Origin of the sequence: Streptomyces sp. NPDC015220 (genome assembly GCF_043079345.1) — a bacterium.
Classification (GTDB): domain Bacteria; phylum Actinomycetota; class Actinomycetes; order Streptomycetales; family Streptomycetaceae; genus Streptomyces.
The window spans coordinates 113,176-552,326 of sequence record NZ_JBIBUK010000003.1 but is presented as its reverse complement, the minus strand read 5'-3'; the positions used below and the strand labels follow the sequence as shown (position 1 = coordinate 552,326).

Here is a 439,151-nt window from a genome sequence, read left to right as displayed (position 1 = left end):
GCGTTGACTTTTGGCACGCTGTTGAGTTCTCAAGGAACGGACGCTTCCTTCGTACTCACCCTCTCGGGCTTTCCTCCGGGCGCTTCCCTTCGGTGTTTCCGACTCTATCAGATCTTTTTCCGATCCGATTTCCTCGGTGCTTTCCAGGTTCCCGCTCTCGCGTTTCCCTTTCCGGCGGTTCCGACTCTATCAGATCCTTTTTTCGACCTGACCCCCGGTCAGCGGGGTTTGTCTTCCCGGCTGTTCGGCCGTTCCGACGAGTGAGACTTTAGCGGATTCCGTGCTCCCGAGCGAATCGGGGGCCGTGCCCTTCCGGGCGTGGATTCCTCATTCCGTAATTACGCACGCCAATGAAACGACGGCAGACAGGTAGAACGACTGTCGTCGAGCAGAGGGTGGTGCTTGCGGATTGGCTGTCCGGGGACCGACCGGAGTCGGCTCTCACGCCGGACAACTCGGAGAACAGTACGGAGCCCGGCGAGTCGTGTCAACTCGCTGCCGCGCGGCATCGTGAGGCGTAGCCTCTTCGTCATGACGACGCGTACGTGCGCTCAGCAGTGGTGGCCCGCCTGACGGCGGCCGCGCTCACGTACGCATTCAACGGCCGCCGCCTCGGCGGCCGTTCTCGTTCCTCCCTCCGGGACCAGGGGGCCGGCCGGGGACGGCGGCCTCGGCCAGGAGATGGAGTGGAGATGACAAGGGTCTTCAGCGGGGTCAAGCCGACCGGGCACCTGACGCTCGGGAACTACCTGGGCGCCCTGCGGCGGTGGGCCGAGGTGGACCAGCACCGGGCGGACGCCCTGTTCTGCGTAGTCGATCTGCACGCGCTGACCGTGGACCACGACCCCGCGCGGGTGCGCAGACTCAGCCGTCAGGCGGCGACACTGCTGCTGGCCTCGGGCATCGACCCGGAGCGGTGCACGGTGTTCCTGCAGAGCCACGTGGACGAGCACACCCGGCTGTCCTACCTGCTGGAGTGCGTGGCCACCGACGGCGAGATGCGGCGGATGATCCAGTACAAGGAGAAGGCCCCGCGTGAGCGCGAGCGGGGTACGAGCGTGCGGCTGTCGTTGCTGACCTACCCCGCGCTCATGGCGGCGGACATCCTGGCCTACGGCGCGCACGAGGTGCCGGTCGGGGAGGACCAGACACAGCACGTGGAACTGACCCGCGACCTGGCGGTGCGGTTCAACCAGCGTTACGGACACACGTTCGTGGTACCGAAGGCGACCCACCCGAAGGTGGCGACACGGGTCATGAACCTTCAGGACCCGACGTCGAAGATGGGGAAGTCGGACGACTCCGGGCCCGGCATCGTCTACCTTCTGGACGAACCGGACGTCGTGCGGCGGAAGATCATGCGGGCGGTGACCGACAGCGGGCTGGACGTCGTCCACGACCGGGAGGAACGGCCGGGGATCTCGAACCTCCTGGAGATCCTGGCCGCCTGCGTGGGCGGGAACCCGGAGGACCTGAGCGGTGCGTACCAGTCGTACGGCGCCCTGAAGAAGGACACCGCGGAGGCCGTGGTCGAACTCCTCAGGCCGGTGCAGGAGCGCCACCGGGAGCTGTGCGCGGATCCGGGGTACGTGGAGCAGGTGTTGCGGACGGGCGCGCACAAGGCCCGGGAGATGGCGCGGCCGACGGTCGACACGGCCTACCGGGCGATCGGGCTGCTGCCCGCCTGAGGAGCGCGGCCGGGACGGCCTCCCGGAGCCGGTCTCGGCCGGCGCCCGCCGGTGTCAGTTGTTGCCGGAGGCCAGCTCGCGGCTGCGGTCGCGGGCGGCCTCCAGCGCGGCGATGAGCGCGGCCCGGACCCCGTGGTTCTCGAGCTCGCGGATGGCGTTGATCGTCGTGCCGGCCGGTGAGGTGACGTTCTCGCGCAGCTTCACGGGGTGCTCCCCGCTGTCGCGGAGCATCACCGCGGCGCCGATGGCGGACTGGACGATCAGCTCGTGGGCCTTGTCCCGGGGCAGGCCGAGGAGGATGCCCGCGTCGGTCATGGCCTCGACCAGGTAGAAGAAGTACGCCGGGCCCGAGCCGGAGAGGGCGGTGCAGGCGTCCTGCTGGGACTCGGGCACGCGCAGGGTCTTGCCGACCGCTCCGAAGATCTCCTCCGCGTGTGCGAGGTGTGCTGCGGTGGCGTGGGTGCCGGCGGAGATGACGGACATCGCCTCGTCGACGAGGGCGGGGGTGTTCGTCATGACGCGGACGACCGGGGTGCCCGCGGCCAGGCGCTCCTCGAAGAAGGAGGTGGGGATGCCCGCCGCGCCGCTGATGACCAGTCGGTCGGCGGGGATGTGCGGGGCGAGCTCGCCGAGGAGGGTGCCCATGTCCTGGGGCTTGACCGTGAGGATCAGGGTGTCGGCGGTCTTCGCCGCTTCCGGGTTGGTGACCGGGGTGACTCCGTGGCGGGCGCGGAGTTCCTCGGCCCGCTCGGAGCGGCGGGCGGTGACCAGGAGATCGGCGGGGGCCCAGCCGGCCCGGATCATTCCGCTGAGCAGGGCTTCGCCGATCTTGCCGGTGCCGAGGACTGCGACTTTCTGGCTCATGGGGCTCATCCTCGCACCGGCGGTGCGGGGTGTGGCGGGTTGTCCGGCAGGCGGAACACCCGTGGCGGGGGGCCGGGACCAGGGCGGGGAAGCGGGGCGGAGGAAGAGGGCTTCGGGTCAGGGGCGGACGGCGACGAGGAGGAGTACGTCGTAGGTCTCCTCGACGGTGCCTTCGGGGAAGACCTTGAGCAGGTGGTCGCGCTCCTCGGCGAGGAACGCGGCCCGCTCCTCCTCCGGGCGGACGAGGAAGAAGGAGTGGCTGCCGATGTTGGCGAGGTGGGTGTCGAGCGGTACGCGGCGGCTCCAGCGCACCTCGCGGCGGGCGAAGCGGAGGCGTCCGCTGGGGTCGGCCAGGTCGGTGCGGGCGGCCCGCCCCTTCTCGGCGGGGATGTCGACACCGGAGAAGCGCGCGATGCGGCGGCCCTGCTCGGCGCTCCACTCGACGCCGTGGGCGTCGGTGTTCCACCACAGTGCCAGCGCGCCGCCTGGACGCAGGACGCGCAGGGCCTCCGGGACCGACCGTGCGGTGTCGGTCCAGTGCCAGGCCTGGGCGTAGGTGAGGAGGTCGACGCAGGCGTCGGCGAGGGGCAGGGCGTTGCCGTTGCCGCGCACGATCGGGATGCCGGGGTGGGTGCCGCAGAACTGGGCCGCCATGCCGTCGCCGGGCTCCACGGCCAGCACCTGTGCGCCGCGCTCGTGCAGCAGGGCGGTCGCGATGCCGGTTCCGGCGCCGACATCGGCGACGCGCGCACCGGTGAGCGGGCGGCCGGCGAGTTCCTCGACCGCGTCGAAGAGGGCGGGCGGGTAGGAGGGACGGTTGGCGGCGTACTGGGCCGCGGCGGCGTTGAAGGAGTGGGCGCGGGCGGCGTGCGTGGGCTCGGGGGCCGGGGCGGGCGGCGGGGATGCGGTCATACCGCCATGATCCAGCGAACGGTGGGCCGCCGGGCAAGGGGTTCGGCCGGCGGGCGGCCCGCCCGGGCGGTAGCGGTCAGGAGCGGCGGCGCTTCTTGGAGGGGTTGCCGGAGCGGCGGGTGGTCCGGCGTTCGTGCTCCTCACGGGCCCGCTCGTACTCCTGGCGGTGCAGCTTCTCGCCGGGGGCCTCGGTGAGGGAGCGGAAGAAGTAGGCGAGGAGGGAGCCGACGAAGCCGATGGCGAGCAGGCCGCGCAGGGAGGCCTGCCGCTCGGGGTCGGGGCGCTTGGTGAAGCCGTCCCAGGTGTCGCGGAAGGCGAGTGCGCTGCACACCGCGAACATCACGATGACCAGCAAGGTGACGAAGGCGCCCGAGTCGGCGATCTGCAACCCCTCGTAGGCGAAGCGGAGCACGAAGCAGGCGGCCGCGGCGGCCAGGAGCGAGCCGGCGGCGACGCCGGCGCGGCGGGCCGCGTAGCCGCCGTCATGGTTCACCCAGGTGGTGCCGAAGAAACGCAGGGGTTCGGGCCGGGGCCCGCCGGCGGGGGCCGTGGGGCCCGCGGTCGTGTCCGGGGTGCCGTTCTCGTCGCTCACGGGACGATTATGGCTCGGCGGCGGCCGCGGGCCCGGGGCGGGACCGGACGCGGCGGGGCACTGCGTGGCCGTCGCCGCCGGTGCGCACACGGGCGTCCGGGACGAACCCGGCGCCGTCGCTGTCGTCCCGGATGTTCGAGGTGCCGTGCGGATGATGCCGTGGGGACCGGTCGCCGCGATCCCCGGCGCCTCGCAGGAGACGGGCCCCGGGCGCCGTCGGTCAGGACACGGACGACGGCGTGGCCGGCGCCGGGACCGCCACCCGCTCCTCGGGCGGGGCCACGACCGCGACCGCGTCCCCGCGCCACGGTCCGGGGGCGCGGGTCTCGCCATCAGCGTCCGCGGCGCGGCACCCGCTCCCGGCCGGATCGACGTCCGGGGGACCGTGTGCGCCCTGTCGGAAGTGGTCAGCCGCAGCGCGAGGCGATGTAGCCGTCGCTGCCGGTGTGCACATAGGCGTCGGAGACGAACTGGCCGTCGCTGATGTTGTCCCAGATGTTCGAGGTGCCGTAGGGGCCGGTCACCGTGGTCCCCGGCGTCTGGCAGTAGATCGGTACCTGCGCGCCCTCGGTCAGGACACGGACGATGCCGTAGCCGGTGCCGGGACCGCTGCGGACGTTGAGGCGGACACCCGGCGCCACCGAGTAGTACCGCAGGGACGCGGCCACGGACTGGGCCGCCCGCTCCCGGTCGTCGCCTGTGAGCTCCGCATGGTCGACAGACATGAACTTCTCCCCCGTTGCCCCCATGACTGCCATGGGGTGCCGTTGATTCCCAGGAATCACGCCGCGAAACACGCCGGCGCGACGCGCACGCGAACGCTAGCAAGCCGCCTCTGTCCTGTTCGAGTCTTCGACTAGGCTCCGTGCGTCGCGCGCGCGGACGAACAGCACGGGGGTGGTCCATGGCGCCACAGCGCAACATCGGAGCAGACACGGAAGCGGAACTTCCGGAATACGCCGGGCACTACCAACTGGAGTCGTGTCTCGGATCCGGGGGCATGGGTGTGGTGCACCTGGCCCGCAGCACTTCCGGGCTGAGGCTCGCGGTGAAGGTAGTGCATGCCGAGTTCGCCAGGGACCCCGAGTTCAGGGGGCGGTTCCGGCAGGAGGTGGCCGCCGCCCGGAGGGTGAGCGGCGCCTTCACCGCACCGGTCGTCGACGCCGACCCGGAGGCGGATCGCCCTTGGATGGCCACGTTGTTCATCCCCGGGCCCACCTTGTCCGAACAGGTGAAGCGGAACGGGCCCATGGCCCCGGCCCAGTTGCGGCGGCTGATGGCTGGACTCGCCGAGGCGCTGCGCGACATCCACCGGGTGGGTGTCGTCCACCGAGATCTCAAACCGAGCAACGTGCTGCTCGCGGAGGACGGGCCCAAGGTCATCGACTTCGGCATCTCCCGTCCGAAGGACAGTGACCTGCGCACCGAGACGGGCAAGTTGATCGGGACGCCGCCGTTCATGGCGCCCGAGCAGTTCCGGCGGCCCCGGGAGGTGGGCCCGGCCGCCGACATCTTCGCGCTCGGTTCCGTGCTGGTGCACGCGGCGACCGGACGCGGTCCGTTCGACTCCGACAGTCCCTACATCGTCGCCTACCAAGTGGTGCACGACGAGCCGGATCTGACCGGAGTACCGGAGGACCTGGCGCCGCTCGTGCTGCGTTGCCTGGCCAAGGATCCCGAGAGCCGGCCCACGCCCGACGAACTGATGCGGGAACTGCGGTCGGTCGCGGCCTCGTACGACACCCAGGCGTTCATACCCGCACAGCGCTCCGGTGACGCGACACCGCCGGGGACCGGCTCCGGGCGGACGAAACGTATTTCCGGGAGGCGCAGACGGGCCGCGCTGGCGGCCGGGGCGGTCGGCCTGCTCGGGATCGGCGCGTTCACCTCGGTGCACCTGCTCGGCGCCGGCACTCCGAAGCGGGTGGCCGTGAACCCGCGGACCACACCGGCCGGGTTCGAGGCGTGGGTGGCGAGACCGAAGTCCGGGCGGGCGACCGCACCCCAGTGCTCCTACGGCACCGGCAGGCTGTTCTGCGCGCAGGACGGCGTGGTCTTCGCCCTCGAGCCGTCCGACGGCGCCGTGCTGTGGCGGCGGCCCATCGCCGGAGCGGGCACGCGCAGGCCCGAGCTCTCGGGCGGCTCGGTGCACGTCGCCACGTCCGACGGCCGGCATCTGGAAGCGGTCGCCCCCGCCTCCGGCCTGCCCCGGTCACGGCAGGCCGTTCCCGCGCGGGGTGGATGGCGGTTCGCGGGCGGCATGCTCCTGCTCGCCCGGGCCGACGGGACGGTCACCGGCGTGGACGGCGCCTCGGGCGGCACACGGTGGACCCGGCGGCTTCCGGGCTTCGGTCTGCCGTCCCTCGAATCGTTCCCCGGGAATTCGTCGGCCTACGCGGTGAGCACGTCCGACGACGGGGCCAGTACGCGGATCACGGCCGTCGATCCCGTTACCGGCACGGTCCGCTGGGCGGCAGTGCTGAGCGGCGTGTTGAGACCCGTCGGGGCCCGCGACGGCGCCGTCTTCCTCCTCGACACCGACAGGCTCAACGGTGACGCGAAAGCGGTCGTCCGCTACACCCCCGGATCCGGGGCGGTGCGCAAGGTGCCGCTCACCGTCCCCCGGCAGGACCCGCTGGCCGAGGTGCGGGGAGGCGTCGTCCATCTGCTGGCGGCGGGCGGTGCGCTGGAAGCCGTCGACATGAACGCCGGGAAGCGGCTGTGGCACCTGGAGACGGCCGTGAGCCGGGGATCGGTGCCGGTCTGCGACGGCCGGTACGTGTACGTCAGCGCCGCCGACGGCCGGCTGCTGGCCGTGGACGCGGGTACCGGGAGGCTGGCGGGGCAGACGCCGGCGCGGCTCGGCGCGGACCCGGGCGAGGTCGCGACCGCGGTGCCCGCGCCGGTGGTGGTCGGGGACCGGGTCTACGGGACCGCCCCCGACGGCACCGTCTTCGCCGTCGACGGAAACGATCCGTCGGCCTGGTGACACGCGAAGGGGCCGCCCCGCGAGGGAAGCGGCCCCGAACGCGGTCGGCGCTGTGCTCAGCCCAGCTTGGAGACGTCCCGCACCGCGCCCCGGTCCGCGCTGGTGGCCATCGCGGCGTAGGCGCGCAGGGCCGCGGAGACCTTGCGGTCGCGGCCCTTGGGGGCGTACGCGCCGTTCAGGGCCTGCTCGCGGCGGGCCAGTTCCGCCTCGTCCACCAGGAGTTCGATGGTGCGGTTCGGGATGTCGATGCGGATGCGGTCGCCGTCCTCGACGAGCGCGATCGTGCCGCCGGAGGCCGCCTCGGGGGAGGCGTGGCCGATGGACAGGCCCGAGGTGCCGCCGGAGAAGCGGCCGTCGGTGATCAGGGCGCAGCTCTTGCCCAGGCCGCGGCCCTTGAGGTACGAGGTCGGGTAGAGCATCTCCTGCATGCCCGGGCCGCCCTTGGGGCCCTCGTAGCGGATGACGACGACGTCGCCCTCCTTGACCTGCTGGGTGAGGATCTTCTGGACGGCCTCCTCCTGCGACTCGCAGACGACCGCGGGGCCCTCGAAGGTCCAGATGGACTCGTCGACGCCCGCCGTCTTCACCACGCAGCCGTCGACCGCCAGGTTGCCCCTGAGGACCGCGAGGCCGCCGTCCTTCGAGTACGCGTGCTCCAGGGAGCGGATGCAGCCGCCCTCGGCGTCGGTGTCCAGGGCCTCCCAGCGCTCGGACTGGGAGAACGCCTCGGCGGAGCGGACGCAGCCGGGGGCCGCGTGCCACAGCTCGACCGCCTCGGCGGACGGGGAGCCGCCGCGGACGTCCCAGGTCTTCAGCCAGTCGGCCAGGGAAGGGCTGTGCACGGCGTGCACGTCCTCGTTGAGCAGGCCGGCCCGGTGCAGCTCGCCGAGCAGGGCGGGGATGCCGCCGGCGCGGTGCACGTCCTCCATGTAGTAGGTGCGGTCCTTGGCGACGTTCGGGGCGACCTTGGCCAGGCAGGGCACGCGGCGGGAGACCGCGTCGATCTCCGCCAGGCCGAACGTCACGCCCGCCTCCTGGGCGGCCGCCAGCAGGTGCAGGATCGTGTTGGTCGAGCCGCCCATGGCGATGTCGAGGGCCATGGCGTTCTCGAAGGCCGCGAAGGTGGCGACGTTGCGGGGCAGGACCGTGTCGTCGTCCTGCTCGTAGTAACGACGGGTGATGTCCATCACCGTGCGGGCGGCGTCGACGTAGAGCCGCTCGCGCGCGGTGTGGGTGGCCAGGACCGAGCCGTTGCCGGGCAGGGACAGGCCGATCGCCTCGGTGAGGCAGTTCATCGAGTTGGCGGTGAACATGCCGGAACAGCTGCCGCAGGTCGGACAGGCGTTCTCCTCGATGCGGAGGATGTCCTCGTCCGAGATCTTGTCGTTGGCGGCGTCGGCGATGGCGTCGATCAGGTCCAGGGTGCGGACGGTGCCGTCGACGAGGGTGGCGCGGCCGGCCTCCATGGGGCCGCCGGAGACGAAGACCGTCGGGATGTTCAGGCGCAGGGCGGCCATCAGCATGCCCGGGGTGATCTTGTCGCAGTTGGAGATGCACACCAGGGCGTCGGCGCAGTGGGCCTCGACCATGTACTCCACGCTGTCGGCGATCAGGTCGCGCGAGGGCAGCGAGTACAGCATGCCGCCGTGGCCCATCGCGATGCCGTCGTCGACGGCGATGGTGTTGAACTCCCGCGGGATGCCGCCCGCCTCACGGACCGCCTCGCTGACGATCCGGCCGACCGGCTGCAGGTGGGTGTGGCCGGGCACGAACTCGGTGAAGCTGTTGGCGATGGCGATGATCGGCTTCCGGCCGATGTCCGCACCGGGTACACCGGAGGCGCGCATAAGGGCGCGGGCGCCCGCCATGTTGCGGCCGTGGGTGACTGTGCGGGACCTCAGCTCGGGCATCGTCGCTCGCTCCTTCGGAGAGTTGTGCCGGAGGGTTCTGCCGGAAGCCGGGACCCGGGACACCGGACCGGCGGGATCGGAGGGCCGGTGGGCCGGGGAGTCGGGAGACCGTGGCGGCGTGGCAGAGTTCTGACTCGGTCGAGCCTACGCCGGTCATCCAGGGGTCGGGACACCGTGTCCGGAATGCGGGACGCGTGTCTCGTCGCACATCGGTTCGCACAGCGGCTCTCGCAGCGCTTCGCGCACCGGCTCGCACATCGGCTCCGGAGCGCGCGGGGGCCGGTCGCCGGGGCGCCCGCCCGAACCCGTGCGGACGCCCGGGCGGTCGTCCGTCGGCGGTCGTCCGTCGGGGCGCACCACGGGCTCACGGGCCGGCGAGGTGTCCCTGCACCACCGGGGCCAGCCGGGCGATGATCTGCTCCACGTCCGCCGAGGCCAGCGGCTCCACCTTGATCACGTACCGCAGGATCGCGCACCCCACCAGCTGGGCGGCGGCCAGTTCGGCGCGCAGCTCGGCGTCCGGCAGGTCGATCCGGCCGGCGATGCGGCGCAGCAGCTGGGCGGCGATCAGGCGGCGGAAGACGGCGGCGGCGGTGTCGTTGGTCAGCGCGGACCGGACGATCGCCAGCAGGGGGGTGCGGGTGGCGGGGTTCTCCCAGACGCCGACGACGGCACGGGTCAGGCACTCCCCGACCCGGTCCGGCGGGGCGTCGGCCAGCGCCTCCGGCGCGTTCAGTGCCGGTGCGAAGGCCACCTCGATCGCCGCCTCGAACACCTGCTCCTTGGTGCCGAAGTAGTGGTGGACCAGGGCCGAGTCGACCCCGGCGGCCTTGGCGATGCCGCGGACGGACGTCTTCTCGTAGCCGTGCTCGGAGAACTCCTCACGGGCAGCGGTCAGGATGTGGTCGCGGGTGTCCGCCGCCTCCGTGCGCCGGGGGCGGCCGCGGCCCCGGGTCGCCGCACCGGTCATCGCCGGGGCACCTTCACCGCCGCCGATGCCAGGTGGAGCCGGGTGAACGCCAGCGCCTCGGCGAGATCGGCCTCGCGCTCCGCGCTCGACATGGCGCGGCGGGTGTTGACCTCGATGACGACGTGCCCGTCGAAACCGGAGGTGGCGAGACGTTCCAGCAGTTCGGCGCAGGGCTGACCGCCCCGGCCGGGCACGAGGTGCTCGTCCTTGGCCGAGCCCTTGCCGTCGGCGAGGTGGACGTGACCGAGCCGGTCGCCCATGCGTTCGACCATCTTCAGCGCGTCGGTACGGGCCGTCGCGGCATGGCTGAGGTCGATCGTGAAGTGGCGGTAGTCGTCCTTGGTGACGTCCCAGTCGGGGGCGTAGGCGAGCATCTCGCGGTCGCGGTAGCGCCAGGGGTACATGTTCTCCACGGCGAACCGCACATCGGTCTCGTCCGCCATCCGCCAGATTCCGGTGACGAAGTCGCGGGCGTACTGGCGCTGCCAGCGGAACGGCGGGTGGACGACGACCGTGCTCGCGCCGAGCTTCTCGGCCGCCGCGCGGGCGCGCTGGAGCTTGGTCCAGGGATCGGTGGACCAGACCCGCTGCGTGATCAGCAGACAGGGGGCGTGAACGGCGAGGATCGGTATCCCGTGGTAGTCGCTGAGTCTGCGCAGCGCTTCGATGTCCTGGCTGACGGGGTCGGTCCACACCATGACCTCGACTCCGTCGTACCCGAGGCGCGCGGCGATCTCGAAGGCCGTCGCCGTCGACTCCGGATAGACGGACGCCGTCGACAGGGCGACCTTCGCATCCGGGACGCGCGCGACTGGCTCTGCCATGGGGGACAGGTTACGGGGTGCGGTGGGCGGGTGCGGGGCTCCTGCCCACGGTTGTGGTCTTCGCCATGTGCGGGCGCGGGACGGCCGTGCGCCGGTCCCCGGTCTCCGCCGTGGGTGGTGCGGGACGGCCGGAGTCGTCGGTGTCACACGGCCGGCCGGGGCGCGCGGCTGATCGGGGCTCGCCGGGGCACCTCGCTCGTCACACCGGGCTCGAAAGGATGTGACTCGTCACACCGGGCTCATGAGGACGTGACTCGTCACACCCGGTTCGTCGGGGCACGCGCCTCGTCGAAGCTCGTGCGGGGAGCGGGCCGCACCGGTCGACGGCTCCCGCGCCCGCGTCCGTGCCGCTCACCGCGTCGTTCCGTCCGTACGCTGCTCCCTCAGGCCGTTCCCATGTGGTCCAGGCGCCGCAGGATCACGCCCTCCCGCAGCGCCCACGGGCAGATCTCCAGCCGCTCCACGCCGAACAGGTCCATCGCGGCCTCGGCGACCAGGGCGCCCGCCAGGAGCTGGGTCGCGCGGCCGTCGGAGACGCCGGGCAGCTCGGCGCGCTCGTCGGCCGTCATCGCGGCCAGCCGCGGCACCCACGCCTCCAGGGACTCCCGCTTGAGCTCGCGCTGCACGTAGAGGCCCTCGGTGGAGCGCGCGGCCCCGGCGATGCGGGCGAGCTGCTTGAACGTCTTCGACGTGGCGACGACGTGGTCGGGGGCGCCGAAGCGGCTGAACTCGCCGACCGTCCGCGCGATCTCCGTACGGACGTGGCGGCGCAGTGCCCTGACGTCGTCCGGGTCGGGCGGGTCGCCGGGCAGCCAGCCGGCGGTGAGGCGGCCCGCGCCGAGCGGCAGCGACACGGCGGCGTCGGGTTCCTCGTCGATGCCGTAGGCGACCTCCAGGGAGCCGCCGCCGATGTCCAGGACCAGCAGTTTCCCCGCCGACCAGCCGAACCAGCGGCGGGCGGCGAGGAAGGTGAGGCGGGCCTCCTCCGCGCCGCTGAGCACCTGGAGCTCGACACCGGTCGCCTCCCGCACCCGGGCGAGGACGTCGTCGGCGTTGCCCGCCTCGCGCACGGCGGAGGTCGCGAACGGCAGCAGGTCCTCCACGCCCTTGTCCTCGGCGGCCTGGAGCGCGTCCCGGAGCACGGCGATCAGCCTGTCGATGCCCTCGGACCCGATCGCTCCGCCCTCCTCGAGGAGCTGGGCGAGGCGCAGCTCCACCTTGTGCGAGTGCGCGGGCAGCGGGCGGGCACCGGGGTGCGCGTCGACCACCAGCAGGTGGACCGTGTTCGAACCCACGTCGAGGACACCGAGTCTCATGTACGGAACGCTACTGCCACCCGGGCGGTGCTCCCCCTGGATCGCCCGGTCCGGGGAGGTCCCGGCGGACGTGCCGGGCGACTTACCCTGGACGCGTGCCAAAGACGAAAAAGGCGAAGACCGATAAATCGGCGGGCGCGGCGAAGACCGGTAAGCCGGAGGCCGGGCCCGGGAAGGGCCCGGAGCCCGACGAGAAGGGACTGGACTTCGCGCGCGCGTGGGTGGAGTTCCCGGACCCGGCCGACGACGAGCAGGTCTTCCGCTGCGATCTGACCTGGCTGACCTCCCGCTGGAACTGCATCTTCGGGAGCGGCTGCCAGGGCATTCAGGAGGGCCGCGCCGAGGACGGGTGCTGCACGCTGGGGGCGCACTTCTCCGACGAGGACGACGAGCGGCGGGTCGCCGAGCACGTGGCCAGGCTCACTCCGGACATCTGGCAGAACCACGCCGAGGGCACGAGGAACGGCTGGGTGTCCGAGGACGAGGAGGGGTCGCGGCAGACCCGTCCCTTCCAGGGCTCGTGCATCTTCCAGAACCGGCCCGGCTTCGCCGGCGGCATGGGCTGCTCCCTGCACATCCTGGCCCTCCGGGAGGGCCGTGAGCCGCTGGAGACCAAGCCGGACGTGTGCTGGCAGCTTCCGATCCGGCGGACCTTCGAGTGGATCGACCGCCCCGACGACACCCGGGTGCTCCAGGTGTCGATCGGCGAGTACGACCGCCGTGGCTGGGGCCCGGGCGGTCACGACCTGCACTGGTGGTGCACCTCGGCGACCTCGGCGCACGGCGCGGGCGACCCGGTGTACGTCTCCTACCGTGCGGAGCTGACCGAGCTGATGGGCAAGGCCGGCTACGACCGCCTGGTCGAGCTGTGCGAGGAACGGCTGGCCTCCCGGCTGCCGCTGCTCGCTCCGCATCCGGCGGATCCCACCCGGCCGGCCTGACCGGCCGGGCGACGGGTCGGCGGGCCGGGTGCGCCCTGGTTCGTGTGGGACGTGCGCCTCACGTGCGCCCTGACCCGTAGACCTGGGTCTCACAAGGACCCGCGCCCTGAACCTGGTTCCACGGCTCACACGCGCCCCGGCCCGTGGGCCTGGGACCCGTATGCGCCCCGATCGTTGGATCTGCGGCTCACACGCGCCTCGACCCGTGGGCCTGGGACCCGCATGCGCCCCGACCCGTGGGCCTACGGCTCACATGTGTTCCGGTCTGTCCGCCGGGCCGACACCGGCCCGGGCACGGTGCTTCCGTCCTGCCACCCGATCCGCCGGGGGGACGACACGCCTGGGGCCTCTCGCCCGGATCACTCCGGGCTCGGGGCGCCGGTGTCGGCCGGTGGCGGGGTCGAACCGCCCGGCTCGGACGGTGACGGCTGGGTCGGAGTGGTCGGTGCCGGGGTCGGGCCGGACGTCGGCGGGTCGGTCGGCGGGGTCTGCGAGGGGGCCGTGGGCGTCGGCGGAGCGGGGGTCGGGTGCGGGTGGCCGGCCGGGGGCGGATCGGCCGGCCGGGTGGGGGCCGGGTCGGCGGGGCTCGGTGCGGTGCCGTGGCCGTCGATGGTGATCACGGCTCCGGCGGGTGCGATCGCCACCCGTGCGCGCCAGTGGCCGGACGGCTCGCGCAGATGGTCGACGTACACCTTGATCGTCAGGGTTTCACCGGGCTTCAGGGTTCCCGAGGAGCGGCTCAGGTAGAGCCAGGGCGCTCCGGTGGACGCGGTCCAGCGGACCGCCGCGGGCCCGGACGCGGTCAGCGTGACGATCGTGGTGTCGTCGGCGCTCGACGCGGTCACGGTCAGGTGGCCGTCCTCGTGCCCGGTGCCGGCGGCGCCGACGACCGCCACCGAGACATCGGGCCGGGCGCTCGCGCGGTGGCGGGACCCGGGACCGGCGTTGGCGGTGTTCTCGTAGCCGCGGCCCGGCGGTCCGCCGGCCAGGGCGCCCGGCTCGCCCCCCTCGCGCGCGGTGGCGGACGGACCGGCCTGGCCCTCGCCGGTCGGGGTGCCCCGGTAGGCGGCCCACAGTGCCAGCACGGGAGCGGCAACCACGGTGGCGACGACCGTCGTCGTGATGGCACGCGCGCGCAGCCGGTCCCGGCGCGCGGCGCGGTCCTTGGGGTCCGTCGGGAAGCCGCGCCGGTCGAACCGCGGGGCGGCGCCCCGCGCGCGCGGGTGGAGCGTCATGGCGAGGTGCACGGCGGCGCGGGGCGCCCGCAGGACGGGCAGTTCGGCCGGGGTGACCGAGGCGCCGGGCCACCGGCCGGGAACCGCGCGCTGCGCGGTGCGGCGGCAGCGCGGACAGTCGTCGACGTGCCGGACGAGTTCGCGCCGCAGCGCCGTGCCGAGCACGAACCCGCTGTCGCCGGCGAGCACGGCCACCCCCGGGCAGCCGCCGGCCTCGACGACGGCGAGCGCCGCGCGGGTGCGTTCCACCTCGCAGGCGGCGGAGGCCAGCAGCTCGCGTGCGGCGGCGAGGCTCAGGCCGAGTACCGCGGCGACCTCGTGGCCGGCCAGGCGGTGGCGTACCGCGAGTTCGAGGGCCTCACGCTGTTCCGGGGTGGTGCCGGCGGCCTCGGGCCAAGCCAGCAGGGTGAGTTCGCGCCGCCGTTCCTCCTGGATCTCCTCCGGAACCGGCGGTGCCGGTGAGGCGGACGGGAGCTGTGCGCCAGGTGGGACCGGCGCGCCGCCCGGCCCTCGCCGGTCGTCCACGCGACGACCGTCACCGGGCCGGCCGTCACCGCGACGGCCACTGCCGTGGCGGTCGGCGGCGTGGGTGCCCTGGCGCCGCTGCCTGGCCGCGGACAGCTTGCGCAGGCACGCCCAGCGGGCCAGGGCGTAGAGCCAGGCCCTGCGCAGCGCCGCGTCGTCCGGGCCGCGCTGCCCGCGCCGCTCGGCGCATGCCAGCGCTTCCCCGAGGGCCGCCGTCGCCGCGTCGTGGTCGCACAGCACGGACAGGCAGTAGGTGAACAGGCCGTCGAGATACGGCTCGTAGCGGGCCGGCGGGCGCTCCGCCAGCGTGCGCGCGGCGGCGCGGTCGCGCGCCTCGCGGTCTGCCCGGTCCGCCCGGTGCGCACCGGTCGTGCGGGTCGTGGTCTCCGGACTGCTGCTCATCACCCGTGCGACCGTATGCGGCGGAGGTTCGTCCGTTCTTCCCTGTTGCGCACTTTTAATCCGTACGGGTGAAACGATCCATCAAAAGAGGACGGAGCCATTCCGCCGACGGACGGACCTCTTCCCCGCACCCGCCGTTCGAAATGCGTTCGAATACAGTGGGCGGGGTTGTCAGTGGCGGCGGTTACGGTTTCCCCCATGGCTGCCCGTACGAAGACCACCAAGGACCGCCCGTCCTACCGCTGCACGGAATGCGGCTGGCAGACGGCCAAGTGGCTCGGTCGCTGCCCCGAGTGCCAGGCCTGGGGCACCGTCGAGGAGTACGGCGCGCCTGCCGTCCGCACGACGGCGCCGGGCCGGGTCACCAGCTCGGCCCTGCCCATCGGCCAGGTCGACGGCCGACAGGCCACCGCCCGCTCCACCGGCGTGCCCGAGCTCGACCGGGTCCTGGGCGGCGGACTGGTCCCCGGCGCCGTCGTCCTGCTCGCGGGCGAACCCGGGGTCGGCAAGTCCACGCTGCTGCTGGACGTGGCCGCGAAGGCGGCCGACGACGAGCACCGCACGCTGTACGTCACGGGCGAGGAGTCCGCGAGCCAGGTCCGGTTGCGGGCCGACCGCATCGGCGCCATCGACGACCACCTGTACCTCGCCGCCGAGACGGATCTGGCCGCCGTCCTCGGCCACTTGGACGCGGTGAAGCCCTCGCTGCTCATCCTCGACTCGGTGCAGACGGTCGCCTCCCCCGAGATCGACGGCGCGCCCGGCGGGATGGCACAGGTGCGGGAGGTCGCGGGCGCGCTGATCCGCGCCTCCAAGGAGCGCGGCATGTCCACGCTCCTCGTGGGCCACGTCACCAAGGACGGCGCCATCGCCGGCCCGCGCCTGCTGGAGCACCTCGTGGACGTGGTGCTCCACTTCGAGGGCGACCGGCACGCGCGCCTGCGCCTGGTCCGCGGCGTCAAGAACCGCTACGGCGCGACGGACGAGGTCGGCTGCTTCGAGCTGCACGACGAGGGCATCACTGGCCTGGCCGACCCCAGCGGCCTGTTCCTGACCCGGCGCGCCGAACCGGTGCCCGGCACCTGCCTGACCGTCACCCTGGAGGGCCGCCGCCCCCTGGTCGCCGAGGTCCAGGCGCTCACCGTCGACTCCCAGATCCCCTCCCCGCGCCGTACGACGTCGGGTCTCGAGACCTCCCGCGTCTCGATGATGCTGGCCGTGCTGGAGCAGCGGGGCCGGATCAGCGCGCTGGGCAAGCGGGACATCTACTCGGCGACGGTCGGCGGCGTGAAGCTGTCCGAGCCGGCCGCCGACCTCGCGGTCGCCCTCGCCCTGGCGTCGGCCGCGAGCGACACCCCGCTGCCCAAGAACCTCGTCGCGATCGGCGAGGTGGGTCTGGCGGGCGAGGTCAGGCGGGTCACGGGCGTCCAGCGGCGGCTGGCCGAGGCCCACCGCCTGGGCTTCACGCACGCGCTCGTACCGGGCGATCCCGGCAAGGTGCCCGCGGGGATGAAGGTCCTGGAAGTGGCCGACATAGGGGACGCGCTGCGGGTGCTGCCGCGCTCCCGTCGCCGAGAGGCCCCACGGGAGCAGGAGGACCGCCGGTAGACTTTGCCCTGGTCTCGCCCGTCCGTACGAACCGTGTGTGCGAAACGGGAGCGCCTGAAGAACCCGCGACCGGAGGAGTGCAGTGGCAGCCAACGACCGGGCAGCAGCTCCCGGAAAGTCCGGTGGGAGTTCCGGCGCCGATGGCCTCATGCGCGCCTCGCTGAGCGCCGTGGCGCCCGGCACGGGACTGCGGGACGGCCTGGAGCGGGTGCTCCGCGGCAACACCGGCGGCCTGATCGTGCTCGGCTCCGACAAGACGGTCGAGACGATGTGCACGGGCGGCTTCGTCCTGGACGTCGAGTTCACGGCGACCCGCCTGCGGGAGCTGTGCAAGCTGGACGGCGGCATCGTGCTCTCCTCGGACCTGTCGAAGATCCTGCGGGCCGGCGTGCAGTTCGTGCCCGACGCGACGATTCCCACGGAGGAGACCGGCACCCGGCACCGCACGGCGGACCGGGTCAGCAAGCAGGTCGGCTTCCCGGTGGTCTCGGTGTCGCAGTCCATGCGTCTGATCGCCCTGTACGTCGACGGCCAGCGCCGCGTCCTGGAGGACTCCGCGGCGATCCTCTCCCGCGCCAACCAGGCCCTGGCCACTCTGGAGCGGTACAAGCTCCGCCTGGACGAGGTGGCGGGCACGCTGTCGGCGCTGGAGATCGAGGACCTGGTGACGGTCCGGGACGTCTCGGCGGTCTCGCAGCGCCTGGAGATGGTGCGCCGCATCGCCACCGAGATCGCCGAGTACGTGGTGGAGCTGGGTACCGACGGGCGCCTCCTGGCCCTCCAACTGGACGAGTTGATCGCGGGCGTCGAGCCCGAACGCGAACTGGTCGTGCGGGACTACGTCCCCGAGCCCACGGCGAAGCGCTCCCGCACGGTCGACGAGGCGCTCGCCGAACTCGACAAGCTCTCCCACGCCGAACTGCTCGAGATGTCCACCGTCGCCCGCGCCCTGGGCTACACCGGCTCGCCCGAGACCCTCGACTCGGCGGTCTCCCCGCGCGGTTTCCGGCTGCTGGCCAAGGTCCCGCGACTGCCCGGCGCGATCATCGACCGGCTGGTCGAGCACTTCGGCGGTCTGCAGAAGCTCCTCGCGGCCAGTGTCGACGACCTCCAGACGGTGGACGGCGTGGGCGAGGCCCGGGCGCGGAGCGTACGCGAGGGGCTCTCCCGGCTGGCGGAGTCGTCGATCCTCGAACGGTACGTCTGACGGCCGACCCCGGCCGAGCCCCGTGCCTTCCTGGGCCCTGTCCCCGTGCCGCTCCTGGTCCGGCGCGCTCCGGAACGGGACACCTGGTGCCGCAACGGGCAGCGTTCGCCCCGTGGCGACGCCCGGCACGCCTGCCCGAGCTCTTCGAGCGGGGAGCGCCCCCGGGGATCAGGCACCGGACGCCGTTCCTCGACGGTGAACGTCGCCTGCCGCGGACTAGTCCGCCGACAGCACGAACGACGTCTGGAGCTTGCCGTATCCCGGCACCTTCGCCTCCACCAGGTACGTGCCCGCCGCGGCCGAGCCCGCCGGAGGCGTGGCGCACTGCCGGGCGCTCGGCTTGCGGTCCCACCGCACCGTGTAGGTGATGCCGCTGCCCGCCGGCACGCGGTACAGCAGGCTCCCGGCCGTCTTCGGGCAGTCGGCGGACGACCAGTAGTCGTCACTGCTGTTGGCCTGACTGACCGTCACCACAGCCGACTTGGGGCCGAGGTCGACCTTGCAGTCACTGCCGGCGGAGCTCTTCGCGATCAGTTCGAAGGTGGGCGTCTCACCGGGGGCGTAGGAGTTGCGCACACTGCGCAGGCTCAACTTGACGTTGCCTGCTGTGCAGTCGGGCAGCGTGGTGCCGGCCGGCAACGCGGCGCCCGCGCCGCCACCGCCCTTGGCGCCGCCGTCCGGGCTCCCGCCGGACCCGCTCCCGGCCGAGCCGCCCGTTCCTTCCGGACCTCCGGAGCCGTCGCCGCCCGAACCCGCACCCGATCCGGAACCCGACCCGGTGGAGTCGCCGCCGCTGGACTCGTCGCGCCCGCCCGGGTGTTGGGTGATCGCCGGGCCGGATTCGGAGGGCCCCGGCGTGATGGTGGAGGGGGAGGGATTCTTGCCGTCGGGCGCGCCGCCGTTGTCCTTGTGCCCGCCTCCGCCGCCCGATGTGACGAGCCAGAGGATCAGCAGGGCCAGCAGGGCGAGTCCGGACAGCATGAGGACCCGCCGTCGCCAGTAGATGGAGGCGGGAAGCGGCCCGATCGGATTGCGCAGAGATCCCACGGCCCAAACTGTACGAGAGATCGCCGACTTCCCCCGCCCCACCCGCCGCGTCGGTGACAACTTTTCCGGATCATCATCACGGAAGCCGCCCCTCTCCCATGGGCGTTCGCCGGATCCTCTGTCCAACGGTCGCCGGGCGTGACGGAAACAGCCTGTCACTGACGCTCCGTGACGGCTCGTCAGTACGGTCACGCCGGGTCCCGAGCAGCCCTGCCCGGCCATCGGGGCAGGTACCCCTTCGGCAGCGTCCCTCGGACGAGCCGCACGGCGGGACCGCGGGACGACGGGACCGCGGGACGACGGGACTGCGGGACGACGGGGCACAGGCCCGGGGGCGTCGGGTGCGGGGTGGGCGACGCCGGTGTGACGGCCCCGCCCGCGGCCCCGACCCGCATGCGCGGAACACGAACGGAGAGCGGGGGCGGAACACGAGGCGCGCGGCCACGGAGCACCGCCGCGTCGTCCGGGTCCGCCGCCCGGCCCCACCACCCGGTGTTCCACCCCGGCCCCGCGCCCGGCCCCGGCACCCGGTCTCCCGTCCCGGCCCCGAGCCCGACCCATCACCCGGACCGTCCTCCCGCCCGCGCTTCCCGTCCGCGGCGTACGCGCCGTCCGTCCCACCGGGCGGCGGCGACCCACCGCCCGGTGTCACCTCACGCGGGCCGGTGCCGTCACGTGGCAGGATCGGAAGCGTCATGACTGCGCCCACACTGCCCCCGCACAGCAGCCCCACAGCCCCGGCCTCCGCCACCGGCGCGGCCACCGACGCCTCCGGCGCCCCGCTCGGCGAGACCCTGCACTCGCAGGTCATCACCTGGTTCGACGGCAACGCCCGTGACCTGCCCTGGCGGCGCGCCGACGCCGGCGCCTGGGGCGTGATGGTCAGCGAGTTCATGCTGCAGCAGACGCCGGTCAACCGCGTGCTGCCCGTCTACGAGCAGTGGCTCGAGCGCTGGCCGCGCCCCGCCGACCTCGCCAAGGAGGCGCCGGGCGAGGCCGTCCGCGCCTGGGGCCGGCTCGGCTATCCGCGCCGCGCCCTGCGCCTGCACGGCGCCGCGGTCGCCATAACGGAACGGCACGGCGGCGACGTACCGACCGAGCACTCGCAGCTGCTCGCCCTGCCCGGCATCGGCGAGTACACGGCGGCGGCGGTCGCCTCCTTCGCGTACGGACAGCGGCACGCCGTCCTCGACACCAACGTCCGCCGCGTCCTCGCGCGCGCGGTCACAGGTGTGCAGTACCCGCCGAACGCCACCACAGCGGCCGAACGCCGCCTGGCCCGCACCCTGCTGCCCGAGGACGAGGGGACCGCGGCCCGCTGGGCCGCCGCCTCCATGGAACTCGGCGCGCTGGTGTGCACGGCGAAGAACGAGTCGTGCCACCACTGCCCGATCGCCGCGCACTGCGCCTGGCGCCTCGCGGGCAAGCCCGCGCACGACGGCCCGCCGCGCCGGGGACAGACGTACGCCGGCACGGACCGGCAGGTGCGCGGCAAGCTCCTCGCCGTGCTGCGGGAAGCCCACACGCCGGTTCCCCAGGCGGTGCTGGACCGGGTGTGGCACGAACCGGTCCAGCGGGCCCGCGCCCTGGACGGGCTCGTCGCCGACGGTCTGGTGGAGCCGCTGGCGGGCGGCCTGTACCGGCTGCCGCTGACCTGACCCGCCCGGCCACCCGTCACCTGCCGCCTGTCGGCAGGCGGCTGTCGGCAGGCGCCTGTCGTCTGCCGACTGTCGGCAGGCGCCTCGCCGCCGGCGTCCGGCGCCCGTCGCGGCGCACACCGGCAACCGCACCCGACGCGTCGTCTGACACCCGGTCACCCCACAGCCGGATGACAGCTTCGGACGGCGTGACGGGTGCTCATGTCACAGGCAGACACACCAACTGACGGTACAAAAGGGCTTAAAGCGGACTAATCGGGCCGCCCCTTTACCCCGTTCCGACGTCCGTTACACAACCGACGCACAGCCGAGGGCTGGCCGCAGGCTGCTTCGGACAACGCCGTGACAACCCCTCCGTACCTTCATTTGCGTGCCCGACAGGCACCGGACGGCTGCTGACCACAGCCCGTCCGCACAACAGCTTTGTCTGCGGCGGATGACGGGCCGCACAACGGGGAGCGGAGGCGGTTGATCATGGCGCAGGGCGAGGTGCTCGAGTTCGAGGAGTACGTGCGTACCCGGCAGGACGCGCTGCTGCGCAGTGCACGCCGGCTGGTGCCGGACCCGGTCGACGCCCAGGACCTGCTCCAGACGGCGCTCGTCCGGACGTACGGGCGCTGGGACGGCATCGCCGACAAGCGGCTCGCCGACGCCTACCTGCGCCGCGTGATGATCAACACGCGTACGGAGTGGTGGCGGGCCCGGAAGCTGGAGGAGGTCCCGACCGAGCAGCTCCCGGAGGCGTGCGTCGAGGACTCCACCGAGCAGCACGCCGACCGCGCGCTCCTCATGGACATCATGAAAGTTCTCGCTCCCAAGCAGCGCAGCGTCGTCGTGCTGCGACACTGGGAGCAGATGTCCACGGAGGAGACGGCCGCGGCCCTCGGCATGTCCGCGGGAACGGTCAAGAGCACGCTGCACCGGGCGCTCGCCCGGCTCCGCGAGGAGCTGGAGGCCCGCGATCTGGACGCACGCGCGCTGGAGCGTGAGGAGCGGGAGCGTTGCGCGGCCTGACCGGCGGGGCCGGTGTCGATCCCGAGCCCAGTGAGGCTCGGAGAACCTTTCAGGCGGCGTTCACGGCGGTTGCCGTGCTCGCCGCCCTCGCCCTTTTGGTGTCCGCCTGCGGCACGAGCGGCACGGGCACCCGCGACGAGGGACCGGCCCACGCCGGCAGCTCGGTGGCGGGCGCCGTCGCCTCCGCCTCGCCGGTCCCCAGCGACTCGCCGCAGCCGGCGGTGAACGCGGTCCGGCTCATCCAGGACGACCCGAAGGTCTCGGCCACGGTGAAGCGCGGGCTCAAGCCGTGCTCGGCCGACGAGTACCCGGTCGACGTGTCCTACGGCAAGCTGACCGGAGGCCCCGCCGACGACATCGTGGTCAACGTGCTGACCTGCGGAGACGCGATCGGTATGGGCGCGTACGTGTACCGCGAGCGGGGCAGCCGGTACGAGAACGTGTTCGCGAGCGAGGAGCCGCCGGTCTACGCCGAGATCGACCGCGGCGACCTGGTGGTGACCAAGCAGGTGTACGAGAAGGACGACCCGGTGTCGAACCCGTCCGGCGAGGACGTGATCACCTACCGCTGGAAAGGGACCCGGTTCGCCGAGGCGTTCAGCACGCGCAACGAGTACAGCAAGGCCGTCGGTGGGGGCGCGACGAAGGCGCCGGCCCCGGAGCCGGACAACTGACCACGAGAGAATGCCGGTGTCGTGAACCGGCGTGAACCGATCTGGCCCGCCGATCCGATCTCCCGGTGAAGGCGCGATCGACACACCGTCGCGTCCGGGCACGACGGGCACGCACGCGTCCGGGGTGAACGCGGAGCGGGCCGGAGGCGTCCACACCAGTGAGCGCACCATTCGAAGCACAGAGGACTGAGAGCACCGGGATGGCAGAGCAGACCCACGTCCTGTTCGTCGAGGACGACGATGTCATCCGCGAGGCCACGCAGCTCGCCCTGGAGCGGGACGGCTTCGCGGTCACGGCGATGCCCGACGGCCTGTCGGGCCTGGAGGCGTTCCGGGCGGACCGGCCCGACATCGCGCTGCTGGACGTCATGGTCCCCGGACTGGACGGCGTCAGTCTGTGCCGCCGCATCCGCGACGAGTCCACGGTCCCGGTGATCATGCTGTCGGCGCGCGCGGACTCCATCGACGTCGTCCTGGGCCTGGAGGCGGGCGCCGACGACTACGTGACCAAGCCCTTCGACGGCGCCGTCCTGGTCGCCCGGATCCGCGCGGTGCTGCGCCGCTTCGGGCACGCGGGCGGCGCCCGGGCCGAGGCGGACTCCGCCGAGGTGGCCGGCGGGGTGCTGACCTTCGGCGACCTGGAGGTCGACACCGACGGCATGGAGGTGCGCCGGGCCGGCCGGCCGGTGGCGCTCACCCCGACCGAGATGCGCCTGCTCCTGGAGTTCTCCTCCGCGCCGGGCACGGTGCTGTCCCGGGACAAGCTCCTGGAGCGCGTGTGGGACTACGGCTGGGGCGGTGACACCCGGGTCGTCGACGTCCATGTGCAGCGGCTGCGCGCGAAGATCGGCCAGGACCGGATCGAGACGGTCCGCGGCTTCGGCTACAAGCTGAAGGCCTGAGCGGGCGGGCCATGCGGGGGATCACACGACGCCTGCTCCCCGAGCGCCTGGAGCGGGCCGGCATCCATACGGGTCTGCGGTGGAAGCTCAGCGCGGCGATCGCTCTGGTCGGCGCCCTGGTGGCGATCGCGCTGAGCCTGGTCGTGCACGACGCCGCCCGGGTGTCGATGCTGGACAACGCGCGCGACCTGGCGGACCAGCGTCTGGTGGACGCCCAGCCGCTCTACGAGCGCCCCGGCCGGCGGCCGGCCTCCTCGATCTTCAAGGTCGACGACCCGATGCTGCCGCCCGTGCTGCAACGGAAGGTGCAGGACGGCCGGCGGGCCACCTACGTCACCGACCACCGCGGCGGCGTACCGGACATCTGGGCGGCCATGCCGATCAAGGGCGGGCACGTGCTCTCCCTGCACACGCACTTCACCGACCGCAGCGCGAACATCCTCAGGGACCTCGACCAGGCCCTGGTGATCGGCTCGATCGCGGTCGTGCTGGGCGGCAGCGCGCTCGGCGTGCTCATCGGCGGGCAGCTCTCCGGCCGGCTGCGCAAGGCGGCGGCCGCCGCGAACCAGGTCGCCAAGGGCGAGCCGGACGTACGGGTCCGGGACGCCATCGGCGGTGTCGTACGCGACGAGACCGACGATCTCGCGCGCGCGGTGGACGCGATGGCGGACGCGCTGCAGCAGCGTCTGGAGGCGGAGCGGCGCGTCACCGCCGACATCGCGCACGAACTGCGCACCCCGGTGACCGGACTGCTGACGGCCGCCGAACTGCTGCCCCCCGGTCGTCCCACCGAGCTGGTCCTGGACCGGGCGAAGGCCATGCGCACGCTGGTGGAGGACGTGCTGGAGGTCGCCCGGCTCGACAGCGCCTCGGAACGGGCCGAGCTCCAGGACATCGTGCTCGGCGAGTTCGTCGCCCGGCGGGTGGCGGCGAAGGACCCGGACATCGAGGTGCGGGTGGTGCACGAGTCGATGGTCACCACCGATCCGCGGCGCCTGGAACGGGTGCTGTTCAACCTGCTCGCCAACGCCGCCCGGCACGGCAGGCCGCCGATCGAGGTGACCGTCGAGGGGCGGGTCATCCGGGTCCGGGACCACGGTCCCGGCTTCCCGGAGAACCTGCTCGCCGAGGGGCCGAGCCGCTTCCGCACCGGCAGCGCGGACCGCGCCGGGCACGGTCACGGCCTCGGCCTGACCATCGCCGCCGGTCAGGCCCGCGTCCTCGGCGCCCGGCTGACCTTCCGCAACGTGCGCCCCGCGGGCGCCCCCGAGCACGTCCCCGCCGAGGGCGCGGTCGCCGTGCTGTGGCTGCCCGAGCACGCGCCGACGAACACGGGCAGCTACCCGATGCTGCCGCAGCAGGAGGAGTGACCCCGGCCCGGGACGGCCCGGCGAACCCGGTCGGCCCGGCCGCCGTCCCGGGCCGGCGCAGGCGCCGGCCTATGACGAAGGCCCCCGGCGACGGCCGGGGGCCTTGTCCACTGCGGCGGGCTCCGCGGGGTTTCCCGGGGCTCCCCCGGTCCGGGTGGGCCCTCCCGGCTCCCCGGGGACTCAGACCGCCTCCGCGAGCCCCTCACGGGCGGCGGCGCCGCTCGCCCCGTCGTCCCCCTCGGGCTTCGCCGCGGCGGGGCCGGCGCCCTTCAGCGGCACCTCCTTGACGAACACCGCCGCGACCAGCGCGAGGACGCCGACCACGGAACCCAGCAGGAACGCCGAGTGCGTGCCGGAGGACACCGCGTGCTGGTACGCCTCCCGGGCCACCGCGGGCAGCTTCTCCAGGCTCTTGGCGTCCAGCTGTGCGGACTTCTCCGTCATCTTGGAGCCCAGCGCGCCGGCCCGCTCGGCCATGACGTGCTGCACCCGGTTGTTGAACAGCGCGCCCATGATCGCCACGCCGAAGGACGAGCCGAGGGTACGGAAGAGGGTGGTGGACGAGGAGGCCACGCCCATGTCCTTCATCTCCACGCTGTTCTGCGCGACCAGCATGGTGATCTGCATCAGACAGCCCATGCCCGCGCCCAGGACGGCCATGTAGAGGCCGGAGGTGAACCGGGTGGTGCCCGTGTCCATCATGGAGAGCAGGTACAGGCCCACGACCATCAGGACGCTGCCGACGACCGGGAAGATCTTGTACCGGCCGCTGTTGGTGGTGACCCGGCCCGCGATCATCGACACGACCAGCATCGCGCCGAGCATGGGCAGGAGCAGCAGTCCGGAGTTGGTCGCGGACGCGCCCTGCACCGACTGCTGGTACAGCGGGAGGAAGAGCACGGCGCCGAACATCACGAAGCCGGTGATGAAGCCGATCAGCGACATCAGGGTGAAGTTGCGGCTGCGGAAGATGTGCAGCGGCACGATCGGCTCGGCGGCCCTGGTCTGCCAGAAGACGAACCCGACCAGCGCGACCACGCCGATCGCGGTCAGCTCCATGATCCGCGCGGAGGTCCAGGCGTACTCCGAGCCGCCCCAGGTGGTGACGAGCACGATGGAGCTGATGCCGAGGGTGAGCAGCGCCGCGCCCAGGTAGTCGACCCGCGCCTGCGAGCGCTTCTTCGGCAGGTGCAGTACGACGCTGATCGCGACGAGCGCCACCGCGCCGAGCGGCAGGTTGATGTAGAAGGCCCAGCGCCAGCCCCAGTTGTCGGTGATGGTGCCGCCGACCAGGGGGCCGCCGATCATCGCCAGCGCCATGACGCCGGCCATCATGCCCTGGTACTTGCCCCGCTCCCGGGGCGGGATCAGGTCGCCGATGATGGCCATCACGCCGACCATCAGGCCGCCGGCACCCAGGCCCTGCACCGCGCGGAAGCCGATCAGCTGGCCCATGTCCTGCGCCATGCCGCTGAGCGCGGAGCCGAGCAGGAAGAGAACGATGGAGGTCATGAAGGCGCCCTTGCGCCCGTACATGTCACCGAGCTTGCCCCACAGCGGGGTCGCCGCGGCGGTGGCCAGGGTGTACGCGGTCACCACCCAGGACAGGTGCTGGAGGCCGCCGAGCTCGCCGACGATCGTCGGCATCGCGGTGCCCACGATCATGTTGTCGAGCATCGCGAGCATCATCGCGATCATGAGCGCGAGCAGGACGACCCGCACACTCCTGGGCTGTTTGTCCGCCTGCCCGGTGTCGGTCCCGGCTATCGGTGCGTCCGCCATGCGATCCCACTCCCCCAGTTGCGCCTACTTACTTGCCGACCGGCAAGTCACTACACTCCGGAAGGTAGAGGTTTACTAGCCGGGCGTCAAGTAAGTTTCCGTCGACCGGCCGGCAGGCAGGTTCTCAGGGAGTGCGAGGAGTACGAGGATGGGCGGCACGATGGACGGCAGCAGGCAACAGCGCCGCGGAAACACCCGCCAGCGCATCCAGGACGTGGCCCTCGAACTCTTCGCGGAGCAGGGCTACGAGAAGACCTCCCTGCGCGAGATCGCCGAGCGCCTGGACGTCACCAAGGCGGCGCTCTACTACCACTTCAAGACGAAGGAAGAGATCCTCGTCAGCGTCTTCGGGGACCTGACGCAGCCGATCGAGGAGCTGATCGAGTGGGGCCGGGAGCAGCCCCACACCCTGGAGACCAAACAGGAGATCGTCCGCCGGTACGGCGAGGCGCTCAGCGGGGCCGCGCCCCTCTTCCGCTTCATGCAGGAGAACCAGGCGACGGTGCGCGAGCTGCGCATCGGCGACACCTTCAAGGACCGGATGACCCATCTGCGGGACATCATCATCGATCCGGAGGCGAGCCTGACGGACCAGGTGAGGTGCATCAGCGCCCTGTTCACGCTGCACGCGGGCATGTTCGTCATGCGGGACCTCGAAGGCGACCCCGACGACAAGCGCAAGGCCGTCCTCGAGGTCGCCATCGATCTGGTGACCCAGGCCCACCGGGGGGCGCACGGGTCCTGAGGCGCACCGCTTCCCGGAACGCCGCACCGCCGCCCTGCCGAGATCAGCGGGCGGCGGTGTGGAGAAACGTTCAGCCAGACGGCCGGCCGACCGGTGCGTGAGCCGGCCGGCCGTCGGCCGGGTTCAGGGCGTCGCTCAGACGTTGACGCCGTGGGCGCGCAGGAAGGCGACCGGGTTGACCGCCGAACCGTAGTTCGGGGTCGTACGGATCTCGAAGTGCAGGTGCGGGCCGGTGGTGTTGCCGGTGTTGCCGGACAGGGCTATGTGCTGACCGGTGGCGACGACCTGGCCGACCTTCACGTCGATGCGGGAGAGGTGGGCGTACTGCGAGTACGTGCCGTTCTCGTGCTTGACGACGATGGCGTTGCCGTAGGCGGGGCCGTCGCCGCCGCCGTTGGGGCCGGCCTTGACGACCGTGCCGCCGTGCGCCGCGACGACCTCGGTGCCGATCGGCACGGCGAAGTCCTGACCGCTGTGCTTGTGCATCCAGTGGCTGCCGCCCTGGTCGAAGGTGGCGGTGAGGGTGTAGTGCTTCACCGGGTCGACCCAGGCGGCGGCCGACTTGGCAACGGTGGCGGTGGGGGCCGCCGCGGTCTCGGCGGCGGACGCTACTCCCGCGCCCATCGCGACCGAGACTCCCAGGCCGGCGGCCAGGACGGCGGCGCGGGTACGGAGCTTGGTGGCACGGGCGGAACGGGACGTGGCGCGCTGGAACATCGAAACCTCGTGGTGTGGGGGACATGAGAACCACCCGGAGATCTGTGCCTTCGCCGGGCGGGCACCACCTTGGTAACCCCACCCGTCCGCCGCCCTCAAGCACCCCTACTACGACGAAACCTAGTAAGTAGTGACAGTGGCGTACGTCTCTTGACACTCTCCCCAATTCGGACAAAGTGCCTGTAGAGACCCCATGTCGCACTGATTCGTCGGATGAAATATCCGGTTTATGCGCTCTTGCCCCCCACTAAGTGGCGTAGTACCGGACGAATCACCTGTGCCCCATGTCACCGGCGAACACGGTGGACCGCCCCTCGGGTGTGACCGACCTCATGTGGTGCCCGTCTCAGCGAAGTTACCGTCAAGTAATCATTCGGTTCCCCTCCCGCCACCCTGCGGCACGAGCATGCTCACAACAATCCGCACTGTCACGGACGCGAGAGGACCCCCATGACCACAGGCAGCTGGACGCGCCGCACCGGTATGACCGCCCTCGCCACGGTCGCCGTCGCCGCGCTGGCCGTCCCCGTGGGCGCGCAGGCCGCCACGGACGCCCCGTTCTCCGCGCCGGCGAGCTCAGCGGCCCCGGTGCCCGCCACGGCCGCCGTCACGGGCGCCGTAGCCGCCCCCTCCGCCGCCGCGGCCGGGAAGGCCGACTACGGCACCTGGCAGCAGGACTGCCAGGCCGTGATGGACCAGGCGATGCCCTACCTGGTCCAGCGGATCGCGAACGCCCGGCCGGGCGAGAAGCAGGCCATCGTGTTCGACGTCGACAACACGGCCCTGGAGACGGACTTCGGGTTCCGCTACCCCCAGCCGGCCAACAAGCCGGTGCTGGAGGCCGCCCGGTACGCCCAGTCACACGGCGTCTCGCTGTTCTTCGTGACCGCCCGCCCCGGCATCGTCGAAGCGCCCACCGAGTGGAACCTCGATCACGACGGCTACCAGGTCTCCGGCCTCTACGTCCGCGGCTTCCTCGACCTCTTCAAGGACGTCGCCGCCTACAAGACGGCCCAGCGCACCGCCATCGAGAACAAGGGCTACACGATCATCGCGAACGTCGGCAACAGCACCACCGACCTCTCCGGCGGTCACGCCGAGAAGACGTTCAAGCTGCCCGACTACGACGGGCAGCTCTCCTGAGGGAAGGCAGCGGAAAAGGGGGCTGCCCCGGGACTCGGTCCCGGGGCAGCCCCCTTTTTCCGTACGGGCCGGACGCGGCGGTTACGCGTCCTTGCTCAGGTTCGGCCCGGCTCCGCCGGCCGCCTGCTCGATCGGCGGGACGTCGGGCAGAGTCGACTTCTCCTCACCACGGAAGGTGAAGGTCTTGTCCTCGCCCTCGCCCTCGGTGTCCACGACCACGATGTGGCCGGGACGCAGATCGCCGAAGAGGATCTTCTCCGAGAGCGTGTCCTCGATCTCGCGCTGGATCGTCCGGCGCAGCGGCCGGGCGCCCAGGACGGGGTCGTAGCCCTTCTTCGCCAGCAGCTCCTTGGCGGACTGGGAGAGCTCGATGCCCATGTCCCGGTCCTTCAGGCGCTCGTCCACCTTGCCGATCATCAGGTCGACGATCCGCAGGATGTCCGCCTGCGTGAGCTGCGGGAAGACCACCACGTCGTCCACACGGTTGAGGAACTCGGGCCGGAAGTGCTGCTTGAGCTCGTCCGAGACCTTGTTCTTCATGCGCTCGTAGTTGGTCTTCGTGTCACCCGTGGCCGCGAAGCCCAGGTTGAAGCCCTTGGAGATGTCCCTGGTGCCGAGGTTGGTCGTCATGATGATGACCGTGTTCTTGAAGTCCACGACCCGGCCCTGGGAGTCGGTCAGGCGACCGTCCTCCAGGATCTGCAGCAGCGAGTTGAAGATGTCCGGGTGGGCCTTCTCGACCTCGTCGAAGAGGACGACCGAGAACGGCTTGCGGCGCACCTTCTCCGTCAGCTGGCCGCCCTCCTCGTAGCCCACGTATCCGGGGGGCGAGCCGAAGAGACGGGAGACCGTGTGCTTCTCGCTGAACTCCGACATGTCGAGGGAGATCAGCGCGTCCTCGTCACCGAAGAGGAACTCGGCGAGCGCCTTGGACAGCTCGGTCTTACCGACGCCGGACGGGCCGGCGAAGATGAACGAGCCACCCGGACGCTTCGGGTCCTTCAGACCGGCACGCGTACGGCGGATCGCCTTCGACAGCGCCTTGACGGCGTCGTTCTGACCGATGACCCGCTTGTGCAGCTCCTCCTCCATGCGGAGCAGGCGGCTGGACTCCTCCTCGGTCAGCTTGAAGACCGGGATGCCGGTGGCCGTGGCGAGGACCTCGGCGATCAGCTCGCCGTCGACCTCGGCGACGACGTCCATGTCGCCGGCCTTCCACTCCTTCTCCCGCTTGGCCTTGGCGGCCAGGAGCTGCTTCTCCTTGTCGCGCAGGGAGGCGGCCTTCTCGAAGTCCTGCGAGTCGATCGCGGACTCCTTGTCCCGGCGGACGGCGGCGATCTTCTCGTCGAACTCGCGAAGGTCCGGCGGCGCGGTCATCCGGCGGATGCGCATCCGGGAACCGGCCTCGTCGATCAGGTCGATCGCCTTGTCCGGCAGGAAGCGGTCCGAGATGTACCGGTCGGCCAGGGTGGCGGCCTGGACCAGCGCCTCGTCGGTGATGGAGACGCGGTGGTGCGCCTCGTACCGGTCGCGCAGACCCTTGAGGATCTCGATGGTGTGCGGCAGGGACGGCTCGGCGACCTGGATGGGCTGGAAGCGGCGCTCCAGGGCCGCGTCCTTCTCCAGGTGCTTGCGGTACTCGTCCAGCGTGGTGGCGCCGATGGTCTGCAGCTCACCGCGGGCCAGCATCGGCTTCAGGATGGAGGCCGCGTCGATGGCGCCCTCGGCGGCGCCCGCACCGACCAGCGTGTGCAGCTCGTCGATGAACAGGATGATGTCGCCGCGGGTGCGGATCTCCTTGAGCACCTTCTTCAGGCGCTCCTCGAAGTCACCGCGGTAGCGGGAGCCGGCGACCAGGGCGCCGAGGTCCAGGGTGTAGAGGTGCTTGTCCTTGAGGGTCTCGGGCACCTCGCCCTTGACGATGGCCTGGGCGAGGCCCTCGACGACGGCGGTCTTGCCGACGCCGGGCTCACCGATCAGCACCGGGTTGTTCTTGGTACGGCGGGACAGCACCTGCATGACCCGCTCGATCTCCTTCTCGCGCCCGATGACCGGGTCGAGCTTGGACTCACGAGCGGCCTGGGTGAGGTTCCGGCCGAACTGGTCGAGGACCAGGGACGTCGAGGGGGTGCCCTCGGCAGGGCCGCCGGCGGTGGCGGTCTCCTTGCCCTGGTAACCGGAGAGCAGCTGGATCACCTGCTGCCGCACCCGGTTGAGGTCGGCGCCCAGCTTGACCAGGACCTGGGCCGCGACGCCCTCGCCCTCACGGATCAGGCCGAGCAGGATGTGCTCCGTGCCGATGTAGTTGTGACCCAGCTGAAGGGCCTCGCGGAGCGACAGCTCCAGGACCTTCTTGGCACGGGGGGTGAAGGGGATGTGGCCCGAGGGCGCCTGCTGGCCCTGGCCGATGATCTCCTCCACCTGCTGGCGGACCGCCTCGAGCGAAATCCCGAGGCTCTCAAGGGCCTTGGCGGCGACACCCTCACCCTCGTGGATCAGGCCCAGGAGGATGTGCTCGGTGCCGATGTAGTTGTGGTTGAGCATCCGGGCTTCTTCCTGAGCCAGGACGACAACCCGCCGCGCGCGGTCGGTGAACCTCTCGAACATCGTTAATCGCTCCTCAGAGCGGTCAGGCAGTGGGGGGAACTTCCCCTCCCTGTCCTTCCGCAGCTTAGTCCCGCAAGCGGGGACCGCTCATTCCAACTGCCGACACCGTCGATGGCCTCCTGACCCCGAACGCCGACATATGCTCCAACCCGATGGTGCGAGACGATGTTCCCGCAGGCCAGGCAGTTACCCCAGTCGCCAGTACGCCGACGGCGAACGTGAGACTCCTCTGCCCGGGTGCGGCCCGCGTGTCGCCCCCTCCCACTAGGCATGTCTTACCCGTCGGCACCGACAGTCCATGCGGCGCGCGCAGGTTCCCCCTCCGCTATGGGCGAACAACTTCGCGCCCCACCGCACTCCCCGGCCACACCCGTTCGGCACTCCGCGCGCACGAGCGGCGACCGAGCGTAACCTCTCGCCGCTTCGGCCGGTTGCACCCGGCATGGTCGGCAGCGTCTCCACGGTCCCCCTTCCGGTTCCCCTCCCCCGTCGGCCGCTCGACCCCGCGGACCGGGTGCGGCACTGGTACGAGAACGAGCTGGGCTGGGCGACGGCGCCCGGAGCCCCGGTACGACTCGTCGTGGGCCGCCGTTTCGACGTCCTGGACCTGCCGCTGGAGGCGGGACGGGCGGTGCTGCGCCGTCTGGGGCCCGAATCCGTGGTGGCGGTGCAGGGGGACCGGATGCGGCTGCCGGTGGCCGCGGGCAGCGCGGAGGAGCTGCCCGGGCTGCTGCAGTGGCTGGAGTGGGGCGCGCTCGACCTGGATCTGGTGGCGCTGGGCGCCGGCACCCTGATGGACGCGCCCTCGCCGCCCGGCGCCGGGCGGCCCGGCGGAGGCCGCCGTGGTCCGCGGGGGGCCGCCGTGTGGCTGCGGCCCCCCGTTCCGGGACGCGAGGTCGAGGCCTCGCTGCCGGCGCTGTCGGCCCTGGGGGGCGGAGGGGGCGCCCCCGATCTCGTACGACTGGTGAGCACGGCGGCGACGGAGTGCCACCGGCTGCGGCTGCGGCGGGCGTGCCCCCCGCCGTCGGTGTTGCCCTAGACGTCCCTCCGGCCCGCCGTCGGCGCCGTCCGGGGCGTTCCTCCGGTCCGGGCTGTCGGCCGGTGCCGCCCAGGGCGTCTCTCCGATCGGCCGTCGGCGCCGTTGTGGGCGCCCTGCCGCCGATCGTCGCCGGCGTCCTGGGGCACGGGAGTTCGCCGATCGGCCGCGGCGGGGCCGCGCCTCCACCCTCGCCCGTCGGCCGTCCGGCCCACGGCCGGCCGGCGAGAGCCTCCGGCCCGTGCTCCGGTCCCTGCCCCGGCCCGGCGCATACGGTCGGCTGCCGTCCGCCTCGGTCCGCCGACGCCCCTTTCACGAACCCAGGCCCGCCGTTGGCCCTTTCCTGGAGCCAGGGTCAGCCGTTGGCCTTTTCGTATGCCTCACGGATGCTCGCGGGAACACGGCCGCGGTCATTGACCTCGAGGCCGTTCTCCTTCGCCCACGCGCGGATCTGCGCGGTGTCCTGGCTGCCGCCGGACGCGGCCCGCGCCTTTCCACGGCCACCCGAAGCGCGGCCTCCGGTACGCCGGCCGCTCTTGAGGTAAGGCTCGAGAAGACCGCGGAGCTTGTCCGCGTTGGCGGTGGTGAGATCGATCTCGTACGTCTTGCCGTCCAGCGCGAACGTCACGGTCTCGTCCGCCTCGCCGCCGTCGAGGTCGTCGACAAGAAGGACCTGAACCTTCTGTGCCACCGGATTTCCTTTCATCGATAACGTACGGGCCGGTTGCTCGGCGTCCGCCGTTTAGCCGCTGCCCCTTGTTATATGCAGTACTGCAGTACGTCGGAAAGCAAACCGCGTTTGCGGAAAAAACACAAACCCCTGGGAGAGACCCGAGCCTCAACTGAGACCGGAAACATGCGCGTTTCGGACATAGGGGTTCACCGGGTCGCCCATGGCGATCTACAGATGCAGAAGCATCCGGCTGTTGCCCAAGGTGTTCGGTTTCACTCGTTCGAGACCGAGGAACTCCGCGACGCCCTCGTCATAGGAACGCAGGAGCTCGGCGTAGACATCGGTGTCGACGGGCGTCTCGCCGATCTCCACGAAGCCGTGCTTCCCGAAGAAGTCGACTTCGAAGGTCAGGCAGAAAACGCGGCGAACGCCGAGTCGGCGTGCGGTCTGGAGCAACTTCTCCAGCAACTGGTGGCCCACGCCGGCGCCCTTCAGGCCCGGCTGCACGGCGAGAGTGCGCACTTCCGCCAGGTCTTCCCACATCACGTGCAGAGCGCCGCAGCCGACGACCTCGGCGTTGTCGTCCCGTTCGGCGACCCAGAACTCCTGGATGTCCTCGTAAAGAGTCACCGTCGCTTTGTCGAGCAGGATGCGCTCGCGGGTGTAGTCGTCCAGGAGTCGGCGCACGGCCGGGACATCGCTGGTCCGGGCCCGCCGGACGGTGATGGCTTTTGCGGAGACTTCGGAACGTTCTGCGGACATGAGCGGACGCTATCGCTCGTTGCCGCCGGCCGCGGAGCCGGGGTTCTGGTCGCCGGTTTCGAAGGCATCCGCGGCCGTGGCGGTATCCGGGACTTCGCCCGTGACTTCGTCGGCGTCTTGCGGGGCCTCTTCGGCGGCCTCTCGCGCGGCGTCTTCGGCGGGGCCTTCGGGTGCGGTCCGCACGAGGGCTTCCGTGGTGCCCTCGACGATCCTTACGGCGTCGCGCAGGGCCCGCCGCTGTTCGTCGCTCATCATGCCGAAGAAGGCGACGAGAGCCGCGGCGGCGTTGTCGCTCTGCGACCAGGCGTCGTTCATCAGTGCGGCGGCGTAGGCGGCCCGGGTGGAGACCGCCTCATATCGATAGGCGCGACCCTCCGCCTCGCGGCGCACCCAGCCCTTGTGATGCAGATTGTCCAAAACGGTCATCACCGTGGTGTACGCGATGGACCGTTCCCGCTGAAGGTCTTCCAGGACTTCCCGAACGGTCACCGGGCGGTTCCACTTCCACACCCGCGTCATGACCGCGTTCTCGAGTTCTCCCAATGGGCGAGGCACAACTCAGCACCTTAGTAGGAAATGCTGGCCATCGCGTGCGGGGCGGGCGCTTCAGGTCCGAACGCGGTCAAAAAGGGCACAGGGACCCACGGTGCGGCGTGCGGGTGGGCGCCGCGGCGGGGCGCCCGCGGCGTCGGGCTTCGCGCGGGTCGCCCCGCCTCGCGGCACCGGACCCCGGGGAGCCGGGGCCCGTGTCGTCAGGCCTCGGAGGAGGTGGCGCCGCGGGCGTTCTGCGCACGCGCCAGCGCGGCGTCGACGGCCGCGTCCTCCTTGGCCTTGGCGGCGCCGCCCTGGGTCTTCACGATCACCCGGACCAGAGCGATGAAGAACGCGGCCATGACGACCGGCGGAACGAGTGCGGCGAGGTAGTCCATGGGACCAGAGTAGCCACGACGGCGGGACAAACAGGGGCGGGGTGGTCCGGAGCGTCACACCGCGGCGAACCGCTGCCGCGCGCCCCCGGCGGGCGGGGCCGGTTTGCGTCGCGGGAAGACCTCGCCCGGCGTGGGAACGGGACGGCGGGCGGGTCGCGGGGACCCGGGGGCGGGCGCCGGGCCGGGCTGGGCGGGGGCGGGGCGCTCGGCGGGCTTGGGCGCGGGCTTCCTGGCGGGTTCCTTGCCGGGCCCGCCGTCCCGGGCGCCCCGGGCGGCCGGGACGGCGGAGAGCGCCCGGACAGTACGCAGCGGGCTGCGGGAGGCCGGAACGGCGGGGACGGCCGTGCCGCCCTGGCAGCGGCGCAGGAGGGCGGCCGCGGCCGGATTGCCGCGCAGGGCCCGCAGGGCCGCGAGGTCGTCGGGGCCGGGCCGGTGGCCGGCCTCCAGCGCCTCCCTCAGCAGAGCGAAGTACCCGACGGCCGTGCCGGGCAGGGCGGCGCGGTAGCGGGCGAGGTCGGCCAGCAGGAACGCGCGCAGCCGGGCGCCCTCGCGCATCGCCTCGTCGAGCGACTCGGCGAGGCGGAGACAGTCCCGGACGTCCTCGGCGCGGGCGGGGCGGACATGAAGGGCAGCGGCGAGGGCGCGACGGAGCACACGCAGCTCCTCCGCGCCGAAGGCCATGCCGCCGCGGGTTCCGTATGGCGTGGGCATGGGGCGACCATACGCGCTAATCAGACAAATTCGACATAAGCCGCTTGCGTGGCGCGCGGGTGTGACGCGTGCGGGCCACACCCGCGCGGGGCCTCACAGGCGCGAGACGTTCCGCTCGTAGACGAGCCGCAGTCCGATCAGCGTCAGCCAGGGCTCGTGCTCGTCGATCACCGAGGACTCGCCGAGCACCATCGGGGCCAGGCCGCCGGTGGCGATCACGGTGACGTCCTCCGGGTCGGCGGACAGTTCGCGCGCCATGCGGCTCACGACTCCGTCGACCTGGCCGGCGAACCCGTACACGATGCCCGCCTGCATCGCCTCGACCGTGTTCTTGCCGATCACGCTGCGCGGCCGGGCCACCTCGATCTTGCGCAGCTGGGCGCCCTTGACGCCGAGGGCGTCGACGGAGATCTCGATGCCGGGGGCGATCACGCCGCCGATGTACTCACCGCGCGCGGAGACCGCGTCGAAGGTCGTCGCGGTGCCGAAGTCCACGACGATGGCCGGGCCGCCGTAGAGCTCGACGGCGGCGGCCGCGTTGATGATGCGGTCGGTGCCGACCTCCTTGGGGTTGTCGGTGAGGATCGGCACGCCGGTCTTGACGCCCGGCTCGACGAGTACGGCCGGCACGTCGCCGTAGTAGCGCCGGGTCACCTCGCGCAGTTCGTGCAGCACCGAGGGGACGGTCGCGCAGATCGCGATGCCGTCGATGCCGTCGCCCAGTTCGTCGCCGAGCAGCGGGTGCATGCCCATCAGGCCCTGGAGGAGCACGGCCAGCTCGTCGGCCGTGCGGCGGGCGTCGGTGGAGATGCGCCAGTGCTCGACGATCTCGTCCCCGTCGAACAGGCCCAGGACCGTGTGCGTGTTGCCTACGTCGATCGTCAGGAGCATGGAGGTCCCCTACTCCGTCTCGCGCAGGTCCAGGCCGATGTCCAGGATCGGCGAGGAGTGGGTCAGGGCGCCCACGGCCAGGAAGTCGACGCCGGTCTCCGCGTACGCCCGGGCGTTGTCCAGGGCGAGCCGGCCCGACGCCTCGAGCAGCGCCCGGCCGCCGACGATGGCCACGGCCTCCTCGCACTCGCCGGGCGTGAAGTTGTCCAGCAGGATCAGGTCGGCGCCGGCGTCCACGACCTCGCGCAACTGGTGCAGGGTGTCGACCTCCACCTCGATCGCCAGGTCCGGGAACGCCTCGCGCACGGCCTTGAAGGCCGGACCGACCCCGCCCGCGGCGACCACGTGGTTGTCCTTGACCAGGGCCGCGTCCGACAGCGACATGCGGTGGTTCACCCCGCCGCCGCACCGGACGGCGAACTTCTCCAGCGCCCTGAGGCCCGGCGTCGTCTTGCGGGTGTCGCGCACCTTCGCCCGGGTGCCCTCCAGGACGTCCGCCCACGCGCGCGTGGCGGTCGCGATGCCGGACAGGCGGCACAGCAGGTTCAGCGCGCTGCGCTCGGCGGTCAGCAGGTCACGGGTGCGGGTGGTGACCGACAGCAGCCTCTGGCTGGCCTCGACGCGGTCACCGTCCTCGACGTGCCGCTCGACCTCGAACTCGTCCGTGCAGACGACCGAGAGGACCGCCTCGGCGACCCGGAGTCCGGCCACCACTCCGGCCTCGCGCGCGGTGAAGTCGCCGGTGGCCACGGCCTCCTCGGGGATGGTCGCGACGGACGTCACGTCCACGCCGTGCGCCAGGTCCTCCTGGATCGCGACGTTGGCGATGTCCTCGACCTCCACCGGGTCGAGCCCGGCGTCGGCCAGCAGCTGGGCGAGCGCGGGGTCGAGCCCGCACTCCAGGTACTCCTCGTCGGCGTCCGCGCCGCAGGCACAGCCGTCGCCGCAGCCGCCGTTCGGGGCGAGGGGAAGGTCGTCGGTGCTCACTTGGGTCACTGCTCCTGGGGACGGCGGGGCCCGGGGGCCTCGGGACGAGTCGGGGGGAAGTCGGCGGTGTCGGTGGTCCGCACGTCGTACGTACGGTCCGTGCGCAGCCGTACGACTGTGTGGCGGCGCCAGCGGGCGTCGTCGCGCCCGGCGTGGTCCTCGCGCCAGTGGCAGCCGCGGGTCTCCTCGCGCAGCCGGGCGGCGGCGACCAGGACGCGGGCCACGCACAGGAGGTTGGTGGCCTCCCAGGCGTCGACGCCGGGCTCGGCGGTCTTGCCGTTCTGGTCGAGGGCGTCGTGGGCCTCGGCGTGCAGCTGTTCGAGCCGGGCGGCGGCCGTGGCGAGCGAGTCGGCGGAGCGCAGGACGCCGGCGCCCTCGGTCATGATCCGCTGGATCGCGAACCGGGTCTCGGGGGCGAGCAGGGGGTGCTCGGGCTGCCCGGCGGGCCGGACTGGCCGCGGCACGCGCGCGCGCAGACCGCTGCCGGAGCGCTCCCGCGCGATGTCGGCGGCGATCCGCTCGGCGTAGACCAGCCCCTCCAGCAGGGAGTTGGAGGCGAGCCGGTTGGCGCCGTGCACGCCCGTGCAGGCGACCTCTCCGCACGCGTACAGGCCCGGCACGGTGGTCCGGCCGTGGGAGTCGGTGCGCACGCCGCCGGAGGCGTAGTGGGCGGCCGGGGCGACCGGGACCGGCTCGGTGACCGGGTCGATGCCGTGCGCCCGGCAGGCCGCCAGGATCGTCGGGAAGCGGTGCGCCCACATCTCCGCGCCGAAGTGCCGGGCGTCGAGGAACATGTGTTCGGCGTCCTGCTCCTGCATGCGGCGCGTGATGCCCTTGGCGACGATGTCCCGCGGCGCGAGCTCGGCCAGTTCGTGCTGCCCCACCATGAACCGCACGCCGTCGGCGTCGACCAGGTGGGCGCCCTCGCCGCGCACCGCCTCGGAGACGAGGGGCTGCTGGCCCTCGGCGTCCGGGCCGAGGAAGAGCACCGTCGGGTGGAACTGCACGAACTCCAGGTCGGAGACCTCCGCTCCGGCGCGCAGGGCGAGCGCCACGCCGTCGCCCGTGGACACGGGCGGGTTCGTGGTCGCGGAGAAGACCTGGCCCATGCCGCCGGTGGCCAGGACCACGGCGGGCGCGTGCACGGCGCCCACGCCGTCGTGCTGGCCCTCGCCCATGACGTGCAGGGTCACCCCGGCGGTGCGGCCGTCGGCGTCGGTGAGCAGGTCCAGGACGAGCGCGTTCTCGATGGTGCGCAGTCCCGGCCGGCGGTCACCGCCGTCCCCGGCCGGGATCGCCCCGTGCCCGTCCGGCCGGACCGCGCGCACCGCGTCGAGCAGTGCCCTGGAGATCTCCGCGCCCGTGGCGTCGCCGCCCGCGTGGGCGATCCGGCGGCGGTGGTGACCGCCCTCGCGGGTGAGCTGGATGCCGCCCTCGTCGTCGGTGTCGAAGTGCGCTCCGGTGGAGATCAGCCGCCGCACGGCGTCGGGGCCCTCGGTGACGAGGATCCGCACGGCCTCCTCGTCGCACAGACCGGCGCCCGCCACCAGGGTGTCGTCCAGGTGCTGTTCGGGGGTGTCGCCCTCGCCCAGGGCCGCGGCGATGCCGCCCTGCGCCCAGCGCGTGGAGCCGTCGTCGAGGCGGGCCTTGGTGACGACGACCGTGTCCAGGCCGGCCGCCGAGCAGCGCAGGGCGGCGGTGAGGCCGGCCACGCCTGAGCCGACGACCACGACGTCCGCGTCGATGGACCATCCGGGCTCGGGCGCGTGCAGTCGTATGCCTGTGCTGGTCACGAGGCGGCTCCGAGGGTTTCGTGGGTTCCGAAGACGAGGGGGAGGTTGTCGATCAGCCGGGTCGCCCCGACCCGGGCGGCGACGGCGAGGACCGCCTCGCCGGTGAAGTCGTTCCCGATCTCGGTGAAGTCGGACGGGTCGACGAGGGCCAGGTAGTCCAGCTCGACCGGCGGGTCGAGACGGGCGGCCTCGTCGAGGACCAGCCGGGCGGCCGCGCGCACGGCGTCGGCGGCGCCGGGGGTGGCCTTGGCGACGGCGGCGGCGTCGGCCGCCGCGCGGGACTCCCCGAGCGCGTTCAGGGCCTCGGCACGCGCGCGCGTGCAGGGCACCTCGCGGGCCCGCGCGCGCAGCGCCTCCTGGGCGGCGTGCCGGTCGCGGCCGGCGAACAGCGCCTGGGACAGGGCGAGCGCGGTGCGCCGCTCGTCCGGGGAGAGGTAGCGGTTGCGGCTGGACAGGGCCAGGCCGTCGTCCTCCCGCACGGTCGGCACGGCGACGATCTCCACGCCGAAGTTCAGGTCGCGCACCATGCGCCGGATCAGGGCGAGCTGCTGTGCGTCCTTCTGGCCGTAGAGGGCGAGGTCGGGGCGGGTGAGGTGGAGCAGCTTGCCGACGACGGTGAGCATGCCGTCGAAGTGGCCGGGGCGCGAGGCGCCCTCCAGCCTCTCGCCCATGGGACCGGCGGTGATCCGGACCTGGGGCTCGCCGCCCGGGTAGACCTCCTCCACCGGGGGCGCGAACACGACGTCGGCGCCCGCCCGCCCGGCTATCCGGAGGTCGGCGTCCAGGGTGCGCGGGTAGCGGTCGAGGTCCTCGCCCGCGCCGAACTGCAACGGGTTGACGAAGACGGTCACGACGACCTCGCCGTCCCTCCCGGCGATCTCGCGGGCCGCCCGGATCAGCGTGGCGTGGCCCTCGTGCAGCGCGCCCATGGTCATCACGACGGCACGGCGGCCGGCCGGCACGCGCGCGCGCAGCTCGTCGGCGGTGCGCAGCAGGGCTGTGGTCATCGGGCGTCTCCGTTCTCGGGCGCCCAGGTCACCGGGCGGCCCTCCGCCGCTTTCCGCGGTGCCGTCGTGATCGTCGGGTGCGCGGCCGCCGGGGCCCCTGCGGCACGTGCCGGGTGCCCGGCCCCCGCGGGTCCGGCAGGGCGCGTCGGGTGTCCGGCGCGGGTCATCGGCCGTCCCCCTGCCCAGCGTCGGGACCCTGGGCGCCGGGTGCGTCCGCCGCCCCCTCGGCGAGGACGCCCAGCAGGTCCTCGGCCAGCTCGGGCTTGAGCAGGCCGTGGGCGAGCGCGCGGTCGGCGGTGGCCCGGGCCATCGCCAGGTAGCCGGCGACGGTCCGCGGGGCGTGCCGTCGCAGCTCGGCGACGTGCGCGGCGACCGTGCCGGCGTCCCCGCGCGCGACAGGACCGGTGAGGGCCGCGTCGCCGGAGCGCAGGGAGTTGTCCAGGGCGGCGCCGAGCAGCGGGCCGAGCATCCGGTCGGGCGCCTCGACGCCGGCCGCGCGCAGCAGCTCCATGGCCTGGGCGACCAGCGTCACCAGGTGGTTGGCGCCCAGGGCGAGCGCCGCGTGGTAGAGCGGGCGCATCTCCTCGGCGATCCACTCCGGCTCGCCGCCCATCTCGATGACCAGGGCCTCGGCGGCCGTCCGCAGCTCCTCGGGGGCCGTGACGCCGAAGGAGCACCCGGCCAGCCGCTGCACGTCCACCGGGGTGCCGGTGAAGGTCATCGCCGGGTGCAGGGCGAGCGGCAGGGCGCCCGCGCGCAGGGCGGGGTCCAGCACCTTCGCGCCGTACCGTCCGGAGGTGTGCACGAGCAGTTGCCCGGGCCGTACGGCGCCGGTCTCGGCGAGGCCCGCGACGAGGCCGGGCAGCGCGTCGTCGGGAACGGTCAGGAGCACCAGGTCGGCGCGGGCCAGGACGTCGGCGGGAGACACCAGGGGCACGTCGGGGAGCAGCAGTTCGGCACGTCGTCTGGAGGCGTCGGAGACTCCGGAGACGGCCACCGGGCGGTGCCCGGCGAGCTGGAGGGACGCGGCGAGCGCGGGTCCCACCCGGCCGGCGCCGACGACGCCGACGGCGAGCCGCGCGGGGCGGTCCCTGGGGTCTGGCTGTTGGCTAGTACTCACGCGACGGTGGCCTTCCCGTTCCAGTCCGCTCCGGGTACCGGACGATTTCTCGTCATGTTAACGCTATCCGTCTCCGGAGGCGTCCGGCCGCCCGCCGGCTGTGGGCTTCGGCACGCTCCAGCGCGCCGGAAAACAGGTGCCCCCGCGCCCCGGCGCACGGCATGATCCGCCACATGAGCGATACAGCGGAGCAGGACGGCCGGCGGGCGGAGCAGGTCACGGAGGAATCGGAGGAGGAGCGGCGCAAACGGCTGCGGGAGCGGCGCATAGCCGCGTACCGGAGCGCGGAGCGCGTGCTCTCGCGCGCCGGACACCTCGACACGCTGCGGGAGCGGCTGGCGCTGCTGGACGGCGCACGGGAGGTGTACGACCTCGACGAGCTGTCGGACATGTACGGCAACGGCGTCGTCGAGGCCCTGGAGGAGAAGGTGGCCGGGCTGCTCGGCAAGGAGGCCGCCGCCTTCTTCCCGACCGGCACCATGGCCCAGCAGGTCGCCGTGCGCTGCTGGGCGGCCCGCACCGGGAACCCGGCCGTGGCGCTGCACGCCCTGTCCCATCCCGAGGTGCACGAACGGCATGCCTTCAGCCAGGTCAGCGGCCTGCGCCCGGTGCGGGTGACGAGCGAGCCCCGGCTGCCGACCGCCGAGGAGGTGCGCGGCCTCGACGAGCCGTTCGGGACACTGATGCTCGAACTGCCGCTGCGGGAGGCCGGTTTCGTCCTGCCCACCTGGGCGGAGCTGACCGAGGTCGTCGGGGCGGCCCGCGAGCGGGACGCGGTGGTGCACTTCGACGGCGCGCGCCTGTGGGAGTCGACCGTCCACTTCGGCCGTTCCCTGGCGGAGATCGCGGACCTGGCCGACAGCGTGTACGTGTCGTTCTACAAGTCCCTCGACGGTTACGGCGGAGCCGCCCTGGCCGGCCCGAGGGAGCTGGTGGAGGAGGCGAAGGCCTGGCGCCACCGCTACGGCGGCACCCTGTTCCAGCAGTTCCCGACCGCGCTGTCGGCGCTGATCGGCCTCGAACGGGAACTGCCCCGGCTGCCGCAGTACGTGGCACACGCGCGGGTGGTGGCCGACGCGCTGCGCGAGGGCTTCGCGGCGGCCGGCGTGCCCTGGGCGCGCGTGCACCCCGGGGTACCGCACACGCACGAGTTCCAGCTCTGGCTGCCGTACGACCCGGAGGTGCTCGCCGAGGCGGCGGTGCGCCAGGCGGAGGAGACCGGGACCCTGCTGTTCGGCCGCCCCTGGGACCGCGGCGGGCCGGGGCTGGCCTGGACGGAGGTCACCGTGCGCGCAGCCGGTCTGGAGTGGACGGCGGACGACGTCAAGGCCGCCGTCGCCGACTTCGCCGGACGGCTGACCGGGCAGTCCGACGGGTAGGACGCGGACAGGCCCACCGGCCCGGGGAGCGTCGCGGCCGACTCAGGGAAGGGCACGGCTCGGGGAACCGCCCGGCCCGGGGGAACCGGCCGCTCGGGGGAACCGGCAGGCTCGGGGAGGGCTCGTCAGGTCGTCGGGCGCCTGCGGATCGAGGGCGTGCTGCCGCGTGACGCGCACGCCGCCCACTCGGGGCGCACGCCGCCCACTCGGGGCGGACGGGGCGCGGGAGGGCGTTCCGGGGGGCCGCTATCGCCCCGGTCGTCCCGGTCCGCGACGGCGCGCCGCCCGGGTCGCCCCGATTGACGGCGCCCGTCAATCGGGGCCGCCGCTGTCGGCGGCGGCGTGCACCATGGGGGCATGAGCGTGCGCATCGACATCGCGGGGCTGCGGCCGGAGCGGGTCGCCGTCGTGCCCTCGCCCCTGGCCGAGCTGGGCATGGCCCTGCACGCGCTGTCCGAGCCGGGCCACCACCCGGGCCTTCAGGGCTGGGTCACGGGCGTCACCGCCCGGCTCGACCCACACCTGGCGGACCGGATGTGCGAGGCGGACTTCCTGTGGCGGACGACGTTCTCCGACCTCTTCCTGCCGTACGCGGGCATCCCGGGCGGCCGCACGCTGCCCGGCGCGACGCTCGCCGACGACCTGGACCTGCTCGACAAACTCTCCGACGAGCAGTTCGTGGACGCGGCCCTGGAGTTCACCTGCGCCCTGCCCTACAGCGATCCGGGCCCGGGCCCTCTCGGCGACGCCGGGCTGCGCCGCCGCGCCCTGGAGCTGGCCGCCGCGCGCGGTCCGCAGCAGGTGCGTTTCAGCGAGCGCCTGCTGGCCGACCCGCCCCGGATCCGTTCCTGGCTGCGGCAGTTCCTGCGGGACTGCGACGAAGCCTTCTTCGCGGAGACCTGGTCCCGGCTGCGCCACCAGCTCGCCGCGGACGCCCGGCACAAGACGGAGCTGCTGCGCCGCAAGGGCCTGGCCGAGGCGCTGGCCGCGGTGTCCCCCGCGGTGGCGCTGGACGAGGCGGCGGGCCGGATCGTCGTCGACAAGCTCGGCGAGGGCCGTACGGCGACGGCGGAAGGCGGCCTGCTGCTCGTGCCGACGAGCCTGGGCTGGCCCCATCTGATGGTCCTGCACCGGCACGCCTGGCAGCCGGTGCTGCACTACCCGGTCGGTTCCCCGGAGCTCGCCGCGCCGCCCTCGGTGGAACAGCTGACCCTGCGGATGTCCGCCCTTTCCCACCCGGTGCGGATGCGGCTGTGCCGCAGCCTGGCCCGCAGCGCGTTCACCACCAGCGAGCTGACGCATGTGCACGGCATGACCGCGCCCGAGATATCCCGGCACCTGGGCGTGCTGAAGAAGGCGGGCCTGGTCACCACCCGGCGCCGGGGGCGGTACGTCTACCACCAGTTGGACGTGTCGATGGTGGCCCGGCTGGGCAGCGACTTCCTGGAGGGGGTCCTGCGGTAGGGCGGATCGTGCCGGGCGGGCGGCGGACAGCGGGCGGCGGGCGGCGGGCGGCGGGCTCAGATTCCCGCGCAGTCCGGGCGGGATCATGCGGTGCAGGCCGAAGCCGGCGTGCTCGGGGTCGCAGATCACGCTGCCGGGCAGCCGGCGGCGGATCTCGTGCGCGGTCCGTGTCTTGCCGCCCCCGAAGGGACCGTTGATCCACAGCAGCATGCGCGAGACCCTACCGGGGCCGGCTCGTGTCCCTCAGCCGCGACCGCCGGCCCGGACGAGCCCCGTCTCGTAGGCCAGCACCACCACCTGCACCCGGTCGCGCAGGCCGAGCTTGGTCAGGATGCGGCCCACATGGGTCTTCACGGTCGCCTCGGACAGCACCAGACGAGCGGCGATCTCGCCGTTCGAGAGCCCCTGGGCGACCAGGATCATGACCTCGCGCTCACGCCCGGTGAGCCGCTGGAGCTCCGTGTGCCGGGGCTCCGGTCCGCTCGCGGGCAGCATCGGCGCGAACCGGTCGAGCAGGCGGCGCGTGGTGGAGGGCGCGACGACGGCGTCGCCGCTGTGCACGGCGCGGATCGCGGCGAGCAGGTCGCCGGGCGGCACGTCCTTGAGCATGAAGCCGGAGGCGCCCGCCTTCAGTCCGGTGAAGGCGTACTCGTCGAGGTCGAAGGTGGTCAGTATCAGCACCTTGGGCGGGTTCGGCCCGGAGCAGATGCGGCGGGTGGTCTCCACACCGTCCAGCTTCGGCATGCGCACGTCCATCAGGACCACGTCGACCGCGCTCGCCCGCAGCACCTGGAGGGCCTCGACGCCGTCACCCGCCTCGGCGACGACGTCCATGTCCGGCTGGGCGGCGAGCACCATCCGGAATCCGGTGCGCAGCAGCACCTGGTCGTCGACGAGCATCACGCGGATCGTCATCGGGGTCCTCTTCCGTTCGGTCGTCGGCGGGGTGGTCGTCGGCGGGTCGGTCGTCCGTGGTCACCAGCGCGCCGTGCCCGCGGCGTGACAGGTGTCACCAGGGTGCGTGCGTCGGTCTTCAGTGCGTCGGTTTGAGCGGCAGCAGGGCGCTGATGCGGAAGCCTCCGCCGGGGCGGGGCCCCGCGTCCAGCGTGCCGCCGACCATACCGATCCGTTCCCGCATGCCGATCAGGCCGTGTCCCTGCCCGTCGGCGCCGCCCTCCTCGTACAGCTCGTGCGGCGCGCCCTTGCCGTCGTCCTCGACGAGCAGACCGAGGCCGTCGTCGAAGTACACCAGACGCACGCTCGCACCCGCGTTCGCTCCACCGTGCTTGCGGGTGTTGGTGAGCGCCTCCTGCACGATGCGGTACGCGGTGAGCTCGACCCCGCTGGGCAGCGGGCGCGGGGTGCCCTCGACCCGGAAGTCGACGGGGAGCCCGGAGCTCCGGCACTGCTCGACCAGTTCCTCGATCTGCTCGACGTCGGGCTGCGGCACGTACTCGCCGCCCTCCTGGTGCTCGCCGGTGCGCAGCACGCCCAGCAGACGGCGCATCTCGGCGAGCGCCTGGCGGCCGGTGGAGGAGATCGTCTCCAGGGCCTTCTTCGCCTGGTCCGGCGCGGCGTCGAGGACGTACGCGGCGCCGTCGGCCTGCACGACCATCACCGACACGTTGTGCGCGACCACGTCGTGCAGCTCGCGCGCGATCCGGGCGCGCTCGGCGGCGACCGCGACCTTGGCCTGTGCCTCGCGCTCCTTCTCCAGGCGGGCGGCCCGCTCCTCAAGCTGCGCGAAGTAGGCGCGGCGGGTGCGCATGGAGTCGCCGAGCACCCAGGCCAGGGCGAAGGGCACCGTCTGGAAGACGGCTATCGCGATCTGACCGAGCACGCTCGCATGCTGCTGCGGCCAGCGGAACTGCGCCAGGGCGGCCGCGCACATCCCGCCGGCCAGCGCGAACCGGGAGGCCCAGCGGGTGCCGATCGCGGCGACCGTGTAGATGATCACCAGCATGGCGAAGTCGGCGACCGTCGTCTCGACGTCCAGCACGAGCTGTGCGATGCCCGTCGCCGCCGCCAGCAGCACCATCTTCTCCGGCATGCGCCGACGCAGCGCGACGACCACGCTCAGCACGACGGACACGCCCAGGGCGGCCGGGAGGGACCCGTGGTGGTTCGGCGCCCCGTTGAGGCTCGACGCGCTCACGCTGGAGAGCCCGAGCAGGACGAGGGCCCAGAAGCCGTCGACCCACATCGGGTGCCTGCGGAGAAAATCATAGAGGCGCTGCACGTAACCCAGCGTAGGGAAGCGGGACAGGTGCGGGGGTCAACCGAAGGGGCGATCCGCGCCCGGTCCTCGTACTCCCCAAGGTGGAGGCTGTGACCGCCGGTACGCCTACGCTGGCGAGGTGGCGGACGGCACGGCGGACGAGGTCACGGCGGTGGACGACGACGGCACGGCGGGGAACACGGTGAACGGCACGGCGGACTGGGTCGCGGCGGACGGCGGCGGCGGCACGGCAAAAGACCCGGGGGCCGAGGTCGCGGCGGACGGCGCCGACGGTACGGCGGACGGCGCGGCGGGCCGGGCGGCGGACGGCGCGGCGGGCCGGGTCACGCACGAACCGGCGGACCGGGTCTCGGACGGCGCGGCGGGTGAGTGGCGCGGCTGGCGGGCGGCGGCTCTGGAGGCCCTGTACGGGCCGGACGGCTTCTATCTGCGTCCCGAGGGGCCGGCCGGGCACTTCCGTACGTCCGTGCACGCCTCGCCCCTGTTCGCCACGGCCGTGGCCCGGCTGCTGTGCCGGGTCGACGAGGCGCTGGGACGCCCGGCGACGCTCGGCTTCGTCGACATGGCGGCCGGGCGGGGCGAACTGGCCACCGGGGTGCTCGGCGCGCTGCCCCCCGAGGTGGCCGCCCGCACACGCGTGTACGCCGTCGAGATCGCCACCCGGCCGGACGGCCTCGATCACCGGATCGAGTGGCTGGCCGAGCCCCCGGAGACGGTCAGCGGGCTGCTGTTCGCCAACGAGTGGCTGGACAACGTGCCGGTCGAGATCGCGGAGGTCGACTCCGCGGGCGTGCCGCGACGCGTGCTGGTACGACGCGACGGCGCCGAACGGCTCGGGGATCCGGTCTCGGGGGCGGAGGCCGAGTGGCTGGCGCGGTGGTGGCCGCTGCCGGAGGAGCCGGGGCTGCGCGCGGAGATCGGGCTGCCCCGGGACACCGCGTGGGCCGCCGCGGCGGCCCGGGTCGAACGGGGTCTCGCGGTCGCCGTCGACTACGCGCACACAGCCGCTTCCCGGCCGCCCTACGGAACGCTCACCGGGTTCCGGGACGGACGGGAAACCGCGCCCGTGCCGGACGGGTCCTGTGACATCACGGCGCACGTGGCCCTGGACGCGTGCGCCGCGCGCCTGCCCGCGCGCGCCCGTCTGCTCACCCAGCGCGAGGCGCTGCGCGCCCTCGGCATCACCGGCGCACGCCCCCCACTCGCACTGGCCTCCACACACCCCGCGGACTACGTGCGCGCCCTCGCGCACGCCGGGGAGGCGGCCGAGCTCACCGCGCCGGGCGGGCTCGGCGACTTCGGCTGGCTGCTCCAGCCGGCCGGTCTCCCGGACGCGGCGGCCCTACTTGTCGATGTCGCCGACCACGAAGAACATTGACCCGAGGATCGCCACCATGTCCGCCACCAGCGTCCCCGGCAGCAGCTCGGTGAGGGCCTGGATGTTGTTGTACGACGCCGAGCGCAGCTTCAGCCGGTACGGGGTCTTCTCACCCTTGCTGACCAGGTAGTAGCCGTTGATGCCGAGCGGGTTCTCGGTCCACGCGTAGGTGTGCCCCTCGGGCGCCTTGAGGACCTTCGGCAGGCGCTGGTTGACCGGTCCGGGCGCCAGCTCGGCGAGCCGGTCCAGGCAGGCGTCGGCGAGGTCGAGCGCGTTGTGCGTCTGCTCCAGCAGGCACTCGAAGCGGGCCAGGCAGTCGCCCTCCTGCCGGGTGACCACCTGGAGGGTGTCCCGCAGCTCCCCGTACGCCAGGTACGGCTCGTCGCGGCGCAGGTCGAAGTCGACGCCCGAGGCGCGCGCGATCGGACCGCTCACGCCGTAGGCGTGCACCGCCTGCGCGGTGAGCGCGCCCACCCCCCGCGTGCGCCCCCGGAAGATCTCGTTGCCGAGCACCAGGTCGTCGAAGACGTCCATCCGCGAACGCACGGCGGCGACGGCGGCACGCGCGCGGCCGAACCACCCGGCCGGCAGGTCCTCCTTGAGGCCGCCGACCCGGTTGAACATGTAGTGCATCCGGCCGCCGGAGACCTCCTCCATGACGTTCTGGAGGACCTCCCGCTCCCGGAAGGCGTAGAAGACCGGTGTGATGCCGCCCAGCTCCAGCGGGTAGGAGCCGAGGAACATCAGGTGGTTGAGCACCCGGTTCAGCTCCGCGAGCAGCGTGCGCGTCCACACCGCGCGCTCGGGGACCTCCATGCCGAGCATCCGCTCCACGGCGAGGACCACGCCCAGTTCGTTGGAGAACGCCGACAGCCAGTCGTGGCGGTTGGCGAGCATGATGATCTGGCGGTAGTCGCGTGCCTCGAACAGCTTCTCGGCGCCGCGGTGCATGTAGCCGATCACCGGCTCCGCGCGCGTGATGCGCTCGCCGTCCAGCACCAGCTTCAACCGCAGCACACCGTGTGTGGAGGGGTGCTGCGGCCCGATGTTGAGCACCATGTCGGTGCTCTCCGCGGCGCCGCCGATCCCGACCATGGTCTCCGTCGTAGGAGTCATGCCACCAGTTTCCCCTACGTACGCTGGCCCCATGGAGACGGGGAGCGGGGAAGAGGGGCGGGCGGCGGGGGACCACCCGGTGTGGACCGCGCTGCCGCCGGGTCTGCTGCGGATGCGCCGGCTGCTGCTGGTGGTGTGGCTGGCGCCGGCGGCCGTGGCCGCGGGGCTGGTGCTCGGTGTCACGGCCGGTCCGGCCTGGTCGGCGCCGGCGCTGCTGCCGCTGGCGCCGATGGTCTGGGGCTGGGTGCTGCTGGGCCGCAACTGGCGCTCCTGGCGGTACGCCGAGCGCGCCGACGACCTGCTGATCAGCCGGGGCGTGCTGTGGCGCGAGGAGACCGTCGTGCCGTACGGGAGGATGCAGCTGGTCGAGGTCACCTCCGGGCCCGTCGAACGGCGTTTCGGGCTGGCCACCGTGCAACTGCACACGGCCGCCGCCGCGACCGACGCGACCATCCCGGGCCTCGACCCGGCCGAGGCCGAACGCCTGCGCGACCGGCTCACCGAGCTCGGCGAGGCCCGATCGGCGGGGCTGTGACGACGGCGGGGGACGAGGACGCCACGAGCGGGAGGCCCGGGGAGAGGCGGGCCGAAGACCGACTGGCCGGGAACCACCAGGCCCCGGACGGGCGGGCCGGGAACCCGCGGGCCGCGAACGGGCGGCACCCGGACGGGCGAGCCGGGGGCGAGGGCGCCGCCGCGGCACGGGGGCCCGTGGACGGGCGGATCCCTGGCGAGGCACCCGCCGAGCAGGCGCTCGCGGCCGGCACTCCGGTGGTGACCGAGCGGCGGCTGCACCCCGTGACACCGCTGAGGCGGGCCTGGGCCCCGGTCACCGTGCTCGCCGGCTGGGCCGTGCACGACCCGAGCCAGGCGCAGCAGCAACTGACCAGGCTGACGACGACCACGCTGCTGATCGGACTCGCGGTGCTCGTCCCGGCCGCCGCCCTGTACGGCTTCCTGTCCTGGTGGTTCACCCACTTCGCGGTGACCGACACCGAACTGCGCATCCGCACGGGTCTGTTGTTCCGCCGCATCGCGCACATCCGGCTCGATCGGCTCCAGGCGGTCGACGTCACCCGGCCGTTGCTCGCGCGCTTCGCGGGCGTGGCCAAGCTCAAGCTCGACGTCATAGGGACCGGCAGGAAGGACGAGCTCGCCTTCCTCGGCGAGGAGGAGGCCCGCACCCTGCGCGCCGAACTGCTCGCCCGCGCCGCCGGTTTCGACCCCGGCGCCGTGCGTGAGGTGGGTGAGGCGCCCGCGCGGGAACTCGTGCGCGTGCCCGCCCGCGTGATCGCCGTCTCGCTGCTGTTGACCGGCGCGACCTGGGGCTCACTGCTCTCCGCCCTCGTGGTGCCGCCGCTGCTGTGGCTGGGCACCCACAACCTGTGGACGGTGCTGGCGTCCGTGGTGCCGTTGGCCGGCGGGGCCGTGACCAGCAGCATGGGGCGCTTCGTCGGCGCGTACGGCTGGACGGTCGGCGAGTCGCCCGACGGGCTGCGGATCGACCGGGGGCTGCTGGACCGCACCCACGAGACGGTTCCGCCGGGCCGGGTGCAGACCGTACGGATCGTGGAACCGCTGCTGTGGCGGCGGCGCGGCTGGGTCCGGGTGGAACTGGACGTGGCCGGGTCGTCGAACTCCGTCCTGCTGCCGGTCGCGCCCCGGGAGATCGCCGAGTCGGTGATCTCCCGGGTGCTGCCCGGGGTGACCGTGCCGGAGGCCTCCGCGCTGCTCCGGCCGCCGCGGCGCGCCCGGTGGTGCGTGCCGGTGTGGTGGCGGGGCCACGGGATCACCGTCACCGACACGGTGTTCGCCGCCCGGCACGGACTGCTGCGGCGGCGCCTGGCGTTGGTGCCGCACGCCAAGGTGCAGAGCGTACGGCTCACCCAGGGGCCGTGGGAGCGGGCGTGGCGGGTCGCCGACGTGCACGTGGACACGGGGGCGAACAGAACGGTGACGGCACGTCTGCGGGACGCCCGGGAGGCGGCCGGGCTGCTGCGCGCCCAGGCGGAACGCTCACGGACCGGACGCCGCCGGGCCCGGCCGGACCGGTGGATGACCTGAGGACCCGTCCGACGCATCCGGTCCCGGCCGGGCTGCGGAGACCGACCAGCCGGGACGACCGGGTCCGGCGCGTCCGGTGCCCACGCGCCCGCCGGCCCGCGGACTCCGCGGGCCGGCGGGCGGCCCCGGGCGGCCCGTCCTCGCCGGGCGCAAACGAGGGGCGCGGCGTTCGACCGCCGCGCCCCTCGCCGTCACCGCCCGTTCCGCTCTCAGGAAGCCGCGGTCCGCAGGCCCTGTACGTCGATCTGTTCCGTCTCGTCGTGCGCCGTCAGGTCGATGACCTGGCCCACCGCCCGCTCCTCGGCGCCGGCCGGCTTGTACTGCGACTCGGCCTCGGCCTTGTGCAGCGCGAGGGCCTCCTGGCCCACGACGTCGGCCAGGTCCTCGTTCTGGACGGCCTCCAGGGCGGCCGGCGGCGCCCCCTTCTTCGTGCCGAAGAAGTCGAACCCGCCCTCGACCGACGGTCGCCGCTCGGGCGCGCTCGGCACCACGGCCACCGCGGTCGGCACCGTGAAGTGGCCGGCGGGCCGCCGCACGGGCCCGGCCGGGGCGGCGGCCGTGGCCGACTCGTCCGATTCGCCGGCCTCGGCGGCCTCGGCGGCCTCGGCGGCCTCGGCGGCCGGGGCAGTGTCCGTCGGCTCGGTCCGGCCGGCCGCCTCGGACCGCGCCTCGGGTCCGTCCTCGCCCACGGGGCGCGCACCGGAGTCGAGGTCGGCCGCGGCGACGGAGTCCGCCGTGGTCGCCGGCTCGGCCGCCGGACCGGCGTCCTGCTCGGCGGCCTGCTCGCGAGCCGGGCCGCCGTCCGCGTCGAACCGCGCCAGCGCCGCCCGGGCCCGCCGGAACAGCTCGGAGCCCGCCGGGGAGAACACCGCGGGGACCGCGGCCGCCGGCTCCTCGGCCGCCGGCCGCTCCGCTGACGCGGTGTCCACGGCACCGGCGCTCACGGCCTCCCGGCCGCCGGTCCGCGACTCTCCGGCCCGCGACTCTCCGGCTCGCGACGCCGCGGGCGCCGCGGGTGCGGCCGGCAGCGCGCGGGGGCCGGGCGCCGCCTCGATCTCCAGCAGGCGGCGGCCCTCCAGGGCACTCGCCCGCTCGGTCTCCGCCGTGGCGTACCGCCGCAGCAGCGCCGCGTGCTCGTTGCGCAGGCCCGTCAGCTCGGTCCGCCTGGCCCGCAGCTTCTGTTCGAGCCGGACGCGCAGTTCCCGCGACTCCTCGAGATCGGACTCGAGTTCGGCGACGCGTTCCTCGAAGCGCCACTCGTCGCTCGCCCGCGCGCGCGTGAGGTCGGCGACCTGCCGGCCCGCCTGGGCGTCCCAGCGGCGCATGACGAGCGCTCCGGCGACCGCCGTCACCGCGGCGGCCGCCGCGAGCGTGCGCAGCAGGGCCGGCGCCGTGAACAACCAGGGGCCCAGCGCGCAGACGAGGGAGACGCCGGCGACCGCCGAGGGCGGCAACAGCCTGTGCAGGGGAGGGGAATGGCGGTGACGTCCACGTGGCATGGCCAGAAACTTACCGCGCGTAGGCGAAACATGGGCGCCCGCCCCGCAAAAAGGCGGCCGTACCGAAACCTTCACTTCGCAACAGGAGTTCATCCTCCACCGCCGCTCCGAGTTCCGGCCGCTCACCACTCGGAGTTCCGGTGCCGCACGGCAGGAGTTCCGGCGTCGTACCACTCCGAGTTACGGCGTGGCACACGGCCCGACTTCCGTCCGAGTTCCGGTGCTTTTCCCGCCGCTCATCGAACAAGATCATTTTCAACGGTCGCTCAGCCGCCCGCTGAGCCACTGGAGCGTCGCCGGGATCTCGCGCTTCCAGGTGTTGAAGTTGTGGCCGCCGCTGGGCAGGATGATCGACGCGATACGGGTCCTGTTCGTCGCCTTGACCGCGTCGATGAACTTCAGGGTGGACTTGTAGTCGCTCTCGCCCTGCTTGCTGCTGGTGACGAGCAGGGAAGTGTCGGGAGCGGGCAGGTGCTTGATGCTCCACAACAGGTCGGCACGGTTCTTCAGATTCTTCTTGCCGTGGAAGAGATCACCCGTCGTGGGGTCGATCGGCGCCTTGAAGTACGGCGACAGTCCCGCGCCGGCGGCGTACACGTCCGGGTGGTGCATGGCGAGTTTCAGCGCGCAGTAACCGCCCGTGGAATCACCGACGATGCCCCAGCTGCCCGGCTTCTTGCCGACCCGGTAGTGGGCGAGCACGGCGTCGGGCAGGTCCTTGGCGAAGAACGACTCGGTCTGCGGCCCGCCCGGGATGTCCACGCACTCCGTGTCGCGCGGCGGCGCCACGGTCGGGCGCAGCATCACCAGGATCATCGGCTGCATCCGCCCGTTCTTGGCCAGCTCCTGCGCCGTCCGCGGGTAGTTGAGCTTGCTGACGAGCGCCTGGGTGGTGCCCGGGTAGCCGGTGAGGACGACGGTGGCCGGGAAGGTGCGCGTGCGGTACTGCGGCTGGAAGTACTCGGGCGGCAGGTATATCAACGCCGGCGAGGCGATGTGCGTGGTACGGCCCATGATGTCGACCTTCTGGATCTGGCCGGTCAGCTGGGGCCTGGCACCGTTGGCCACCTGCACCTGCTGGGTGCCGACCACCTGGAGCGGGCCGCCGGGACCGCCGTTGGCCGAGTGGTCTATGACGACACCCTGGTCGGTCTCCTGTCCGAACAGGTCCGCCCAGCTCGCGTAGAAGCCGAACGCCTGATTGGCGAGGAGGCCCACGCAGGCGAAGATCGCGGTCTGGGTGGCCAGCAGGATGCCGACGCGGCCGCTGACGGCACGCCAGTTGCGGCGCGCCAGGCGTGGCCACAGCCACACCGTGGCGACGAACAGCAGCACGGCGAACACAACCGCCAGTACCAGCACTCTTTTGCTCGTGAGACCCATCGGCTCTTTCCTGCCTGTACTTCCCGCCCGGGCCGTCCCCCCGCCGTCTTGGCGAGAGCTTGCCCCGGGCTTTCCCTGGCCTTTGACCCGGATTTCCGGCGGGGAGTGAACCTCTCTCCCCTAGACACCGTCCTAGAGGGCGCAATGTCGCCGGATGCCCGATCGGCACCGGATTCAAGGTCTCTCGCAGAACTACGGGATGCGATGTCTGTCAGGATAGATGGGGAAATGTCGGACGGGGTTCCGAGTCGATCAGGTCGGGTGCGACGGATCCTCCGCGGCCCCCGCCCCGAGGCCGTCCCCACGCTGATCGGCAGGGCCTGCGCGGTCGTCGGCCTCCTGGACATCGCCGCCGGCGTCTTCCCGCGCTTCCGGCACAGCCGGATGCACGCCATGGTCGAGGTGCTGCCGGGCTCCTTCGGCCCGTTCGTGGCGGCCCTGTCGCTCAGCGCGGGCGTCCTGCTGCTGCTCCTCGCGCACGGCCTGAGGCGGCGCAAGCGCCGGGCGTGGCGGGCCGCCGTGGTGCTGCTCCCGGCGGGCGCGGCAGCGGAGTTCGTCTACCGGCACTCCGTCGTCGGAGTCATCATCTCACTCGCGCTGCTGGCGCCGCTCCTGGTCCACCGCAAGGAGTTCGCGGCCCTGCCCGACCCGCGCAGCCGGTGGCGGGCACTGGCCAACTTCGTGCTCATGAGCGCCGGTTCGGTGGCCCTCGGGATGCTCATCGTGAGCATCCATCCGCACCGCATGGTCGGCGACCCCAGCGTGGCCGACCGGCTGACCCACGTGGTCTACGGCCTGTTCGGCTTCGAGGGCCCGGTCGACTACCAGGGCAGCACCTCCTGGACCGTGGCCTACTCCCTCGGCGCGCTCGGCTGGATCACCGCGGTCACCACCGCATACCTGGCCTTCCGCCCCGAACACCCGGCCGCGCGGCTGACCGAGGAGGACGAGTCCCGGCTGCGCGCCCTGCTGGCCAAGCACGGCCGCCGGGACTCCCTGGGCCACTTCGCGCTGCGCCGCGACAAGGCGGTCGTGTTCTCCCCCAGCGGCAAGGCGGCGGTGACCTACCGGGTCGTCTCCGGCGTGATGCTCGCCAGCGGCGACCCGATCGGCGACGTCGAGGCCTGGCCCGGCGCCATCGAGCGCTTCATGGACGAGGCCAGGGCCCACTCCTGGACGCCCGCCGTCGTGGGCTGCTCCGAGACCGGTGGTGAGGTGTGGACCCGGGAGACCGGACTGGACGCCCTGGAACTCGGTGACGAGGCGGTGGTCGACGTCGCGGATTTCTCGCTCGCCGGACGCGCGATGCGCAACGTCCGCCAGATGGTCAAGCGCATCGAACGGGCCGGCTACGAAACCCGGGTGCGGCGTATCCGTGACCTCGGCGACGCCGAGCTGGAGCGCATCCGGCGGGCCGCCGAGGACTGGCGGGGCACGGACACCGAGCGCGGTTTCTCCATGGCCCTCGGCCGCATCGGCGATCCCTCCGACGGCGACTGCCTCATAGCCACCGCCCACAAACAGGACGACGAGCCGGGCGAGTACGGCGACCTGAAGGCGATCCTGCACTTCGTGCCGTGGGGCACCGACGGTGCGTCCCTGGAGCTGATGCGGCGCGACCGCTCGGCCGACCCCGGCATGAACGAGCTGCTGATCGTCGCCACGCTGCAGGCCGCTCCCAAGCTGGGCGTCCAGCGCATCTCGCTGAACTTCGCGATGTTCCGCTCCGCGCTGGCGCGAGGCGAGAAGATCGGCGCGGGTCCGGTGCTGCGCGCCTGGCGCGGGCTGCTGGTGTTCCTCTCCCGCTGGTTCCAGATCGAGTCGCTGTACAAATTCAACGCCAAGTTCCAGCCCCGCTGGGAGCCGCGGTACATCGTCTACCGCGCCTCGTCCGACCTCCCGCGCATCGGCTTCGCCACCATGCAGGCGGAGGGGTTCGTCGACCTCGCCCTGCCGATGCCGCGCTTCCTGCGCCGCCGCCGGGCCACCCGGCGCCCCTGCGCGCACGCGATGACCGACCGGGACGTCCGCGCGGCGTAGCCCCGGACGAATCCGCTCCGGCGCACGGCGGACAGCGCGCCGGAGCGGGCGCCCCGGCGGACTTCTGCGCGGCCCCGGCGGCCGGGAGCCGCGCCCGTCGAGCCCGGCCACGACCGGGGCCCCGCCGGGCGGGGACCTCGGTTCTCCCGAGGCCGGTTCCCGTACCCGGGAACACCGCCCCGGCGCGCGGCCGGCCCCGTCTGAGGGCCGCCGGCCGACCCGGGACGATCCGCCCCTTCGGGCCGCTGCGGGTGCTCGGGCCAAGAGCGTCACGCCGGCACCCTGGGCCTACGCTGAACGTATGAGCAACCAGAGCGGGCGCGGCCGAGTGGCGGGCCTACCGGCATGGGACCGCTGCGCGGTCATGGGGGTCGTGAACGTGACCCCCGACTCCTTCTCCGACGGCGGCCGCTGGTTCGACACGACCACCGCCGTCAAGCACGGGCTCGACCTGGTCGCCCAGGGCGCCGACCTGGTCGACGTCGGCGGCGAGTCCACCCGTCCCGGCGCCGCCCGCGTCGACGAGGCCGAGGAGCTCAGACGGGTCGTCCCCGTCGTCCGCGGTCTCGCCGCGGAGGGCGTCACCATCTCCGTCGACACCATGCGCGCCCGCGTCGCCGAGCAGTCGCTGGCGGCGGGCGCCGCTCTCGTCAACGACGTCAGCGGCGGCCTCGCCGACCCGGCCATGATCCCCGCGGTCGCGGAGGCGGGCGCCCCCTTCGTCGTCATGCACTGGCGCGGCTTCCTGGAGGGCGGCAACGTCCAGGGCGTCTACGCCGACGTCGTCACCGAGGTCGTCGACGAACTGCGGGCGCGCGTGGAGGCCGTTCTGGAGGGCGGCATCGCCCCGGACCGGGTCGTCCTCGACCCCGGTCTGGGCTTCTCCAAGGACGCCGGGCACGACCTCGCGCTCCTGGCCCACCTCGACCGCCTGCTCGGCCTGGGCCACCCCGTCCTGGTCGCCGCCTCCCGCAAGCGGTTCCTCGGCCGGGTCCTGGCCGGCCCGGAGGGCGCGCCCCCGCCCGCCCGCGAGCGCGACGCCGCCACGGCGGCCGTCTCCGCGCTCGCGGCGCAGGCCGGCGCCTGGGCGGTCCGCGTGCACGAGGTGCGCGCCACGGCGGACGCGGTACGGGTCGCCCGCGCCGTGGAGCGGGCCCGCGGCGAACGGCGGGACGAGCGGCCCGGCGAGCCGATCGCCCCGTCCGGCGGCGCCCGGACCGCGAAGGACCCCGCACGCTCTCCAGAAGGAGCCCGGTGAGCGCCCCCCACATCGACGTCGAGCAGGTCGAGGCCGCCAACACCACCTACTACGAGACACTGGAGCGAGGTGACTTCGAGGAACTGTCCTCGCTCTGGCTCACCCCCTCCGACCTGGGCGTCGACGAGGAGTACCACGATCCGGCCGACACCGGCGTGGTCTCCTGCGTGCACCCCGGATGGCCGGCGCTCACCGGCCGCGGCGAGGTGCTGCGCTCCTACGCGCTGATCATGGCGAACACCGACTACATCCAGTTCTTCCTCACCGACGTGCACGTCTCGGTCACCGGCGACACGGCCCTGGTGACCTGCACGGAGAACATCCTCAGCGGCGGCCCCGCCCCCGGCGACGGCGACGAGCTCGGCCCGCTGGTCGGACAGCTCGTGGTCGCCACCAACGTGTTCCGGCGCACCCCTGCCGGCTGGAAGCTCTGGTCCCACCACGCCTCCCCCGTTCTGGCCGAGAACGGCGGTGCCGAGGATGACGACACCCCCGCCTGAGCGGGTAGGCACGTGGCACGAACGCGACCGGGTGCCGCGAGTGGCGGGAATCACGGTTCGGGGGGCGCGGGCTGCCGCCACCTCGCGAGCAACCGGGTTCTCCAGGGGAAACGCGCGGTGAACCCTCCCGGACCCGGCCGACGCCCCGCCCCCGCGGCCCGGCGTTGTCGGTGCCCGCAGGTAGATTCGTTCAGGACCGGTGTGCCGCCCGCACGCGGCAGGCACTGGCCGTCACCGACGATTGCAGGAGTGATTCGCGTGGATCGTGTCGCGCTTCGCGGCCTGAAGGCCCGCGGGCACCACGGGGTGTTCCCGAAGGAGCGCGAGGAGGGGCAGACCTTCCTCGTCGACCTCGTCCTGGGCGTCGACACCCGGCCGGCCGCGGCCGACGACGACCTGGCCAAGACCGTGCACTACGGCATCGTGGCCGAGGAGGTCGTCGCCGTGGTGGGCGGCGAGCCCGTGAACCTCATCGAGACTCTGGCCGAGCGCATCGCCCAGGTGTGTCTGAAGCACGAGGGGGTCCGGCAGGTCGAGGTCTGCGTCCACAAGCCGGACGCCCCGATCACGGTCCCCTTCGACGACGTGACCGTCACCATCACCCGGAGCCGAGTATGACCGCACCTTTCACCCAGGGTCCGACCGATCCGACCGTACAGCCGGTGCCCGCCTCCGTCGTCGAGAAGGTCGACGCCGCCGACACCACCCTGCAGAACCCGAAACGCGCCGTGCTCTCCCTCGGCTCCAACCTCGGCAACCGGCTGGAGACCCTCCAGGGCGCCGTCGACGCCCTGGAGGACACGCCCGGCGTGCGCATCAAGGCGGTCTCCCCGGTCTACGAGACCGAGCCGTGGGGAGTCGAGCCCGGCTCCCAGCCGTCGTACTTCAACGCGGTGGTGATCCTGAAGACGACGCTGCCGCCGTCCTCCCTCCTGGAGCGCGCGCACGCCGTCGAGGAGGCCTTCAACCGGGTCCGGGACGAGCGCTGGGGGCCGCGCACCATCGACGTGGACATCGTCGCCTACGCCGACCTCGTCTCCGACGACCCGGGGCTCACGCTCCCCCACCCGCGCGCCCACGAACGCGCCTTCGTCCTCGCTCCGTGGCACGACGTGGATCCCGACGCCCAGCTGCCGGGCCGCGGACCGGTGGCCGATCTGCTGGCCTCCGTCACCCGTGCGGGCGTCGAACCGCGCCGGGACCTGGAACTCCGGCTGCCCGAGTAGTCGTTAAGGTCTAGTGCCGCGGCAGGCAGCGTCCGCCCGTCAGCAAGCGGCGTCCGGCGCGTGCTCCGGGGTCCCCCGCTCGAAGGGGGCGGGGAGTGCCGGATGTCGCCACGGGGCAGACGTTCGCCTGTTACGGCACCAGACGACGTACGGCCAGGCCCGACCCGCGACCGGGTCCGCCGGGCCGCCCACGCCCGACCACGGTCCGGGGGAGCTGAAGGGACACCGTGAAAGAGCTGCGCATCAGGGTGCTGGTCGGCGTATTCGTCGTGGCCGGAGTGCTGTCCTGGGCGGGCGCCCGCCTGTGGAACTCGGTGGGGACACTGCCCAGCGTCCCCCTGGCCGCTCCCGTCGTCCTGGCCCTGATCGCCGCGGTCCTGCTGTCCACCGCGCTCTCGCTGCGCGCCCGGCTCAAGGCCCAGCGCGAGCGCCGCCCCGGCGCCAAGGGCGTCGACCCTCTGATGGCCGCCCGCGCGGTCGTCTTCGGCCAGGCCAGCGCCCTGGTCGCCGCCCTCGTCGCCGGCATGTACGGCGGCACGGGCGTCTTCCTGCTGGAACTGCTGGACATCCCCGCCCGCCGCGACCAGGCGATCTACGCCGCCCTCTCGGTCCTGGCCGGCGCCGCGGTGATAGCCGCGGCCCTGTTCCTGGAACGGGTCTGCAAGCTCCCCGAGGACGACGACCAGGACCGCAGCGGCGCGGAACCCGTCGCCTGAGTCTCCCGGAGCCGTCAGCGCGCCATGATGAGGCTCATCGCCTCGTTGCGCGTCGCCGCGTCCCGCAGCTGACCGCGCACCGCCGAGGTGATGGTCTTCGCACCGGGCTTGCGGATGCCCCGCATGGACATGCACATGTGCTCGCACTCGATGACGACGATGACGCCACGCGGCTCCAGGATCTCCATCAGGGAGTCCGCGATCTGCGTGGTGAGCCGTTCCTGCACCTGCGGACGGCGGGCGTACACGTCCACGAGCCGGGCCAGCTTGGACAGACCCGTGATCTTGCCGCTGCTGGACGGGATGTAACCGACGTGGGCGACCCCCCGGAAGGGGACGAGGTGGTGCTCGCAGGTCGAGAACACCTCGATGTCCTTCACCAGCACCATCTCGTCGTGGCCCAGGTCGAAGGTCGTCGTCAGGACGTCCTCGGGCTTCTGCCACAGGCCCGCGAATATCTCCCGGTACGCCCGCGCGACCCGTGCCGGCGTGTCCAGCAGGCCCTCACGGTCCGGGTCCTCGCCGACCGCGATGAGGAGCTCGCGCACGGCGTTCTGGGCGCGCTTCTCGTCGAACTCGCCGATGGTGCCCTCGCCGTCCAGCGTCACGGGGTCGGTCATGTGATGCCTCGTTCCTGTCTGTCTCATGCGGACATGCGAAATGCCGCGCCCCACAGGCTAGAACCAGTGGGGCGCGGCATCCATTCCGGGGCCGGTGGGCTCCGGTCAGCTCTCCGGGCGGTCCTCCGGGGCCTGCTCCGTCGCCGGGGCGGACTCCGTGGCAGTGGACTTCACGGTGCTGATCGCCGCCGTCGCGCCGTTGGCCCCGTTGGTGAGGGCCAGCTCCTTCGGGGAGAGCACCGGCGGGCGGGTGGACGGGGTACGGCGGGAGGAGCCGGTCCAGGCGGGCCGCGGCGGACGCTTCACGATCGGCGCGAAGATCTCCGCGATCTCCTCCTTGCCCAGGGTCTCCTTCTCCAGGAGGGCCAGGACGAGGTTGTCGAGGACGTCGCGGTTCTCGACCAGGATCTCCCAGGCCTCGTTGTGCGCGTTCTCGATGAGCTTCTTGACCTCCTCGTCCACCAGCGCGGCGACCTCTTCCGAGTAGTCGCGCTGGTGAGCCATCTCACGTCCGAGGAACGGCTCGGTGTTGTCGCCGCCGAACTTGATGGCGCCCAGGCGCTCGGTCATGCCGTACTGCGTGACCATCGCGCGGGCCGTGGAGGTGGCCTTCTCGATGTCGTTCGCGGCGCCCGTGGTCGGGTCGTGGAAGACCAGCTCCTCGGCCGCGCGGCCGCCCAGCATGTACGCCAGCTGGTCGAGCATCTCGTTGCGCGTGGTGGAGTACTTGTCCTCGTCCGGGAGCACCATGGTGTAGCCGAGGGCCCGGCCGCGGGACAGGATCGTGATCTTGTGGACCGGGTCGGAGTTCGGCGAGGCCGCCGCGACCAGGGCGTGGCCGCCCTCGTGGTACGCGGTGATCTTCTTCTCCTTGTCCGACATGATCCGGGTCCGCTTCTGCGGGCCCGCGACCACGCGGTCGATCGCCTCGTCCAGCATCTTGTTGTCGATCAGCTTCTGGTCGCTGCGGGCCGTGAGGAGCGCGGCCTCGTTCAGGACGTTCGACAGATCGGCGCCGGTGAAGCCGGGGGTGCGGCGGGCGACGGCGGCCAGGTCGACGTCGGGCGCGACCGGCTTGCCCTTCTGGTGGACCTTGAGGATCTCCAGCCGGCCCTGCATGTCGGGGCGGTCGACCGCGATCTGCCGGTCGAAGCGGCCCGGGCGCAGCAGCGCCGGGTCGAGGATGTCCGGGCGGTTGGTGGCGGCGATGAGGATCACGCCGCCCTTGACGTCGAAGCCGTCCATCTCGACGAGCAGCTGGTTCAGGGTCTGCTCGCGCTCGTCGTGACCGCCGCCGAGGCCGGCGCCGCGGTGGCGGCCGACCGCGTCGATCTCGTCGACGAAGACGATCGCCGGGGCGTTCGCCTTGGCCTGCTCGAACAGGTCGCGGACCCGGGAGGCGCCGACGCCGACGAACATCTCGACGAAGTCGGAACCGGAGATCGAGTAGAACGGGACGCCGGCCTCGCCCGCGACGGCGCGCGCGAGCAGGGTCTTGCCGGTGCCGGGCGGGCCGTAGAGCAGCACGCCCTTGGGAATCTTGGCGCCGACGGCCTGGAACTTGGCCGGCTCCTGCAGGAACTCCTTGATCTCGTGGAGTTCCTCGACGGCCTCGTCCGCGCCGGCCACGTCCGCGAAGGTCGTCTTCGGAGTGTCCTTGGTGATGAGCTTGGCCTTGGACTTGCCGAAGTTCATGACCCGGGAGCCGCCGCCCTGCATCTGGTTCATCAGGAACAGGAAGACGACCACGATGAGGACGAAGGGGAGCAGGGAGAGCAGGACTCCGACGAAGGCGTTCTGCTTCGTCGGGGAGACCGTGTAGCCCTTCGGGATCTGCTTGTCCTGGAACTTGGTCTGCAGCGTGCCGGCGATGGTCACGCCCTGGTCGCCGATGTAGCTCGCCTGGATCTTCGAGCTGCCTTCGACCTTCTGGCCGTCCTTGAGCTCGACCTTGATGGTCTGCTCGTCGCCGGTGGTCAGCTTGGCCTGCTGGACCCGGTTCTCATTGATCGCCGCTACGACCTGGCCTGTGTCCACCGTCTTGTAGCCGCCGGACGAGCCGACGACCTGCATCAACACGACCACGGCAAGGACGGCCAGCACGATCCACATGACCGGCCCACGGAAGTATCGCTTCACGTCCATCCATACGGAGCGGTGCCGCCCCGTCCCTCCTGCCATAGTGAGTTTGATAAGACAGTTCTTCTGACGGTACCCCAGCGGTGCGGCTCGAAGCCGCACAGGAGAGCCGGCGTTCCCGTCTGCATGCTCCAACGGCTCCGGGGCCGCCGGGGTTCCCGATCAACGTACGGGGCCGTGACCCACGGGGTCAGCCGCCGTAGACATGGGGGGCGAGCGTACCGACGAACGGCAGGTTGCGGTACTTCTCCGCGTAGTCCAGGCCGTAGCCGACGACGAACTCGTTGGGGATGTCGAAGCCGACCCACTCCACGTCGATGGCGACCTTCGCGGCGTCCGGCTTGCGCAGCAGCGTGCACACCTTGAGGGAGGCGGGCTCACGGGAGCCGAGGTTGGAGATCAGCCAGGACAGGGTCAGCCCGGAGTCGATGATGTCCTCGACGATCAGGACGTGCCGGCCCTTGATGTCGGTGTCGAGGTCCTTGAGGATCCGCACGACGCCGGAGGACTGGGTGCCCGCGCCGTAGGAGGACACGGCCATCCAGTCCATGGTGACGGGGGTGGACAGTGACCGCGCCAGGTCGGCCATGACCATGACCGCGCCCTTGAGCACGCCGACGATCAGCAGGTCCTTGCCCGCGTACTCCGCGTCGATCTTCGCCGCCAGCTCCGCCAGCTTCGCGTCGATCTCTTCCTTGGTGATGAGCACCTGCTGAAGGTCGGCACCCATGTCTTTCGCGTCCACCCGCATCACTTTCGGTCGGTCGTCCCACCGGCTGTCCGCGGCCTTCCCCACCGGGGAGGCCGGCCGCCCGGCACCTCCCCCGGAGGGGAGACCGGAGCCTCCCCCGGAGGGAGGATTCAGCCTTGCCGAATCACCAGTCTGCCACCCTGCCGCTGGGCGACGACTTTGCCCGGGAGGTTGATGGCCCCCTGACCGCGCCAACCGGTGATCAGCCGGTCCACTTCCTCGATGTGGCGGGCGAACAGGGAACCGGCCGGGGCGCCCGCGTCGATGGCGGCGCGGCGCAGGACGCGGCGGCGCACGGCGGGCGGCAGGACGGACAGCTTGGCGCACTCCAGCAGGCCGGCGTCGTCGCGGACGGCGGCCTCGGCCTGGCCGGCCCAGGCGTCCAGGGCGTCGGCGTCGTCACGGGAGAGCTGGGCGGTGCGGGCGAGGGCTTCGACGACTCCCTTGCCGAGGGCCTTCTCCAGGGCGGGCAGCCCCTCGTGGCGCAGCCGGGACCGGGTGTAGGCGGGGTCGGCGTTGTGCGGGTCGTCCCAGACGGGCAGGGACTGGACCATGCAGGCCTTGCGGGCGGTCTGCCGGTCGATGTGCAGGAACGGGCGCCGGTAACGGCCGCCGGCCCCCGAGACCGCGGCCATGCCCGACAGCGAGCGGATGCCGGAGCCGCGGGCCAGGCCGAGCAGCACGGTCTCGGCCTGGTCGTCGCGGGTGTGGCCGAGCAGGACCGCGGCGGCGCCGAGGCGTTCCGCGGCGGAGTCGAGGGCGGCGTAACGGGCGTCCCGGGCGGCGGCTTCCGGACCGCCCTCGCGGCCCACCGTCACGGCGAGGGCGTCGACCGGGTCCAGACCGAGTTCGCGCAGCCGCTGGGCGACCTCGCCGGCGCGCAGGTCGGAGCCGGACTGCAGGCCGTGGTCGACGGTGACGCCACCGGCCCGGACGCCCAGCCGGGGGGCCTCGAAGGCGAGGGCGGAGGCGAGTGCCATGGAGTCGGCGCCGCCGGAGCAGGCGACGAGGACGAGCGGGGACGTCGCCCGTCCGTGGCCGTCCCGCGGACCGGGCGCGGGGCGTGCGGCGGGCCACCGGCCGCGGCCGGGGGTCGGCACGCCGAGCGGCGGCTGCCCGAGGTGCTGCGCCGCCCGCGGGCCCGGCGCGGCGTGCTGCGGCCGGGCGCCGTACGCCGCCTGCGCCGCGGGCGCGGTCCGCGGTTCGGGGCGGGGCGGCCCGACGGCGGGCGCGGTCTGCTCGTCGAGGATGTCTTGGAGGACGCGGCGTACCGCCAGGCGTATCGCCGCGACCGCAGGATGGGGACCCATGTCCGGTTCCCTTCACGGAGTCTTTCGGGGGGTGAGCCCGAGATCGGTCACTCAGAGTATGTCGATGGTGACAGAAACGGGCCGTTCCCCGAGCATCGCACGCCTACCCCTCGCCTACGGTCCCTCGGACGGGTGATTGGAGGGGCGTTCGCCTGCCGTCGGCCGGATTCGGTTCACCCCGTCCGTACACGAGTTCCTCACTCGGCCCTGCGGTGCACCCGCGCGACCCAGTCCGCCGGTTTGGCGATCTCCGCCTTGGTGGGGAGGGTGTTCGGAGAGGTCCAGACCCGGTTGAAGCCGTCCATGCCGACCTGTTCGACGACCGCGCGCACGAACCGCTCGCCGTCGCGGTACTGGCGCAGCTTGGCGTCCAGGCCCAGCAGCTTGCGCAGGGCGCTGTCCAGCCGTGAGGCGCCCTTGGCGCGCCGCTGCTGGAACTTCTCGCGGATCTCCGCCACGGTCGGCACGACGTCGGGGCCGACGCCGTCCATGACGAAGTCGGCGTGCCCCTCCAGCAGGGACATGACGGCGGTGAGCCGGCCGAGGATCTCCCGCTGCGCCGGGGTCTGCACCAGCTCGACGAGGGACCGGCCGCCGTCGTCCTCCTCGCCCTCGGGACGCCCGCCCACGAGCGACTGGGCGGCGTCCCGGATGCGCTCCAGGAACGCCATGGGGTCGACGTCGGTCTCCGAGAGGAAGGACTGGATTTCGCCCTCGAGGTGGTCGCGCAGCCAGGGCACCGCGGTGAACTGGGTGCGGTGCGTCTCCTCGTGCAGGCACACCCACAGCCGGAAGTCGTGGGGCTGGACGTCGAGTTCGCGCTCCACGTGGACGATGTTCGGGGCGACGAGCAGCAGCCGCCCGCCCCCGTTCCCGCCTGCGGGCAGCTCGCGGGTGGCCGGGGCGAAGGTCTCGTACTGGCCGAGCACCCGGGAGGCCAGGAAGGACAGCAGCACGCCGAGTTCGACGCCGGTGACCTTGCCGCCGACGGCGCCGAGCACCGCGTTGCCGGGGCTGCCGCCGCGCCGCTGCTGCATCTTGTCCAACAGGGGTTTCAGCAGCTCGCGGAAGCCGGCGACGTTGGCCCGGACCCAGCCGGGGCGGTCGACCACGAGGACGGGCGTGTCGTGGGTCTCCTGCGTACCCAGACGGGTGAAGGCACGGACGTGTTCCTCCGAGACCTCGGCGTGCCGGCGCAGTTCCGCGACGACCGCCCGGGCCTCGTCGCGGCTCACCTCGGGTCCCGGCCTGACCAGGCGGGTCGCGGTCGCCACCGCGAGATTCCAGTCGACCATCCCGGGACTTGCCGCACCACCGATGCTCGTCATGCGTCAACGGTACGTGAGCGCCGCCGCTTGGGGCAGGCCGTGGCGGCGGGCGTGGGCGTCCTTCGTCCGCCGCCGCGGCCCGTCGCCGTGCCGGGCGCGCACGCGGGCGGGCGGGCCGGGCGCCGGACGGCGGGCCGGGCGCCGGACGGGCGGCCGTCCGGGTCCCGGACCACGCCTGCCGGGCCCGGGCGGCGGCGGGTGGAGTGCGGCTCCCGGCGGTGGCCGGCCGCGCCCCTCGGCGGCGGGCGCTCTCGGGACGCCGGGACGCCGGTGGCCGGCCCGCCGGGGGCGACGCTCGGTGGAGCCCCGCACGGCGGCCGGCTCACGACGTCACGACGGGCGACCGGTCACGGCGCCCCGCGCCCCGGTGGGTCCGCGGGGGCCGGTGGCGGTGGTCAGCGGTGGTCGCAGCCGCAGGCCGCCAGCGCGGTCGCCGTCCTGTCCAGGGCGGACTGGGCGGCCTGCGGGTCCGTCGTGCCCTCGGTCAGGAAGGCGAAGGCCAGCAGGCGTCCGTCGCGGTCGACGGCCGTGCCGGCCAGCGTGTTCACGCCGGTGAGCGTGCCCGTCTTGGCGCGTACGATCCCGGCCGCGCCGTCCGAGGTGTAGCGGTCGGCGAGGGTGCCGGTGAAGCCGGCCACCGGCAGTCCGGTGAGGACCGGGCGGAGTTCGGGGCGGGCGGGGTCGGCGGCGGCGCGCAGCAGTGCGGTCAGCAGGTCCGCGGTGAGCCGGTCGGCACGGTCCAGGCCGCTGCCGTCGTGGAACGCCGCGCCGGTCAGCGGCAGGCCGAGCAGCTTCAGCCGCGCGGCGATCGCCCGGGCGCCGCCGGCGAAGTCGGGGCGTTCGCCCGTCGCGGCGGCGGTCTGGCGGGCCAGTGCCTCGGCGATGTCGTTGTCGCTGTTGGTCAGCATGCGCTCGACCACGTCGGACAGCGGGGGCGAGGACACCGTCGCGAGGGTCTGCGCGCGGCCGGTGGCCTTGGACGGGCCGGGGTCGGAGACCTTGATGCCGTAGCCGGCCAGGAAGCGGCCGAAGGCGCGGGCGGCGTCGGCCGCCGGGTCGCCCACCCGGGGGGCCGGGCCGCTGGTCGAGCCGTCGGTGCGGGCCTCGTCGGCCGTCAGGGCGGTGACCCGGGCCAGGTTGTCGTTGACGCCGATGGGGTGCAGGCCGGAGCCGGCGTACAGGGTGGTGTCGTACGACAGCGTCACCTCGCTCAGCCCGCGCTCGGCCAGGGCCGCCGCCGTGTAGTCGGCCAGGGTGCGCAGACTCGCCCATCCCCGGTCGTCCTCGCGCGCGGTGAGCGTGGGGTCGCCGCCGCCGACCAGGACGAGTTCCCCGGTGTCGGGTTCCAGTGCGGCGCGGGTGGTGAAGCGGTGGTCGGGGCCGAGGGCGGACAGCGCGGCGGTGGCGGTGGCGATCTTGGTGGTGGAGGCGGGGGTGAACGCCCGGTCGGCGTCACGGCCGTACAGCCGGCTGCCGGAAGCCACGTCGACGACCACGGCCGAGTGGCCGGTGCCGAGGGCGGTGTCGGCCAGCAGCGGGTCGAGGACGTCGCTCAGGGCCGCCGCGCCGGCGGCCGGCCGCACGGGGGCGGCGGTTCCGTCGAGGCCCATCAGGACCGCGGCGGCGCTGGGCGCGGGCGCCGGTCCGCCGACGGAGGCGTCGGACGTGTCGGACGTATCGGAACCGCGACCGTGATCTGCGCCACCCGCGTGCTCCAGGGCGGCGGCCCGGTACCGCTCGGCCGTACGCTGACCGGTGGAGTCCCAGGGACCGGCGGCGGTCACCACACCGGCGGCCAGCGCCAGTCCGGCGGTGGCGGCGCCGGCGGTGTACCGCCAGGTCCTCGGCCGTGCCGATCGCGGTCCGGTGCGTCCCGTGAGCCGTGCTTTCCACGGCCGCACGGACCGCGCGGCCCGTGCGAGACGCGGCCGTACGGACCGTGCGGCCGAGGTCAGACGTGGTCGCGCGGCCCGCGCCAGGCGTGCCAGCCGCGGTCCCGCGGTCCGCCAGCCCCTCAGCTCCGGCACGACCACCAGCCCCTTTCGCGATCACACACCTGCGTGAGGGACACTTAATCACCAGAACTATGTGCTGATCATGGAGGAGCCACCGGTGGAGTTCGACGTCACGATCGAGATCCCGAAGGGTTCGCGGAACAAGTACGAGGTGGACCACGAGACCGGTCGTATCCGCCTTGACCGTCGACTCTTCACTTCGACCAGCTACCCGGCCGACTACGGCTTCGTCGAGGACACCCTCGGCGAGGACGGCGACCCGCTGGACGCGCTGGTCATCCTGGATGAGCCGACCTTCCCGGGTTGCCTCATCAAGTGCCGCGCCATCGGCATGTTCCGGATGACGGACGAGGCCGGCGGCGACGACAAGCTGCTGTGCGTGCCCGCGTCCGACCCGCGCGTGGAGCACCTGCGGGACATCCACCACGTCTCGGAGTTCGACCGGCTGGAGATCCAGCACTTCTTCGAGGTCTACAAGGACCTGGAGCCCGGCAAGTCCGTCGAGGGCGCCAACTGGGTCGGCCGCTCCGACGCCGAGGCGGAGATCGAGCGTTCCCGCAAGCGCTTCCAGGAGCAGGGCGGTCACTGACCGTTCGACGCCCGCGGGCCGCGTGCACCCCACGGGGGTGACGCGGCCCTTTGGCATGCCGGGGGGCGTTCCCGCGCATACTGAGGCATACGGAAGGTGTCGTTCAGGGAGCATTGCCCAGTGACGGATGCGGAGGACCGCAAGCCGCAGTCGGACGAGGCGAGGAGCGCGTTCAAGCCTCCTACGGGGTCCTCGGTGACGCAGGCGACGCAGGTGATCCCGGTGCCGAAGGCGGCCCCGGTCGCGCAGGCGACCCCGGCGGTCGACAACGAGTCGTCCACGACGTCCGAGTTCGCCGTCCCGCGGGGGCTGGCCGTGCCCAGGGCCGGCGGCGAGTCCGAGACGACCTCCGAGTTCGCCCTCCCGGACGGCCTGGAGGTCCTCGAGCCGCCGGCCGCCGAGCCCGAGGGCTCGGCGTTCAGCACGCCCAGCACCTACAACGCCCGGCAGGCGCCGGCCGCCTTCACGCCGCCGAGCGGCGTCCCGGCGGTCAGCCTGACCAAGGACGTGCCCTGGCAGGACCGCATGCGCACGATGCTGCGCATGCCGGTCACCGAGCGGCCGGCGCTGGAGCAGGTGCACAAGGCGGAGGAGGGCGGCCCGGCCGTCCCGCGCGTGCTCGATCTGACCCTGCGCATCGGTGAGCTGCTGCTCGCCGGCGGCGAGGGCGCGGAGGACGTGGAGACGGCGATGTTCGCGGTGTGCCGCTCCTACGGCCTGGACCGCTGCGAGCCGAACGTCACCTTCACCCTGCTGTCCATCTCCTACCAGCCGTCCCTGGTGGACGACCCCGTGTCGGCCTCCCGGGTGGTGCGCCGCCGCGGCACCGACTACACCCGGCTGGCGGCCGTCTACCGGCTCGTCGACGACCTGAGCGACCCGGAGGCCCACGTCTCCCTGGAGGAGGCGTACCGGCGGCTGGCGGAGATCCGCCGCAACCGGCACCCCTACCCGGGCTGGGCGCTGACCGGCGCCGCCGGGCTGCTCGCGGGCGCGGCCTCCGTGCTCGTCGGCGGCGATCTGATCGTGTTCGTGGCGGCGGCGGTCGGCGCGATGCTCGGCGACCGGCTGGCCTGGCTGTGCGCGGGCCGCGGGCTGCCGGAGTTCTACCAGTTCACGGTCGCCGCGATGCCGCCGGCCGCGATCGGCGTCGCGCTCACGGTGGCCCACGTCGACGTGAAGGCGTCCGCGGTGATCACCGGTGGGCTGTTCGCGCTGCTGCCCGGACGGGCACTGGTGGCCGGTGTCCAGGACGGCCTGACCGGCTTCTACATCACCGCCTCGGCGCGCCTGCTGGAGGTCATGTACTTCTTCGTCGGCATCGTCACCGGGGTGCTGCTGGTGCTGTACTTCGGCGTGAAACTGGGCGCCCAGCTCAACCCCGACGTGGCCCTGGGCGGCAACGCACAGCCGGTGCTCCAGATCGTCGCCTCGATGCTGCTGTCGCTGACCTTCGCCGTGCTGCTCCAGCAGGAACGGTCCACCGTGCTGTGGGTGACGCTCAACGGCGGGGTCGCCTGGGTGGTGTACGGCGCGATGCACAACGTCGGCGACATCTCGCCGGTGGCGTCCACGGCGGTCGCGGCGGGACTGGTGGGTCTGTTCGGGCAGCTCCTGTCCCGCTACCGGTTCGTCTCCGCGCTGCCGTACACGACCGCCGCGATCGGGCCGCTGCTGCCGGGTTCGGCGACCTACTTCGGCCTGCTGGCGATCGCGCAGAACCACGTCGACAAGGGCCTCGTGTCACTGGCCAAGGCGGTGTCGCTCGCCATGGCCATCGCGATCGGGGTGAACCTGGGGTCGGAGATCTCCCGGCTCTTCCTGCGGATCGGCTCCGCCGGGAAGCGCCGGGCGGCCAAGCGGACGAGGGGTTTCTGACGGGGAGCGCCCCCGGACTCAGGGGGCGCGGTACCGGCCCCCGTCGCCCGGATACGGCTGCTGGTTCGGGTCGTACTCGCCCTGCTGGTCGCCGTAGGGCTGCTGCGGGTACTGGTGCGGCTGGGGCTGCTGCTGGTACGGCTGGGGCTGCTGGTACGGCGGCTGCGGCTGGTGCTGCGGCTGCGGCTGCGGCTGCGGCTGCGGCTGCTGGGAGTACTGCTGCCGCGGGTACTGCTCGCCCTGGTACTGGTGGTCCCCGTCCTGCCGCTGGGGCCCGCCGTAGCCGTGCTGTCCGCCCTGGGGCGCGTTCCGACCGCCGTACGGCTGCTGCGGCTGTTCCCGGTGCGTCGGCTCGATGCGGCGCAGGCGGGTCGTCGAGTCGTCCATGACCGGCTGCCGGCCCGCCGGCTGCTGGAACGCGGGCTGGTACGGCTGCTGCTGCTGCGGCTGGCGCGGGTACTGCTCGCCGGCCGGGGCGGCGGGCTCGGGGTTCTTCCTGGCCTTGGAGCGGGCGCGCAGGAACTCGATGGCGATCGGCACCACCGAGACCAGGACGATCAGGATGAGGATCGCCTCGATGTTCTCCTTGACGAAGGCGATCTTGCCGAGCCAGGAGCCGAGCAGGGTCACGCCCGCGCCCCACAGGACGCCGCCGATGACGTTGAAGGTCAGGAACGAGCGGTACCGCATGCCGCTGACACCCGCGATGATCGGCGTGAACGTGCGCACGACCGGCACGAAGCGGGCCAGGACCAGGGACTTCGGGCCGTACTTCTCGAAGAACTCGTGCGCCTTGGTGACGTTCTCCTGCTTGAACAGGCGGGAGTTCGGGCGATTGAAGAGGGACGGGCCGACCTTCCTGCCGAACATGTACCCCGCCTGGTCGCCGAGGACGGCGGCGAGGCAGATCAGGGCGATCGCCGCCCAGAGCGGGAAGTCCATCTGGTGCGAGGTGATCAGCAGACCGCAGGTGAACAGCAGGGAGTCGCCCGGCAGGAAGAAACCGATCAGCAGACCGGACTCGGCGAAGACGACGAGGAGCAGGCCCCAGATGCCGAAGGTGTCGAGGAGGTAGTTCGGATCCAGCCAGCTCGGGCCGAGGGCAAGCGTCGTCACGGTACCGGGCTCCTGAGGGGGTGAGGAAGGACGGCGGCGGTTCGCCCCCGTGGTACTGCCGCACAACGTATCAACGGATGGTGTACGGCCCAGGTTCCACGGGCTCCCGCGGAGCGCGCTGTGGGCCCGCCGGGTCCGGGCTGTGAGCCGCGGGCGTCGAGCACCGAGGCGGCGGGCGGGCCGCCGGGACCGGTGCGGGGCGCCCGGCGGTCCCCGGAGACCGGAGGCGGCGGCGAGCGCCGGCCCGGCGGCCGCCGGCCGCCGCCGCGCCGCGTGCGCCGGTGAGGGCGCCGCACCGTCCCGGACACCGGCGGGGGCGCCGTCAACCCTCGTGACGGGCGGCGTTGGCGAGGATCGCCTCCTTCAGGTGCTCGGCGAGCCCCGGCCGGACGGAGTCGTAGAACGCCTTGAAGCGCTCGTCGGCGACGTACATCTCCCCGAGGCACCGGTGCATCTCATACGGACATTCGAAGAACCATGTGCCGATGTGCCGGCGGTGCTCCTCCGCCAGGTCCATGGCCGCCTCGGCGGCCGGCGGCCCGCCGGCCGCCACCAGCGCGGCGTAGCGCCCGCTCCAGTCGTCGACCTCGGCCTGGATGCGCTTCCAGTCCTCCTTCCCGTAGCGGGCGGCCCGGCGCTGCGACTCGGCGTACGCCTCGGTGCCTCCCCAGCGCTGCTCGGCCTCGTCGGCGTACTGCTCGGGGTCCTTGTCGCCGAAGACCTCGAACCGTTCCTCGGGTGTGAGATCGATGCCCATCCTGCGTGCCTCCATGGCGTGCTCCACGGCCGCGGCCATCCTCTGCAGCTTCTCGATCCGGGCGGTCAGCACCTCGTGCCGGCGGCGCAGGTGCGCGCGCGGGTCCGCGTCCGGGTCGTCGAGCAGCGCCGCGACCTCCTCGAGCGGGAAGCCGAGCTCCCGGTAGAACAGGATCCGCTGCAGCCGGTCGAGGTCGGCGTCGCTGTAGCGCCGGTGGCCCGCGCGGCTGCGCTCGCCGGGGACGAGCAGGCCGATGTCGTCGTAGTGGTGCAGGGCGCGCACCGTCACCCCGGCGAATCCGGCCACCTGTCCGACGGAATGGCTCACTTCCGCTCCCTTCTCGGTCGGTACGCCCACCACGGTCCGCCCTCACGTGGCGTGAGGTGCAAGTCCGTTCCCCGTCCGGTGTTCCGCTGCCGCTTCAGGAGGCGTTGCGCACCATTCACCACGGTTCGTCCGCTTATCGTGAGCTGGTGCCCCAGGACACCGAGCAGTCGGCGCCCGTCGCCCCCGCCGTGCCGTCGGCCCCGGCCCGGACGCTGCTGCCGCTGATCCTGCCCGCACTGGCCGTGGGCGTCGGCTCCAGTCTGCTCTACCTGCTGGTGAGCGGGCTGGCCGAGCGACTTCAGGGGGTGCTGTGGGGCGACCTGCCGGACGCGCTCGGCGTCGGCCGGTACTCCGCGGTGTGGATGCTGGTCATGCTCACCGCGACCGGTGTCCTGGTGGGACTCGTGGTGTGGAAGGCGCCGGGGCACGCGGGGCCCGACCCGGCCGTGCTCGGGCTGTCCGCCGCCCCGACGGCGCCCGTCGTGCTGCCGGGCCTCGTGCTGGCGACCATGCTGATGCTGGCCGGCGGCCCGAGCCTGGGCCCCGAGAACCCGATCATCGCGGTGAACGTGGCGCTGGCGTTCTGGCTGGGCCGCAGGCTGCTGCCCCGGCTGTCGGGCGCGCTGTGGCCGGTGCTGGCGGAGGCGGGCACGATCGGCGCGCTCTTCGGCACCTCGGTCGCCGCCGCACTGGTCGTCTCCGAGTCGCTGGCCGGGCGGCCGATGAAGGGAGCGCTGTGGGACAACCTCTTCGCGCCGCTGGCCGCCGGGGCCGCGGGGGCCATGACCACGAACCTGGTGGCCCGGCCCACTTTCGACCTGGGCCTGCCGCCCTTCGGCCATCCGCGCTGGGAGGACCTGATCGCCGCCGTGGTGCTCTCCTGCGCGGGTGCCCTGCTCGGCCTCGCCGCCGTGTACGCCTTCCCCCGCGTCCACGGCGTCTTCGCCCGGCTGGGGCACCCGATGGCCGCGCTCCCGGTCGGCGGACTGGTACTGGGCGCGCTGGGGGTGCTGGGCGGCCATCTGACGCTGTTCAAGGGATTGTCGGAGGTGGCCGAGCTGACCCGGGACCCCGGGGGCTGGACGGCCGGACAGTTCGCCACGATGGCCGTGGTCAAGCTGGCCGCGCTGCTCGTCGCGGCGTCCTGCGGCTTCCGCGGCGGCCGCGTCTTCCCGTCCGTCTTCATCGGCGCCGCGCTCGGGCTCACCGCCCACGCCCTGGTCCCCGCCGTGCCGCTCGCGGTGGGCGTGTCGGCGGCCGTCCTCGGCATGCTCCTGGCGATCACCCGGCAGGGCTGGGTGAGCCTGTTCACGGCCGCCGTCCTCGTCTCCTCGCCGACGGCCCTGTCCCTGCTCTGCATCGCCTCGCTGCCGGCCTGGCTGCTGGTGACCGGCCGGCCGCAGATGCAGCTGAAGGCCGACGGGACGGCGACCCGCTGACCGTCACCGCCTGCCCGACCGGACGGCGACCCGCTGACCGCCACCGCCTGCCCGACCGGCGGGCCGCCCGGCGGGCCGTCGCCGTCCCGCCCCCCGTACGGCGGCCTCGCGGGCGTGCGGCGGTCCCCGCCTCGCCGTCCGCTTCAGGGCGTGGTGGGACGAGTCGGGCTCGGCACCGGACCACTCGTGGGCGCCCCGATGCTCCAGGTCGCCTCGCACCCGGTGGCCGCGGGCCCGCCCGTGCCGACGGACGGCGCCCGGGACCAGGAGTCGGATCGGCGGCATGCGCTCCGGGTCACTCCCGGGCCTCGGCCCGCTGTGCCAGGGCCACCAGCTCGAAGGCCGTCTTCCCGTCCAGCGACTCGCGGACGATGTCGGCGTGACCGGCGTGCCGGGCCGTCTCCCGGATCAGGTGCAGGCACAGCCAGCGCACGGAGACCCGCTCGTCCGGCGGGAACCAGGGGGCGTCCGGCAGCGGGAAGGTGTCGTCGAGGCTGGGCACGGACCGGACGTACGCCTCGGTGTCGGCGGCGACCTTCTCCCAGTACGCGAGCTGCGAGGCGACGCTCTCGTCGCCGGTGAGCCGGAAGCAGTCGTGCCAGTTCGACTCGTCGCGCTCGACCGCCGGCGGCTCCTGCCTCGCCCGCGCCACCCACGTCTGCTCCACCTCGACGACGTGCTTGAGCAGCCCGCCCAGGGACAGCTCGCTCGCGCTCGGCCGGCTCCGGGCCTGCTCCTCGGTCAGCCCGAGCAGCGCCCGCCGGATCCCGCCGCGCTGCTCCTCCAGGAACGCCAGCAGCGCTCCCCGCTCGTCGCCCTGCTCCTCGGCTCGCACGTGAGTGACCATGACCGGCCGCCTTTCGTCGTGGTGTCGCCGGCTCCCTGCCCGACACAGACGACGCTACGGGCCCTTGCGGTCAGCTCCTGTCCGCAAGGGCCCGGGCGCGCGGACATCAGAAGGGGAAGCCGCTCCGGCCGTGCTGGACCGAGATCCACTTCACCGTGGTGAAGGCGTCCACCGTCGTCTCACCGTTCAGGCGGCCGATGCCCGAGTGCTTCTCGCCGCCGAAGGGGACCAGCGGCTCGTCGTGGACGGTGCCGTCGTTCACGTGGAACATGCCGGTGTCGATCCGCTTGGCGAACGCGACACCCCGCTCAATGTCCGCCGTGTGCACCGCGCCGCTGAGGCCGTACGGGGTGTCGTTGACGATCCGGACGGCCTCCTCCTCGCCGTCGAAGGGGATGAGGAAGGCGACCGGGCCGAACACCTCCTGCCGGAGCAGCGCGGAGTCGGCGGGCACGTCGGTCAGGACCGACGGCTCGACCAGGTTGTCGGTGGTGGCGCCGCGCACCAGGGCCGTGGCGCCCTCGGCGATCGCCTGCTCCACGGTGCCCGAGACGGCGTTCGCCTGGGTGGCGTTGATCACCGGGCCGATGATCGTCTGCGGGTCGCGCGGGTCGCCGACCTTCAGCGACTTCACCTTGGCGACGAACTTCCCGGTGAACTCATCGGCGACGGAGCGGTCGACCAGCACCCGGTTCGCGGCCATGCAGACCTGCCCCTGGTGGACGAAGCGGCTGAAGACGGCCGCGTCGACCGCGTAGTCGAGGTCGGCGTCGTCCAGGACCACGATCGCGCTGTTGCCGCCCAGTTCCAGGACCGAGCGCTTGAAGTTCGCGGCGCAGACGGTGGCGACGTGCCGGCCGACCTTGTCGGAGCCGGTGAAGGAGATCACCTTGGGAACGGGGTGCTCGATGAAGGCGTCGCCGATCTCGGCTATGTCCGTGATGACGACGTTGAGCAGGCCGCCCGGCAGCCCCGCGTCCTCGAAGATCTTCGCCACCAGGGAGCCGCCGGCCACGGGCGTGTTCTGGTGCGGCTTGAGCACCACGCCGTTGCCGAGCGCGAGGGCCGGGGCGACCGACTTCACCGACAGCAGGAAGGGGAAGTTGAAGGGGCTGATCACACCCACCACGCCGACCGGGACGCGGTAGACGCGGTTCTCCTTGCCGTCGGCCGGGGACGGGAGGATCTTCCCCTCGGGGCGCAGCGCCAGGTGGACCGACTCGCGCAGGAACTCCTTGACGAGGTGCAGTTCGAAGGCGGCCTTGAGGTGGGTGCCGCCCAGCTCGGCGATGATCACCTCGGTGATCTCCTGCTCGCGCTCCTCGACCAGGCGCAGCGCCTTCTCCAGGACCGCGCGGCGGGCGTAGGGGTTGGTCGCGGCCCACTGCTTCTGGGCGCGGGCGGCGCTGCGGTAGGCCTCGTCCACCTCGTCGACCGTGGCTATGGTGATCGAGGCCAGCTTCTCGCCGTCGTACGGGTTGAAGTCGATGATGTCCCAGGAGCCGGTGCCCGGGCGCCACTCGCCGTCGATGTACTGCTGTGCCAGGTCGGTGAAGTAGGACGACATGTGATCCCTCGAATCCCCAGGCTCGCGCTGTCTGATGGGGTGTCATCGTACGCGCGGGTAAGGGGAGTTGCGCGGGAGTGCGGGAGACCGGCGAGGGCCTACGAGAGCTGGAGGAGCCCGCGCAGCACGTCGCGACTCTCGTCCGGACCGGGACTGTCGTGCTGGAGCTCCTTGAGCGTCCTCTCGTACTGGGTGACGTCCTCGCGCTTGTCCAGGTACAGGGCGCTGGTCAGCTGCTCCAGGTAGACGACGTCGGACAGGTCGGACTCGGGGAAGCTGAGGATCGTGAAGGCGCCGGACTCGCCGGCGTGCCCGCCGAAGCTGAACGGCATGACCTGGAGCCGGACGTTGGGCCGCTCGGAGATCTCGATCAGGTGCTGGAGCTGGCCGCGCATCACCTCGCGGTCGCCGTAGGGCCGGCGCAGCGCGGCCTCGTCCAGAACGATGTGGAGCTCCGGGGCGTTCTCGGCGACGAGGCACTTCTGCCGCTCCAGGCGCAGCGCCACCCGGCGCTCCACGTCGGCCTCACCTGCGCCCTGCATGCCCCGCCGGACCACCGCGCGGGCGTACGCCTCGGTCTGCAGCAGCCCGTGCACGAACTGCACCTCGTAGACGCGGATCAGTGACGCCGCGCCCTCCAGGCCCACGTACGTGGGGAACCAGCTGGGCAGGACGTCGGAGTAACTGTGCCACCAGCCCGCGACGTTGGCCTCCTTGGCGAGCGAGAGCAGTGAGCCGCGCTCCGCGTCGTCAGTGATGCCGTACAGGGTCAACAGGTCTTCGACGTCCCGAGTCTTGAAGCTCACCCGGCCCAGCTCCATCCGGCTGATCTTCGACTCCGAGGCGCGGATCGAGTAGCCCGCCGCCTCCCGCGTGATCCCCCGCGATTCCCGCAGTCGCCTGAGTTGCGAGCCGAGCAGCATGCGCCGCACCACCGATCCGGGCTCTCCCGCGCTCACGTTCGCCAGCCTCCCCAACCGTCCTCAAGAGCCGCAGTCTGCCACTAAATCACTTCGAGCAGTACTCGCGCGATTACGGAAACGGAAAGAGATCACAGAAAACGTGCACCCCAAGGCAAGAAGGAGGCATGCGGCGGACGTGAGGATGGCAGAAAAAATGACCAGTAAGCGGTACGGGAGGGTCCAATTCGGTCACGTGCACGTGCATCTGCCCTTGCATCTGCTGTACGCATCCGAAACCATGGTCCCGCACCACCGCTGCATCGCAACGACCGCGGATTACCGGGAGTGCCTCGCATGGGGACGAATGGATCGGCCATGCTCCAGCCGTTGAGGCAGGGCCTTCCCCCACTCGACCCCGCGGCCGTGTCGGACGGTGCCTCCTGTTCCCTGCCGGCCCGTTACGAAGCCGTGCGCGAGGCGCGGCAGTTCACCCGCGGCACCCTCGACCAGTGGGAACTGGGCTACCGCTTCGACGACGTCTGCCTGGTGGTCTCCGAACTCGTCACCAACGCCCTGCGGCACGCGCTGCCGACCGCGTCGGGCCGGCGTGCGTGCGAGCACGGCTCGGTGGTGCGGCTGCACCTGATGCGCTGGACCGACCGGCTGGTGTGCGCGGTGCGCGACCCCAGCCAGGACAGCCCGGTCGCCCGCGACTCGGACGACTTCTCCGCCGAGTCCGGCCGGGGCCTGTTCCTCGTCGACTCGTTCAGTGACGGCTGGGGATGGCACCCGCTGGCGGGCACGCTGAGCGGCAAGGTCGTCTGGGCGCTGTTCCTGCTCCAGCCCGGCGGCGACTGACGGACGCGGCGTGCGCGCACGCCGGGGTTCTGCGCGCCCGGTGGTCGGTCACGGAGACCCGCCCGCGTGCGGAAACGGTTTTGCCGACGCGTCAACCCGCGATCAGGTGGTCGAACTCGCCGTCCTTGATGCCCAGCAGCATCGCCTCGATCTCCGCGCGCGTGTAGACGAGCGCGGGACCGTCGGGGAACCGCGAGTTGCGTACCGCCACGTCACCGCCCGGCAGCCGCGCGAACTCCACGCAGGAGCCCTGCGAGTTGCTGTGCCGGCTCTTCTGCCAGGCCACCCCGCTCAGCAGCGTGGCCGCCATGCCGTTGTGCACGTCGCACTCCCCGTACCCGCCCTCGGCGTCGTGGTTCACAGGTCGCTCCCCGTTGGTGCACTGGCTGATGTGGCCATTGATGCATCGGTCAACTGAACCGGATCATAACCTTGTTCATGTGCAGTTGCATGAGCAGATGCACGTGCACAAGGAGTGTTTCGATGGTTACAGCTTTGACGAGCGCTTTACCGAAGTCGTTCGAGACGTCCGCCTCCGGGTTCGCGGGACATACGCCGGTTCCGGCGCGCGTCCGCGGCGTGCACTAGGAAAAGACGCACGCGGCCCCTCACCTGTTCCGGCGTCGCCGCACGAGTTCCGGAACGGGCTCTACGAAATGGCGTAACGGCACGCTGGGGACGGGGCGCACGAGGCGGGGACGAACCGGCGGAAGTGCTGGGGCTCGCGGGGCGCGAGGCGCTGTGCGGTTGCGCACATGCATCTGCAACGTCGGGCCCCGCCGCGGCGCCGATCGGCTCGGTGCCCGTACCGCGCCGCGCCGGCGGCCGGCCGCCGGCGCACCGTGAGGCCGCCGGGTGACGACTGGTAACTTGCTGCGGTCGTACCGGCCGCCGGGCGGCCGACCGCTTCCAGCTTGGGGGTTCCAGTGACGAGGGCGACTGCGGCGACTGCGGCGGGCAGGACGCCGACCACGGCGAGCGGGTCGTCGGTCACGGCCGGGACCACCACCACCGAAGCGGCCCGGGCGAGGACCGCGGCCAAGGCGGTACGGGTCGGCGCGGTGGCTCTGACCGGCGTGCTCACGCTGACCGCGTGCGGCGGCGGGGGCTCGGACACCGGTCCCGAGGACGGCTCCGGCCGGGGCGGCGCCTCCCCCACGCCCAGCAGGCCCACGGCCACCGAGTCCGGGTCCGGGTCCGGGTCCGGGTCCGGGGCGAACACCAAGGCCAGTGGCCTGAACGGCAGTTGGCTCGCCACCACCGACGGCAGGGCCGTGGTCCTGATCGTCACCGGAGAGCAGGCGGCGCTCTTCTCGACCGACCGGACCACCTGCACCGGAACAGCGGTGGAGCAGGACGGCAGGCAGGTGCTCCGTCTCGCCGAGTGCAAGGCGCGTACGACGGGCACGGTGGACTCCGTCAACAAGACCACCCTGCGGGTTACCTGGGAGGGTGGTCCGGGCACGGAGACGTACACCCGGGCCGAGGGCGGGACGCTACCCTCGGGGCTGGCCACGGCGAGTCTCGGCTCCTGAACGATCGCGGAGCCCGGTGGCGGGGCGGGCAACCGCGCCGCACGCTCGTACGTGATGATCCTTGAGCATCGTCACGACCCAAGGAACCACCTCATGCGCGCCTTTCCGATCACCGTCACCGCCCTCGCCGCGGCCCTCCTCCTGACCGCCTGCGACAGCGGCGGCAGCAGCAGCGGCAGCGGCAACGACACCGGGAGCAAGAACACCGACAGCACGGCCTGCCGGGCCGGCGAGGTCGCCCTCCAGGTCGGCCCCGCCAACGCCGCGCCCGCCGCCGGGGACACCGGCAACGTCCCCGTCACGCTGACCAACAAGGGCTCCCAGTGCACCCTGGACGGCTTCCCCGGTCTCACCCTGTCCGCCGGGAGCAGCACCGCGACCGTCCCGACGGACCAGGCCGGACAGCCGCAGAAGCTGACCCTCGCCAAGGGGGACACGGCGTCCTTCACCCTCACCTACGTACGGGGCGGGAACGGTGACGCGAAGAGCCTGGCGGCGACGTCGCTGAAGATCGCCTTGCCCGGGGCGGCCGACGGCAACAGCTACCCGTGGTCCTACGGCCCGGTCCAGGGCAAGAAGGACGCCGAACACCCGGACGCCTCGGTGACCGCCTTCCAGCAGGCCGGGGACTGACATCCGCCGCCCGTCGACCGCCGGGGACCGACCGGCGCCGGCCCGGGGCCGGCCACCCACCGCCTGCTCGGACTGACCTGACCTTGCGCGCTGCCTGCTCTGACTGACCCGCTCGGGGAGCCGACCGCTGCCCGCTCGGGCCGGTCACTGCCCGCCGGGCCTGCCCGCCGGGCGGCTGTCGCCGCCGACGGCGGGTCTCAGTCGAGCGGCGGCCGGGCCCTCACCTGTGCCCGGTCGGCGGCCTCAGCGCCCTCGGTCCAGCCCGCCGCGTCGCTCACCCCGCGCAGGCGGGTGGTGGTCGTCTGCGGGAACATGCGCTCCAGCCGGTCGGTGACCGCGACGTCCCGGCTCGCCAGCACGGGCAGCAGGTCTTCGGTGACCTGCTCCTCGGCGGCGGCCGCGAGGCGGGCGCCTGTCCGGTGGGCGTAGGCGGCGAGGAAGGACTGCCGGAAGGTCTTGGTCCGCTTGCGCCCGCCCGCCCGCTGGGCCGCCTCGGCCCGGGTCATCGCGGTCATCGCCTGCACGAGAAGCGACGTGTACAGCAGTTCGACCGCGTCCAGGTCGGCCTCGAACCCGACGACGGTGGAGAAACCGAAAGGCTCGTTCCACACGGCCCGGCAGTGGTTGGCGGTGGCGACGGCGTCCAGCAGCACGGCCTTGGCCTGCTCGTACGGCGGCTCCACACCGATCCGGCAGGCGCCGGGGGCGTCCGGGGCGGGGGCGCGTGCGGCGAGCAGTGCCTCGTCGATGCTGTGCCGGGCCATCAGTTCCTGTGCCTTCGCGCTCAGCGCCTCCGCCTCCTCCGGGAACCCGGTCGCCTCCGCCTTGGCCAGCAGGGCGCGTATCCGGCCGAGCATCCGGGACCCGCTCCGCGACACGGCGGGACCGGGCCCGGCGTGGCCGTCCAGCGTCTCGAGCGCGGGCAGTCGCAGCAGCAGCCGGTACAGCTCCAGTACGGCGGTGGCGTACGAGAAGCGGTCGGCGGCGGGTACCACCTCGGTGGCCAGTTCGTCGAGCTGAGCGGCCCAGCGCCGGCCGCGCGGGCGGTCGTCGGGGGCCTGCGCGCGGACGAGGGCCACCACGATCCGCACATGGACGTCGTCGAGCTCCCGCCGCACGATCCGCACCAGATCGCGGGGCTGCCAGCCCCGCCGCCACGCCGTCGCGACGAACTCCTCGCCGCGCCGCTGGAGCTCGGCGTCCGCCGCCGGGTCGGCGGCGAGCAGCGAGGCGCCGGCGTCGAGGGCGTCCTCGGTGGCCGTGTAGAGAGCGGCCCGGAAGGCGCGGTCGACGGTGCTGGGCGTGGTCACGGATCGATCGTGCCATGTCGCGCGCAGATGTTTGTCCACACCCTGTGGACAGCGATGACCGACCTCTGCCTCCGCGCTCCCGCCACCTCTCGACACATCCGCCCAAGTCCCCGGCGCCGTACTCCCCTTGCGCCGGTGCCACCCTTCTCGGACTCCACCCCCTCCGGCCCGCCGAACCGGCCGAGATCGTTGTCAACCTTGGGTTGACGGATGCGCACTGTCAACTTACGGTTGACACATGACGAACCCTGCCATCAGGTCGAACGTCCGCCTGGACGACCTCATCTCGGCCATCAAGAAGGTTCATCAGGAACCGCTCGAACAGCTCCAGGACGCCGTACTCGCCGGCGAGTACCTCGGCGAGGTGGCGGACCACCTCATCGGGCACTTCGTGGACCAGGCGCGGCGCTCCGGCGCCTCCTGGACCGACATCGGAAGGAGCATGGGCGTCACCCGGCAGGCCGCGCAGAAGCGGTTCGTGCCCAAGGAATCCACCGACCTCGATCCCAGCCAGGGCTTCGACCGCTTCACCCCGCGCGCGCGGAAGGTCGTCATGGCCGCGCACGAGGCGGCGAAGACCGCCCAGAGCTCCGAGGGGCTCCCCGCCCACCTGGTCCTCGGACTGCTCACCGAGCCGGAGGCCCTCGCCGCGAAGGCGATCGAGGCGCAGGGGGTGCCCCTGGGTTCGATCCGCGAGGCCGCGACCGCCGCGCTGCCGCCGGGCTCCGCCGACGCCCCCGACCTCGTCCCCTACGGCCCCGCCGCCAAGAAGGCCCTGGAACTCACCTTCCGGGAGGCCCTGCGCCTCGGCCACAACTACATCGGCACCGAGCACATCCTGCTGGCCCTGCTGGAGCTGGAGAACGGCGAGGGCGTCCTGAGCGGTCTCGGCCTCGACAAGGCCCGCGTCGAGGAGTACGTCGTCGCGGCCCTGGCCGAGTTCCTGGAGAACAGCACGCAGGACGAGGAGCGGTCCGGGAAGCCGGCGGAGGGAGAGTAGGGCGAATGGGGCGCGGAGGGCTGGCCTCCGGCTCTCCCCGCCCCTGGAAAGCGCAGGTCGAAGCCGTTGTCAGAGCTGCCTGCGAGACTCGCATGCATGACCGACCGGTGGGCCCTGGCTCCGACCGAGGAGGGCGGCGCGGAAGTCGCCCTCCTCGGCCCGGACGGGCTGCCCGCCGGGCCGGTGCGCCGGGAGGCGGACCTGGCCGAGGCCGTCCGGTCCAGGCCGGATGTCGCGCGGTGGGTGTGGCGGTCCACCGCCGAGGTCTATCCGCGCCTGCTCGCGGCCGGTGTGCGCGTGGAGCGGTGCTACGACATCGAGGACGCGGAGACGATCCTGCTCGGCCACGAGGGGCGCCACGGCGAGCCCCGCTCGGCCGCCGCCGCGCTGGCCCGGCTGCGGGGCGGCCCGGTACCGCCGGATCCGCCGCAGCGGTCCGCCGAACCGGGCGCGCAGTCCCCGCTCTTCGAACCGCGCGGGCGCCACCTGCCGCTCGTGGACCTGGCCGCCGTCCATGCCGAGCAGCAGCGGCGGCACGGCCGGACGGCGCACCCCGACCGCATGCGCCTGCTCACCGCCGCCGAGTCGGCGGGGATGCTGGTGGCGGCCGAGATGAACCGCGCGGGTCTGCCCTGGAGCGCGGAGGTGCACCGCCGGGTGCTGCGCGAACTGCTCGGCGAACGCTACGCGGGCGGCGGTGAGCCACGGCGGCTGGCCGAGCTCGCCGACCAGGTGTCCGCCGCCTTCGGGCACCGGGTCCGGCCCGACCTGCCCGCCGACGTCGTCAAGGCCTTCGCCCGGGCCGGGATCAAGGTCAGGTCCACCCGCCGCTGGGAGATCCAGTCCGTCGACCACCCGGCCGTGGCCCCCCTGCTCGAGTACAAGAAGCTGTACCGGATCTGGGTGGCGCACGGCTGGTCCTGGCTTCAGGACTGGGTGCGGGAGGGGCGGTTCCGGCCGGAGTTCCTCGCGGGCGGAACCGTCACCGGGCGCTGGGTGACCAACGGCGGGGGCGCGCTGCAGATCCCCAAGGTCATCCGCCGGGCCGTGATCGCCGACCCCGGCTGGCGTCTGGTCGTCGCCGACGCCGACCAGATGGAGCCGCGCGTGCTGGCGGCGATCTCCCGCGATCCCGGCCTGATGGAGGTGGCCGGCCGTGGCTCCGACCTCTACCAGGCCGTCTCCGACCGGGCCTTCTCTGGCGACCGCGCCCAGGCCAAGCTCGCCGTGCTCGGCGCGGTCTACGGCCAGACCTCCGGCGACGGCCTGAAGAACCTCGCCGCCCTCAGACGCCGCTTCCCCCGCGCGGTGGCCTACGTGGACGAGGCGGCGCGGGCCGGCGAGGAGGGCCGCCTCGTACGGACCTGGCTGGGCCGGACCTGCCCTCCGGCGGCCGGGACCTCCGAGGACGCCACTGAGGAGGCGGGCATCCCCCAGGACGATCCGGCCGAGCGGCCCGCCGGCCGGATCGGCGGCCGCGCCGGGGGGCGGGACGAGGACCATGGCTGGATGCCGGGGTACGCCTCTACCGACGCGCGGGCCCGTGGCCGTTTCGCCCGGAACTTCGTCGTCCAGGGCAGCGCCACCGACTGGGCCCTGCTGCTCCTCGCCGCACTGCGCCGCACCTGCCGGGACATGGCGGCCGAGCTGGTCTTCTTCCAGCACGACGAGGTGATCGTGCACTGTCCCGAGGACGAGGCCGGCACGATCGTGGAGGCGATCCGGGACGCCGCGGAACTGGCGGGCCGTCTGACGTTCGGTGACACCCCCGTGCGGTTCCCGTTCACGACGGCGGTGGTGGAGTGCTACGCGGACGCCAAGTGAGGCCCCCGGACCGGACGGAAGCCATCACGACCGGCCCGGCCGATCGGCCCGCCCCAGCCGCTCCCTGACGCTCTCCCCCGCTCCAACCACCTTCGGCCACTCCTGCCGCTCCCGCCGCTCCTGGTGCCCTGAGGATCTGCGACGATCCTGAACGCTCCGAACGGCCCCGACCGACGCGAGACGCGAACGCCCCGGCCGATGCCGCACCACGACGAACGACCCCGGAGGGGAAGAACCGGCATGCGACTGCGCTGCGCCCTGCTCGACGACTACCAGAACGCCGCGATGACCGTCGCCGACTGGTCGCCACTGGGCGACAGGGTGGAGGTGGTCTCCCGCACCGAGCACTTCCCGGACGAGGACTCCCTGGCGGCGGCGCTCGCCGACGCCGACATCGTCGTGACCCTGCGCGAGCGGGTCCCCTTCCCCGCCACGCTGCTGAACCGGCTCCCGCGTCTGAAACTGCTCGTGGCCACCGGCATGCGCAACTCGGTGATCGACTACGCCGCCGCGCGGGCGAACGGAGTGACCGTCTGCGGTACGGAGAGCTCCTCGACCCCTCCGGTCGAACTCACCTGGGCCCTGCTGCTGGGCCTCGCCCGCGGCATCGTCCAGGAGAACACCGCCCTGCGCGCCGGCGGCCCCTGGCAGTCCACCGTGGGCGCCGACCTGCACGGACGTCGCCTCGGTCTGCTCGGCCTCGGCCGGATCGGCGGCCGCGTGGCCCAGGTCGGCCTCGCCTTCGGCATGGAGGTGACGGCCTGGAGCCAGAACCTCACGAAGGAGCGTGCGGACGAGGTGGGCGTGGCCCTCGCCCCCTCGAAGGAGGACCTGCTCTCGACGGCCGACTTCGTCTCGGTCCACCTGGCCCTGAGCGACCGCACCCGGGGCCTGCTCGGCGCCCCCGAGCTGGCCCTCCTGAAGCCGACGGCGTATCTGATCAACACCTCACGCGCCGCGATCGTCGACCAGGACGCCCTGCTCGCGGCCCTGCGCGAGGGCCGCATCGCCGGCGCGGGCATCGACGTCTTCGACACCGAACCGCTCCCTGCCGACCACCCGATGCGCACCGCCCCACGCCTGCTGGCCACCCCGCACCTGGGCTATGTGTCCCGGGCCAACTACGAGCGCTACTACGGCCAGGCGGTCGCAGCCATCGAGGCCTACCTCGCCGGCACCCCGATCCGCCTCCTCGGCTGACCCCCCGCACGACCGCGCACCGGCACGCCGACGCAACCCCCGCGGACCGGTGGTCCCCTCACAGGGCCGCGAAAGGGGGAACGGGACTAGCCTTGGCGCCGGGGAACGCGGGCGTGGAGGGGCGGGCGTGGGATCGGGAAGCGAGTGGGGATGGCCGGAACGGAGCCTGCTCGGGGTGCTGTCCGCTCCCGCACGGGCCGAACTGCTCTCCTTAGGCACGGAGTTGACGCTCCAGTCCGGTGACGTACTGCTCACCGAGGGCGCCACGGACCGGCATCTGTACGTGATCCTCGGTGGCTTCGCCAAGGTCACCGCGACGGTGGAGAACGGGCAGGAGTCGCTGCTCGCCGTCCGGGTCGGAGGTGACAGCGTCGGTGAGATGGCCGCGCTCGACGGGGCGCCCCGGTCGGCCGGGGTGGTGGCCTGCGGGCCGCTGCGGGCGCGGGTCGTCGGGCCCGGAGCCCTGCACGGGCTCATGATGCGGCGGCCCGAGGTCGCGATGGCGCTGACCCGGATCGTCGCCGACCGGCTGCGCTGGGCCAACCGCCGGCGGCTCGAATTCAGGGGCTACCCGGTCAAGGTGCGCCTCGCCCGGCTTCTGGTGGAGTTCGCCGTGGGGTACGGGCGACCCGAGCGGGGCGGTGGTCATGTGATCGGTTTCCAGCTCACCCAGCCCGAACTCGCCGCGCTCACCGGCGCCGCCGAGACCACTGTGCACAAGGGGTTGCGCGAACTGCGGGACGAGGGGCTGCTCGGTACGGGCTACCGGACGACCACCGTGCACGACCTCGCCCGGCTCGCCCGGGTGGCAGAGCTCGCCGAACCCGTGATGCCGCCCGACTCGCGACGGCCCCGCGGGTCAGCCGAGGATCGGCCGTAGCAGCAGACAGAGCCCGGCGGCGGTTCCCATCACCGCGGTGCACACCACGGCGGCCGTCACGCAACGGTACTTCCGCAGGGCCACCTCGGCGAGGAAGCGGATCATCGCGCGCATCTGCCGTGCGTCCTCGTCGGGGTCCGCGGCCGCGGGAGCGGTGAGCGGTGACTCGACCGGGACGGCGGCCAGCCGCACGAAGCTGTAGTCGTTGGCGCCGACGGGCCGCCAGATGCGCGGTCGCAGCGCCAGCGCGAGCGACGTCGCGCCGCCGAAGAGGCCGCAGGCGAAGAGGACGAGCAGCACTCCCGCCGCCCAGCCGAGCGGGCCGCCGCGCCGCCAGCCGTCGAGTGCCGCCTCGCTCCACGCCCCCGCCGTCCCCACGAGGGCCGCCTGCACGGCGGAGAGGATGCCCGCCTTGGCGTCGGCATGCTGGTGCGCGGTCTGCAGGACGGGCAGCATCGCGTGCGAGGCGGAGACGTACGCACTCCCGGCGGGGTCGGGCGCCGTCGTGGGCGTGGGGGACGAAGCGGACGTCACGGAACCTCCAGCGTGACTCGGATGGACTTCCATTGAGCCGCCGGAACGTCGGTCGAACCAGGCACATCTACGGGATCGGCCGACGCACGTGATCCCGTACTTCCACGGGGTGCGGGCGCCCGCCCGGGTGTACAACTGGCGGGGCGACCGGCGCCCCACGGGGGTGGGCGTCGGTCCGAGAGCAGCCTGCCGCATGGGCCCGCGCGTCATAACTCACTTTGTTTTCAGTTGAGTTGAAGGTGCGGCATGCTGTCCTCCCGCTGTGACGAACGAGGAGGACCAGATGTCCGTGGGTGCGATGGGCGTGTTCGACAGGCGGCTGCTGCTCGCCGTCGACGCGCGGGGGTACGGCAGCGCGGACACCGCGCGGCAGCGAGACATCCACACGGCGTTGCCCCGGCTCCTGTCCGAGGCGGCCGAAGCGGTCGGACTCGACCGGGCCTCCTGGACGCGGCAGGTCGCGGGGGACTCCGAGTTCGCCGTGCTGCCGTCCGGTTCCGACGAGCAGGCGCTGGTCGAGCCGTTCATGCGCCGGCTCGACGCCGGGCTGCGCGCCCACAACCGCGACCGTGTGCCCGGCGCGCGGCTCGCGCTGCGCGCCGCCGTGCACTTCGGTCCGGCCTCGAAGGCCCCCAACGGCTTCGTGGGCCCCGCGCCCGTCGAGATCTCCCGCGTCCTGGAAAGCGACCCCTTGCGCCAGGCCCTCGCCGCGGCGCCGGACGCGGCGCTCGCCGTCGCGCTGACCGCACCGGTCTTCACGGAGCTCGTCGCCCAGGGCTACACCAACTTCCGGCCCGAGGAGTTCCGCGAGGTCGTCGTCGAGAAGAAGGAGTACCGGGGACGGGCCTGGCTGTGGGTGCCCGGGTACGACGTACACGCCCTGGACCTGGGTGATCCGAACCCCGCTCCCGGCTCCGCGACGGACCCCGGTGAGCCGGTGGCGACCCGGGGGACCACGGCGTCCCGGGGCTCCACGACGTCCGCGGCGTGTGAGGCGCCCGCCCGTGACGGAGGCGACCACGTCACCACCAACCTGCACGGAACCGTCATCAACGGCAACGTCGTCTTCGGCATCTCCAAGTGATCGGAGCAGCCGGGAGGACCGGGGGGACGCACGCGTGAGGCCCATGGATCGGCCGCCCGAGGGCGACGGCGGCGACGAGGAAGGAGGCGGCGTGTCCGGCGAGCACATACCGTCCGCCGACGAGGCGAACGGCACCCCCGATCCCCGCCCCTCCCCCGAAGCGCCCGCGCCTCCCGCCGCCACCGCACCGAGGCCCCCGTCCGCGCCGGGCACCCCGGCACCGGCCCCTTCCGACGGTGACTACCACGTCTACAACAACTTCTACGGTCCCCAGTACCACGGCCGCGCCCACTTCGGCATCGCCACCGCCACCGAGCGGTCCGGGCGGGCCCGCGCCACCGGCCTCCTCGAAGGCGACGAGATCGACGCGCTGCTGCGCTCGTACATCCGCCCCGACTGCTTCGACGAAGCGGCTCGCGAGCTGTCCCGCACCAGCGTCGTCGTCCTGACCGGCCCCCAGGGCACCGGAAAGCGGTCCGGTGCGGTCGCCCTGCTCCGGGAGACCGTCGGACCCTCCGCCGACTACGTGGTGCTCTCCCCCGACATCGGCCTCGACCAGCTCGCGGAGCGCACCTTCGACCCCGGTGTCGGCTATGTCGTCCTCGACCACACCGGTACCGTCGGACCCACCGGAGGCGCCGCCGGCTCCTCCTCGGACTTCGACTGGCGCCGAGTGCGCGACCAGTTGCGCCGCTACCGCGCCCATCTGGTGATCACCACCGCGCACCGCGTGAGCGGAGGCCCTCCGGAGGCCGTGCCCCACTTGCCCTGGCAGCCTCCGGCCCTGGACAGGGTGGTACGGGCTCGGCTGGTCCAGGCCCGTACACCGCAGGAGATCGTCGACCGGGCCGTGGCCGGAGTCCCGCCCCACTGTCCCGTCGCGGTCGTCGCCGAGGCGGCGCGGCGGATCGCCGCGGGCGCCGACCCCGACCAGGCATGGAAGGAACACAGCGGCACCGCGCCGCAGGCGGTCCAGGACTGGTTCGGCGCCGAGGAGGAGCGCAGCCTGCGCGAGATCGCCGAGGTCACCACTCTCGCCTTCGCCCCCGGCATCGGGCGGCGCGACTTCGAATCGCTCCAGGTCCTGCTGGAGCGGCTGCTCGAACCCGTGTACTTCACGTCGGAGCGTGCGCCGACCCCGTCCCACCTCACCGCCCCTGACACCACGGGGCAGACCACCGCCGAAGACCAGGACCCGCAGCGTCGGCGTGCCCGTCCGATGGACCGGCGCCGCTCCCTCGCGCGCAACGACCTGATCACCACCGAGATGCACGTCTACGGCGCGACCACCCGGGAAGTCATGGTCTTCGCCGACGCCGAGGCGCGCCGCTGGGTGCTCCAGGCCCTGTGGCGCGACCACCCCACCGAGTACTGGGACGCGGTCCGCCACTGGTTGGGGGCGGTCGTGGCGGCCGGCCCCGATCCCGCGCTCCAGCTCTGCATCGCCTCGGGGCTCACGCTGCTCGGGCACAGCGCCTTCGACGAGGTCGTGCAGAGCTACCTCGACCCGTGGGCGCGGGGCGAGAGCGGCGAGACCGGGCAGAACCTCGCGGTGTACGTGCTGTGGTACATGTGCCTGGAGGAGACGCAGGCAGCCGCCGCGCTCACCCTGGTCCGTACGTGGGCGCAGTCCACCCACCCCTCGCTGCGCGGCACCGCGCTCCGGGCGTTCAGCGGCCAGCTCGGCGTCACCTTCCCCACGGACGCGGTGAAGTGGCTCTGGGCGGTGCTCCGCAGCGGTGTGCTCGACAAGCGGGAGGAGCGCGAACTCGGACTGCGGGCGTGGGCCCAGCTGTTCCTGACGCTCGTCGACTGCCAGGAGGACGCCGGCATCGTGCTCGATGCCCTGGCGCACCGGATCGGGAAGGAACGGCGTACCCGGTCCGCCGCCTACTCGAACAGCGGCCTGCTCGTCCTCGAGACCGCCCTGTGGGTCTTCACCGTCACCGAACGGCTCTCCGGACGCCCCGCCGTCGCCCGCTACGTCGCCGACCGGCCCGATGAGGCCGGAATCGTCGCCGAGTTGTGGGCGGCGATCCTCTGCTACCGGCCGCTGCGCCGGAACGCCCTGTCCGCTCTGCTCGTCATGGCCCGCGCCCTGCCCGCCGTGACCTCCGACCCCACCACGGTGGCCGCGCGACTCGGTCACGCCTTCGCCGCCGTGCTCCCGCAGGTCGAACATGCCTTGCTGACCGATGAGTTGGGCCGACTTGCGCAATCCCGTCACGCTCGCGCCACCGATCCCGACTGCGTTGCGATCATGCTCGGCGCCCTGAACCGTGTGAAGGACAGTAACCCACGATGACCACGATCCACAGGACCTATCCCCTGGTCGAGGAGCGTGTGCTCGCCCCCGCGCCCCACACCGGTCGCCGCTTCTGGAACCGGCCGGCCCGCTCCCTGGACGAACTGCCCCGCGTCGCCGCCCACCAGGTGCTCGTCTACCGTACCGGCGACCAGTACCTCACCGACCACGGCGTCCGTGGGCCCGCGGACGAGGACGTCCTGAACGCCGGCTCGGTCACGGTCGTCGACTGCCGCACGGCCGTGCCCGTCACGGTCAGCATGGACGTGCCGTCCGCCGAGACCGACGGTTTCACCGTCCAGGTCGCCTTCCACTGCACGGTCACCGATCCCGTGGCCGTCGTCCGCGAGGGTGTCACCGACCTCGAGTCCCGGTTGCTCGGCTACCTCCGGGCGCTGCCCGGACTCACCGACGTCACCCAGGAGTGGCCCCTCGACGCGGGCAAGGAGGTGACACGTCGGCTGACCGCCCGCCTGGTCACCTACCTGGAGATGGGGCCGCCGCGAATCGCCGGACTCTCCGTCGGCGCCCCGTACCTGACGGTCCTCACCCCGGAGGAGTTCGCCGCGCAGCAGCGTCGCGCCGACGAGGAGCGGCGCGCGGCCGAGCAGGACCGGGTCAAGGAGGCGGTGCGCCGCGAGCGCGAGCTGATGGAGCACGAGCGCGAGAAGGAGCGCGAACGCATGGCGGCGGAGCGCAAGGCGCTGGAAACGCGGCATCAGCAGGAACTCGACGACCTCAAGCGGGCGTACACCCACCGGACCGACGCCGAGGACCAGCACTACACCCAGATCCTCAAGCGCCGGGACAACGAGTTCGAGCGCACCGAGGCGCTCAAGGACCTCGACGACTTCGGCACCGATCCGGCCGGCACCGACATCCTCGCCCTGCGCAGGGGCGAGATCTCGTACTCCGAGCTGGCCGAACGGCAGCGTGAGACCGACCGGCTGCGGCGCGAGCGGCAGCGCGAGGACGAGGAGCGCCGCTGGGAGCACTCCGAGCGGCAGCGCCAGGCCGAACGAGAGGACCTGCACTACAGCCTGGAGCGCGAGGACCGGCGCCGGGAGGTCGCCCGCCAGGACCGCCGTGCCGAACTCGACGCCGCCCGGGAGGAGCAGCGCGAGCAGCGGGCCGCGTCCCGCGAGGACCTGCTGCGGCGGCGCGCGGAGCAGCGCGAGGACGTGCTGGCCGAGCGCGCCGAGCGGCGTCACCGAGCCGACCGGCGCGACAGTGTCAATCAGGAGCTGGGCCGCCAGATGATCAACCGTGGCCTCCTCGACAACGCGCCGCTCGACGCCCGCGCCTTCGTCGAACGCCTCGGCTCCGGGCAGGGTCTCCTCGCCCCGGACCCGCCCGCCGGCCCGCAGGTGGCAGGCGTCGCCGACGCCCCGCAGCTGGAGGAGGGCGATGGCACGGCGTCCCGCGACCGCTCGCACGAGCGCCGCCGGCCGTACGACGGGGAGGCGTCGTACGAGGACGAGGTGTCGTACGAGGAGGCGTCGTACGAGGAGTACGAGAAGGGGGCGTACGGACGGGATCGCGCCCCGCGCGACGGCCGGCGCGGCGGGCCGCACGAAGGCGACCGGCACGGCGACGGGTACGACGACGCCGACCAGCCCGCTCGCGACGGCGGCACCGACCGGCGACCAGACACCGACATCGACCTGCCCACGCGCGGTCCCGTGATCGCCGACGACGACCTCGGGGAAGCGGGGAGGGAGGAGCGTGGCCGCTGACACCCCCGTACGCCCGCCCGAGCAGAGCCATGACGCGTGGGCGGCCGGAACCGGGCCCGCGCACCGTCCGCGGGACGCCCGCCGGAGCGGCCACGGCCCCGCCGTGCTCCTGCGTCGGCTGATCGGCATCCGCGAGGAGATCCTCGACCGCGAGAGCGCCGAGCGCGTCCGCTACACCTGGTACGGCGCCATCGTCCTCAACACCGCGCTGCTCGGTGGGGCGTCCATGGCCATGGCGATCAGTACGGTGCGCGAGGGCACCCCGGTCGCGGTGGCGGTCGTCGTCGGCGTGATGTGGGCGTGGATCGTGCTGGCTCTGGACAGCTGGCTGGTCTCCAGCACCCACGGCTACACCGGCGGGCGGGCTCTTCGCATGCTGGTGCCCCGGCTGTTCCTCTCCGTGGTGCTCGGGCTCACCATCGCCGAGCCGCTGCTGTTCCAGATCTTCGACCGCGAGATACGCCAGGAGATGGCGGTGGTCCGGGAGCGCGACCTCGCCGACTTCCGGGGCAGCCTCACCGCCTGCAACCCGCTCGACGGCAAGGACACGACGAATCGCGCGGAGTGCGGCGACTTCCACCTGACGGTGAAGGGCGCGCCGGCCTCGATCAAGGAGGACATCGCCGACAACGCCGCTGCCGTCGCCCGCCTCGACCGGCAGATCAAGAGCTACAACGACGCCCTCGACAAGAAGCTGGCCACCGAGCGCCGCGAGTGCGCCAGGGACCGGTGGATCTGGCGGGGCAACGGCTGGGACACCACCGAGACCTGCGAGCGTGCCCGCGCCGACACCGGCGCGTACCGGCGGACGGGCAAGGTCGACGCGTACGAGGCGAAGCGCGCCGAGCTCGTCGCCAAGGGCAACACCCTGTCCGAACAGCTGATCAACACCGGCACCGCCTACCGGGCCGACGTCAAGAAGGCGATCGACGCAAAGGTCGCCGAGCGCAAGGAGTCGCAGCAGCACGACGGACTGCTGCTGCGTGCCGGCGCCCTGTCCACGGTGGCCTGGTCCGACGGTTTCGCGCTCTTCGTCATGTTCCTGTTGCACGCCGTACTGCTCCTGGTCGACGCCATGCCGGTGCTCGCCAAGCTGATGAGCGGTCCGTCCGAGTACGACCGCAGGCTCGGCGAGCGGCGCGAGGCCAACCAGCGCATCCACTTGGAGGACCTGGACGTGCAGCACCAGGTCGTCGCGATAGACCACGAGGTCCGGCGGTACGCCGCCGAGGTGCGGGCCGAGGAGGACAAGGCCCGGCTGGGCCAGGCCCACTACAAGGCGCGAGCGGAGTACGCCCGCATGGTCCGCGAGGAACTCGACGCCCGTACCGCGCGGCTCCTCGGCGAGTGACGCCCGACGGCGACCGGTTTCCCCTGACGCCGGGAAGTTCGGCGGAACCGGTCGCCGTCGCGTCCTTGGCCGGGACCGTGCGGTGCGGGGCTTCGCCGACTCCCGCGCGGCCCGCGCCCGGCGCCGCCGTCGCGTCCGCTGAACACCGAAAAGACCACCTAGGAACGTTACTAGGTGGTCTTCGCAGTGGAGCCGCTTTCGGGATTCGAACCCGAGACCTACGCATTACGAGTTGTGCGATCTTGGTCCGGACTCGTCCACGACCGTTCGCCAGGACGTCTCCTTACCTGCTCAGCGCCGTTCCAGACGTCTATGGACAAGGGCAGACGCTTGGGGAACGCGCAGCGACTGCGACCAGAACTGAGACCATGGGCGCTCGCTACCGAAGGGGCCAGGAACCGTCCCCCGGCCCGTCTGGGCGTAAGAGCCGGATACCACGTCTGCGCCAACCAGCGTGATTGCCGGGTGCACAGCGAGGCGACCCCGACGAGAGACGTCGACAGAGAGCAGCGACAGAACCTCAACACAAGCCCACCGCGCAACACTTGACCACCCAGGCCGCCCTCCCTGAACGAGGCAAACGAACCGATGAGCAGTCAAACTATGGGCTGTAGAGGTAAGTTGGTCTCACAACTTCACATTCCTCCAAATCGACCGCGTCCCACCGCATGGGGGCCGCAGTCAGACTCCAGGAGACCACTTATGCTCACTGAGCAGGCGCAGCATGCCCTGAATCTGCTTCACCGTCGCGCTGACAAGGCGCGCGACTCATTCGACCTCGAGCGTATCGATCGAGCCCTCGACGAGGTCATCCGCCTCAACTCGGACGCCCCCGCAGCCTTCCAGATCCGCAGCGCCATGGCGCACGCCGGTGATCTCCTGCGCCAGCGCCGAGTGATCGCCCCCTCGACCTCGCTGAGCGCAACCGACTCGTACCGCGAACCCGGCGCCGTCGACGGTCAGTTCGCCGCTGCGGATCTCATGGTGTGGCTTCAGACCACGAAGGCGCTGACCTCATCGCAGCGGAGCCTGCTGCAGCAGCTGGGTGCTGGACAGGACCCCTCTGAGATGGCCACCGAGCGCGGCGTCGCCATGCCGCGGATGCGCGAGCAGATTTCTCGTGCTCGGCGGCGTGCTCGTACCGCCTACACCGCCGAGGTAATGGCGGCGTGACGACGCGACGACTGCTGCGCCTGCGCCCGTGGATAGTCCGGGCCATGATCCCCGACCAGCTGATCGGCACCTACGTGCTGTTCCAGAACGGCACGGAGCACTACATCGGACGCAGCGACACCTGTCTGCGCCGTCGGTTGCTGACGCACTGCACCACCGCCCACGGCGAGTACTTCACCTACGACGTCCATCCCACCCCGGAACTGGCCTTCGCCATGGAGTGCAGCTTGTTTCACACGTACCGCCACGGTCTGGTCAACGTTCTACACCCGGACCGGCCGGACTATCAGAGCCCGAAGTGTCCGTTCTGCTGGGACACCCTGGCCAGCACACTCAAGAGCCGCTTACGAACCAAGAACCTTCCGTAACTACCCAGAACGCCGCAAAGGACCACTGTCATGAGTATGAATCCGACCTTCCAGGGCCCCGACGAGGGTGACCCGCAGGCCAGCCCCACCTCCCAGGCCGCCATCATCCAGGTCGACACCGCCCTGGAGTCCATGCGTGACTCCGGTTTCGACCTCACTGCCGCCGCGGGCGAGCCGATCGACAACTCCATCGAAGCCGGCGCCACACACATCAAGATCTCGACCACCTTCGGCCCGCAAAAGCGATCGATTGAAGAGATCGCCTTCGCCGACAACGGCCGGGGCATCGAAACCGAGGTCCTCCCCCACGCGCTTTCTATGGGCTTCAGTACCCGATACGGCCAGCGGGCCAGCCTCGGCCGCTTCGGGGTAGGCCTCAAGCTGGCCGGTCTCAGCCTCGGACGCCGCATCGACGTCTATACCAAGCTGCCCGGAGATGACACGATCCGGCACGCCTACCTGGACCTGCGGGAGATCACCAAGAAGCAGCAAACGCACATCGAAGCGCGTGAGGCCTCGGGCTGGCCGCCCGCGTATGAGCACCTGATGCGCAACCCTGACGGCACCCCGGTCGACTCCGGCACGCTCGTGATCTACGGCAAGATCGACAAACTTGAGGCCGGAGGCCACTACGGCACCAGCCTGGACGAGAAGCTCGCCGACCTGCGCAACTTCATCGCCAGGGCCTACCGAAAGTTCCTCAGCCAGGGACTGATCATCCAGCTCAACGACACACAGATCACCCTCTTCGACCCGCTGTTCCTCCTGGACAACCCGCGGATCATTAAGCGCTACCCCAAGGAGGACGTCCGCGGCACAGTGATCGACGAAGCCGACATCACGATCGCTGACGGCAAGGCCATCCATGTCACCGTCACGATCACGCCGGCCATCTTCCGCTGGCGATCAGGCGAGGGTGGACTCAAGGACCGCGACGGCCGCGACATTCGCGAGTTCCAGATCGACGGCAGCGCTGGAAAGATCAGCATGGTCCGCAATGGCCGTGAGATCAACTACGACATCGTCCCGAGGCTGCTCCCGGCCGGCATTGACAAGGTCGACCGCTACATCGGCATCGAAGTCACCTTCCCCGCCGAACTGGACTCCTTCTTCCAGGTTCGGAACGTCAAGCGCGGCGCCGTCCCCGTCGACAAGCTGCGATCCGAACTGCGCCAATGGCTCGACCGCCCCGTCCGGTACGCCCGCCGTGAGATTCGCAGGCACTGGGGAGAGGTCAAGACGCAAGAGCGCGCCGCAGCGCAGGCGCATGACGAGGCGACTGCAGCAGCAGCCCGCGCGGACAAGACTGCCCCTCAGGGGCAGGCGGGCAAGGACCTCACGGACCAGGAGACCGAGCAGATTCTGCAGGATCTCCTGGCGGATCTAGGAGTAACGGACGATCAGGAGAAGGCGGAGGAGGTCCGCGAACAGGTCAAGGAGAACCCCTTCACCTTGGTCGATGCGGAGTGGCCCGGCAATGAGATGTTCGAGATCGACCACCTCAACGGCAAGGCGATCATCCGGCTGAACCACCGCCACCCCTTCATCCGCGACATCTACGACCGACTCAAGGCCGTGGCCGACGAGGGCAACAACGGCAGCGATGCCGAAGAACTCCGCACCCTGATTCGCAAGACCGAGACCGGCCTGGACCTGCTCTTCCTCGCCTACGCCAAGGCCGAGAACATGCACAGCAAGCCCAGCCAGTTCGCCGACCTGCGTAGCTACTGGGGCCAGTTCACTCGCGCCTATCTGCAGGAGCTCCCCAAGGAGGAGTAGCCACCCTCACCGCGGCCCATCCGACAGGCAGCCGTAGCCCCGAACCCGCGGTTCGGGGCTACGGCTGCCCCGCAAGTGGCCTCCGGCGGGCTGCTAAGGGGAGCTGTCAGAGACAGGCCAGTGGCCTCTTTAACCGACAGCCGCACGGTGCCCGCGCTCGCCGCTTCCCGAGGAAGCCGCAGAATACACGCCCGACATCAGGCGCCGGTTGCTGGTGAAGCCCGGCCTCACCGGATTGTGGCAGGTCAGTGGTCGTTCCAACTTGCCCTGGGACGAGGCGGTTCGGCTTGATCTCTACTACGTAGACAACTGGTCGATGAGCCTAGACGTGTCGATCCTGCTGCGGACCGGGGCCGCGATTCTCCGTGGAGAGAGAGCTTACTGACCACTTCAAAGCCTGCCCGATGCGTGGGCCAGCGTAATGGGCCATGATCAGTCGCGACAAGGCAGCTCCAATTCAAAGCCGCTCCGCCGACCTACAGAGGAAGCAGGCCTGGGCAGATCACCTTGCGTCAGAATCTACGTAATAGCTGTTGCGAGTGGGGGAAACATGCGAGAACCGGGGAAGAAATACCCTTGAAATCACTGACGCGGTGAGGGCTTGAATCACGTACGGATCAGCGACGTGCAGCAGTGTCCCGCACAAGGCGACTCGTGAAACCCGCGTCCCTCAGCCGTTCGTACGCGGCCACAACGTCATCAGGGATGTTCTGTTCGACCATGAAACCCTGCTGCGGGTAGATCATGAGTCGCTGCTGAGTACCCACCAGCATGTCAATGACCAGCCGCACATCGTGGATTGAGTCCACGTACTCCGTCAGGGTCATAGGTGTGGACGCACTCACCCACTCCACTTCGGACCAGAGCTTGCGGGCCGTCGCGTAGGCGCGACGTTCCTCGTACGGCTTGCTGACTAGGAGGACCGACGAGACGGGGACGTGCCGTTCTTCAAGGAGTGCGCGGGAGAAGCGGATGTTTTCACCCGTGTTCCGGGCCTGCGGCTCGACGAGGATCGCGGCTGCGGGAACGCCCAGTTCCACGGCGCGTTCGCGGTAGTGCTCAGCCTCGCCCCGGGGCATGCGGTCGCGGGTCGTGCGACTGGTCGCCCCGGTGAACACGATGAGCGGCGCCATGCCGCGGTGATAGAGGTCCGCGGTTGTGTCCGCCACTCCGAGATCATGACTGCCGAGCCCGATGGCGACCGAGCACGGGTGCACGTCGTGGCCCATCTGCTGGAAGTCCCACAGCCGTTGAGTGTCGGCCCACGCTTGCGCTGAAATCACTTGCTTCCGCCCTCTGGGTTCGCTGAGTCAGGCACCTTGAAGTCGTAGGTCCATGCGAAGCGAGTTGCCGCGTGGACACCGATTGCAAATTCCACCACGGTCCCATCCGCAGTGAAGGTGGTTCGGTGGAGTTCCACGACCCACTCGCCCGGTGAGAGCTGGAGGAGCTGGGATTCCTCCACCGTGGGAATGCGGGCGAACAGGGTCTCCCGCATGTGGTCGATCTCGTATCCGGCGTCGTAGAGCACCCGGAAGCCACCGCCGCGGCCGGCGGGGCCCGGCGTGGGGTCGACGATGCGCGTTCCCTCGACGTGTTCGGGCCGGTAGTAGCTGGTCAGAGTGTGCGTCGGTTGCGAGCCTTCCTTGACTAGACGCGCCCGTGCGTAGACGTCGGCGCCTTCTGGCAGGCCGTGCGCCTCAGCAACGACGGTTGGGGCTTTTACCCGGCTGACGGTCTGCGTCTGCTCGTTCCGCTTGTACGCGCGTCCGGATGCCACGCGGTCCGCGATGAACGCGACCTGGTCGCTATCCCGCCACTTGGCCTTGTCGTAACGCTCGATGCCGAGCCGCTTGAGCGGTGCGCGCTCGCGGACGACTGTGCCATGCCCGCGTGAGGACGTCACCAGCCCTTCCGCTTCCAGCGCCTTGTAGGCCGCGTGAACTGTGGACTTCGAGCCCTCGCCCGCTTCCACAAGGTCTCTGATCTGCGGCAATTGGACCCCGGGCGCGTACTCGCCGTTCCTGATCTGCTCGGCCAGTCGGTCCGCAAGCTCCCGCCACTTGGGCGCCATGCAGCACTCCTCTCGACACGACCAGTGAAGCACAGTCCCAGGACTGTTGACAGTCCTGGGACTGTGCGTCATTGTCTTGTTCAGCGACCCGCAGTCCTAGGACAGCGGGAATCGGTGGGCCTTCTTTGGGCTGTGCCGAAACGCAGGGCGGAGACGCTGCAAGACCGCCCGCTAAGGCCAGGCAGAACAGGGTTTCGGCCCGTACTGGCGAGGTGGCCCGGTGACCGCGAGCAACGGCCGGAGGGTGGGGACATAGGTCCCCCTTGCAGTGCGTTTCCTCGTTTCCTCGACCGACAGGAGTTCTGCGATGCGTCAACGACAGCTCTGGGCGCCGCCGTGATGGACCGGCCGACGGCGCCCTGTGGTAGTTCGGTCCGCTCTCGGTTCCGCAGCGTTGACGCTGCGGCCGGTTGCCTCTCCCGTCCGTCCGTCCCGCGTACTGCGTGAGGACGTACGGGCGGGAGTGCGGGGAGCCGGATGTCCCGACTTCAACGGCGAGCGGTCCCCGGGTGGCACCCCGGGGACCGCGTTCGGGCCGTTCACCCTTGTGAGAGGAACCACGACCCAATGGAGCACATCGTCACTGTTCAGGACGCTGTTACCGCGTTCGCTGACTTCATGGAGCCGACGGCCGCGGAGCTGGAGGCGATCGAGCGGGAGATGCCCGTGATCCTCGCGGACGTCGACCTGCTGGACGCGCACATCGTCACCCTGGATCGCACGCCGACCGAGTTGGACGCTCGCCGTATCCGCCGGGCCCGCCGCCGCGCGCTGGCCGCGCGGGTCGCGCTGCTCAACCGCACCGCCGGCGCGAGTCTGCCCGGGGGTGCCGCGTGAGCGCCACGGGACGGGACCTGGTCGCCGCACATGCCGAGGTGAAGGCGGAGATCGCGCGGACGGACAGCAAGACCGCGCTGCTGCTGGCGTTCGTCGGCGCGGTGCTCGCCGGCACGTGGTCGGTGGCCCGCGACCTGCCCCTGACCGTGCCGGCGACCGCCGTCGGCGGCGCGGGGATGGCGGTGCTGGTCGGTGCGGCCGGTTTGCTGCTGCGTTCGGTGCGGCCGAACCTGGGCGGCCGACACGGCTTCCCCCTGTGGGCCACCCTCACCCCCGACCAGATCATGAATGCGGTGGCCGGTGATCTGGCCGCGGACGTCGCCGGTCTGTCCCGTCTGGCGGTCGCCAAGTTCACCTGCCTGCGCAGCGCCGTCGACCTCACCATGACCGGCGGAGCCCTGCTCATCCTCGCCGTCCTGCTCAGCGTGGGGGGTGTGGCGTGAACGCCAAGACCGTGCTGCCGGCCGTCGCGATGACGGCCGTCTCGATGGTCCTCACCCTGGCTGTGGTCGTGATGTGGCTGGGCGGGGCGGTGCCGTGGCCGGTCGCGCTGGTCGTCGGACTCGGGATCGACGGTGGATGGCTGGCCACCCTTGCCTACGAGCGCCGCCTCGCGGCACAGGGCGACCACAGCCCCGCGGTCACGGCAGTGGGCTGGTCGTTCGGGCTCATCGCCGCCGGCGTCCTCATCGCCCACGCCCTCACCGCCGACGGCTCGGCCGCCGCGTGGCTGGCCGTGGCCTGGCTGCCGGTCGCCGCGAAGGCTCTGTGGCTGGTGCACGGGCTGTGGGAGCGGACCGCGCTCACGTCGAAGGCGCTGGATGCCATCCGCGGTATTCAGCAGGAGGCACGGGACGAGGCGGCCGTGGCCCGGGCCCGGCTACGGGCCGAAGCGGCCACCGAGGAGACCCGGCTGACGGCTGTGACGGCGGCCGGGGCCCGCGTCGCACGCGTCCAGGCGAAGACGGCACAGACCCTCGCGAGCCCATCTGACCGATGTAACGCTGCCGCATCGCCCCGCTACCCGGCACCTTGCCGTGCGCGACGAACAAATGGATCTCGCGGTTCTTCTCCGCCGCACTCAGCAGTGACCCGTTACGGCCGGAAGGCTTTTGCGGGCCGTTCGCGCCGGCACCGGTGTACAGGTACAGCGGGCCGAACTCGTCATCTTCCGCCCGGCCGTCGAAGGTGTACCCGTACTCCTCGCCCGCGGACGGGTCGGAGTAGACGAACACCTTCCCCGCCTTTTCGGCCGGCTCGATGCCCTGGAACGTCCCGCAGCCGTAGGCCGCCGCAATGGCGTCACGTGTCGTGATCAGACCCGGCACAAGATCCACAGTCGTCGTCATGCGGCGACCATAACCGCCCCCTCCGACACCTGCGCCCCCCTTGCACAAGCGCAGGAAAAAGGGCGACCCCACAAGTTCTTGGCGGAACGGGGTCGCCCTTCTCACCAGCACCCAACCAAGGAACTGGAGACACCCAGCATGACCCATGACCCCCGTTTAGCGCTGCTGTCCACAGCCCTAGACGCTGCCGCCCGCGGCTGGCACGTCTTCCCCCTCCGCCCCGGCACCAAGCGGCCCGCCCTCCACGGAGAGGCCACCTGCCCCCGCACCGGCCAGTGCGAGCACGGGCACCGCAAGTGGGAGCAGCGCGCCACCACCGAACCGGACCGTATCCGCGCCGCGTGGTCGCGGGCACCGTTCAACGTCGGCATCGCCACCGGCCCCTCGCGGCTCGTGGTGGTCGACCTAGACACCCCCGAGCACAAGGGCAGTTCGGACGCGCCTGACGGCGCGACGACCTTTGCGGCGCTCTGCGAGCGCGCCGGCCACGCCGTCCCCCACACCTACCGAGTGCGGACCGCGAGCGGCGGGACGCACCTGTACTTCACCGCCCCGTCCGACGTCCGCCTGGCCAACACCGCCGGGACGGTTGCCGCTTCGGTCGACACCCGCGCGTGGGGCGGGTACGTCGTCGCCGCCGGCAGCATCACCCCCACCGGACCGTACGAGGCTCTGTGCGGCTCCGCGACGGTTGCTCTGCCCGGATGGATGCTGAGCATCCTGCGGCCCGCCCCCGCGCGTCCGGTGGGCCCACTGAAGCTGCCCGCGGTGGACGGCAGCCGCGCGGCACTGGCCGCGCTGGAAGCCGAATGCGCCGCCGTGGCCGCGGCCCCGGACGGACTGCGCAACGTCACGCTAAACCGGTGCGCCTTCAAGGTGGGGCGGTTCGTCGCATGGAGCGACCTCCCCCGACACGTGGCCGAGGAGGCCTTCCAAGCGGCAGGAGAGGCGGTGGGACTCACCGCCGCCGAGTGCCGCGCCACGATCCGCAGCGCCCTGGACAGCTCCCTGCGCACCGCCCGGCCCCGGGAGGCGGCATGACCACCCCCAACCGCCCCCGCTTGGAAGGCCAACCCCCCACCCCCACCGACCCGGGCCACGCTGGACCGGCCGCACCGCCGACGGCCGTGGGCGAGCCGAAAGGCGCCGCCCGTCAGGGCGTCCCTTCTGCTGTTCGTCCTGACCCGCCCCGGGGTGACGGCCGGTACCCCGTCGCGTGGCTGTACATCGTCGCGCCGCGCGGTGCCGTGCCCACCGCCACCTCGTGGTGCGCGTGCGGCTGGGACCGCAGCGCCGTCGGCCATCGCCGGGTGCTCGCCCTGATCACCGACCACACCGCCCACCGCGACGCCTGCCCCCTGCGCAACCCCAAGGAAGGAAGGGCCGCCGCATGACCCCCACCATCGACGGGGCCGCGCTGCTGGACGAGGTGGAAGCCTTCCACCGTCGCTTCAACGTCTTCCCGCACGAGGCCGCCTACGTCGCCGTCGCCCTGTGGGACGCTCACGCCCACCTGCTCGACTGCTTCGACTCCACCCCCCGCCTCGCCTTCCTCTCCCCCGAACCCGGCTCAGGCAAGTCACGGGCGCTGGAGATCGTGGAAACCCTCGTGCCGCACCCGATGACCGCGGTCAACGCCTCCGCCGCCGCCCTCTTCCGGGCCGTGTCCGGAGCCGACGGCCGGCCGACCATCCTCTTCGATGAAATCGACACCATCTTCGGCCCCAAGGCAGGGGACAACGAGGAACTACGCGGGTTCCTGAACGCCGGCCACCGGCGCTCCGGGGTCACTTACCGGTGCATCGGCGACGGCGGCAACCAGACCGTGCAGGCGTTCCCCTCGTACTGTGCGGTCGCGGTCGCCGGACTCGGCTCGCTGCCCGACACGATCCTGACCCGCTCCGTCGTCATCCGCATGCGCCGCCGCGCCCGCAACGAACGCGTAGAACCCTTCCGCGCCCGCATCCACGAGGCGGAGGGCCGCAAGCTGCGCGACCGGCTCGCCCAGTGGGCCGAACACGCCCGAGGCTCGGTCGCCGGAGCCTGGCCCGAAATGCCCGACGGGATCACCGACCGGCCCGCCGACGTGTGGGAACCCCTGCTCGCCGTCGCCGACGCCGCCGGCGGCCACTGGCCCCACCGGGCCCGGGAAGCGTGCGTGACGCTGGTCAAGGCATCCCAGACCACCGACAAGCACAGTCTCGGCATCCGCCTGCTCACCGACCTGCGCGACCACGTGCTCATCGGCATGGACCGCCTGCCCACCATCGCCATCCTCGACCGGCTCAACGCCCTGGACGACGCCCCATGGGCCGACCTGGACGGCCGGCCGCTCGACCACCGCCGCCTGTCCCGGATGCTCGCCGAGTACATGACCGCCGACAACGAACCGATCCGCTCCCGCAACATCCGCACCGCCGGCGGAGTCCTCAAAGGCTTCGTCTCCGCCGACCTGGAAGACGCGTGGGCCCGCTACTGCCCACCCCCTCCCCAGGAAGCCGCTACATCCGCTACACCGCTACAGCCCAGCTCAGAGACGGTGAATCTGTAGCGGCACCCAAGCGTGTAGCGGCTACACCCGCCACCCCGTAGCGCATGCGTAGCCGCTACACGCCACACCTCCGCTACAAAAACACCCCCGCTGACCTGCGATGTAGCGCTGTAGCGGATGTAGCGGACTCCTGAGAGCCAAGCCGAGACCGGACGCACCCACCGAGGAGACATCCCGGATGAGCACCGCCGTCGCTCCCTCTATCGACCGACTTCTCTACACCCCCGAGGAAGCCGCCGAAGCACTCGCCATCGGCCGTTCCACCCTCTACGAGCTGATGGCCACCGGCGCCCTGACGTACATCAAGCTGGGCCGCTGCCGCCGGATCAGGCGAGCCGACCTTGAACGCTACGTGGCGAGCCTCACCCCGCTGCCCAACTGACCCGCGCACACCCCGAGGCGGTCCCGGACTCTGCGTCCGGGGCCGTCTCACGCATGGAGGAACATTGAGCCCCCGCAAGGCCAACCTGGAGTCATCCATCTACCTGGGCGTGGACGGCTGGTGGCACGGCCGCGTCACGATGGGCGTCAAGAACGACGGCAGCCCGGACCGGCGCCACCGTCGCGCCAGGACCGAGGCGGAAGTACGCCGCAAGGTCCGTGAGCTGGAAGCACTGCGCGACAGGGGCCGCGCCCCGAAGGCCGGCCGCGCGCCGACCGTGGCGCAGTGGATGGACACCTACCTGACCGAGATCGCGAGCCTGAAGCTCAAGCCGCGGTCACTGGACGACTACTGGTCCAAGACGCGCAACGACATCATCCCCGGCGTGGGACAGCACCGGCTCGACAAGCTCGCCCCCGAGCATCTGGAACGGATGTACCGGGCCATGCTCGACGAGGGACACGCCCCCTCCCACGTGCTCAAGGTCCACCGCATCCTGTCGCGGGCCCTGAAAATCGCCCACCGCCGGCGCCTCATCGTCGAGAACGTGGCCACGCTGGTGGACCCTCCGACCGTCGACGAGACCGAGGCAAATCCGTTCACGACCGAGGAAGCCAAAGCGTTCCTGGAGGCCGCTGCCGAACGGCCTACGTTCATGCGCTGGTGCGTCGGGGTCGGCATGGGCTTCCGGCAGGGCGAAACGCTCGGACTGCGCTGGTCATACGTCGACCTCGAAAACGAGTTGTTCCACCCCCAGTGGCAACTTCAGCGACTCACCTGGCGCCACGGCTGCAAGGACCCGCACGCCTGCGGCGCCCGGCTGCATCGGTTCGAGCCCTGCCCGCCGGACTGCTCCACGCACAAGGGCTACAAGCGCGGGTGCCCGAAGCCGTGCCCGAAGGGCTGCAAGGCCCACGCGAGCACCTGCCCGCAGCGCAAGGGCGGTGGCCTGGTCTTCACCCGCCCCAAGACGAAGAAGAGCAGGAACCCGGTACCGATCCCGCCGCCGTTCGTGCCCTACCTGCTCGCGCACAAGGAGCAGCAGGACGCCATGCGCACGGCGGCCGGCGAGCTGTGGCAAGAGTGCGGCGCGGTCTTCACCCGCCCGGACGGTCGCCCCATCGACCCGCGGGCCGACTGGGCGGAGTTCAAGGAGCTGCTGGCGGAAGCGGGCATCGACGACCGGCGCCTGTACGACGGCAGCCGGCACACCGCCGGGACGATCCTCAACGAACTCGGGGTGGACATGCCCACGATCATGGAGATCCTGCGGCACACCCAGATCAGCCAGACACGGCGGTACGTGAAGGGCCGGTCCCACCTCTCGAAGGACGCCATGCGCCGTATGGGAGACGCCTTCATGCCGCGCCAGATGACCCCTACTGAGACCAGAACTGAGACCGAGGACCGGCGAGCCGAGCGGGCACGGCGCCGCCGCCGCATCCGCTGAACGAAAAAGCCCAGCTCAGACAATGTCTGGGCTGGGCTTCGCATGGAGCCGCTTTCGGGATTCGAACCCGAGACCTACGCATTACGAGTGCGTTGCTCTGGCCATCTGAGCTAAAGCGGCGTGCTGCCCGCACCAGGGTGCTGTCGGCAACGTCCGTAAGTCTACACAGTCCCGGGGGGTGCTTCGTACCCGCCCCGGAGCGGGGTCTTCCGGGGCGGGTGACGCCGTTACGAGCAGTGCTTCCCGTCGGCCGGCGGGGTGCCGCGCAGGAGGTAGGTGTCGATCGCGGTGTCGATGCAGCGACTGCCCCGGCCGTAGGCGGTGTGGCCGTCGCCGTCGTAGGTGAGCAGGCGGCCCGAGGTGAGCTGGTTGGCCAGTGCCTGGGCCCAGATGTAGGGGGTCGCCGGATCGCGGGTGGTTCCGACCACGAGGATGGGGGCCGCTCCCCCGGCCTCGATGCGGTGCGGCTGTCCGGTGGGCCTCACCGGCCAGTACGCACAGTTCAGGGAGGCCCAGGCGAGGCCCTCGCCGAAGACCGGAGACGCCTTCTGGAAAGCCGGGACGGCCTTCTCAACGTCGTCGGGGGAGGAGAACGCCGCGGGGAGGTCCAGGCAGTTCACGGCGGCGTTGGCGTACATCAGGTTGCTGTAGTGACCGGCGGAGTCGCGTTCGTAGTAGCTGTCGGACAGGATCAGCAGCCCGGCGCCGTCGTTGTCCTCCATCGCCGTCTTCAGCGCTTCGCGCAGCTGCGGCCAGGCGCCGCGGTCGTACATCGCCGCGATCACCCCGGTCGTGGCGAGCGCCTCACCGAGGTTGCGGCCGCTCCTGTCGCCGGCGGGGAGCGGGTGCGCGTCGAGCCTGCGGAAGAAGGCCGCGAGGCGCTCGCCGGCCTGCTGCGGGGCGGTGCCCCGGCCGCCGAGCGGGCAGTCGCTCTGGCGTACGCAGTCCTTCGCGAACGACTGGAACGCCGCCTCGAAGCCGGTCGTCTGGTCGAGGTTCATCCGGCGGGCGGTCAGGGTGGGGTCCATCGCGCCGTCCAGGACGAGACGGCCCGCCCGGGCCGGGAACAGGCCGGCGTACGTCGCGCCCAGGAACGTCCCGTACGACGCGCCGACGTAGTTCAGCCTCTCGTCGCCGAGGACCGCTCGGAGGACGTCCATGTCGCGGGCCGCCTCCACAGTGGAGACGTGCCGCAGCAACCGGGGCTCACGGGACCCGCACCCCTCGGCGAACCTGCGGTACGCGCCGACGAGCGCCTCGGCCTCCTTGTGGTCGTCGGGCGTGACGTCGGTCTGCGTGTACGCGTCCATGGCCCGGTCGTCGAGGCACTCGACGGGCGCGCTGCGGGCGACTCCGCGCGGGTCCATCGCCACCATGTCGTAGCGGGCACGGATCTCGGCCGGGTAGCCCAGGCCGGCGTACTGCTGGAGATAGCCGACGGCCGAGCCGCCCGGACCGCCCGGGTTGAGCAACAGCGAGCCCAGGCGCTTGCCCGGCCCCGTGGCCTTCTTGCGGGCCACGGCCAGCGCGATGCCGCCCGCGGAGGGCTTGGCGTAGTCCAGCGGCGCCTTCATCGTCGCGCACTGGAAACCGGGGACCCCGCAGTCCCGCCAGGACAGCTTCTGGCCGTAGTACGGCGCGAGGGCGGACGGAGTGGACCTCGGCAGCGCGGCCAGCACCGCCTCCGCCGCGGGCGTGGCCCGGTGCTCTGTGCTTCCGGACGAGCAGGCCGAGACGAGCAGGGCCGCGGCTGCCAGGAGGGAGCCGCCAGTGCGGGCGATCCGGGGGCCGCGTCGACCGCTCGGAGGGCTGTCCGGACGAAGGGAGCGCCTGAAGTACATCCAGCGATCGTAACTCTCCGCGATCATTTGGAAGCGCTCCGCGCCTGCCGTGCCGCGTACGAGTGATGCCGTCAACCGTGCGTGACGACCAGCCGGGCGTCGGCGTCGGGCGACGACTTCCGGTGCAGGCGTGTGGCGTCCGGTGCCGACGTCCGGTGTGGGCGTACGGCGTCCGGTGCCGGGAACCGGCGGGAAGGGGCGTTGGGTGGTCAGCCGGCTCTGAGGGCCATCGTCATCGCCTCCACCGCCAGAAGTGGGGCCACATTGCGATCGAGGGCCTCCCGGCAGGCGGCGATCGCGTCGATCCGCCGCAGGGTGGACTCCGGCGAGCTGTCGCGGGCGATGCGTTCGAGCGTGTCCTCGACGTCCGCGTTGGCGATGGCCAGGCGGGTGCCGAGCTGGAGTGCCAGGACGTCCCGGTAGAAGGCCGTGAGATCGATCAGGGCGAGGTCGAGGCTGTCGCGCTGGGTCCGGGTGCGGCGGCGCTTCTGCTTCTCCTCCAGGTCCTTCATCACGCCCGCCGTACCGCGCGGCAGCCGACCGCCCTGCGCGGCGCCGAGTGCCGCCTTCAGCTCCTCGGTCTCCTTGACGTCCCTCTCCTCGGCGAGCGCCTTGGCGTCGTCCGCTGCGGCGTCGACCAACTGCTGGGCCGCCTTGAGGCAGCCGCCGATGTCGTCCAGGCGCAGCGGGAGTTTCAGAACGGCGGCACGGCGCTCGCGCGCGGCCGGGTCGGTGGCCAGCCGGCGGGCCCGGTCGACATGACCCTGGGTGGCGCGGGCGGCGGCGGCCGCGACCTCGGGCTCGACGCCCTCACGGCGTACGAGCATGTCGGCGACGGCGTCCACGGACGGGGTGCTCAGGTTCAGGTGGCGGCAGCGGGAGCGGATCGTGGGGAGGACGTCCTCGATCGAGGGGGCGCACAGCAGCCAGACGGTGCGGGGGGCCGGCTCCTCGACGGCCTTCAGAACCGCGTTGGCGGACTTCTCGTTCAGCCGCTCGGCGTCCTCGACGAGGATCACCTGCCAGCGGCCGTTCGCCGGGGAGGTGAACGACTTGCGGACGGTGTCGCGCATGTCGTCGGCGAGGATCTGCGTGCCGACGGCCGCGACCGTGGTGACGTCGGCGTGGGTGCCGATCAGCGCGGTGTGGCAGCCGTCGCAGAAGCCGCAGCCGGGAGCTCCGCCGAGGGCGCGGTCGGGGCTCACGCACTGGAGCGCCGCGGCGAAGGCCCGTGCCGTCTGCGTGATTCCCGCACCGGGCGGCCCGGTGAAGAGCCACGCGTGGGTCATCTTCGACGCCTCCGGCGGCGGGGCGTCGGAGGCTGCAGCGGTGACCAGGGCGTCGGCGTCACGGGCGGCGGCGTCCAGTTGCTCGCCGACCTTCTCCTGCCCGACGAGGTCGTCCCACACGCTCATGGGTCACGCCGCCCTTCCGTCCCGGTTCCTGGTGCGCAGTCCATTGTGCGGGGGACCACTGACAAACCGGACCAGCGGTCCTTCGACGGCGGACCGGCAGTCCCCGACGGCGGACCGGCGATCCTCCGGCGACGGACCGGCAGTCCTCGCACGGCGGACCGGCGACCCGCTGATCCCGCACCGGCAGCGGGCCGGGCAACCGGGCGGCCACGGGCGGGCGGCACGCCGACGACGGCCGATGGCGGCCCGCCGGTGCGGCGGACCGCCCACGGGCTCAGCGCCGCCTGCCGTGACCCCGGCCGTGTCCGTCCCCGCGGCCGGATCCGTCCGCGTTGCCGCCCCGGCCGTCGTCGTACTCCCCGTCGTCCTGGCGCGGTCCCAGCAGCTCGTCCGCAAGCGTCGGCAGATCGTCCAGCGGTGTCTCCTCGGCCCAGTCCGGCCGGGGCCGCCGTCGCGCCGTGCCGTCGGCCCCGACCTGCGGAAGTTCACGCGTGCGGCCCTCGGAACCGTCGGGCCGGGCGGCCGACGGCCGCTCGTCCCGGAAGTACCCCGGCGGAATCCGGCCCGCGGGATCGCCACCGTGCTCCTGCGCCGCACCACCCTCGTCGCGCGCCGGGGCCTCGTCGCGCACCGGTGGCATGACGGCCGTCTCGTCCGCCGCTCCGGCAGGCGGAACCGACGGCAGCACAGCCGTCTCATCGGCCGCTCCGGCAGGCGGAACCGACGGCAGCACAGCCGTCTCGTCCGCCGATCCCGGCGGGATGGGAGGCACCACCGGCTGCGGCAGTTCGGCCGTGACCTCGGACTCCGGCTCGAACCCGGATGCTCCCGCACCGCGCGCGGCCCCGTCCGGGACCCGCCCGCCGCTCCTGTCGTCGTCCCGGCCGTCACGCACCGGCGGCAGCACCGCCGTCTCGTCCACCGGGCCGCCGGTGGCGTTCGTCGGCGTCACGACCGGCGTCGGCACGGTCACCGCGTCCGACGGCGGCGTCGACGCGGCAGCGGGCGGCTCCGGCCGGCGGGGGCCCGCCTGTGCGACGGCGGCGGCCTGTTCGGCGGCGCGCCGGGCCTCCTCGGCCCGCAGCAGCGCCTCCTCGGCCTTGCGCTGCTTCTCCATGCGCCGCGCCTCGGCCTCGGCGTGCAGCCGGGCCTCCTCCTCGGCCTGCTGACGCCGCCGTTCCTCCTCGGCCTTGCGCCGGGCCTCGGCCTCCGCCCGTGCCTGCTCCTCGGCGAGCAGCCGGGCGCGCTCCTCCTCGGCACGCCGGCGCGCTTCCTCGGCGCGCTGCCGGGCCTCCTCGGCCTGCCGTTCGGCCTCGCGCCGCTGCGCCTCCTCCAGTTCGCGCCGCTTGCGCTCCTCCTCCTCGGCGCGCAGCCGGGCGAGCTGCTCCTGGCGCTCCCGCTCCAGCCGCTCCTCCTCGGCCTTGCGCCGGGCCTCCTCCTCGGCCTTGCGGCGCGCCTCCTCCTCGGCCGCCTTCCGCGCCTCCTCCTGGGCCTTCACCTCGGCCTCGGACAGGGGCAGCACCTGGTCGAGCCGGTGCCGGACGACCGTGGTCACCGCCTCGGGCTCCTGGCCGGCGTCCACCACGAGGTACCGGCCGGGGTCGGCGGCGGCGAGCGCCAGGAAACCTGACCGCACGCGCGCGTGGAACTCGGCCGGCTCCGACTCCAGACGGTCGGGCGCCTCGGTGAACCGTTCGCGGGCCGTCTCCGGCGAGACGTCCAGCAGGACCGTCAGGTGCGGCACCAGTCCGTTCGTCGCCCACCGGGAGATCCGTGCGATCTCGGTCGGGGACAGGTCGCGGCCCGCCCCCTGGTAGGCGACGGAGGAGTCGATGTACCGGTCCGTGATCACGACGGCGCCGCGCTCCAGGGCGGGCCGTACGACCGTGTCCACGTGCTCCGCGCGGTCGGCGGCGTACAGCAGCGCCTCCGCCCGGTGCGACAGTCCCTGCGAGGACACGTCCAGCAGGATGGAGCGCAGCCGCTTGCCCACGGGTGTGGCGCCCGGCTCACGGGTGAGGACGACCTCGTGGCCCTTGGCCCTGATCCAGTCGGCGAGCGCCTCGGCCTGCGTGGACTTGCCCGCGCCGTCGCCGCCCTCCAGGGCGATGAAGAAGCCGGAGTCCGCCGGGGCCGTCACCGGGTCGTCACCGCGCAGGGCGTCGACCAGGTCCTGCCTGAGCGGTACGCCGGAACGGTCGTCGACCTTGGCGAGGACCAGCGCGGCCACGGGCAGCAGCAGCGCGCCGACCAGCATCAGCGTGAAGGCGGCGCCGCCGTGCGCGAACACGAACCTGCCGTTCTCCAACCGGTGCGGGCCGATGCCGGCCGCGACCACCGGGGCGAGCACGGCGCCCAGCGCGACGAGGACCCGTACCACCGCGTGCAGGTGTTCGGTCATACGCGGTCGGCGGTAGTCCTCGGCCTCCAGGTCGAGCAGCGTGTGCCCGGTGTTGGCGGCGATGCCCGCGCTCATGCCGGCGAGAACGAGGATCAGCAGGTCAGTGGTGACGTCCGGGACCAGTCCGGCGGCGAGCAGCGCGACACCGGTGAGGGCGATCGCCAGCGCCAGCAGGCGGCGCCGCGACAGCGTCACGAGTGCCCTGGGCGCCGTCCGGACGCCGACGGCGACACCGCCGGTCACGGCGAGCACCGCCAGTCCGTAGAGCACCGGGCCGCCGCCCAGGTCCTGGGTGTGCAGCGCGGTGACGGAGACCGCGGCGGCGATGGCCCCGGCCACGGCGGCCGAGGCGAGGATCAGCAGCGGTACGGCCCCGGTGCGGCCCTTGTCGACGCCGGCGCCGGTCTTCGGGCGGCGCAGTCCCTCCAGCGGCGACCGGGCGCGCGGGGTGCGCGTCCCGGGCAGCTCCAGGTAGGTCAGCACGGACAGGGAGGCGGCGAACAGGCCGGCCGCCATATACGCGCCGAGAGCCGCCTGGTGCTGGTCGAACCAGGTGATGCCGGTGCCCAGCAGGTTGTTGAGCAGGGACGCGACGATCAGCGCGGCGGCGGCCAGCGGGATCGCCAGGAAGTTCGTCCGCAGCGACAGACGGCGCAGCGCGTCGAGGTGGTCCGGCAGCGGGCGGACGGTGGCGCCTTCCGGGGGCGGGGCGGGCAGCAGCGCGGGGGCCGCGCTTTCCCGGCACACCGACCACAGCCGCTCGGCGGCCCCGGTCACGAAGACCGTGACCAGGAGGAGGACCAGCGCGTTGCCCGGTGTCCAGTCGATCCACAGCGGCGCGACGATCAGCAGCGCGGCTCGCACCCCGTCCGCGCCGACCATGGTCCAGCGGCGGTCGAGCGGTCCGTCCTGGGAGGTGAGCGCGGTGAGCGGGCCGAGGAGCACCGCTCCGAAGAGCACGGTCGCCAGGACACGGGCCGCGAAGACGGTCGCCACTGCGAACGCCACGCCCCGGTAACCGCCGCCGAAGGAACCTTCGGCGGCGGCCGTCCGGAGGGTGAGGAGGACCAGCACCAGGAGCGCGAGGGCGTCCCCGGTGCCGCCCACCAGCTGTGCGCTCCAGAGCCGCTTCAGCTGCGGCCTTCGCAGCAGGGCGCGGACGGCGCGCTCGCGGGAATCCGCCAGCAGTGCGTCGTCGGGGGCCGGGGCTGGAGTGTGGGCCGTTGGCTGCTCGGCTCGCGTCATGCGTTCAGCCTATCGGGACGTACGGACAGCACGCGGTGACCGCCCGAACGTGTGCACGCCCCGACACCAAAGTGATGCCGGGGCGTTCGTTTCGCGAACGAGCCGTGAAGGTCCGTCCACCCGGACCGCGTCCGCCTCCGAGCGCCGGACGCGACCGCCGGAAGGCGGCCCGGAGGCCGTGGGAGCCGACCGGACCCGGCCGGAAGAACCAGCCGACCCCGGGCGCGCCGCGGAAGACCCGACCGGCCGCGAGGGCGCGGTCGGGGCCGGGGGACGGGCCGGCCGGACCCGGTGGACCGGCCGTGACACCCCCGGAAGACCCGACCGGCTGCCGGGGCGCGGCCCGGAGATCAGTCCTCCGCGGCCTTCGAAGCCGTCGTCGCCTTCTTCGCGGCCGTCGACTTGGCGGCCGTCTTCTTGGCGGTGGTCGTCTTCTTCGCCGCGGTCTTCTTGGCCGCCGTCTTCTTGGCGGCCGTCGCCGTGGTCTTCTTCGCCGCCGTCTTCTTGGCCGGCGCCTTCTTCGCGGCCTTCTTCGCCGGTCCCTTCGCGCGCTTCTCCGCGAGCAGCTCGAAACCGCGCTCCGGGGTGATCGCCTCGACGCTGTCGCCGGAGCGCAGCGTGGCGTTGGTCTCGCCGTCGGTGACGTACGGCCCGAAGCGGCCGTCCTTCACCACGACCGGCTTTCCGCTGACCGGGTCCTCGCCCAGCTCCTTCAGCGGCGGCTTCGCCGCGGCGCGACCCCGCTGCTTGGGCTGGGCGTAGATCGCCAGCGCCTCCTCCAGCGTGATCGTGAAGAGCTGGTCCTCGGACTGCAGCGACCGCGAGTCCGTGCCCTTCTTCAGGTACGGACCGTAACGGCCGTTCTGCGCGGTGATCTCCTGTCCCTCGGCGTCTACGCCGACCACGCGCGGCAGCGACATGAGCCTCAGCGCGTCGCCCAGGGTCACCGTGTCCAGGGACATCGACTTGAACAGGGACGCCGTGCGCGGCTTGACCGCGTTCTTGCCCGTCTTCGGGGTGCCCTCGGGAAGGACCTCCGTGACGTACGGGCCGTAGCGGCCGGCCTTGGCGACGATGGCGTGCCCGGTCTCCGGGTCCGTGCCCAGTTCGAAGTCGCCGCTGGGCTTGGCGAGCAGTTCCTCGGCCAGCTCGACACTCAGCTCGTCCGGCGCCAGGTCGTCCGGGATGTCGGCGCGCTGGTGCTGCTCGGTGTCCTTCTCGCCGCGCTCGATGTACGGACCGTAACGGCCCACGCGGAGCACGGTGTCGTTGCCGACCGGGAACGAGGACACCTCGCGCGCGTCGATGGCACCGAGGTCGGTCACCAGTTCCTTGAGGCCGCCGAGGTGGTCGCCGTCGCCGTTGCCGGCCTCGGCCGCACCGCCCTCGCCCGTGCCTTCGCCGAAGTAGAACCGCTTCAGCCACGGCACGGCCCGCGCCTCGCCGCGCGCGATGCGGTCGAGGTCGTCCTCCATCCTGGCGGTGAAGTCGTAGTCGACGAGCCGGCCGAAGTGCTTCTCCAGAAGGTTCACCACGGCGAAGGACAGGAAGGACGGCACCAGGGCCGTGCCCTTCTTGAAGACGTACCCGCGGTCGAGGATCGTGCCGATGATCGACGCGTACGTCGACGGGCGGCCGATCTCGCGCTCCTCGAGCTCCTTGACCAGGCTTGCCTCGGTGTAACGGGCCGGGGGCTTGGTGGCGTGTCCGTCGACCGAGATCTCCTCGGCGCTGAGCGGGTCGCCCTCGCCGACCTGCGGCAGCCGGCGCTCGCGGTCGTCGAGCTCGGCGTTCGGGTCGTCGGCGCCCTCGACGTACGCCTTCAGGAAGCCGTGGAAGGTGATCGTCTTGCCGGAGGCGCTGAACTCGACGTCCCGGCCGTCGGCGGCGGTGCCGCCGATCTTCACCGTGACCGAGTCACCGGTGGCGTCCTTCATCTGGGAGGCGACCGTGCGCTTCCAGATCAGCTCGTAGAGCTTGAACTGGTCGCCGGTCAGACCGGTCTCGGCGGGCGTGCGGAAGCGGTCCCCCGAAGGACGGATCGCCTCGTGCGCCTCCTGGGCGTTCTTGACCTTCCCGGCGTACGTGCGCGGCTGCGGGGGCAGGTAGGCGGCGCCGTAGAGCTGGGTGACCTGGGCGCGGGCGGCGGTGATCGCCGTGTCGCTCAGGGTGGTGGAGTCCGTACGCATGTACGTGATGTAGCCGTTCTCATACAGCTTCTGCGCGATCTGCATGGTCGCCTTCGCGCCGAAGCCCAGCTTGCGGCTGGCCTCCTGCTGCAGCGTCGTCGTACGGAACGGCGCGTACGGCGAGCGGCGGTACGGCTTGGACTCGACGGACCGGACGGAGAAGCGGGTGTCCTCCAGGGCGGTGGCGAGCGCGCGGGCGTTCGCCTCGTCGAGGTGCAGGGTGTTCGCGCTCCTGAGCTGTCCCAGGGAGTCGAAGTCGCGGCCCTGGGCGACGCGCCGGCCGTCGACGCTCTGCAGGCGGGCGACCAGCGACGACGGATCCGAGGGGTCTCCCGCGCGGCCGGTCGCGAAGGTGCCGGTCAGGTCCCAGTACTCGGCGGAGCGGAAGGCGATGCGCTCGCGTTCCCGCTCCACCACGAGCCGGGTGGCGACCGACTGGACGCGGCCGGCCGACAGGCGCGGCATGACCTTCTTCCACAGCACCGGCGAGACCTCGTAGCCGTAGAGGCGGTCGAGGATGCGGCGGGTCTCCTGGGCGTCGACGAGCTTCTGGTTGAGCTGGCGCGGGTTGGCCACGGCCGCCCGGATCGCGTCCTTGGTGATCTCGTGGAAGACCATCCGCTTGACCGGGATCTTCGGCTTGAGCACTTCCTGGAGGTGCCACGCGATGGCCTCGCCCTCGCGGTCCTCATCGGTGGCGAGGAAGAGCTCGTCGGAGTCCTTCAGCAGGTCCTTGAGCTTCTTGACCTGAGCCTTCTTGTCGGCGTTCACCACATAGATCGGCTGGAAGTCGTGTTCGACGTCCACACCGAGGCGGCGGACCTCACCGGTGTACTTCTCGGGGACCTCCGCGGCCCCGTTCGGAAGGTCGCGGATGTGCCCGACGCTCGCTTCGACGACGTAGCCGGGGCCGAGATAGCCCTTGATCGTCTTCGCCTTGGCAGGCGACTCGACGATGACGAGTCGGCGGCCGCCCTGTGCGGTCTCGCTGGTCGGGGACAACTTCGCTCTTCTCTCCGGTCGACGCTGGGTCTCGCTGGGTCTCCCCAGGCCTTCGTGGCACCCGGGGTCGGGTCGTGCTGACGCTGCGGAGTGTGACGGTACATCCCGCCCCCGTGTCAAACGGGAAAAGCCCGCAACGGCCACTCGAACGGTAACCCGACTACCGCCCTTCCTGCCGCCCGGACCGCTCACCGGCCCGTTCGAGTCAATGCGGAACGTGATGTGTCAGTTACCGATGCCGAACGCCGTGCCGGTTCTCACAGACCCGCGAAGCACCACACTCCCAGTGTCAGGGACACCAGCGCGGTCAGGGCCGCTACGGTCGCCGACGCGACCTGGTTCACACCGAGGGCGACGGGCCGGCGCTGCCGAACCCGTACCGCCGTCCACCCCAGCAGTACCCCTCCGAACAGGGCGAACACCGTCCCCGTGAAGATGGCCGGCCCGTTCTCCATGTACGTCCCCTCCCGCGCCCTCGGCCTCCGGTCCGGGAGGCTGGCACCTGCGGGCGACGACCGCGCCAACCCCCGGTGAACGCCGGGCGGACGACCGCCCGCGCCCCCGCGCCGACGGCCCCGGACACCGGCGGCGGCCGTCGGCGTGCGCCGAGCACATGACCGAAAAATGGTGGAAGGAGAAAGCTGGGAAGAAGGTCGGGACGATGATGCCGGGGGCCGGGATGGTGCCGGAGGCCGATCTGGGTGCGGTGCAGGGGTGTCACCGGGTGCCGGAGGGGACGGGAGTGCCGGGTCCTCCCCCGGCGGCCGGGACGGCGCGCGAGGCAGGTCCGGCAGCCGACTCCGGCAACGGCGTCCGCCCCGGGCCGGGGCCGCGTGCGACAGGCGTCCGCGTGCGGCCAACCGGCGGCCCGTCCCCGCACGGCGCCCGGCCTGTGAGCCCTGGACGACGCACCGGACCGGCCGACGGCGTCCGTTCCGTCCCGGAGATCAGTTCGCCGGCTCCAGGAACCCCTGTTCGATCAGCAGCCGGATCTGGGCGGGCGTGCGGTCCCGCAGCACCACCGGGTCCTCGCCGACGAGCTGGGCGATGGCGTCCAGGATGCGGCCGGCGCTCAGCGTGCCGTCGCAGACGCCGGCGAAGCCCGCGCCGACCGTGTCCACCGTGGTGGCGCGGCGCATCCCGCGGTGCTGGCGCAGCACGACGTGCTCCGGGTCCTCGGCCCCGGGCAGCCCGACCTGCTCCTGCACGATCTCGTGGGTCAGCCGGAAGTGCCCGTCGAGCAGGGCGGCGTCGTCGTGGTCCCGCAGGTAGCCGAGGCGGTCGAAGTGCGCCCGCACGGTGTCGCCGAGCGGCTGTTCGATCGGGTGCGGCCACTCCTCGACGGTGATCGAGGGCTCGGCGGAGCCCGTCCTGCGCAGGGTGATCCAGCCGAAGCCCACGGCCTTCACCTTGCGCGCCTCGAACTCGTCGAGCCAGGCGTCGTAACGCGCCTGGTACTCCGCCGGGTCGTCGCGATGGTCGCCGGCGTCCCTGAGCCACAGCTCGGCGTACTGCGTGACGTCCTGCACCTCGCGCTGCACGATCCACGCGTCGCACCCGCGGGGCACCCATGACCTGAGCCTGTCCTGCCAGTCCTCCCCCTCCACGTGCTGCCAGTTGGCGAGGAACTGCGCGAACCCGCCCTCGTTCAGCCGCTCCCCCGACTGCTGAACGAGCGTGCGGCACAGATCGTCCCCGCCCATCCCGCCGTCGCGGTAGGTGAGCCGGGCGCCGGGGGAGATCACGAAGGGCGGGTTCGACACGATCAGGTCGAACTTCTCGTCGGCACGGACCGGCTCGAACAGCGACCCCTCGCGCAGGTCGGCGGCCGGGGCCCCGGACAGGGCCAGGGTGAGCGCGGTGATGTGCAGTGCGCGCGGGTTGACGTCGGTCGCGGTCACCCGCGTGGCGTGCCGGCCGGCGTGCAGCGCCTGGATGCCGGAGCCGGTGCCGAGGTCGAGCGCGGAGCCGACGGGCGTACGGACCGTGATGCCGGCCAGGGTGGTGGAGGCGCCGCCGACGCCGAGGACGACGCCCTCCGCGCGGCTGCCGATGCCGCCCGCGCCGCCGACCGCGCAGCCCAGGTCGGACACGATGAACCAGTCCTCGCCGTCGAGTCCGCCGTACGGCCGGACGTCCACCGTCGCGGCGAGTTCGTCCTTCCCGACGCCCACCAGCCAGCCGCTCGCCAGGCAGTCCTCGACGGGCAGCACGTCCGCCAGGCGCGCGTGCGGCACGGGCTGCTGCAACAGGAACAACCGGACGAGCAGCTCCAGCGGTGTGTCCCCGCGGGTGGCCCGGAGCGCGGGCACGGTCTCGCTGCGCGCCAGCGCCGCGTAGGCGGGCGCGCCGAGCAGTTCGAGCAGTCCGTCGGCGGTGAAGGAGGCGCCGAGCAGGGCGTCCCGGAGCCTGGCGGCGACTTCCGGGCGGTCGGCGGCGGGCAGGGCGGTCGGGGCGGGCAGGCTGGAGTCACTCACGCCCCCATTGTGTCGGCTCCGGCCGACACCGCACGCGCGCGTGCCGAGTCGGCGTCACCCACGCGCGCGTGCCGGGCCGATGTCGGTCACACGCGCGCGTGGGTGATTCCGGGCGTTCCGGTCAGCCGTTCGACGTCGAGGGCGACGCGGAGGCCGAGGGGGCGGCCGAGGCGGACTTGCAGCTCGGCTGCCTGGCCATCGCCTGGCCGACGTCGCCCTCCTCGAGGTTCTTCAGGGCGTCGTTCCCGGTCTTACTCAGCTTGTCCAGCTGGGTGGCGATGTCCTTCAGGCCGTCGGCGAACTTGGCCTGGTCCTTGGTGTCGAGCTTGTCCACCTGCTGCTTGAGCGTGGCGTAGGAGGTGCCGAGGTCGTTGAGCTCCTTGACCGCGTCCTGCTGCTTCTTCTGGCCGTCGTCCACCTTGGGCGCGCCGGCCCTGTTCACGGCGGCGCCGATCGCCTTGTAGGCGTCGGACATGTCCTGGAAGGCCTGGGCGTCGGTCTTCCGCACGTCGGCCGGGGTGCTGTTGTCCGAGGTCTGCTTCTGGATCGCGGAGTTGGCGGCCTCGATCTTCTTCGCCTGCGGCTGCACCCCGTCGCACACCTGCTTGGCCCAGGTGTCGAGCGCGTCGTTCTTGTCGTCGGCGCTGCCACTGGAGCATCCCGTCAGTGCCAGTGCCAGTACCGCACCGCCGGACAGTACGGCCGCGAGCTTCTTGTTCACCGGATTGGTCCCTTCCATGGCTCTCGGCCCCGGAACATACACGCCGCATGGGCGGCGACCTGGCCCCGGTCACCCTTTAAGCACCGTCTTGCAGCCATTTGCACCAAGCGAGAGAAGGCTCACGGCCCAGGCGGGCCGGCACATGCGAGGGGCGGGCGACGCGTCGAACGCGCCGCCCGCCCGTCTCCCTCGCCGGGTCCGGTTCCAGGCCGTCGGGCAAGGTCCGTGCGGGCGCCGAGCCGGCGGGGCCGCCTACGAAACCACCGCGGGATCGGCCGGCTTGGACACCCGCTCTGCGTTTTCCTCGTCGCCCACGGCGATTCCGCGCCGCTTGGAGATGTAGACCGAGCCGGCGATGACGATCAGCGCGAGGACCGCGATCACGATCCGTACGCCGATGCTCTTGTCGTGGCCGTAGGAGAACTTGATGACCGCGGGCGCGATGAGCAGCGACACCAGGTTCATCACCTTCAGCAGCGGGTTGATCGCGGGACCGGCGGTGTCCTTGAAGGGGTCGCCGACCGTGTCCCCGATGACCGTGGCGGCGTGGGCCTCGCTCCCCTTGCCGCCGTGGTGGCCGTCCTCGACCAGTTTCTTGGCGTTGTCCCAGGCGCCACCGGAGTTGGCGAGGAAGACCGCCATCAGCGTGCCCGTGCCGATCGCGCCCGCGAGATAGGCGCCCAGCGCGCCGACGCCCAGCGTGAACCCGATGAAGATCGGCGCCATCACGGCGAGCAGCCCGGGGGTGGCGAGTTCGCGCAGGGCGTCCCTGGTGCAGATGTCGACGACCTTGCCGTACTCCGGCTTCTCGCTGTAGTCCATGATCCCGGGCTTCTCGCGGAACTGCCGCCGTACCTCGAAGACCACCGAACCCGCCGACCGCGACACCGCGTTGATCGCCAGCCCGGAGAAGAGGAAGACGACCGCCGCGCCGGCGACGAGGCCGACCAGGTTGTTGGGCTGCGAGATGTCCATGATCAGGGTCATCGGTGCACCGGCCCCGGACAGCTTCGCGCCGACGTCGGCGGCGCCGGTGGTGATCGCGTCGCGGTACGACCCGAAGAGCGCGGACGCCGCCAGCACGGCGGTGGCGATGGCGATGCCCTTGGTGATGGCCTTGGTGGTGTTGCCGACCGCGTCCAGGTTGGTCAGCACCTGCGCGCCCGCGCCCTCGACGTCGCCGGACATCTCGGCGATGCCCTGCGCGTTGTCGGAGACCGGACCGAAGGTGTCCATGGCGACGATCACGCCGACCGTGGTGAGCAGTCCGGTGCCGGCCAGCGCCACCGCGAACAGCGCCAGCATGATCGACGTGCCGCCGAGCAGGAACGCTCCGTACACGCTCAGGCCGATCAGCAGGGCGGTGTAGACGGCGGACTCCAGACCGACGGAGATGCCGGCGAGGACGACGGTGGCCGGGCCGGTGAGCGAGGTCTTGCCGATGTCGCGGACCGGCCGCCGGTTGGTCTCGGTGAAGTAGCCGGTCAGCTGCTGGATCACGGCGGCGAGCAGGATGCCGATGGCCACCGCGACCAGGGCGAGGACGCGCGGGTCGCCGTCCTTGCCGTGGATCGCCGCGTCGGAGACGCCGGTCAGGGCGGAGTACGACGACGGCAGGTAGGTGTAGACGGCCGCGGCGACGAGGGCCAGCGAGATCACCGCGGAGATGAAGAAGCCGCGGTTGATCGCGCTCATGCCGCTGCGGTCGGCGCGGCGCGGCGCGACCGCGAAGATGCCGATCATGGCGGTGATCACGCCGATCGCGGGGACCAGCAGCGGGAAGGCGAGTCCGTCGTTGCCGAAGGCGGCCTTGCCGAGGATGAGCGCGGCCACGAGCGTGACGGCGTAGGACTCGAAGAGGTCGGCCGCCATGCCCGCACAGTCGCCGACGTTGTCGCCCACGTTGTCGGCGATGGTCGCGGCATTGCGTGGATCGTCCTCCGGGATGCCCTGCTCGACCTTGCCGACCAGGTCGGCGCCGACGTCGGCGGCCTTGGTGAAGATGCCGCCGCCCACTCGCATGAACATGGCGATCAGCGCGGCGCCCAGACCGAAGCCCTCCAGCACCTTCGGCGCGTCGGCCGCGTACACCAGCACCACGCAGGAGGCGCCCAGCAGGCCGAGCCCCACCGTGAACATTCCGACGACGCCGCCGGTGCGGAAAGCGATCTTCATGGCCTTGTGCGAGACGGCGGTGAGATCCTTTTCCGGCTCGCCTTCCGCCGGGGTCGCCTCCCTGGCCGCGGCGGCGACGCGCACATTGCTGCGCACCGCGAGCCACATGCCGATATAACCGGTGACCGCCGAGAACACCGCACCGATCAGGAAGAACACCGATCGACCGGCGCGCTGATCCCAGTTGTCCGCGGGCAGCAGCAGGAGCAGGAAGAACACCACGACCGCGAAAACGCCGAGCGTGCGCAGCTGCCGGCCCAGATAGGCCTTGGCGCCTTCCTGTACCGCTTCCGCGATCTTCTTCATGCTGTCGGTGCCTTCGCCCGCCGCGAGCACCTGGCGCACCAGGATGCCCGCGACCACGAGCGCGGCCAGCGCGACGGCCGCGATGGCCACCACGATGATCCGATTGTCGTTGGTCAGTACCGCGGCTGCGACGGTTGTGGGGTGGCCAAACTGATGAGGGGTAGAAAGCCCCGCCATTCGTCCTCCTTGACGCTTGGGCTGAGCTCAAGATGTGGACGGATTGTAGGTAGCGGAACCCGATCAAAACAGTGTGCGGTAAATGGAATCAGCCTTCACGTGCTCATCAGCAAATGATCGCCGTGCGGGCATGGAACCCGAAAGCGGTAACGCCTCAAAAGCATTGACCGTTGATCCATTATCGGGCTATTGATCGTGAATGACTTCACGAAATGATGACCAGGACTACTGTATGCCCGACCATCATCACCGATTCGGCGCAGCGGCGCCCGGCGGTGACCTCTACGGGCGGGCGGGCCCGGCGCGCCGAAGGGCTCCATCGCCGTCTCGCCGTGATGAGTGGCGTCCACCCGCACGCCGGAGGATCACGGCGGGGAGCGGCCGCCGCCCTGACCCCGAAGAGCTCTCCGCGGAACGGCCCCACGGCCTGCCGAAGCTCCCACCGTGCGGGCAGAGCGGGCCCGCCCGAACGTCGAAGGGCCCCGCCGTGCGGCGGGGCCCTTCGAATCGAACGCTGTCGTCTTAGGAAAGGACCACGGCCGGCGGAGTGGTCGGCCAGGTCATCTTGATGTGCCCGCCGTCCTCTCCTGTCCTGACCTGCACGTCGTCGACGAGGCCGCTGATGACCGCGAGGCCCATCTCGTCCTCCTCGGCCTCGGCCTCGTCCACGGCGCTCGGCACGTCACCGGGGTGATGCGGCGCGTGCGGGGCCTCGTCGCCCACCTCGATGGAGAACTGCTTCTCCTCCTCGGTCAGCGTCACCGTCACCGGCGCCGCGATTCCGACGCTCTGGTGCAGCCCCACCGCACGGGAGCAGGCCTCGCCGACGGCGAGCCTGACCTCGTCGAGAACGGCCTCGTCCACTCCAGCCCGGCGCGCCACCGCTGCCGCCACCAGTCGGGCGGTCCTGACGTGCTCGGGCAGCGCGCTGAAGCGGAGTTCGACGGTGGCCATGCATCCCCCTAGGAGCTACGGGCGTGCTGTGGAGGAGCCGGGCCGCCGAAGAGCCCGGTCCCCGCATGTACTTCTTCCGCCCCGGACACCGGTCCGGGGCCGGCGGTCAGTCGGTCGCCGCCACCGCTTCGTCGACCGAGGTGTGGATCGGGAACACCTTGGTCAGACCGGTGATGCGGAAAATCTTCAGAATGCGCTCCTGGTTGCAGACCAGGCGCAGCGAGCCCTCGTGAGCACGCACTCGCTTCAGACCGCCGACCAGGACGCCGAGCCCGGTGGAGTCGAGGAAGTCCACGCCCTCCATGTCGACGACGAGGTGGAAATTCCCGTCGTTCACCAGCTCGACCAGCTGCTCACGCAGCTTGGGCGCGGTATATACGTCGATTTCGCCACCGACCTCGACGACCGTACGATCGCCGACGGTACGGGTCGACAGGGACAGGTCCACGGATCCTCCAGCACCTTGCTATCGAGCGGTCGCCCCTCGGGCACCTCGGCTTGAAGCCCCCGGGACGGTTCGCCAGCCGCGATGGCATTCAATCACTTACCGGCAGGCGTGCACGACGCCTTGGCTCCATTGTCCGTCACGCCGGTGACACACTCGGTGCCAATGGCCAAGAATCACCGATCCGAACGATCCCCGACGGACCCCGCAACCCGCCTGACACCGGGCGCGGTTCTGGACCGGCTCGCCTCGGGCCCGAGCCGGGCTGCGCGCATCACTCATACGGAGCACTTGCCCCCGCGGGCGGGTCGCCATGCCGTTTGGCCCGACCGGATTCGCCCGGAGGTCGTGGCCGCCGTCCAGGCGTGCGGGATCGAACACCCCTGGGCCCACCAGGCACTCGCCGCCGAGCACGCCCTCGACGGCGACTCGGTGGTCGTCGCCACGGGCACGGCGTCCGGCAAGTCCCTGGCGTATCTGGTCCCGGTGCTGTCCACGCTCCTCGACGGCTCGGAGGCTCCGAACGGGCGTGGGAGCACCGCTCTCTACCTGGCTCCCACCAAGGCGCTGGCGGCCGACCAGTGCCGGTCGGTGCGGGACCTCGCCCGGCCGCTGGGCAAAGCCGCACGCCCGGCCGTGTACGACGGCGACACCCCGCCCGAGGAGCGCGAGTGGATCCGCCAGTACGCCAACTACGTCCTGACCAACCCCGACATGCTGCACCGCGGGATCCTGCCCTCGCACCCGCGCTGGTCCTCCTTCCTGCGAGCCCTGAAGTACGTCGTCATCGACGAGTGCCACACCTACCGGGGCGTCTTCGGCTCGCACGTCGCCCAAGTGCTGCGCCGTCTGCGCCGGCTGTGCGCGCGCTACGGCACCTCGCCGGTCTTCCTGCTGGCCTCGGCCACCGCGGCGCAGCCCTCGGTGGCCGCCGGCCGCCTCACCGGCCTGCCGGTGGTCGAGGTGGCCGACGACGCCTCGCCCCGGGGTGAACTGGTGTTCGCCCTCTGGGAGCCCCCGCTCACCGAACTCCAGGGCGAGAGGGGCGCACCCGTCCGGCGTACCGCCACCGCCGAGACCGCCGACCTGCTGACCGACCTCACGCTCCAGGGCGTGCGCTCGGTCGCCTTCGTGCGCTCCCGCCGCGGCGCCGAGCTGATCTCGGTGATCGCCCAGGAGCGGCTGGCGGAGACCGACCGGTCCCTGGCCCGGCGTGTCGCCGCCTACCGCGGTGGCTACCTCCCCGAGGAGCGCCGCGCCCTGGAACGCGCCCTGCACTCCGGCGAGCTGCTGGGCCTGGCCGCCACGACCGCCCTGGAACTCGGCGTCGACGTCTCGGGGCTGGACGCCGTGCTGATCTCCGGATATCCGGGCACCCGCGCCTCCCTGTGGCAGCAGGCGGGCCGGGCGGGCCGCTCCGGCCAGGGCGCCCTGGCGGTGCTGGTGGCCCGTGACGATCCGCTGGACACCTTCCTCGTCCACCACCCGGAAGCCCTGTTCGACCAGCCGGTCGAGTCCACGGTCCTCGACCCCGACAACCCCTACGTCCTCGCCCCGCACCTGTGCGCCGCCGCCGCCGAGCTGCCGCTCACCGACGAGGACCTGGAGCTGTTCGGCCCGGCGAGCGCGGAACTGCTCCCACAGCTGGAGGCCGCGAAGCTGCTGCGCCGCCGGACCAGGGCCTGGCACTGGACGCGCCGGGAACGGGCCGCGGACCTGACCGACATCCGCGGCGAGGGCGGTCGGCCGGTGCAGATCGTAGAGTCGGGCACCGGGCGGCTGCTGGGCACGGTCGACGAGGCTGCCGCGCACACGACCGTGCACGAGGGCGCGGTCCACCTGCACCAGGGCCGTACGTATCTGGTGCGCTCCCTCGACCTGGACGACTCGGTCGCCCTGGTGGAACAGGCGAACCCGCCGTACACGACCGTCGCCCGCGACACCACGTCGATCTCCGTCCTGGAGACGGACGTGGAGATTCCCTGGGGCGACGGACGCCTGTGTTACGGCTCCGTCGAGGTCACCAACCAAGTGGTCTCCTTCCTGCGCCGGCGTGTCATCACCGGTGAGGTCCTGGGCGAGACGAAACTCGACCTCCCTCCTCGTACGCTGCGCACCCGCGCCGTGTGGTGGACGGTCACCGAGGACCAGCTCGACGAGGCGCGGATCAATCCGGAGATCCTCGGCGGTGCACTGCACGCCGCCGAGCACGCGTCGATCGGCATGCTGCCCCTGTTCGCGACCTGCGACCGCTGGGACATCGGCGGCGTCTCCATCCCGCTGCACCCCGACACGCTCCTGCCCACGGTGTTCGTGTACGACGGCCATCCCGGCGGCGCGGGCTTCGCCGAACGTGCCTTCCACACCGCTCGCGCCTGGCTCACCGCCACCCGCGAGGCCATCGCCTCCTGCGAGTGCGACGCCGGTTGCCCGTCCTGCATCCAATCCCCCAAGTGCGGCAACGGCAACGACCCGCTCCACAAGGCAGGCGCCGTCCGTCTGCTGACCGTCCTGCTCAGGCGGGCACCGGACGGAGGGGAGGAACACCAGGGGTGACCTGCTCCGCTCAGGTGAACGTGCGAACGTGCGTGCCGATACCGACATCGGCCGACCCGGCGGCCCGGCGACCACGACCGGAAATCCGGCGGCCACAACCGGCGGCCCGGTGACCACGACCGGAAATCCGGCGGCCAGAACCGGCGGCCCGGTGACCACGACCGGAGGTGCGGCGGCCACAACCGGGCCGGCCGGACGGATCCCGTCGGCCACGTGTCCCCGTCGGTCACCGGCCACCTGACGACTCCCGTCGGCGCGCGGTCCGCTGCGTCCGGGAGCCTCCGGCCGGCCCAGGACGCCCGGCCGGGAGTTCCCGGCCGATCCGGCGGTCCAGGCCGGCCGAGCAGCCCGGATCGGCCGGTCGGCCCCGGCCGGTCCGAGCCGAACCTGCCGGACGGCCCAGAACGGATGGGCGGCTCCGGACAGCCAGGACGTTCGGGCGGCGTGCCCCGGACCGGCCGGACGGTCCGGCCGTGCCGCCGGGCCCGGTGGTCCCGCCCTTGCCCTGACCTGTGCGGTGAACGGCCCCCGCTCCCACGCCGCCGTCACGTCGGAGGTATCGCCCACGAGCGTGCACCGGGCCAGACGGGTGTGCTGCGCCCGCGCCACCCGGTCCGCCCTGGCGCAGGCGGCGGCACCGCCCTCGGCCCAGTGGTCCGCCGCGGCCAGAGCCGCGAGATCGGCGGCGCCGGCCGCGCGGTGCCGGGCGACCACGGCCTGCCCCAACGCGAGACCGGCACCGAACACCACGCAGAGCAGGGCGATCACTCCGACGCTCCAGACGGTGGCGGAGCCGCGGTCACGGTCGGCCAAGCGGCCTCTCATGCACCCGCCCCCTTCGTGGTCCGCGTCCCCACCGCCTCCTCCGCGTCCGCCACGGCCTCCTCCCTCAGTTCGAAGGGCAGCACGCCCATCCCCGGCGGGTCGGCCACGACGACCACACGGACGTGGTCGCCTTCCCTGGCCACTGCGACCTTCGCCCCGCGCGGCGCGACCTCTCGGGCGGCGGTCACGACCGCGCCCTCCGGGTCCTGCCGCGCGGCGGCCCTCGCGCCCGCCCGCGCGGCGTCCACGCACTGGATCTGTGCGAGCACGACCAGCAGTCCCCACACCAGCGTCGTCACCACGAGCACCAGCACGGGCAGCACCATGGCGGCCTCCGCCGTCACGAACCCCTGATCGCCCCCGCGTCCGCCCGGGCTCTCACGTCCGCGCACTGAGCGCCCGCCTCACGATGTTCTGCAGCTCCGCCTTGACCTGCCCGCTCGTTACGACCTCGTACAGCAGCACGGCGAACGCCACCGCCGCGATGATGCCCATCGCGTATTCGGACGTCACCATTCCGGCGTCCCTGCGCATCCGGCCTGCCACCGCACACAGCCGTGCCCGTGTCTTCGCGTACATCTGAACCCCCGTAAGGTTTCGCCCAAGGTCTTGGTCTGTCGGTCGTTCACCCGCCGCGCCGTACCGTCCTCGGCGCGGTCCCGTCCTGCCGTCCTGAGTCGTGACTTCTCTGTCCTCGCTCATGCGTCCCCGCTTCCGGCTCCTGCCCTCTGGCTCGCACGCCCTTCACTCGCGCCGTGTCATCGGCCACCACCCCCTCCCAGCACCCCACCTGCAAGGCCGATCACCACGGGCAGCACTCCGACCGCGACGAAGGCGGGCAGGAAGCACAGCCCCACCGGCCCGGTGACCAGCACGGCCGCCCGGCGGGCCCTGGCCGTCGCCGCGCGTGCCCGGTCGGCGCGGACGTCTGCCGCGAGCCGCGCGACCGGCCCGGCGGCGGGCAGGCCGGACTCGTCGGCCCGTGCCAGCAACCGCGCCAGGCCCGCGGCTCCCGGTATCGAGGCGAGCCGGTGCCAGGCCTCGGCCGGCGCACCACCGAGCCGTACTTCCGCCGCGCCCCGCGCCAGCGCTTCCCCGACCGCCCCGCCCAAGGCTTGCCCGACCGCCTGTGCGGCGATCACCGGACCGGCCCCGGACGCGATGCAGGCCGCCACCAGATCGGCGGCCAGGGGGAGCTGACGAGCGGCCTCGGCCACGTCGAAGTCGGTCTGGGGACGACGGCTGACGGCCAGCTGCCGCCACCGCCACGTCCCGGCCGCGCACACCAGCCCGACCGAGACTCCGAGGAGTCCGCCGACCAGCACCCACCCGGCGCCCAGGACTCCCGCCGCAGGCGCCCACCGCCGTACCGCCTCCAGCGCGGAAGAGCTCAGGCCCGCGCCTTCCGCACGCGCGTCCGCCCCCGGCTCCAGCAACACGTTCAGCCGACGCCGCGCTCTGCGCTCCCGGCGCACCGCCGCCGGCCACTGCGCCGTCAGCCAGAGGAGTACGGCAACCACGACGGCCGTCCCCAGCCTGTGGACAACTTCCGCGCTCACGCCGCCTCCACCCGTCGCACGATCGCCGACGCCCACCACAGCCCCGCACCCTCCAGCACGGCTCCGACGAAGAGGCAGCCCAGACCCGCCGGGGTGTGCAGCAGCACGTGCAGCGGGTCGGCGCCCATGGCCGCGCCGAGCAGCAGGCCAAGGGCGGGCAGGCCCGCGAGCATCACGGTGGTGGCCCGGGCACCCGCCAGCTGTGCCCTGAGGTCGGCGCGTTGGTCCCGGTCCGCGCGCAACGCCGCCTCCAGCCGCTCCAGCCCGGCCGCCAGGCCCGCGCCCTGGTCCACTGCCACCCGCCAGCAGGCGGCGAGCCCGCGCAGTCCCTCGGCTCCCGGCTGCCTGGCCGCCGTGGCCAGCGCCCCCGGCACATCCCCGCCGAACCGCGCCGCCGCCAGTACCGCCGCCTGGGCGTCTCCGAAACCGCCGGCCTCCCGCGCGGCGCACAGCAGTGCATGACCCGGTTGCCGTCCGGCCCGCACCTCTGCGGCGAGCACCCCGCACAGGTTGATCACCGCGTCGGCCCGCCGTTCCCGTGCCCGGTGTGCGACTCGGGCCGAGCGGGCCCGGCGCAACACCGGCACTCCGGCGGCCCCGGCGGCGACCGGCAGCACCGAGGCCCCCAGCACCGCCAGTACCAGCCCCGCTGCCAACGCCCACCACTCCGCCGACAACCGACCGCGCAGACGGGCCAGCTCGCCGCGGGCTCGCTCCCAGCCCGGTGGGCCGGCGCCCGCCGGCCCGTCGCCGGCGAGTAGCGACCCCGCCCGCCGCGCCGTGGAATGCCGCCCGCCCATCCCCCACACGACCACCACCGCACACATCACGGCCGCTGCCAGGAACACCGGCCCGGAGGACGACTCACTCACCGCGCCCACCGTTTCCTCCCCGGTTCTCCGGACCGAGCAGCCCACGCAGCCGCTCCCAGCCTCGTTCCGCCACGAACGCCTCCGCGCCCCAGCGCAGCGCCGGCACAGTCCGCACCAGTCCCGACGCATCCCGTTCCAGCACCCGCACCTCGGCGATCCGCCGCTGTCCGGAGCGATCCCGCACGAGGTGCACCACCACGGACAGCGCGGCGTCGAGCTGACTGTGCAGCGCGGCCCGGTCCAGCCCGGCAGCGGTGCCCAGCGCCTCCAGCCGGGCGGGAACGTCCGCCGCCGCGTTGGCGTGGACAGTGCCGCAACCGCCTTCATGGCCCGTGTTCAGCGCGGCCAGCAGATGAACCACCTCGCCGCCGCGCACCTCGCCGACCACCAGGCGGTCCGGTCGCATCCGCAGCGCCTGGCGCACCAGGTCCTCTAGGGTGACGAGGCCCGCGCCCTCCTGGTTGGCGGGTCTGGTCTCCAGGCGGACGACGTGCGGGTGGTCGGGCCGCAACTCCGCCGAGTCCTCGGCGAGCACGATCCGCTCGCCCGGCCCGACCAGCCCCAGCAGAGCGCTGAGCAACGTGGTCTTCCCGGTGCCCGTCCCACCGCTGACGAGGAAGGACAGCCGGGCCTCGATCAGCGCCCGCAGCACGCGGTCCCCACCCGGCGGCACCGTGCCGGCCGCCACCAGCTCGCCGAGTGTGAACGCGCGCGGCCGTACGACCCGCAGGGAAAGGCAGGCGCAGCCGACGGCGACCGGGGGCAGCACGGCGTGCAGCCGGGTTCCGTCCGGCAGCCGGGCGTCGACCCACGGCCGGGCATCGTCCAGCCGGCGTCCTGCCACGGCTGCCAGGCGCTGCGCGAGGCGACGTACGGCCGCCGCGTCGGGGAAGGCGACGGCGGCCCGCTCCAGTCCGCCGCCGCGGTCCACCCAGACCTGGGCCGGGCCCGACACCAGGACGTCGGTCACCGAGGGGTCGGCGAGCAGCGGTTCCAGCGGGCCACTGCCGATCAGCTCCGCCCGCAACCGTTCGGCCGCCCCGAGCACCTCCGCGTCCCCGAGCACCCGGCCCTGCTCCCGCAGTGCCTGCGCCACTCGCGCGGGGGTCGGCTCGGCGCCGCTTCGCGCGAGCCACTGCCGCACCCCGTCCAGCAGCTCCGCGGACATACCGGGGCCGTCGGCGCCATCGGGCCCGTCGGCTCGCCCGGTCCCGCCGGACACGGGCGGCGAGGCACCTCGCTCGCCGGCCCGCCGCCCTTGCTCCGCCGCCGTCCTCATGCGGCACCCGCCTCGGTCAGCGCCCGCTCCCAGAAGGCCGAGCAGAAGCGGGCCAGTGGTCCGCGGGCGGCCGCGCCGGGCGGTGTCCGGCCCTCGCCGGAGCGGCGCAGCCCGGACTCCACGGGCACCTCGCCGACCAGCGGCAGGCCCAGCAGCCGGGCCACCTCGCGGTCGTCGAGGCCGGGCGCGTAGGGCCCACGTACGGCCACACGCAGGTCGCGCAGGACCATGCCGACCGCGGAGGCCACCCGGGCGGCGGCCGCGACGGCGCGCAGTTCGGCGGGGACCACGAGCAGCCCGACATCGATCTGGGCCAGTGCCTCGGCGGCCCCCTCGTCGACGCGGCGGGGCAGATCGACCACGACGGCCCCGCCTCTGCGACGTGCGGCGGCCAGCACCGCGCGGACGGCCTGTGGCGGCACCGCGACACAGTCCCCGCGGTCCCAGCTGAGCACCCGCAGTGCGTGCAGTTCGGGCAGCGACTCCTCCAGGGCGCCGCCGCCGACCCGTCCGCGGGAGGCCGCGAAGGCCGGCCAGCGCAGTCCCTCGGCCGTCTCCCCGCCGAGCAGCACGTCGAGCCCGCCGCCCAGCGGATCGGCGTCCACGAGGAGTGTGCGCAGGCCTTCCCGCGCCGAGGTGACGGCGAGCGCGCAGGCCAGTGTGGAGGCCCCGGCCCCGCCGCGGCCGCCGATGACGCCCACGGTGAGCGCGGGCCGGCCGACGCCTTCGGCGACATCGGCGATCCGGTCCACCAGCCACTGCTCACCGTCGGGCAGCACCAGGACGTGGTCGGCGCCGATCTCGACGGCGCGCCGCCAGACCCCGGAGTCGTCCTGATCACGGCCGACCAGCACCACTCCGCGTCTGCGAGCGGCTCCGCGCACCCGCCGGGCCGCGTCGTCGCCGACCAGCACCAGTGGAGCGGCCTCCCAGTTGCCGCTCGGATCGGGCACCCCGTGGTGGACCTCGGGTGTCGCCCCCGCCGCCGCGCACAGGCGCAGCAGGTCGTCGAGGAGTCCGGCGTCCTCGGTGACGATCAATGGTCTTCCCTGCCGTCCTGCGGCACCGGGCGGCGGATCGTGTGTGACGGTTCCGGCCACGGGTCGGTCCCCCTTCGCTGCGTCTCCCGCGCGGCCCCTGCGGCCCCGCGAATCCCAATCGGGTGAAGAACCGGCGAGCGGTCTTCATATGACGGCCGATACGAACCGGCCATACGCGCCCGACAAACGGAACCGGCCATGAACTTCGCCGTCGGCGGTGCGCACAGGAATCAAGGTGCGGCGATCCGGGAAATAATGTGGATCTTGGTCCAAATCTGTGGACAACTCGACGGATGTGAAAATGGCCGTCACCCATACCGGTGAGCCGCACACCGGCTCCGGCACGACTTCCACAGAGCAGCCCCACGACTACGCACAGTGATGGATCATGGGTGGCGAAGTGGCGGCCGTGCGGCACGGCGACCGCGGTGCGAGGCCCCGCGGAGAGGGAGAGAAACCCACCCGGACATGCGACGACCCCCGCCGGGGGGGAGAGCGGGGGTCGTCTCCACGGCCGACTCGGGGGGGGAGGAGTCGGACCGGGTTAGCACGGTCGCGAACGATCCGTGACTTCCATGGTGTACCCGAGAGCCCTCTCAGGCAAACCCACGCGCCTACCTTACGCCGAATGGGCTGCCCCTATGCTCAGGGTTGTGGAAAACCACTCCTTGCCCCGCACAGCGGCCTTCTTCGATCTGGACAAGACGGTCATTGCGAAGTCCAGCACGCTCACGTTCAGCAAGTCGTTCTACCAAGGCGGACTGATCAACCGCAGGGCCGTGCTGCGCACCGCCTACGCCCAGTTCGTGTTCCTCGCCGGCGGCGCCGACCACGACCAGATGGAGCGCATGCGCGAGTACCTGTCCGCGCTGTGCCGCGGCTGGAACGTGCGGCAGGTCAAGGAGATCGTCGCCGAGACGCTGCACGACCTGATCGACCCGATCATCTACGACGAGGCCGCGTCGCTCATCGAGGAGCACCACCGCGCCGGGCGCGACGTCGTCATCGTGTCCACGTCGGGCGCGGAGGTGGTGGAGCCCATCGGCGAACTGCTCGGCGCGGATCGCGTGGTGGCCACCCGGATGGTGGTGGGCGAGGACGGTTGCTTCACCGGCGAGGTGGAGTACTACGCCTACGGACCGACGAAGGCGGAGGCGGTCCGCGAGCTGGCCGAGTCCGAGGGGTACGACCTCGGCCGGTGCTACGCGTACAGCGACTCGGCCACCGACGTGCCGATGCTGGAGTCGGTGGGGAATCCGCACGCGGTGAACCCGGACCGCGCGCTGCGCCGGGAAGCCCTCGCGCGCGGCTGGCCGATCCTGGACTTCCACCGTCCCGTGCGGCTCAAGCAGCGACTGCCCGCGTTCTCCGTGCCGCCCCGTCCGACCCTGGTCGCCGTGGCGGCCATAGGAGCGGCGGCCGCCACCGCGGGACTCGTCTGGTACGCGAGCCGGCGCCGGGGCGCGGTCGCCTGAGTCTTCTCCGCCCGCTGCCCGAACCGGTGCGGCACTCCGTTCGACATCACGACGATTCGGACCGTCGACGTCGAGCAGAGGTGCCCGTTTCGGACTGGTTCGCACCCGATAGTAAAGAAGTGCAGGCAGGGGTTCCGCTTGTCTCCCGCTTGCAGTACAAAGGACTCAACGGCCCGCGAGACCCAAGGACATCCGAAAGGATCACCTTCGAAACGCATTCGGCCCCACGGACCGAGCATGAACACTGGGCACCCACGCGACGTCGACCCGTCGATTACGGGCCAGCCGCACCAGGTCACGGGCAAAGATCCCGGCCTGATGGGCGACATATCGAGGACGCCTGGTAACTCGGTGGACGTGCCAGCGGCGGTACGAGTACTCGTACCGCCGCAACCCTGTGTTCCGGGCAGATCACTTCCGCGGCCGGGAGGCCACGCGGCCCACCGCGCCGCTTGCCTCCGCTACGCCGCTCCGCGCTGCAACGCCTCGCACACCGCCGTCGACTCACGGGCACCCAGTTCGACCGCCTTGGCGCAGTGGGTGATCCAGGCCGCCATCCCCTCCGGAGTGCCGGAGACATAGCCGTCCAGGGCCGCAAGATAAGCCGCCCGGCCCAGCTCGGCGTGGCCGACCTCGGCCGGGCAGACCGACTTCGGGTCCAGGCCGCTGCCGATCAGCACGATGCGCTCGGCCGCCCGCGCGATCAGGCCGTTGTGGGAGACGAAGGGGCGCAGCGCCAGGAGCTCGCCGTGCACGACGGCCGCCGTCACCAGGGCGGGCGCGGCGCTGCCCGCGACGATCAGTTCCGACAGCCCGTCCAGTCGCCCGGAGACCTCCGCCGCACCCGGCAGCGGCAGCTCGATCAGCGGCTCGTCGACGGTCTCAGCCGCCTGACGCGGCCGTCCGACAGCGCCCTCCCGGCCCGCCGCGGCCACCAGATGAAGCCGGGCCAGCACCCGCAGGGGCGACTGCCGCCAGATGGACAGCAGCTGACCGGACTCGGCCGTCAGGCGCAGGGCCGCGCCCAGCGCACGCGCCTCGCCGTCACCGCTGAAGTCGGTCCGTCGGCGCACCTCCTCCAGGGCCCAGTCCGCGCCGGACAGCGCCGCGGAACCACGGGCGCCGCGCAGCGCGGCCTCGGAGGTGATCACGTTGCTCCGGCGTCGCATGATGCGGTGCCCGTAGACCCGGTCCACGGCCTTGCGCACGGACTCGACGGAATCGGCCACGCCGGGCAGAGAGCCCAGGGCCGCGAGCGGATCGGCGGTCGCACCTGTCGTACTCATGAGTACGACACTACGCACCCGCGTACCCCAGCCCTCGAAGGAGTGGTCTTCTTCACGCAAGCTGCCACTTACAGCTATCGGAGCACTACGCTTCGTGAACATGAAAATTGCTTTCGTCGGGAAGGGCGGCAGCGGCAAGACCACCCTGTCCTCCCTGTTCATCCGGCATCTCGCGGCGGCAGGGGCGCCCGTCGTCGCCGTAGACGCCGACATCAACCAGCATTTGGGCGCAGCGCTGGGTCTGGAGGAGGCCCAGGCGGCCACGCTGCCCGCGATGGGCGGCCGGCTGCCGCTGATCAAGGACTACCTGCGCGGCGACAACCCGCGGATCGCCTCCGCGGAGACGATGATCAAGACGACTCCGCCCGGTGAGGGATCACGACTGCTGCGCGTGACCGAGGACAACCCGCTGTACGAGGCCTGTGCCCGAGAGGTCGACCTCGACGGCGGCGCCGTCCGTTTGATGGTCACCGGCCCCTTCACGGACGCCGACCTCGGGGTCGCCTGCTACCACTCCAAGACGGGAGCGGTGGAGCTGTTCCTGAACCACCTGGTGGACGGCCGCGACGAGTACGTCGTGGTGGACATGACGGCGGGTTCGGACTCCTTCGCCTCCGGCATGTTCACCCGCTTCGACATCACCTTCCTCGTGGCCGAGCCCACCCGGAAGGGCGTCTCCGTCTACCGCCAGTACAAGGAGTACGCCCGCGACTTCGGCGTCGTGCTGAGGGTCGTCGGAAACAAGGTGCAAGGGCCGGACGACCTGGACTTCCTGCGCGCCGAGGTCGGGGACGACCTGCTCGTGACCGTCGGACACTCGGACTGGGTGCGCGCCATGGAGAAGGGCCGCCCGCCCCGGTTCGAGTTCCTGGAGGACGCCGACCGCCGGGCCCTGCGCGTGCTCCAGGTCGCCGCCGACGCCACGTACGAGCTGCGTGACTGGGAGCGGTACACCCAGCAGATGGCGCACTTCCACCTGAAGAACGCCGCCTCCTGGGGGAACGAACGGACCGGGACCGACCTGGCGGCGCAGATCGACCCCGGATTCGTCCTGCGCGAGGGCGTCACCGCCTCCGCCTGACGGCCCGCCCTACAGCCTCGGCGCCCCGGGCACTCCCCTGGGGGCCGGGGCCGGCCCGCTCGACAGAAAGGCCGCCCAGCCCTGCTTGGGGGCCTCGCCCACCTGCAGGCCGCGCAGCTTCGCGAGGACCTGCGGGTCCTGGGCGTCCAGCCAGTCGGCCAGCTGGTGGAAGGAGACACAGCGCACGTCGGGCTTGTTGCACACCTCCTTCACGACCTCCTCGACGGCACGCATGTAGGTGCCGCCGTTCCAGGACTCGAAGTGGTTGCCGATGACCAGCGGGGCGCGGTTGCCGTCGTAGGCCCGGTAGAAGCCCTTGAGCAGGCCGTCACGCATCTGGTCGCCCCAGTAGCCGAACTTGTCGGGGTCGCCCTGGGTCTGCGTGCCCGACTGGTTGACCATGAAGTTGTAGTCCATGGTCAGCTGCTCGAAGGTGTGCCCGGGGAACGGCACCAGCTGCATCGACAGGTCCCACAGGCCGTTCCGCTTCTTCGGCCACACCTGGTTGTTGACGCCGCTGCTGTCGTAGCGGAAGCCGAGCTGGTTCGCCGCCTTGGTGAAGTTCTTCTGGCCCTCCAGACAGGGGGTGCGGGCGCCGATGAGCTCCTTGTCGTAGTCGAAGGGCAGCGGGGCGGCGCTCTTCAGGCCGCTGTTGGTCTTCCAGGTCTTCACGAACCGCTTGGCCTGGTCGATCTCGCTCGTCCACTCGTCGACCGACCACTGGCCGACCCCGCCGTCGGGGCCGCAGAAGTGGCCGTTGAAGTGGGTGCCGATCTCGTTGCCCTCCAACCACGCCAGGCGCACCTGGCGGGCGGTGTCGGCGATGCCCTGCTCGTCGTTGAAGCCGATGTCGGACCTTCCGGCGGCATGCTGCGGCGGCCGGTACAGGTCGCGCTTCTCCTTCGGCAGCATGTACACGCCGCTGAGGAAGTACGTCATCGTCGCGTTGTTGGCCTTCGCCACCTTCCGGAAGTGTGAGAACAGCTTCTGGCTGTCCTCACCCGCGCCGTCCCAAGAGAAGACGACGAACTGCGGGGGCTTCTCCCCCGTCCGGAGCCGCTCCGCCACGGGAAGGTGCGGCTGGGCCCCGGTGTACGCGGTGGACCCGTCACCGATCAGGCGGACGACGCTTCCCGGCGGATGCGCGGGCTTCTGCGCGCCGTGCGAGCCCTGCCGGGGTGCGTCGGCCCCGCTCGCACAACCGGCGAGCGACGAGGCGCAGGCCGCGGCGGCGACGACGCCCACGGCGATCCTCTGGGTGGCGGCCATGTTCCGCCCACCTTCTTCCTTCTCTCGTCCAACGCCGGGACGGCGTGTGCTGGTTGCTGTGCTGTCCGGCCGTGTGCCGGACGGCCGGGCACAGCGCCGCCAAGGTCGCATGGAGTCGAGAAGGAATTAGTACGACAAGCCGATAAAAGCCCTACTTCACTCATTGAGGTGACGCGGGGCGTCATTTGCCTTGTAAATCTATGCAAGGACTTTACGTGGCATTACTTTTACTTTGCCATCTATTGAATCAGTCGAACCGAGGAGGTCCGGGAACATGTCAGCCTGCGTCCCCACTCGCGCCACCGATTCCGCCCGGGCGCAGGACTCGCACCCGCCGCACAGCCCGCCCCCGTGGCGGCGCGGTGGCCGCCTCGCCGGCACCGATCTGTCGGCCGCCGTCTCCGTCTTCCTGATCGCCCTGCCGCTTTCTCTCGGCATCGCCCTCGCCACCGGTGCCCCGCTCCAGGCCGGCCTCGTGGCCGCCGCCGTGGGCGGACTGGTCGCGGGACGGTTCGGCGGCTCACCGCTGCAGGTCAGCGGACCCGCCGCCGGGCTCACGGTGGTCACCGCCGAGCTGATCGTCCGCTACGGATGGCGGACGACGTGCGCCATCACCGTCCTCGCCCAACTCTGCCTGGGCTGCCTGCGCGTGGCGCGCGGCGCGCTCGCCGTCAGTCCCGCCGTCGTGCACGGCATGCTCGCGGGCATCGGCGTGACCATTGCCGTCGCCCAACTCCACATCGTGCTCGGCGGCAGTCCGCAGAGTTCCGTGCTCGGCAACCTCCGGGCGTTGCCCGGCCAGTTGGTCGCCCTGGACCCCGCCGCTCTCGCCGTGAGCGCGCTCACCCTGGTCCTGCTGCTGCTCTGGCCACGGCTGCCCGGAGGGCCCGGACGCCTCCTGCGCAGCGTGCCGGCCGCGCTCGTCGCCGTCGTCGGCGCCACCACCGTCGCCTCCCTGACCGGGCTGGCACTGACCAGGGTCGACCTGCCCTCCTGGCGCACTCACGCCTTGGCCGAACTGCCCGACGGGCCGTCGCCCGGCCTCGCGACCGCGGTGCTCGGCACGACGTTGGTGTGCAGCGTGCAGTCGCTGCTCGGCGCGGTGGCCGTGGACAAGCTGGTGGCCGGCCGCTCCGGACCGGCCCCCCGCGTGCGCCGTTCGAACCTGGACCGGGAGCTGCTCGGCCAGGGCGCCGCCAACGTCGTCTCGGGGGCGCTCGGAGGCCTGCCGGTCGCCGGGGTGGCCGTACGGAGCTCGGCGAATGTCCGCGCGGGTGCGGTGAGCCGGAACTCCACGATGCTGCACGGCGTGTTCGTCGTGGTCGCCGCGCTGCTGATGGTCCCGGTCCTGGAGCTGATCCCACTCGCCTCGCTCGCGGCCCTGGTGATGGCCGTCGGCATCCAGATGGTGTCCCCGCACCACATCCGCACGGTGACCCGCCATCGAGAGGTACTGGTGTACGCCGTCACCGCGCTCGGTGTGGTGGCCTTCGGCGTCCTGGGGGGCGTGGTTCTCGGGATCGCCACGGCCGTCGCCGTCGCGCTGCATCGCCTCGCCCGCACCCGGATCACACACGACGAGCGGGCCGGAGCCCATTACGTGCGGGTACGGGGACAGCTGACGTTCCTCGCGGTGCCACGCCTCAGCCGTACCCTTCACATGGTTCCGCAAGGAGCCGACGTGGTAGTCGAGTTGGACGGCTCTTTCATGGACCACGCGGCGTACGAGTCACTGCACGACTGGCAGCGCACGCACACGGCGCAGGGCGGCTCCGTCGAACTCACGGGACGCCGTGCCGGCGTGGGCAGCGGCGTCGACAGGAAGCCGCCCACGAACACGGACGCTGACGGGGGCACAGGCCCGGACACGACCGCGATGCCCACATTCGACACCGGCCCCGGCGCGACCCCGAGACCCGGCTCAGGCACCGGATCGGGTGCGGACACGGAGCCCGGATCGGGCATGGTGACGAACGAGCCCGAGGATCCAGGTTCCCGAAGAAGGGGCCGCCGCTCCGGCTTCAGGTCCGCGCGCGGATCGGGCCTCCGAATCGGACGGGGTCCGAGCCCGGAGCACCTGCCACGAGGCGTCGGCGCCTTCCGACGCAGCACCGCACCACCACCCGCGCGCAGCGAGCCGACGGGACCTGCACAGGAGGTTCAGCAGCCGTCCAAGCTCTTCCGCGCCTGCGCCGACTCGCGATTGATCACCTCGTTGATCATCATCGGAGGGCCCAGCGACCTCTTCGTCGTACGGAACGTGGGCAACCTCGTGCCACCGCCGGGAGACGGCAGCGGCATCGCCTCGGTCGTATCCGGGATCGAGTACGCGGTCGACGTGCTGGGGGCGTGCTCGATCTCGATGTGCGGCCACTCCGGCTGCGGAGCGATGCGAAGACCGCTCGCCTCGGACTCCGGGGGGCCCGCACACCGCTCGAGGGGCGGCGGCGGCACGGGCCGCCCACCCCGGAGCGGATGGCCGGCCACAGCACTCCCGGATTCCGGTCGGCCGGGCGGCGGCCCCTCGACACGGTCGAGCGGCTCTGTCTGACCACCGTCGTCCATCGGCTCGATCGTCTGCGCGCCCATGACTCGGTGGCCCGCGCGCTGCGCCAAGGCGTATCCGCCCGGCAGGAGCACCCAGGGCCCGCCACACGGAAGTCCGGAGCATGCCCGGCACAAGTTCGAGCACGCTCTCGCCCCGGTCGCTTTCCCGGCGGCTCCCGGGCGCCAGGGGTCCGTGGCGCACCTCACCCCCTCCCACCGCGCGACACGCGCGTGGTGAGTACGGCCGACCCCGCTTGTGAGGCCATGCTGAACCCGGGCGACCCGCCATCCGTGGCAAGGGATGACACCCGCCACACACCACCGGAGCTGTGCGAACACTCCACAACAGGTCTAAACCAATTTCCCGACGACCCTTGTCATCGGGCCCCCGGTTCTGATGAGCTGTGGCCTGGGACACAACGGACACCCTGGGAAAGGGAGATGTCGTGAGCAACGAAAGCCTGGCCAACCTCTTGAAGGAGGAGCGACGCTTCGCGCCGCCCGCTGACCTGGCCGCGAACGCCAACGTCACGGCAGAGGCGTACGAACAGGCCAAGGCTGACAGGCTCGGCTTCTGGGCCGAGCAGGCCCGCCGGCTGACCTGGGCCAAGGAGCCGGCCGAGACGCTCGACTGGTCGAACCCGCCGTTCGCCAAGTGGTTCAAGGACGGCACACTCAACGTGGCGTACAACTGCGTGGACCGGCATGTCGAGGCCGGACACGGCGACCGCGTCGCGATCCACTTCGAGGGCGAACCCGGCGACAGCCGCGCCATCACCTACGCCGAGCTCAAGGACGAGGTGTCCAGGGCCGCGAACGCGCTGCTCGAACTGGGCGTCCGGAAGGGCGACCGGGTCGCCGTCTACATGCCGATGATCCCGGAGACCGCGGTCGCGATGCTGGCCTGCGCCCGGATCGGCGCCGCGCACTCCGTCGTCTTCGGCGGGTTCTCCTCGGACGCGCTGGCCACCCGCATCCAGGACGCGGACGCCAAGGTCGTGATCACGGCCGACGGCGGCTACCGGCGCGGCAAGCCGTCCGCGCTCAAGCCCGCGGTCGACGAGGCGGTCGGCCGCGTGGCGGACGTGCACAACGTGCTCGTGGTCCGCCGCACCGGCCAGGACGTCGCCTGGGACGACAGCCGTGACCTGTGGTGGCACGAGGTCGTGGGCCGGCAGTCCGCGGAGCACACCCCGGAGGCGTTCGAGGCGGAGCACCCGCTGTTCATCCTCTACACCTCGGGCACCACGGGTAAGCCGAAGGGCATCCTGCACACCTCCGGCGGCTACCTCACGCAGGTGGCGTACACGCACTCGGCCGTCTTCGATCTGAAGCCCGAGACGGACGTGTACTGGTGCACCGCCGACGTCGGCTGGGTCACCGGTCACTCGTACATCGTGTACGGGCCGCTGGCCAACGGCGGGACGCAGGTGATGTACGAGGGCACGCCCGACACCCCGCACCAGGGCCGGTTCTGGGAGATCGTGCAGAAGTACAAGGTCAGCATCCTGTACACGGCGCCGACGGCGATCCGCACGTTCATGAAGTGGGGCGACGACATCCCCGCCAAGTTCGACCTGTCCTCCCTGCGCGTGCTCGGCTCGGTCGGCGAGCCGATCAACCCGGAGGCCTGGATCTGGTACCGCAAGAACATCGGCGCGGACCGGACCCCGGTCGTCGACACCTGGTGGCAGACGGAGACCGGCGGCATCATGATCTCCCCGCTGCCGGGCGTGACCGAAGCCAAGCCCGGTTCCGCGCAGCGTCCGCTGCCCGGCATCAGCGCCACCGTCGTCGACGACGAGGCGAACGAGGTGCCCAACGGCGGCGGTGGCTACCTGGTGCTCACCGAGCCGTGGCCGTCGATGCTGCGCACCATCTGGGGCGACGACCAGCGGTTCATCGACACCTACTGGTCCCGCTTCGAAGGCCGCTACTTCGCCGGTGACGGGGCCAAGAAGGACGACGACGGCGACATCTGGCTGCTCGGCCGCGTCGACGACGTGATGCTGGTGTCCGGCCACAACATCTCCACCACCGAGGTCGAGTCCGCCCTCGTCTCCCACCCCTCGGTCGCCGAGGCGGCCGTGGTCGGCGCGGCGGACGAGACGACCGGGCAGGCGATCGTCGCCTTCGTGATCCTGCGCGGTACGGCCGCGGAGACCGACGACCTGGTGAACGAGCTGCGCAACCACGTCGGCAGCACGCTCGGCCCAATCGCCAAGCCGAAGCGGATCCTGCCGGTGGCGGAGCTGCCGAAGACCCGGTCCGGCAAGATCATGCGGCGCCTGCTGCGCGACGTGGCGGAGAACCGCCAGCTCGGAGACGTCACGACGCTCACGGACTCCGCGGTCATGGACCTCATCCAGGCCAAGCTCCCGGCCGCGCCCAGCGAGGACTGACCCCCGGGGCCGCCAGTCCGCCGGGCCACCGGGGTCCGGCGGACTGAGGGCGGCCCGGAGGGGCACCCGGCGCATATGCGCCGGGTGCCCCTTCCCCCGCCCGCGCTGCGACCCCGTCGCACTTTAGGTAAACTAAGCAAAACAACAGCAACCACAAACAGCAACCACGATCCTCAGGTGCGCCGGGAAGTCTGGTCGGCATGTGTCCCGCCCTGCCCACCGGAGGTTCTCGTGACCGCGCCCCGCCCCACCATCGCCCGCAAAGCCCTCGGACGCCTGTCCCTGCCCGAGCGGAACTTCATCGCGGACGCGTTGCGCACCGAGACCGTCGGCGGCGTTCTGCTGCTCCTCGCCGCGGTCGCCGCGCTGGTCTGGGCGAACATCCCGGCCCTGCACGCGAGCTACGAGAGCGTGGGCCACTTCCGCTTCGGCCCCGCCGTCCTCGGCCTCGACCTCTCCGTCGAGCACTGGGCCGCCGACGGCCTGCTGGCGATCTTCTTCTTCGTCGCCGGGATCGAGCTCAAGCGCGAACTGGTCGCGGGCGATCTGAAAGACCCCAGAGCCGCGGTCCTGCCGGTGATCGCCGCGCTGTGCGGCATGGCTGCGCCCGCGGCCGTCTACTCCCTGACCAATCTCATCGGCGGCGGCTCGCTCGGTGGCTGGGCCGTGCCCACCGCGACCGACATCGCCTTCGCCCTCGCCGTGCTCGCGGTCATCGGCACCTCGCTGCCCAGCGCCCTGCGCGCCTTCCTGCTCACCCTCGCCGTCGTCGACGACCTCTTCGCCATCCTGATCATCGCGGTCTTCTTCACCGACCGCCTGAACTTCGCCGCGCTCGGCGGGGCGCTCGCCGGCCTGCTCGTCTTCTGGCTGCTGCTGCGCAAGGGCGTGCGCGGCTGGTACGTGTACGTGCCGCTCGGCCTGGTCATCTGGGGGCTGATGTACAACAGCGGCGTGCACGCCACCATCGCGGGCGTCGCGATGGGCCTGATGCTGCGCTGCACCGCTCGCGAGGGCGAGCGACGCTCCCCCGGCGAGCACATCGAGCACCTCGTGCGCCCGCTCTCGGCCGGCCTGGCGGTACCGCTGTTCGCGCTGTTCAGCGCCGGGGTTTCCCTCTCCGGCGGGGCGCTGGCGGATGTGTTCGGCAGGCCGGAGACGCTCGGTGTCGTGCTCGGTCTGGTCGTCGGCAAGACGATCGGCATCTTCGGCGGAACCTGGCTCACCGCCCGGTTCACCAGGGCTTCGCTCAGCGAAGACCTGGCCTGGGCGGACGTTTTCGCCCTGGCCACGCTCGCGGGGATCGGCTTCACCGTCTCGCTGCTCATCGGTGAGCTGGCCTTCGCCGGCGACCCGGTGCTGACGGACGAGGCCAAGGCCGCCGTCCTCATCGGTTCTGTCGTCGCGGCGGCACTCGCGACGGTCCTGCTGAAGATACGCAACGCCCGGTACCGCAGGCTGTGCGAGGCCGAGGAGCGGGACGAGGACCTGGACGGCATCCCGGACGTGTACGAACAGGACGACCCCGCCTACCACCTCCGTATGGCGGACATCCTCGAACGCAAGGCCGCCGAACACCGCCGGATCGCCGAGCGGAAGGCCGCCGAGCGGGCCGGGCGGCTTGCCGAAGTGCCGGGCGGGGCAGGCGAGGAGAACGACAGTCCGGCATGATCTGACGGGACGGTACAAAAGTCGGCACCGTCACCGGTCGGGCGGAAACCAGGCGACGGCGGCGAACGGCGGCCGGAGCCGGGCGGCGCCGGACCCGAGCGACACGCAATGTCAGGCAGAAGAGGGAGACCGCGATGAGCGCACCCGACGGCAGCCCGGTCGGCGCCGAACGCAGCATCGGCCAACTGTTCGCCTCGGCGACGACCGAAATGTCGGCGCTGGTGCATGACGAGATCGCACTGGCCAAGGCCCAGCTGAAGCAGGACGTCAAACGGGGGGCGGTGAGCGGTGGGGCGTTCTCGGTGGCCGGCGCGGTGCTGCTGTTCTCGCTGCCGATGCTCAACTTCGCCCTCGCCTACGGCATTCGCACCTGGAGCGGCTGGAACCTCGCGGTCTGCTTCCTGCTGTCCTTCGCGGCCAACGTCCTGGTCGCGGGCTTCCTCGGGCTGATCGGCCTGGTCTTCGCCAAGAAGGCGAAGAAGGGCAAGGGCCCGCAGAAGGTCGCCGCCTCGATGAAGCAGACGGCCGGCGTGCTCCAGTTGGCCAAGCCGCACCCCCGGCCGGAGACCGCTGCCCTGGAGGACCGGACACCCCAGGCGATCGAGGCTGTGGCACGCTCGTCCTCATGACGGACCCCGCCACCCCTTCGGCGCAATCGACCTCGGTCGTACGGATCGACCTCCTCGGCGACCGGAAGGTGACGCACCGGGACGTCGCCGCCAACGGCGCCCGCTTCCACATCGCCGAGCTCGGCGACGGGCCACTGGTCCTGCTGGTGCACGGCTTCCCGCAGTTCTGGTGGACGTGGCGGCACCAGTTGGTGGCGCTCGCCGACGCCGGTTTCCGGGCCGTGGCGATGGACCTGCGGGGGGTGGGCGGCAGCGACCGCACACCCCGGGGGTACGACCCGGCGGGCCTCGCCCTCGACATCACCGGTGTGATCCGCTCCCTCGGCGAGCCGGACGCCGCGCTCGTCGGCCACGACCTGGGCGGCTACCTCGCCTGGACGGCGGCCGCGATGCGCCCGAAGATCGTCCGGCGGCTGGCGGTGGCATCCATGCCGCACCCGCGGCGCTGGCGTTCGGCGATGCTCGCGGACATGAGGCAGTCGGCGGCCAGCTCCCACATCTGGGGGTTCCAGCAGCCCTGGCTCCCCGAGCGCCGGCTCACCGCCGACGACGGTGCGCTGGTGGCCCGTCTCATCCGGGACTGGTCGGGACCACGGTTGCCGGACGACGAGGCGGTGGAGACGTACCGCCGGGCCATGTGCATCCCCTCGACGGCGCACTGCTCCATCGAGCCCTACCGCTGGCTGGTGCGCTCGCTGGCCCGCCCGGACGGCATCCAGTTCTACCGCCGGATGAAGCGCCCGGTGCGCGTGCCGACGCTGCATCTGCACGGCTCCCTCGACCCGGTCCAGCGCACTCGCAGCGCGGCCGGCTCCGGCGAGTACGTGGAGGCCCCGTACCGCTGGCGCCTCTTCGACGGCCTGGGCCACTTCCCGCACGAAGAGGACCCGGTCGCCTTCTCCACCGAACTGGTCAACTGGCTGAAGGACCCCGAACCCGATCGGTGACGCCACCGATGCGCTCGGTATCCGGACACGAACAACTGTCCTGCGAACGGCCACTTGCCCGGCGCATAAGCCAATTGGGTTGCCCGCGGGCGGTTATCGACCTTGGAGCGGGGGCAGACGTCCCGGTATGGGCTGGACGCACGACTACAGCGACGTAGCACGCACCCGCCGTTCGACGAGCGGTCCGGGCTCCCCTCATGGGGATGTCCCGCAACTGACGGACACGGACCCCCGGGTGGGCATTCCGCGCATCCTGCGCCGCCGGGCCCGCTGGGTCTCGGTACGTCTGCGTCACCCGCGCGGCTGACCCGCACGGCCTCGCGCGGCTGACCCGCACGGGCCCGCCCGACGGGACCGGGAAGCGGCCGAGCACCGGCCGACGACCGGACGGACACCGAGCGGACACCGGCACAGGACCTGCCAGGGCCGACCGGACGCCGGTACAGGACCTGCCCGCGGCCGACCGGATACCGGTGCATGACCCGCCTAGGGCCGGCACCGGACCAGCCCAGGCCCGGCGGGCACCGGCACAGGCCCCGCCAGTGCCGGAGGGCCGACCCGGCACCAGCATCGGCATGCCCGCCGAAGATCGGCCGGCGCCTGACAGCGGGGCCTACATGGCGCAGCTGTCGCTGTCCACCTGCTGGTTGGCGGTGCGCCCCCTGACGATGTCCTGCTCGATCTCGTCGGCCGTGAGCGCGTAACCGGTGTCGGCGTCGTCCAGGGACTTGGCGAACACCACGCCGTACACCCTGCCGTCGGTGGTGAGCAGCGGTCCGCCGGAGTTGCCCTGGCGGACGGTCGCGTAGAGCGAGTAGACGTCACGGCGGACGGTGCCGCGGTGGTAGATGTCCGGGCCACTGGCCTTGATCCGTCCGCGCACCCGAGCGGCCCGGACGTCGTAGGACCCGTTCTGCGGGAAGCCGGCGACGATCGCGCTGTCACCGCTGTGCGCGGCGTCGTCGGTGAACTTCAGGGCGGGAGCCTTCAGGTTCGGGACGTCGAGCACGGCGATGTCGCGATGCCAGTCGTAGAGGACGACCCTGGCGTCGTACTTCCTGCCCACGCCGCCTATCTGGACGGTGGGTTCCTCGACACCGCCGACGACGTGCGCGTTGGTCATGACACGGCGGTCGCCGAAGACGAAGCCGCTGCCCTCCAGGACCTTTCCGCAGCTGCGCGCGGTGCCCACGACCTTGACGACGGACCGCTTGGCGCGTTCGGCGACGGCGCTGTCGCGCAGGGCCGGGTCCGGGGGCCGTACGTCGGTGATGGGCTCGTCGGCGAACGGGCTGAAGACCTGCGGGAAGCCGTTCTGCGCGAGGACGGAGGTGAAGTCCGAGAACCAGGTGTTGGCCTGTGCGGGCATGACGCCGGATACCCCGATCAGCACCTTGGAGTTGCGTACCTCCTTGCCGACGGTCGGTATCGTCGTGCCGCCGAGGAGCGATCCGATCACCCAGGCGACGAGCAGCAGCGCGGCGACGTTGACCAGGGCGCCGCCGGTCGCGTCCAGGGCCCGGGCCGGGGACCAGGTGATGTGCACGCGCAGCTTGTTGCCGAGGTGGGTGGTCAGGGCCTGGCCGATCGAGGCGCAGACGATGACGACGATGACCGCGACGACGGCCGCGCTGGTGCTGACCGGCGTGTTGTCCGTCAGGGCGTCCCAGACGAGCGGCAGCACGTAGAGCGCGACGACTCCGCCGCCCAGGAAGCCGACGACCGACAGGATGCCGACGACGAATCCCTGGCGATAACCGACGACCGCGAACCACACGGCGGTGACCAGCAGCAGGATGTCCAGCACGTTCACCGTGTCGAGCCTCGCCTCATCGTCTTCCGGTCACTTCGGCCGGGGGCCCGGCGCACCGCGCAGCGGCGGTGGCGGGAGGCACGGTGTCCGCGGTGCCTCCGGCCGGAACGGCACGGAGCCACCCTGTCATGACCGCCAGTCGAGCGGGACCCGCTTGTCCCGGTCCCAGGGCAACTCCCAGCCCGCGTAGTGCAGCAGACGGTCGATGATCCCGGCGGTGAAGCCCCACACGAGAGCCGATTCGACCAGGAATGCCGGGCCTTGGTGCCCCCGGGGGTGAACTGCCGTGGCGCGGTTGTCGGGATTGGTGAGATCCGCCACGGGAACCGTGAAGACGCGGGCGGTCTCCGCCGGGTCGACCACGCCCACCGGACTGGGCGCGCGCCACCAGCCGAGCACGGGCGTGACGACGAAGCCGCTGACCGGGATGTAGAGCCGGGGCAGCACGCCGAACAGCTGGACGCCTTCCGGGTCGAGCCCGGTCTCCTCCTCGGCCTCGCGCAGCGCGGCCCGCAGGGGTCCCTCGCCCTGCGGGTCGCCGTCCTCCGGGTCGAGCGCCCCGCCGGGGAAGGACGGCTGTCCGGCGTGCGAGCGCAGCGAGCTCGCCCGCTCCATGAGCAGCAGCTCGGGCCCGTGCCGGCCCTCGCCGAAGAGGACGAGCACGGCGGACTGGCGTCCGGTGCCGTTCTCCGGCGGCAGGAAGCGGCTCAGCTGGCCGGGCCTGACCGTCTCGACGACGCGCACGACCGGCTCCAGCCACCGCGGCAGCCCTTCCCTGGTGAGCGCCACCGAACCGACCGGCGCCACCGAACCGCTCTGCGTGCCGCTCGCCGCCTCACTCGCCCGCGTCATCGCCGCCCCCGTCCCCGTCGTCGTCCTGCCGTCTCCAACGCCCGGCGCCGCCGGGATCGTTCCGTTACCGTCACCCGGCCCCCAGGGGCGGGGCCGGTTTGCCGCCCGCGTCCAGGTAGGACTGCGGGGGATTGAGACGCTGCCCGGGGAAGCCGCCCTTCTCGTACTTCAGCAGCTTCTTCGCCTTCTCCGGATCGGTCTCGCCCTCGCCGTAAGCCGGGCACAGCGGGGCGATCGGGCAGGCGCCGCAGGCGGGCTTGCGGGCGTGGCAGATGCGTCGGCCATGGAAGATCACATGGTGCGACAACATGGTCCAGTCGCTCTTGGGGAAGAGCGCGCCGACGGCGGCCTCGATCTTGTCCGGGTCGGTCGCGTCGGTCCACTGCCAGCGCCGCACCAGCCGCTGGAAGTGCGTGTCCACGGTGATGCCGGGGCGGCCGAAGGCGTTGCCGAGGACCACGAAGGCGGTCTTGCGGCCGACGCCGGGCAGCTTGACCAGGTCCTCCAGCCGGCCCGGGACCTCTCCGTCGAACTGCTCCACCAGCGCCTTGGACAGGCCCATGACCGACTTGGTCTTGGCCCGGAAGAAACCCGTGGGCCGCAGGATCTCCTCGACCTGCTCCGGGTCGGCCGCGGCGAGGTCCTCCGGGGTGGGGTACCTGGCGAACAGGCCCGGGGTCGTCTGGTTCACCCTCAGGTCCGTGGTCTGGGCGGACAGGACCGTGGCGACCAGCAGCTGGAAGGGGTTCTCGAAGTCCAGTTCGGGGTGGGCGTACGGATACACCTCGGCGAGCTCGCGGTTGATCCGCCGGGCGCGGCGGACGAGGGCGGTGCGCGACTCGTCCCGGGGCGGCTTCGGGGCCACGGTCTGCGCGGGCGGGGCCTTCCGCACGGCGGCGGTGGCCTTCCGCGGCGCGGCGGTCACCTTTTTCGCCGTCTTCTTGACCTTCGCGACCTTTGCCGTCTTCTTCCCTTTCGCCGCTTCCTCGCTGCCTTCGGGCGGCTGTTCGCCCTGAGCGGAATTCTGACGTACGACCACTCGTCCAGCCCCCTCGGCCTGTGCTCTCACCGGCGATTTGGACACCCGGCCAGCCTAAGGCCCGGCACCGGGATCCGCTCCGGGCCCCGAAGATCGGCGTCCGATCGGACCCCTGCCGCGTACCCCGGGACACCTGTGCGGCATCCTTGTGACAGATCACACTGTTTGGACCGTCCGGCAAAATGGGGAACACGGACCCCTGGCACACGGGGACGCACGATCCCCTGAGCAGGTCGACAAGGAGAGAACTCGTGGACGACGTTCTGCGGCGCAATCCGCTCTTCGCGGCGCTCGACGACGAGCAGGCCGCGGAGCTTCGCGCCTCCATGACGGAGGTGACCCTCGCACGCGGCGACTCGCTGTTCCACGAGGGCGACCCGGGCGACCGGCTCTACGTGGTGACCGAGGGCAAGGTCAAGCTGCACCGCACGTCCCCCGACGGCCGCGAGAACATGCTGGCCGTCGTCGGCCCCGGCGAACTCATCGGCGAGCTGTCGCTCTTCGACCCGGGCCCGCGCACCGCCACGGCGACCGCGCTGACCGAGGTCAAGCTGCTGGCCCTCGGCCACGGCGATCTCCAGCCCTGGCTGAACGTACGGCCCGAGGTGGCCGGCGCCCTGCTGCGCGCCGTCGCCCGCCGCCTGCGCAAGACCAACGACCAGATGTCCGACCTGGTCTTCTCCGACGTGCCGGGCCGGGTCGCCCGCGCCCTGCTGGACCTCTCCCGCCGCTTCGGCGTGCAGTCCGAGGAGGGCATCCACGTCGTGCACGACCTGACGCAGGAGGAGCTGGCCCAGCTGGTCGGCGCGTCCCGCGAGACGGTCAACAAGGCCCTGGCCGACTTCGCCCAGCGCGGCTGGCTCCGTCTGGAGGCCCGCGCGGTCATCCTGCTCGACGTCGAACGGCTGGCCAAGAGGTCGCGTTGACGCCCGCCCCGGGCAAGGGCCTCACTCCGGAAGGACACATCGCGCGCGAAGGGTCCCTGGCGCGCGTGCCGGACGCCTTCCGGACGGTCGTCGCCGCCGCCCGCGAGCGGCTGCCGGAGGTCTACGGAACCCGGCTGGACAGCGCGTACCTCTACGGATCGATCCCCCGCGGTACCGCCCGGCCGGGACGCAGCGACCTGGACCTGCTGGTCGCGCTCCGCGACGAGCCGACGGACGCCGACCGGCAGGCCGCCCGCGCGCTCGGCGACGCACTCGATCAGGAGTTCGCGCAGATCGACGGGGTCGGCACGCTGCTCTTCGGCCGGGAACGGCTGCTGAGCGACCTCGAGCGCTACGACCTGGGCTGGTTCGTCGCCTGTCTGTGCACGCCCCTGCTCGGCGAGGACCTCGCCGCCCGCCTGCCCCGCTACCGCCCCGACGACCCGCTCCTGGCCCGCGAGACCAACGGGGACCTGGCCCTGTTCCTGCCCCGGTGGCGGGAGCGGATCTCGGCCGCCGAGGACACCGAGGAGGCCCGCAGGCCCCTGGTGCGGTTCATGTCCCGGCACCTCGTGCGCACCGGGTTCACGCTCGTGATGGCCCGCTGGCGGGGCTGGACCAGCGACCTCGCCGAGATGGCCGGCGCCTTCGGCGCGTACTACCCGGAACGGGCCGCGCAACTGGCGGCGGCGGCAGCGTACGGCCACGACCCGGTCGGCGACCCGGCGGTGCTGCGCTCCTACGTCGACGACCTCGGTCCCTGGCTGGCCGGGGAGTACGCGCGCGTGCACGGCGTCAAGGCGCCGAGGCCGGAGACGGCGGGCTGAGGCCTGCCGCCCCGTTCCGTCCGCCCCGCGACGCCCGGCGCGTTCCCCGAGATCTGCGCGCGGGGGCCCCGCCCGCCGCACCGGGCGAGAGCCCGGGTACGACCACCCCGAGGGCTTCCGCCGGGCACTTGCCCCGAGCTCTTCGAGCGGGGGTCCCGGAGCACGCGCCGGACGCCGCGGGCCGCCCTCCGGCCGACGACCGGACGTGACGACGGGCCCGGGGCCGACCCGCGGGCGGGCCGAGCGGGTTTCCCGAGGACCGGCCGCCGCGCGGGCCTCAGATGAGCCCGTGCTCCTCCAGGTACTCCAGTTGCGCCCGGACCGACAGTTCCGCCGCCGGCCACAGGGAGCGGTCCACGTCGGCGTACACGTGGGCGACGACGTCGGCGGGGGTGCGGTAGCCGTTCTCGACGGCCGTCTCGATCTGCGCGAGCCGGTGGGCGCGATGGGCGAGGTAGAACTCGACGGCGCCCTGGGCGTCCTCCAGGACGGGCCCGTGGCCCGGCAGGACCGTGTGGACGCCGTCGTCGACCGTGAGGGACCTCAGCCGCCGCAGCGAGTCCAGGTAGTCGCCCAGACGGCCGTCGGGGTGCGCCACGACGGTCGTACCGCGGCCCAGGACCGTGTCGCCGGTGAGGACCGCCCGGTCGGCCGGGAGGTGGAAGCACAGGGAGTCCGCGGTGTGTCCGGGGGTCGGCACAACCCTCAGCTCCAGGCCGCCCACCTCGATCACGTCCCCCGCGGCCAGGCCCTCCTCGCCCAGCCGCAGGGCCGGGTCGAGTGCTCGCACACGCGTGCGAGTCAGCTCGGCGAAGCGGGCGGCGCCCTCCGCGTGGTCGGGGTGGCCGTGGGTCAGCAGGGTCAGCGCGACGCGCTTGCCGGCCCGCTCCGCGGTGTCTGTCACGCCGCCCAGGTGGCCCTCGTCCAGCGGCCCGGGATCGATCACGATCGCCAGCTCGGAGTCGGGTTCGGAGACGATCCAGGTGTTGGTGCCGTCCAGGGTCATGGCCGAGGCGTTGGGCGCGAGCACGTTGACGGCCCGCTCGGTGGCGGGTCCGGAGAGGACTCCGCCCCGGGGCTGCCCGGGGAGCGCTGCTGCGTCCGTCATGCGGGGGGACCTTCCTGGACGTGGTTCGGGCGGGCCGCGCCGGTCCGGCGGCGGTGCGGGCGGGTGCGCGGCCCGGTCGCGCGGTGACCGGGGGGACGGGTGCGGGGCCGTACCGTGCGGAGACCGGGTCGGCCGGTGCGGGACCGTGTCATGGGGTGGCCGGGCCTCCGGCCGGGACGTGCTTGGTGAACTCCTCGTGCCCCGGCCACGACAGGACGACGCCGCCGTCGACCAGGCGGGCCCGCGCGAGCACGGGGGTCAGGTCACGGCCGGGCGCCGCCGCGAGGGCCTCGGCGGGACTGCCGTAGGGGACGAGCTGGCGCAGGGTGGCGATGGTGGGCGGCATCATCAGCAGCTCGCCCCGGTCGTACGCCGCCGCCGCGTCCTGGGGGCGGATCCACACCGTGCGGTCGGCCTCCGTGGAGGCGTTCCGGGTGCGCTGGCCCTCGGGGAGGGCGGCCACGAAGAACCAGGTGTCGTAGCGGCGGGGCTCGAACTCGGGGGTGATCCACCGTGTCCAGGCCCCCAGCAGGTCCGAGCGCAGGACCAGACCTCGCCGGTCGAGGAACTCGGCGAAGGACAGCTCACGGGCGACCAGGGCGGCGCGGTCGGCCTCCCAGTCCGCGCCCGTGGTGTCGCCGACGACCGAGTCCGGGCCGGGCCCGGCGAGCAGGACGCCCGCCTCCTCGTAGGTCTCCCGGACGGCCGCGCAGACGATCGCCTGGGCCGCCTTCTCGTCCAGCCCGAGCCGATCGGCCCACCACGCGCGCGATGGGCCGGCCCAGCGGACCCGGTGGTCGTCGTCACGCGGGTCGACGCCACCGCCCGGGTACGCGTACGCGCCCCCGGCGAAGGCCATGGAGGCGCGTCTGCGCAGCATGTGCACGGCGGGGCCGGTCCCGGTGTCCCTCAGGAGCATGACGGTGGCCGCGCGCTTCGGCGTGACCGGGGTGAGGGTGCCGTCCGCGAGCCCGCGGATGCGGTCCGGCCAGTCCGGGGGGAACCACTGCCCATTCGCCATGGCCGGAGGCTATCCCGTGGCGCGCGAATGTTCGAGAGGCGCCCGAGGGCAAGGGGCCCGCGGTGACGGCCCGGCCGGCGGCCGAGCACCCTCGATCACGACGGCCCGCGCAGGGGCACCGGGCCCGCCCACGGGACCTCGCCCCCGGAGCCGGGTGGTCCCGCCGGTTCCGACGGTGGATCCCGGCGGTGAATCCCGGCGGTGAATCCCGGCGGTGGGTTTCCACCAGTGGGTCCCGCCGGAGGTCCGCCGGTGGATCCCGTCGGGGAGACCGGGAGCCAGCCGGGGGCGCTCCGACGGGGCTGCCGACGCCGTCCGCCGCACCGCACGGCACATCCGGCCGCGCGCCCGTCGTACGCCCCGTCACGCGCCGCAGACGCGCCCCCTCGCGCCGCCGCTTGCGAGCCCGCCCCACGTGCCCGCCCTACTGGACCAGCTCGACCTGGATCTCCACCTCGACCGGCGCGTCCAGCGGCAGCACCGCCACGCCGACCGCGCTGCGCGCGTGCACGCCCTTGTCGCCCAGGACCTCGCCCAGCAGCTCGCTGGCGCCGTTGACGACCCCCGGCTGGCCCGTGAAGTCCGCGGCCGAGGCGACGAAGCCGACGACCTTCACCACGCGGGCGATACGGTCCAGGTCACCCGTGACGGACTTGACGGCCGCCAGGGCGTTCAGCGCGCAGGTGCGGGCCAGCTCCTTGGCCTCCTCCGGGGTGACCTCCAGGCCCACCTTGCCGGTGACCGGCAGCTTGCCGTCCACCATCGGGAGCTGGCCGGCGGTGTAGACGTACGGGCCGGACTGCACCGCCGGCTGGTAGGCGGCCAGCGGCGGCACGACCTCCGGCAGGGTCAGGCCGAGCTCGGCCAGCTTCGCCTCGACCGCGCTCATGCCTGCTTCTCCCGCTTCAGGTAGGCCACCAGCTGCTCGGGGTTCGGGCCGGGCACGACCTGGACGAGCTCCCAGCCGTCCTCGCCCCAGGTGTCCAGGATCTGCTTCGTGGCGTGGACGAGCAGCGGCACGGTCGCGTATTCCCACTTCTTGGTCATGCGGCCGACTGTATCCGCTGTCCCCGGCCCGGCACCCGGCCCACCACGACGGCGGTGCACCGACCGCCCGGGAAGCGGCCTCGCGCCCACCGCGGAAGCGGCCCTCCGCCCGTCGCGGCCGTGGGAACCCGGCCTGCCGCGCAACGGCCCCGTGCCCCGCCGCGACGGCGCTCCCGGGGCCCACCACGACCACGGTTGTCCACAGCCTCCCGCGTGACCCGAGCGCCGAATGGTTAGGCTCGAAGACGTGAGCAGGCTCCAGGTCGTCAGCGGCAAGGGCGGGACCGGAAAGACGACGGTCGCCGCCGCCCTCGCGCTGGCCCTGGCCGAGAAGGGGAAGCGGACGCTCCTCGTCGAGGTCGAGGGCCGGCAGGGCATCGCACAGGTCTTCGAAACGGAGGCGCTGCCGTATGAGGAACGGAAGATCGCCGTCGCACCCGGGGGCGGGGAGGTGTACGCCCTCGCCATAGACCCCGAACTGGCGCTGCTGGACTACCTCCAGATGTTCTACAAACTGGGCGGCGCCGGCCGGGCCCTGAAGAAGCTCGGCGCCATCGACTTCGCCACCACCATCGCACCGGGCGTCAGGGACGTCCTGCTGACCGGCAAGGCGTGCGAGGCGGTGCGCCGCAAGGACCGGGGCGGACGGTTCGTCTACGACTACGTCGTGATGGACGCGCCCCCGACCGGCCGCATCACCCGCTTCCTCAACGTCAACGACGAGGTGGCCGGGCTCGCCAAGATCGGCCCGATACACAATCAGGCGCAGGCGGTCATGCGCGTGCTGAAGTCGCCCGAGACGGCCGTGCACCTGGTGACGCTGCTGGAGGAGATGCCCGTCCAGGAGACCGTGGACGGCATCGCCGAACTGCGCGCCGCGCGGCTGCCGGTGGGCCGCGTCGTCGTGAACATGGTGCGGCCCGAGGTGTTGGACGCGGCCGGCCTGGAACTCGTACGCACGGTGCCGCGGGCCGACCTCGCCCGGTCGCTGTCCTCCGCCGGGCTCGGCGGCGCGCGGCGCGGCGGGAGCGCCGAGCGGCTGGTGGACCCGTTGCTGGCGCAGGCGGAGGAGTACGCCGAGCGGTACACGCTGGAGCAGGAGCAGCGCTCCGCCCTCAGCGAGCTGGGCCTGCCGCTGCACGAACTGCCGCTGCTCGCCGAGGGCATGGACCTGGCGGGCCTGTACGAACTGGCGACCGAGCTGCGGAAGCAGGGGATGTCATGAGCCCGGACCCGGCCACCGCGCGGGAGACCGAACGACCCTCGGGCCACTCTCCGGAGGGCGCCCGCCGTCTCGCGCACACGCGCGTGCTCGACGTCGATCCGCTGCTCGACGACCCGAAGACGCGGATCGTGGTGTGCTGCGGCTCGGGCGGGGTCGGCAAGACGACCACGGCGGCGGCTCTCGGGCTGCGGGCCGCCGAGCGCGGTCGCAAGGTGGTCGTCCTGACGATCGACCCGGCTCGCCGCCTCGCCCAGTCCATGGGCATCGACTCGCTCGACAACGTCCCCCGCCGGGTGAAGGGCACCGAGGAGGACGGCGAGCTGTACGCCATGATGCTCGACATGAAGCGCACCTTCGACGAGGTCGTCGAGGCGCACGCGGATCCTGAGCGGGCGGCCGCGATCCTGTCGAACCCCTTCTACCAGTCGCTCTCGGCGGGCTTCGCGGGCACGCAGGAGTACATGGCGATGGAGAAGCTGGGGCAGCTCCGGGCGAAGGACGAGTGGGACCTCATCGTCGTCGACACCCCGCCCTCGCGCTCGGCCCTGGACTTCCTGGACGCGCCCAAGCGGCTCGGCTCCTTCCTCGACGGCCGGCTGATCCGGCTGCTGACCGCACCGGCGAAGCTGGGCGGACGCGCGGGGATGAAGTTCCTGAACGTCGGGATGTCGATGATGACCGGCACGCTCGGCAAGCTGCTGGGCGGTCAGCTGCTCAAGGACGTGCAGACGTTCGTGGCCGCGATGGACACCACCTTCGGCGGCTTCCGTACCCGCGCCGACGCCACGTACAAGCTGCTCCAGGCGCCCGGGACGGCGTTCCTGGTGGTGGCGGCCCCGGAGCGGGACGCGCTGCGTGAGGCCGCGTACTTCGTGGAGCGGCTGGCCGCGGAGAGCATGCCGCTGGCCGGTCTGGTGCTCAACCGCGTCCACGGCAGCGGCGCCGGCCACCTGTCGGCCGAGCGGGCGCTCGCCGCGGCGGAAAATCTTGACGACTCCCGCATTGTGGATCAGGGGGACGGGAAGGCTGGACTTCGTAACTCCCCCGACACGTACGGAAGTTCAGAAAGCCAGGACTCTCCCGGTACCACCCCCGGCGCACCGTCCGGTTCCTCGCCCGGGGCTTCTCCCGGTTCCCCCTCCGCTCCCGCCGCCGAGCCGAACGACGCCGTCGACCAGGTGACCGCGGGCCTGCTGAGGCTGCACGCCGAGCGCATGCGACTGCTCTCCCGCGAGCAGCGCACGCGTGACCGCTTCGCCGCCCGGCACCCGGAGGTGGCGGTGGCCGAAGTGGCGGCGCTGCCCGGCGACGTGCACGACCTCGCGGGGCTGCGGGACATCGGCAACCGGCTCGCGGACAACCGACGCGAGCTGCCGGATCCGTCGGATCCACCGGAGCCAGGCGCCTGACGTGCACGCCCGGCACTGGCTGCCGCCCGGTGCGGACGCCCAGAAGGGACCCGCCCGGCGACTGCTCGCAGGGGAAACCGCCCGACGGCGCGACCTCAAGGGGAACGCCGTCCGTCGACGCCTCCCCGGGGCGCCCTCAGCTCACCGCCGCGTAGTCCTCCTCGTACACCTGGTCGTCCTCGAGGGAGACCAGGCCCGTGCCGCGCTCGTACTCAAGGCGTGCCGTCTCCAGCAGCCGGCGCCACGAGGTGACGGTGGGCCGCCGGCGCAGCAGGGCGCGGCGCTCGCGCTCCGTCATGCCTCCCCACACGCCGAACTCGACGCGGTTGTCGAGCGCGTCGGCGAGGCACTCGGTGCGTACCGGGCATCCGGTGCACACCGCCTTGGCCCTGTTCTGCGCTGCTCCTTGAACGAACAGTTCATCCGGATCGGTAGTGCGGCAGGCCGCCTGCGCACTCCAGTCGGTTACCCAGCCCATACCGGCGCCGTCCTCTCCCGAATCGAGGCTCCCCCACGGCGGCAGCGGCATATGCACCGCCGCCAGTTGAGGACGTTACGGAAGGTGGACAGAGCGCAACACCCCCAGCGGGCCCAATCTTGAATGGTCCGAACGGACTATGGGTTGGCGGCAGATCACCCGGGGGAGTGAGGGGACGACATGTGCGGCATTACCGGCAGAACGGGACGGTTCAGTTGCGCCACAACGGACAGCGGGTGGCACACAAGGCGAATTCGGTCACGCACATCCCGTGCCCGCACCGCTCCCGCCGCGCCGTTCGCACGCCCGGCACCGGCCCCGCATCGGACCGGCGCCGCCCCGTGGAAGAAAACCGAGCGGACCCGGAACGTTTCGTGATCGCCGGACGTATTGATACTTGGCCGTGCCGCTGTGACAGTCGAGTGCAGCTTAGGCCAAGGCATATACGCGTGTCCGGCGAATGAGAACGTAGGCTGCCCCCATGCCAAAGAAGCGCTCGGGCGGTGGTCTGTCGCCAACGCAGCAGGCCGCCAAGTTCCTCGGTGTCAGTGTGCTAGCTGGAGCGGTCCTGGCCGGCATCGCCCTGCCCGCGGCCGGCGCACTGGGGCTGGCCGCCAAGGGATCCGTCCAAGGGTTCGACGACATCCCGGCCAACCTCAAGCGCCCGCCGCTCAGTCAGCGCACCACGATCCTGGACGCCCAGGGCCGGCAACTGGCCCAGGTCTACTCCCGTGACCGTACGGTGGTGGAGCTGAAGGACATCTCGCCGTACATGCAGAAGGCGATCGTCGCGATCGAGGACGCGCGCTTCTACCAGCACGGCGCGATCGACCTGAAGGGCGTGCTGCGCGCCGTCAACAAGAACGCGCAGAGCGGCGGGGTCGCCCAGGGTGCGTCCACCCTCACCCAGCAGTACGTGAAGAACGTCTTCGTGGAGGAGGCCGGCGACGACCCGACGAAGGTCGCCCAGGCCACCCAGCAGACCCTCGGCCGCAAGGTCAAGGAACTGAAGTACGCGATCCAGGTCGAGCAGGACCTGGGCAAGAAGAGGATCCTCGAGAACTACCTGAACATCACCTTCTTCGGTGAGCAGGCCTACGGCGTCGAGGCCGCCTCCCAGCGTTACTTCTCCAAGCACGCCAAGGACCTGAGCCTCCCGCAGGCGGCGCTGCTGGCCGGCATCGTGCAGTCGCCGAGCCGCTACGACCCGGTCAACGACGAGGCGGAGGCCACCAAGCGGCGCAACACCGTGCTGCAGCGCATGGCCGAGGTCGGCGACATCTCCCAGGCGGAGGCCGACAAGGCGAAGAGGACGCCGCTGGAGCTGAAGATCACCCAGCCCCGCAACGGCTGCATCACCGCGGTCAAGGACTCCAGCTTCTTCTGCAAGTACGTCGAGCAGGTCTTCCTCAACGACCCGGTCTTCGGCAAGACCCGCGCGCAGCGGGCCAAGACCTGGAACCAGGGCGGCCTGACCATCCGCACGACGCTGGACGCGCAGGCCCAGGCCTCGGTGCAGGCCTCGCTGAAGCAGCACATCAACCAGTCGGACTCGGTCGCGTCGGCGGCGGTGCTGGTCGAGCCGGGCACCGGCAGGATCCTGGCGATGGGCCAGTCCAAGCCGTACGGCTACGGCAAGAACGAGACCGAGATCAACTACTCGGTCGGCAGCGACCGGGGCGGCTCGAACTTCGGCTTCCCGACCGGTTCGACGTTCAAGCCGTTCGTGGCGGCGGCGGCGCTGGAGCAGGGCAAGCCGGCGACCCAGGAGTACTCGTCGCCGTACAAGATGCCCTACCCGAGCCCGGTCCAGGCCTGCTCGGGCAAGGCCTGGACCAACGAGGAGCACGCCGAGGTCGAGAACGAGAGCACCGAGGAGCACGGCCCGTACGCCATGAAGGAGGCCATGGCGAAGTCGGTGAACACCTACTTCATCCAGATGATCTCCGACATCGGCCTGTGCCCGGTGGTCAACATGACCGACCAGCTGCACGTGGTGCAGGGTGACGGCAAGAAGCTGCCCCAGACGCCCTCCATCGCGCTCGGCGCGGTCGGCATCTCCCCGCTGACGATGGCCTCCGCGTACGCCACGTTCGCCTCCCGCGGCACGTACTGCACCCCGGTCGCCATCGAGTCGATCACCCAGAAGATCGGCGGCCAGGAGAAGTCGCTCGCGGTGCCGAAGACGACCTGCACGCGCGCGATGTCCCAGACCACCGCGGACACCGTCAACTCGCTGCTCAAGGGCGTGATCGACTCCGGTACGGGCCGGCAGGCCGGCCTCTCCGACCGCGACAACGCCGGTAAGACGGGTACGACGGACGAGCGCAAGAACGCCTGGTTCGTCGGCTACACCCCGAACCTGTCCGGCGCGGTCTGGGTGGGCAGCGCCACCCAGAAGGTCAAGATGACTGACATCCGCATCGGCGGCGTCTACCACGACCTCGTCTACGGCGCCGACGTGCCCGGCCCGATCTGGCGGGACGCGATGACCGGCGCCCTGCAAGGCAAGGCGGCCCCGTCCTTCAACCTCATCGACATCCCGGACGGCGGTGAGAAGGACCAGGGAAAAGGCCAGGGAAACGGAACGGGAAGGGGAAACGGGGACCACAACGGAAACACCGGTGACAACGCCGGCCTCATCGGAGGGCTCATCGGCGGCCTGACCAACGGCGGCACCGGGCACAACGGCGGCGGCGCCAACCCGCGCCCGTCCTTCTCCCTGCCCGGCGGCTTCGTGCAGGGCCAGACCGGCGGAGCGCGCGGGAACGGCAACGGAGGCCGGCACGGCTGAGCCGGCCCGGCCCACAGGGACTCGGACCGCGAACACCGGCCCACAGGGACTCGGAGCGTGGGCACCGGCCCACGAGGACTCGGAGCGTGAACAACGGTCCACGGGGACTCGGACCGTGAACAACGGTCCACAAGGCTGGGACCGTGGGCACCGGCCCACAGAGCTCGGACCGTGAACACGGGAAAAGGGGTGCCCGGCGAACAGCCGGGCGCCCCTTTCGCCGTACCAGCGGGTGAGAACCCCGCCCCGGTCCGGGCTCAGCCGGCCAGCAGCTTCTTCACCACGGCGGCCACCCGGCCGCCCTCGGCCTGCCCCGCGACCTTCGGGTTCACGATCTTCATGACCGCCCCCATGGCCCGCGGGCCCTCGGCACCGGCCGCCCGGGCCTCCTCGACGGCCTGGGCGACGATCGTGTTCAGCTCGTCGTCGGAGAGCTGCTTCGGCAGGTAGGCGGCGAGCACCTCGCCCTCCGCCTTCTCCCGCTCGGCGGACTCCGCGCGACCACCCTGGGCGAAGGCCTCGGCCGCCTCGCGGCGCTTCTTGGCCTCCTTGGTGATCACCTTGAGCACCTCGTCGTCGGAGAGCTCGCGCTTCTCCTTGCCCGCGACCTCCTCCTTGGTGATCGCGGTGAGCGTCAGCCGGAGCGTCGAGGAGCGGAGCTCGTCGCGCTCCTTGATCGCGGCGTTGAGGTCTTCCTGCAGCTTCGACTTGAGCGTGGTCATGGAGTTGATTGTCGCAGGTGCGACGGTGCCGTCGCGCGCCCATTTACGCGCCCCCCACGGGTGATTTCCGCTGCGCGGCACGCTCCTGAGACGATGGACACATGCGCGCGCGTTACGGAGTTCCCCTGGGCATCTCGGCGGTCGCGACCGCCGGTCTTCTCTACTCCGCGGGCTTCGAGGCCCGCTCGTTCCGTCTGCGCCGGGTGACCGTCCCGGCCCTGCCCTCCGGAATGCGCCCCCTGCGCGTCCTGCAGGTCTCCGACATCCACATGGTCGGCGGCCAGCGCAAGAAGCAGCGCTGGCTGCGCTCGCTGGCCGGACTGCGCCCCGACTTCGTGATCAACACGGGCGACAACCTCTCGGACCCGGAGGGCGTGCCGGAGGTCCTGGACGCGCTCGGCCCGCTGATGGAGTTCCCGGGCGCCTACGTCTTCGGCTCCAACGACTACTACGGCCCCAAGCCGCGCAACCCCGCCCGCTACCTGCTGGAGAAGGTCAGCGGCCGGCACGGTCTGAACGGCAACGCGCCCGCGGTCGGTGTGATCCACAATCCCTGGGAGGACCTGCGCGACGGCTTCGACGACGCGGGCTGGCTCAACCTGACCAACACCCGCGGCACCCTGAAGATCGAGGGCGTCTCGGTGGAGCTGACCGGCCTGGACGACCCGCACATCAAGCGGGACCGCTACGCGAAGGTGACCGGTGGCCCGTCCGGCTCGGCGGACGTCTCCCTGGGCGTGGTGCACGCCCCGTACCTGCGCGTCCTGGACGCCTTCACCGCCGACCGCTACCCCCTGATCCTGGCCGGCCACACCCACGGCGGCCAGATCTGCATCCCCTTCTACGGCGCCCTGGTCACCAACTGCGACCTGGACACCGACCGGGTGAAGGGCCTGTCCACCCACACCTGCGAGGGCCACACGTCCTACCTGCACGTCTCGGCCGGCTGCGGCGCCAACCGCTACACCCCGGTCCGCTTCGCCTGCCCCCCGGAGGCGACGCTGCTGACGCTGGTGGGGCAGGAGTAGCGCGGGAAGGCCCGGGCGACCGGGAGCGGACAGCAGCCGTCGGAACCGACGGTCCGGGCCACCCCGGACGGCCCACCCGGACCGCCGGTACCTCGAACGGCCCACCCGGACCGTCGGGAACCCAGACAGCTAGTCCGGATCGTCGGGAGCTCGCACGGCTCATCCGCATCGGCGGGAACCTACGCAGCTCACCTGGATCGTTCGCCTCACAAGCCCACCTGGACCGCCGGGCCCACGAGGCTCACCCGGATCGCCGGTAACCCACACGGCCCACCCGGATCGCCCGTTGTGTCCCCCGTTCCTACCGTGAGGGCATGACCGCCGCCCCGATACCCCCCACGCCCCCACCAGGGCCGATGTCCCCGCTCTCCCCTGCGGCCGACATGTCGCCGGAGGTTCTGGACACGCCGGACAGGCAGGACACGCCGGGAACGGGATCTACGGGGCCTCCGGAAGCCCAGCCGGCCCAGTCGGCCCCGCCCCCACCGCCCCCCACGCCTCCGATTCCCCGGGACATACCCGGCCTCCCCGCGATTCCCGGCATCACCGCGCTGTTCCCCTCCTCCGTCGTCCCCGCGACGGCGGTGGTGACCCCGGTACACCGCCCCCGGACAGCCGCGTACCGCCTCCTGGTCGCCGCGGCGGCCGCGGGTGCGGTGACCGTGGAGGTGTTGACCGGTCCCCCACTCCGCGTCCTGAGCCACTTCGTGATCCAGAGCCACATCGTCCTCGCGCTGGTCCTCATCTGCTCGGCGCGCAGGGCCTGGACCGCCCGGCATCCCGTACCCGCGGCCCTGACAGGCGCGGCTGTGCTCTACGTCACCATCGCGGCACTGGTCCACCACCTGCTCCTGACCGAGACCTCCCCGCCGTTCTCGATCACGGGCGCCCCCGCCACCCACCCCACGTGGCAGTCGGCGGCCGGCCACCTCCTCCACACCGTGGTCCCGGCCGCCGCCCTCCTCGACTGGCTCCTGCTGACCGCCCCGAACCGCCTGCACCTGCGCCAGGCCGCCCCGTGGCTGCTCTACCCCCTGGCCTACCTGGCCTTCACCCTGACCCGCGGAGCACTCCTGCCCCCGACCGCGGGAGACCGCTACCTCTACCCCTTCCTGGACGTCGCCCAGCACGGCTACAAACACGTCCTGGGCAACGCGCTCCTCCTGGGCCTGGCCTCCTACGCCCTCGCCCTCCTCCTCGTCGCCGTCGACCACACCCGCCCGAACCCGGTCCGCCGCCACCGCCGCACAATCGGATTTCGTCTCCGGCCACCAGTGGGCTAAAGTAATCGACGTCGCCGCAACAAGCAGTGACATCGGGGTGTGGCGCAGCTTGGCAGCGCGCTTCGTTCGGGACGAAGAGGTCGTGGGTTCAAATCCCGCCACCCCGACGCCGTAGTACCAGGTCAGGGGCCTGATCCGCGAGAGCGGGTCGGCCCCTGACCTGTTTTCTGGCCCTCTTGAGAGCCATTGGGGAGCCGCCGCCGGAATCCGGCTTCCGGTCGGGTTCCCACTGCTCCCCCATGCGTGCAGCGCCTGGTACGCCAGGGACCTCATCGAACCACGCACGAGGGAAGGGCGGCGCAGTGCGATGCGGCTGCTCAGACGGGCGGCCACTCCATGCGTCTCGCCTCGCGCCGGGACTACATCACCCAGGTGCCGAAGGCCCGAGGGCCTTCCTGTCGGTGTCGATGTCGCAATCCACACCGAACCGGAAGGCCCTCACCCGTTCGAGATCCCTCAGCCGAGACCTGGCTCACGCGTCCCCAGACAGAACAACTAGGACAAGTCCTAGTCCATCCACGTCGCAGTCAGCGCGGAAGCGATGATCCTGCCGTGAGCACGTGGCCTGCGCCGGGACGCCACACGCGACTGGATCTGCTTGTTGTGGCCGCTGCCCAGCTTCTCATCGCGGCTTCTGCCTCACATATGGCCGGGCTCGGCAGCCATCACTTCGGCGAGGCTGAGGAGATCGGGGTATGCGCAGACCAGAAGTCGGAGTGAACGTAGGGGAGTCCCTTGGATTCCGGCGAGCTCGGATCAAGGGGCTGCCTGGGCGCCTCGGTGACCTTCGACTCGTCGACGCACGGTGAGGTCACCTGGAAGCCGGCCTGGCCCTTGTACCCGAACTCCACGCTGACCTCGAAGCCGTTTGGCGCGGTCGCGAAGATCGCCGGCATGTCGACACTGTTTCGCACCGATGTGATCTTGTAACCCTGCTTCTTCCAGTAGCGCTCGACGACACCGAGAAAGCTGCCACGCCGCTCGTCCGAGATGATCGTCATCACGTAGCGTCGACGGGTGACCGACCCGGTACCGGTGCCGTCGTTCTTGAAGTCGGTGCAGTTGGAGTCACTGGATGGCCCCCGCATGACCTCGACCGACGGGTTGATCGCCTTGAGGGTCGCGTCGATTAGCCCCTCTGCGTGATCGGCCGCTTCCTGCATGTTCATGTTCGTCTCCTTCGGCGCGCCAGACTTCCCGCCTTCGCTTCCACTGCCCCCGATGAGGCCACAACCGGAAAGGATGAGGATTGACGCCGCGAGGGCTACAACACGAGTCTTCATCGGTATTTGTCCCAGATCACGAGGTCAGGACGGTCCGCGACGATGGCCGCGATGTTCGCAGCAGATACAGGGTCTTTGTCCCTGGCCGGGTTGAAGTAGTTGGAGTGCGCCGGAGTCAGCCCCTGCCCGTCGACCACCGGCATCGGACCGTCCAACACCTTGAAGCGTCTGGCACCAAACGCCTCGCTGGCCGGGTCCTTGCCGAACCAGAGGTCATCATCGCCCTGGTCCGCAAGGTCCCCAAAGAGGTACGCACCGGCCGGGCCGCCGCCGAAGAAGCCGACGGTGCCGGCCACGGCCTCCTTCTTTGACGGCAGGTGGCTGACGGGGTCGTTCTCGGCCGCGCCCACGAACACATGGTCCTTTCCGACCCCAAGATCTGCCGCGTGGTTGACGCCGGTGCCGGGGCTCCCGACAAGGATGATGTCATCGGCTCCGGGGATTCCCCCTGGCTCCTGCGTTGCCGCGCCCACGAGGCGAGAACCGTAGGAGTGCCCGATCGCGACCAGGTGCAGGTCCTTGTGATCATTCGTCGCGGCGATTCCGCCCATGAACGAGTTGTACGCCGGTGCGCCCTTCTCCGCGTCATGTGCGGACATGACATCCGTGTCGGACACCAAGGTGACGGGGTCAAGGGGGGCGTCGAGCTGCGGTGGGTCGTAGCCCAGCCACACGATGGATGCGCTGGACGGATCGATGTTCCGGGCGTCGACCGCGGTGTCGTAAGCGCGCTTCACATCGCCCCCCGCGAAGCCGGCGTCCAGGGCGGTACCGAGTCCGGGAACATACGCCGACACGTTCTTCGACTTGTCGGGGTTCCCGAACGCGACGATGGCACGACCGAGACCCTCGTCGCTGACCCCCAACAGGTACATGGGCGGCTCTTTGGGATCCACCAGTGGCTTCGCGGCGTTGTCCTGCAGTTGCTGCTGAATGCTCTTGAGAGCGTCCAGCTGAGTCTTGGCTCTTTCGCCGTGCTCACCGGAGAGCTTACCGATCAGAATGTCCAGGTTCTCGCGGTTGACCTCGTCCCGGACATCGGACGGAATGCCGTCCAGGTTGCCGATAATCTCCGGAAAGGCCCGCTTGTACTCGTCGCGCTGCTCATCGCTGAGGCTGTCCCACCACTCCTTGCACTCGGCGGGCGACTTGTCCAGCGGAATGTGCTTCTTGATGTACTCACCCGCGGCCGAGCTCACCGCGTCGGCGTCGGCGGCCACGTCCGTCCACGTCTTGGTGTCAACGGTCAGCCCCGGTGCGGCCTTCAAGGATTTGGGGGTTTGGGGGTTCGGGGGTCGCGGCCCGTCTGCTCGGGTCAGTCGGTTGGGGGGTGGGTTGATACCTCTGCCCAGACCGTTTTGCCCACGGGGTGGCGGGAGGCCGAGCCCCAGCGGTCGGCCAGTGTGTCAACCAGGAGGAGGCCGCGGCCGGACTCCTCGTCCGGGGATGACGAGGGCGGGACGGCTGGGGGCTGTTCGGCGGTGGCGTCGGCGACCTCGATCCGGACGACGCCGGCCGCCGGGTCGAGGCGGATCCGTAGGCCGAAGTCGCGGCCCGGGACCCGGCCGTGCCGCACCGCGTTCGCCGCGAGCTCGCCGACGATCAACGCGACGGCGCCCGACGTGTCCGACGCCGGCGGGTACCCCCATTCGCCCATGGACCGCTCCGCGAGGCGTCGCGCGAGCCGCACACCGCGAGGGGTCGATGCGAACTGGGCGGTGAGGGAGGGCGCTTGGGGGATGTCCGCTGCCACCGGTGGTTCGGTGCTCCGTCGCGGCCCGTCGCTCGCGGTGGTCGTTCCTGTCGGCACAGCGTGTCCGTCCTTGCCTGTCGTTCCGTGGACGTCCCGCAGTGTGCGCGAGTCGTCACTTTCCGCACTCAAGAGTCGTCCGCCGGTCCTACGCTCGGAAGGTGACATGGCATTACCTCTCAGCACGTAAGGAACGGAAGTAACGCCTTGGCCAAGGAAATTGATCCCGGGGAGTCGATGGCGGCCCTGTTCGGTGCCCGGGTACGCAGACTCCGTACGGCGGCCGGGCTGACCCAGGCCGAACTCGGCTGCTTGGTGCACGTGGTGAGCACCCGGATCACTCAGATCGAGCGCGCGTCGGGGGCGAAGCCGACGTTGGAGCTGGCGCGTGCGCTGGACGTGGCGCTGCGGGCGGACAACCTGTTGGTCGAGCTGTGGCCGTATGTGTACCGGGAGGCGTTCCCGGACTGGTCGCGGGCGTTCATGGCCCACTCGGAGCGGGCGGTGGCCATCAGGCAATACGCCGCTCATGTGGTGCCGGGTCTCTTGCAGACAGAGGATTACGCACGGGCTGTTCTGAGCCTGGACGCTCTGTTGGTCGGCGAGGAGCAGTTGGAGGAGCGCGTCGCAGCCCGAATGGGTCGGCAGGAACGGCTGAGTTCGCCCGGTCTGCCGGAGTTGTGGGTGATCCTGGATGAGGCGGTTCTGAGGCGTCCGATCGGTGGCGGTGCCGTAATGCGTAAGCAGTTGGCGCGACTTCTTGACGCCGCAGCAGAACGCCACATCACCGTGCAGGTTTTGCCGTTCGATCAAGGCGGACACGAGGCCATGGGCGGCTCACTGACGGTCCTGACTCTGCCGGACGGCTCAGAAATGGCCTACACAGAGGGTTCGGACTACGGCCAACTCATCGAGGAACCGGCCAACGTCAGTCGCTACAAGGTGATTTACGATCGGCTGCGGGCGGCAGCCCTGCCCCCGCTCATGTCACTCGACATGATCCGGTCCACGATGGAGGGCAACTACCGTGGCTCGAATCTCCCGTCCCCCTTTGAACGGCGTCGCTTGGCGCAAGAGCAGCTACAGCAATCAGGCGGGGGGCGACTGCGTGGAGGTGGCCGACGGGTTCCAAGGGACCGGCGTCCCCGTCCGTGACAGCAAGACCCCGGCCGGTCCTGCGCTCTGCTTCGAAGCCGCCTCCTGGGCGGTCTTCATAGGCGAGTTGAAGACCGGCGCCCACCGCGTCTGAGTCGGCCGGGCCCTGGTCGGCGGCCGTCCTCCGGGTGCGCCGGATCCTTGTCCGCGAGGGTCCGGTGGGCCGCTGACCTCCTTGAAGAACCGGGACAAGAACTACCCGCCCACCCACCCTCCCGTCGCACGTCACCCGTCCGGGTGACCGGCTTGCGGAGGCGGGATACGGACGGTTACGTTCGCCGCGACAACCGAAGACAGACGACGGCCCCCGGCCGGGACGGCAATCCCGATCGAGGGCCTGACCGATCAGGAAGTGAACGCCTTCCCGATGGCTGACCCGCAGTCTAACGCGCGCCCGCGCGCCGACGCCGGAACTCCGACCTCCGGCGTGATCCATGTACGCACCCGCCTCACGGCCGACTTCACCGTGCTCTCCAACGCCCTCGCACGGCACCGCGGCAGCGCGGTCACGATCGGCGTGGCGGTCTACATCGCGTCCCTGCCCGACGGCTCCCCCGTCACGATCAACGCCCTGTGCGAGCACTTCACCGAGGGCGAGATCCTCATCTCGCGGGCCCTGAGGGAGCTGGAGCGGCTCGGCTATCTGGAGCGCCGCCGCGAGCGCGGTCCCGGTGGGCACGTGCGTACGCGGACGTACTTCTACGACGTCCCCGGCGGCGGCCAGGACGATCACCCGCCCCAGCCGCCCCGTCCGTCCCGGCCGCCCCGGCCGCCGAAGCCCGGGCGTTCGCGGCGGCAGTCCGCCGTCGCGCAGGTCACGCCCCCTTCCGCGGTCACGGAAGCAGCGGTGCCCGCGCCGGCACCGGGCGAGGGAGCGGCGGCCCCGTCCCGGCTCGCCGACGCCGACCCACGGGCGGTCGCCGTGCTCACCGCGCTGCGCCGGGTCGATCCGCGTCTGGTCCTGTCCGAGCGGGAGGCCGCCCGCCTTGCACCGGCCGTCGCCCAGTGGCTCGCGGCGGGCGTCGGGGCCCACCAGATCACCGAGCTGCTGACCGCGCGGCTGCCCGACCGCTTCCTCGCTCGTCCCGCGGGGATCCTCGCCTTCCGCCTGCGGGAGACGCCGCTGCCCGCTCCGCCCTCGCTCGCCCCGCCCGGGGAACGTCTCCCGGGGGTCTCGACCGTCCCGGCCGCCTCGGCCGCCCCAGCGGTCCCAGTGTTCCCAGTCGTCCTGCCCTTCCAGACCTGCGACGGCTGCGAGCGGGCGTTCCGGGCACCAGAGCCCGGCCGCTGCCGGGACTGCCGGTCCGCGAACCGTCTCCGCGCGGCCGGGTGAGCACGGGGCCGATTGAATCCGGGGCCTGCTGAGTACGGGCCGGGTGGGCGGTCGGCCCGTGGGGGACCGGCCCGGCCGGTGGGGGCTCGGACCCGGCCCGTGAGGGCCCGGACCCGGCCCGTGAGGGCCCGGGCCCGGCCGGTGAGGGCGCCCGGGTGTGCCATGTGCTGGATGCACCAGATCGACCAGCCGTTCACCTCCGCTTTGTGAACGGCTGGTGATGTGGCCCGCGTTGGTACCCGCAAGCCTGTGCGGGAAACCGGACGCTCCGAGGAGTCCTCTTCATGCCCAGACCCACCCGCCGCCACCTCACGATCGCCACCGCGCTGGTCGCCGCCACCACGGCCGCCCTGGCGGTCACCACCGCAGCCGGCGCCTTCGACAGCAAGGAGCAGGCCAAGCACGCGATCCAGGGTGGGAAGGCGAAGAACGTCATCCTGCTCATCGGCGACGGCATGGGCGACTCGGAGATCACTCTCGCCCGCGACTACACGGTCGGCGCCAACGGCCGCCTGAACATGGACAAGTTCCCGCTGACCGGCGCGTACACCACGTACGCGGTCCACGCCGACGGCACCCCGGACTACGTCACCGACTCCGCCGCCAGCGGTACCGGCTGGGCCACCGGTGTGAAGACGGTCAACGGCCGCATCTCGAAGACCCCGGGCACCGACAAGGCCGTCCCCACCCTGCTGGAACTGGCCCAGAAGAACGGCTACGCCACCGGCAGCGTCACGACGGCCGAACTCACGGACGCGACCCCGGCCGTCCTCGCCTCCCACGTCACCGACCGCTCCTGCCAGGGCCCGGCCGACATGGCCAAGTGCCCCACCGACACGATCGCGGCCGGCGGCCCCGGCTCCATCGCCGAGCAGTCCGTCAACCACAAGGTCGACGTCCTCCTCGGCGGCGGCAAGCAGCGGTTCGACCAGAAGATCACCGACGGCAAGTACAAGGGCCTCACCGTCACCGAGCAGGCGCGGAAGCTCGGTTACCAGGTCGTCACCGACAACTCGGGCCTGAACGGCGTCAAGTCGGGCAAGCCGGTCCTGGGTCTGTTCGCCTCGGGCAACGTGCCCACCGAGTGGACCGGCAAGCCGGCCGCCGTCGGCGGCACGGACCCGCAGCGGTGCACCACCTCCAACCCGAGCCGCCCGTCGACGACCCCGAGCCTGGCGGACTCGGCCACGAAGGCGATCCGGCTGCTGGAGGCGAAGCAGAAGGCGAGCCACTCCAAGCAGGGCTTCTTCCTCCAGATCGAGGGCGCCTCGATCGACAAGCAGGACCACGCCGCCGACCCGTGCGGCCAGATCGGCGAGACCGCGGCCTTCGACCGCGCGGTGAAGGTCGCCCGCGCCTACGCGGCCGAGCACCCCGACACCCTCGTCGTCACCACCGCCGACCACGGCCACACCAGCCAGATCGTCCCGCTGGAGGCCACTCCCCCCGGCCTGTCCTCCACGCTCGTCACCGACGAGGGCCAGCAGCTCAAGGTGAACTACTCGACCAACACCCCGGGCCAGTCGCAGGAGCACACCGGCACCCAGGTCCGCATCGCCGCCCAGGGCCCGCAGGCGTACCGCGTCCTCGGCGTGACCAACCAGACCGACCTGTTCACCACCGTCCGCGAGGCACTGCGCCTGCGGTGAGCGCGTAGGTGACAGGAGGAGAGGAGGGGGCGGGGAGGCGTCGTCGTCACATCCCCGCTCCCGCCGCCACTCGGGAGGGCGCCGCCGGGCAGGGCGGCACCCTCCTCGGCACGCCCTCACGCGTGCGGTCCGCGACTCGCGCTCGTTGCCGGGCCCGGCCATCATGGGGGTGTACATCGCCCCGGACGTCGGGCCCCGCGGGAAGGCGGGCCGGACCGGAAGGAGCGGCATGCGACAGCGCGGACTGTTCACCCTGGTGGCGGTGGTGTGCGCACCCGCGGCGCTGGTCGTCGCGGCTCCGCGTCCCGCGTCGGCCGCCGAGAGCTGTTCCTACACGGCGTCGGCCCAACGCCCCGTGCTCGCGTACGGCGACACGGCCGCCGCGGTCAAGCAGGCACAGTGCCTGAGCAACAGATGGGGAGGCCGGCCGCCCAAGCTGCCCGTCGACGGCGTCTTCGGCTCCGTCATGCAGAAGAAGATCGAGTGGATCCAGGGCTGCCACGGCCTGCCGCGCAGCGGTGTCATCGAGGGCCGCACCTGGCAGGTCCTCTACCACCCGGCCCCGGACTGCTACGACCCTTATCCGGGCTGAGCGGACCGGCCGTCCGGACGAGCGGCCGAGCAAGCGCGCGGGTCGAGCAGGCGAGCACAGGGGCCGATCAGGCAAGTGCAGGGGCTGACCAAGCAAGCGCACTGGCCGCCGGACGCGGCCGATCGTAGGCCGGGATCGTGCCCCAGGCGCCCTCTTCGCTGCGCCGCGCGCCGAGCGCGGCTACGCTCGGCAGGCATGTCGTACCCTGACGAACTGCTCGTCGGCATCGCCGCGATGGTCGAGTCGCAGCACAGCAGTCGGATGTCCCTGACCGTGGTGGTCCCCGGAGCCGTCATCACCGGACGGCTGGCCCCCGAAGCCATGTGGAAGCAGCGCGTGGCAGAAGTCCTGAGGGACTCCGCGGACCTCAAGCACTTCACGGCCGCGTTCATCCGGCCCGACGACGGCGGGAAGCCCCCGCTGCCGGCAGACCCGCCCACCCACCTCCACTTCCACGTCGCCCGCATCCTCCAGGGCAGCTTCGGCATCCCGGACACGGGCGGCATGTACCGAGTCGCGCTCAAGGACGTGAGCGCCTGGACCATCGGGGACATCGGATACTCGGATCAGTGAGTCGGCGAGCCGGGACCGGCGGGGCCGGGCCGGCCGACCGCAGGCGGTGGGCCGCAGGCTGTGGGCCACCGCCGGCGGGCCGAGCCCGGCACACCTCGCTGGTAGGCCGGCAATTTCGGAGTGTATTTTTAGATTTTTCCTGAAAAGTCCCATCCTTCTTCCCTCCCGCTCCGTATCCAGTCACGAGGCATGTCCACGGATCCACTTCCGAGGCATGTCCCCGGCAGGAGGCAAGCAGGAGGAAGCCCATGGCGATCTTCAAGGATCTCTTCCCCACCATGCACGGTGACCACGGTGACCATGGCGGTCACGGCGGCCACGGTGACCACGGCGGGCACGGTGACCATGGCGGTCACGGTGACCACGGCGATCACGGACACGACGACTTCTCGCGGCACGGTCGTGACTGGGACGACGAGGACGACGAGTTCGGCTACGGCTACTGACACCGGACCGAAGGGGCCGAGCGGACCGGCGGACGAGAGAGCCGGTCCGCTCCGCCGCCATGTGCTGCGGCGGTTGACGGCCGTGGCCGGGGACCAGGGGCCGGACGCCGTCGTGGCGGCCGCTCCGGCGCTGTCCCCGCGCGCGGTGTTCCGGCGGTTCTGGCCCTACACCCGCGGGCGACGGAGGTGGCTCGTTCCGCTCGCCGTGTTCAGTGTGCTGGGCCCGCTCGCCGACGGAGCGGAGCTGTGGCTGTTCAAGGCCGTGGTGGACGACGTGCTCGTGCCCAGGGATCTGACGCCCTTCCTCTGGATCGCCCCGGCCTTCGTCGGGCTCGTCGTCGTGACGGGGGTGCTGGGCTTCGCCGACGACATGACGTCGGCCTACGTCAGCGAGCGGTTCCTGCTGTCGCTGCGCGCCGACGTCTTCCGGCACCTCCAGGGGCTCTCGCTCGGGTTCTTCGAGCGGCGGCGGCTCGGGGACGTGCTGTCGCGGGTCACCGGTGACGTGGACGCCGTGGAGACGTTCCTGCTGTCCGGTGTGGCGCAGGTCCTCTACTACGTGATCCAACTGGGCGTCTTCCTCGGGCTGCTCTTCTACCTGCGCTGGGACCTGACCCTCCTCGCGCTCGTCATCGTGCCGCTGTTCTGGAGCGCCGCCCGGCACTTCTCCCGGCTGATCAAGGACGCCTCGCGGGAACGCAGGCGCCGCAGCGGTTCGCTCACCGCGGTCGCCGAGGAGTCGCTGGGCAACGTGGCGCTCGTACAGGCGTACAACCGGCAGGGCTGGGAGCAGGACCGCTTCGAGCGGGAGAACCTCGGCAAGTTCCACGCCGCGATGGCCGCCACCCGTATCAGGGCCGTCTACCGACCGCTCGTCGAACTGATCGAGGTCTCCGGCGGTCTCGCCGTCATGGGCCTGGGCACCTGGAAACTGGCGCAGGGCCAGCTCAGCCTGGGCGGCCTGCTGGTCTTCCTCGCGCTGATCGGCAGGCTCTACGGTCCGGTCCGCGACCTGTCCCGCCTCGGCACCACCTTCTACGCCGCCTCCGCCTCCGCGGAGCGGATCGCCGAACTGCTCGACCAGCGGCCCCAGGTCGTCGAGTCCCCCCATCCCCGGCGGACCGGCCGGGCGCGCGGCGAGATCGAGTTCGACGGGGTCTTCTTCCGCTACCCGGACCCGGGAGACGACCGCGCGGGCACGCCGAGAGGTGCGTCGTCCGATACGTCGGGGCGCGCGTCGTCCGCGTCGGCCGGTGCGTCGTCCGCTACCTCAAGGAGCGCGGCCTCCGGTACGTCGGGCGGTACGTCGTCGAGCGCACCACCGAGCACGACGCGCTGGGCGCTGTCCGACGTGTCCTTCCACGTCTGTCCCGGTGAGACGCTGGCCCTGGTCGGCGCCAGCGGAGCCGGGAAGTCCACGGTGGCGAAGCTGCAACTGCGCTTCTACGACCCCGAGCGCGGCGCCGTCCGCCTCGACGGGACCGATCTGCGGCTCCTGGACCTGACGGACGTGCGCGAGAGTGTCGCGGTGGTCCTCCAGGAGACGCTCGTCCTGCACGGGACGGTGCGCGAGAACATCGCCTACGGCCGGCCCGGTGCGACGGAGGCCGAGATCGTGGCGGCGGCGCGCGCGGCGGACGCCGACGAGTTCATCCGGCTGCTGCCGCAGGGGTACGACACGGTGGTCGGCCAGCGCGGCCGGACGCTGTCCGGCGGCCAGCGCCAGCGGTTGGCGATCGCCCGCGCGATGGTCAGGAACGCGCCCGTACTGCTCCTGGACGAGCCCACCACCGGCCTCGACGCCCAGTCCGGGCGGCGGATCCTGGACCCGCTGCGCCGTCTCATGGCGGGGCGGACGACCATCGTCATCTCGCACAACCTGCTCACCGTCCGCGACGCCACCCGGATCGTGGTGCTCGACCACGGCCGGGTGGTGGAGTCGGGCTCCCACGACGAACTGTTCCCGCGCGACGGGACGTACGCCCGGCTGCACCGGCTGCACGCACCGGCCGGCCCCGCGACGGACGGAACTCGACCAGCACTGCCATGACCGGCGCCCAGTCCGGTGCCGCCGCGCCGCCGGACGGTGCCGCCGCACGACCGGCCGGTGCCACCGAGCCGCCACGCCGCCGCGCCGCCGCGCCGCCGGACGGTGCCATGTGCCGCCGGATGGTGCCGGTGCGCCCGGACCGCGCCGCCGGACCGCCGGACGGCGCCGATGCGCCGTCGGTCCCGGGTAGGCGGTCGGGGCCCGGCTGCGGGATCGCTACGACTCCGCGCCCGTGCCGAAGCGGGTGGTGGCCAGCACGGTGCCGTCCGGTGCCGTCAGCCGGGCGCCGGCGAGCGTCGAACGGTCGGACTGGGTCACGGCGCCCCACGAACCCGCGCCGTCGCGCAGACTGAAGGTCCCGACCCGGGACGTGCTGCCGTCCCGGCGCACCAGCAGACAGGTGACCTCGCCGTTGTAGGAGGCGCCCGTACCGGCGAGGTCGACGGTCATGAAGACCCAGCCCGGGTGACCGGGATCGGCGTAGACCTCGCCGACCTCCTTGCCGGTCTGCCCGCGGGCGGACATCAGCCCGCCCCACAGCAGGCTCGTCGCCTGGTTCGTGGCGGGGGGAGAGGGAGAGGCCAGGGTGTCCTCGATCGCCGTGCCCACCGACCAGCCGCCGAATCCGACGGCCAGGGCCAGCGCGGTGGCGGCGGCGGCGATCCGCGGCCGCACGCGCCTGCGCCGCGAGGCCGCGTGCGCGCGGCCGGTGATGCGTGCGGTCAGACGTCCCTCGTCCGCCGCACCCGCCGCGCCCCGGGTCAGCGTCTGCGCCACCCGGGTCTCGAACCCGACCGGTGGCTCGCTGCCCGGCAGCAGGCCGACCAGCCGGTCGCCGACCTCGGTGAGCTGCCGGATGCGCTCGCGGCAGTCCGCACACTGTTCCAGGTGCGCGACGGCACCGGCCCGCTCGCGGCCCGGCAGCACGTCGAGAGCGAGTTCGGCACCGATCTCGCGCAGCTTCTCGCAGGTCACGTCACTGGCCATGGTCGTCGCCGCCTCGCCGATCGGACGCCAGCGCGGTCCGGAGCTTTCCCATCGCGGCCCGGATCCGCGTCTTGGCGGTGCCCAGCGGGATCTGCTCCCGGTCGGCGATCTGCTGGGCGGTCATGCCGTAGATGCCGGCCATCACCAGGGCACGGCCCTGCTCGGGCGGAAGCTGGGCCACGGCTCCCCGCAGCCGGGTCGAGGCCTCGTCGGCCAGCGCGTGCTGCTCGGGGGTCTCGGTGACGGCGCCCAGGACCGCGTCCAGGTCCTCGGGCGCCAACGGCTCCGGCCGCCGTGAGCGGACCGCGTCGATGGCCAGGTTGTGGGCGATGGTGGTCAGCCAGGTCGTGACCGACCCGCGCCGCGAGTCGTAGATCTGCGCGTGCTGCCACGCCCGCTCGAACGTCTGCTGGGCGATGTCCTCCGCGAGCTGAGGGTCCCCGGTGACGGCGATGGCGACGCCGAAGACCCGGTGCTGGAACCTTCGTACGAAACTGACCGAGAGTTCCGGATCACCGGTGGCCAGCCCGGACAGCAGTGCCTCGTCCGGGAGACGGCCCACGGGGAACCGGAACCTCGACATGTCCGTGTATACGTGCCGCCTACGCCCCGGGATTGCCCGAGTGGTACGGAGTCCCACACTCCGATTGTGCTCCGGGCACGAGTCCCCGGCTCACCGCGTCACAGCACGTCTCACGACGTCACAGCACGTCGGCCAGGCGGTCGACCTGGTCGGGGTCGAGGCCGTAGCAGTACAGCATGACCTCGTCGGCGCCCAGGTCGCCGTAGGCGGTGAGGGCCTCGCGGATCGCCTTCGGGGTGGTGAGCATGCCGGAGACCATGCGGTCGGGCGTGCCGGTGAAGGCGTAGTACGCGTGCATGGCGGACCGGGCGTCGTCGACCACCTGCCGCGGCCCCAGCGCCACGTTCACCTGTGCGACGATGCGCGGCGCGCCCGGGCGGCCGTACTCCTTCCACTGCTCGCGGACGGTGTCGAAGAGGCCGCCCGCCCAGGACGGCGGTGCGGCGGCGAGGAAGCCGTCGCCCCAGCGGGCCACGCGCTCCAGGGCGGCGGGCCTGAAGCCGCCGAACAGCACCTCGGGGCCGCCGGGGCGGGCGGCGAGCGGGCCGATGGGACCCACGCCGTCGCCGTAGGGTTCGCCGGACCACAGACGGCGCAGCACCGCCATCTGCTCGTCCATGCGGCGGCCCCGGGTGCGGATGTCGGTGCCCGCGGCCCAGTGGTCGTCCTCCCGGCCGCCGATGCCCAGACCGAGGACCAGCCGGCCGCCGGTCATCCGGTCCAGGGTGGCCGCCTGCTTGGCGAGCAGGGGGGTGTCGCGCAGCGGGGCGAGGAGCACCTCGGTCTGGACGCGGATCCGGGAGGTGGCGCCGGCCAGGACGGCGAGGGCGACCAGCGGTTCGGGGTTGTCGTACACGAGCCGGTCGAGCAGACCGAGGGTGGTGAAGGGGCCGGCCTCGGCGCGCCGGGCCCAGGTGAGCAGGGTGGCCGGGTCGCCGACGGGCAGGCCGATGCCTACGTTCATGAAGAGCCTCCGTGGAGGGAGAGGAAGGGTCGCTGAATACCGCTGCCGCCCCTCCGGCACCTCGGCGAGGTGGGACGCTCCCGCTCTGCGGCGTACTTCCGGGGAGGTCTCTTCGAAGTGGGTTCAGTGTAGGGCGGGTTGGGCGCGCATGACAGTCGTTTTTCCTGGAACCACCCGTCCCGGTGGGGCAGTCTTCTCCCTCGTGGGGAGCGTTCCGTATCAAGGTGGTGCGCCGGGTGGACCGGGCGCGCACATGGTGGTGTGCGGGGACGACGGGCTCGCGCACCGGTTGGCCGCCGAACTGCGCGGTGTGTACGGCGAGCAGGTCACGCTGGTCGTACCGCCCTCCGAGAGCGCGGCCCGTCCGCCGGTGGTCGGCCGGTCCCGGACCGCTTCCGCCCTGCTGGACCGGGTGGTGAGCGCGGCCGTGAACCGGGCCCCCGCCGCCAACGGTGGCGGCGGGGGCGGGGGCTCCGGCGGAGGCAGTGGCGGCGGTGGCCGGGCCGGGGGCGCCGACCGGCTGCTGGAGGCCGGCGAGCTGACCGAGGCCGTGCTGGCCGAGTCGGGCGTGGAGCGGGCGACCGCGCTGGCGCTGGTGTACGACGACGACGAGACCAACATCCGCGCCGCGCTCACCGCGCGCCGGCTCAACCCCAGGTTGCGGCTCGTCCTGCGTCTCTACAACCGGCGGCTGGGCCAGCACATCGAGGAACTGCTCGACCAGGCCGCCGCGTTGGCCACGGGCGACGGCACCGCCCCGCTGGGCGGCGACGCCTCGACGACCGTGTTGTCCGACGCCGACACGGCCGCGCCCGCGCTGGCCGCGAGCGCGGTCGCCGGCACCAGCAAGGTGGTGCAGACGGACGGGCTGCTGCTGCGCGCGGTGGAACGGCCGCCGCCCGCGCCGGGGCAGGTCGCCGATCCCGGGCTGTGCACGCTGGCGCTGCTGTCGGCGACGAGCAGCGATCCGGCCGGCGCGGACGGGTCCGAGGGCAGCGGGGAGCAACGGCCCCGGCTGCTGCCGGACGAGGCCGCGGTGCGCGCGGCGCCCGGGCGCGGGACCGTGGTGCTGGAGCAGGTGGCGTACGCCGCCGGTCCGGCCCTGCCGGCGGGGCGCGGGGGTGATGTCGTACCGGCGCTGACGTCGTTGTTCTCGCGGCGGCTGCGGTGGTCGCTGGCGGGCCTGGTGGGGTGCGTGTTCGCGCTCGCGGTGGCGTTGTGGCTGGTGACCGGGGTGCATCCGCTGGGCGCCCTCTATCTGACGCTGCTCGACCTGTTCGCCATCGACGACCCCGCGCTGGGCGAGTCGCTCGGCCGGCAGATCCTGCAACTCCTGTCCGGGCTCGTCGGGTTGCTGCTGCTCCCGGTGCTGCTGGCGGCGGTGCTGGAGGCGCTGGGGACGTTCCGGTCGGCGTCCGCGCTGCGCAAGCCGCCGCGCGGGCTCGGCGGGCACGTGGTGCTGCTGGGGCTGGGCAAGATCGGCACCCGGGTGCTGACGCGGCTGCGGGAACTGCAGATCCCGGTGGTGTGCGTGGAGTCCGGCCCGGAGGCGCGGGGGCTGGCGACGGCGCGGCGGCTGCGGGTGCCGGTGGTGCTCGGGGACGTCACGCAGGAGGGTGTGCTGGAGGCGGCGAAGATCCACCGCGCGCACGCGCTGCTCGCGGTGACGAGCTCGGACACGACGAACCTGGAGGCCGTGCTGTACGCCCGGTCCGTGCGGCCCGACCTGCGGGTGGTGCTGCGGCTGTACGACGACGACTTCGCCACCGCGGTGTACCGGACCCTGCGGGCGGCGCACCCCCGCGCGCTGACGCGGAGCCGGAGCGTGTCGCACTTGGCGGCGCCCGCGTTCGCCGGGGCGATGTTCGGGCGGCAGATCCTGGGGGCGATCCCGGTGGAGCGGCGGGTGCTGCTGTTCGCGTCGGTGGACGTGGACGGGCATCCGCAGTTGGAGGGACGGACGGTCGCGGAGGCCTTCCGGGCGGGGTACTGGCGGGTGCTGGCCCTGGACACGGGCATGACGGCGCGGCAGCGGCGGGAGCCGGCGGCGCAGGAGGCGGCCGAGGACGCGGGGCGGGGGGCCGGGTCCGGGGGTGGGTCCGGTCCCGGGGCCGGGTCCGGGCCGGTGTGGAACCCGCCCGAGACCTATGTCCTGGGCAAGGAGGACCGGGTGGTGCTGGCGGCGACCCGGCGGGGGCTGGCGGAGCTGCTGGGGCGGCGCGGCCGGGAGGGCTCGGGGGCGTGAGGGGCTGGGTGCGGGGTTGGTGGGGTGCGGGGATCGGGGTTTGGTCGGGTGCGGAGGCGTAAGGGGCTGGCGACTGCGGGGGCCGGTGGCCGGCTCGGAAGGGGTGGCGCAAGGGGCTGGTGGGACGCGTAGACGGTGAGGGGCTGGTGGGTGCGGGGGTCGGAGGGCTGGTCGGGTGGGGAGTGAGGGGGCCGGCCGGGTGCGGGGCGGGAGAGCCAGTCGGGTGTGCGGTGAGAGGGCCGATCGGGTGTGCGACGAGGGGGCCGGTCGGGTGCGGGCCAGGTGGGGGTACGGGCCAGAGGTTCAGCCGCTGCCGCCGCGCTTGCCCGCCCGTCCCCGTCCCCGTCCCGGAGGGGATGTCGCTCCTTCCCGAGGCCACCGGAACTCCGCCTCCGGATCCCACCGGAACTCCGCCTCCGGATCCCACCGGAACTCCGCCTCCGGATCCCGGCGGGGGCTCCGCCTCCGCGGCTCCGGCGGAGGCCGCGCCCCGGCGCCCGCGCAGCCCCGCCCCGCACCCGGTCGTCCGTTCCTCTACTTGGCCTGACTCGTCCGATGCGTCTACTTCGGCAGGTGGCGTCGAGCGAAGGACAGTTCCAGCTGCGTCTGCTTGATCCGTTCGTCGACCACCAGGGAGCCGTGGCCGGCGTCGTAGCGGTAGACCTCGTGGACCGCGCCGCGGGCCTCGAGGCGTTTGACGTAGTTGTCGATCTGGCGGATGGGGCAGCGGGGGTCGTTGACGCCGGCGGAGATGTAGACCGGGGCCTTGACCCGGTCCACGTAGGTCAGCGGCGAGGACGCCTCGAAGCGCTCGGGGACCTCCTCCGGGGTGCCGCCCAGCAGGGTGCGGTCCATCGCCTTCAGGGCTTCCATCTCGTCGTGGTACGCCGTGACGTAGTCGGCCACCGGGACCACCGCGATGCCCAGCGCCCACGCGTCCGGCTGGGTGCCCAGGCCGAGCAGGGTGAGGTAGCCGCCCCAGGAGCCACCGGAGAGGATCAGGCGGCCGGGGTCCGCGAGGCCGGAGTCGATCGCCCAGTCACGGACCGCGGCGATGTCCTCCAGCTCGATCAGACCCACCCGGTGCTTGAGCGCGTCCGTCCACTCCCGGCCGTAGCCCGTGGAACCCCGGTAGTTGACGCGGACCACCGCGTAACCGTGGTCGACCCAGGCGGCCGGGCCCGCGGCGAAGGAGTCGCTGTCGTGCCAGGTGGGGCCGCCGTGGATGTCGAAGACCGTGGGCAGCGGGCCCTCGGCGCCCGCCGGCTTCTGGACCAGGGCGTGGATGCGGCCGCCGGGACCGTCCACCCACACGTCCTCCACCGGGACCGAGCCCGGGGACCTCATGCCGGGCGGGTCCAGGACCACTCCGCCGCTGGTGGAGCGGACCGCCGACGGCTCGGCCGCCGAGGACCACAGGTACTCGACGCTGCCGTCCGGCCGGGCCGTCGCCCCGGAGACCGTGCCGGGCGGAGTGGGGACCTTCGTCAGCTCGCGGGTCGCCAGGTCGTAGCGGAACAGCTCGCTGCGGGCCTCGAAGCCGTGCGCGACGAGGAGGCCGCTGCCGTCCGGGTACCACTCCGCGCTGACGTCACCGGGCAGGTCCAGCGCCAGGTCGGTCTCCTCGCCCGTCTCCACGTCCCAGACCAGCGGCTCCCAGCGGCCGCCCCGCTGGTGGGCGACGAGCAGCCGGGTGTCCCCGGCGACCGGGGCGAAGCCCAGCACCTCCAGGCCCAGCTCGACCGTCCCGCCCTTGGTGTCGTCCAGCTCGGCGACCGTCGTGCCGTCCGGGCGCAGCACCCGCAGCGCGGAGTGCATCGCGTCGCCGTGCTCGGTGTGTTCGACGGCGATCAGCGTGCCGTCGTGGGAGAGGTCGCCGACGCCCGCCGACTCACGGTGGCGGTAGATCTCCACCGGTTCCTCGCCCGATCCCGGGCGCGCGAGGTGGATCGTCGTGCCGTCCTCGTCCGTCGAGCGGCCCACCACCGCCGTGCGCCCGTCGCGGCCTAGCGCGAGGCCCGCCGGGTACGACGGCTCCAGGCCGGGCACCGCGGCCTCGTCCGGTCCGCCGGCGAACGGCTGGCGGCGCCAGACGCCGAACTCGTCGCCGTCCTTGTCGTCGAACCACCAGATCCACTCGCCGTCCGGGGAGAGCACGCCGTCCGTCGTGCCGTTCGGCCGGTCCGTCGCCTGGCGCTGCCCGCCGCCCGCCCGGTCCCACGCGTACAGCTCGTACGTCCCTGTCGCGTTCGACACGAACAAGGAGCGTTCCGGCGCTTCCTCCGCCCAGTCGGGCAGTGAGACCCGGGGCGCCCGGAAGCGCTTCTCCCAGTCCGGCATCTCCTCGATCGGTCCCCGCGGGGCCAGCGGGTTGTCGGACCCGTTGCTCTCAGTCATGGCCCCATAGTGCCCGGACGGGCCGACAAAGCGCCGATCGGTTCCCCAGCCTGTGGACAACTCGCCTGTGGAAAACTCCGACCCCGCGACCGGGACACGACCGGCGGGGCCGTACCGTTGGTCGCGTGTACCGGTTTCTGCTGACACCTCGCTGGTGGGGCATCAACGTCTTCGTGCTGTTCGCCATCCCCTTCTGCGTCTTCATGGGGTCCTGGCAGCTGAGCCGGTTCGACGCGCGCGTCGAGGACCACCGGAACGCGGCGGAACAGGCCGCCTCGTACCGCAAGGAGGCCCCGCGTCCGTTGGACGGGCTGCTGCCCGTCGACAAGCGGACCTCCGGCATGCAGACCACCGCGACCGGCCGGTACGGCAAGCAGTTGCTGGTCCCGGACCGCGAGCTGGACGGCAAGCGGGGCTACTACGTGCTGAGCCTGCTGCGGACCGGTTCCGGCAAGGCGCTGCCGGTCGTACGGGGCTGGCTGCCGGGCACCGCGGACCAGGCGAAGGCCCCCGCGCCGCCCACCGGCGAGGTCACCGTCACCGGTGCGCTGCAGGCCTCCGAGACGCCCGGTGACAACGGGGTCAGCGCCCAGGGCGGGCTGCCCGCCGGACAGACCGGCGCCATCAGCGCGGCCTCGCTGGTCAACCTGGTGCCGTACGACGTGTACGACGCGTGGGTGACGCTCAACACGGGCGACTCCGGGATGAAGGCGGTGCCGGTGAAGGCGCCGAACGGCTCGGGACTGGACCTGAAGGCGTTCCAGAACCTCGGCTACACCGGTGAGTGGTTCGTCTTCGCCGGCTTCGTGGTCTTCATGTGGTTCCGGCTGGTGCGCCGCGAGGTGGAGGCCGCACGGGACGCCGAGCTGGGACTGGCCCCGGAGGAGCAGGAGCCGGTCGCGGCGGTCTGACCTCTGCCCAACGCCTCACCGGCCCGGCCCCGTACGGGTCCCTCCCCAGACAGCACCGGCCCGGCCCGGCCCGTACGGGGGTGCCACGGCCGGGCCGACGGGCAGTGGCACGGGACCGTCCGCGCGACCCCGAACCGCCCGTCCCGGTCCGCGGGGCGGGTCGCACGCGCCCCGCGGCCCCGGTACGAGCCCCGCGAGCGCTACGACGGCGTCAGCACCCCGGTGTGGTAGATCGTTCCCGTGCACGCGTCCGGCACGGTGGCCGTGACCGCGGGCGAGCCCGCCTCCGGGGTGTGGGAGACCGCCACGCTGCCGTCGGCCGGGCCGCCGTCCTCCCTGACGAGCTGGGTCGTGGTGCCGGTGTCGGCGCCCGTGCTCGTGCTGCTCGTCCCGCTCGCGGGCTGGCTGGGGGACGGGTCGGGGGACGGGCCGCCGGTCTCGGTGCCGCCGTCCGCGCTGCCGCCCCCGCCACCGCCGGTGGGACAGGTCGCCGAGGGCACCCAGGCGAACTTCACCTCGTACGCCGCGCCCGGCGTCAGGACCAGTCCGGGGGCCTCGGTGGAGGGATCGGGCAGACCGGGCGCCGCGTCGCCGGAGGTGTGCTGGACCACCTGGATCCGCTTCGCGTCGGCCGCGCCCTGCGCGAGCGCGGTCACCGTGCCCAAGCCGCCGACGGTGCAGCTTCCGGTGGAGACGTTGGTGACGTGGAAGGTGCCGTAGACGACGCCGGCCGAGTCGGGTGCGCCGACCGTGCCGGTGGCGGAGCCCAGCTGGGAGCCCGTGCACACCGGGACGCCGGTGTCGGCGGACGCGGAGGGGCCGGCCGTACCGGCGCTGGTGGAGTCGCCGCCCGGCACGGTGCTCGGGCCGCCCCCGGGGTCGTTCTTCGTGCCGCTCCGGCCCGGGCCGGGGGCCTTGCCGGGCGAGTCGCCCGAGGTGCTGGACGGGCTGTCCGGGCTCTTGCCCTGGCCGGTGCCGCCCTGGGCCTGCGAGGCCTGGCCGGCGATGGCCGGGTCGGCGTCGGAGCCGGTGGCGTTGGAGACGTGCACCAGGGCGGGGATGGCGGTGCCGATGAACAGGGCGGCGGCGGCCATGCCGACCACGGCCTGCCGCTTGCGGGCCCGTCGCGCCGGGACCGCGTGCCGCAGGTGGTCCAGCGTGCCGTCACGCGGCTCCATGTCCTCGACCGCCCGGCGCAGCAGCCGGCGCAGTTCCAGCTCGTCCGAGTCGAGCCCCTCGGGCCCCTCTTCGTCGGGGCTGTTCTTCACGGTTCCGTTCCCAGCGTGCGTCGGCGTGTCCTGTTGCCCCTGCGGCCGCGTCGGCTCGTGCCACGCGTAGGGCTCGTGGCGCTCGTGCGAGTCGCGCCCCTCGGCGTCCTCCCTCATGCCCGCGCCCCCATCGCGACCCGGAGTGCCGCGATCCCGCGCGAACCGTACGCCTTGACCGAACCGAGCGATATCCCGAGGGTCTCGGCGACCTGCGCCTCGGTCATGTCCGCGAAGTAGCGCAGCACCAGCACCTCGCGCTGGCGGCGCTGGAGGCCCTTCATCGCCTTGATCAGGGAGTCGCGCTCCAACTGGTCGTAGGCGCCCTCCTCGGCGCTGGCCATGTCCGGCATCGGCTTGGACAGCAGCTTCAGACCGAGGATGCGGCGGCGCAGCGCGGACCGCGAGAGGTTGACGACCGTCTGCCTCAGGTAGGCGAGCGTCTTCTCCGGGTCCCGGACGCGCTTGCGGGCCGAGTGGACGCGGATGAACGCCTCCTGCACGACGTCCTCGCAGGAGGCGGTGTCGTCGAGGAGCAGCGCGGCCAGACCCAGCAGCGAGCGGTAGTGGGCGCGATAGGTCTCGGTGAGATGGTCGACGGTGGTGCCGGCCGCGACGGCGCCGTCGGCGGCGCCGTCACGCTGGTTCGGTATGCGGGCGGGCCGCGCGGTGGGCATGGGGGCGATCACCGGCATGCCGCCGGGCGAGCCGGGCATGCGCGGCCGGAGCGCCGCGCGGGGCGGGCGCAGCACGGTGCCGCCGGCCGCTGCCGCCGGGGGTACCCCCTGCTCAAGGAGCCGGGGGACGAAGTCGAGTACCTCTGCCACGCCAGTTGGACACGTCCACCCCCTCGGGGGTTGTACGTGCCGGGCGTCACTTTCGCGCCCGGCGGCACGGCCGGCGACGTTCTCGCGTCAGGCGGCGCCTCGGACGGTACCCCACATGCCCTCATGCGTCCCGCTCTTCCCCTGTGTCGTTGTGCTGACCGGGGCGCTCCCACCGCACGCCCCCGCAGCGTCCCCACGCCCCCCGCCAGGGCGACCGCATAGACGCTCCCCGCCGTCCGCGCGGTTGCGGAGGGCGGGGAGAAGAATCTTCGGACGCCGAGGCAGCTCGGTTCAAGTGGCAGGAACCATTGGCCCGACCACATTCTCTTACACAGATCCTACAAAGGGACCAGGCTTTGGCCAGGGCTTTTCCCGTTTCGTCGCCGCCCGGCACGGCGGGACGGCGCCCCGCCGGGCACACCCGGACAGCGACCCGCCGGGCACGGCCGGACGGCGATCCGCCGGGGCGCCGACCGGCCGGGCGGTGACCCACCGCACCGCGCTCACCGGATTCGCCCCGGCCGGAGAACCGCGCCCCTCGGGCGGGCCTCGCTCAGTCGGTCTCGGCCGCGATCAGTTCCGCGATCTGCGCGGCGTTGAGGGCGGCGCCCTTGCGCAGGTTGTCGCCGCAGACGAAGAGTTCGAGCGCCGTGGGGTCGTCGAGCGCCCGCCGTACCCGGCCCACCCAGGTCGGGTCGGTGCCCACCACGTCGGCGGGCGTGGGGAACTCGCCCGTGGCCGGGTCGTCGCACAGCACCACACCGGGGGCGGTGGCGATGATCTCGCGCGCCCGGTCCACGGTGACCTCGCCCTCGAACCGGGCGTGCACGGTGAGGGAGTGTGTGGTGATCACGGGGACCCGTACGCAGGTCACCGCGACCGGCAGCCGGGACAGCCCGAGGATCTTGCGGGTCTCCTCCCGCACCCGCATCTCCTCCGACGACCAGCCCTCGTCGCACAGCGACCCGGCCCACGGCACCACGTTGAGCGCCACCGGGTCCGGGAACGGGCCCGTGCCGTCCCCCACGGCCCGCCGTACGTCGCCGGGGCTGGTGCCGAGTTCGGTGCCGGCCACCTGGGACAGTTGCCGGCGCAGCGTCTCCACACCCGCGCGCCCGGCGCCGCTCACCGCCTGGTACGAGGAGACGACCAGCTCGCGCAGCCCGAAGGCGGAGTGCAGCGCGCCCAGCGCCACGATCATGGTGAGGGTGGTGCAGTCGGGACTGGAGACGATCCCGCGGGGCCGGCGCCGCGCCGCGTGCGCGTTGACCTCGGGGACGACCAGCGGGACCTCGGGGTCGGTGCGGAAGGCCCCGGAGTCGTCGACGACGACCGCGCCCCTGGCCACCGCGACGGGCGCCCACTGCGCGGCGATCTCGTCGGGGACGGCGAACAGGGCGATGTCCACCCCGTCGAACGCCTCCTCCGCGAGCGCGAGGACCTCGACCTCCTCGCCGCGCACGGCCAGCTTGCGGCCGGCCGAGCGCGGTGAGGCGATCAGGCGGATGTCGCCCCAGACGTCCGCGCGCTGGGACAGGATCCGGAGCAGCACCGTGCCGACGGCCCCGGTCGCTCCCACGACCGCGAGCGTCGGTCGGGCGGTCATCGCGTCACGCCTCCGCGGCAGGGGGCGGCGGTCGCCCGCCGCCCGGTGACGGTCATCGCCCGGTGCCGCCGTAGACGACGGCCTCGTCGCTGTCGGAGTCGAGCCCGAAGGCGCTGTGCACGGCGCGGACGGCCTCCGCCACGTCGTCCTTGCGGGTGACGACCGAGATGCGGATCTCGGAGGTCGAGATGAGCTCGATGTTCACGCCGGCGTCCGACAGCGCGGTGAAGAAGTCCGCCGTGACGCCGGGGTTGGTCTTCATACCGGCGCCGACCAGCGAGATCTTGCCGATCTGGTCGTCGTAGCGCAGGGAGTCGAAGCCGATGCCGGAGCGGTTCTTCTCCAGCGCGTCGATGGCCTTGCGGCCCTCGGCCTTGGGCAGCGTGAAGGAGATGTCCGTCAGGCCGGTGGAGGCGGCGGACACGTTCTGCACGACCATGTCGATGTTGATCTCGGCATTGGCGATCGTACGGAAGATGGAGGCGGCCTCGCCCGGCTTGTCGGGCACGCCGACGACCGTGATCTTGGCCTCGGAGGTGTCGTGCGCGACACCGGAGATGATGGCCTGCTCCACCTGCTTGTCCCCTTGCTCGATCGGCTCGCTGCTGACCCACGTGCCCTGCAGCCCGCTGAAGGAGGAGCGGACGTGGATCGGGATGTTGTACCGCCGGGCGTACTCCACGCAGCGGTGGAGCAGCACCTTGGACCCGGACGCGGCCAGTTCGAGCATGTCCTCGAACGAGATCCAGTCGATCTTCCGGGCCTTCTTCACCACACGCGGGTCGGCGGTGAACACGCCGTCGACGTCGGTGTAGATCTCGCACACCTCGGCGTCGAGGGCGGCGGCGAGCGCCACCGCCGTGGTGTCGGAGCCGCCGCGGCCGAGCGTGGTGATGTCCTTCTTGTCCTGGCTGACGCCCTGGAAGCCGGCGACGATGGCGATGTTGCCCTCGTCCAGCGCGGTCCGGATGCGGCCCGGCGTGACATCGATGATCCGGGCTTTGTTGTGGACCGAGTCGGTGATGACACCTGCCTGGCTGCCGGTGAACGACTGGGCCTTGTGGCCCAGGTTCTTGATCGCCATGGCCAGCAGGGCCATGGAGATCCGCTCCCCGGCGGTCAGCAGCATGTCGAGCTCGCGCCCGGCAGGCATCGGGGAAACCTGCTCGGCGAGATCGATCAACTCGTCCGTCGTGTCGCCCATCGCGGAAACGACGACGACAACATCGTTGCCGTTCTTCTTCGCTTCCACGATTCGCTTGGCGACGCGCTTGATGCCCTCGGCATCGGCTACGGAGGAGCCTCCGTACTTCTGCACGACAAGGCCCACGTGCGCTCCTCGCTCAGTCCGTGTCCATCGCACATACACATATGCGGTGCGGTCGGCTCAGTCTATCGAGCGTCCGAAATCGCCCCTTCGCGATGTCGCATCGTGAGATGCCGGACGCCCGTTCCTCAGGACGGCTCATGCCCAGGCGGCGGAACGGCACTCGGAACGTGGGCGGCGTCACAGCGTCACCGGACGCCTCAGTTCGCCCCGTGCAGCCCCAGCGGCCCCGCGATCTCCTCCGCCATGACCTTGCCGGCCTCGAACTCCAGGGTCTCGTCGCCCATGCCCTGGTCGGTGTCCAGGCCGTCCAGCTCCGCCAGGGGCTGGTTGAGACGGACGTGGGCGACCAGGGACTGCAGGGCGCGCAGCGCCGCGGAGGCCGTGCCGCCCCAGTTGGAGAAGTAGGAGAACTGCCACCACCACAGGGCCTCGGTGGTGCGGCCGGCACGGTAGTGGGCCATGCCGTGGCGCAGGTCGGCGACGACGTCCGCCAGGTCGTCGGAGATCCGGGCCGGGACCGGCGCCCGGCGCGGCTCGTAGGGGTCGAAGACCTCGGAGTAGACGTCGATCGGCTCCAGCAGCCGGGCCAGGTTCTCGCGGAGGATGTCGACGTCCTGTTCGGGCCCGGAGTCGGGCTCGTACCGCTCGTCCGGGAGGATGTCCTCGTGCGCGCCGAGCCGGCCGCCGGCCAGCAGCAGCTGGGAGACCTCCAGCAGGAGGAAGGGCACCGCCGAGTCGGGCTCGTCACCCTTGGCGACCTCGGTCACCGCGACCAGGAAGCTCTCGACCTGATCGGCGATCTGGACCGCGAAGTCGTCCGGGTCGTGCCCGGCCGCGTGCAGCGTGGCGTCAGACATCTAGGAGTCGTCTCCCCTCGAAGGCTCGGCCGAGTGTGACCTCGTCCGCGTACTCCAGGTCGCCACCCACCGGGAGGCCGCTGGCCAGGCGGGTGACCTTCAGGCCCATGGGCTTGATCATGCGGGCGAGGTACGTCGCCGTCGCCTCGCCCTCGAGGTTCGGGTCCGTGGCCAGGATCAGCTCGGTGACCGTGCCGTCCGCCAGGCGGGCCAGCAGCTCCCGTATCCGCAGGTCGTCCGGGCCCACGCCCTCGATCGGGCTGATCGCGCCGCCGAGCACGTGGTAACGGCCGCGGAACTCGCGGGTGCGCTCGATGGCGACGACGTCCTTCGGCTCCTCGACCACGCAGATGACGGACAGGTCGCGGCGGCTGTCGCGGCAGATCCCGCACAGCTCCTCCTGCGCCACGTTGCCGCACGTCGCGCAGAAGCGGACCTTCGCCTTCACCTCCAGCAGGGCCTGGGCGAGCCGCCGCACGTCCGTCGGTTCCGCCTGCAGGATGTGGAAGGCGATCCGCTGCGCGCTCTTGGGACCGACGCCGGGCAGTCGCCCGAGCTCGTCGATGAGGTCCTGGACCACGCCTTCGTACACCGGATGGCCGTCCTTCCCGGGTGTCGCTTCGTGCTTCGGTACGTACGGTAGTTGCCCCGGGGCCCGCTAGAAAGGCAGCCCGGGGATGCCGCTGCCGCCGCCGAGTCCCTGGGCCAGCGGGCCGAGCTTCTGCTGCTGGAGGGTCTGGGCGTTCTCGTTGGCCGCCTGCACCGCGGCGACGATCAGATCGGCGAGGGTCTCGGTGTCCTCCGGGTCGACCGCCTTCGGGTCGATCTTCAGCGCGCGCAGCTCGCCGGCGCCGGTGACGGTGGCCTTCACCAGACCCCCGCCGGACTGCCCGTCGACCTCGGTCCGCGCCAGTTCCTCCTGGGCCCGCTGCAGGTCCTGCTGCATCTTCTGGGCCTGCTGGAGCAGCTGCTGCATGTTGGGCTGGCCACCACCGGGAATCACGATCGGCTCCTGCTTTCGTACGGCTGTCCGAGCGGGGGCCGTCTGGGAGATTCCCCGCTGGCACGAGCCTACGTGGTCCGGGCAGGCAGTGCCCCGCCACTCTTTCGAGTGAGCCACCCGTGCGTCCTCCCCTGGACACAGGCCCTCTTACGGGCGGAAAAGCGGTCCTTCCCGGATCTTCACCACCCATTGGGGGGTAGGAAGGGGTCCGGCACGGCGGCACGTGCCGCGCCAGCGCGTGCCGGCGTCACGGACCGTGATCAGTAGGGAGTGCCGTGGGACAGCCGGAGATGCAGCCCGAGCGTCCGCCTCGGGACGGGCGGGGCGACGGGGCGGCCGGGCTGCGGCCGGGTGATCTGACCGGGCGGCCGTTCCCGCTCGGCGACTGGGGCGAGCCCGCCCAGCGGCTGGACGACCTGTACCGGTGGGTGGAGCGGGGCGCGCTGCAGACCGCGGCCTGGTACCTGGCGGAGCGGGTGTGGAAGCGGCGGGGGGCGCGGGCGCTGCGGTGCGGGGCCGCGACGGGGGCGGTGGCCGGGGCGGCGCTGCCGCTGCTGGACCTGACCGGGGTGCTGGCCGGGGCCGCGCCGTGGGGGTATCTGGCGCTGCTGCTCTCCGTGGCCTGTGTCGGGACCGACCGGTACTTCGGGGTGACCTCGGGCTGGATGAGGGACGTGGCGACCGCGCAGGCGGTGCAGCGCCGGTTGCAGCTGCTCCAGTTCGACTGGGCCTCGGAGAACGTGCGGGAGGTCCTGGGGCCCGCCGAGGGCACGGCCGGCGAGGCCGCCGAGCGGTGTCTGACGGTGCTGCGGCGGTTCTCGGAGGACGTGACCGAGCTGGTGCGCACGGAGACCGCCGACTGGATGGTGGAGTTCCGCGTCGGGCCGGCGCCGATGGGCCTGCAGTCGGCCGTGCCGGGGAGCGGTCGGCCGGACGTCGGCGGCGCGCAGGGCCGGCTTCCGCTGCCGCCGGGGGGCGCGCGGCCCAACATGCCCCGGCAGCGCCCGCCCGAGCCCAGGTGAGGGGGCCGCCCCTCACGCGCAGAGCTTCATCCCCTCCGGGGTCCAGCACGGCACATGGCCGTGGGTGCGGATGACGTCCTGGCCGTTCCCGCGGGTGAGATAGGTGAGGAAGCTGGAGGCCAGGGAGTCCGCGGGCGGGCGGCCGTAGGTGTAGGCGTACTCGATCTCGCGGTACGGGTACGCGCTCGTGCCGTGCTCGATCGCGTCCACCGAGGCGCTCTCGCCGTCGAGGTCGAGCCGGTGGACGCCCTTCGTCCCGGACGCCAGGTTGAGCTCGCTGTAGCCGATCGCGCCCCTGGTCCCGGCCACCTGGGCCAGCACCTGGTCCGTCGAGTCGAGCTCGCAGCGGACCACCGGGGCCGTGACGTCGTCCTTGGCGACGCAGTCCACCGACGAGGCGGCGATCTCGCCCCGGCCGCCCAGGACCCGCCGCTGGAACACCTGCCGGGTGCCCGAGCCGGAGTCCCGGCTGACCAGGACGACCGGCAGGGCCGGGCCGCCCAGCCGCCGCCAGTCGGTGATCTCGCCCCGGTACAGGCGCCGTACGTCGGCCGTGGACAGGTTCCGCAGGGGCACGGCGTCATTGACGACCAGCGCGAACACCGACACCGCCACCCTGTTCTCCCGGAGCTGGGGCAGGCCGGCCGGCTTGGGGCCGTCCGACAGGGCGACGACCGCCGGGGAGCCCTTCCCGGCGCGGGCGCCGGCCGCCGCCAGCTCCCGGATACCGGCCGCCGAGCCGTGCGGGTCCACGGTGACCCGGGCGCCCTCGCAGTCCCGTTCGTACTTCCGCGCCGCCTCCCGCAGTACGGGCTCGAAGGCCGTCGAGCCGATCAGGGTGAGCCTGCCCCGCTCGCAGCCGACCGGGGGCGGGTCGTCGTCGCGCACGACGACGATCGCCGCCAGCGTCACCACGCACACCGTCAGCATGACCGTGATCGTGCGGGCGGCCCGGCTGAACAGGGGCGGCTTGTCGTCGGGGGCGGCGCTGCGGTTGGGGTGCACCTCCCCCTCCCGGATGCCGCCGGTCAGTCTTATCCCGCGGCCCACGTCCCCGCCGGACAGCAGGACCAGCAGCTTGAAGTGGTCGCCGCGGTTGAGCGGGACGCGCGGGATGTGCAGCCGGTTGCCCTCGTAGCCGAAGCCCCGGTCCGCGGTGAAGTGGTCCATGAGGTGGTCGGCGTCGGTCGGCTGGGTGACCGACACCCCGCGGATGGTGCGGTCGGTGAAGACGGCGGTCAGGCCGTGGCGTTCGGGGCCGGTGTAGTCGTCCCGGTCGATGCCCTGCGAGCCGTCGTTCTCTATGCGCAGCAGCACGAGCGTCGCGTCCGCCATGTCCGGGTTCTCGTCGAACAGGCCCAGGCGGCTGTTCGACCGGCCCGACCGGACGTCGTCGCCGATCGGGTTGTCCATCTGCACGCGGTACCCGAGCCGTTTGCGGCGCGGCACCCTGCGCTCGTACCAGAGCATCAGACCGGACGCGGCGATGCCGAGCACCGCCGTCCCCACGGCCACGACGTTCTCCGCGCTCAGCCATTCCATCCGGGTGCCCGCCCTTCCGGTTCCCCTGGCCGGATCGTGGGGGTCACCGTACGGCCGCGCGGACGGTCCTTCCGGTGCCGTCGGATGAAATCGAGCGGAAGTTCAACGGGCGGGTGGGAGAAGGGAGTCGGGGGCGCCGACGGTCAACGCCTGGTGTACGTCAGCTTGTCGCCGGTCGTGTGGTTCACGCGCTCGAGGCCGCCGTCCGGGAGGAGCGTGATCTCGGTGGCCGCGCCCGGGTTGCAGGACTCGCTGTCCCGGCCGACCGTGACGCTGGACGGTCCGATCTCCAACGGGCCGTCCGCTCCGGGGCTTCGGGTGAGCGCGGCCTCGAAGACGCAGTGGTAGGGGTCGCCGTCCAGGTTGGTGCCGTCGGCGACGAGCGTGAGCACCGTGTCGCCGACCTCGCCCTGGCTGATGGTGAGCCGGCGGGGGTTGGCGCCGTACTTGTTGTCGATGTTGCCCAGCCAGGTGCCGAGGTAGCCGGCCGGGATCACGCCGTCCGCCGGGGACGACGCGTCCGGGGACGAGGCCGCCGGTTCGGGGCCGGCGCCGGTGGAGTCGCCGGGACCGGTCGTGGCGGACGTGGTGACGCTCGGCACGGGGCCGGGGCCGCTGCCCTTGTCGTCGCCGCCGGCGCCCCGCATCAGGGCGTACACCGAGCCGCCCGCGGCGAGCGCGACGACGAGTGCCACAGCGATCAGCGCCGCCGTGGAACGGCCGCCCCGGCGCGGCGCGTACGGCGGGAGGGGGCCCGGGCCGTACGGCGGGGTGACGTCGGGCGGCGGCGGCCCGTAGGGCGGGGTCGCGCCGGGGCCGCCGCCGTACCAGGGGTGCGCCGCCGCGCCGGGCGGCCCGGCCCAGCCGCCGCCCGGCCGCGGCGGTCCGGCGGGGGCGGCGGGACGGGGGTGCTCCTGCGGGTAGCCGTGGGCCGGGTGGGCGGGCGCCGGGCCCGGCGGGGGCGTCTGGCCCGCGACCAGGGTGGGCAGGTGGTCGACCGGCGTGTGCCCGGCACCGCCCGGCTGCCCGGGAGGCGGCGGGGTGGAGCCGGGGGCGAAAGCGGACACGTCGGCCGGAGCGTGCTCGGGGGAGGGCGGGGGCGTACCGCCCGCGGCGGGGACGCCGGGGGCGGCCGGAGGCATCGCCGGGACCCGCGGCCCCGCGTCGCAGGCTACGGCCGCCTCGGGGGCTCCCGGGGTGGCCGCGGAGGGACCCGGGGTCGCCCCGGGGACCCCGGGGACGGCCGCGGAGGCACCCGGGGCAGCCGCGGGTTGCCCGGCGGGGGGCTCGGGGGACCCGGCGGGCCCCCGGCCCTCGGCGGTGGCCGCCCCGTCCGGGCCGGTCGTGGGCGAACCGGACGGAGCGAACGGAGCGAACGGAGCGGCGGAACCGGCCGCGGGCTGATCCGCGGGGGTCCCCCGCACCGCGAACCCGGCCGCGGGCTGTTCCCCCGGGGCCTCTCGCATCTCGGACCCGGCCGCGGGCTGATCCGCGGGGGTCTCCCGCATCTCGGACCCGGCCGCGGGCGCCCCGGGCGGGGGCGCCGGCGCCGCCGGCGGCTTCCGGATCGGGTCTGCGGCACCCGCCGTCGCGGCCGCGGCCCACTCCCCCGCCCCCGGCGCCTCGTGCTCCTCCTCCGGGTTCTCCACGTCCAGCAGCCGGACCGCGTGCCGTCCGAGCTGGGCGACCAGGGCGCCGGGCAGCCACGGGTCGCGGAAGCGGCCGTCGGCCACCGTGTCCTCGGCGCCCGTGAGCCGGATGATCCGGTCCAGGTCGGGCCGGGCCGCCGGGTCCTTGCGCAGACAGTCGCGGACCAGGTCGGCGATGCCCTCGGGCAGCGCCGACAGATCGGGTTCGTCCTCGGCGATGCGGTACATCAGCGCGTGCGCACCGCTGTCGGCACCGCCGAAGGGCAGCGTGCCGGTCGCCGCGTAGGCGAGCACCGAGCCGAGGCAGAAGACGTCGCAGGCGGGCGTGACCCGTTCGCCGCGCACCTGCTCGGGCGCCATGAAGCCGGGCGAGCCGACCAGCGCGCCGGTCCGGGTGAGCCCGCCGTCCGTGACGGTCTCCAGCGCCCGCGCGATGCCGAAGTCGATGACCCGCGGGCCGTCGATCGTGACCAGCACGTTGGAGGGCTTGAGGTCGCGGTGGACGAGCCCGGCCGCGTGGATGTCCTTGAGCGCGCCGGCCAGCCCGGCGGCGAGGATGCGCACCGAACGCTCCGGCAGCGCGCCGTGGTCGTGCCCGACGACCTGCCGGAGACTGGGTCCGGCGACGTACCCGGTGGCCACCCACGGAACGGCGGCCTCGGTGTCCGCGTCCAGCACCGGCGCCGTCCAGTGCCCGCCGACCCGCCGCGCGGCCCGCACCTCCTGGCGGAACCGCGCCCGGAACTCCTCCTGTTGCGCCAGTTCCCGCCGCACCAGCTTCACCGCGACCGTCCGTCCGCGGTCCGACCGGGCCAGGTACACCTGCCCCATGCCGCCGGCCCCGAGCCGCGTCAGCAGCCGGTAGGCGCCCATGCTCCCGCGGAGCCGAACGCCCGGGGACGCCTCCGGTGAATCACCGGGCCCCAGCTTCTCCATGGCCGAAACCGCCTCCCCCGATATCCCCCGATACGCCCCTGTACGACAGGTCAGGATAGTGCGGCGACCGGGAGCCACGGAGCGGCCCGCTGTCTACGGTTCCGTAACGGCGCACCCCGACAGGATGTCGCGGAAACCACGCGTCGGCAGACAGGACGCCCATGCCGTGTCCGCCGCCCGGCCGCCTAGGCTCGCGGTATGACCCCTCAGCCCTCTCGGCCGCCCCAGCCGAACCCCGAGGCCGGCGCCGCCGTCAAGGCCGCCGACCGTGCGCACGTGTTCCACTCCTGGTCCGCGCAGGAGCTCATCGACCCGCCGGCGGTGGCCGGCGCCGAAGGGTCGTACTTCTGGGACTACGACGGCAGGCGCTACCTGGACTTCACCAGCGGGCTCGTCTTCACCAACATCGGCTACCAGCACCCCAAGGTGGTCGCCGCGATCCAGGAACAGGCCGCGACCATGGCCACGTTCGCGCCGGCGTTCGCCGTCGAGGCGCGCTCGGAGGCGGCACGGCTGATCGCGGAGCGGACGCCCGGCGACCTGGACAAGATCTTCTTCACCAACGGCGGCGCCGACGCCGTCGAACACGCGGTCCGGATGGCGCGGCTGCACACCGGGCGGCCCAAGGTGCTGTCGGCGTACCGCTCCTACCACGGCGGCACCCAGCAGGCCGTCAACATCACCGGCGACCCCCGGCGCTGGGCATCCGACGGCGGCGCGGCCGGCGTCGTCCACTTCTGGACGCCGTTCCTCTACCGCTCCCGCTTCTACGCCGAGACCGAGGAGCAGGAGTGCGCGCGGGCGCTGGAGCACCTGGAGACGACGATCGTCTTCGAGGGTCCCGCCACGATCGCGGCGGTCATCCTGGAGACCGTGCCGGGGACGGCCGGGATCATGGTGCCGCCGCCCGGCTACCTCGCCGGAGTGCGGGAGATCTGCGACAAGTACGGGATCGTCTTCATCCTGGACGAGGTCATGGCCGGGTTCGGGCGGACCGGTGAGTGGTTCGCGGCGGACCTGTTCGGCGTCGTACCGGACCTGATGACCTTCGCCAAGGGCGTGAACTCCGGGTACGTGCCGCTCGGCGGGGTCGCGATCTCCGGGGCGATCGCGGAGACGTTCGGCAAGCGGGCGTACCCCGGCGGACTGACGTACTCCGGGCACCCGCTGGCGTGCGCCGCCGCCGTCGCGACGATCAACGTGATGGCCGAGGAGGGCATCGTCGAGCAGACCGCCCGGCTCGGCGCCGAGGTCGTGGGGCCGGCCCTGCGCGAGCTGGCCGAACGGCACCCGAGCGTCGGCGAGGTGCGCGGTGTCGGCATGTTCTGGGCCCTGGAACTGGTGCGGGACCGCGAGACCCGTGAGCCGCTGGTGCCCTACAACGCGGCCGGCGAGGCGAACGCCCCCATGGCGGCGTTCGGCGCCGCCGCCAAGGCGCACGGCCTGTGGCCCTTCATCAACATGAACCGCACGCACGTCGTCCCGCCGTGCAACGCGAGCGAGGCCGAGCTGAAGGAGGGCCTGGCGGCCCTCGACGCGGCGCTGTCGGTGGCCGACGAGCACACGGCGTAGCCCGGGCGGCCCGGCGGGCGCCGGTGTCTGAACGCGTAAGGTGGCGTGCTCGTAGACAAACGTACGAGCACGCCACTCGCGCGCGTAAGGGAGACGCTCCGACCATGCCCGGCACCAGCGGCCCCGGCGCCGTGACGCGCAGCACCCTGCGCCAGCAGATCGCGGACGCGCTCCGGGACGAGGTGCTGGCCGGGCGGCTGCAACCGGGCCAGGAGTTCACGGTCAAGGAGATCGCCGAGCAGTACGGGGTCTCGGCGACGCCCGTGCGGGAGGCGCTGGTGGACCTGTCCGCGCAGGGCCTGCTGGAGGCCGACCAGCACCGCGGCTTCCACGTGCAGCAGTGCTCGCCGGCCGACTTCCGGGAGATGATCGAGGCCCGCGGCCTGGTCACCGACGGCATGTTCCGCGCCCTGGCCGAACGGGCCGGGTCGGTCGGCGCGGCAGCCGGGGCCGGTACCGCGGCGGTACCCGACGGAGCCGGCCCCGCCGCCGGGAGGGCGGCCCCGCACGCCCCGCTGTACCCGTGGACGGCCGCGACCCTCGCCGGGGTACGGCGGCGCGGCGAGGAGGCCCAGCGCGCGGCCACCGCGGGCGACCTGACCGTGTTGATCGGCTACGACCTGCGGTTCTGGCGGGAACTCAGCGCCCTGTTCGGCAACGCCTACCTCGCCGACTTCCTGCACCGGCTGCGCGTGCAGTCCTGGGTGTACGCGGTGCAGCACCTGCGCGGCCTCGGCGATCTGCGCGGCCTGCTGTGGTCCGGCCACACCGAACTCGTCGACGCCCTGGCTCAGCGCGACATACCGACCGCCCGCGCGATCATCGCCGCCCACCACGCGCACTCCCTGGGTCTGGCCGACCGGCCGGCCGGCGCGTGAACGCGGCCGCCGCGCGACGGCGAACGGCCGCGCGAGACCGGGTCCGAACGAGCCAGTCGCGCGCCGGGGGACGTGGACCGGCGGGGTATGGGTATGGGACCTGCACGGGGGGAGCCGACGCACGGTCCACCGACTACTCTCTACTCTCCCCCGGACACTCCTCCGGCCACCGCGCCCGGCCACCCGGCCCGCGGTCCGCGACCCACCGCCCGACCCACCGAACGCACTCCACTCCGCCTACGCGAGGAGCCCTCCTTGGCCTGTGACCTGTGGCTGGTACCGCTCGTCGACGTGTTGTGCCACACCCCCGACAATCCGTTCGCCGAGGAACTCGCTCAGTACAACAAGGCGCTCGCCGAGCACGGGCTCCCCCCGGTCCCGGTGTACCAGTACATGCCGGGCCTGTCCGGGGACGTCGCGCCGGTGGCCGGCTTCGACTACGACGCGCTGCACTTCCTGCGCCGCGCCCACCTCCTCCAGCTCTGCGGTCTGCCGCTCACCCCCGTCGACGAACTCGGCGGCGACTACGAGCAGTTGCTGGAGATGTTCGAGTCGACGGCCCAGCAGTCGCACCTGGTCTGGCACTACGACCACGCGGGCGCCTACGTCCCCCTGGACTTCCCGCACCCCCTGTCCAACGACGAACTCCTGGCGAGCGGCGGCCCGCTGGGCTCCTCCCACGGGCTGCTGCGCGAGCTGGAGCACGTCGCCCCGGCCATCGGCATCGACCCGGCCAACCCGCCGGCTCCCCCGGCGCCCCCGGCCGCCCCCACCGAACTGGAGCAGCCGGCCGCCCCCGCCCCCTACGACCCCAGCCCCTTCGCCCGCGAGCGCCACGTCTGGCTGGGCCTGCACGCGGCGGCGACCCGGAGCCTGGCGCAGGGATCGATGATCGTCTTCAGCTGACGGCTCCCGGCACGGGCCGGGCGCCGGGCGGCCCGTGAGCGGCCTCCCGGGGGATCACCGCGGCCGTCGGGGAACGCGGTCGTCGCGCGGCGGCCGGCGGGGAACGCGGCCGACGTACGGCGGCCGGCGGCCGGGAGGACGCCCCGGCGGCCCGGACGGCCGCCGATCGCCGGAGACCGGCGGTACAGCCGAACGGCGGCCGACGCGCGAGGGCGACGGCCGCCGCGGGAAGCGGGACGGACCGGTGTTCCGGCGGACCGGTGTGCCGGCGGACCGGGAAGCCGGGGCCCCCGGTCCACCCGGCAGGTCCGGAGTCCTGGGTCCTGACGTCGGACTCCCGCCCGCCTCCTGGCGGGCGACGGAAGTTCGACGACAGGGCCCGACCGGTGCCGCGACGAGCAGCGGCACTACGGCACTACGGCACTACGGCACTAGATGAACGAGTTGATCTCGATCGTCTCGTCGCGGCCCGGGCCGACGCCGATCGCGGAGATCGGGGCGCCGGACATCTCCTCCAGGGCCTTGACGTAGGCCTGGGCGTTCTTCGGCAGGTCGGCGAAGGTCTTGGCCTTGGTGATGTCCTCCTGCCAGCCGGGCAGGTACTCGTAGACCGGCTTGGCGTGGTGGAAGTCGGTCTGGGAGTACGGGAGCTCCTCGACGCGCTTGCCGTCGATCTCGTAGGCGACGCAGACCGGGATCTGCTCCCAGCCGGTGAGGACGTCCAGCTTGGTGAGGAAGAAGTCGGTGAGGCCGTTGACGCGGGTGGCGTAGCGGGCGATCACCGCGTCGAACCAGCCGCAGCGGCGGTCGCGGCCGGTGGTCACGCCCCGCTCGCCGCCGATCCGGCGCAGCGCCTCGCCGTCCTCGTCGAACAGCTCGGTCGGGAACGGACCGGAGCCCACGCGGGTCGTGTAGGCCTTGAGGATGCCGATGACCCGGCTGATCTTCGTCGGGCCGACGCCGGAACCCGTGCAGGCGCCGCCCGCCGTCGGGTTCGAGGAGGTCACGAAGGGGTACGTGCCGTGGTCGATGTCCAGCAGCGTGCCCTGGCCGCCCTCGAAGAGGACCACCTTGTCGTCCTCCAGCGCCTGGTTGAGGACCAGCACCGTGTCGGCGACGTAGGGCTTGAGCTGTTCGGCGTAGCCCAGCAGTTCCTCGACCACCTGGCCGGCGGCGATCGCGCGGCGGTTGTAGAGCTTGGTCAGGATCTGGTTCTTGGCCTCGAGGGCCGCCTCGACCTTCTGGGTCAGGATCGACTCGTCGTACAGGTCCTGGACCCGGATGCCGACGCGGTTGATCTTGTCCGCGTAGGTCGGGCCGATGCCGCGCCCGGTGGTGCCGATCTTGCGCTTGCCGAGGAAGCGTTCCGTCACCTTGTCGACGGTGACGTTGTACGGCGTGATGATGTGAGCGTTTCCGCTGATCAGGAGCTTCGACGTGTCGACGCCGCGCTCGTTCAGACCGCTCAGCTCGGAGAGCAGGACCGACGGGTCGACGACGACGCCGTTGCCGATGACGGGCGTACAACCGGGAGACAGGATTCCGGAGGGGAGGAGGTGCAGTGCATACTTCTGGTCGCCGACGACGACCGTGTGGCCGGCGTTGTTGCCGCCCTGGTAACGCACCACATAGTCCACGGAGCCGCCGAGCAGGTCGGTGGCCTTTCCCTTGCCCTCGTCACCCCACTGAGCACCGAGCAGCACAAGTGCGGGCACGCGCGTACACCCCTTCCGGGCGGGGCATGTCCAGGGTCAGGGGCGTACGCGGGTTCACCGCCGCGTGCACCGCGCGACCGTCGTTGGCCGCACAACCGTCGGACCGGATGCCCCGGAATAGACGAAGCCCCTGGCGCAATAGCGCAAGGGGCTCTTGCACAAAGATGCTACCCGAGGAAGCGAGGCAGGACCGAGGTGGCGACATATCCGACGTCCGATCAGCTGCTGGTGGTCGTCGACCCGGCCGCCCGGCGGACGGACGGGGAGTCCGTACGGATCGCGAAAGACGTGCTCAGCGCGGGTGCGGCCACCAAGGTGTGCCTGCCGGACGGGCCGGACGAATTCGCCCGAGCGCTCGCCCGTCGCGGGTCCCGGCGGCCGGTGGTGGTCGGTGACGACCGGGCGCTGATGCGGGCGGTGACCGTACTGCACCGGCGGCGCGAACTGGCCGGATGCGTGCTGTCGGCGGTGCCGGTCGGGGGTGTGGTGTCCCTGGCCCGGTCGCTGGGTGTGCCGACCGGGCCGGTGGCGGCGGCCCGGGCGGTGCTGGACGGCGCCGAACGGCGTCTCGACCTGCTCGTCGACGACAGCGACGGGGTGGTGCTGGGGGCGCTGCGCATCCCGCCGCTCGTCCCCCGGCAGGCCGCCGTGGAGGAGCCGCCGGTCGGCGCGGGCGCGGGCCGCGACTGGCTGCGGACCTGCCAGTCCCTGGTGCGGACCCTGGTGGCCCGCCCGCCCCGGGCGGTGGCCGTCGCCGGACCCGGGCCCTCGCGGCTGCGGGTGGAGGTCGACGGGGTGACGGTGGTGGACCTGGACCAGCCGGTGGAGGCGGTGTCGGTCGCGCCGGGCGACTCGGGGCTGGCCGAGGTGGAGGTGCGGCCGCTGTCGGGACCCGGCGCGGAGGCCACCCCGCTGCTGGCCCGGGGCCGCACGGTGACGGTCACGGGGGAGGACTTCCGCTACCGGGCGGACGCGGTGGTGTCGGGGCCGGTGCGCAGACGGACCTGGACGGTGCGGGAGGGGGCGTGGGGGCTGGTGGTGCCGGTACCGGGCTGAGGCCGGCGGCCTCCGGCGGACACGCGGACCAGGCCCACCCCGCCGGGCGTGCGATCAGCCACGCGTTCGTTGTCGGATCGTGATCATCTGAAAAGCTGATCGCGATGCGCCCGCCAGCGCTCCATCATCAGAGCGGGTTCGTCGTCGATGAACTCGCTTCGCCGTCGGTCACGGCCGGCAGGCCGCCCCGGTCGGCAGCGGTGGGCGTCCTGACGACGCCGGCGGCGGGGCTGGTGGCGGCGGGCCTGGCCGGGTCGCGACGGCGGGACGTGGCGTCCTGAACGCCCCGGCCGGCGCGCCGTTCGAGTTCCGCGGTGCCGAGCTCGGCTCCCGGCCGTTACGGCGACGACGGCCTGCCGCGCACCGCGGCGACGGACGGGGTCGTGCGCGTCTTACAAGGCCGTGCGGCGTCGGACGGGGTCGTAAGGGGTCGTACTGCGCCGGACGGAGCCCCACGGGGCCGTGCGGGGTCCTACGGGGCCGTGCGGGGTCCTACGGGGCCGTGCGGGGTCCTACGGGGTCGCCGGGCGGTGATCACCCCGTCTCCACGCTCAGCCCCTCCAGCCCGCGGATCACGAAGTTCGGCTTGCGTTCGGGCTCCGCCGCCAGGCGCAGGGCCGGTGCCCGCTCCAGCAGAGCCGCCATGGAGGCCGCCAGCTCGATCCGGGCCAGCGGGGCGCCGATGCAGTAGTGGATGCCCGCGCTGAAGGAGATGTGGGGGTTGTCCCGGCGCGTGAGGTCCAGTCGGCCGGGGTCGGCGAAGACGCCGGGGTCGTGGTTGGCCGAGCCGAAGAGCATGGCGATCTCCGCGCCCCTCGGGATCGTCGTGCCGTCGATCTCGATCTCGTCCAGCACCCACCGTTCGAAGAGCTGGAGCGGAGTGTCGTAGCGCATCAGCTCCTCGACGGCCGACGGGATCAGCGAGTGGTCCGCGCGCAGCGCCGCCAGTTGGTCCGGGTTGCGGAACAGCGCCCACCAGCCGTTGACCGTCGCGTTCACCGTCGCCTCGTGGCCGGCGTTGAGGAGCAGCACGGCCGTGGAGATCATCTCCTGCTCGGTCAGCCGGTCACCCTCGTCGTGCGCCGCGATCAGACCGGAGATCAGGTCCTCGCCGGGGTCCGCGCGACGGGCCGCGATGAGTTCGCGGAGGTAGTCGGAGAATTCCACCGACGCCCGCACCGCCCGCGCCGCGGTCTCCTCGGACGGATTCAGCTCGTACATCCCGCAGATGTCCGCCGACCAGGGCCGCAGCCGGTCCCGGTCCGGCCCGGGGATGCCCAGCATCTCGGCGATCACCGCCACCGGCAGCGGTTCCGCGACGTCCGCCAGCAGGTCGCCGCCGCCCGCCTCCACCAGTGCGGCGACCAGTTCGTTCGCCAGTCCGTGCACGTACGGCCTCAGCCGCTCCACCGTCCGCGGGGTGAACGCCTTCGACACCAGGCGCCGGATGCGGGTGTGGTCCGGCGGCTCCAGGTCGAGCATCCCGTGGTCGTTGAGGACGTGGAACGGCTCGTGCGCGGGCACAGGCGGCGTGCGCCCGAAGTCCTCGTGCGTGAACCGGTGCTGATAGGTCCGGCCGAGCCGCCGGTCCCGCAGCAGCGCCGAGACGTCCGCGTGGTGCGGGACCAGCCACTGGTCGGTGGGCTCGTAGTAGAGCACGCGTCCCCGGGCGCGCAGTTCGGCGTAGGCGGGGTAGGGGTCGGCGACGAACGCCGGGTCCCAGGGGTCGAACGCGAGGTCCGCGGGAGCTGCCATGTCCGGACGCTAGCCCGCCCTCCCCCGTCTGACCAGGGGGTGCCCAGGACCGTACCTCTCAGGTCCCGCGTGCGGGTACGACGGAGAAGCCGGGCACCGGCCGCGGGAGCCCCGCGGCACCCGTGGCGGCCCTGCCGGTCCGCGCGGCACCCATGGCACGCCGCCCACTCACGTGCGGCTCCGAGGCGCCCTGCTCGCCCGCATGCAGCACCCCGAGGCGTCCTCCGAGCGGCACCCGTGGCCACCCTGCCCGTCCCGCGCCGACGGCCCGGACCGGGCGGCGGCCGCTCACCACGCCAGCTGTGCGATCTCCTCCGCCACCACCGCGCACGCGTCGGCGGCCGGGTCGATCAGCGGGAAGTGGCCGACCTCCTCCAGCAGGGTCAGGCCCACCACCTCGCCCGCCTTCGCCGCCGCGTCCGTGTACGCCTCCGCCACCTCCTGCGGCACGACCACGTCCGCACGCCCCTGCACCACCGTCGTCGCGATGCCGGTCGGCAGCAGCAGGGCCGGGTCGGCATAGGCCCGGCGTATGGAGAACTCGTCCGGGCCGCCCAGCAGTTGCAGCGCGGCGCCACCGCACACGTCCAGCTTCCCGGCGACCGCGAAGTCGGCGATCGGGGCCAGGGCGACCACGCCGCGCAGCGGGGCGGGGCGGTCCGCGCGCCAGGGCGCGTCGGCGGGCAGGACGTGCCGGGCGGCCGCCCACAGGGCCAGATGGCCGCCCGCCGAGTGGCCGGTGAGCACCGTGCGGCGCACGTCGGCCCGCGGCAGCGCCCGCGCGACGAGCGCCGGCAGCGCGTCGAGCGCGGCGGCCACGTCGTCGAACGTCTCCGGCCAACGGCCCGCGACCGGTGTCTCCGGCTCGCCGTCCGGAGCGGCGGAGCCGCGCCGGTACTCGACATTGGCCACGGCGAAGCCCCGCCGGGCGAGGAAGCCCGCGAAGGGGCTGACGTGCCGGCGGTCGTACGGCGCCCGCCAGGCGCCGCCGTGCAGCACCACCACCAGCGGGGCGGAGGCGTCCGCCGGGGAGCCGGACCCGCGCGGGGCGTAGAAGTCGATCACCTGGTCCGGGTGTTCGCCGTACGCGGCCGTGGCGTCGGGTGCGACGGGCGCGTGCGCGAAGAGGGACTCCTCCTCCGCGACGGCACGCGCGGCCGCGTCCCGCCCGGCGGTGTTCTCCGGTGCTGCGGCATCGCGGGGTACGGCGGCGTCCGGCATGCTCCAACCTTCCAGCGGCGAAACAGGATCGGCGAACCAGGAGTCGGACTCGGCGTGGGTTCGGCCGTTGGCCGGGACGGTATCAGGCGGGTGACGTGCGTCGACACGCGCGTGTCACGCTCGGTGAGGGGCGCCGGGCCGGAGTGGGGGCGCGGTCCCCGGCACGGCTCCGCGGCAGTGCCGGGGACCGCCGCGCCGGCGCGCGGAACGCGGCCGGGGCGGCCACGAGCGGCCCGCGCCCCGGCCGGGCCGCTCTTCGCGAACTAGACCTCCTGGAGCACCTCGGCCAGTACCCGCGCCGCCCGCTCCACGTCCGCGAAACCGACGTACAGCGGGGTGAAACCGAAGCGCAGCACGTCCGGGCGGCGGAAGTCGCCGACCACGCCCCGCTCGATCAGCCGTTTCATCACGGCCCCGGCGTCCGGGCAGCGCAGGGCCACCTGGCTCCCCCGTTCCGCGTGCTCCACCGGGGTCACGGACTCCACGCGGCCGGCGGGGACGTACGCCTCGACGCATTCCAGGAAGAAGTCGGTGAGCGCCAGGGACTTGGCCCGCACCGCGTCGATCGACACCCCGTCCCACACCTCCAGCGCCGACTCCAGGGCGAGCATGGAGAGGATGTCCGGCGTGCCGACCCGGCCGCGCCGGGCGCCCTCGGCCGGCTCGTACTCCGATCGCATGCCGAACGGCTCGGCGTGCGAGTTCCAGCCGGGCAGCGGCGAGTCGAACCGGTCCTGGAGCTCGCGGCGCACGTACAGGAACGCCGGTGCGCCCGGACCGCCGTTGAGGTACTTGTACGTGCAGCCGACCGCCAGGCCGACTCCGTGCTCGTCGAGTCCGACCGGCAGGGCGCCCGCGCTGTGGCACAGGTCCCAGACGACGTAGGCACCCGCCGCGTGCGCCGCGGCCGTGAGCGAGGGCAGGTCGTGCAGGCGGCCGGTGCGGTAGTCGACGTGGTTCAGCAGGACCGCGGCGGTACGCGGGGTGAGGGCTCCGGGCACCTCCCCGGGCGCCACCGGCCGCAGGACGCAGCCGGTCATCCGGGCCGCCGACCGCGCGATGTAGCCGTCCGTGGGGAAGGTCGTCGCGTCGACCAGGATCTCGTCCCGGCCGACGTCACCGCCACCGCCACCGGCCACGCCGCCGGCTCCACCGCCGCCGTCGACGTCCCCCTCGCCCGCCGTCCCCCTGGCCATCCGCACCGCGGCCACCAGCGCCTTGAAGACGTTGACGCTCGTCGAGTCGCCCACCACGATCTGCCCCGGCGCGGCCCCGACCAGCGGGGCGATCCGGTCGCCGGTCCGCTCGGGCGCGGTCCACCAGCCGCTCTCCTCCCAGGAGCGGATGCGCAGTTCGCCCCACTGCCGGCGGACGACGTCCGCGACCCGGTCCGGGACGCCGGCCGGGAGCGCGCCCAGCGAGTTGCCGTCCAGGTAGACACCCCCGTCGAGGACGAACCGGTCGCGCAGGTGAGCGAGTTCGTCCGAGGAGTCCAGCTTCTCCGCCTTGACCGTCTGCTCAGACATGGGACCTCGCCGTCCACAGCTCGGGGAACACGTTCTTCCGGGCCCGCTTCTCCAGCCAGGCCACCCCGGCGGAGCCGCCGGTACCGGACTTGGCGCCCATCGCGCGGCGGGTGGCGACCAGATGGTCGTTGCGCCAGCGCCACACCAGCTCGGCCACGTCCGTCAACGCCTCGCCGAGACGGGCCAGTTCGTCGACCGGGTCGCCGGAGTAGAGCGCCGTCCAGGCGGCCTCCACCTCCTGGGACGGCTCGTGGCGCAGTGACACGTCGCGTCGCAGCACGGCGTCCGGGATGGCGTGCCCGCGCCGGGCGAGCAGCCGCAGCACCTCGTCGTAGAGGCTCGGCTCGTGCAGCGCCTTCTCCAGTTCGGCGTGGACCCGGGGCGCGCCCCGGTGCGGGACGAGCATCGACGCCGACTTGTCCCCGAGCAGGAACTCCATGCGGCGGTACATCGCCGACTGGAAGCCGGAGCCCTCGCCGAGGGCGCCGCGGTAGCTGTTGAACTGGGCCGGGGTGAGCTGTCCGAGCGGCTTCCAGGAGGCGTTCAGCGCCTCCAGCTCGCGTACGGACCGCTTCAGCGCGGCGATCGCCGTGGGCACGTCGTCCGCGCGCAGGGCGCGCGCCGCGGTCTCCCACTCGTGGACGATGACGGTGAACCACAGCTCCATGACCTGGGTGGTGACCAGGAAGACCATTTCCCCGGGATCGTCGGAGAGGGTCTGCTGGAGGTGGGTGAGCACGTCCGCCTTCACGTAGTCCTCGTACGGCGTCGTGCCCTCGAAGTCGAGATGCGGGGTCTCGGGCTCAGCGTCCTCGGCGAGGTGAGGGTCCTCGGCGGGCCGGGGGTTCGGGCGAGCCGTTTGGGACATCGCTGTCTCCTGCATGTACTCCGGGTAGCGGTCCGCCCCTGCCGATGCCGGCACGGGGGCCCCGGTCCCCATCGGCATCCTCCGTATCATCCGGACAGATCGCAAGGCCCGCCCAGGCGGGCGGGCCTGCCGGACGCGACCGGAACCGGCGGACGGATCAGCCCAGGGTGCGGGCGGCCGTCTCCGAGGAGTCCTTCAGGAACTGCGAGCAGCGCTCGTACTCCTCCTGCTCGCCGATCGCCCCGGCGGCGCGGGCGAGGGCGTGCAGGGCGCGCAGGAAGCCGCGGTTCGGCTCGTGCTCCCACGGGACCGGGCCGTGGCCCTTCCAGCCGCTGCGGCGCAGCGCGTCCAGGCCGCGGTGGTAGCCCGTACGGGCGTACGCGTACGACTCCACCGCCGCGCCCCGCTGGAACGCGTCGTCGGCGAGCTGGGCCCAGGCCAGCGAGGACGCCGGGTAGCGCGCGGCGACGTCGGTGGGCGAGGCGCCCTCGGCGAGCAGCTCGCGCGGCTGCGGGTCGTCGGGGAGGTGGGTGGGGGGCGGCCCGCCGAGGAGGTTCTCGTGAATGGTCATGGGATCAGTCTGCTGCATCGGCCGGCCCGGTCCGCGATGGCGGTCCGGACGACGGCCCGGCACCGCCGCCCCTCGGGCGCCGCCCCGGTTCCAGCGGTGGAGCCGTCACGGAGCCGTGGGTGCGGCATTCCGGGTGCCGGCAGTCCGGGGCCGGGCGGCGGACCGTCGCGAAGGCGAGGACCGCGCCCGCCACCAGCACCGCCGCACAGATCGGCATCGCCCGCCGGAACGCGGCGTCGAAGGCGTACGCCGAGCGGTAGGCCTCCGGTCCCATCCCGGCCAGCAGCGGCAGCGCGGCCACCGCGATCAGGCCGGCGGCGCGGGCGGCCGCGTTGTTGATGCCGCTCGCCAGGCCCGCGCGGGAGCTGTCCACCGAGGCGAGCACGGTGGCGGTCAGCGGGGCGACCAGGGTCACCATGCCCGCGCCCATGACCAGCACGGCGGGCAGGACGTCGGTGAGGTAGCCGGCTCCCTCGCCGACCCGCAGCATCAGCATCATCCCGGCCGCGCAGAGCAGCGGGCCGACGGTGAGCGGGGCGCGCGGGCCGATCCGGTCGGCCAGGGCGCCCGAACGGGCGGAGAACAGCAGCATGAGGACGGTCGTGGGCAGCAGGGCGGTGCCGGCCCGCAGCGGCGAGTACCCGGCGACGACCTGGAGCTGGACGGCGGTCAGGAAGAAGAAGCCGCCGAACGCCGCGTACACGCACAGGGTGACCAGGTTGACCGCGGTGAACTGGCGGGAGGCGAAGATGTCCGGCGGCAGCATGGGATCCGGGCGGTGCTTCTCCACGTAGGCGAAGGCGACGCCCGCGGCCACTCCGGCGACCGCGGTGAGCGCGACGACCAGGGAGCCGCCGCGGGCCTCGATCAGGGCGTACGTCACCAGGGCGAGCGCGAGGGCGCCGAGGACGGCGCCGAGCACGTCGAAGCGGCCGTGGGCCCGTTCGTCGGCGGACTCGGGCACGTGGCGCACGGCGACGGGGACGCAGAGCAGGGCGAGCGGGACGTTGAGCAGGAAGACCCAGCGCCAGCCGGGGCCGCTCACCAGCCAGCCGCCGAGGAACGGGCCGACGGCCGCACCGATGCCGCCGAACCCGGACCACAGGCCCACGGCCCTGCCCCGGTCATCGGGATGGAAGGAGGCCTGGATGAGGGCGAGCGAGCCGGGGGTCAGGAGGGCGCCGCCGATGCCTTGCAGGGCGCGAGCGGCGACGAGGAAGACCGGGCCGGTGGCGAGGCCGCACAACAGGGACGCGGTGGCGAACCAGACGACGCCGAGCAGGAAGATCCGGCGGCGGCCGTAGCGGTCTCCGAGGGAGCCGCCGAGGAGGATCAGACCGGCCAGGGTGAGCATGTACGCGTTGACGGTCCACTGGAGGGTGGCCAGGTTCGCGTTCAGGTCGCGGCCGATGCGGGGCAGGGCGACGTTGACGACGGTCGAGTCCAGCATGGCCATGCTGGAGCCGAGCACCGTGGTGAACAGGATCCACTTCGCGGTGGGGGTGGAGATCCTGACCTCGGGGCCGCGCTGTGCGTGCTGTGCGGGGACGGCCATGCCCGGATCATCCCGCGTCGGCCGCCGCGCGGCCAGACGGCGACGGGCCCGGCGCGTGTCGCGCCGGGCCCGTCGCGGGCGCCGGTTACTTGATCCGGGTGCCGGTCGAGCGCAGGTTGCCGCAGGCCTCGACCACACGCGCGGCCATGCCCGCCTCGGCCAGCTTGCCCCAGGTGCGCGGGTCGTACGTCTTCTTCGAGCCGACCTCGCCGTCGACCTTCAGGACGCCGTCGTAGTTCCTGAACACGTGGTCGACGACCGGACGCGTGAAGGCGTACTGGGTGTCGGTGTCGATGTTCATCTTGACCACGCCGTTCTCCAGCGCGGTGCGGATCTCCTCCTCCGTGGAGCCGGAGCCGCCGTGGAAGACGAAGTCGAACGGCTGCGCGCCGGCCGGCTTGTCGTACTTCGCCGCCACGCCCTCGTTGAGCTCCTTCAGCAGGTCGGGACGGAGCACGACGTTGCCCGGCTTGTACACGCCGTGGACGTTGCCGAAGGAGGCGGCCAGCAGGTAGCGGCCCTTCTCGCCCAGGCCGAGCGCCTCGGCGGTGCGGATCGCGTCGTCGACCGTGGTGTAGAGGGAGTCGTTGATCTCGTGCGAGACGCCGTCCTCCTCGCCGCCGGTCGGGGTGATCTCGACCTCGAGGACGATCTTCGCGGCGCGCGCCTGCTCCAGCAGTTCCTGCGCGATCCGGAGGTTGTCGGCCAGGGTCTCGGCGGAGCCGTCCCACATGTGGGACTGGAACAGCGGGTTCAGACCGGCCTCGACGCGCTTCTTGGAGAGCGCGAGCAGCGGACGGACGTACCCGTCGAGCTTGTCCTTCGGGCAGTGGTCCGTGTGCAGCGCGATGTTGACCGGGTACTTCTCGGCCACGATGTGCGCGAACTCGGCCAGGGCCACGGCGCCGGTGACCATGTCCTTGCTGTACTGGCCGCCCAGGAACTCGGCTCCACCCGTGGAGATCTGGACGATGCCGTCGCTCTCCGCCTCCGCGAAACCGCGCAGGGCCGCGTGCAGGGTCTGGGAGGACGTCACGTTGATGGCCGGGTAGGCGAACTTGCCTGCCTTCGCCCGGTCGAGCATCTCGTTGTAGACCTCGGGGGTTGCGATGGGCATCTGTCCGCTCCTTGTATGTGCGGGGTGCGTTCTGCGTGCTTACGGCCCTGACCTAGGGAGTGACGTCATCGTCGGCCCCATCTTCGCAGACCCGGCCGGATGCTACGGACACCCTGTCCAGCCTGTGGATGACGGGTCGCACGGTGGGCTGGGCCGCACACCGGCCACGCGGTAGGTCGCACGCCGGCCACGCGGTAGGTCGCACGCCGGCCACGCGGTAGGTCGCACGCCGGCCACGCGGTAGGTCGCACGCCGCCGGTGCCGACGGCAGCGGCGGCACGTCCGCCGCGCACCCGCGCATCCACGGCACGGTGGGCCGCGCGGTCCGGATTCCCGCCCGGACCGCCGCCCACGCCTCAGTCCAGGCCCAGCTCGTCCTTGGAGTACGCGAAGACGTACGGCACCCCGGCGCCCTCCTGGATCTTCTCGGCCGCGCCCGTGGCCCGGTCGACGATCGTCGCGACCGCGACCACCTCGGCGCCCGCCTCGCGCACCGCCTCCACGGCGGTGAGCGGGGAACCGCCGGTGGTGGAGGTGTCCTCGACGACCAGGACCCGGCGGCCCTTGATCTCCGGGCCCTCCACGCGCCGCTGCAGCCCGTGCGCCTTGGCCGCCTTGCGCACCACGAAGGCGTCCAGCTTCCGCCCGCGCGCGGCGGCCGCGTGCAGCATCGACGCCGCGACCGGGTCGGCGCCCATCGTCAGGCCGCCGACCGCGTCGAAGTCGAAGTCCGCGGTCAGGTCGAGCAGCACCTGTCCGACCAGCGGGGCCGCCTCACCGTCGAGGGTGATGCGGCGCAGGTCGACGTAGTAGTCGGCCTCCAGACCCGATGACAGGGTCACCTTGCCGTGCACCACGGCCTTGTCCTTGATCTGCTGCAGCAGCTCGCCGCGTGCGCCCGACGGCGTTCCTGCGTTGACCTCACTCATGGCAGCCAGCTTAAGCGCGCCGCCAGGCCCAGGTGGTCGTGGCCTCGAGCGGTTCCAGGGGCGTGACCAGGCGCGGACGGGTGTTCAGTCCGTTGGGCGGGCCGGTCTGCGGCTCCACGCACACGGCGGCCTCCTGCTCGTCGTAGACCACGACCCACTCCTCGGGGCTGGTCACCCGCAGTTCGAGCCGCTCGGGCCAGGTGAGCGTGACGTCGACGCCGTCGGGCATGCCGAAGCAGTCGTCCCAGGGACCGGGCCCGGGTTCGAGGCGGTTCCCGGTGGGCAGGTGGTCGGCACCGCGCTCCTCCTGCCAGGCCGGCCGGAAGTCCAGCCGTACGTCCGCGCCGCCGAGGTTGCGGTTGAACCAGGGGTGCCAGCCGATCTGGGCCGGGAAGGAGGAGTCGTACGTCTCCACCGACATCGTCAGCGTCAGGGCGTCCTCGGTGAGGGTGACCACCTGCGTGACGATCCCGGGGTAGGGCCAGGGCTCGACGAGCTCATAGGTGATCACCGCCTCGTTCGCCGAGGTGCGGGCCGTGCGCCAGGCGCCGTCGCGGGCGGTGCCGTGGATGGCGTGCGGCGGGGAGTTGAGCGGCATCCGGTGGACGGTGGCGCCGTCCCGGAACATGCCCTCGCGGATCCGTCCGCACCAGGGAACCATCGGGAAGCAGCCGAACTTCTGGCCCTGGCGGAGCAGCTCCAGTCCGCCCACCCGGAGCCCTCCGATGCGGCCGCCGTTGCCCGGCTGCACGGTCGCTTCCGCGTCGCCCGCGGTCAGCGTGATGTCTTCGTTACTCACGGGACGAGGCTACTGGGCCGATCAAGAGGGTGTTTTCCGTCGGCCGGCCGCGCGCCGCCGTGTCAGCGGCGGCGGCGCAGCGCCCTGCCCATGACGATCGCCCCGGCCACGACCAGCGCCGCGGCGGGTGCCGCCCAGCGCAGGGCGGAGCCGGCGGAGACGGTGAGCGGGGCGGGGACGGGTGCGTAGCGGCCGCGCGGCGGGGCGTGGTCCACCTCCTCCGCGCTGCGCCCGATCATCGTGCGCCGGGCGTGTGCCGCCTCGGCGGGCGGCTCGGCGGCCTCGGTGAACTCCCCGGAGCGGCGGCGGCCACCGGCCGGGCCCGCCACCCCTTCCCCGTCGTCGCCGTGTTCCTCGTGGTCGCCCTGGTCGTCGTGGTCGTGGTCGTGGTCGTCGTACTCGGCCGACGGATCGAGGGAGGGCGGCGGGACCTCGGTGTCGAAGACGGAGGTGTGCTCGGACGGCTCGGCGGGCCCTGGCCCGGCGGAACCCGCCTCCGCGGGTTCCCGTCCGGTGGCGTCTCCCCCGGTGTCGCCGGGGGGCGGCTTCGGCGCGTCGTCCGCGTCCGGCGCGGCCTCGAAGTCGCCCGTGGCCAGCGGGGCGAAGTCCTCCGTCGCGAGCTCCGTCGCGGACTCCGGCTCCCCGCCCTCCGGCCCGGGGCCGGTCTCCGCACCGGCCCCCGTTCCGCCCGCCGGCTCGGCCGTCCCCTCGGCCAGGTTCTCCGCGCACCGGTTCAGCAGCCGTACGACGGCGGCCCGTACGGAGTCCGGGGCCAGCTCGGCGACCCTGCCGTCGGCCGAGGCGGTGCCGTCGACGGTGAGGGTCGCGCCGTCGTCGGTGTCCCGTAGGCGCAGCGTGAGCGCGAGCTTCACCGAACCGGTGCCCCGGGACTCGGTCGCCTCGCCCTCGACGGCGTACGTGCCGTCGTCGCGGGCCAGGACGCGCAGGGCGCCCCGGTAGGTGATGGAGTGGCCGCCGATCCGCAGCTTCAGGCGACCGGCGACGGGCTCGGTGCCCGCGTCCTGCTGGAGCCCGGGGACCGCCCGGGCAACCTGGACGGGGTCGGCGAGCGCCGCCCGCAGCCGCCGGGCCGGAACCGCAACGAACACCTCGTGCTCCATGTCTGCCGACATTACCCAGTGACGGCTGTGAATACCCTCCCCCGGCCCGTGACGTGTCCAGGCGGTCGCGGACGCCCCGGCGGCGCGTGCCGCGACCGGGTCCGTGCGCCGCGTCACGCCCCGTGCGTCAGCCCTCATCGCCCGGCCGGACCAGCCCCGTCTCGTACGCCATCACCACCGCCTGGGCCCGGCTGGCCAGGCTCAGTTTGGTCATGGTGCGGTTGAGGTGGGTCTTGACCGTGGCCTCGCTGATGAACAGGCGGTCGGCGGCCTCGGCGTTGGTCAGGCCCCGGGCGACCAGTCTGAGGACCTCGACCTCGCGGCCGGTCAGGGCGTGCAGACCGGCCGGGGAGTCGACGGGCCCCGGCGCGCGCTCCGGGCGTTCGGTGAACGCCTCCACCAGCCGCCGGGTGACCACCGGCGCGAACAGGGAGTCGCCGCCGTGCACGGCGGTCACCGCGGCCAGCAGGCGTTCCGGACCGGCGTCCTTCAGAAGGAAGCCGGCCGCGCCGGCCCGCAGGGCGCCGTACACGTACTCGTCGAGGTCGAAGGTGGTGAGGATCAGGACGCGCGGGGCCGGGTCCGTCGCGTCGGCGAGGATGCGCCGGGTCGCCTCGACGCCCGTCATCCCGGGCATGCGGATGTCCATCAGGACGACGTCCGGGCGGGTCCGGGCGGCGAGCGACACCGCTTCCGCCCCGTCGGCCGCCTCCGCGACCACCTCCATGCCGGAGGCGGCGCGCAGCAGCGCGACCAGTCCGCTGCGCACGAGGAACTGGTCGTCGACCACCAGCACTCTGATCATTCCGTGACGGCGTCTCCCCGGCGTGCGGCCTGTTCCGATGTCGGAAGGGTCAGATGCACGCCGAATCCCCCTTCGCGCCGCGGGCCGACGGCGATCGTCCCGCCGTAGAGCTTGGCGCGCTCGCGCATGCCGATCAACCCATGGCCCTTGGGCTTCGGCATTCTGTCCTGATCCACCCCCCTCCCGCGCTCCCTGCCGGGCTCACCGGATCCCGCGCTGTGCTCCGCGCCGTGGCCCTCCTCGTGCCGCGGGCCGCCGCGGCTCCTCCCGTCGTCGGTGACGCTCACCCGTATCCCGCCCGCCCGGTACACGAGTTCCACGGCGGCGGCGGCCCCCGGAGCGTGCTTCAGCACGTTCGTCAGCGCCTCCTGGACGACCCGGTAGACGCAGAGCTGCACACCGGAGGGCAGCGGCCGGGGCTCGCCGCGCACCCGCAGCTCGACCGGGACGCCGCCCGCGCGGACCCGCTCCACCATCTCCTCCAGCCGGTCGAGTCCGGGCGCCGGCTCGGTGGCGGCGACTCCCTCCTCCGCGCCGTCCCCGCCGTCCGCGCGCAGCAGCCCGAGCATGCGCCGCAGTTCGGCCAGTGCCTCACCGCTGGCGGTGCCGATGGTGGTGAGCGCCGTGCGCGCGGTGGGCGCGTCGGAGTCGAAGACGAACCGGGCCAGGCCCGCCTGGACGTTGATGACCGCGATGTGGTGAGCGACCACGTCGTGCAGTTCGCGCGCGATCCGCACCCGCTCCTCGGCGACCTCACGGCGGGCCCGCTCGGCCTGCTCGGCGCGCAGCCGCACGGTCAGTTCGGCGCTCCTGCGGGCGAGGTGGCCGAACCGCCACAGGACCAGCGGATAGCCGATCGCCTGACCCACGACGGACGCCATCGTGTCGGACCCGCTGACCACTCCGGCGTAGATCCACACGCCGCCCAGCAGGACGGCGCACACCGCGGTGGTCCGGGTGGGCCGGGTGGCGGCCACCGTGTAGAGGGCGACCATGGCGGCCGGGGAGTTCACCACCGGCCAGTACCCGAGGGTCACGTAGCCGAGCCAGCACAGGTGGACGAGGAGCAGGACGGCGACGGGGGCCCGGCCGCGCAGGGCGAGCGGCAGGTTGGTCAGGGCGACGAGCGTCCAGGCGAGCACGCCGAGCCGGGGCCACCCCTGGCCGCCGGCCTCGGCGCCGAGCAGGCACGCCACGGTCGTCGGCACCAGGGCCGTCAGGCCGTCGACCGCCAGGGGGTGGATCCGCACCGCCGCAGCGTAAACCCGGTGTGCGGACCCTCGCGTCAACCTCCTGCCGTACGCCGGAAGTTGCAGCCACCGGGCGGCTACCGCGACGGTTGACGACGAGATCCACCCGGTGCGGGACGCGCGGCCGCACGGGCCGCCCGTACGTTCTGTGGGCGACGGCGCGACGGGGGACGCGACGGAGGGCCGGTACCGGCGGGAGCAGACGCCGGCCGGGGGCACGACGACGGCGGTGGGGGCGGCTCGGCCGGAGAGGTCTCCGGCAGCGGCCCGGGCCGGCGGGTGCGTGCCCGGCCATCCGGTGCGCCGCCCGATGCCCGGCCGCCACGGGGGAAGGCAGGCGGCCCGTCCCGCTCCGGGGGAGGGACGGGCCGCCGGGCCGCGGGCGCGGGTCGGTCGGCGCAACGCGGGTGGACGCGCGGGTGGACGACCGTCGAAGGCGGCAACCCGCGAACCCTGGCCCCGGACGGCGGCACGGACGTCCGCCGCGAGCGCGGATCAGTCGGCGTAACGCGGGTGGACGACCGTCGAAGGCGGCAGCCCGCGAACCCTGGCCCGGACGGCGGCACGGACGTCCGCCGCGAGCGCGGCCTCGGTCAGTGTGCGCGGGCGTGGGGCCCGTGGGTCCAGGCCCAGCGGTGGCGGGGTGCGCGCGGCCAGGACGAAGCCCCAGTCGCGCAGGGCGCGGGAGGCGCCGGCCGCACGGTCGGGACCGGCGGCGAAGCCGGAGTCCCGGCCGCCCACCCGGTAGGGGACGGTGTCCAGCCCGGCGGCGCGGACGGTGGCCTCGACCGTCCAGAACACGCCGGGCCGGGAGGAGAACGGGCCCGCGTGCACCGCCAGCCGTCCACCGGGCGCCAGGGCTCGCCGGGCCAGGCCGTAGAACTCCTGCGAGTAGAGCTTGGCGCTCGCCGTGATGCCCGGGTCGGGCAGGTCCTCGACCACCACGTCGTACGCCGCCGCCGGTACCGCCCGCAGCCGGCCGAAGGCGTCGGCCGTGGTCACGTGGACCCGCCGGTCGCCGTAGACCCCGCCGTTCAGCCGGGCCAGTGCCGGGTCGGTGCGCGCCAGCCGGACCACGGCCGGGTCGAGTTCGACGACGTCCACCCGGTCCACCCCGGGGTGGCGCAGCACCTCGCGGGCGGCGAGTCCGTCGCCGCCGCCGAGGATCAGCACCCGCGCGTGCGGTCCGGTCATCGCCGGATGGACCAGCGCCTCGTGGTACCGGCGCTCGTCCTGTCCGCTGACCCGCAACCGGCCGTCGAGGAACAGGTCCAGCGGGCGGCCGCGGACGCCGCCGGTGAGGACGATCTCCTGGACTCCGGTCCGCACCGCCACGCGGACGCCGTCGCCGTACACCGCCTGCCGCGCGGCCCGTTCGAAGTCGCCGACCAGGGCGGCGGCCGAGGCGAGCAGACCGAGCACGGCGAGGCCCGCGACGAGCAGCAGCCGGCGCCCGCGCGGAGTGAGGTCCCGCCGGAACAGGCCCAGGACGAGGGTGCCGCCGGCCACGATGTTGACCGCGCCGGTGAGCAGCGCGCCGGTCAACTGGCCCAGCAGCGGCAGCAACAGGAACGGGAAGGCGAGGCCGCCGACGAGCGCGCCGACGTAGTCGGCGGCGAACAGGTCGGCGACCGCGCCGCCCGCGTCCTGGCGGCGGATGCGCTGGATCAGCTCCATCAGCAGCGGCACCTCGGCGCCGATCAGCAGGCCGATGGCGAGCGAGAAGGCGACCAGGAGCCAGCGCGGACCGTTCACCCAGAAGCCGCCCCAGCCGCCGGTCCAGGCGAAGACGGCGTAGAGCGCCATGGCGCTGCACCCGCCGACCAGGGCGAGGGCCACCTCGATCGCGCCGAAGCCGATGGCGGCGTGCCGGCGCAGCCGCTTCGCGGCGAGCGAGCCGATGCCCATCGCGAAGACCATCACGGACAGCACGACGGACGCCTGGGTGACCGAGTCACCCATCAGGTACGAGGCCAGCGCGACCAGTTCGAGTTCGTAGACGAGTCCGCAGGCCGCGCAGACGAAGACGCCCGCGAGGACGAGGAACCGGCCGGTTCCCGGCCGGACGGGCAGCCGGGCGGGACCACACCGGGGTGGCGCCGGGCGGGGTGGAACCGGGCGGGGTGGGGCCGGGGCGTGCGGTTCGATCACGACTGCGACGTTACGTCACGGGTGATGCACGCTTCGTCACCCACACGTGTGAAACCGGGGCAGATGAGGCATCCGGTGTTTGAGAGCGCTCAGTTGGCGGGAACCGGCGCGGGCCGGCGCGCCCCCACCCGGGTCCGGGTCGCCACCAACTGGCCGTCCTGCGGGTAGGCGTGCCAGGTGCGCCAGTGCACCTGCCCCTCCTGGCGCTGCGCCAGCATGGCGGTGAACGCGTGCGGACTGCCCGGGAAGACACCGGCCAGGCCGTTGGGGTGGTCGGAGACGAGAGCCAGCAGCTCCTGGGCGCGGCCGACGAACGAGCCCGGCGACAGCACCTCGACACGGGCGGCGAACTCGTACTCCCAGTCGCCGGCCCGCTTGGCGACGCCGAGCGGCAGGGGCGTGCTGGAACCCGCGATGCACGCCACCGTCTCCGAACACAGCCCCCACCCCTCCTCCAGGATGACCTGGTGGGAGGCGCCGAGGAGTCTCAACTGGAGCTTGGCGCCGGACAGTTCGAGGTCGAGCGTGGCGAGTGCGGGCAGCGGCTCGCGCCCCAGCGCCCAGGCGAGGTCGGCCGCACGCGTGTCGGTGTAGGAGGTGTTCAGGGTCGTGAGCATGGATCGGCTCCGCTGGCACGCTTAAGAAGAGGGGTTCGGGAGGGCCGGCGCACCCCGACTCGACGCGGGGAGGACGGCCCGGTCAGCCCAGTTCAGAAAGGGTGTGAGCAGGACGTCGTGGGGGCTTCGTCGGCGAGTTAGAGGGAATCACGAACGGCGGTGCCGCCACAGCTTTTTTACCCAACTTCGTAGGGTTTCCATCCCTCAGAGGGCCATGCAGCTCAACTGTTCAACCACGGCGTGCGCCAGGGCGTGCGCCTCAGCGCGTTCTCCGGCGCGCGCCGGGGCGCCCGTAGAGAAGTGCGCCCCGGCGGGCACCCCGGCGCGTAAGCGGCCCGCGCCGGGCCCGGTGGCGGCCGGGCCCCGGAGCTCGGCCGCCCCGGGTCAGCTGCCTCCGCCGCATCCGCCCCCGCACGAGGAGCCGCCACCGCACGACGAACCGCCGCCGCACGAGGAGTGCCCTCCGCAGGAGTGGTGGCCGCCCGAGTGGCCGCCCGAGTGGTGACCGTCCGAGGACGAGCCGGTGTCACCCGAGGCCCACCACCCGGCGGCCCCCCCCCCCCCCCCACTCCCGCTGTACGCTCCCGCGCGCCGCCCCTTGGACAGCCGGACCCGCCGGCCGCGGGCCCTTCCCCGGGCCACGGCGGCCACGACCAGTACCGCGATCACCGCCAGGACGATGCCGAAGACCATGGCGTCACGCTCCTTCCGTTCCCCCGGGTTCGACTCCCCGGGAACGCCCCCCGTGGGCGCATCGCTCGCTGCGTGCCCCGGTCATGCCCGGCCGCCCTTCGGGCCAAAGCACACTTGAGGAAGTTCTGAGGGGCAACGGTGAAGCGGCCTTGATGGGCTTGGAAGAGCCGGCCCTGCCGATGGAACGGCTGTCCATCAGAGTTAGACCTTGGGGGAACTGTGAGCGAGTGGTTCGTGGCTTACGACTTGAACGGTGGTGACCCTGCGTATCCATCGAGCCTCATCGATGTTGAGAAGCTGGACACAGCCGGGACGCGATCTCGGAAGCGCAAGGGTCGGGCGCAGAAAGCTCGTAAGGGACGCGATCGCGATGCTGGCCTCCGACGCGACCCGGGTCGAACTCCTAAAGCGGGTGTCGCAGGTTCGAATCCTGCCGGGGGCACACGGCACAGGGCCGCTTCGAAGGGCTTGATCCCTCGAACCGGCCCTGCTGCGTGATCACGTCCTTGCCCCGGTGCGCTCACGCCGCACCAGCGCCCTGCCGTCAGCCTTCGTGGGGCACCCTCGGGCGGGTGACCGGCACGACGGTGAGGAGGTCGTCCAGCCCTTTGAAGTCGTCGGGGTTGGTGGTGAAGAGGGGAAGGTTCTCAGCCACAGCGATCGCAGCGATCATCAGGTCGGCCACCCGGCGGCGTGGCTTGCGGCCGGCGCTGATCACTGCGGCACAGATACGGCCGTAGATGCGGGCCGCTTCGGCATCGAAGGGGATGGGGTCGAACTCGTTCTCGGCGCGTTGCAGGACGTCGAGCCTGCGGGCGCGTTCGGCGTGTTCGTCGTAGCTGCTCTGTTCGTCGTTGCGACGGACCTCGTGCGGACCGGCGGACAACTCGGCCAGGGTGATGGCGGTGATCGCCATTTCGTCCGGTAGCTCCTCGGGTGCCACCCAGCGGCGCAGAATCATGATGTTGGTGTCGAGGAGGCCCTGTTGACGCGTCGAGCGGTCAGCGGTCATAGGGATCGTCCGGGTAGGTGTCGGCCGTGGCGTCCTGATCGGCGCGGAACCTGTCAAGGTCGATGCCGGGGGCGCTCCTGGACATCGCGGCGAACTCCTGGCGGGAGACGAACCGGCGGCGTCGACGCAGCGGGACGAGCTGTCCGATCGGATGTCCGTCGCGGGTGACGGTGAATGACTGACCGCCCTGTATGGCATCCATGATCTCTCGGGACCGGCTGCGTAGATCCCGTTGGGTGATTTCGGGCTGAACGCTCATACCAACCAAGGTAGCACCGGGTGCTACCAGGTGGCACATGACGGCCGAAGGCTTGCGCCGACACACCTTCGGCCGTAGCGGCCAGGTATGGCCTTCACTGATCGATCCAGTGGGAGCTATGGATCCAAAAGGCCTTTGACATCCACGGCTGACATCAACGATGCCGGACGGAGTCGCACCCCAGCACCCCTGCCCGGCCACCGTGCCAGTGAGCAGTGGCGGCAGGAGGAGACACGGATCGAACTCCCAAAGCGGGGCTCACACGGCGTTGCCACCGACGGCAGTGACGGCAACGCTGACGGCAACGACGGCAGACGGCAGCAGCGCTCGGCGGCCCGGCACGGTGCCGCCGAGCCGCCCCACCAAGGCGTGCCCGCATCTTCTAACCGCCGGTCCCAGCACGTCATGATCTACCGATGGAGGAGTACGTCTGGCCCGCGGGCCCTGAAGTGCCGGCCGCGAACTTGGTGCGGGAGAGCTGGGAGGCAACCGTCGCGGCTCTGCCCGTCGAGGCCCGGATCACCGGCGAGGTCATCGGTCGCCAGCGCTTCGGGGTCTTCATACGTATAGACGGCGTGGCGAACGCCATAGCGCTGGCGGAGATCACGGCCATGCCGCACGGGGTGGGCCTCCCGGCCCTTGGGACCTTCGTTAGTGGGGAGGTCCTCTGGCACGCCGCCCACAACCACCAGGTCAAGGTCCGGCTCGATGAGTGGCCGGCAGCGGACGAGTGATCTCCGCTGGGCCGTCTCTAGGCCGTCCGAGGTCACCCGACGCCGACCGACAACGACAGAAGCCCACGGCACCTGACCTGGTCAGAGCTGTGGGCTCGTTCAGTCCTGCTGGTCAGCCAGACCGGCGATCAGTAGACCGGCAGGTCAGGCCGCAGGAACTGGAGGTGTGGTCATCGCAGGCGGGCACCGCGGCTGGTCGCTACTCGGAGCGCGTCCCCCAGGGCTCCTGCCAACTTCGCCGCTAGGACTCGTAGTTCCTCCGGTTCCGCGTCCGAGTCGTCGAGTGCTTTCTGCGCCTGCTCCAGCAGTCCAGCGGCAATACCGAGTTGGACCGAGTCGATGTTGTCCGCCAGGCGGGACATATAGCCGTCGCCGTCGTCGGTGCTGAGGTAGCAGGGCTTGCCGTCGGGTCCGGACCACGGCGCGGCAGGCCACCGTCGAGGAGGCGTCACTGCTCGGCAACCAGAAGGCCGCTCTGGTCACCCACATTCGCCGGACCTACTACAGCGACCAGGGCCGCCCCGTGGAGACGGCGGACCTCGTGGTGCCCGCCGCGCACTGCGAGATCGTCTACGAGATCCCGATCAGCCGGTAGCCGGCGGCAGACACGTAGCCCACCGGGTCTACGGACGTCGTGGCCGGACCGTGCGCCGTCCCGCCTCCGTGCCGGATCGAGCGGCAGATTCCCTGGGAGGCACGGCGACGAGGGGCCGGTGCCGGGCCGTCTGTGGGCCGTCCGAGGGTGGCCGACGACGACAGATGACGACAGCCGATGCCAGCCCTTCCCCTGCTCAAAGACGGTGATTCGGCTACCGGCACGGGTACTCATCGGCGAAGCAGTGTTGAGGAAGTACAGAGCTTCGACGCAGGATGGCCGGCATGACCTCCAGCGAACGCCCCGTCCTCAACCGCAGGCTGGCCGAGTTCGGCACGACGATCTTCGCCGAGATGTCCGCCCTGGCCGTGAGCACCGGATCCATCAACCTGGGGCAGGGCTTCCCCGACACCGACGGCCCCGAGGAGATCCGGGAGGCTGCCGTACGGGCGCTGCGCGACGGGCGCGGCAACCAGTACCCGCCGGGCCCCGGCGTCCCCGAACTGCGCGCCGCCGTCGCCGAGCACCAGAAGCGGCGGTACGGCCTCACCTACGACCCGGACACGGAGGTGCTGGTCACGGCGGGCGCCACCGAGGCCATCGCGGCCGCCCTGCTGGCACTGCTGGAACCCGGGGACGAGGTGGTCGCCCTGGAGCCGTACTACGACTCCTACGCGGCCTGCATCGCCATGGCGGGCGGCCGGCGGGTTCCGGTGACCCTGCGGCCGCACCACGAGGGGGGCGCCGCCACGTTCCGGCTGGACCTCGACGAACTGCGCGCCGCGGTGACCGACCGGACCCGGCTGCTGCTGATCAACACCCCGCACAACCCGACCGGCACGGTGCTCACCCGCGAGGAGCTGCGCGCCGTCGCCGAGCTGGCCGTCGAGCGCGACCTGCTGGTGGTCACCGACGAGGTGTACGAGCACCTGGTCTTCGACGACGCCGAGCACGTGCCGCTGGCCACGCTCCCCGGGATGCGCGAGCGGACGGTGACGATCGGCTCGGCGGGCAAGACGTTCTCGTTCACCGGCTGGAAGGTCGGCTGGATCACCGCGGCGCCCGGCCTGGTCTCGGCGGTGCGGTCGGCCAAGCAGTTCCTGACGTACGTGGCCTCGGGCCCCTTCCAGTACGCGGTCGCCGAGGCCCTGGCGCTGCCCGAGTCGTACTTCGCCGCCTTCCGGGACGACATGCGGGCCAGGCGGGAGGTGCTGACGGCCGGGCTCGCCGAGGCGGGCTTCGAGGTGTTCCGGCCCGCGGGCACGTACTTCGTCACGACCGACATCCGCCCCCTCGGCCATACGGACGGCTTCGCCTTCTGCCGTGCGCTGCCGGAGCGGGCAGGCGTGGTCGCCATCCCGAACGCGGTCTTCTACGACCACCGGGCCGAGGGCGCCCCCTTCGTCCGCTTCGCCTTCTGCAAGAGGATCCCGGTCCTTGAGGAGGCCGCCGCCCGCCTGAAGTCCCTGGCGGACTAGCGCCCGTCGTCGGGGGCTCATGGAGACCCGGTTTCCGGCCCCGGGTGCTCATGAGCCCTCCAGCCGGGCATGCCGCGGCCGGCGGAGGCCGGTGGAAGGGCGAAGCCCCGTTCGGCACCGCTGGGCCCCAGCGCCCGTACGAGCCCCCCGGCACCACCCCGGACGCACGGACCGGCCCCGGACGCACGAACCGCCCCGGACACGCGACCCGCCCCGGACACGCGGCCCGGCTCGGACACGCGGCCCGGCTCGGACAATGACACCGTATGACTGGTTCATCCAGCAATATGCCCATGTGACCAGCGTCCGTGCTCTCCCGCCACCACCGTCCGTCACCGCACAGGAGGCCGGGGGAGAGCTCCGGCTCCGGCCCGCCGTCACGGCCGCCGCCCTGTTCACGGCGACCCGCGTCGTCGGGCTCGCGGTCCTCGCGGTGGCCGCCCGGGCCCACGGCGACCACCCGATCGCGCTGCTCGGCCGCTCCTGGGACTCCCTGTGGTACGTGCGGATCGCCGCCCACGGCTACGGCCTGACCGAGCACCCCGAGCCGGGCGTCGTCCACAACGACCTGGCGTTCTTCCCGCTCTACCCCGCGCTCGTCCGGGCCGTCCGCCTGGTGACCCCGCTCGGCGGCGGCGCGGCCGCGCTCGTGGTGGCGTGGCTCGCCGCCGCCGCGGCCGCCTGCGGGATCTACGCGGTGGGCGCCCGGCTGCACGGCAGGACCGTCGGCACCGCGCTGGCCGTGCTGTGGGGGCTCCTGCCGCACTCGATCGTGCTGTCGATGGGGTACAGCGAACCGGTGCTCACCGCCTTCGCCGCCTGGTCGCTGTACGCCCTGTGCGCCGGGCACTGGGTGCGGGCGGGGGCGCTGGCCGCGCTGGCGGGGCTGTCCCGGCCCAACGGGTTCGCGGTGGCGGCGGCGGTCCTCGTCACCGCGGCGGTGACCGCCTGGCGGGCCCGTGGCCGCGTTTCCCACAGGCTGTGGACGGGCGCCGCGCTGGCGCCGCTGGGCTGGACGGCGTACGTACTGTGGGCGGGCCACCGCACCGGCCATCCGCTGCGCGGGTACTTCCGGCTGCAGCGGCTGTGGGGGTCCCGCTTCGACTTCGGCATCGGAGCACTGCGCTTCGTGAAGCACCTGCTGCTGAACCGCGAGGCGTTCCTGTTCTTCGGGGCACTGGTGATCGTGAGCGCCGGCCTGCTGCTGTACGCCCTGCTCGTCCTGGAGGGCGCGCCCCTGCCGCTGGTCGTCTACGGCGGCGTGCTGCTCGTGGTGGCGTGCGGCGGCTCGGGCTTCTTCCAGTGCAAGCCGCGCTTCCTGCTGCCGGCCTTCCCGCTGCTGCTGCCGCTCGCCCGGGCCCTGGTGCGCACGGCGAGAGCCCGGCCCTGGCACGCGGCCGCTGTGGCCTGCGCCCTGGCCGGGCTCTCCTACGCCTACGGCGCCTACCTGCTGGTCATCACGCACACGCCGCTGTGAACGTCCGGGGACGCCGCCTATTCCTCGCCGTCCTCCGGCTTGTCGGCCTCGTTGATCTCCTCCTCCAGGCCGAGCTGCTCGACCAGCCAGCGGTCGAACTCGAGGGCGGCCCGCACCCAGCTCACGGTGGAGGAGACGAAGTGCTCGATGCTCACGCCCATGCCGATCAGCATCTGCGCCTCGCCGATGAGGCGGACGGTGCCGTCGTCGTGGGTGTGCGTGTAGACCTTGGGCCACAGGGTGCGCCGGTTCCAGTCGTCGATGGACTCCAGGAGCTGCGGCTTCTCGTCGATCCGGTGCGGCCGGTCGTAGAAGGTCCGCACCGAGAAGACCTGCTGGTCGTCCTCGCCGCGGAACATGAAGTACGTGCGGAACTGCTCCCACGGCGCGACGAGGTCACCCTCCTCGTCGACGAGGTGCTTGAGCTCCATCTGGTCGAGGAGCTGCTTCACAAGGTCCTGATCCGGGACGACGGGGCCCGCCGGTCCTTGGGGCTGCGGCTCGGGCTGGCCCCCGAAGTTCGGAATCGAGGACGGGTCGATGCTCACCGTGTTTTTCCCTTCGTACGGATCCCGCCATCCTCCCCCATGCGGGGAGGGGCGTGGCAAGCCCCGGCGGCCCTGTCAGCCCTGGGCTGACACGATCCGGTCACCCGGGCGGCCATCTGCCGGGTACCCGTGCCCACAGGGACCTGACACCACCGGGCGAGCCGCCCGTCGGGGGCCTTGCGCGACGATCCGGTCATGTGCGCACGAAGGGCCCTTCGGCGGCCGGCCCGTCCGTCCGGTGCGACCGGACGGGCGGGCCGTGGCGCCCACGGGAACCGTGGTGCCCGCGGGAGCCGCGGACACCGCCGGGCCGGCCGGCGCGTCGGCCGGCCGTCACCGGCTCAAAGCGTCTTCCCGGTCGCCGGCCCCACCAGCAGCCCCTCCCCGAAGCGGTCCACCCGGACCGTGTCGCCGTCCTTGATCTCGCCGGAGAGGATCTCCTTGGCGAGGCGGTCGCCGATGGCGGTCTGCACCAGGCGGCGCAGCGGGCGGGCGCCGTAGGCCGGGTCCATGCCCTCGTCGGCGAGCCACTCCAGGGCACCGGGCGTGACGTCCAGCGTGAGGCGGCGCTCCGACAGGCGGCGGGCCAGGCGGTCGATGGCGAGCCGCGCGATCCGGCTCAGCTCGTCCTTGGTCAGCGCGGAGAAGACGACCAGGTCGTCCAGGCGGTTGAGGAACTCCGGCTTGAAGGAGGTGCGGACCACTTCGAGGACCTGCTCCTTCTTCTCCGCCTCGCTCGTCACCGGGTCGACCAGGAACTGGCTGCCCAGGTTGGAGGTCAGCACCAGGATCGTGTTGCGGAAGTCGACCGTACGGCCCTGTCCGTCCGTCAGCCGGCCGTCGTCCAGCACCTGGAGCAGGATGTCGAAGACCTCCGGGTGGGCCTTCTCCACCTCGTCCAGCAGCACGACGCTGTACGGGCGGCGGCGGACCGCCTCGGTGAGCTGGCCGCCCTCCTCGTAGCCGACGTATCCGGGCGGGGCGCCGACCAGCCGGGCCACGCTGTGCTTCTCCCCGTACTCCGACATGTCGATGCGGACCATCGCCCGCTCGTCGTCGAAGAGGAAGTCGGCGAGTGCCTTGGCCAGTTCGGTCTTGCCGACGCCGGTCGGCCCCAGGAAGAGGAAGGAGCCCGTGGGCCGGTCCGGGTCGGCGATGCCGGCGCGGCTGCGGCGCACGGCGTCGGAGACGGCCCGCACGGCCTCCCCCTGGCCGATCAGCCGCCTGCCGATCTCGTCCTCCATGCGCAGCAGCTTCTGCGTCTCGCCCTCCAGCAGGCGGCCGGCCGGGATGCCGGTCCAGGAGGCGACCACGTCGGCGATGTCGTCGGGGCCGACCTCCTCCTTGACCATGGTGTCCTTGGCGGCCTCCTCCTCGGCGCGCGAGGCGGCCTCCAGCTCCTTCTCCAGGTCCGGGATCTCGCCGTACAGCAGCTTGGAGGCGGTGTCGAAGTCGCCGTCGCGCTGGGCGCGCTCGGCCTGCCCGCGCAGGTCGTCGATGCGCTCCTTCAGCTCACCGACCCGGTTGAGGGACTGCTTCTCCTTCTCCCAGCGGGCGGTGAGGCCGCGCAGTTCCTCCTCCTTGTCGGCGAGGTCGCGGCGCAGCTTGTCCAGGCGCTCGCGCGAGGCGGCGTCGGTCTCCTTGTCGAGGGCCAGCTCCTCCATCCGCAGCCGGTCGACGGCGCGCTGGAGCTCGTCGATCTCGACCGGCGAGGAGTCGATCTCCATGCGCAGCCGGGAGGCGGCCTCGTCGACGAGGTCGATCGCCTTGTCGGGCAGGAAGCGGGAGGTGATGTAGCGGTCGGACAGGGTCGCGGCGGCCACCAGCGCGGAGTCGTTGATCTGCACCTTGTGGTGGGCCTCGTAGCGGCCCTTGAGCCCGCGCAGGATCGCGATGGAGTCCTCCACGCTGGGCTCGGCCACCAGCACCTGCTGGAAGCGCCGCTCCAGCGCCGGGTCCTTCTCGATCCGCTCCCGGTACTCGTCCAGCGTCGTCGCGCCGACCATCCGCAGCTCGCCGCGGGCCAGCATGGGCTTGAGCATGTTGCCGGCGTCCATCGCGGAGTCGCCGCCGGCGCCCGCGCCGACCACGGTGTGCAGTTCGTCGATGAAGGTGATGATCTGCCCGTCGGACTCCTTGATCTCCGCCAGGACGGTCTTCAGCCGCTCCTCGAACTCACCGCGGTACTTCGCGCCCGCGACCATCGCGCCGAGGTCGAGCGCGACCAGCCGCTTGTCCTTCAGCGACTCGGGCACGTCGCCCTTGACGATCCGCTGGGCGAGCCCCTCGACGACGGCGGTCTTGCCGACGCCGGGCTCACCGATGAGGACCGGGTTGTTCTTGGTGCGGCGGGACAGCACCTGCACGACGCGGCGGATCTCCTGGTCCCGGCCGATGACCGGGTCCAGCTTGCCCTCGCGCGCCGCCGCGGTGAAGTCGGTGCCGAACTTCTCCAGGGCCTTGTACTGACCCTCGGGGTCGGGTGTGGTCACCCGGCGCCCTCCCCTCGCCTTCCGAAACGCCTCTTGCAGCTTCTTCGCACCGGCACCCTGCCGGTCCAGCACCTCGCCGACCGCGCCGCCCTGCGCGGCGATGCCGATCAGCAGGTGCTCGGTGGACAGGTACTCGTCTCCCAGGTCCTTCGCCCGGCTCTGCGCGTCGGCGATCACCGCGAGCAGTTCGCGGTTCGGCTGCGGCGGCGCCACGGTGGACCCGGTCACGCTGGGCAGCGACGCGAGCACGCGCTCGGCGCCTGAGCGGACCGACGCCTGGTCGGCGTCGACGGCCGACAACAGGTCGATGATGTTCTCGTTGTCCTGTCCCTCCAGCAGCGCGAGGAGCAGGTGGGCGGGGGTCAGGTCCGGGTGGCCCCCGGTCACGGCCCGGTTGCCGGCCGCGTTGATCGCGTCGCGGCTCCTGTTGGTCAGCTCGGCGTCCACGGTCGCTTCTCTCCTCCTTGGCGTCAGCGCTCTGCCACGTCTCCCAGTGCTGACTCAATCAACGTGCACAAAGTTGAGTCTATTCCACTCAAGGCCGGAACGGGGAGGCCGACCGGGCCCGGTTTTCGCGGCTCCGGCACCGGGTTGGCTATGTTCGGTGTCCATGGCCACCACCACGTATGCCCTCGACCCGGGGGCTCCCGACGCGCCGTACCTCAGCTTCTGGCGGGAGCGGCACCTGTGCACCCTGACCACGCTGCGCGCGGACGGCACCCCGCACGTCGTGCCCGTCGGAGTGACCTACGACCCCGAGGCGCGGCTCGCCCGGGTGATCAGCAACGGGACGAGCGCGAAGGTGGGGCACGTGCTGGCGGCCGGGGAGCGGGGCGCGCCGGTGGCCGTGTGCCAGGTGGACGGACGGCGGTGGGCGACGCTGGAGGGACGCGCGCACGTCCGCACCGAGCCGGAGCGGATCGCGGAGGCGGAACGGCGATACGCCGAGCGCTACCGGCGGACCCCGGGGCCGAACCCGGCCCGGGTGGTGATCGAGATCGAGCTGACCCGGGCGCTGGGACGCGGCTGAGCGGGACGGCCCGGAGGGGCGATTTCCGGCCACAGCGCCGATCCGTCGATATCCGCGCAGGTGCGCACAAACTACAGCGGCGTCACCGTGTTCAGGTCACGGTGACGCCGCTGCGGGGGGAAGCACCTGAGCGATCTGTTACGACGGGGGAATCGCGTCAGGCACTGCGGGGGGTGGCTGAGATGGTGCTGCGGGCGGCGGCCTCCGGCTCCACCTGCCGGTGATCCCGCTGGTCCAGGTTCACGAAGATCATTCCGTACCGGATGGCACACCGCACGGGCTGCGGCGCACCGCGAGGCCGTCGCAGGCACCGGTAGGCCCGCACGTCTCCGTCCTCGTCCCGCGTGACGACGACCGGCTCGCCGAAGACGGTCACCATCAACGAGTCACCACTGTGGGGGATGGCGGTGACGAGGTCGATGAAGTGCCAGCCGGAGCGGTAGGCGGTGGCCATTTCCCGGCGGAAGGACCGGTCGTCGGGTGGTGTGGTCACATCAGCTCCACACGGTGTCGCCCGGCACGACGGCAGTGCCACCATCGCCGGCCGGGGCCTTGGGAGCGGTGATCGACCAGACGGTGTCCGCTCGGACGTCACCCTTCCCGCCAGAGAGGCCACTCAGCGATCCGAAGGCCACAACGGCGGAGAAGGCAGCGACAAGTACCGAGCGAAGCATTCTCTTACGCATAGTCGGCTTCGTCCTCACTTGAAAGTCCCCTCTTCCCCCGTCGAGAAAGACGATGGCTCATTCGGGCACGTCATGGCCACCCAAACGGTGCATCATGTTCCTGCATGTTCAGGACCCTGGGGGGTGGAGATTTGGTGACGAATCAGACTAAAGAGGCGCATCCCCATGCCTTGACGGAGCTGTGCGAGGCGGGGGGCCGTCTCTACGCGAACGCACTGCGTACAGGGCGTATCGCCCGCACGGATGCCGAGGTTGCTCCCTGTCTGATGGAGTTCGCCCTCCTCCATCCCGATCCCGACGACGCGAACTGGCTGCGGCCGGTGCCCCCGTCGGTCGCCCTGGCCCAGCGCCTCAACCCCATCGAGCGCGAGATCACCCAGCGCAGGCTGCTGTCGACCGAACTCGCCGAGGCCTTCGAGCCGTTCATGGCCCTCAGCGCCCAGGTGACGGCCTCCACGCACTCCATCACCGTGCTGGAGGGCCTGGACCGCATCAACGCCGCGCTCGACCTGGCCACCGCCCAGTGCCAGAAGGAGGTCCTCACCGTACAGCCGAGCGCCCGTCACCCGGAGCGCCGTCTCATCGAGGGACTGGAACGCGACAGGCCGCTCATCGAACGAGGGGTCCGGATCCGGACCCTCTACCAGCACACCGCCCGCTACAGCCCCGAACGACTGGCCTACGTCAACCAGCTGGCGGACGGCAAGGCGGAGTACCGCACCATCGACGAACTCGTCGAACGCCTCATCATCTGCGACGAGACCGTGGCCTTCATCCCCGTCCGCGACGACCGGCAGGTCGCCCTGGAGCTCAGGCACTCCGGCCTCGTCCGCTACCTGGTCAAGGTCTTCGAGTTCATGTGGGACCGGGCGGTGCCGCTGAGCGCCGGCGCGCCCTACGAGACGGCTCCCGACGGCATCACCGAGATCCAGCACTCCATCGCCAAGCTGCTCGTGGAGGGCCACGTCGACGAGGCCATCGCCCGCCGGCTCGGCATGAACGTGCGCACCTGCCGGGCCCACATCGCCAAGCTGGCCTCCGCACTGGGCAGCGGCAGCCGGGCCCAACTCGGCTACCTCATCGCCCAGTCCGGCATCCTGAACCAGGAGACCTGAAGCCGACGGAAGGAAACCGGTGAGCCCGGCACCGCATCCGGAGCACGGCCCGGAGGACCTGTGTCCCACCGCTACGGCGCTGTACGAACGCGCCCTGCGCGAGGGGTGGGTGCCCGCCGGGGAGGCCGACGGCGCGCCCTGCCTGATCGACTTCGGACTGCTGCACCCGGCCGTCGACGACCTGAGCCGGCTGGAGCCGGTCGCCCCGGCCGCCGCCCTGCACCGGCTGCTGCGGGCGTCCGGGGAACGCATCGCCCAGGAACGGCGGCGCGAGGAGCGGCTGGCCGAGGCCTTCACGTCCCTGATGCGCGAGAAGGGCGCGCAGCCGGCGGCGGGCACCCCGGGGCTGCGGGTCCTCAGCGGCATCCGGCGGATCAACCTGGCCATCACCGAGTCCATGACCGAGGCCGCACGGGAACTGCTCTGCGTCCAGCCCAACACCCACTACGGCAACCAGCGCGACCGCACCGCATCGGCCGTCGCCATGGAACGCGACCAGGCCCTGCTCGACCGCGGCGGCCGCATCCGTACGCTCTACCAGCACACGCAGCGGCACGCGCCCCTGGTCCTGGCCCGCTACGAACAGCTGCGGGGCGACGCCGAGGCCCGCTCCCTCGACGAGGTCACCGACCGCCTCATCGTCATCGACCGCCGGATCGCCTTCCTCCCCGCCGACGCCGACGGCACCCACGCGCTCGAAGTGCGCCACCCGGCGCTGGTGGAGTACCTCGCGACCGCCTTCGACCGGCTGTGGCGGCTGGCCACCCCCATGTACCCGCAGGCCGTCCAGCAGCCGTCCGCCGACGGCGTCACGCCCCGCCAGCGCGCCATAGCCGCCCTCCTCGTCGAGGGGCACACCGACGCCGTCGTCGCCGCCCGCCTCGGTCTGAACATCCGCACCGCCCGCGAGCACATCGCCAAGCTCGCCGCCACCCTGGGCAGCGAGAGCAGGGCCCAGCTCGGCTACCTCATCGGACAGTCCGGGATCCTCGACCGGGAACGCTGACCGTGGGCGCCACGGGCGTCCCGACGGCGCGCGGCGGCCCGTCCAGCCCCGCCTGGGCGATCCGGACGCCCAGCTGGGTGCGGCTGGCCGCCCCCAGCGTCTCCGACAGACGGGCGATGTGGGCCCGGCAGGTGCGCACGCTGATGCCCAGCCGCTCGGCGATCACCGCGTCCTGGTGGCCCTCCGCCAGCAGCGCGGCGATGGACCGCTCCCGGTGGGAGATCCCCTCGATGCCGGTGTCGGGCAGCGGCGCGGTGAGCGGGATCGCCAGCCGCCACAGCCGTTCGAAGACCGTCACCAGGTACTCCACCAGCGCCGGGTGGCGCAGCTCCAGCGCCATCGTGCGGTCGGCGTTGGCGGGGACGAAGGCGACCGTCCGGTCGAACAGGATCAGCCGGTCTATCACCTCGTCCAGGGTGCGCGCCTCGACCGCGTCGCCCATCAGCTCCAGATAGTTGAGCAGGCCCTGCCCGTGCCGGGCCACGTGCGTGTAGAGGTCGCGCATGCGCACGCCCCGGCCGCGCAGCGCCAGCGCCCGGTGCAGGCCCTCCGACAGCTCGTGCTCGCGGCGGATGCCGCCGGGCTGGACGGTCAGCACCTCCGACCGGCACGCCTCCGTCGCCTCGTCCATGGCCGCCTGGATGCGGGACAGCCCGTCCAGGACCCGGATCGCGCTGCCCTCCACGGTGGCCGCGGGCACCTGGACCTGACGGCCCAGCCCCGCGTACAGCTCGCAGGCCGCCACCGCCGAGCCGACCCGCCGGTGACTCGCGCTGATCTCGTCGTACATCCCGCGCAGCAGGCGGGACATGACCTCCTGCGGCGCGGTCGGCACCAGGAAGTCCATGTCGTCGGGGTCCGGGTGCAGCAGCGCCAGTTCGAGCAGGCAGGGCACCGGCTCGGCGTCCCGGCGCGGCACCCGGCCGCGCCGTACCGCCCGGGAGTAGACGCGCTCCCCGGCGTCGCACAGCCGGTCAGCGCCGTGTGGATGCTCCTGGGTCCCGTGCCCGGCCATGGCCCATCACACCCCCGGTTTCCGCGTCGATCCGCAGCGCAACTATGCGCGGCCCGGACCGGCTGTGCAACACGGCTCCTCCCCGCCCGGGCGCCGCGATCCACCGGTATCACCCCGTGTGTACGGGCCTCCGCCCGGCACCTTGCGGCAAGGTGACGGCGGGCCGGGTCCGGTGCCGCGGGCGGGAGCGGCCCGCTCGGCCGGTCACTTCAGTCCGGCCGCCGTGCAGGCCGCCCGGTACTTGGCCGTGCAGATGTCCGACTCCTTGTAGATGCCGTCGGCGATGACCGTCTCCTTGATGTTGGCCTTGGTCAGGGCGACCACGGAGACCAACTGCGCGGGGATGTTCCTGGTGGTCGGGCTGGAGACCCTGTCCCGGGTCAGGGAGTCGAACTGGATGTCCTTGCCCTGCACCTTGGCGACGGCCATCTCCGCGGCGTTCTCGGCCTCCGTCGGGTAGGACTTGTAGACGCTCATGTACTGCTCGTCGGCCAGGATGCGCTGCACCGCGTCCAGTTCGGCGTCCTGGCCGGTGATCGGCGGCAACTTGGTGACGCCGGCCGCCTCCAGGGCCTTGATGACGCCGCCCGCCATGCCGTCGTTGGCTGCGTAGACGCCGGCGATGTTGTCCTTGCCGACCGCGTTGATCGCCTCGGTCATGTGGGCCTGGGCGTTCTCCGGCTTCCAGTCCTTGGTGTCGTAGGACTTGGCGATCGTCACCTTGCCGTTCAGCTGCCCGAGGGCGCCTTCCTTGAACTGCTTGGCGTTGGGGTCGGTGGGCGAGCCGTTCATCATGACGATCTTCGACGAGCTGGCGGAGGAGCCGATCGCGTCGAGCAGCGAACGGCCCTGCACCTCGCCGGCCAGTTCGTTGTCGAAGGAGATGTACGCGTCGATCGGACCCTCGGCGAGCCGGTCGTAGGCGATGACGGAGATGCCCGCGGCCTTGGCCTTCTTCACCTCGACGGCGATGGCGTGCGCGTCCACGGCGTCGAGCAGGATGACGTCCATCCGGTCGTCGATCATCTTCTGCATCTGCTCGGCCTGCTTCTTCGCGCTGGCCCCGGCGTTGGCGTAGTCGACCACGCCCTGCTTGTTGGTCAGCTCCGAGACCTTGCTCCTGATGATGGGGGCGTCGAACCGGTCGTAGCGGCTGTTGGCCGTCTCCGGCAGCAGCAGACCCACCTTCACGTCGTTGCCCTTGGTCGGGCTCGCCTTGCTGCTGCTCCCTGACCCGCCGAGCGCCCCGCAGGCGGCCAGCGAGAGGGACAGCGTGGGCGCGGCCACGGCTATGGCGATACGACGCATCGAGGTGCTCACTTCTGGTGCCTTCCGGACGAGGACGCAGCATTGCGACCCAGGTGACTGAAAAGCCAACGCGGCCCCCGGTACCGGCGTCAAGCCGTACCACTTAACGAGATGACAACACCACGTTCCGCTTTCGGTGTGAGAACCTGGCGGAGCCTTGCGCAATCACCTTCAAACGCCCTTTACGGCCCCTCCACGCCGCGACGGTTCGCCCGCGGGAAGGGATCCGTAGGACCGGGCCCGTTCTTCGCGGTCCCGGACCACCAGCGGCCCCGAACACCGGTACCCCGCACGGCGGAAGGTCCGGACAGACCCGGCCGACCGGGTCGGGCGCCACCCGGGCCGCTGAGGGCGCCGCACGCGCGAGGGCCCGGCGACCATGCTGGTCGCCGGGCCCTGGGTGATCCGGTCGTCAGTCCGCCGGCTGCTGCCGCTTCGGCCGCCACACCACCAGCGCGCTGGTCTGCTGGACCTCCTGGTAGGGGACCAGGTCCCGGCGGTAGGAGGCGTGCACGGCGGCCTCACGCTGCCGCATGGTGGCCGCGGCGCCCTCCAGGGCCGCCTGGAGCTCCGCGACCCGGGACTGCAACGCGGCGACCTGGTTCTCCAGTTCGATGATCCGCTTGATGCCGGCCAGGTTGATGCCCTCGTCCTGCGACAACTGCTGCACCTGGCGGAGCAGTTCGATGTCACGGGCCGAGTAACGGCGGCCCCGCCCAGCGGTGCGGTCGGGGGACACCAGGCCCAGCCTGTCGTACTGACGGAGGGTCTGCGGGTGCAGTCCGGACAGCTGCGCCGCCACGGAGATGACGTACACCGGTGTGTCTTCCGTCAGTTCGTACGGGTTGCGGCGGCGGCCGTCCATCTCCCTCATGCTCCCTTCGCGGCCTCGAACAGCTCCGCCCGCGGGTCCTCACCCGCGGTCGCCTCGCGATACGCCTCCAGCGCGTCACGAGCCTTCCCCGACACGTCCCGCGGAACACTCACCTCGACGGTGACCAGCAGATCGCCCCGGGTGCCGTCCTTGCGGACCGCGCCCTTGCCGCGGGCCCGCATCGTACGGCCGTTCGGCGTGCCCGGAGGCAGCTTCAGCGTCACCGGCGGCCCGCCGAGCGTCGGCACCCGGACCTCGCCGCCGAGGGCGGCCTCCGGATACGTGACCGGCACGGTGACGGTGAGGTTGTCGCCCTTGCGGCCGAAGACCGGGTGCTCCCCGACGTGCACCACCACGTACAGGTCGCCTGCCGGACCACCGCGCTCGCCCGGCGCGCCCTTGCCGCGCAGCCGGATGCGCTGCCCGTCCGACACCCCGGCCGGGATGCGGACCTGCATCGTCCGGGACGACTTGGCGCGTCCGGAGCCCTTGCAGACCTCGCACGGGTTCTCCGCGATCAGACCGCGGCCCTTGCAGTCAGGGCACGGGTCGGTCAGGGAGAAGCCGCCGCCCGAGCCGCGCGCCACCTGCCCGGTGCCGACGCAGGTCGGGCACACCCGCGGCGTGCCGTTCTTGTCGCCGGTGCCCGAGCAGGCCTTGCACGGCTGCTGGCTGGACATGCGCAGCGGCACCGTGGCGCCCTCGATGGCCTCCGTGAAACTCAGCGTGACCTCGGACTCGACGTCCTGGCCGCGCCGCGGCTGGGTGCGCGTGCCCGCGCCCGCCCCCGCCCCGCCCCGGTTGAACAGGCCCCCGAAGACGTCACCGAGTCCGCCGCCGAAGCCGCCGCCGGCGCCCCCGCCCTGGGCGCCGCCTCCGAAGAGGTCGCCCAGGTCGAAGTTGAAGGAGCCGCCGCCGCCCGGCCCCGGGCGGAAACCGCCGTTGCCGAACAGGGCGCGCGCCTCGTCGTACTCCTTGCGCTTCTTGGGGTCGCCGAGGACGTCATTGGCCTCGGAGATCTCCTTGAAGCGCTCCTCGGCCCTGGTGTTGCCCTTGTTGGCGTCCGGGTGGAACTCGCGGGCGAGCTTCCGGTACGCCTTCTTGATCTCGGCCTCGGTGGCGTCCTTGGGGACGCCGAGGACCTTGTAGTAGTCCTTCTCGATGAAGTCCTTGGTGCTCATCCCCGACGTCCCTCCTCTCGTGCGTCGCGTGCTATTGCGTCAGCCCTCCTCCGGGCCACCGCTGTCCTTGTCCTCGGCCTGCTCGGCGGCCTTGTCCTTGCCGGACTCGTCCGCCGACTTGACCGTCTGCGCGCCGGGCTGGGGCTCGGCCACCGCCACCCGCGCGGGGCGGATGGTGCGCTCGCCGATCCGGTACCCGGGCTGCAGGATCGCCACGCAGGTCGTCTCGGTGACGTCCGGCGCGTAGGAGTGCATCAGCGCCTCGTGGATCGTCGGGTCGAAGGGCTCGCCCTCCTTGCCGAACTGCTGCAGCCCCATCTTGGCCGCCACGGTCTCCAGCGACTCGGCGACGGACTTGAAACCGCCCACCAGTTCGCCGTGCTCCCGGGCCCGCCCGATGTCGTCGAGCACGGGCAGGAGCTCGGTCAGGAGGTTCGCGATGGCGATCTCCTTGACCGCGACCCGGTCGCGCTCGACCCGGCGCCGGTAGTTCTGGTACTCGGCCTGCAGCCGCTGGAGGTCCGCCGTGCGCTCGTTGAGCGCCGTGCGCACCTGGTCCAGCTGAGCCGTCAGACCGGCGTTCTCGCTCGCGTCCCCGGCCGGGGCCGCCTCCTTGTCGGAGGCGGCCTTCGGCTCGGCGTCGTCAGGGGTGGCGCCGGAGGGGACGTCGGACTTCTCGTCGAAGCCCGGGGTCTCCTCCGTCACGCGGCACCGTCCTTGCGCTCGTCGTCGACGATCTCGGCGTCCACCACGTCGTCGTCGGCCTTCGGCTGGCCGGCGCCGGCCTCACCGGCGCCGCCCGCGGCCTGGGCGTCCGCGTACATCGCCTGGCCGAGCTTCTGCGACACGGCGGCGACCTTCTCCGTGGCGGAACGGATCTCGGCGCTGTCCTCGCCCTTGAGCTTCTCCTTCAGCTCGGCGACGGCGGACTCCACCTCGGTCTTGATCTCGCCCGGGACCTTGTCCTCGTTGTCCTTGAGGAACTTCTCGGTCTGGTAGACGAGCTGCTCGCCCTGGTTGCGGGTCTCGGCGGCCTCGCGGCGCTTGTGGTCCTCCTCCGCGTAGCGCTCGGCCTCCTCGCGCATCCGGTCGACCTCGTCCTTCGGCAGCGAGGAGCCGCCGGTGACGGTCATCTTCTGCTCCTTGCCCGTGCCCAGGTCCTTGGCGGTCACGTGCATGATGCCGTTGGCGTCGATGTCGAAGGAGACCTCGATCTGCGGGACGCCGCGCGGCGCCGGCGGCAGACCGGTCAGCTCGAACATGCCGAGCTTCTTGTTGTACGCGGCGATCTCGCGCTCGCCCTGGTAGACCTGGATCTGCACCGACGGCTGGTTGTCCTCGGCCGTGGTGAAGATCTCCGAGCGCTTGGTCGGGATCGTGGTGTTGCGCTCGATCAGCTTGGTCATGATGCCGCCCTTGGTCTCGATGCCGAGGGACAGCGGGGTGACGTCGAGCAGCAGGACGTCCTTGACCTCGCCCTTGAGGACGCCGGCCTGGAGCGAGGCGCCGATGGCGACGACCTCGTCCGGGTTCACGCCCTTGTTGGCCTCCTTGCCGCCGGTCAGCTCCTTGACGAGCTCGGCGACGGCGGGCATGCGGGTGGAGCCGCCGACCAGGACGACGTGGTCGATCTCGTTGATCGAGATGCCGGCGTCCTTGATGACGTTGTGGAACGGCGTCTTGCAGCGCTCCAGCAGGTCCGCGGTCAGCTGCTGGAACTGGGCGCGGGTGAGCTTCTCGTCCAGGTGCAGCGGACCCTCGGCGGACGCGGTGATGTAGGGCAGGTTGATCGAGGTCTCGGTGGACGAGGACAGCTCGATCTTGGCCTTCTCGGCAGCCTCACGCAGACGCTGCAGCGCCATCTTGTCCTTGCCCAGGTCCACGCCGTGACCGGACTGGAACTGCTTGACCAGGTAGTCGACGACGCGCTGGTCCCAGTCGTCACCACCGAGGTGGTTGTCACCGTTGGTGGCCTTCACCTCGACGACGCCGTCGCCGATCTCCAGCAGCGAGACGTCGAAGGTGCCGCCACCGAGGTCGAAGACCAGGATGGTCTGGTCGTCCTTGTCGAGGCCGTACGCCAGCGCGGCGGCCGTCGGCTCGTTGACGATGCGCAGCACGTTCAGACCGGCGATCTCGCCGGCCTCCTTGGTGGCCTGGCGCTCGGCGTCGTTGAAGTACGCCGGGACGGTGATGACCGCGTCGGTCACCTTCTCGCCCAGGTACGCCTCGGCGTCCCGCTTCAGCTTCTGCAGCACGAAGGCGCTGATCTGCTGCGGGTTGAAGTCCTTGCCGTCGAGGTTGATCTTCCAGTCGGTGCCCATGTGGCGCTTGACCGACCGGATGGTCCTGTCGACGTTGGTGACCGCCTGGCGCTTGGCCACCTCGCCCACCAGCACCTCGCCGTTCTTGGCGAAGGCGACGACGGACGGCGTGGTCCTGGCGCCCTCGGCGTTGGTGATGACGGTGGGCTCGCCGCCCTCCAGAACGCTGACGACGGAGTTAGTCGTGCCCAGGTCGATGCCGACCGCACGTGCCATGGTGAATTCCTCCAGCTGACTTGAGTGGAACTGACTCAAGTGTGCCCGACGCCCGGCACCGGGTCAAGAGACCTGAGTGGAGGGGACTCAACTCTTATCCATCCCTTACACGCAAGGACTCCCTGAGCTGCGACGACGCCGACTGCTGGGGCGGCGGCACCGGGTGCTCGGAGGAGCGGCGGGGGCCGTCGGGGACGGATCCACGCCGGGCCTGCGGCGGCTGTGGCGTCGAGGGGAACCGCTCGGCCGACGGGAACCGCTGGGCCCGCGGGACCTGCCCCGGCCCGCTCCGGGCGTCTCCCGGCATCCGCTGCGCGCGCACCTCCCCGCGCGCCTCCCCCCGCACGTCCCCGCGTACGCCGCCGCGCACCTCCCCGCGCGGGGCCTCCCCGCGCGTCCCACCGCGCGGGTCCGCCCCCGGGCCACGGGGAACGCCCGGGGCCTTCGAACCCTTCCGGCCCCCGGGGAGCCGCAGGGCCGGCCCCCCGTTCCTCCCGTCTGCCCGGCTCCGGGTCCCGTAGGCGTCGTCGGCGGACGTCCGGGCGCCGGCGGTCGCGCTGGTCGTGGTCCCGAGGGTGTGGAACCCGGTGTGGCGATGGGCGCCGGTGCCGCCGCCCCGCGCCCCCGCGGGGCGGCGCGTCCCGTACACCCGTACGCGCAGCAGGCCGAGCACTGCCGCCAGTGCCACGCCGGCCGTCCAGAGCGCGCCGGTCGGCGCGAGCCACCCCGTGTGCACCAGCACGCCGACGAGCACCGCCGCGAAGGTGGCCGCGCCGGGCACCACGGCGGCGCCCGGCGGGGTGAGGCCGAGCCGGCGCAGCCGGTGCGCGAGGTGGTCGGGGCCGCGGCGCCGCACCGGGCGTCCGGCCAGCCGCCGGGAGAGGACGACGAGGACCGCGTCGACGCTCGCGGTGGCGGTGAGCGCGAACAGCACGGCAGCGGTCGGGCCGGGGTCGTACCCGGTGCGGACGAGCACCGCCGAGGCGGCGAGCACGAAGCCGGTGAACAGGGAGCCGCAGGCGCCGAACGCGATCCGCGCGGGATGCCAGTTGTGCATCAGGAAGCCGGTGAGTGCGGCGGCCAGGATGCTGAGCAGCACCGCCAGGTCGTCCATCATCTCGGCCGCCGCGCACGCGCCCGCGCCGAAGGCGGTCAGCACCCCGACCGTGCCCGCCACGCCGTCGGCGTGGTCGAGCCCCCGGAAGGCGGCCGCCACACAGGCGATCCAGGCCACCGCGGCGACACCCCCCAGCAGGCCGGTCTCGTCGTACGGCACCACGAAGGCGGCCGCGACGGCCGTGCCCACCAGCAGGATCCGGTTGCGCAGCCGCCACACGTCCGCGACCAGCCCGAGGACGGCGACCCCGGCGCCCGCGGCGAGCACCCTGCCCACCCCCTCGCCGAGCGGAGCGGTCCCCGTCCAGCCGCCCGCCGCCGCGACCAGGCAGGTGCTGACCACCACGGCCACCCCGCCGAGCAGGGGCACCGGCCGCACCCGCCGCCGGTCGACCAGCCCGAGCCGCAGCGCGGGCACCCGGAACAGGGCCGAGAGCACGGCGGCGAGGAGCAGGGCTGCGGTGGCGGTGGCGATCCCGTAGAGCACGTTTCTTAAATTAGGGGTATATCGGGCGATTGGGTGTGAATAACACGATCGGGGGTGGCACCGTACCCCGAACAGGTCCCCGCCCCACACGACCCGGCATCCACCCCCCGCGTCACCCCCGTGCCGCACCGGACCGGAATCCGCCCCCGGACCCCTCCGGCCCCGCACCGGGAGTCCCTCGGGCGGCACCGCACCACCACCGGAAGCCGCCGGACACCCGGCGCGAGTCCGGCGCCCCGCCCGCCCCGCCCCCCGGACGCGCCGGGGCGCCCCGCGACGCCCTCCGGACCACCTCTCAGGCGACCCTCAGCGACCCAGATCACTGCGCACCCGGCTACATTGCGACGGAGGATGAGGGTAGTCTCAAACGGACTGCATAAGTTACCGCTTAGTAATTTCGAGGCCGCCTCACAGGAGCCCCAATGCAACTCGCCGCGATCATCGTGTCGCTGGTCCTGATCGTGGTCGGCGTGGCACTGTTCGGCCGCGCCGTCCTGCAGATCTACAACTACATGCGGCTCGGCCAGTCCGTGCCCGCCGGTACCCGGACCAACGATCCCAAGCAGCGCACCATCACCGTGGCCAAGGAGTTCCTCGGCCACACCCGGATGAACCGCTGGGGCGTCGTCGGCGTGGCGCACTGGTTCGTGGCGGTGGGCTTCTTCTCGCTGCTGCTGACGATCGTCAACGCCATCGGCCAGCTCTTCCAGGCCGACTGGCTCCTGCCGGTCATCGGCGACTGGGCGCCCTACAACGTCTTCGTCGAGTTCCTCGGCACCATGACCACGCTGGGCATCCTGGTCCTCATCGCGATCCGCCAGCTCAGCAAGCCGAACAAGCCGGGCCGCAAGTCCCGCTTCGCCGGCTCCAACTTCGGCCAGGCGTACTTCGTCGAGTGCGTCATCCTCATCGTCGGCGTCTGCATCTTCATGCTGCACGCGCTGGAGGGCGCCCAGCACCACGTGGACGGCTACGAGGCGTCGTTCTTCATCTCGTACCCGGTCGTCTCCTGGCTGCGCGGCATGGACGCCTCCACGCTCCAGAACCTCACCTACTTCTTCGCCGCGCTCAAGATCGCGACCTCCTTCATCTGGATGATCACGGTCGCGCTGAAGACCGACATGGGTGTGGCCTGGCACCGCTTCCTCGCCTTCCCGAACATCTGGTTCAAGCGCGAGGCGGACGGCTCCACGGCCCTCGGCGCCCTGCAGCCGATGACCTCCGGCGGCGAGACGATCGACTTCACCGACCCCGGCGACGACGACGTCTTCGGCGTCTCCCAGGTCGAGCACTTCTCCTGGAAGGGCCTGCTGGACTTCTCCACCTGCACCGAGTGCGGCCGCTGCCAGTCGCAGTGCCCCGCGTGGAACACCGGCAAGCCGCTCTCCCCCAAGCTGCTGATCATGTCGCTGCGCGACCACGCGCACGCCAAGGCCCCGTACCTGCTGGCCGGCGGCGGCAAGACCATGGAGGGCGAGGAGAAGGCCTCCGAGGAGCAGCTCAAGGACGTCCCCGCCGCCGCCCTGGCCGAGGCCGAGCGCCCGCTGATCGGCACCGCCGAGGAGAACGGCGTCATCGACCCGGACGTCCTGTGGTCCTGCACCACCTGCGGCGCGTGCGTCGAGCAGTGCCCGGTGGACATCGAGCACGTCGACCACATCGTCGACATGCGCCGCTACCAGGTGATGATCGAGTCCGCGTTCCCGTCCGAGGCGGGCACGATGCTCAAGAACCTGGAGAAGAAGGGCAACCCCTGGGGCCTGGCGAAGAAGCAGCGCCTGGAGTGGACCAAGGAGGTCGACTTCGAGGTCCCGGTCGTCGGCAAGGACATCGAGGACCTGTCCGAGGTCGAGTACCTCTACTGGGTCGGCTGCGCCGGCGCCCTGGAGGACCGCGCCAAGAAGACCACCAAGGCCTTCGCCGAGCTGCTGCACATCGCGGGCGTGAAGTTCGCGATCATGGGCGGCGACGAGAAGTGCACCGGCGACTCCGCCCGCCGCCTGGGCAACGAGCCCCTGTTCCAGGAGCTCGGCATGGAGAACGTGGCCGCGCTGAACATGGCCTTCGGCGAGGACGACGAGGACCCGGCGACCAAGAAGCCCAAGTCGGCGAAGAAGATCGTCGCCACCTGCCCGCACTGCCTCAACACGATCGGCAACGAGTACCCGCAGCTCGGCGGCGACTACGAGGTCATCCACCACACCCAGCTGCTCCAGCACCTGGTGGACGAGGGCAAGCTGGTCCCGGTCACCCCGGTCGAGGGCATCATCACCTACCACGACCCCTGCTACCTGGGCCGCCACAACAAGATCTACACGCCTCCGCGCGAGATCATCGGCAAGGTCCCGGGCCTGCGCAACGAGGAGATGCACCGCCACAAGGAACGCGGCTTCTGCTGCGGCGCCGGCGGCGCGCGGATGTGGATGGAGGAGCGGATCGGCAAGCGCATCAACAACGAGCGCGTCGACGAGGCCCTGTCCCTGAACCCGGACATCGTCTCCACCGCCTGCCCGTTCTGCCTCGTCATGCTCACGGACTCCGTGAACGGCAAGAAGAACGACGGCAAGGCCAAGGAGTCCATCCAGGTCGTGGACGTCGCCCAGCTGCTCCTCGACTCCGTCAAGACCCCGCTGGACGAGCCGCCGGCGGGCGAGGCGGACAGCGAGAGCGCGCCGGAGCCCGAGCCGGTGAAGTAACCGGCCCGCCCCGCCGGAGCACGACCGACGCCCCCACACCCGCGGTACGGGTGTGGGGGCGTCGTGGTGTGCGGGGGCCGGGCGGTCCGGTCGCCTGGTCGCCTGGTCGCCTGGTGTCGGCAATCGGGCCGACTCGGCCGCGCGGGGCCCTACGCGCCCTTGGGCGCCGCCTGCTGCACCACCTCGAAGGACCACAGCGTGGAGCCGCTGGCCGCCGGCCGCTGCCGCTCTCCGCCCTCCCCGCCCTCGCCGCCGCCCTGGTGCGCGGCCTTCATCGGCCCCTCCATCCAGGCCTGGAACGACTCCTCGTCCCGCCACCGGGTGTAGACGAGGTACGTGTCGGTCCCCTCGACGGGCCGCAGCAGCTCGAACCACTCGAACCCGTCGGAGTTCTCCACGGCGTGCGCCCGGGAGGCGAACCGCTTCTCCAGCGTCTCCCGCTGCTCGGCCGGAACGGTCAGCACATTGATCTTCACTACGCTCATACCCCCATCCTGCCCCGTGCGGGCACGGACCCGGCGGGGACACCCTGGCGCGGCGGCGGGACACCGAGGTCGCCGGGCAGGTACCCGGTCGCGGTCGGGACACCGGCGGTCGCGGGCAAGGACACCGCCCGCAGCGGACAGCGGACCCCTCGGCCCGGTCCGACACGGTCCGGTACGGTCGGGTCGGGCCCTTCGGTCCGGACCGGCCGTGTACGGGAGTTCCCTTAGGGGATGTCACAGCTCGGCCGCAAAGCCGGGCCCGGACGCCCGCGCCCGGCACGTCACTTGGTGGGACCGGGTACGTTCGATGACGTGGCTGGATTCAGGAACGGACGCGGAGGACGGGACAACCGTGCCCCGCAGGCGCGCCCCCAACAACCCCCGTACGGACAGCAGGCACCCCATGCCGCACCGCCGTACGGCTATCCGCCGGCGCCACAGCCGTACCCACAGCAGCAACCGCAGTACGGAGGCGGCGGGCCGGGCGCCGGTGCGGGCCAGTGGCCCCAGGCGGACGGCGGCGGTGGCTACGGCGGCCAGGGCGAACCCGAGTACTTCGGCGACGGCGGCGCCCATCCGCACGGCGGCCCCGACCGCTACGCGGCCGACAACCCGGGGAGCACGCAGGCCTTCGCGATCGGCGAGGACCCGTACTCCCAGGGCGACACCTACCGCGCGGGCTCGGCCCCGGCCGGCCCGATCGGCCCCCGCCTGCACTGGAAGGACCTGCTGCGGGGCATCGTCCTGGACCCCAGGCAGACCTTCCTCCAGATGCGCGACTACACGATGTGGGGCCCCGCCCTCGTCGTGACGTTCCTCTACGGCCTGCTGGCGGTCTTCGGCTTCGACAAGGCCCGCGACGACGCCATCCACGCCACCCTGTCCAACGCGGTCCCGATCGTCCTGATCACGGCCGTGGCCATGGTGATCAGCGCGTTCGTCCTGGGCGTCGTCACCCACACCCTGGCCCGCCAGCTGGGCGGTGACGGAGCCTGGCAGCCCACGGTCGGCCTGTCCATGCTGATCATGTCCCTCACGGACGCGCCGCGCCTGGTCGTCGCGATGTTCCTCGGCGGCGACGCGGGCTTCGTCCAGGTGCTCGGCTGGGCCACCTGGGTCGCGGGCGGCGCCCTGCTGACCCTGATGGTCGGCCGCTCCCACGACCTGCCGTGGCCGAAGGCCCTGGGCGCCTCGGCGATCCAGCTGATCGCGCTGCTGTCGATCGTGAAGCTGGGCACCTTCTGACGCGGGCGGCGAAGCGGTAACGCCACCCGCGCCGAGGCGCGAACCGGCACGCGGAAGGGGCCCGGCTTCTGGCCGGGCCCCTTCTCGTCACTCCTGCGTGTCCCCCGCTTCCCGAACCCGGTCGCCGCTCAGGCGTCGAGCACCTGTCCCGCCCGCTTGACCACGGGCGGCTCGACCGACCACGGGAAGTTGATCCAGTCGTCGGTGCGCTTCCAGACGTACTCGCACTTCACCAGCGAGTGGGACTTCTCATAGATGACGGCGCTGCGCACCTCGGCCACGGTGTCGAGGCAGAAGTCGCGGACCAGCTTGAGCGTCTTGCCGGTGTCGGCGACATCGTCGGTGATCAGGACCTTCTTGTCGGAGAAGTCGATCACGTTGGGGACGGGCGCGAGCATGACGGGCATCTCGAGCGTGGTGCCCACACCGGTGTAGAACTCGACGTTGACCAGGTGGATGTTCTTGCAGTCCAGGGCGTAGGCGAGCCCACCGGCCACGAAGACACCGCCGCGCGCGATGCTCAGCACTATGTCCGGCTCGTACCCGTCGTCGGCGATGGTCTGCGCGAGTTCGCGGACGGCGGTGCCGAACCGCTCGTAGGTCAGGTTCTCTCGTACGTCGCTCATGTCGGTGGTGCCCCTCAGACCTGGGTCCGGTGGAAGTTGAGGTAGGAGCGCGAGGCTGTGGGCCCGCGCTGCCCCTGGTAACGGGAGCCGTAGCGCTCGCTGCCGTACGGCGCCTCGGCCGGCGAGCTGAGCCGGAACAGGCACAGCTGGCCGATCTTCATCCCGGGCCACAGCTTGATCGGCAAGGTGGCGAGGTTCGACAGTTCGAGCGTGACGTGCCCGGAGAAACCGGGGTCGATGAACCCGGCCGTCGAATGCGTGACGAGCCCGAGCCGTCCCAGCGAGCTCTTCCCCTCCAGCCGGGAGGCGAGATCATCGGGCAGGGTGATGACCTCGTAGGTGCTGGCGAGGACGAACTCCCCCGGGTGCAGGATGAACGGCTCCTCGCCCTCCGGTTCGACGAGCCGGGTGAGGTCCGGCTGCTCGACGGAGGGGTCGATGTGGGGGTAGCGGTGGTTCTCGAACACCCGGAAGTAGCGGTCGAGACGTACGTCGATGCTCGACGGCTGCACCATGGATTCGTCGAAGGGGTCGATGCGCACCCGTCCGGCGTCGATCTCGGCCCGGATGTCCTTGTCTGAGAGAAGCACGCCCCGAGGATACGCAAGGCGCGCGGAGCCCCCACAATCAGGACGACTCCACGCGCCGAGTGCCAGTACCAGTGATACCGCAGATGACTCCTGGTACCCGTGTGACTACGTCTAGCGCTGTTGCCGGGTGTCCGCTGCTACCGCTTCTCCAGGACCACCGGCACCGCACTGCGGAGCCGGGCACATCGTGGACACCTCACGAGCCGACCGGGGCCGAGCCGCCCCGCCTGCTGCATCGGGAACGAAGCGGTGCTGAACACGTGCCCCTCGGCACAACGGACGACGGTGCGCTCCATCAAGCCTGCAAGTCCCTTCCCCAGAACCCCGTCCGGCCTTCTGCCGCCTGACGACAAAAGCCACAGTACGGGATCAAAGAGACCCACCTCCAGGCGGCACTCCGGCTCCGCCGGAACACTCCCCGCGGCCCCCACCGTACGCCCCAACTCCGTTCCCCCGCAGCCCTGATGTCCGCTCATCGCCCCCTCAAACGCCCCAGGCCCCACGGCGGCAGCACCGGGGGCCAGGGATGGGGTACAGTGAGCGAGCGCCGAACATCGACTCCGGTCGACGGCTACGCGGGTGTAGTTTAATGGTAGAACATCAGCTTCCCAAGCTGAGAGCGCGAGTTCGATTCTCGTCACCCGCTCCATGAGAAACCCCCAGGTCAGAGACCTGGGGGTTCTTTGTTGTCTGGACCAGTGAGTGGGTGTCGCACCACAACCGCACCATAAGCCCGAGCTAGCTGCCGGTGGGCTTCTCCATGTGGTGCGCGCGGTCATCACTCTGCGTGCGGTCGTCGTTGTGGTGCTTCGCACGCTCGGCGCGGACCATGTCGTCGAGCCCGGCCGCCACGTCCCGTTGCCGCTCCTCGTCGGAGTGCTGATAGATCAGCGCGGCCTTCTCGGAGGACTGGCCGGCCCGGACCATCGTGTCTTTGAGCGTGGCGCCCGAACGGGTCGAGAGCGTGTGCCCGGTGTGACGAAGGTCGTAGAAGCGGAAGCCGTCCGGGAGGCCGGCGACCGCGCGGGCCCGACGCCACTTCCGGCCGAAGGACGTACGCCGGAAGGGCGCCCCTTTCTCGCCGACGAAGACCAGGCCGTCGGCCCCTTTCTCGGCGAACCAGGCGAGATGCTGCCTCACCTCCTTGTGGAGGAAGGCCGGGAGGACGACGGCGTGGACACCCGCGTCGGACTTGGTCTCACCGGGAGCACGCCTGCCGTTGGTCCGCTCGGGTTCGGCGACGCGGACGCGGATCACCATGCGGTCGGGGTCGACGTCCCGGCGGCGAAGGCCGGCCAGTTCCTCGGGCCGCATCGGACCATACGCGCCGAGGTAGACCATGAGGCGCCAGCGAATGCCGAAAGCGTCGGCGAGAGCGTCGACCTGGGCGACGGTGGCGATGCGCCGTTCAGCGGCCGACTCCTTGCCCGCACCCTTGATCCGGCAGGGGTTCCGGGAGATCAGGTCATCGTCCACAGCCGTCTCAAGAATGCCCTTGAGAAGGCGGTACGCCTTCGCGACGGTCGTCTTGGCTTCGGTGGCGCGGAGCCGTTCCGCCCGCCACTCGCGCACGCGAGGAGCGGTGATCTCGTCCAGGTCGAGCGTGCCGAAGGTCGGGAGGAGATAGAGGCGCAGCAGGTGCTTGTACAGATCCACGGTACGAACGGCCAGCTCCCGTTCTTCGACCCACTTCTCGGCATAGACACGGAAGTTGCCCGGTCCGGGTCCCGCGTCGAGCAAGACCAGGGGGCCACTCGTGCACATTACGGGCAGGTCCAAAAGCCTGCCCGAGTTGCCAACCAGCGTACGGCCCCCTGATCATGCTCGACCCCAGACCGGGCAGGCCACCGGCCAAACCCGCTCCGCCGACCTTGTGAAGCATCGGGAAACGGATGCGCACTTCCGATAGGCTCAGCGCATGCCTTGGAACGATAAACATTCCTTCCGCGACTGCCCCTGGTGTGGATTGCGTAATACTCGTCTCACGGTAGCCAATGCCGATCAGAAGTTCTCCACGAGAACGGGAACCGCTAGGTATTGGGCGACCCTGGGATGCCCAGGTTGTGGAGGTGCCGTCCTGCTTGAGCACAGTGCCCCACAAGACAAAGAAGACACGGCTTTCCTTTCCGTGCCAAGGGGGCTGGAGGAGTCAGCATCAATCAACCATGTGCCCGAGGACGTGCAGCAATACTTCATGGACGCCATCCGGGTACTGAGTATCGGGGTGCCAGACGCCGCTGCCGTGCAACTCAGGCGAACCCTTGAGGCAGCAGCAGCACACTTCCAGATCAGAGAAAAAATTCTCATGAAAAGCATCGAGAAACTGATCTCTGAGGGCCATGTCACGAAGAGCTTCGGACCCGTGCTGCATCATATCCGCGCCGTAGGAAATGTCGGCGCACACGCAAGCGACGAGCGTGTGGACCAAGAGACCGCAGAGAGAGCCCTTCGCTTCACCACGCAGCTGCTGCGGAATCTTTTCGAGGTCCCCGGTGAGCTCCAGCTCCTCTCGGAAGGATCGGGCAGCTCCTCGCCTCGAGACGGGCACTAGAGGCAACCATTGGCCATTCAAGCGTCGCCCATGCGGGGACCACTCCCCGCATGGGTAGATCTTGGGATTTAAGGTGCCCGCTTAGCAAAAGCGAGAATATCCCTAGAGATTGCCTGAGCAGCGTCTGTCATCTCCAGGTCGCGAAGCTGCGATCGAGAAATTCCTAGCTCGGCAAAACTTGCCAAATCGAGCAGATACATGCTCCTGGCGAGCTTCACACAACCGATATCTTGGAGATAATCCAGGACCGTCCGCGCTCTCTTATTACTGCCGATCACCAAGTTATCCATCATTGGCTGATATACGGCGGCTTCTCGGTCTTTCGCGTCTTTGAAGCGCAGGACGATTCTGCGAAACTCTAGATAGAGTGCGCGCCTCTCCCGGGCATCAGCAGCCAAGCCGCCGAGATTAAGCCGCCGCTGGTACTTAGACCACGGGAATCCAAGGTGCTCCTCACAGATCAAAATCACGTCAGCCACATCGCCTTGAATTCTAATGCTCTCACTGATGAGAGACTTAGCGTGCAGAACAACTGGGCTCACGTCGCGGCCGATGTAGGCTTGGAGTTCGCTGGCTGACACCATGAGGTCGCCGCACGAAATATAAACGCCCGGACCAAACTTGAACGAGGGGCGATCTCCACCCAAAATTACCTCGGGAATATCCCAGATATTGGCGTTGCTGAGTTCGCGAGGGAAGGTGATGCTTACCGTTCCCTCATGTGTAAAGAAATGCAAGGGGCCGATGCTGGGATTATCTCCGCGCACGATGGAGAAGGAAGCGGCCAGTCTATTGCCAGCCCGGCCGATGGCAGTGACGAGTCGATCATCTGCCTCGCACGCCGATTTAAACGACTCGTACAGCGCGCCGAGGTCATCGGAGTGGCACGCCGACGCATCTCCGGAGACCGACTTTCCGAGGCTATAGGAGAAGAAGCCATACATCGGTGAGTGTTTCCACTCCGCAGAGAGAACATTGGATCTAATTCTCTTAGCTGCTTCTGCTGAAGTAGATGCACTGCTCTGGGCTCGAGCGGTTACGTAGTCTCTGAAAATAACGTTGAACCAGCCATCGCCTCTCAAGAATGGGTGATTAGAGAGCTGCGTGTCAGCGGCGGTTTCATAGCACTCGCGTAGGCCTGCGGGCAGACTGGCCGGCAGATTAAGGTCAAGCCCCATGTTCTCGACATAGTCGAGCAAGCGCGCGCACTGCTCTTCCGGCGTGTAGAGAATGGAGAGGAGCGGGGCTGTACCGTACCTCTTGAACTCATCAACCTCTTGGAATTGTGTTACGAACTTTGACTGTTCACGTAGAAGCAGTTGGTTGATGACGTTCGCGACCAAATCCCAATGGCCGAACCCTTTATCGCTCGATCCGATGGCAGACCCGCCCAGATTAGCGAAATTGTCAACAGCGAGATACTCCGCAGCCACGTCTAGGACTGGAGCATAGCCGAGGAAATCCTGAACATCAGGCTCCTCCCAGAAATCCGCCTTGTTTTGCGTTATTGCGGACGCCAGAACAGCGAACAGTCCATCGCGCGCGGTGCCGTATGGTTGCACATGCTTTAGGTGAAGCGGCTCCTTCCCTTGGTTCTGATAGACATCCGTTACCTTCCTTTCGAGATACCTCTCCGACTGTTCTTTTCCGAAAGGGCGGATTTCAAAATGAACAAATGGCAGTTTTCGATCGTCAAATGTTTCTTGAATTATCCTTGAGCTTTCGGCCCGAGAAAGGATCACCAGGGAGGGCCGATCACCGGTAACCTGCGACGCCGTATCAGCAACTCCGCGTACAAAGGCGCGAAAGTTCGCTTGCCCCGATCGAACCTCCGCCTCGTCTAGCGCATCCACAATCAGTGCCGCCCTGCTCTCGACAAGGGCCTCTTGAAACTGGGCATTTTTTCTAATACCGAGAGACCTAGAGGCCATTCCGTCCAAAGTCCCATCCCCAACTTGGAGATGCGACAGATCGAGAATGGGGCATTTTAGATAATTGCTCATGTACTCAGCTGCAGTGCTTTTCCCAACTGCAGCAGGAGCGGTGATCAACATAAGTGACGGCGTCAAAGGATCAGAGCTTTGAAGTTCCCGCACCTCAGGGATTTCATAATTGGCGTTGGCTTCAACTACTTCTCTCATCCCATAGTTATTGCTTACCAGGCCATACCAGCTATCCGAGGATGGAAGCAATTCGCAGAGATCGCTGAGAAGCATCTATTTTCCCCCAACCTTAGACTGACACCTTGTCACTATGAGTAGCACGTTCAGTTACCCGGCGCACAGGGAACGCCATTCATCCCTATTACGAATTTTATTACGCTTGTCCTGTTTCGCCATTGGAGGCGCCCTTGGACTGAGCGCTCCCGGCAGCCGTCCTCGAGACCGTTGCCACCCGATCAACTCCTTGAGGACATAGACGACAAGACGTCGGCCCCGCGAGGGGCGCACGGCAGGCTGTCAGCGCCCGAACCAACCCCCAACTGTTCGCAGCTCCCAAGCTGAGTTGCCAGGCGCGCCGACGCAGAGGAAGCCGTAGGGTTCCGTCCATGGTGACTGCGACTGTCCGCGAGTGGGACGACGAGGAAGGGTGGGGCGTTCTTGACTCCCCCGATACCCCTGGCGGCTGCTTCGGCCATTACTCCAACATCCAGGCGACCGGCTTCCGCACGCTGTCGCCCGGACAGCAGGTCGACCTCACATGGGAAGCCCCTGGCTTCAAGCAGGACGGGTACGACTACCGTGCGGTGACCATCGTGCCTCGGCCCGTTGACATCCACGGCTGACATCAACGACGGCGTACGCCCACGGTCCCCAGTGGCCCGCTAGGCCACCGCACCCTTTAGCACAGCACGCTGTAGCACCCGGTTGATCGAACTCCTAAAGCGGTGCTCTCCGCCTCAAAGCGAGGCTGTGAAGCCGGCGGACTGGTCGAGGTGAAACGCGGAGCCCGGAACCGTCGGAGTCCAACCCTCACCCAGGGCAACCCACACAGCCGCGGCAACACCCGACGGCAGTAGAGGCTCTGCCTTGCGACCGATCCAGTTACTCGGATGCGGCTGGTCGGTGGTGACCACGAGCGTCGTCCCCGGAGTGTCCGCATGCTCGACCGCGAACGTGCACGGCGACCAGGCTAGGCCCTGGATGTACGTCGGCCTGCCTCGCAGCCGCCAGCGGTAGGCCGTGCCGTCTACAACGATCTGTCGTGATCCCTTGCGGACCAGTGCCATGCCTCTCCCTTCAACAGCGAAGATGCTAGCGAGCTCGGCCCCGCCGTCCGTCTCAGTTTCCGTCTCATTCGGCGCCGTTCACGGCCGTTCAGATGGGACCGGAGGCCATAGCCGCCCGGACGACCGGCCGCCCATGAACGCAGGTGAACGGCCCCGTCCAAAGCTCCCGGGACCACCAACACAGTTGGAAAGCGTGTGGGGTCAGCGTCTGCATAACGCCTCGCCGGGTGGCCGCAGCCCGCGTATGGTCGCGCGTCGGGGATGACTCACTGGAGGCGGCACGGGTGGTGCCGGGAGCGGGGGACCGTGAGCAGGAGACGCTACGTTGCCAGGGGCGTGCCGGGTGGTTACCGGATCTGGGACAACCGGGGACGTCGATGGTGGGGCGATCTGTACGAGTTGTGTCCCGACGATCTCGTGGCCGAGCTCAATGGCCAGGCGGACCACGCACGGATCACTGCACTGATGAAGCGCTACAGGGCGCAGAAACGGTAGGTGGCCCTGGAGCGGGCATGTTGGGTGCGCGCACCACAAGCGCACCAGATCGAGCGGGGAACAGCGGGGAATCACGGGGAAAGCAGTCGAGCCCGACGAGGCCGCGCCCCGCCCGTTCACCCAGGTCAGCGCCCGAACCTGCCGCAAATGCCCGCAGCTTCCCAAGCTGAGAGCGCGAGTTCGATTCTCGTCACCCGCTCCACGAAGAAGGCCCAGGTCGCAGACCCGGGCCTTTTTGCTGTGCGCGGCGATCACTCGCCGCGTGCCAGATTCGTGCCAGAAGGCTTCTCGCCCGCCTTCCTGGCCGCAGCAGCCGGAGCCTTCCGGACGGTGGCGTCGAGGCCGGCGGCGACCTCCTCCTGCCGCTCCTCGTCGGAGTGCTGGTAGATCAGCGCGGCCTTCTCGGAGGACTGCCCGGCGCGCACCGTCGTCTCACAGATGGACCGATAGCGGCTGGACCTGCGGAAACCCAGGTCACCAAGATCTGGGGCAAGACCCAGGGCAAGAAGAAGTAGCAGGCACTGATCGAGCCCCCTGCCTGCGGGTTTTCCGTCGGTACGGGGCTTGTCGCTGTGCTAGAACCGTCTCTGGTCCCTCAGCTGCTTGGTTGGGCCATCACACGGCAGGACCATACGACTGAGCGATACAGCAGCCGCTTGTGGCAGTACCGCAGACCAAGTAACTGGCCTGGAAAGGGATGGTGTCAGAAGTCTGGTCTAGATTCGGCCCGTGACCCACAGCTGTTCCCATGCCGGGGAGCCCCGCGAACCTGGTTTGCCGCCCTACCAGGTTGTCCTGGCGGAGACCGACTGGGGGTCGCTCCAGACGGCTTTCGGGTCCGGTGAGGACCTTCCCAGGGTTCTGACGCAACTTTTGGAGCCCGATCCCAAGGCCCAGGTCGCCACGTTGTGGGAGCTGGGTGAGCTGGTCGGCCACCAGAACACCGTTTACGAAGCCACCGCCCCCGCCGTCATGTACGTCGCCGGCATCCTCACCCACCCGGCAGCCATGACACGACGGCCCTATCGCGACGTTCCCATCCGCGCGACGCTGTTGGGCTGGCTGGCCTCCACGCTTTACGACGCCTCCGACGAGATCGTCGCCCGCAACGAGGAGTACTGCCCCGGCTTCCTCGCCCCGGGCACCACCGTGGCGGCCTTCCGGGAGCTGCGGCCGATGCTCTACCGGGCCGTCGCGCCCTTCCTACAGGACAGCCAGGAGGATGTGCGGGAAGCCGCCGTCATCGCTGCGCTCCTCCTCGTCGAACACCCGGCGCTCGCCGGGCACCGTGCTCACCTCGCCGTGCACGCCCGCCGCATCCTGGACACCAGCAGCGACGACCCCAACCGTCGCGTCGCGTGGAGGGCCCTCGAAGCATGGGGCCACAATCCGCCCGGCCCGGAGCCTCTCTCGGAGGAGGCCGAGGACCGGGGGCCGCACAGCGATGGCCGCGGCGATCTCGAGCCTCCCTTCTGACCGATACGCGCACGGCACACCTGCGGACCATGGCAGCAGGTGAGAGACACACCGGCTCAAGGGCGCGCGTGCCACATCCGTGCCGGAACGGGCGGGGAATCACGGGGAATGGCGGGGGCCAGGCCGTCGATCAGCCAGGCTCCGCGTCCGCTCCGCCGCAGGTGCGCTCCGCACAGTTTCCGCCGTAGGCGGCAGAGAGGATCCTTTCGAGGTGGATCTCTTGAGCCCTGTCGGACCGTGTGGACATGAGCAGGAGTCTGACGCACGGGTCCGACACGTCATCCGACGGAGTTTCTGTTGGCTGTCGTGCCCAGGACAAGCAGCGGTCCCCGCCGCGGGGTCGTCCGGGGCGTGCCGCCCTCGTCGAACGAATCGCGGGCTGGCGCCGGAGCGGCAGCACGGTGGGTCAAGTCCTGTGCTCATGAGCACAACACGCCGCTTCCACTCGGCAAGGGAAAGCGTCGGGGCGACCAAGGTCTCCGAGCCGCCCCGGCGCCTGGGAGTCAGTACGCTGAGTGCAGCGGGATCGGGCCCGCCGCACAGTGTCCGGGAGGCGTGTCATGACTGCCGAGATGGTGGCCCCGGCGTGGATGCACCAGCAGATCACGGCCGAGGAGTACGAGTCGTGGTCCGAGGAGCAGTGCGCCGGCATCGAGATCGTGGACGGAATGGTCGTCGTGAGCCCCAGCGCCTCCAAGCGGCACAATCGGCCGGCCCGACTCCTGGCGAACGCCCTGGACGCCGCGGCCGGCCCCGACTGGAACGCCGACACGGATTTCGACGTCCGGCTTCAGGACGTCCCGCTGACCAATCGCCGCCCCGACGTCATCGTCTACCGTGCGGACACGATCGACATCACGCCCACCCGTCCGGAGCACGTACTGCTCGTGGCCGAGGTGGTGTCGCCTGGCTCGGAGACCACCGACCGGATCGTGAAGGTGGACCAGTACGCCAAGGCCGGGATCGGCTTCTACTGGCGGATCGAGCAGGCCGCGACGGGTACGCCGCTGGTGTATACGTACCTGCTCGACCCCGCGACGAGGACGTACCGCGAGGGGGATGTGTTCGCCGGCGTCCTGAAGATCACCGCCCCCTTCGCGGTGGAGATCGACCTGGACCAGATCTGAACCGGTCTCAGGCAGGCAGAGGGGGTGCTCGGCCTGCGGCGGTGCGCCCCACAGACTCCTGCGGATCAGTGTGCGGAAGCGACCGAGGTTCCCTCGGGCGAGCAGAACCCGGAGGCGTAGGACCCACGCGGACGCCGCCGCACCTCCGGTCGGACGGCTTCACCATGCCGTGCCCACCGCGTGCCCGTCAGTAACGGTGAGAGTCCCACGGCACGCGTGCCGTCGCCGAGTTGGGAGTTCCGATAGTGCTCTTCGACGTCACCCGCGGCGAGCTCGTCCGCGTCTTCGGCGAGGACCGGCTCGCGGTCCTGCCCGCCGCCGCCTTTCCGGCCTCCGCCGCGGACACCGAGGGCGCCCGCCTTCTGCAGGCCGTCGGCGTGCCCACCGGGACTCTCTGGCTGCGTGAGCCGGACGAGGACTCCGGTCTGCTGGCCCTCGTCCGGGAGGTCGTCGACGTCGAGGGCTTCGAGGGCGGCTCGCCCGACGCGGGCGAGTGGCCCGTGATCGGCTGGCTGCTCAACGCCCACCTCGCCCTCGACCCCGGCTCCGGCAAGGTGTACGCCTTCGACCCCGACGAGGAGAGCGTGCGGGAGCTCCACACGGACGTCTCCTCGCTCGTCCAGGTCACCCTCCGGTTCCAGCGCCTGCTCGACGAGTTCACCTTCGGCGACGACGACGAGGAAGCCGAGTTCGAGCGCCTGGAGCGCGAGGTCGAGCGGATCCGTGAGGAGACGGGTGGCATCGACCCGCTGCCCTTCCAGGACGACGAGACCGTCTGGTCGGTGGTCGGCGAGGAGATCGCCGCCGGCCAGCGCTTCAGGGGCGACAGTCCGGGGGCCCGCTCGCTCTACGGCTGATCGCCGGCCGGTGTCGGCGGGACCGCCGCCTCGCGCAACGGGTTCCCCGGCACGCATGGCACGTCAAGACCGGAAGCGGGGGGAGCCGGGCCCCGTCGTGGCCGCTCGGCCGGGCTCAGCGCCAGTGGAAGACCCGCAAGGGGGTGGTGTCGCCGCCGCGGCCGAGGACCGCGAACCGGTCACCGGCCATGGCGAGCACCGCGGACAGGTGGGATCCGCGCAGCTTGCGGCGGGCGATGACGCGGCCGTCGCGGGCGTCGAGCACGGCGATCCTGTGGCCGTAGGAGTGGAGCAGCAGCAGTCGGCCGCGGTGCGGCAGCACGGAATCTATCCGCCCGGGCCTCCACTCCCACCGCAGCTCGCCCGTGGACAGGTCGAAGCCGCCGATCCGCAGCCCGTCGTAGTCCGAGCTGGTCGCGTCCCCGCTGTCCTTCGGGTGGGCGAGCTGGGCCACCAGCATCCCGTCCACGACGGTGGCGGGCGTCCGGATCTTGTCGTACGGGACGGACAGGACGAACGACGCGGTCTCCTCCCCTCGGTCGTCGAGGACGAACACCCGCCACTCGCCCCGCCGGCCCCGCCCCTTGCCCACGACGACGAACGGGTCGGCGGACGCCACCCACAGGTCGAGGTCCTCGGCACCGGCCGGCAGCGGGCGGCTCCAGTGGTCGACGCCGGTTTTCGGATCGACCGATCTCAGCCGCTCGTCGGAGACCGAGGCGATGCGCCGGCCGCTCAGGAGGGCGGCGGGGCAACGGTCGGTGAAGTCGCGCGGCGCGAGACCGGAGTCGTGACGGTCGCGGTGGGTCGTGGACCACAGCCGTTCGCCCGTGCCGAGGTCGACGGCCGCGACGGTCACGGGGGATCCGTAGGAGCCGTCGTCGTGATGCGCCACCAGGGCGGTGCCGTCAGTGGTGGTCCGCGACGCGGCCACCAGCACGTCCCGGCCGGGCACCTGCCAGGTCCAGCGGACGGCGCCGGTGGCGGGGTCGTACGCCCGCAGTCGGTCGAAGTCGGCCCGGATCACCAGCTCGTCGGTCAGCCAGCCGCCGATCGGCTCCTCCAGGGGACCGTCGTCCCGGCCGATCTCCCGGCGCGCCTTCCACACGGGGCTCAGCGCCCACCACCGCCGGCCGCTCCCCCAGACAGCGTCCGGCGCCTTGTCCTCCTGCATTACCGCCCCCAGACCCAGGCACGTACACGTATCAGACGTAGATCGTCATGACGTCCGGAGCATATGCGGGGTCCTCAGCGGTTCGGCAGGTCCTGCGGGCCAGGGATCAGCAGCGGTCCGGGATCGACAGCGGTCCGGGCCCCGGCGCTGCCGGGCGGGTGCGTCTCTCCGCCGTCGCCGGTGCGGCCCGGTGGGGTCCGGGGCCGCACCGGCGGATCGGGGGCGGGGTCAGTTGGTGAAGGCGAAGTACTTCCAGGCGCCGTGGGTGGTGGAGTTGATGGTGTCCCCGGAGGAGCCGTTGACGTACGAGGAGCGCATGCGGGCGCGGATGCCGGACTCGCCCGGCGCCTCCAGGCGCACGGCCGACCTGCCGTCGGCGGCCAGGGCGAAGTACTCCGAGCCGGAGTCGCGCCAGGCGCCCTGGTAGTAGACCTGGAGCTGGAAGCGCTGCTTGCGGCCCTTGTAGTAGCTCATGGTGGTGGTGAACACCGGGTCGGTCTTCTTGTGGAAGTAGTAGTACGTCGTGGAGCCGATCCGGCCGGTCTTGTAGTGCTTGGAGACGGCGGTGGAGACCTTCACCTGGGCGTACCCGGTGGACTTCACGGTCTTCGAGGCGTAGCGGGCGTCGCCGGTGAAGACCGCGGTGACGGTGGTGTCGCGGGTCATGACGACGGCCGCCGACAGGTCGCCCTTGGAGTTGACCTTGGCCGTCCTCAGCAGCCTCTTCGGCTTGTCGGCGCCGAAGGGGTCCGCGTAGATCGAGACGGTGCGGTTCTTGTACGTCGTGCCGAGGTGCGCGGTGAAGGTGACGCTTCTGCCGTACGAGTACAGCTTGCCGTTGTTGTTCAGGCTCAGCGTGGTCGCCTTGCGCGAGACGTCCACCGTGTCCGAGCCGGAGGCCGGGGCGTGGGCGGCGTCGCCCGCGTAGGAGACCTTGTAGGTGACCTTGCCGCCGGCGGGCGGGGTGTCGGTGAAGGAGAAGCCGCCGTCCGCCTTCGTCCGGACGGCGGCCAGCGCCCTGCCGCCCGGCGACTCGACGTCCGTACGGGTCACCTTGAGGCTGGTGCCCGCGGCGAGGGCCGTCTTCGAGGTCAGCTTGCCGGTGACGGTGAGTTTCTTGGCCCGGTCCGACTTGGCGGGGGCCGACACCTTGAGGGCGGGCAGTTCCTTGGTGGGGTCGGTCAGGGTGCGCAGGGTGTACGTGCCGTGGGTGTTCACGGAGACGGCGAAGACACGGCTCGAGTCCGGCGCCCAGGCGAGCGCCCCGTCCACGAGGGTGTCGGCGCCGCTGCTGTCACCGGTGTTGGGGAAGTCGTACTCCCGCACCGGCGCCGGGTCGCCGGGCCGGTGGATGTGGACGTCGGGCTCGTACCAGGAGAAGCTGCCGCCCGCGACGCTGCCGTCGGGCGCGACCCGCACGGCGTTCGGGTAGGCGTCGATGGGGTAGCCCGACTGCTTGGTGAGGTCGGTGGCCGAGTAGGCGCCGAGGCCGTAGCCGTAGTCCGGGTCGCCCCACGAGGTGAGGACCTGTTTGCCGTCGGGCGTCAGGTCGAGCTGCTTCACGGACGTGTCCATGGCGCCCTTGGTCCGCAGTGCGGCCCCGTCGGCCGATACGTCGTACACGGCGAGCTCGCCGCCGTTGCCGGCCACCAGCACGCCCGGGACGGCCGGGTCGGCGGCCAGGAACATCCCGAAGGCGCCGGAGAAGTCGACGTCGCCCCGCTGGGCGAGGTGGACGACGGGTTCGGGGCCGGAGATGTCCAGCGAGCCGAAGTTCGTGCCGTGGGCGAACCAGATCCGGCCGTCCACCACCTCCAGGTCGCCGGGGGCCGCGCCCACCGGGTAACTCGCGGTCCGGGCGTACGTGCCCGTCCCCACCGAGATGATCTGGCCGGTGTTCTTCACGGCCGCGTACAGCTGCCCGGAGTCGGCGGACAGCGCCAGGCCGGTCACGCCGGAAAGGCCGGTCAGCGTCGCCTTCACGGCGCCGCTGTAGTCGGTGACGACGATCTTGCCGCCGGTCGGATCGGAGACGTAGACCCGCTGGTGGGTACCGTCCACGACGATGTCGCCGACCGACTTCACCGGAAGGACCTTCGCGGAGTCGGCCGACGCCGGACCCGCCACGCCCGCCACCAGGGCCGCGGAACTGAGGACGACCGCGAGTGCCGTCGCGGTCGCGATGCTGCGCCTGCGCACAGTGATGTGAACCCCCACAGAAGAAGCCCGGTGTTCACCGGGCGGGAATGAACAGGCCGCGCGTCCCCCCTCACCCCGACGACGGGTGCTTGGACGCTGCCGATGACGCAGCGTATGGCATGCCAACGACAAATGTGGACCGGAATAACCGCCTCGAAGCGGTGGGGGACGGGGACGGCCTCGGTGCCGCACCCGCCCGGGGCGGTGTGCGGCGGGCCGCGGTACGCCGGACCGGCCGGACGCGGAACGCCGGCGGAACGCCGGACCAGCCGGATGCGGAACGCCGGACCGGCCGGACGCGGGACGGGAACAGCCGGCCGGGGTCCCTCCTCACGGTTCAGCTCCCGCGGCGCGGGCGGCGCAGGAGAAGCGGCACCGACAACAGCAGCAGGGCTCCTTCGACGGCCAGGCTGACCAGCCCGAGCGGCTCCGTCCAATTGCCGATGTCGTCGCCGTACTCGGGAAGTCCCGGCCCCCTGGAGAGGATGTAGCCCAGCAGTGGGCCGACGGCGACCCCGACTGCCAGCAACCACCCCAGCCGGACCGGGCCGGTGAGGAGCAGCACGGCGGCGACCACGGCCGCGACCTCCAGGACGTGGTAGGCGACGCCGACATAGTGGGGGTCCACCGTCGCGGTGATGCCGCCTTGGTCCACGACATGGATGGCGGCGACCGCGAGACACAGCAGAGCCCCCGTTCCCCTGGCCGTCCAGGTGGTCTCCGGCGTCGTCGCGGTGTGGCGTGGCATGGGAGGCGCCTCTTCCTTCCTTCGGCGGTGCGCGGTCCGCCGTGCCGCGATCCCGGCTGTCCGGCCGGATCCCGAGGACGCGGCGTGCCGCACCCGTGGTGGGGCCGGCCTGGGGCGAACGTGTCATGGCGTCGGCGGGCGGCGGACGACGGGCGGCGGGGGCGTGCCCCTTCGGCGTGCGCCAGGGCGGCGCGGCGGGGTTCCGGCGGGCCGGCCGGGCCGGGGGCGAGGGCGTCGGCGGGGGAGTCTGTCGCCGGGGCGTCACAGGGGCGGGCAGCCGAACCAGTTGATCGTGCCTTCGTCGGTGTCGGAGGTGTAGCCGAGGCACCTGACGATCCTGTTGCGCAGGGTCCTGGTCCGGTCGACTCCCCCGTCCAGGGTGTCGCCCTTGTAGTGGGTCTGCACGAGGGTGTCGATCTCGACGGTGTACCAGCGTTTCTTGTGGGACGGGACGCTGCAGCGATGGGCGGTCAGGTTGCGGCTGGGCCCGTTGCTCCACATGTCCTGCTGGGCGCGGTCGCAGTGCGCGCCCTGAGCGGCGACGGCGGGAGCGGCGCCGGTGACGAGCAGGGCCGGCACGCCTATGGCTGCCGCCGCGGTGACGCCGAGAAGGTGCTTCACGGTCGGGTTCATCGGTGGGTCCTCCTGCCGGGTGCGGTGACCGGCCGGAGTCGCCGGATCACCTTGATGTGATGGTCACCCTCATCCGGGGTGCCCGGCCCGTCGGTCGGCGGTTCGTTCCCCCGACCCGGTGACCCCGGTGACGCCAATGCAGCAGGGTGACGCCAATGCAGCAGGCCGCGGCCATGCCCCCGGGCGGCCAGATCTCCGGCCAGGTCCCTGGCCTGCCGCCCTGGGCCTCTTCTTCGTCGTTCAGGACGATCCGCGGCCAAGGGGCGGGCGCATGGCCCGCCGTGGACGGCGGTGCCGTGGAGGGCTGCTTTCGGCCGGTGGTGCCGCTCATCGGGCGTCCCGTCCGAGGAGGGCCACGAGCTGCTGCTCGCAGTACTCCCGCAGCCCCTCCGCGAAGGCCCGGACGGAGGCCCGCGCGTAGTGCGAGGCGTCCCAGCCCGCGTGGAGCGGGACCGTCAGGGGGCCGTCCCCGGTGTCGACCACCACCTCGCTGAGGCCGAAGCGGGCCCGGTCGGTGACGAGGCACACCCCGCGCCCGGCGGCGGCGAGGGCCTGCGCGAAGGCCGACGAGCCGGTCTCGGCGACCCCGGCGGGGGTGAGTCCGCCCCGGGCGACGGCCTCGTCGAGGACGAGGCGGGCGGCGTTGGCGCGTGTCATGAGGATGAGGTGTTCGGTGACGAGCTCGCCGAGCGGGACGCTCGCCCTGCCGTGCCAGGGGTGGCCGGGGGCGACCTGAGCGGTGACCGGGGTGCGGCCGAGGAAGACCGATTCGAGCGGGGCGGGGGCGGGGGACGTGGAGATGCCGAGGTCGGCGTCGCTGCGGGCCAGCGTGTCGAAGACCCGGCTGGGCTCCTCCTGGATCGCGTCGCGCAGCGTGGGTCCGGCGCCGCCCCGCGCCAGGTACGGGGCGAGGAGGTAGCCGACGGTGGCCGGTGGGGCGACGACGGTGAGCGCGGGCTGCCCGCCCTCCCGCGTCGCCGCCATCACCTCGGCCGCCTGTTCCGCCCGGCGCACCAGGTCACGCGCGACCGGGCGGAACCGCCGGCCCGCCGCGCTCAGGGCCAGCGCGCCCGGCCTGCGGTCGAACAGCTCGACGCCCAGCTCCTGTTCCAGCGAGCGGATCTGGCGGGACAGGGACGGCTGGGTGACGTGGACCCGCTGGGCCGCGGCGGTGACCGAGCCGGTGTCGGCGACCGCCAGGAAATAACGCAGGACCCGTAGTTCCATCCGGTCTCGGACCTCCTTCTCCCGCCCGGCCGCACTCCGGCGGGCGGCGACGTCATGCCTCGGAGGCATGGGCGGTACGCGAATCAAGTATTAGACGACATGGTCGGCCGGTCCCAGACTGGCTGCAATCCTTCCCCCCGCGTCCTCGAGTCCTGCGGAGGCCCCATGTCCTTTCCCGCCAGCGTCGACGGCCGAGCCCGCCGCGCGGGGCTCGCCTCGTTCGTCGGCACCACCATCGAGTGGTACGACTTCTACATCTACGGCACCGCCTCCGCGCTCGTCTTCGGCAAGCTGTTCTTCCCCGACGCCAGCCCGGCCGCCGGGGTCCTCGCCTCCTTCGCGACGTTCTGGGTCGGCTTCCTGGCCCGGCCGCTCGGCGGCATCGTCTTCGGCCACTTCGGCGACCGGATGGGCCGCAAGGGCACCCTGGTCACCACATTGGTGATGATGGGTGCCGCCACCTTCCTGGTCGGCGTGCTGCCCACCCACGCGCGGATCGGGGTGCTGGCGCCCGTGCTGCTGGCGCTGCTGCGCGCCGTACAGGGCATCGCGGTCGGCGGCGAGTGGGGCGGCGCGGTGCTCATGGCCTCGGAGAGCGCGCCCAAGGGCCGCGGCTCGCTGTTCGCGATGCTGGTCCAGCAGGGGTCCCCGGCCGGCGCGATCCTGTCCACCCTCGTCTTCCTGGCGGCGGGCACGCTGGACGACGCCGCCTTCCTGTCGTGGGGCTGGCGTGTGCCGTTCCTGCTGTCGGGCCTGCTCGTCGTCGTCGGCCTGCTGATCCGGCTCAAGGTCGAGGAGTCCGGTGAGTTCGAGAAGGTCCGGGAGAGCGGCGCCGTCGTGAAGCTTCCGGTCGCCGAGGTGCTGCGCACCGCGTGGCGCACCGTGCTGCTGGGCATCGGCGCCAGCATCATGGGCATATCCGCCGCGTACTTCACCAACACGTTCGTGCTGTCCTGGACCACCAACGAGCTGCACATGGACCGGCAGACGATGCTCTACGTGATGCTCGCCGTCTCGGTGCTGCAGTTCCTCTGGCAGCCGGTCGCCGCGCTGATCTCCGAACGGGTGGGCGAGGCCCGCTTCATGGTGTGCTCGCTCCTGGCCAACGTCGTCGTCGCCGTCCCCATGTTCCTGTTGGTCAGGACCGGGGAACCGCTGCTCGCCTTCTGCGGGATCGCGCTGGCGATCGTCAGCGGATCCGGCTACTACGCGGTCCTCGCCGGCTTCCTCGCCCGCGCGTTCTCCTCACGCGTGCGTTACACCGGCATCTCCCTGTCGTACCAGCTGTGCTCGACGCTCATCGGCGGGACGACGCCGCTGCTCGCCCAGTCGCTGCTGACCTCGGGCGGCGGCTCCATCTGGCCGGTCGTCGCCTTCTACGCCGTACTGCTGCTGGTGACGACGGCGTGCGTGGCCGCGCTGTCCCGCCGCACGGACCGCATCCGGGACACGGGCGCGATGCGGCAGGCACCCGTGACCGTCTGAGATCCCCGGGGACGACCCGCCCCGCCCCTCCCCCCAACCGCAAGGAGCTGACCGTCGTGCGCCTCGACGCCGTCTTCCACAACGGACGTTTCACCACCCTGGACGCGGACCGCCCGCACGCCCGCGCCCTGGGCGTGCTCGGCGGCCGGATCGCCGGCCTGGACGACGAGATCGCCGGCGCCCGCGCCGACACCGTCGTCGACCTGGGCGGCGCCCAAGTGGTGCCCGGCTTCAACGACGCCCACCACCACCTGAGCATGGTCGGCCAGAACCTGCGTCAGCTCGATGTGTCGTACGCCGCCTGCCCGACCCTCGACGCCCTGTACGCGGCGGTCGCCGCGCGCGCGGCGACGCTGCCCGCGGACGCCTGGGTCCTCGGCTTCGGCTACGACCAGAACAAGATCGGCGCCCACCCGACCGCCGAGGCACTGCACCGTGCCGCGGGCGGGCGGCCGGTCTGGCTGATGCACACCTCGCACCACATGGCGGTGGCGAGCACCGAGGCGTTCCGCCGGGCCGGTTACGCGGACCGTGCGGGCGTCCCCGACGTGCCCGGCGGGGCCGTGCCCCGGGACGCGGACGGGCGGGCCGTCGGCCTGCTCCAGGAGACGGCCGTGTCGCTGGTCGAGCGGCTGATCCGGCCGGAGCCCGCCGAGGAGTGGGTCGCGAACATCGCCGAGGGGTCCCGGGCCGCCCTGGCCCTGGGACTGACCAGCGCCACCGAGCCGGGCATCGGCGTCACCGACGGCATCGGCAACGGGCCGACCGACCTCGACTCCTTCCACCGCGCCCGCGAGCGCGGCCTGCTGGGCGTGCGCATGACGGTGATGCCGTACATCACGGCGCTGCGCGACCGGGGCCTGTTCGAACCGGGCAACAGCTGGTACGGCCTCGACCTCGGGCTGCGCACCGGCTTCGGCGACGAGTGGCTGCGGATCGGCCCGACCAAGATCCTCTCCGACGGTTCGCTCATCGGCCGCTCCGCCGCCATGTGCTGCGACTACCAGGACACCCCCGGCAACAGCGGTCTGCTCCAGTACGAGGCGGAGCGGATCCGCCACTACATCCTGGAGGCGCACCGCTGCGGGTGGCAGGTCGCCACGCACGCCATCGGCGACGCCGCCCTGGACGTGGCCCTCGACGCGTACGAGGAGGCGCAGCGCCTGTATCCGCGTGCCGACGTGCGCCACCGCGTCGAGCACGCCGCCGTCGCCAGTGACGCGCAGGTCGCCCGGATCGCCGCCCTCGGTCTGATCCCCGTACCGCAGGGCCGCTTCCTCTCCGAGATCGGCGACGGGCTGCTGACCGCGCTCGGCGCCGAGCGGTCCCGGCTCGCCTACCGCATGCGGTCGTTCCTCGACGCGGGGGTGGTCCTGCCGGGCAGCACGGACGCGCCGGTCGTCGCGGGCTCCCCGGTCCTGAGCATCCACGACATGGTCAACCGGCGCACCGCCTCCGGCGCGCCGATCGCCCCGCACGAGGCGGTCACCGCCGAAGAGGCCCTGTACGCCTACACGGTGGGCTCCGCGCACGCCGTCCACGAGGAACGGATCAAGGGCACCCTGCGCCGCGGCATGCTCGCCGACCTCACGGTCCTCAGCGACGACCTCCTCGGCGTCGCGCCCTCGCGCATCCGTGACGTGGAAGTCGTGGCGACGGTGGTCGGCGGGCGGGTCGCGTACGGCGCCGAGCGCTTGTCGCTGGGCTGATCCCCTGCCTCCCGGGCGGCGGCGCCCGCGGCGAGTCGCCGTGCGCGGGCCGGCGACCGGCGGTGACCAGTCGGCCGTGTCCTTCGGCGCGCGCCGCCGTCCTCGCTTCTTGAGGGGGACCTCGGTCCGACACCGGCCGCCGCCTCGCCCGTGAGCGCGGCCCGGGTCGTCACGGGGCGAGGAACGGACGACCCCCGGGCCGGCCGGCCCGGGGGTCGTCCGCCACCGGCTCCCGGGCGCTGCCGCCCGCCCCGCGCTCGCGGAGCGGGCGGCTGGGAGGCACGGGCGCCGGGTGCGGTCAGGCGTGCAGCAGGAGTTCCAGTTCGGACGGCAGCCCCTCGGCGTCGTCGTGCCGCGACGATGCCCCGCAGACTTCGAAGTCCCACCGATGGGAGGGGGCGCAGCCGAACGTCCGCTCGGAGAGAGCGGGCAGGGAGAGCTCGGCGCTGGCCGCCGAGTCCCAGATGAGCGCGAGGCCCTTGAGGTCTGCAGCCGGGTCGCTGATCCACTGACCGGTCCGCAGCCCGGGGAACTCACCGGTGAACGAGGCCGGGCTTCCGGGGCGGGAGCCTGCCGGTCTGGGCGGGTGCGGCCGGGTGGCTCCGATCGCGGCGGTGCGCCGCTCGTCCCACCAGGCGATGACGACGTGCATGGGTCCTCCGTCTGCGGACTGTCTGTCGTGCGTGCTGCCGCGGTGTCACCGTCGACACCCGTGCATGGCCTCGCGCCCGCCCGGGCGGGCCTGACCGGTCAGAGCTGGGAGCCGCCGGTGGCGTCGATGACCTGTCCGGTCACCCAGCGGGCGTCGTCGGAGGCGAGGAAGGCGACGACGTCGGCCACGTCCTCGGGGCGGCCGACCCGGCCGAGCGCCGAGAGGCCGGCCGCGGACTTCTCGGCCGCCTCGTTGCCGCGCAGCCAGGCGGCGTTCATGTCCGTGTCGATGATGCCGGGCGCCACCGCGTTGACCGTGATGCCGCGAGCGCCGAGCGCCTTGGCGAGGGTGAGGGTGAAGGCGTCGACGGCCCCCTTGGTCATGGCGTACGCGATGATGTCGGTGAGCGCGATACGGGTGGCTCCGGAGGAGACGTTGATGATCCGGCCCCCGTCGCGCAGCCGCTTGAGCCCCTGCTGCGTGAGGAAGAACGGCGCGCGCATGTTGACGGCGACGGCCTCGTCGAACGCCTCGGCCGTCGTCTCCTCGATCTCGCCGCGCGGCGTGATGCCGGCGTTGTTGACCAGGATGTCGAGGCCGGCGTCGTCGGAGTGCTCCAGGATCTGCCGGTCGTAGCTCTCCCAGAGGGTCTCCACGTCGCCGGGCCCGCCCAGTTCGGCGTGGACCGGGAAGGCGGTGCCGCCCTCGGCGCGGATGGCGGCGACGACCTGGTCGGCGGCCGCGGCGTCGCGTCCGTAGTGCACGGCCACCACCGCTCCGGCGCTTCCGAGCCGTTCGGCGACCGCGCGTCCGATCCCGCGGCTGCCCCCTGTCACCAGCGCCGTCCTGCCCGCAAGCGTACGCATGGTCTGCCTTTCGCCTAGGAGTTATGTAGCGATGACTACGCAATAACCATACACCAATTGATTAGTGATCGCTGTAAAATTCAGGCATGACGACCACCAAACGCGGCAGGCCGCGCAGCTTCGACCGGGAGACGGCGCTCGTGCAGGCCACGCTCCTGTTCTGGAAGCACGGCTACGAGGGCACGTCCATCTCCGACCTGACCGCCGCCATGGGGATCTCGCCCCCGAGCCTGTACGCGGCCTTCGGCGACAAGCGCGCCCTCTTCACCGAGGTCGTCGACCGCTACGGCAGCACCTTCGGCGCGTTCATGGAGAACGCGCTCACCCAGGAGAGCGACCCCCGCGCGGGCTTCGCCCGGATGCTGGACGAGGCGGCGGTGTCCTACACCGATCCCGGGCACCCGGCGGGCTGCCTGGTCATCAGCGCGGCGACCAACTACTCACCGCAGACCGCCGACATCGAGCAGGACATGCGGGCACGCAGGGTGGCGAACGTGGGGGCCTTCGAGACGAGGCTGCGGGACGCCGAGGCCCGCGGTTCGCTCCCCGAGGGAACCGACACGCGGGCCTTGGCGGTCTACTTCGCCGCGGTCGTCCAGGGCATGTCGCAGCAGGCGCGGGACGGGGCGACGACGGCGGAGCTGCGGCGCACGGCCGAGTACGCCATGGCGGCCTGGCCCGAACCGTCCGCCTGAGACGCCGACCGCCCCGCCGCCCGCCGGGTCCTCACGGCGGACGGTGACGCCGCCGCCGCCGATCGCGCGCCCGCACCGCCGGGAGGGCCGCGCCGTCAGCGGGCGGGCGGTTCCCCGCCTGCCCGGCACAGGCGCGCGACGACATGCGCGTACCTCTCGTCGAATTTCAGCGTCTCGAAGACCATGGCCAGTTCGTGGTCGAGCGTCCGGCTGGCCGGCGCCCACAGGGCCAAGCCGGCCTCGGTGACCGCGACCCGGCTGGTCCGCCGGTCGCAGGACCAGGCCACCTTGGCCGCCCAGCCCGAACGTTCCAGGTGGGCGAGGATCCGGCTCGCCGCCGAGGAGCTCAGGCCCAGCCGCCGGGCGACCCCGCCCACCGCCACGGAATCCGGATGCTCGTCCACCAGCGCGCCCAGGGCCATCAGCTGTCCCAGGCCGATGCCGTGGCGGCGCGTCAGTGTGTGGTCCAGTTGCCCCTCCACCAGGGAGAACATGGGCACGATCCGCTCCCACAGCCGGGAGACGGTCTCGGCTTCGGCTTCTGCGACTTCGTTGTCGTGCGGCTCTGCCACGGATCACTGTCCTCGGTCTTCTCGGTCTGCGCCGCCCGGCGCGCGCCGGGCGGCGCCGGGCGGGCGGCGCCGGAGCGGTCAGGGCAGCAGCAGGAGCTTGCCCCGCACACCGCCGGCCGCCAGGAGACGGTGGGCCTCGGGCGCGTCCTCGAAGCCGAGCTCTCTCGCGGTGCGCAGCTCCAGCTCCCCGCCGTCCACCAGGGAGGCGAGCGCCGAGAGCCCCGGACCGTCCTGCTCCACGTGGGAGACGGCCACCTGGATGCCGCGTTCCGCCGCCGGCACCCGGGTGGGCACGATGGAGACCGCGCGCCCGCCGTCCCGCACGGCGCCGATCGCCTCGGGCAGGCCGGCCGTCTCCAGCAGGCCGTCGACGTCCGCCACGGGGCGGCGCGCCGCGTCCACCACCCGGTCCGCGCCCAGGGCGCGCACCCGGTCCTCGTCCCGGACGGACCGGACCTGGGCCACTACGGTCAGGCCGCGCAGCCGGGCGAGCTGGACCGCGAGGCCGCCGACGGAACCGGCCGCCCCGGTGACCAGCACCGTGGCTCCCTCGGGCAGCGCGAGGAGGTCGAGCGCCTGCCGGGCGGTGAGGCCGGCCAGCGGCAGCCCCGCCGCGTCGGTCAGCGCGACCGAGTCCGGCGCGGGAGCGACGATGTCCGCCGGCAGGGCGACGGTCTCGGCGTAGGTCCCTCGGCCGGTGGCCATCTGCGCCGACATCGCCACCACGCGGTCGCCGACGCGAAGGCCGGTGACGGCGTCGCCCACCGCGGTGACGGTGCCGGCCACGTCCCAGCCGAGGACCATGGGCGGCCGGAACGCGCTGTGCTCGGCGTGGCGGCCGGCCCGGGTCTGCAGGTCGACGGGGTTGACCGCGGCCGCGGCGGTGCGGATGAGGACGCCGTCCGGGTCCGGGGTGGCCGGTTCCGGGACCTCGGAGACCGACAGCCGCTCCGGGCCGCCGTACGTTGTCAGGACTACAGCGCGCATGGGCTTGTTCGCTTTCGTGGATGTCCGCGGCGCGTCACGGTCGCCCGTGACGCGCCGGCCCGTTCAGAGGGATGCCAACTCGGGTACGCGGGGCGGCAGTCGGTCGGTGACGGAGGCGGCCAGCGTCCGGATGGTGACCAGCCGGACCGTGGCGCCGGCCGCCGAGAGCCGCGCCTGGCGGCCGTGCGGGACCAGGGCGAGCTGCCCCGCGCGCACGGCGTGTTCGCCGGAGGCGGTGGTGATCAGCAGTTCGCCCTCCAGGACGAGCAGCGCCTCCTCCACCCCGTGCCGGGGGGTCGCCGTCAGGGCGGCGCCGGGCGGGAGCAGCCAGTGCTCCACCGCTTCGCACTCGCTGTGCAGCATCCCCCGGCGCACCAGGCACGTCCACGCGGCCTCCGGGCCGGCGCCGGCGGTGGTGCGCACCGCCTCGGCGGTCGTCGAGATGATCACGACGCCTCCGCGAGGCGCCCGGGCAGAGCCAGCGTCACGACCAGCAGCCGCAGCGGGGTGATCGCCTCCACGCCGGTGGACGTGCCCGCGCCGAGGGTGACGCAGGTGTCGGGTGACAGGTCCGCGGTGGCGCCGTCGGCGGTGGCCCGCCCCTCACCGGCGTGCACGAAGACGGCGAGTTCCGCGTCGGGCGAGCCCAGGCGCGTGCGTCGGCCCGCGTCGATCTCGACGACCTCCACCTGGCGCAGCGGGCCGGTGAAGACGCCGTGGGTGGAGACCGTCCGCTCCTTGAAGAGGTCGTGCAGGATCACTTCGCCCATGGGGGGCACTCCCGGGTGGCTGAGGTCGGTTCCGGACAGGACGGCGGCGGTGCCGGGCGAGAGGGTTTCGATGACCCACCAGTCGAGGTCGGTGTCACCGGTGTTGCGCAGCCCGTGCACGTTCCCGGGGGCCGTGCACGCGAGCGATCCCGGACCGACGTCGTGGGAGACGCCGTTGAAGAGGAACTCGCCCCGGCCCCGCAGGATGAGGTAGATCTCCTCCGTACGGGTGTGGCGGTGCTCTCCGCTGAGCCCGCCGGGCGGGATGGAGGCCCATTCGACGGCCTCGGTGGCGGAGTCGAGCTGGCGGCGGGCGGCGAAGCACTTCCAGTGCGTGCGCCCCGCGGCCCCGTGCACGCCGTGGACCGTCGCGGCGCCCGCCACGGTCCCGATCGACCGGAAGGCGGCGGGGCGCACGTCCGCCGGGACGGTGGCCGGCCCGCCGCGACCGGTGGCGGCCGCGGAGGTCATCGGGAGACTCCCGAGACGAGCGCTCCCAGTTCCTCGGCCGCCGCTCCGAGTTCGGCCTCGGTGACGTCGTTGACGAAGACGGCGCTGCCGATGCCGACCGGGAGCGGCAGCCGCTGCTTGCCGTCACGGTGCCGCACGGTGTCGCGCAGGGCGTCCCGAGCACCTCCGGAGTGCACAGCGGGTGCCAGGCCGGCAGCCCCAGCCGTTCCATCACGCTGAGGATGCGGTCGCGCTGGTAGGCGCTGACCAGCCCCCGGTGCTCGGCCATGACGGTGGTGAGCGCCATGTCGACGGCGACGGCCTCACCGTGCAGCAGCGCGGGGAGGGCGTGCATCTCGATGGTGGGGCTGAAGGTGTGACCGTAGTCGACGACCCGTTCCAGCACCTTCTCCCAGAGGTTGGGCTGGAGTTCCTCCAGCATGCCCTGGATGGCCCGCTCGACCACCTCGGTCGCGGGATCGAGGTGCAGCCCGCGGGCCGCGAGGCGCTCGCCCACCGGAGCGTCGGCGGGGGTGGGGCCGATTCCCGCCGGGCTCTGGAGCCTGGTGCGCAGGAGCTCGGCGCCGTGCTGCTCCAGCAGGTCGAACAGGCGGGCGTCCTTGATCAGCGCGATCTTGAGGATCTCGGCCAGGCCGTTGCTGATGTGCCGTTCGTCGAGCGTGGCCAGGAACGAACGGTCCAGCAGGGTGCGGTCCGCCGGGAAGTAGGTGCCGAGCCGGTTCTTGTGCCCGTTGTGGTTGACGCCGGTCTTGGCGCCGACTCCCGCGTCCACCAGGCCGATCAGGGTGGTGGGGATGCGGATGAACGGCGTCGAGCGGCGGTAGAGGCTGGCGGCGAAGCCCACGATGTCCATGAGGACGCCGCCGCCGATGGCGATGACGGGTTCGCGCCGGCGGTCGATGCCGAAGGCGTCGAGTGCCTCGGCGACCCGCAGCACCGCGTTCACCGACTTGTGCGTCTCGCCGTCGTCCAGGACCAGTACCCGGTGGTCCACGCCGTGGTGTGCGAAGTAGGCGCGGATGCGCTCGCCGTAGAGGGAGTCGACCACGCGGTCGGTGACGACGAAGCGACGCTGACGGCCGCTGCCCGAGGCGTCCTCCAGGATGGTGGAGTTCCCGGGGTCGAGCAGGTTCTCGCAGGCACGTATCTCGTACTGGACCGGGTTGCTGGTCTTGACCGACCAGTGGGTGACCGGGCTGCCCACCGCGAAGAGACCGTCGTTGCTCCGTGTGGTCTGGGTTTCCTGCTGCATCAGGCGTCCGCCTCCGACGAAGAGTCTCGTTCAGGTCCGTTGCGAATCCGGTCGGGGCAGTTGACTCACGCGTCCGTGCCGCGAAGCCCTCCGGGCCGCCTGCACGGATCTCGGCCACCGCATCGTGGCCTGCCCCCCGTTGCCGACACCGACCCTGACACAGCATTCATTGCGCACGCAAGAACATGCCGGTTCCATCGAACCGGAGGTCGGCTGGAATGAGGCCATGAGGTAGCGGCTGATGCCGTATGACCTGGGTCTTTCTGCCGAAGGGAACCGCCTGGGATGGCCTGAAGTGCCCGAGTGGTGCATGTCTTCGCAAGGAAAGGACGTGCCCCGGACACCGGCGCACCGGGTGTTCGGGCGCGAGAAACCCCCCGCCGGTTCGACGGGGGGCGCGGCGGGGCGGCTCGGGTCAGCGCTCCAGGGTCGGGGCGTACCTCAGCCGGGCGACGACCGAACTGGTCCTGCTGTCCATGGAGGCGACCTCCAGCGCCATGCCGACCTCGCGCCGGAAGAGGCTTCCTATGTCCGCGACCATGGCCCGGCCCGCGTCCGTGACGCGCACCACGACTCCCCTGCGGTCTGTCGCGTGGGCCGCCTTCTCGGCCAGGTCCCGCGCCTCCAGCCGCTGCACGGCTCGGGTCGCCGAGGACTGGTTGAGGCCGAGGAGCTGCGCGAGTTCGTTCATGCGGACACCCGCCGGGTCCCCGTTGCTCAGCGCGCGCAGAGCCAGGAAGTCCGTGAGCCCCATCTCGAAGTCCTCGGAGAGTCTTCTGTCCAGCGCGGTCCCGACCTCCGCGACCAGAACCGACAGTTGACTCCACAGCTCAACGCTGTCTTCCTTGCGCGTTCGCATGATGTCGCCTTCTTCAGGGTGCCCGGGGGTTCCACCGCCCATCGAGGAAGCCGACCGGGCCTAGACAGGAGCCGGCCCGGCCCCACGTCAGCAGGGACGGCCGGACCATTCCCAGAGTACGAGGCGGTAGCAACCAAGGAAACCCTCAGAACACCCGCCTTTTACATGCCCACACAAAGAGATCAACAAGTCCTTGAATCGGTTACCGTCCAACCGGCCGCTTCAAACCACGGAAAGCCCAGCTCAGGCCCAGCGCCAACCCCCGAGGCCAACAGGTCTTCCACGAGGAGTTCCTTGCGCGCGCAATGACATTGTCCTACTGTCACTCCCGGTCGCGTAGGTGACCGACCGTCCGTGCACACGTGTGCCGCGGTGCCCATCACTCGACGCCGCGCCATTCCAAGGGGGAACCATGCTCAACGCCGTCACCGCGTCGTCGTCCAGACCGGCCCTCTCCGGTCTGCCCACCGCACGGGCCGTCGACCACCACGCCTTCACGGTGCCGCGACTCGACGAGGCCGTGGAGTTCTTCACCGGCGTGCTGGGGGGCGAGCTCTGCTACCGGGAGGGGCCGGTCGAGGATCCCTCGGGGGACTGGATGACCCGGAAGCTGGGCGTGCATCCACGGGCCCGGGCCCAGGTCGCCCTGGTCAGGCTCGGCCGCCACACCAACCTGGAACTCTTCCAGTACAGCGCTCCTGACCAGCTCACCTCGCCGCCCGGTCCGAGCGACGTCGGCGGCTCCCACCTCGCCCTGGTCGTCAGCGACCTGGACGCGGCCGAGGGACATCTGCGCCGGGCGGCCACCGTACGCCTCGGACCGCCGTCCGACTCCCCCGACGGTTCCCGCCGTTGGTTCCTGACGCCCTGGGGCATGCTGCTCTCGCTGCGCGGTCCCGTCCGGCCGGACGGCCGGCGCTTCGTCCCCGCGCCGGCGCCGTACTCCACCGCCGCCGAGCGCTCGCTGGGCCTGCTGGGTGTCGAGCACGTGAGCTACACCGTCGCCGATCTCGACGCCGCCACCGCCTTCTTCACCGAGGTGCTGGGAGCGGAACCGGTGGAGAGCGCCCAGTCGGCGGACGGGCCGGACGGCCACTGGCCGCCCGGCGTCGAGCGGTCGCGGCGGGCACTGCTGCGCACCGGCCCGACCGCCAACTGCGAACTGAGGCAGAGCGGAACGGGCGCGCTGCGCTCCCGTCCGCCGCGCAACAGCGACATCGGCGGCCACCACCTGGCCTTCTACGTCGACGACGTGGACGCGGCCGCCGCCTATCTGCGCGAGCAGGAGGGCGTGGTGCTGATGGGCGAGCCGGAGACGATCACCCAGGGCCCGATCGCCGGCGACCGCTGGCTCTACTTCAGCACTCCGATCGGCATCCAGATGGAGATCATCAACATGCCGGACGGATCGCTGCCGTACGAGACGCGGACCACGGCCCGCCGCGCCACGCCCGGCGGCCTGCGCTGGCACGACCGCCCCTGAACCAGCGGCCGCCGGCCCAGCACCCGAACCGAACATCCCCGCACGGCATCCCGAGCCCTCCGACACGGGCCGCTCACGCCCGCGCCGGGCCCGGCGCTGCCCGGCCGCGGGCGTCCACGCCGCGGCTCGACGACTTCCACGATGCAGAGGCGATCCTGATGAACACGCTCGCCCCGTTACCGATCCGTCCGGCCGGGCCGCTGCGCAGAGCGGCGGAGGTGGCGCTCTGGCTCGACTGCCGGCACATCTCCCGGGATGCGGCGGACCGGGCCCGCGCCGAAGCGGCGCACACGGTCCACGACATGCTGCCGCCCGCCCCCGGGGGCGCCTCCCCCGAACGCCTCTCCGCAGCCGGGGTGGCCGTCGCCGGCCCCGTCCACGGACTCGTCGGATACCGGCGGCTGATGCGCCGGCTGCGGTCCGAGGCCGCGGCCTCGCGCCTGACGCGCCCCGTCGCCGTCGAGTATCCGATCCACGCCGTCGACGCCCGGGTCAACGCCCGCCTCGACTGGATCGGCGGATGCGAGGCCAAGGCCATGCGGTTCCGCGCCGGGATCGCGGGAGCCCACCTGCTGTACGACGCGCTGCGGCGCGAACTGCGCTCCCCGGACTGGGTCCGGGCCACCGACCGCGGCGTACCGGCCCCGTACCTGCTGTGGTCCACCCGGCCCCGCTCCGGGCCCGACCGGGGCGCCGAGTACGCCGGGAGGTGTCTGTTCCCGGGGACGGCCGTGGCACTGTCCCCGGAAGCCCTGCGGACGTTCGCGCTGCACGGCGTCGTCACCGGGCCGACCGCCGTCGACCTCGTGGAGGCCCGCCGCGTCGTCGGCGTCCTCGAATGGTTCGGCATTCACCTCGGCGCACTCGACGTGACCGCCGCCCGGGGGACGACGTCCGGCTGACCCCGCCGTCCGGCCCCACGCGCCCACCCCCTCCGACGCGCCCGCACGGCCGGCGCCGCCGGGCACGCCCTCGCTGTCCGCTCCGTCCCATCACTCCAAGGACTCACTCATGTCTACGTCTGCTCCCCTCTCCCCGGACGTCCCCGGCGCGCCGGCTCCCGCCGCACCGCCCCAGCGCGCCGGGGCCCGGGCCACGGCGCGTACCCGGGTGCACCGCCGGACGTTCCTGTCCGGCACGGTCGCCGCGGGCGGGGCCCTCGCGGTCACCGCGGCCGGACTGGGCCCCGCCGCCGCGGCGACGGACCGTGCCCCCGCCGGCCCCGATCCGGCCCCGGTCACCGTGCGTCCGGCGGACCAGCGCTACGCCGACCTGCGGCGCGGCACCAATCAGCGCTGGGTCGGCAGCCCCGAGCAGATCGTGCTGGCCACCTCCACCGCCGATGTCGTCCGGGCCGTGCAGCAGGCGGTCGGCTCCGGCAAGCGACTGGCCGTGCGCAGTGGCGGCCACTGCTACGAGGACTTCACCACGAACCAGGAGATCGCGGTCGTCCTCGACCTGTCACGCATGGACGACATCTCGTACGACGAGCGCCGTCAGGCGTTCTCCGTCCAGCCCGGCGCCCACCTCGGCCGGGTCTACGACCGCCTCTACAAGGGCTGGGGCGTCTACCTGCCGGCCGGCAACTGCCCCACCGTCGCGGCCGGGGGGCACATCCAGGGCGGCGGGTACGGCTCCATGAGCCGGCGCGACGGACTCGCGGTCGACCACCTGTACGGCATCGAGATCGTGGTCGTCCAGGCGGACGGGACCGTCCGCGCGGTCACCGCGACCCGTGAACCCGACGATCCCAACCGGGAGTTGTGGTGGGCGCACACCGGGGGCGGCGGCGGCAACTTCGGCGTGGTGACCCGCTACTGGCTGCGCTCCCCCGGCGCGACGAGCGGCGATCCGGCCGCGCAGCTCCCCACGCCCCCGCGTGAGGTGTGGCTGAGCGAGGTGGCCTGGCCGTGGGAACAGCTCACCGAGGCCCGCTTCACCCGGCTGATGTGGAACCACGGCGACTGGCACGCGCGCAACAGCGCGCCGAACTCCCCGTACACCGCACTGTTCAGCCAGCTCAAGCCGTTCCACAAGTCGGCCGGCGCGGTGGTGCTCGACTCGCTGGTCGACGCCGGCGCCCCCGGCGCCGAACGGCTGCTGCAGAGCTACATATCCGAGGTCGGCGCCGGGGTCGGCGTCCGGCCCGAGGTCCGTCAGTACCGGCGGGTGCCGTGGCTGCACTCGACACAGTGGCCCGGGTTCACCGGCCCGGACCCCACGGTCAGGTTCAAGGGCAAGTCCGTCTACGCCCGGCGCAACTACACCGACGCCCAGATCGCCGCCGCCTACCGGCACCTGACCCGTGACGACTTCCACAACCCGGGCGCGCTCCTCATGATCGCCTCGTACGGCGGAGCGGTGAACCGGGTCGCGCCCGACGCCACCGCGGTGCCGCAGCGGGACTCCGTGCTCAAGTACCAGGTCGTCTCCCTGTGGAACGACTCGGCGGACGACCAGGCGAACATCGCCTGGGTCCGCGAGTGCTACCGCGACATGTTCGCCGCCACCGGTGGTGTGCCGGTGCCGAACGAGATCAACGACGGCTGCTTCGTCAACTACGCCGACGTCGACCTCGCCGACCCGACCTGGAACAGCTCGGGTGTGCCGTGGCACGACCTCTACTACAAGAACGGCTACCGACGGCTGCAGAAGGTCAAGGCCACCTGGGACCCGACCGGGTTCTTCCGGCACGCCCAGTCGGTGCGGCCCGCGTGATCCCGTCCGCCGGCGGGCGCCGCCCGGCGCCCGCCGGCGCCCCCCCTCGGGGACTCCCCAGCCAGCTCTCACACATCGAGGTGATCCTCGTGTCCGCTGCCCCAGCCGCGACCGGACGCTCGTCCCGGCTGCCCTCACTGACCGGGATGCGGTTCTTCGCCGCCTTCCTCGTCTTCCTGTTCCACCTGTCGCTCCTCGACGCCTACTCCACCGCCGGCGAGAACCACGGCCCGTTCGCCGCCGCTCTGAAGAACGGCGGATGGGCGGGTGTCACCTTCTTCTTCATCCTCAGTGGCTTCGTCCTGACCTGGTCCGTCCGCGAGGACGACACCGCGCGGGCGTTCTTCGGACGCCGGCTGGCCAAGGTCTTCCCCAACCACGTCGTCACCTTCTTCCTCGCCCTGGCCTCGTACGCCTACGCGTCGGCCACCTGGGGCAAGGGCGTGCCCAACTTCCTGCTGCTGCAGGCGTGGGTGCCGCGTGACGACGTGTTCTTCAGCATCAACAACCCCAGTTGGTCGCTCTCCTGCGAGCTGGTCTTCTATCTGCTCTTCCCGGTCCTGCACCGGTGGGTGCTGCGGATCCGGGACGCACGGCTGTGGTGGTGGGCGGCCGGGACCGCCGCGGCGATCGTGCTGCTGCCGCTGCTCGTCCGACTGGTCCCTGCCGGGGAGACGTTCGGGCCGAACCACGCCAACTCCCCGCTGTACGGGCACTCGATCACACAGATGTGGCTCGTCTACATCTTCCCGCCCGTGCGGGTGCTCGACTTCCTGCTCGGCATCCTGATGGCCCGGATCGTGCTGTCCGGACGGTGGATCGGCCTCGGGGCACTGCCCGCTCTGGCGCTCGCGGTGGCCGGGTACGCGGTGAGCCTCGAAGTCCCCTTCCTGTTCTCACTGAACGCCGTCGTGGTGGTTCCGTTCGCCCTGCTGATCTCCGCCGCGGCGGCACGGGACGCACAGGGCCTCGGCACGGCGGTGAGCGGACGCGTGTGCGTATGGCTGGGCGAGGTCTCCTTCGCCTTCTACCTGGTCCACCAGATCCTGCTGTCCGTCGCCCAGGAGCGGTTCGGCTTCCGGGAGCCGGACTCGCCCGCCGAGGCCGTCGGCGTGGCCGTGCTCATCGCCGCGGTGAGCCTGCTGCTGGCCTGGCTGCTGTACATCGGCGTCGAACGGCCCGTGGTGCGGGCCTGGGCGCGCCGGGCCCGCGCGGCACGGGCGGCACGGGCGGCACGGACACCGGACCCCGTGCTGTCGCCGCGCGGCGACAGCGACCGGCCCGTCACCGTGGGCACGGGCTGAGCCCCCGCCTCCCCGCCGCGCTCACCCGGCGCGGCACAACCCGCCGGACGCGGGCACGGGCGACGGCGCCCCGTGCGACGGGGTCGTGCCCGCGACCGGTGGGGCCGGCCGGCCGAGGAGACCACCAAGGAGACCACCCATGCCGCTTCCCGTCCTCGCGATGATGTTCTGCACCTTCTGCATCGGTACCGCCGAGAGCGTCATCGCCGGCATCCTGCCGGCCATCGCGCACGACGTCGGCGTCTCGCTCGCCGCCGTCGGGATGCTGATCAGCGTGTACGCCGTCGCGGTCGTCCTCGTCGGTCCCCTCGTAACCGCCGCCACGGCCCGGCTGCGCCGCGCCGTCCTCATGCCCTGTCTGATGGGCGTGTTCGTCCTCGGCAACGTCCAGGCCGCGCTCGCTCCCGGTTTCGGCTGGCTGACGGCGGGCCGCGTGGTGAGCGCGCTGGTCCACTCCACCCTCGTCGCGGCCTTCGTGGCGGCGGCACGGGACATGGCGCCCGCGGGCCGCCGGGCCGCATGGGGAGCCAAGGTCACGCTCGGCATCGGGCTGTCCAGCGTGGCCGGTGTCCCCGTCGGCACCCTGGTCGGCAACGCCTTGGGCTGGCGCGCCACCTTCTGGTCCCTCGCCGCGCTGAGCCTGGCCGCCACCGTGCTGCTCATGCGGTACGCCCCGCCCGAGGCCGCGCCGGCGCCGGCCGGTCCCCGCCGGCGGGGTCCGGCGGACACCGGCCGACGCCGGCTCGCCCTCCCGGCGCCGATGCTGCTCGTCGCCCTGGTCATCACACTGGGCACCGCGGGGGTGTTCGCCCTCTACACCTACGCCTCGCCCTATCTGACGCAGGCCGCGGGTTTCGGATCGCGGGGCGTCACCGTGCTGCTCCTGCTCTACGGCGCGGGAGGCATCGTCGGCAACACGGCCGGCGGCCGGGCGACCGATCGTTTCCCCCGCCTGGCCGTTCCCGTGACGCTGGGCACGGCCGCGGCGGGTCTGCTCCTCCTCGCCCTGCCCCCCGGCAGCCAGTGGGCCGTGGCCGGTCTGTTCTGCCTGCTGGGAGCCGCCTACTTCGGCGCCATCCCGGCCCTCAACACCAGCATCGTGACCGCCGCCGGGTCCTCGTCGCCGACCATGGCCCTGACCATCAACAACTCGGCCTTCTGCGTGGGGATCGCGCTCGGCAGCTGGCTCGGCGGACTCCTGCTGGCCCGCGGCCACAGCCTGCCGTCGGTGGCTGCGGCGGGCGCGGCCCTGACGGCCACCGCCCTGCTGCTCTCCCTCGCGGGCCCGGCCCGCCGGGGCGGGACCCGGGAGCCCGCGGCCGCGGCGGCCGGGGCGGCCGTCCCTCGTCGTGCGGCCGTCCCGGCTGCCCGGGGAACGGCCGGCCCCGCCGCGTGACGGCCTTTCCCCCACTACCGGGACGGCCGGTATCCGGACCCGCTCAGTGGCGTCCGCGCGTCCGTCACCGCTCGGCGTGTCCGGACCGGTCAGTGGCCGCCGGCGAGTTCGCCGCTGAGGGTCCTGTGCAGGGCGGCGCTGGGCGTGTTGAGGCCGATGATCTCCACCGTCTTGCCGCGCTGGGCGTACTTGGTCTCGACGGCGTCCAGAGCGGCGACGGAGGAGGCGTCCCAGACGTGGGCGCCGGACAGGTCGATGACCACCTTGTCCGGGTCGCCGCCGTAGTCGAACCGGGTGACCAGGTCGTTGGAGGAGGCGAAGAACAGCTCGCCGGTGACGGCGTACACCACCTGGCCGCCGTCGGGGTCGGTGACGGCGGTGACGTCGGCCAGGTGGGCGACGCGGCGCGCGAAGACGACCATCGCGGTGACCGAGCCGACGACGACGCCGATGGACAGGTTGCCGGTGGCGACGACCACGATCACGGTGATCACCATGACGGCGGTCTCGCCGAGCGGCATGCGCTTGAGGGTGGCGGGCCTGACGGAGTGCCAGTCGAAGGTGCCGACGGAGACCAGCACCATGACGGCGACCAGCGCGGCCATCGGGATGGTGGAGACCACCGGGCCGAGGACGATGCAGAAGACCAGCAGGAAGAACCCGGCCAGGAAGGTGGACAGCCGGGTCCGGGCGCCGCTCTTGACGTTGATCATCGTCTGGCCGATCATCCCGCAGCCGCCCATGCCGCCGAAGAAGCCGGTGACGATGTTGGCGATGCCCTGCCCGACGCACTCGCGGGTCTTGTCGGAGCGGGTGTCGGTGAGCTCGTCGACCAGTTTGGCGGTCATCATCGACTCCATCAGCCCCACCAGGGCCATCGCCAGCGCGTAGGGAGCGACGACCGTCAGCGTGTGCGCGGTGAACGGCACGTCGGGCAGCCCGGGCAAGGGCAGGGAGGACGGCAGCTTGCCCTTGTCGCCCACCGTGGGCACCGCGATCCCGGCCGCCACGGTGATCACCGTGAGGATCACGATCGCCACCAGCGGTGCGGGCACCGCCTTGGTGATCCTCGGGAAGAACACCATCAGCGCCAGGCCGGCGACGACCAGGGGGTAGACCGCCCAGGGCACGTCGTGCAGGTTGGGGAGCTGCGCGGTGAACAGCAGGATGCCGAGCGCGTTGACGAAGCCGACCATGACCGAGCGCGGCACGAACCGCATCAGCCTGGCCACCCCGAGCAGGCCCAGGACGATCTGGAACACGCCGGCCAGGATCACGGTGGCGATCAGGTAGCCCAGCCCGTGCTGGCGGGCCACCGGGGCCACGACCAGGGCGACCGCGCCGGTGGAGGCGGAGATCATCGCGGGCCGGCCGCCGACGAAGGCGATCGTCATCGCCATGGTGCAGGCGGCGAACAGCCCCACCTTGGGGTCGACTCCGGCGATCACCGAGAAGGAGATCGCCTCGGGGATGAGCGCCAGGCCGACGACCAGCCCGGCCATGACCTCGGTGCGGAAGATCTTCGGGGACAGCCAGGAGGGGCGGCCCACGCGCGGCCGTGCGGCCGCCGACGGTGCGGAGGAGGACAAGGAGACGTACCTGCCGTGGTCGGGCACACCCGGGGCGGGCGTGCGGGGGAGAGCGTGCGGGGAGGGTGCCGCGGAGCCGGACGGGCGGCCCCTGCGCGGCCCGCGCCGGGCAGTGCGGGCCGGGAAGATCGGGGAGGGCGGGGAGGGCGGGGAGGTGTCAGGCGGTGCGGGCGGGGAGGTGGGGAGCGGCACGTCCGAACGCGCGCACTCGGCGGGTGCGCGCCGCGGGCGCCCGCGGCCGGCGGACCGCCGGAGCCGTCCGGTGGACGCCGGTGGACACCTATGGGCGGCGGCCTGGCGGAAGCCGGTCAGGGGCGGCGGATCACGGCGGGCAGGCGGCGGCGGGCATCATGGACATGCGCGCTCCTACGGGCTCGGTGCTCGTCGCCGGAGCGTCGTCGGCCCGGGCACTGACAGCGCGGGACGCGGACCCGCACCACAGGGAGGGGCGAGGCCCTCCGACTGCACTCTACCCTAACGTTAGGGTAGAGATCGGAGACGTCCGCGCGGGCGTCGCACGGCTGTCCCACGGAGCGGGGACGGCGACGGGCGGCGACGGGCGGCGACCGCACAGCCGCGAGAGGGCGCACCAGGTGAGCAGCGAGCACATGCAGATCGGCGAGGTCGCCACGCGCACCGGGCTGTCCCTGCGCACCATCCGCCACTACGAGGAGACGGGCCTGGTCCTCCCCTCCGCACGGTCGCAGGGCGGCTTCCGCCTCTACACCGAGTCCGACGTGGCCCGTCTCATGCTCATCCGCCGCATGAAACCCCTCGGCTTCGCCCTGGACGAGATGCGCGACCTCCTCGACGCCAGCGACCGCCTCGACGCGGGCGCCGGGCTCGACGCCGGCGAGCGCGAGGCCCTGCTGGCCCGGGTGCGCGAGTACGAGCAGGCGGCCTCCCGGAAGATCGGGGAACTGCGCGTCCAGCTGGCCCGTGCCGAGGAGTTCGCGGCCACGCTGCGGGAGCGCTGCGAGCGGGCCGGAGCCGAGGCCACCCGCTCCTGAACGGCGGCGCCGACCGAACCGCGGGCCGGCTCGGAGGCCGGGCCTGAGGGCCGGCGGGCGCGGGGCCGGCGGGCGCGAACCTGCGGGCGCGAGCCTGCGGATCGGCGGGCGCGAGCCTGCGGGCGCGGGACCGGTGTCCGCTGCCCGCGGAGCCGGGCCCGCGGGAACGACCGCGGCGCCGCGGCTCTTCCCCGAGTGCGGGAGGGCCGCGGCGCCGCGGGCGGTGTGCTCGGCTGCGACGGTTCGTCGGACGCCGGTGTCAGACGATCGTGTTGTAGGTGTTCCAGCCGCTGCCGATGCTGGTGCGCGCGGCGAACGGCGCGGAGGCGCTGCCGGTTCCCTTGTAGAACCACAGCACGCCGCTCTTGTCCCGGGCCACCAGGTCGGGCCGGCCGTCGCGGTTCAGGTCGCTCGGGCCGCGCAGCACGTCGTAGACGGACCAGCCGCCGCCGACCTTGGTGCGCGTCGCGAACGGCGCGGAGGCGCTGCCGGTTCCCTTGTAGAACCACAGCACGCCGCTCTTGTCCCGGGCCACCAGGTCCGCCTTGCCGTCGCCGTTCAGGTCGCCGGTGTCGACCATGGTGTCGTAGACGGACCAGCCGCCGCCGACCTTGGTGCGCGTCGCGAACGGCGCGGAGGCGCTGCCGGTTCCCTTGTAGAACCAGAGCACGCCGCTCTTGTCCCGGGCCACCAGGTCCGCCTTGCCGTCGCCGTTCAGGTCCCGGGCGCCGATGACGGTGTCGTAGACGCTCCAGCCGCCGCCGACCTTGGTGCGCGCCAGGAAGGGCGCGGACGGCTTGCCGCTGCCCTTGTAGTACCAGAGCACGCCGCTCTTGTCGCGGGCCACCAGGTCGCCGGTGCCGTCCGCGCGCAGCGCCGGCAGGGCCGTCACCGTGTCGTAGGTGTTCCATCCGGCGCCGACCCGGTAGCGGGCCAGGAACGGCGCTGAGGCGCTGCCGCTGCCCTGGTACTGCCACAGCACGCCCGAGGCGTCCCGGCCGAGGATGTTGTAGCGGTCGGTGCCCTGGTCGGGTGCGGTGCCGGCGACCACGTCGACGTCGGTGGTGCGCACCCAGGCGATCCGGTGGTTGTAGCGGATCGGGTAGAAGGTGTTGCCGCCCACGACCACCGTGCGCGACCCCTCGCCGGAGCCGTCGACGGTGCCGCTGTTGTAGTAGGAGCCGGTCACGGCCTTGCCGGCCAGCTCGTACTTCTGCCCGGCGGGGAGGCTGTACTTGGTCAGCGCGTCGCCGTTGTTCTTCTGGACGTTCACACCCGTGCCGGCGTACGCGGTGTCCTCCGGGTAGGTGCGGCCGTACACCGCGACGGAGCCGACGCCCGCCTTGGGCGTGACCACGCTCTGGCCGGTGACGGCGGTGGCGAACTGGCCGCCCCGGTTGTAGAACCACGCCTTCTGGCCGCCGTACCAGATGGCGGTCCAGTCCCCGCTCGTCCCGGCGACGACGTACTCACCGCCGGCCACGACCTTGTTGGCCCAGTTCCAGCCCTCGGTCGCTCTCTGGCTGCCCAGGTAGACGTCGGTGAGGGCGGCCGAGCCGGTGGACGGCTCGGCGTACAGGTAGGTGAAGTTGGCCGGCTGGGCGGCGACCTGCTGGCCGTTGTTGGTGAGCTTGGGCTGGTTGGCCGTGGTGAACGGCGGGACCACGCGGATCACCTGCCCGGCCTTGTAGAGGCCGCCGGCTCCGCCGGACCCGGTCGGGGCGCCCAGCAGCGTCATGTAGTGGTTCCAGTCCCAGAACGGGCCCGGGTCCCAGTGCTGGGACTTGACGTTGGCGTCCAGGACGCCGGGGACCTCGTCGTGGCCGATGATGTGCTCACGGTCCAGCGGGATGCCGTACTTCTTCGCCAGGTACTTCACCAGCGTGGCCGAGGACTCGTACTCCGGCTCCGTGTACCAGCTACCGTCCTTGATCGCGTAGCCCTCGTGCTCGATGCCGATCGAGTGCATGTTCATGCTCTTGTTGCCGGCGTGCCACGCCTCGTCCTTGTTCTGCACGACCTGGGTGACCAGACCGTCGGAGGCGCGGATGAGGTAGTGCGTGCTGGCGTACGACGTCGAGTTCTGGAACACCCCGAGCGAGGCGTCGTAGCTGCCCTCGGTGTCGTGGAGCACGATGTAGTTGATCTCGTTGCCGGTCACCGGGCGGTTGGCGACGTTGTAGTTGCCCCAGTCGGTGTTGTCGGCGGCGTTGTTCTGCTTGTACGCGGCGGGGCGGAAGTCGCAGTTCAGGCCGGACGGGCAGTCGGGCGCCGGGGTGGTGCCCGTGGTGGCCGCGGCGAGTTCGAGGTCCGAGGACTTCTTCGGCCGCACCGTCGGGTCGGCGGGCAGGGTGACGCTCTGGCCGTCCGTGGTGACCCGGCTCTCGCCGGTCCTGATCGACTCGTACACGCGCTTGGCGAAGAGTTCCGCGCCCTTGTGGTCGGGGGCCTGGCTGGCCCGCGCCACGGCCGGGTACCAGGCGCCCGGGTCGTCCGGCAGCGAGCCGGTGGCGTCCTTCTGGTACCGGGCGAGCAGCGCGGCGCCCGCCCGGATGCTCTGCCCGGCGTCGCCGCGCACCTTCTCCGGCGAGGCGTCGATCAGGTCGGCCGCCTTGTCCAGGGTGTGCAGCCGCGGGTCACTGGTGTCGACCGGCTTCTCGCGCAGGCCCTTGAGCGCCTTCTGGGCGTCGAAGTGCTTCTCGATGACCGGGTCGCCGCTGAGGTTCATGTGGTCGAGCTGCTGCTCGCGCGCGTCGGCGTCGTCCTGGCCGTCGGCGAGGTCCCCGGCGTCGACGTCCGTGAGGCCCATGACGTTGTAGGCGCCGGTGGTGCTCGGCAGCCCGTCGTGGTCCTCCCAGCGCGTCTGCCGGTAGGAGAACGCCATGAGCACGCTCTGCGGGACGTGGAACTCCCTGGCGGCCCGCTCGAACTGGCTCTGCAGTCCGGGGGAGGCGGCGGTCTGGGTGTCGTCGGGGCCGAGGAGTCCCGGCGCCGCCACGGCCAGGGTTCCGGCCGTCGTGGCGACGACCGCGGCGGCGGCCACACCGTAGACGAGCAGTCTCTTCTTCCTGCGGTCTCTGCGATGGCCCGCGTTCAAGTCCCACCCCTTGTTGTCATGGTGCTCAGGTTGCCGCGCAGTGCGGATGCGTGAAGCGCTTCCATGCCGTCCAGCGTTGCGGAAGTGCCTTGTGTTACTTGTGGGTTGGCCGATCCACGACGGACCGGCCGGTACGCGGCGGCGGTGCTCGGCGGCCGACGGCGGTTGCGTCGGGGCGCGCCATGCCGTCCGCCCGGCCGGGCCGCTCACGTTCCCGGACGGCCACCACGTTCACGGCCAGGCCACTATAGGGAACGCCCGGGTGCGCCCCGGACCGGCGGGTCCTACTCCGCCTCGCCGGCGAGCAGTTCCAGGGCCTCCTCCCAGCGGAAGCGGACCGCGCCGCCCGGACCGGACCCGAGCGGTGCGCCCGAGCCGATCCGTACGCCCATCCCGCGCAACCGCTCCAGGCTCTGCCGGTAGGCGGGGTGCGCGGCCTGGGCCGCGTTCAGGCAGGGCAGCGCCACGGTCGGCACGCCCGTTCCGTACGCCTCGCACAGGATGCCCAGCGCCAGGGTGTCGGAGATCCCGGCGGCCCACTTGTTGATCGTGTTGAAGGTGGCCGGCGCGACGGCGATGGCGTCCGCCGGCGGGAGCGGGCGGGGATCGCCCGGCATGCGCCAGGCCGAACGGATCGGGTGTCCCGTCTGCGACTCGACCGCCTCCGGGTCGATGAACCGCAGGGCGAGCGGGGTGGCGACGACTCCCACGTCCCAGTGCGCCTCCTGGGCGGCGGTGATCAGCTTGCCGACGTCACCGGCGACACCGGCCGCGCAGACGACGACGTACAGGAAGGGGTTGCGGTCCGGGGCGGTCGGCTCGGTCACGCGATGACTCCCAGTGGGCGGCTGAAGCGAAGCGGCTCGGGCAGCGTACGACGGCGTGCGGTACGGGCTCCCCCACCGTGGCGACGCCCGACGGCGGCCGACGTCCCGTCGACGGCGGAACGCGGGCAGCGGTCCCGAGCAGGACAGCGGTCCCCGGCGGGGCGGCGCCCCCAGGAGGAGAGCGGTCACGAACGGGACAGCGGTCCCCAGCGGGGCGGCGCCCCACGGGGCGGGCTCGCCGGGCCGGCCGGGCCGCTCCCGGTCACGGCTCCTGGGGGCAACCATTCCTCCGGCTGCTAGCGTCTACCAACCTGTAGACGTTCATCCATCAGACAGACTGACTTCACGAGGATCACACCTCTGCGTCCACGAGCGTTCCCCGCAGCGCTCCCGCACCCCAGAACCCGGCCCGGAGACCCACCTGATGACGACTTCCTCCCCGCCCGTGCTTGCGCTCGACGGCGCGTCCATCGACGGCGGCCTCTACACCGACGTCACCGACTTCGCCCGCGACACCCACTGGCTCAACGGGACGGCGGCGGCCTACTCCTCCGTCGGCATGGGTCTGTTCGTGCTGTTCCTGCTCATCGCCTGGTGGCGCACCCGGCGCGAGGGGAACGCGGCGATGGCCACGGTGCTGGCGACGCCGTTCGCCGTCGTCATCGCGTACGTCGCCAACACCGGGATCAAGGACGTCTTCGAGGAGCCGCGCCCCTGCCGGGCCCTGCCCCACGACTTCCTCATAGAGGCGTGCCCCCCGGTGGACGACTACGCCTTCCCCAGCAACCACACCACGGTCGCCTTCGCCTTCGCGGTGGCGCTGCTGGTCGTCAACCGTCGGCTGGGAGCGGTCGCGCTGCTCGCCGCCGTGGCGATGGGCGCCTCGCGGGTGTACGTCGGCGCCCACTACCCGCACGACGTGGCGGTCGGCGCCCTGGTCGGAACCGTCGTCTCGCTGCTCGTCGTGCTGGCCGCGCGCCGGTTCTGCCTGTCCCTGGTGCAGCGGCTGCGCGACGGGGTGCTGCGCCCGCTGCTCGTCGTGCCGCCGCCCTCCCGTCATGCCGCGGTCCGCGGCGCGGACCAGGGCACGGGCTACGGCACGGACCAGGGCACGGGCTACGGCATGGGGCACGGCACGGGCTACGGCGCGAACCACGGCATGGGGCACGGCACGGGGCACGGCGCGGGGGGGCACACCGTCGAAGGCGCCGCGGAGTGGCCGCAGGCCGACCGCGTGTGACGGTCGCCGTCACGCCCCTCCGGGTGTGACGGTCGCCGTCTCATTCCTCCGCGTCCGACGGTGACCGTCACGCCCCTCCGGGTGTGACGGTCGCCGTCTCACGCCTGCGCGCGTCCCGGCTTCCCGTCCGTCCCGTCCGTCCCGTCCGTTCCGCCGTTCCCGTCCGCCGCGTGCCGGGCCGCCCGCGGCGGAGCGGCGCCGGTGAGCGCGGCCTCGATGGCGGACATGCGGTCGGCCAGCAGGGCGAGGGCGTTGGTGGCGCGGGTGAGGGGGTCCTCGGCCGGGCCGCCGAGCGCCTGGGCGCGGCCGTGGGCGGCCTTCAGGGCGGTCCAGCGCTCGGCCTGGTCCGGGGTGAGGGTGCCGCGCAGCTCGGCCAGCTTCAGCAGGTTGGCCTCGGCCCCGGTGGTGAGGGTCTGGGCCTCGGCGGTGAAGTGGTCGTCGAGCACGGCGGAGAGTTCGGCGCCGTTCATGACCGGCCGGATCCGTTGGGCGATCTTGTTCATGGTGCGGTACGAACCCTGGAGGTGGAACGGCGGTTCGGTGCGGGTGGCGTCGGACTGGGCGGCGGAGGCGATGTAGGCGGCGTTGACCGCGAGGACCGTCTCCCGCACGGTGAGCAGATGGCGCAGCACGGCCACGATCCCGTCCAGTTCGGCGGGGGCGTAGGGGTGCGTGAGCCGGTCGGCGCGGGCCGCCGGGTCGCCCTGCGCCAGCCGCAGCAGCAGGTCCAGGTCGCGGCGGTCGCGGCCGGCCAGCGGGGCGAGGACCGGGTTCGCGGTGAGCGCGTTCTCCAGGAAGCTGAGGGCGAAGACGTCCTCCTTTCCGGTGAGGACGTCGCCGAGGTTCCACACGTCGGCGCGGTTGGCGAGCATGTCGGGGACGCGGAAGCGGTCGCCGGACTCGGTGTAGGGGTTGCCGGTCATGCAGACCGCGAACCGCTTGCCGCGCAGGTCGTAGGTGCGCGGTTCGCCGTTCCACACGCCGTCCACGCGGCGGGTGGCGTCGCACAGCGGGATGAACTTCTGCAGCAGCTCCGGCGAGGTGTGCTGGATGTCGTCCAGGTGGAGCAGGGTGTTGTTGCCCGCCGCCAGCGCGAAGTTGATCTTCTCGATCTCCTGGCGGGAGGTGGCGTCGGGGGCCTCGGCCGGGTCGAGCGAGGTCACCTCGTGCCCGAGCGCCGGGCCGCTGACCCGCACCATCATCAGCCCCAGGCGGTCGGCGACGTACTCCATCAGCGTCGTCTTGCCGTAGCCGGGCGGTGAGACCAGCAGCAGCAGACCGCCGGTGTCGGTGCGCTTGTCCTCGCCCGCGGTGCCGAGCTGGCGCGCCATGCTGTCGCCGACGAGCGGCAGGTACACCTCGTCGATGAGCCGGTTGCGGACGAAGGCCGCCATGGACCGCGGCCGGTGCTCCTCCAGCCGCAGCCGGGCCCGCTCGGCCGCCACCAGGGCGGTACGCCGCCGCTGGTGGGCGCGGAAGGCGGGGACGTCGTGCTCGGCGAACCGCTTGGTGCGGGCCAGGAACTCGTCGATCCGCAGCACCAGGCCACGGCCGGTGACGCGCGGGTGGGCGCCCAGCAGGCCCTCGGCCACGGCGAACGGCGAGACGTCGGACTCGTGGCGCGGCAGGTCGGGACACAGCTCGACGGCCACCGCCTCCGCCAGGTCCCCGGGCGTCGTCCGGGCGCCGGTGGAGTCGGCGTACGCGGAGAGCCAGGCCACGGCCAGCTGGTGGCGCGCGGCGAGGCCGTCGAGCGCGGCCAGGTCCTCGTCGTACGCCGAGCCGCCCACCGTGCGGCGGAACCTGTCGAGCAGTGTGCGAGCGGCGGCGCTGACCACGAAGCCGTCGGGGCCGCGGGTCAGCTCCTCGAAGAGGTACGCCGCCGCCGCGCCCTCGAGTCCGTCGGCGACCGGGGACGCCGGCCCGTCGCCCGCGTCCGCCGCCCACCGGCCGATCGCCCCCGCCAGTTCCGCCTCCAGTTCGGCGACGGCGCCGGAGGCCGCCGGCCCGAAGGTGTCGCGGGCCCGGGCGAGGGAGAGCGCGCGCCGGGTCCAGGCCGCGCGGGCGGCGGGCGCGGCGCCGTGCGCCCAGAACAACTGGGCGGCGGCCCGGGCCGCGGGCTCGTGGCGCAGCGCCCCGGCCTGCTCGTACAGCGGGAGCAGGACGGTGAGCAGCACCGTGGCGTCGTGGTCGTGGACGCCGCGTTCGTAGCCCTCGTCGTACGCCTCCTGGGCCGCCCGGCGCACCAGGGCGGGCAGGTCGTCGGCGGCGGCGAGGGCGGCCGGGCCGTGCTCGCGCAGCAGCCGGGCGGCCAGGTGCTCGGCGCGGTACACCTCGGCCGACTCCGACGGCAGCCGGCGGTCCCACAGGGCGCGGGCCGCGGCGAACTCCGGGTCGGTGACCGGGGCGCGGTAGTCGGTGCCGGTCAGGGCGAAGGCGAGGCCGTCGCCGTCCGGGACCAGGGTGAGTTCGAGCGGCTGGGTGGTGACGGTGAAACGGTGGCTGCCCAGGCGGATGGACCGGCCGCCGTCGGCGTACAGGTCGGTGCGGTCGCGCAGGGCGCGGCCGGCCTCCTGGCGGGCGGCCTTCAGCCGGCCGTCCAGCTCCTCCGCGCGGACCGGGTCGCCGAGTTCGCGCAGTTCCTCCGCCGTGCGGCGGACCTTGGCGACCAGCGGGTCGGAGGCGAAGTAGGTGCTCACCGCGTCGGCGTCGGCGAGTGCGGCCGCGCGGCGGGCGACCGTCTCGAGGATCCGGGCGGCGGCGCCCGCGAGCTGTTCGGCGCGGCGGGCGCGGGCGTCCAGCAGGGTCTGCTTGCGGGCGGAGAAGGCGTCGTAGACCTCGGTGCGCTGGGCGGCCAGTTCGCCGAGGAAGTCGTCGAACTCCGCGAACCGGGACTCCAGGTCCTCCAGCCGGACCAGCGCGCCGGCCAGTTGCTCGTCGCACGCCTCGGGGCTGTCCGCCGCCGCGAGGGCGCCGGTGACGGCCTGGCCGAGCAGCGCGAACTCGGCCGCGAACTCGGCGCGGCCCTCCCGCTCGCCGAGTTCACGGCGCCGCGCGTCGAGGAGGGCACGGGCGCGGTTGACGCCGCCCAGCACTCCGGCGATCCGCTCCAGGACGGCGGTGCGCACGGTGGCGTCGCCGATGTCGAGGCCGGCGACGACCTCGGTGACCGTGCGCAGCGTGCCGGCGAGCTCGTCGAGCCGGGCCGCGACCGGCACCGCGCCGGCCGCGGACTCGATCGCCTCGGCGTCCGCGGCGAGCCGTTCGACCTCCCGCTGGTGGTCGGCGAAGGCGTCCTCGCGGGCCAGGAAGGCCACCGCGCGCCTGCCGAAGGAGGCGAGGTCGTCCTCCGTCCCGGCGGCGAGCGCGTCGATGCGGGCGGTGTCGGCGTACCGCATCTCCTTCAGGGTCAGCAGGTGTCCCTGGGCCCGGCGCAGCTCGGTCAGTCCGTCGACCCAGGCGGCGGCCCCGCGCGGCGCCTCGCCGCGCAGCCGGCGCACCACCGCCGCGAGCCGTTCCGCGGCCTCCTCGAGGGCCTCGGCGGCCTGCCGGGTGAGGGTCTGCACGGTGCGGAACTCGGCCAGCACCTGCTCGGCGGTGGCCCGTACGGCGTCCAGCGGGGTCCGCAGATCACCCAGCTCAGGCTCGCCGAGCCAGTGGTGGGTGTCGGCGGCCCGGACGCAGGCGGCGGCCAGTGCCTCGTAGACCTCGACGGTCGGCGTGGTCTCCGCGACCGCGCGGCTGATGGACAGGCAGTCGGAGATGCCGCGCACCAGATCGGCGTTGCCGACCCGGGAGAGCGGGCCGGTGCCGAGGGAGGCGGCGGCGTGGGTGTCGGAGACGTACGGCGACGTCCACAGCTGGACCGGGTGCACCCGGGCCGGCTCCACCGCCGTGCCCACCGGGTCCGCGCGCAGCGCCATCAGCGCGCCGTCGTCGAACAGCGCCCAGCCGTGGCAGGTCAGCGGGGTGGCGATCTCCTCGCGGATGGTGTTGTACGACAGCAGCAGACCGCGTCCCTCGGCGCGCGCGTGGAAGGCGTAGAGCACGTCCTCGCCATAGGGCGAGCGCACCTCGCGCTCGAACTCCAGTCCGGTGGTGTCGAGTTCGTACGTCTTGTACGTCCCGTTCGCCAGGCAGTAGCCGCCGGCGAAGACGACGCCCTGGTCCTCGGGGAGGCGCCGGCAGCCCTGGCCGATGCCGTCGAGGCGCACGACCGCCCTGGTGAGGATGTTGAACACCAGGTAGCGGTCGGTCTCCTCCTTGTAGGGACGAACGCGCAGCAGGATCAGCGCGCCCACCCGGGCGTGCGCGATCTCCGCGTCGGCGAGCGACTGCAACGGCTCGTCGACCGGCTCGCTGTGCACCCCGCCGCCGGTCTCGGTGTCGTTCTCCGTCCTGACGGTGAGCGCGCCGCCGACCGTCGAGACGTACACCTCGTCGCGGACCGAGACGTGCGGGTACCGGCCGAGCACGTGGTCGGCGCGGGTGGCCTCGGTCCACTCGAAGTCGTGGGCGGGCGGCGGCACGTGGTCGCGTTCGCCGCGCGCGTCCAGGAAGGCGGCCCGCCCGTCGTCGGTCAGGTCCCAGCGCAGCGCCCGGACGTCGTCGGCCTTCTCGCCGGTGCGGAAGACCGCCAGCAGCCTGCCCTCCACGCGTCGCAGGCGCAGCAGCCGGGCCTGGCGGTAGTAACGGTGCAGTGCGGCGAACTCCCGGACGAAGGCGGGGTCGTCGAGGAGGCCGGGCACGGCGTCGTCGGGGAGCCGGTTGCGGTCGCGGTCGTAGAGCGCGAGGACGTCGCCCACCTCGGGCTCGGGGCGGCCGCCGTCGTACCCGAACAGCAGGTGCCCGCCGACCCCGACGACGTCCCGGGGGACGCTCGGATGCGCGGTGCGCAGCCCGCCGGTGCCGGTCAGGGCGAGCCGGACGGTGCCGAACTCCTCCGCCCTGCGGGTGTTCAGCGACTCGGCGCCACGGGCGAGTTCGGCGGCCTGTGCGGTGAGCCGGTCGCGCAGCACCTCGTACGTGCCGCTGTCCACGGCGTCGTACGAACCCGTCTCCAGGGCGGTGGCCATGGATCGTGCGTCCCTTCGGTGGAGGTGGCCGGGACCGCGTGGTCGGCCCCGGCCGCGGGCTCCGGAGCCGCCGCCCCCCGCGCGGCAGCTCCGGGGCCCTGGATCGTCAGGCCCTGCCGGTGCCGTTGACCGCGGCCAGTGCCGTCAACGGGGTCTCGGCGAGCCCGAGTTCGCCGGCGCGGTCGAGGAGCTGGCGGAACTGGCCGGCGTTCTGGCCGCCCGAGTTCATCAGCTTCATCAGCAGCGCGGAGACGGTCAGGTTCTGCACGTCGGCCGTGGAGACCGAGCCGAGGATGCGGCCCAGGTCGTCGGCGAGGCTCGCCTCACCGTCCAGGTACGGCTTGGCCAGGGCCTGGGCGGTCCGGGAGTGCTCGACGAAGCCGTCGACGCCCTTGCCGAGCGAGATCGCGGACACCAGCCGGTCGAAGAAGGCGGACTCGCCGCCGACGATGTCGATGTCGGCGTTCTCCAGACCGGTCGCCAGCACCGTGGCCTGCGCCTCGGCGACCTGCCGCTGCACCTCCAGACCGGCCAGCCGGATCTCCTTCTCCGCCTGCAACCGCAGCCGGTACTCCTCGTGCCCGCGCGACGCCTCGTCCAGGGCGGCCATCGCCGCGGCCTTCTCGGTCAGGCCGGCCGCCTCCGCCTTCAGCTTCTCGCCGATCGCGGTCGCCTCGGCCAGCGCCTTGGCCCGGGCGCCCTCGGCCTCGGCGCGCATCCGGGCCTCGGTCGCCTCGGCCTCGGCCCGGCCGGCCTTCTCGATGACCTCGGCCTCCTTGTCCCGGACCTGGGCGGCCGCGAGCCCCTCGGCGGCGGCCTCGGCCTGCACGCCCTCCGCGAGCCGCAGCTTGGCCCGGGAGTCCAGGTCGGCGGTCTTCAGCCGAGCCTCGGCGAGCGTGAGTTCCTCGGCCGCGCGGTGCCTGGCGGACTGCTCCGCGGCCTCCGCCGCCTTGATGTCCTTGACCAGCTTCTCCTGCGCCTCGGCCTCGGCGGCGATGACGATAGCCTGCCGCTCGCGCTCCGCCTCCTCAACGGCGCGCAGGCTCTTGATGGACTCCTCCTGCTCGGCGACCGTGCGGTCCACCGCGACCCGCTCGCGCACGACCTCGGCGATCTCCCGCTTCTCCGCCTCGACCTCCTTGTCGGCGGAGATCTTCGTCAGCTGGGTCTCCCGCTCCCGGGCGATGACCTCCAGCATGCGGTCCTTCTCGATGCGCTCGTTCTCCACCGCGATGACCCGCTCGCGGTTCTTCGCCGCGACGGCGACCTCCCGGGCCTGGTTCTCCCGCTGCACGCCGAGCTGTTCCTCGGTGCGCAGGAAGGCGCTCTGCGCGCGCAGCCGCTCCTCCTCCACCACCCGGGCGGTCTCCGCCTCCTCGCGCGCCCGGGAGGTCTCGATCTCCCGCTTCTGCTTGATCTCGGCGTCCGCCTGCCGGCGCTCCAGCTCCAGGATGGCCTCGCGCGCGTCGACGTTCTGCCGGGTGATCTCCTTCTCCTCGGTGCGCTGTGCCTCGTTGGTGCGCACGTGCTCGATCGCCGTCAGCTCGGTGATCTTGCGGATGCCCTGGGCGTCGAGGACGTTGGCCGGGTCGAGCTGGGTGAGCGGCGTCTGCTCCAGGTAGTCGATCGCCGCGTCCTCCAGGTGGTAGCCGTTGAGGTCGACGCCGATCAACTCGATGATCTGGAAGCGCAGTTCCTCGCGCTTGGTGTAGAGGTCGGTGAAGTCCATCTGCTTGCCGACGGTCTTCAGCGCCTCGGAGAACTTCGCGTGGAACAGCGCCTGCATCGTGGCCTGGTCGCTGGCCCGCGCGGTGCCGACGGACTGGGCGACCTTGATGACGTCCTGGGCGGTCTTGTTGACCTTCACGAAGAACGAGATGCGGATGTCGGCACGGATGTTGTCCCGGCAGATGAGCCCGTCCCGCCCGGAGCGGGTGATCTCGATGGCCTTCACCGAGATGTCCATCACCTCGGCCTTGTGCAGCACCGGCAGCACGACCTGCCCGGTGAAGGACACGTCGACCCGCCGCGTCTTGGACACGATCAGGGCCTTGCCCTGGTCCACCTTGCGGTAGAGCCGGGAGAAGAGGAACAGCAGGAGGAGGGCCAGTATCAGGCCGGCCGCGACGAGCGAGCCGATGACAACCATGGCATGAGTCCTTGCGGTACGAAGCTGAGGTGGCCGGCGGCGCGTCGGCGCCGGGCCTCTGTCCTGGGTGGTCGCGAACGCGTCCGGCCGGGCCCCGTCCGGGGCGGCCGTCCGCCGCGATCACCGGCGGCCCGAAGGCCGCGGGCGTCGCTCCCCCTCTCCCCCGTAAGGGCTTCCGGACCGGCCCCGGCGCCTGCCGGGGTCCGGCACCGGAAACCGTCCGTAGTGCTCCCCGGGCGTCATGATGCCCCGGCTCGCCCCGGTCGCGCACTGCCGTGTTCCGGCAGCGTTCACCGGCGTCACGATGCCGGTCAACGACCAAGGACGCGAACGGCGGCCGCCGGGTTCCGGCGGCCCGGGGCCGAAGAGGAACCGAGCGGCCTTGCGACCGGGCGTGGCCGGGCGCGGGGACGGGAAGCGGCGGTTTCGGTGCCGAGTGGGGAGGAAGCGGTCGGCACCGGGTGGGGACGGGGTGCGGCGGTTCCGTGCCGAACGCGGGCGGAGCGGTCGGCACGAGGTGGGGACGGGGACAAGGGGTGGGGAGAAGAAGCGGGACGGGGGCGAGTGAAGAGGCTGGACCGGGGGCGAGTGAAGAGGCTGGACCGGGGGCGAGTGAAGAAGCTGGACCGGGGGGGGTGAAGACGCGGGACCGGGCGGTCAGCGGGGGTGTCGGTCGCGGGGGGTGGAGGGTCTGGTGGACGGGTGGGTGTGGGCGGAGTGGAGGAGGGTGGCGGCACCGCGGACCGCGGCGGTGTGCGGCGCCGCCACCGCCGTGAGGGGCGCGTGCAGGCGACCGGTGAGGTGGTAGGTGATCTCGGGGCGCAGGGCGCCGCCGCCGGCCAGCAGCGCGCCCCGGTGCAGGGCGTCGAGGGTGAGCGACGTACGGTCCTGGCGCAGCATCGCGGTCACCATGGCGGCCACCGCCTCGCCGATCTGCTCCGCGGCCGCGGTCTCCAGGTCGCTGGTGCCCAGCGCGGTGCGGCGCGCGTCGACGACGGCTCCGTCCGACAGGAGCACCACCTCGGTGAGGTGCGCGCCGACGTCCACCACGAGCAGCGGCCGGGTCAGGTCCGCGCCCGCGCCCAGGGCGACCGCGCGGGCGCTGGGAACGGTCAGCACGCTGCGCGGTCGCAGCACCTCCACCGCCGTACGGGCCTCGGTGCGGAAGGCGACGCCGTCCAGCACCGGGGCGGTCACCACGACCAGCGGACGGGTGAAGCGGGGCAGGCGGTGACCGAGCAGCCGGCTCAGCATCCGGGCCGTTCCCTGGGTGTCGACGATGGTGCCGCGCTGGATCGGGTAGACGGCGCCGGCGCCCGGAAAGGTCACCGTGGGGACGTCGAGGACCAGTCCGCGGCCGGCGATCCAGGCGCGGGTGCGCGCGCTGCCCATGTCGAGGGCGACGCCGCAGCAGTTCCGGCACAGCGGCCAGGGCCGGTGCCGTACGGCGGACGCGGACGGCCCGCGCGAGGCGGACCGCGGGCCGTGCGCGACGGTCACCGGCCGGCCTCCCTGACCTGCTGGCAGCGGGCGCAGTAGCGAGCCTGCGGCACTATCTCCAGCCGTTCCCGTGCGATGGGCCGCCGGCACAGGTGGCAGGCGCCGTAGCTGCCGTCGTCCAGGCGGGCGAGGGCCGCCTCGACGTCGGCGAGGACCATGCGGGCGGATGCGGCGAGCTTGACGCGGACCTCGATCTGCGCGGCCGCCCGCTGCTGGAGCAGCGCGTCCGCGCGCGACGTGGCGGAGGCCGCGATCTGCTGGAGCTGCTCCCGGCGGAACAGGAGCTGCTCGGTCAGGTTCTCGCGGAGCGCGGCGAGGTCCTCGGGCGTCAGATGCGTGCGGCGGTCGTCGATGATCTGGTGGTTCACCACTTCACCCCTTGGTCAGGGCGGGAGACGAGTGACGGGAGGAGGAGCTGCGGGAGACGGATGAGGCGTCAGGCGGTGCGGCGCCGGCAGGCCACGCAGTGACTGGTGTACGGCAGGATCTCCAGGCGCTCGGCCGGGACCGGCTTGGCGCAGCCCAGGCAGGTGCCGTAGCTGCCGTCCTCGACGCGGGCGAACGCCTCGTCGATCTCCTTCAGCACCCGCTCGATGGCTTCCCTCTGCGCGGACATCAGGTGGTCGTCCGCGCTCTGCCCGGTCTCGGTGAGCGCCCGCAGCTGGATCAGCCGGGTCCCGCGGGCGTGTTCGAGGCGCCGGCGGGCCTCCTGGGCGGTCAGCCGCTCGGGGCGGGGCTCGGTCCGGGCGGCGGCGTCGAGCGACATGGTGGGCTCCCCTTCTTCGTGCGTGTCCGTACGGCTTCCGTGCGGCTTCCGTGCGGGTCCGTGCGGCTTCCACGCGGGTCCGCACGGCTTCCGTACGGCTTCCGTGCGGCTTCCGTGCGGGTCCGTGCGGCTTCCACGCGGGTCCGCACGGCTTCCGTACGGCTTCCTTGCGACTTCGCTTCCGTGCGGTTCCGCACGGCTTCGCTTCCGCGCGGTCGCGGCCTGGCCGCCGTGCGGCTTCCGTCCGGTTTCCCGCGGTCCGCGTGCGTTCCGCGGTCCGTGTCCTCAGCCTGACCGTTCCGGCGGCGGAACCCCATCGGGTCCAGGCCCCATTTGCGGGTGGTCGCGCGATCCACTCCCTGCGGTCGGGGCATGGGTGGGCGACGCCCCGCGAAATGGGGGCCGGGCCCCATCGACCGGGCCCGCGGGAGCGGGCAGGCTCGGTACCGAACAGGGGCCGCGACCCGACCGGGGCGCGCGATGCCCGAAAGTGGAGGCAGGCCACGTACGACGTGCCGTGACGATGTGAGGAGGCGCGACCCCGGTGTCCCTGTTCTGGCGGATCTTCGGACTCAATGCCGTGGTGCTGGGTTCGGCGACCGCGCTGCTGCTGTGGGCTCCGGTGACCGTCTCCGTGCCGGTCGTGCTGACCGAGGCGGTCATCCTGGTCGGCGGCCTGGCCGTCATGCTCGTCGCCAACGCCGCCCTGCTGCGCTGGGGCCTGGCCCCGCTGGACCGGCTGACCCGCCTGATGACCACCGTCGACCTGCTGCGCCCCGGCCAGCGGCTGCCCGCGCAGGGCGGCGGCGAGGTCGCCGAGCTGATCCGCACGTTCAACGCCATGCTCCACCGGCTGGAGCAGGAGCGCGCCGCCAGCAGCGCCCGCGTCCTGCTCGCCCAGGAGGCCGAGCGGCGCCGGATCGCGCAGGAGCTGCACGACGAGGTGGGCCAGAGCATGACCGCGATCCTGCTGGCCCTGAAGCGGGCCGCGGACGCGGCCGACGCCCCGTTGCGCGACGAACTGCACCAGGCGCAGGAGATCACCCGGGAGAGCCTGGACGAGGTCCGGCGCCTGGTGCGCCGGCTGCGGCCGGGCGTCCTGGACGACCTCGGCCTGGTCAGCGCGCTGACCTCGCTCACCTCGGGCTTCGCCACCCACACCGGTCTGAGGGTGGTGCGCCGTTACGACGCCGACCTGCCCGCCCTGGACCCGGAGACGGAGCTCGCCCTCTACCGCGTCGCCCAGGAGAGCCTGACCAACGCGGCCCGCCACGCGGACGCCGAACGCGTCGAGGTCGCCCTCACCCGCGCCGACGACGCCGTGGTGCTGTCCATCACCGACGACGGGCGGGGGATCAAGGCCGCCTGCGAGGGCGCCGGCATCCGCGGCATGCGCGAGCGGGCCCTGCTGATCGGGGCCGACCTCGACATCGCCGACGCCTCCACCACCGGCTCCGGAAGCGGCTCCACGGGCACCCGCGTCCGGCTCACCACACCCGTCCCCAGGAAGCAACCGTGACCATGCCGACCGCACCCGGCCGTACCCCGGCCAAGATCCGCATCCTGCTCGCCGACGACCACGCCCTGGTACGGCGCGGTGTGCGGCTCATCCTCGACCAGGAACCGGACCTGGAAGTGGTCGCCGAGGCCGGCGACGGCGCGGAGGCCATCGAGATGGCCCGCACCCACGAGGTCGACCTCGCCGTCCTGGACATCGCGATGCCCCGACTGACCGGTCTCCAGGCGACCCGCGAACTGTCCGCCCTCAAGCCCGACCTGCGCATCCTGATGCTCACGATGCACGACAACGAGCAGTACTTCTTCCAGGCGCTCAAGGCCGGGGCCTGCGGCTACGTGCTGAAGTCCGTCGCCGACCGGGACCTGGTCGCCGCCTGCCGGGCCGCGATGCGCGACGAGCCGTTCCTGTACCCGGGCGCTGTCACCGCCCTCATCCGCAACTACCTCGACCGGGTCCGCCACGGCGACGAGACCCCCGACCAGGTCCTCACGCCCCGGGAGGAGGAGGTCCTGAAGCTGGTCGCGGAGGGGCACTCCTCCAAGGAGATCGCCGAGATCCTCTTCATCAGCGTCAAGACCGTCCAGCGGCACCGCGCCAACCTGCTCCACAAGCTGGGCCTGCGCGACCGCCTGGAACTCACCCGATACGCCATCCGCGCGGGCCTGGTCGAGCCGTGACCGGCTCCGGCCGGCCGCTCCCGGCGCCCGCGGCCGGCCCCTGACCACCCGGGACCCCGGCCGCCACTCCCCGGCCGGGGCCCGGGTCCCCACGAACGTCACGACCGAGCCAGCCGAAAGGGGACGGCGCATGCACCGGGCGCCACGCACCGCCCCCAGGGCCTCCGCCCTGCTGGGCGCGGTCCTGCTGGCCCTGCTCACGGTGTTCGCCGCGAGCGGGGCGGGCGGGCCCCGGCCGGACCCGTCGGACTGGACGCGCGCCGCGGCGCTCGCGGCCGGCCGGCACGGCGGCCCCACCACCGACCACTCCGGACCCACCGCCCCCACCGCCCCCGCCGGACCCACCAACCACACCTCCGCATCCCCCACCACCCCCACACCCCCCACCCAGCCCCCCGCTCACGCCGCCCCCCACGCCGACGAGCAGTGTCCCGCCGCCTGCACCGCCCAGGCCGGCACCCGTCAGGAGCTCCGCGGTGAGCGCCCGGCCCCGCCGGGCCAGCTCGCCGCCGCCACCGAGGCCACCACCGTCCCCCGGCCCGCGCCCACGCCGACGCCTCCGGCCCGCGCGCCGGCCCCCGCCTCCCCCGGCCACCCGGTCCCCGACCGCGGCCGGGCCCCTCCCGCACCCTCCGGTACCTGAACCCGTCCACCCCACCCCGCAGGTGTGCCGCCGGAGGCCCCGTTGATCCGTTCCGCCCGGGTGAGAGCGCTGTTCGCCCTCGCCGTCATCGCCCTGTCGCTCTACATCGCCGCGACCGTGCCGGTCCGTCTCGGACTCGACCTGCGCGGCGGCACCCAGATCGTGCTGGAGACCCGGTCCACCCCGACCACCGAGGCCGGCCGCGCGGCCACCGACCGCACCCTGGAGGTGCTGCGCGGGCGCGTGGACGGGCTCGGCGTCGCCGAACCGACCCTCGTCCGCTCCGGCGCCAACCGCATCATCGTCGAGCTGCCCGGTGTGCAGGACCCGAAGAAGGCCGCCGACGTGCTGGGCCGTACCGCCCAGCTGACCTTCCATCCGGTGCTCGGACCGGCCGGCTCCCAGGCCGCGGAGAAGTCCGGGGAGCGGGTGCTGTCCGACGAGTCCGGGCAGCGGCTGCGGCTGGCGGCCGCCGCCCTGACCGGGAAGGACGTCAAGGGCGCCGACGCCCGGTTCGACCAGGAGTCGGGCGCGGGATGGCACGTCACCGTCGACTTCGACCGCGCCGGCCGCGGCCGGTGGGCGAAGCTGACCGGGCAGGCCGCCTGCCGCCCGGCGGGTGATCCCGAGCGCCGGGTCGCCATCGTGCTGGACGACCGGATCATCTCCTCTCCGCAGATCGACCCGTCGGTCGGCTGCGGTACGGGCATCGCCGGCGGCTCCACCATGATCACCGGTGCCTTCGACGACGGCGAGGCCCGCGAGCTGGCCCTGCTGATCAAGGGCGGCGCCCTGCCCGTTCCGGTCGAGACCGTCGAACAGCACACCGTCGGCCCGACCCTGGGCGCCCGCGCCATCGCGGCCAGCGCCTGGGCGGCGGCCATCGGCACCGCGCTGACCGCGCTGTTCGTCATCGTGGTCTACCGGCTCATGGGCGTCCTGGCCGCCGTCGCCCTGCTCGCCTACGGCCTGATCTCCTACGCCGCCCTGGCCGCCCTCGGCGCCACGCTCACCCTTCCGGGCCTGGCCGGCTTCGTACTGGCGATCGGCATGGCCGTGGACGCCAACGTGCTGGTGTTCGAACGCGCCCGGGAGGAGTACGCCTCCCGTCACCGCCCCACCACCCGCTCGGCGCTCACCGCCGGTTTCCGCAACGCCTTCAGCGCGATCGCCGACTCCAACGTCACCACGCTGATCGCGGCCGGGCTGCTGTTCTTCCTCGCCTCCGGACCGGTGCGGGGCTTCGGGGTGACCCTGGGCATCGGAGTCGTCGCCTCCATGATCAGCGCACTGGTGATCACCCGTGTGCTCGCCGACTTCGCCGTCTCGCGCCGCTGGGTGCACCGGCGCCCCGGGGTCACCGGGCTCGCCACCACCGGCCGGGTCCGCGACGCGCTCGCGCGCCGCGACCCGCGGCCGATGCGCCGTCCGCGCCGCTGGCTGGCCGCCTCCGCCGTCGTGCTCGCCCTCGCCGGCTCGGGCATCGCGCTCCGCGGCCTCGACTTCGGCATCGAGTTCACCGGGGGCCGGCTGATCGAGTACGACACCGGGCGGGCGGTGGATCCGGAGCGCGCCCGCACCGCGCTCGCCGACGCGGGCTTCCCCCGGGCGGTCGTGCAGTCCTCCGGGGACACCGGCCTCACCGTGCGCACCGAGGAGCTGACCGACGCCCAGGCGGCCGCGGTGACCCGGACCGTCGGCACGCTCGGCGGGGCCACCGAGAAGGTCCGCGACGAGCTGATCGGCCCCAGCCTCGGCGACGAGCTGCGCCGCAACGCGCTGATCGCCCTGGCCGTCGCCCTGGGCGCGCAGTTGCTGTACCTCGCGGCCCGCTTCCGCTGGCTGTTCGGCACGGCCGCGGTCGTGGCGCTCACGCACGACGTGTTCATCCTGGTCGGCGTGTTCGCCTGGCTGGGCAAACCGCTGGACGGCGTGTTCCTCGCCGCGCTGCTCACCGTGATCGGCTACTCGGTCAACGACTCGGTCGTCGTCTTCGACCGGATCAGGGAGCTGGTCCGGCGCGAGCCCAGGGCGCCGCTGGCCGACCTCACCGACCGGGCCGTACTGCAGACCCTGCCCCGCACCGTGAACACCGGCATGGGCGCGCTCCTCATCCTCGCCTCACTGGCTGTGCTGGGCGGCGACTCGCTGACCGACTTCGCGCTCGCCCTGCTCATCGGCCTCGTGGTCGGCACGTACTCGTCGGTCTTCACCGCGGCCCCGGTCGCCGTCGAACTCCACCGGCTGCGGCGGGAGCGGCGCCGGCCGCGGGCGCGCCGGACCGTGCGGGGCGGTCCGCGCCGCACCGCCGCCCGCCGGACCTGACCCGGCGCCCTGCCCGCCACCGGTGGCGGGGTGCACCCCGCCACCGGCCGGAAATGGGTGCCGGGACCGATGGCCGCCGACCGGGCACCGGGCCAGGGTGGAGGGGCAGACGGGGCGGGCCCGAGCGGCCCGCCCCGCTCCACCGGCTGTCGGCCCCGGGGGCCGGAAAGGACCACGACGCCGTATGTCACCGGAGAAGGCCCGGACCGCCTCCGCCGCCCCGGCCCCGGCCTCCGCACCGGCCCCCGTCGCGTCCCGCGCCGCCGGGCGGCCGGGCGCGCACGAGGTCCGGCAGCGCCTGGAGCACGAGCGCAACTCCCGTCTCGCCCAGTCGCGCGCCCTGCGGGAGGCCGAGGAGGCCGGCCGGGAGGCCGACGAACTGCTCACCGCGCAGCGCGACGCCGTACGGCGGGCGTTGGAGGACATCGAGGCGGCGTTCGCGCGCCTGGACGACGGCACGTACGGCGACTGCCGGGACTGCGGCCGGCCGATCCCCGTGGAGTGGCTGGCGATCCCGCCGTACGCGCGCTCCTGCGTGCCGTGCCGGCAGCGCACCGGCTGACCGGACCCGCCGTCGTCGCCGGAAGGTGACGCGCAGGGAACGACCTTCTAGTTGCCATGCCCAAATATTGCAAAGCGCAAGAAAAGCTCCGTATAGCCACTGCCAACTCTCCGTAGTTCTGCGATCGCGAACGGCTGCGGCGCGTGACGCTGGGCGAAGCCGAACGCCGGACGCCCGGGGCCGAAGCCCCCGCCTCCGGTGTTTCCCGCCGACTTCGTGAGGATGTGAGCGCAGTGGGACGGCGCGCCGACGGTCGCAAGGCGGAACGAGCGGCGGCGGTGGCCGCCGACCGGTTGCTGCGGGCCGGGCGAACACTCAGACGCTCCGCCACCACCCCCGATCTGCGTGCGGTCTTCCGCACCGACCAGGGCGTCAACGACGCGCCCTACCGGGAGCGCTGGGCGCACGACAAGGTGGTGCGGTCCACGCACGGCGTGAACTGCACCGGCTCCTGCTCGTGGAAGGTGTACGTCAAGGACGGCCTGATCACCTGGGAGACGCAGGAGACGGACTACCCGTCCACCGGTCCCGACCGGCCCGAGTACGAGCCGCGCGGCTGCCCGCGCGGGGCCTCCTTCTCCTGGTACACCTACTCGCCCACCCGCGTCCGCCACCCCCATGTGCGCGGGGTGCTGCTGGAGATGTACCGCGAGGCCCGCGAGCGGCTGGGCGACCCCGTGGCGGCCTGGGCCGAGATCACCGGCGACCCGGACAAGCGGCGCCGCTACCAGTCGGCGCGCGGCAGGGGCGGGCTGGTCCGGGTCGGCTGGGAGGAGGCGCTGGAGATCGCGGCCGCCGCCCATGTGCACACCATCTCGGCGTACGGGCCCGACCGGGTGGCCGGGTTCTCGCCGATCCCGGCCATGTCGATGGCCTCGCACGCGGTGGGCGCCCGGTTCATGTCGCTGATCGGCGCGCCGATGGTCTCCTTCTACGACTGGTACGCCGATCTGCCGATCGCCTCCCCGCAGGTCTTCGGCGACCAGACGGACGTGCCGGAGTCCGGGGACTGGTGGGACGCCGCGTACCTGATGCTGTGGGGATCGAACGTGCCGGTGACGCGGACGCCGGACGCGCACTGGATGACCGAGGCCCGCTACCGGGGGCAGAAGGTCGTCGTGGTCTCCCCGGACTACGCCGACGCCACCAAGTTCGCCGACGAGTGGCTGCACCCGCACCCCGGCACCGACGGGGCGCTGGCGATGGCCATGGGGCATGTGATCCTCACCGAGTTCTTCGTGCGCCGCCGGGTGCCGTACTTCACCGACTACGTACGGCGCTTCACCGATCTGCCCTTCCTGGTCGAACTGGAGGAGCGGGACGGCGCCTCGGTGCCGGGCAAGTTCGTCACCGCGGCCACGCTGGGGCTGGACCAGGGGGAGGAGGCGTCCTGGAAGCCGGTGCTCCTGGACGCCGTCTCCGGGCGTCCCGTCGTGCCGAACGGCACCCTCGGCGACCGCTGGTCCAAGCTCGGGGAGGGCCGCTGGAACCTGGACCTGGGGAACGTGGAGCCCGAGCTCACCCTCTACCGCGAGGGCGGGGACAGCGCCCTGTTACGACTGCCCCGCTTCGACGGCGACGAGCCCGGCGGCCAGGCCGGAGCCGGGTCCGGCGGGCGGCCGGGCGGGGCGACCGTCACCCGGGCCGTGCCCGTGCGGGACCTGGCCGGACGGCGCGTGACCACCGTCTTCGACCTGCTGCTCGCCCAGTACGGGGTCGCCCGCGAGGGACTGCCCGGCGACTGGCCCGCGGGCTACGACGACGCCTCCCGGCCGCACACCCCGGCCTGGCAGGAGGCGATCACCTCGGTACCGGCCGCCGCCGTGGTGCGCATCGCCCGGGAGTTCGCGCACACCGCCGAGAAGTCCCGCGGCCGCTGCATGATCGTCATGGGCGCCGGGACCAACCACTGGTTCCACTCGGACACCATCTACCGCTCCTTCCTCACTCTGCTGCTGCTCACCGGCTGCCAGGGCGTCAACGGCGGCGGCTGGGCGCACTACGTCGGCCAGGAGAAGGTGCGGCCCTACGCCGGCTGGCAGCAGCTCCAGTCGGCCGCCGACTGGGTGCGCCCGTCCCGGCAGGTCGCGGGCACCCCGTACTGGTACGTGCACACCGACCAGTGGCGCTACGACGGCCACGGCGCCGACGCGCTCGCCGCCCCCACCGGCAAGGGCCTGTTCACCGGCCGGCACACCGCCGACCTGGTGGCGCAGTCCGTGCGGCTGGGCTGGATGCCGTCGGCGCCCGCCTTCACCGCCAACCCCCTCGACCTCGGGCGCGCGGTGCGCGAGAGCGGGCACGAGCCCGGCGAGTGGGCCGCCGCCCGGCTGGCCGACGGCGAGCTCCGCTTCGCCTGCGAGGACCCGGACGACCCCGCCAACTGGCCGCGCGTGCTGACCGTGTGGCGGGCCAACCTGATCGGCTCCTCGGCCAAGGGCAACGAGTTCTTCCTGCGCCACCTGCTCGGCGCGAGCGACAACGCGCACGCCGCCGAGGCCCCGCCCAAGGCCCGCCCGAGGGACCTCGCCTGGCACGACGAGGCGCCGCGCGGCAAGCTCGACCTGCTCCTCGCCCTGGACTTCCGCATGACCTCGACCACGCTGATGGCCGACCTCGTGCTCCCGGCCGCCACCTGGTACGAGAAGCACGACCTCTCCAGCACCGACATGCACCCCTACGTGCACGCCTTCTCGCCCGCGATCAGCCCGCCCTGGCAGGCCCGCACCGACTTCGAGATCTTCCACGGCCTGGCCCGCAGGTTCAGCGAGCTGGCCGTGGGCCGGCTGGACGTGGCGTACGACCTCGTCGCCACGCCCCAGCAGCACGACACCCCGGGCGAGACCGCGCAGCCCGGCGGCACGTGCGGGGACTGGCGGGAGGGCGGCCACCCGATGCGGCCCGGCCGCAACCTCCCGCAGTTCACCCTCGTCGAGCGCGACTACACCGCGGTCGCCGAGCGGCTCGCCGCCCTCGGGCCGCTGTGCGAGGAACAGGGCATGACCGTGAAGGGGGTCACCGTCCGGCCGGGACCGGAGGTGCGGTGGCTCGCCGCCCGCTGCGGCACGGCGGCCGGGCCCGGCCCCGCGCGGGGCCGCCCGCTGCTCGACACCGACGTGAAGCTGTGCGAGGCGATCCTCGCCCTGTCCGGCACCACCAACGGGCGGCTGGCGGCGGAGGGGTTCGAGCGGCTGGCCGAACGCTGCGGCCCCGACGCCGGGTTCGGGACGCTCGCCGAGGCCGTGCACGAACGCCGGGTGGTGTTCTCCGACACCCAGAACCGGCCGGTCCAGGTCGGCACCAGCTACGAGTGGTCCGGCAAGGAGGCCCCCGACCGCCGCTACTCGCCCTTCACCGTCAACGTCGAGCACCGCAAGCCCTGGCACACCCTCACCGGCCGCCAGCACTTCTACCTGGACCACGACTGGATGGCCGAGACGGGCGAGCAACTGCCCGTCTACCGGCCCCCGCTGGACCTCGCCGCGGACGCGGTGGCGGGCGAGCGGGAAGTGGCCGTCCGCTACCTCACCCCGCACTCCAAGTGGTCGATCCACTCCGAGTACCAGGAGAACCTGCTCATGCAGACCCTGGCCCGCGGCGGCCCGGTGATCTGGATGAGCGTGGCCGACGCCGAGGCGATCGGGGCCGACGACAACGACTGGGTGGAGGCGGTCAACCCCAACGGCGTGGTCGTCGCCCGGGCGATCGTCTCGCACCGCATGCCGACCGGCACCGTGTTCATGTACCACGTGCAGGAGCGCGTGGTGAACGTACCGCGCTCACAGGCCACCGGCCGGCGCGGCGGCACGCACAACGCCCTCACCCGCCTCCTCATCAAGCCCACCCATCTGATCGGCGGCTACGCCCAGCTCTCCTTCGCCCCCAACTACTACGGCCCCACCGGCAACCAGCGCGACGCCCGCACCGTCGTGCGCCGCCGCGCCCAGGAGGTGCAGTACTGATGCCCCGCGCCCCGAGGCCCGTCGGACGGGTCATGAGCCAGGTCGCCATGGTGATGAACCTCGACAAGTGCATCGGGTGCCACACCTGCTCGGTCACCTGCAAGCAGACCTGGACCAACCGCACCGGCACCGAGTACGCCTGGTTCAACAACGTCGAGACCCGCCCCGGCCAGGGCTACCCCCGGGGCCACGAGGACCAGGAGAAGTGGAAGGGCGGCTGGCGCCTGGACGCCCGGGGCCGCCTGGTCCCGCGCTCCGGCGGCCGCGCCCGCCGGCTCGCCCGGCTCTTCGCCAACCCCGAACTGCCCTCGCTGAAGGACTACTACGAGCCCTGGACGTACGACTACGACACCCTGATCGCCGCTCCGCTCGGCGACGACCTGCCCACCGCGCGCCCCCGCTCGCTGATCGACGGCCGCCCCACCGCGGTCACCTGGGGCCCCAACTGGGACGACGACCTCGGCGGCGGACCGGCCCGGCTCTTCGCCGACCCGCTGCTGAGGAGGATGAACGAGCAGGTCAAACTGGAGTACGAACAGGCGTTCATGTTCCATCTGCCGCGCATCTGCGAGCACTGCCTCAACCCGTCGTGCGTCGCCGTGTGCCCCTCCGGCGCGCTCTACAAGCGCGTCGAGGACGGCATCGTCCTGGTCGACCAGGACCGCTGCCGGGGCTGGCGGATGTGCGTCAGCGGCTGCCCGTACAAGAAGGTGTACTTCAACCACGCCACCGGCAAGGCCGAGAAGTGCACCTTCTGCTACCCGCGCATCGAGGCCGGCGAGCCGACCGTCTGCTCCGAGACGTGCGTGGGCCGGCTGCGCTACCTCGGCGTCATGCTCTACGACGCCGACAAGGTGGGCGAGGCGGCCTCCGTCACCGACGAGAAGGACCTGTACGAGGCCCAGCTCGGCTGCTTCCTGGACCCGCACGACCCCGAGGTGGCGCGGGCCGCCGAGGAGTCGGGCATCCCGCACGACTGGATCACCGCGGCCCGCCGCTCCCCCGTACGGGACCTGATCACGACGTACCGCATCGCCCTGCCCCTGCACCCGGAGTACCGCACCATGCCCATGGTCTGGTACGTCCCGCCGCTGTCGCCGGTGGTCGAGGCGCTCACCCGCGGCGGACACGACGGAGAGCACCCGGCCCCCCTGTTCGGCGCCATCGACGCCCTGCGCATCCCGATGGCCTACCTCGCCGAACTGTTCACGGCCGGGGACACCGCCCCCGTCGAGGCGGCCCTGTGCCGGCTGGCCGCGATGCGCGCCCACATGCGCCGGATCAACCTCGGCGAGGAACGCGACCCGGCCATCGCCGCCGGGGTCGGCATGGACGAGGCCGGCCTGGAGGCGATGTACCGGCTGCTCGCCGTCGCCAAGTACGAGGACCGCTACGTCGTCCCCACCACCTACGTCGCCGGCGGCGGCGCCGGCCAGGCGGCCGGCGCCGGATGCAGCCTGGACGGCGACGGCGGGCCCGGGATGTACGGCCCGGACGCCGGGGCGGCGTTCCACGCGCCCCCCGCCCCGGACCCGGCCGGCGCCGGCCGCGCGGCGCTGCGCGACCGGGTCAACCTGCTGAACTGGAACGGCCGCGGCCGGCCGCGCGGGCTCTTCCCCGAGCGGAGGGGCGCCGAGGGATGAACCTGCACCGCGCGGTCCACCAGGCCGCCTCGCTGCTCCTGGAGTACCCGGACGCCAAGTGGGGCGGACGGCGGGAGCGGGTGGCGGAGGAGCTCGCCGCCCTCCCCGGCGAGGCCCCGCGGCTGCTGCTGGCCTTCTGCCGCTGGGCGGCCGGCGTGCCGCCGCTGGACCTCGCGGCCGGCTACGTCACCACCTTCGACCGCAGCCGCCGCCGCACCCTGCACCTGACCCACTACACCGACGGCGACACCCGGCGCCGGGGCGCCTCCCTCGCCGCGATCAAGGCCCGCCTCCGGGAGCACGGCTGGGAACCGGCCGACGGAGAGCTGCCCGACCACCTCCCCGCCCTGCTGGAGTTCGCCGCCCGCTGCCCGGCCCCCGGCGCCGCCCTGCTCCGGGAGCACCGCCCCGCCCTCGACCTCCTCGCCGAGGCCCTGCGCGCCCACCGCAGCCCGTACCTGGACGTGGTGGACGCCGTCCGGACGACGCTCCCCGCCCCGCCCGTGAAGGCCCCCGCGCCCCGGCGGGAGGACCCCTCCGCCCCGCAGCCCGCCCCCGGGTCCCACTCCCGGACCCACGACCTGCCGTACCCGCTGCTCCACGCCCCGGGCGACGAAGGAGTCCGCCGCTGATGAAGCACCTGCAGATCGCGCTCTGGGGCGTACTGCCCTACCTGGCCCTGGCCGTGCTGGTCGCCGGCACCGCCTGGCGCTACCGCTACGACCGCTTCGGCTTCACCAGCCGCTCCAGCCAGCTCCACGAGTCCCAACTGCTCGGCGTCGGCGGGCCGCTCTTCCACTACGCCCTGTTCCTGGTCGCCGGCGGCCACGTCATGGGCCTGCTCGTCCCGGAGTCCCTGACCAGGCGGCTGCGGATCAGCGAGCAGGAGTACCACGCGGTCGCCCTGACCATGGGCGGCGCGGCGGGCGTCGCGGCGGTCGCCGGGCTCGGCCTGCTGCTGTACCGCAGGCTGCGGGTGCCCGCGGTACGCCGGGCGAGCAGCCGCAGCGACCGCCTGACCCACCCGCTGCTCGCCCTGGTCCTGCTGGCCGGCCTCACCGCCACCGCGTCCTCGGTGGCCGACCCGTACGACTACCGCCTCGGCGTCGCCGTCTGGTTCCGCAGCCTGTTCACCCTGGACCCGGACGTCTCCGCCATGGCGCACGCGCCGCTCGTCTACCAGTGCCACGCCCTGCTGGCACTCGCCCTGTTCGCCCTGTGGCCGTTCAGCCGCCTGGTGCACGCCTTCGCGGTACCGCTCGGCTACGCGGTCCGCCCCTACGTGGTCTACCGCTCACGCGGCCGTACGTCGTCGCCCTCCGGGCGTACTCCGGACGGGGCACCCGTGCGCTGAGACGAACCTCGCCCGGCGTGTGGGAACGCGCCGGGCGCAATAACGGTCCTTACGGTTGTGCGCACGGTGGGCGGGGAACTGCTTCGGGGAGCCGTGCGGTGGCGCAGTGCCACGAAGGGCTGGAAGGATCGTCCGGGGGGACAGAGTGAGGCCGGGAGCACCGGAGGGGGAGCGGCGTGGGCGTGAGACAGTGACCCGGTTCGCGCGGTTCGTCGTACGCACCCTGCGGGGCGAGTGGCACGCCATCGTCGTCGATCCGGTGCGGCAGCTCACGCGCCGGGGCCTGTCCGGGCTGGTGCTCGCCTTCGTGGCCGCCTTCGGCGTGATCTTCTTCCACGCGATCGCCCAGCACCCCAGGGGTGAGACGGCGGTACGGCTGCTCGGCGGCGTCCAGGCCGACCTGCCCCTGTGGCAGGCCCTGCTGCGCACCCCCGTCTCGCTCTACGTCCCGGCCCTGGACCTGCCGGTGTGGGCCGGCATCACCCAGCTCTTCCTCGCCTTCGCCCTGGCCGAGCTCACCCTCGGCCGGGGCCGCACCCTGTTCATCTCCTACGCCACCACCCTGTCCGGCACCCTCACGGTCCGGGTGATGATCGCGATCGGCCCGGGCTGGGGCGGCCTCGGCCTGCCGCCGGAGACCGGCCAGGTCCTCGACACGGGCCCGTCCGCCGCCGTCGTGGGCCTGTTCACCTACCTCTCCGTGGTCCGGCGAGCCCCCGTCGTCTTCTTCCTCACCGGCGGCTCGATGGTCGTCGAGTCGGTGGTCAAACCCAACCTGGCGGGCCGCGAACACCTGATCGCGGTCGCCGCGGCCGTCGTCCTGGCCCTGGTCCACGAGCGCGCCTGGCGCCGGCTGCGCCTGCCGCGCCGCGCCGCCGCGCGGGCGGCCCTCCCGGCGGCCGTCCCGGCCCGGCCCGCGGTGGCCCGTCCCGTGGCGGCCCGTCCCGGCCTGGGGCTCGGGTACGACGGCGTCCGCCGGCCGGCGTCCGCGAACGGCCCCGGCGGCGCGCCGGGACGGCCGCGCACCAGGGCGACGGACGGGCCGGCGGTGCCGGACGGACCGGGACGGTCGAGCCGGCCGCCCGTCATCCGCTGAAACGACGCGCCCCCGTCCGCTCCGATGACGGCACCGGCGAGGACGGGAACGGGGACGGGCCCGGTTGCCGCGGCATCCGCGACCCGTACGTCCGGCCGGGCGGCTCCTGGTCCGGCGGGAACCGCTCCGGCGGGTCCTCCGGTTCCGCCGGGTCCCCGCGTCCGCCGCGCGGCGCGCGCTGGGGCCAGAACAGGACGTACAGCGCGGAGCCGGCCGCGAAGGCCAGGCGGATCAGGCCCTGGACGGAGTCCGAGGGGACCAGCAGGGCGCTGCCGTAGAGGGAGATCAGCGCTATCCAGCTCACCCAGGGCACCAGGCGGCGCTGGCCGACGGAGTCCCAGACGAGGGTGCCGAGCAGGACCGAGGCGTTGTAGTACGTGTACACGCTCGGGTCCAGCACGATCCGGGCGTCGGCGGCCAGCAGCAGCACGGCGGCCCAGCGGCCGCGGCGCACCGCCAGCGCGCCCAGCGCCATGCCGAGGCTCATCTGCGCGGGGCGGTCCCACCAGGGAGTCGCCGGATCGTTCACACCGAACCAGCGCAGCGCCGAGGCCCGCTGGTTGGGAATGGTGAACCGGGCGGCGTGGAGGGTGTCCAGGTGGGTGAGGTAGAACGGCAGCCAGGCGGCGCCCACCAGACCGGCCAGCCAGACGACCGCGCGCAGCCGGCCCGGCCGGGGCAGGGCCAGCAGCAGCGGCAGGAAGCCCACCGCCCAGGGCTTGGAGTCCACCGCCAGGGCGAGCAGGACGCCCACGGCGGTGGCGTTGCCGCGCACCAGGGCGCGCACGGCCAGCGTGGTGAAGAACAGCGCCAGCACGTCGTCGAGGTGCGCGAACCGCACCGAGACCTCCACCCACATGGGGATGAAGGCGGCCCCGGCGATCAGCACCCGCTGCTGGAGGCGCTTGTGGTTCAGGCCGGTGCCCAGGCCCTGCTCGGCGGCGCTGCGCCCGATGAGCACCAGCATGTACAGGCCGAGCCCGGACATGAACGCCTCGGCGAGGTTCTCGCCCAGGGCGGCGGGGAACGGCTCGAACAGCGCGGCGACGGCGAAACCGACCGGGCCGATCTGGAGTTCCGGGTGGTTGGCGTACAACGCGAAACCGCCGTCGGGCACCTGACTGAAAAGCAGCTCCTCGCCGGTCCTCAGATAGTGCCAGGAGACGGCTCCGTGGCGTTCGGCCACCAGGAACCAGGCGGCCGTCCACGCGGTCAGCAGGGCGGTGTGCCACCGCACCGGATACCGGCCGATCCGGCCGAGCCGCGCACCGTCGCCGGTCGCCGGCCTCTGCGCGTTCCGCACGTTCCGTCCCTCCTGCCGGATGCCCGTTGAGTCAGATGCCGATCCGCGGGGCGCGGTTCAGCCGCGCCCCCTCGCCCGCCCACACGCACGGCCGGCACCCCACGGCACCCCGTCGCATCCACGCAGGACTCCACACGGGCCCGCGCACAGCCCGCCCCCGCCCTCGTCGCCCCCGACCCGCCGCCCCACAGGCCCACTCGCGGCGATCCGGACGGACCGCCGCTCGACCCGCCCCCTGGCACCCGCGCCCACGGTCCCGCCGTGGTCCTCGCTCCTTCCGGCGTCGGCGCCGCGTCCGCCCGGCCGCCCGGTCCCGGGCGCGGGGCCGGGGGACCGGGCGGCGGACGGGGACGGCGGACGGGGCCGCCCCCGGGGTGTCAGGCCTTGTCGTCGAAGCTGGCGAAGTAGGCGGCGGCCATGTCCTCGTCGGCGTGGCCCTGGGCGGCGGCGCGGGCGAAGCGTTCGGCGCTCGCGGCGGCCACGTCGAGGCGGACGCCGTGCCGCTCGCCCGCCTCCACGATCAGGCGGGCGTCCTTCTCCGCGGTGGTCACGGCGAAGCTCGGCGGCACCAGCTCGTCGTCGAGGATGAGACCGGCCTTGGCGCGCAGATAGCCCATGTCGAGCGGGCCGCCGGAGATGAGCTCGAAGAAGCCCCGCGGGTCCACGCCGAGCCCCTTGGCCAGCGCCAGGGTCTCACCGGTCGCGGTGGTGGCCGCGATGACCCAGCTGTTGGCGACCAGCTTCAGCCGGGTGGAGGGGGCCGCCGCCCCGTCCTCGCCGGTCCACACCGTGCGGGCGCCGACCGCCTCGAACACCGGCGTCACGGCCGGACGTCCCCCGGCCGGTCCGGCGGCCAGCACACTGAGCTGCCCCGCCTCCGCGGGCTGCTTGGTGCCCAGCACCGGAGCGTCGTAGAAGACGAGGCCGTGCTCACCGGCCAGCGCGGCCAGTTCGCCCACCATCTCCACACCGGCCGTGGTCGACTGCACCCACGCCGCGCCCGCGCGGGCCGCCGGGGCCGCCTCGCGCATGACCTCCAGCACCGTGCCGCCGTCGTACAGCATCGTCAGCACCACGTCGGCGTCGCGCACCGCCTCCGCCGGCGTGTCGACGACCCGCGCGCCGTCGGCCGCCAGCGGCTCGGCCTTGGCGCGGGTGCGGTTCCAGGCCCGGACGGCGTGTCCGGCCCGCAGGAGGTTGCGGGCCATCGCGGCACCCATGATCCCGGTGCCCAGCACGGCGACGGTCCGGGTGGTGTCGGTGTCGGTCATGTCGTTCCCTTCGTGATCGCTGGCATCCATACCGGGAGTATGCGCCGGTGTCCGCGATCACCCGGGCTCTTCCAGCCGTCGTCCCGCTCCCCCGCCCGCCTGGTGCCGCACCGGGCGAACGGTGGCCCGGTGAACCGTCGCCCGGCCACCGTGCCCCGCGCCGAGCCTCCGCCGCCGAGCCCCCGGCCAGGCCCCGCTCCGCCGCCGGACCCGCCCCGCCGTACCCTCCGCGCCTCCCCGCCCGCCCCACCGTCCCGGCTTACGCTCGCCGCGTGCTCAACGTGCCCGGGTTCCTGAAGCGGCTGGTCATCGGCCGGGCCATGCGCAGCGAGGAGCTGCGGGAGACACTGCTGCCGAAACGGCTGGCCCTGCCGATCTTCGCCTCCGACCCGCTGTCCTCGGTGGCGTACGCGACCCAGGAGATCCTGCTCGTCCTCACCCTGGGCGGACTGGCGTACCTGCACTTCACCCCGTGGATCGCGGCGGCCGTGGTGGCGCTGCTCGCGGTGGTCGTGCTGTCGTACCGGCAGGTCGTGCACGCCTATCCGAGCGGCGGCGGCTCCTACGAGGTGGTGTCGACCAACCTCGGCCCCTCGGCCGGGCTGGTGGTCGCCGCCTCCCTCCTCGTCGACTACGTCATGACGGTGGCCGTCTCGGTCGCCTCCGGCGTCGACAACGTCATCTCCGCGCTGCCCTCGCTCGCCGCCCTCCGGGTGCCGCTGGCGCTGGTCTTCGTCGCGCTGCTGACCGCCGTGAACCTGCGGGGCGTGCGCGAGTCGGGGCGGGCGTTCGCGGCGCCGACGTACCTGTTCGTCGGCGCGGTGCTGCTCATGGTGGCCACCGGGCTGGTCCGCCACGCCCTCGGCGACTCGCCCCTCGCCGCCACCGCCGGGTACGGGGTGAGCCCGGCGCCCGGGGACGCCGACCTGACCGGCCCGGCGCTGCTGATGCTGGTGCTGCGCGCCTTCTCGTCCGGCTGCACGGCGCTGACCGGGGTGGAGGCGATCTCCAACGGCGTACCGGCCTTCCGCCCGCCGAAGTCGCGCAACGCCGCGACGACGCTGGCCGCCATGGGACTCACCGCGATCACCATGTTCGCCGGGGTGACGGCGCTGGCCCTGATCGCGCGCGTGCGCATCACCGCCGACCCGTGCCGGCTCACCGGCCTGCCCGGCGACTGCCACGACTACCCGCAACGGACCGTGATCGCCCAGCTCGCGGCGGCCGTCTTCGGCGGCGAGCACAGCCCCGGCTTCTACCTCGTCCAGGCCGCCACCGCGCTGGTGCTGATCCTCGCCGCCAACACCGCCTTCAACGGCTTCCCGCTGCTGGCCTCGATCCTCGCCCTGCACCGCTTCCTGCCCCGCCAGCTGCACAACCGGGGCGACCGGCTCGCCTTCTCCAACGGCATCCTGGCGCTCGCGATCGTCGCCGGGCTGCTGCTGTGGGGCTACCGGGCGAGCGTGACGAGCCTGATCCACCTCTACATCCTGGGCGTGTTCACCTCCTTCACCCTGTCCCAGCTGGGCATGGTCCGGCACTGGAACCGCGAGCTGCGCGCCGGGGCCGGACCGGTCGTGCGGCGGCGGTACCGGACGGCACGGACGGTGAACGCGCTCGGGGCGGGCGTCACCGGGCTGGTGCTGCTGATCGTGCTGGTCACCAAGTTCGCCCAGGGCGCCTGGCTGGCGGTGCTCGCGGCGGTGGTGCTGTGGATGACCATGCGGGGCATCCGCCGGCACTACGACACCACGGCCGCGGAGCTGTCGGTGACCGACCCGCGCGACCAACTGGTGCCGCCCTCACGGGTGCTGGCGCTCGTCCTGGTCTCCCGGCTGCACAAGCCGACCCTGCGGGCCCTCGCCTACGCCCGCGCCTTCCACCCCGACCGGCTGGAAGCGCTCACGGTCGCCGTCGACCGCGCCGAGGCCGCCCACCTCGCCGAGCAGTGGGCCCGGTACGGCATCGAGGTACCGCTGAAGGTCATCGACTCCCCTTACCGGGAAGTGGCCCGGCCGGTCGTCGAGTACGTGCGTTCGATCCGCCGGGAGAGCCCGCGCGATCTGGTCGCCGTCTTCGTCCCCGAGTACGTCGTCGGGCACTGGTGGGAGAACCTGCTGCACAACCAGTCGGCGCTGTGGCTCAAGAGCCGGCTGCTGTTCACGCCCGGTGTGATGATCACCAGCGTGCCCTGGCAGCTCACCTCGTCGACCCGCGCCGCCCGGCACCCGGCCCGCGCCCCCGGCGCCGTCAGACGCGGGGAGCCGCCCCGGACCGAGGGGCCGGGGAGCAGCACCGGCGCACGTGAACACGGTGCCGGGTGAGCACTCCGGTGTCCGGACACCGGGCAGGACGGCCCCGCCGAAGCCCCCGCCTCCGGTCTCACCCCGCCGCCCCCGCCGGCGGACGGCCCGAGGTCGTGCTCACCCCGCCGCCGAACGCCACCTCCGGTCCGCTGGACCTCGGCGGCGGGGCACCTGGCACCCGGCCGGCGCCGAGCCCCACGACGGGGTGAACCCGGGACCGGCGGGGACCCGCGGGTCCCCGCCGGTGGGCGCCGGTGGGCGCCCATGGACGCCGGTGGACGCCGGTGGGCGCCGGTGGGCGCCAATGGACGCCGGTGGGCGCCGGGGCGAACCGAGCGGGCGGCGGGCCGACCGGGGCGGGCGGCGGCCCTACGCGAGCCACACGGTGGTGTCCGGCTCCAGCCGGCGCGGCTCCGTCAGCGGCGCACTGCTCAGCAGCACCTCCCCCGGCGGCAGCGGCACGGCCGTGTCCGACAGGTTGGCGACGCACCGCCAGCCCTCGGACCGGGCGAACGCCAGCACCCCGGCCGGAGTGTCCTCCGCCCAGGTCAGCTCCTCGCCCACGAGCAGCTTGCGGCGCAGCCGCAGGGCCGTGCGGTACAGCTCCAGCGTCGAGCCCTCGACACCGTCCTGGGCCTGGACGGCGTAGGCCGCGAAGCCCGTCGGCTGCGGCAGCCAGGCCGCGCCCGCCCCGAAGCCGTACGACGGTCCGGTCGTCGTCCACGGCAGCGGCACCCGGCAGCCGTCCCTGCCCTTGCGGACGTGGCCGGTCTGCTCCCAGATCGGGTCCTGAAGGACCGCGGTGGGCAGGTCGGCGACCTCGGGCAGGCCCAGTTCCTCGCCCTGGTAGAGGTAGGCCGAGCCGGGCAGCGCCAGCATCAGCAGCGTGGCGGCGCGGGCCCGGCGCAGGCCCGCCGCCTCGTCGACGGCCGGGGCCCGGCCGCCGGACAGCAGCCAGGCGTTGTCGTCGGTGCCGGGCGGGAGCATCAGGCGCGTGGCGTGCCGGATCACATCGTGGTTGGAGAGCACCCAGGTGGCCGACGCCCCGGCGGCCCGCGCGGTGGCCAGCGAGCCCGTGATGGCGCGGCGCAGCCCGTCCGCGTCCCAGCCGGTCGCCAGGTACTCGAAGTCGAAGGCCTGGCCCAGTTCGTCCGGACGTGCGTACAGCGCGCGCCGGTCGTCCGGCACCCAGGCCTCGGCGACCGCCGTGCGCGGCGGGGAGTAGGCGTCGAAGATCTTGCGCCAGTCGCGGTAGATCTCGTGCACCTCGTCCCGGTCCCAGTACGGGTGGCTGCCCGGCTCCACGTGCGGCAGCGCGTCCTCGCCGGTGACGCCGATGTCCCCGACGTCCCGCAGCGGCTCGTCCAGGTCCTTGACCAGCGCGTGCGCGACGTCGACGCGGAAGCCGTCCACGCCCCGGTCGGCCCAGAACCGCAAGGTGGCGCGGAAGTCGGCGCGCACCTCCTCGTTGCGCCAGTTGAAGTCCGGCTGCTCGGGTGCGAAAAGGTGCAGGTACCACTGCCCGTCGGGCACCCGGTGCCAGGCGCTCCCGCCGAAGACGGACTGCCAGTCGGTGGGCGGGAGTTCGCCGTGCTCGCCGCGGCCGTCGCGGAAGACGTACCGGTCGCGGGCGGCGGAGCCGGGGCCGGCCCGCAGCGCCTCCTGGAACCAGCGGTGCAGGTGGGAGCTGTGGTTGGGGACGATGTCGACGATCACCTTCAGCCCCAGGCGGTGGGCCTCGGTGACCATGGCGCCGAAGTCGTCGAGGGTGCCCAGCCGTGGGTCGACGTCGCGGTGGTCGGCGACGTCGTAGCCGCCGTCGGCCAGTTCGGAGGGGTAGAACGGGCTGAGCCACAGGGCGTCCACGCCGAGCCCGGCGAGGTGGGTCAGCCGCTGGGTGATGCCCCTGAGGTCCCCGAGCCCGTCACCGTCGCCGTCGGCGAAGCTGCGCGGATAGACCTGGTAGACGACGGCCTGCCGCCACCAGTCGGGGTTCCTGGACGAGAGGTCGGGCGGGGAGTCGTGGGGGGACGTGCGCGGGGAGTCGTGCGTGGTGGTGCGGTCGGTCACGCGGTCTCCTCTTCGGTGCGTTGAGGCAACAAAGAGAACCCTGTCCAGCCCGCCGGACGCACGAACCACGCCGAGGAGGGGTGCGGGGGCGTACGTCGGTCGGCGTCCACCGCGCGGCGCTCCGGGAGCCTCCGGACGCCCGCACCCACCACCCGGTGCCCCACCGCGCGCCCCTCCCACTCCCTCCACGACACCGGCCGCGCGCGGCAGCGGCGGGGCCGGAGCGGAGACCCTCAGCCCCGCGCGTCCCCGGCTCCCTCGACGGTGGCCAGGTACAGCTTCACGTACCGCTCCACGTCGATGTCCAGCGCCACATCCACCAGGGACTGTTCGCGGGCCTCGCCGTGCAGCTCCGCCTCGCCGGGGCGCGGCCGACGGTCGACGACCGTCTGTCCGCGCGCCGGTCCGGCGGCCAGGTTCACCTCGACCGGCAGCCGGTGCGTGGTCAGCCCCGCCGGGTCGGCGACCGCGCAGACCGCGCCCGCGTCGCCGAGGCCGCCGGCCGGGTCCTCCTCGCTGGTGACCGGGTCGCGGTGGGCCAGCAGCCGCCCGGCGAGCCGGGCGCCCGGCTCGGCGCTCGCCCGCAGCCGCCGTACGTCGTCCGCCGGGACGATCACCCGCTCGAACACGTCCAGCCCGTACATCGTGATCGGCACCCCGGCGGTGAGCAGGACCGCCGCCGCCTCCGGGTCGTGCCACACGTTGAACTCGGCGACCGCCGTGGCGTTCCCGGTGGCCACCGCGCCGCCCATGAACACGATCCGTTCGATGTTGCGCGTCACCTCCGGATGGGTGCGCAGCAGCAGGGCGATGTTGGTCAGGGGCGCGGTGGGGATCAGGGTGACCGGGCGGTCGCAGGCCAGGATCTCCCGGCGCAGCAGCGTCACCGCGTCCACGTCGGCGGGCCGGCGGTCGGGCGCGGGCAGCCCGAGGTCGCCCATGCCGTCCCGGCCGTGCACGTGGTGCGCGGTGCGCACGGGCTCGATCAGCGGCCGCTCGGCGCCCCGCGCGACCGGGATCCGCGGCGCGCCCGCCTGTTCCAGGACGGTCAGCGTGTTGCGCACCACCTGGTCGACGTCCGTGTTCCCGGCCACGCAGCTGACCGCGCGCAGCTCCAGGCCCGGATGGCGTACGGCGAACAGCAGGGCGAGGGCGTCGTCGACGCCGGTGTCACAGTCGATGATCACGGGGGTGGGCCGACCGGTCACAGCAGGACTCCTAGGAACGTAGCGTCGTACCGCCGACCCTAAACGCCCCCGTCCGGATCGTGCCGGGCGGCGGACGACCGGCACCGCTTTCCCGGGACACAACCGACTCCTCTCGCCCAAGTCACCGGTCTTCCTTCCCCGGCTCCCCAGCCCCTCTCGCCCGAACCCACCGGTCTGTCCTCCCCCGGCTCCCGGCCCCTCTCCCCCGAGCTCGCCGGTCTGTCCTCCCCCGGCTCCGCGAACTGGGGGCGCCCCGGCCGCGTCGCCGTCGGTCGCCGGGCCACGGGTCCGGCGCGGCTCCGCCGTGCCGTCCCCCCGCGCCGTGCGCGTCCCTCACCCGGACGGCCCGGCGCGCTGGTGGACGCGGCTGCTCGGTGGTGCCGTGGGAGGAACGCGCAGTCCAGGTCGTCCCGCCCGTCTGGAGGCAACCGCCCATGCCCCGACCACCGGCCGCCGGCCGCCCCCTGGCCGACCGCTCCCCGACCGACCCGCCGACGGCCACCCGGCCACCGGCCGTCCGCCTCCCGCTCCCCGCCCGCGTGCTGATCGCCGCCGTGCTCTGCGGGGCCCTCCTGCCGGTCGCGACGGCCTGCTCGTCCGGGCAGCCGGGCCGGACCGACTCGGCCACCGCCTCGGCATCCGCCACCCGGCCCGCTCCGCACGCCGCCACCACCATGCTCACCGCGGTCCAGGCACAGGCCGCGCTGCTCACCGAGGCCGACCTGGGCGGTGCCTGGGAGCCCACCGAGGGCGCCGCGACCTGGCGGGACGGGGTGCTCAAGGCGCAGACCGACGCTCCGGAGTGCCGGCGTCTCCTCGACGCCCTCTACACCGACGAACCGCTCGGCACGCCCACCGGGACACGCGCGGTGGCCGGGTTCGACAACACCGACGACCAGGCCCAGTTGCGCTATCAGGTCCTCTCGCTGCGGCAGGCGGACGTGGATCGTTCCCTGGCCTGGCTGCGCACGCTGCCGGACACCTGTGCCCGGTTCACGGCCACCACCTCGGCGGGCGAGCAGGCCGTGCAGGTCGGCGAGCTCGCCCTGCCGGAGGTCGGCGACGCCCGCCAGGGCCTGCGGATCACTTTCACCAGCGCATCGGACGACGGGGACGCCACCACGCTCACCCTGGACGTCGCCGCCGTGCGGGTCGGCGACGACGCCATCACGCTGTCCGACGGCGCCCTCGGCGCGCTCCCGTCCGACACCACCGTCCAGGCGGTCACGCTCGGTGCGCGGCGTCTGACGGACGTGCGCCACAAGTCCCGCGCCCAGGCCTGACCCCGTCGGCCAGGAGGGCCTGGCCCCTGGTCAGACGGCCATGCGGTCCACCGCCTGCTTGGCCTCCTTCAGACCGGCGCCGGTGACCTCCCGGTAGGTTTTTATCGCCTCGATCCGCCGCCCGGCGCGGGCGAGTCCGGCCACCTCGTCCAGCCGCGGGTCCGCCTCGTGCAGGTCCAGGTGGCCGAGGATCAGGTCGAGCTTGTGCTCGATGCGTGCCAGGCGCCGGTCGGTCCGGGAGAACCGGCTCTCGACGCCGGCCAGACCGGCGATGCCGGCGACCACGAGCAGGGCTGTGGCAACAGAGGTCACGGTTTCCATGGCCCCGATCCTAGGTACGCCCGCGCGTGCGGAGCCTCAGACGTTGCTCAAGGTCCTGCCGACGGTCCGACCCGTGAAGGCGCTGCTCACCGGCCCGCCGCAGGCGCCGGAAACACCCGCCCGCCGGCACTCGACATGCCCTGGGGCACCTTCCGCGCCGCCCGTCGAGGCCCTAGCTTTGAGGGGGCGTTGAACCCGCTCTGTCCATCACCGTCGTTGCGAGGTCGGTTGCCGTGCCCGGACGCTCTGTCGCGCGCCAAGGTCGCATCTGCGCCCGTCATGTCAGAGGATTCGGCGCGGCCCTGCTCGCCGTGGCCGCCCTGGTCGCCGCGGCCAACGCGGGACCGGCGGGGACGGCGGACCCCGAGCCCGCCCAGCAGGTCACCGTCCAGGACCGTTAGTCACCGGCACCGCCCGCCCCACGGTCGCGCCGGTGCTCAGCCCTGCGTCTGGAGTTGCCGTAGCTGCCGTCGTACGTGGTCCAGCGCGCCCTGCTGCCGCCCCGGCACCCGGCCGCGCAACTCGGCCAGGACGGCGCCGAGTTCGCGGGCCTGCTCGGGCTCGCTGAGCCTGCCCCACTGGTGGTGCGCGCGGTCCACGGCGGCCTCGACCGCCGGGGCGTCGGCAGGCTGCCCCATGGCCAGGCGGGTGGCGGCGACGGTCAGCCAGGCCCGGCAACTGCGGGCGGCGTCGCCCGCGAACATCGCCAGATCGGCACGGACCTCGGTCCAGTGCAGCGCGTTCTCCGAGGCCGCTCCGTGCGCCCGTACGGCTGCCAGCTCCCACCGTGCGGCGAGCGCGTCGGCCTCGCCGTGCCGTCCGGACTCCACGCAGGCGGCGATGGCGGCATGCGGGTCGCCGGCAGCCGGTCGCTGAGCGACGACCGCGGCGCGCGGGTCCCCCGGAGCCGACCGCTGAGCGACGATCCCGGCCTGCGGATCATCCGGGACCGATCCCTCAACGACTGCCCCGGCCCGCGGATCACCCGGAACCGACCGCTGAGCGACGCCCCCGCCCCATGTCTCGCCGGGATCCGGCCGCCGGCCGGCGAGCACGAGGCCCGGGCCGTTCTCCTCGCCCTCCTCGCCGGCCAGCCGGGCCAGCGCCAGTTCGTGCAGCTGCTCCGGCGGGGGCCGGTGCCCGCTGCGCAGGATCGTGGCGACCGCCTTCATGTACGCCGGCGCCGCCACCCTGCGCCGCACCGGCGGCGGAGCGACGCGGCCGTACAGGGCGACGTTGGAGCCCGCGTCCAGGGGGCGCTCGCACACCTGCTGCCAGCTCTCCTGGTCCGCGCGCAGGTCCGCCACGAGCGTGGTCGTGCCGTCCGGGCGCAGCCGCAGCTCCTCGCGCAGCCACTGCCAGGGCAGGGCGGTGTAGCGGACGGTCGCCGGGGTGGTGCGGGCCAGCGCCAGGTGGAGCAGCCGCTGCCGGCGGTCGAGCTGGAGCTGGCCGGCGACGAAGACGGTCAGCGGTCCGGGGGCCGCCGCGGCGGCTCGCAGCCGGGTGAGTACGGCCTGCGGCTCCAGCGGGTCGGCGAGTTCCACGACGGTCGCGGTCTCCGTGCCGGACAGCACGGAGGGCTCGACGGCCGCGAGCACCGGGAGCACGGACGCCGCGTCCACCAGGCGTCCCTTGCCCACGGGTGAGGCCGCGAGCAGCAGCACGGTTCCGGGCATGGTCCCCCCGCGTCGGTGATTCCGGTCGATCGCGTACGTCAGCACCGTAACCGCTGTGACCGGTGCGGCGGGTGCCGGACCAGGAAGACGACCGGCGGACCGCCCCGGCGGGACGGGACCGGAGATCCGCTTCCGACCGCCGGACTCCCGGGACCGCGGACTCCTGGACTGCCAGGCTCCCGGACTGCCGGACTACCGGAACCACCGGGCTGTGCGGCCCCGGCAATGTCGCCGGTCCGCCGGGCCACCGGTCCGCCCGGTCGCCGACTTGCCGGGGCCGCGCGCCAGGTGTGCTCTGGTAGGCGGGGGCGGTGAGAGAGAGGAGCGCTTCCATGGCTCAAGTGGCACCCGTGTCCGGCCCCATCGAACGCGCCTACACCCGGCATCCCCGCTCACCCGACATCTTCAGCGGCCGGGCGCACGCCATCGGGCGGTGGGCGGTGCCGTTCGCCCTCGCACTGGTCTACGGCTACTGGGTAGCCGCCTTCGCACGCGACGGCGGGCCGATCACCACCGGCAACCTGGTGCTGGGCTTCGTCAGCACGATCGTCTTCACGGTCGTCATGGCGACCCTGCTGTACGTCGCCCCGCGTCTGTCGCGCGAGCTGCACGCCTTCGTCTGGTTCCTGTTCACCGGCGCGGCGTCCGGCTTCCTCATCGCCCAGGCCGGTCTCACGGACACCCGCGGGCTCGTCGCCACCTCCGTGGGGCTCGGCGCGATCGTCGGCCTGATCGTCTTCTACTGGGCGTACACGCACGAGGACGCGCGGGGCCACCGCATCGGCTGACCACGCCCCGACCACGTCCCCGACCACGTCCCCGGCCGCGCGCTTCCGCCGTGGGTCCCGGCACCGGCCGGCGCCCACGGCGGAACGCCGTCCACCCCCTGCCACCGCTTCCTGACGGCCCGCGTGCCCGGCGATCACCCGTTTGCCGCCGCTCCGCTCGCGCGCCCGCCGCCGGGGGCCTTCGCTGGGATCGTGTCCCGACGCCTGCGCAGCGGCCTGTCGGCCGTGCTGATCGCCCTTTCGTGCCTGCTGGTGCCGTTCGGCGCGCTGTCGGCCTGGGCCGCGTACGGGCTCACCGACACCGGCCACTACGTCACCACGATGGCACCGCTCGCCACCGACCCGGACGTGCGGGAGGCCGTCGCGGTGACGGTCGGGGACGGGATCACGCACGAGATCGGCAACGAGATGGACGCCCGTGTGCTGCACGGGACCGTCGCCCCGTTCGTGCAGGCCGCGGTCCGCTCGTTCACGCAGACCGCCGCCTTCCGCACGGCCTGGAACGAGGGCAACCGGGCCGCCCACGACGCCGTCCTGCGCGCCCTGCGCGACGAGCGCGACATACACGACCGCCCGGTCACCGTCGACCTCGCACCCGTCACCGCCCAGGTCAAGGCCCAGCTCGCCCAGGACCACGTGCCGCTCGCGAACCACATCCCCGTCGAGCACACCGAGGTCGCCCTGCTCCCGGCCCGGCAACTGGGCCGCCTGCGGAAGGGATTCCACGTGCTCGAAGTCGCCGGCTTCTGGCTCCCCGTCTCGGCCGTCGTGTTCGCCGTCGCCGGCATCGCGCTCGCCGTGCGCCGCCGCCGTGCGCTCACCGCCACCGCGCTCGGCACCGCCCTCGGCGGCGCGCTGCTCGCCCTCGCCCTGGCCGTGGGCCGCAGCGTGACCCTGGCCGACCTGCCCGACGACGTCTCCCAGCCGGCCGCGGGCGCCGTCTACGACGCCCTGACGGCCACCCTGCGCACCACCTCCTGGCTGCTGATGGCACTCGGCCTGACCGTGGCCGCGCTGACCTGGCTCCTTCGCCGCCGGGCCGGCCGCCCCAGCTCCCGGCCGCGCCCGTCGCCGCGCCGCCCGCTCCGCCTCGGCCGGCGCGGGCGGGCCTCCGGGGCGGCCGCCGCACCCCGGACCCAGTCCCCGACCGGGTCCCGGGAAGACCCGACGGAACCCACGGAGCCGACCGGAGTCCGGGCCTGACGGCACCAGGAGACCACGCCGCACCGGGCCTCCACACCGCACCTCGCCGGACGACCGCCGCACACCAGGAGACCGCACCGCACCGGACGGCCGCTCCGCACCAGGGCTCCTTGCTGGCCATCTCACCCCTGACCTGCCGTTCCCACCCCTGACCTGCCGTTCCCACCCCTGACCTGCCGTTCCCACCCCTGACCTGCCGTTCCCACCCCTGAGCCGACCGTTCCCACCCCCGGACCGGCCGGCACACCCCTTGGCCGGTCGCCTTGCCAACTCTCCTGTCGTCGGCCTCGCGTGAGCGCCCCGGGAAGTCGCTTGTCCCGAAAAGTCGACCGGCCCTAGGGTCGGCCGCATGGCACCCTTCCTCGCGTACGAGGACCGAGGCCCCCAAGGCCCCGCGTCCTCGTTGCCGTCCCTGCCCCTGGTCCTGATCCACGGCCACCCCTTCGACCGCACGATGTGGGCCCCGCAGACCGAGGAGTTCTCCCGTGCCCGCCGGGTCGTCGTCCCCGACCTGCGCGGTTACGGCGCCTCTCCGGTGGTGCCGGGCAGCACGCCGCTGTCCCGGTTCGCCCAGGACGTCGAGGAGCTGCTGGACGAGCTGGAGGTGGAGACCTTCGTGCTCGGCGGCCTGTCGATGGGCGGCCAGATCGTGATGGAGTGCTACCGCCGGTTCCCCGAGCGGATCCGCGGCCTGGTCCTCGCGGACACCTTCCCCGCGGCCGACACGCCCGAGGGGAAGGCCACCCGCAACGCGATGGCCGACCGCCTGCTGCGCGAGGGCATGCGGGGCTACGCCGACGAGGTGCTGGAGAAGATGGTCGCCCCGTACGCCGACGCCGGGGCGAAGGCCCACGTCCACCGCATGATGACGGCCACCGCGCCCGAGGGCGCCGCTGCGGCCCTGCGCGGCCGGGCCGAACGCCCCGACTACCGCGACCTGCTCACCCGGGTCACCGTTCCCGCCCTCGTCGTCGTCGGCGAGGACGACGAGTACACCCCGGTCTCCGACGCCGAGGCGATGCACGCGGCGCTCCCCGACTCCACGCTCCGGGTGATCGAGCGCGCGGCCCACCTGCCCAACCTGGAGCGCCCACGGGAGTTCAACGAGGCCCTGGGGGAGTTCCTGGCACGAGTGGGCCGCTCCTCCTAGGCTCGGTACCCGTGGCCGCGCACCCTCACGAGACCAGCCGGCGCCGTCCCGGACGGCGCCTCAGGATCTGGTGCGCCGGACTGCTGTTCGCGGGAGTGAGCGCGGTCGTCGGCTGCCGGCTCGCCGACACCGACGGCGTCACGCCCGTACCGCAGTTGCTCGCCTTCCTGCCGTGGCTGCTCGTCCCCACCGGACTCGGCCTCGTCCTCACGCTGCTGGGCCGCTGGTGGTTCGGCGCGGTGTGGGGCCTGGCGGTGCTCGGCCTGCTGGCATGGTTCATCGAGCCGTACGGCAAGGACCCGGAACCGGCGGGCACGGTCGTCGCCGACGTCCGGGTCCTCACCTCGAACGTCGAGTTCGGCCGCGGCACCCCGGCCCTCGTCCCGGTGATCCGCCGCGAGAAACCCGATCTCGTCTTCGTGGCGGAGTGCGAACTCTCCTGTCAGGCGCGGCTGCGGCGAGACGTGGGCGCCGACTACCCGTACCGGCAGGCGGTGGCGGCGGCCGGTTCGAAGGGCTCGGTCGTCCTGAGCAAGTACCGGCTGACCGGCACGCGGGGGGTGCGCGGCACGATGGGCATGCCGGGCGCGACGGCCGACGTGCGCGGCCACGCCGTACGGCTCCAACTCGCCCACCCGATGCCGCCGCTGCCCCGCCGGGTGGCGCTGTGGCACCGTGAACTCGGGCGGCTGCGCGCCTTCGCCGCGGCCGACGCGCGTACGCCCACGATCCTGGCCGGGGACTTCAACGCCACCCAGGACCACGCGGCCTTCCGCCGCATCCTCGACACCGGCCTGTACGACGCGGCCCGTCTCGCCGGCTCCGACCGCACCCCGAGCTGGCCGGCCCGCACCACCCCGGCCCTCGGCGCCCAGATCGACCACGTGCTGGTCACCCGGCACTTCTCCGCCGCCCACGCCCGGTTCCTGCCGGTGGCGGGTTCCGACCACCGGGCGCTGGTGGTCGAGCTGACCCTCCACGTACGGGAGAACGACCCCGGGCGGCCTTGACCCGACCGGACCACCGTTCATCTCCCCTGCCCGGGATCGGCACTCGGGGCCGCTAACCTTACGTGTCCGTCCTGGCCAGGGATTGACGGGATCAACTCACGCGAAGGGTTGCGCACATGGGCATTCTCACTCGCCTGCGGAACGCGTTCGGCCGGTCACGCAAGGGGCGTGCGGCCGAAGCAGAGGGTGCGGAGCAGGTTCCGGCCCAGGAACCGACCCCGGCCGCCGCCGACACGCGGCAGCCGAAGGCCCAGGTCCCGTCCCCGGCACCGGAGCCGACCCCGGAGTCCGCGGCCACGGCACACGTCCCCGACCCGCGCACCTCCCCGCGCGAGGAACGCGACGAACACGAACTGGTCTCCGCGGCCTTCGACAACGTCACGGTCCCCAAGCCGGCGAAACCGGTCGAACCCGTCACGGAGCCGGCGGCCCAGGACCCGGCGACGCCGGAACCCGCGGCCCCGGCCACGGAGCCGGAGCGGGAGCCCACCGCGGAAGCGACCGAGGAGACGGCTCCGGAACCGGCCCCGGCGGCAGCCGCAGAGGCAACCGAGGAAACGGCCCCGGCGGCGGCCGAGGAAGCGACCCGGGAACCGGAAGCGACCCCGAAGCCGATCGCGGAGGCGGCCGAGGAGCCGAACGGGGAGACGACCCCGAAGCCGGACCCGGAACCGGGACCGGGACCGGCCGAGGTATCCGCCCCCGCCCCGGAACCGGCCGAGGAAGCCACCCCGGACGCGGAACCGGCCGAGGAAGCCACCCCGGACGCGGAACCCGCCGCCGCCCCGCGGGCCGCCGACGGCGAGGAAGCCCCGCAGGGGACGCCCGCGCCCGCCGACGAGAGCCGCACGGGTGATGCCGGCGAGAACGATGGCACGGCCGAAACCGGAGCCGGGACCGGAACGGCCCCCGCATCCGCAGCCGCCGCCCTCGCGACCCCCGAACCCTCCACCGCCGCCCTCGTGACCTCCGAACCCGCAGCCCCCGAACCCACGCCCACCGAACCCGTAGCCGCCGAACCCGCGACCACCGCCCCGGAACCGGAGCCCGCGACCACCGCCCACGCCCCGGAAGCGGAACCGGAGCCCACCGCGGCGACGGAGCCCACCGCCCCCAAGTCCGCCACCACCCCCGCTCGCCTCCGCTCCCGAGCCCCCGGCCTGGCCACCGCCTACAAGGCGGCCGCGGCCGCCCTCAGGAAGAACGACCTCACCGGCGCCCGGGCCAAGGTCCACCTGGTCCTCGACCGCTCGGCCTCCATGCGCCCGTACTACAAGGACGGTTCCGCCCAGGCCCTGGCCGAGCAGGCCCTCGCCCTCGCCGCCCACCTCGACCCCGAGGCCACGGTCCACGTGACCTTCTTCTCCACCGAGGTGGACGGCACCGCCGACCTCACCCTCACCGACCACGAGAACAAGATCGACGAGGTGCACGCCACGCTCGGGCGCATGGGCCGTACGACGTACCACGCGGCGGTGGAAGCGGTCCTCGCCCACCGCGCGAAGGCGGACGACGGCCTCCCGGCCCTGGTGATCTTCCAGACGGACGGCGCACCCGACGCCAAGACCCCCGCCACCCGGTCCCTGACCGACGCGGCCGAGCACCACCCGGCCGTCTTCTTCTCCTTCGTCGCCTTCGGCGAGCACGACAACAAGGCCTTCGACTACCTCCGCAAACTGAAGACCGACAACGCGTCCTTCTTCCACGCCGGACCCGCCCCCCGCGAGCTCACGGACAAGGAGCTGTACGAAGGCGTCCTGGCGGCCTGGCGGCCGTAGCGAAACGGAACGGTTCCCGCCGCGGGCGGGCGGTGCCGGCGCGGCGTGTCCCGCCGGCACCGCCCGCCCCTCGAAACGCGGGTGAGTCGATCTCCACGGGGCCAGTAGGATTTCGACCATGGCGGCCACTGGATCCGAGAAGCAGGGTGAGAAGGCGTTCTACGTCTCCACCCCCATTTACTACGTCAACGACGCTCCTCACCTGGGCCACGCCTATACGACCGTCGCAGGCGACGTGCTCACCCGCTGGCACCGTCAGCGTGGCGAGAAGGTGTGGTACCTCACCGGCACGGACGAGCACGGTCAGAAAATCATGCGCACGGCCGAAGCCAACGGGGTCACCCCCCAGGAGTGGGCCGACAAGCTCGTCACCGAGTCCTGGCGCCCCCTGTGGGAGCACCTGGAGATCGCCAACGACGACTTCATCCGCACCACGCAGAAGCGGCACACCGACCGCGTCCAGGAGTTCGTGCAGGACCTGTACGACAAGGGCGAGATCTACAAGGGCGGCTACGAGGGCCCGTACTGCGTGGGCTGCGAGGAGTACAAGCTCCCCGGCGAGCTGCTCGACGGCGAGGGCGAGTACGCGGGCCAGAAGCTGTGCTCGATCCACAAGAAGCCGGTGGAGATCCTCAGCGAGGAGAACTACTTCTTCAAGCTGAGCGAGTACGGCGACAAGCTGCTCGCCCACTACGAGGCGAACCCGGGCTTCATCCAGCCCGAGTCGGCGCGCAACGAGGTCGTGAACTTCGTCCGGCAGGGCCTTCAGGACCTGTCGATCTCCCGTTCGACGTTCGACTGGGGCATCCCGATCCCGTGGGACGACAAGCACGTCATCTACGTATGGGTCGACGCCCTGCTGAACTACGCCACCGCGGTCGGCTACAACGAGAACCCGGAGAAGTTCGAGTCGACGTTCCCCGCCGACGTGCACCTGGTCGGCAAGGACATCCTGCGCTTCCACGCGATCATCTGGCCGGCCATGCTGATGGCGCAGGGCCTGCCGCTGCCGGGCAAGGTCGCCGCGAACGGCTGGCTGATGGTCGGCGGCGAGAAGATGTCGAAGTCGAACCTGACCGGCATCAAGCCGCAGGACCTGACCACGCACTTCGGCGTGGACGCCTACCGCTGGTACTTCCTGCGGGCGATCGCCTTCGGTCAGGACGGCTCGTTCTCCTGGGAGGACTTCTCCGCCCGCTACACCAGCGAGCTGGCCAACGACTACGGCAACCTGGCGTCCCGCGTGGCGGCGATGGTCGGCAAGTACTTCGGCGGCGAGCTGCCGGCGGCCACCGCCGACGGCGGCGCCGAGCAGGCGATCCACGACGGTCTGGCCAAGGCGGTCAACGAGGCCGACCGGAAGATCGGCGAGGAGCTGGACTTCCAGGGCGGCATCCTGGCCGTCTTCGACTTCGTCAAGCAGGTCAACGGCTACATCACGGAGCAGGAGCCGTGGAAGGTGGCCAAGGACACCTCCGAGGAGGGCCGGGCCCGCCTGGCCACCATCCTCTACACGGCGGCGGAGTCCCTGCGCGCGGTCGCCGTCCTGCTGAACCCGGTCATGCCGGACACCTCGCAGAAGCTGTGGGACTCCCTCGGCGCGGGGACCTCCCTGGGCGCCCTGGCGGACCAGAAGGTCCAGGAGTCGGGCGAGTGGGGCAAGCTGCCCGCCGGCACCACGGTCACCAAGGGCGCGGTGCTCTTCCCGCGCCTGGAGGAGAAGCCGACCGCGTAAGGGCGTACCCCTCGCACACAGAGGTCCGGGAACGACTCGTTCCCGGACCTCTTCGCCGTGGCCCGGAGCAGCCCGGCCGCGTCGGGGCGCGTGCCGTCGACGGGTCAGCGTCCCGAGGCGTACGTCACGAAGTCCGCCCAAGCGCCGGGCGCGAGCGCCAGACGGGGGCCCTCGACGTTCTTGGAGTCCCGGACATGCACGGCGCCGGAGGTGGTGGCGACCTCGACGCAGGAGTCACCTTCGCTGCTGCTGCTGTAGCTGCTCTTGAACCAGGGCGGGCCGGAGGTCTCCCCAGCCGAGGTGTTCCGGATCATGTCTCCCCCAGCAGATGCTCGATGAAGGCGGTCGACTCACGCGGCGTGAGAGCCTGAGCCCGGATGATGCCATACCTCAGTTCGAGGATACGGAGCTGCTTCGGTTCGGTGACCGGTCGGCCGTTGGCCACTGCCTGCGAACGCCCGACCACCGAGCCGTCCTCGAACTTCAGCACCTCGATCCCGCCGGCCAGACCAGCGTGCTCCTCACGCTCCATCGGCATCACCTGGAGCTCGACACTCCGCAACCGCCCCATGTCCAGCAGGTGTTCGAGCTGGCGATTCAGCAACGCCTTTCCACCTAGCGGGCGCCGCAGTGTCCATTCCTCCAAGACGAAGCTGAGCTCAGGCGCCGGGTCTCGTTCGAACACCGACTTACGGGCCACTCGCGCGGCGATGAACCGCTCCACCTCATCCTCGGTGTACGCAGGGCGTCGCATCAGGAGCAGACCACGTGCGTAATCCGGGGTTTGCAGTAGCCCGTGGATGTTCAGGGGATCGTAGAGCTGGAGCTCGACCGCCCTGGCCTCCATCTGCGCCAGATCCCGAACCACCTTCGGATACCGGACCTTGGCCACGTCCTCCTTCATCGCGGACAGCAATCCATCCGCACCCAACACCTCGTCCGCCTTGTCCAGGAACTCAGGCCGGGGAATCCGCTTCCCGCCCTCGATCTTGTAGACCAGGTCCTCGCCGTAACCGACCGCCACCGCGAACTCGGCGACCCGCATTCCCTTCGCCTCCCGCCGCAACCTCAACTGCCGCCCCACGGTGGTCACTACGGCCACACCCCACTCGTCGTCCGGATCCACCTCCCAACCCGGCTCGTCCGCCTCGCTCTTGAGCCGCCGCACCTCGCCGTCCACCGACATCCCGCGCCCTTCGTCGTACCGCTGTACCGCCGTGCCGCAACGCCGCTGCCCACAGGCCCGGTTCAGACAGCTTGGACAGCAGTGGACGAGCCTCGGACAGTCACCCTACGTATCGGCTCTGTCACTGTTCACGGTAGGCGCACGCGGCCACGCTCGGCTGTGTGAACAGCGAAAAGTCCACCCAACTCCTCTCGCCCGCCGACCACTTCCACGTGCTTCTGTCACCCACGCCCCGCGGCGCCCGTCTCGCCCGGCTCCTCGCCGTGGACTGGATGCGCACCCGGGAGCTGCCCCACCGCGTCGCCGAGGCCGCCGAGCACCTCGTCGCCGAACTGGCCGCGAACGCCGCTACCCACGGCCGGCTCCCCGGACGCGACTTCCGCCTGGCACTCCAGGACCACCGCGCGATCCTCCGGATCGAGGTCACGGACACCCGGGGTGACGACCTCCCGCGCCGCCGCCCGCCCACTCCCGACGCCGAGTCCGGACGCGGCCTCCTCCTCGTCGAGGCCCTGGCCGACCGCTGGGGTGTGGAGCCCGGACCGGCGCCCCGCAAGACCGTATGGGCGGAACTCGACCTACCGACGGCGTGACCAGCGGAAACAGCACGATCACCGAAACCCGGCCGCGTGTGCTCCGGTGCCGTCGGCGGTCTTCCCCAAGGACGACGAGAGGGAAAGGAACCGCACCAAGCCCCACCCCTCCCGCCCACGGCGCACGCTCACTCCCGCGAGTGAACATCACCAACTGGGCTGGCTTCCGCACCGGTTGCCTGCCCTACGCTCAGCGCAGCACGGCAGAACGACCTCCGGACATACGACGGCCCTCGCGGGGACTGGCATCCCACTGCGAGGGCCTGACCACCAAGGAACCAACACTTCCTGATGGATACCCAGAACAGTAGCGCGCACCCGCACCCCCAGTCCCGTAACAGCGGGAAAAACCACCCGCACCGGCGCACCCGTGGGCAGGTGAACGCACGGCCCGGCGGTGTCATCCACGACAACACCCGCCACACCGCCCGCTTCACGGTGATCGGCAACCACCTCGCCCAGCACCGGGACCTGTCGCTCCTCGCGATCGGACTGGCCTGCCACATCCAGTCGCTGCCCGCCGGCGCCCCCGTCGACATCAAGTCCCTCGCCGCCCGCTTCCCCGAGGGACCCACCCGGATCGCCGCCGCCCTGCGCGAGTTGGAGACCCACGGCTATCTGCGCCGCACCCGCGAGCGCAGCGAGAGCGGCCGCATCGTCACCCGCACCGTCTCCTGCAACCAGCCGGGCCGGCACCGCGACCACGACACGTCCGAAGCGGCGCCGCCCGGACCCCCGCCCGGACCCCCGGCCGGCCGCGCGGCCGCCGACCGGCAGCGGGAGCCCGCACGCCGCCGGGCCCTGCCCGCCGTCCCGAAGCCCGCCTACGCCTCCCCCGCCCTCCTCCAAGCGGCCACCGACGTCCTCGCCGGTCTGCGCCGCACGGATCCCCGCCTGCTCCTGTCCGCCGCCGACACCGAACACCTCGCGCCCGGCGTCGCCGCCTGGCTCGAACGGGACCTCACCCCCGCCGCCGTACGCCACGCCCTGACCGGCGACCTGCCGACGGACCCGCTGCGCCGCCCGGCCGCCCTCCTGGCCCACCGCCTGACCGCCCAGCTCCCACCCCCGCCGCCGTACCGCGCACCCGAGCCGCCACCGGCCGACCGGCACCCCCTGCGGAACTGCGACGGCTGCGACCGCGCCTTCCGCGCCCCCACCCCCGGCCGCTGCCGCGCCTGCCGGGCCGATCTCACCCACGGGAATCGAACGTCATGACCACCGCACCCGACGACGCGCAGCAGGCCGCCCCGCCGCTGCCGAGCCAGGAAGAACCTGCTTCCGCCCACGGCCGCTCCCCAGTCGCGCCTTCCCCACCGGTGCGGAAACGGAAGCGGCCGAACGGATCCGTCGACGGCCGCCTTCCAAGAATCACCGACAACCCCTGCGCCGCCCCGGCAGGTTGAGCTCCCCATTCACCCGATTGGACTTCCACATGCCGCCCTCTTTCACCGCGAACGGATTCCTTCCCCCGGGCCGCTACTCCGTGTCCTTCGACGAGGCAGAGGCCATGCTGGTCGGCGCCACAGGGTTCGAGGAATCATCGACACGCACACGGCTGTGGGACGGCCTCCACGACTACCTCGACCCCTTCCTCACGCTGGAAGACACCTATGCGGAGAACCTCGCCGGTCTCACTCTCGTCCACAGGCTGTGGCTCGGAGGCAGTTTCGTCAGCACCAAACTCGATCCCGGGAACATCGACGCCACGATTCTGATCGACACGCGGGCCGAACGCGCCGTACGCGGGAGACCGGGCTCGAAGTGGCTGACCACCGCCTTCCAGAGCCGGGCCAGGATGAGGGAGAAGTACGGGGTGTCGCCGCTTCGCATCGGGTACCAGCCTGTTGCCCATATCTTCGAGCCGGAGCGTTTCACTCCCGACGAGCGCACATACTTCACCCAACGGGGTGTGTGGGACGACTGGTGGCAGCGCTGCAGGCTGCCCGATGGGCAGGACCGCTCACCGTCCGAAGAGAGTGCCGCCCCGGCACGCGGCTATCTGGAGGTGCGACTGTGACCGGCGACAGCTGGCGCGAGCGCAGGCGCGAACTCCTTCGAGACGACCCCGGAGAAGCCGAGCGCGCCGCACATCTCCTCGGTCGGTTGGGTACCGAGGACCGGAACGACGAGGAGATCGAGGCAGAACACCGCGCGAACCGGCTGGCGGCAGCCCGGGAGTACGCAGCCGACGCCCGGCTGGACGAGGAGCTTCAGCTCCGGCTGACCGGACCGGACACCGACGGCGGTGCTCTGCGCTTCCAGTGGGGCGACGCGCTGCTGGAACCCGTCGAGCACATGGTCTCGGCCGCCGCAGGCACTCCTGTACAGCTGGAACTCACCGGGATCTCGGCCGGCAGCACCGTCGTGCACGCGCGCCCGGTCACCACGCGCGCCGACGGTTTTGAGCCCGAGGCCATCGACGCCCCCGCCACATCCGCGGCTTCCACGGGCCTCGGCACCCTCACCACGATGCTCGACGCCCTCGAGTCGGAGCGCGACATCCGCGAATGGGCTCGCCTCTTCGACGCGGTCGAAGCGGTGTCCCGAGCACTGAGCCGTTACGACCTCGATCTGGGCGTTACCTGGTACGACGCCAACGGCCGCATGCGTCGCGCCCGGCTGACCGAACGAGGCAGGAGCTATGTGAGACGGCTCCGAGAGACCAAGGACCGCGATCAGGAGATCATCATCTCCGGCCGCATCACGGAACTACGGGAAAGCGGCCTGGTGAAAGTGAAGACGGGCACGGCAAAGAACTCGCCCGCCTACGAGGTCCGCTTCGAGGAGCCCGAGGAGCTTGTGCGCATGCGCCCCGGCCTCGGTGACAACGTCCACTTCCGGGTCCGCTTCCGTCAGCAACTGGACTCCATGGGCATCGCGCGGTCGGCGGAGTACACCTATCTGGGGCCGGCCGCCGAACAGACGTCACTGCCGATCGGACCGTAGGCGCCGGCCCCCTGCCGGATCCACGCGGTGCTCCCCACGGGACGGAGGCTGTGCCGGTCTCGGCCGAGCCCGGCGCGGCGGTGCGCCCGCCACCAGGCTGACGCGCCCCGCCGCACTCGTGTGACAGGACCCTGGGAGCAAGTCCCGGCCGGACCCCGGCGTCGACTCGTCCGCGCCCACCCGTATGTTCTCCGCCATGGCACTTCCCGAGGTCATTCCGATCGCCTACGACCCCAAGCACCGCACCGAGACCATCGGACGGTACGCGGACGGCCAGTTCCTGGCGTCGATCACATACGCCTTCCCGGAGGGGTTCCGGCCCGACGACGGCTGGGAGGAGCACAAGCGTCTCTACACGGTGCTGCACCTCTTCGACGCCGCCGGCCGTCACCGCGACTCGGAGATCTGGTGCGCCGGCACCTGGGCCGAACAGCAGCGCGACCCGCACGGCGACGGTTCGGTCCTGGCCCTCGCCCGGGTCCGGCTGGCGAAACTGCTGCGCAGTCTGCCGCGCCGCTCCTACACCGACATCGCCGTCCGTCCCTTCCGGCTCACCCACGACGGTGTGCTGTTCGGGCTGCTGAGCGGTTCGGACGAGGAGGGCGACTGGGCCGAGCTCTACCCGGACCGCCTCGGCTTCGGCGAGCCGTGGGACGGAACGTACGACACCTGACACCTGAGACCGACACCGACACCTGACGGGCCCCGCTCCGCGCTCGGGGCGAGGCGTCCCGTCACCCGCCGGCGACCCGAAGCGGCCCGGAACCGGTACCGGTTCCGGGCCGCTTCGGTCACGACCGCTACTTCGGCTGCGGCTTGCGCACCGAGAGGTGCAGCTCCTTCAGGCGTGCCTCGTCCAGCTCCGTCGGCGCGCCCATCATCAGGTCCTGGGCGTTTCCGTTGAGCGGGAAGGCGATGGTCTCGCGGATGTTCGGCTCGTCCGCGAGGAGCATCACGATGCGGTCGACGCCCGGGGCGATGCCGCCGTGCGGCGGGGCGCCGAAGCGGAACGCGCGGAGCATGCCGGCGAACTGCTCCTCGACCGTCTCGCGGTCGTACCCCGCGATCTCGAAGGCCTTGAGCATGATGTCCGGCTCGTGGTTCCGGATGGCGCCGGAGGACAGCTCCACGCCGTTGCAGACGATGTCGTACTGCCAGCCCAGGATGTCCAGCGGGTCCTGCGTCTGGAGGGCCTCCAGGCCGCCCTGGGGCATCGAGAACGGGTTGTGGGAGAAGTCGATCTTCCCCGTCTCCTCGTCCTTCTCGTACATCGGGAAGTCGACGATCCAGCAGAAGCGGAAGACGCCCTCCTCGAAGTGACCGGCCCGCTTGGCCGCCTCGACCCGGACCGCGCCCATGACCTTCGAGACCTCGTCGAACTCACCGGCGCCGAAGAACACCGCGTGGCCGGGGGCCAGGGACAGGCGCTTGGTCAGCTCGGCGACGTTCTCCTCGGTCAGGAACTTCGCGATCGGACCGGTCAGAGAGCCGTCCTCGCCGACCCGCACCCACGCCAGGCCCTTCGCGCCCAGCGAGACCGCGTAGTCACCCAGCTGGTCGAAGAACTTGCGCGGCTGGTCCTGGACCGCCGGCACCGGCAGCGCGCGCACGTGCTTGCCCGCGAACGCCTTGAACTCCGAGCCCGCGAAGACGTCCGTGATGTCGACGAGCTCCAGCTTGGCGCGCAGGTCCGGCTTGTCGGAGCCGTACTTCAGCATCGCCTCGCGGAACGGGATCCGCGGGAAGGGCGAGGTGACGTGGCGGCCGCCGCCGAACTCCTCGAACAGCTCCGTCATCAGCTGCTCGATCGGCTGGAAGACGTCCTCCTGCTCGACGAAGCTCATCTCCACGTCGAGCTGGTAGAACTCGCCCGGCGAACGGTCCGCGCGGGCGTCCTCGTCGCGGAAGCAGGGGGCGATCTGGAAGTAGCGGTCGAAGCCGGAGATCATCAGCAGCTGCTTGAACTGCTGCGGCGCCTGCGGAAGGGCGTAGAACCGGCCCGGGTTCAGGCGGGAGGGCACGACGAAGTCGCGGGCGCCCTCCGGGGAGGTGGCGCTGAGGATCGGCGTCGCCATCTCGTTGAAGCCGAGCGCCGTCATCTTGTGCCGGATCGCCGAGATCACGGCGGTGCGCAGCATGATGTTGCGGTGCATGCGCTCACGGCGCAGGTCCAGGAAGCGGTACTCCAGGCGCCGCTCCTCGTTGACGCCGTCCTCGGCGTTGATCGTGAAGGGCAGCGGGGCGGCGGCGCCGAGCACCTCGACCTCGCCGACCTCGATCTCGACCTCGCCGGTGGGCAGGTCGGGGTTCACGTTCTCGGTTCCACGTGAAACGACCTTGCCGTCGACCCGGACCACGGTCTCCTTGGAGAGCTTGTCCAGGGTCTCGTAGGCGGGCGTGCCGGGACGGGCGACGAGCTGCGTGATGCCGTAGTGGTCGCGCAGATCGATGAAGAGGATGCCGCCCAGGTCGCGCCGATTGTGCAGCCAGCCACTCAGCCGGACGTCGGTGCCGACGTCAGAGGCGCGGAGCTCGCCGCAGGTGTGGGACCTGTACCGATGCATCGTCGTTCATCCAGTCTTCGCGGATCGGGGTCACCGGGCGGGCACGGCCCGGACCCACCAAGCGTACCGGCCGGCCCGAGATCGACTCGCCCCAGTTCTCGGGCGCGGCGGCCGCCCGGTGCCGCGCACCGCCGCGGCCGACGGCGCCGCGGCCCTCGCGCGGCCCGCATCCGAAAGGTCCGCCTACCGCACACCCGTCCGTCTTCGGTGGCAGTGTCCGATCGCATCTTCTTACAGTGGGGCAATGCGCACTGGTGAGCCCCTGCCCGCCGTGGGGGACGTCCTCGCCGCCCTCGCGACCGGACTGTGGCACTGGGACACCGCCACCGGACTGGTCTCGGTCGACGCCGAGGCGGCACGGCTGCTCGGGCTGCCCGCCGAGGCGGTCACCCTCACCGAGGCCCAGGTGCGCGCCCGGCTCCACCCCGTCGACTGGAACGAGATCACCGGGGTGGTCCAGCTCGCCGCCTCCGAGGGCACCCTGGCCGAGGTGCGCATCCGCGTCACGGACGAGCAGGGCCGGATCCTCCGCGTCGTACGCAGCCGCTCCCGGCCCACCTACCACCCGCGCAAGAAGGCCTACGAGCTGATCGGCACCCTTCAGCAGGTCACCGAGCCCACGCCGGGCTCGCCCGCCGCGCACGGCGTGGTCACCGGCGACTGGCGGCGTTCCCGGGAGGCGTTCCTGCTGGACGCCGGCCGGGCGCTGGCCGAGGCCCGGTCCACGGCGGAGGTGCTGCGGGTGGCGGCCGGCCTGTCGATGCCCGGTTTCTCGCCGGACGGACTGGCCGTCTTCGGCGTGGAGGGCGACCGGCTGTCGGTCATCGGCCACCACGGGCAGCAACCCGGCGACGAGTCGGCCTTCACGCGCATGTCGCTGGACACCGACTACCCGGCCGCCGAGGTGATCCGCACCGGGCGGGCCGTGTACCTGTCCTCCCCGGAGGAGTACCGGGCCCGCTACCCGCTCACCTGGCCGCTCGCGGAGAGCTTCCACCGCCGCTCCTGGGCGTATCTGCCGCTGACCGCCTCGGGCCGCACCATGGGCGCCTGGATGGCCGCCTTCGCCTACCCGGTGGCCTTCACGCCCGACGAGCGCTCGGTGCTGACCACGGTGGCCCGGATGCTCGCCCAGGCCCTCTCCCGGGCCGGGACCGCCGAGACCGAGCGCGAGCTGAGCGAGGGCCTGCAACGGTCGATGATGCCCACGCTGGGCCCCGAGGTCCCCGGCATGGAGCTCGCCGCCCGCTACGTCCCCACCGGCGGCGGCCTCCAGGTCGGCGGCGACTGGTACGACATGATTCCGCTGCCCGGCGGGACCTCGCGCACCCGGTCGAAGGCGCGGTCGGGACGGTTCGCCCTGGTCATGGGGGACGTGCAGGGTCACGACGTACGGGCCGCCGGCCTGATGGGCCAGCTGCGCATCGCGTTGCGCGCCTACGCCTCCGAGGGGCACCGCCCGGACGCGGTCCTCTCCCGCGCCTCCCGCTTCCTGTACGGCGTGGTCAACGACAGCGCCACCGACGACGACCTCGCCGACCTGCGCTTCGCCACCTGCCTGTACGCCGAGGTCGACCCCCGCACCGGGGTGCTGGAGGTGGCCCGCGCCGGGCACCCCGACCCGGTGATCCGCATGGCCGACGGAACGGTCCTGCTGCGCCCCACGGCGGGCGGACTGCCGCTCGGTGTCGACCCGGACCCCGACTACCCCACCACCCGGTTCACCCTGGAGCCCGGCGAGACCATGATGATCTGCACCGACGGTCTGATCGAGACCGGCGGCCACGACCTGGACACCGGCTGGCAGCGGATCCGCACGATCCTGGAGCGGCACGAGGGCGGCGCCGAGGAGCTCGCCGACGCGCTCGTCCAGGCCGTGCACGGGCCCTCCTCGCACCACACCACCGGCCCGCTGGTGGACCGCCGGGAGGACGACATCGCCGTCGTGCTGCTGAGCCGGCTCCGCGAGGGCCCCGGTGGCGCGGTGGGCATCCGGCCCGAGGTGCGGCGCAGCCTGCTCACCGTGGCTCAGGCCGAGCCCGAGCGGATAGCGGTGGGCCGGCAGCAGCTGCGGGAGCTGCTGCACGACTGGTCGTCCGAGGAGCAGGTGGACTCGGCGGTGCTGCTGGTGTCCGAGATGCTGACCAACGTGCTCGTGCACACCGACACCGACGCGCTGCTGCTCGCCGAGGTGAGCGGCGACCGGCGGGGCGAGCGGCGGATGCGGGTGGAGGTCAGCGACGCCGGCGACGACCTGCCGCACAAGCGCCGGCCGGGGGAGCTGGCCTCCTCCGGGCGCGGGCTGGTGCTGATCGAGCTGCTGGCCGACGCGTGGGGCGTCGAGCCGCGGGGGGTGGGCAAGAGCATCTGGTTCGAGCTCCACGAGCCGGTCGGCGACAGGTTCTGAGGCCCCCGGCGCCCCGCTGCGGTGCCGCGGGGGGCGACGTTCACCCGTCGGGGAGCGGCGTCCGGTGCGTGCTCCCAAGCCACCGCCCGAAGAGCTCGGGCGAGCGTGCCGGGTGTCGCGGGGCGGGCGGGAATCCGACGACCGGTCCTCTAGGGGTGCTCGGAGGCGTACCGGTCCCGCAGCTCGTGCGCGATCCCGAACGCCGCCGCCGTCAGCGGGACCGCGAGCAGCATCCCCACGATCCCGGCGGCCGACGCGCCCGCGGTCAGAGCCAGCAGCACCGCCGCCGGGTGCATCTGCACGGTACGGCTCTGGATCACCGGCTGGAGCACGTGTCCCTCCAGCACCTGCACGGCGACGACCACGCCCAGCACCCACAGCGCGACGACGAAACCCCGGTCGGCGAGCGCCACCAGCACGGCTACCGCTCCGGAGATGAACGCGCCCAGATAGGGGATGTAGGCGCCGACGAACACCAGCGCGCCGAGCCCGTAGGCGCCGGGCACCCGCAGCAGGAACAGGCCGAGGGTGATGCAGAAGGCGTCGATGAGCGCGATCAGCGTGGTGCCGCGCATGAAGCCCTCGACCGCCGCGAACGCCCGCCGGGCCATGGCCTCCACCACGTCGGCGGTGCCGCCGGGTGAGAACGAGCGCAGGGACCGCATCGCGCGGTCCGCGTCGCGCAGGAAGAAGAAGACCAGCAGCAGCGCCAGCAAGGCCATGGCGATGTACTCGGCGACGACGCTGACCCCGCTGATGACGTTGGAGACGGCCGTCCCGCCGAACTTCGACAGCAGTTGCCTGCCGTGCGCGGCCAGGTCGGTCAGCGAGGACCCGGCCGTGCCCAGGAGGCCGGAGATCGACTTCGCGGCGCGCTCCAGGGAGGAGACGATCTGCTTCCCGCTCTCCATCAGCGCCAGCACCACGACGTACCCGGTGCCGCCGACGACGAGGAGGACGACGACGCAGGTGATCCCGGCCGCCAGCGACCGGTTGACGTTGGCCCGCACCAGCCGGCGGAAGAGGGGCCGCAGCAGCGCGGTGCCCAGCAGTGCCAGCAGCACCGGCGTCACGGTGGTGCGGAACGCGTCGCACAGCCGCACCACGATCCACACCACCCCGGAGACCAGCAGCACCACGGCACACCAGGCGGCGAGACGCCGGACGGGCTCGGGCAGCGGGGACACCTCACCAGCGCAACACGCACCGGGCGGGCTGTCCTGTGCGGACAGCCCGCCCGGGTGACGCGGCGCGCCGTGGGACGGGACGGGGTCAGCCCTGGGGGCCGGTCTCCGTCATCCCGTGCACGGCCGGGACGGTGCCCAGGCGGCCCTTCTGGAAGTCCTCGAACGCCTGCATGAGCTCGTCCTTGGTGTTCATGACGAACGGGCCGTAGTGAACCATCGGCTCACGGATCGGCCGGCCGCCCAGGAGGACGACCTCCAGGTCCGGCGTGTGCGAGTCCTGCTTCTCGTCCGCCCGGACGGTCAGCGAGGAACCGGCGCCGAAGACGGCGGCCTGGCCCAGGTGGATCGGCCGGCGCTCGGCGCCCACCGTGCCGCGCCCGGCCAGGACGTACGCGAGGCCGTTGAAGTCCTCGCGCCAGGGCAGGGTGAGCTCCGCGCCCGGGGCGAGCGTCGCGTGGATCATCGTGATCGGGGTGTGGGTGATCCCGGGACCCGCGTGACCGTCCAGCTCACCGGCGATGACGCGGATCAGCGCGCCGCCGTCGGGGGAGGTGAGCAGCTGGACGCTGCCGCCCCGGATGTCCTGGTAGCGGGGGGCCATCATCTTGTCCTCGGCGGGGAGGTTCACCCACAGCTGGAGGCCGTGGAAGAGGCCGCCGGACATGACGAGGGACTCCGGCGGCGCCTCGATGTGCAGCAGGCCGGAGCCGGCCGTCATCCACTGGGTGTCGCCGTTGGTGATGGTGCCGCCACCGCCCTGGCTGTCCTGGTGGTCGAAGATCCCGTCGATGATGTAGGTGACGGTCTCGAAGCCGCGGTGGGGGTGCCAGGGGGTGCCCTTGGGCTCGCCCGGCGCGTACTCCACCTCGCCCATCTGATCCATCATGATGAACGGGTCGAGGTGACGGTAGTTGATGCCGGCGAACGCCCGGCGCACCGGGAAGCCCTCGCCCTCGAAACCGCTCGGCGCGGTCGTGACGGTGAGCACGGGGCGGGCCACGGCATCGGCCGGAGCGGCCACACGGGGCAGCGCCAGCGGGTTCTCGACGGTCACAGCGGGCATGTCGGTACCTCCTCGGGGGACGTGACGGCCACTATAGTTGAGCGTTCAACTTCTTGCCAGCACCAACACGAGGAGCCCGGAGGTAATTCCCTCCGGGCTCCGACAAGGACGGGTTCAGGTCAGCCGTACATCCGGCGCATCGCGAAATCGACCATCTGTTCGACCGCCTTGGCGTCGAACACGATCCGGTGCTCGCCCTCCATGTCGAGGACGAAGCCGTATCCCGTGGGCAGCAGGTCGATCACCTCCGCTCCGGTGATGACGAAGTACTTGGACTCCTTGCCCGCGTACCGCCGCAGCTCCTTGAGCGAGGTGAACATCGGGATCACCGGCTGCTGGGTGTTGTGCAGGGCCAGGAAGCCGGGGGTGTCGCCGCGCGGGCAGTACACCTTCGAGGTGGCGAAGATCTGCTGGAAGTCCTCCGCGGCCATCTGCCCGGTCGTGAAGGCCCGCACCGCGTCGGCCAGCGACGGCGGGGACGGCTCCGGGTACAGGGGCGGCTGCTGGCCGTATCCGCCGACGCCACCGGGCATCTGCTGCTGCGGCGGGACGTACCCCTGCTGCGCGCCCGCGCTCTGGTCGTAGCCGTACATGAGCGACAGAGTAGTCAACGGCCCGCCCCCGAGTGGAGCATGACCGGGACCCGCTCGGGGGTAGAGCCTCGTCACAGATGGCCGGATCGGGGTTGCTTCTTGTTACCGACGGGTAGCATCATGGGGCTACTAGTTGGTACGCGAACCAGATGCGAGGAGTCAGTGCCTCGCCGAGTCCTCGACGGGAGCCGTGGCCATGGGGCACTACAAGTCCAACCTCCGCGACATCGAGTTCAACCTCTTCGAGGTCCTCGGACGCGACAAGCTGTACGGCACCGGTCCGTTCGAAGAGATGGACGCCGAGACCGCCAGGAGCGTCCTCGAGGAGCTGACCCGCCTCTCCGAGAACGAGCTGGCGGAGTCCTTCGCCGACGCCGACCGCAACCCGCCGGTGTTCGACCCCGAGACCAACACCGCGCCGATACCGGAGAGCTTCAAGAAGAGCTACAGGGCCTTCATGGACTCCGAGTACTGGCGGCTCGGCCTGCCCGAGGAGATCGGCGGCACCACCGCTCCCCCGTCCCTGATCTGGGCGTACGCGGAGCTGATCCTCGGCGCCAACCCGGCCCTGTGGATGTACTCCTCCGGCCCGGCGTTCGCCCGCATCCTCTTCGAGGAGGGCACCGAGGAGCAGAAGAGGGTCGCGAAGATCGCGGTGGAGAAGACCTGGGGCTCCACCATGGTGCTCACCGAGCCCGACGCCGGCTCCGACGTGGGCGCCGGCCGCACCAGGGCCGTCCAGCAGGAGGACGGCTCCTGGCACATCGAGGGCGTGAAGCGCTTCATCACCTCCGGCGAGCACGACATGGAGGAGAACATCCTCCACTACGTCCTCGCCCGCCCCGAGGGCGCCGGCCCCGGCACCAAGGGCCTGTCCCTCTTCCTCGTCCCGAAGTACCTCTTCGACTTCGAGACCGGCGAGCTGGGCGAGCGCAACGGCGTCTACGCCACCAACGTCGAGCACAAGATGGGCCTGAAGGCCTCCAACACCTGCGAGATGACCTTCGGCGACAAGCACCCCGCCAAGGGCTGGCTGATCGGCGACCGGCACGACGGCATCCGCCAGATGTTCCGCATCATCGAGTTCGCCCGCATGATGGTCGGCACGAAGGCGATCTCCACCCTCTCCACGGGCTACCTCAACGCCCTGGAGTACGCCAAGGAGCGCGTCCAGGGACCCGACCTGGCGAACTTCATGGACAAGAGCGCGCCCAAGGTCACCATCACCCACCACCCCGACGTGCGCCGCTCGCTGATGACGCAGAAGGCGTACGCCGAGGGCATGCGCGCCCTCGTCCTGCACACCGCCTCCGTCCAGGACGCGATCGCCGTCAAGGAGGCCAACGGCGAGGACGCCAAGGCCGAGCACGCGCTCAACGACCTGCTCCTGCCCATCGTCAAGGGCTACGGCTCCGAGAAGGGCTACGAGCAGCTCGCCCAGTCGCTGCAGACCTTCGGCGGCTCCGGCTTCCTGCAGGAGTACCCGATCGAGCAGTACATCCGCGACGCCAAGATCGACACCCTGTACGAGGGCACCACCGCCATCCAGGGCCAGGACTTCTTCTTCCGGAAGATCGTCCGCAACCAGGGCGCGGCCCTGAACTCGCTCGCCGAGGACATCAAGAAGTTCCTCGCGCTCGGCACCGGCGGCGCGGAGCTGGCCGACGCCCGTGAGCACCTGGCCAAGGCGGCCGTCGAGCTGGAGGCCGTCGTCGGCGTCATGCTGACCGACCTGGCCGCCACCGAGCAGGACGTCAAGAACATCTACAAGGTGGGTCTGAACACCACCCGCCTGCTGCTGGCCTCCGGCGACGTCGTCGTCGGCTACCTGCTGCTGAGGGGCGCGGCGGTCGCCGCCGAGAAGCTGGAGACCGCCTCCGCCAAGGACCGGGCCTTCTACACCGGCAAGATCGCGGCGGCGAAGTTCTTCGCGGCCAACGTCCTGCCGGGCGTCACCCTGGCCCGCAAGCTGTCGGAGAAGGTCGACCTGGACCTGATGGAGCTGGACGAGGCCGCCTTCTAGCGCCTTCCGTCCGGGCCGGGCCGCGGGCCGTCACGGTCCGGCCGGCAGGCCGTGGTCCCCGCCTTCACACCGTCCTCACGAGGGTCCGCTCCCAGACCGGGAGCGGACCCTCGTCCGTCGTTAAGGTGAACCCATGAGCACAAGCCGGCCCTTCGACCGCGGCCACACCGACGACCTGATGTCCTTCCTGACGGCCAGCCCGTCGCCCTACCACGCCGTGGCGAACGCCGCCGCGCGGCTGGAGAAGGCCGGCTTCCGCCAGGTCGCCGAGACGGACGCCTGGGACACGGGGGCCTCGGGCACCGGCGGGAAGTACGTCCTGCGCGGCGGGGCGATCGTGGCCTGGTACGTCCCCGAGGGCGCCGCGCCGCACACCCCCTTCCGCATCGTCGGCGCGCACACCGACTCGCCCAACCTGCGCGTCAAGCCGCTGCCCGACACCGGGGCGCACGGCTGGCGCCAGGTCGCCGTGGAGATCTACGGCGGCCCGCTGATGAACTCCTGGCTCGACCGCGACCTCGGCCTGGCCGGCCGGCTGACCCTGCGCGACGGCTCGACGCGCCTGGTGAACGTCGACCGCCCGCTCCTGCGCGTCCCCCAGCTCGCCATCCACCTGGACCGCGCGGTCTCCACGGACGGTCTCAAGCTCGACAAGCAGCGGCACCTGCAGCCGGTGTGGGGCCTGGGCGACGACGTCCGGGACGGCGACCTGATCGCCTTCCTGGAGCAGGAGGCGGGTCTGGCCGCGGGCGAGGTCGCCGGCTGGGACCTGATGACGCACTCCGTGGAAGCGCCCGCCTACCTGGGCCGCGACCGCGAGCTGCTGGCCGGCCCGCGCATGGACAACCTGCTCTCGGTGCACGCCGGCACGGCCGCCCTGGCGGCGGTTGCCACATCGGGTCAGGACCTGCCCTGCATCCCGGTGCTGGCCGCCTTCGACCACGAGGAGAACGGCTCCCAGTCCGACACCGGCGCCGACGGCCCGCTCCTCGGCAGCGTGCTGGAACGTTCCGTGTTCGCGCGCGGCGGGTCGTACGAGGACCGGGCCCGCGCCTTCGCCGGCACGGTCTGCCTGTCCTCGGACACCGGCCACGCGGTGCACCCCAACTACGCGGAACGGCACGACCCGACCCACCACCCGCGTGCGGGCGGCGGCCCCATCCTCAAGGTCAACGTCAACAACCGCTACGCCACGGACGGTTCGGGCCGGGCGGTGTTCGCGGCGGCCTGCGAGAGGGCCGGCGTGCCCTTCCAGACCTTCGTCTCCAACAACTCCATGCCGTGCGGCACGACCATCGGCCCGATCACCGCGGCCCGGCACGGCATCCGCACCGTCGACATCGGCGTGGCCATCCTGTCCATGCACAGCGTCCGCGAACTGTGCGCCGCCAACGACCCGTTCCTGCTGGCGAACGCGCTGGTGGCGTTCCTTGAGGACTGAGCGCGCCACTCCATGAGGGGTCGCCTCCGCATGCTCATCCCGCTTGCGGGTATCCGGAGTTGACCGGAAGGGACCGGAACGGGCCGGAACCACCGGACCTGACACCGGACTAGGAGGCGACACTCATGGGCCTCGGCGGGTGCATCATCCTCATCGCCGTGGGAGCCATCCTCACGTTCGCGACCGACTGGCACATGCAAGGGGTCAACCTGCACATGGTCGGCGTCATCCTGATGATCGTCGGGGTGATCGGCGTGACGACCTTCAGCAGCATCGCCAGGCGGCGCCGCGTCATGGTGCCGCCCTCGACGACGGTCGTCGAGGAGGAACGGCACCACCACGCACGGGACGGCTACAGCGACGGGTACGGCGTGTGACCGTTTCCCCGGCGGGCGGCCGGCCCTGATCAGCCGTCCATGCCGGCCAGGACCAGCGGCAACCGGTCCGCGCCGGCCCCGGTCAGCCGGACCGGGACGCCCCAGTCCTGCTGGTGCACATGGCAGGCCGGGTACTCCTCGGCGCCCGCGGCGGAGCCGCTGCCGGCCTCCGGGTCGTCGCAGGAGGCCGCCATCGCGGACACGTGCAGGACGCCCTCCGTCACGGCGGGGTTGAGCTCGAGGGCGCGGGACAGGTCTGTTCCCGCGCCCTCGCCGTCCAGCAATAGCTCCGGCGGGGTGGCGGAGACCAGCAGCCGGGTGGCGGGCCCGTAGCGGGTGTCGAGCTTCTGACCCGCCGGGGCCTGGAAGATCACGTCCAGCCGCAGCCGCCCCGGGGCGACCTCGGTGGCGGCCCGCCGCGTGCGGTGGGCGACAGCCGCCACCCGCACGGCCTCCTCCGGCAGCCGAAGCCGGGTCAGCCGGTGCCGGGCCGACTCCACGACCACGATGTCCCCGCCGACGAGTACCGCGTCGCTGGGCTCGCGCAGGTCGGTGGCGAGGGTGGTGACCCGGCCGGTCGCCGGGTCGTAGCGGCGCAGGGCGTGGTTGTAGGTGTCGCTGACCGCGACCGAGCCGTCCGGCAGGGCGGTCACTCCCAGCGGGTGCTGGAGCAGCGCCTGCCCGGCGTCCCCGTCCCGGTGGCCGAAGTCGAACAGGCCGGTGCCCACGGCGGTGTGGACGCCACCGTCCACGTCCACCCAGCGCAGCGCGGAGGTCTCGGAGTCGGCGAGCCACAGCCGCTCGGGCGTGGCCGCCAGTCCGGAGGGCTGCGCGAACCACGCCTCGTCGCCGGGTCCGTCGACGAGCCCTTCGTTGGTGGTCCCCGCGGCGACGCCGACGCTCCCGACCCGCGGGTCGTACGCCCACAGCTGGTGCACGCCCGCCATGGCGATCCACACCTTGCCGTTCCAGTGGGCGACGTCCCAGGGGGAGGACAGCTTCACGTCCCGGGCGGGACCGGACGTGGCGTCCCCCTGCATCCACTGGAACCCGGTGCCGGCCAGGGTCGTGGTGCGTCCGGTCTCCGGATCGAAGCGCCGCAGGGCGTGGTTGACCGTGTCGGCGACGACGACGCTGCCGTCCGGGAGGAGCGCGAGCCCCTGCGGTTCCTGGAACCGCGCCCGGTCGGGGAGCCCGTCGGTCATCCCCCGGCCGCCCTGCCCGATCCGCCGCACGACGCTCTCCCCGTCCGCCTCCAGCTCCACCAGCTGGTGCCGGGTGGTGTCGCTGACCAGGAAGTTCCCGGAGGGCAGCAGGAGGGCCTTGCCGGGGAAGCGCAGGGTGGTGGGCTCCGGCTCCGGCGGCACGTACGGCCCGTCGCCGCGCCGCAGGGTGCCCTTGGCGGCGTGCTCGGCCTCCAGCTCCTCCACCAGCCGCTCGATGGCGTGCGCGTGCCCCTCGCCGGCGTGCTGGGCGACGACGTACCCCTCGGGGTCGATGACGACGAGCGTCGGCCAGGCCCGCACCGCGTACTGCTTCCAGGTGGCGAGCTCGGGGTCGTCGAGCACCGGATGCGCCACCTCGTAGCGCTCCACGGCGTCCACGACCGCCTGGTGCTCCGCCTCGTGCACGAACTTCGGGGAGTGCACTCCGATGACGACGACCGTGTCCCGGTGCTTCTCCTCAAGTTCCCGCAGCTCGTCGAGGACGTGCAGACAGTTGATGCAGCAGAATGTCCAGAAGTCGAGCAGCGCGATCCGTCCGCGCAGGTCGGCGAGGGTGAGCTCTTTGCCTCCGGTGTTGAGCCAGCCGCCCCTGCCGGTCAGCTCGGGGGCGCGGACACGGGCGCGTCGGGTGGTCCGGGACGGGGACGATTCGCTCATGGGGCAAGGGTGCCACCCGTCACCGCCGACCGGGCCCGGGCCCGCCCGCTCAGCCCGTCGGCCTACCGGCGGCGTCCCGGGGCCCCGGGCGGGGAAGCGGTGAGGGCATGAGATTCCTCGTACGCGACCGGATCCTCGGCATCGGTGACGACTACTGGATCGAGGACGAGCACGGCGACAAGGTGTTCCTCGTCGACGGCAAGGCGATGCGGCTGCGGGACACCTTCGAGCTGAAGGACGCCCGGGGCCGGGTCCTCGTCGACATCCACCAGAAGATGTTCTCCCTGCGGGAGACGATGGTGATCGAGCGGGGTGGCGAGGCCCTGGCGAAGATCCGGCGCAAGCGGCTGTCGCTGCTGCGCAACCACTACCGGGTGTCCCTGACGGACGGCACCGAGCTGGACGTCAGCGGGAAGATCCTGGACCGGGAGTTCGCCGTCGAGTACGACGGCGAACTGCTGGCCGTGATCTCCCGGCGGTGGCTGAGCCTGGTGGACACCTACGGGGTCGACGTCGTACGGGAGGACGCCGACCCGGCGCTGCTGATCGCTGTGGCGGTGTGCGTGATCCACCTGGCGGAGAAGGAGCGGGACGAGGGGTAGGGCCCGCCGCCCGGATCACACCGGGCCGGCCCCGCGGCCCCGGGGCCGCTCCCCGCCGTTCCGACGACTCATCGCCGTCCCGTCCTCCCCTCACCGCCGTCCCGGCCGGGCGCCCCGGCCGCTCACCGGCGCGGCGGCTCCAGGCCCAGCACCCGGTCCTTCAGGGCCGGGAACTGCTCCCGCGTCGCCGCCACCTTCTCCGGGTCGAGGTCCACCGTGAGGACCTGCTCGTCGTGGCCCGCCTCGGCCAGGACCTCGCCCCACGGGTCCACCACGATCGAGTGACCGGCCTGCGGGACCCCGGCATGGGTCCCGGCCGTGCCGCAGGCGAGCACGAACGCCTGGTTCTCCACCGCCCGCGCCCGGGCCAGCAGCGTCCAGTGCCCGCGCCGGCGCTCGGGCCAGCCCGCCGGGATCACCAGCATCCGGGCCCCGGCGTCGACCAGGGCGCGGAAGAGTTCGGGGAACCGGAGGTCGTAACAGGTCGCCAGGCCGAGGGTGGTGTCCGGCAGACTGACCGTCACCGGCTCCTTGCCCGCCCCCATCAGCACGGCCTCGCCCTTGTCGAAGCCGAACCGGTGGATCTTGCGGTAGACGGCCGCCAGGTCGCCGGAGGGCTCGAAGACCAGTGAGGTGTTGTAGAGGGTGCCGTCGGGGGCGCGTTCGGGGATCGAGCCCGCGTGCAGCCACACGCCCGCGTCGCTCGCGGCCTTGGCCATGGCCTCGTGGGTCGGCCCCTCCAGGGGCTCGTCGGCACGGCCGAACTCCTCGAAGGCGAAGGCTCCGGTGGTCCACAGTTCCGGGAGCACGACGAGATCGGCGCCGGCCTGCTCGCGTACGAGGGCGGCCGCCCGCCGCCGTCGCGATTCGGCCGATTCGCCCTCGTCCACGGCGATCTGGATCAGCGAGGCGCGCACACTACCACCGTCCTGGCATTCGAGTTGTCCCCACGGGCCTACGATCGTCACACGAAAGCACTGCCGGGGTGCTTCACAGCAGCGTAACTTGGGGGCTGCCCTGCTCGAAGCGGAGCGAGAGCCGGGGGAAGTTTCAAGACACCGCCGACAGCAGCCACCGCCCACTGGCAATGCCGCCACAACCTGCCCGTGTACCGACCGCCGAGGGGTCCCGTTCCGTGAGTCTGCATCCCACCCTCCAGCCCTACGCCGATGCCTGGACCCACTCCGTCGAGGCGATATCCGAGCTGGTGCAGCCGCTCGTGGAGGGCGAGTGGAACCGGCGGACCCCGTGCCCCGGCTGGTCCGTCCGCGACGTGGTCTCGCACGTCATCGGCATGGACTGCGAGGCGCTGGGCGATCCGCGCCCCATCCACTCGCTGCCGCGCGATCTGTTCCACGTCACCAACCAGCACCAGCGGTACATGGAGATGCAGGTCGACGTCCGCCGCCACCACACGGCCCCGGAGATGACCTCGGAGCTCGAGTACACGGTCATCCGCCGCAACCGCCAGCTGCGCAACGAGTCCCGTGACCCGGGCGCCAAGGTGCGCGGCCCGCTCGGCGTGGAGATCACCCTCGAGGAGTCCATGCGCTACCGCGCGTTCGACATCTGGGTGCACGAACAGGACCTGCGGGCCGCCCTCGGGCGCCCCGGCAACCTGGACTCGCCCGGCGCGCACGTGGCCCGGGACTACCTCCTCGACGCCCTCCCGCGCGTGGTCGCGGAGAAGGCGGACGCCCCGCGCAGCTCGGCGATCGTCTTCGACGTGCACGGCCCGGTGGAGTTCCTCCGCACCATCCGCGTCGACATCCAGGGCCGCGGCACCCTGGAGACGGTCCCCGCGCTGGGTCCGGCCGCCTCCCTCACCCTCGACTGGGAGACCTACGTCCGCCTCGCCTGCGGCCGGGTCACGCCCGAGGCGGTGAAGGACCGGGTGAAGACGGAGGGCGACCCGGACCTGGCGGCGGCCATCCTGAGGAACTTCGCGGTCACGGCCTGAGCCCGCTCCCGGGCGGCCGGGCCGGGGCTTCCTGCTCGAAAGGCCCGGGGGGCGCGCCTTCGCCGGCGGCACGATCGACCCCTGCCGCTCGCACCGGTCCGGCCCGGCGCCGCGCCCTCACGCGGGGACGTGCACGGTCTCCACCCGGCTCGCCACCAGCCGCTCCCGCTCCCGCCGGGCCGCCCGCCCGCGCAGCCGCAGGATCTGCCCGACGCCGAGCGCCTGGAGGACGAACACGGCGGAGAAGGCGACCCGGTAGTCGTCGTCCGTCGCGTCCAGCAGCACACCGATCGCGAACAGCGTCGTCATCGAGGCGACGAAGCCGCCCATGTTGGTGATGCCGGAGGCGGTCCCCTGCCGCTCCGCCGGATTCGCGGGCCGCGCGAAGTCGAACCCGATCATCGAGGCGGGTCCGCACGCCCCGAGCACCACGCACAGCACCACCAGCAGCCACATCGGCGCGCGGCCGCCGGGGTACGCCAGCGTCGCCGCCCACATGACCGCCGTGGCCGCCACCGTGCCGAGGGCCAGCGGCAGCCGCGCCGCGTGGTGCCGGGCGATGATCTGCCCGTAGACGAGGCCCACGGCCATGTTCGACAGCACGACGAGGGTGAGCAGCTCCCCGGCGGTCGCCCGGGACAGTCCCTGCGCCTCCACCAGGAAGGGCAGCCCCCACAGCAGCAGGAACACCATCGCCGGGAACTGGGTGGTGAAGTGCACCCACATCCCGAGCCGGGTGCCCGGTTCCCGCCAGGAAGCGGCGATCTGCCGGCGCACGTACGCGGCGCCCTGGTGCGGCAGCGGCGCCGGCTCGAAGCCCTCGGGGTGGTCCCTCAGGAAGAGGACCAGCAGCACCAGCACCACCACGCCGGCCAGCGCGCTGCCCGCGAAGGCCCAGGTCCAGCCCAGGCCGTGCAGCATCCGGGCCAGCACCAGCGTGGACACCAGGTTGCCGGCCATGCCGACCAGTCCGGCGAGCTGCGCGACCAGCGGACCGCGCCGGGCGGGGAACCAGCGGGTGCCCAGCCGCAGCACGCTGATGAACGTCATGGCGTCGCCGCAGCCGAGCAGCGCCCGGGAGGCGAGCGCGGCGCCGTACGACGACGAGAAGGCGAAGCCGAGCTGACCGGCCGTGAACAGTACGACACCGATGCCCAGCACCCTCTTGGTGCCGAGCCGGTCGACCAGCAGGCCGACGGGTATCTGCATGCCCGCGTAGACGAGCAGTTGGAGGATCGAGAAGGTGGACAGCGCCGAGGCGCCCACGTCGAACCGTTCGGCGGCGTCGAGCCCGGCCACGCCCAGCGAGGTGCGGAAGATGACGGCGACGAAGTAGACGGCGACGCCGATGCTCCACACGGCGACGGCACGCCGCCCGCCGGGTGGGTCGCCGGGCAGCGTCACGGCGGCCGTGGATCCGGTCGTGGAGCTCATCGGACCTCACCCCGGGCCAGGTTGGAGAACCAGCTGACGTGCCCGTGAACGATCGCGGCGGCGGCCTCGGCGTCCCCGGACCGCAGGGCCTGGAGGATCTCCTCGTGCTCGGTGAGCGTCTTGGCGATCCGGTCGGGGTGGGAGTGCATGACGGCGACGCCCATGCGCAGTTGCCGGTCGCGCAACTGGTCGTAGAGGCGCGAGAGGATCTCGTTGCCGCCGCTGCGGACGATCTCGGCGTGGAAGCAGCGGTCGGTGACGGCCGCGGCGGCGAAGTCACCGTCGGCGGCCTGCCGCTTCTGCTGTTCGAGCAGTTCCTCCAGCCGCTCGACGAGCCCGGCCGGGGCGGGCACGGCCTTCCTGACGGCGTGCCCCTCCACCAGTTGCCGGGTCTCGACGACGTCCGCGATCTCCTGCGCGGAGACCGGCAGGACCAGCGCCCCCTTCTTCGGGTAGAGCTTGAGCAGCCCCTCGACCTCCAGCCGCAGCAGCGCCTCGCGCACCGGAGTGCGCGAAACGCCGACGGCCTCGGCCAGTTCGCCCTCGGTCAGCAGCGTTCCGCCCTGGTAACGGCGGTCGAGGACGGCTTCCTTGACATGGGTGTACACACGGTCGGCGGCGGGGGGCCGTTTCACGGACAGGCTCATGCCCACAGCTTAGATACAACACGTGCACAAGATGTGCCCCGTCCAGCATGCGGACCGCGCGGACCGGCCGGGAACCCGGCCCGGCAATCGCACAACCATCTGTGCTAGTTACGAGTCAGACATGTGCGGCCCCACTTCGTGGGCACCCAACTTCGCCGCACCACAGGGGCATTCGACGTATTCGGGGTACCTCACTTGAAAACCGGCATCCAGGCCATCCGTCTCCGCCGAGCGGCCGCCGTCGCCATGACCACCGGCGCCGTGCTCGCCGCCGGGGCGCTCACCGCCGCGCCCGCTCAGGCCGTCACCGCGCCGTCGATCGTGGCCAAGGGCGGCTACGCGATGAACAACGCCAACGGCTCGACGCTCTACACCAAGGCCGCGGACACCAAACTGTCCACCGGCTCCACCACCAAGATCATGACCGCGAAGGTCGTGCTGGCGCAGTCGAACCTCAACCTCGACGCCAAGGTCACCATCCAGAAGGCGTACAGCGACTACGTCGTGAAGAACAACGCCTCCCAGGCCCACCTCATCGTGGGCGACAAGGTGACCGTCCGTCAGCTCCTCTACGGCCTGATGCTGCCCTCGGGCTGCGACGCCGCCTACGCGCTGGCCGACAAGTACGGCACGGGCTCGACGATGTCCGCGCGCGTGAAGTCCTTCATCGGCAAGATGAACAGCTCCGCCAAGAGCCTCGGCCTGAAGAACACGCACTTCGACTCGTTCGACGGCATCGGCAACGGCAACAACTACTCGACGCCGCGCGACCTGACGAAGATCGCCAGCAGCGCGATGAAGAACGCCAACTTCCGCGCGATCGTGAAGACCAAGTCGTACACGGCCAAGACCGTCACCAAGACGGGCAGCACCCGCACGATGGCCACCTGGACGAACACCAACACGCTGCTCGGCAGCTACAAGGGCGCCATCGGCGTGAAGACCGGCTCCGGCCCCGAGGCCAAGTACTGCCTGGTCTTCGCGGCCACCCGGGGCACCAAGACCGTCATCGGCACGGTCCTGGCCTCCTCGTCGATCAACCAGCGCGCCGCGGACTCCACGAAGATCCTGAACTACGGCTTCGCCCGTCTGGGCTGACGCCGACCGTGAAGTGAGGGGCCTGCCGCCGGTGCTCGGCGGCGGGCCCTTTTTCCGTCCGCGGCCGCCGCTTCGCACCCGCGCCCGGACGCCGGGCCCCGGGGCGAGCGCCCGCCCGCCATGGGGAGGAATCCTTGCTCGACGCCGAATCCTGGAAGGTGGCGGTGCTGGACCTGCTCGGCGGCACCTGCGGTTTCGCACGGGTCGGTCCGCGGCGGCACCGGGACTGGCGACGGGACGTGGCATCGACCATGGCGCTCAGGTCGGACGATCCACGCCGCTGGTACTCGCTCAGCGCACCGCCGGCGGTCGAGGGGGACCGCAGCGGCATCGGCGCTCCCTTCATGCTCTGGAGCGCCGAGCAGATCGGCGCCGCCCTCACCGGGATCGACGGGGCCCGCGCCACTCGGCTGCTCATCGCGCTCCAGGGGGAGCCCCACTACCAGGCGGCCCACATTCCGGACTTCGCGAACCGGCGGGACGCTCTGTTCAGGAGCGCGCGGCACGTCCTGTCCAGGTTCGGCCCGTCGGCCCGGTTCCTCACCAACGCCTCGGGTGCCTGCGCGGATCCGGACGCCGACTGGCTGAACCCCGACACCCAGTGGGAGTGCCTGTCCGTCCACACCACCGACTGCGGCCTGGTGGCGGTCTCCGACGACGAGGTGGGGGTCTTCTGGGCGTTCTGGGAGGACTGAGCGCGGCCGGCGGCCCGGAGGGGACGCGCTCGTGCTCCTCCGCGTACGCCACGCCGTCGACCGTATGCTCGTCCGGCGCACACGACGCCCTGCTCATCCGGGTCGCCGACGACTGATCCGGCGGGCACCTCCCCCTCGCCCGGCGTCATACACGCTCCCCCGGCGCACTGAGGTACTTCTGACGATCTTCCCTCGCAATCGTGAACATCCCCGGGCGAACTGGCATATGCACTTTTCTTCGATCTACCTTCCGCAGCGGAGGTGGTTCACATGAACGAACCCAGCGAACAGCCCGACGCGGGCAGGCGCCACGAGGCGATCGACATCAGCGACTTCGTGTACGCGGCGACCGGTGACCGGGTCCGCCGGCTGACGATGCCGGACGGAAGCCATTGGTTCCCGGCGGTGGACGTCTGCAGGCGATTGGGGCACACCAATCCGCACAAGGCACTCTCCGACCACGTCCCGGAAGGCCATCGAGAAATTCTCGAGACCCTAACTGGAGGTTACGGTCTCAGCGTTCCCGCAGGCAGAGAGTGGCGTCGAGACCTGAACGTCATCTCTCTGCGGGGTCTCGTCCTCCTCGTCAACGCCTGCACCAAGCCCGCCTGCGCGCCCTTCAAGCAGTGGGTCGCCGAGGTCATCGAGACAGTGCAGCGGGAGGGGTCCTACAGCCTGGACGAGGCCCCGGTGCAGCCGACCGGCCCGGGCGCGCCCGTCGCGTACGTCATGCCGCAGCAGGTCGTGGACGCCATCGTGCGACTCGAGGCGCACAACCTCCGGGTGGACGAGGAGCTCGCCGCCGCCCAGCGCGAATCGGTCGCTTTGCACAAGGAGATGGTCGCGACGCAGCGCGCCATGCTGGCCACGCAGCAGGCCGTCGTCCGAGCCGTGGAACGCATCGCCGACCGACTCGACGTCCTGGCCCCCGATCACCCCGTGCCGCCCACCCGGGCCCTCGCCGACCGGCCGACCACGGAGTCCGTGCTGGCCGACTGGCGGCAGCGGCTGTCGGTGACGGAGGACGTGTGGACGGTGGCCGTGGTGATCGCCCCGGTCCTCGTGGAGGAGGGCGAGCTCCGTCAGCCGCTCGACGCCATCGCGGCCCGTACCGGTCTGCCGGCGCGCCGCGTCAACGAGTGCCTGCGCATGCTGCGCAAGCACGCCTGCATCCGCTCACGGGGCGCGGCCGAGGACGGAGCGCCCGTGTACGTGCTCGACCGGTCGTCCTGACCGGGGCCGCACGGCCGGATCGGAGCCGTGCCGACGGGAAGAGCGGAGGGGGCGGTCGCAAGCCAAAGTCGCGGCCGTCCCCTCCACACGCTCGACGTTATCCGGTCCGGGCCGTCACGCCCAGGTGATCAGCCTCTTCGGCTGCTCCAGGATCGCCGCCACGTCCGCCAGCACCTTCGAGCCGAGTTCTCCGTCGACCAGGCGGTGGTCGAAGGAGAGGGCCAGGGTGGTGACCTGACGGGGCTTGACCTTGCCCTTGTGGACCCACGGCTGGAGCTTGATCGCGCCGACCGCGAGGATCGCGGACTCGCCCGGGTTGAGGAGCGGCGTGCCGGTGTCGACGCCGAAGACGCCGACGTTGGTGATCGTCACCGTGCCGCCCTGCATCGCCGCCGGGGACGTCTTGCCCTCGCGTGCCGTCGCCACCAGCTCGCCGAGCGCCGCCGAGAGCTGCGGGAGCGTCTTGGCGTGGGCGTCCTTGATGTTGGGGACGATCAGACCGCGCGGGGTGGCCGCCGCGATGCCCAGGTTGACGTAGTGCTTGAGGACGATCTCCTGGTTGGCCTCGTCCCAGGAGGCGTTGATGTCCGGGTTGCGCTTGATCGCCACCAGCAGCGCCTTGGCGATCAGCAGGAGCGGGTTCACCCGCAGGCCCGCGAACTCCTTGTCCTGCTTCAGCTCCTCGACGAGCTTCATCGTGCGCGTCACGTCCACCGTCACGAACTCCGTGACGTGCGGCGCGGTGAACGCCGAGCCGACCATCGCCGCCGCCGTCGCCTTGCGGACACCCTTCACCGGGATCCGCGTCTCGCGTGCCGTGTCGTAGGACGCCACCGGCGCCGCGGGCGTCTGGACCGCCCGGTCGGCCTGGGCCGTCCCGGACTCCGCCGCCACGGCCGGTTCCGGGGCCTGCGGAGCCGCCACGGCGGCGTGCACGTCCTCGCGCGTGATGACGCCGTCGGGGCCCGACGGGACCACCGTCGTGAGGTCCACGCCCAGGTCCTTGGCCAGCTTGCGCACCGGCGGCTTCGCCAGCGGCCGGTCCTTCGCGACGGCGGGCGCGGCCGGCGCGGCGCTGCCGTTCAGCTCCGACTGCACCGCGGCCTGGCCCCGGTCCACCCGGACCTCGGGGCCCTTGCGCGGGCGTCGCCTGGTGGCGGACGTCGAGACGCCGTAGCCCACGAGCACCGGCTGGCGGCCCTCCGGCTTCGGCTCCTGCGGCTCGGCCGCCGCCGGGGCGGCCTGGGACGGGACCTCCGCCGGGACCTCCGCCGGGGCCTCGGCCGGGGCGCCGCCGCCCGCCACCGCCACCGCCACCGCGATGATGGCGGTGCCCACGTCCACCGTGGTGCCCTCGGGGAAGTGGAGTTCGCGGACCACGCCGTCGTAGGGGATGGGCAGTTCGACGGCCGCCTTGGCGGTCTCGACCTCGCAGACCACCTGGCCGTCGGTGACCGTGTCACCCGGCTGGACGTACCACTTGAGGATCTCTGCCTCGGTCAGCCCCTCGCCGACGTCCGGCATCCTGAACTCGCGCACGGACGCCACCGACGCTCCAGTCATCGTCGTCACGAACCTCTCCCTCAGTACGCCAGCGAGCGGTCGACGGCGTCGAGCACGCGGTCCAGGTCCGGCAGGTACGACTCCTCCAGGCGCGCCGGCGGATACGGCGCGTGGTAGCCGCCGACCCGCAGGACCGGGGCCTCCAGGTGGTAGAAGCAGCGCTCGGTGATCCGGGCGGCGATCTCCGCGCCGGAGCCGAAGAAGACCGGGGCCTCGTGGACCACCACCAGGCGGCGGGTCTTCTCCACCGACGCCTGGATGGAGTCGAAGTCGATCGGGGAGACCGAGCGCAGGTCCAGGACCTCCAGGGACTTGCCCTCCTCGGCGGCGGCCGCGGCGACCTCCTGGCACAGCTTCACCATCGGGCCGTAGGCCGCCAGGGTCAGGTCGGCGCCCTCGCGGACGACCTGCGCCTTGTGCAGCGGGCTGGGGATGGCCTCGGTGCTGACCTCGCCCTTGTCCCAGTAGCGGCGCTTGGGCTCGAAGTAGATCACCGGGTCGTCGCTCTGGATGGCCTGCTGCATCATCCAGTAGGCGTCCGAGGCGTTGGAGGGGCTGACCACCTTCAGACCCGCGACGTGCGCGAAGAGGGCCTCGGGGGACTCCGAGTGGTGCTCCACCGCGCCGATGCCGCCGCCGTAGGGGATGCGGACCACGACGGGGAGCTTGACCTTGCCCAGGGAGCGGGCGTGCATCTTCGCGAGCTGCGTGACGATCTGGTCGTACGCCGGGAAGACGAAGCCGTCGAACTGGATCTCGACCACCGGGCGGTAGCCGCGCAGGGCGAGGCCGATCGCCGTGCCGACGATGCCGGACTCGGCGAGCGGGGTGTCGATGACGCGGCTCTCGCCGAAGTCCTTCTGCAGGCCGTCCGTCACCCGGAACACGCCGCCGAGCTTGCCGACGTCCTCGCCCATGACGAGGACCTTCGGGTCGTTCTCCAGGGCACGGCGCAGCGACTCGTTGATCGCCTTGGCCAGGGCCATGTTCTTCAATGTCACAGCCTCCGCAGCCATGCTCAGACCCCCTCTGCGTCCGCGAACGACGCCTGGTAGGCGGCGAACTGGGCTCGCTCCTCGTCGACGAGCGCGTGCCCGTCCGCGTACACGTTCTCGAAGATGGCGAAGTGGTCCGGGTCGGGCATGGCACGGACCGCTTCGCGCACTCGCCTGCCCAACGTCTCGCTCTCTGCCTCGAGTTCCGCGAAGAATCCCTCGTCAGCGTGGTTCGCCGCCTCCAGGTGGCGGCGCAGGCGCAGGATCGGGTCCTTCGCCTCCCAGGCGGCCCGCTCGTCGTCGTGGCGGTAGCGGGTGGGGTCGTCGGAGGTGGTGTGGGCGCCCATGCGGTACGTGTACGCCTCCACCAGGGTGGGGCCCTCGCCGGAGCGGGCGCGCTCCAGCGCCCACTTGGTGACCGCGAGGCAGGCCAGTACGTCGTTGCCGTCGACGCGCACGCCCGGGAAGCCGAATCCCTGCGCGCGCTGGTAGAGCGGCACCCGGGTCTGCTTCTCGGTCGGCTCGGAGATCGCCCACTGGTTGTTCTGGCAGAAGAACACCACGGGGGCGTTGTAGACCGCGGAGAAGGTGAAGGACTCCGCCACGTCGCCCTGGCTGGAGGCGCCGTCGCCGAAGTAGGCGATGACCGCCGAGTCCGCGCCGTCCTTGGCCACGCCCATCGCGTAGCCGGTGGCGTGCAGCGCCTGGGAGCCGATGACGATCGTGTAGAGGTGGAAGTTGTTGCTGTTGGGGTCCCAGCCGCCGTTGTTCACACCGCGGAACATGCCGAGCAGGTTGGTCGGGTCGACCCCGCGGCACCAGGCGACGCCGTGCTCGCGGTAGGTCGGGAAGACGTAGTCGTCCTCACGGGTGGCCCGGCCGGAGCCGATCTGGGCGGCCTCCTGGCCGAGCAGCGACGCCCACAGTCCCAGTTCGCCCTGGCGCTGCAGGGCGGTGGCCTCGGCGTCGAAGCGGCGGGTGAGCACCATGTCGCGGTACAGGCCGCGGAGCTCCTCGGGGGTGATGCCGGCGACGTACTTGTCGTACTCGGCGTTCTTGACGCGCTTCCCCTCGGGGGTCAGCAGCTGCACGAGCTCAGGTTCGGCGGCGTTCGCGGCGCCGGCGCCCTTCTTGGCGGTCGTGCGGGTGGTGCGCTTGGTACCGGTGGTGCCGGCTGCCTTCGTGCCGGTCGTACCGGCCTTGCTCCCGGCGCTGCGTCGCGATGTGCGCGCGGCAGTGCTCTCCACGGTCACGTGTGCTCCTCCGTCGGTCCGGCCCCCGGGGTTGCCGGTAGGCCAGTGCGGCTCACCTGTTTTGGACCACGGGGCACGGGGTGGGTGCCACTCGGCCGGGAACAGGCGTGACAGGTGCCCCGGCGAGCGCCCTGCAACAGTCACGTTACCCAGTGCTCCACATTTATGTGAAACCCCACCTGACCTGCGTGTTTCCTTGGATTTCCAAGTATTTTCACTTGGACGTCCAAGTACCTCGCCGGGCATCTGGGGCAGCCGCTGGTCACAGCCTTGCAGGGGGCCGGAACACCGGCACGTTATCCCGGTCACCCCCACGTCGGGAAGGGCCGACGGCCGACCGGAGACATCCGTGCCGACGGAGCCCGGCGCAGGCCGGCGGACGTCCGGAGAGGCCGGGCGGCACGGGCACGGCGGACCGGGGCCGACGACCCCGAGTGACCGATTGCGACCGCGGACGACTGTGTGTGACAAGGCCCAGCTCACGGGCTCGATCATTGCCCTACCATCTGGCGCGTGCCGCGCTCATGTGTACCACCCCCCGTGCCCCATGCGCCCCCTCTGCGGGCCTTACTGCGCCAGTACGCGGCCGGCTCCGCCCTCACCTGCGAACCGGTCGACCAGGGCCTGCTGAACCGCGGCTACCTGCTGCGCACGACCCGCGGCCGCTACTTCCTGAAGCACCACTTCGACCCCGACACCGCCGATCCCGCGTCGATCGCCCGGCAGCACCGCGCCACCCAGCGCCTGGCCGACCTGGGCGTCCCGGTGGCGCCCGCGCTGGCCGGCCGCGACGGTCGCACGGTCGCCGTCGTCGGCGGCCACGCCTACGCCCTGCACCCCTGGGTCGACGGCCGGCACCGGCACGGCGGGCAGCTCACCACCGGCCAGTGCACCCGCCTCGGCGGGCTCCTCGGGGCCGTGCACGCCTGCCTGGAGCGCGTGATGCCGCCCAAGAGGCACACCCGTCCCGCCGCCGGCCCGCACCCCGTCGAGAGCGCCGACCCCACCGACACCTTCGCCCTGATCGACGACCTGCTCGGGCACGTCCGCCGCCACCGGCCCCCGGACGCCTTCGACGCGCTGGCCCGGCACCGGCTGCTGGAGCGCCGCGCGCTGCTCGAACAGCACACCGGCCGACGGCCTCCGCCGGGCGGCCCGGTGGGCTGGGTGCACGGCGACTTCCACCCCTTCAACCTGCTCTACAAGGGCGACGCACCGGCCGCGATCGTCGACTGGGACCGGCTCGGCGTGCAACCGCGCGCGGAGGAGGCGGTACGCGCCGCCGCGATCTTCTTCGTACGGCCGGCCGGCACCCTGGACCTGCCGAAGATCAGGGCCTACGCGCGCGCGTACCGGCGTGCGGCCCGCGCCACGCCCTCGGAGCTCGCGGCGGCCGTGCACCGCGTCTGGTGGGAGCGCCTGAACGACTTCTGGATGCTGCGCTGGCACTACGAGCGCGGCGACACCCGCGCGGACCCGCAGTTCCCGGCCGCCTCCGCGCTGGTGGTGTGGTGGACCCGCGAGTACGACGCGGTGTGCGGGGCGTTCACGGAGTGACCGCGCGCCGGGTGGCCGGGCCAAACACCCGGGCGGGGCCGGGCGCGGTGACCGGGGGAGCGACCAGGCGGGAGTCCGCGCGCGGTGACCGGGCCGGGCGGACGACGCGCGCGCGTGGCGCCTGTCACGGCTCCACGCGCGCGTTGGGGACGGGTCGGTCAGCCCGCGTTCCCGCCTCCGGGGTTCACCGGGGGCGGGGTGACGTCACCGCCGCCGGCCCCGCCCGGATCGGTCGTCGGGTCGGTGTTGCCGCCACCGGTGTCCGGGGAGGAGGGCTGCGTCGGCGGAGGCTCCTGCGTGTCGGAGCTCGGCGGGTCCGACGGCTCGTTCGACGGCTCGTGGGTCGTCGACTGCGACTGGGTGTACGAGGGCTGCTGCGACGGTGCGTGGTTCCAGCCCCCGCCGCTGTTCGACCCGCTGCCCGTCTCCGTCGACTGGTCCGAGGACTGGTGCGAGGACTGGTCGCTCTGGGAGGGGCTGGGCTGCTCTTCCTCGGTGGACTGCGAGGCCGACGGCGACTTGGTGGTGCGGGTGCCACCGCCGCCGCTGCCGCCGCTGTCACCGGTCTGCTGCATCGCCAGCGCCACGCCCGCCGCGATGGCGATCACCGCCAGCACGGCGAGGATCCACAGCTTCCCGCGGCCGCTGCCCTGGTTGCCGTGCCCCTCGAAGCCGCCGTCGTCGCCGTTCCCGTACCCGGGGGGCAGGATCGGCTGCGGGATCTGCGTGGTGCCGGCGTGGCCTTCGCCGGAGTGCGGCAGCACGGTGGTGCTCGCGTAGCCCGCCGCCGGGGTGTGCCGGCCGTCGGGCGCCGCCACCGGGCCGGTGTTCCAGGTGCCGGTGTGGCCGCCCTGGTCGTAGAGCATCTGCAGCGCGTACTGGGCCAGTCCGCGCATCTCCTCGGCCGTCTGGAACCGGTCGTCGGGCTCCTTGGCCAGCGAACGCATGACCAGGCCGTCCAGCTCCGGCGGGCAGCCGCCGTCCGAGGTCACCGACGGCGGCACCGGCATGTCCTGGACGTGCTGGTAGACCACGGACAGCGGGGTCTCGCCGGTGAACGGAGGGCGCAGCGCCAGGAGTTCGTACAGCAGGCAGCCGGTCGCGTACAGGTCGGACCGGTGGTCGACGGCCTTGCCGAGCGCCTGCTCCGGGGAGAGGTACTGCGGGGTGCCCATGACCATGCCGGTCTGCGTCATCGTCGTGGACGCCCCGTGCAGGGCGCGGGCGATGCCGAAGTCCATCACCTTCACGGCGCCGTTGTCGGTGATGATGACGTTGGCCGGCTTGATGTCGCGGTGGACGATGCCGTGCTGGTGCGAGTAGGCCAGCGCCTCCAGCACCCCGGAGACGATGATCAGGGCCTGCTCGGGGCCCGGCGCCTCCGCGTTGAGCAGCAGGTCGCGGATGGTGTGGCCCTCGACCAGCTCCATCACGATGTACGGCACCGACTGACCGCCGACGAAGTCCTCGCCGGAGTCGTACACGGCGACGATCGCGTGGTGGTTGAGACCGGCCACGGACTGCGCCTCACGCGTGAAGCGCGCCTTGGAGACGGGGTCCTCGGCCAGGTCGGCGCGGAGCAGTTTGACGGCCACGGTGCGGCCGAGCCGCACGTCCTCGGCCGCGAACACCTCGGCCATGCCGCCCCGGCCGAGTCGGTGGGTCAGCCGGTACCGGCCGTCGCCGACCAGGCCGCCGTTGCCCCACGCCTCCGGCGTTTCCGACATGCCGCCGCCAGTCGCCTCGGGGTCGGACGGGCCCTGGGCGCGCTGCGTCTGTGCCATCAGTCCTCGCCGTTGTGTCTGCCCGCGGTGCGCGGTGTTGTCACGGTCTCCGTCGGCCACGCTACAGGCTCGGCGCAAGCCGCCGGTCCAGGTTCGCCGCGGGGACCGGTCCGGGACGGACCGGCCATCAAACCCCGAGCGGCCGTGCTCGTGCAAATCCCGTGTACCGGCCGAACGCCCGCTGTAACGCTTCCGCGACGCTTCTTTCGCGTACGGTCACGGAACGGGCACCGAGCTTGACGTGTCGGTGCCCTGGGGCAGACTTGGCCGGGAATAACGCATTCGATCATCGGGATCCGGTCACGAATCCCGGTCGTACGGCCCGGTCGCACGGTCCGGCCACCCGGTCCGGTCGCGCGGTCGGTCGGGCGGTCCGGCCACGGGATCGGCCGCGACCGGTCACCGACCGGTCGACGGACAGCCGATCGCGCGAGCACAGCAGCCGCTGCCCCGCGCGTGCCTATGGGGGACGCAGAAGATGAGCCAGGACGGCGCACAGGGCCGGTTCGCGGGGCGGGCACTGGCCGGCGGCCGCTACCAGCTGCGCGACTTGCTCGGCGAGGGCGGCATGGCCTCGGTGCACCTCGCCTACGACGCCGTGCTCGACCGCCAGGTGGCGATCAAGACGCTCCACACCGAGCTGGGCCGCGAACCGGCGTTCCGCGAGCGGTTCCGCCGCGAGGCCCAGGCAGTGGCGAAGCTCACGCACACCAACATCGTCTCCGTCTTCGACACCGGCGAGGACGAACTGGACGGCATGGCGACGCCGTACATCGTCATGGAGTACATCGAGGGCCGGCCGCTGGGCTCGGTGCTCGAGCAGGACGTCCGGCAGTACGGCGCGATGCCCGTCGACAAGGCCCTGAAGGTCACCGCGGACGTGCTCGCCGCGCTGGAGATCAGCCATGAGATGGGGCTGGTCCACCGGGACATCAAGCCGGGCAACGTGATGACGACCAAGCGCGGCGTCGTCAAGGTCATGGACTTCGGCATCGCCCGCGCCATGCAGTCCGGCGTCACCTCGATGACCCAGACCGGCATGGTCGTCGGCACCCCGCAGTACCTCTCGCCGGAACAGGCGCTGGGCCGGGGCGTGGACGCCCGCTCCGACCTGTACTCGGTCGGCATCATGCTCTTCCAGCTCGTCACCGGACGGCTCCCGTTCGACGCCGACTCGCCGCTGGCCATCGCGTACGCGCATGTGCAGGAGGAGCCGGTCGCGCCCTCCTCGATCAACCGCTCCCTGCCCCCGGCGGTGGACGCGCTGGTCGCCCGCGCGCTGCGGAAGAACCCCAACGAGCGCTTCCCGAACGCCGAATCCATGCGCGACGAGTGCCTGCGCGTGGCGGCCTCCTTCCAGGCGGCCCCGCCCAGCATCGTCCCGGGCGCCCAGACGCCCAGCGGCGCGGGCGTCGGCTCCGCCGTCTTCCCCCCGGTCGACACCGCCCCGCCGCCCGTGGGCAGCGTGCAGACGCCGTACCAGCCCACCCCGGCCCACGCGCCGACGCCGCACCCGAACCCGTACGGGGCCCCGGCGCCGGCGATGCCGTCGCCGGGGTACGGCTATCCGCAGCAGGGCGGCTACCCGGCGGCGCCCGGCCCGAGCGGGTACCCGCCGCAGCAGGCCGCGACGCCGCCGTACAACATCACGCCCCCGCCCCCCGCCTCCTCCGGCCCCTCGCAGGGCGGCAGGGGCGGCAACAAGCCGGTCGTCATCGGCTCGATCGTGGTCGCCGTCGTGGCGGTCGGCGGTCTGCTCGCCGCGCTGCTGGTGAACGGCGGCGGCGGTGACGACACCGAGGGCGGCGGCAGTGGGAGCAGCGCGAGCGCGTCGGCGACCGGTCATCCCTCGGGCTACCGCGGGCCGGACCCGTCGAAGACGATCGACAAGGAGAAGTGCGCCGAGCCGCAGGAGTCGTACGACGACCCGGACAAGATCCGGGTGCCGAACTTCCAGTTCAAGTACATCAAGTCGGTGAAGACCTGCCTCCAGGCCGCGGGCTGGAGGCTGAGCGTCAAGTACCAGGACGACAACACCTGGGGTGACGGCACCGTCCTGAACCAGTTCCCCGCCGCCGACACGGACGTGGATCCGAAGGAGATGCCGACCATCGAGCTCAGCGTCTCGACCGGCAACCCGCCCCAGTGACCGGAGCCCGGCCGCCGACGACTCGGCGCTCCCCGTGAGCCGGATCACCACACGCGTTCGGGGCCCGGCGCTCGTCCGCCGGGCCCCTAACACGTCGTCCTGAGGGCCTACAGGTACGGGCCGCCCGTGCGGGCGCCCGGGTGGCCGTCCTCGCCGTCGTGGCCGACGCCCGGCGGGAGGGCCCGGCGCATCTGCTCCAACTGGGCCCGGGCGGCCATCTGCTGGGCGAACAGGGTCGTCTGGATCCCGTGGAAGAGGCCCTCCAGCCAGCCCACCAGCTGCGCCTGCGCGATGCGCAGTTCGGCGTCGCTGGGCACGCTCTCGTCCGTGAAGGGCAGGGAGAGCCGCTCCAGCTCCTCCACGAGCTCCGGCGCCAGCCCGTCCTCCAGCTCCTTCACCGAGCTGGCGTGGATCTCCTTCAGCCGGGCCCGGCTGGCCTCGTCCAGAGGAGCGGCGCGCACCTCCTCGAGGAGCTGCTTGATCATGCTGCCGATCCGCATGACCTTGGCGGGCTGCTCCACCTGCTCCGTCACCGGGGTCTCACGGGAATCGTCGTCCCCACCGCCGCCGAGTGCCATGCCGTCCTGGCCCACGACCAGGATCTGCGGATTCTCCGGCGACCGTTCGTTCCTCGGCATCTCCATGCGGCCATTCTCTCGCACCTGTGCGTCACACCTTCCAGGTGCCCCCTGCGGAAGGTGATCCACCCTGTACGCAGCGATTCCGGCACAACGAGTGAGCCCGGGTCGGGCGGCCCTCACTCCCCCCTCCCGGCGCCGTCGGCGCCCTCCGGGAGGTGCAGGCGCAGCAGGCGGGCCGCACAGTGGTCCAGCCAGCGCGACTCGGCCTCCGCGTGGCAGATCCGCTGCTCCAGCACCAGCAGCCGGGCCACCTCCTCGGGACGCCCGGGCCGCGCCGCCAGGACCTCGGCCCGCTGCCGTACGTAGTCCTGGAGCGCCCCGGACACGTGCCGGCGCTGCGCCTCGACGACCTCGCGCACGTCGACGCCGGGCGCCGCCACCGCCAGCACCAGCTTGACGGCCAGCTCGTCGCGGGGCGGCGCCGTGCGCTCCACCGGCCGCACGAACCACGCCCGCAGTTCGGCGCGGCCCTCCTCGGTCAGCGCGTACATCACCCGTCCGGCCGCGTCCACGCCCTCCCGGGCGACCAGGCCGTCCCGTTCCAGGCCGCCCAGCGTGGCACTGACCCGCCCCGGGTCCAGCGGCCAGGCCGCCCCCGTGCGGGCCTCGAACTCGGTGCGGATCCAGGAGCCGTGGCGGGGTCCGGCCTCCAGGAGCGCCAGCAGCCCGTGACGTATCGACATAACCGGATTGTGCAGCGGTTCCGGCTCGGCGGCCGGTCCCGGAATGCCCCGGTTTCCCATTTATGTGATCGTTGTCCCCAACACGCCGTCGCACCATCGCACGACCGAGCCGTCGCCGTCGCAGCACCGAGCCGTCGCAGCACCGCGCCGCCGCACCGCCGTGCCACCGAACCGCCGGACCAGTGCTCCACCGACCGGGCGCCTGAGGGGATTCCCGAAGTGACTCCATGGCCACGCGCCGCACTGCGGGCGACCGGACTGCTCATAGCGACGGCAGTGGCCGGACTGCCCGGCGGACCCGCCTCGGCCCGCGGCTCCGCGTCCGGATCCCCTGCCTCCGCCCTCACCCCCGTGACCGCCCTCACCCCTGTGCCCGGCCCCACCGCCGCGACCGTTCCCGCCCCCGCCCCCGCGTCCGTTTCCGCCCCCGCGTCCGGGGCCCCTTCTGCCACTGTGCACGGCACTTCCTCCGCGCTCCCGGAGGCCGGTGACCGCCCGGCCGCCGGCCTCTCGGCCGGGCCGCCCCGCTCGCACGCCCCCTCGGTCTCCGCTTCCACGGCCTCCCCGGCGTACGCCGTCCCCGAACCGCCCCCGTCGGCCGCCCGCTCCTCGGCGCCCGCGCCCCCGCCCGCCACCGGGCCACCGCGGCCGGGGAGCCGGGCGGGTGAGGGACGGCACCGGCCGGGCCGACCGCGCGGCCGGAAGCCGCAGGGTGTCGGCACGGCGCCGCGGGAGGCGGCGGACGGCCGGGGCGAGAGCACCGGCGGCACGACCGGCCCGCCGGCGCCGACGGCCGCCCCCAGGTCGCCCGAGCCGGCCGCCCGGCTGTCGTCCGGCCCCCCGGACACGCACCCGCCCCGGCCGGTCGCCCGGCCCGCGCCCGGGACCGGGCACACACGCCGGCTCCTGCCCCTGGGCAGCGGACTGGTCCTGATCGGCCTCGGCCTGGGACTGGCCTTCATCGCCCTCCGGACGCGCAAGGGCTGACGCCCCGGGTCAGGGCGCCACCAGCAGCACCTTGCCGATGTGACCGCTCTCCTCGACGACCCGGTGGGCGGTGGCGGCGTCGCTCATCGGCACCTCCCGGTCGACGATCGGCCGGACGTGCCCGTCGGCGAGCAACGGCCACACGTGCTCGCGCACCGCCGCGACGATGGTCGCCTTCTCACCGAGCGGCCGGGACCGCAGCGAGGTCGCGCTGATGGCGGCCCGCTTGCCGAGCAGCGCGCCGATGTTCAGCTCGCCCTTCACGCCGCCCTGCATGCCGATGATCGCGAGACGCCCGTTGACGGCGAGTGCCTGCACGTTGCGGTCCAGGTACTTGGCGCCCATGTTGTCGAGGATGACGTCGGCGCCGGCCCCGTCGGTGGCCCGCCGGATCTCCTCGACGAAGTCCTGCTCGCGGTAGTTGATCAGGACGTCGGCGCCCAGCTCGGCGCAGAAGTCCAGCTTCTCCTTGGTGCCCGCGGTGACGGCCACGCGCGCACCGGCGGACTTGGCGAGCTGGATCGCCATGGTCCCGATGCCGCTGGAGCCGCCGTGCACGAGCAGGGTCTCACCGGGACGGAGGTGGGCGACCATGAAGACGTTCGACCAGACGGTGCAGACCACCTCGGGCAGCGCGGCGGCCTGCCGGAGGTCGACGCCGCCGGGAACCGGCAGCAGCTGGCCGGCCGGGACGGCGACCTTCTCGGCGTAGCCGCCGCCCGAGAGCAGGGCGCACACCTCGTCGCCGATCGCCCAGCCGGACACGCCGGGGCCGAGCGCGGCGATCCGCCCGGCGCACTCCAGGCCGGGGTACCGGGAGGCGCCGGGCGGCGGGTCGTAGAAGCCCAGCCGCTGCATGATGTCGGCCCGGTTGACGGCGCTGGCCACCACTTCGACCAGCACCTCCCCCTCACCGGGCACCGGATCGGGCACCTCTTCCCACGCCAACGTCTCGGGTCCGCCGGGTTCCTCAATGGTGATCGCATGCATGCAGCCGACGCTACTCCTGCGCCCCGTCGTCCCGCCGTCAGTCCGCGCACGGCCCTGCCATCGGTCCGCGGCCCGGCCCGGTCGGTGCCGTCGGCCCTGCCGACGGTCCGCCGCCGTTCTCACCGCCGGCCGACGGCTCGCCCCGCGTCCCCGGCCGGTGGACCGCCCCGTGGCCGATCCTCCGTTTCTCACAGCCGGTCGGTGACTCGCCCCGCGGCCGGTCCCGGGGCCGACTCGCGGTCAGTCCTGCGGCAGCGGGCGGATGTCCGGGGTGACCTTGGTCTCCGGCGTGGCACGGACGATGGTGATGAGGCGGTCCGTCAGCTGGAGGGGGGCGGCGGCCGGATCGTCGTAACCGAGGACCCGGTGTCCGCGTAGGACGCTCACCACGAGGTCGTCGGTCTCCCGGGGGCTCTTGCCCACCTCGGCCTTCACGACGGGCCGTTCGACGAGGTCCAGCCCACTGCCCTGCTGGATCAGGTCCTCCATGACCATGCCGGCGGCCGGACTGAGCACGGACAGCCCCAGCAGCCGTCCCGCGGCGCTGGCGCTGGTGATCACGGCGTCCGCCCCGGACTGCTTCAGCAGCGGTGCGTTCTCCTCCTCCCGCACCGCGGCGACGATCTTCGCCCCCCGGTTCAGCTGCCGGGCGGTGAGCGTCACCAGCACGGCCGTGTCGTCCCGCTGCGTGGCGATGATGATCTGCCGGGCCCGCTGTACCTCCGCACGCTTCAGCACCTCGCTGCGCGTCGCGTCGCCGACCACTCCCGCGTACCCGTCCGCCGTGGCCAGGTCGATCACCTTGGCGCTGGGATCGACCACGACGACCTGCTGCTTCTTCAGTCCCGTCGCACAGACGGTCTGGATCGCCGACCTCCCCTTCGTGCCGAAACCGACGACGACGGTGTGATCGCGCAAGGCGGACCTCCAGCGGCTCAGGCGCCATTCCTCACGAGTGCGTTCGGTGAGCACTTCGAGCGTGGTGCCGACGAGGATGATCAGGAACAGCACGCGCAGCGGCGTGATGACGAGGATGTTGGTCAGCCGGGCGCTGTCGCTGACCGGGGTGATGTCGCCGTAGCCGGTGGTGGACAGGGTCACCGTGGCGTAGTACGCCGCGTCGAGCAGGTCCACGGAACTGTCGGCGTTGTCGTGGTAGCCGTCGTGGTCGGCGTAGACGACCAGCACGGTCACGGCCAGTACCAGCAGAGCCATGGCCAGCCGTTTGCCGACCTGGCGTATCGGGCGCTCCACCAGTTTCCTCGGGAGTTTCACCCGATGGGTCACGAGATTCTCGTCCGCCTGGCGGGCTATCGCGTCATGGCCCGGAAGTTTCACGTGAAACACACCCCGATTCCGGCCGCGGCCCAGGGCAGATCGATGAGTTCGGCCTCCTGCCCCGCTCGGGCGCCTCCCGGCGGGACGACGGCGAGCGCGTCGGCCGCCGCGACGCCCCGCAGCATGGCGGGGCCGTTGTAGCGCAGCGGAACCGCGTGGTCGCCCCGCAGCACGACGGGCACCAGCCGGGTGTCGTAGGGATGTCCCTGCACGGCTCCCTGCAAGGGCATCGTGTACGGCTCCGGAGCCGGGCGCGCGGCCAGCGTGCGCAGCAGCGGCTCGGCCAGTGTGAGCAGGCCGGAGACGGCGGCGAGGGGGTTGCCCGGCAGCCCGACGAGGTGCTGCCTCTCCTTGGTGCGGGCCAGGAGCATGGGGTGTCCCGGGCGTACCTTGACGCCGTCCACCAGCAGTTCCGCGCCGATCCGGCGCAAGGTGGGCTGAACGTGGTCGACGGGTCCGGCGGCCGTGCCGCCGGTGGTCACGATCAGGTCGGCCTCGGATCCGGTGAGCGCCTTGTGCAGGGCCCTGGCGTCGTCCCCGATCCGGCGCACGGTGGTGACCTCGGCGCCGAGCGCCCGCAGCCAGGGCGGCAGCATCGGGCCGAGCGCGTCCCGGATCCGGCCGTCCCGCGGCAGGCCCTCGGCGAGCAGTTCGTCGCCGAGCACGAAGACGTCCACGCGGGGACGGGGGATCGCGGTGAGGGTGTCGTAACCGGCTGCGGCGGCGAGGCCCAGCACGGCCGGAGTGACCAGGGTGCCGACCGGCAGCAGCTGGTCCCCGCCCCGGCACTCCTGGCCGCGCGGACGGATGTCCTGGCCGTGGCTCATCTCCCGGGTGGGGTGCAGCCTGCCCTTGGCGTCCGTGCGGCCGTGTTCGCTGCGCAGTACGGCCGTGGTGTCCTGCGGGATGCGGGCGCCGGTCGCGATCCGTACCGCCTCCCCGTCGGTCAGCGGCTCGGGCCGTTCGTGCCCGGCCAGAGCGCCCCCGTCACGCACGGCCCAGGGGCCGGGGCCGGCGACCGCCCAGCCGTCCATCGCCGAGGCGTCGAAGGAGGGGAGGTCGGTGAGGGCGGTGAGCGGCTCGGCCAGGACCAGCCCCAGGGCGGTCTCCAGCGGGACCGTGACGGGTGGGCGGCGGTCGGCGGCCCGGGCGCTGCGGGCCGCCCTGGCGGCGGTCTCGCGGGCCTGGGGCCAGGGCGTGGCCCGGTGGTGGGCGTCCCCGGCGTGCGGAGACCCGGCCGCGGGCGTCCCATGGCCGCCGGACAGGCCGTCGAAGGGGGCGTGTCCGGCGGCGGGGGCGCCGCTGTCGCCGCCGTGGCCCGTGTCGGTGGTGTGGCCGTTGGCTTCCTTCACGAGGGCGAGGGCCTCCTCGACGTCGAGGTCCTCGACGTCCTCGCCGGTGCGTACGCCGGGGGCGGTCATCCCGCGTCCGGCCTGGTGTCGGGCGTGGGGCCAGGAGCCACGTCGGGACCGGCCGCCACGGCGTCCCGGCCCTCGTCCGCCCAGCTCAGGGCGAGCGCGGCGGCCTTGCGTGCGGCCTCGGCGACCGCGTCGGGGCCGCCCTCCGCCCGCGCCGCCGCGTAGCCGACGAGGAAGGTGGTCAGGGGTGCGGCGGGCCGGGCCACACCGTGGGCGGCATCACGGGCGAGGTCGAGCAGTACGCCGGTGTCGACGTCCAGGTCGATGCCCAGCTCGTCCTTGACTGCGGAAATCCATTCATCCAACACGTGCCCATGCTCCCTGATGCGTGCCCTGGCGGTGGCGATGTCGCCCCAGGTGTCGCAGTCGAACGACGCGACCTGGTCGGGGACTCGGACGAGGTCGAGCGCGGCCGTCAGCCGGCGCAACGGCAGCCCGCTGAGGGAACCGCCGGGGGCGGCGCCGGACGCGGGTACGCCGGACGCGGGTGCGCCGAGGCCGTTGGTCGTGTCCGTGGGGGCGCCGGCCGCTGCGGTGCCACGGGTGGGCGCGGTGCCGGCGAGCGACGTCAGTACGCGGCGCAGCGCGGACGCGCGGTAGGCCGCCACGAGCGGCTGGTCGCGGCCGTCGGCGTCGGTGAGCAGGGCGCCGTCGGCGTGGCCGGCGCGCAGGACGGTCAACAGCCCTCGGACGGTTCCCGGTTCGAGGAACGGCAGGTCAGCGGAGAGGACTACGACATGGTCCGCCGTGGTGTGACGCAGTCCCGCGTCGAGCGCGGCCAGCGGTCCGCCGCCGGGCGGTTCCTCGCGCGCCCACCGCACCGGCCGCGCGGTGGGTCTGGGGTCGGCCACGACGACGGTGGTGCGCGCGTCCGCGCAGGCGGCGAGCACACGGTCGAGCAGGGCACGCCCGCCGACCCGTACACCGGGCTTGTCCGCGCCGCCGAGCCGCCGGGCGGCGCCGCCGGCGAGCACGACGACGTCATAGGCCCCCGGATGATCGCCGCGCGGGCCGCCGGGCGCGCCGGGGCCGCCGGGCGCGCCGGGGCCGCCGGGCGCGCCGGGGCCGCCGGCGGGGCCAGGAACGCCTGGCGGCCCGGGGGCGCCGAAGGAGTCGGGGCCGCCGGAGGGGCCGGGGGCATCTGGCGGGCCGGGGACTCCGAGCGGCCCGGGGGCGCCAGGAGAGCCGGGGGAGCCGGGGGCACCAGAGGTGCCGGGGGCGCCGAGGGGCTCGTGGGCGGTCACCCCACGAGTATGCGTCCCGTCCGCGATCCCGTGGGACGCGGACGGGACCGTGCGGTCAGAGGGTGCGCAGCAGCACCGCCGGCTGTTCCACGCAGTCGGCCACGTACCGCAGGAATCCGCCCGCAGTACCTCCGTCGCACACCCGGTGGTCGAAGGTGAGCGAGAGCTGCACGACCTGGCGCACCGCCAACTCCCCTTCTTGCACCCAAGGTTTGGGGACGATGCGGCCGACACCGAGCATGGCGGCCTCGGGGTGGTTGATGATCGGCGTGGAGCCGTCGACGCCGAACACGCCGTAGTTGTTCAGCGTGAAGGTGCCGCCGGTGAGCTCGCCGGGGGTGAGGGAGCCGGACCGGGCCGCGTCGGTCAGCCGGGCGAACTCGGCCGTCAACGACTCTGCGTCCCGAGTGTGCGCGTCCCGGACGACCGGGACGACGAGCCCGCGCTCGGTCTGCGCGGCGAAGCCCAGGTGGACCCGGTCGAGCCGGACCACCTCCCTGGCCTCCGTGTCGACCGTGGAGTTGAGCTCCGGGAAACGGGCAAGCGCGGCGGTGCAGATCCGGGCCAGGAGCGCGAGCAGGGAGATCTTCGGGCCCCCGGCCGCGTTCATGGCCGCGCGGGCGCGCATCAGCTCCGTCGCGTCGGCGTCGACCCAGCAGGTCGCGTCCGGGATCTCGCGACGGCTGCGGGACAGCTTGTCCGCGACTGCGCCCCGTACGCCCTTGAGGGGGATGCGGTCGCCGGCGGGGGCGGGCCGCGGGGCCGGCGCCGGTGCGGCCCGGGTGCCCGCCGCGGCCCGGCGCAGCGCGTCCTCGACGTCCGCGCGCAGGATCAGCCCCTGGGGCCCGGAGCCCGGCAACTGCCGCAGGTCCACGCCGTTCTCCCGGGCGAGCCTGCGGACCAGCGGGGAGATGACGGGAACGGGCCCTTCGGCCGTCCGTCCGGCCACCGAGACCGGCGCCCCGGCGGGAGCCGTGGACGCCCGGCCGTCGGCCGGACGCGTCCGTCGGCCGCCCGGGCCGGTCCCGGCACCGCTCACGGCCCCCGGGTCACCGACGGCCGGTGACGAGGCCCGCGCGCCGTCGACGGCCGGTGCACCGGCCGACGGATCCGGGCCGTTCACGGCCCGGGAGACCGGCTGCGCGCCGGGTACGGGCCGCGCCGGCCGCACCCGGCGGCGCCGCGCCGGGGCCGCACCCGTGCCGTAGCCGACCAGGACGTTGCCGGAGCCACCGGTCCCGTTCCCGGCGGGCGGCCCGGACACCTCGGACCGGCCGGCCGCCTCGGAAGCGTCCGCCGGGCCCTGCGGCGCGGACGGCCCGGACGGATCGCCGACCGCGACCGTCAGCAGGGGGGCTCCGACGGGGAGTTCCGCGCCCTCCTCGCCGAACCGCGCCGTGACCACGCCGCCGTACGGGCAGGGCACCTCGACCATCGCCTTGGCCGTCTCGACCTCCACGACCGGCTGGTCCACGGCGACGACCTCGCCCACCTCCACCAGCCAGCGGACGATCTCCGCCTCGGTGAGCCCCTCCCCGAGGTCGGGGAGCCTGAACTCCAGCACCTGTGCCATCAGCCCTCGGCCTCCCACTGCAGACGCGCCACGGCGTCCAGGATCCGGTCGACGCCGGGCAGGTGGTGGCGCTCCAGCATCGGCGGCGGGTAGGGGATGTCGAACCCGGCCACGCGCAGCACCGGCGCCTCCAGGTGGTGGAAGCAGCGCTCCGTGACCCGGGCGGCGATCTCCCCGCCCGGACCGCCGAAGGAGCCCGACTCGTGCACGACGACCGCGCGTCCGGTGCGCCGCACCGACGCGCACACCGTCTCGTCGTCGAACGGCACCAGGGAGCGCAGGTCGACGACCTCCAGGTCCCAGCCCTCGGCCCGGGCCGCCTCGGCGGCCTCCAGGCAGACGGGCACGGACGGCCCGTAGGTGATCAGCGTGGCGCTGCGGCCGACGCGCCGCACCACCGCCCGGCCCAACGGCTCGACACCCTGCGGTTCCTCGGGGTTCCAGGAGTCCTTCGACCAGTACAGCCGCTTGGGTTCGAGGAAGACGACCGGGTCGTCCGACGCGATGGCGGCGCGCAGCAGGCCGTAGGCGTCGGCGACGGTCGCGGGCGTGACGACATGGAGCCCCGGAGTCGCCATGTAGTACGCCTCGGAGGAGTCGCTGTGGTGCTCCACTCCGCCGATGCCGCCGCCGTAGGGGATCCGCACGGTGATCGGCAGGGGCATCTTCCCGCGCGTGCGGTTGCGCATCTTTGCCACATGACTGGCGAGCTGCTCGAAGGCGGGGTAGGCGAAGGCGTCGAACTGCATCTCGACGACCGGCCGCAGGCCGTACATCGCCATCCCGACGGCGGCGCCGAGGATTCCCGCCTCGGCCAGCGGGGTGTCCGTGCAGCGGTCGTCGCCGAACTCCTTGGCGAGGCCGTCCGTGACGCGGAATACACCGCCGAGGGTGCCGACGTCCTCGCCCATGACGTGTACGGCGGGGTCGGCGGCCATCGCGTCGCGCAGGGCGCGGGTGAGGGCCTGGGCCATGGTGGCCGGCTTGAGCGCGACGGCGGTCATCGGGCCGTGCCCTCCTCCGCCTCGGCCACCAGCTCGGCCCGCAACAGGTCGCGCTGCTCGCGCAGTTGACCGGTGGGTTCGGCGTAGACGTGGTCGAACAGGTCCATCGGGTCGAGTTCCGGGTCCTGGTTCATGCGCTCGCGCAGCCGCGCGGCCATCGTCTCGGCGTCCTCCCGGACGGCCGCGGCGGCGTCCTCGTCGAGCAGGCCGCGCCCGGTCAGCTCCCGCTCCAGCAGCAGGACCGGATCGTGGTCGCGCCAGGCGGTGACCTCGGCGTCGCCGCGGTACCGGGTGGCGTCGTCGGCGTTGGTGTGGGCGTCGACGCGGTACGTGATCGCCTCGACGAGGGTCGGGCCGCCGCCCGCGCGCGCGTGCCGTACGGCGTCGGTGAGCACCTCGTGGACGGCGGCGGCGTCGTTGCCGTCGACCAGGCGGCCCGGCATGCCGTAACCGACGGCCTTGTGAGCCAGGGAGGGCGCGGCGGTCTGCTTGGCGAGCGGCACGGAGATGGCGAAGCCGTTGTTCTGCACGAGGAAGACGACGGGCGCCTGCCAGACGGCGGCGAAGTTCAGCGCCTCGTGGAAGTCGCCCTCGCTGGTGCCGCCGTCGCCGACCATGGCCAGCGCCACCACGTCGTCGCCCTTGAGACGGGCCGCGTGGGCGAGGCCGACGGCGTGCGGCAACTGGGTGGCGAGTGGCGTGGACAGCGGGGCGACCCGGTGCTCGCGGGGGTCGTAGCCGGTGTGCCAGTCGCCGCGCAGCAGCGTCAGCGCCTCGACGGGATCCACGCCGCGGGCCACGACGGCGAGCGTGTCGCGGTAGCTGGGGAAGAGCCAGTCGCGCTCCTGAAGGGCGAGCGCGGCGGCGACCTCGCAGGCCTCCTGGCCGGTGCTGGAGGGGTAGACGGCGAGGCGGCCCTGCTTGGTCAGGGCGGTGGCCTGCGCGTTGTAACGGCGGCCGAGCACCAGCCGGGCGTACAGACGGCGCAGCAGCTCCGGATCGGCCTTGGCGGCCGCCTCCGTCCCCAGGACGCGGTAGGGCTCCGCGTCGGGCAGCAGCGGCGCGGGGTCGGTACGGGGCTGCCAGGCGGGCGGCGGCGATGGCCGATACGCACCCCGCTGCTCCATGACCGTCATGACGGCACCTCCTCGTGGGAGCGGCTACGGGAGGCGCGTCGGCTGTGAGGCGCCTCACCTACCGATTGTTCGGTCGTCGGCGCATTTTGGCTACAGACGCCCCCGGGCTGTGGACAAACGGTTCTGCACAGCATGGGATGGACGCAGTACGTCCACACCGGGGAGGCGGGGGGACATGGCACCTGAACAAATGGCCGACGGCCCGGGCGGCGCGGCCCCGCCGCCGCGCCCGCTGGACGCCATCGATCAGGGGATCCTGCGCATTCTCCAGGCGGACGGCCGCGCCTCGATACGGTCGGTCGCCGAGCGGACCCACGTCTCGCGCGCCAACGCCTACGCCCGCATCAACCGGCTCATCGAGGACGGCGTCATCCGAGGCTTCGGGGCCCGCGTCGACCACGAGCGGGCGGGCCAGGGAACCTCGGCGTACATCACGCTGAGGATCGTGCAGAACTCCTGGCGCACGGTGCGCGAGCGACTGCGGGAACTGCCCGGCGCGTCCCACATCGCGCTGGTCGGCGGGGACTTCGACGTGCTGCTGCTCGTGCACATGCCGGACAACCGGGCGCTGCGCGAGGTGGTGCTCACCCGGCTCCAGGCGATCCCCGAGGTGCTCGGCACCCGCACCCTGCTGGTGTTCGAGGAGGAGGACCTGGAGCCACCGGGGTGAGCCCGCGCGGCCGACGCCGGAGTGAGCCCGCGCGGCCGACGCCGGGGTGAGCCCGCGCGGCCGACGCCGGGGTGAGCCCGCGCGGCCGACGCCGGAGTGAGCCCGCGCGGCCCCGGCGCCCGCACCGCCGTCCGCCCGCACCGCCGCCCGCGCCAGGGCAGGCGCTCACGCGCCCCTGCGCAGCCCCCCGAAGACCAGCCGGACCACCGCTTCGCCCACTTCCCGCTCGCTCGTCCCGCGCCCGTCCGGCCGGTACCACTCCACGATCGAGTTGATCATCCCGAAGACGAGCCGGGTCGCGAGCCGCACCTCCACGTCGCCGCGCACGTCCCCGTCCGCGGCCGCCGCCCGCAGCAGCTCGGCCACCCGGTGGTCGAACTCGCGCCGCCGCTCCAGCGCCCACCGTTCCGTCCCGGTGTTGCCGCGCACCCGCAGCAGCAGCGTCACGTAGGGCAGTTCGGCGATGAGCACCTCGACCATGCGCCGCACGACGTACTCCAGGCGCTCGACGGCGCGCCCCGCCCGCGCGGGTTCCTCGTCGAGGATCCCGAAGAGTCCGTCCAGCGCCCGGCTGACCGCCCGCCGCAGCAGCTCCTCCTTGCCGGCCACGTGGTGGTAGATCGACGACTTGGAGATGCCCGCCGCCCTGGACAGGTGCTCCATGGAGGTGCCGTCGTAGCCGCGCTCGTTGAAGACCCGCACCGCCACCGACAGCAGCGTCTCCGGGGTGTACGTGTCACGCCTGGCGGTGGTCACGAGGCACTCTCCCTCTTCTCGCCGGCGTAGGCGTGGCGGTACAGCGCGAGGGACGGGGCGTAGCGCCCGGAGGGGTCGCGCAGGTGCAGGTCGTCCAGGAGGTCGTAGGCCCAGGTCCGGCCGAGCCGGCGGCTCCACTCGAAGGGACCGAGGGGGTAGTTGACGCCCAGGCGCATCGCGGTGTCGATGTCCTCCTCGGTGGCCACCCCCTTGGCGACGGCGTCGTGCGCGAGGTCGACGATCCGGGCGACCGTGCGGGCGACGATCAGGCCCGGGACGTCGCCGACGACGCTGACGTCCTTGCCGAGCGCCTGGAAGAGGCCGACGGCCTCCGCCAGGGTCTGCGGGTCGGTGTCCTGGGAGGCGGACAGGGCGATGCGGGTGGCCCGGCGGTAGTCGAGCGCCAGGTCGAAGTAGACGACGTCCCGGAACTCGACGGAGGTCTGCCCGTCGGCGAGGACCAGTTGTCCGCCGCTGGGCAGCACCAGGCGGGTGCCGTGGTCCTCGTCCTCCTCGCGGACCGGGATGCCGGCCTCGCGGATCAGCGCCGTCACCTCGGCCGCGGGACCCAGGTCGCCCTCGACGACGACGTACGCGGGCGGCCGCGCCGGCTCGGCGGTGTGCGGTTCGGGGCGCTCGGCGCCGTCGCCGTAGTCGTACCAGCCGTGGCCGCTCTTGCGGCCGAGTCGGCCGGACTCGACCAGACGCCGCTGGGCGAGCGAGGGGGTGAAGCGCACGTCCTGGAAAAAGGACTGCCACACGGAGTGCGTGACGGACTCGTTGACGTCCTGCCCGATCAGGTCGGTCAGCTCGAAGGCGCCCATCCGGAAGCCGCCGGACTCGCGCAGCACGGCGTCGATGGTGGCGGGGTCGGCGCCCTGGGACTCCAGGACGGCGAAGGCCTCGGCGTAGAAGGGGCGGGCGATGCGGTTGACGATGAAGCCGGGGGTGTCGGCGCAGGCGACCGGGGTCTTGCCCCAGGCGCGGGCGGTCTCGTACGCGCGCGTGGCCGACGTGACGTCGGTGGCGAACCCGGAGACGACCTCCACCAGCGGCAGCAGCGGGGCCGGGTTGAAGAAGTGCAGGCCCACCAGGCGCCCCGGATCGCGCAGCGCGCCGCCGATCGCGGTCACCGACAGGGAGGAGGTGTTGGTGGCGAGCAGGCAGTCGTCGGCGACGACCTCCTCCAGCTCCGTCAGCAGCGCCTGCTTGACGTCCAGCCGTTCCAGGACGGCCTCCACGACCAGCGCGCAGTCGGCGAGCTCCGCGAGACTGTCGACGGCGGCGAGCCGGGCACGGGCCGCGTCCCGGTCGGCGGCGGTGAGCCGGTCCTTGTCGACGAGCCGGTCGAGCCGGGCGCCGATCGCGGCGGCCGCCTGTCCGGCCCGCCCGGGCACGGCGTCGTACAGGCGTACGGGATGCCCCGCGACCAGCGCGACCTGGGCTATGCCCTGGCCCATGGTGCCGGTGCCGACGACGGCCACCGGGCTGCTGAGGTCGAGTGCTGTCATGTGCGCGATCCTCCCGCACGACGTTTTCCACAGACGCGGCGGACCCCGTGGCCCGACTTTTCCACAGAACCGGCCGACTCCCCTTGTCCCGACCGATCGTTCGGTTACTCTAACCCTGACCAGCAGTCCCCGCCCATGTTTCTGCCCGGTCCGAGCTCGACGAGGAGCTCTCGAGACAAGGAGTTGGTCCCGCATGGCCGCCGAACCGACCGCGCACGAGCTCATCGCCCGCCACCGGCCCACTCTCGACCAGGCGCTGGAGGCGATCCGCACGCGCGCGTACTGGTCCCCCCACCCCGAGCACCCCAAGGCCTACGGGGAGCACGGCAGCCTGGACGCCGCCGCGGGCAAGGCCGCCTTCGACGCCCTCCTGGGCACCCGCCTCGACCTCGGCCAGCCCGGTACGGACGACTGGGTCGGCGGGGAGGTCTCGCCGTACGGCGTCGAGCTCGGCGTGACCTACCCGCACGCGGACCTCGACGTGCTGCTGCCGGCCATGAAGGCCGGACAGCGGGCGTGGCGGGACGCCGGCGCGGAGACGCGCGCCGTGGTCTGCCTGGAGATCCTCAAGCGGATCAGCGACCGGACGCACGAGTTCGCGCACGCCGTCATGCACACCTCCGGCCAGGCCTTCCTGATGGCGTTCCAGGCGGGCGGCCCGCACGCACAGGACCGCGGCCTGGAGGCGGTGGCGTACGCCTACGCCGAGCAGACCCGCACCCCGGACGCCGCCGAGTGGACCAAGCCGCAGGGCAAGCGCGACCCGCTCGCCCTCACCAAGCGGTTCACCCCGGTCCCGCGCGGGATCGGGCTGGTCATCGGCTGCAACACCTTCCCGACGTGGAACGGCTACCCGGGCCTGTTCGCCTCCCTGGCCACCGGCAACGCGGTCCTGGTCAAGCCCCACCCGCGCGCGGTGCTGCCGCTGGCGCTCACCGTGCGGGTCGCCCGGGAGGTGCTCGCCGAGGCCGGCTTCGACCCGAACCTGGTGGCGCTGGCCGCCGAGCGCCCGGGCGAGGGCATCGCCAAGACCCTGGCCACCCGTCCGGAGATCCGGATCATCGACTACACGGGCTCGACGTCCTTCGGCGACTGGCTGGAGGCCAACGCCCGGCAGGCGCAGGTCTACACCGAGAAGGCCGGCGTCAACACGGTCGTCGTGGAGTCGACCGGCGACTACCAGGGAATGCTCGGCAACCTGGCCTTCTCGCTGTCCCTCTACAGCGGCCAGATGTGCACCACCCCGCAGAACCTGCTGATCCCGCGCGACGGCATCCGCACCGACCAGGGCCCCAAGTCCTTCGACGAGGTGACCGCCGACCTCGCCCGGGCCGTCGGCGGGCTGCTCGGCGACGACGCGCGGGCCAACGCCCTGCTCGGCGCGATCGTCAACCCCGACGTCAAGGCCCGCCTGGAGGCCGCGGCCTCCCTCGGCGAGGTCGTCCTCGCCTCCCGCGAGGTCACCAACCCGGACTTCCCCGAAGCGGTCGTCCGCACGCCGGTGATCGTCAAGCTGGACGGCGCCAAGCCGGACGCCGAGGCCGCCTACATGAGCGAGTGCTTCGGCCCGGTCTCCTTCGCCGTCGCGGTCGACTCGGCCGCCGACGCGGTGGAGCTGCTGCGGCGCACGATCCGCGAGAAGGGCGCGATGACGGTGGGCGCCTACACGACCGACGAGGAGGTCGACCAGGCGGTGCGGGAGGTGTGCCTGGAGGAGGCCGCCCAGCTTTCGCTGAACCTCACCGGCGGGGTGTACGTCAACCAGACGGCCGCCTTCTCCGACTTCCACGGCTCGGGCGGCAACCCGGCGGCCAACTCCGCCCTGTGCGACGGGGCGTTCGTGGCGAACCGGTTCCGGGTGGTGGAGGTCCGCCGGGAGGCGTAGGCCCCGTCCTCAGGGTGCGCCCCCGGTGGCGCTCCAGTGGTACAGCGCCATCGCCACACTGGTGGCGAGGTTGTAACTGGAGACCTGGGGGCGCATCGGCAGGGCCACCAGATGGTCGGTGCGTTCCCGCAGCTCGGCGCTGAGCCCGCTGCGCTCGGAGCCGAAGGCGAGCACCGCGTCGTCGGGCAGCTTCAGCCCGCGGATGTCCTCGCCCTCCGGGTCGAGGGCGTACAGCGGCCCGCGCGGGAGCTCGGCCACGGTCAGCCGCTCCACGGTGGTCGCGAAGTGCAGCCCCGCCCCGCCGCGCACCACCATCGGGTGCCAGGGGTCGAGGGTGCCCGTGGTGACCACCCCGGTCACCCCGAACCCGGCCGCCAGCCGGATCACCGCGCCGGCGTTGCCCAGGTTGCGCGGCTGGTCCAGGACGACGACCGGTGCGCTGCGGGGGGTGCGCGCGAGCGCCCGCAACCCCGCCTCCCGGGAGGGCCGTACGGCCAGCGCCGCCACGCCGGTGGGATGCGGGCGCGGCACCAGCGACGCGTACGTCTCCCGCTCCACCTCGGTCAGCAGCGCGTCCAGGGTCTCCCGCACGTCCGGGGCCAGCTCCTCGGCGAGGGCGAGCGCCGCCCGCCGGTCGACGGCGACCGCCACCGGCACCCGCGCCCCGAAGCGCAGCGCGTGCTTGAGCGCGTGGAAGCCGTCGAGCAGCACGGATGCCTCGGCGAACCGGTGCCAGTCGCGTACGGGGTCGGTCATACCGGGAAGCCTACGCGGGCGGGCTCGCCGTCCTCCGGGGAGCACGGCTTTGCCGGCTCGGCGCGGACCGCCCGGCGCGGCAGAGCCGCCCACCCGCGTGCCGCGAGATCGCCCAGCCGGAGCAGGAACGCGGTGGGCAGGAAGACCGCGTCCGTCGCGATCATCGCCAGCGAGAAGAACGGCAGTCCCAGGACGACCGCGATCACCGCGTGCTCGGTCATCATCGCCACCAGCAGCACGTTCTTGACCCGCCGGTTGAACAGCGTGAACGGGAAGGCGACCTGCACGATCACCGTCCCGTACGTCACCAGCAGCACCATCGTGCCGCTGGCGGACATCAGGTCGGCCAGCGCCGGCCAGGGCGAGAAGTAGTCCAGGTGGAGCGGGTAGTACACGGCCGTGCCGTCCTGCCAGCGCGAGCCCTGGACCTTGTACCAGCCGGCCGTCGCGTAGATCAGGCACGCCTCGGCCGCGATGACGAGCAGCGCGCCGTTGTGCACGATGCCGGCGACGACGTCGAGCAGGACGCGCGGCTCGGCCGACCGCGCCCGCCGCCCCACCACCCAGTACAGCCCCTGGCCCAGCCAGAGAGTCCACAGCAGCGCCGGCACGAACCACTCGCCGTCCAGCCTGCCCGCCGCCGTGACCGCGGCGAGGGCCAGGCCGAGCACGCTCCACAGCAGCGGACCGGCCCGGTCCGGAAGCCGCTCCCCGCGCTCGCCCGCCGCCCGGACGCGTTCGGCCCGCCGGGCGTCCAGCGACCACACCTGTCCGCAGCGGGTGAAGACCAGGTAGATCGACATCAGGTGGAGGACGTTGTCACCGCCGTCGCCCACGAAGACGCTGCGGTTCTGCAGCGAGAGCACGCCGATCATGAAGAGCACGGACATCGTGCGGGTGCGCCAGCCCAGCAAGAGCAGCAGGCTCGACAGCGCGGCCAGCGCGTAGACCGTCTCGAACCACAACTGGCCCCGGAACCACGTCAGCGCCGTGAAGGCGCCATTGTCGGAGATGAGCTGCCGGGCGAGGTCCCAGCTCCACGGGCCGTCGGGTCCGTACAGTTCCTGGCGGTGCGGCAGCTCGCGCAGCAGGAACAGCAGCCAGGTCGCCGAGAAGCCGATGCGTATGACGGCCGTCTGGTACGGGCCGAGAGCCGCTTCGGTGACCCGGGCGATCCCCCGGGAGACGCAGAGCGCGACGCCGTTCACCGCACACCTCCCCGCGCCTCGTCGGCCGGCACCGTCCACCAGGGCAGCTCGCGGAACGAGGGCGCGGCGGAAGCCTTCTCGGTGCTCCACCGCGGCGGGAGCACATTGGTGGTGCGGACGCGGACCTGGACGCGCTCCAGGGCGCCCCCCTGCCCGGCGGCGTGGTCGCGACCGAGGCGCAGGACGACGATGCGGCGCAGGTACTGCTCCGACAGCGAGCCGCGCAGCCCGACCGGACGGTTCTCGCCGTCGTGCGTGGCGGCGTAGACGTCGAAGGCCCGGCGCAGCTCGTTCTGCTGGGTGTGACTCGGCACCGGGTTGCCGTCGATGGCCCGGCCGTCCTCCGCGGAGAGGTCGTACCAGCCGGTGGTGCGGGCGCTGCCGTCCGGCGTACGGGTCACCGCGCGCACCTGCACCCCGACGTTCTGCTGGAGCGGGTTGGGCGCGAACAGCTTCCAGTTCTGCTCGAACTCCGGATAGATCCAGTCGTCGACGGCCTTGCCGTGCTGTTTGGTCACCGTGTTCGAGGGTGCGATGAAGAGGAACACCGTGCCCAGGTGCACACACGCGGCCACCGTGACGACCGCCAGCGCCAGCGCCGCACCGATCTGGTACCGCGGGGAGAGCGCGGCGACCCCACCACGGGCGGCGGCCGCGTCGACGGGGGCCGGACCGGCGACGGACTCTGGAACCACGTCCGTGCCGTCAGCCCCGTCCGTCCGCTGCGTCCCGTCCGTCCCCCGAGATTCGTCGGTCCGCTGCGTTTCGTGAGCCTCATGCGTCCCGTAGGTCCGCTGCGTTCCGGGCGCCTCGTGCGTCCCGGGCGCCTCGTGCGTCCCGTCGGTCCGCTGCGTTCCAGGCGCCGCGTGCGTCCCGGGCGCCTCGTGCGTCCCGTAGGTCCGCTGCGTTCCGTGCGTCCCGTGAGGCTCACCTGCCCGTTCGGGCCCTTGCCGCCCGCCCGGCCCGCCCGGGCCCTCCTCGTGCGCGTCCATCCCGCCCCGATCCCCGATCCCGGTCCGTCTTCCCGCCGCGCGGCCAGTCGGCAGCCCGGCAGCCCGGCAGCTCGCGGGAGGTGGGACGGCGCACCGCCGCACCCGCCCGCGCGCACCGTTCCCGGGCGCCGCACGGAACGGTACTCAGGCCCGCCCGCCGGGCACAGCCCCGGTCGGCACGGCCACCCGCCCGCGACCGCGTTTCGTACCGCTCTGGGTTCCTTCACCCGTACGGTGCCGCCGGGAGCCCTCCGCCGGACGGCGGGCGCGCACGTACCGGGCCGGGCGGTGGTGGCCGGAGGGGACGGAGGAGGACGCGCCCCCGCGACCGGTCAGAGGACGTGGCCGGGGCGGCCGTCCCCGGCCACCACGGGCCTGCCCGAGGCCGCCCACGCCTGCATGCCGCCGTCGACGTTCACCGCGTCGATGCCCTGCTGGACCAGGTACATCGTGACCTGGGCCGAACGCGCACCGGAACGGCAGATCACGTTGACCCGCCCGTCCTGGGGCGCCGCCCCGGTCAGCTCGCCGTAACGGGCCGCGAAGTCACTGATGGGGATGTGCAGCGCCCCCTCGGCGTGACCCGCCTGCCACTCGTCGTCCTCGCGGACGTCCAGCAGGAAGTCGTCGTCCTTGAGGTCCGTGACCTCGACCGTGGGAACACCAGCTCCGAAATGCATGGTTCCGACGCTACCCGAAGGCGCGGGCGGGAAAGTCGCCGCGCACCGGGCGCAAGGCGCCGGCCGTCACCCCTGCGCCAGCAGCGCCGACAGTTCCGACTCCCGTGCCGTCACGTCGTCGCGCAGCTGCCCGGCGATCTCCTCCAGGAGGCGGTCGGGGTCGTCGGGGGCCAGCCGGAGCATCGCGGCGATCGCGCTGTCCTCCAGTTGTCCGGCCACCATCGTGAGCATCTCCTTGCGCCGGGCCAGCCACTCCAGGCGGGCGTAGAGCTCCTCGGCGCGGCTCGGGCCCTGTTCGGCCGGGGCCGGGCCGGCGGCCCACTCCGCGGCCAGCTCCCGCAGCTCGTTCTCGTCACCGCGGGCATAGGCGGCGTTGACGCGGGTGATGAACTCCTCACGCCGCTTGCGCTCGTCCTCCTCCTGCGCCAGGTCGGGGTGGGCCTTGCGGGCCAGGTCGCGGTAGAGGCCGCGGGCCTCCTCGCTGGGGCGCACCCGCTGCGGGGGCCGCACCGGCTGCTCCGTGAGCATCGCGGCGGCCTCCGGGAACAGTCCGTCCCCGTCCATCCAGCCGTGCATCAGCTCCTCGACACCGGGGATCGGCAGCAGCCTGGCCCGTGCCTCCTGTGCCTTGCGCAGGTCCTCGGGATCGCCGGAGCGCGCGGCCCTGGCCTCGGCGAGCTGTGCGTCCAGCTCGTCGAGGCGGGCGTAGAGCGGGCCCAGCCGCTGCTCGTGCAGCCGGGAGAAGTTCTCGACCTCCACCCGGAAGGTCTCCACCGCGATCTCGTACTCGATGAGCGCCTGCTCGGCGGCCCGTACGGCCCGCTCAAGCCGCGCCTCGGGCCGCGCCGCCGCGTCCTCGGACGTCGCCCGGTCCGCTCCGGCGACGTCACCCTGCTCTGCTTCCGGGGTCGTCACCCGACCAGCGTAGGCCACGGCGGCGGCGCGCCCGCCCGGGCCACGGGCGCCGGGCCCCGGGAGTGGCGACCGCCCGGGACCCGCGCTCCCGTCCCCGCCGGAAAGAAGGGCGCCCGGGACCTACACCCCCATCTCCGCCGCGAGCCGCCCGGACCGCACCGCCGCCACCAGTTCCGCGTGGTCCGCCTCGGTGCGGTCGGCGTAGGCGACGGCGAACGCGCCGATCGCCTCGTCCAGTTCCTCGTTCTTGCCGCAGTAACCGGCGATCAGGCGCGGATCGGCGCTGTGGGCGTGGGCGCGGGCCAGCAGCGCGCCGGTCATGCGGCCGTAGTCGTCGATCTGGTCGGCGGGGAGGGCGGCCGGGTCGACGCTGCCCTTGCGGTTGCGGAACTGCCGTACCTGGTAGGGGAGTCCGTCGACCGTCGTCCAGCCCAGGAGGATGTCGCTCACGACCTGCATCCGCTTCTGGCCGAGCACCACCCGTCGGCCCTCGTGCGCCGCCCGGGGCGCCGTGAAGCCGACGGTCGCCAGGTGCGGCACCAGCGCCGACGTCCTCGCCTCCTTCACCTGGAGCACCAGCGGCTCACCGCGGTGGTCCAGCAGCAGCACGACGTAGGAGCGGGTGCCCACACTGCCCGTGCCGACCACCCGGAACGCGACGTCGTGCACCGCGTGGCGGGCCAGCAGCGGGAGCCGGTCCTCGGAGAGCGTGGTCAGGTACTGCTCCAGCGACGCCGCCACCGCCGCGGCCTCCGCGTCCGGTATGCGCCGCAGCACCGGCGGGGCGGGCACGAAGCGGCGCCCGCCGTCCTCTGTCCGCTCCGTCGACTTGGCCGCGAACCGTCCGCTGGTGTTGGCCCGCGCCTTCTCCGAGACCCGTTCCAGGGTGCCGAGCAGGTCGTGGGCGTCGGTGTGGGAGACGAGCTCCTCGTCCGCGATGGCGTTCCAGGCGTCCAGGACGGGAAGCTTGGCCAGCAGCCGCATGGTGCGCCGGTAGGCGCCGACCGCGTCGCGGGCGGCCTCGCGGCAGCGGTCCTCGTCGCATCCCGCCTCCCGGCCCGCGAGCACCAGGGACGCGGCGAGCCGCTTGAGGTCCCACTCCCAGGGTCCGTGCACGGTCTCGTCGAAGTCGTTCAGGTCGATCACCAGACCGCCGCGGGCGTCGCCGTACAGGCCGAAGTTGGCCGCGTGGGCGTCACCGCAGAGCTGGGCGCCGATGCCGGTCAGGGGGGTGCGCGCGAGGTCGTACGCCATCAGGCCGGCCGAGCCGCGCAGGAAGGCGAACGGCGTCGCCGCCATCCGGCCGACCCGGATCGGGGTCAGCTCGGGGAGGCGGCCGTGGTTGGACTCCTCGACCGCCGTCACCGCGTCCGGCCGGCCGGGGTCCGCATCGAACTCCGCGTGCGCGGACCGCGCGACCCGTCCCCGCAGCGCCTTGCCCTCTCCCTTGGGCGAGGGTCCGCCGGGCCACCGCGCGAACCCGGGCACCGCCGGCACCCGCCCGGCCGGCCCGGCGCCCCCGGCCGTCGGCACCGTCTCCCGGGCCGCCCCGGCGCCGGCCCCCGCCGTACCGCTCCGCCCCACCGTGACCTCGGTCATCTAGACCGCCCTCCCCGTCCAGTTCATGCCACGTCAACGCGCCGACCGTACTCGGACCGGCCAGCGCGCGCACCGCGCCGACCACTGACCGACACCACCGCACCAGGACGGCGCCCCGACCCGAGGCCGCCTCCGCCCAGCACCGGCCGGCCGACCGCGCCCCGGACCGGAAGGGACCCCGGCCGCGACCGCCCGCCGGGACCGGTCCACCACCCACGGCCAGGACCGCGCACCGCCCCCGCCAGAACCACCCACCCCCGCCAGGACCGCGCGCCACCGCCAGGACCGCGCGCCACCGCCAGGACCGCGCGCCACCGCCCGCCGGGTCCCGATGCGGGCTACGCCCACGCCCCCGCCCATAACGCCGTGCAGGGGGCCGAACGGTATCTGCACGGCCGCCACCTGCGCGATTACAGTCTTCCGCGATCACCACCGGAGCGCGTCCGCCCACGACACACAGCCTGCCCCGCGCGGCGGGCGCGCTCCGGGCTCCGAAGTCATGCACGTCCCGTCCTTCTTCCCCCCACCGAGGAGACCGAGGAACCCGCCATGACACCAACCGATCGCGACGACTCCGGCCCCGAGCGCTCGATCAGTCGCAAGAGCCTGCTCAAGGCCGCCGTCGCCGCCGGTGCCGCCATCCCGCTGCTCTCGGGCACGGTGGCGCTCGCCCGGGACTCCGCCTCCCCTGGACGGTCCCTCCCCCCGACACTCACCTGCGACGACGGCGACGGCCCGACGCACGACCAGATCGAGGGCCCCTACTTCAAGCCGAACTCCCCGCTGCGCACCAACCTGGTGACGGCGGGCACCACCGGGACCCCGCTGACCGTCAGCGGCTACGTCTTCGGCCGGAACTGCGTGCCGCTGTCCGGGGTGCTCCTGGACTTCTGGCAGGCCGACAACGCCGGCAACTACGACATGTCGGGGTTCACCCTGCGCGGCCACCAGTTCACGGACTCCAAGGGCGCGTTCACCCTGACCACGATCGTTCCGGGCCTCTACCCGGGCCGCACCCGACACATCCACGTCAAGGCCCAGGCCCCCGGACAGCCGATCCTCACGACCCAGCTGTACTTCCCCGGCGAGCCGCGCAACAGCACCGACAGCCTGTACGACGCGTCGCTGCTCATGAACGTGCGCAGCGCCGGCAGCGGCAAGGAGGGCACCTTCGACTTCGTGCTGAACGTCAACGGGACGCCTGGGCCGGGCGGTCCGACCGACCCGCCGACCGACCCGCCCAGCGGCACCTGGACGCCCGGCCACGCCTACGTCGCCGGCGACCACGTCACGTACGCCAACGTCGCCTACCTCTGCCTCCAGGCCCACACGTCCATGGCCGGCTGGGAGCCGCCCAACGTCCCCGCTCTGTGGCGCCGCGGCTGACCGCCGTCTGACCGCCGTCTGAGAGCGCCGGCACACCGGCCCGAGGGCCCCGCAGGTTCGCCGATGCCTGCGGGGCCCTCGGCCGCCCGCCGAAGACGGTGAGCGGCCGAGGGCCCCGACCACAGGACGCGACGGGCGGCCGAAGGCCCGACCACCACAAGACGCGACGAGCGACCTGAAGACCCGACCACAGGACGCGACGGGCGGCCCGAGGATCCGGCGCGGTCGGTGCGGCTACCGCGTGAGGAGGGTGGCGTGCCAGTCGGCGACGACCGTGTCCTGGGCCGGGTCGGTGCAGGACAGCAGCCGCCAGGACCCCGGTGACCAGGCGAAGACGGCGTCCTGGCCGAACCGTCGGCCCAGCGCCCGGGCCCGGGCGTCGTCCATGCCGACGACGGCCGCGCTGATCTCGGCGTGGGTGCCGGCCGGGTCGCCGCCGACGGCCGGCCACCACCGCAGCCGACGAAGGCCGAGCTGGTGCAGCAACTCGTGCTGCGCACGGAGGTTGGCGGGCGCGCCCGCCTCGCGGCCCAGGGGGTTGAAGGCGGTGACGACGTGGATCGTGCGCGCGCTGCCCAGCGGGTACGGAAGTCCCGGCGCGCCCTCGGGGGAACCCGGTGCGACGCGAACGGTGTGCGCGGGGAAGGCGATGTCCACGACCGCGCGCAGGTACCGCGGCCACTGGTGCGGCTGGGGACGGAGCGCGGAGCGGGCGGAACGGGAAACGGCGGGCACCGGAGTCTCCTTCGGAAAGGGACCCCCTTACCCGCCGGCAGGGAGATCTGTGGGCCGCGGACGCGGGACGATCTCGATCTTCAGGCGCTGAGGGCCTGACGGCGGCGATGCTGCCACACGATCGCGTCGGAGGTCCAGGAGCCGCCTCCGGCCGGCTCCCGGCGAGCCACCGGGAGCCAACCGCCGAGCGGGAGGACCGTGCACGGCTCCGGTGATCCGGCCCGCTCCCGCGTCCGAACCACTTCCGTCCCGACCGCGCCCCCTCCTTCCGCACCATGCGGTGAGAGAGACCTCACACCGACAGGAGAGACGTACGGTGAAGGACGCGGCACGGCGGCCCGAGGACCCGGTCCGGTCGGCCGTGCGCCGCACCGCCGGATCCCTTCCGGGCCGGAACGGCGGCCGGGCCACCGCCGGGGAAGGACCACGAACGGTTCTCCTCCGAGCCGGGAGGACAACGAGAAAGGGCCCCCACCTGATCGGTGAGAGCCCTTCCGCTGTGCGCGAGGGGGGAGTTGAACCCCCACGCCCTTGCGGGCACTGGAACCTGAATCCAGCGCGTCTGCCTATTCCGCCACCCGCGCATTGGGTGTGTCTTCCGGCTCCGTTCCCTTTGTTTCGGGCCCGGCGCCTTCCGACATGCAGAACATTAGCACGGCCCGGAGGGTGGATTCACATCGCTTTCCCTGGACAGGGGCCCGGCGGGTGCCGGCCGGGCCGGGCCCACGCCCGGGACCGGCCGGGCCGCGCGCGCACCGGCCGGAGGCCGCCGCTCCGTATCAACCCGTGTCCGTTCACGTATCAACCTCGTACCGGTCCCGCCCGTCTCCCAAGGAGCCGGGCCGGCTCCACGGCCGGGTGCGGGACACTGGTCTGCGGCCGCCCGTACGATCCTGGGCAGAAGTACGGCACAGCGGTGCTTCGCGGAGTTCGGGGACGAGCTCCACAGGGAACCTCGGAAGACAGCTTCCGCGACCGACCGCGGGAGGCGTCGACAACCGTCGACGGGGCCGACAGGGGGAACCAGCCGATTCACCGCCGCGTGGATACGATCAGTAAGCAGTACCAGGTAAGCAGTACGCAGCAGCACGAAGGCAAGAACCGCAACACCGGCAAGACCCGCAGCGACGGCCACCACGGAGGAGGTGCCCCATGGGAGTCCTGAAGAAGTTCGAGCAGCGTCTCGAAGGTCTGGTCAACGGCACCTTCGCCAAGGTCTTCAAGTCCGAGGTCCAGCCTGTGGAGATCGCGGGCGCGCTGCAGCGCGAGTGCGACAACAACGCGACCATCTGGAACCGCGAGCGCACGGTCGTCCCCAACGACTTCATCGTGGAGCTCAGCGCGCCCGACTACGAGCGGCTGAGCCCCTACTCCGGCCAGCTCGGCGACGAGCTCGCCGGCATGGTGCGCGACTACGCCAAGCAGCAGCGCTACACCTTCATGGGACCGATCAAGGTCCACCTGGAGAAGGCCGACGACCTGGACACCGGTCTGTACCGGGTGCGCAGCCGCACGCTCGCCTCCTCCAGCAGCCAGCAGGGCCAGCAGGCCCCGCAGCCCCCTCAGGCCCCGGCCGCGCCCGGCCGCCCCGGCCCCGCCGGTCCCCAGGGCGGCTACGGCTACCCGCCCGCCGCGCCGTCCGCGGGCGTGCCCCCCATGCCGTCCGCGCCGCCGCCCGGCGGCCGCACCGGCGGGTACGGCTACCCGCAGCCCGCCGCCCCGGCGAGCGGCGGACGCACCCGCTACTGGATCGAGATCAACGGCACTCGCCATCAGATCTCCCGCCCGACGCTGGTGCTGGGCCGCAGCACCGACGCCGACGTGCGGATCGACGACCCCGGCGTGTCCCGCCGGCACTGTGAGATCCGGACCGGAACGCCCTCGACGATCCAGGATCTCGGGTCCACCAACGGCATCGTGGTGGACGGGCAACACACCACCCGCGCTACGCTCCGCGACGGCTCGCGGATCGTCGTGGGCAGCACCACCGTTATCTATAGGCAAGCCGAAGGGTGAACCGGGGGCAATGTCAGAGCTGACCCTCACGGTCATGCGGCTGGGTTTCCTGGCCGTACTGTGGCTGTTCGTGATCGTGGCCGTGCAGGTCATCCGCAGCGACCTGTTCGGTACGCGCGTCACCCAGCGGGGGTCCCGCAGGGAAGCCGCACGGCCGCAGCAGGCCGGGCGCCAGGCGGCGCAGCCCCCGCAGCAGCGCGGTCAGCAGGGCGGCAGGCAACAGGGCGGCCGGCAGCAGGGCGGCGGCCGGCAGCGCCGCAACGCCCCGACCAAGCTCGTGGTGACCGAGGGCACCCTCACCGGCACCACCGTCGCGCTGCAGGGCCAGACGATCACCCTGGGCCGCGCGCACGACTCCACGATCGTGCTGGACGACGACTACGCCTCCAGCCGTCATGCCAGGATCTACCCGGACCGCGACGGCCAGTGGATCGTCGAGGACCTCGGATCCACCAACGGCACCTACCTGGACCGGTCCCGGCTGACGACCCCCACACCGATCCCGCTGGGCGCGCCGATCCGCATCGGCAAGACCGTCATCGAGCTGCGGAAGTAGTGCTACGTCATGAATGAGCGCGAGCGGAGCGAGCGCGCCCCGGCGGCCGGCACCCAGGGCCCTGGCGCGCTCCCGACCGGAGGGTGGGCAGTGTGGCTCGACACGATCGGCTGTACCCCGAGCCGACGGGCGAGGTGCGCATGAGTCTGTCACTGCGCTTCGCCGCCGGATCGCACAAGGGCATGATCCGCGAGGGCAACGAGGACTCCGGTTACGCCGGTCCGCGGCTGCTCGCGATCGCCGACGGCATGGGCGGCCAGGCGGCCGGCGAGGTCGCCTCCTCCGAGGTGATCTCCACCATCGTCCCCCTCGACGACGACGTCCCCGGCTCGGACCTCCTCACCTCGCTCGGCACCGCCGTGCAGCGCGCCAACGACCAGCTGCGCGCCATGGTCGAGGAGGACCCCCAGCTGGAGGGCATGGGCACCACCCTCACCGCCCTGCTGTGGACCGGTCAGCGGCTCGGCCTGGTGCACGTCGGCGACTCGCGCGCCTACCTGCTGCGCGACGGCGTGCTGACCCAGATCACGCAGGACCACACCTGGGTGCAGCGCCTGGTCGACGAGGGCCGCATCACCGAAGAGGAAGCCACCACCCACCCGCAGCGCGCCCTGCTGATGCGCGCGCTCGGCAGCAGCGAGCACGTCGAGCCGGACCTGTCCGTCCGCGAGGTCCGCGCCGGCGACCGCTACCTGATCTGCTCCGACGGCCTCAGCGGCGTCGTCTCCCACCAGACGATGGAGGAGACCCTCGCCAGCTACCAGGGGCCCCAGGAGACCGTGCAGGAGCTGATCCAGCTCGCGCTGCGCGGCGGCGGCCCCGACAACATCACCGTCATCGTCGCCGACGTCCTCGACCTGGACACCGGCGACACCCTCGCCGCACAGCTCTCCGACACCCCGGTCGTGGTCGGCGCGGTCGCCGAGAACCAGAACCACCTGCACGACAACGGCATCATGCAGACCCCGGCCGGCCGCGCCTCCGGCCTCGGCCGCCAGGCGCCCGGGCAGGGCGGCGGCGAGTTCGGCCCGCCCGGCTCCGGCGACACCACCGGCTACGCCCCCGCCGGCGGCTTCGCCGGCTACGGCGACGACGACTTCGTCAAGCCGCGCAGGGGCCGGCGCTGGCTGAAGGTGTCCCTCTACAGCGTGCTCACCCTGGCCGTCATCGGCGGCGGCCTCTACGGCGGCTACCGCTGGACGCAGACGCAGTACTTCGTCGGCGCCAACGACGAGCACGTCGCCCTCTACCGGGGCATCAGCCAGGACCTGGCCTGGGTGAAGCTGTCCAAGGTGGAGAAGGACCACCCCGAGATCGAACTCAAGTACCTGCCGCCCTACCAGCAGAAGCAGGTCAAGGCGACGATCGCCGAGGGCGGCCTGGAAGAGGCCCGGAAGAAGCTCGACGAGCTGTCGGTGCAGGCATCGGCGTGCCGGAAGGAAGCCGAGCGCAGCACCGCCGAGAGCAAGAACAGCTCCAAGCCGGCCCCGGGCAAGGCGAAGACCACCACGGGAACCACCCGCACCGCCTTCACGTCCAAGGTGACGACACCGCCGGCGTCGAAGCCACCGTCGTCCCCGTCCACGTCCGCGACCGCGTCCACACCCGGCCCAGGCCCCACTCTCTCGGAGGAAGAGCAGAAGGTCGTCTCGGCGTGCGGTAAGCAGTAGGCAAGCCGTGAGAGGCCCTGTCACACGATGAGCAGTACTTCCAACACGTCGACGCACCACACGTCCACGATCGGCGCCATCGGCGCGCCCAGCCGGCGCAACACCGAGCTCGCGCTGCTGGTCTTCGCCGTCGCCATCCCCGTGTTCGCCTACGCCAACGTGGGCCTGGCCATCAACGGCCAGGTGCCCGGCGGTCTGCTGAGCTACGGACTGGGCCTCGGTCTGATGGCCGGCGTCGGCCACCTCGCCGTCCGCAAGTTCGCCCCGTACGCGGACCCGCTGCTGCTCCCGCTGGCCACGCTGCTGAACGGGCTCGGGCTCGTCGTCATCTGGCGGCTCGACCAGTCCAAGCTGCTCCAGTCGCTGCCCCACTACTTCCAGGCCGCGCCCCGGCAGCTGCTGTACACCGCGCTGGGCATCGCGCTGTTCGTCGTGGTGCTGATCTTCCTCAAGGACCACCGCGTCCTGCAGCGCTACACGTACATCTCGATGTTCTGCTCCCTGGTCCTGCTGATCCTGCCGCTGGTGCCGGGCCTCGGGGCCAACATCTACGGCGCCAAGATCTGGATCAACATCCCCGGCCTCGGCTCGCTGCAGCCCGGCGAGTTCGCCAAGATCGCCCTGGCGGTCTTCTTCGCCGGCTACCTCATGGTCAAGCGCGACGCGCTCGCCCTGGCCAGCCGCCGCTTCATGGGCCTGTACCTGCCGCGCGGCCGCGACCTCGGACCGATCGTGGTCGTCTGGGGACTGTCGATCCTCATCCTGGTCTTCGAGACCGACCTGGGCACGTCGCTGCTGTTCTTCGGAATGTTCGTCATCATGCTGTACGTCGCCACCGAGCGCACCAGCTGGATCGTCTTCGGTCTGCTGATGTCCGCCGCCGGCGCCGTCGGCGTGGCGAGCTTCGAGTCGCACGTGAAGATGCGCGTCCAGGCCTGGCTCAGCCCCCTCAACGAGTACAAGCTCAGCCAGCAGGGCGTGCTCGGCCACTCCGAGCAGTCGATGCAGGCGCTGTGGGCCTTCGGCTCCGGCGGCACCCTCGGCAGCGGTCTCGGCCAGGGCCACTCCGACCTGATCCGGTTCGCCGCCAACTCCGACTTCATCCTCGCCACCTTCGGCGAGGAACTGGGCCTGGCCGGCATCATGGCGATCCTGCTGATCTACGGCCTGATCGTGGAACGCGGCGTGCGCACCGCGCTGGCCGCCCGCGACCCGTTCGGCAAGCTGCTCGCCGTGGGCCTGTCCGGCGCCTTCGCGCTCCAGGTCTTCGTGGTCGCCGGCGGTGTCATGGGACTCATCCCGCTGACCGGTATGACCATGCCGTTCATGGCCTACGGTGGCTCCTCCGTGCTGGCCAACTGGGCGCTGATCGGCATCCTGATCCGGATCAGTGACACCGCGCGCCGCCCGGCCCCCGCCCCCGTCTCCAACCCCGACGCCGAGATGACCCAGGTGGTCCGCCCGTGAACAAGCCCCTGCGCCGGATCGCCATCTTCTGCGGCCTGCTCGTCCTCACGCTGCTCATCCGCGACAACTGGCTCCAGTACGTCAAGGCCGACAGCCTGAAGAACGACGAGCTCAACCGCCGGGTCACCATCGCCCGCTACTCCGTCCCGCGCGGCGACATCATCGTCGGCGGCTCCCCGGTCACCGGGTCCACCGAGACCAAGAGCAACGGCCTCAACGACCTGAAGTACAAGCGGACCTACAAGAACGGCCCCATGTGGGCGCCGGTCACCGGCTTCGCCTCGCAGTCCTTCGGCGCCAACCAGCTGGAGAACCTCGAGGACGGGATCCTCACCGGCAACGACGACCGGCTCTTCTTCCGCAACACCCTGGACATGATCACGGGCAAGCCGAAGCAGGGCGGCAACGTCGTCACCACGCTGAACGCGGCCGCGCAGAAGGCGGCGTACGACGGCCTCAAGGGCCGCGGCAAGGGCGCCGTGGTCGCGCTCGAGCCGTCCACCGGCAAGATCCTCGCGCTTGCCTCCTACCCGTCGTACGACCCCTCGACGTTCGCCGGCACCTCCAAGGCGGACGGCGAGGCCTGGAACAAGCTCCTGAAGAAGAACGACCCCAGCGACCCGACGCTGAACCGGGCGCTGCGCGAGACCTATCCGCCGGGCTCCACCTTCAAGGTGGTCACCGCGGCCGCCGCGCTGGAGAACGGCCTGTACACCTCCGCCGACGCGCACACCGACTCGCCGGACCCGTGGACCATGCCGCACACCACCACCCCGCTGCCCAACGAGGGCAGCATCCCCTGCAAGAACGCCAGCATGCGCGAGGCGCTGCGGTGGTCCTGCAACACGGTGTTCGGCAAGATCGGCGCCGACCTCGGCAACGACAAGATGCTCGCCGAGGCGAAGAAGTTCGGCTTCACCAGCGAGCAGTTCACCCCGGTCCGCGCCGCCGCCTCGGTGTTCTCGGACAACATGGAGCCCTCGCAGGTCGCCCAGTCCTCGATCGGCCAGTTCAACACCGCCGCGACCCCGCTGCAGATGGCCATGGTCGTCTCGGCGGTCGCCAACGATGGCAAGCTGATGAAGCCGTACATGGTCGACAAGCTCCAGTCGCCCAACCTCGACACCCTGGAGCAGACCCAGCCGGAGGAGCTGAGCCGACCGCTGTCCTCGAAGAACGCCCAGATCCTGCAGTCCATGATGGAGACCGTCGTCAAGGACGGCACCGGCAAGAACGCGCAGATCGGCGGCGTCACCGTGGGCGGCAAGACCGGTACCGCCCAGCACGGCGTCAAGAACAGCGAGAAGCCGTACGCCTGGTTCATCTCCTACGCCAAGACCAGCGACGGGAGCTCCCCGGTCGCGGTCGCCGTGGTGGTCGAGGACGACAACGCCAACCGTGACGACATCTCCGGCGGCGGCCTCGCGGCCCCGATCGCGAAGAACGTGATGGAGGCGGTCATCAACTCCAAGAAGTGACCCCGCTCACGCCCCCTTCACATCGGTGCACGTTGCGATACCGGTCCTGTATCGGGTGACGGGCTTGGCCAGGTCACACAGAGCCGGGCGGGTACGGTAGGCCCGGACGGCAGCCTCCGGCCGCGCGCACCCGCGCCGGCCGGGACCGACGGAGAGGGCTGGTAGGGAACTATGGAAGAGCCGCGTCGCCTCGGCGGCCGGTACGAGCTGGGCCATGTGCTCGGCCGTGGTGGCATGGCGGAGGTGTACCTCGCGCACGACACCCGCCTGGGCCGCACCGTGGCGGTGAAGACGCTGCGCGCCGACCTGGCGCGTGACCCTTCCTTCCAGGCCCGGTTCCGCCGGGAGGCCCAGTCGGCCGCCTCGCTCAACCATCCCGCGATCGTCGCGGTGTACGACACGGGCGAGGACTACATCGACGGGGTCTCGATCCCGTACATCGTGATGGAGTACGTCGACGGCTCCACACTCCGCGAGCTCCTGCACAGCGGCCGCAGGCTGCTGCCCGAGCGCTCCATGGAAATGACCATCGGCATCCTCCAGGGCCTGGAGTACGCCCACCGCAGTGGCATCGTCCACCGCGACATCAAGCCGGCCAACGTCATGCTGACCCGCAACGGTCAGGTCAAGGTGATGGACTTCGGCATCGCCCGCGCGATGGGCGACTCCGGCATGACGATGACGCAGACGGCCGCGGTCATCGGCACCGCCCAGTACCTCTCGCCGGAGCAGGCGAAGGGCGAGCAGGTGGACGCCCGTTCGGACCTCTATTCGACGGGTTGCCTCCTCTACGAGCTGCTGACGGTCCGCCCGCCGTTCGTGGGCGACTCCCCGGTCGCGGTGGCGTACCAGCACGTCCGCGAGGAGCCCCAGCCGCCGAGCGTCTTCGACCACGAGATCACGCCCGAGATGGACGCGATCGTGCTGCGCGCGCTGGTCAAGGACCCCGACTACCGCTACCAGTCGGCCGACGAGATGCGCGCCGACATCGAGGCGTGCCTCGACGGCCAGCCGGTCGCGGCCACGGCCGCGCTGGGCGCGGTCGGCTACGGGGCCTACCCCGACGACCAGGCGACGACGGCGCTGCGCTCCGACCCGGGCGCCGCCGCGGCCACGACCATGCTGCCGCCCATGAACCCGGACGACGGCGGCTACGGCTACGACGACCGCCCCGACCGGCGCCGTCAGCAGAAGAAGTCGAACACCTCGACGATCCTCCTGGTCGTCGCCGGTCTGCTCGTCCTGGTCGGCGCCGTCCTGATCGGCAAGTACGTCGTCAGCGGCCACGGCGGGGGCGACGGCAAGGTGCTCGTGCCCAACTTCGTCGGCCAGACGAAGACGGACGCCACCAACTCGGCGGAGAACGTCAGCCTGAAGGTGACCTTCACGCCGAAGACCTGCGAGGACCAGCCCAAGGGCCAGGTCTGCGCCCAGGACGTGACCAAGGACACCAAGGTCGACAAGGACACCACCGTCAACCTGACGCTGTCCACCGGTGCGCCCAAGGTCCAGGTCCCCGGCGTGGTCGGCCTCAGCCTCGACGACGCCAAGGCGAAGCTGGAGGGCGACGCCTACCAGCTCAAGGTCGAGACCCAGTACCGGGAGTCCTCGGCCCAGGAGAACAGCGTCCTGGAACAGGACCCGGTGATCGGCAAAGAGGTGGAGAAGGGCACGACGGTCACCCTCGTCGTGGCGAAGGCCGCGGAGAAGGCCACGGTCCCCGACGTCACGGGCAAGTCCTGCGACGAGGCGAAGGCCCTGATGCAGGACAACAACCTCCTCGGCAACTGCACCGACGAACCCACCAACGACCCGAACCAGGACGGCAAGGTCGTCCAGACGGTGCCGTCGGCCGGCAGCCCGATCGACAAGGGCTCGCAGGTGACCATCAAGGTCGGCAAGCTGGCCCAGCAGCAGCAGAAGACGCCGGTGCCGGGCGTCCGCGGCAAGCGGGTGTCGGAGGCCGTGCAGATCCTGAAGGCGGCCGGCTTCACCAACATCCGGTTCGACGGCAGCTCGGACGGCAACGCGTTCGTGATCAACCAGGACCCGCAGGAGAACCAGCAGGTCGACAACCCCGGCGGCACGCAGATCACCCTGAAGACCATCGGGGGCGGCAACGGCGGGAACAACGGTGGGAACAACAACGGGGGCAACGGCAACGGCGGCATCTTCGGCTGACCGCCCGGCCGTCCGGCCCTGACGCGACGGAGCCCCGGCGCCCTTTCGAGAGGGTGCCGGGGCTCCGTCGTGCCGGCGGGCGTCACCGCTTCAGCGCAGTTCCTTCGGCGGGGTCCGCTCGGCGTCCACCGCGTCCACCCGGACCAGCTCGCCCCAGACGATGTACCGGTAGCGGGAGGTGTAGACCGGGGTGCAGGTCGTCAGGGTGATGTAGTGGCCGGGCCTGGTCACGCCCGACTCCGCCGGGATCTGCGAGATGACCTTGACGTCGTACTTCGAGGTCTCGGGCAGGATGTCGTAGACCTTGTAGACGTACCACTTGTCGCGCGTCTCGAAGACGATCGGGTCGCCCTTCTCGATCTTGTCGATGTTGTGGAACTTCGCCCCGTGCCCGTCCCGGTGGGCGGCGAGGGAGAAGTTGCCCTCCTTGCCGCTCATCGGAAGGGTCGCCTCCACCGGGTCGGTGTAGTAGCCGGCCACCCCGTCGTTCAGGACGTCCGTCGAGGCGCCCTTCTTGACCAGGACCTCGCCGTCGCCCATGGACGGCACGTGCAGGAAGCCGATGCCGTCCTTGGTGTCCAGCGCGCCGGGGCCGCCGGGGGCGGAGTGGGCCCACTCGTCGCGGACCTTGTGGCCCTGCCTGTCGGCCCTGCGGTCCGCTATGACGTTGGTCCACCAGAGCGAGTAGACGACGAACAGGCCGAGGACCAGGCCCGCCGTGATGAGGAGTTCACCGAGGACGCTGACCGCCACGGCCAGCCGGCCGGGGCGGCGGCGGGCCGCCGCCCGGTCCTCGGTGTGCTCTGCCGTGTCGTCCGTGGTCGCTGCCACTGTCGCATCTGCCCTTTAACTGACGAGCGCATCCGGCTTGCCCTTGCTGCGCGGCCGTTCCTCGACCATCTTGCCCCAGACGATCAGCCGGTACTTGCTGGTGAACTCCGGCGTGCAGGTGGTGAGCGTGATGTAGCGGCCGGGGCCGGTGAAGCCCGAGCCCCTGGGGACCGGGTCGAGGACGCCGGTGTTGGCCGGCGATGTCACCGGCAGCATCCTCGTCATCTTGTAGACGAAGTACGTGTCCTGCGTCTCGACCACGATCGGGTCGCCCGGCCTGAGCCTGTTGATGTACCGGAACGGTTCGCCGTGGGTGTTGCGGTGGCCGGCCAGCCCGAAGTTGCCCGTCTTCGCGCCCGGCATCGCCGTGTCGAGGTCGCCCGGGCCGTAGTGCCCGACCATGCCCTTGTCCAGGACCCTCGTCTTGCTGGTGCCCTCGGCGATCGGCGCCACCACGTCCAGTACGGGGATGTGCAGGATGGCGAAGCCCTGTCCCGGCTCGAACGTCCCCGGGTTGCGCTTGCCGCTCGCCCAGTCGTCCTGCAACTGGTGCGTCTCGTTGCCCGCCTCCGCGTGCGCGCGGACGTTCGTCCACCACAGCTGGTAGGCGACGAACAGCAGCATCACCACACCAGTGGTGATGCACAGCTCGCCGATGACCCGGCTGGCGACCACGCCCGGCCCGGCCCGGCGGGCCCGTGCCCGTCGGCGGGCCTCCACCCGGGACAGCGGGGCGTCGTCCGCCCCGCCCCCCGCCGAGGACGCACCGCCGAACCCGTCAGCCCCACCGGTCCCCGCCGCACCAGCGGTCCCGGCGGCTCCGCCATGGCGGCCGTGGCGGCCCCTGGCGGCCTTCCTGCGCGCCGCACGGCCCTCGTGCGGCACTCCGCTGCCCGGCGCGCCGGAGGGGGCTCCAGAGGCCGCCGGAGGCGGATCCGGAACCCGCAGCGCCATCGTCTCGTCGTCGGCCGGGGCCGGGTGCCGAGGACGACGGGTCCCTGGCCCCCGCGGGGCCGGCCGCTCCGAGCGGTACGCCGCCGAGCCGTACGGGTCGTAATGCGCCGGACCGGGGGCGCCGGCCTGCGCCGCCGAGCCGTGCGCGCCGTGCGAGTCGTAATGCGCCGGACCAGGGGTGCCGTCGTGCGCCGCCGAGCCGTGCGGGTCGTACGGCGCCGGGGCGTACGGCTCCCCGGCGGCGTCGTACGCCTCCGTGCCGTACCAGTCCGCGCCGGACTCGCGCTCGGGGCGCAGCGCGGTCACGCCGTGGCCCTGCCCACCACCGGGGCAAGCCCCGCCGACCTCGCCACGGCCTGCTGGTCGCCGCACTCCGCCAGCCAGTTGGCCAGCATCCGGTGCCCGTGCTCGGTCAGCACCGACTCGGGGTGGAACTGCACGCCCTCGACGGGCAGCTCGCGGTGGCGCAGGCCCATGATGATGCCGTCGGGCGTCCGGGCCGTGACCTCCAGCTCGGGCGGCACGGTCGCGGGCTCGGCGGCCAGCGAGTGGTACCGGGTCGCCGTGAAGGGGGAGGGCAGCCCCGCGAAGACGCCCTTGCCCTCGTGCTCGACCGGCGAGGTCTTGCCGTGCAGCAGTTCGGGCGCGCGGTCCACGACACCGCCGTACGCCACCTGCATCGACTGCATGCCCAGGCACACGCCGAAGACGGGCACGCCGGTGGCGGCGCAGTGCCGGACCATGTCCACGCACACGCCGGCCTGCTCGGGGGTGCCCGGCCCCGGCGAGAGCAGCACGCCGTCGAAGCCGTCCTGGGCGTGCGCCGTCGACACCTCGTCGTTGCGCAGCACCTCGCACTCGGCGCCCAGCTGGTACAGGTACTGGACCAGGTTGAAGACGAAGCTGTCGTAGTTGTCGACGACGAGAATCCGCGCACTCACTGGTTGTCCACCGTCACATCGTTGAAGGGAAGCAGCGGTTCGGCCCACGGGAAGACGTACTGGAACAGCACGTAGACCACGGCCAGTGCCAGCACCAGTGAGATCAGCGCCTTGGACCACGCGTTCCCCGGCAGATGCCGCCAGATCCAGCCGTACATGCCGTCCCTTCCGTCTCGCCACGGCACCGGATTCACGCCGTACGGGACCAGACTAACGGCGCGGTGCCCCCTGTTTCCCGGCCTGTGGAGAACCGCTACGCCACCGGCTCGGCGTAGTGCAGGTCCACGGCGCCCGAGTAGCCGGGCAGGGTCCTCGTGCCGTCCTCGGTGACCTTCCAGCCGAGGCCGTAGACGTTGACGTACACCATGTAGTTCTGGATCGCCGGGGAGTTCGCGAGCGCCTTCTGGAGCTTGTCCGGGTCGCCGACCGCCGTGATCTTGTAGGGCGGCGAGTAGACGCGGCCCTGGAGGATCAGCGTGTTGCCCACGCAGCGCACCGCGCTGGTGGAGATCAGCCGCTGGTCCATGACCTTGATGCCCTGGGCCCCGCCGTTCCACAGCGCGTTGACCACGGCCTGCAGGTCCTGCTGGTGGATGACCAGGTAGTCGGGCTGCGGCTCGGGGTAGCCGGGCAGCTTGGCGGTGGCGTTGGGCGGGGCGTCGTTGAGCGTGACCGTGACCGCCTTGCCCGTGACCGGGCGGGTGCCCGCGTCCTTCTCCAGGCCGGACAGCTTCCGGTCCTGCGCCTCGGTGCCGCCGCCGTCGCTCTGGGCCAGGGATTCGACGTCGTCGCGCACGGCGGCGTTGGACTCGTCGAGCTCCTTGTTCTTGCGGCTGCGCTCCTGGATCAGGTCGGACAGCTTCAGCAGGGAGGTGTCGGTCCGGATGTTGGTGCCCTTGGCCGTGTTGAAACTGGTGAAGAAGATCAGCCCGGCGAGGGCGAAGACGGCCACGGTGAGGATCCGCACGGGCCGGAAACGACGCGTGCGGGCCGGGCCGGTGCCCGTCCCGGGAGAGTCGGCTGAATTGCTCAACGTACCCTTATCTCCTTAGGCGCCGCGGAAGCACTACGCTAACGGACGCCCGGGGGAGCGCCAGGTCTCCCCTTGTACGCTGCTCCGGAGCCAGTCCAGTTCCCTGCGCGGCCACGCAGCGCATCGACAGGAGAGACCCTCGTGCCGAAGTCACGTATCCGCAAGAAGGCCGACTACTCACCGCCGCCCGCGAAGCAGGCCGCGGTCATCAAGCTGGAGAGCCGCGGCTGGGTGGCGCCGGTCATGCTGGCGATGTTCGTCATCGGCCTGGCCTGGATCGTCGTCTTCTATGTGACCGACGGCTCGCTGCCCATCGACGCGCTGGACAACTGGAACATCGTGGTGGGCTTCGGCTTCATCGCCGCCGGGTTCGGCGTCTCCACGCAGTGGAAGTAGGCCGCCGGGCAGAGCGCGGCGGCCTCCGCTGACATGGTGAGACCCTCCGCCGGAGGCGGTGGAGGGGTCCGCCGGGCGGGCCGGGTCCGCCTTCGCCGGACGTGGTGAAGGCGATACCGCCGTGCGGTGAACACAGCTCTGCCCACGGCTATCCGCTGAGTTATCCACAGGCCTGGTCGAATTTCCACACGAAGCCTGGGGAAAACCCGACGATCTGTGGATAACCAGTCCCCCATTGACACCGGTACGACTGTCACACTGTCCTCGGAAACCTGTTCGCCCCCTGTCTGACCTGCACACATGCGGGTCGGCGACAGGGGGCGCAGTCGCTCCAACACACTGTGCACAAGATCCGGCACAGACTGTGGACAAAGATGATCAGGGGTCGGTCACCGGTCGTTCTCAGGTGAGCTGGGTCGTCCTCAGCACCGTCATGACCACCACCGCGGCCAGCACCAGCGCACAGGTGCCGTACTGGACGAGGGACCGCCGCTCGCGCGGTGCGTGGACCATCGCGTAGCCCACCAGCACCCCGGCGACCAGGCCGCCGATGTGGGCCTGCCAGGCGATGTTCCCCCAGCCGAAGGTGAAGACCAGGTTGATCACCAGCAGGGCGATGACCGGCCGCATGTCGTAGCGCAGCCGGCGCATGAGCACGGCGGTCGCGCCGAAGAGGCCGAAGATCGCGCCGGAGGCGCCGAGCGAGGCCTGCGACGGGGAGGCCAGCAGATAGGTCAGCGCGCCGCCCGCCAGCCCCGAGACGAGGTAGAGCGCGAGATAGCGCACCCGGCCCAGGGCCGCCTCCAGGGGGCCGCCGATCCACCACAGGCTCAGCATGTTGAAGAGGATGTGCCAGATCTCCTGGTGCGCGAACATCGACGTCACCAGGCGGTACCACTCGCCCTGCGCGACACCCGACGTCGGGGTGAACGGCGCCGGCGGCCAGGAGCCCACGAGGACCAGGCGGTCGAGGAGCGCGGGGTGCACCCGGATCGCGATGAACACCGCGAGGTTGAGCCCGATGAGGATCTTGGTCAGCAGTCGCGGGTCGGTGGCCATCGTGCCGCCGGCCAGGGTGCGGGGCCGGGAGGCGGCGGGCGCGTGCCCCGTGCCCGATCCGCCGCGCACGCACTCCGGGCACTGGAACCCGACGGAGGCGTTCACCATGCACTCGGGGCAGATCGGCCGCTCGCAGCGGACGCAGCGGATGCCGGTCTCGCGGTCCGGGTGGCGGTAGCAGGTGGGCAGGCCCTGGGCGCCCTGCGGCCCCGGGTCCGCCGGGCCGCGGCCTGCCGCGCCGTGGTCGGCCGGGCCCTGCGGGTGGCCTGGTGCCTGGTCCATGGGGTCCTCTCAGGTCTCGTCGTGGGAACGCGCCGCCCCGCTCATCCTTACGGACGAGCGGGGCGTTTGGTTCCCTCGCTCCGCGTTCCGCGCGGAGGACGGAGGAACGGCTCTCAGACCTTGTCGATCTTCACGTCACCGGCCTGGTCGCCGCCCTTGATGACGACCGTCTCGATGACGACGTCCTGCACCGGGCGGTCGGTGCGCGGGTTGGTCTGCGTGGTCGCGATGGAGTCCACGACCTTCTGGCTGGCCGCGTCGGCGACCTCGCCGAAGATGGTGTGCTTGCGGGTCAGCCACGCCGTCGGGGAGACGGTGATGAAGAACTGCGAGCCGTTGGTGCCCGGGCCCGCGTTGGCCATCGCCAGCAGGTAGGGCTTGTCGAAGGCGAGGTCCGGGTGGAACTCGTCCTTGAACTGGTAGCCGGGACCGCCGGTGCCGTTGCCCAGCGGGTCACCGCCCTGGATCATGAAGCCACTGATCACCCGGTGGAAGACCGTGCCGTCGTACAGCTTCGCCGTGGTCTTCTCGCCGGTGGCGGGGTTGACCCACTCGCGCTCGCCCTTGGCGAGTTCCACGAAGTTGCGGACCGTCTCGGGGGCGTGGTTCGGCAGGAGCCGGACCTCGATGTCGCCGTGGTTGGTCTTCAGGGTGGCGTGGAGCTGCTCAGCCACGATCTGCCTTCCGTTGTCTTCCGGTAACCCCCCGATCCTCGCACGACGGTCGCCGTACGTCGCCCGGCGACCTCTTCCGGGCGGGCATCCGCCGGAATCGGTTGCGGAAATCGGGGCGAGTCTTCCCGGGTCGGGAGCGCGACGCGACGATCCGTGGCATTGTCGACGAAAAGCTCCCGATGCCCGTATTCATCTGTCGTCGTATTTGATCGTCTCTCGTCGACCCCTTGAACGGAAGGGCCGCCGGGAGGCCCGAGCTCCCGCCCACCCGGATGCCCGTGCACACATGCCTCCGGGTCCGTTCACAGGCATGATCCGCAAAAGGGTGGACAGTCGGATTACCGTACGCCACCGAGGAGGAGGAACCCGTGACCCGCATCGACAGCGTGCGCGCCGCGACCGGCTCGGCGAAGGACAGCGTGCTGCACGCCGCGGAAGTGGTGGCGCCCTACGCCGACACGGCCAAGGAGAGGGCCGCGCAGTACGCGCACGAGGCCCGCGTACGGCTCGCGCCCAAGGTGTCGCTCGCCGCCGACCAGGCCCGCGTCCAGTACGGCGCCTACGTCGCACCCCGGCTGGAGCAGGCCCGCGCGCAGGCCGTGGCCCATATGCCGCCCAGGGTCGACCAGGCCGCCCAGGAGGCCGCCGAACGGACCCGCAGGGCCGCCCGGCAGGCCGCCGAGTACTCGAGGCCCAAGATCGAGCAGGCGATGGCGGCGGCCGCGCCGGTCGCGGACGAGGCCGCCGCGCGCGGTGCCGCCGCACTGGTCGCGCTGCGCGGCCAGGTGCCGGCGCAGAAGATCCAGAAGCTGGCCCGCAGGCGGAACCGGCGTTCGCGGGCCGGTCGTGCCATGAAGGCGTTGGCCGTGGTGGGCGTGCTCGCCGGTGGCGCCTTCGCCGCCTGGAAGTGGTGGGACAAGCAGGCCAACCCCGACTGGCTGGTGGAACCGCCGGCCGCGACCGAGGTACCCGAGCCGTCCCCTCTGACCTCGGTGGACGGCAGCGGGGACGCGGTGCTGGACCCCGAGGTCCAGGCGAAGGAGGCGGAGGACGAGGCGGCCGACAACGAGGACCGCGGCTGACGACACCACGCGACGGGCCGGGCCCTCCCGGGGCGGTCCGTGCCCCGGGGCGTCCGGCGCGATGGCCCGGCGACGGCGGTGGAGCGGGAACGACGCAGTTCCCGCTCCACCGCCGTCGCCGGTGCGTGGTGGCGGTGCGCGGGCCCCACGGCCGTCGGCCAGGGCCCCGGTGTCCGCGCCTGGCCAACGGGGCTTCGCCCGGGGCCTTATGACACGGCGTCGACCGTGTGTGATGCTCTGCCCATGACTGAATCACGTGGCGACTGGCGGGACCGGTTGCAGACCGACCGACCCCATTCAGCTCGGGTGTGGAACTACCTTCTGGGCGGCAAGGACCACTATCCGGTCGACAGCGAGACCGGGGACCTGATCCTCAACGCCTTCCCCGAGATCGCCGCGATCGCCCGGGGGCAGCGTGCCTTCCTCAAGCGGTCGGTCCGCTTCCTGACCGCGGAGGCCGGCATCCGTCAGTTCCTGGACATCGGCACCGGACTGCCCACGGCCGACAACACGCACGAGGTGGCGCAGCGCGTCGCCCCCGAGAGCCGCGTCGTCTACGTGGACAACGACCCCATCGTGCTGGCGCATGCCGAGGTGCTGATGCGCGGGACCCCGGAAGGGGAGTGCGCCTACCTCGACGCCGACGTGCGCGACACCGGCCGCATCCTGGCGCGGGCGGCCGAGACGCTGGACTTCTCCCGGCCCGTCGGCCTCATCCTGCTGGGCATCATGGGGCAGCTCTCGGACGCGGAGGACCCCGGACGGGTGGTGCAGGAGCTGATCGCCGCGCTGCCTCCGGGCAGCTATGTGGCACTGAGCGACGGCACCGACACCAGCGAGCCCCTGAAGGCCGCGATCGCCGCCTACAACGGCCAGTCCGCCAACTCCTACCACCTGCGGCCCGCGGAGCAGATCGAGTCCTTCCTCGAAGGTCTGCGCCTCGTGGAACCCGGCCTCGTGAAGACGACGCTCTGGCGCCCCGACCAGGCGGCGAAGTCCCTGGACGAGGGGTACGCCGTCTGCGCCGTGGGCTTCAAGGAATAGCCGCGGCCCGGCCGCCACGGGCGGGCGTACGCCCCGTCACACGGCGGCGCCCTCCGGAACGTCGCGCCGGGCGGCCAGGGGCCGCCCGGGCGACCCGGAACCTCGGCTCACGCCTCGGGCCCGGCCTCCGCCTCCGCCTTCACCCCGCTCAGAGTGGCCTCGATGCCGGTGCGGAGCAGGGCCAGCCGGCCGCCGACGACCTCTTCCTCCCGCTCCGGGTGCCGCTCGGCGAAGTCGTGCAACGGGCCGCGGGCGGGACCGACACGCATGCCGTGCCGCAGACGGGTGCCGGCACCGTCGGCGAGGGGCTCCAGGGTGTACGTCCAGACGGCCAGCGGCTCACCGTGGTGCCGCTCGTCGTGGTGGACGACCTCCCACTGGAAGACGCTCGGCCGCGTCATCCGCGCGATGCGGCTGACGGTGTGCCACTCGCCGAGCTTGGCGTTGCGGTTGCGGCCGGAGAAGCACGCGCCGACGGCCGGTTCCCCGGCCCCGTCCAGCCACTCCACCTCCTGGAGCTCCGGGCTGTGCCGGGCCGAGGTGGAGATGTCCGACACCAGCTCCCACACCCGCTGCGGGTCAGCGGCGATCTCCGTCACGCACTCCACGTGGGGACCATCGGCAAGGCGCATCGTTTCATCCTCCAGAACGGGACCGGCCGTGCGCGAACCCACCGGGGTCGTCCCGGATTTCCGACGCGGGTCCGCGGCCCCGGTCAGGTTAGCCGAGTCGTGCGGCGGATCTCGGATTGACGAACTCAAGCCTGTCACAGGTGAGTTGGCGTACCACGGGGGCCGGCACGGCAGTGGCCGCCGCCAGCGCGCCCACGGTCACCGCGGCCCCCCCCCAAAGCAGCCCCGGCATGCCGCACCGCGGCGCGGCGCCGGGCCGGGCGCGGCGGCCCCCGGAGGGCGCCGCGCCGGAGGGCGCCGCGCTACGCGCGCCGGCACTTCGCCTTCGACGACCTCGGCATCGCCCGTGCGGCAGGCCCCGGCGCCTCTCGCGGCGAAATCGCCGGTGCCGGACATGACAGGACGGCGTTCCTCGCCGGCCTCCGGCCCGCGTCCGGCCACCGGTTCCGGGCCGATCGGCGCCCTCAGCCCGGGCACCAGGACGTCGGCGGCACTGCCCGGATCGCGTCCACTCCGGCCCTCGCGCCCCGGTCCTCCAGCCCCGGTCAGGGCGTCCGGTCAGGGCGTCGGGTCAGGGGGTCCGACCCGGTCCGCCTCCCGCCGACGCACCCCGCCACCCCGCTGCCCCGCCGCCACTGCCCCCACCGCCGCAGGAACGCGAAAAAGACCCCGCCTGGTCGCGTTTCCGCAGACCAGACGGGGTTCGTTCAAGTGGAGCCTAGGGGAGTCGAACCCCTGACATCTGCCATGCAAAGACAGCGCTCTACCAACTGAGCTAAGGCCCCGTACGGGAAGCATCCGGCCGGAGTAACCGCCCACCGGTCGGGTGCCGCAGACCAGAGTACCGGGTCACCCCCCGGATCCCGCAAAAAGATTGGGGGTCCCCGCACCCGACCACGCTCCGTAAGATGCTCCGCGTGGTTCGCTGGAGCGAACCACGGTACTTGGGGAAGCGATGGGGAGACGCAATGGACGCCGCACAGCAGGAAGCCACCGCAAGGGCGCGGGAACTGCAGCGGAACTGGTACGGGGAGCCGTTGGGGGCGCTCTTCCGTAAGCTCATAGACGATCTCGGGCTCAACCAGGCCCGTCTGGCGGCCGTACTCGGGCTGTCCGCGCCGATGCTGTCCCAGCTGATGAGCGGCCAGCGCGCGAAGATCGGCAATCCGGCGGTCGTCCAGCGGGTGCAGCTGCTGCAGGAGCTGGCCGGGCAGGTCGCGGACGGCAGCGTGAGCGCGGCGGAGGCGACCGAGCGCATGGACGAGATCAAGCGGTCCCAGGGGGGTTCCGTGCTCAGCACCACCACGCAGACGACGACCGGTTCGGGGGCGCCGACGGTCAAGCGGGTGGTCCGCGAGATCCAGTCCCTGCTCCGTTCGGTGGCCGCCGCCGGCGACATCATCGAGGCCGCGGACAGCCTCGCCCCGGTCCACCCCGAACTGGCGGAGTTCCTGCGGGTGTACGGCGCCGGCCGTACCTCCGACGCCGTCGCGCACTACCAGTCCCACCAGAACTGACCCCAGGGGCCTTTCGTCCGGATCACACCGCGGGCCCCGGCCCCCGGTCCGGCCCGATCCGACGAAAGACCCCGGCCGAGGGGTCGTATCGCGCGTCGCGGGGGAAGCAAGGGGAGGTAACCGCAGGGGGAGGAGCGACGCGCAGCCATGGGTGAGGTCTTCGCCGGCCGGTACGAACTGGCCGACCCGATCGGACGCGGAGGCGTCGGCGCGGTCTGGCGCGCCTGGGACCACCGCCGCCGCCGGTACGTCGCCGCCAAGGTCCTGCAGCAGCGCGACGCCCACTCCCTGCTGCGCTTCGTTCGCGAACAGGCGCTGCGGATCGACCACCCCCATGTGCTCGCCCCGGCCAGCTGGGCCGCCGACGACGACCAGGTCCTGTTCACCATGGACCTGGTGGCCGGTGGCTCGCTGGTCCACCTGGTCGGGGACTACGGCCCGCTGCCCCCGGTTCTCGTCTGCACCCTCCTCGACCAGTTGCTGTCGGGGCTCGCCGCGGTGCACGCGGAGGGAGTGGTGCACCGCGACGTCAAGCCGGCCAACGTGCTGCTGGAAGCCACCGGAACCGGCCGGCCCAGACTGCGGCTGTCCGACTTCGGCATCGCCATGCGGCTGGGCGAACCGCGGCTGACCGCCACCGATCTCGTGGTGGGGACGCCTGGTTACCTCTCGCCCGAGCAGATGATGGGCGCGGAGCCCGACTTCCCCGCCGATCTGTTCGCCACCGGCCTGGTCGCCCTCTATCTGCTCCAGGGCGCCAAGCCGGACGCCAAGGCGCTCGTGGAGTACTTCGCGGAGCGGGGGACGCCGGGCGCGCCCCAGGGTGTCCCGGAGCCGCTGTGGCAGGTCGTCGCCACGCTGCTGCAACCGGACCCCCAGGCCCGGTTCCGGACGGCCACGGGGGCGCGCAAGGCCCTCGCCTCGGCCGTCGAACTCCTGCCGGAGCCGGGCCCCGAGGACGAACTGATCGAGATCTTCGACCAACTCGGTGCGCTGCCCCCGGGGTTCGGCCCCGACGGCCCGCTGGGACGGAGCCCGGGCGTGACGACCGGCGCCGCCCGCGTCCGCCGGGCTGCCGGGGCGTCGCAGGAGACTGCCGGGCCGTCGCAGGAGACTGCCGGGCCGTCGCAGGAGACTCTCGGGCCGTCGCAGGAGACTCTCGGGCCGTCGCAGGAGGCCGCCGGAGCGTCGCAGGGGGCCGCCGGGCCGTCGCAGTACGTCGGCGAGCTCTCCGGGACGACCTCCGGAGCGGGCTGGGCGGCCCGGACGGCTGCCGGGCTTCAGGAGGCCGCAGACGACCCGCCCGCCGCAGCCCGCCCCGGCAGCGGCGCCGGGACGCCGGACGGCGCGGGACCGCACGACGGGACCGGCGCCCCCGGCCGGACCGGGCACTCCGGCCAGATCGGGGACTCCGGCCGGACCAACGCCTCCTCCGGGTCCTCCGCATCCGGGCCCTTCGCACCGGCTCCCCCGGCCACCGGCGTCCCGGCGCCGGCCTCCGGAGCGCGGACCCCGCCCACCGGTGCCCGAACCCCACCCACCGGTGCCCCGGCCACGGCCGCGGGCCCCGGGTTCCCGCCTCCGCCGGCCGGCACCGGCCCCCCGGTTTCCGGCCCGCGCCCGGACCTCCGGCGCGGCACCGGTCCGACGGCGGCCCCGGACCGCGACGGCAGCCCCTCCACCCCTTCCGAGCCGGGCATGCCGCCCACCCCGCCGGGCACCGGTGACTTCCGCCTGCCGGCACCGTGGCCCGGCGTCGCTCCGGCGCGGGACGCCACCCCGTCCACCGCCGTGCCCAGCGGCCCCACCGTCCCTGCCGTCCCCGCCGTCCCGTACGAGCACCCCCACGCTCCACACCCCTCCGGTCACCCGGACCCGCGGCACCCCGCGGGTCCGGCGACCCGCGTGCTCCGGCAACGCGCCGAAGCCGCCACCGCCTCGTACACCGCCGAGGACTTCTGGACTCCCGTCCCGGCCCGGGCGGTCTCCCGGCACCGTGCCGTGCGCGCCCGCCGCCCCGGCCCGCCCGCCAAAGCGGTGGTCCCGCTGCTGCTCCTCGCACTGGCCTGCTACGTCGTGGGCTTCTGGGCGCTGAGCCGCCTGTGACCGGCGCCGGGCGCCCTACCGGGCCACCGCCCTCCGCCGGGCGGCCAGCGTCCACACCCCGAGGGCGGCCAGCACCGCCGTCCCCGAACCGATACCGCCCACGGCGAGTGCCCGCAGCGCCGTGGCGCCGCCCGCCGGACCGGCCGGTGCCGCCGCGTTCCGGTCCTGGGCGGTGACCTCGAAACGGTTCCGCGGCTCGGACTGGCCCGCGTACCCCGGCCCCGGTCCGGCCGCGCCGTCCACCCGCACCCGCAGGGTCAGGTCGTAGGGCCCGGCCCCGAACACCTCGGCCGTCTGGTCGGCGAGGTGCACGACGAGGTAGTAGGAGCCGGCGAACCGCACGGCCTTCACCTGGTCGGCGAAGCCGTAGCGGTTGGCGTAGGCGACGGGCGGCAGGGGCGCGAGGGCGGCGGACGTGCGCCGCCCGCTGTATCCGGCGTACGCCTCCTCCACACAGCCCCGCACGGGGTTGTAGAGCGCCAGTGTCAGCGCGCCGTCGGCGTAGCCGCTGCCGCCGCTCGCGCCACCGAGTTCGGCGGTGGCGTGGAGCTGCTGTCCCCAGTCGACCGGCACCCGGTAGAAGAGCGTCTGTCCGGGGCGTACGCGGTCCCGCCAGATCCCTTGTCCGACCGGGCTCGCCGTGGCGAAGCCGGCTCCGCCCGCCCGGTCCCCCGCCCGGCCGGTGACCGGCCCGGGCGAGGCCGAATCCCACGTCCCGGGCGCCCTCGTCGCACCGGCCGCCGCCAGGGGCGGCTCCGTCACGACGGCCAGTTCCAGGGGCCAGGTGTCCGGCGAGGAGCCGGAGGCGTCGATGCGCTCGACGTACACGTAGTACGTACCGGCCCCCTGGCACAGCGTGTGGCCCGCCGAGGCCTCCCGCGCGCCCCACGCGGCGACGGGATGCGGGCTGCGGCTCGTGCCGAACCGGGTGGCCTGGTACGAGCAGGAGCCCCCGTGGGCGTCCCGCACGGACACCCTGAGGCCGTCCGTGGCGGAGACCGTGGTGCCCGCGCCGGGAACGGCGGTGGCGGAGACGTAGGCGGTGGAGGCGGCGTCGAGCCGGAGGCGGTAGTAGAGCTTGCCGTTGCGCGGCAGCGAGCTCCGGTAGGTGCGGCCGGGCTCCAGCGGCCGGGCGTCCGCGGTGGTCGGTGCGCCGCTGACGGACCGGGCTCCGCCGGTGAAGTCGTACGGGCCCGGCGCCCCGGCCGCGACCGCGCGCGGCCCCGGTACGGCGGCCGACAGCCCCAGCAGCGCCGCCGCGGCGGCGCTGCGTACCGCGACGGCCGGCCACGGCCGGCGACCGCGCCGCGCGCGCCGGTCGCGTGCGGAGCTGTCCACCGGAGCGCGCGTGGCCGATCCTGCCGGAACGCGCGGTACCGGCCCTGCCGGAGCCTGCCGTCCCGCCGTAGGCCGCCGTCCCATCACGCGCGCCACCCTTCGCGTCCACCGTCGCTCCAGACGTCGCCCATCCTGCCCCGGGCACCGTTGCGCCATCCGCGCATTCCGTACCGGCGTCCGAAACGTACGCCTCACGAGGCGACCGCTACCCCGTGTGTCCCGTCGCCGCAACACGGGACCGGCGGTATGCCCCCTCCCAACACAAAACCCCGACCGCTGCGGCGGTCGGGGTCTGCTCAGTACCGGATGTCGGTGCTCACGAACCCGTGGGCACGGAGTCAGTCGCCTCCGTCCACAGATCCTGCTCGGCGCGATCCGCCTGGATCTGGCGGTACACGAGGAGCCCGCCGATGGCGGCCAGTGCGACCAGGAGAAGCTTCTTCACCGCGCGACCTCGTCTTTCCTTGACGTAGGGGACCTCTGGCGCCCGACTATACACACCGACCGATACCGATCGGTGACCTGCGTCGGCCCTCAACTGCCGGGTGCGGGAGGGCGGTAGGGACGACCGGGACCGCTCCGACCGGAGGGTGATCGACCCTTCACCGAGTGCTACTTTGCCCGCGCTCCTCCCGTCTGCGCACTTTTTCACCCCCGTGCCCCCATCCGAGTGGTGTTCATCCGAAGATCGCGGCGCCACGGGCGTCGGTCCACCACTTCGCGGCCCTCATACACATCATGAGCAAAGTACGCAAATCGCCCAACCCGAAAGTGAGGGGCCATGGACCAGCACAAGGTCATGAAGTTGTGGACAGCCATCGTCACCGCCTTCCTCGCGCTCTGCACGGCGCTCGGACTGATCACCACGACCGCCACCGCGGCCACGGCCGCACCGCAGCCCGAGTCGGCGCCCAAGAGCACCACCCGGGTACCGGCGCAGGCGACGTCCTCCTGGTCCAGAACCCATGCCCGGCACGCCCGGTCACTGCCCCCCACGATGAAACAGCGGATCCGCGCCGAGGCCCACGGCAAATCCCCCAGTTGCAGGCACCGCCCACTGGCCGACTCGCCGTCGCTCACCACCGCCCCCGACTGCGCCCCGGCGGAGCCACCGGCCCGCTCCACCATCCCGCTGCAACGCTGACAGCACCGGCCCGGCTCCACCGGAGCCGTCATCACCCGCACCCATGAGACAACGGCGAAGCGCGTACAGCACATCACCGATACCCAGAAGCTCCCCGGTCGGCGCCGATCGGGGATCTTCTGCGCTCCCACGAGCCCGCACCCGGCCCGCCCGTGCGCCCTCCCCGCGCCCTTCTCCCCCTGCTTCCCACCCGGCGCTCCCACCCGGCCTCGCGAGAGCCCACGCCGACACCGCCCCACCCCGCCAACTCCCCTGAGGACAGCGGTCGATGCCAGACCCACAGGGTGGAAAGGCGGACACGGACGCCGACAGGGGAGCCCTGGGAACCCGCGGACACGGCCGGACTCCACAAGTCCGGAATCCACCGGCCGGAGAGCCGGAATCCCGGACCAATGCGGGCCCGGGTGGACGGTGGACGGTACGAAGGACCCACCACGCTCGCCACGATGCGCCCGCGACCGGGAACGGTGTCCCAGAATGCCGAAAGACCCCCGGTCCATTGAACCGGGGGTCTTCTCGCTGTGGGGCTAACAGGATTTGAACCTGTGGCCTCATCCTTATCAGGGATGCGCTCTAACCAACTGAGCTATAGCCCCGCCGCGCTCTGCGGTGTATGTCCCGCGCGCTGACTCCTGAAGATTAGCGCACGACCCGGGCAGTCCCAAAATCGGTTGTCCCCGGGTCGTCGGTCCAGGTGGGGAACGCCCCTCACTCGTCCTCGGCGAGCGTCAGTTCGATGCCGCCGACGAAGCCGGCCGAGAGGTTGTAGATGAAGGCGCCGAGGGTCGCGAGGGCCGTCGCCAGCACGACGTCGATGACCGCGATGATCGTCGTGAACATCAGGACGTGCGAAAGCGACAGGAAGGACTGCAGGTCGAAACCGTTCGACTCGTTGGATCCGGTCGCCTCCGAGATCGTGTCGCCGACCGTGGAGAAGACGCCCATCGCGTTCATGACCATCCACAGCACGGTGGCCGCCACGATGGTGCAGATGCCCAGCGCGATCGAGAGCAGGAAGCTGACCTTCATCACCGACCAGGGGTCGGCCTTGGCCACACGCAGCCGGGCCTTGCGGGTGCGCGGCGCGGTCCTGGCGTCCGTGCGCGGCCGGCGCACCGAACCCGACCGGTCCCCCGCCTGATAGGCCTGCGGCGGGTGGTACGGCCCCGTCGCCTGCTGCGACTGCCGTTCGCCCGGCAGCGGCGAGCCCGCGCCCTGCTGCTGACCGGCCGCGGCCTGGGCCTGCCGGCCTCGGGTGTCCGTCACCGTTCCCCCTCGGGATCCGTGCGTGTCGGGCGAGCGCGAGTCGGTCGCGCGCGACGTGACCGGCTTCAGGTTGGTCGTGTGCGAATCCGTCGCACGCGCGGCGGAGCCACGGCCGCCGTCCGTCTCCGTACCAGTGGAGGTACCGGTCGATCCGGCGCCCGTGGCTCCGCTCACGTGACTCTCTCCTCGTCCTACTCGGCCGAGGGCGCCTCACCCTCGTCCGTGCCGGTGGTCGCGACGTCCTCGACGGCCCCGTCCACGGCCACGTCGCCGTCGACTTCCTCCGCCTCGCGTCCCGCCTCGGCGTTACGTGCGATGCCGACCACGGCATCGCGCTTGCCCAGGTTGATCAGTTGGACGCCCATGGTGTCACGGCCCGTCTCCCTGACCTCGTTGACTCGCGTACGAATCACACCGCCTGAGAGCGTGATGGCGAGGATCTCGTCGGTCTCCTCGACAATCAGCGCGCCCACGAGCGAACCGCGGTCCTCCACGATCTTGGCGGCCTTGATGCCGAGGCCGCCACGGCCCTGGACGCGGTACTCGTCGACTCGGGTCCGCTTGGCGTACCCACCATCAGTGGCAGTGAACACGAACGTACCGGGTCGAACAACATTCATCGAGAGCAGCTCGTCGCTCTCGCGGAAGCTCATGCCCTTCACGCCCGAGGTGGCACGGCCCATGGGACGCAGCGTGTCGTCCGAGGCGGTGAACCTGATCGACTGCGCCTTCTTGCTGATCAGAAGCAGATCGTCCTCGGCCGAGACAAGTTCGGCACCGATCAGTTCGTCGTCCGAACCGTCCTGCTGCTCCCGCAGGTTGATGGCGATGACACCACCGGAGCGCGGCGAATCGTAATCCTTCAGAGGCGTCTTCTTGACCAGGCCGGCCTTGGTGCCGAGCACCAGGTAGGGCGCCGCCTCGTAGTCGCGGATCGCGAGGATCTGCGCGATCGCCTCGTCCGGCTGGAAGGCCAGCAGGTTCGCGACGTGCTGGCCGCGCGCGTCCCGGCCGGCGTCCGGCAGCTCGTAGGCCTTGGCCCGGTACACCCGGCCCTTGTTGGTGAAGAACAGCAGCCAGTGGTGCGTGGTGGAGACGAAGAAGTGGTCGACGATGTCGTCTTCCTTCAGCTTCGTGCCGCGCACGCCCTTGCCGCCGCGCTTCTGGGCGCGGTAGTCGTCGGTCTTGGTCCGCTTGATGTAGCCGCCGCGGCTGACCGTGACGACGATGTCCTCCTCGGCGATCAGGTCCTCGATGGACATGTCGCCCTCGTACGGGATCAGCTTGGTCTTGCGGTCGTCGCCGTACTTCTCGACGATCGCGGCCAGCTCCGCGCTGACGATCCCGCGCTGGCGGACCGGCGAGGCCAGGATCTCGTTGTACTCGTTGATCTTCGCCTGGAGTTCGTCGTGCTCCTGGACGATCTTCTGCCGCTCCAGGGCGGCCAGGCGGCGCAGCTGCATCTCGAGGATGGCGTTGGCCTGGATGTCGTCGATCTCCAGCAGGCCCCTCAGGCCCTCGCGCGCGACCTCGACGGTCGCACTGCGCCGGATCAGCGCGATGACCTCGTCGATGGCGTCCAGGGCCTTGAGCAGGCCGCGCAGGATGTGGGCGCGCTCCTCGGCCTTGCGCAGCCGGAACCGGGTCCGGCGGACGACGACCTCGATCTGGTGCGTCACCCAGTGGCGGATGAACGCGTCCAGGGACAGGGTGCGCGGCACGCCGTCGACCAGGGCCAGCATGTTGGCGCCGAAGTTGGTCTGCAGGTCGGTGTGCTTGTAGAGGTTGTTCAGCACGACCTTGGCGACCGCGTCCCGCTTCAGGACGATGACCAGCCGCTGGCCGGTACGGGAGCTGGTCTCGTCGCGGACGTCCGCGATGCCGCCGATCCTGCCGTCCTTGACCAGGTCGGCGATCTTCTGCGCGAGGTTGTCCGGGTTGACCTGGTACGGCAGCTCCGTGACCACCAGGCACTGGCGGTTCTGGATCTCCTCGACCGCGACGACCGCGCGCATGGTGATCGAGCCGCGGCCGGTGCGGTACGCCTCGTCGATGCCCTTGCGGCCGACGACGAGCGCGCCGGTCGGGAAGTCCGGGCCCTTGATGCGCTCGATGAGCGCGTCCAGGAGGTCCTCGTGGGAGGCCTCCGGGTTCTCCAGGCACCACTGGGCACCGGCGGCCACCTCGCGCAGGTTGTGCGGCGGGATGTTGGTCGCCATGCCGACCGCGATGCCGGCCGAGCCGTTGATCAGCAGGTTCGGGAAGCGGGAGGGCAGGACGGTCGGCTCCTGGGAGCGCCCGTCGTAGTTGTCCGTGAAGTCGACGGTCTCCTCGTCGATGTCGCGGACCATCTCCATCGACAGCGGCGCCATCTTGCACTCGGTGTAGCGCATGGCCGCCGCCGGGTCGTTGCCCGGCGAGCCGAAGTTGCCGTTGGAGTCCACCAGCGGCATCCGCATGGCCCAGGGCTGCGCCAGGCGCACCAGGGCGTCGTAGATCGAGGAGTCGCCGTGCGGGTGGTAGTTGCCCATGACGTCGCCGACGACGCGGGCGCACTTGTAGAAGCCGCGCTCGGGGCGGTAGCCGCCGTCGTACATGGCGTACAGCACGCGGCGGTGGACGGGCTTGAGACCGTCCCGCACGTCCGGCAGCGCACGCGAGACGATGACGGACATCGCGTAGTCGAGGTAGGAGCGCTGCATCTCCGTCTCGAGCCCGACGGGCTCGATACGCATCGCGAGGTCGCCGCCCTCTTCAGGGGTGACTGGGGTGTTCTCGTCGGCCATTGCTGGTGGGGATCCTTCCTGGTGCGGTCAGCTGGGACCGACTCAGATGTCGAGGAAGCGGACGTCCTTGGCGTTTCGCTGGATGAACTGCCGGCGGGCCTCGACGTCCTCACCCATGAGGACCGAGAACAGGTCGTCGGCCTGGGCGGCGTCGTCGAGGGTGACCTGGCCGAGCACACGGTGCTCCTGGTCCATGGTGGTCACGCGCAGCTCCTCGGCGTTCATCTCGCCAAGACCCTTGAAGCGCTGGATCGAGTCCTCCCGGACCCGCTTGCCGCGCTGGCGGCCCATCTCCAGCAGCGCGTCGCGCTCGCGGTCGGAGTACGCGTACTCGAGGTCCTCGCGGCCCCACTTGATCTTGTAGAGCGGGGGACGGGACAGGAACACGTGCCCGGCCTCGACCAGCGGCCGCATGAAGCGGAACAGGAAGGTCAGCAGCAGGGTGTTGATGTGCTGGCCGTCGACGTCGGCGTCCGCCATCAGGATGATCTTGTGATAGCGGAGCTTGGCGATGTCGAAGTCCTCGTGCACGCCCGTGCCGAACGCGGAGATCAGCGCCTGGATCTCCTGGTTCTGCAGGATCTTGTCGATGCGCGCCTTCTCGACGTTGAGGATCTTGCCGCGGATCGGGAGGATCGCCTGGTACTCGGGATTGCGGCCGGACTTGGCCGAGCCGCCGGCGGAGTCGCCCTCGACGATGAAGATCTCGCACTTGGTGGGATCGTTCGACTGGCAGTCCGAGAGCTTGCCGGGCAGGGAGGCGGACTCCAGCAGGCCCTTGCGGCGGGTGAGGTCCCGGGCCTTGCGGGCCGCCACGCGCGCGGTGGCCGCCTGGATGCCCTTGCGGATGATGTCCGAGGCCTCGTTCGGATTGCGGTCCAGCCAGTCGTTGAGGTGCTCGTAGACCGCCTTCTGGACGAAGGTCTTCGCCTCCGTGTTGCCCAGCTTGGTCTTGGTCTGACCCTCGAACTGGGGCTCGCTCAGCTTGACCGAGATGATCGCGGTCAGGCCCTCGCGGATGTCGTCACCGGTGAGGTTGTCGTCCTTGTCGCGCAGCAGCTTCTTGTCCCGCGCGTACTTGTTGATCAGCGAGGTCAGCGCGGCCCGGAAGCCCTCTTCGTGCGTGCCGCCCTCGTGGGTGTGGATGATGTTGGCGAAGGAGTACACACCCTCGCTGTAACCACCGTTCCACTGCATCGCGACCTCGAGGGACAGGCTCTTGTCCTTGTCCTCGGCCTCCAGGTCGATCACGGTGGGGTGCACCACGTCCCCCTTGCGGGAGTTGAGGTACTTCACGAAGTCGACGATGCCGCCCTCGTAGTGGTACGTGACGGACTTGACCTCGTCCTTCTCGTCGGCGCCCGCCTCGTCCGCGCCGGCGGTGGCCTTCGCCGACTCCCGCTCGTCGGTGAGCCTGATCGTCAGGCCCTTGTTGAGGAACGCCATCTCCTGGAAGCGCCGCGAGAGCGTCTCGAAGGAGTACTCGGTGGTCTCGAAGATGTCCGGGTCGGCCCAGAAGGTGACCGAGGTACCGGTCTGCTCGATCGCCTCGTGCTTGGCCAGCGGCGCCGTCGGAACGCCCATCTTGTAGTCCTGCGTCCAGCGGTGACCGTCGGTCCTGACCTCGACGGAGACCTTCGAGGACAGCGCGTTCACCACCGAGACGCCGACGCCGTGCAGACCACCGGAGACCGCGTAGCCGCCGCCGCCGAACTTGCCGCCCGCGTGCAGCACCGTCAGCACGACCTCGACGGCGGGCTTGCCCTCGGAGGGGACGATGCCCACCGGGATGCCACGGCCGTTGTCGACGACGCGGACCCCGCCGTCGGCCAGGATCGTCACGTCGATGGTGTCCGCGTGCCCGGCCAGCGCCTCGTCGACGGAGTTGTCGACGACCTCGTACACGAGGTGGTGCAGTCCTCGCTCACCGGTCGAACCGATGTACATACCGGGTCGCTTGCGGACCGCGTCCAGGCCCTCGAGGACGGTGATGGCACTGGCGTCGTACGAGGCCGTGACCTCACCGCTGGAAGAGGCGGCACCGTTCTCGCCGGCGTCGGTGGACGGGATGTTCTCGTTGGGGTTGCCGGAATCGGCCACGAAGCGCCCTTTCTGGCACAGCACGAGCCGGGCTCGTCGGCGGGTTGCCGGAGCGGCTGCGGCATGTTGCGTTGGTAAGCCTTGATCAGCGTTGCTCAGCTTTTCCCGGACGGTCCCCACGTTCGGGGCGGGATTGTCTTCCAGTCTACCGGTAGCGCCGACAGTGATGGGGGTTTGCCGGTACCTGAGTCCGCATGTGCCGCCCTCAACCGGTCTCCGCCGGGTCCCGATATGGGGAAGGGGGCTCCAAGAGGCTCACAGCGGCACTCAGCGCTTCGAGCCGTCAACCCTTCGCTACTCCCGGGTCAGGTCGGGATTCGCAAGAGCGTGCGGACGCACGACGGGTCGCACGGCCGGCCGCTTCCGCGCCCCGCGTCCGGCCTCCGCGAACAAGTTGTGTGAGTTCCGTCACCCGTAGGTGTCGCCGGGTCCCGTGCTGCCGGGAGCCCGCAGCGGGCCGTGCCGACGGACCGGGCCGCCGGGGCCCAGGACCTTGATCAGCCGGACCGCGCCATGGCCCAGGTCCTCGTTGAGCCGGGCGACCAGCGTCGGGGCGAGCAGGCGCAGGTTGGTCGCCCACGCCGTCGAGTCGCAGCGCACGATCAGCACCCGCTCGTCCTCGTCGTACCTCTCCGGCGTGCAGTGCTTGGCCACGTCGGCGCCGACGATCTGCGGCCAGCGCCCCATCACACCGCCCACCGCGGCCGGGGTCTCCCACCCGCGCTCGGTGATCAGCCGGTTGATCGCCGCCCCGAGCGCCAGCGGATCGCGGCCGTCGGCGCGCGCGCCCGAGCGCAGTCCGCCGCGCCGTGCCTGCTTCCTCTGCTGCGCCGCGTCCCCCCGCGCGCGTGCCGCCTCCTTCGCCGCGCGCAGCGCCACGCGCGCGAGGTCCACACCGGAGGGCTCGGGCGCCTTCCCCGCACTTCCCTGCGAGGCCTTGCCGGCCCTCGGGTCGTCGCTCGCGCCGCTCATACGCGCTCCACCGCCCCGTCCGACACGGCGAACCGCGTCCCGGCCAGGACGTGCGGCACGTCGTCGTCGACCGCGGCGGTCACCAGTACCTGCTCGCCGGGCGCCACCAGCTCGGCCAGGCGCTCCCGGCGCCGGGCGTCCAGCTCGGCGAAGACGTCGTCGAGGATCAGCACCGGCTCGTTCCCCTCGGCGCGCAGCAGGTCGTACGAGGCCAGGCGCAGCGCCAGCGCGTACGACCAGGACTCGCCGTGCGAGGCGTATCCCTTGGCGGGCAGCCGGCCGAGCTTGAGGACCAGGTCGTCCCGGTGCGGTCCGACGAGGGTGACGCCCCGCTCGATCTCCTGTTTGCGGGCCTCGGCGAGGGCCGCCATGAGCTGTTCGAACAGGCCCTCGCGCGTGTGGGCCTCGCCGGGTGCGGACGGCTTGTACTCCAGCGCGACCGGGCCGCCGCCGGGCGCGAGCTGCTCGTACGCCTTGTCGGCCAGCGGCTGCAGCGCCGCGATCAGGTCCAGCCGCTGGGCGAGCAGCTCCGCGCCCGCGCGCGCCAGGTGCTGGTCCCACACGTCAAGGGTGGACAGGTCCATGGAGCGGCCACCGTGCCGACGGGCCAGCGCGGCCGACTTCAGCAGCGTGTTCCGCTGCTTGAGGACCCGCTCGTAGTCGGAGCGGACGCCCGCCATGCGCGGCGAGCGGGCCGTGGCCAGCTCGTCCAGGAAACGGCGCCGCTCCCCGGGGTCGCCCTTGACCAGGGCGAGATCCTCCGGCGCGAACAGCACGGTCCGCACGATGCCGAGCACGTCCCTGGGCCGGACCTGCGAGGACCGGTTGATGCGGGCGCGGTTGGCGCGGCCGGGGTTCAGCTCCAGCTCGACCAGTTGCTGCCGCTCGCCCTGCCGCACCTGGGCGCGGACGACCGCCCGCTCGGCGCCCATCCGGACCAGGGGGGCGTCCGAGGCGACCCGGTGGCTGCCGAGGGTGGCGAGGTAGCCGATCGCCTCGACGAGGTTCGTCTTGCCCTGGCCGTTGGGACCGACGAAGGCGGTGACGCCCGGGTCGAGCGGTACCTCGGCCCGGGCGTACGAGCGGAAGTCGGCCAGCGACAGATGCGTGACGTGCATGGATGTTCGCCGGCCTCCTCCAGCGTCGGGGACCGCCGAGCGGTCCGGTGGGTTACTTCTTCTCCACGGCGTGGCCGCCGAACTGGTTGCGCAGCGCGGCGATCATCTTCATCTGCGGCGAGTCCTCCTGGCGGGAGGCGAACCGGGCGAACAGCGAGGCGGTGATCGCGGGCAGCGGCACGGCGTTGTCGATGGCCGCCTCCACCGTCCACCGGCCCTCGCCGGAGTCCTGCGCGAACCCCTTCAGTCCCTGGAGGTGCTCGTCGTCGTCGAGGGCGTTGACCGCGAGGTCGAGCAGCCAGGAGCGGATGACGGTGCCCTCCTGCCAGGAGCGGAAGACCTCGCGGACGTTCTCCACGGAGTCGACCTTCTCCAGCAGCTCCCAGCCCTCGGCGTAGGCCTGCATCATCGCGTACTCGATGCCGTTGTGGACCATCTTCGCGAAGTGGCCCGCGCCCACCTTGCCGGCGTGCACCGAGCCGAAGTCGCCCTCCGGCTTGAGCGCGTCGAAGACCGGCCGCACCCGGGCGACGTTCTCCGCGTCGCCGCCGTACATCAGCGCGTACCCGTTCTCCAGGCCCCAGACGCCTCCGGAGACGCCGCAGTCGACGAAGCCTATGCCCTTGGCGGCCAGCTCCTCGGCGTGCTTCTCGTCGTCCGTCCAGCGGGAGTTGCCGCCGTCCACGACCACGTCGCCGGGCTCGAGCAGCCCGGCGAGTTCGTCGATGGTCGACTGGGTCGGGGCGCCGGCCGGGACCATCACCCAGACCACCCGGGGCGCCTGGAGCCTGCCCACGAGCTCCTTGAGGCTGTCGACGTCCGCGAGGTCGGGATTGCGGTCGTATCCGATGACGGTGTGGCCCGCGCGGCGGATCCGCTCGCGCATGTTGCCGCCCATCTTGCCGAGGCCGACGAGACCGAGCTCCATCAGTTGTGTCCTTAGGTTTCCGACGTGGCATGAGGGCACTTGCGTGCCCGTGCCGAGCCTAGACCCGGACGTCGGCGCACATCCGTGGGCATACGCGCTCATACGGTGCCCACGCCCCGCACCCGCCGCCGACGCTTCGACGGCTCGGCCGCGCCGCGACCCTGGGCGGGCGGGGGCGACCCACCCCGGGCGACGGCTCAGCCGCTCAGCCGCACCGGCATGATCAGGTACTTGTAGGCGTCGTCCGGCTCGGCGTCCACCGCCGGCCTGCCGCTGAGCAGGGCGGGCTTGGTGGAGGTGGTGAAGGACAGCTGGGCCACCGGGGAGTCGATGGCGCTGAGGCCGTCCAGCAGGAACGTCGGGTTGAAGGCGATGGAGATGTCGTCGCCGTCGAGCTGGGCGTCGACCCTTTCCACAGCCTGTGCGTCGTCGCTGGAGCCGGCCTCCAGGATGAGCACACCCTGCTCGAAGCTCAGGCGCACCGGAGTGTTGCGCTCGGCGACCAGGGCCACACGCTTGACGGCCTCCACGAAGGGGGCGGTCTCGATGACGGCGACGGAGTTGAACTCCGTCGGGAACAGCGTGCGGTACTTCGGCAGGTCGCCCTCGAGCAGGCGGGTCGTCGTACGGCGTCCGGCGCCCTCGAAGCCGATCAGGCCCTCGCCCGCGCCGGACCCGGACAGCGCCAGGATCACACTGTCGCCGCTGGTCAAAGCCTTGGCGGTGTCCTGGAGCGTCTTCGCGGGGACCAGGGCGACCGCGGAGACCTCCGGGTTCTCCGGCTTCCACAGGAACTCGCGGACCGCGAAGCGGTAGCGGTCGGTGGAGGCCAGCGTGACCGTGTCGCCCTCGATCTCGATGCGGACACCGGTGAGCACCGGCAGCGTGTCGTCGCGGCCGGCCGCGATGGCGACCTGCTGCACGGCGGAGGCGAACACCTCGCCGGGGACCGTGCCCGTCGCGTTCGGCATCTGCGGCAGCGCCGGGTACTCCTCCACAGGCAGTGTGTGCAGGGTGAAGCGGGAGGAGCCGCAGACCACCGTCGCCCGTACACCGTCTGTGGAAATCTCCACCGGGCGGTTGGGCAGGGCGCGGGAGATGTCGGCGAGCAGCCGGCCGGAGACCAGGACGGTGCCCTCCTCCTCGACCTCGGCCTCCACCGAGACGCGCGCGGAGACCTCGTAGTCGAAGCTGGACAGACTCAGCTGGCCGTCCTCCGCCTTCAGCAGCAGGCCGGCGAGAACAGGCGCCGGCGGACGGGCCGGGAGACTGCGTGCCGCCCAGGCCACTGCCTCCGCGAGTACGTCGCGTTCCACCCGGATCTTCACCGTAAGCCGCCTCCTGCTGTTGCTTCTGAGTCCTCCGACTCGGTGTCACCGCCCACAGCGACGGGAAGGACACCGGGGACCAGTCTGACGCACGCCGCTGACAGTGGGCGCCTGTCGGGGTCAAGTCGCTCCGAGGGGCGGCCGGGCTCGATGGGACGAGTTGTGCACAGGTCCCGCTTCGAAACGAATCCCAGGCTCTCTCTAGTCGGGAGTAGTAGTAGGGCCTGTGGATACCGTGGATAACCGCGTTTGCCCAGGTCAGCATGGGAATTTTGTCCACGGGCCCTGTGGGTGGCGGCGGTGGACAACCGGGCGTCTCTGTGGAGAACGGAAAGTTCTGCACACCCCGCCCACAGCCTGAGGGCAGTTCTCCCCAGCTGCGTCCCCAGATTTACCCACGTTTCCCACACCCCAACCCGGCAGCTTGGTGTGACGGCTTTCACTCGACGCGGTGACCGGGGGCGCAGCGTTGCCGAACAGTGGACAGGCATGTGGAGAAGGCGTCGATCATTGGGGACAACGGGGCTCAGCCTGTGGGTTGCCCGTGGACAACTTCATGCACAGCCTGTGGATCGTCAGATTGTCCACAGCCTGTGGAAGTCGTTCGTCCACGGATCCACAGGCGGCTGAGCTGGCCTGATGATCTCCCGACAGCCAAGCCTGTGGACGCCATCTGGACAACTCCGCGGTCCCCAGGGTGTGGACGGGAAAAAGTCGGCGAATCTGTGGAGAGCGGCCGTAACCCGGGCCGGATTCGAACAACGACTCGCGCTCGGGGCGGTGCGGCAAGGTGCGCGGGCTGCTCCGGGACGGCCCGGGAGGGGCGTGAGCGCCTGTCCCGGGCGGGGCCGGGGGCCGTCCGGGACGGTCCCGGGGCGGCCACGGGCGCGGGCGGCCGGTCCGGGGGTGGAGCCCGGCTCATGCGAGGCCGGCCCAGGGGTGGTGTGCCCGGCTCGTGTGCGGCCTGGCCGGCCGCGGAGGGACTCCTGGGCCGTCACTCCGGGGCCACAGGAGCGCCCCGGGCCCGCAGGGGCCGCGCCCCGGACTTCTCACCGTTCCCGGGCCCCTTGCCACCGCCCCGGGGGCCTCTCACCGCTGCCCCCAGCGCTCTCAACCGCCCCGGGGACGACCGAGGGCGCCCCAGGTCTCCCCGGGGCGCCCTCGACGGTCCTGACCGGCCGGGCCGGCCGGGACCGGGTGTCAGCCGTTCTTGATCCGGTTGGTCAGCTCGGTGACCTGGTTGTAGATGGAGCGCCGCTCCGCCATCAGCGCGCGGATCTTGCGGTCGGCGTGCATGACGGTCGTGTGGTCGCGGCCGCCGAACTGCGCGCCGATCTTCGGCAACGACAGATCGGTCAGTTCACGGCACAGGTACATGGCGATCTGGCGGGCCGTGACCAGCGCGCGTCCGCGCGAGGTGCCGCACAGGTCCTCGACCGTGAGGCCGAAGTAGTCGGCGGTGGACGCCATGATCGCCGTCGCGGTGATCTCCGGGGCCGAGTCCTCGCCGCCGGGGATCAGGTCCTTGAGGACGATCTCCGTCAGGCCCAGGTCCACCGGCTGCCGGTTGAGCGAGGCGAAGGCCGTCACCCGGATCAGCGCGCCCTCCAGTTCGCGGATGTTGCGCGAGATCCGGGAGGCGATGAACTCCAGCACCTCCGGCGGCGCGTTGAGCTGTTCCTGCACCGCCTTCTTGCGCAGGATCGCGATGCGCGTCTCCAGCTCCGGCGGCTGGACGTCGGTGATCAGGCCCCACTCGAACCGGTTGCGCAGCCGGTCCTCCAGCGTCACCAGCTGCTTGGGCGGCCGGTCGCTGGAGAGGACGATCTGCTTGTTGGCGTTGTGCAGGGTGTTGAAGGTGTGGAAGAACTCCTCCTGCGTCGACTCCTTGTCCGCCAGGAACTGGATGTCGTCGACGAGCAGGATGTCCATCTCGCGGTAGCGCTTGCGGAAGCTGTCGCCCTTGCCGTCGCGGATGGAGTTGATGAACTCGTTGGTGAACTCCTCCGAGCTCACGTACCGCACGCGTGTGCCCGGGTACAGGCTCCGGGCGTAGTGCCCGATCGCGTGCAGCAGGTGCGTCTTGCCGAGCCCCGACTCCCCGTAGATGAAGAGGGGGTTGTACGCCTTGGCCGGTGCTTCGGCGACGGCGACCGCGGCCGCGTGCGCGAAGCGGTTGGAGGCGCCGATGACGAACGTGTCGAAGAGGTACTTGGGGTTGAGCCGCGCCGTCGGCTCACCCGGGCCGGGGGCCGGCTTGGAGGACGGACCGGAGGTGCCGTGGCCGGGCGGGTTCGGGCCCGCCGGACCGCCGCGGTGCCCGCGCCCCGGACCGGCCGACGACTCGGGCAGCTCCCGGCGGCCGGAGTCGCGCTGGTCGTAGTCACGCTGGTCGTAGTCGTTGCGCGCGGAGTCGTAGTCCGGGCGCGGCTGGTCGTACGACGGGCGCTCGACCGGCCGCGGCCGGTAGTCCTGGGCCGGTGGGTAGGAATCGTTCGGAGATCCGTACGGCTCCTGCCCGCCGTATCCGTCCTGTGCGCCGTACGCGTCCGGTGCGCCGTAGGCGTCCTGCTGCCCGTACCCGTCGCGCGTGCCGTACGGCTCCTGGGCGGGCGACGCGTACGGGTCCCGCTCGGGGAAGCCGAGCCGCTGCTGCTGCCAGCCGTAGTCGTCCTGGGCGGGACGCGGCCAGGCGCCGGGCTCGGGGCGCTGGTACTCGCCGTACTCCGAGGGGTAGGCGGGCCGGGCGGTCGGGAGCGAGTCGGCGCCGTCGGCCGACTGGGGGCCGGTGCGCGAGGGCGGCGGCTCGCCGGGGCCGCCCTGGTGCTGCTCCCCGCGGCCGGGGCGGTGGCCCTCGGCGCGGTGGTCGGACCGGTGGCGGCCGTACCCCTCGTAGCCGCCCTGGCCGGTGGGCAGCTCCTGCTCCTCGTAGCGCGGCTTGGGGGCCGGGGGCGCAGGGGCCTGGGGTTCACCGACGGAGCTGTCGACGGTGATCGCGATACGGATCGGCCGGCCGCACTCGCGGCTCAGGGTCTCGCTGACGACCGGGGCGAGGCGACCTTCGAGCACGTTCTTCGCGAACTCGTTCGGGACGGCGAGCAGGGCGGTGTCCGCGACCAGCGCCAGCGGCTGGCACCGGCGGATCCAGTGCTCGTCCTTCGTCTCCACGCCTTGGCCGCGCCCCTCGCCGAGGAGCTGTTCGAGTACTCGTGGCCACACTGCGGCAAGATCGGCAGGTACGTCAGCCACAGGGCACGCTCTCTCACGGGGTCCCACGAACGTGTGGTTCGGGACGGGTCGGGATGTAAACGGGGGACAAGGGAACGAATGGGAGACCAGCCACGGTAGTCAGCGCGGCCGGTACGGTTCAAGTTGTTGTCCCCAGGCTGTGGACAGTGTCCCGCACCGGCAGCCGGTTTGACCGGACGGCCCGGCCGCGCGTACCGTAACCAGGTCGAGTTGTCGATGGCTGCTGCCGCCTGCCTCCGAAGGGCACAGATCGCGTCAAGGCGATCCGTAAGCGGTGCACACGGGCGTAACTGCGAGCTACTCGTGGGCGCACGGTGACAGCCAGGACGGCACCCCGCCACTACTGATTCTTTCTGGAGCCCCCGAGTGAGCAAGCGCACCTTCCAGCCGAACAACCGTCGTCGCGCGAAGACCCACGGCTTCCGGCTGCGTATGCGCACCCGTGCCGGCCGCGCGATTCTCGCGTCCCGCCGTAGCAAGGGTCGCGCCCGTCTGTCCGCCTGATCCCGATCAGGTCATGACATCGTGCTGCCTACCGAGAACCGGCTGAGGCGGCGCGAGGACTTCGCGACCGCGGTACGACGAGGGCGCCGGGCCGGACGCCCACTCCTTGTCGTCCATCTTCGTAGCGGTGCCACGGACCCGCACGCGCCAGGGGAGAGCGCTCCCCCGTCGCGTGCGGGTTTCGTCGTGAGCAAGGCAGTGGGTGGAGCGGTCGTACGCAACGCGGTGAAGCGCAGACTTCGCCATCTGATGCGTGACCGGGTCACCCTGTTGCCCCCCGGTAGCCTGGTAGTCGTACGAGCGCTGCCCGGTGCGGGCGACGCCGACCACGCGCAGCTGGCCCGAGACCTGGATGCCGCCCTTCAACGACTGCTGGGAGGGGGCGCACGATGAAGTACCCGCTGCTGGCCCTGATCAAGCTGTACCAGTGGACGATCAGTCCGCTGCTGGGGCCGGTGTGCAAGTACTACCCGTCGTGTTCCCACTACGGCTACACGGCCATCGACCGGCATGGTGCGATCAAAGGGACGGCACTCACCGCCTGGCGCATCCTGCGGTGCAATCCGTGGTCGCTGGGCGGTGTGGACCATGTCCCGCCGCGCAAGCGTCCGCGGTGGCACGAAATGCTGCGCGACGCCTGGCGTGCGCGCAGGGGCGGGCCCTCCGCCGCCGAACCGGCCACCGACGGGGACAACCCCTCGAGCCCGGCCGCAGAGACCTCGTCCCATGCCCAAGGAGCATGATTAGTGGACACGATTGCCAGCCTCTTCAGTTTCATCACCTGGCCCGTTTCCTGGGTCATCGTCCAGTTCCACACGGTCTACGGCGCGATCTTCGGCCCTGACTCCGGGTGGGCCTGGGGCCTGTCCATCGTGTCCCTGGTGGTACTGATCCGCATCTGCCTGATCCCGCTCTTCGTGAAGCAGATCAAGGCGACCCGCGCGATGCAGACGCTCCAGCCGGAGATGAAGAAGATCCAGGAGCGCTACAAGAACGACAAGCAGCGTCAGTCCGAAGAGATGATGAAGCTGTACAAGGAGGCCGGGACCAACCCGCTCTCCTCGTGCCTTCCCATCCTGGCGCAGTCCCCGTTCTTCTTCGCCCTGTACCACGTGCTCAACGGCATCGCGTCGGGCACCAAGATCGGTTACATCAACGACTCCCTGCTGGCCAGCGCCCGGCAGGCGCACATCTTCGGGGCCCCGCTGGCCGCGAAGTTCCTGGACGGCGCCGACACGGTGCACAAGCTCGGTGCGTCGCTGACCGACGTGCGGGTCGTCACCGCTGTCATGATCGTCCTGATGTCGGCGTCGCAGTTCTACACGCAGCGCCAGCTGATGACGAAGAACGTCGACACCACGGTGAAGACGCCGTTCATGCAGCAGCAGAAGATGCTGATGTACGTCTTCCCCATCATGTTCGCCTTCTTCGGCATCCGCTTCCCGGTCGGTGTCCTCGTCTACTGGCTGACCACCAACGTGTGGACCATGGGCCAGCAGATGTACGTGATCCACAACAACCCGACCCCGGGTTCCAAGGCCCAGGCCTCCTACCTGGAGCGTCTGCTCAAGCACGTCACGCACCACGGCAAGACCCGCAGCCGCGGCGAGAAGGCGATCGTCAAGGCGATCGTCGCCAAGGGCCGCGACCGCAACGAGTTCGAGCGCAAGTTCATCAACGGTCTGAACAAGGCGGGCCTGGCGGCCCAGCCCGACGGCACCGTGGTGAAGAGCGAGAGCGCCGTGGCCGCCCAGTCCGAGGACGGCACGACGACCACCCCGACCGCCGCCGGCGCCACGCCGAGGCGCCAGCAGCCGAAGCGCCAGTCCAAGTCCCAGCGCCAGTCGGGCGGCCCGAAGGCGGCCGGAGCCGATGAGGCCGAGTCGACCACGTCGCTGAGCAAGTCCGACGAGCCGCAGGACACCCCGTCCACCGCCGCCGGCAAGGCCGAGCCGAAGCCCGGGAACGGCACTCGGAGCAAGGCCCAGTCCGGCCAGCGCAAGGGTCCGCAGCGGCCCAAGTCCCCGTCCAAGAAGTAAGAAGGAGCCCATCCCGTGACGGAAGGCACCACCTCCGCCGCTGCCGAGGGTGCAGACACCCTGACCCGCCTGGAACAGGAGGGCGAGATCGCGGCGGACTACCTCGAGGGTCTGCTGGACATCGCCGACCTCGACGGCGACATCGACATGGATGTCGAGGCCGACCGCGCCTCTGTCTCGATCATCAGCGACGCCGGCGGCCGGGACCTGCAGAAGCTGGTCGGGCGGGACGGCGAGGTGCTGGAGGCACTCCAGGAGCTGACGCGCCTGGCCGTGCACCGGGAGACCGGCGACCGCAGCCGGCTGATGCTGGACATCGCGGGGTACCGCGCCAAGAAGCGGGCCGAACTCTCGGAGCTGGGTGCGAAGGCCGCTGCCGAGGTCAAGAGCACCGGCGAGTCCGTGAAGCTGAAGCCGATGAGCCCGTTCGAGCGCAAGGTGGTCCACGACGCGGTCAAGGCCGCCGGCCTGCGCAGCGAGTCCGAGGGCGAGGAGCCGCAGCGCTTCGTCGTCGTGCTTCCCGCCTGAGCGGACCCACGTTTCACCGGCCCCGTCTGTTGCGCAGACGGGGCCGAATTTTGTCAGCCTGATAGTTCTGGTGGTCGGCGCTGATCGCGCTGATGCGGTACGGAAGGACGGTCCCCGTGACGGAGGCAGTGGAGCTCCCCCCTGCGCCCGAGCAGGCACGTGACGTATTCGGTGATCGCTTCGCGGATGCGGTCCGGTACGCCGAGCTGCTGGCCGAAGCCGGTGTGCAGCGAGGTCTCATCGGTCCGCGTGAGGTGCCGCGTCTGTGGGAGCGGCACCTGCTCAACTGCGCGGTGCTCTCCGAGGTGGTTCCCGAGGGGGTGACGGTGTGCGACGTAGGCTCCGGCGCCGGCCTGCCGGGCATTCCGCTGGCACTGGTCCGGGACGACCTGAAGATCACGTTGTTGGAGCCGCTGCTGCGGCGTACCAACTTCCTCACCGAGGTCGTCGAGCTTCTGGGGCTCGACCATGTCACCGTCGTCCGGGGCCGTGCCGAGGAGGTCATGGGCAAGCTGCCACCGGTCCATGTGGTGACGGCCCGGGCGGTCGCTCCACTGGACCGTCTGGCCACCTGGGGCATTCCGCTGCTCCGCCCCTACGGCGAGATGCTCGCGCTCAAGGGGGACACGGCCGAGGAGGAGCTGAAGAGCGCGGCCACCGCGCTCAGCAAGCTCGGCGCGGTGGAGACGTCCATCCTGCATGTGGGCGAGGACATCGTCGATCCCCTGTCGACCGTGGTGCGCGTCGAGGTGGGGGAGAGCCCCGGTGGGGTGCGGTTCGCGGCCAAACGGGCGAAAGCCGCGAGGACAGGCCGGACGCGTCGACGTCGGTAGTCCGTTCGGGGCGATCTCCGGGCACGGTCCGTCGGGGTGCGGGCGCGTTCCGGCGGGTCCCGGGCACGATCCGTGGCTCCGCCGGTACCGGCCCGTTCGCCGGTACCGGCCCGTTCGGCGGTATCGGTCCGTTCAGCGTGCGCTTCAGTGGGGCGCGGAGAGCGGGCGGGTTTCGGGCCGACGTACTCCACACAAGCTGCCGAACCTCCACATGCCGGAGTGTCGCGACAGTTCGGCCATGGCTGCTGTGCATCGTGTTTCACGTGAAACGTCGCTCACTGCTGCACGGCATCATCAACCGTGGCCGCAATGCGGGCCACCCGCGTGATCGCAAGCCTCTCGGTTCACTCCGAGAGGGGACGGAGTTGTCCACAGAGGTGGATTTCTCCACAGATCGCCAGGCCTCACTGGTTCGCGACCCCGAAGGCATGGGAGGCTCTGTTCATCGCGAGCCTGAAGTCGAGGAGAGTGAATCCTTGCGGTCCGACGCCAACATCGCGGGACCGATGACCGATCCGGTCCCCGGTCCCCGTACCGAGTCAATGGGGGAGAATGTTTCACGTGAAACACCACCCCCGATGGACGACACTCCCATCGGTCGTGCTGCCCAACTGGCGGTCGAGGCTCTAGGCCGTGCCGGCGAGGGGCTGCCGCGCCCCGAACAGACCCGCGTCATCGTGGTCGCCAACCAGAAGGGCGGCGTGGGCAAGACAACGACTACGGTCAACCTTGCCGCTTCGCTGGCTCTGCATGGTGCCCGTGTCCTGGTGATCGACCTCGACCCTCAGGGCAACGCCTCCACTGCCCTCGGAATCGACCACCACGCGGAAGTGCCTTCCATCTATGACGTGCTGGTGGAGAGCAAGCCACTGGCCGAGGTGGTTCAGCCCGTGGTCGATGTCGAGGGTCTCTTCTGCGCCCCCGCCACGATCGATCTCGCCGGTGCGGAGATCGAGCTGGTGTCCCTGGTGGCCCGGGAGAGCCGACTTCAGCGGGCGATCCAGGCTTATGAGCAGCCGCTGGACTACATCCTCATCGACTGCCCGCCGTCCCTGGGCCTGCTGACCGTCAACGCGCTGGTCGCCGGAGAGGAAGTACTCATCCCGATCCAGTGCGAGTACTACGCGCTGGAGGGCTTGGGACAGCTCCTGCGCAACGTCGACCTGGTGCGGGGTCATCTGAACCCCACGCTGCATGTGTCGACCATTCTGCTCACCATGTACGACGGCCGGACGCGCCTCGCGTCGCAGGTCGCGGAGGAGGTGCGCAGCCATTTCGGTGACGAGGTCCTGCGGACGAGCATTCCTCGCTCGGTCCGTATCTCCGAGGCGCCCAGCTACGGGCAGACGGTACTGACCTACGATCCAGGATCGAGCGGTGCCCTCTCGTACTTCGAGGCGGCACGAGAAATCGCGCTGAAGGGTGTGGGCGTCAGTTATGACGCCACCCATGCCCACAGCGGCGCACAGAGTGACCCGAGCATGGTGGAGGGGATTCAGTGAGCGAGCGTCGGAGGGGGCTGGGCCGTGGACTCGGCGCGCTGATCCCTGCCGCCCCGAGTGGGGAGAAGCCGCCGGTTCAGGCGATGACGGGAAGTGGTACCGCTTCTGCCTCCCCCACGGCCGTGCCGGTGCTGACCGCCGACCGGAGTGATCGGGGGGTAGCCGCGGCGAGGGTGGCCACGCTGCCGCCTGTTTCACGTGAAACGGAGGAGCCGCGGACGAACGTAGTCGCTGAGACTCCCGTACCTTCGATGGGCGCACACTTCGCTGAGATCCCCCTCGACTCGATCACCCCGAACCCGCGCCAGCCGCGAGAGGTCTTCGATGAGGACGCTCTGTCGGAGCTCGTCACCTCCATCAGGGAAGTCGGTCTCCTCCAGCCCGTCGTCGTACGGCAGCTCGGCCCGGAGCGTTACGAGCTCATCATGGGTGAGCGGCGCTGGCGGGCCTGCCGTGAGGCGGGGCTGGAGGCGATCCCGGCGATCGTGCGGGCCACGGACGACGAGAAGCTTCTCCTCGATGCCCTGCTGGAGAACCTGCACCGGGCCCAGCTGAATCCCCTCGAAGAGGCAGCCGCCTACGACCAGCTGCTCAAGGACTTCAGCTGCACCCACGACCAGCTGGCGGACCGCATCGGCCGCTCCCGGCCGCAGGTCTCCAACACCCTGCGTCTGCTCAAGCTCTCGCCGGCGGTACAGCGCCGGGTCGCTGCCGGAGTGCTGTCCGCCGGGCATGCCCGGGCACTGCTGTCGGTCGAGGACTCCGAGGAGCAGGACCGGTTGGCTCACCGGATCGTCGCCGAGGGACTCTCGGTCCGGGCCGTCGAGGAGATCGTGACCCTCATGGGGTCCAGGCCGAAGACGGCCCAGCGCTCGAAGGGGCCGCGTGCCGGTGGCCGGGTCTCCCCGGCGCTGTCGGAACTCGCCACCCGTCTGTCCGACCGCTTCGAGACCCGGGTGAAGGTCGACCTGGGGCAGAAGAAGGGCAAGATCACCGTCGAGTTCGCTTCGATGGAGGATCTGGAACGCATCCTCGGCTCGCTTGCTCCGGGCGAGGGCCCGGTGCTGCAGAAGAGTCTTCTGGACGGTGAGCCGGAGGACACGGAGACCGACGTCTGAGACCGTGTGCGAGCGGGTCTCAGGTCAGACGCTCGGCAGAGAGCGGGTTGTGTTCCGGTACCCACCGGAACACAACCCGCTCTTTGCTTTCAGTCGGTATGGATGGAATCGGATCGTGGATACGATGCGATCGGATATGGCGTGTCTCCCTGGCGGCACTTCTGGTTCACAGCCGCTCGTGGCGCTGCGGGCGCAGGAAGCGAGGATCAGCCTTCATGGGTCGTAGGCTGCTGCCGCTCACGCTGGACAACCTCCAGGATCTTCCCCAGCGCTGTCGCGCGTGCGTCTTCTGGGAGTTGGACCCGGTCAGCGGCGAGGCCGCGCTGAAGGCGGACAGAGGGGCGCTGGAGAAGGAAGCCTGGATCTCCGCCGTCCTGCTGGACTGGGGCTCCTGCGGACGAGTCGTCTATGTCGATGACGTGCCGGTGGGTTTCGTGCTCTACGCTCCCCCCGCCTATGTGCCCCGCTCCATGGCATTCCCCACCAGCCCCGTCTCCCCGGATGCGGTGCAGTTGATGACCGGCTTCGTCATGCCGGGCTATCAGGGTCAGGGACTGGGCCGTGTGATGGTCCAGACGGTCGCCAAGGACCTGTTGCGGCGCGGGTTCAGGGCCATCGAGGCGTTCGGGGACGCGCGCTGGAAGGAACCCGCCTGCGTACTGCCGGCGGAGCATCTGCTGGCGGTGGGCTTCAAGACGGTCCGGCATCATCCCGCCCATCCGCGGCTGCGGCTGGAGTTGCGATCGACTCTCTCCTGGAAGGAAGACGTGGAGATGGCACTCGACCGACTGCTGGGAGCTGTGCAGAAGGAACCGGCACTGCGGCCTCTGTGAGCACTCCTCGAACACGAATGGGCCAACCCCGGCGGGTTGGCCCATTCGTGTTTCACGTGAAACAAGCGCCGTCTGTTCGACGGCCTACCGCGTCACTCGGCGATGAAGTCCTCGAGGTCGCGGACGATCGCGGCCTTCGGCTTGGCGCCGACGATGGTCTTGGCGACCTCGCCGTTCTGGTAGACGTTCAGAGTCGGGATCGACATGACGCCGTACTTGGCGGCCGTGCCCGGGTTCTCGTCGATGTTGAGCTTGACGATCTCGATCTTGTCGCCGTACTCGGCGGCGATCGCCTCGAGGGACGGGGCGATCTGGCGGCACGGACCGCACCAGGCGGCCCAGAAGTCCACCAGGACGGGCTTGTCGCTCTTCAGGACGTCCTCGTCGAAGGAGGAGTCGGTCACGTTCTTCAGGGTGCCGGCCACGGCGGGCTCCTTAACTGCTGCGTGCGGTGGGGTGGTTCGGGGGATCAGACGGTGGACTTCTCGGGCTCGGCCTTCTGCTCGTTGTCCGCGAGAGCGGCGAGGAATCGCTCGGCGTCAAGGGCGGCGGAGCAACCGGTACCGGCCGCGGTGATGGCCTGGCGGTAGGTGTGGTCGACGACGTCACCGGCGCCGAAGACACCGGTCAGGTTGGTGCGGGTGGACGGCGAGTCGACCTTGAGGTAACCCTCCTCGTCCAGTTCCAGCTGGCCCTTGAACAGCTCCGTCCGCGGGTCGTGGCCGATCGCGATGAACAGGCCCGTCACCGCGAGGTCCGACAGCTCGCCGGTCTTGACGTTGCGCAGCTTCAGACCGGAGAGCTTCTGCTCGCCCTGGACCTCGGCGACCTCGCTGTCCCAGACGAACTTGATCTTCGGGTCGGCGAAGGCGCGTTCCTGCATCGCCTTGGAGGCGCGCAGGGTGTCCCGGCGGTGGATGACCGTCACGGACTTGGCGAAGCGGGAGAGGAAGGTGGCCTCCTCCATCGCGGTGTCACCGCCGCCGATCACGGCGATGTCCTGCTCGCGGAAGAAGAAGCCGTCGCAGGTGGCACACCAGGACACCCCACGGCCGGACAGCGCGTCCTCGTTCGGCAGACCGAGCTTGCGGTGCTGGGAACCGGTGGTGACGATCACGGCCTTCGCCCGGTGCACCGTGCCCGCGGTGTCCGTGACGGTCTTGATCTCCCCCGTCAGGTCCACGGAGACGACATCGTCCGGCACCAACTCGGCGCCGAAGCGCTCCGCCTGCGCCCGCATGTTGTCCATGAGCTCGGGGCCCATGATGCCGTCACGGAATCCGGGGAAGTTCTCCACCTCGGTGGTGTTCATCAGCGCACCGCCCGCGGTGACGGCGCCCTCGAACACCAGCGGCTTCAGCGAGGCGCGCGCGGTGTAGAGCGCCGCCGTGTAGCCGGCAGGCCCGGAGCCGATGATGATCACGTTACGGACGTCGCTCACGGCTTGATTCCTCGTCTCTGGACTGTGTCCTACTGCCGGTGGGAGCCTTTCTCGCTGCTCTCACCCCACCCAACGGATCCTAAGGGGCGCGCATTCCCGGTGTGCCCGGGTGCACGGAGGCACGCCGACCTATGGGGTACCGCGCACCGCGAGGACCACGCGTTCCCGTCTCAGGACCGCGTGTAGGAGCGTGACAGCAGCACCCTGGCCTGGTTGGAAGGCTGGTGCACACAGGTCGCGTCGACGATGTAGGCAGCGACCCGGGTCGCATCGCCGGCGGCGTCGGGCAGGACCACCAGATAGGCGTCCTTGCCGTCGTAGGTGCCCGCCTTGGCCGCGAGGGGGGACTCGGAGCTGCTGATGCCCTGCCGGACGCATGAGGGGACCGGGACGGTGGGCTCGCTCTTGAGGACGTTCGGCCTGTTGGTGCCCGTACCGTTCCCGGGGTCCACGCCGAAGCTGTGCGGAGGATGGGCGGAACCCGGCGTCCTCGAGGTCGTGCGGAGCAGGCTGGAGACCTGATTCCCGAGGGTTGCCTCGGAGAAGGTGCCCGCGATGGCACTCGACCGGCCGTGCGCGGTGGAGCCGGGATCCTTGTGGTCGTCCGAGGACGTCAGAATCACCGAGGCGACACCTAGAGCGACGACGGCGAAGGCAGCGCCCAGGACGGCGACCCTGCGGCGCCCACGACGTGCGCGCGCCTTGCGGCCCGGGCCGGTGCCGGCGGCGGCACCGGCGTGACCCGCCGGGCGGTCGACGGCCGATGTTTCACGTGAAACATGCGAGCCGCCGCTGTCGCCACCGGAGCCGGACTCGGCGGCCAGCGCGGCGTCGATGCGGTCCGCGATGTCGCTGGGCATTTCCCGTGGTCCGCGCAGGGTGCCGAGCAGGTCCCGGATCTCCTCGAGCGAGGCATGGGTGTCGGCGCACGAATCGCACTCGTCCAGGTGCTGACGCAGTCCCTCGGCCCGGGACGGCGTGAGCAGGCCTTCGGTGAGGTCGGAGAGCTCCGTGACGTCCGGGTGCCCGGCCGTGTCCGTCGTGGATGTCACGCTCGCCCACCTCCGCCCTTCACAGCAGCTGAATCACTCGGCCCGGCGTCCTCCGCGGCCGCGCCCTCGGGAGCCGCTGCCGGTGGGACGGGCGCCCCCTGAGTCCGGTTCCGTCCCGCACCGGGTTCGTTCCCACTACCCGGGCTCTCCGGCCGCAGGTGGGTGAGAAGCGGCAGCAGTTTGGCTCTGCCCCGGGCGCAGCGGCTCTTCACCGTCCCGGTCGGCACATCGAGGATGCGGGCGGCCTCGGCGACGGGATAGCCCTGCATGTCCACGAGTACCAGGGCGGCCCGCTGGTCGGGCGGCAGCGTGCCCAGCGCCTGGACGAGCTGCCGCTGCACGTCGTTCCTCTCGACGGGCGCCAGGGCCGACTCGTGCGGCTCCAGCAACCGCTCCAGACGCTCGGTGTCGTCCACCGGCGAAGTTTTTCGCGTGGCCGCCTTGCGGGCGCGGTCCAGACAGGCGTTCACGGTGATCCGGTGCAGCCAGGTCGTGACCGCCGATTGGCCACGGAACGTATGGGCGGCCCGGTAGGCGGAGACGAAGGCGTCCTGCACGGCGTCCGCGGCCTCCTCACGGTCGCCCAGTGTGCGCAGGGCGACCGCCCAGAGCCGGTCGCGATGGCGCCGTACGAGCTCGCCGAAGGCGTCGGGATCGCCCGCCGTGTGGCGGGCCAGGAGGTCCTGATCGCTCATGTCGCCGTGGGCGGTGCCGTCCGCCATCGGGCCCCCTCCCCCTCGGTGAGCGTCAGCCGGTGAACTTCACGTCGGTGACGGCCTGTTTGTAGCCCGCGTCGCTGTAGCCGTCACTTGGCGCCATGGGCACGTCCGTGATCCACAGCAGCACGTACTGCGTCTTCGACGTCTTCGCCGCCTTCAGCGTCAGCGACGTACCGGTGGTGGTCGCGCTTCCGATCTCCTTCATCCCCTCGATGCCGGTCGAGGGGCTCAGGGAGTCCGTGGCGTACAGGTGCACGGTGGTGTGATCACCGGGGTAGCGCAGCCCTATCGACGCCGTGGAGACGGTCTGGGCCGAACCGAGGTCGTAGACGATGCCCACGCCCGGCTTGTAGGGAGCCAGCGGCGGGCCGGCGTTGTAACGCTTGGTCCGCCAGTACGTGGACGTGTCGCCGTCGTACGTCTTGCCGACGTCGCCCGGGGCCTGCGCCTCGCCGCTGGCGACGTACTCCTGCGCCCCCTGGATACGGATCGGAAGGACCGGCTTGGGTTGCTTGCCCTTCTTGTCGTTGCCGTCCTGCGTCTGGGTCTGGGTGCCCTTGTCGGACTTGCCGCCCCGGTCCATCAGGGCGTCCGCGAGCTGCCAGCTGCCCAGGCCGAGAGCGGCGATGAGGAGAGCCGAGACCGCCCACTTCAGGGCCTTGCCGGTGCGGCTCTGCAACGGGGGCGGCGGGGCGGCGACCGGCTGGACGACGCCGGGGCGCGGCGCCGGGCGGCCGTAGGTGCCCTGCTGGTACGACGTGCCCTGGTACTCGGGCGGCGCGGCGAAGGCCGGCTCCGGCGGGCGGATGCGCGGCATCTCGCCGATCGCCTTCACCAGCTCCTCCGGCGTGGTGCACGGGGACTCGTGGCGGGAGGCGGTGGCGCCGTCGTTTGCGAGGGCGCGCATGGCCAGCTCGGACAGGCCGCGGTGGATGCCGGCGCGTACCTGGTCGGGGGCGATGAGACCGATGTCCTTGGGCAGGCCGGACAGGCCGTAGGCGTCGTTCTCATAGGGCCAGCGCTGGGTGAGCGCCGCGTACAGCAGGGCGCCGATGGCCTCGGTGTCGGTGCGCTGGGGGGTGTTGGAGCTGATGCCGCGCAGTGCGGCGTTCACGGCGAGGCCGCGGACGCGCCACTGGCCGGTGGAGGTGCGCAGCACGGCGTTCGGGTTCAGACGCAGATGGGCGAGACCCTCGCGATGTGCCGCCGCCATGGCTGAGGCGACCTGGCTGACCAACTGGTAGGCGTCATGCGGCTCCAGCGGGCCGGCGGACAGCAGAGTGGTCAGTTCGGTGGCGTCGGGCAGCCATTCGTGGACGACGTAGACGAGATCGTTCTCCTCGACGGCGTCGAGCACCTGGACGAAGCGGGGATCGCCGAGCAGGGCGGAGGAACGGGCCGCGGCCAGCACGGAACGGGCGCGCGTGTGGTGTGCGGGGAGGATGTGCACGCCGACGGCGCGACGGAGCTTCTCGTCGACCGCTCGCCAACTGCTGAATCCGTCCAGGCGGGTGACGCACTCCTCGAGGCGGTAGCGGTCGGCCAGCTTGTGCCCGCTGTGCAGTTCGGGTGGTGAGACCTTCTGTCCGGGACGCTCGGTCCCGCTGCTCCCCTGCCCCTGGTGGTTGTCCGTGTCCCGCTCCCGGTTCTGGGCCACCCCGTCGGCCGTGGACTGGTCCGCCTCGGCGGTCAGCGGCTCGTCACCGCTGTTGTCTGCCACGTCGACGGCAGCCGTGCTCCGTTCTGCCACCGTCGCTCCTGCCTCCCCATCCATCGCGCGTTGTCCGACGCCGGAACCAATTGTGCCCACAGTCCGCTGCTATGCACGACACACAGCCGTGGCCGATGGTTGTGCGCCTACCCCGGCCTCAACGCCCCAGCCGTCCGCGGACCATGCCCACGAGCGAGTTGAGCTCCTCGATCCGCATGCGGCGGGCGGCGATGAAGAAGATTCCGAACAGCAGGGCTCCACCGGCCACCAGCGCGGCGAACGAACCGACGACTCCCTGCCCCAGAGTGTGACCGATGCCGTAGCAGGCCGCCCCGCTGACCAGGGCGGCAGGCACGGAGGCGATGCACAGCCGCGCGTACGTCCGCAGCACCCGGGAACCGTCGAGGTCGCCGCCGAGCCGCTTGCGCAGCCGGTTCCAGGCGACGCCCACGCCGATGGCGTAGGCGAGGCCGTACGCGGCGGACATGCCGATCACGGACCAGCGGGCCGGAAGGAGGAAGTAACACAGTGCGGAGGCGCCCGCGTTGACCACGGCCACGATGACGGTGTTGTAGAAGGGCGTCCGGGTGTCCTCGTAGGCGTAGAAGGCACGCAGGACGACGTACTGGACGGAGTAGGGGATCAGGCCCAGGGCGAAAGCCATGAGCATGTAGCCCATGTTGGTGGCGTCACCGGTGCCCGAGGAGCCGAAGATCAGCGTGCACATCGGGATGCCGAGCGAGACGAAACCGAAGGAGACCGGCACGATGGCGACGGCCGTGGTGCGCAGACCCTGGGAGATGTCGTCACGGACGGCACCGCCGTCGCCCTCGGATGCCGAGCGGGAGAGCCGCGGAAGCAACGCGGCCATCAGGGAGACGGTGATGATGGCCTGCGGCAGCCCCCAGATCAACTGGGCGTTGGCGTAGGCGGAGAAACCGGTGCCGCCGACGCCGGAGTGCTTGCCGGCGGCCGTGGACAGCTGGGAGACGACGAGTGCGCCCGCCTGGTTGGCCAGGACGAACAGGACCGTCCACTTGGCGAGGGTCGCGGCCTTGCCGAGGCCGTGGCCCCGCCAGTCGAAACGCAGCCGCAGCCTGAATCCGGTCTCGCGCAGGTACGGGATCATCGCCAGGGCCTGCACGACCAGGCCGAGCAGCACGCCGACGCCCAGCAGCCGCTGGCCCTCCGGCGGGATGTTGGTGACCTTCATGCCGGAGTCGGCCGAGGTGCCGTACACCCAGATGAACATTCCGAGCGTCACGATGATGACGATGTTGTTCAGGACCGGGGTCCACATCATCGCGCCGAACTTGCCGCGTGCGTTGAGGACCTGCCCCATCACCACGTGGATGCCCATGAAGAAGATCGAGGGCAGGAAGTAGCGCACGAAGGTGATGCCGACCTGGTTGGAGGCCGGGTCGCTGGCGACCGAGTCGGACAGCATACGGATCAGCAGCGGGGCGGCGAGGATCGCGAGAACGGTCAGCGCGCCCAGCGCGACCATGACCAGGGTGAGCAACCGGTTGGCGTATGCCTCGCCTCCGTCCTCGTCCTCCTTCATGCTGCGCACGAGCTGCGGGACGAAGACGGAGTTGAGCCCACCGCCGACCGTCAGGATGTAGATCATCGTGGGCAGCTGGTAGGCCACCTGGAAGGTGTCGCCCAGCACTCCGATGCCGAGGGCCGAGGCGATCAGCGCTGACCGGACGAAGCCGGTGAGGCGCGAGACCAGCGTGCCCGCCGCCATGACGGCGCTCGACTTCAGCAGCCCGCCGGCCTTGCCGCCCTTCTTGGCCGCCGGCGCCTCGGCGGGAGCGGAGACGGCTGTCCGGGCAGCGGCCTCGGCACCGGCCGGGGCGGGCGCGTACGGCCCCACCGGGCCCTGCCCGGCGGCCGGTACCGGGGCGGGGCCCGGAACCGAGGGGACCTCCGCTTGCGGGTACCCGCTCATCTCCTGCGGGGACTGGTAGCCGTACTGCCCGGTGGACTGGTAGCCCCCTTGAAGGGCGTCGCCGTAGCCCTGCCCGGGGTCCTGGTAGCCGTTCTGGCGCGGGTCCTGGTAGCCGCCCTGCTGCTGGTCGCGGAAGAGGTGGGCGAAGGCGTCCGGCTCCTGGTACTCCTCGCCGGAGTGGCTGACCAGGTCGTCGACCCCCACGAACTGCGTGGTGCGGGGGTCCTCGCCGTACGGCATGTACTGGGTGGCGGCACCCGACGGCTCGGGCGGCGGGGTCTGCGCCCACACGCGGGGGTCGGGCGCGTACGGCGACTGCGGCGGGCTGCCGTACAGCGGCTGCTGCGCTCCGTAGGAGCCCGGGGGTGGCGGAGGGTGTGCGGCGCGGTCGTACAGCGCCTCGCCCACCGGATCCTGGGCGGTGAGGTCCTGGGCCCGGTAGGGGTCCTCGGCGTAGGCGTCCTGGAGGTACATGTCCGCCGGGTGGTGCGGCGCCTGGCCGTGCTCGGGCGGCGAGGCGTCGGGGTTCCCCGAGCCGCCCACGGGCCGGCCGCGGTCACCGTCGTACGGCGCGTTCATGGTTACCCCACCTCATCGTCCCGGGCCCTCCGGGCCACGACATCCTCAACGGTCCACTTTCTCACCCGTGCCGGACGGGTCGGCGTTTCCCGCTGCGGTGTCCGGTGTCGGGTCACTCGGCTGCTCCGGGCCCTGTGCCCCGGGCCGGGCGCCCGTTTCCTGTGTGGGACGCCCGGCAGGGCCCCGGGAGTTCTCCGGCTCGTCGTCTTCCCGCGGCACCGTGCTCCCACCGGTCTCACCGGCGCCGTCGAGGCCGTCCTCCGGGCCGTCCGCCTCCGCTTCCTCCCTGGCCGCCGCGCGCTTGCGCTGGGTGTACATCCGGAAGCCGGCGAGGACGAGGAGCAGTACACCGCCGCCGATGACCAGCATCACGGTGGCGGTGATCTCGGTGACCTTCACGTCGAAGGTGACGGGGGCCCCGTACTCCTGGCCGTCCTGCGTGTAGAGCTGGGCGATCACCGTCACGGGGCCGTTGGCGTTGGCCGACGTGGTGAACTTCACCGACTGGCTGTGCCCGCCGGAGACCGTGACCGGCTGTTCCGAGTAGGCCTTGCCACCGATCTTGAGGCGGGTTGGGTTGGTGGAGGTGAGCCGCAGTACCAGGTGGTCGACTCCCTGCACCAGATTGTTCTGGACGGTCACGGGGATCGTGGCGCTGCGGCCGGACAGCTTGGTCTCCGACTTGTCGATCAGCTTGACCTGTTCGGAGATGTCGTCGAGGTACGCCTCCACGCCGTCCCGGAAGCCGGCGGCCGCACGCCGCTGGCCGCGCCACGACGTGGACATCTCGCGGTTCATGGCCCGCCCGAAGGGCGTGACGACCCGGGACTCGTCGGTGAGCACCACCTTGAAGTTGTCGACCTTGTCCTGCGTCCTGGCGATCTCCGAGAACGCGGTCCGGTCGAGCTGCTGCCTGCGCAGCGAGGAGGGGTAGTCCGAGGACGACGGGACCTTCGTGCTGGCGCCGGGATCCGGCTTGGCCTTGGCGGTCGCCGCCAGGTCCTGGGACTGGGACCAGGTGCTCTGCTGGAGTACGGTCAGCGCCTGTGCCATGGACTGGGCCTGGCTCGCGCTGGGCATGCGCTGCGGGGCGACGAGGACACTGCGCTGCTTGCCCGTCTGGCCGTTGAGTTCGAGGCTCTGGGCGAGGAA

At 72.2% G+C, this 439,151-nt stretch carries 367 protein-coding genes, 6 tRNA genes and 10 pseudogenes (1 of these 383 running past the window's edge); 169 read left to right on the top strand and 214 right to left on the bottom strand.

Going from position 1 to position 439,151, the window contains the following annotated elements:
• The coding region (locus ACF061_RS11575; RefSeq protein ID WP_392266624.1) for a hypothetical protein at positions 1–264 on the top strand (264 nt) is incomplete at its 5' end.
• A gap of 428 nt (positions 265–692) precedes the next feature.
• A complete protein-coding gene (trpS, locus tag ACF061_RS11570; protein WP_392266623.1) occupies positions 693–1,688 on the top strand; it encodes a tryptophan--tRNA ligase in 996 nt (331 codons plus the stop codon).
• A 54-nt stretch (positions 1,689–1,742) separates the two neighbouring features.
• Here trpS and proC read toward each other — a convergent pair whose 3' ends face one another.
• The 4 genes from proC to ACF061_RS11550 form a co-directional block, all read right to left on the bottom strand.
• Positions 1,743–2,552, bottom strand: a complete 810-nt coding sequence (proC, locus tag ACF061_RS11565) for a pyrroline-5-carboxylate reductase (protein ID WP_392266622.1) — start codon at positions 2,550–2,552, stop codon at positions 1,743–1,745.
• 117 nt (positions 2,553–2,669) lie between these two features.
• Entirely contained in the window at positions 2,670–3,464 is a 795-nt protein-coding gene (locus ACF061_RS11560; RefSeq protein ID WP_392266621.1) for a class I SAM-dependent methyltransferase, read from the bottom strand.
• Between the two features lie 76 nt (positions 3,465–3,540).
• Positions 3,541–4,056, bottom strand: a complete 516-nt coding sequence (locus ACF061_RS11555) for an EamA/RhaT family transporter (RefSeq protein ID WP_392266620.1) — start codon at positions 4,054–4,056, stop codon at positions 3,541–3,543.
• Positions 4,057–4,463: 407 nt separating this feature from the next.
• Positions 4,464–4,781, bottom strand: a complete 318-nt coding sequence (locus ACF061_RS11550) for an SH3 domain-containing protein (RefSeq protein WP_392266619.1) — start codon at positions 4,779–4,781, stop codon at positions 4,464–4,466.
• A 179-nt stretch (positions 4,782–4,960) separates the two neighbouring features.
• On the opposite strand from ACF061_RS11550, the gene ACF061_RS11545 reads away from it, so the two are divergent.
• On the top strand, positions 4,961–7,045 hold the full coding sequence (locus ACF061_RS11545) for a PQQ-binding-like beta-propeller repeat protein (RefSeq protein WP_392266618.1): 2,085 nt from the start codon (positions 4,961–4,963) through the stop codon (positions 7,043–7,045).
• Between the two features lie 56 nt (positions 7,046–7,101).
• Here ACF061_RS11545 and ilvD read toward each other — a convergent pair whose 3' ends face one another.
• The 4 genes from ilvD to ACF061_RS11525 all read right to left on the bottom strand — a co-directional run bounded on the left by ilvD (position 7,102) and on the right by ACF061_RS11525 (position 12,065).
• Positions 7,102–8,955 carry a dihydroxy-acid dehydratase gene (ilvD, locus tag ACF061_RS11540; RefSeq protein ID WP_392266617.1) on the bottom strand — a complete coding sequence of 618 codons (1,854 nt, stop codon included), beginning with the start codon at positions 8,953–8,955 and terminating at the stop codon, positions 7,102–7,104.
• A gap of 364 nt (positions 8,956–9,319) precedes the next feature.
• Complete coding sequence (locus ACF061_RS11535) at positions 9,320–9,925, bottom strand: TetR family transcriptional regulator (protein WP_392266616.1); 606 nt, start codon at positions 9,923–9,925, stop codon at positions 9,320–9,322.
• Complete coding sequence (locus ACF061_RS11530) at positions 9,922–10,749, bottom strand: sugar phosphate isomerase/epimerase family protein (protein WP_392266615.1); 828 nt, start codon at positions 10,747–10,749, stop codon at positions 9,922–9,924. The genes ACF061_RS11535 and ACF061_RS11530 overlap by 4 nt, the downstream gene beginning before the upstream one ends.
• A gap of 383 nt (positions 10,750–11,132) precedes the next feature.
• Positions 11,133–12,065 (bottom strand): Ppx/GppA family phosphatase, encoded by a 933-nt coding sequence (locus tag ACF061_RS11525; RefSeq protein ID WP_392266614.1) that lies wholly within the window; start codon positions 12,063–12,065, stop codon positions 11,133–11,135.
• Between the two features lie 95 nt (positions 12,066–12,160).
• Between ACF061_RS11525 and ACF061_RS11520 the strand changes: the two genes are divergently transcribed.
• Positions 12,161–13,006: a hypothetical protein gene (locus ACF061_RS11520; RefSeq protein WP_392266613.1), complete on the top strand. Its 846-nt coding sequence runs from the start codon at positions 12,161–12,163 to the stop codon at positions 13,004–13,006.
• A 359-nt stretch (positions 13,007–13,365) separates the two neighbouring features.
• Here ACF061_RS11520 and ACF061_RS11515 read toward each other — a convergent pair whose 3' ends face one another.
• Positions 13,366–15,168, bottom strand: a complete 1,803-nt coding sequence (locus tag ACF061_RS11515) for a hypothetical protein (protein WP_392266612.1) — start codon at positions 15,166–15,168, stop codon at positions 13,366–13,368.
• A gap of 198 nt (positions 15,169–15,366) precedes the next feature.
• Here ACF061_RS11515 and radA point away from each other — a divergent pair, with 198 nt between their 5' ends.
• Complete coding sequence (gene radA, locus ACF061_RS11510; protein WP_392266611.1) at positions 15,367–16,776, top strand: DNA repair protein RadA; 1,410 nt, start codon at positions 15,367–15,369, stop codon at positions 16,774–16,776.
• Positions 16,777–16,858: 82 nt separating this feature from the next.
• Positions 16,859–17,983: a DNA integrity scanning diadenylate cyclase DisA gene (disA, locus tag ACF061_RS11505; protein ID WP_392266610.1), complete on the top strand. Its 1,125-nt coding sequence runs from the start codon at positions 16,859–16,861 to the stop codon at positions 17,981–17,983.
• 216 nt (positions 17,984–18,199) lie between these two features.
• On the opposite strand, the gene ACF061_RS11500 is transcribed toward disA, so the two are convergent.
• Complete coding sequence (locus tag ACF061_RS11500) at positions 18,200–19,030, bottom strand: hypothetical protein (RefSeq protein WP_392266609.1); 831 nt, start codon at positions 19,028–19,030, stop codon at positions 18,200–18,202.
• A gap of 695 nt (positions 19,031–19,725) precedes the next feature.
• Here ACF061_RS11500 and ACF061_RS11495 point away from each other — a divergent pair.
• From ACF061_RS11495 to cseC, 5 genes are all read left to right on the top strand, one after another.
• Positions 19,726–20,688 carry an A/G-specific adenine glycosylase gene (locus tag ACF061_RS11495; protein ID WP_392266608.1) on the top strand — a complete coding sequence of 321 codons (963 nt, stop codon included), beginning with the start codon at positions 19,726–19,728 and terminating at the stop codon, positions 20,686–20,688.
• A gap of 474 nt (positions 20,689–21,162) precedes the next feature.
• Entirely contained in the window at positions 21,163–21,702 is a 540-nt protein-coding gene (locus tag ACF061_RS11490; RefSeq protein ID WP_392266607.1) for a SigE family RNA polymerase sigma factor, read from the top strand.
• A complete protein-coding gene (locus tag ACF061_RS11485; protein ID WP_392266606.1) occupies positions 21,690–22,376 on the top strand; it encodes a hypothetical protein in 687 nt (228 codons plus the stop codon). The genes ACF061_RS11490 and ACF061_RS11485 overlap by 13 nt, the downstream gene beginning before the upstream one ends.
• A gap of 200 nt (positions 22,377–22,576) precedes the next feature.
• Entirely contained in the window at positions 22,577–23,278 is a 702-nt protein-coding gene (gene cseB, locus ACF061_RS11480) for a two-component system response regulator CseB (RefSeq protein ID WP_392266605.1), read from the top strand.
• Positions 23,279–23,289: 11 nt separating this feature from the next.
• A complete protein-coding gene (gene cseC / locus ACF061_RS11475) occupies positions 23,290–24,648 on the top strand; it encodes a two-component system sensor histidine kinase CseC (RefSeq protein ID WP_392266604.1) in 1,359 nt (452 codons plus the stop codon).
• A 180-nt stretch (positions 24,649–24,828) separates the two neighbouring features.
• On the opposite strand, the gene ACF061_RS11470 is transcribed toward cseC, so the two are convergent.
• The gene (locus ACF061_RS11470; protein WP_392266603.1) at positions 24,829–26,430 is read right to left on the bottom strand and encodes an MDR family MFS transporter; all 1,602 of its coding nucleotides are present in this window, start codon (positions 26,428–26,430) and stop codon (positions 24,829–24,831) included.
• A gap of 148 nt (positions 26,431–26,578) precedes the next feature.
• On the opposite strand from ACF061_RS11470, the gene ACF061_RS11465 reads away from it, so the two are divergent.
• Positions 26,579–27,175: a TetR/AcrR family transcriptional regulator gene (locus ACF061_RS11465; RefSeq protein ID WP_392266602.1), complete on the top strand. Its 597-nt coding sequence runs from the start codon at positions 26,579–26,581 to the stop codon at positions 27,173–27,175.
• Positions 27,176–27,310: 135 nt separating this feature from the next.
• Here ACF061_RS11465 and ACF061_RS11460 read toward each other — a convergent pair whose 3' ends face one another.
• On the bottom strand, positions 27,311–27,892 hold the full coding sequence (locus ACF061_RS11460) for a M23 family metallopeptidase (RefSeq protein WP_392266601.1): 582 nt from the start codon (positions 27,890–27,892) through the stop codon (positions 27,311–27,313).
• Positions 27,893–28,342: 450 nt separating this feature from the next.
• Between ACF061_RS11460 and ACF061_RS11455 the strand changes: the two genes are divergently transcribed.
• Positions 28,343–29,035 carry an HAD family acid phosphatase gene (locus ACF061_RS11455; RefSeq protein ID WP_392266600.1) on the top strand — a complete coding sequence of 231 codons (693 nt, stop codon included), beginning with the start codon at positions 28,343–28,345 and terminating at the stop codon, positions 29,033–29,035.
• Positions 29,036–29,116: 81 nt separating this feature from the next.
• Here ACF061_RS11455 and ACF061_RS11450 read toward each other — a convergent pair whose 3' ends face one another.
• Entirely contained in the window at positions 29,117–31,642 is a 2,526-nt protein-coding gene (locus ACF061_RS11450) for an ATP-dependent Clp protease ATP-binding subunit (RefSeq protein ID WP_392266599.1), read from the bottom strand.
• Between the two features lie 442 nt (positions 31,643–32,084).
• Here ACF061_RS11450 and ACF061_RS11445 point away from each other — a divergent pair, with 442 nt between their 5' ends.
• Positions 32,085–32,681, top strand: a complete 597-nt coding sequence (locus ACF061_RS11445) for an SCO3374 family protein (RefSeq protein ID WP_392266598.1) — start codon at positions 32,085–32,087, stop codon at positions 32,679–32,681.
• 352 nt (positions 32,682–33,033) lie between these two features.
• On the opposite strand, the gene ACF061_RS11440 is transcribed toward ACF061_RS11445, so the two are convergent.
• The 10 genes from ACF061_RS11440 to ACF061_RS11395 form a co-directional block, all read right to left on the bottom strand.
• Positions 33,034–33,369: an Lsr2 family protein gene (locus ACF061_RS11440; protein WP_392266597.1), complete on the bottom strand. Its 336-nt coding sequence runs from the start codon at positions 33,367–33,369 to the stop codon at positions 33,034–33,036.
• Between the two features lie 210 nt (positions 33,370–33,579).
• Complete coding sequence (locus ACF061_RS11435) at positions 33,580–34,113, bottom strand: amino-acid N-acetyltransferase (protein ID WP_392266596.1); 534 nt, start codon at positions 34,111–34,113, stop codon at positions 33,580–33,582.
• A 9-nt stretch (positions 34,114–34,122) separates the two neighbouring features.
• The gene (locus ACF061_RS11430) at positions 34,123–34,632 is read right to left on the bottom strand and encodes a BlaI/MecI/CopY family transcriptional regulator (RefSeq protein ID WP_392266645.1); all 510 of its coding nucleotides are present in this window, start codon (positions 34,630–34,632) and stop codon (positions 34,123–34,125) included.
• A gap of 233 nt (positions 34,633–34,865) precedes the next feature.
• A complete protein-coding gene (locus tag ACF061_RS11425; protein WP_392266595.1) occupies positions 34,866–35,042 on the bottom strand; it encodes a hypothetical protein in 177 nt (58 codons plus the stop codon).
• A 54-nt stretch (positions 35,043–35,096) separates the two neighbouring features.
• Positions 35,097–35,753, bottom strand: coding sequence for a hypothetical protein (locus ACF061_RS11420; RefSeq protein WP_392266594.1), 657 nt, complete (start codon positions 35,751–35,753; stop codon positions 35,097–35,099).
• Positions 35,754–35,846: 93 nt separating this feature from the next.
• Positions 35,847–36,644, bottom strand: coding sequence for a type III pantothenate kinase (locus ACF061_RS11415; protein WP_392266593.1), 798 nt, complete (start codon positions 36,642–36,644; stop codon positions 35,847–35,849).
• A 9-nt stretch (positions 36,645–36,653) separates the two neighbouring features.
• Positions 36,654–37,631 (bottom strand): carboxylating nicotinate-nucleotide diphosphorylase, encoded by a 978-nt coding sequence (nadC, locus tag ACF061_RS11410; protein WP_392266592.1) that lies wholly within the window; start codon positions 37,629–37,631, stop codon positions 36,654–36,656.
• Positions 37,632–37,636: 5 nt separating this feature from the next.
• Positions 37,637–39,424: an L-aspartate oxidase gene (locus tag ACF061_RS11405; RefSeq protein WP_392266591.1), complete on the bottom strand. Its 1,788-nt coding sequence runs from the start codon at positions 39,422–39,424 to the stop codon at positions 37,637–37,639.
• Entirely contained in the window at positions 39,421–40,431 is a 1,011-nt protein-coding gene (panC, locus tag ACF061_RS11400) for a pantoate--beta-alanine ligase (RefSeq protein WP_392266590.1), read from the bottom strand. The genes ACF061_RS11405 and panC overlap by 4 nt, the downstream gene beginning before the upstream one ends.
• 163 nt (positions 40,432–40,594) lie before the next feature.
• Positions 40,595–41,551 (bottom strand): Rossmann-like and DUF2520 domain-containing protein, encoded by a 957-nt coding sequence (locus ACF061_RS11395; protein ID WP_392266589.1) that lies wholly within the window; start codon positions 41,549–41,551, stop codon positions 40,595–40,597.
• 173 nt (positions 41,552–41,724) lie between these two features.
• Here ACF061_RS11395 and ACF061_RS11390 point away from each other — a divergent pair, with 173 nt between their 5' ends.
• Together ACF061_RS11390 and ACF061_RS11385 are read left to right on the top strand one after the other, a co-directional pair.
• A complete protein-coding gene (locus ACF061_RS11390) occupies positions 41,725–42,930 on the top strand; it encodes a threonine aldolase family protein (RefSeq protein WP_392266588.1) in 1,206 nt (401 codons plus the stop codon).
• 357 nt (positions 42,931–43,287) lie between these two features.
• Positions 43,288–44,394: a DUF5937 family protein gene (locus ACF061_RS11385; RefSeq protein WP_392266587.1), complete on the top strand. Its 1,107-nt coding sequence runs from the start codon at positions 43,288–43,290 to the stop codon at positions 44,392–44,394.
• Positions 44,395–44,454: 60 nt separating this feature from the next.
• On the opposite strand, the pseudogene ACF061_RS11380 reads toward ACF061_RS11385, so the two are convergent.
• From ACF061_RS11380 to ACF061_RS11370, 3 genes and pseudogenes are all read right to left on the bottom strand, one after another.
• Positions 44,455–44,604, bottom strand: a pseudogene (locus ACF061_RS11380) (ATP-binding protein); the annotation flags it as partial.
• 33 nt (positions 44,605–44,637) lie between these two features.
• Positions 44,638–45,309, bottom strand: coding sequence for a response regulator (locus ACF061_RS11375; protein WP_392266586.1), 672 nt, complete (start codon positions 45,307–45,309; stop codon positions 44,638–44,640).
• Positions 45,310–45,427: 118 nt separating this feature from the next.
• Positions 45,428–46,633 carry a sensor histidine kinase gene (locus ACF061_RS11370; protein ID WP_392266585.1) on the bottom strand — a complete coding sequence of 402 codons (1,206 nt, stop codon included), beginning with the start codon at positions 46,631–46,633 and terminating at the stop codon, positions 45,428–45,430.
• Between the two features lie 394 nt (positions 46,634–47,027).
• On the opposite strand from ACF061_RS11370, the gene ACF061_RS11365 reads away from it, so the two are divergent.
• Complete coding sequence (locus tag ACF061_RS11365) at positions 47,028–48,011, top strand: SAM-dependent methyltransferase (protein WP_392266644.1); 984 nt, start codon at positions 47,028–47,030, stop codon at positions 48,009–48,011.
• On the opposite strand, the gene ACF061_RS11360 is transcribed toward ACF061_RS11365, so the two are convergent.
• Complete coding sequence (locus ACF061_RS11360; protein ID WP_392266584.1) at positions 47,976–49,127, bottom strand: NADH-quinone oxidoreductase subunit D; 1,152 nt, start codon at positions 49,125–49,127, stop codon at positions 47,976–47,978. The genes ACF061_RS11365 and ACF061_RS11360 overlap by 36 nt on opposite strands.
• 31 nt (positions 49,128–49,158) lie before the next feature.
• Here ACF061_RS11360 and ACF061_RS11355 point away from each other — a divergent pair, with 31 nt between their 5' ends.
• Together ACF061_RS11355 and ACF061_RS11350 are read left to right on the top strand one after the other, a co-directional pair.
• The gene (locus tag ACF061_RS11355) at positions 49,159–49,662 is read left to right on the top strand and encodes a PH domain-containing protein (RefSeq protein ID WP_392266583.1); all 504 of its coding nucleotides are present in this window, start codon (positions 49,159–49,161) and stop codon (positions 49,660–49,662) included.
• 188 nt (positions 49,663–49,850) lie between these two features.
• Complete coding sequence (locus ACF061_RS11350) at positions 49,851–51,191, top strand: PH domain-containing protein (protein WP_392266643.1); 1,341 nt, start codon at positions 49,851–49,853, stop codon at positions 51,189–51,191.
• Positions 51,192–51,400: 209 nt separating this feature from the next.
• Here the strand turns inward: ACF061_RS11350 and ACF061_RS11345 are convergent, their stop codons facing one another.
• Both ACF061_RS11345 and ACF061_RS11340 read right to left on the bottom strand, forming a co-directional pair.
• The gene (locus tag ACF061_RS11345; RefSeq protein ID WP_392266582.1) at positions 51,401–52,690 is read right to left on the bottom strand and encodes a hypothetical protein; all 1,290 of its coding nucleotides are present in this window, start codon (positions 52,688–52,690) and stop codon (positions 51,401–51,403) included.
• A gap of 255 nt (positions 52,691–52,945) precedes the next feature.
• A complete protein-coding gene (locus ACF061_RS11340) occupies positions 52,946–54,073 on the bottom strand; it encodes an alpha/beta hydrolase (RefSeq protein WP_392266581.1) in 1,128 nt (375 codons plus the stop codon).
• A 228-nt stretch (positions 54,074–54,301) separates the two neighbouring features.
• Here ACF061_RS11340 and ACF061_RS11335 point away from each other — a divergent pair, with 228 nt between their 5' ends.
• The 6 genes from ACF061_RS11335 to ACF061_RS11310 all read left to right on the top strand — a co-directional run bounded on the left by ACF061_RS11335 (position 54,302) and on the right by ACF061_RS11310 (position 59,813).
• Positions 54,302–56,113, top strand: coding sequence for a phosphatidylglycerol lysyltransferase domain-containing protein (locus ACF061_RS11335; RefSeq protein ID WP_392266580.1), 1,812 nt, complete (start codon positions 54,302–54,304; stop codon positions 56,111–56,113).
• 301 nt (positions 56,114–56,414) lie between these two features.
• On the top strand, positions 56,415–57,371 hold the full coding sequence (folP, locus tag ACF061_RS11330; protein ID WP_392266579.1) for a dihydropteroate synthase: 957 nt from the start codon (positions 56,415–56,417) through the stop codon (positions 57,369–57,371).
• Positions 57,368–57,871 (top strand): nuclear transport factor 2 family protein, encoded by a 504-nt coding sequence (locus ACF061_RS11325; RefSeq protein ID WP_392266578.1) that lies wholly within the window; start codon positions 57,368–57,370, stop codon positions 57,869–57,871. The genes folP and ACF061_RS11325 overlap by 4 nt, the downstream gene beginning before the upstream one ends.
• A 258-nt stretch (positions 57,872–58,129) precedes the next feature.
• A complete protein-coding gene (folB, locus tag ACF061_RS11320; protein WP_392266577.1) occupies positions 58,130–58,489 on the top strand; it encodes a dihydroneopterin aldolase in 360 nt (119 codons plus the stop codon).
• The gene (folK, locus tag ACF061_RS11315; RefSeq protein WP_392266576.1) at positions 58,486–59,097 is read left to right on the top strand and encodes a 2-amino-4-hydroxy-6-hydroxymethyldihydropteridine diphosphokinase; all 612 of its coding nucleotides are present in this window, start codon (positions 58,486–58,488) and stop codon (positions 59,095–59,097) included. The genes folB and folK overlap by 4 nt, the downstream gene beginning before the upstream one ends.
• A gap of 227 nt (positions 59,098–59,324) precedes the next feature.
• On the top strand, positions 59,325–59,813 hold the full coding sequence (locus tag ACF061_RS11310; protein WP_392266575.1) for a DUF3180 domain-containing protein: 489 nt from the start codon (positions 59,325–59,327) through the stop codon (positions 59,811–59,813).
• Positions 59,814–59,827: 14 nt separating this feature from the next.
• On the opposite strand, the gene folE is transcribed toward ACF061_RS11310, so the two are convergent.
• From folE to dacB, 6 genes are all read right to left on the bottom strand, one after another.
• Positions 59,828–60,433, bottom strand: coding sequence for a GTP cyclohydrolase I FolE (gene folE / locus ACF061_RS11305; protein WP_392266574.1), 606 nt, complete (start codon positions 60,431–60,433; stop codon positions 59,828–59,830).
• 105 nt (positions 60,434–60,538) lie between these two features.
• Positions 60,539–62,578: an ATP-dependent zinc metalloprotease FtsH gene (ftsH, locus tag ACF061_RS11300; RefSeq protein ID WP_392266573.1), complete on the bottom strand. Its 2,040-nt coding sequence runs from the start codon at positions 62,576–62,578 to the stop codon at positions 60,539–60,541.
• 184 nt (positions 62,579–62,762) lie between these two features.
• Positions 62,763–63,323 carry a hypoxanthine phosphoribosyltransferase gene (gene hpt / locus ACF061_RS11295; protein ID WP_392266572.1) on the bottom strand — a complete coding sequence of 187 codons (561 nt, stop codon included), beginning with the start codon at positions 63,321–63,323 and terminating at the stop codon, positions 62,763–62,765.
• A gap of 110 nt (positions 63,324–63,433) precedes the next feature.
• Positions 63,434–64,633 carry a tRNA lysidine(34) synthetase TilS gene (tilS, locus tag ACF061_RS11290; protein WP_392266571.1) on the bottom strand — a complete coding sequence of 400 codons (1,200 nt, stop codon included), beginning with the start codon at positions 64,631–64,633 and terminating at the stop codon, positions 63,434–63,436.
• 197 nt (positions 64,634–64,830) lie between these two features.
• Positions 64,831–65,961: a zinc-dependent metalloprotease gene (locus ACF061_RS11285; protein ID WP_392266570.1), complete on the bottom strand. Its 1,131-nt coding sequence runs from the start codon at positions 65,959–65,961 to the stop codon at positions 64,831–64,833.
• A gap of 395 nt (positions 65,962–66,356) precedes the next feature.
• Positions 66,357–67,994, bottom strand: a complete 1,638-nt coding sequence (gene dacB, locus ACF061_RS11280) for a D-alanyl-D-alanine carboxypeptidase/D-alanyl-D-alanine-endopeptidase (RefSeq protein WP_392266569.1) — start codon at positions 67,992–67,994, stop codon at positions 66,357–66,359.
• 79 nt (positions 67,995–68,073) lie between these two features.
• Here dacB and ACF061_RS11275 point away from each other — a divergent pair, with 79 nt between their 5' ends.
• Positions 68,074–68,565 carry an inorganic diphosphatase gene (locus ACF061_RS11275; RefSeq protein ID WP_009189868.1) on the top strand — a complete coding sequence of 164 codons (492 nt, stop codon included), beginning with the start codon at positions 68,074–68,076 and terminating at the stop codon, positions 68,563–68,565.
• A 120-nt stretch (positions 68,566–68,685) separates the two neighbouring features.
• Positions 68,686–70,443: a threonine/serine exporter family protein gene (locus ACF061_RS11270; RefSeq protein WP_392266568.1), complete on the top strand. Its 1,758-nt coding sequence runs from the start codon at positions 68,686–68,688 to the stop codon at positions 70,441–70,443.
• An 18-nt stretch (positions 70,444–70,461) separates the two neighbouring features.
• Here the strand turns inward: ACF061_RS11270 and ACF061_RS11265 are convergent, their stop codons facing one another.
• Together ACF061_RS11265 and ACF061_RS11260 are read right to left on the bottom strand one after the other, a co-directional pair.
• Entirely contained in the window at positions 70,462–71,559 is a 1,098-nt protein-coding gene (locus ACF061_RS11265) for a DedA family protein (RefSeq protein WP_392266567.1), read from the bottom strand.
• A 322-nt stretch (positions 71,560–71,881) separates the two neighbouring features.
• Entirely contained in the window at positions 71,882–72,643 is a 762-nt protein-coding gene (locus ACF061_RS11260; protein WP_392266566.1) for a MerR family transcriptional regulator, read from the bottom strand.
• Positions 72,644–72,789: 146 nt separating this feature from the next.
• On the opposite strand from ACF061_RS11260, the gene ACF061_RS11255 reads away from it, so the two are divergent.
• On the top strand, positions 72,790–74,082 hold the full coding sequence (locus ACF061_RS11255; protein ID WP_392266565.1) for an ion channel protein: 1,293 nt from the start codon (positions 72,790–72,792) through the stop codon (positions 74,080–74,082).
• 84 nt (positions 74,083–74,166) lie between these two features.
• Here the strand turns inward: ACF061_RS11255 and ACF061_RS11250 are convergent.
• From ACF061_RS11250 to ACF061_RS11235, 4 genes and pseudogenes are all read right to left on the bottom strand, one after another.
• Positions 74,167–74,367 (bottom strand): annotated as a pseudogene (locus ACF061_RS11250) (PadR family transcriptional regulator); the annotation flags it as partial.
• A gap of 10 nt (positions 74,368–74,377) precedes the next feature.
• Positions 74,378–74,929, bottom strand: coding sequence for a DinB family protein (locus ACF061_RS11245; protein WP_392266564.1), 552 nt, complete (start codon positions 74,927–74,929; stop codon positions 74,378–74,380).
• Between the two features lie 106 nt (positions 74,930–75,035).
• Complete coding sequence (locus ACF061_RS11240; protein WP_392266563.1) at positions 75,036–76,496, bottom strand: aldehyde dehydrogenase family protein; 1,461 nt, start codon at positions 76,494–76,496, stop codon at positions 75,036–75,038.
• A 98-nt stretch (positions 76,497–76,594) separates the two neighbouring features.
• A complete protein-coding gene (locus ACF061_RS11235; protein ID WP_392266642.1) occupies positions 76,595–77,419 on the bottom strand; it encodes a helix-turn-helix domain-containing protein in 825 nt (274 codons plus the stop codon).
• Between the two features lie 354 nt (positions 77,420–77,773).
• Here ACF061_RS11235 and ACF061_RS11230 point away from each other — a divergent pair, with 354 nt between their 5' ends.
• Complete coding sequence (locus tag ACF061_RS11230) at positions 77,774–78,256, top strand: ATP-binding protein (protein WP_392266641.1); 483 nt, start codon at positions 77,774–77,776, stop codon at positions 78,254–78,256.
• A 91-nt stretch (positions 78,257–78,347) separates the two neighbouring features.
• Here ACF061_RS11230 and ACF061_RS11225 read toward each other — a convergent pair whose 3' ends face one another.
• On the bottom strand, positions 78,348–78,566 hold the full coding sequence (locus ACF061_RS11225) for a DUF397 domain-containing protein (protein ID WP_392266640.1): 219 nt from the start codon (positions 78,564–78,566) through the stop codon (positions 78,348–78,350).
• 616 nt (positions 78,567–79,182) lie between these two features.
• Here ACF061_RS11225 and ACF061_RS11220 point away from each other — a divergent pair.
• Positions 79,183–79,791, top strand: coding sequence for a hypothetical protein (locus ACF061_RS11220; RefSeq protein WP_392266562.1), 609 nt, complete (start codon positions 79,183–79,185; stop codon positions 79,789–79,791).
• 93 nt (positions 79,792–79,884) lie between these two features.
• Positions 79,885–80,424: a DUF4232 domain-containing protein gene (locus ACF061_RS11215; RefSeq protein WP_392266561.1), complete on the top strand. Its 540-nt coding sequence runs from the start codon at positions 79,885–79,887 to the stop codon at positions 80,422–80,424.
• Positions 80,425–80,621: 197 nt separating this feature from the next.
• On the opposite strand, the gene ACF061_RS11210 is transcribed toward ACF061_RS11215, so the two are convergent.
• The gene (locus ACF061_RS11210) at positions 80,622–81,734 is read right to left on the bottom strand and encodes a DUF2786 domain-containing protein (RefSeq protein ID WP_392266560.1); all 1,113 of its coding nucleotides are present in this window, start codon (positions 81,732–81,734) and stop codon (positions 80,622–80,624) included.
• Between the two features lie 238 nt (positions 81,735–81,972).
• Between ACF061_RS11210 and ACF061_RS11205 the strand changes: the two genes are divergently transcribed.
• The 4 genes from ACF061_RS11205 (at position 81,973) to ACF061_RS11190 (ending at position 86,638) form a co-directional block, all read left to right on the top strand.
• Positions 81,973–82,734, top strand: coding sequence for a Clp protease N-terminal domain-containing protein (locus tag ACF061_RS11205; protein WP_392266559.1), 762 nt, complete (start codon positions 81,973–81,975; stop codon positions 82,732–82,734).
• Positions 82,735–82,830: 96 nt separating this feature from the next.
• On the top strand, positions 82,831–84,558 hold the full coding sequence (locus tag ACF061_RS11200; RefSeq protein ID WP_392266558.1) for a bifunctional 3'-5' exonuclease/DNA polymerase: 1,728 nt from the start codon (positions 82,831–82,833) through the stop codon (positions 84,556–84,558).
• Between the two features lie 240 nt (positions 84,559–84,798).
• Positions 84,799–85,758 (top strand): D-2-hydroxyacid dehydrogenase family protein, encoded by a 960-nt coding sequence (locus tag ACF061_RS11195; RefSeq protein ID WP_392266557.1) that lies wholly within the window; start codon positions 84,799–84,801, stop codon positions 85,756–85,758.
• Between the two features lie 127 nt (positions 85,759–85,885).
• Positions 85,886–86,638 (top strand): Crp/Fnr family transcriptional regulator, encoded by a 753-nt coding sequence (locus tag ACF061_RS11190; protein ID WP_392266556.1) that lies wholly within the window; start codon positions 85,886–85,888, stop codon positions 86,636–86,638.
• Here ACF061_RS11190 and ACF061_RS11185 read toward each other — a convergent pair.
• Positions 86,618–87,172: a Pycsar system effector family protein gene (locus ACF061_RS11185; RefSeq protein WP_392266555.1), complete on the bottom strand. Its 555-nt coding sequence runs from the start codon at positions 87,170–87,172 to the stop codon at positions 86,618–86,620. The genes ACF061_RS11190 and ACF061_RS11185 overlap by 21 nt on opposite strands.
• Positions 87,173–87,434: 262 nt before the next feature.
• Here ACF061_RS11185 and ACF061_RS11180 point away from each other — a divergent pair, with 262 nt between their 5' ends.
• The 8 genes and pseudogenes from ACF061_RS11180 to ACF061_RS11145 all read left to right on the top strand — a co-directional run.
• Positions 87,435–88,256 (top strand): hypothetical protein, encoded by an 822-nt coding sequence (locus tag ACF061_RS11180; protein WP_392266554.1) that lies wholly within the window; start codon positions 87,435–87,437, stop codon positions 88,254–88,256.
• Positions 88,257–88,290: 34 nt separating this feature from the next.
• Positions 88,291–90,561, top strand: a complete 2,271-nt coding sequence (locus tag ACF061_RS11175; RefSeq protein ID WP_392266553.1) for a hypothetical protein — start codon at positions 88,291–88,293, stop codon at positions 90,559–90,561.
• Positions 90,558–92,297: a hypothetical protein gene (locus ACF061_RS11170; protein WP_392266552.1), complete on the top strand. Its 1,740-nt coding sequence runs from the start codon at positions 90,558–90,560 to the stop codon at positions 92,295–92,297. The genes ACF061_RS11175 and ACF061_RS11170 overlap by 4 nt, the downstream gene beginning before the upstream one ends.
• Positions 92,287–93,648, top strand: coding sequence for a DUF4407 domain-containing protein (locus tag ACF061_RS11165; protein WP_392266551.1), 1,362 nt, complete (start codon positions 92,287–92,289; stop codon positions 93,646–93,648). Before ACF061_RS11170 ends, ACF061_RS11165 begins: the two co-directional genes overlap by 11 nt.
• Before the next feature lie 702 nt (positions 93,649–94,350).
• On the top strand, positions 94,351–94,821 hold the full coding sequence (locus ACF061_RS11160) for a hypothetical protein (RefSeq protein ID WP_392266550.1): 471 nt from the start codon (positions 94,351–94,353) through the stop codon (positions 94,819–94,821).
• Positions 94,818–95,189 carry a GIY-YIG nuclease family protein gene (locus ACF061_RS11155; RefSeq protein ID WP_392266549.1) on the top strand — a complete coding sequence of 124 codons (372 nt, stop codon included), beginning with the start codon at positions 94,818–94,820 and terminating at the stop codon, positions 95,187–95,189. The genes ACF061_RS11160 and ACF061_RS11155 overlap by 4 nt, the downstream gene beginning before the upstream one ends.
• 36 nt (positions 95,190–95,225) lie before the next feature.
• Positions 95,226–96,968 carry an ATP-binding protein gene (locus ACF061_RS11150; RefSeq protein WP_392266548.1) on the top strand — a complete coding sequence of 581 codons (1,743 nt, stop codon included), beginning with the start codon at positions 95,226–95,228 and terminating at the stop codon, positions 96,966–96,968.
• A 151-nt stretch (positions 96,969–97,119) separates the two neighbouring features.
• Positions 97,120–97,353: pseudogene (locus ACF061_RS11145) on the top strand (sugar transferase); the annotation flags it as partial.
• A 232-nt stretch (positions 97,354–97,585) separates the two neighbouring features.
• Here ACF061_RS11145 and ACF061_RS11140 read toward each other — a convergent pair.
• Complete coding sequence (locus ACF061_RS11140; RefSeq protein WP_392266547.1) at positions 97,586–98,251, bottom strand: YdcF family protein; 666 nt, start codon at positions 98,249–98,251, stop codon at positions 97,586–97,588.
• Complete coding sequence (locus ACF061_RS11135) at positions 98,248–99,042, bottom strand: GntR family transcriptional regulator (RefSeq protein WP_392266546.1); 795 nt, start codon at positions 99,040–99,042, stop codon at positions 98,248–98,250. The genes ACF061_RS11140 and ACF061_RS11135 overlap by 4 nt, the downstream gene beginning before the upstream one ends.
• Positions 99,043–99,609: 567 nt before the next feature.
• On the opposite strand from ACF061_RS11135, the gene ACF061_RS11130 reads away from it, so the two are divergent.
• From ACF061_RS11130 to ACF061_RS11095, 8 genes and pseudogenes are all read left to right on the top strand, one after another.
• The gene (locus ACF061_RS11130; protein WP_392266545.1) at positions 99,610–99,879 is read left to right on the top strand and encodes a DUF6284 family protein; all 270 of its coding nucleotides are present in this window, start codon (positions 99,610–99,612) and stop codon (positions 99,877–99,879) included.
• Entirely contained in the window at positions 99,876–100,322 is a 447-nt protein-coding gene (locus ACF061_RS11125) for a Pycsar system effector family protein (protein ID WP_392266544.1), read from the top strand. The genes ACF061_RS11130 and ACF061_RS11125 overlap by 4 nt, the downstream gene beginning before the upstream one ends.
• A pseudogene (locus ACF061_RS11120) lies at positions 100,319–100,861 on the top strand (protein spdB); the annotation flags it as partial. The gene ACF061_RS11125 and the pseudogene ACF061_RS11120, both read left to right, overlap by 4 nt.
• A 505-nt stretch (positions 100,862–101,366) precedes the next feature.
• Positions 101,367–102,269, top strand: a complete 903-nt coding sequence (locus ACF061_RS11115; protein WP_392266543.1) for a bifunctional DNA primase/polymerase — start codon at positions 101,367–101,369, stop codon at positions 102,267–102,269.
• Between the two features lie 206 nt (positions 102,270–102,475).
• Positions 102,476–102,622 carry a hypothetical protein gene (locus tag ACF061_RS11110; RefSeq protein WP_392266542.1) on the top strand — a complete coding sequence of 49 codons (147 nt, stop codon included), beginning with the start codon at positions 102,476–102,478 and terminating at the stop codon, positions 102,620–102,622.
• Entirely contained in the window at positions 102,619–103,779 is a 1,161-nt protein-coding gene (locus tag ACF061_RS11105; RefSeq protein ID WP_392266541.1) for a DUF3631 domain-containing protein, read from the top strand. Before ACF061_RS11110 ends, ACF061_RS11105 begins: the two co-directional genes overlap by 4 nt.
• Positions 103,780–103,957: 178 nt before the next feature.
• Positions 103,958–104,161, top strand: a complete 204-nt coding sequence (locus tag ACF061_RS11100; protein WP_392266540.1) for a helix-turn-helix domain-containing protein — start codon at positions 103,958–103,960, stop codon at positions 104,159–104,161.
• A gap of 64 nt (positions 104,162–104,225) precedes the next feature.
• Positions 104,226–105,611 carry a tyrosine-type recombinase/integrase gene (locus ACF061_RS11095; RefSeq protein WP_392266539.1) on the top strand — a complete coding sequence of 462 codons (1,386 nt, stop codon included), beginning with the start codon at positions 104,226–104,228 and terminating at the stop codon, positions 105,609–105,611.
• 43 nt (positions 105,612–105,654) lie between these two features.
• On the opposite strand, the gene ACF061_RS11090 is transcribed toward ACF061_RS11095, so the two are convergent.
• The 11 genes from ACF061_RS11090 to bldG all read right to left on the bottom strand — a co-directional run bounded on the left by ACF061_RS11090 (position 105,655) and on the right by bldG (position 122,962).
• Positions 105,655–105,731, bottom strand: a tRNA-Thr gene (locus tag ACF061_RS11090).
• A gap of 107 nt (positions 105,732–105,838) precedes the next feature.
• Positions 105,839–107,452, bottom strand: a complete 1,614-nt coding sequence (locus tag ACF061_RS11085; RefSeq protein WP_392266538.1) for an alpha/beta hydrolase — start codon at positions 107,450–107,452, stop codon at positions 105,839–105,841.
• Between the two features lie 209 nt (positions 107,453–107,661).
• Entirely contained in the window at positions 107,662–108,867 is a 1,206-nt protein-coding gene (locus tag ACF061_RS11080) for a DNA polymerase III subunit delta' (protein WP_392266537.1), read from the bottom strand.
• Between the two features lie 274 nt (positions 108,868–109,141).
• A complete protein-coding gene (gene tmk / locus ACF061_RS11075) occupies positions 109,142–112,513 on the bottom strand; it encodes a dTMP kinase (RefSeq protein ID WP_392266536.1) in 3,372 nt (1,123 codons plus the stop codon).
• A gap of 350 nt (positions 112,514–112,863) precedes the next feature.
• Positions 112,864–115,704, bottom strand: coding sequence for a type I DNA topoisomerase (topA, locus tag ACF061_RS11070; protein ID WP_392266535.1), 2,841 nt, complete (start codon positions 115,702–115,704; stop codon positions 112,864–112,866).
• A 257-nt stretch (positions 115,705–115,961) separates the two neighbouring features.
• A complete protein-coding gene (locus ACF061_RS11065) occupies positions 115,962–116,159 on the bottom strand; it encodes a hypothetical protein (protein ID WP_392266534.1) in 198 nt (65 codons plus the stop codon).
• A 492-nt stretch (positions 116,160–116,651) separates the two neighbouring features.
• A complete protein-coding gene (locus tag ACF061_RS11060; RefSeq protein WP_392266533.1) occupies positions 116,652–118,181 on the bottom strand; it encodes a methyltransferase in 1,530 nt (509 codons plus the stop codon).
• 121 nt (positions 118,182–118,302) lie between these two features.
• Positions 118,303–118,920: a small secreted protein gene (locus ACF061_RS11055; protein WP_392266532.1), complete on the bottom strand. Its 618-nt coding sequence runs from the start codon at positions 118,918–118,920 to the stop codon at positions 118,303–118,305.
• Positions 118,921–119,154: 234 nt separating this feature from the next.
• Complete coding sequence (locus ACF061_RS11050) at positions 119,155–121,560, bottom strand: sodium-translocating pyrophosphatase (protein WP_392266531.1); 2,406 nt, start codon at positions 121,558–121,560, stop codon at positions 119,155–119,157.
• Positions 121,561–122,082: 522 nt separating this feature from the next.
• A complete protein-coding gene (locus tag ACF061_RS11045) occupies positions 122,083–122,514 on the bottom strand; it encodes an ATP-binding protein (RefSeq protein WP_392266530.1) in 432 nt (143 codons plus the stop codon).
• 106 nt (positions 122,515–122,620) lie between these two features.
• Positions 122,621–122,962, bottom strand: coding sequence for an anti-sigma factor antagonist BldG (gene bldG / locus ACF061_RS11040; protein ID WP_009189842.1), 342 nt, complete (start codon positions 122,960–122,962; stop codon positions 122,621–122,623).
• An 81-nt stretch (positions 122,963–123,043) separates the two neighbouring features.
• On the opposite strand from bldG, the gene ACF061_RS11035 reads away from it, so the two are divergent.
• On the top strand, positions 123,044–125,515 hold the full coding sequence (locus tag ACF061_RS11035) for a DEAD/DEAH box helicase (protein WP_392266529.1): 2,472 nt from the start codon (positions 123,044–123,046) through the stop codon (positions 125,513–125,515).
• 549 nt (positions 125,516–126,064) lie between these two features.
• Here ACF061_RS11035 and ACF061_RS11030 read toward each other — a convergent pair.
• The 7 genes and pseudogenes from ACF061_RS11030 to ssd all read right to left on the bottom strand — a co-directional run.
• Positions 126,065–126,340: pseudogene (locus ACF061_RS11030) on the bottom strand (Rv3654c family TadE-like protein); the annotation flags it as partial.
• On the bottom strand, positions 126,337–126,732 hold the full coding sequence (locus ACF061_RS11025; protein WP_392266528.1) for a TadE family type IV pilus minor pilin: 396 nt from the start codon (positions 126,730–126,732) through the stop codon (positions 126,337–126,339). The gene ACF061_RS11025 and the pseudogene ACF061_RS11030, both read right to left, overlap by 4 nt.
• Entirely contained in the window at positions 126,719–126,919 is a 201-nt protein-coding gene (locus tag ACF061_RS11020) for a DUF4244 domain-containing protein (protein WP_392266527.1), read from the bottom strand. Before ACF061_RS11020 ends, ACF061_RS11025 begins: the two co-directional genes overlap by 14 nt.
• A gap of 179 nt (positions 126,920–127,098) precedes the next feature.
• Positions 127,099–127,899, bottom strand: coding sequence for a type II secretion system F family protein (locus ACF061_RS11015; protein ID WP_392266526.1), 801 nt, complete (start codon positions 127,897–127,899; stop codon positions 127,099–127,101).
• Positions 127,896–128,726 carry a type II secretion system F family protein gene (locus tag ACF061_RS11010; RefSeq protein WP_392266639.1) on the bottom strand — a complete coding sequence of 277 codons (831 nt, stop codon included), beginning with the start codon at positions 128,724–128,726 and terminating at the stop codon, positions 127,896–127,898. Before ACF061_RS11010 ends, ACF061_RS11015 begins: the two co-directional genes overlap by 4 nt.
• Before the next feature lie 37 nt (positions 128,727–128,763).
• On the bottom strand, positions 128,764–129,939 hold the full coding sequence (locus ACF061_RS11005; protein ID WP_392266525.1) for a TadA family conjugal transfer-associated ATPase: 1,176 nt from the start codon (positions 129,937–129,939) through the stop codon (positions 128,764–128,766).
• A 107-nt stretch (positions 129,940–130,046) separates the two neighbouring features.
• Positions 130,047–131,150, bottom strand: coding sequence for a septum site-determining protein Ssd (gene ssd, locus ACF061_RS11000; RefSeq protein ID WP_392266524.1), 1,104 nt, complete (start codon positions 131,148–131,150; stop codon positions 130,047–130,049).
• 581 nt (positions 131,151–131,731) lie between these two features.
• Between ssd and ACF061_RS10995 the strand changes: the two genes are divergently transcribed.
• Positions 131,732–132,565: an HAD family hydrolase gene (locus ACF061_RS10995; protein ID WP_392266523.1), complete on the top strand. Its 834-nt coding sequence runs from the start codon at positions 131,732–131,734 to the stop codon at positions 132,563–132,565.
• Between the two features lie 461 nt (positions 132,566–133,026).
• On the opposite strand, the gene ACF061_RS10990 is transcribed toward ACF061_RS10995, so the two are convergent.
• On the bottom strand, positions 133,027–133,851 hold the full coding sequence (locus ACF061_RS10990; RefSeq protein WP_392266522.1) for an oxidoreductase: 825 nt from the start codon (positions 133,849–133,851) through the stop codon (positions 133,027–133,029).
• A gap of 100 nt (positions 133,852–133,951) precedes the next feature.
• Between ACF061_RS10990 and ACF061_RS10985 the strand changes: the two genes are divergently transcribed.
• On the top strand, positions 133,952–134,932 hold the full coding sequence (locus tag ACF061_RS10985) for an ATP-binding protein (RefSeq protein ID WP_392266521.1): 981 nt from the start codon (positions 133,952–133,954) through the stop codon (positions 134,930–134,932).
• A gap of 9 nt (positions 134,933–134,941) precedes the next feature.
• On the opposite strand, the gene ACF061_RS10980 is transcribed toward ACF061_RS10985, so the two are convergent.
• Entirely contained in the window at positions 134,942–136,201 is a 1,260-nt protein-coding gene (locus tag ACF061_RS10980) for a hypothetical protein (RefSeq protein ID WP_392266520.1), read from the bottom strand.
• A gap of 274 nt (positions 136,202–136,475) precedes the next feature.
• Between ACF061_RS10980 and ACF061_RS10975 the strand changes: the two genes are divergently transcribed.
• The 6 genes from ACF061_RS10975 to ACF061_RS10950 all read left to right on the top strand — a co-directional run bounded on the left by ACF061_RS10975 (position 136,476) and on the right by ACF061_RS10950 (position 144,704).
• Positions 136,476–138,752: a bifunctional SulP family inorganic anion transporter/carbonic anhydrase gene (locus tag ACF061_RS10975; RefSeq protein WP_392266519.1), complete on the top strand. Its 2,277-nt coding sequence runs from the start codon at positions 136,476–136,478 to the stop codon at positions 138,750–138,752.
• Positions 138,753–139,194: 442 nt separating this feature from the next.
• On the top strand, positions 139,195–141,150 hold the full coding sequence (gene acs, locus ACF061_RS10970; RefSeq protein WP_392266518.1) for an acetate--CoA ligase: 1,956 nt from the start codon (positions 139,195–139,197) through the stop codon (positions 141,148–141,150).
• Positions 141,151–141,381: 231 nt separating this feature from the next.
• On the top strand, positions 141,382–142,821 hold the full coding sequence (nhaA, locus tag ACF061_RS10965; protein ID WP_392266517.1) for a Na+/H+ antiporter NhaA: 1,440 nt from the start codon (positions 141,382–141,384) through the stop codon (positions 142,819–142,821).
• Positions 142,822–142,955: 134 nt separating this feature from the next.
• Entirely contained in the window at positions 142,956–143,450 is a 495-nt protein-coding gene (locus ACF061_RS10960; RefSeq protein WP_392266516.1) for a phage holin family protein, read from the top strand.
• Positions 143,447–144,397: an alpha/beta fold hydrolase gene (locus tag ACF061_RS10955; protein WP_392266515.1), complete on the top strand. Its 951-nt coding sequence runs from the start codon at positions 143,447–143,449 to the stop codon at positions 144,395–144,397. Before ACF061_RS10960 ends, ACF061_RS10955 begins: the two co-directional genes overlap by 4 nt.
• A gap of 127 nt (positions 144,398–144,524) precedes the next feature.
• Positions 144,525–144,704, top strand: coding sequence for a hypothetical protein (locus tag ACF061_RS10950; RefSeq protein ID WP_392266514.1), 180 nt, complete (start codon positions 144,525–144,527; stop codon positions 144,702–144,704).
• A gap of 306 nt (positions 144,705–145,010) precedes the next feature.
• On the opposite strand, the gene ACF061_RS10945 is transcribed toward ACF061_RS10950, so the two are convergent.
• From ACF061_RS10945 to nth, 3 genes are all read right to left on the bottom strand, one after another.
• A complete protein-coding gene (locus ACF061_RS10945; RefSeq protein WP_392266513.1) occupies positions 145,011–146,210 on the bottom strand; it encodes a MarP family serine protease in 1,200 nt (399 codons plus the stop codon).
• Positions 146,211–146,336: 126 nt separating this feature from the next.
• Entirely contained in the window at positions 146,337–147,062 is a 726-nt protein-coding gene (locus ACF061_RS10940; RefSeq protein WP_392266512.1) for an NUDIX hydrolase, read from the bottom strand.
• A gap of 70 nt (positions 147,063–147,132) precedes the next feature.
• The gene (nth, locus tag ACF061_RS10935) at positions 147,133–148,101 is read right to left on the bottom strand and encodes an endonuclease III (protein WP_392266511.1); all 969 of its coding nucleotides are present in this window, start codon (positions 148,099–148,101) and stop codon (positions 147,133–147,135) included.
• Positions 148,102–148,352: 251 nt separating this feature from the next.
• Between nth and ACF061_RS10930 the strand changes: the two genes are divergently transcribed.
• A complete protein-coding gene (locus ACF061_RS10930; protein WP_009189818.1) occupies positions 148,353–149,027 on the top strand; it encodes a Crp/Fnr family transcriptional regulator in 675 nt (224 codons plus the stop codon).
• Positions 149,024–149,854: a nucleotidyltransferase domain-containing protein gene (locus ACF061_RS10925; RefSeq protein WP_392266510.1), complete on the top strand. Its 831-nt coding sequence runs from the start codon at positions 149,024–149,026 to the stop codon at positions 149,852–149,854. The genes ACF061_RS10930 and ACF061_RS10925 overlap by 4 nt, the downstream gene beginning before the upstream one ends.
• A gap of 277 nt (positions 149,855–150,131) precedes the next feature.
• Here the strand turns inward: ACF061_RS10925 and ACF061_RS10920 are convergent, their stop codons facing one another.
• The 4 genes from ACF061_RS10920 to ACF061_RS10905 form a co-directional block, all read right to left on the bottom strand.
• The gene (locus ACF061_RS10920) at positions 150,132–150,962 is read right to left on the bottom strand and encodes an MBL fold metallo-hydrolase (protein ID WP_392266509.1); all 831 of its coding nucleotides are present in this window, start codon (positions 150,960–150,962) and stop codon (positions 150,132–150,134) included.
• A gap of 148 nt (positions 150,963–151,110) precedes the next feature.
• The gene (locus ACF061_RS10915; protein WP_392266508.1) at positions 151,111–151,983 is read right to left on the bottom strand and encodes an NUDIX hydrolase; all 873 of its coding nucleotides are present in this window, start codon (positions 151,981–151,983) and stop codon (positions 151,111–151,113) included.
• 424 nt (positions 151,984–152,407) lie between these two features.
• Positions 152,408–152,872 carry a RidA family protein gene (locus tag ACF061_RS10910; RefSeq protein WP_392266507.1) on the bottom strand — a complete coding sequence of 155 codons (465 nt, stop codon included), beginning with the start codon at positions 152,870–152,872 and terminating at the stop codon, positions 152,408–152,410.
• Positions 152,869–153,030, bottom strand: coding sequence for a DUF4177 domain-containing protein (locus ACF061_RS10905; RefSeq protein ID WP_258777515.1), 162 nt, complete (start codon positions 153,028–153,030; stop codon positions 152,869–152,871). The genes ACF061_RS10910 and ACF061_RS10905 overlap by 4 nt, the downstream gene beginning before the upstream one ends.
• A gap of 247 nt (positions 153,031–153,277) precedes the next feature.
• Here ACF061_RS10905 and ACF061_RS10900 point away from each other — a divergent pair, with 247 nt between their 5' ends.
• Together ACF061_RS10900 and ACF061_RS10895 are read left to right on the top strand one after the other, a co-directional pair.
• Entirely contained in the window at positions 153,278–154,255 is a 978-nt protein-coding gene (locus ACF061_RS10900; protein WP_392266506.1) for an ArsA family ATPase, read from the top strand.
• Positions 154,252–155,664 carry an ArsA family ATPase gene (locus tag ACF061_RS10895; RefSeq protein ID WP_392266505.1) on the top strand — a complete coding sequence of 471 codons (1,413 nt, stop codon included), beginning with the start codon at positions 154,252–154,254 and terminating at the stop codon, positions 155,662–155,664. The genes ACF061_RS10900 and ACF061_RS10895 overlap by 4 nt, the downstream gene beginning before the upstream one ends.
• Positions 155,665–155,800: 136 nt before the next feature.
• Here the strand turns inward: ACF061_RS10895 and ACF061_RS10890 are convergent, their stop codons facing one another.
• Positions 155,801–156,142: a WhiB family transcriptional regulator gene (locus ACF061_RS10890; RefSeq protein WP_392266504.1), complete on the bottom strand. Its 342-nt coding sequence runs from the start codon at positions 156,140–156,142 to the stop codon at positions 155,801–155,803.
• A gap of 481 nt (positions 156,143–156,623) precedes the next feature.
• Here ACF061_RS10890 and ACF061_RS10885 point away from each other — a divergent pair, with 481 nt between their 5' ends.
• Positions 156,624–158,936: a transglycosylase domain-containing protein gene (locus tag ACF061_RS10885; protein WP_392266503.1), complete on the top strand. Its 2,313-nt coding sequence runs from the start codon at positions 156,624–156,626 to the stop codon at positions 158,934–158,936.
• Between the two features lie 257 nt (positions 158,937–159,193).
• Here the strand turns inward: ACF061_RS10885 and ACF061_RS10880 are convergent, their stop codons facing one another.
• A complete protein-coding gene (locus tag ACF061_RS10880; RefSeq protein WP_392266502.1) occupies positions 159,194–159,658 on the bottom strand; it encodes a GatB/YqeY domain-containing protein in 465 nt (154 codons plus the stop codon).
• Positions 159,659–159,759: 101 nt separating this feature from the next.
• Here ACF061_RS10880 and ACF061_RS10875 point away from each other — a divergent pair, with 101 nt between their 5' ends.
• From ACF061_RS10875 to ACF061_RS10865, 3 genes are all read left to right on the top strand, one after another.
• On the top strand, positions 159,760–160,686 hold the full coding sequence (locus ACF061_RS10875) for a metallophosphoesterase (protein ID WP_392266501.1): 927 nt from the start codon (positions 159,760–159,762) through the stop codon (positions 160,684–160,686).
• Positions 160,687–161,000: 314 nt separating this feature from the next.
• On the top strand, positions 161,001–161,969 hold the full coding sequence (locus ACF061_RS10870) for a Pr6Pr family membrane protein (protein ID WP_392266500.1): 969 nt from the start codon (positions 161,001–161,003) through the stop codon (positions 161,967–161,969).
• Between the two features lie 33 nt (positions 161,970–162,002).
• Positions 162,003–162,076: transfer RNA gene (locus ACF061_RS10865), tRNA-Pro, on the top strand.
• A gap of 558 nt (positions 162,077–162,634) precedes the next feature.
• On the opposite strand, the gene ACF061_RS10860 is transcribed toward ACF061_RS10865, so the two are convergent.
• The 3 genes from ACF061_RS10860 to ACF061_RS10850 form a co-directional block, all read right to left on the bottom strand.
• Complete coding sequence (locus ACF061_RS10860; RefSeq protein ID WP_392266499.1) at positions 162,635–163,138, bottom strand: hypothetical protein; 504 nt, start codon at positions 163,136–163,138, stop codon at positions 162,635–162,637.
• Between the two features lie 110 nt (positions 163,139–163,248).
• The gene (locus ACF061_RS10855; RefSeq protein ID WP_392266498.1) at positions 163,249–164,520 is read right to left on the bottom strand and encodes an alpha/beta hydrolase; all 1,272 of its coding nucleotides are present in this window, start codon (positions 164,518–164,520) and stop codon (positions 163,249–163,251) included.
• Positions 164,521–164,567: 47 nt separating this feature from the next.
• On the bottom strand, positions 164,568–165,062 hold the full coding sequence (locus ACF061_RS10850; protein ID WP_392266497.1) for an ATP-binding protein: 495 nt from the start codon (positions 165,060–165,062) through the stop codon (positions 164,568–164,570).
• 177 nt (positions 165,063–165,239) lie between these two features.
• Here ACF061_RS10850 and ACF061_RS10845 point away from each other — a divergent pair, with 177 nt between their 5' ends.
• From ACF061_RS10845 to ACF061_RS10810, 8 genes are all read left to right on the top strand, one after another.
• Entirely contained in the window at positions 165,240–166,157 is a 918-nt protein-coding gene (locus ACF061_RS10845) for a helix-turn-helix domain-containing protein (RefSeq protein WP_392266638.1), read from the top strand.
• A complete protein-coding gene (locus ACF061_RS10840) occupies positions 166,111–166,251 on the top strand; it encodes a DUF397 domain-containing protein (protein WP_392266496.1) in 141 nt (46 codons plus the stop codon). Before ACF061_RS10845 ends, ACF061_RS10840 begins: the two co-directional genes overlap by 47 nt.
• 273 nt (positions 166,252–166,524) lie before the next feature.
• The gene (locus ACF061_RS10835) at positions 166,525–167,490 is read left to right on the top strand and encodes a hypothetical protein (RefSeq protein ID WP_392266495.1); all 966 of its coding nucleotides are present in this window, start codon (positions 166,525–166,527) and stop codon (positions 167,488–167,490) included.
• Positions 167,491–167,774: 284 nt separating this feature from the next.
• Entirely contained in the window at positions 167,775–169,139 is a 1,365-nt protein-coding gene (locus ACF061_RS10830) for an alkaline phosphatase (RefSeq protein ID WP_392266494.1), read from the top strand.
• Positions 169,140–169,368: 229 nt separating this feature from the next.
• Positions 169,369–169,731 (top strand): peptidoglycan-binding protein, encoded by a 363-nt coding sequence (locus ACF061_RS10825; protein ID WP_392266493.1) that lies wholly within the window; start codon positions 169,369–169,371, stop codon positions 169,729–169,731.
• A 195-nt stretch (positions 169,732–169,926) separates the two neighbouring features.
• Positions 169,927–170,304 carry a hypothetical protein gene (locus ACF061_RS10820; protein WP_392266492.1) on the top strand — a complete coding sequence of 126 codons (378 nt, stop codon included), beginning with the start codon at positions 169,927–169,929 and terminating at the stop codon, positions 170,302–170,304.
• Between the two features lie 248 nt (positions 170,305–170,552).
• Positions 170,553–170,750, top strand: a complete 198-nt coding sequence (locus ACF061_RS10815; protein WP_392266491.1) for a hypothetical protein — start codon at positions 170,553–170,555, stop codon at positions 170,748–170,750.
• Between the two features lie 73 nt (positions 170,751–170,823).
• A complete protein-coding gene (locus ACF061_RS10810; RefSeq protein ID WP_392266490.1) occupies positions 170,824–172,800 on the top strand; it encodes an ABC transporter ATP-binding protein in 1,977 nt (658 codons plus the stop codon).
• 216 nt (positions 172,801–173,016) lie between these two features.
• Here the strand turns inward: ACF061_RS10810 and ACF061_RS10805 are convergent, their stop codons facing one another.
• The 3 genes from ACF061_RS10805 to ACF061_RS10795 form a co-directional block, all read right to left on the bottom strand.
• The gene (locus ACF061_RS10805) at positions 173,017–173,787 is read right to left on the bottom strand and encodes a hypothetical protein (RefSeq protein ID WP_392266489.1); all 771 of its coding nucleotides are present in this window, start codon (positions 173,785–173,787) and stop codon (positions 173,017–173,019) included.
• Complete coding sequence (locus ACF061_RS10800; protein WP_392266488.1) at positions 173,777–174,370, bottom strand: RNA polymerase sigma factor; 594 nt, start codon at positions 174,368–174,370, stop codon at positions 173,777–173,779. Before ACF061_RS10800 ends, ACF061_RS10805 begins: the two co-directional genes overlap by 11 nt.
• A gap of 118 nt (positions 174,371–174,488) precedes the next feature.
• On the bottom strand, positions 174,489–175,334 hold the full coding sequence (locus ACF061_RS10795) for an LLM class flavin-dependent oxidoreductase (protein ID WP_392266487.1): 846 nt from the start codon (positions 175,332–175,334) through the stop codon (positions 174,489–174,491).
• Between the two features lie 253 nt (positions 175,335–175,587).
• On the opposite strand from ACF061_RS10795, the gene ACF061_RS10790 reads away from it, so the two are divergent.
• Complete coding sequence (locus ACF061_RS10790) at positions 175,588–177,579, top strand: NAD-binding protein (RefSeq protein ID WP_392266486.1); 1,992 nt, start codon at positions 175,588–175,590, stop codon at positions 177,577–177,579.
• A 561-nt stretch (positions 177,580–178,140) separates the two neighbouring features.
• On the opposite strand, the gene ACF061_RS10785 is transcribed toward ACF061_RS10790, so the two are convergent.
• Positions 178,141–179,976, bottom strand: coding sequence for a prolyl oligopeptidase family serine peptidase (locus tag ACF061_RS10785; protein WP_392266485.1), 1,836 nt, complete (start codon positions 179,974–179,976; stop codon positions 178,141–178,143).
• A 125-nt stretch (positions 179,977–180,101) separates the two neighbouring features.
• Here ACF061_RS10785 and ACF061_RS10780 point away from each other — a divergent pair, with 125 nt between their 5' ends.
• Positions 180,102–180,887, top strand: coding sequence for an SURF1 family protein (locus tag ACF061_RS10780; protein ID WP_392266484.1), 786 nt, complete (start codon positions 180,102–180,104; stop codon positions 180,885–180,887).
• 200 nt (positions 180,888–181,087) lie between these two features.
• Here the strand turns inward: ACF061_RS10780 and ACF061_RS10775 are convergent, their stop codons facing one another.
• From ACF061_RS10775 to ACF061_RS10745, 7 genes are all read right to left on the bottom strand, one after another.
• Entirely contained in the window at positions 181,088–182,272 is a 1,185-nt protein-coding gene (locus ACF061_RS10775) for a hypothetical protein (protein WP_392266483.1), read from the bottom strand.
• Positions 182,269–182,979, bottom strand: a complete 711-nt coding sequence (locus ACF061_RS10770) for a SigE family RNA polymerase sigma factor (protein ID WP_392266482.1) — start codon at positions 182,977–182,979, stop codon at positions 182,269–182,271. Before ACF061_RS10770 ends, ACF061_RS10775 begins: the two co-directional genes overlap by 4 nt.
• 553 nt (positions 182,980–183,532) lie before the next feature.
• On the bottom strand, positions 183,533–184,585 hold the full coding sequence (locus ACF061_RS10765; RefSeq protein ID WP_392266481.1) for an aspartate-semialdehyde dehydrogenase: 1,053 nt from the start codon (positions 184,583–184,585) through the stop codon (positions 183,533–183,535).
• A 52-nt stretch (positions 184,586–184,637) separates the two neighbouring features.
• Positions 184,638–185,915 (bottom strand): aspartate kinase, encoded by a 1,278-nt coding sequence (locus ACF061_RS10760; protein ID WP_392266480.1) that lies wholly within the window; start codon positions 185,913–185,915, stop codon positions 184,638–184,640.
• A 197-nt stretch (positions 185,916–186,112) separates the two neighbouring features.
• Entirely contained in the window at positions 186,113–186,772 is a 660-nt protein-coding gene (locus tag ACF061_RS10755; RefSeq protein WP_392266479.1) for a DUF5063 domain-containing protein, read from the bottom strand.
• The gene (gene recR / locus ACF061_RS10750; protein ID WP_392266478.1) at positions 186,765–187,364 is read right to left on the bottom strand and encodes a recombination mediator RecR; all 600 of its coding nucleotides are present in this window, start codon (positions 187,362–187,364) and stop codon (positions 186,765–186,767) included. The genes ACF061_RS10755 and recR overlap by 8 nt, the downstream gene beginning before the upstream one ends.
• Positions 187,365–187,430: 66 nt before the next feature.
• Positions 187,431–187,775, bottom strand: a complete 345-nt coding sequence (locus ACF061_RS10745; RefSeq protein WP_392266477.1) for a YbaB/EbfC family nucleoid-associated protein — start codon at positions 187,773–187,775, stop codon at positions 187,431–187,433.
• A 275-nt stretch (positions 187,776–188,050) separates the two neighbouring features.
• Between ACF061_RS10745 and ACF061_RS10740 the strand changes: the two genes are divergently transcribed.
• Entirely contained in the window at positions 188,051–188,797 is a 747-nt protein-coding gene (locus tag ACF061_RS10740) for an SLATT domain-containing protein (RefSeq protein ID WP_392266476.1), read from the top strand.
• 12 nt (positions 188,798–188,809) lie between these two features.
• Here ACF061_RS10740 and ACF061_RS10735 read toward each other — a convergent pair whose 3' ends face one another.
• Positions 188,810–190,339, bottom strand: a complete 1,530-nt coding sequence (locus ACF061_RS10735) for a substrate-binding domain-containing protein (RefSeq protein WP_392266475.1) — start codon at positions 190,337–190,339, stop codon at positions 188,810–188,812.
• A gap of 143 nt (positions 190,340–190,482) precedes the next feature.
• Entirely contained in the window at positions 190,483–192,924 is a 2,442-nt protein-coding gene (locus tag ACF061_RS10730; RefSeq protein ID WP_392266474.1) for a protein kinase, read from the bottom strand.
• A 198-nt stretch (positions 192,925–193,122) separates the two neighbouring features.
• Between ACF061_RS10730 and ACF061_RS10725 the strand changes: the two genes are divergently transcribed.
• The 3 genes from ACF061_RS10725 to ACF061_RS10715 all read left to right on the top strand — a co-directional run bounded on the left by ACF061_RS10725 (position 193,123) and on the right by ACF061_RS10715 (position 196,280).
• The gene (locus ACF061_RS10725; RefSeq protein WP_392266473.1) at positions 193,123–194,496 is read left to right on the top strand and encodes an aspartate aminotransferase family protein; all 1,374 of its coding nucleotides are present in this window, start codon (positions 193,123–193,125) and stop codon (positions 194,494–194,496) included.
• A gap of 104 nt (positions 194,497–194,600) precedes the next feature.
• The gene (locus ACF061_RS10720) at positions 194,601–195,374 is read left to right on the top strand and encodes a GntR family transcriptional regulator (protein WP_392266472.1); all 774 of its coding nucleotides are present in this window, start codon (positions 194,601–194,603) and stop codon (positions 195,372–195,374) included.
• A 255-nt stretch (positions 195,375–195,629) separates the two neighbouring features.
• Positions 195,630–196,280, top strand: coding sequence for a hypothetical protein (locus tag ACF061_RS10715; protein WP_392266471.1), 651 nt, complete (start codon positions 195,630–195,632; stop codon positions 196,278–196,280).
• Positions 196,281–196,711: 431 nt separating this feature from the next.
• Here the strand turns inward: ACF061_RS10715 and ACF061_RS10710 are convergent, their stop codons facing one another.
• Positions 196,712–197,995, bottom strand: coding sequence for an adenylosuccinate synthase (locus ACF061_RS10710; protein WP_392266470.1), 1,284 nt, complete (start codon positions 197,993–197,995; stop codon positions 196,712–196,714).
• Positions 197,996–198,190: 195 nt separating this feature from the next.
• Here ACF061_RS10710 and ACF061_RS10705 point away from each other — a divergent pair, with 195 nt between their 5' ends.
• Positions 198,191–199,051: a diacylglycerol kinase family protein gene (locus tag ACF061_RS10705; protein ID WP_392266469.1), complete on the top strand. Its 861-nt coding sequence runs from the start codon at positions 198,191–198,193 to the stop codon at positions 199,049–199,051.
• Between the two features lie 534 nt (positions 199,052–199,585).
• Here the strand turns inward: ACF061_RS10705 and ACF061_RS10700 are convergent.
• The 16 genes from ACF061_RS10700 to ACF061_RS10625 form a co-directional block, all read right to left on the bottom strand.
• A complete protein-coding gene (locus ACF061_RS10700) occupies positions 199,586–200,806 on the bottom strand; it encodes a cytochrome P450 (RefSeq protein ID WP_392266468.1) in 1,221 nt (406 codons plus the stop codon).
• A gap of 288 nt (positions 200,807–201,094) precedes the next feature.
• Complete coding sequence (locus ACF061_RS10695) at positions 201,095–202,027, bottom strand: alpha/beta hydrolase family protein (RefSeq protein ID WP_392266467.1); 933 nt, start codon at positions 202,025–202,027, stop codon at positions 201,095–201,097.
• Positions 202,028–202,290: 263 nt separating this feature from the next.
• Positions 202,291–203,553, bottom strand: a complete 1,263-nt coding sequence (kynU, locus tag ACF061_RS10690; protein ID WP_392266466.1) for a kynureninase — start codon at positions 203,551–203,553, stop codon at positions 202,291–202,293.
• Positions 203,546–204,421, bottom strand: a complete 876-nt coding sequence (locus ACF061_RS10685; protein ID WP_392266465.1) for a tryptophan 2,3-dioxygenase family protein — start codon at positions 204,419–204,421, stop codon at positions 203,546–203,548. Before ACF061_RS10685 ends, kynU begins: the two co-directional genes overlap by 8 nt.
• Positions 204,422–204,578: 157 nt before the next feature.
• Positions 204,579–204,992 (bottom strand): DUF3151 domain-containing protein, encoded by a 414-nt coding sequence (locus ACF061_RS10680; protein WP_392266464.1) that lies wholly within the window; start codon positions 204,990–204,992, stop codon positions 204,579–204,581.
• A 4-nt stretch (positions 204,993–204,996) separates the two neighbouring features.
• A complete protein-coding gene (locus ACF061_RS10675; RefSeq protein WP_392266463.1) occupies positions 204,997–206,547 on the bottom strand; it encodes an MFS transporter in 1,551 nt (516 codons plus the stop codon).
• An 85-nt stretch (positions 206,548–206,632) separates the two neighbouring features.
• Positions 206,633–207,664 (bottom strand): class II fructose-bisphosphate aldolase, encoded by a 1,032-nt coding sequence (gene fbaA, locus ACF061_RS10670; RefSeq protein WP_392266462.1) that lies wholly within the window; start codon positions 207,662–207,664, stop codon positions 206,633–206,635.
• 356 nt (positions 207,665–208,020) lie between these two features.
• Positions 208,021–208,593, bottom strand: coding sequence for an orotate phosphoribosyltransferase (pyrE, locus tag ACF061_RS10665; protein WP_392266461.1), 573 nt, complete (start codon positions 208,591–208,593; stop codon positions 208,021–208,023).
• A 10-nt stretch (positions 208,594–208,603) separates the two neighbouring features.
• Positions 208,604–209,392, bottom strand: coding sequence for an aldose 1-epimerase (locus tag ACF061_RS10660; protein WP_392266460.1), 789 nt, complete (start codon positions 209,390–209,392; stop codon positions 208,604–208,606).
• A gap of 62 nt (positions 209,393–209,454) precedes the next feature.
• Positions 209,455–210,513, bottom strand: a complete 1,059-nt coding sequence (locus tag ACF061_RS10655; RefSeq protein ID WP_392266459.1) for an SRPBCC domain-containing protein — start codon at positions 210,511–210,513, stop codon at positions 209,455–209,457.
• Positions 210,514–210,640: 127 nt separating this feature from the next.
• The gene (locus tag ACF061_RS10650) at positions 210,641–211,318 is read right to left on the bottom strand and encodes a response regulator (protein WP_392266458.1); all 678 of its coding nucleotides are present in this window, start codon (positions 211,316–211,318) and stop codon (positions 210,641–210,643) included.
• Positions 211,315–212,568, bottom strand: a complete 1,254-nt coding sequence (locus tag ACF061_RS10645; RefSeq protein ID WP_392266457.1) for a sensor histidine kinase — start codon at positions 212,566–212,568, stop codon at positions 211,315–211,317. Before ACF061_RS10645 ends, ACF061_RS10650 begins: the two co-directional genes overlap by 4 nt.
• A 495-nt stretch (positions 212,569–213,063) precedes the next feature.
• Positions 213,064–214,719, bottom strand: a complete 1,656-nt coding sequence (locus tag ACF061_RS10640) for a polyamine aminopropyltransferase (RefSeq protein ID WP_392266456.1) — start codon at positions 214,717–214,719, stop codon at positions 213,064–213,066.
• An 89-nt stretch (positions 214,720–214,808) separates the two neighbouring features.
• Positions 214,809–215,336 carry a DUF2617 family protein gene (locus tag ACF061_RS10635; protein ID WP_392266455.1) on the bottom strand — a complete coding sequence of 176 codons (528 nt, stop codon included), beginning with the start codon at positions 215,334–215,336 and terminating at the stop codon, positions 214,809–214,811.
• A 1,237-nt stretch (positions 215,337–216,573) separates the two neighbouring features.
• Positions 216,574–217,041, bottom strand: coding sequence for a type II toxin-antitoxin system VapC family toxin (locus ACF061_RS10630; RefSeq protein ID WP_392266454.1), 468 nt, complete (start codon positions 217,039–217,041; stop codon positions 216,574–216,576).
• A complete protein-coding gene (locus ACF061_RS10625; RefSeq protein ID WP_392266453.1) occupies positions 217,031–217,300 on the bottom strand; it encodes a type II toxin-antitoxin system Phd/YefM family antitoxin in 270 nt (89 codons plus the stop codon). The genes ACF061_RS10630 and ACF061_RS10625 overlap by 11 nt, the downstream gene beginning before the upstream one ends.
• Positions 217,301–217,716: 416 nt before the next feature.
• Here ACF061_RS10625 and ACF061_RS10620 point away from each other — a divergent pair, with 416 nt between their 5' ends.
• Positions 217,717–218,034: a hypothetical protein gene (locus ACF061_RS10620; protein ID WP_392266452.1), complete on the top strand. Its 318-nt coding sequence runs from the start codon at positions 217,717–217,719 to the stop codon at positions 218,032–218,034.
• A gap of 170 nt (positions 218,035–218,204) precedes the next feature.
• Here the strand turns inward: ACF061_RS10620 and ACF061_RS10615 are convergent, their stop codons facing one another.
• Positions 218,205–218,486, bottom strand: a complete 282-nt coding sequence (locus tag ACF061_RS10615) for a hypothetical protein (RefSeq protein WP_392266451.1) — start codon at positions 218,484–218,486, stop codon at positions 218,205–218,207.
• Between ACF061_RS10615 and ACF061_RS10610 the strand changes: the two are divergent.
• From ACF061_RS10610 to ACF061_RS10600, 3 genes and pseudogenes are all read left to right on the top strand, one after another.
• Positions 218,459–218,629 (top strand): annotated as a pseudogene (locus tag ACF061_RS10610) (GntR family transcriptional regulator); the annotation flags it as partial. The gene ACF061_RS10615 and the pseudogene ACF061_RS10610 sit on opposite strands and share 28 nt — an antisense overlap.
• A gap of 275 nt (positions 218,630–218,904) precedes the next feature.
• On the top strand, positions 218,905–220,107 hold the full coding sequence (locus ACF061_RS10605) for a pyridoxal phosphate-dependent aminotransferase (RefSeq protein WP_392266450.1): 1,203 nt from the start codon (positions 218,905–218,907) through the stop codon (positions 220,105–220,107).
• 256 nt (positions 220,108–220,363) lie between these two features.
• Entirely contained in the window at positions 220,364–221,584 is a 1,221-nt protein-coding gene (locus tag ACF061_RS10600; protein WP_392266449.1) for a mannosyltransferase family protein, read from the top strand.
• A 17-nt stretch (positions 221,585–221,601) separates the two neighbouring features.
• On the opposite strand, the gene ACF061_RS10595 is transcribed toward ACF061_RS10600, so the two are convergent.
• Together ACF061_RS10595 and clpB are read right to left on the bottom strand one after the other, a co-directional pair.
• The gene (locus tag ACF061_RS10595) at positions 221,602–222,132 is read right to left on the bottom strand and encodes a YbjN domain-containing protein (RefSeq protein WP_392266448.1); all 531 of its coding nucleotides are present in this window, start codon (positions 222,130–222,132) and stop codon (positions 221,602–221,604) included.
• 341 nt (positions 222,133–222,473) lie between these two features.
• The gene (gene clpB, locus ACF061_RS10590; protein WP_392266447.1) at positions 222,474–225,071 is read right to left on the bottom strand and encodes an ATP-dependent chaperone ClpB; all 2,598 of its coding nucleotides are present in this window, start codon (positions 225,069–225,071) and stop codon (positions 222,474–222,476) included.
• Between the two features lie 163 nt (positions 225,072–225,234).
• On the opposite strand from clpB, the gene ACF061_RS10585 reads away from it, so the two are divergent.
• Positions 225,235–225,654, top strand: a complete 420-nt coding sequence (locus ACF061_RS10585) for a pyridoxamine 5'-phosphate oxidase family protein (RefSeq protein ID WP_392266446.1) — start codon at positions 225,235–225,237, stop codon at positions 225,652–225,654.
• Between the two features lie 157 nt (positions 225,655–225,811).
• Here the strand turns inward: ACF061_RS10585 and ACF061_RS10580 are convergent, their stop codons facing one another.
• Positions 225,812–226,147 carry a hypothetical protein gene (locus ACF061_RS10580; RefSeq protein WP_392266445.1) on the bottom strand — a complete coding sequence of 112 codons (336 nt, stop codon included), beginning with the start codon at positions 226,145–226,147 and terminating at the stop codon, positions 225,812–225,814.
• Positions 226,148–226,444: 297 nt separating this feature from the next.
• On the opposite strand from ACF061_RS10580, the gene ACF061_RS10575 reads away from it, so the two are divergent.
• Both ACF061_RS10575 and ACF061_RS10570 read left to right on the top strand, forming a co-directional pair.
• Positions 226,445–227,455, top strand: a complete 1,011-nt coding sequence (locus ACF061_RS10575; RefSeq protein WP_392266444.1) for a helix-turn-helix transcriptional regulator — start codon at positions 226,445–226,447, stop codon at positions 227,453–227,455.
• Positions 227,456–227,474: 19 nt separating this feature from the next.
• A complete protein-coding gene (locus ACF061_RS10570; RefSeq protein ID WP_392266443.1) occupies positions 227,475–228,461 on the top strand; it encodes a helix-turn-helix transcriptional regulator in 987 nt (328 codons plus the stop codon).
• Here ACF061_RS10570 and ACF061_RS10565 read toward each other — a convergent pair.
• The 7 genes from ACF061_RS10565 to ACF061_RS10535 all read right to left on the bottom strand — a co-directional run bounded on the left by ACF061_RS10565 (position 228,424) and on the right by ACF061_RS10535 (position 236,982).
• Positions 228,424–229,476 carry a LuxR C-terminal-related transcriptional regulator gene (locus ACF061_RS10565; protein WP_392266442.1) on the bottom strand — a complete coding sequence of 351 codons (1,053 nt, stop codon included), beginning with the start codon at positions 229,474–229,476 and terminating at the stop codon, positions 228,424–228,426. The genes ACF061_RS10570 and ACF061_RS10565 overlap by 38 nt on opposite strands.
• A 204-nt stretch (positions 229,477–229,680) precedes the next feature.
• Positions 229,681–230,784 (bottom strand): sugar ABC transporter substrate-binding protein, encoded by a 1,104-nt coding sequence (locus ACF061_RS10560; RefSeq protein ID WP_392266637.1) that lies wholly within the window; start codon positions 230,782–230,784, stop codon positions 229,681–229,683.
• A 412-nt stretch (positions 230,785–231,196) separates the two neighbouring features.
• Complete coding sequence (locus ACF061_RS10555) at positions 231,197–231,649, bottom strand: heat shock protein transcriptional repressor HspR (RefSeq protein WP_392266636.1); 453 nt, start codon at positions 231,647–231,649, stop codon at positions 231,197–231,199.
• Positions 231,650–231,654: 5 nt separating this feature from the next.
• Complete coding sequence (gene dnaJ, locus ACF061_RS10550) at positions 231,655–232,839, bottom strand: molecular chaperone DnaJ (RefSeq protein ID WP_392266441.1); 1,185 nt, start codon at positions 232,837–232,839, stop codon at positions 231,655–231,657.
• Between the two features lie 39 nt (positions 232,840–232,878).
• Positions 232,879–233,544: a nucleotide exchange factor GrpE gene (grpE, locus tag ACF061_RS10545; RefSeq protein ID WP_392266440.1), complete on the bottom strand. Its 666-nt coding sequence runs from the start codon at positions 233,542–233,544 to the stop codon at positions 232,879–232,881.
• Positions 233,541–235,379, bottom strand: coding sequence for a molecular chaperone DnaK (gene dnaK, locus ACF061_RS10540; RefSeq protein WP_392266439.1), 1,839 nt, complete (start codon positions 235,377–235,379; stop codon positions 233,541–233,543). Before dnaK ends, grpE begins: the two co-directional genes overlap by 4 nt.
• A 94-nt stretch (positions 235,380–235,473) precedes the next feature.
• On the bottom strand, positions 235,474–236,982 hold the full coding sequence (locus tag ACF061_RS10535) for an undecaprenyl/decaprenyl-phosphate alpha-N-acetylglucosaminyl 1-phosphate transferase (RefSeq protein WP_392266438.1): 1,509 nt from the start codon (positions 236,980–236,982) through the stop codon (positions 235,474–235,476).
• 422 nt (positions 236,983–237,404) lie between these two features.
• Here ACF061_RS10535 and ACF061_RS10530 point away from each other — a divergent pair, with 422 nt between their 5' ends.
• The gene (locus tag ACF061_RS10530; RefSeq protein ID WP_392266437.1) at positions 237,405–239,678 is read left to right on the top strand and encodes a (Fe-S)-binding protein; all 2,274 of its coding nucleotides are present in this window, start codon (positions 237,405–237,407) and stop codon (positions 239,676–239,678) included.
• Positions 239,679–239,827: 149 nt separating this feature from the next.
• Here ACF061_RS10530 and ACF061_RS10525 read toward each other — a convergent pair whose 3' ends face one another.
• Complete coding sequence (locus ACF061_RS10525) at positions 239,828–240,163, bottom strand: antibiotic biosynthesis monooxygenase family protein (RefSeq protein ID WP_392266436.1); 336 nt, start codon at positions 240,161–240,163, stop codon at positions 239,828–239,830.
• 231 nt (positions 240,164–240,394) lie between these two features.
• Between ACF061_RS10525 and ACF061_RS10520 the strand changes: the two genes are divergently transcribed.
• On the top strand, positions 240,395–241,408 hold the full coding sequence (locus ACF061_RS10520; protein ID WP_392266435.1) for a Yip1 family protein: 1,014 nt from the start codon (positions 240,395–240,397) through the stop codon (positions 241,406–241,408).
• A gap of 128 nt (positions 241,409–241,536) precedes the next feature.
• Here the strand turns inward: ACF061_RS10520 and ACF061_RS10515 are convergent, their stop codons facing one another.
• Both ACF061_RS10515 and dcd read right to left on the bottom strand, forming a co-directional pair.
• Positions 241,537–242,034: a phosphoribosyltransferase gene (locus ACF061_RS10515; protein ID WP_392266434.1), complete on the bottom strand. Its 498-nt coding sequence runs from the start codon at positions 242,032–242,034 to the stop codon at positions 241,537–241,539.
• A 14-nt stretch (positions 242,035–242,048) separates the two neighbouring features.
• The gene (gene dcd, locus ACF061_RS10510; protein ID WP_392266433.1) at positions 242,049–242,624 is read right to left on the bottom strand and encodes a dCTP deaminase; all 576 of its coding nucleotides are present in this window, start codon (positions 242,622–242,624) and stop codon (positions 242,049–242,051) included.
• Between the two features lie 575 nt (positions 242,625–243,199).
• Between dcd and ACF061_RS10505 the strand changes: the two genes are divergently transcribed.
• Positions 243,200–243,273 (top strand) — tRNA-Gly (locus tag ACF061_RS10505).
• An 89-nt stretch (positions 243,274–243,362) separates the two neighbouring features.
• Here the strand turns inward: ACF061_RS10505 and ACF061_RS10500 are convergent.
• Positions 243,363–244,346 (bottom strand): annotated as a pseudogene (locus tag ACF061_RS10500) (tyrosine-type recombinase/integrase); the annotation flags it as partial.
• A gap of 445 nt (positions 244,347–244,791) precedes the next feature.
• On the opposite strand from ACF061_RS10500, the gene ACF061_RS10495 reads away from it, so the two are divergent.
• Positions 244,792–245,175 (top strand): DUF4145 domain-containing protein, encoded by a 384-nt coding sequence (locus ACF061_RS10495; RefSeq protein WP_392266432.1) that lies wholly within the window; start codon positions 244,792–244,794, stop codon positions 245,173–245,175.
• 68 nt (positions 245,176–245,243) lie between these two features.
• Here the strand turns inward: ACF061_RS10495 and ACF061_RS10490 are convergent, their stop codons facing one another.
• Positions 245,244–247,391 carry a hypothetical protein gene (locus ACF061_RS10490; RefSeq protein WP_392266431.1) on the bottom strand — a complete coding sequence of 716 codons (2,148 nt, stop codon included), beginning with the start codon at positions 247,389–247,391 and terminating at the stop codon, positions 245,244–245,246.
• A 332-nt stretch (positions 247,392–247,723) separates the two neighbouring features.
• Here ACF061_RS10490 and ACF061_RS10485 point away from each other — a divergent pair, with 332 nt between their 5' ends.
• The gene (locus tag ACF061_RS10485) at positions 247,724–247,960 is read left to right on the top strand and encodes a cold-shock protein (RefSeq protein ID WP_392266430.1); all 237 of its coding nucleotides are present in this window, start codon (positions 247,724–247,726) and stop codon (positions 247,958–247,960) included.
• Positions 247,961–248,074: 114 nt separating this feature from the next.
• Here the strand turns inward: ACF061_RS10485 and ACF061_RS10480 are convergent, their stop codons facing one another.
• Positions 248,075–248,404: a hypothetical protein gene (locus tag ACF061_RS10480; protein ID WP_392266429.1), complete on the bottom strand. Its 330-nt coding sequence runs from the start codon at positions 248,402–248,404 to the stop codon at positions 248,075–248,077.
• A 306-nt stretch (positions 248,405–248,710) separates the two neighbouring features.
• On the opposite strand from ACF061_RS10480, the gene ACF061_RS10475 reads away from it, so the two are divergent.
• Positions 248,711–248,899 carry a hypothetical protein gene (locus ACF061_RS10475; protein WP_079077019.1) on the top strand — a complete coding sequence of 63 codons (189 nt, stop codon included), beginning with the start codon at positions 248,711–248,713 and terminating at the stop codon, positions 248,897–248,899.
• A gap of 251 nt (positions 248,900–249,150) precedes the next feature.
• On the opposite strand, the pseudogene ACF061_RS10470 reads toward ACF061_RS10475, so the two are convergent.
• A pseudogene (locus tag ACF061_RS10470) lies at positions 249,151–249,330 on the bottom strand (site-specific integrase); the annotation flags it as partial.
• Positions 249,331–249,628: 298 nt separating this feature from the next.
• Here ACF061_RS10470 and ACF061_RS10465 point away from each other — a divergent pair.
• The 3 genes from ACF061_RS10465 (at position 249,629) to ACF061_RS10455 (ending at position 252,359) form a co-directional block, all read left to right on the top strand.
• Positions 249,629–250,375, top strand: a complete 747-nt coding sequence (locus tag ACF061_RS10465; protein ID WP_392266428.1) for a hypothetical protein — start codon at positions 249,629–249,631, stop codon at positions 250,373–250,375.
• Positions 250,376–250,935: 560 nt separating this feature from the next.
• Positions 250,936–251,502 carry a Uma2 family endonuclease gene (locus ACF061_RS10460; protein WP_392266427.1) on the top strand — a complete coding sequence of 189 codons (567 nt, stop codon included), beginning with the start codon at positions 250,936–250,938 and terminating at the stop codon, positions 251,500–251,502.
• 245 nt (positions 251,503–251,747) lie between these two features.
• Positions 251,748–252,359 carry an SUKH-4 family immunity protein gene (locus ACF061_RS10455; protein WP_392266635.1) on the top strand — a complete coding sequence of 204 codons (612 nt, stop codon included), beginning with the start codon at positions 251,748–251,750 and terminating at the stop codon, positions 252,357–252,359.
• Between the two features lie 115 nt (positions 252,360–252,474).
• Here the strand turns inward: ACF061_RS10455 and ACF061_RS10450 are convergent, their stop codons facing one another.
• From ACF061_RS10450 to ACF061_RS10430, 5 genes are all read right to left on the bottom strand, one after another.
• A complete protein-coding gene (locus tag ACF061_RS10450) occupies positions 252,475–253,533 on the bottom strand; it encodes a PQQ-binding-like beta-propeller repeat protein (RefSeq protein WP_392266426.1) in 1,059 nt (352 codons plus the stop codon).
• A 228-nt stretch (positions 253,534–253,761) separates the two neighbouring features.
• Entirely contained in the window at positions 253,762–255,732 is a 1,971-nt protein-coding gene (locus tag ACF061_RS10445; RefSeq protein ID WP_392266425.1) for a YncE family protein, read from the bottom strand.
• Between the two features lie 337 nt (positions 255,733–256,069).
• Entirely contained in the window at positions 256,070–256,480 is a 411-nt protein-coding gene (locus ACF061_RS10440; protein ID WP_392266424.1) for a hypothetical protein, read from the bottom strand.
• 261 nt (positions 256,481–256,741) lie between these two features.
• A complete protein-coding gene (locus ACF061_RS10435) occupies positions 256,742–257,113 on the bottom strand; it encodes a hypothetical protein (RefSeq protein WP_392266423.1) in 372 nt (123 codons plus the stop codon).
• Between the two features lie 327 nt (positions 257,114–257,440).
• Positions 257,441–258,340 (bottom strand): LysR family transcriptional regulator, encoded by a 900-nt coding sequence (locus ACF061_RS10430; RefSeq protein ID WP_392266422.1) that lies wholly within the window; start codon positions 258,338–258,340, stop codon positions 257,441–257,443.
• Between the two features lie 165 nt (positions 258,341–258,505).
• On the opposite strand from ACF061_RS10430, the gene ACF061_RS10425 reads away from it, so the two are divergent.
• Positions 258,506–259,825, top strand: coding sequence for an MFS transporter (locus tag ACF061_RS10425; RefSeq protein WP_392266421.1), 1,320 nt, complete (start codon positions 258,506–258,508; stop codon positions 259,823–259,825).
• Positions 259,826–259,881: 56 nt separating this feature from the next.
• A complete protein-coding gene (locus tag ACF061_RS10420) occupies positions 259,882–261,534 on the top strand; it encodes an amidohydrolase (RefSeq protein WP_392266420.1) in 1,653 nt (550 codons plus the stop codon).
• Positions 261,535–261,832: 298 nt separating this feature from the next.
• Here ACF061_RS10420 and ACF061_RS10415 read toward each other — a convergent pair whose 3' ends face one another.
• Together ACF061_RS10415 and ACF061_RS10410 are read right to left on the bottom strand one after the other, a co-directional pair.
• Positions 261,833–262,186, bottom strand: coding sequence for a hypothetical protein (locus ACF061_RS10415; protein WP_392266419.1), 354 nt, complete (start codon positions 262,184–262,186; stop codon positions 261,833–261,835).
• Between the two features lie 98 nt (positions 262,187–262,284).
• Positions 262,285–263,052, bottom strand: coding sequence for an SDR family oxidoreductase (locus ACF061_RS10410; RefSeq protein ID WP_392266418.1), 768 nt, complete (start codon positions 263,050–263,052; stop codon positions 262,285–262,287).
• 86 nt (positions 263,053–263,138) lie between these two features.
• Here ACF061_RS10410 and ACF061_RS10405 point away from each other — a divergent pair, with 86 nt between their 5' ends.
• On the top strand, positions 263,139–263,747 hold the full coding sequence (locus tag ACF061_RS10405) for a TetR/AcrR family transcriptional regulator (protein WP_392266417.1): 609 nt from the start codon (positions 263,139–263,141) through the stop codon (positions 263,745–263,747).
• A gap of 95 nt (positions 263,748–263,842) precedes the next feature.
• Here ACF061_RS10405 and ACF061_RS10400 read toward each other — a convergent pair whose 3' ends face one another.
• From ACF061_RS10400 to ACF061_RS10370, 7 genes and pseudogenes are all read right to left on the bottom strand, one after another.
• The gene (locus tag ACF061_RS10400; RefSeq protein ID WP_392266416.1) at positions 263,843–264,319 is read right to left on the bottom strand and encodes a MarR family winged helix-turn-helix transcriptional regulator; all 477 of its coding nucleotides are present in this window, start codon (positions 264,317–264,319) and stop codon (positions 263,843–263,845) included.
• 78 nt (positions 264,320–264,397) lie between these two features.
• Complete coding sequence (locus ACF061_RS10395) at positions 264,398–265,306, bottom strand: NADP-dependent oxidoreductase (RefSeq protein WP_392266415.1); 909 nt, start codon at positions 265,304–265,306, stop codon at positions 264,398–264,400.
• 63 nt (positions 265,307–265,369) lie between these two features.
• Positions 265,370–265,756, bottom strand: a complete 387-nt coding sequence (locus ACF061_RS10390) for a cupin domain-containing protein (protein WP_392266414.1) — start codon at positions 265,754–265,756, stop codon at positions 265,370–265,372.
• Complete coding sequence (locus tag ACF061_RS10385; RefSeq protein WP_392266646.1) at positions 265,753–266,196, bottom strand: hypothetical protein; 444 nt, start codon at positions 266,194–266,196, stop codon at positions 265,753–265,755. The genes ACF061_RS10390 and ACF061_RS10385 overlap by 4 nt, the downstream gene beginning before the upstream one ends.
• Before the next feature lie 9 nt (positions 266,197–266,205).
• A pseudogene (locus tag ACF061_RS10380) lies at positions 266,206–266,547 on the bottom strand (cupin domain-containing protein); the annotation flags it as partial.
• A 226-nt stretch (positions 266,548–266,773) separates the two neighbouring features.
• Positions 266,774–267,799 (bottom strand): annotated as a pseudogene (locus ACF061_RS10375) (sedoheptulose 7-phosphate cyclase); the annotation flags it as partial.
• A 415-nt stretch (positions 267,800–268,214) separates the two neighbouring features.
• Entirely contained in the window at positions 268,215–268,658 is a 444-nt protein-coding gene (locus tag ACF061_RS10370) for a MarR family winged helix-turn-helix transcriptional regulator (protein ID WP_392266413.1), read from the bottom strand.
• Between the two features lie 412 nt (positions 268,659–269,070).
• Here ACF061_RS10370 and ACF061_RS10365 point away from each other — a divergent pair, with 412 nt between their 5' ends.
• The 5 genes from ACF061_RS10365 to ACF061_RS10345 all read left to right on the top strand — a co-directional run bounded on the left by ACF061_RS10365 (position 269,071) and on the right by ACF061_RS10345 (position 275,559).
• On the top strand, positions 269,071–270,141 hold the full coding sequence (locus ACF061_RS10365; RefSeq protein ID WP_392266412.1) for a VOC family protein: 1,071 nt from the start codon (positions 269,071–269,073) through the stop codon (positions 270,139–270,141).
• 158 nt (positions 270,142–270,299) lie between these two features.
• A complete protein-coding gene (locus ACF061_RS10360) occupies positions 270,300–271,043 on the top strand; it encodes a hypothetical protein (RefSeq protein ID WP_392266411.1) in 744 nt (247 codons plus the stop codon).
• Between the two features lie 109 nt (positions 271,044–271,152).
• Complete coding sequence (locus ACF061_RS10355; protein ID WP_392266410.1) at positions 271,153–272,859, top strand: FAD-binding oxidoreductase; 1,707 nt, start codon at positions 271,153–271,155, stop codon at positions 272,857–272,859.
• Positions 272,860–272,948: 89 nt separating this feature from the next.
• Entirely contained in the window at positions 272,949–274,163 is a 1,215-nt protein-coding gene (locus ACF061_RS10350) for an acyltransferase family protein (RefSeq protein ID WP_392266409.1), read from the top strand.
• 139 nt (positions 274,164–274,302) lie between these two features.
• On the top strand, positions 274,303–275,559 hold the full coding sequence (locus ACF061_RS10345; RefSeq protein ID WP_392266408.1) for an MFS transporter: 1,257 nt from the start codon (positions 274,303–274,305) through the stop codon (positions 275,557–275,559).
• A gap of 89 nt (positions 275,560–275,648) precedes the next feature.
• Here ACF061_RS10345 and ACF061_RS10340 read toward each other — a convergent pair whose 3' ends face one another.
• Positions 275,649–277,148 (bottom strand): SulP family inorganic anion transporter, encoded by a 1,500-nt coding sequence (locus ACF061_RS10340; protein WP_392266407.1) that lies wholly within the window; start codon positions 277,146–277,148, stop codon positions 275,649–275,651.
• A gap of 593 nt (positions 277,149–277,741) precedes the next feature.
• Between ACF061_RS10340 and ACF061_RS10335 the strand changes: the two genes are divergently transcribed.
• Complete coding sequence (locus ACF061_RS10335) at positions 277,742–278,158, top strand: MerR family transcriptional regulator (RefSeq protein WP_392266406.1); 417 nt, start codon at positions 277,742–277,744, stop codon at positions 278,156–278,158.
• Between the two features lie 259 nt (positions 278,159–278,417).
• Here the strand turns inward: ACF061_RS10335 and ACF061_RS10330 are convergent, their stop codons facing one another.
• Both ACF061_RS10330 and ACF061_RS10325 read right to left on the bottom strand, forming a co-directional pair.
• Positions 278,418–281,255, bottom strand: a complete 2,838-nt coding sequence (locus ACF061_RS10330) for an N-acetylmuramoyl-L-alanine amidase (protein ID WP_392266405.1) — start codon at positions 281,253–281,255, stop codon at positions 278,418–278,420.
• Positions 281,256–281,539: 284 nt separating this feature from the next.
• Positions 281,540–282,082, bottom strand: a complete 543-nt coding sequence (locus ACF061_RS10325; protein WP_392266404.1) for a flavoprotein — start codon at positions 282,080–282,082, stop codon at positions 281,540–281,542.
• 424 nt (positions 282,083–282,506) lie between these two features.
• Here ACF061_RS10325 and ACF061_RS10320 point away from each other — a divergent pair, with 424 nt between their 5' ends.
• A complete protein-coding gene (locus ACF061_RS10320; RefSeq protein WP_392266403.1) occupies positions 282,507–283,322 on the top strand; it encodes a phosphatase PAP2 family protein in 816 nt (271 codons plus the stop codon).
• A gap of 98 nt (positions 283,323–283,420) precedes the next feature.
• On the opposite strand, the gene ACF061_RS10315 is transcribed toward ACF061_RS10320, so the two are convergent.
• The 5 genes from ACF061_RS10315 to ACF061_RS10295 form a co-directional block, all read right to left on the bottom strand.
• On the bottom strand, positions 283,421–288,397 hold the full coding sequence (locus tag ACF061_RS10315) for a DNA repair ATPase (protein WP_392266402.1): 4,977 nt from the start codon (positions 288,395–288,397) through the stop codon (positions 283,421–283,423).
• Between the two features lie 106 nt (positions 288,398–288,503).
• Positions 288,504–290,546, bottom strand: coding sequence for an SPFH domain-containing protein (locus ACF061_RS10310; protein ID WP_392266401.1), 2,043 nt, complete (start codon positions 290,544–290,546; stop codon positions 288,504–288,506).
• 657 nt (positions 290,547–291,203) lie between these two features.
• On the bottom strand, positions 291,204–292,046 hold the full coding sequence (locus ACF061_RS10305; protein WP_392266400.1) for a rod shape-determining protein: 843 nt from the start codon (positions 292,044–292,046) through the stop codon (positions 291,204–291,206).
• Positions 292,043–292,417 (bottom strand): TraR/DksA family transcriptional regulator, encoded by a 375-nt coding sequence (locus ACF061_RS10300; protein WP_392266399.1) that lies wholly within the window; start codon positions 292,415–292,417, stop codon positions 292,043–292,045. Before ACF061_RS10300 ends, ACF061_RS10305 begins: the two co-directional genes overlap by 4 nt.
• Before the next feature lie 65 nt (positions 292,418–292,482).
• Positions 292,483–292,812: a TraR/DksA C4-type zinc finger protein gene (locus tag ACF061_RS10295; RefSeq protein WP_392266398.1), complete on the bottom strand. Its 330-nt coding sequence runs from the start codon at positions 292,810–292,812 to the stop codon at positions 292,483–292,485.
• A gap of 544 nt (positions 292,813–293,356) precedes the next feature.
• On the opposite strand from ACF061_RS10295, the gene ACF061_RS10290 reads away from it, so the two are divergent.
• The 10 genes from ACF061_RS10290 (at position 293,357) to ACF061_RS10245 (ending at position 306,593) form a co-directional block, all read left to right on the top strand.
• The gene (locus ACF061_RS10290; RefSeq protein ID WP_392266397.1) at positions 293,357–294,331 is read left to right on the top strand and encodes a HAMP domain-containing sensor histidine kinase; all 975 of its coding nucleotides are present in this window, start codon (positions 293,357–293,359) and stop codon (positions 294,329–294,331) included.
• Positions 294,332–294,333: 2 nt separating this feature from the next.
• Positions 294,334–295,008, top strand: a complete 675-nt coding sequence (locus ACF061_RS10285) for a response regulator (RefSeq protein WP_392266634.1) — start codon at positions 294,334–294,336, stop codon at positions 295,006–295,008.
• A 130-nt stretch (positions 295,009–295,138) separates the two neighbouring features.
• Positions 295,139–295,651, top strand: a complete 513-nt coding sequence (locus ACF061_RS10280; protein WP_392266396.1) for a hypothetical protein — start codon at positions 295,139–295,141, stop codon at positions 295,649–295,651.
• A 42-nt stretch (positions 295,652–295,693) separates the two neighbouring features.
• Positions 295,694–297,976: a protein translocase subunit SecD gene (gene secD / locus ACF061_RS10275; RefSeq protein WP_392266395.1), complete on the top strand. Its 2,283-nt coding sequence runs from the start codon at positions 295,694–295,696 to the stop codon at positions 297,974–297,976.
• 184 nt (positions 297,977–298,160) lie between these two features.
• Positions 298,161–298,538: a TraR/DksA family transcriptional regulator gene (locus ACF061_RS10270; RefSeq protein WP_392266394.1), complete on the top strand. Its 378-nt coding sequence runs from the start codon at positions 298,161–298,163 to the stop codon at positions 298,536–298,538.
• A 233-nt stretch (positions 298,539–298,771) separates the two neighbouring features.
• Positions 298,772–302,500 (top strand): nitrate reductase subunit alpha, encoded by a 3,729-nt coding sequence (locus tag ACF061_RS10265; protein ID WP_392266633.1) that lies wholly within the window; start codon positions 298,772–298,774, stop codon positions 302,498–302,500.
• 32 nt (positions 302,501–302,532) lie between these two features.
• On the top strand, positions 302,533–304,143 hold the full coding sequence (gene narH, locus ACF061_RS10260; RefSeq protein WP_392266393.1) for a nitrate reductase subunit beta: 1,611 nt from the start codon (positions 302,533–302,535) through the stop codon (positions 304,141–304,143).
• Positions 304,140–304,775 (top strand): nitrate reductase molybdenum cofactor assembly chaperone, encoded by a 636-nt coding sequence (narJ, locus tag ACF061_RS10255; RefSeq protein ID WP_392266392.1) that lies wholly within the window; start codon positions 304,140–304,142, stop codon positions 304,773–304,775. The genes narH and narJ overlap by 4 nt, the downstream gene beginning before the upstream one ends.
• Positions 304,775–305,497: a respiratory nitrate reductase subunit gamma gene (gene narI / locus ACF061_RS10250; protein ID WP_392266391.1), complete on the top strand. Its 723-nt coding sequence runs from the start codon at positions 304,775–304,777 to the stop codon at positions 305,495–305,497. Before narJ ends, narI begins: the two co-directional genes overlap by 1 nt.
• Before the next feature lie 190 nt (positions 305,498–305,687).
• Positions 305,688–306,593 carry a hypothetical protein gene (locus ACF061_RS10245; protein ID WP_392266390.1) on the top strand — a complete coding sequence of 302 codons (906 nt, stop codon included), beginning with the start codon at positions 305,688–305,690 and terminating at the stop codon, positions 306,591–306,593.
• Here the strand turns inward: ACF061_RS10245 and ACF061_RS10240 are convergent.
• The gene (locus tag ACF061_RS10240) at positions 306,583–307,896 is read right to left on the bottom strand and encodes a hypothetical protein (RefSeq protein ID WP_392266389.1); all 1,314 of its coding nucleotides are present in this window, start codon (positions 307,894–307,896) and stop codon (positions 306,583–306,585) included. The genes ACF061_RS10245 and ACF061_RS10240 overlap by 11 nt on opposite strands.
• A 377-nt stretch (positions 307,897–308,273) precedes the next feature.
• Positions 308,274–309,197: an NAD(P)-dependent oxidoreductase gene (locus ACF061_RS10235; RefSeq protein ID WP_392266388.1), complete on the bottom strand. Its 924-nt coding sequence runs from the start codon at positions 309,195–309,197 to the stop codon at positions 308,274–308,276.
• Positions 309,198–309,487: 290 nt separating this feature from the next.
• On the opposite strand from ACF061_RS10235, the gene ACF061_RS10230 reads away from it, so the two are divergent.
• Complete coding sequence (locus ACF061_RS10230) at positions 309,488–311,491, top strand: APC family permease (RefSeq protein WP_392266632.1); 2,004 nt, start codon at positions 309,488–309,490, stop codon at positions 311,489–311,491.
• Positions 311,492–311,842: 351 nt separating this feature from the next.
• Here ACF061_RS10230 and ACF061_RS10225 read toward each other — a convergent pair whose 3' ends face one another.
• Positions 311,843–313,543: a glycoside hydrolase family 13 protein gene (locus ACF061_RS10225; protein ID WP_392266387.1), complete on the bottom strand. Its 1,701-nt coding sequence runs from the start codon at positions 313,541–313,543 to the stop codon at positions 311,843–311,845.
• Positions 313,544–313,776: 233 nt separating this feature from the next.
• Positions 313,777–314,751: a nucleoside hydrolase gene (locus ACF061_RS10220; RefSeq protein WP_392266386.1), complete on the bottom strand. Its 975-nt coding sequence runs from the start codon at positions 314,749–314,751 to the stop codon at positions 313,777–313,779.
• Positions 314,752–315,185: 434 nt separating this feature from the next.
• Between ACF061_RS10220 and ACF061_RS10215 the strand changes: the two genes are divergently transcribed.
• A complete protein-coding gene (locus ACF061_RS10215; protein WP_392266385.1) occupies positions 315,186–316,034 on the top strand; it encodes a hypothetical protein in 849 nt (282 codons plus the stop codon).
• 30 nt (positions 316,035–316,064) lie between these two features.
• Here the strand turns inward: ACF061_RS10215 and ACF061_RS10210 are convergent, their stop codons facing one another.
• Positions 316,065–316,355 (bottom strand): ribosomal protein L7/L12, encoded by a 291-nt coding sequence (locus ACF061_RS10210; protein ID WP_392266384.1) that lies wholly within the window; start codon positions 316,353–316,355, stop codon positions 316,065–316,067.
• A gap of 233 nt (positions 316,356–316,588) precedes the next feature.
• Between ACF061_RS10210 and ACF061_RS10205 the strand changes: the two genes are divergently transcribed.
• The gene (locus ACF061_RS10205) at positions 316,589–316,756 is read left to right on the top strand and encodes a hypothetical protein (RefSeq protein ID WP_392266383.1); all 168 of its coding nucleotides are present in this window, start codon (positions 316,589–316,591) and stop codon (positions 316,754–316,756) included.
• A 36-nt stretch (positions 316,757–316,792) separates the two neighbouring features.
• Here ACF061_RS10205 and ACF061_RS10200 read toward each other — a convergent pair whose 3' ends face one another.
• Positions 316,793–318,031 carry a hypothetical protein gene (locus ACF061_RS10200; protein WP_392266382.1) on the bottom strand — a complete coding sequence of 413 codons (1,239 nt, stop codon included), beginning with the start codon at positions 318,029–318,031 and terminating at the stop codon, positions 316,793–316,795.
• 332 nt (positions 318,032–318,363) lie between these two features.
• Between ACF061_RS10200 and ACF061_RS10195 the strand changes: the two genes are divergently transcribed.
• From ACF061_RS10195 to metG, 6 genes are all read left to right on the top strand, one after another.
• Positions 318,364–318,819 carry a hypothetical protein gene (locus ACF061_RS10195; RefSeq protein ID WP_392266381.1) on the top strand — a complete coding sequence of 152 codons (456 nt, stop codon included), beginning with the start codon at positions 318,364–318,366 and terminating at the stop codon, positions 318,817–318,819.
• A 192-nt stretch (positions 318,820–319,011) separates the two neighbouring features.
• Positions 319,012–320,022, top strand: a complete 1,011-nt coding sequence (locus tag ACF061_RS10190) for a hypothetical protein (RefSeq protein WP_392266380.1) — start codon at positions 319,012–319,014, stop codon at positions 320,020–320,022.
• A gap of 349 nt (positions 320,023–320,371) precedes the next feature.
• The gene (locus ACF061_RS10185; RefSeq protein WP_392266379.1) at positions 320,372–321,172 is read left to right on the top strand and encodes an alpha/beta fold hydrolase; all 801 of its coding nucleotides are present in this window, start codon (positions 320,372–320,374) and stop codon (positions 321,170–321,172) included.
• An 11-nt stretch (positions 321,173–321,183) separates the two neighbouring features.
• Positions 321,184–322,182 carry an endonuclease/exonuclease/phosphatase family protein gene (locus tag ACF061_RS10180; RefSeq protein ID WP_392266378.1) on the top strand — a complete coding sequence of 333 codons (999 nt, stop codon included), beginning with the start codon at positions 321,184–321,186 and terminating at the stop codon, positions 322,180–322,182.
• 116 nt (positions 322,183–322,298) lie between these two features.
• The gene (locus ACF061_RS10175) at positions 322,299–323,960 is read left to right on the top strand and encodes a VWA domain-containing protein (protein ID WP_392266377.1); all 1,662 of its coding nucleotides are present in this window, start codon (positions 322,299–322,301) and stop codon (positions 323,958–323,960) included.
• Between the two features lie 118 nt (positions 323,961–324,078).
• Positions 324,079–325,695, top strand: coding sequence for a methionine--tRNA ligase (gene metG, locus ACF061_RS10170; RefSeq protein WP_392266376.1), 1,617 nt, complete (start codon positions 324,079–324,081; stop codon positions 325,693–325,695).
• A 104-nt stretch (positions 325,696–325,799) separates the two neighbouring features.
• Here the strand turns inward: metG and ACF061_RS10165 are convergent, their stop codons facing one another.
• Both ACF061_RS10165 and ACF061_RS10160 read right to left on the bottom strand, forming a co-directional pair.
• Positions 325,800–326,009 (bottom strand): DUF397 domain-containing protein, encoded by a 210-nt coding sequence (locus tag ACF061_RS10165; RefSeq protein ID WP_392266375.1) that lies wholly within the window; start codon positions 326,007–326,009, stop codon positions 325,800–325,802.
• Positions 326,006–326,881, bottom strand: a complete 876-nt coding sequence (locus ACF061_RS10160; protein WP_392266374.1) for a helix-turn-helix domain-containing protein — start codon at positions 326,879–326,881, stop codon at positions 326,006–326,008. The genes ACF061_RS10165 and ACF061_RS10160 overlap by 4 nt, the downstream gene beginning before the upstream one ends.
• Before the next feature lie 161 nt (positions 326,882–327,042).
• Between ACF061_RS10160 and ACF061_RS10155 the strand changes: the two genes are divergently transcribed.
• The 5 genes from ACF061_RS10155 to ACF061_RS10135 all read left to right on the top strand — a co-directional run bounded on the left by ACF061_RS10155 (position 327,043) and on the right by ACF061_RS10135 (position 331,096).
• On the top strand, positions 327,043–327,474 hold the full coding sequence (locus ACF061_RS10155; protein WP_392266373.1) for an ATP-binding protein: 432 nt from the start codon (positions 327,043–327,045) through the stop codon (positions 327,472–327,474).
• Positions 327,475–327,765: 291 nt separating this feature from the next.
• Positions 327,766–328,692: a helix-turn-helix domain-containing protein gene (locus ACF061_RS10150; RefSeq protein ID WP_392266372.1), complete on the top strand. Its 927-nt coding sequence runs from the start codon at positions 327,766–327,768 to the stop codon at positions 328,690–328,692.
• 217 nt (positions 328,693–328,909) lie between these two features.
• Entirely contained in the window at positions 328,910–329,494 is a 585-nt protein-coding gene (locus tag ACF061_RS10145) for a DUF6932 family protein (RefSeq protein WP_392266631.1), read from the top strand.
• Entirely contained in the window at positions 329,491–330,423 is a 933-nt protein-coding gene (locus ACF061_RS10140) for a hypothetical protein (protein WP_392266371.1), read from the top strand. The genes ACF061_RS10145 and ACF061_RS10140 overlap by 4 nt, the downstream gene beginning before the upstream one ends.
• Positions 330,424–330,619: 196 nt before the next feature.
• Entirely contained in the window at positions 330,620–331,096 is a 477-nt protein-coding gene (locus tag ACF061_RS10135) for a hypothetical protein (RefSeq protein ID WP_392266370.1), read from the top strand.
• A gap of 127 nt (positions 331,097–331,223) precedes the next feature.
• Here ACF061_RS10135 and aspS read toward each other — a convergent pair whose 3' ends face one another.
• Positions 331,224–332,987, bottom strand: coding sequence for an aspartate--tRNA ligase (gene aspS, locus ACF061_RS10130; protein WP_392266369.1), 1,764 nt, complete (start codon positions 332,985–332,987; stop codon positions 331,224–331,226).
• 244 nt (positions 332,988–333,231) lie between these two features.
• Between aspS and ACF061_RS10125 the strand changes: the two genes are divergently transcribed.
• On the top strand, positions 333,232–335,394 hold the full coding sequence (locus tag ACF061_RS10125) for a SpoIIE family protein phosphatase (RefSeq protein ID WP_392266368.1): 2,163 nt from the start codon (positions 333,232–333,234) through the stop codon (positions 335,392–335,394).
• Between the two features lie 149 nt (positions 335,395–335,543).
• On the opposite strand, the gene ACF061_RS10120 is transcribed toward ACF061_RS10125, so the two are convergent.
• The 3 genes from ACF061_RS10120 to ACF061_RS10110 form a co-directional block, all read right to left on the bottom strand.
• A complete protein-coding gene (locus ACF061_RS10120; protein WP_392266367.1) occupies positions 335,544–336,581 on the bottom strand; it encodes an AI-2E family transporter in 1,038 nt (345 codons plus the stop codon).
• An 85-nt stretch (positions 336,582–336,666) separates the two neighbouring features.
• Complete coding sequence (locus tag ACF061_RS10115) at positions 336,667–337,644, bottom strand: pirin family protein (RefSeq protein WP_392266366.1); 978 nt, start codon at positions 337,642–337,644, stop codon at positions 336,667–336,669.
• Positions 337,645–337,763: 119 nt separating this feature from the next.
• Entirely contained in the window at positions 337,764–338,237 is a 474-nt protein-coding gene (locus tag ACF061_RS10110; RefSeq protein WP_392266365.1) for an SseB family protein, read from the bottom strand.
• 196 nt (positions 338,238–338,433) lie between these two features.
• On the opposite strand from ACF061_RS10110, the gene ACF061_RS10105 reads away from it, so the two are divergent.
• The 3 genes from ACF061_RS10105 (at position 338,434) to ACF061_RS10095 (ending at position 342,078) form a co-directional block, all read left to right on the top strand.
• Entirely contained in the window at positions 338,434–340,260 is a 1,827-nt protein-coding gene (locus tag ACF061_RS10105; protein WP_392266364.1) for an acyl-CoA dehydrogenase, read from the top strand.
• 133 nt (positions 340,261–340,393) lie between these two features.
• Positions 340,394–341,701, top strand: coding sequence for a M18 family aminopeptidase (locus tag ACF061_RS10100; RefSeq protein WP_392266363.1), 1,308 nt, complete (start codon positions 340,394–340,396; stop codon positions 341,699–341,701).
• Between the two features lie 125 nt (positions 341,702–341,826).
• Positions 341,827–342,078: a DUF6458 family protein gene (locus ACF061_RS10095; protein ID WP_392266362.1), complete on the top strand. Its 252-nt coding sequence runs from the start codon at positions 341,827–341,829 to the stop codon at positions 342,076–342,078.
• A 29-nt stretch (positions 342,079–342,107) separates the two neighbouring features.
• On the opposite strand, the gene ACF061_RS10090 is transcribed toward ACF061_RS10095, so the two are convergent.
• Positions 342,108–343,961, bottom strand: a complete 1,854-nt coding sequence (locus ACF061_RS10090; protein ID WP_392266361.1) for an NHL domain-containing thioredoxin family protein — start codon at positions 343,959–343,961, stop codon at positions 342,108–342,110.
• Between the two features lie 107 nt (positions 343,962–344,068).
• Between ACF061_RS10090 and ACF061_RS10085 the strand changes: the two genes are divergently transcribed.
• Positions 344,069–344,563 carry an LURP-one-related/scramblase family protein gene (locus ACF061_RS10085; RefSeq protein ID WP_392266360.1) on the top strand — a complete coding sequence of 165 codons (495 nt, stop codon included), beginning with the start codon at positions 344,069–344,071 and terminating at the stop codon, positions 344,561–344,563.
• 122 nt (positions 344,564–344,685) lie between these two features.
• On the opposite strand, the gene ACF061_RS10080 is transcribed toward ACF061_RS10085, so the two are convergent.
• Positions 344,686–345,480: a carbon-nitrogen family hydrolase gene (locus tag ACF061_RS10080; RefSeq protein WP_392266359.1), complete on the bottom strand. Its 795-nt coding sequence runs from the start codon at positions 345,478–345,480 to the stop codon at positions 344,686–344,688.
• A 218-nt stretch (positions 345,481–345,698) separates the two neighbouring features.
• Between ACF061_RS10080 and ACF061_RS10075 the strand changes: the two genes are divergently transcribed.
• Positions 345,699–346,523, top strand: a complete 825-nt coding sequence (locus ACF061_RS10075; protein WP_392266358.1) for a maleylpyruvate isomerase family mycothiol-dependent enzyme — start codon at positions 345,699–345,701, stop codon at positions 346,521–346,523.
• Positions 346,524–346,640: 117 nt separating this feature from the next.
• On the opposite strand, the gene ACF061_RS10070 is transcribed toward ACF061_RS10075, so the two are convergent.
• Both ACF061_RS10070 and ACF061_RS10065 read right to left on the bottom strand, forming a co-directional pair.
• Positions 346,641–347,957 (bottom strand): nitrate/nitrite transporter, encoded by a 1,317-nt coding sequence (locus ACF061_RS10070; protein ID WP_392266357.1) that lies wholly within the window; start codon positions 347,955–347,957, stop codon positions 346,641–346,643.
• The gene (locus ACF061_RS10065) at positions 347,954–348,604 is read right to left on the bottom strand and encodes a GntR family transcriptional regulator (RefSeq protein WP_392266356.1); all 651 of its coding nucleotides are present in this window, start codon (positions 348,602–348,604) and stop codon (positions 347,954–347,956) included. Before ACF061_RS10065 ends, ACF061_RS10070 begins: the two co-directional genes overlap by 4 nt.
• Positions 348,605–348,799: 195 nt before the next feature.
• Here ACF061_RS10065 and ACF061_RS10060 point away from each other — a divergent pair, with 195 nt between their 5' ends.
• From ACF061_RS10060 to ACF061_RS10050, 3 genes are all read left to right on the top strand, one after another.
• The gene (locus ACF061_RS10060; protein WP_392266355.1) at positions 348,800–349,702 is read left to right on the top strand and encodes a D-alanyl-D-alanine carboxypeptidase family protein; all 903 of its coding nucleotides are present in this window, start codon (positions 348,800–348,802) and stop codon (positions 349,700–349,702) included.
• A gap of 134 nt (positions 349,703–349,836) precedes the next feature.
• Entirely contained in the window at positions 349,837–350,397 is a 561-nt protein-coding gene (locus ACF061_RS10055; RefSeq protein WP_392266354.1) for a hypothetical protein, read from the top strand.
• A gap of 270 nt (positions 350,398–350,667) precedes the next feature.
• Positions 350,668–351,630, top strand: coding sequence for a Bro-N domain-containing protein (locus ACF061_RS10050; protein WP_392266353.1), 963 nt, complete (start codon positions 350,668–350,670; stop codon positions 351,628–351,630).
• Positions 351,631–351,744: 114 nt separating this feature from the next.
• On the opposite strand, the gene ACF061_RS10045 is transcribed toward ACF061_RS10050, so the two are convergent.
• The 3 genes from ACF061_RS10045 to pdhA (ACF061_RS10035) are packed head-to-tail and all read right to left on the bottom strand — an operon-like array spanning position 351,745 to position 355,441.
• Positions 351,745–353,193, bottom strand: a complete 1,449-nt coding sequence (locus tag ACF061_RS10045; RefSeq protein ID WP_392266630.1) for a dihydrolipoamide acetyltransferase family protein — start codon at positions 353,191–353,193, stop codon at positions 351,745–351,747.
• 20 nt (positions 353,194–353,213) lie between these two features.
• Positions 353,214–354,209, bottom strand: a complete 996-nt coding sequence (locus tag ACF061_RS10040; RefSeq protein ID WP_392266352.1) for an alpha-ketoacid dehydrogenase subunit beta — start codon at positions 354,207–354,209, stop codon at positions 353,214–353,216.
• 2 nt (positions 354,210–354,211) lie between these two features.
• Positions 354,212–355,441, bottom strand: a complete 1,230-nt coding sequence (gene pdhA / locus ACF061_RS10035) for a pyruvate dehydrogenase (acetyl-transferring) E1 component subunit alpha (protein ID WP_392266351.1) — start codon at positions 355,439–355,441, stop codon at positions 354,212–354,214.
• A 540-nt stretch (positions 355,442–355,981) separates the two neighbouring features.
• Here pdhA (ACF061_RS10035) and ACF061_RS10030 point away from each other — a divergent pair.
• A complete protein-coding gene (locus tag ACF061_RS10030) occupies positions 355,982–356,998 on the top strand; it encodes a phosphotransferase (protein WP_392266350.1) in 1,017 nt (338 codons plus the stop codon).
• A 158-nt stretch (positions 356,999–357,156) separates the two neighbouring features.
• Here the strand turns inward: ACF061_RS10030 and ACF061_RS10025 are convergent, their stop codons facing one another.
• Positions 357,157–358,782 (bottom strand): protein kinase, encoded by a 1,626-nt coding sequence (locus ACF061_RS10025; RefSeq protein ID WP_392266349.1) that lies wholly within the window; start codon positions 358,780–358,782, stop codon positions 357,157–357,159.
• A gap of 478 nt (positions 358,783–359,260) precedes the next feature.
• Between ACF061_RS10025 and ACF061_RS10020 the strand changes: the two genes are divergently transcribed.
• The gene (locus ACF061_RS10020) at positions 359,261–360,931 is read left to right on the top strand and encodes a protein kinase (RefSeq protein ID WP_392266348.1); all 1,671 of its coding nucleotides are present in this window, start codon (positions 359,261–359,263) and stop codon (positions 360,929–360,931) included.
• A 107-nt stretch (positions 360,932–361,038) separates the two neighbouring features.
• On the opposite strand, the gene ACF061_RS10015 is transcribed toward ACF061_RS10020, so the two are convergent.
• From ACF061_RS10015 to pdhA (ACF061_RS09975), 9 genes are all read right to left on the bottom strand, one after another.
• Positions 361,039–361,575 (bottom strand): bacterial proteasome activator family protein, encoded by a 537-nt coding sequence (locus tag ACF061_RS10015; RefSeq protein WP_392266347.1) that lies wholly within the window; start codon positions 361,573–361,575, stop codon positions 361,039–361,041.
• A 113-nt stretch (positions 361,576–361,688) separates the two neighbouring features.
• Positions 361,689–362,255, bottom strand: a complete 567-nt coding sequence (locus tag ACF061_RS10010; protein ID WP_392266346.1) for a PadR family transcriptional regulator — start codon at positions 362,253–362,255, stop codon at positions 361,689–361,691.
• 996 nt (positions 362,256–363,251) lie between these two features.
• A complete protein-coding gene (locus ACF061_RS10005) occupies positions 363,252–364,232 on the bottom strand; it encodes an NAD(P)H-quinone oxidoreductase (RefSeq protein ID WP_392266345.1) in 981 nt (326 codons plus the stop codon).
• A 240-nt stretch (positions 364,233–364,472) separates the two neighbouring features.
• Positions 364,473–365,570, bottom strand: coding sequence for a potassium channel family protein (locus ACF061_RS10000; protein WP_392266344.1), 1,098 nt, complete (start codon positions 365,568–365,570; stop codon positions 364,473–364,475).
• The gene (locus ACF061_RS09995; RefSeq protein ID WP_392266343.1) at positions 365,567–366,991 is read right to left on the bottom strand and encodes a molybdopterin molybdotransferase MoeA; all 1,425 of its coding nucleotides are present in this window, start codon (positions 366,989–366,991) and stop codon (positions 365,567–365,569) included. The genes ACF061_RS10000 and ACF061_RS09995 overlap by 4 nt, the downstream gene beginning before the upstream one ends.
• Positions 366,988–367,962: an NTP transferase domain-containing protein gene (locus tag ACF061_RS09990; protein ID WP_392266342.1), complete on the bottom strand. Its 975-nt coding sequence runs from the start codon at positions 367,960–367,962 to the stop codon at positions 366,988–366,990. The genes ACF061_RS09995 and ACF061_RS09990 overlap by 4 nt, the downstream gene beginning before the upstream one ends.
• A 325-nt stretch (positions 367,963–368,287) precedes the next feature.
• Entirely contained in the window at positions 368,288–369,805 is a 1,518-nt protein-coding gene (locus ACF061_RS09985; protein WP_392266341.1) for a dihydrolipoamide acetyltransferase family protein, read from the bottom strand.
• Complete coding sequence (locus tag ACF061_RS09980; protein ID WP_392266340.1) at positions 369,805–370,809, bottom strand: alpha-ketoacid dehydrogenase subunit beta; 1,005 nt, start codon at positions 370,807–370,809, stop codon at positions 369,805–369,807. Before ACF061_RS09980 ends, ACF061_RS09985 begins: the two co-directional genes overlap by 1 nt.
• On the bottom strand, positions 370,806–371,945 hold the full coding sequence (pdhA, locus tag ACF061_RS09975) for a pyruvate dehydrogenase (acetyl-transferring) E1 component subunit alpha (protein ID WP_392266339.1): 1,140 nt from the start codon (positions 371,943–371,945) through the stop codon (positions 370,806–370,808). Before pdhA (ACF061_RS09975) ends, ACF061_RS09980 begins: the two co-directional genes overlap by 4 nt.
• Before the next feature lie 190 nt (positions 371,946–372,135).
• Here pdhA (ACF061_RS09975) and ACF061_RS09970 point away from each other — a divergent pair, with 190 nt between their 5' ends.
• Positions 372,136–372,615 carry an Lrp/AsnC family transcriptional regulator gene (locus tag ACF061_RS09970; protein WP_392266629.1) on the top strand — a complete coding sequence of 160 codons (480 nt, stop codon included), beginning with the start codon at positions 372,136–372,138 and terminating at the stop codon, positions 372,613–372,615.
• Positions 372,616–372,780: 165 nt separating this feature from the next.
• Here ACF061_RS09970 and ACF061_RS09965 read toward each other — a convergent pair whose 3' ends face one another.
• Positions 372,781–373,371, bottom strand: coding sequence for a TetR/AcrR family transcriptional regulator (locus ACF061_RS09965; RefSeq protein ID WP_392266338.1), 591 nt, complete (start codon positions 373,369–373,371; stop codon positions 372,781–372,783).
• Positions 373,368–374,882, bottom strand: a complete 1,515-nt coding sequence (locus ACF061_RS09960; RefSeq protein WP_392266337.1) for a 3-hydroxyacyl-CoA dehydrogenase — start codon at positions 374,880–374,882, stop codon at positions 373,368–373,370. The genes ACF061_RS09965 and ACF061_RS09960 overlap by 4 nt, the downstream gene beginning before the upstream one ends.
• A 193-nt stretch (positions 374,883–375,075) precedes the next feature.
• On the opposite strand from ACF061_RS09960, the gene paaN reads away from it, so the two are divergent.
• Positions 375,076–376,767 (top strand): phenylacetic acid degradation protein PaaN, encoded by a 1,692-nt coding sequence (gene paaN, locus ACF061_RS09955; protein ID WP_392266336.1) that lies wholly within the window; start codon positions 375,076–375,078, stop codon positions 376,765–376,767.
• A 9-nt stretch (positions 376,768–376,776) separates the two neighbouring features.
• Here paaN and ACF061_RS09950 read toward each other — a convergent pair whose 3' ends face one another.
• From ACF061_RS09950 to ACF061_RS09925, 6 genes are all read right to left on the bottom strand, one after another.
• Positions 376,777–377,523: a TrmH family RNA methyltransferase gene (locus ACF061_RS09950; RefSeq protein ID WP_392266335.1), complete on the bottom strand. Its 747-nt coding sequence runs from the start codon at positions 377,521–377,523 to the stop codon at positions 376,777–376,779.
• Positions 377,520–378,731: an HTTM domain-containing protein gene (locus ACF061_RS09945; protein WP_392266334.1), complete on the bottom strand. Its 1,212-nt coding sequence runs from the start codon at positions 378,729–378,731 to the stop codon at positions 377,520–377,522. The genes ACF061_RS09950 and ACF061_RS09945 overlap by 4 nt, the downstream gene beginning before the upstream one ends.
• Positions 378,728–379,723 (bottom strand): DUF5819 family protein, encoded by a 996-nt coding sequence (locus ACF061_RS09940; RefSeq protein ID WP_392266333.1) that lies wholly within the window; start codon positions 379,721–379,723, stop codon positions 378,728–378,730. Before ACF061_RS09940 ends, ACF061_RS09945 begins: the two co-directional genes overlap by 4 nt.
• Positions 379,724–380,055: 332 nt before the next feature.
• A complete protein-coding gene (locus tag ACF061_RS09935) occupies positions 380,056–380,403 on the bottom strand; it encodes a rhodanese-like domain-containing protein (protein ID WP_392266332.1) in 348 nt (115 codons plus the stop codon).
• 66 nt (positions 380,404–380,469) lie between these two features.
• Positions 380,470–381,318 carry a hypothetical protein gene (locus ACF061_RS09930; RefSeq protein WP_392266331.1) on the bottom strand — a complete coding sequence of 283 codons (849 nt, stop codon included), beginning with the start codon at positions 381,316–381,318 and terminating at the stop codon, positions 380,470–380,472.
• 120 nt (positions 381,319–381,438) lie between these two features.
• On the bottom strand, positions 381,439–382,917 hold the full coding sequence (locus tag ACF061_RS09925) for a DUF2252 domain-containing protein (protein WP_392266330.1): 1,479 nt from the start codon (positions 382,915–382,917) through the stop codon (positions 381,439–381,441).
• A gap of 549 nt (positions 382,918–383,466) precedes the next feature.
• Here ACF061_RS09925 and ACF061_RS09920 point away from each other — a divergent pair.
• Positions 383,467–384,303: a carbohydrate-binding protein gene (locus tag ACF061_RS09920; protein WP_392266329.1), complete on the top strand. Its 837-nt coding sequence runs from the start codon at positions 383,467–383,469 to the stop codon at positions 384,301–384,303.
• A 234-nt stretch (positions 384,304–384,537) separates the two neighbouring features.
• Here the strand turns inward: ACF061_RS09920 and ACF061_RS09915 are convergent, their stop codons facing one another.
• Positions 384,538–385,038, bottom strand: coding sequence for a DUF3293 domain-containing protein (locus tag ACF061_RS09915; protein ID WP_392266328.1), 501 nt, complete (start codon positions 385,036–385,038; stop codon positions 384,538–384,540).
• 500 nt (positions 385,039–385,538) lie between these two features.
• A tRNA-Leu gene (locus tag ACF061_RS09910) sits at positions 385,539–385,622 on the bottom strand.
• Between the two features lie 458 nt (positions 385,623–386,080).
• Between ACF061_RS09910 and ACF061_RS09905 the strand changes: the two genes are divergently transcribed.
• From ACF061_RS09905 to pknB, 7 genes are all read left to right on the top strand, one after another.
• The gene (locus ACF061_RS09905; RefSeq protein ID WP_392266327.1) at positions 386,081–386,203 is read left to right on the top strand and encodes a hypothetical protein; all 123 of its coding nucleotides are present in this window, start codon (positions 386,081–386,083) and stop codon (positions 386,201–386,203) included.
• A complete protein-coding gene (locus ACF061_RS09900) occupies positions 386,191–387,054 on the top strand; it encodes an FhaA domain-containing protein (RefSeq protein WP_392266326.1) in 864 nt (287 codons plus the stop codon). The genes ACF061_RS09905 and ACF061_RS09900 overlap by 13 nt, the downstream gene beginning before the upstream one ends.
• Positions 387,055–387,064: 10 nt before the next feature.
• Complete coding sequence (locus ACF061_RS09895) at positions 387,065–387,610, top strand: FHA domain-containing protein (RefSeq protein ID WP_392266325.1); 546 nt, start codon at positions 387,065–387,067, stop codon at positions 387,608–387,610.
• A 140-nt stretch (positions 387,611–387,750) separates the two neighbouring features.
• On the top strand, positions 387,751–389,280 hold the full coding sequence (locus ACF061_RS09890; RefSeq protein ID WP_392266324.1) for a Stp1/IreP family PP2C-type Ser/Thr phosphatase: 1,530 nt from the start codon (positions 387,751–387,753) through the stop codon (positions 389,278–389,280).
• 27 nt (positions 389,281–389,307) lie between these two features.
• A complete protein-coding gene (locus ACF061_RS09885) occupies positions 389,308–390,747 on the top strand; it encodes an FtsW/RodA/SpoVE family cell cycle protein (RefSeq protein ID WP_392266323.1) in 1,440 nt (479 codons plus the stop codon).
• Positions 390,744–392,225, top strand: a complete 1,482-nt coding sequence (locus tag ACF061_RS09880; RefSeq protein WP_392266322.1) for a penicillin-binding transpeptidase domain-containing protein — start codon at positions 390,744–390,746, stop codon at positions 392,223–392,225. Before ACF061_RS09885 ends, ACF061_RS09880 begins: the two co-directional genes overlap by 4 nt.
• A 171-nt stretch (positions 392,226–392,396) precedes the next feature.
• On the top strand, positions 392,397–394,406 hold the full coding sequence (pknB, locus tag ACF061_RS09875) for a Stk1 family PASTA domain-containing Ser/Thr kinase (protein WP_392266321.1): 2,010 nt from the start codon (positions 392,397–392,399) through the stop codon (positions 394,404–394,406).
• Between the two features lie 90 nt (positions 394,407–394,496).
• Here pknB and ACF061_RS09870 read toward each other — a convergent pair whose 3' ends face one another.
• The 5 genes from ACF061_RS09870 to ACF061_RS09850 form a co-directional block, all read right to left on the bottom strand.
• Positions 394,497–395,237, bottom strand: coding sequence for a class E sortase (locus ACF061_RS09870; protein WP_392266320.1), 741 nt, complete (start codon positions 395,235–395,237; stop codon positions 394,497–394,499).
• Positions 395,238–395,252: 15 nt separating this feature from the next.
• Positions 395,253–396,497: a class E sortase gene (locus tag ACF061_RS09865; RefSeq protein ID WP_392266319.1), complete on the bottom strand. Its 1,245-nt coding sequence runs from the start codon at positions 396,495–396,497 to the stop codon at positions 395,253–395,255.
• A complete protein-coding gene (locus tag ACF061_RS09860) occupies positions 396,494–397,132 on the bottom strand; it encodes an aminodeoxychorismate/anthranilate synthase component II (RefSeq protein WP_392266318.1) in 639 nt (212 codons plus the stop codon). The genes ACF061_RS09865 and ACF061_RS09860 overlap by 4 nt, the downstream gene beginning before the upstream one ends.
• Entirely contained in the window at positions 397,129–397,290 is a 162-nt protein-coding gene (locus ACF061_RS09855) for a hypothetical protein (protein ID WP_392266317.1), read from the bottom strand. Before ACF061_RS09855 ends, ACF061_RS09860 begins: the two co-directional genes overlap by 4 nt.
• Positions 397,291–397,385: 95 nt before the next feature.
• Positions 397,386–398,165, bottom strand: a complete 780-nt coding sequence (locus ACF061_RS09850) for a DUF881 domain-containing protein (protein ID WP_392266316.1) — start codon at positions 398,163–398,165, stop codon at positions 397,386–397,388.
• Between the two features lie 141 nt (positions 398,166–398,306).
• Between ACF061_RS09850 and crgA the strand changes: the two genes are divergently transcribed.
• Positions 398,307–398,561 (top strand): cell division protein CrgA, encoded by a 255-nt coding sequence (crgA, locus tag ACF061_RS09845; protein ID WP_392266315.1) that lies wholly within the window; start codon positions 398,307–398,309, stop codon positions 398,559–398,561.
• 402 nt (positions 398,562–398,963) lie between these two features.
• On the opposite strand, the gene ACF061_RS09840 is transcribed toward crgA, so the two are convergent.
• Positions 398,964–399,902 (bottom strand): rhomboid family intramembrane serine protease, encoded by a 939-nt coding sequence (locus ACF061_RS09840; RefSeq protein ID WP_392266314.1) that lies wholly within the window; start codon positions 399,900–399,902, stop codon positions 398,964–398,966.
• 113 nt (positions 399,903–400,015) lie between these two features.
• Positions 400,016–400,576, bottom strand: coding sequence for a peptidylprolyl isomerase (locus ACF061_RS09835; RefSeq protein ID WP_392266313.1), 561 nt, complete (start codon positions 400,574–400,576; stop codon positions 400,016–400,018).
• Positions 400,577–400,944: 368 nt separating this feature from the next.
• On the opposite strand from ACF061_RS09835, the gene ACF061_RS09830 reads away from it, so the two are divergent.
• A complete protein-coding gene (locus ACF061_RS09830) occupies positions 400,945–401,658 on the top strand; it encodes a DUF5324 family protein (protein ID WP_392266312.1) in 714 nt (237 codons plus the stop codon).
• Positions 401,659–401,901: 243 nt separating this feature from the next.
• Positions 401,902–402,702, top strand: a complete 801-nt coding sequence (locus ACF061_RS09825; RefSeq protein ID WP_392266311.1) for an SAM-dependent methyltransferase — start codon at positions 401,902–401,904, stop codon at positions 402,700–402,702.
• 107 nt (positions 402,703–402,809) lie between these two features.
• On the opposite strand, the gene ACF061_RS09820 is transcribed toward ACF061_RS09825, so the two are convergent.
• Both ACF061_RS09820 and ACF061_RS09815 read right to left on the bottom strand, forming a co-directional pair.
• On the bottom strand, positions 402,810–403,334 hold the full coding sequence (locus ACF061_RS09820; RefSeq protein WP_392266310.1) for an SRPBCC family protein: 525 nt from the start codon (positions 403,332–403,334) through the stop codon (positions 402,810–402,812).
• Positions 403,335–404,046: 712 nt separating this feature from the next.
• Positions 404,047–404,119, bottom strand: a tRNA-Ala gene (locus tag ACF061_RS09815).
• A gap of 183 nt (positions 404,120–404,302) precedes the next feature.
• On the opposite strand from ACF061_RS09815, the gene ACF061_RS09810 reads away from it, so the two are divergent.
• Positions 404,303–404,851 (top strand): helix-turn-helix domain-containing protein, encoded by a 549-nt coding sequence (locus ACF061_RS09810; RefSeq protein ID WP_392266309.1) that lies wholly within the window; start codon positions 404,303–404,305, stop codon positions 404,849–404,851.
• 147 nt (positions 404,852–404,998) lie between these two features.
• Positions 404,999–406,957, top strand: coding sequence for a protein kinase (locus ACF061_RS09805; protein ID WP_392266308.1), 1,959 nt, complete (start codon positions 404,999–405,001; stop codon positions 406,955–406,957).
• Between the two features lie 15 nt (positions 406,958–406,972).
• On the opposite strand, the gene ACF061_RS09800 is transcribed toward ACF061_RS09805, so the two are convergent.
• The gene (locus ACF061_RS09800; protein WP_392266307.1) at positions 406,973–408,295 is read right to left on the bottom strand and encodes a hypothetical protein; all 1,323 of its coding nucleotides are present in this window, start codon (positions 408,293–408,295) and stop codon (positions 406,973–406,975) included.
• A gap of 316 nt (positions 408,296–408,611) precedes the next feature.
• Entirely contained in the window at positions 408,612–408,740 is a 129-nt protein-coding gene (locus ACF061_RS09795) for a DLW-39 family protein (RefSeq protein WP_003999697.1), read from the bottom strand.
• A 336-nt stretch (positions 408,741–409,076) separates the two neighbouring features.
• Here ACF061_RS09795 and ACF061_RS09790 point away from each other — a divergent pair, with 336 nt between their 5' ends.
• Positions 409,077–409,439: a DUF6344 domain-containing protein gene (locus ACF061_RS09790; protein WP_392266306.1), complete on the top strand. Its 363-nt coding sequence runs from the start codon at positions 409,077–409,079 to the stop codon at positions 409,437–409,439.
• 522 nt (positions 409,440–409,961) lie between these two features.
• Here ACF061_RS09790 and ACF061_RS09785 read toward each other — a convergent pair.
• The 9 genes from ACF061_RS09785 to dnaA form a co-directional block, all read right to left on the bottom strand.
• Positions 409,962–410,035, bottom strand: a tRNA-Ile gene (locus ACF061_RS09785).
• A gap of 112 nt (positions 410,036–410,147) precedes the next feature.
• On the bottom strand, positions 410,148–410,879 hold the full coding sequence (locus ACF061_RS09780; RefSeq protein WP_392266305.1) for a DUF3566 domain-containing protein: 732 nt from the start codon (positions 410,877–410,879) through the stop codon (positions 410,148–410,150).
• Between the two features lie 17 nt (positions 410,880–410,896).
• The gene (gene gyrA / locus ACF061_RS09775; RefSeq protein ID WP_392266304.1) at positions 410,897–413,491 is read right to left on the bottom strand and encodes a DNA gyrase subunit A; all 2,595 of its coding nucleotides are present in this window, start codon (positions 413,489–413,491) and stop codon (positions 410,897–410,899) included.
• Positions 413,492–413,533: 42 nt separating this feature from the next.
• Positions 413,534–415,615, bottom strand: a complete 2,082-nt coding sequence (gyrB, locus tag ACF061_RS09770) for a DNA topoisomerase (ATP-hydrolyzing) subunit B (RefSeq protein ID WP_392266303.1) — start codon at positions 415,613–415,615, stop codon at positions 413,534–413,536.
• Positions 415,616–415,999: 384 nt separating this feature from the next.
• Positions 416,000–416,563 carry a DUF721 domain-containing protein gene (locus ACF061_RS09765; protein ID WP_392266302.1) on the bottom strand — a complete coding sequence of 188 codons (564 nt, stop codon included), beginning with the start codon at positions 416,561–416,563 and terminating at the stop codon, positions 416,000–416,002.
• Positions 416,560–417,681 (bottom strand): DNA replication/repair protein RecF, encoded by a 1,122-nt coding sequence (gene recF / locus ACF061_RS09760; protein ID WP_392266301.1) that lies wholly within the window; start codon positions 417,679–417,681, stop codon positions 416,560–416,562. The genes ACF061_RS09765 and recF overlap by 4 nt, the downstream gene beginning before the upstream one ends.
• Before the next feature lie 52 nt (positions 417,682–417,733).
• A complete protein-coding gene (gene gnd / locus ACF061_RS09755) occupies positions 417,734–418,609 on the bottom strand; it encodes a phosphogluconate dehydrogenase (NAD(+)-dependent, decarboxylating) (RefSeq protein ID WP_392266300.1) in 876 nt (291 codons plus the stop codon).
• Between the two features lie 197 nt (positions 418,610–418,806).
• Positions 418,807–419,937, bottom strand: a complete 1,131-nt coding sequence (dnaN, locus tag ACF061_RS09750) for a DNA polymerase III subunit beta (RefSeq protein WP_392266299.1) — start codon at positions 419,935–419,937, stop codon at positions 418,807–418,809.
• Positions 419,938–421,137: 1,200 nt separating this feature from the next.
• Entirely contained in the window at positions 421,138–423,186 is a 2,049-nt protein-coding gene (dnaA, locus tag ACF061_RS09745; protein WP_392266298.1) for a chromosomal replication initiator protein DnaA, read from the bottom strand.
• Positions 423,187–423,552: 366 nt separating this feature from the next.
• On the opposite strand from dnaA, the gene rpmH reads away from it, so the two are divergent.
• From rpmH to ACF061_RS09700, 9 genes are all read left to right on the top strand, one after another.
• Positions 423,553–423,690, top strand: coding sequence for a 50S ribosomal protein L34 (gene rpmH / locus ACF061_RS09740; protein WP_003956500.1), 138 nt, complete (start codon positions 423,553–423,555; stop codon positions 423,688–423,690).
• A gap of 21 nt (positions 423,691–423,711) precedes the next feature.
• On the top strand, positions 423,712–424,083 hold the full coding sequence (gene rnpA / locus ACF061_RS09735; RefSeq protein ID WP_392266297.1) for a ribonuclease P protein component: 372 nt from the start codon (positions 423,712–423,714) through the stop codon (positions 424,081–424,083).
• The gene (gene yidD, locus ACF061_RS09730) at positions 424,080–424,433 is read left to right on the top strand and encodes a membrane protein insertion efficiency factor YidD (protein WP_392266296.1); all 354 of its coding nucleotides are present in this window, start codon (positions 424,080–424,082) and stop codon (positions 424,431–424,433) included. The genes rnpA and yidD overlap by 4 nt, the downstream gene beginning before the upstream one ends.
• A gap of 3 nt (positions 424,434–424,436) precedes the next feature.
• Positions 424,437–425,729, top strand: coding sequence for a membrane protein insertase YidC (gene yidC / locus ACF061_RS09725; RefSeq protein ID WP_392266295.1), 1,293 nt, complete (start codon positions 424,437–424,439; stop codon positions 425,727–425,729).
• A gap of 15 nt (positions 425,730–425,744) precedes the next feature.
• Positions 425,745–426,257: a protein jag gene (locus tag ACF061_RS09720; protein WP_392266294.1), complete on the top strand. Its 513-nt coding sequence runs from the start codon at positions 425,745–425,747 to the stop codon at positions 426,255–426,257.
• 116 nt (positions 426,258–426,373) lie between these two features.
• On the top strand, positions 426,374–427,090 hold the full coding sequence (rsmG, locus tag ACF061_RS09715; protein ID WP_392266293.1) for a 16S rRNA (guanine(527)-N(7))-methyltransferase RsmG: 717 nt from the start codon (positions 426,374–426,376) through the stop codon (positions 427,088–427,090).
• A 428-nt stretch (positions 427,091–427,518) separates the two neighbouring features.
• A complete protein-coding gene (locus ACF061_RS09710; RefSeq protein WP_392266628.1) occupies positions 427,519–428,592 on the top strand; it encodes a ParA family protein in 1,074 nt (357 codons plus the stop codon).
• Positions 428,589–429,710, top strand: coding sequence for a ParB/RepB/Spo0J family partition protein (locus tag ACF061_RS09705; protein ID WP_392266292.1), 1,122 nt, complete (start codon positions 428,589–428,591; stop codon positions 429,708–429,710). Before ACF061_RS09710 ends, ACF061_RS09705 begins: the two co-directional genes overlap by 4 nt.
• A gap of 215 nt (positions 429,711–429,925) precedes the next feature.
• Positions 429,926–430,543, top strand: coding sequence for a GNAT family N-acetyltransferase (locus ACF061_RS09700; protein ID WP_392266291.1), 618 nt, complete (start codon positions 429,926–429,928; stop codon positions 430,541–430,543).
• 92 nt (positions 430,544–430,635) lie between these two features.
• Here ACF061_RS09700 and trxA read toward each other — a convergent pair whose 3' ends face one another.
• The 7 genes from trxA to ACF061_RS09665 form a co-directional block, all read right to left on the bottom strand.
• Positions 430,636–430,968: a thioredoxin gene (gene trxA / locus ACF061_RS09695; RefSeq protein WP_392266290.1), complete on the bottom strand. Its 333-nt coding sequence runs from the start codon at positions 430,966–430,968 to the stop codon at positions 430,636–430,638.
• 44 nt (positions 430,969–431,012) lie between these two features.
• On the bottom strand, positions 431,013–431,984 hold the full coding sequence (trxB, locus tag ACF061_RS09690) for a thioredoxin-disulfide reductase (protein ID WP_392266289.1): 972 nt from the start codon (positions 431,982–431,984) through the stop codon (positions 431,013–431,015).
• A gap of 170 nt (positions 431,985–432,154) precedes the next feature.
• Positions 432,155–433,036 (bottom strand): anti-sigma factor family protein, encoded by an 882-nt coding sequence (locus ACF061_RS09685; protein ID WP_392266288.1) that lies wholly within the window; start codon positions 433,034–433,036, stop codon positions 432,155–432,157.
• The gene (gene sigM / locus ACF061_RS09680; RefSeq protein ID WP_392266287.1) at positions 433,033–433,758 is read right to left on the bottom strand and encodes an RNA polymerase sigma factor SigM; all 726 of its coding nucleotides are present in this window, start codon (positions 433,756–433,758) and stop codon (positions 433,033–433,035) included. Before sigM ends, ACF061_RS09685 begins: the two co-directional genes overlap by 4 nt.
• A gap of 25 nt (positions 433,759–433,783) precedes the next feature.
• Positions 433,784–435,505, bottom strand: a complete 1,722-nt coding sequence (locus ACF061_RS09675) for a protein kinase family protein (protein ID WP_392266286.1) — start codon at positions 435,503–435,505, stop codon at positions 433,784–433,786.
• A gap of 118 nt (positions 435,506–435,623) precedes the next feature.
• Positions 435,624–437,999 carry a murein biosynthesis integral membrane protein MurJ gene (gene murJ / locus ACF061_RS09670; RefSeq protein ID WP_392266285.1) on the bottom strand — a complete coding sequence of 792 codons (2,376 nt, stop codon included), beginning with the start codon at positions 437,997–437,999 and terminating at the stop codon, positions 435,624–435,626.
• A 45-nt stretch (positions 438,000–438,044) separates the two neighbouring features.
• A protein-coding gene (locus ACF061_RS09665) for a DUF6049 family protein (protein ID WP_392266284.1) crosses the window boundary here: on the bottom strand, positions 438,045–439,151 show its final stretch. The gene runs 1,326 nt beyond the window's last position; only the last 1,107 of its 2,433 coding nucleotides appear in the window; its start codon lies beyond the right edge, outside the window; the stop codon is at positions 438,045–438,047.

Bases quoted from the DNA above. Each gene is read 5' to 3' on its own strand.
- ACF061_RS10735 (WP_392266475.1), bottom strand. From the start codon at position 190,339: ATGGAATGGCTGAGCGCGGAGAACGTCGTGGCCGTGGGGACGGCGGTG.
- ACF061_RS11245 (WP_392266564.1), bottom strand. From the start codon at position 74,929: ATGGTCACTCACGTGCGAGCCGAGGAGCAGGGCGACGAGCGGGGAGCG.
- ACF061_RS10685 (WP_392266465.1), bottom strand. From the start codon at position 204,421: ATGTCCCAAACGGCTCGCCCGAACCCCCGGCCCGCCGAGGACCCTCAC.
- ACF061_RS10360 (WP_392266411.1), top strand. From the start codon at position 270,300: ATGAACACGCTCGCCCCGTTACCGATCCGTCCGGCCGGGCCGCTGCGC.
- ACF061_RS10530 (WP_392266437.1), top strand. From the start codon at position 237,405: ATGCAACTCGCCGCGATCATCGTGTCGCTGGTCCTGATCGTGGTCGGC.
- ACF061_RS10270 (WP_392266394.1), top strand. From the start codon at position 298,161: ATGTCACCGGAGAAGGCCCGGACCGCCTCCGCCGCCCCGGCCCCGGCC.
- ACF061_RS11340 (WP_392266581.1), bottom strand. From the start codon at position 54,073: ATGGGTCTCACGAGCAAAAGAGTGCTGGTACTGGCGGTTGTGTTCGCC.
- ACF061_RS10485 (WP_392266430.1), top strand. From the start codon at position 247,724: ATGGTGACTGCGACTGTCCGCGAGTGGGACGACGAGGAAGGGTGGGGC.
- ACF061_RS10880 (WP_392266502.1), bottom strand. From the start codon at position 159,658: ATGACCACGCTCAAGTCGAAGCTGCAGGAAGACCTCAACGCCGCGATC.
- ACF061_RS09790 (WP_392266306.1), top strand. From the start codon at position 409,077: ATGGACCAGCACAAGGTCATGAAGTTGTGGACAGCCATCGTCACCGCC.
- ACF061_RS10605 (WP_392266450.1), top strand. From the start codon at position 218,905: ATGGCCGGCATGACCTCCAGCGAACGCCCCGTCCTCAACCGCAGGCTG.
- ACF061_RS11050 (WP_392266531.1), bottom strand. From the start codon at position 121,560: ATGGCGGGGCTTTCTACCCCTCATCAGTTTGGCCACCCCACAACCGTC.
- ACF061_RS09970 (WP_392266629.1), top strand. From the start codon at position 372,136: ATGGCCGACGGCCCGGGCGGCGCGGCCCCGCCGCCGCGCCCGCTGGAC.
- ACF061_RS10125 (WP_392266368.1), top strand. From the start codon at position 333,232: ATGCGCACTGGTGAGCCCCTGCCCGCCGTGGGGGACGTCCTCGCCGCC.
- ACF061_RS10995 (WP_392266523.1), top strand. From the start codon at position 131,732: ATGCTCAGGGTTGTGGAAAACCACTCCTTGCCCCGCACAGCGGCCTTC.
- ACF061_RS11355 (WP_392266583.1), top strand. From the start codon at position 49,159: ATGGAGACGGGGAGCGGGGAAGAGGGGCGGGCGGCGGGGGACCACCCG.
- ACF061_RS11170 (WP_392266552.1), top strand. From the start codon at position 90,558: ATGACCACGATCCACAGGACCTATCCCCTGGTCGAGGAGCGTGTGCTC.
- ACF061_RS10950 (WP_392266514.1), top strand. From the start codon at position 144,525: ATGGGCTGGACGCACGACTACAGCGACGTAGCACGCACCCGCCGTTCG.
- ACF061_RS10425 (WP_392266421.1), top strand. From the start codon at position 258,506: ATGTCCTTTCCCGCCAGCGTCGACGGCCGAGCCCGCCGCGCGGGGCTC.
- ACF061_RS09855 (WP_392266317.1), bottom strand. From the start codon at position 397,290: ATGTACGGCTGGATCTGGCGGCATCTGCCGGGGAACGCGTGGTCCAAG.
- ACF061_RS11195 (WP_392266557.1), top strand. From the start codon at position 84,799: ATGCGACTGCGCTGCGCCCTGCTCGACGACTACCAGAACGCCGCGATG.
- ACF061_RS10450 (WP_392266426.1), bottom strand. From the start codon at position 253,533: ATGCAGGAGGACAAGGCGCCGGACGCTGTCTGGGGGAGCGGCCGGCGG.
- ACF061_RS10295 (WP_392266398.1), bottom strand. From the start codon at position 292,812: ATGTCGCTCGACGCCGCCGCCCGGACCGAGCCCCGCCCCGAGCGGCTG.
- ACF061_RS11460 (WP_392266601.1), bottom strand. From the start codon at position 27,892: ATGTTCCAGCGCGCCACGTCCCGTTCCGCCCGTGCCACCAAGCTCCGT.
- ACF061_RS10885 (WP_392266503.1), top strand. From the start codon at position 156,624: ATGCCAAAGAAGCGCTCGGGCGGTGGTCTGTCGCCAACGCAGCAGGCC.
- ACF061_RS10820 (WP_392266492.1), top strand. From the start codon at position 169,927: ATGTCGTACCCTGACGAACTGCTCGTCGGCATCGCCGCGATGGTCGAG.
- panC (WP_392266590.1), bottom strand. From the start codon at position 40,431: ATGACCACAGCCCTGCTGCGCACCGCCGACGAGCTGCGCGCGCGCGTG.
- ACF061_RS11445 (WP_392266598.1), top strand. From the start codon at position 32,085: ATGGTCGGCAGCGTCTCCACGGTCCCCCTTCCGGTTCCCCTCCCCCGT.
- ACF061_RS11450 (WP_392266599.1), bottom strand. From the start codon at position 31,642: ATGTTCGAGAGGTTCACCGACCGCGCGCGGCGGGTTGTCGTCCTGGCT.
- ACF061_RS11205 (WP_392266559.1), top strand. From the start codon at position 81,973: ATGACGAACCCTGCCATCAGGTCGAACGTCCGCCTGGACGACCTCATC.
- ACF061_RS10955 (WP_392266515.1), top strand. From the start codon at position 143,447: ATGACGGACCCCGCCACCCCTTCGGCGCAATCGACCTCGGTCGTACGG.
- ACF061_RS10845 (WP_392266638.1), top strand. From the start codon at position 165,240: ATGGCGGCCCTGTTCGGTGCCCGGGTACGCAGACTCCGTACGGCGGCC.
- ACF061_RS10560 (WP_392266637.1), bottom strand. From the start codon at position 230,784: ATGCGTCGTATCGCCATAGCCGTGGCCGCGCCCACGCTGTCCCTCTCG.
- ACF061_RS11045 (WP_392266530.1), bottom strand. From the start codon at position 122,514: ATGGCCACCGTCGAACTCCGCTTCAGCGCGCTGCCCGAGCACGTCAGG.
- ACF061_RS10430 (WP_392266422.1), bottom strand. From the start codon at position 258,340: ATGGAACTACGGGTCCTGCGTTATTTCCTGGCGGTCGCCGACACCGGC.
- ACF061_RS10625 (WP_392266453.1), bottom strand. From the start codon at position 217,300: ATGAGCGTTCAGCCCGAAATCACCCAACGGGATCTACGCAGCCGGTCC.
- ACF061_RS10135 (WP_392266370.1), top strand. From the start codon at position 330,620: ATGGCACTTCCCGAGGTCATTCCGATCGCCTACGACCCCAAGCACCGC.
- ilvD (WP_392266617.1), bottom strand. From the start codon at position 8,955: ATGCCCGAGCTGAGGTCCCGCACAGTCACCCACGGCCGCAACATGGCG.
- ACF061_RS10600 (WP_392266449.1), top strand. From the start codon at position 220,364: ATGACACCGTATGACTGGTTCATCCAGCAATATGCCCATGTGACCAGC.
- fbaA (WP_392266462.1), bottom strand. From the start codon at position 207,664: ATGCCCATCGCAACCCCCGAGGTCTACAACGAGATGCTCGACCGGGCG.
- ACF061_RS10775 (WP_392266483.1), bottom strand. From the start codon at position 182,272: ATGAGGGAGGACGCCGAGGGGCGCGACTCGCACGAGCGCCACGAGCCC.
- ACF061_RS10895 (WP_392266505.1), top strand. From the start codon at position 154,252: ATGAGCCCGGACCCGGCCACCGCGCGGGAGACCGAACGACCCTCGGGC.
- ACF061_RS10115 (WP_392266366.1), bottom strand. From the start codon at position 337,644: ATGCCCGCTGTGACCGTCGAGAACCCGCTGGCGCTGCCCCGTGTGGCC.
- pknB (WP_392266321.1), top strand. From the start codon at position 392,397: ATGGAAGAGCCGCGTCGCCTCGGCGGCCGGTACGAGCTGGGCCATGTG.
- ACF061_RS11455 (WP_392266600.1), top strand. From the start codon at position 28,343: ATGACCACAGGCAGCTGGACGCGCCGCACCGGTATGACCGCCCTCGCC.
- ACF061_RS11055 (WP_392266532.1), bottom strand. From the start codon at position 118,920: ATGGAAGGGACCAATCCGGTGAACAAGAAGCTCGCGGCCGTACTGTCC.
- ACF061_RS10150 (WP_392266372.1), top strand. From the start codon at position 327,766: ATGGATACCCAGAACAGTAGCGCGCACCCGCACCCCCAGTCCCGTAAC.
- ACF061_RS10875 (WP_392266501.1), top strand. From the start codon at position 159,760: ATGCGCGCGCGTTACGGAGTTCCCCTGGGCATCTCGGCGGTCGCGACC.
- ACF061_RS10575 (WP_392266444.1), top strand. From the start codon at position 226,445: ATGTTCAGGACCCTGGGGGGTGGAGATTTGGTGACGAATCAGACTAAA.
- ACF061_RS09980 (WP_392266340.1), bottom strand. From the start codon at position 370,809: ATGACCGCCGTCGCGCTCAAGCCGGCCACCATGGCCCAGGCCCTCACC.
- pdhA (WP_392266339.1), bottom strand. From the start codon at position 371,945: ATGACGGTCATGGAGCAGCGGGGTGCGTATCGGCCATCGCCGCCGCCC.
- ACF061_RS10730 (WP_392266474.1), bottom strand. From the start codon at position 192,924: ATGGAGAAGCTGGGGCCCGGTGATTCACCGGAGGCGTCCCCGGGCGTT.
- ACF061_RS11550 (WP_392266619.1), bottom strand. From the start codon at position 4,781: ATGTCTGTCGACCATGCGGAGCTCACAGGCGACGACCGGGAGCGGGCG.
- ACF061_RS11135 (WP_392266546.1), bottom strand. From the start codon at position 99,042: ATGGCGCCCAAGTGGCGGGAGCTTGCGGACCGACTGGCCGAGCAGATC.
- ACF061_RS10100 (WP_392266363.1), top strand. From the start codon at position 340,394: ATGAGCACAAGCCGGCCCTTCGACCGCGGCCACACCGACGACCTGATG.
- ACF061_RS10960 (WP_392266516.1), top strand. From the start codon at position 142,956: ATGAGCGCACCCGACGGCAGCCCGGTCGGCGCCGAACGCAGCATCGGC.
- ACF061_RS09900 (WP_392266326.1), top strand. From the start codon at position 386,191: ATGGGAGTCCTGAAGAAGTTCGAGCAGCGTCTCGAAGGTCTGGTCAAC.
- ACF061_RS10230 (WP_392266632.1), top strand. From the start codon at position 309,488: ATGCGCAGCGAGGAGCTGCGGGAGACACTGCTGCCGAAACGGCTGGCC.
- ACF061_RS11425 (WP_392266595.1), bottom strand. From the start codon at position 35,042: ATGGACTACCTCGCCGCACTCGTTCCGCCGGTCGTCATGGCCGCGTTC.
- ACF061_RS10195 (WP_392266381.1), top strand. From the start codon at position 318,364: ATGGCTCAAGTGGCACCCGTGTCCGGCCCCATCGAACGCGCCTACACC.
- ACF061_RS11495 (WP_392266608.1), top strand. From the start codon at position 19,726: ATGACTGCGCCCACACTGCCCCCGCACAGCAGCCCCACAGCCCCGGCC.
- ACF061_RS10940 (WP_392266512.1), bottom strand. From the start codon at position 147,062: ATGACGCGGGCGAGTGAGGCGGCGAGCGGCACGCAGAGCGGTTCGGTG.
- ACF061_RS11345 (WP_392266582.1), bottom strand. From the start codon at position 52,690: ATGCCACGTGGACGTCACCGCCATTCCCCTCCCCTGCACAGGCTGTTG.
- ACF061_RS09895 (WP_392266325.1), top strand. From the start codon at position 387,065: ATGTCAGAGCTGACCCTCACGGTCATGCGGCTGGGTTTCCTGGCCGTA.
- ACF061_RS10480 (WP_392266429.1), bottom strand. From the start codon at position 248,404: ATGGCACTGGTCCGCAAGGGATCACGACAGATCGTTGTAGACGGCACG.
- ACF061_RS11115 (WP_392266543.1), top strand. From the start codon at position 101,367: ATGACCCATGACCCCCGTTTAGCGCTGCTGTCCACAGCCCTAGACGCT.
- ACF061_RS09805 (WP_392266308.1), top strand. From the start codon at position 404,999: ATGGGTGAGGTCTTCGCCGGCCGGTACGAACTGGCCGACCCGATCGGA.
- ACF061_RS10050 (WP_392266353.1), top strand. From the start codon at position 350,668: ATGAACGAACCCAGCGAACAGCCCGACGCGGGCAGGCGCCACGAGGCG.
- ACF061_RS10355 (WP_392266410.1), top strand. From the start codon at position 271,153: ATGTCTACGTCTGCTCCCCTCTCCCCGGACGTCCCCGGCGCGCCGGCT.
- ACF061_RS11235 (WP_392266642.1), bottom strand. From the start codon at position 77,419: ATGCTGCTCGGCTCGCAACTCAGGCGACTGCGGGAATCGCGGGGGATC.
- ACF061_RS11080 (WP_392266537.1), bottom strand. From the start codon at position 108,867: ATGAGCGTGTGGGACGACCTCGTCGGGCAGGAGAAGGTCGGCGAGCAA.
- paaN (WP_392266336.1), top strand. From the start codon at position 375,076: ATGGCCGCCGAACCGACCGCGCACGAGCTCATCGCCCGCCACCGGCCC.
- ACF061_RS10720 (WP_392266472.1), top strand. From the start codon at position 194,601: ATGCCCGGCACCAGCGGCCCCGGCGCCGTGACGCGCAGCACCCTGCGC.
- ACF061_RS10650 (WP_392266458.1), bottom strand. From the start codon at position 211,318: ATGATCAGAGTGCTGGTGGTCGACGACCAGTTCCTCGTGCGCAGCGGA.
- ACF061_RS11515 (WP_392266612.1), bottom strand. From the start codon at position 15,168: ATGAGCAGCAGTCCGGAGACCACGACCCGCACGACCGGTGCGCACCGG.
- ACF061_RS10070 (WP_392266357.1), bottom strand. From the start codon at position 347,957: ATGAGCTCCACGACCGGATCCACGGCCGCCGTGACGCTGCCCGGCGAC.
- ACF061_RS10905 (WP_258777515.1), bottom strand. From the start codon at position 153,030: ATGACCAAGAAGTGGGAATACGCGACCGTGCCGCTGCTCGTCCACGCC.
- ACF061_RS11415 (WP_392266593.1), bottom strand. From the start codon at position 36,644: ATGCTCCTGACGATCGACGTAGGCAACACGCACACGGTCCTGGGCCTG.
- ACF061_RS11100 (WP_392266540.1), top strand. From the start codon at position 103,958: ATGAGCACCGCCGTCGCTCCCTCTATCGACCGACTTCTCTACACCCCC.
- ACF061_RS10790 (WP_392266486.1), top strand. From the start codon at position 175,588: ATGGTGGTGTGCGGGGACGACGGGCTCGCGCACCGGTTGGCCGCCGAA.
- ACF061_RS11470 (WP_392266603.1), bottom strand. From the start codon at position 26,430: ATGGCGGACGCACCGATAGCCGGGACCGACACCGGGCAGGCGGACAAA.
- ACF061_RS09840 (WP_392266314.1), bottom strand. From the start codon at position 399,902: ATGGACCAGGCACCAGGCCACCCGCAGGGCCCGGCCGACCACGGCGCG.
- ACF061_RS10005 (WP_392266345.1), bottom strand. From the start codon at position 364,232: ATGCATGCGATCACCATTGAGGAACCCGGCGGACCCGAGACGTTGGCG.
- ACF061_RS11085 (WP_392266538.1), bottom strand. From the start codon at position 107,452: ATGTACTTCAGGCGCTCCCTTCGTCCGGACAGCCCTCCGAGCGGTCGA.
- ACF061_RS11420 (WP_392266594.1), bottom strand. From the start codon at position 35,753: ATGCCCACGCCATACGGAACCCGCGGCGGCATGGCCTTCGGCGCGGAG.
- ACF061_RS10085 (WP_392266360.1), top strand. From the start codon at position 344,069: ATGAGATTCCTCGTACGCGACCGGATCCTCGGCATCGGTGACGACTAC.
- pyrE (WP_392266461.1), bottom strand. From the start codon at position 208,593: ATGAGTGAGGTCAACGCAGGAACGCCGTCGGGCGCACGCGGCGAGCTG.
- ACF061_RS10370 (WP_392266413.1), bottom strand. From the start codon at position 268,658: ATGCGAACGCGCAAGGAAGACAGCGTTGAGCTGTGGAGTCAACTGTCG.
- ACF061_RS10365 (WP_392266412.1), top strand. From the start codon at position 269,071: ATGCTCAACGCCGTCACCGCGTCGTCGTCCAGACCGGCCCTCTCCGGT.
- metG (WP_392266376.1), top strand. From the start codon at position 324,079: ATGGCGGCCACTGGATCCGAGAAGCAGGGTGAGAAGGCGTTCTACGTC.
- ACF061_RS10910 (WP_392266507.1), bottom strand. From the start codon at position 152,872: ATGAGCGCGGTCGAGGCGAAGCTGGCCGAGCTCGGCCTGACCCTGCCG.
- ACF061_RS10175 (WP_392266377.1), top strand. From the start codon at position 322,299: ATGGGCATTCTCACTCGCCTGCGGAACGCGTTCGGCCGGTCACGCAAG.
- ACF061_RS10515 (WP_392266434.1), bottom strand. From the start codon at position 242,034: ATGAGCGACGTACGAGAGAACCTGACCTACGAGCGGTTCGGCACCGCC.
- ACF061_RS09925 (WP_392266330.1), bottom strand. From the start codon at position 382,917: ATGACCGAGGTCACGGTGGGGCGGAGCGGTACGGCGGGGGCCGGCGCC.
- ACF061_RS10435 (WP_392266423.1), bottom strand. From the start codon at position 257,113: ATGAACCCGACCGTGAAGCACCTTCTCGGCGTCACCGCGGCGGCAGCC.
- dnaK (WP_392266439.1), bottom strand. From the start codon at position 235,379: ATGGCACGTGCGGTCGGCATCGACCTGGGCACGACTAACTCCGTCGTC.
- ACF061_RS10015 (WP_392266347.1), bottom strand. From the start codon at position 361,575: ATGGAGATGCCGAGGAACGAACGGTCGCCGGAGAATCCGCAGATCCTG.
- narI (WP_392266391.1), top strand. From the start codon at position 304,775: ATGAAGCACCTGCAGATCGCGCTCTGGGGCGTACTGCCCTACCTGGCC.
- ACF061_RS09940 (WP_392266333.1), bottom strand. From the start codon at position 379,723: ATGGACGCGCACGAGGAGGGCCCGGGCGGGCCGGGCGGGCGGCAAGGG.
- ACF061_RS11105 (WP_392266541.1), top strand. From the start codon at position 102,619: ATGACCCCCACCATCGACGGGGCCGCGCTGCTGGACGAGGTGGAAGCC.
- ACF061_RS11160 (WP_392266550.1), top strand. From the start codon at position 94,351: ATGCTCACTGAGCAGGCGCAGCATGCCCTGAATCTGCTTCACCGTCGC.
- ACF061_RS10415 (WP_392266419.1), bottom strand. From the start codon at position 262,186: ATGCACGTCGTCATCGCCTGGTGGGACGAGCGGCGCACCGCCGCGATC.
- folK (WP_392266576.1), top strand. From the start codon at position 58,486: ATGACCGCACCTTTCACCCAGGGTCCGACCGATCCGACCGTACAGCCG.
- ACF061_RS11560 (WP_392266621.1), bottom strand. From the start codon at position 3,464: ATGACCGCATCCCCGCCGCCCGCCCCGGCCCCCGAGCCCACGCACGCC.
- ACF061_RS09960 (WP_392266337.1), bottom strand. From the start codon at position 374,882: ATGACAGCACTCGACCTCAGCAGCCCGGTGGCCGTCGTCGGCACCGGC.
- murJ (WP_392266285.1), bottom strand. From the start codon at position 437,999: ATGAACGCGCCGTACGACGGTGACCGCGGCCGGCCCGTGGGCGGCTCG.
- ACF061_RS10020 (WP_392266348.1), top strand. From the start codon at position 359,261: ATGAGCCAGGACGGCGCACAGGGCCGGTTCGCGGGGCGGGCACTGGCC.
- ACF061_RS10405 (WP_392266417.1), top strand. From the start codon at position 263,139: ATGACGACCACCAAACGCGGCAGGCCGCGCAGCTTCGACCGGGAGACG.
- ACF061_RS11225 (WP_392266640.1), bottom strand. From the start codon at position 78,566: ATGGCGGCCACGCTGCTGAGCGGGGTGGCCTGGCAGAAGAGCCGGCAC.
- tmk (WP_392266536.1), bottom strand. From the start codon at position 112,513: ATGACGCGAGCCGAGCAGCCAACGGCCCACACTCCAGCCCCGGCCCCC.
- ACF061_RS10235 (WP_392266388.1), bottom strand. From the start codon at position 309,197: ATGGATGCCAGCGATCACGAAGGGAACGACATGACCGACACCGACACC.
- ACF061_RS10490 (WP_392266431.1), bottom strand. From the start codon at position 247,391: ATGCTTCTCAGCGATCTCTGCGAATTGCTTCCATCCTCGGATAGCTGG.
- trpS (WP_392266623.1), top strand. From the start codon at position 693: ATGACAAGGGTCTTCAGCGGGGTCAAGCCGACCGGGCACCTGACGCTC.
- ACF061_RS10090 (WP_392266361.1), bottom strand. From the start codon at position 343,961: ATGAGCGAATCGTCCCCGTCCCGGACCACCCGACGCGCCCGTGTCCGC.
- ACF061_RS10985 (WP_392266521.1), top strand. From the start codon at position 133,952: ATGAAAATTGCTTTCGTCGGGAAGGGCGGCAGCGGCAAGACCACCCTG.
- ACF061_RS10805 (WP_392266489.1), bottom strand. From the start codon at position 173,787: ATGGCCAGTGACGTGACCTGCGAGAAGCTGCGCGAGATCGGTGCCGAA.
- ACF061_RS09710 (WP_392266628.1), top strand. From the start codon at position 427,519: ATGGGAGGCTCTGTTCATCGCGAGCCTGAAGTCGAGGAGAGTGAATCC.
- ACF061_RS09890 (WP_392266324.1), top strand. From the start codon at position 387,751: ATGAGTCTGTCACTGCGCTTCGCCGCCGGATCGCACAAGGGCATGATC.
- ACF061_RS11525 (WP_392266614.1), bottom strand. From the start codon at position 12,065: ATGAGACTCGGTGTCCTCGACGTGGGTTCGAACACGGTCCACCTGCTG.
- proC (WP_392266622.1), bottom strand. From the start codon at position 2,552: ATGAGCCAGAAAGTCGCAGTCCTCGGCACCGGCAAGATCGGCGAAGCC.
- ACF061_RS10040 (WP_392266352.1), bottom strand. From the start codon at position 354,209: ATGGCTGCGGAGGCTGTGACATTGAAGAACATGGCCCTGGCCAAGGCG.
- ACF061_RS10815 (WP_392266491.1), top strand. From the start codon at position 170,553: ATGGCGATCTTCAAGGATCTCTTCCCCACCATGCACGGTGACCACGGT.
- ACF061_RS10285 (WP_392266634.1), top strand. From the start codon at position 294,334: ATGCCGACCGCACCCGGCCGTACCCCGGCCAAGATCCGCATCCTGCTC.
- folE (WP_392266574.1), bottom strand. From the start codon at position 60,433: ATGACCGACCCCGTGACGCTGGACGGCGAGGGCACCATCGGCGAGTTC.
- ACF061_RS11435 (WP_392266596.1), bottom strand. From the start codon at position 34,113: ATGTCCGCAGAACGTTCCGAAGTCTCCGCAAAAGCCATCACCGTCCGG.
- ACF061_RS10160 (WP_392266374.1), bottom strand. From the start codon at position 326,881: ATGTCGGTGGACGGCGAGGTGCGGCGGCTCAAGAGCGAGGCGGACGAG.
- ACF061_RS11545 (WP_392266618.1), top strand. From the start codon at position 4,961: ATGGCGCCACAGCGCAACATCGGAGCAGACACGGAAGCGGAACTTCCG.
- ACF061_RS10345 (WP_392266408.1), top strand. From the start codon at position 274,303: ATGCCGCTTCCCGTCCTCGCGATGATGTTCTGCACCTTCTGCATCGGT.
- sigM (WP_392266287.1), bottom strand. From the start codon at position 433,758: ATGGCGGACGGCACCGCCCACGGCGACATGAGCGATCAGGACCTCCTG.
- ACF061_RS11240 (WP_392266563.1), bottom strand. From the start codon at position 76,496: ATGTCGTCCTACTTCACCGACCTGGCACAGCAGTACATCGACGGCGAG.
- ACF061_RS09885 (WP_392266323.1), top strand. From the start codon at position 389,308: ATGAGCAGTACTTCCAACACGTCGACGCACCACACGTCCACGATCGGC.
- recF (WP_392266301.1), bottom strand. From the start codon at position 417,681: ATGCACGTCACGCATCTGTCGCTGGCCGACTTCCGCTCGTACGCCCGG.
- ACF061_RS09765 (WP_392266302.1), bottom strand. From the start codon at position 416,563: ATGAGCGGCGCGAGCGACGACCCGAGGGCCGGCAAGGCCTCGCAGGGA.
- ACF061_RS10280 (WP_392266396.1), top strand. From the start codon at position 295,139: ATGCACCGGGCGCCACGCACCGCCCCCAGGGCCTCCGCCCTGCTGGGC.
- kynU (WP_392266466.1), bottom strand. From the start codon at position 203,553: ATGTCTGAGCAGACGGTCAAGGCGGAGAAGCTGGACTCCTCGGACGAA.
- ACF061_RS10145 (WP_392266631.1), top strand. From the start codon at position 328,910: ATGCCGCCCTCTTTCACCGCGAACGGATTCCTTCCCCCGGGCCGCTAC.
- ACF061_RS10825 (WP_392266493.1), top strand. From the start codon at position 169,369: ATGCGACAGCGCGGACTGTTCACCCTGGTGGCGGTGGTGTGCGCACCC.
- ACF061_RS10870 (WP_392266500.1), top strand. From the start codon at position 161,001: ATGACCGCCGCCCCGATACCCCCCACGCCCCCACCAGGGCCGATGTCC.
- ACF061_RS11390 (WP_392266588.1), top strand. From the start codon at position 41,725: ATGAGCGATACAGCGGAGCAGGACGGCCGGCGGGCGGAGCAGGTCACG.
- ACF061_RS10725 (WP_392266473.1), top strand. From the start codon at position 193,123: ATGACCCCTCAGCCCTCTCGGCCGCCCCAGCCGAACCCCGAGGCCGGC.
- ACF061_RS11035 (WP_392266529.1), top strand. From the start codon at position 123,044: ATGGCATTCAATCACTTACCGGCAGGCGTGCACGACGCCTTGGCTCCA.
- ACF061_RS11010 (WP_392266639.1), bottom strand. From the start codon at position 128,726: ATGTGTGCGGTGGTGGTCGTGTGGGGGATGGGCGGGCGGCATTCCACG.
- ACF061_RS11535 (WP_392266616.1), bottom strand. From the start codon at position 9,925: ATGACCGGTGCGGCGACCCGGGGCCGCGGCCGCCCCCGGCGCACGGAG.
- ACF061_RS10990 (WP_392266522.1), bottom strand. From the start codon at position 133,851: ATGAGTACGACAGGTGCGACCGCCGATCCGCTCGCGGCCCTGGGCTCT.
- gyrA (WP_392266304.1), bottom strand. From the start codon at position 413,491: ATGGCCGACGAGAACACCCCAGTCACCCCTGAAGAGGGCGGCGACCTC.
- ACF061_RS10025 (WP_392266349.1), bottom strand. From the start codon at position 358,782: ATGGCACAGACGCAGCGCGCCCAGGGCCCGTCCGACCCCGAGGCGACT.
- ACF061_RS10460 (WP_392266427.1), top strand. From the start codon at position 250,936: ATGACTGCCGAGATGGTGGCCCCGGCGTGGATGCACCAGCAGATCACG.
- ACF061_RS11230 (WP_392266641.1), top strand. From the start codon at position 77,774: ATGCTCCAGCCGTTGAGGCAGGGCCTTCCCCCACTCGACCCCGCGGCC.
- ACF061_RS10320 (WP_392266403.1), top strand. From the start codon at position 282,507: ATGACGACTTCCTCCCCGCCCGTGCTTGCGCTCGACGGCGCGTCCATC.
- ACF061_RS09995 (WP_392266343.1), bottom strand. From the start codon at position 366,991: ATGACCGCCCCCGGCGTACGCACCGGCGAGGACGTCGAGGACCTCGAC.
- ACF061_RS10975 (WP_392266519.1), top strand. From the start codon at position 136,476: ATGTCAGCCTGCGTCCCCACTCGCGCCACCGATTCCGCCCGGGCGCAG.
- narJ (WP_392266392.1), top strand. From the start codon at position 304,140: ATGAACCTGCACCGCGCGGTCCACCAGGCCGCCTCGCTGCTCCTGGAG.
- ftsH (WP_392266573.1), bottom strand. From the start codon at position 62,578: ATGGACGTGAAGCGATACTTCCGTGGGCCGGTCATGTGGATCGTGCTG.
- folP (WP_392266579.1), top strand. From the start codon at position 56,415: ATGAGCAACCAGAGCGGGCGCGGCCGAGTGGCGGGCCTACCGGCATGG.
- ACF061_RS10585 (WP_392266446.1), top strand. From the start codon at position 225,235: ATGGCCACCACCACGTATGCCCTCGACCCGGGGGCTCCCGACGCGCCG.
- hpt (WP_392266572.1), bottom strand. From the start codon at position 63,323: ATGCGGGTGGACGCGAAAGACATGGGTGCCGACCTTCAGCAGGTGCTC.
- ACF061_RS10785 (WP_392266485.1), bottom strand. From the start codon at position 179,976: ATGACTGAGAGCAACGGGTCCGACAACCCGCTGGCCCCGCGGGGACCG.
- ACF061_RS10630 (WP_392266454.1), bottom strand. From the start codon at position 217,041: ATGACCGCTGACCGCTCGACGCGTCAACAGGGCCTCCTCGACACCAAC.
- ACF061_RS10315 (WP_392266402.1), bottom strand. From the start codon at position 288,397: ATGGCCACCGCCCTGGAGACGGGTTCGTACGACGCCGTGGACAGCGGC.
- ACF061_RS10065 (WP_392266356.1), bottom strand. From the start codon at position 348,604: ATGAGCCTGTCCGTGAAACGGCCCCCCGCCGCCGACCGTGTGTACACC.
- ACF061_RS11285 (WP_392266570.1), bottom strand. From the start codon at position 65,961: ATGACGAGCATCGGTGGTGCGGCAAGTCCCGGGATGGTCGACTGGAAT.
- gnd (WP_392266300.1), bottom strand. From the start codon at position 418,609: ATGGAGCTCGGTCTCGTCGGCCTCGGCAAGATGGGCGGCAACATGCGC.
- narH (WP_392266393.1), top strand. From the start codon at position 302,533: ATGAGCCAGGTCGCCATGGTGATGAACCTCGACAAGTGCATCGGGTGC.
- ACF061_RS10210 (WP_392266384.1), bottom strand. From the start codon at position 316,355: ATGGAAACCGTGACCTCTGTTGCCACAGCCCTGCTCGTGGTCGCCGGC.
- ACF061_RS10920 (WP_392266509.1), bottom strand. From the start codon at position 150,962: ATGACGGACGCAGCAGCGCTCCCCGGGCAGCCCCGGGGCGGAGTCCTC.
- ACF061_RS11430 (WP_392266645.1), bottom strand. From the start codon at position 34,632: ATGACGCGGGTGTGGAAGTGGAACCGCCCGGTGACCGTTCGGGAAGTC.
- cseC (WP_392266604.1), top strand. From the start codon at position 23,290: ATGCGGGGGATCACACGACGCCTGCTCCCCGAGCGCCTGGAGCGGGCC.
- yidD (WP_392266296.1), top strand. From the start codon at position 424,080: ATGAAGTACCCGCTGCTGGCCCTGATCAAGCTGTACCAGTGGACGATC.
- ACF061_RS11335 (WP_392266580.1), top strand. From the start codon at position 54,302: ATGTCGGACGGGGTTCCGAGTCGATCAGGTCGGGTGCGACGGATCCTC.
- ACF061_RS11150 (WP_392266548.1), top strand. From the start codon at position 95,226: ATGAATCCGACCTTCCAGGGCCCCGACGAGGGTGACCCGCAGGCCAGC.
- ACF061_RS10520 (WP_392266435.1), top strand. From the start codon at position 240,395: ATGTCACAGCTCGGCCGCAAAGCCGGGCCCGGACGCCCGCGCCCGGCA.
- ACF061_RS10215 (WP_392266385.1), top strand. From the start codon at position 315,186: ATGCCCCGACCACCGGCCGCCGGCCGCCCCCTGGCCGACCGCTCCCCG.
- ACF061_RS10185 (WP_392266379.1), top strand. From the start codon at position 320,372: ATGGCACCCTTCCTCGCGTACGAGGACCGAGGCCCCCAAGGCCCCGCG.
- ACF061_RS10655 (WP_392266459.1), bottom strand. From the start codon at position 210,513: ATGGAGCACGAGGTGTTCGTTGCGGTTCCGGCCCGGCGGCTGCGGGCG.
- ACF061_RS11215 (WP_392266561.1), top strand. From the start codon at position 79,885: ATGCGCGCCTTTCCGATCACCGTCACCGCCCTCGCCGCGGCCCTCCTC.
- ACF061_RS09700 (WP_392266291.1), top strand. From the start codon at position 429,926: ATGGGTCGTAGGCTGCTGCCGCTCACGCTGGACAACCTCCAGGATCTT.
- ACF061_RS11200 (WP_392266558.1), top strand. From the start codon at position 82,831: ATGACCGACCGGTGGGCCCTGGCTCCGACCGAGGAGGGCGGCGCGGAA.
- ACF061_RS10565 (WP_392266442.1), bottom strand. From the start codon at position 229,476: ATGGCCGGGCACGGGACCCAGGAGCATCCACACGGCGCTGACCGGCTG.
- ACF061_RS10310 (WP_392266401.1), bottom strand. From the start codon at position 290,546: ATGGTTGTCATCGGCTCGCTCGTCGCGGCCGGCCTGATACTGGCCCTC.
- ACF061_RS11375 (WP_392266586.1), bottom strand. From the start codon at position 45,309: ATGACGATCCGCGTGATGCTCGTCGACGACCAGGTGCTGCTGCGCACC.
- tilS (WP_392266571.1), bottom strand. From the start codon at position 64,633: ATGGGTCCCCATCCTGCGGTCGCGGCGATACGCCTGGCGGTACGCCGC.
- ACF061_RS10700 (WP_392266468.1), bottom strand. From the start codon at position 200,806: ATGGCAGCTCCCGCGGACCTCGCGTTCGACCCCTGGGACCCGGCGTTC.
- aspS (WP_392266369.1), bottom strand. From the start codon at position 332,987: ATGCATCGGTACAGGTCCCACACCTGCGGCGAGCTCCGCGCCTCTGAC.
- ACF061_RS11490 (WP_392266607.1), top strand. From the start codon at position 21,163: ATGGCGCAGGGCGAGGTGCTCGAGTTCGAGGAGTACGTGCGTACCCGG.
- ACF061_RS11130 (WP_392266545.1), top strand. From the start codon at position 99,610: ATGGAGCACATCGTCACTGTTCAGGACGCTGTTACCGCGTTCGCTGAC.
- ACF061_RS11360 (WP_392266584.1), bottom strand. From the start codon at position 49,127: ATGACTCCTACGACGGAGACCATGGTCGGGATCGGCGGCGCCGCGGAG.
- cseB (WP_392266605.1), top strand. From the start codon at position 22,577: ATGGCAGAGCAGACCCACGTCCTGTTCGTCGAGGACGACGATGTCATC.
- ACF061_RS10620 (WP_392266452.1), top strand. From the start codon at position 217,717: ATGGAGGAGTACGTCTGGCCCGCGGGCCCTGAAGTGCCGGCCGCGAAC.
- ACF061_RS10680 (WP_392266464.1), bottom strand. From the start codon at position 204,992: ATGACCATTCACGAGAACCTCCTCGGCGGGCCGCCCCCCACCCACCTC.
- ACF061_RS10110 (WP_392266365.1), bottom strand. From the start codon at position 338,237: ATGTACGGCTACGACCAGAGCGCGGGCGCGCAGCAGGGGTACGTCCCG.
- ACF061_RS10835 (WP_392266495.1), top strand. From the start codon at position 166,525: ATGGCTGACCCGCAGTCTAACGCGCGCCCGCGCGCCGACGCCGGAACT.
- ACF061_RS10980 (WP_392266520.1), bottom strand. From the start codon at position 136,201: ATGGCCGCCACCCAGAGGATCGCCGTGGGCGTCGTCGCCGCCGCGGCC.
- ACF061_RS10200 (WP_392266382.1), bottom strand. From the start codon at position 318,031: ATGCCCGGAACCGTGCTGCTGCTCGCGGCCTCACCCGTGGGCAAGGGA.
- ACF061_RS11005 (WP_392266525.1), bottom strand. From the start codon at position 129,939: ATGTCCGCGGAGCTGCTGGACGGGGTGCGGCAGTGGCTCGCGCGAAGC.
- ACF061_RS10045 (WP_392266630.1), bottom strand. From the start codon at position 353,193: ATGACTGGAGCGTCGGTGGCGTCCGTGCGCGAGTTCAGGATGCCGGAC.
- ACF061_RS10440 (WP_392266424.1), bottom strand. From the start codon at position 256,480: ATGCCACGCCACACCGCGACGACGCCGGAGACCACCTGGACGGCCAGG.
- ACF061_RS11385 (WP_392266587.1), top strand. From the start codon at position 43,288: ATGAGCGTGCGCATCGACATCGCGGGGCTGCGGCCGGAGCGGGTCGCC.
- ACF061_RS10010 (WP_392266346.1), bottom strand. From the start codon at position 362,255: ATGTCGATACGTCACGGGCTGCTGGCGCTCCTGGAGGCCGGACCCCGC.
- ACF061_RS10755 (WP_392266479.1), bottom strand. From the start codon at position 186,772: ATGTCTGACGCCACGCTGCACGCGGCCGGGCACGACCCGGACGACTTC.
- ACF061_RS10555 (WP_392266636.1), bottom strand. From the start codon at position 231,649: ATGGACGGCCGCCGCCGCAACCCGTACGAACTGACGGAAGACACACCG.
- ACF061_RS09825 (WP_392266311.1), top strand. From the start codon at position 401,902: ATGACTGAATCACGTGGCGACTGGCGGGACCGGTTGCAGACCGACCGA.
- ACF061_RS09820 (WP_392266310.1), bottom strand. From the start codon at position 403,334: ATGCGCCTTGCCGATGGTCCCCACGTGGAGTGCGTGACGGAGATCGCC.
- ACF061_RS10395 (WP_392266415.1), bottom strand. From the start codon at position 265,306: ATGCGCGCTGTAGTCCTGACAACGTACGGCGGCCCGGAGCGGCTGTCG.
- ACF061_RS10410 (WP_392266418.1), bottom strand. From the start codon at position 263,052: ATGCGTACGCTTGCGGGCAGGACGGCGCTGGTGACAGGGGGCAGCCGC.
- ACF061_RS09935 (WP_392266332.1), bottom strand. From the start codon at position 380,403: ATGCATTTCGGAGCTGGTGTTCCCACGGTCGAGGTCACGGACCTCAAG.
- ACF061_RS10890 (WP_392266504.1), bottom strand. From the start codon at position 156,142: ATGGGCTGGGTAACCGACTGGAGTGCGCAGGCGGCCTGCCGCACTACC.
- ACF061_RS10860 (WP_392266499.1), bottom strand. From the start codon at position 163,138: ATGAACATGCAGGAAGCGGCCGATCACGCAGAGGGGCTAATCGACGCG.
- ACF061_RS10800 (WP_392266488.1), bottom strand. From the start codon at position 174,370: ATGTCGAGGTTCCGGTTCCCCGTGGGCCGTCTCCCGGACGAGGCACTG.
- ACF061_RS09810 (WP_392266309.1), top strand. From the start codon at position 404,303: ATGGACGCCGCACAGCAGGAAGCCACCGCAAGGGCGCGGGAACTGCAG.
- ACF061_RS10675 (WP_392266463.1), bottom strand. From the start codon at position 206,547: ATGGCCGTCCCCGCACAGCACGCACAGCGCGGCCCCGAGGTCAGGATC.
- ACF061_RS10165 (WP_392266375.1), bottom strand. From the start codon at position 326,009: ATGATCCGGAACACCTCGGCTGGGGAGACCTCCGGCCCGCCCTGGTTC.
- ACF061_RS09950 (WP_392266335.1), bottom strand. From the start codon at position 377,523: ATGACCGACCCCGTACGCGACTGGCACCGGTTCGCCGAGGCATCCGTG.
- dnaJ (WP_392266441.1), bottom strand. From the start codon at position 232,839: ATGAGCACCAAGGACTTCATCGAGAAGGACTACTACAAGGTCCTCGGC.
- ACF061_RS10105 (WP_392266364.1), top strand. From the start codon at position 338,434: ATGGGGCACTACAAGTCCAACCTCCGCGACATCGAGTTCAACCTCTTC.
- ACF061_RS11065 (WP_392266534.1), bottom strand. From the start codon at position 116,159: ATGGAGAACGGGCCGGCCATCTTCACGGGGACGGTGTTCGCCCTGTTC.
- ACF061_RS10830 (WP_392266494.1), top strand. From the start codon at position 167,775: ATGCCCAGACCCACCCGCCGCCACCTCACGATCGCCACCGCGCTGGTC.
- ACF061_RS09920 (WP_392266329.1), top strand. From the start codon at position 383,467: ATGACACCAACCGATCGCGACGACTCCGGCCCCGAGCGCTCGATCAGT.
- ACF061_RS10525 (WP_392266436.1), bottom strand. From the start codon at position 240,163: ATGAGCGTAGTGAAGATCAATGTGCTGACCGTTCCGGCCGAGCAGCGG.
- ACF061_RS10695 (WP_392266467.1), bottom strand. From the start codon at position 202,027: ATGCCGGACGCCGCCGTACCCCGCGATGCCGCAGCACCGGAGAACACC.
- ACF061_RS11530 (WP_392266615.1), bottom strand. From the start codon at position 10,749: ATGGCAGAGCCAGTCGCGCGCGTCCCGGATGCGAAGGTCGCCCTGTCG.
- ACF061_RS10795 (WP_392266487.1), bottom strand. From the start codon at position 175,334: ATGAACGTAGGCATCGGCCTGCCCGTCGGCGACCCGGCCACCCTGCTC.
- ACF061_RS11020 (WP_392266527.1), bottom strand. From the start codon at position 126,919: ATGTACGCGAAGACACGGGCACGGCTGTGTGCGGTGGCAGGCCGGATG.
- radA (WP_392266611.1), top strand. From the start codon at position 15,367: ATGGCTGCCCGTACGAAGACCACCAAGGACCGCCCGTCCTACCGCTGC.
- ACF061_RS10765 (WP_392266481.1), bottom strand. From the start codon at position 184,585: ATGACCGCCCGACCGACGCTCGCGGTCGTGGGAGCGACCGGGGCCGTC.
- ACF061_RS10635 (WP_392266455.1), bottom strand. From the start codon at position 215,336: ATGCTCACGACCCTGAACACCTCCTACACCGACACGCGTGCGGCCGAC.
- ACF061_RS11465 (WP_392266602.1), top strand. From the start codon at position 26,579: ATGGGCGGCACGATGGACGGCAGCAGGCAACAGCGCCGCGGAAACACC.
- ACF061_RS09985 (WP_392266341.1), bottom strand. From the start codon at position 369,805: ATGGCACAGGTGCTGGAGTTCAGGCTCCCCGACCTCGGGGAGGGGCTC.
- ACF061_RS10095 (WP_392266362.1), top strand. From the start codon at position 341,827: ATGGGCCTCGGCGGGTGCATCATCCTCATCGCCGTGGGAGCCATCCTC.
- ACF061_RS10915 (WP_392266508.1), bottom strand. From the start codon at position 151,983: ATGGCGAATGGGCAGTGGTTCCCCCCGGACTGGCCGGACCGCATCCGC.